The 414891-nt window shown below is 66.2% G+C and carries 410 protein-coding genes, 5 tRNA genes and 1 riboswitch (1 of these 416 cut by a window edge); of the genes, 195 read left to right on the top strand and 220 right to left on the bottom strand.

What is annotated here, in order from left to right; all coding sequences use genetic code 11:
- Window positions 1-234: 234 nt before the first annotated feature.
- Together msrQ and msrP are read right to left on the bottom strand one after the other, a co-directional pair.
- Window positions 235-843: a protein-methionine-sulfoxide reductase heme-binding subunit MsrQ gene (gene msrQ / locus CXR42_RS11775; RefSeq protein WP_103257709.1), complete on the bottom strand. Its 609-nt coding sequence runs from the start codon at window positions 841-843 to the stop codon at window positions 235-237.
- The gene (gene msrP / locus CXR42_RS11770) at window positions 843-1745 is read right to left on the bottom strand and encodes a protein-methionine-sulfoxide reductase catalytic subunit MsrP (RefSeq protein WP_103257775.1); all 903 of its coding nucleotides are present in this window, start codon (window positions 1743-1745) and stop codon (window positions 843-845) included. The genes msrQ and msrP overlap by 1 nt, the downstream gene beginning before the upstream one ends.
- Before the next feature lie 272 nt (window positions 1746-2017).
- Here msrP and CXR42_RS11765 point away from each other — a divergent pair, with 272 nt between their 5' ends.
- The 3 genes from CXR42_RS11765 (at window position 2018) to CXR42_RS11755 (ending at window position 4889) form a co-directional block, all read left to right on the top strand.
- The gene (locus tag CXR42_RS11765; protein WP_103257708.1) at window positions 2018-2503 is read left to right on the top strand and encodes a fasciclin domain-containing protein; all 486 of its coding nucleotides are present in this window, start codon (window positions 2018-2020) and stop codon (window positions 2501-2503) included.
- A 111-nt stretch (window positions 2504-2614) separates the two neighbouring features.
- On the top strand, window positions 2615-3100 hold the full coding sequence (locus CXR42_RS11760; protein ID WP_146038057.1) for a hypothetical protein: 486 nt from the start codon (window positions 2615-2617) through the stop codon (window positions 3098-3100).
- A gap of 163 nt (window positions 3101-3263) precedes the next feature.
- Window positions 3264-4889: a CHASE domain-containing protein gene (locus CXR42_RS11755; RefSeq protein ID WP_180996043.1), complete on the top strand. Its 1626-nt coding sequence runs from the start codon at window positions 3264-3266 to the stop codon at window positions 4887-4889.
- Window positions 4890-4943: 54 nt separating this feature from the next.
- Here the strand turns inward: CXR42_RS11755 and CXR42_RS11750 are convergent, their stop codons facing one another.
- The 3 genes from CXR42_RS11750 to CXR42_RS11740 all read right to left on the bottom strand — a co-directional run bounded on the left by CXR42_RS11750 (window position 4944) and on the right by CXR42_RS11740 (window position 8448).
- Window positions 4944-5876 (bottom strand): PRC-barrel domain-containing protein, encoded by a 933-nt coding sequence (locus CXR42_RS11750; protein ID WP_146038056.1) that lies wholly within the window; start codon window positions 5874-5876, stop codon window positions 4944-4946.
- A 130-nt stretch (window positions 5877-6006) separates the two neighbouring features.
- On the bottom strand, window positions 6007-7584 hold the full coding sequence (locus CXR42_RS11745; RefSeq protein WP_245875424.1) for a phospholipase D-like domain-containing protein: 1578 nt from the start codon (window positions 7582-7584) through the stop codon (window positions 6007-6009).
- Window positions 7585-7638: 54 nt separating this feature from the next.
- Window positions 7639-8448: a response regulator gene (locus CXR42_RS11740; protein WP_103257703.1), complete on the bottom strand. Its 810-nt coding sequence runs from the start codon at window positions 8446-8448 to the stop codon at window positions 7639-7641.
- A 158-nt stretch (window positions 8449-8606) separates the two neighbouring features.
- Here CXR42_RS11740 and CXR42_RS11735 point away from each other — a divergent pair, with 158 nt between their 5' ends.
- From CXR42_RS11735 to CXR42_RS11725, 3 genes are read left to right on the top strand one after another with little or no spacing between them, the layout of a single operon-like run.
- Window positions 8607-8783 carry a NepR family anti-sigma factor gene (locus CXR42_RS11735; RefSeq protein ID WP_103257702.1) on the top strand — a complete coding sequence of 59 codons (177 nt, stop codon included), beginning with the start codon at window positions 8607-8609 and terminating at the stop codon, window positions 8781-8783.
- Complete coding sequence (locus CXR42_RS11730) at window positions 8780-9364, top strand: RNA polymerase sigma factor (RefSeq protein WP_103257701.1); 585 nt, start codon at window positions 8780-8782, stop codon at window positions 9362-9364. The genes CXR42_RS11735 and CXR42_RS11730 overlap by 4 nt, the downstream gene beginning before the upstream one ends.
- Window positions 9365-9366: 2 nt before the next feature.
- On the top strand, window positions 9367-11055 hold the full coding sequence (locus CXR42_RS11725) for a sensor histidine kinase (protein WP_103257700.1): 1689 nt from the start codon (window positions 9367-9369) through the stop codon (window positions 11053-11055).
- Between the two features lie 35 nt (window positions 11056-11090).
- On the opposite strand, the gene CXR42_RS11720 is transcribed toward CXR42_RS11725, so the two are convergent.
- From CXR42_RS11720 to CXR42_RS11710, 3 genes are read right to left on the bottom strand one after another with little or no spacing between them, the layout of a single operon-like run.
- Window positions 11091-11975: a DUF3618 domain-containing protein gene (locus CXR42_RS11720; protein ID WP_103257699.1), complete on the bottom strand. Its 885-nt coding sequence runs from the start codon at window positions 11973-11975 to the stop codon at window positions 11091-11093.
- Window positions 11968-12390, bottom strand: coding sequence for a phage holin family protein (locus CXR42_RS11715; RefSeq protein ID WP_103257698.1), 423 nt, complete (start codon window positions 12388-12390; stop codon window positions 11968-11970). Before CXR42_RS11715 ends, CXR42_RS11720 begins: the two co-directional genes overlap by 8 nt.
- Window positions 12390-13022 carry a hypothetical protein gene (locus tag CXR42_RS11710; protein WP_103257697.1) on the bottom strand — a complete coding sequence of 211 codons (633 nt, stop codon included), beginning with the start codon at window positions 13020-13022 and terminating at the stop codon, window positions 12390-12392. Before CXR42_RS11710 ends, CXR42_RS11715 begins: the two co-directional genes overlap by 1 nt.
- Before the next feature lie 240 nt (window positions 13023-13262).
- On the opposite strand from CXR42_RS11710, the gene CXR42_RS11705 reads away from it, so the two are divergent.
- Window positions 13263-13424 (top strand): DUF1328 domain-containing protein, encoded by a 162-nt coding sequence (locus tag CXR42_RS11705; protein ID WP_103257696.1) that lies wholly within the window; start codon window positions 13263-13265, stop codon window positions 13422-13424.
- Window positions 13425-13531: 107 nt separating this feature from the next.
- Here the strand turns inward: CXR42_RS11705 and CXR42_RS11700 are convergent, their stop codons facing one another.
- Entirely contained in the window at window positions 13532-13981 is a 450-nt protein-coding gene (locus CXR42_RS11700) for a hypothetical protein (RefSeq protein ID WP_180996042.1), read from the bottom strand.
- Window positions 13982-14192: 211 nt separating this feature from the next.
- Here CXR42_RS11700 and CXR42_RS11695 point away from each other — a divergent pair, with 211 nt between their 5' ends.
- Window positions 14193-16049: an AI-2E family transporter gene (locus CXR42_RS11695; RefSeq protein ID WP_103257694.1), complete on the top strand. Its 1857-nt coding sequence runs from the start codon at window positions 14193-14195 to the stop codon at window positions 16047-16049.
- A 75-nt stretch (window positions 16050-16124) separates the two neighbouring features.
- Here the strand turns inward: CXR42_RS11695 and CXR42_RS11690 are convergent, their stop codons facing one another.
- Window positions 16125-16655, bottom strand: a complete 531-nt coding sequence (locus CXR42_RS11690; RefSeq protein WP_103257693.1) for a pyridoxamine 5'-phosphate oxidase family protein — start codon at window positions 16653-16655, stop codon at window positions 16125-16127.
- A gap of 156 nt (window positions 16656-16811) precedes the next feature.
- The gene (clpB, locus tag CXR42_RS11685; RefSeq protein WP_103257774.1) at window positions 16812-19427 is read right to left on the bottom strand and encodes an ATP-dependent chaperone ClpB; all 2616 of its coding nucleotides are present in this window, start codon (window positions 19425-19427) and stop codon (window positions 16812-16814) included.
- 297 nt (window positions 19428-19724) lie between these two features.
- Here clpB and CXR42_RS11680 point away from each other — a divergent pair, with 297 nt between their 5' ends.
- Window positions 19725-20198 (top strand): hypothetical protein, encoded by a 474-nt coding sequence (locus CXR42_RS11680; protein WP_103257692.1) that lies wholly within the window; start codon window positions 19725-19727, stop codon window positions 20196-20198.
- Window positions 20199-20225: 27 nt separating this feature from the next.
- Entirely contained in the window at window positions 20226-20477 is a 252-nt protein-coding gene (locus tag CXR42_RS11675) for a DUF378 domain-containing protein (protein WP_103257691.1), read from the top strand.
- On the opposite strand, the gene CXR42_RS19905 is transcribed toward CXR42_RS11675, so the two are convergent.
- From CXR42_RS19905 to CXR42_RS11655, 4 genes are all read right to left on the bottom strand, one after another.
- Entirely contained in the window at window positions 20474-21298 is an 825-nt protein-coding gene (locus CXR42_RS19905) for a TolB family protein (protein WP_103257690.1), read from the bottom strand. The two genes, CXR42_RS11675 and CXR42_RS19905, sit on opposite strands and share 4 nt — an antisense overlap.
- 100 nt (window positions 21299-21398) lie before the next feature.
- On the bottom strand, window positions 21399-22166 hold the full coding sequence (locus tag CXR42_RS11665; protein ID WP_103257689.1) for a hypothetical protein: 768 nt from the start codon (window positions 22164-22166) through the stop codon (window positions 21399-21401).
- Window positions 22144-22881, bottom strand: a complete 738-nt coding sequence (locus CXR42_RS11660; protein WP_103257688.1) for a copper homeostasis protein CutC — start codon at window positions 22879-22881, stop codon at window positions 22144-22146. The genes CXR42_RS11665 and CXR42_RS11660 overlap by 23 nt, the downstream gene beginning before the upstream one ends.
- The gene (locus CXR42_RS11655) at window positions 22872-23744 is read right to left on the bottom strand and encodes an ROK family protein (protein WP_103257687.1); all 873 of its coding nucleotides are present in this window, start codon (window positions 23742-23744) and stop codon (window positions 22872-22874) included. Before CXR42_RS11655 ends, CXR42_RS11660 begins: the two co-directional genes overlap by 10 nt.
- Window positions 23745-23820: 76 nt before the next feature.
- On the opposite strand from CXR42_RS11655, the gene pyrF reads away from it, so the two are divergent.
- From pyrF to bfr, 3 genes are all read left to right on the top strand, one after another.
- Window positions 23821-24513: an orotidine-5'-phosphate decarboxylase gene (pyrF, locus tag CXR42_RS11650; RefSeq protein ID WP_103257686.1), complete on the top strand. Its 693-nt coding sequence runs from the start codon at window positions 23821-23823 to the stop codon at window positions 24511-24513.
- A 190-nt stretch (window positions 24514-24703) separates the two neighbouring features.
- Entirely contained in the window at window positions 24704-24952 is a 249-nt protein-coding gene (locus tag CXR42_RS11645) for a (2Fe-2S)-binding protein (RefSeq protein ID WP_103257685.1), read from the top strand.
- A gap of 136 nt (window positions 24953-25088) precedes the next feature.
- Window positions 25089-25574 (top strand): bacterioferritin, encoded by a 486-nt coding sequence (gene bfr / locus CXR42_RS11640; protein WP_103257684.1) that lies wholly within the window; start codon window positions 25089-25091, stop codon window positions 25572-25574.
- 943 nt (window positions 25575-26517) lie between these two features.
- Here bfr and mtaB read toward each other — a convergent pair.
- Both mtaB and dapF read right to left on the bottom strand, forming a co-directional pair.
- On the bottom strand, window positions 26518-27780 hold the full coding sequence (gene mtaB, locus CXR42_RS11635) for a tRNA (N(6)-L-threonylcarbamoyladenosine(37)-C(2))-methylthiotransferase MtaB (RefSeq protein ID WP_103257683.1): 1263 nt from the start codon (window positions 27778-27780) through the stop codon (window positions 26518-26520).
- Window positions 27777-28616 carry a diaminopimelate epimerase gene (gene dapF / locus CXR42_RS11630; RefSeq protein ID WP_103257682.1) on the bottom strand — a complete coding sequence of 280 codons (840 nt, stop codon included), beginning with the start codon at window positions 28614-28616 and terminating at the stop codon, window positions 27777-27779. Before dapF ends, mtaB begins: the two co-directional genes overlap by 4 nt.
- 95 nt (window positions 28617-28711) lie before the next feature.
- On the opposite strand from dapF, the gene CXR42_RS11625 reads away from it, so the two are divergent.
- From CXR42_RS11625 to CXR42_RS11615, 3 genes are all read left to right on the top strand, one after another.
- Window positions 28712-28787 (top strand) — tRNA-Lys (locus CXR42_RS11625).
- 124 nt (window positions 28788-28911) lie between these two features.
- Window positions 28912-29310, top strand: coding sequence for a hypothetical protein (locus tag CXR42_RS11620; RefSeq protein ID WP_103257681.1), 399 nt, complete (start codon window positions 28912-28914; stop codon window positions 29308-29310).
- Window positions 29311-29430: 120 nt separating this feature from the next.
- Complete coding sequence (locus CXR42_RS11615) at window positions 29431-30522, top strand: hypothetical protein (RefSeq protein WP_146038055.1); 1092 nt, start codon at window positions 29431-29433, stop codon at window positions 30520-30522.
- Here CXR42_RS11615 and CXR42_RS11610 read toward each other — a convergent pair.
- On the bottom strand, window positions 30519-31223 hold the full coding sequence (locus CXR42_RS11610; RefSeq protein WP_103257679.1) for a winged helix-turn-helix domain-containing protein: 705 nt from the start codon (window positions 31221-31223) through the stop codon (window positions 30519-30521). The genes CXR42_RS11615 and CXR42_RS11610 overlap by 4 nt on opposite strands.
- Entirely contained in the window at window positions 31195-31479 is a 285-nt protein-coding gene (locus CXR42_RS11605) for a hypothetical protein (RefSeq protein ID WP_103257773.1), read from the bottom strand. The genes CXR42_RS11610 and CXR42_RS11605 overlap by 29 nt, the downstream gene beginning before the upstream one ends.
- Before the next feature lie 233 nt (window positions 31480-31712).
- On the opposite strand from CXR42_RS11605, the gene CXR42_RS11600 reads away from it, so the two are divergent.
- The 3 genes from CXR42_RS11600 to CXR42_RS11590 all read left to right on the top strand — a co-directional run bounded on the left by CXR42_RS11600 (window position 31713) and on the right by CXR42_RS11590 (window position 34148).
- Window positions 31713-32192: a hypothetical protein gene (locus tag CXR42_RS11600; protein ID WP_103257678.1), complete on the top strand. Its 480-nt coding sequence runs from the start codon at window positions 31713-31715 to the stop codon at window positions 32190-32192.
- Window positions 32193-32305: 113 nt separating this feature from the next.
- Window positions 32306-32938, top strand: coding sequence for a ribonuclease HII (locus CXR42_RS11595; protein ID WP_103257677.1), 633 nt, complete (start codon window positions 32306-32308; stop codon window positions 32936-32938).
- Between the two features lie 88 nt (window positions 32939-33026).
- A complete protein-coding gene (locus CXR42_RS11590) occupies window positions 33027-34148 on the top strand; it encodes a site-specific DNA-methyltransferase (protein WP_103257676.1) in 1122 nt (373 codons plus the stop codon).
- Between the two features lie 60 nt (window positions 34149-34208).
- On the opposite strand, the gene CXR42_RS11585 is transcribed toward CXR42_RS11590, so the two are convergent.
- From CXR42_RS11585 to CXR42_RS11575, 3 genes are read right to left on the bottom strand one after another with little or no spacing between them, the layout of a single operon-like run.
- The gene (locus CXR42_RS11585) at window positions 34209-36074 is read right to left on the bottom strand and encodes a GtrA family protein (protein ID WP_180996041.1); all 1866 of its coding nucleotides are present in this window, start codon (window positions 36072-36074) and stop codon (window positions 34209-34211) included.
- Window positions 36075-36082: 8 nt separating this feature from the next.
- Entirely contained in the window at window positions 36083-36805 is a 723-nt protein-coding gene (locus tag CXR42_RS11580) for a class I SAM-dependent methyltransferase (protein ID WP_103257674.1), read from the bottom strand.
- Window position 36806: 1 nt separating this feature from the next.
- On the bottom strand, window positions 36807-37805 hold the full coding sequence (locus CXR42_RS11575) for a glycosyltransferase family 2 protein (RefSeq protein ID WP_180996040.1): 999 nt from the start codon (window positions 37803-37805) through the stop codon (window positions 36807-36809).
- A 189-nt stretch (window positions 37806-37994) separates the two neighbouring features.
- On the opposite strand from CXR42_RS11575, the gene CXR42_RS11570 reads away from it, so the two are divergent.
- From CXR42_RS11570 to CXR42_RS11550, 5 genes are all read left to right on the top strand, one after another.
- Window positions 37995-39539, top strand: a complete 1545-nt coding sequence (locus CXR42_RS11570; RefSeq protein WP_103257673.1) for an acetolactate synthase large subunit — start codon at window positions 37995-37997, stop codon at window positions 39537-39539.
- 75 nt (window positions 39540-39614) lie between these two features.
- Window positions 39615-40607 (top strand): glycosyltransferase family 2 protein, encoded by a 993-nt coding sequence (locus tag CXR42_RS11565; protein WP_103257672.1) that lies wholly within the window; start codon window positions 39615-39617, stop codon window positions 40605-40607.
- The gene (locus tag CXR42_RS11560; protein ID WP_103257671.1) at window positions 40604-41578 is read left to right on the top strand and encodes a lysylphosphatidylglycerol synthase transmembrane domain-containing protein; all 975 of its coding nucleotides are present in this window, start codon (window positions 40604-40606) and stop codon (window positions 41576-41578) included. Before CXR42_RS11565 ends, CXR42_RS11560 begins: the two co-directional genes overlap by 4 nt.
- Window positions 41575-42882 (top strand): NAD(P)/FAD-dependent oxidoreductase, encoded by a 1308-nt coding sequence (locus CXR42_RS11555; RefSeq protein WP_103257670.1) that lies wholly within the window; start codon window positions 41575-41577, stop codon window positions 42880-42882. The genes CXR42_RS11560 and CXR42_RS11555 overlap by 4 nt, the downstream gene beginning before the upstream one ends.
- The gene (locus CXR42_RS11550) at window positions 42875-44122 is read left to right on the top strand and encodes a UbiA family prenyltransferase (RefSeq protein WP_103257669.1); all 1248 of its coding nucleotides are present in this window, start codon (window positions 42875-42877) and stop codon (window positions 44120-44122) included. Before CXR42_RS11555 ends, CXR42_RS11550 begins: the two co-directional genes overlap by 8 nt.
- 3 nt (window positions 44123-44125) lie before the next feature.
- Here CXR42_RS11550 and CXR42_RS19565 read toward each other — a convergent pair whose 3' ends face one another.
- The 5 genes from CXR42_RS19565 to CXR42_RS11525 form a co-directional block, all read right to left on the bottom strand.
- Window positions 44126-44767, bottom strand: a complete 642-nt coding sequence (locus tag CXR42_RS19565) for a hypothetical protein (RefSeq protein WP_180996039.1) — start codon at window positions 44765-44767, stop codon at window positions 44126-44128.
- A gap of 215 nt (window positions 44768-44982) precedes the next feature.
- Window positions 44983-47004, bottom strand: coding sequence for a DUF2298 domain-containing protein (locus CXR42_RS11540; RefSeq protein ID WP_103257668.1), 2022 nt, complete (start codon window positions 47002-47004; stop codon window positions 44983-44985).
- Window positions 47001-48629 (bottom strand): hypothetical protein, encoded by a 1629-nt coding sequence (locus CXR42_RS11535; RefSeq protein WP_103257667.1) that lies wholly within the window; start codon window positions 48627-48629, stop codon window positions 47001-47003. Before CXR42_RS11535 ends, CXR42_RS11540 begins: the two co-directional genes overlap by 4 nt.
- A complete protein-coding gene (locus CXR42_RS11530) occupies window positions 48622-49596 on the bottom strand; it encodes a hypothetical protein (RefSeq protein ID WP_103257666.1) in 975 nt (324 codons plus the stop codon). Before CXR42_RS11530 ends, CXR42_RS11535 begins: the two co-directional genes overlap by 8 nt.
- Window positions 49597-49634: 38 nt before the next feature.
- On the bottom strand, window positions 49635-50627 hold the full coding sequence (locus CXR42_RS11525; protein WP_146038053.1) for an autotransporter outer membrane beta-barrel domain-containing protein: 993 nt from the start codon (window positions 50625-50627) through the stop codon (window positions 49635-49637).
- Between the two features lie 138 nt (window positions 50628-50765).
- Between CXR42_RS11525 and CXR42_RS11520 the strand changes: the two genes are divergently transcribed.
- Window positions 50766-52472, top strand: coding sequence for a hypothetical protein (locus CXR42_RS11520; RefSeq protein ID WP_146038052.1), 1707 nt, complete (start codon window positions 50766-50768; stop codon window positions 52470-52472).
- Here the strand turns inward: CXR42_RS11520 and CXR42_RS11515 are convergent.
- Complete coding sequence (locus CXR42_RS11515) at window positions 52463-53626, bottom strand: glycosyltransferase family 4 protein (protein WP_103257663.1); 1164 nt, start codon at window positions 53624-53626, stop codon at window positions 52463-52465. The genes CXR42_RS11520 and CXR42_RS11515 overlap by 10 nt on opposite strands.
- Window positions 53627-53695: 69 nt before the next feature.
- On the opposite strand from CXR42_RS11515, the gene CXR42_RS11510 reads away from it, so the two are divergent.
- Window positions 53696-54538, top strand: coding sequence for a class I SAM-dependent methyltransferase (locus CXR42_RS11510; protein ID WP_180996038.1), 843 nt, complete (start codon window positions 53696-53698; stop codon window positions 54536-54538).
- On the opposite strand, the gene CXR42_RS11505 is transcribed toward CXR42_RS11510, so the two are convergent.
- Together CXR42_RS11505 and mutY are read right to left on the bottom strand one after the other, a co-directional pair.
- Window positions 54535-55650, bottom strand: coding sequence for an alkane 1-monooxygenase (locus CXR42_RS11505; RefSeq protein WP_103257661.1), 1116 nt, complete (start codon window positions 55648-55650; stop codon window positions 54535-54537). The genes CXR42_RS11510 and CXR42_RS11505 overlap by 4 nt on opposite strands.
- 75 nt (window positions 55651-55725) lie before the next feature.
- A complete protein-coding gene (mutY, locus tag CXR42_RS11500) occupies window positions 55726-56772 on the bottom strand; it encodes an A/G-specific adenine glycosylase (RefSeq protein WP_103257660.1) in 1047 nt (348 codons plus the stop codon).
- A gap of 130 nt (window positions 56773-56902) precedes the next feature.
- Between mutY and CXR42_RS11495 the strand changes: the two genes are divergently transcribed.
- The 3 genes from CXR42_RS11495 to CXR42_RS11485 are packed head-to-tail and all read left to right on the top strand — an operon-like array spanning window position 56903 to window position 59197.
- Window positions 56903-57439: a DUF721 domain-containing protein gene (locus tag CXR42_RS11495; RefSeq protein ID WP_245875423.1), complete on the top strand. Its 537-nt coding sequence runs from the start codon at window positions 56903-56905 to the stop codon at window positions 57437-57439.
- Window positions 57440-57441: 2 nt separating this feature from the next.
- Window positions 57442-58065, top strand: coding sequence for a DsbA family protein (locus CXR42_RS11490; RefSeq protein WP_103257659.1), 624 nt, complete (start codon window positions 57442-57444; stop codon window positions 58063-58065).
- 1 nt (window position 58066) lies between these two features.
- Window positions 58067-59197, top strand: coding sequence for a CaiB/BaiF CoA transferase family protein (locus CXR42_RS11485; protein ID WP_103257658.1), 1131 nt, complete (start codon window positions 58067-58069; stop codon window positions 59195-59197).
- Here CXR42_RS11485 and lpxK read toward each other — a convergent pair.
- From lpxK to CXR42_RS11470, 3 genes are read right to left on the bottom strand one after another with little or no spacing between them, the layout of a single operon-like run.
- Entirely contained in the window at window positions 59194-60180 is a 987-nt protein-coding gene (gene lpxK / locus CXR42_RS11480) for a tetraacyldisaccharide 4'-kinase (RefSeq protein WP_103257657.1), read from the bottom strand. The two genes, CXR42_RS11485 and lpxK, sit on opposite strands and share 4 nt — an antisense overlap.
- The gene (locus tag CXR42_RS11475; protein ID WP_103257656.1) at window positions 60180-61370 is read right to left on the bottom strand and encodes a 3-deoxy-D-manno-octulosonic acid transferase; all 1191 of its coding nucleotides are present in this window, start codon (window positions 61368-61370) and stop codon (window positions 60180-60182) included. The genes lpxK and CXR42_RS11475 overlap by 1 nt, the downstream gene beginning before the upstream one ends.
- A 3-nt stretch (window positions 61371-61373) precedes the next feature.
- On the bottom strand, window positions 61374-61619 hold the full coding sequence (locus CXR42_RS11470) for a DUF4170 domain-containing protein (RefSeq protein ID WP_103257655.1): 246 nt from the start codon (window positions 61617-61619) through the stop codon (window positions 61374-61376).
- A 160-nt stretch (window positions 61620-61779) separates the two neighbouring features.
- On the opposite strand from CXR42_RS11470, the gene CXR42_RS11465 reads away from it, so the two are divergent.
- The 4 genes from CXR42_RS11465 (at window position 61780) to CXR42_RS11450 (ending at window position 64522) form a co-directional block, all read left to right on the top strand.
- A complete protein-coding gene (locus CXR42_RS11465; protein ID WP_245875422.1) occupies window positions 61780-62661 on the top strand; it encodes an SPFH domain-containing protein in 882 nt (293 codons plus the stop codon).
- A 1-nt stretch (window position 62662) separates the two neighbouring features.
- Window positions 62663-62944: an NfeD family protein gene (locus tag CXR42_RS11460; RefSeq protein ID WP_103257653.1), complete on the top strand. Its 282-nt coding sequence runs from the start codon at window positions 62663-62665 to the stop codon at window positions 62942-62944.
- Window positions 62945-63082: 138 nt separating this feature from the next.
- Entirely contained in the window at window positions 63083-63508 is a 426-nt protein-coding gene (locus CXR42_RS11455; RefSeq protein ID WP_103257652.1) for an NUDIX hydrolase, read from the top strand.
- Window positions 63509-63709: 201 nt separating this feature from the next.
- Complete coding sequence (locus tag CXR42_RS11450) at window positions 63710-64522, top strand: TylF/MycF/NovP-related O-methyltransferase (RefSeq protein ID WP_103257651.1); 813 nt, start codon at window positions 63710-63712, stop codon at window positions 64520-64522.
- 12 nt (window positions 64523-64534) lie between these two features.
- Here the strand turns inward: CXR42_RS11450 and CXR42_RS11445 are convergent, their stop codons facing one another.
- Complete coding sequence (locus CXR42_RS11445) at window positions 64535-65554, bottom strand: LacI family DNA-binding transcriptional regulator (protein WP_103257650.1); 1020 nt, start codon at window positions 65552-65554, stop codon at window positions 64535-64537.
- Window positions 65555-65790: 236 nt separating this feature from the next.
- Here CXR42_RS11445 and CXR42_RS11440 point away from each other — a divergent pair.
- Window positions 65791-65866: transfer RNA gene (locus CXR42_RS11440), tRNA-Arg, on the top strand.
- A gap of 10 nt (window positions 65867-65876) precedes the next feature.
- Window positions 65877-66437 carry a dimethylsulfonioproprionate lyase family protein gene (locus CXR42_RS11435; protein ID WP_103257649.1) on the top strand — a complete coding sequence of 187 codons (561 nt, stop codon included), beginning with the start codon at window positions 65877-65879 and terminating at the stop codon, window positions 66435-66437.
- 60 nt (window positions 66438-66497) lie between these two features.
- Here the strand turns inward: CXR42_RS11435 and gyrB are convergent, their stop codons facing one another.
- The 9 genes from gyrB to CXR42_RS11390 form a co-directional block, all read right to left on the bottom strand.
- Window positions 66498-68948: a DNA topoisomerase (ATP-hydrolyzing) subunit B gene (gene gyrB, locus CXR42_RS11430; protein ID WP_103257648.1), complete on the bottom strand. Its 2451-nt coding sequence runs from the start codon at window positions 68946-68948 to the stop codon at window positions 66498-66500.
- Window positions 68949-69028: 80 nt separating this feature from the next.
- Window positions 69029-69649, bottom strand: coding sequence for a LysE family translocator (locus CXR42_RS11425; RefSeq protein WP_103257647.1), 621 nt, complete (start codon window positions 69647-69649; stop codon window positions 69029-69031).
- 3 nt (window positions 69650-69652) lie between these two features.
- Entirely contained in the window at window positions 69653-70747 is a 1095-nt protein-coding gene (recF, locus tag CXR42_RS11420) for a DNA replication/repair protein RecF (RefSeq protein WP_103257646.1), read from the bottom strand.
- A gap of 29 nt (window positions 70748-70776) precedes the next feature.
- Window positions 70777-71895 carry a DNA polymerase III subunit beta gene (gene dnaN, locus CXR42_RS11415; protein WP_103257645.1) on the bottom strand — a complete coding sequence of 373 codons (1119 nt, stop codon included), beginning with the start codon at window positions 71893-71895 and terminating at the stop codon, window positions 70777-70779.
- Between the two features lie 119 nt (window positions 71896-72014).
- Complete coding sequence (dnaA, locus tag CXR42_RS11410; RefSeq protein ID WP_103257644.1) at window positions 72015-73373, bottom strand: chromosomal replication initiator protein DnaA; 1359 nt, start codon at window positions 73371-73373, stop codon at window positions 72015-72017.
- A 494-nt stretch (window positions 73374-73867) separates the two neighbouring features.
- Window positions 73868-74137 carry a 30S ribosomal protein S20 gene (rpsT, locus tag CXR42_RS11405; protein WP_103257643.1) on the bottom strand — a complete coding sequence of 90 codons (270 nt, stop codon included), beginning with the start codon at window positions 74135-74137 and terminating at the stop codon, window positions 73868-73870.
- Window positions 74138-74354: 217 nt separating this feature from the next.
- Window positions 74355-75131 carry an enoyl-CoA hydratase gene (locus CXR42_RS11400; protein ID WP_103257642.1) on the bottom strand — a complete coding sequence of 259 codons (777 nt, stop codon included), beginning with the start codon at window positions 75129-75131 and terminating at the stop codon, window positions 74355-74357.
- Between the two features lie 59 nt (window positions 75132-75190).
- Window positions 75191-76042, bottom strand: a complete 852-nt coding sequence (gene mutM / locus CXR42_RS11395) for a bifunctional DNA-formamidopyrimidine glycosylase/DNA-(apurinic or apyrimidinic site) lyase (protein WP_103257641.1) — start codon at window positions 76040-76042, stop codon at window positions 75191-75193.
- Window positions 76035-76721 (bottom strand): hypothetical protein, encoded by a 687-nt coding sequence (locus tag CXR42_RS11390; protein WP_103257640.1) that lies wholly within the window; start codon window positions 76719-76721, stop codon window positions 76035-76037. The genes mutM and CXR42_RS11390 overlap by 8 nt, the downstream gene beginning before the upstream one ends.
- An 82-nt stretch (window positions 76722-76803) precedes the next feature.
- Here CXR42_RS11390 and ubiE point away from each other — a divergent pair, with 82 nt between their 5' ends.
- Both ubiE and ubiB read left to right on the top strand, forming a co-directional pair.
- The gene (ubiE, locus tag CXR42_RS11385; RefSeq protein ID WP_103257639.1) at window positions 76804-77556 is read left to right on the top strand and encodes a bifunctional demethylmenaquinone methyltransferase/2-methoxy-6-polyprenyl-1,4-benzoquinol methylase UbiE; all 753 of its coding nucleotides are present in this window, start codon (window positions 76804-76806) and stop codon (window positions 77554-77556) included.
- Window positions 77553-79085 carry a 2-polyprenylphenol 6-hydroxylase gene (gene ubiB / locus CXR42_RS11380; RefSeq protein WP_103257638.1) on the top strand — a complete coding sequence of 511 codons (1533 nt, stop codon included), beginning with the start codon at window positions 77553-77555 and terminating at the stop codon, window positions 79083-79085. Before ubiE ends, ubiB begins: the two co-directional genes overlap by 4 nt.
- On the opposite strand, the gene CXR42_RS11375 is transcribed toward ubiB, so the two are convergent.
- The gene (locus tag CXR42_RS11375) at window positions 79086-79751 is read right to left on the bottom strand and encodes a flagellar hook capping FlgD N-terminal domain-containing protein (protein WP_103257637.1); all 666 of its coding nucleotides are present in this window, start codon (window positions 79749-79751) and stop codon (window positions 79086-79088) included.
- Window positions 79752-79760: 9 nt separating this feature from the next.
- Window positions 79761-80336 carry a flagellar hook-length control protein FliK gene (locus CXR42_RS19560; RefSeq protein WP_180996037.1) on the bottom strand — a complete coding sequence of 192 codons (576 nt, stop codon included), beginning with the start codon at window positions 80334-80336 and terminating at the stop codon, window positions 79761-79763.
- 1274 nt (window positions 80337-81610) lie between these two features.
- Here CXR42_RS19560 and CXR42_RS11365 point away from each other — a divergent pair.
- The 6 genes from CXR42_RS11365 to CXR42_RS11340 all read left to right on the top strand — a co-directional run bounded on the left by CXR42_RS11365 (window position 81611) and on the right by CXR42_RS11340 (window position 85250).
- Window positions 81611-81889, top strand: a complete 279-nt coding sequence (locus tag CXR42_RS11365; RefSeq protein WP_103257635.1) for a rod-binding protein — start codon at window positions 81611-81613, stop codon at window positions 81887-81889.
- On the top strand, window positions 81876-82190 hold the full coding sequence (locus CXR42_RS11360; RefSeq protein WP_103257634.1) for a hypothetical protein: 315 nt from the start codon (window positions 81876-81878) through the stop codon (window positions 82188-82190). Before CXR42_RS11365 ends, CXR42_RS11360 begins: the two co-directional genes overlap by 14 nt.
- Before the next feature lie 194 nt (window positions 82191-82384).
- The gene (locus CXR42_RS11355) at window positions 82385-83620 is read left to right on the top strand and encodes a flagellin N-terminal helical domain-containing protein (RefSeq protein WP_103257770.1); all 1236 of its coding nucleotides are present in this window, start codon (window positions 82385-82387) and stop codon (window positions 83618-83620) included.
- A 69-nt stretch (window positions 83621-83689) separates the two neighbouring features.
- Window positions 83690-84061 carry a flagellar biosynthesis regulator FlaF gene (flaF, locus tag CXR42_RS11350; RefSeq protein ID WP_103257633.1) on the top strand — a complete coding sequence of 124 codons (372 nt, stop codon included), beginning with the start codon at window positions 83690-83692 and terminating at the stop codon, window positions 84059-84061.
- On the top strand, window positions 84058-84462 hold the full coding sequence (flbT, locus tag CXR42_RS11345; protein ID WP_103257632.1) for a flagellar biosynthesis repressor FlbT: 405 nt from the start codon (window positions 84058-84060) through the stop codon (window positions 84460-84462). Before flaF ends, flbT begins: the two co-directional genes overlap by 4 nt.
- Window positions 84459-85250 carry a DUF1217 domain-containing protein gene (locus CXR42_RS11340; protein WP_103257631.1) on the top strand — a complete coding sequence of 264 codons (792 nt, stop codon included), beginning with the start codon at window positions 84459-84461 and terminating at the stop codon, window positions 85248-85250. The genes flbT and CXR42_RS11340 overlap by 4 nt, the downstream gene beginning before the upstream one ends.
- A gap of 224 nt (window positions 85251-85474) precedes the next feature.
- On the opposite strand, the gene CXR42_RS11335 is transcribed toward CXR42_RS11340, so the two are convergent.
- Complete coding sequence (locus CXR42_RS11335) at window positions 85475-86785, bottom strand: FliI/YscN family ATPase (RefSeq protein ID WP_103257630.1); 1311 nt, start codon at window positions 86783-86785, stop codon at window positions 85475-85477.
- Between the two features lie 84 nt (window positions 86786-86869).
- Between CXR42_RS11335 and CXR42_RS11330 the strand changes: the two genes are divergently transcribed.
- The 9 genes from CXR42_RS11330 to CXR42_RS11290 are packed head-to-tail and all read left to right on the top strand — an operon-like array spanning window position 86870 to window position 91343.
- A complete protein-coding gene (locus CXR42_RS11330) occupies window positions 86870-87253 on the top strand; it encodes a FlgB family protein (RefSeq protein ID WP_103257769.1) in 384 nt (127 codons plus the stop codon).
- Between the two features lie 10 nt (window positions 87254-87263).
- Window positions 87264-87647, top strand: coding sequence for a flagellar basal body rod protein FlgC (flgC, locus tag CXR42_RS11325; RefSeq protein WP_103257629.1), 384 nt, complete (start codon window positions 87264-87266; stop codon window positions 87645-87647).
- 12 nt (window positions 87648-87659) lie between these two features.
- Entirely contained in the window at window positions 87660-87950 is a 291-nt protein-coding gene (gene fliE, locus CXR42_RS11320; protein ID WP_103257628.1) for a flagellar hook-basal body complex protein FliE, read from the top strand.
- On the top strand, window positions 87947-88213 hold the full coding sequence (locus tag CXR42_RS11315; protein WP_103257627.1) for a flagellar biosynthetic protein FliQ: 267 nt from the start codon (window positions 87947-87949) through the stop codon (window positions 88211-88213). Before fliE ends, CXR42_RS11315 begins: the two co-directional genes overlap by 4 nt.
- A gap of 1 nt (window position 88214) precedes the next feature.
- Window positions 88215-88922: a flagellar hook-basal body complex protein gene (locus CXR42_RS11310; RefSeq protein WP_103257626.1), complete on the top strand. Its 708-nt coding sequence runs from the start codon at window positions 88215-88217 to the stop codon at window positions 88920-88922.
- 9 nt (window positions 88923-88931) lie between these two features.
- Complete coding sequence (flgG, locus tag CXR42_RS11305) at window positions 88932-89717, top strand: flagellar basal-body rod protein FlgG (RefSeq protein WP_103257625.1); 786 nt, start codon at window positions 88932-88934, stop codon at window positions 89715-89717.
- A complete protein-coding gene (flgA, locus tag CXR42_RS11300; RefSeq protein ID WP_103257624.1) occupies window positions 89717-90139 on the top strand; it encodes a flagellar basal body P-ring formation chaperone FlgA in 423 nt (140 codons plus the stop codon). Before flgG ends, flgA begins: the two co-directional genes overlap by 1 nt.
- Window positions 90139-90861: a flagellar basal body L-ring protein FlgH gene (gene flgH / locus CXR42_RS11295; RefSeq protein ID WP_103257768.1), complete on the top strand. Its 723-nt coding sequence runs from the start codon at window positions 90139-90141 to the stop codon at window positions 90859-90861. Before flgA ends, flgH begins: the two co-directional genes overlap by 1 nt.
- A 2-nt stretch (window positions 90862-90863) precedes the next feature.
- Window positions 90864-91343, top strand: coding sequence for a flagellar basal body-associated FliL family protein (locus CXR42_RS11290; RefSeq protein ID WP_103257623.1), 480 nt, complete (start codon window positions 90864-90866; stop codon window positions 91341-91343).
- A 3-nt stretch (window positions 91344-91346) separates the two neighbouring features.
- Here the strand turns inward: CXR42_RS11290 and CXR42_RS11285 are convergent, their stop codons facing one another.
- The 10 genes from CXR42_RS11285 to CXR42_RS11240 form a co-directional block, all read right to left on the bottom strand.
- Window positions 91347-91688 (bottom strand): hypothetical protein, encoded by a 342-nt coding sequence (locus CXR42_RS11285; protein WP_103257622.1) that lies wholly within the window; start codon window positions 91686-91688, stop codon window positions 91347-91349.
- Window positions 91685-92764 carry a flagellar type III secretion system protein FlhB gene (flhB, locus tag CXR42_RS11280; protein WP_103257621.1) on the bottom strand — a complete coding sequence of 360 codons (1080 nt, stop codon included), beginning with the start codon at window positions 92762-92764 and terminating at the stop codon, window positions 91685-91687. The genes CXR42_RS11285 and flhB overlap by 4 nt, the downstream gene beginning before the upstream one ends.
- Entirely contained in the window at window positions 92761-93543 is a 783-nt protein-coding gene (locus CXR42_RS11275) for a flagellar biosynthetic protein FliR (RefSeq protein WP_103257620.1), read from the bottom strand. The genes flhB and CXR42_RS11275 overlap by 4 nt, the downstream gene beginning before the upstream one ends.
- Complete coding sequence (gene flhA, locus CXR42_RS11270) at window positions 93540-95597, bottom strand: flagellar biosynthesis protein FlhA (protein ID WP_103257767.1); 2058 nt, start codon at window positions 95595-95597, stop codon at window positions 93540-93542. Before flhA ends, CXR42_RS11275 begins: the two co-directional genes overlap by 4 nt.
- Before the next feature lie 17 nt (window positions 95598-95614).
- Window positions 95615-96295, bottom strand: a complete 681-nt coding sequence (locus CXR42_RS11265; RefSeq protein WP_103257619.1) for a transglycosylase SLT domain-containing protein — start codon at window positions 96293-96295, stop codon at window positions 95615-95617.
- A gap of 76 nt (window positions 96296-96371) precedes the next feature.
- Window positions 96372-98522 carry a hypothetical protein gene (locus tag CXR42_RS11260; protein ID WP_103257618.1) on the bottom strand — a complete coding sequence of 717 codons (2151 nt, stop codon included), beginning with the start codon at window positions 98520-98522 and terminating at the stop codon, window positions 96372-96374.
- Window positions 98519-99388, bottom strand: coding sequence for a flagellar motor stator protein MotA (gene motA, locus CXR42_RS11255; protein WP_103257617.1), 870 nt, complete (start codon window positions 99386-99388; stop codon window positions 98519-98521). The genes CXR42_RS11260 and motA overlap by 4 nt, the downstream gene beginning before the upstream one ends.
- Before the next feature lie 66 nt (window positions 99389-99454).
- Window positions 99455-100021, bottom strand: a complete 567-nt coding sequence (locus tag CXR42_RS11250; protein ID WP_103257616.1) for a MotE family protein — start codon at window positions 100019-100021, stop codon at window positions 99455-99457.
- On the bottom strand, window positions 100018-100410 hold the full coding sequence (locus tag CXR42_RS11245; protein WP_103257615.1) for a hypothetical protein: 393 nt from the start codon (window positions 100408-100410) through the stop codon (window positions 100018-100020). The genes CXR42_RS11250 and CXR42_RS11245 overlap by 4 nt, the downstream gene beginning before the upstream one ends.
- A gap of 9 nt (window positions 100411-100419) precedes the next feature.
- A complete protein-coding gene (locus CXR42_RS11240) occupies window positions 100420-100902 on the bottom strand; it encodes a flagellar basal body-associated FliL family protein (protein ID WP_245875421.1) in 483 nt (160 codons plus the stop codon).
- A gap of 99 nt (window positions 100903-101001) precedes the next feature.
- On the opposite strand from CXR42_RS11240, the gene fliF reads away from it, so the two are divergent.
- Genes fliF through fliP form a run of 4 tightly spaced genes read left to right on the top strand, consistent with a single transcriptional unit; the run spans window position 101002 to window position 104216 of the window.
- On the top strand, window positions 101002-102618 hold the full coding sequence (gene fliF / locus CXR42_RS11235) for a flagellar basal-body MS-ring/collar protein FliF (RefSeq protein WP_103257613.1): 1617 nt from the start codon (window positions 101002-101004) through the stop codon (window positions 102616-102618).
- Window positions 102618-103217, top strand: coding sequence for a FliH/SctL family protein (locus CXR42_RS11230; protein ID WP_103257612.1), 600 nt, complete (start codon window positions 102618-102620; stop codon window positions 103215-103217). Before fliF ends, CXR42_RS11230 begins: the two co-directional genes overlap by 1 nt.
- Window positions 103210-103479, top strand: a complete 270-nt coding sequence (locus CXR42_RS11225) for a FliM/FliN family flagellar motor switch protein (RefSeq protein ID WP_103257611.1) — start codon at window positions 103210-103212, stop codon at window positions 103477-103479. The genes CXR42_RS11230 and CXR42_RS11225 overlap by 8 nt, the downstream gene beginning before the upstream one ends.
- Window positions 103480-103505: 26 nt before the next feature.
- Entirely contained in the window at window positions 103506-104216 is a 711-nt protein-coding gene (gene fliP / locus CXR42_RS11220) for a flagellar type III secretion system pore protein FliP (protein ID WP_103257766.1), read from the top strand.
- Window positions 104217-104600: 384 nt separating this feature from the next.
- Here fliP and CXR42_RS11215 read toward each other — a convergent pair whose 3' ends face one another.
- The 3 genes from CXR42_RS11215 to CXR42_RS11205 all read right to left on the bottom strand — a co-directional run bounded on the left by CXR42_RS11215 (window position 104601) and on the right by CXR42_RS11205 (window position 108873).
- Complete coding sequence (locus tag CXR42_RS11215) at window positions 104601-105452, bottom strand: 4-(cytidine 5'-diphospho)-2-C-methyl-D-erythritol kinase (protein ID WP_103257610.1); 852 nt, start codon at window positions 105450-105452, stop codon at window positions 104601-104603.
- Window positions 105442-107142, bottom strand: coding sequence for a tetratricopeptide repeat protein (locus CXR42_RS11210; protein ID WP_103257609.1), 1701 nt, complete (start codon window positions 107140-107142; stop codon window positions 105442-105444). Before CXR42_RS11210 ends, CXR42_RS11215 begins: the two co-directional genes overlap by 11 nt.
- An 87-nt stretch (window positions 107143-107229) precedes the next feature.
- A complete protein-coding gene (locus CXR42_RS11205; RefSeq protein ID WP_103257608.1) occupies window positions 107230-108873 on the bottom strand; it encodes an electron transfer flavoprotein-ubiquinone oxidoreductase in 1644 nt (547 codons plus the stop codon).
- A 274-nt stretch (window positions 108874-109147) separates the two neighbouring features.
- On the opposite strand from CXR42_RS11205, the gene greA reads away from it, so the two are divergent.
- From greA to CXR42_RS11190, 3 genes are all read left to right on the top strand, one after another.
- Window positions 109148-109618, top strand: coding sequence for a transcription elongation factor GreA (gene greA / locus CXR42_RS11200; RefSeq protein WP_103257607.1), 471 nt, complete (start codon window positions 109148-109150; stop codon window positions 109616-109618).
- Between the two features lie 15 nt (window positions 109619-109633).
- Window positions 109634-110653 (top strand): hypothetical protein, encoded by a 1020-nt coding sequence (locus CXR42_RS11195; RefSeq protein ID WP_245875420.1) that lies wholly within the window; start codon window positions 109634-109636, stop codon window positions 110651-110653.
- A gap of 145 nt (window positions 110654-110798) precedes the next feature.
- On the top strand, window positions 110799-111455 hold the full coding sequence (locus tag CXR42_RS11190) for a peroxiredoxin (RefSeq protein WP_103257605.1): 657 nt from the start codon (window positions 110799-110801) through the stop codon (window positions 111453-111455).
- Between the two features lie 9 nt (window positions 111456-111464).
- On the opposite strand, the gene CXR42_RS11185 is transcribed toward CXR42_RS11190, so the two are convergent.
- The 13 genes from CXR42_RS11185 to regB all read right to left on the bottom strand — a co-directional run bounded on the left by CXR42_RS11185 (window position 111465) and on the right by regB (window position 129029).
- Window positions 111465-112409 (bottom strand): hypothetical protein, encoded by a 945-nt coding sequence (locus CXR42_RS11185; RefSeq protein WP_103257604.1) that lies wholly within the window; start codon window positions 112407-112409, stop codon window positions 111465-111467.
- Window positions 112410-112435: 26 nt separating this feature from the next.
- Window positions 112436-112714 carry a DUF6525 family protein gene (locus tag CXR42_RS11180; protein WP_219727946.1) on the bottom strand — a complete coding sequence of 93 codons (279 nt, stop codon included), beginning with the start codon at window positions 112712-112714 and terminating at the stop codon, window positions 112436-112438.
- Window positions 112711-113913, bottom strand: coding sequence for a GTP-binding protein (locus CXR42_RS11175; RefSeq protein WP_103257603.1), 1203 nt, complete (start codon window positions 113911-113913; stop codon window positions 112711-112713). Before CXR42_RS11175 ends, CXR42_RS11180 begins: the two co-directional genes overlap by 4 nt.
- A 56-nt stretch (window positions 113914-113969) precedes the next feature.
- Window positions 113970-114563 carry a L,D-transpeptidase gene (locus CXR42_RS11170; protein WP_103257764.1) on the bottom strand — a complete coding sequence of 198 codons (594 nt, stop codon included), beginning with the start codon at window positions 114561-114563 and terminating at the stop codon, window positions 113970-113972.
- Window positions 114564-114688: 125 nt separating this feature from the next.
- On the bottom strand, window positions 114689-116830 hold the full coding sequence (gene pnp, locus CXR42_RS11165) for a polyribonucleotide nucleotidyltransferase (RefSeq protein ID WP_103257602.1): 2142 nt from the start codon (window positions 116828-116830) through the stop codon (window positions 114689-114691).
- Between the two features lie 274 nt (window positions 116831-117104).
- Entirely contained in the window at window positions 117105-117431 is a 327-nt protein-coding gene (gene trxA, locus CXR42_RS11160) for a thioredoxin (protein WP_103257601.1), read from the bottom strand.
- 58 nt (window positions 117432-117489) lie between these two features.
- Window positions 117490-120816, bottom strand: coding sequence for a double-strand break repair helicase AddA (gene addA, locus CXR42_RS11155; protein WP_103257600.1), 3327 nt, complete (start codon window positions 120814-120816; stop codon window positions 117490-117492).
- The gene (gene addB / locus CXR42_RS11150; RefSeq protein WP_103257599.1) at window positions 120813-123707 is read right to left on the bottom strand and encodes a double-strand break repair protein AddB; all 2895 of its coding nucleotides are present in this window, start codon (window positions 123705-123707) and stop codon (window positions 120813-120815) included. Before addB ends, addA begins: the two co-directional genes overlap by 4 nt.
- Window positions 123700-124404 carry a nucleotidyltransferase family protein gene (locus CXR42_RS11145; protein WP_103257598.1) on the bottom strand — a complete coding sequence of 235 codons (705 nt, stop codon included), beginning with the start codon at window positions 124402-124404 and terminating at the stop codon, window positions 123700-123702. Before CXR42_RS11145 ends, addB begins: the two co-directional genes overlap by 8 nt.
- Window positions 124380-125396: an aminoglycoside phosphotransferase family protein gene (locus CXR42_RS11140; RefSeq protein WP_103257597.1), complete on the bottom strand. Its 1017-nt coding sequence runs from the start codon at window positions 125394-125396 to the stop codon at window positions 124380-124382. Before CXR42_RS11140 ends, CXR42_RS11145 begins: the two co-directional genes overlap by 25 nt.
- Entirely contained in the window at window positions 125389-125853 is a 465-nt protein-coding gene (gene tsaE, locus CXR42_RS11135; RefSeq protein ID WP_103257596.1) for a tRNA (adenosine(37)-N6)-threonylcarbamoyltransferase complex ATPase subunit type 1 TsaE, read from the bottom strand. The genes CXR42_RS11140 and tsaE overlap by 8 nt, the downstream gene beginning before the upstream one ends.
- 133 nt (window positions 125854-125986) lie before the next feature.
- Complete coding sequence (locus tag CXR42_RS11130; protein WP_103257595.1) at window positions 125987-127567, bottom strand: PAS-domain containing protein; 1581 nt, start codon at window positions 127565-127567, stop codon at window positions 125987-125989.
- A gap of 73 nt (window positions 127568-127640) precedes the next feature.
- Entirely contained in the window at window positions 127641-129029 is a 1389-nt protein-coding gene (gene regB, locus CXR42_RS11125; RefSeq protein WP_103257594.1) for a sensor histidine kinase RegB, read from the bottom strand.
- Window positions 129030-129126: 97 nt separating this feature from the next.
- Here regB and CXR42_RS11120 point away from each other — a divergent pair, with 97 nt between their 5' ends.
- From CXR42_RS11120 to CXR42_RS11110, 3 genes are all read left to right on the top strand, one after another.
- Window positions 129127-129753 (top strand): SCO family protein, encoded by a 627-nt coding sequence (locus CXR42_RS11120; RefSeq protein WP_103257763.1) that lies wholly within the window; start codon window positions 129127-129129, stop codon window positions 129751-129753.
- Window positions 129754-129774: 21 nt separating this feature from the next.
- Window positions 129775-130329 carry an ActR/PrrA/RegA family redox response regulator transcription factor gene (locus CXR42_RS11115; RefSeq protein ID WP_103257593.1) on the top strand — a complete coding sequence of 185 codons (555 nt, stop codon included), beginning with the start codon at window positions 129775-129777 and terminating at the stop codon, window positions 130327-130329.
- 72 nt (window positions 130330-130401) lie between these two features.
- The gene (locus tag CXR42_RS11110; protein ID WP_103257592.1) at window positions 130402-130716 is read left to right on the top strand and encodes an H-NS histone family protein; all 315 of its coding nucleotides are present in this window, start codon (window positions 130402-130404) and stop codon (window positions 130714-130716) included.
- On the opposite strand, the gene CXR42_RS11105 is transcribed toward CXR42_RS11110, so the two are convergent.
- Window positions 130713-131585 carry a LysR family transcriptional regulator gene (locus CXR42_RS11105; protein WP_103257591.1) on the bottom strand — a complete coding sequence of 291 codons (873 nt, stop codon included), beginning with the start codon at window positions 131583-131585 and terminating at the stop codon, window positions 130713-130715. The genes CXR42_RS11110 and CXR42_RS11105 overlap by 4 nt on opposite strands.
- A 96-nt stretch (window positions 131586-131681) precedes the next feature.
- Between CXR42_RS11105 and CXR42_RS19555 the strand changes: the two genes are divergently transcribed.
- Window positions 131682-131825, top strand: coding sequence for a hypothetical protein (locus CXR42_RS19555; RefSeq protein ID WP_180996036.1), 144 nt, complete (start codon window positions 131682-131684; stop codon window positions 131823-131825).
- Between the two features lie 13 nt (window positions 131826-131838).
- On the opposite strand, the gene CXR42_RS11100 is transcribed toward CXR42_RS19555, so the two are convergent.
- Together CXR42_RS11100 and CXR42_RS11095 are read right to left on the bottom strand one after the other, a co-directional pair.
- Window positions 131839-132429 (bottom strand): HD domain-containing protein, encoded by a 591-nt coding sequence (locus CXR42_RS11100; RefSeq protein WP_103257590.1) that lies wholly within the window; start codon window positions 132427-132429, stop codon window positions 131839-131841.
- A 1-nt stretch (window position 132430) separates the two neighbouring features.
- Entirely contained in the window at window positions 132431-133375 is a 945-nt protein-coding gene (locus tag CXR42_RS11095) for a glycosyltransferase family 8 protein (protein ID WP_103257589.1), read from the bottom strand.
- 135 nt (window positions 133376-133510) lie between these two features.
- Here CXR42_RS11095 and ahcY point away from each other — a divergent pair, with 135 nt between their 5' ends.
- Together ahcY and CXR42_RS11085 are read left to right on the top strand one after the other, a co-directional pair.
- Complete coding sequence (gene ahcY, locus CXR42_RS11090; RefSeq protein WP_103257588.1) at window positions 133511-134893, top strand: adenosylhomocysteinase; 1383 nt, start codon at window positions 133511-133513, stop codon at window positions 134891-134893.
- Window positions 134894-135026: 133 nt separating this feature from the next.
- Window positions 135027-135368 (top strand): DUF2853 family protein, encoded by a 342-nt coding sequence (locus CXR42_RS11085; protein WP_103257587.1) that lies wholly within the window; start codon window positions 135027-135029, stop codon window positions 135366-135368.
- Window positions 135369-135603: 235 nt separating this feature from the next.
- Here CXR42_RS11085 and CXR42_RS11080 read toward each other — a convergent pair whose 3' ends face one another.
- Complete coding sequence (locus CXR42_RS11080) at window positions 135604-136287, bottom strand: DUF421 domain-containing protein (protein ID WP_103257586.1); 684 nt, start codon at window positions 136285-136287, stop codon at window positions 135604-135606.
- Between the two features lie 102 nt (window positions 136288-136389).
- Here CXR42_RS11080 and CXR42_RS11075 point away from each other — a divergent pair, with 102 nt between their 5' ends.
- Together CXR42_RS11075 and CXR42_RS11070 are read left to right on the top strand one after the other, a co-directional pair.
- Complete coding sequence (locus tag CXR42_RS11075; protein ID WP_103257585.1) at window positions 136390-136587, top strand: DUF2934 domain-containing protein; 198 nt, start codon at window positions 136390-136392, stop codon at window positions 136585-136587.
- A gap of 57 nt (window positions 136588-136644) precedes the next feature.
- The gene (locus CXR42_RS11070; RefSeq protein ID WP_103257584.1) at window positions 136645-136851 is read left to right on the top strand and encodes a hypothetical protein; all 207 of its coding nucleotides are present in this window, start codon (window positions 136645-136647) and stop codon (window positions 136849-136851) included.
- A gap of 1 nt (window position 136852) precedes the next feature.
- On the opposite strand, the gene CXR42_RS11065 is transcribed toward CXR42_RS11070, so the two are convergent.
- From CXR42_RS11065 to CXR42_RS11055, 3 genes are all read right to left on the bottom strand, one after another.
- Entirely contained in the window at window positions 136853-137047 is a 195-nt protein-coding gene (locus CXR42_RS11065; RefSeq protein WP_103257583.1) for a hypothetical protein, read from the bottom strand.
- 65 nt (window positions 137048-137112) lie between these two features.
- Window positions 137113-138057 (bottom strand): PRC-barrel domain-containing protein, encoded by a 945-nt coding sequence (locus tag CXR42_RS11060; protein ID WP_103257582.1) that lies wholly within the window; start codon window positions 138055-138057, stop codon window positions 137113-137115.
- Between the two features lie 75 nt (window positions 138058-138132).
- Window positions 138133-138423, bottom strand: a complete 291-nt coding sequence (locus CXR42_RS11055) for a hypothetical protein (RefSeq protein ID WP_146038050.1) — start codon at window positions 138421-138423, stop codon at window positions 138133-138135.
- Window positions 138424-138559: 136 nt separating this feature from the next.
- Between CXR42_RS11055 and ku (CXR42_RS11050) the strand changes: the two genes are divergently transcribed.
- Window positions 138560-139354, top strand: a complete 795-nt coding sequence (ku, locus tag CXR42_RS11050) for a non-homologous end joining protein Ku (protein WP_103257762.1) — start codon at window positions 138560-138562, stop codon at window positions 139352-139354.
- On the opposite strand, the gene ligD is transcribed toward ku (CXR42_RS11050), so the two are convergent.
- Window positions 139351-141795: a DNA ligase D gene (ligD, locus tag CXR42_RS11045; protein WP_103257581.1), complete on the bottom strand. Its 2445-nt coding sequence runs from the start codon at window positions 141793-141795 to the stop codon at window positions 139351-139353. The genes ku (CXR42_RS11050) and ligD overlap by 4 nt on opposite strands.
- A gap of 1 nt (window position 141796) precedes the next feature.
- Window positions 141797-142627 (bottom strand): non-homologous end joining protein Ku, encoded by an 831-nt coding sequence (gene ku / locus CXR42_RS11040; RefSeq protein ID WP_103257580.1) that lies wholly within the window; start codon window positions 142625-142627, stop codon window positions 141797-141799.
- Between the two features lie 204 nt (window positions 142628-142831).
- Between ku (CXR42_RS11040) and CXR42_RS11035 the strand changes: the two genes are divergently transcribed.
- Both CXR42_RS11035 and CXR42_RS11030 read left to right on the top strand, forming a co-directional pair.
- Window positions 142832-143305 carry a sigma-70 family RNA polymerase sigma factor gene (locus CXR42_RS11035; RefSeq protein ID WP_103257579.1) on the top strand — a complete coding sequence of 158 codons (474 nt, stop codon included), beginning with the start codon at window positions 142832-142834 and terminating at the stop codon, window positions 143303-143305.
- A gap of 90 nt (window positions 143306-143395) precedes the next feature.
- The gene (locus tag CXR42_RS11030; RefSeq protein ID WP_103257578.1) at window positions 143396-143893 is read left to right on the top strand and encodes a YciE/YciF ferroxidase family protein; all 498 of its coding nucleotides are present in this window, start codon (window positions 143396-143398) and stop codon (window positions 143891-143893) included.
- A gap of 89 nt (window positions 143894-143982) precedes the next feature.
- On the opposite strand, the gene CXR42_RS11025 is transcribed toward CXR42_RS11030, so the two are convergent.
- Entirely contained in the window at window positions 143983-144246 is a 264-nt protein-coding gene (locus CXR42_RS11025; RefSeq protein WP_103257577.1) for a DUF2934 domain-containing protein, read from the bottom strand.
- 126 nt (window positions 144247-144372) lie between these two features.
- Here CXR42_RS11025 and CXR42_RS19550 point away from each other — a divergent pair, with 126 nt between their 5' ends.
- From CXR42_RS19550 to CXR42_RS19545, 3 genes are all read left to right on the top strand, one after another.
- Window positions 144373-144540: a hypothetical protein gene (locus tag CXR42_RS19550; protein WP_180996035.1), complete on the top strand. Its 168-nt coding sequence runs from the start codon at window positions 144373-144375 to the stop codon at window positions 144538-144540.
- Between the two features lies 1 nt (window position 144541).
- On the top strand, window positions 144542-145399 hold the full coding sequence (locus CXR42_RS11020) for a glucose 1-dehydrogenase (RefSeq protein WP_103257576.1): 858 nt from the start codon (window positions 144542-144544) through the stop codon (window positions 145397-145399).
- A gap of 83 nt (window positions 145400-145482) precedes the next feature.
- The gene (locus CXR42_RS19545) at window positions 145483-145833 is read left to right on the top strand and encodes a hypothetical protein (RefSeq protein WP_180996034.1); all 351 of its coding nucleotides are present in this window, start codon (window positions 145483-145485) and stop codon (window positions 145831-145833) included.
- 74 nt (window positions 145834-145907) lie between these two features.
- Here the strand turns inward: CXR42_RS19545 and CXR42_RS11010 are convergent, their stop codons facing one another.
- Both CXR42_RS11010 and CXR42_RS11005 read right to left on the bottom strand, forming a co-directional pair.
- The gene (locus tag CXR42_RS11010) at window positions 145908-146414 is read right to left on the bottom strand and encodes a ferritin-like domain-containing protein (RefSeq protein ID WP_103257574.1); all 507 of its coding nucleotides are present in this window, start codon (window positions 146412-146414) and stop codon (window positions 145908-145910) included.
- Window positions 146415-146485: 71 nt separating this feature from the next.
- Complete coding sequence (locus tag CXR42_RS11005) at window positions 146486-148399, bottom strand: hypothetical protein (protein ID WP_146038049.1); 1914 nt, start codon at window positions 148397-148399, stop codon at window positions 146486-146488.
- A gap of 173 nt (window positions 148400-148572) precedes the next feature.
- On the opposite strand from CXR42_RS11005, the gene CXR42_RS19540 reads away from it, so the two are divergent.
- Together CXR42_RS19540 and CXR42_RS11000 are read left to right on the top strand one after the other, a co-directional pair.
- Window positions 148573-148740 (top strand): hypothetical protein, encoded by a 168-nt coding sequence (locus CXR42_RS19540; RefSeq protein ID WP_180996033.1) that lies wholly within the window; start codon window positions 148573-148575, stop codon window positions 148738-148740.
- 115 nt (window positions 148741-148855) lie between these two features.
- Complete coding sequence (locus CXR42_RS11000) at window positions 148856-150241, top strand: PAS domain S-box protein (protein ID WP_146038048.1); 1386 nt, start codon at window positions 148856-148858, stop codon at window positions 150239-150241.
- On the opposite strand, the gene CXR42_RS10995 is transcribed toward CXR42_RS11000, so the two are convergent.
- Together CXR42_RS10995 and katE are read right to left on the bottom strand one after the other, a co-directional pair.
- Window positions 150236-152056 carry an alpha-amylase family glycosyl hydrolase gene (locus CXR42_RS10995; protein ID WP_103257571.1) on the bottom strand — a complete coding sequence of 607 codons (1821 nt, stop codon included), beginning with the start codon at window positions 152054-152056 and terminating at the stop codon, window positions 150236-150238. The genes CXR42_RS11000 and CXR42_RS10995 overlap by 6 nt on opposite strands.
- A 66-nt stretch (window positions 152057-152122) precedes the next feature.
- Complete coding sequence (katE, locus tag CXR42_RS10990) at window positions 152123-154225, bottom strand: catalase (RefSeq protein WP_103257570.1); 2103 nt, start codon at window positions 154223-154225, stop codon at window positions 152123-152125.
- 270 nt (window positions 154226-154495) lie between these two features.
- Between katE and CXR42_RS19535 the strand changes: the two genes are divergently transcribed.
- A complete protein-coding gene (locus CXR42_RS19535; protein ID WP_180996032.1) occupies window positions 154496-155065 on the top strand; it encodes a response regulator in 570 nt (189 codons plus the stop codon).
- Here the strand turns inward: CXR42_RS19535 and CXR42_RS10980 are convergent.
- A complete protein-coding gene (locus tag CXR42_RS10980) occupies window positions 155058-155324 on the bottom strand; it encodes a hypothetical protein (protein WP_245875419.1) in 267 nt (88 codons plus the stop codon). The two genes, CXR42_RS19535 and CXR42_RS10980, sit on opposite strands and share 8 nt — an antisense overlap.
- Before the next feature lie 23 nt (window positions 155325-155347).
- On the opposite strand from CXR42_RS10980, the gene CXR42_RS10975 reads away from it, so the two are divergent.
- From CXR42_RS10975 to CXR42_RS10965, 4 genes are all read left to right on the top strand, one after another.
- Window positions 155348-155917 carry a DNA-3-methyladenine glycosylase gene (locus CXR42_RS10975; RefSeq protein ID WP_281256738.1) on the top strand — a complete coding sequence of 190 codons (570 nt, stop codon included), beginning with the start codon at window positions 155348-155350 and terminating at the stop codon, window positions 155915-155917.
- A 206-nt stretch (window positions 155918-156123) separates the two neighbouring features.
- On the top strand, window positions 156124-156297 hold the full coding sequence (locus tag CXR42_RS19530; protein ID WP_180996031.1) for a hypothetical protein: 174 nt from the start codon (window positions 156124-156126) through the stop codon (window positions 156295-156297).
- Complete coding sequence (locus CXR42_RS10970; protein WP_103257568.1) at window positions 156294-157274, top strand: TIGR03885 family FMN-dependent LLM class oxidoreductase; 981 nt, start codon at window positions 156294-156296, stop codon at window positions 157272-157274. The genes CXR42_RS19530 and CXR42_RS10970 overlap by 4 nt, the downstream gene beginning before the upstream one ends.
- 29 nt (window positions 157275-157303) lie before the next feature.
- Window positions 157304-157486 carry a DUF3008 family protein gene (locus CXR42_RS10965; RefSeq protein WP_103257567.1) on the top strand — a complete coding sequence of 61 codons (183 nt, stop codon included), beginning with the start codon at window positions 157304-157306 and terminating at the stop codon, window positions 157484-157486.
- Here CXR42_RS10965 and CXR42_RS10960 read toward each other — a convergent pair.
- Complete coding sequence (locus tag CXR42_RS10960) at window positions 157483-157728, bottom strand: hypothetical protein (RefSeq protein WP_103257566.1); 246 nt, start codon at window positions 157726-157728, stop codon at window positions 157483-157485. The two genes, CXR42_RS10965 and CXR42_RS10960, sit on opposite strands and share 4 nt — an antisense overlap.
- A gap of 129 nt (window positions 157729-157857) precedes the next feature.
- Here CXR42_RS10960 and CXR42_RS10955 point away from each other — a divergent pair, with 129 nt between their 5' ends.
- Window positions 157858-158154 carry a PRC-barrel domain-containing protein gene (locus tag CXR42_RS10955; RefSeq protein ID WP_103257565.1) on the top strand — a complete coding sequence of 99 codons (297 nt, stop codon included), beginning with the start codon at window positions 157858-157860 and terminating at the stop codon, window positions 158152-158154.
- A gap of 70 nt (window positions 158155-158224) precedes the next feature.
- Window positions 158225-158446: a hypothetical protein gene (locus CXR42_RS10950; RefSeq protein WP_103257564.1), complete on the top strand. Its 222-nt coding sequence runs from the start codon at window positions 158225-158227 to the stop codon at window positions 158444-158446.
- 3 nt (window positions 158447-158449) lie between these two features.
- Here CXR42_RS10950 and CXR42_RS10945 read toward each other — a convergent pair whose 3' ends face one another.
- The 4 genes from CXR42_RS10945 to tsaD are packed head-to-tail and all read right to left on the bottom strand — an operon-like array spanning window position 158450 to window position 161188.
- Window positions 158450-158869 (bottom strand): EVE domain-containing protein, encoded by a 420-nt coding sequence (locus CXR42_RS10945; protein ID WP_103257563.1) that lies wholly within the window; start codon window positions 158867-158869, stop codon window positions 158450-158452.
- Window positions 158866-159138, bottom strand: coding sequence for a YciI family protein (locus tag CXR42_RS10940; RefSeq protein ID WP_103257760.1), 273 nt, complete (start codon window positions 159136-159138; stop codon window positions 158866-158868). The genes CXR42_RS10945 and CXR42_RS10940 overlap by 4 nt, the downstream gene beginning before the upstream one ends.
- A gap of 2 nt (window positions 159139-159140) precedes the next feature.
- Window positions 159141-160109 (bottom strand): NAD(P)H-dependent glycerol-3-phosphate dehydrogenase, encoded by a 969-nt coding sequence (locus tag CXR42_RS10935; RefSeq protein ID WP_103257562.1) that lies wholly within the window; start codon window positions 160107-160109, stop codon window positions 159141-159143.
- On the bottom strand, window positions 160106-161188 hold the full coding sequence (tsaD, locus tag CXR42_RS10930) for a tRNA (adenosine(37)-N6)-threonylcarbamoyltransferase complex transferase subunit TsaD (protein ID WP_103257561.1): 1083 nt from the start codon (window positions 161186-161188) through the stop codon (window positions 160106-160108). Before tsaD ends, CXR42_RS10935 begins: the two co-directional genes overlap by 4 nt.
- Before the next feature lie 23 nt (window positions 161189-161211).
- Here tsaD and CXR42_RS10925 point away from each other — a divergent pair, with 23 nt between their 5' ends.
- The 6 genes from CXR42_RS10925 to CXR42_RS10900 all read left to right on the top strand — a co-directional run bounded on the left by CXR42_RS10925 (window position 161212) and on the right by CXR42_RS10900 (window position 166218).
- Window positions 161212-161964 (top strand): uroporphyrinogen-III synthase, encoded by a 753-nt coding sequence (locus CXR42_RS10925; protein ID WP_245875418.1) that lies wholly within the window; start codon window positions 161212-161214, stop codon window positions 161962-161964.
- A gap of 54 nt (window positions 161965-162018) precedes the next feature.
- Window positions 162019-163182: a COG4223 family protein gene (locus tag CXR42_RS10920; RefSeq protein WP_103257559.1), complete on the top strand. Its 1164-nt coding sequence runs from the start codon at window positions 162019-162021 to the stop codon at window positions 163180-163182.
- Window positions 163182-164642 (top strand): heme biosynthesis protein HemY, encoded by a 1461-nt coding sequence (locus CXR42_RS10915; protein ID WP_103257558.1) that lies wholly within the window; start codon window positions 163182-163184, stop codon window positions 164640-164642. Before CXR42_RS10920 ends, CXR42_RS10915 begins: the two co-directional genes overlap by 1 nt.
- 63 nt (window positions 164643-164705) lie before the next feature.
- A tRNA-Thr gene (locus CXR42_RS10910) sits at window positions 164706-164781 on the top strand.
- Between the two features lie 80 nt (window positions 164782-164861).
- Window positions 164862-165413, top strand: coding sequence for a DUF4202 domain-containing protein (locus CXR42_RS10905; protein WP_103257557.1), 552 nt, complete (start codon window positions 164862-164864; stop codon window positions 165411-165413).
- A 4-nt stretch (window positions 165414-165417) separates the two neighbouring features.
- On the top strand, window positions 165418-166218 hold the full coding sequence (locus tag CXR42_RS10900; RefSeq protein WP_103257556.1) for an HpcH/HpaI aldolase family protein: 801 nt from the start codon (window positions 165418-165420) through the stop codon (window positions 166216-166218).
- Here the strand turns inward: CXR42_RS10900 and CXR42_RS10895 are convergent.
- Entirely contained in the window at window positions 166212-166799 is a 588-nt protein-coding gene (locus CXR42_RS10895) for a hypothetical protein (RefSeq protein WP_103257555.1), read from the bottom strand. The two genes, CXR42_RS10900 and CXR42_RS10895, sit on opposite strands and share 7 nt — an antisense overlap.
- On the bottom strand, window positions 166799-167899 hold the full coding sequence (aroC, locus tag CXR42_RS10890; protein WP_103257554.1) for a chorismate synthase: 1101 nt from the start codon (window positions 167897-167899) through the stop codon (window positions 166799-166801). Before aroC ends, CXR42_RS10895 begins: the two co-directional genes overlap by 1 nt.
- A gap of 294 nt (window positions 167900-168193) precedes the next feature.
- On the opposite strand from aroC, the gene CXR42_RS10885 reads away from it, so the two are divergent.
- A complete protein-coding gene (locus tag CXR42_RS10885) occupies window positions 168194-169213 on the top strand; it encodes a TerC family protein (protein WP_103257553.1) in 1020 nt (339 codons plus the stop codon).
- Window positions 169214-169349: 136 nt separating this feature from the next.
- Complete coding sequence (locus CXR42_RS10880; RefSeq protein WP_103257552.1) at window positions 169350-170606, top strand: DNA polymerase IV; 1257 nt, start codon at window positions 169350-169352, stop codon at window positions 170604-170606.
- Between the two features lie 27 nt (window positions 170607-170633).
- Here CXR42_RS10880 and CXR42_RS10875 read toward each other — a convergent pair whose 3' ends face one another.
- A complete protein-coding gene (locus tag CXR42_RS10875; RefSeq protein WP_425444856.1) occupies window positions 170634-171506 on the bottom strand; it encodes an N-formylglutamate amidohydrolase in 873 nt (290 codons plus the stop codon).
- 162 nt (window positions 171507-171668) lie between these two features.
- On the opposite strand from CXR42_RS10875, the gene CXR42_RS10870 reads away from it, so the two are divergent.
- The 9 genes from CXR42_RS10870 to CXR42_RS10830 all read left to right on the top strand — a co-directional run bounded on the left by CXR42_RS10870 (window position 171669) and on the right by CXR42_RS10830 (window position 178148).
- Window positions 171669-171743 (top strand) — tRNA-Val (locus tag CXR42_RS10870).
- A 66-nt stretch (window positions 171744-171809) separates the two neighbouring features.
- A complete protein-coding gene (gene ykgO, locus CXR42_RS10865) occupies window positions 171810-171935 on the top strand; it encodes a type B 50S ribosomal protein L36 (RefSeq protein WP_023666132.1) in 126 nt (41 codons plus the stop codon).
- Between the two features lie 220 nt (window positions 171936-172155).
- Complete coding sequence (locus CXR42_RS10860; RefSeq protein ID WP_103257550.1) at window positions 172156-172776, top strand: FMN-binding negative transcriptional regulator; 621 nt, start codon at window positions 172156-172158, stop codon at window positions 172774-172776.
- On the top strand, window positions 172773-173243 hold the full coding sequence (locus CXR42_RS10855) for a hypothetical protein (RefSeq protein ID WP_103257549.1): 471 nt from the start codon (window positions 172773-172775) through the stop codon (window positions 173241-173243). The genes CXR42_RS10860 and CXR42_RS10855 overlap by 4 nt, the downstream gene beginning before the upstream one ends.
- 1080 nt (window positions 173244-174323) lie before the next feature.
- Window positions 174324-174629: a hypothetical protein gene (locus CXR42_RS10850; RefSeq protein ID WP_103257548.1), complete on the top strand. Its 306-nt coding sequence runs from the start codon at window positions 174324-174326 to the stop codon at window positions 174627-174629.
- A complete protein-coding gene (locus CXR42_RS10845; RefSeq protein WP_103257547.1) occupies window positions 174626-175234 on the top strand; it encodes a glutathione S-transferase in 609 nt (202 codons plus the stop codon). The genes CXR42_RS10850 and CXR42_RS10845 overlap by 4 nt, the downstream gene beginning before the upstream one ends.
- Window positions 175235-175413: 179 nt before the next feature.
- Entirely contained in the window at window positions 175414-175992 is a 579-nt protein-coding gene (gene petA / locus CXR42_RS10840; RefSeq protein ID WP_103257546.1) for a ubiquinol-cytochrome c reductase iron-sulfur subunit, read from the top strand.
- A 12-nt stretch (window positions 175993-176004) separates the two neighbouring features.
- On the top strand, window positions 176005-177342 hold the full coding sequence (petB, locus tag CXR42_RS10835; protein ID WP_103257545.1) for a cytochrome b: 1338 nt from the start codon (window positions 176005-176007) through the stop codon (window positions 177340-177342).
- A 14-nt stretch (window positions 177343-177356) separates the two neighbouring features.
- Window positions 177357-178148 carry a cytochrome c1 gene (locus CXR42_RS10830; protein ID WP_103257544.1) on the top strand — a complete coding sequence of 264 codons (792 nt, stop codon included), beginning with the start codon at window positions 177357-177359 and terminating at the stop codon, window positions 178146-178148.
- 50 nt (window positions 178149-178198) lie between these two features.
- Here the strand turns inward: CXR42_RS10830 and CXR42_RS10825 are convergent, their stop codons facing one another.
- The 4 genes from CXR42_RS10825 to CXR42_RS10810 all read right to left on the bottom strand — a co-directional run bounded on the left by CXR42_RS10825 (window position 178199) and on the right by CXR42_RS10810 (window position 182314).
- Window positions 178199-178897, bottom strand: a complete 699-nt coding sequence (locus CXR42_RS10825) for a thiamine ABC transporter ATP-binding protein (RefSeq protein ID WP_103257759.1) — start codon at window positions 178895-178897, stop codon at window positions 178199-178201.
- Window positions 178884-180350, bottom strand: coding sequence for an ABC transporter permease family protein (locus CXR42_RS10820; protein WP_146038058.1), 1467 nt, complete (start codon window positions 180348-180350; stop codon window positions 178884-178886). Before CXR42_RS10820 ends, CXR42_RS10825 begins: the two co-directional genes overlap by 14 nt.
- A gap of 94 nt (window positions 180351-180444) precedes the next feature.
- Entirely contained in the window at window positions 180445-181428 is a 984-nt protein-coding gene (gene thiB, locus CXR42_RS10815; RefSeq protein ID WP_103257758.1) for a thiamine ABC transporter substrate binding subunit, read from the bottom strand.
- A 35-nt stretch (window positions 181429-181463) separates the two neighbouring features.
- Window positions 181464-181562, bottom strand: a riboswitch (TPP riboswitch).
- Between the two features lie 56 nt (window positions 181563-181618).
- Window positions 181619-182314, bottom strand: coding sequence for a helix-turn-helix transcriptional regulator (locus CXR42_RS10810; RefSeq protein ID WP_103257542.1), 696 nt, complete (start codon window positions 182312-182314; stop codon window positions 181619-181621).
- Between the two features lie 68 nt (window positions 182315-182382).
- On the opposite strand from CXR42_RS10810, the gene CXR42_RS10805 reads away from it, so the two are divergent.
- Complete coding sequence (locus CXR42_RS10805) at window positions 182383-183003, top strand: glutathione S-transferase family protein (protein WP_103257541.1); 621 nt, start codon at window positions 182383-182385, stop codon at window positions 183001-183003.
- 4 nt (window positions 183004-183007) lie between these two features.
- Here CXR42_RS10805 and CXR42_RS10800 read toward each other — a convergent pair whose 3' ends face one another.
- From CXR42_RS10800 to CXR42_RS10785, 4 genes are all read right to left on the bottom strand, one after another.
- A complete protein-coding gene (locus CXR42_RS10800; protein ID WP_103257540.1) occupies window positions 183008-183877 on the bottom strand; it encodes a DMT family transporter in 870 nt (289 codons plus the stop codon).
- A 31-nt stretch (window positions 183878-183908) separates the two neighbouring features.
- Window positions 183909-184268, bottom strand: a complete 360-nt coding sequence (locus CXR42_RS10795; RefSeq protein ID WP_103257539.1) for a VOC family protein — start codon at window positions 184266-184268, stop codon at window positions 183909-183911.
- A gap of 69 nt (window positions 184269-184337) precedes the next feature.
- The gene (locus CXR42_RS10790) at window positions 184338-184625 is read right to left on the bottom strand and encodes an HU family DNA-binding protein (RefSeq protein WP_103257538.1); all 288 of its coding nucleotides are present in this window, start codon (window positions 184623-184625) and stop codon (window positions 184338-184340) included.
- Window positions 184626-184789: 164 nt separating this feature from the next.
- A complete protein-coding gene (locus tag CXR42_RS10785; RefSeq protein ID WP_103257537.1) occupies window positions 184790-186268 on the bottom strand; it encodes an AMP nucleosidase in 1479 nt (492 codons plus the stop codon).
- 111 nt (window positions 186269-186379) lie between these two features.
- On the opposite strand from CXR42_RS10785, the gene CXR42_RS10780 reads away from it, so the two are divergent.
- Window positions 186380-187222, top strand: coding sequence for an SDR family oxidoreductase (locus CXR42_RS10780; RefSeq protein WP_103257536.1), 843 nt, complete (start codon window positions 186380-186382; stop codon window positions 187220-187222).
- Window positions 187223-187320: 98 nt separating this feature from the next.
- Here the strand turns inward: CXR42_RS10780 and CXR42_RS10775 are convergent, their stop codons facing one another.
- Window positions 187321-188598, bottom strand: a complete 1278-nt coding sequence (locus tag CXR42_RS10775) for an ROK family transcriptional regulator (RefSeq protein WP_103257535.1) — start codon at window positions 188596-188598, stop codon at window positions 187321-187323.
- A gap of 213 nt (window positions 188599-188811) precedes the next feature.
- On the opposite strand from CXR42_RS10775, the gene CXR42_RS10770 reads away from it, so the two are divergent.
- From CXR42_RS10770 to CXR42_RS10740, 7 genes are all read left to right on the top strand, one after another.
- Window positions 188812-189837 carry a substrate-binding domain-containing protein gene (locus CXR42_RS10770; protein WP_103257757.1) on the top strand — a complete coding sequence of 342 codons (1026 nt, stop codon included), beginning with the start codon at window positions 188812-188814 and terminating at the stop codon, window positions 189835-189837.
- 143 nt (window positions 189838-189980) lie between these two features.
- Window positions 189981-191006: a substrate-binding domain-containing protein gene (locus tag CXR42_RS10765; RefSeq protein WP_103257534.1), complete on the top strand. Its 1026-nt coding sequence runs from the start codon at window positions 189981-189983 to the stop codon at window positions 191004-191006.
- A gap of 163 nt (window positions 191007-191169) precedes the next feature.
- Window positions 191170-192561: a sugar ABC transporter permease gene (locus CXR42_RS10760; protein WP_103257533.1), complete on the top strand. Its 1392-nt coding sequence runs from the start codon at window positions 191170-191172 to the stop codon at window positions 192559-192561.
- Window positions 192562-192574: 13 nt separating this feature from the next.
- Entirely contained in the window at window positions 192575-193336 is a 762-nt protein-coding gene (locus tag CXR42_RS10755; protein WP_103257532.1) for an ATP-binding cassette domain-containing protein, read from the top strand.
- 1 nt (window position 193337) lies between these two features.
- A complete protein-coding gene (xylB, locus tag CXR42_RS10750; protein WP_103257531.1) occupies window positions 193338-194774 on the top strand; it encodes a xylulokinase in 1437 nt (478 codons plus the stop codon).
- Window positions 194771-196072 carry a xylose isomerase gene (gene xylA / locus CXR42_RS10745; RefSeq protein WP_103257530.1) on the top strand — a complete coding sequence of 434 codons (1302 nt, stop codon included), beginning with the start codon at window positions 194771-194773 and terminating at the stop codon, window positions 196070-196072. The genes xylB and xylA overlap by 4 nt, the downstream gene beginning before the upstream one ends.
- Before the next feature lie 125 nt (window positions 196073-196197).
- The gene (locus CXR42_RS10740) at window positions 196198-197862 is read left to right on the top strand and encodes a glycoside hydrolase family 3 protein (RefSeq protein WP_245875417.1); all 1665 of its coding nucleotides are present in this window, start codon (window positions 196198-196200) and stop codon (window positions 197860-197862) included.
- A gap of 57 nt (window positions 197863-197919) precedes the next feature.
- Here CXR42_RS10740 and CXR42_RS10735 read toward each other — a convergent pair whose 3' ends face one another.
- Window positions 197920-198768 carry a YihY/virulence factor BrkB family protein gene (locus CXR42_RS10735; RefSeq protein ID WP_103257529.1) on the bottom strand — a complete coding sequence of 283 codons (849 nt, stop codon included), beginning with the start codon at window positions 198766-198768 and terminating at the stop codon, window positions 197920-197922.
- A gap of 85 nt (window positions 198769-198853) precedes the next feature.
- Here CXR42_RS10735 and mgrA point away from each other — a divergent pair, with 85 nt between their 5' ends.
- Window positions 198854-199882 carry an L-glyceraldehyde 3-phosphate reductase gene (gene mgrA / locus CXR42_RS10730; protein WP_103257528.1) on the top strand — a complete coding sequence of 343 codons (1029 nt, stop codon included), beginning with the start codon at window positions 198854-198856 and terminating at the stop codon, window positions 199880-199882.
- Window positions 199883-199967: 85 nt separating this feature from the next.
- Here mgrA and ubiG read toward each other — a convergent pair whose 3' ends face one another.
- Window positions 199968-200714: a bifunctional 2-polyprenyl-6-hydroxyphenol methylase/3-demethylubiquinol 3-O-methyltransferase UbiG gene (ubiG, locus tag CXR42_RS10725; RefSeq protein WP_103257527.1), complete on the bottom strand. Its 747-nt coding sequence runs from the start codon at window positions 200712-200714 to the stop codon at window positions 199968-199970.
- 70 nt (window positions 200715-200784) lie between these two features.
- Between ubiG and pip the strand changes: the two genes are divergently transcribed.
- Window positions 200785-201756, top strand: coding sequence for a prolyl aminopeptidase (pip, locus tag CXR42_RS10720; protein WP_103257755.1), 972 nt, complete (start codon window positions 200785-200787; stop codon window positions 201754-201756).
- 142 nt (window positions 201757-201898) lie between these two features.
- On the opposite strand, the gene dxs is transcribed toward pip, so the two are convergent.
- The 6 genes from dxs to CXR42_RS10690 all read right to left on the bottom strand — a co-directional run bounded on the left by dxs (window position 201899) and on the right by CXR42_RS10690 (window position 207109).
- Window positions 201899-203812 carry a 1-deoxy-D-xylulose-5-phosphate synthase gene (dxs, locus tag CXR42_RS10715; protein ID WP_103257526.1) on the bottom strand — a complete coding sequence of 638 codons (1914 nt, stop codon included), beginning with the start codon at window positions 203810-203812 and terminating at the stop codon, window positions 201899-201901.
- A 19-nt stretch (window positions 203813-203831) separates the two neighbouring features.
- Entirely contained in the window at window positions 203832-204701 is an 870-nt protein-coding gene (locus tag CXR42_RS10710) for a polyprenyl synthetase family protein (RefSeq protein WP_245875416.1), read from the bottom strand.
- Window positions 204698-204937 (bottom strand): exodeoxyribonuclease VII small subunit, encoded by a 240-nt coding sequence (locus tag CXR42_RS10705; protein WP_103257525.1) that lies wholly within the window; start codon window positions 204935-204937, stop codon window positions 204698-204700. Before CXR42_RS10705 ends, CXR42_RS10710 begins: the two co-directional genes overlap by 4 nt.
- A complete protein-coding gene (locus tag CXR42_RS10700) occupies window positions 204934-205845 on the bottom strand; it encodes a histone deacetylase family protein (RefSeq protein ID WP_103257753.1) in 912 nt (303 codons plus the stop codon). The genes CXR42_RS10705 and CXR42_RS10700 overlap by 4 nt, the downstream gene beginning before the upstream one ends.
- Window positions 205846-205919: 74 nt before the next feature.
- A complete protein-coding gene (locus CXR42_RS10695) occupies window positions 205920-206618 on the bottom strand; it encodes a response regulator (protein WP_103257524.1) in 699 nt (232 codons plus the stop codon).
- A complete protein-coding gene (locus CXR42_RS10690) occupies window positions 206615-207109 on the bottom strand; it encodes a MarR family winged helix-turn-helix transcriptional regulator (RefSeq protein WP_103257523.1) in 495 nt (164 codons plus the stop codon). The genes CXR42_RS10695 and CXR42_RS10690 overlap by 4 nt, the downstream gene beginning before the upstream one ends.
- Window positions 207110-207251: 142 nt before the next feature.
- Between CXR42_RS10690 and CXR42_RS10685 the strand changes: the two genes are divergently transcribed.
- Window positions 207252-208118, top strand: a complete 867-nt coding sequence (locus CXR42_RS10685) for a branched-chain amino acid aminotransferase (protein WP_103257752.1) — start codon at window positions 207252-207254, stop codon at window positions 208116-208118.
- Between the two features lies 1 nt (window position 208119).
- Here the strand turns inward: CXR42_RS10685 and CXR42_RS10680 are convergent, their stop codons facing one another.
- Complete coding sequence (locus CXR42_RS10680) at window positions 208120-209088, bottom strand: NAD-dependent epimerase/dehydratase family protein (protein ID WP_219727945.1); 969 nt, start codon at window positions 209086-209088, stop codon at window positions 208120-208122.
- Window positions 209089-209154: 66 nt separating this feature from the next.
- The gene (locus tag CXR42_RS10675; protein ID WP_103257521.1) at window positions 209155-209583 is read right to left on the bottom strand and encodes an organic hydroperoxide resistance protein; all 429 of its coding nucleotides are present in this window, start codon (window positions 209581-209583) and stop codon (window positions 209155-209157) included.
- Window positions 209584-209688: 105 nt separating this feature from the next.
- On the opposite strand from CXR42_RS10675, the gene CXR42_RS10670 reads away from it, so the two are divergent.
- Window positions 209689-210120, top strand: a complete 432-nt coding sequence (locus tag CXR42_RS10670) for a MarR family winged helix-turn-helix transcriptional regulator (RefSeq protein ID WP_103257520.1) — start codon at window positions 209689-209691, stop codon at window positions 210118-210120.
- On the opposite strand, the gene CXR42_RS19525 is transcribed toward CXR42_RS10670, so the two are convergent.
- The 12 genes from CXR42_RS19525 to CXR42_RS10615 all read right to left on the bottom strand — a co-directional run bounded on the left by CXR42_RS19525 (window position 210121) and on the right by CXR42_RS10615 (window position 223662).
- Entirely contained in the window at window positions 210121-210288 is a 168-nt protein-coding gene (locus CXR42_RS19525; RefSeq protein WP_180996030.1) for a hypothetical protein, read from the bottom strand. It lies immediately after the preceding gene.
- A 31-nt stretch (window positions 210289-210319) separates the two neighbouring features.
- Window positions 210320-211387 (bottom strand): tRNA epoxyqueuosine(34) reductase QueG, encoded by a 1068-nt coding sequence (queG, locus tag CXR42_RS10665; RefSeq protein WP_103257519.1) that lies wholly within the window; start codon window positions 211385-211387, stop codon window positions 210320-210322.
- A gap of 51 nt (window positions 211388-211438) precedes the next feature.
- The gene (fzlA, locus tag CXR42_RS10660; RefSeq protein WP_103257518.1) at window positions 211439-212116 is read right to left on the bottom strand and encodes an FtsZ-binding protein FzlA; all 678 of its coding nucleotides are present in this window, start codon (window positions 212114-212116) and stop codon (window positions 211439-211441) included.
- 66 nt (window positions 212117-212182) lie between these two features.
- On the bottom strand, window positions 212183-212947 hold the full coding sequence (gene mtgA, locus CXR42_RS10655; protein WP_103257517.1) for a monofunctional biosynthetic peptidoglycan transglycosylase: 765 nt from the start codon (window positions 212945-212947) through the stop codon (window positions 212183-212185).
- 42 nt (window positions 212948-212989) lie between these two features.
- The gene (locus CXR42_RS10650; RefSeq protein WP_103257516.1) at window positions 212990-213526 is read right to left on the bottom strand and encodes a DUF1269 domain-containing protein; all 537 of its coding nucleotides are present in this window, start codon (window positions 213524-213526) and stop codon (window positions 212990-212992) included.
- Window positions 213527-213606: 80 nt separating this feature from the next.
- Window positions 213607-218145: a glutamate synthase large subunit gene (gltB, locus tag CXR42_RS10645; protein WP_103257515.1), complete on the bottom strand. Its 4539-nt coding sequence runs from the start codon at window positions 218143-218145 to the stop codon at window positions 213607-213609.
- Between the two features lie 10 nt (window positions 218146-218155).
- Window positions 218156-218599 (bottom strand): GFA family protein, encoded by a 444-nt coding sequence (locus tag CXR42_RS10640; RefSeq protein WP_245875415.1) that lies wholly within the window; start codon window positions 218597-218599, stop codon window positions 218156-218158.
- Window positions 218589-219284 (bottom strand): hypothetical protein, encoded by a 696-nt coding sequence (locus CXR42_RS10635; protein WP_103257514.1) that lies wholly within the window; start codon window positions 219282-219284, stop codon window positions 218589-218591. The genes CXR42_RS10640 and CXR42_RS10635 overlap by 11 nt, the downstream gene beginning before the upstream one ends.
- A gap of 105 nt (window positions 219285-219389) precedes the next feature.
- Window positions 219390-220826, bottom strand: coding sequence for an NAD(P)-dependent oxidoreductase (locus CXR42_RS10630; protein WP_103257513.1), 1437 nt, complete (start codon window positions 220824-220826; stop codon window positions 219390-219392).
- Between the two features lie 161 nt (window positions 220827-220987).
- Window positions 220988-221791 (bottom strand): undecaprenyl-diphosphate phosphatase, encoded by an 804-nt coding sequence (locus tag CXR42_RS10625; protein WP_103257512.1) that lies wholly within the window; start codon window positions 221789-221791, stop codon window positions 220988-220990.
- Window positions 221792-221794: 3 nt separating this feature from the next.
- Window positions 221795-222676: a c-type cytochrome domain-containing protein gene (locus CXR42_RS10620; RefSeq protein WP_103257511.1), complete on the bottom strand. Its 882-nt coding sequence runs from the start codon at window positions 222674-222676 to the stop codon at window positions 221795-221797.
- Complete coding sequence (locus tag CXR42_RS10615) at window positions 222676-223662, bottom strand: complex I NDUFA9 subunit family protein (protein WP_103257510.1); 987 nt, start codon at window positions 223660-223662, stop codon at window positions 222676-222678. Before CXR42_RS10615 ends, CXR42_RS10620 begins: the two co-directional genes overlap by 1 nt.
- 153 nt (window positions 223663-223815) lie before the next feature.
- On the opposite strand from CXR42_RS10615, the gene CXR42_RS10610 reads away from it, so the two are divergent.
- Together CXR42_RS10610 and CXR42_RS10605 are read left to right on the top strand one after the other, a co-directional pair.
- Window positions 223816-223900, top strand: a tRNA-Leu gene (locus CXR42_RS10610).
- Window positions 223901-224093: 193 nt separating this feature from the next.
- On the top strand, window positions 224094-226556 hold the full coding sequence (locus CXR42_RS10605) for a DEAD/DEAH box helicase (RefSeq protein ID WP_103257509.1): 2463 nt from the start codon (window positions 224094-224096) through the stop codon (window positions 226554-226556).
- A gap of 24 nt (window positions 226557-226580) precedes the next feature.
- Here the strand turns inward: CXR42_RS10605 and CXR42_RS10600 are convergent, their stop codons facing one another.
- The 3 genes from CXR42_RS10600 to CXR42_RS10590 form a co-directional block, all read right to left on the bottom strand.
- Window positions 226581-227366: a 3'(2'),5'-bisphosphate nucleotidase CysQ gene (locus tag CXR42_RS10600; protein WP_103257508.1), complete on the bottom strand. Its 786-nt coding sequence runs from the start codon at window positions 227364-227366 to the stop codon at window positions 226581-226583.
- Window positions 227353-228696, bottom strand: a complete 1344-nt coding sequence (locus tag CXR42_RS10595) for a TldD/PmbA family protein (protein ID WP_103257507.1) — start codon at window positions 228694-228696, stop codon at window positions 227353-227355. The genes CXR42_RS10600 and CXR42_RS10595 overlap by 14 nt, the downstream gene beginning before the upstream one ends.
- 77 nt (window positions 228697-228773) lie before the next feature.
- Complete coding sequence (locus CXR42_RS10590; protein ID WP_103257506.1) at window positions 228774-230279, bottom strand: DUF2125 domain-containing protein; 1506 nt, start codon at window positions 230277-230279, stop codon at window positions 228774-228776.
- A gap of 103 nt (window positions 230280-230382) precedes the next feature.
- On the opposite strand from CXR42_RS10590, the gene CXR42_RS10585 reads away from it, so the two are divergent.
- From CXR42_RS10585 to CXR42_RS10570, 4 genes are read left to right on the top strand one after another with little or no spacing between them, the layout of a single operon-like run.
- Entirely contained in the window at window positions 230383-231000 is a 618-nt protein-coding gene (locus CXR42_RS10585; protein ID WP_103257505.1) for an enoyl-CoA hydratase/isomerase family protein, read from the top strand.
- Window positions 230997-231941, top strand: a complete 945-nt coding sequence (speB, locus tag CXR42_RS10580; RefSeq protein WP_103257504.1) for an agmatinase — start codon at window positions 230997-230999, stop codon at window positions 231939-231941. The genes CXR42_RS10585 and speB overlap by 4 nt, the downstream gene beginning before the upstream one ends.
- Before the next feature lie 3 nt (window positions 231942-231944).
- On the top strand, window positions 231945-233237 hold the full coding sequence (locus tag CXR42_RS10575; RefSeq protein WP_245875414.1) for a mechanosensitive ion channel family protein: 1293 nt from the start codon (window positions 231945-231947) through the stop codon (window positions 233235-233237).
- Window positions 233221-234426: a TIGR03862 family flavoprotein gene (locus CXR42_RS10570; protein ID WP_103257503.1), complete on the top strand. Its 1206-nt coding sequence runs from the start codon at window positions 233221-233223 to the stop codon at window positions 234424-234426. Before CXR42_RS10575 ends, CXR42_RS10570 begins: the two co-directional genes overlap by 17 nt.
- Here the strand turns inward: CXR42_RS10570 and CXR42_RS10565 are convergent.
- The 4 genes from CXR42_RS10565 to CXR42_RS10550 all read right to left on the bottom strand — a co-directional run bounded on the left by CXR42_RS10565 (window position 234384) and on the right by CXR42_RS10550 (window position 237163).
- Complete coding sequence (locus CXR42_RS10565; protein ID WP_103257502.1) at window positions 234384-234827, bottom strand: hypothetical protein; 444 nt, start codon at window positions 234825-234827, stop codon at window positions 234384-234386. The two genes, CXR42_RS10570 and CXR42_RS10565, sit on opposite strands and share 43 nt — an antisense overlap.
- Complete coding sequence (pheS, locus tag CXR42_RS10560) at window positions 234828-235901, bottom strand: phenylalanine--tRNA ligase subunit alpha (RefSeq protein ID WP_483883552.1); 1074 nt, start codon at window positions 235899-235901, stop codon at window positions 234828-234830.
- A 66-nt stretch (window positions 235902-235967) separates the two neighbouring features.
- Window positions 235968-236681, bottom strand: a complete 714-nt coding sequence (locus CXR42_RS10555) for a class I SAM-dependent methyltransferase (protein WP_103257500.1) — start codon at window positions 236679-236681, stop codon at window positions 235968-235970.
- 56 nt (window positions 236682-236737) lie between these two features.
- Entirely contained in the window at window positions 236738-237163 is a 426-nt protein-coding gene (locus CXR42_RS10550; protein WP_103257499.1) for a VOC family protein, read from the bottom strand.
- Between the two features lie 63 nt (window positions 237164-237226).
- Here CXR42_RS10550 and CXR42_RS10545 point away from each other — a divergent pair, with 63 nt between their 5' ends.
- The gene (locus CXR42_RS10545) at window positions 237227-237796 is read left to right on the top strand and encodes a TetR/AcrR family transcriptional regulator (RefSeq protein ID WP_180996029.1); all 570 of its coding nucleotides are present in this window, start codon (window positions 237227-237229) and stop codon (window positions 237794-237796) included.
- Complete coding sequence (locus tag CXR42_RS10540; RefSeq protein ID WP_103257497.1) at window positions 237793-238293, top strand: DUF1643 domain-containing protein; 501 nt, start codon at window positions 237793-237795, stop codon at window positions 238291-238293. Before CXR42_RS10545 ends, CXR42_RS10540 begins: the two co-directional genes overlap by 4 nt.
- A gap of 4 nt (window positions 238294-238297) precedes the next feature.
- Here CXR42_RS10540 and CXR42_RS10535 read toward each other — a convergent pair whose 3' ends face one another.
- Window positions 238298-239236, bottom strand: coding sequence for a calcium-binding protein (locus CXR42_RS10535; protein ID WP_103257496.1), 939 nt, complete (start codon window positions 239234-239236; stop codon window positions 238298-238300).
- Window positions 239237-239600: 364 nt separating this feature from the next.
- Here CXR42_RS10535 and rpsO point away from each other — a divergent pair, with 364 nt between their 5' ends.
- The 4 genes from rpsO to hslU all read left to right on the top strand — a co-directional run bounded on the left by rpsO (window position 239601) and on the right by hslU (window position 242888).
- On the top strand, window positions 239601-239870 hold the full coding sequence (gene rpsO, locus CXR42_RS10530) for a 30S ribosomal protein S15 (protein WP_103257495.1): 270 nt from the start codon (window positions 239601-239603) through the stop codon (window positions 239868-239870).
- Window positions 239871-239980: 110 nt separating this feature from the next.
- A complete protein-coding gene (gene hslV / locus CXR42_RS10525; protein WP_103257749.1) occupies window positions 239981-240538 on the top strand; it encodes an ATP-dependent protease subunit HslV in 558 nt (185 codons plus the stop codon).
- Window positions 240535-241593 carry a hypothetical protein gene (locus CXR42_RS10520; protein ID WP_103257494.1) on the top strand — a complete coding sequence of 353 codons (1059 nt, stop codon included), beginning with the start codon at window positions 240535-240537 and terminating at the stop codon, window positions 241591-241593. Before hslV ends, CXR42_RS10520 begins: the two co-directional genes overlap by 4 nt.
- Window positions 241590-242888 (top strand): ATP-dependent protease ATPase subunit HslU, encoded by a 1299-nt coding sequence (gene hslU / locus CXR42_RS10515; protein ID WP_103257493.1) that lies wholly within the window; start codon window positions 241590-241592, stop codon window positions 242886-242888. Before CXR42_RS10520 ends, hslU begins: the two co-directional genes overlap by 4 nt.
- 620 nt (window positions 242889-243508) lie before the next feature.
- Here the strand turns inward: hslU and CXR42_RS19970 are convergent.
- The 12 genes from CXR42_RS19970 to CXR42_RS10470 form a co-directional block, all read right to left on the bottom strand.
- Window positions 243509-243604: a DUF7716 domain-containing protein gene (locus CXR42_RS19970; RefSeq protein ID WP_425444855.1), complete on the bottom strand. Its 96-nt coding sequence runs from the start codon at window positions 243602-243604 to the stop codon at window positions 243509-243511.
- Between the two features lie 26 nt (window positions 243605-243630).
- Window positions 243631-243960, bottom strand: a complete 330-nt coding sequence (locus CXR42_RS10510) for an RHS domain-containing protein (RefSeq protein WP_219727944.1) — start codon at window positions 243958-243960, stop codon at window positions 243631-243633.
- Window positions 243932-244393: a hypothetical protein gene (locus tag CXR42_RS19345; RefSeq protein ID WP_146038046.1), complete on the bottom strand. Its 462-nt coding sequence runs from the start codon at window positions 244391-244393 to the stop codon at window positions 243932-243934. Before CXR42_RS19345 ends, CXR42_RS10510 begins: the two co-directional genes overlap by 29 nt.
- A gap of 603 nt (window positions 244394-244996) precedes the next feature.
- Window positions 244997-245287: a tetratricopeptide repeat protein gene (locus CXR42_RS10505; RefSeq protein WP_103257491.1), complete on the bottom strand. Its 291-nt coding sequence runs from the start codon at window positions 245285-245287 to the stop codon at window positions 244997-244999.
- 1 nt (window position 245288) lies between these two features.
- Entirely contained in the window at window positions 245289-245630 is a 342-nt protein-coding gene (locus CXR42_RS10500; RefSeq protein ID WP_103257490.1) for a hypothetical protein, read from the bottom strand.
- Between the two features lie 97 nt (window positions 245631-245727).
- Window positions 245728-246483 (bottom strand): RHS repeat-associated core domain-containing protein, encoded by a 756-nt coding sequence (locus CXR42_RS19945; protein ID WP_425444862.1) that lies wholly within the window; start codon window positions 246481-246483, stop codon window positions 245728-245730.
- A 62-nt stretch (window positions 246484-246545) separates the two neighbouring features.
- Window positions 246546-247358, bottom strand: coding sequence for a hypothetical protein (locus CXR42_RS19340; protein WP_180996027.1), 813 nt, complete (start codon window positions 247356-247358; stop codon window positions 246546-246548).
- Complete coding sequence (locus CXR42_RS19335; RefSeq protein ID WP_180996026.1) at window positions 247355-247681, bottom strand: SMI1/KNR4 family protein; 327 nt, start codon at window positions 247679-247681, stop codon at window positions 247355-247357. Before CXR42_RS19335 ends, CXR42_RS19340 begins: the two co-directional genes overlap by 4 nt.
- Window positions 247682-248335: 654 nt before the next feature.
- Window positions 248336-248869 carry a hypothetical protein gene (locus CXR42_RS10485; RefSeq protein WP_103257487.1) on the bottom strand — a complete coding sequence of 178 codons (534 nt, stop codon included), beginning with the start codon at window positions 248867-248869 and terminating at the stop codon, window positions 248336-248338.
- Window positions 248869-253506 carry an RHS repeat-associated core domain-containing protein gene (locus CXR42_RS10480; protein WP_146038043.1) on the bottom strand — a complete coding sequence of 1546 codons (4638 nt, stop codon included), beginning with the start codon at window positions 253504-253506 and terminating at the stop codon, window positions 248869-248871. Before CXR42_RS10480 ends, CXR42_RS10485 begins: the two co-directional genes overlap by 1 nt.
- Before the next feature lie 4 nt (window positions 253507-253510).
- The gene (locus tag CXR42_RS10475) at window positions 253511-253939 is read right to left on the bottom strand and encodes a DcrB-related protein (RefSeq protein ID WP_103257485.1); all 429 of its coding nucleotides are present in this window, start codon (window positions 253937-253939) and stop codon (window positions 253511-253513) included.
- Window positions 253940-253941: 2 nt separating this feature from the next.
- Window positions 253942-255810 carry a type VI secretion system Vgr family protein gene (locus CXR42_RS10470; protein WP_103257484.1) on the bottom strand — a complete coding sequence of 623 codons (1869 nt, stop codon included), beginning with the start codon at window positions 255808-255810 and terminating at the stop codon, window positions 253942-253944.
- A 193-nt stretch (window positions 255811-256003) separates the two neighbouring features.
- Here CXR42_RS10470 and CXR42_RS19330 point away from each other — a divergent pair, with 193 nt between their 5' ends.
- Window positions 256004-257404, top strand: coding sequence for a peptidoglycan-binding domain-containing protein (locus CXR42_RS19330; RefSeq protein ID WP_180996025.1), 1401 nt, complete (start codon window positions 256004-256006; stop codon window positions 257402-257404).
- 9 nt (window positions 257405-257413) lie between these two features.
- Window positions 257414-259681: a peptidoglycan DD-metalloendopeptidase family protein gene (locus CXR42_RS10455; RefSeq protein WP_103257481.1), complete on the top strand. Its 2268-nt coding sequence runs from the start codon at window positions 257414-257416 to the stop codon at window positions 259679-259681.
- Between the two features lie 46 nt (window positions 259682-259727).
- Here the strand turns inward: CXR42_RS10455 and CXR42_RS10450 are convergent, their stop codons facing one another.
- From CXR42_RS10450 to CXR42_RS10395, 12 genes are all read right to left on the bottom strand, one after another.
- The gene (locus CXR42_RS10450; protein ID WP_103257480.1) at window positions 259728-260186 is read right to left on the bottom strand and encodes a hypothetical protein; all 459 of its coding nucleotides are present in this window, start codon (window positions 260184-260186) and stop codon (window positions 259728-259730) included.
- 35 nt (window positions 260187-260221) lie between these two features.
- Window positions 260222-262828, bottom strand: a complete 2607-nt coding sequence (gene tssH / locus CXR42_RS10445) for a type VI secretion system ATPase TssH (RefSeq protein ID WP_103257479.1) — start codon at window positions 262826-262828, stop codon at window positions 260222-260224.
- A gap of 12 nt (window positions 262829-262840) precedes the next feature.
- Window positions 262841-263806 (bottom strand): type VI secretion system baseplate subunit TssG, encoded by a 966-nt coding sequence (gene tssG, locus CXR42_RS10440; protein ID WP_180996024.1) that lies wholly within the window; start codon window positions 263804-263806, stop codon window positions 262841-262843.
- Window positions 263803-265728 (bottom strand): type VI secretion system baseplate subunit TssF, encoded by a 1926-nt coding sequence (gene tssF, locus CXR42_RS10435; protein ID WP_103257477.1) that lies wholly within the window; start codon window positions 265726-265728, stop codon window positions 263803-263805. Before tssF ends, tssG begins: the two co-directional genes overlap by 4 nt.
- On the bottom strand, window positions 265725-266318 hold the full coding sequence (gene tssE / locus CXR42_RS10430) for a type VI secretion system baseplate subunit TssE (RefSeq protein WP_103257476.1): 594 nt from the start codon (window positions 266316-266318) through the stop codon (window positions 265725-265727). The genes tssF and tssE overlap by 4 nt, the downstream gene beginning before the upstream one ends.
- A 93-nt stretch (window positions 266319-266411) precedes the next feature.
- Window positions 266412-266903, bottom strand: coding sequence for an Hcp family type VI secretion system effector (locus CXR42_RS10425; RefSeq protein ID WP_103257475.1), 492 nt, complete (start codon window positions 266901-266903; stop codon window positions 266412-266414).
- 50 nt (window positions 266904-266953) lie between these two features.
- Window positions 266954-268447, bottom strand: coding sequence for a type VI secretion system contractile sheath large subunit (gene tssC, locus CXR42_RS10420; protein WP_103257474.1), 1494 nt, complete (start codon window positions 268445-268447; stop codon window positions 266954-266956).
- A gap of 42 nt (window positions 268448-268489) precedes the next feature.
- Window positions 268490-268999, bottom strand: coding sequence for a type VI secretion system contractile sheath small subunit (gene tssB, locus CXR42_RS10415; protein ID WP_103257473.1), 510 nt, complete (start codon window positions 268997-268999; stop codon window positions 268490-268492).
- Window positions 269000-269076: 77 nt separating this feature from the next.
- The gene (locus CXR42_RS10410) at window positions 269077-270405 is read right to left on the bottom strand and encodes a type VI secretion system protein TssA (RefSeq protein WP_103257472.1); all 1329 of its coding nucleotides are present in this window, start codon (window positions 270403-270405) and stop codon (window positions 269077-269079) included.
- A 79-nt stretch (window positions 270406-270484) separates the two neighbouring features.
- Entirely contained in the window at window positions 270485-271600 is a 1116-nt protein-coding gene (gene tagH, locus CXR42_RS10405) for a type VI secretion system-associated FHA domain protein TagH (RefSeq protein WP_103257471.1), read from the bottom strand.
- Between the two features lie 52 nt (window positions 271601-271652).
- On the bottom strand, window positions 271653-272264 hold the full coding sequence (locus CXR42_RS10400; protein WP_103257470.1) for a DUF6931 family protein: 612 nt from the start codon (window positions 272262-272264) through the stop codon (window positions 271653-271655).
- A gap of 70 nt (window positions 272265-272334) precedes the next feature.
- On the bottom strand, window positions 272335-272748 hold the full coding sequence (locus CXR42_RS10395) for a DUF1036 domain-containing protein (RefSeq protein ID WP_103257469.1): 414 nt from the start codon (window positions 272746-272748) through the stop codon (window positions 272335-272337).
- 119 nt (window positions 272749-272867) lie between these two features.
- On the opposite strand from CXR42_RS10395, the gene CXR42_RS10390 reads away from it, so the two are divergent.
- From CXR42_RS10390 to CXR42_RS10365, 6 genes are all read left to right on the top strand, one after another.
- The gene (locus CXR42_RS10390) at window positions 272868-273107 is read left to right on the top strand and encodes a hypothetical protein (protein ID WP_103257468.1); all 240 of its coding nucleotides are present in this window, start codon (window positions 272868-272870) and stop codon (window positions 273105-273107) included.
- A 93-nt stretch (window positions 273108-273200) separates the two neighbouring features.
- Window positions 273201-273635, top strand: a complete 435-nt coding sequence (locus CXR42_RS10385) for a hypothetical protein (RefSeq protein ID WP_245875413.1) — start codon at window positions 273201-273203, stop codon at window positions 273633-273635.
- A 27-nt stretch (window positions 273636-273662) separates the two neighbouring features.
- Window positions 273663-274310, top strand: a complete 648-nt coding sequence (locus tag CXR42_RS10380; RefSeq protein ID WP_245875412.1) for a MotA/TolQ/ExbB proton channel family protein — start codon at window positions 273663-273665, stop codon at window positions 274308-274310.
- 3 nt (window positions 274311-274313) lie between these two features.
- Window positions 274314-274763 (top strand): ExbD/TolR family protein, encoded by a 450-nt coding sequence (locus tag CXR42_RS10375; protein WP_103257467.1) that lies wholly within the window; start codon window positions 274314-274316, stop codon window positions 274761-274763.
- Between the two features lies 1 nt (window position 274764).
- The gene (locus tag CXR42_RS10370) at window positions 274765-275163 is read left to right on the top strand and encodes a biopolymer transporter ExbD (RefSeq protein WP_103257466.1); all 399 of its coding nucleotides are present in this window, start codon (window positions 274765-274767) and stop codon (window positions 275161-275163) included.
- Window positions 275160-276221 (top strand): hypothetical protein, encoded by a 1062-nt coding sequence (locus CXR42_RS10365; protein ID WP_103257465.1) that lies wholly within the window; start codon window positions 275160-275162, stop codon window positions 276219-276221. Before CXR42_RS10370 ends, CXR42_RS10365 begins: the two co-directional genes overlap by 4 nt.
- A gap of 3 nt (window positions 276222-276224) precedes the next feature.
- Here the strand turns inward: CXR42_RS10365 and CXR42_RS10360 are convergent, their stop codons facing one another.
- The 7 genes from CXR42_RS10360 to CXR42_RS10330 form a co-directional block, all read right to left on the bottom strand.
- A complete protein-coding gene (locus CXR42_RS10360) occupies window positions 276225-278207 on the bottom strand; it encodes a serine/threonine protein kinase (RefSeq protein WP_103257464.1) in 1983 nt (660 codons plus the stop codon).
- Complete coding sequence (locus tag CXR42_RS10355) at window positions 278204-278986, bottom strand: PP2C family protein-serine/threonine phosphatase (RefSeq protein ID WP_103257746.1); 783 nt, start codon at window positions 278984-278986, stop codon at window positions 278204-278206. Before CXR42_RS10355 ends, CXR42_RS10360 begins: the two co-directional genes overlap by 4 nt.
- Window positions 278979-279623, bottom strand: a complete 645-nt coding sequence (gene tagF / locus CXR42_RS10350; RefSeq protein ID WP_103257463.1) for a type VI secretion system-associated protein TagF — start codon at window positions 279621-279623, stop codon at window positions 278979-278981. Before tagF ends, CXR42_RS10355 begins: the two co-directional genes overlap by 8 nt.
- 6 nt (window positions 279624-279629) lie before the next feature.
- The gene (gene tssM, locus CXR42_RS10345; protein ID WP_103257462.1) at window positions 279630-283238 is read right to left on the bottom strand and encodes a type VI secretion system membrane subunit TssM; all 3609 of its coding nucleotides are present in this window, start codon (window positions 283236-283238) and stop codon (window positions 279630-279632) included.
- Window positions 283235-284965 (bottom strand): type IVB secretion system protein IcmH/DotU, encoded by a 1731-nt coding sequence (gene icmH, locus CXR42_RS10340; protein ID WP_103257461.1) that lies wholly within the window; start codon window positions 284963-284965, stop codon window positions 283235-283237. Before icmH ends, tssM begins: the two co-directional genes overlap by 4 nt.
- A 1-nt stretch (window position 284966) precedes the next feature.
- Window positions 284967-286298, bottom strand: a complete 1332-nt coding sequence (gene tssK / locus CXR42_RS10335; protein ID WP_103257460.1) for a type VI secretion system baseplate subunit TssK — start codon at window positions 286296-286298, stop codon at window positions 284967-284969.
- A gap of 103 nt (window positions 286299-286401) precedes the next feature.
- Window positions 286402-290100 carry a beta strand repeat-containing protein gene (locus tag CXR42_RS10330; RefSeq protein ID WP_180996023.1) on the bottom strand — a complete coding sequence of 1233 codons (3699 nt, stop codon included), beginning with the start codon at window positions 290098-290100 and terminating at the stop codon, window positions 286402-286404.
- Between the two features lie 307 nt (window positions 290101-290407).
- On the opposite strand from CXR42_RS10330, the gene mutS reads away from it, so the two are divergent.
- Window positions 290408-293026 (top strand): DNA mismatch repair protein MutS, encoded by a 2619-nt coding sequence (gene mutS, locus CXR42_RS10325; RefSeq protein WP_245875410.1) that lies wholly within the window; start codon window positions 290408-290410, stop codon window positions 293024-293026.
- Between the two features lie 25 nt (window positions 293027-293051).
- On the opposite strand, the gene CXR42_RS10320 is transcribed toward mutS, so the two are convergent.
- Both CXR42_RS10320 and hrcA read right to left on the bottom strand, forming a co-directional pair.
- Window positions 293052-293582 carry a nucleotide exchange factor GrpE gene (locus CXR42_RS10320; protein ID WP_103257458.1) on the bottom strand — a complete coding sequence of 177 codons (531 nt, stop codon included), beginning with the start codon at window positions 293580-293582 and terminating at the stop codon, window positions 293052-293054.
- A gap of 15 nt (window positions 293583-293597) precedes the next feature.
- The gene (gene hrcA, locus CXR42_RS10315) at window positions 293598-294668 is read right to left on the bottom strand and encodes a heat-inducible transcriptional repressor HrcA (RefSeq protein WP_103257457.1); all 1071 of its coding nucleotides are present in this window, start codon (window positions 294666-294668) and stop codon (window positions 293598-293600) included.
- Window positions 294669-294741: 73 nt separating this feature from the next.
- Here hrcA and rph point away from each other — a divergent pair, with 73 nt between their 5' ends.
- From rph to hemW, 3 genes are read left to right on the top strand one after another with little or no spacing between them, the layout of a single operon-like run.
- Complete coding sequence (gene rph / locus CXR42_RS10310) at window positions 294742-295458, top strand: ribonuclease PH (RefSeq protein ID WP_103257456.1); 717 nt, start codon at window positions 294742-294744, stop codon at window positions 295456-295458.
- A 1-nt stretch (window position 295459) separates the two neighbouring features.
- Complete coding sequence (rdgB, locus tag CXR42_RS10305; protein WP_103257455.1) at window positions 295460-296065, top strand: RdgB/HAM1 family non-canonical purine NTP pyrophosphatase; 606 nt, start codon at window positions 295460-295462, stop codon at window positions 296063-296065.
- Entirely contained in the window at window positions 296065-297237 is a 1173-nt protein-coding gene (hemW, locus tag CXR42_RS10300; protein WP_103257454.1) for a radical SAM family heme chaperone HemW, read from the top strand. The genes rdgB and hemW overlap by 1 nt, the downstream gene beginning before the upstream one ends.
- Here the strand turns inward: hemW and CXR42_RS10295 are convergent.
- The 7 genes from CXR42_RS10295 to CXR42_RS10265 all read right to left on the bottom strand — a co-directional run bounded on the left by CXR42_RS10295 (window position 297234) and on the right by CXR42_RS10265 (window position 304584).
- Window positions 297234-298139 carry a ParB/RepB/Spo0J family partition protein gene (locus CXR42_RS10295; RefSeq protein ID WP_103257453.1) on the bottom strand — a complete coding sequence of 302 codons (906 nt, stop codon included), beginning with the start codon at window positions 298137-298139 and terminating at the stop codon, window positions 297234-297236. The two genes, hemW and CXR42_RS10295, sit on opposite strands and share 4 nt — an antisense overlap.
- Before the next feature lies 1 nt (window position 298140).
- Complete coding sequence (locus tag CXR42_RS10290) at window positions 298141-298944, bottom strand: ParA family protein (protein ID WP_103257452.1); 804 nt, start codon at window positions 298942-298944, stop codon at window positions 298141-298143.
- Window positions 298934-299563 carry a 16S rRNA (guanine(527)-N(7))-methyltransferase RsmG gene (gene rsmG, locus CXR42_RS10285; protein WP_103257451.1) on the bottom strand — a complete coding sequence of 210 codons (630 nt, stop codon included), beginning with the start codon at window positions 299561-299563 and terminating at the stop codon, window positions 298934-298936. Before rsmG ends, CXR42_RS10290 begins: the two co-directional genes overlap by 11 nt.
- Entirely contained in the window at window positions 299563-301425 is a 1863-nt protein-coding gene (gene mnmG, locus CXR42_RS10280; protein ID WP_180996022.1) for a tRNA uridine-5-carboxymethylaminomethyl(34) synthesis enzyme MnmG, read from the bottom strand. Before mnmG ends, rsmG begins: the two co-directional genes overlap by 1 nt.
- Before the next feature lie 12 nt (window positions 301426-301437).
- Window positions 301438-302721 (bottom strand): tRNA uridine-5-carboxymethylaminomethyl(34) synthesis GTPase MnmE, encoded by a 1284-nt coding sequence (gene mnmE / locus CXR42_RS10275; protein ID WP_103257449.1) that lies wholly within the window; start codon window positions 302719-302721, stop codon window positions 301438-301440.
- 12 nt (window positions 302722-302733) lie between these two features.
- Window positions 302734-304005, bottom strand: coding sequence for a transcription termination factor Rho (gene rho / locus CXR42_RS10270; protein ID WP_103257448.1), 1272 nt, complete (start codon window positions 304003-304005; stop codon window positions 302734-302736).
- A gap of 120 nt (window positions 304006-304125) precedes the next feature.
- Entirely contained in the window at window positions 304126-304584 is a 459-nt protein-coding gene (locus CXR42_RS10265; protein WP_103257447.1) for a CopD family protein, read from the bottom strand.
- A 413-nt stretch (window positions 304585-304997) separates the two neighbouring features.
- Here CXR42_RS10265 and CXR42_RS10260 point away from each other — a divergent pair, with 413 nt between their 5' ends.
- The 4 genes from CXR42_RS10260 to dnaQ are packed head-to-tail and all read left to right on the top strand — an operon-like array spanning window position 304998 to window position 307744.
- Window positions 304998-305591, top strand: coding sequence for a Maf family protein (locus CXR42_RS10260; RefSeq protein ID WP_103257446.1), 594 nt, complete (start codon window positions 304998-305000; stop codon window positions 305589-305591).
- Entirely contained in the window at window positions 305588-306427 is an 840-nt protein-coding gene (locus CXR42_RS10255; protein WP_103257744.1) for a shikimate dehydrogenase, read from the top strand. The genes CXR42_RS10260 and CXR42_RS10255 overlap by 4 nt, the downstream gene beginning before the upstream one ends.
- Entirely contained in the window at window positions 306424-307017 is a 594-nt protein-coding gene (gene coaE / locus CXR42_RS10250; RefSeq protein WP_103257445.1) for a dephospho-CoA kinase, read from the top strand. Before CXR42_RS10255 ends, coaE begins: the two co-directional genes overlap by 4 nt.
- Window positions 307010-307744: a DNA polymerase III subunit epsilon gene (gene dnaQ, locus CXR42_RS10245; protein ID WP_103257444.1), complete on the top strand. Its 735-nt coding sequence runs from the start codon at window positions 307010-307012 to the stop codon at window positions 307742-307744. Before coaE ends, dnaQ begins: the two co-directional genes overlap by 8 nt.
- A gap of 4 nt (window positions 307745-307748) precedes the next feature.
- Here the strand turns inward: dnaQ and secB are convergent, their stop codons facing one another.
- Window positions 307749-308261, bottom strand: coding sequence for a protein-export chaperone SecB (gene secB, locus CXR42_RS10240; RefSeq protein ID WP_103257443.1), 513 nt, complete (start codon window positions 308259-308261; stop codon window positions 307749-307751).
- Between the two features lie 68 nt (window positions 308262-308329).
- Window positions 308330-308785: an FxsA family protein gene (locus CXR42_RS10235; RefSeq protein WP_103257442.1), complete on the bottom strand. Its 456-nt coding sequence runs from the start codon at window positions 308783-308785 to the stop codon at window positions 308330-308332.
- 121 nt (window positions 308786-308906) lie between these two features.
- Here CXR42_RS10235 and CXR42_RS10230 point away from each other — a divergent pair, with 121 nt between their 5' ends.
- The 3 genes from CXR42_RS10230 to CXR42_RS10220 are packed head-to-tail and all read left to right on the top strand — an operon-like array spanning window position 308907 to window position 311180.
- Entirely contained in the window at window positions 308907-309566 is a 660-nt protein-coding gene (locus CXR42_RS10230) for a Tim44/TimA family putative adaptor protein (protein WP_103257441.1), read from the top strand.
- 4 nt (window positions 309567-309570) lie between these two features.
- The gene (mltA, locus tag CXR42_RS10225) at window positions 309571-310587 is read left to right on the top strand and encodes a murein transglycosylase A (RefSeq protein ID WP_103257440.1); all 1017 of its coding nucleotides are present in this window, start codon (window positions 309571-309573) and stop codon (window positions 310585-310587) included.
- Between the two features lie 2 nt (window positions 310588-310589).
- Window positions 310590-311180: a Smr/MutS family protein gene (locus CXR42_RS10220; protein ID WP_103257439.1), complete on the top strand. Its 591-nt coding sequence runs from the start codon at window positions 310590-310592 to the stop codon at window positions 311178-311180.
- A gap of 83 nt (window positions 311181-311263) precedes the next feature.
- On the opposite strand, the gene CXR42_RS10215 is transcribed toward CXR42_RS10220, so the two are convergent.
- Together CXR42_RS10215 and CXR42_RS10210 are read right to left on the bottom strand one after the other, a co-directional pair.
- Window positions 311264-311992 carry a response regulator transcription factor gene (locus CXR42_RS10215; protein ID WP_103257438.1) on the bottom strand — a complete coding sequence of 243 codons (729 nt, stop codon included), beginning with the start codon at window positions 311990-311992 and terminating at the stop codon, window positions 311264-311266.
- On the bottom strand, window positions 311989-313215 hold the full coding sequence (locus CXR42_RS10210; RefSeq protein ID WP_103257437.1) for a GAF domain-containing sensor histidine kinase: 1227 nt from the start codon (window positions 313213-313215) through the stop codon (window positions 311989-311991). Before CXR42_RS10210 ends, CXR42_RS10215 begins: the two co-directional genes overlap by 4 nt.
- 207 nt (window positions 313216-313422) lie before the next feature.
- Here CXR42_RS10210 and CXR42_RS10205 point away from each other — a divergent pair, with 207 nt between their 5' ends.
- Genes CXR42_RS10205 through CXR42_RS10185 form a run of 5 tightly spaced genes read left to right on the top strand, consistent with a single transcriptional unit; the run spans window position 313423 to window position 318687 of the window.
- A complete protein-coding gene (locus CXR42_RS10205) occupies window positions 313423-314430 on the top strand; it encodes an ABC transporter substrate-binding protein (protein WP_103257436.1) in 1008 nt (335 codons plus the stop codon).
- A 60-nt stretch (window positions 314431-314490) separates the two neighbouring features.
- Window positions 314491-315921 carry a sugar ABC transporter ATP-binding protein gene (locus tag CXR42_RS10200; RefSeq protein WP_245875409.1) on the top strand — a complete coding sequence of 477 codons (1431 nt, stop codon included), beginning with the start codon at window positions 314491-314493 and terminating at the stop codon, window positions 315919-315921.
- A complete protein-coding gene (locus tag CXR42_RS10195; protein ID WP_103257434.1) occupies window positions 315918-316844 on the top strand; it encodes an ABC transporter permease in 927 nt (308 codons plus the stop codon). The genes CXR42_RS10200 and CXR42_RS10195 overlap by 4 nt, the downstream gene beginning before the upstream one ends.
- The gene (locus CXR42_RS10190; RefSeq protein ID WP_103257433.1) at window positions 316841-317779 is read left to right on the top strand and encodes an ABC transporter permease; all 939 of its coding nucleotides are present in this window, start codon (window positions 316841-316843) and stop codon (window positions 317777-317779) included. Before CXR42_RS10195 ends, CXR42_RS10190 begins: the two co-directional genes overlap by 4 nt.
- On the top strand, window positions 317776-318687 hold the full coding sequence (locus tag CXR42_RS10185) for an SMP-30/gluconolactonase/LRE family protein (protein ID WP_103257432.1): 912 nt from the start codon (window positions 317776-317778) through the stop codon (window positions 318685-318687). The genes CXR42_RS10190 and CXR42_RS10185 overlap by 4 nt, the downstream gene beginning before the upstream one ends.
- A 2-nt stretch (window positions 318688-318689) precedes the next feature.
- On the opposite strand, the gene CXR42_RS10180 is transcribed toward CXR42_RS10185, so the two are convergent.
- Window positions 318690-319790, bottom strand: coding sequence for an alpha/beta hydrolase (locus CXR42_RS10180; RefSeq protein WP_103257431.1), 1101 nt, complete (start codon window positions 319788-319790; stop codon window positions 318690-318692).
- A 140-nt stretch (window positions 319791-319930) separates the two neighbouring features.
- On the opposite strand from CXR42_RS10180, the gene CXR42_RS10175 reads away from it, so the two are divergent.
- Genes CXR42_RS10175 through CXR42_RS10165 form a run of 3 tightly spaced genes read left to right on the top strand, consistent with a single transcriptional unit; the run spans window position 319931 to window position 322718 of the window.
- Window positions 319931-320674 (top strand): SDR family NAD(P)-dependent oxidoreductase, encoded by a 744-nt coding sequence (locus tag CXR42_RS10175; protein ID WP_103257430.1) that lies wholly within the window; start codon window positions 319931-319933, stop codon window positions 320672-320674.
- 47 nt (window positions 320675-320721) lie between these two features.
- Entirely contained in the window at window positions 320722-321558 is an 837-nt protein-coding gene (locus CXR42_RS10170) for a fumarylacetoacetate hydrolase family protein (RefSeq protein WP_103257429.1), read from the top strand.
- Between the two features lie 2 nt (window positions 321559-321560).
- On the top strand, window positions 321561-322718 hold the full coding sequence (locus CXR42_RS10165; protein ID WP_103257428.1) for a fumarylacetoacetate hydrolase family protein: 1158 nt from the start codon (window positions 321561-321563) through the stop codon (window positions 322716-322718).
- Here CXR42_RS10165 and msrA read toward each other — a convergent pair.
- Window positions 322715-323320 (bottom strand): peptide-methionine (S)-S-oxide reductase MsrA, encoded by a 606-nt coding sequence (msrA, locus tag CXR42_RS10160; RefSeq protein WP_103257427.1) that lies wholly within the window; start codon window positions 323318-323320, stop codon window positions 322715-322717. The two genes, CXR42_RS10165 and msrA, sit on opposite strands and share 4 nt — an antisense overlap.
- 147 nt (window positions 323321-323467) lie before the next feature.
- On the opposite strand from msrA, the gene CXR42_RS10155 reads away from it, so the two are divergent.
- The 5 genes from CXR42_RS10155 to CXR42_RS10135 are packed head-to-tail and all read left to right on the top strand — an operon-like array spanning window position 323468 to window position 329098.
- Complete coding sequence (locus CXR42_RS10155) at window positions 323468-324367, top strand: D-amino acid aminotransferase (protein ID WP_103257426.1); 900 nt, start codon at window positions 323468-323470, stop codon at window positions 324365-324367.
- A 3-nt stretch (window positions 324368-324370) separates the two neighbouring features.
- Window positions 324371-325552 carry a phytanoyl-CoA dioxygenase family protein gene (locus CXR42_RS10150; protein ID WP_103257425.1) on the top strand — a complete coding sequence of 394 codons (1182 nt, stop codon included), beginning with the start codon at window positions 324371-324373 and terminating at the stop codon, window positions 325550-325552.
- The gene (locus CXR42_RS10145) at window positions 325549-326265 is read left to right on the top strand and encodes a sulfotransferase-like domain-containing protein (protein WP_103257424.1); all 717 of its coding nucleotides are present in this window, start codon (window positions 325549-325551) and stop codon (window positions 326263-326265) included. The genes CXR42_RS10150 and CXR42_RS10145 overlap by 4 nt, the downstream gene beginning before the upstream one ends.
- Window positions 326266-328179: an alpha/beta fold hydrolase gene (locus CXR42_RS10140; protein WP_103257423.1), complete on the top strand. Its 1914-nt coding sequence runs from the start codon at window positions 326266-326268 to the stop codon at window positions 328177-328179.
- Between the two features lie 10 nt (window positions 328180-328189).
- Entirely contained in the window at window positions 328190-329098 is a 909-nt protein-coding gene (locus tag CXR42_RS10135; RefSeq protein ID WP_103257422.1) for a hypothetical protein, read from the top strand.
- A gap of 69 nt (window positions 329099-329167) precedes the next feature.
- Here the strand turns inward: CXR42_RS10135 and CXR42_RS10130 are convergent, their stop codons facing one another.
- On the bottom strand, window positions 329168-330394 hold the full coding sequence (locus tag CXR42_RS10130) for an argininosuccinate synthase (RefSeq protein ID WP_103257421.1): 1227 nt from the start codon (window positions 330392-330394) through the stop codon (window positions 329168-329170).
- 147 nt (window positions 330395-330541) lie between these two features.
- On the bottom strand, window positions 330542-331474 hold the full coding sequence (locus CXR42_RS10125) for a hypothetical protein (RefSeq protein WP_103257420.1): 933 nt from the start codon (window positions 331472-331474) through the stop codon (window positions 330542-330544).
- A gap of 133 nt (window positions 331475-331607) precedes the next feature.
- On the opposite strand from CXR42_RS10125, the gene ilvA reads away from it, so the two are divergent.
- Window positions 331608-332846, top strand: coding sequence for a threonine ammonia-lyase IlvA (gene ilvA, locus CXR42_RS10120; protein ID WP_103257419.1), 1239 nt, complete (start codon window positions 331608-331610; stop codon window positions 332844-332846).
- On the opposite strand, the gene CXR42_RS10115 is transcribed toward ilvA, so the two are convergent.
- Window positions 332843-333175 (bottom strand): Hpt domain-containing protein, encoded by a 333-nt coding sequence (locus CXR42_RS10115; protein ID WP_103257418.1) that lies wholly within the window; start codon window positions 333173-333175, stop codon window positions 332843-332845. The genes ilvA and CXR42_RS10115 overlap by 4 nt on opposite strands.
- 132 nt (window positions 333176-333307) lie before the next feature.
- Here CXR42_RS10115 and CXR42_RS10110 point away from each other — a divergent pair, with 132 nt between their 5' ends.
- Window positions 333308-334594, top strand: coding sequence for a SpoIIE family protein phosphatase (locus CXR42_RS10110; RefSeq protein ID WP_103257417.1), 1287 nt, complete (start codon window positions 333308-333310; stop codon window positions 334592-334594).
- Here the strand turns inward: CXR42_RS10110 and CXR42_RS10105 are convergent.
- On the bottom strand, window positions 334583-335017 hold the full coding sequence (locus tag CXR42_RS10105) for an NUDIX hydrolase (protein ID WP_103257416.1): 435 nt from the start codon (window positions 335015-335017) through the stop codon (window positions 334583-334585). The genes CXR42_RS10110 and CXR42_RS10105 overlap by 12 nt on opposite strands.
- Window positions 335018-335096: 79 nt before the next feature.
- On the opposite strand from CXR42_RS10105, the gene hslO reads away from it, so the two are divergent.
- The 7 genes from hslO to CXR42_RS10070 all read left to right on the top strand — a co-directional run bounded on the left by hslO (window position 335097) and on the right by CXR42_RS10070 (window position 343735).
- Complete coding sequence (gene hslO / locus CXR42_RS10100) at window positions 335097-336083, top strand: Hsp33 family molecular chaperone HslO (protein WP_103257415.1); 987 nt, start codon at window positions 335097-335099, stop codon at window positions 336081-336083.
- Window positions 336080-336676 (top strand): CoA pyrophosphatase, encoded by a 597-nt coding sequence (locus tag CXR42_RS10095; protein ID WP_103257414.1) that lies wholly within the window; start codon window positions 336080-336082, stop codon window positions 336674-336676. Before hslO ends, CXR42_RS10095 begins: the two co-directional genes overlap by 4 nt.
- Window positions 336677-336789: 113 nt before the next feature.
- Window positions 336790-337947: a CCA tRNA nucleotidyltransferase gene (locus CXR42_RS10090; RefSeq protein ID WP_103257413.1), complete on the top strand. Its 1158-nt coding sequence runs from the start codon at window positions 336790-336792 to the stop codon at window positions 337945-337947.
- 163 nt (window positions 337948-338110) lie between these two features.
- Window positions 338111-339958 carry an ABC transporter ATP-binding protein gene (locus CXR42_RS10085; RefSeq protein WP_103257412.1) on the top strand — a complete coding sequence of 616 codons (1848 nt, stop codon included), beginning with the start codon at window positions 338111-338113 and terminating at the stop codon, window positions 339956-339958.
- Window positions 339959-340079: 121 nt separating this feature from the next.
- A complete protein-coding gene (locus CXR42_RS10080) occupies window positions 340080-341936 on the top strand; it encodes an ABC transporter ATP-binding protein (RefSeq protein ID WP_103257411.1) in 1857 nt (618 codons plus the stop codon).
- On the top strand, window positions 341933-343144 hold the full coding sequence (locus CXR42_RS10075; protein WP_103257410.1) for a class I SAM-dependent RNA methyltransferase: 1212 nt from the start codon (window positions 341933-341935) through the stop codon (window positions 343142-343144). The genes CXR42_RS10080 and CXR42_RS10075 overlap by 4 nt, the downstream gene beginning before the upstream one ends.
- Window positions 343145-343237: 93 nt before the next feature.
- Window positions 343238-343735, top strand: a complete 498-nt coding sequence (locus CXR42_RS10070; RefSeq protein ID WP_103257743.1) for a L,D-transpeptidase family protein — start codon at window positions 343238-343240, stop codon at window positions 343733-343735.
- Window positions 343736-343786: 51 nt separating this feature from the next.
- On the opposite strand, the gene dalA is transcribed toward CXR42_RS10070, so the two are convergent.
- Entirely contained in the window at window positions 343787-344299 is a 513-nt protein-coding gene (gene dalA / locus CXR42_RS10065) for a divisome-associated lipoprotein DalA (RefSeq protein ID WP_103257409.1), read from the bottom strand.
- 246 nt (window positions 344300-344545) lie between these two features.
- Here dalA and CXR42_RS10060 point away from each other — a divergent pair, with 246 nt between their 5' ends.
- Entirely contained in the window at window positions 344546-345079 is a 534-nt protein-coding gene (locus tag CXR42_RS10060) for a L,D-transpeptidase (protein ID WP_425444861.1), read from the top strand.
- 60 nt (window positions 345080-345139) lie between these two features.
- On the opposite strand, the gene CXR42_RS10055 is transcribed toward CXR42_RS10060, so the two are convergent.
- From CXR42_RS10055 to CXR42_RS10045, 3 genes are all read right to left on the bottom strand, one after another.
- On the bottom strand, window positions 345140-346288 hold the full coding sequence (locus CXR42_RS10055) for an amidohydrolase (protein ID WP_103257407.1): 1149 nt from the start codon (window positions 346286-346288) through the stop codon (window positions 345140-345142).
- Between the two features lie 256 nt (window positions 346289-346544).
- Complete coding sequence (hemH, locus tag CXR42_RS10050; protein ID WP_103257406.1) at window positions 346545-347642, bottom strand: ferrochelatase; 1098 nt, start codon at window positions 347640-347642, stop codon at window positions 346545-346547.
- A 50-nt stretch (window positions 347643-347692) separates the two neighbouring features.
- Window positions 347693-348520, bottom strand: a complete 828-nt coding sequence (locus tag CXR42_RS10045) for a methyltransferase domain-containing protein (RefSeq protein ID WP_103257405.1) — start codon at window positions 348518-348520, stop codon at window positions 347693-347695.
- A gap of 23 nt (window positions 348521-348543) precedes the next feature.
- Here CXR42_RS10045 and CXR42_RS10040 point away from each other — a divergent pair, with 23 nt between their 5' ends.
- From CXR42_RS10040 to CXR42_RS10010, 7 genes are all read left to right on the top strand, one after another.
- Complete coding sequence (locus tag CXR42_RS10040; protein WP_103257404.1) at window positions 348544-349266, top strand: ComF family protein; 723 nt, start codon at window positions 348544-348546, stop codon at window positions 349264-349266.
- A gap of 33 nt (window positions 349267-349299) precedes the next feature.
- Window positions 349300-349557, top strand: a complete 258-nt coding sequence (gene grxC, locus CXR42_RS10035; RefSeq protein WP_103257403.1) for a glutaredoxin 3 — start codon at window positions 349300-349302, stop codon at window positions 349555-349557.
- The gene (locus tag CXR42_RS10030; RefSeq protein WP_103257402.1) at window positions 349557-350387 is read left to right on the top strand and encodes a carbon-nitrogen hydrolase family protein; all 831 of its coding nucleotides are present in this window, start codon (window positions 349557-349559) and stop codon (window positions 350385-350387) included. Before grxC ends, CXR42_RS10030 begins: the two co-directional genes overlap by 1 nt.
- A complete protein-coding gene (locus CXR42_RS10025; protein ID WP_103257401.1) occupies window positions 350384-350827 on the top strand; it encodes a MarR family winged helix-turn-helix transcriptional regulator in 444 nt (147 codons plus the stop codon). Before CXR42_RS10030 ends, CXR42_RS10025 begins: the two co-directional genes overlap by 4 nt.
- A gap of 113 nt (window positions 350828-350940) precedes the next feature.
- The gene (locus tag CXR42_RS10020) at window positions 350941-353052 is read left to right on the top strand and encodes a YjbH domain-containing protein (RefSeq protein WP_103257400.1); all 2112 of its coding nucleotides are present in this window, start codon (window positions 350941-350943) and stop codon (window positions 353050-353052) included.
- A gap of 5 nt (window positions 353053-353057) precedes the next feature.
- The gene (locus tag CXR42_RS10015; RefSeq protein ID WP_180996021.1) at window positions 353058-353729 is read left to right on the top strand and encodes a YjbF family lipoprotein; all 672 of its coding nucleotides are present in this window, start codon (window positions 353058-353060) and stop codon (window positions 353727-353729) included.
- A gap of 185 nt (window positions 353730-353914) precedes the next feature.
- Window positions 353915-354127, top strand: coding sequence for a hypothetical protein (locus tag CXR42_RS10010; protein ID WP_103257742.1), 213 nt, complete (start codon window positions 353915-353917; stop codon window positions 354125-354127).
- Between the two features lie 57 nt (window positions 354128-354184).
- Here CXR42_RS10010 and CXR42_RS10005 read toward each other — a convergent pair whose 3' ends face one another.
- Complete coding sequence (locus CXR42_RS10005; protein WP_103257398.1) at window positions 354185-357700, bottom strand: translocation/assembly module TamB domain-containing protein; 3516 nt, start codon at window positions 357698-357700, stop codon at window positions 354185-354187.
- Window positions 357700-359517: an autotransporter assembly complex protein TamA gene (locus CXR42_RS10000; RefSeq protein ID WP_103257397.1), complete on the bottom strand. Its 1818-nt coding sequence runs from the start codon at window positions 359515-359517 to the stop codon at window positions 357700-357702. Before CXR42_RS10000 ends, CXR42_RS10005 begins: the two co-directional genes overlap by 1 nt.
- 256 nt (window positions 359518-359773) lie before the next feature.
- On the opposite strand from CXR42_RS10000, the gene rimP reads away from it, so the two are divergent.
- Genes rimP through infB form a run of 4 tightly spaced genes read left to right on the top strand, consistent with a single transcriptional unit; the run spans window position 359774 to window position 365266 of the window.
- Window positions 359774-360379 carry a ribosome maturation factor RimP gene (rimP, locus tag CXR42_RS09995; protein WP_103257396.1) on the top strand — a complete coding sequence of 202 codons (606 nt, stop codon included), beginning with the start codon at window positions 359774-359776 and terminating at the stop codon, window positions 360377-360379.
- A 12-nt stretch (window positions 360380-360391) separates the two neighbouring features.
- On the top strand, window positions 360392-362002 hold the full coding sequence (nusA, locus tag CXR42_RS09990; RefSeq protein ID WP_103257395.1) for a transcription termination factor NusA: 1611 nt from the start codon (window positions 360392-360394) through the stop codon (window positions 362000-362002).
- A gap of 22 nt (window positions 362003-362024) precedes the next feature.
- Complete coding sequence (locus CXR42_RS09985; protein ID WP_103257394.1) at window positions 362025-362672, top strand: RNA-binding protein; 648 nt, start codon at window positions 362025-362027, stop codon at window positions 362670-362672.
- A 5-nt stretch (window positions 362673-362677) separates the two neighbouring features.
- Window positions 362678-365266, top strand: coding sequence for a translation initiation factor IF-2 (gene infB, locus CXR42_RS09980; RefSeq protein WP_103257393.1), 2589 nt, complete (start codon window positions 362678-362680; stop codon window positions 365264-365266).
- 54 nt (window positions 365267-365320) lie between these two features.
- On the opposite strand, the gene CXR42_RS19510 is transcribed toward infB, so the two are convergent.
- The 4 genes from CXR42_RS19510 to CXR42_RS09965 all read right to left on the bottom strand — a co-directional run bounded on the left by CXR42_RS19510 (window position 365321) and on the right by CXR42_RS09965 (window position 368182).
- Complete coding sequence (locus CXR42_RS19510) at window positions 365321-365461, bottom strand: hypothetical protein (RefSeq protein WP_180996020.1); 141 nt, start codon at window positions 365459-365461, stop codon at window positions 365321-365323.
- 88 nt (window positions 365462-365549) lie between these two features.
- Window positions 365550-365948, bottom strand: a complete 399-nt coding sequence (locus tag CXR42_RS09975) for a (deoxy)nucleoside triphosphate pyrophosphohydrolase (RefSeq protein WP_103257392.1) — start codon at window positions 365946-365948, stop codon at window positions 365550-365552.
- A complete protein-coding gene (gene argJ, locus CXR42_RS09970; protein WP_425444860.1) occupies window positions 365945-367177 on the bottom strand; it encodes a bifunctional glutamate N-acetyltransferase/amino-acid acetyltransferase ArgJ in 1233 nt (410 codons plus the stop codon). Before argJ ends, CXR42_RS09975 begins: the two co-directional genes overlap by 4 nt.
- Before the next feature lie 168 nt (window positions 367178-367345).
- Window positions 367346-368182 (bottom strand): peptidylprolyl isomerase, encoded by an 837-nt coding sequence (locus tag CXR42_RS09965; RefSeq protein ID WP_103257390.1) that lies wholly within the window; start codon window positions 368180-368182, stop codon window positions 367346-367348.
- A gap of 190 nt (window positions 368183-368372) precedes the next feature.
- On the opposite strand from CXR42_RS09965, the gene secA reads away from it, so the two are divergent.
- The 4 genes from secA (at window position 368373) to CXR42_RS09945 (ending at window position 374328) form a co-directional block, all read left to right on the top strand.
- Window positions 368373-371090 (top strand): preprotein translocase subunit SecA, encoded by a 2718-nt coding sequence (gene secA, locus CXR42_RS09960; RefSeq protein WP_103257389.1) that lies wholly within the window; start codon window positions 368373-368375, stop codon window positions 371088-371090.
- Between the two features lie 123 nt (window positions 371091-371213).
- A complete protein-coding gene (locus tag CXR42_RS09955; RefSeq protein ID WP_146038040.1) occupies window positions 371214-372107 on the top strand; it encodes a hypothetical protein in 894 nt (297 codons plus the stop codon).
- 18 nt (window positions 372108-372125) lie between these two features.
- The gene (locus CXR42_RS09950) at window positions 372126-373640 is read left to right on the top strand and encodes a phosphate ABC transporter substrate-binding/OmpA family protein (protein ID WP_103257387.1); all 1515 of its coding nucleotides are present in this window, start codon (window positions 372126-372128) and stop codon (window positions 373638-373640) included.
- Entirely contained in the window at window positions 373624-374328 is a 705-nt protein-coding gene (locus CXR42_RS09945) for a class I SAM-dependent methyltransferase (protein ID WP_103257386.1), read from the top strand. The genes CXR42_RS09950 and CXR42_RS09945 overlap by 17 nt, the downstream gene beginning before the upstream one ends.
- Here the strand turns inward: CXR42_RS09945 and radC are convergent.
- From radC to CXR42_RS09920, 5 genes are all read right to left on the bottom strand, one after another.
- Window positions 374319-375086: a RadC family protein gene (radC, locus tag CXR42_RS09940; RefSeq protein ID WP_103257385.1), complete on the bottom strand. Its 768-nt coding sequence runs from the start codon at window positions 375084-375086 to the stop codon at window positions 374319-374321. The two genes, CXR42_RS09945 and radC, sit on opposite strands and share 10 nt — an antisense overlap.
- 91 nt (window positions 375087-375177) lie before the next feature.
- Window positions 375178-376329 (bottom strand): molecular chaperone DnaJ, encoded by a 1152-nt coding sequence (dnaJ, locus tag CXR42_RS09935; protein WP_103257384.1) that lies wholly within the window; start codon window positions 376327-376329, stop codon window positions 375178-375180.
- 73 nt (window positions 376330-376402) lie between these two features.
- Window positions 376403-378310, bottom strand: coding sequence for a molecular chaperone DnaK (dnaK, locus tag CXR42_RS09930; RefSeq protein ID WP_103257383.1), 1908 nt, complete (start codon window positions 378308-378310; stop codon window positions 376403-376405).
- A gap of 207 nt (window positions 378311-378517) precedes the next feature.
- Window positions 378518-379120, bottom strand: coding sequence for a COG3650 family protein (locus tag CXR42_RS09925; protein ID WP_103257382.1), 603 nt, complete (start codon window positions 379118-379120; stop codon window positions 378518-378520).
- Window positions 379117-379941: an ABC transporter permease gene (locus CXR42_RS09920; protein WP_103257381.1), complete on the bottom strand. Its 825-nt coding sequence runs from the start codon at window positions 379939-379941 to the stop codon at window positions 379117-379119. The genes CXR42_RS09925 and CXR42_RS09920 overlap by 4 nt, the downstream gene beginning before the upstream one ends.
- 106 nt (window positions 379942-380047) lie before the next feature.
- On the opposite strand from CXR42_RS09920, the gene cysQ reads away from it, so the two are divergent.
- From cysQ to CXR42_RS09885, 7 genes are all read left to right on the top strand, one after another.
- Window positions 380048-380836: a 3'(2'),5'-bisphosphate nucleotidase CysQ gene (gene cysQ / locus CXR42_RS09915; protein WP_103257380.1), complete on the top strand. Its 789-nt coding sequence runs from the start codon at window positions 380048-380050 to the stop codon at window positions 380834-380836.
- A complete protein-coding gene (locus CXR42_RS09910; protein WP_103257379.1) occupies window positions 380833-381624 on the top strand; it encodes a 3-deoxy-manno-octulosonate cytidylyltransferase in 792 nt (263 codons plus the stop codon). Before cysQ ends, CXR42_RS09910 begins: the two co-directional genes overlap by 4 nt.
- 173 nt (window positions 381625-381797) lie before the next feature.
- Entirely contained in the window at window positions 381798-382694 is an 897-nt protein-coding gene (gene galU / locus CXR42_RS09905) for a UTP--glucose-1-phosphate uridylyltransferase GalU (RefSeq protein WP_103257378.1), read from the top strand.
- A gap of 13 nt (window positions 382695-382707) precedes the next feature.
- Window positions 382708-383769, top strand: coding sequence for a glycosyltransferase family 2 protein (locus CXR42_RS09900; protein ID WP_245875408.1), 1062 nt, complete (start codon window positions 382708-382710; stop codon window positions 383767-383769).
- Between the two features lie 10 nt (window positions 383770-383779).
- Window positions 383780-384790 (top strand): glycosyltransferase family 2 protein, encoded by a 1011-nt coding sequence (locus tag CXR42_RS09895; RefSeq protein ID WP_103257376.1) that lies wholly within the window; start codon window positions 383780-383782, stop codon window positions 384788-384790.
- On the top strand, window positions 384787-386457 hold the full coding sequence (locus tag CXR42_RS09890; RefSeq protein WP_103257375.1) for a DUF5927 domain-containing protein: 1671 nt from the start codon (window positions 384787-384789) through the stop codon (window positions 386455-386457). The genes CXR42_RS09895 and CXR42_RS09890 overlap by 4 nt, the downstream gene beginning before the upstream one ends.
- Complete coding sequence (locus CXR42_RS09885; RefSeq protein WP_103257374.1) at window positions 386457-387854, top strand: nodulation protein NodH; 1398 nt, start codon at window positions 386457-386459, stop codon at window positions 387852-387854. Before CXR42_RS09890 ends, CXR42_RS09885 begins: the two co-directional genes overlap by 1 nt.
- A 9-nt stretch (window positions 387855-387863) precedes the next feature.
- Here CXR42_RS09885 and CXR42_RS09880 read toward each other — a convergent pair whose 3' ends face one another.
- The 8 genes from CXR42_RS09880 to CXR42_RS09845 all read right to left on the bottom strand — a co-directional run bounded on the left by CXR42_RS09880 (window position 387864) and on the right by CXR42_RS09845 (window position 393560).
- Window positions 387864-388748: an OmpA family protein gene (locus CXR42_RS09880; RefSeq protein WP_103257373.1), complete on the bottom strand. Its 885-nt coding sequence runs from the start codon at window positions 388746-388748 to the stop codon at window positions 387864-387866.
- A 105-nt stretch (window positions 388749-388853) separates the two neighbouring features.
- Complete coding sequence (locus CXR42_RS09875) at window positions 388854-389318, bottom strand: PTS sugar transporter subunit IIA (RefSeq protein WP_103257372.1); 465 nt, start codon at window positions 389316-389318, stop codon at window positions 388854-388856.
- A 33-nt stretch (window positions 389319-389351) separates the two neighbouring features.
- Window positions 389352-389927 (bottom strand): ribosome hibernation-promoting factor, HPF/YfiA family, encoded by a 576-nt coding sequence (gene hpf / locus CXR42_RS09870; protein ID WP_103257371.1) that lies wholly within the window; start codon window positions 389925-389927, stop codon window positions 389352-389354.
- Between the two features lie 210 nt (window positions 389928-390137).
- On the bottom strand, window positions 390138-390896 hold the full coding sequence (lptB, locus tag CXR42_RS09865; protein ID WP_103257370.1) for an LPS export ABC transporter ATP-binding protein: 759 nt from the start codon (window positions 390894-390896) through the stop codon (window positions 390138-390140).
- Entirely contained in the window at window positions 390896-391381 is a 486-nt protein-coding gene (gene lptA, locus CXR42_RS09860) for a lipopolysaccharide transport periplasmic protein LptA (RefSeq protein ID WP_103257369.1), read from the bottom strand. The genes lptB and lptA overlap by 1 nt, the downstream gene beginning before the upstream one ends.
- Window positions 391382-391392: 11 nt before the next feature.
- Complete coding sequence (lptC, locus tag CXR42_RS09855) at window positions 391393-392001, bottom strand: LPS export ABC transporter periplasmic protein LptC (RefSeq protein ID WP_245875407.1); 609 nt, start codon at window positions 391999-392001, stop codon at window positions 391393-391395.
- A gap of 1 nt (window position 392002) precedes the next feature.
- Entirely contained in the window at window positions 392003-392965 is a 963-nt protein-coding gene (locus CXR42_RS09850) for a KpsF/GutQ family sugar-phosphate isomerase (RefSeq protein WP_103257367.1), read from the bottom strand.
- Window positions 392946-393560, bottom strand: coding sequence for a ribonuclease D (locus CXR42_RS09845; RefSeq protein ID WP_103257366.1), 615 nt, complete (start codon window positions 393558-393560; stop codon window positions 392946-392948). Before CXR42_RS09845 ends, CXR42_RS09850 begins: the two co-directional genes overlap by 20 nt.
- A 122-nt stretch (window positions 393561-393682) precedes the next feature.
- Between CXR42_RS09845 and CXR42_RS09840 the strand changes: the two genes are divergently transcribed.
- Window positions 393683-396193 (top strand): glycosyltransferase, encoded by a 2511-nt coding sequence (locus CXR42_RS09840; protein ID WP_103257365.1) that lies wholly within the window; start codon window positions 393683-393685, stop codon window positions 396191-396193.
- Between the two features lie 349 nt (window positions 396194-396542).
- Here the strand turns inward: CXR42_RS09840 and CXR42_RS09835 are convergent, their stop codons facing one another.
- The 9 genes from CXR42_RS09835 to CXR42_RS09795 form a co-directional block, all read right to left on the bottom strand.
- Entirely contained in the window at window positions 396543-397634 is a 1092-nt protein-coding gene (locus CXR42_RS09835; protein WP_103257364.1) for a flagellar basal body P-ring protein FlgI, read from the bottom strand.
- On the bottom strand, window positions 397631-398632 hold the full coding sequence (locus tag CXR42_RS09830; protein WP_103257363.1) for a flagellin: 1002 nt from the start codon (window positions 398630-398632) through the stop codon (window positions 397631-397633). The genes CXR42_RS09835 and CXR42_RS09830 overlap by 4 nt, the downstream gene beginning before the upstream one ends.
- Window positions 398629-400092 carry a flagellar hook-associated protein FlgK gene (gene flgK, locus CXR42_RS09825; protein ID WP_103257362.1) on the bottom strand — a complete coding sequence of 488 codons (1464 nt, stop codon included), beginning with the start codon at window positions 400090-400092 and terminating at the stop codon, window positions 398629-398631. The genes CXR42_RS09830 and flgK overlap by 4 nt, the downstream gene beginning before the upstream one ends.
- Before the next feature lie 6 nt (window positions 400093-400098).
- A complete protein-coding gene (locus CXR42_RS09820; RefSeq protein WP_103257361.1) occupies window positions 400099-401406 on the bottom strand; it encodes a flagellar hook protein FlgE in 1308 nt (435 codons plus the stop codon).
- Between the two features lie 94 nt (window positions 401407-401500).
- The gene (locus tag CXR42_RS09815) at window positions 401501-402346 is read right to left on the bottom strand and encodes a flagellar motor protein MotB (RefSeq protein WP_103257360.1); all 846 of its coding nucleotides are present in this window, start codon (window positions 402344-402346) and stop codon (window positions 401501-401503) included.
- Between the two features lie 102 nt (window positions 402347-402448).
- Window positions 402449-403561: an N-acetylglucosamine-6-phosphate deacetylase gene (nagA, locus tag CXR42_RS09810; RefSeq protein WP_103257359.1), complete on the bottom strand. Its 1113-nt coding sequence runs from the start codon at window positions 403559-403561 to the stop codon at window positions 402449-402451.
- On the bottom strand, window positions 403558-404583 hold the full coding sequence (locus CXR42_RS09805) for an SIS domain-containing protein (protein WP_103257358.1): 1026 nt from the start codon (window positions 404581-404583) through the stop codon (window positions 403558-403560). The genes nagA and CXR42_RS09805 overlap by 4 nt, the downstream gene beginning before the upstream one ends.
- Entirely contained in the window at window positions 404580-405347 is a 768-nt protein-coding gene (locus tag CXR42_RS09800; protein ID WP_103257357.1) for a GntR family transcriptional regulator, read from the bottom strand. The genes CXR42_RS09805 and CXR42_RS09800 overlap by 4 nt, the downstream gene beginning before the upstream one ends.
- Window positions 405347-406177, bottom strand: a complete 831-nt coding sequence (locus tag CXR42_RS09795; RefSeq protein ID WP_103257356.1) for a glucosamine kinase nucleotide-binding domain-containing protein — start codon at window positions 406175-406177, stop codon at window positions 405347-405349. The genes CXR42_RS09800 and CXR42_RS09795 overlap by 1 nt, the downstream gene beginning before the upstream one ends.
- 151 nt (window positions 406178-406328) lie before the next feature.
- Here CXR42_RS09795 and CXR42_RS09790 point away from each other — a divergent pair, with 151 nt between their 5' ends.
- The 6 genes from CXR42_RS09790 to CXR42_RS09765 all read left to right on the top strand — a co-directional run bounded on the left by CXR42_RS09790 (window position 406329) and on the right by CXR42_RS09765 (window position 412370).
- Window positions 406329-407213 carry an N-acetylmuramic acid 6-phosphate etherase gene (locus tag CXR42_RS09790; protein ID WP_103257355.1) on the top strand — a complete coding sequence of 295 codons (885 nt, stop codon included), beginning with the start codon at window positions 406329-406331 and terminating at the stop codon, window positions 407211-407213.
- A 42-nt stretch (window positions 407214-407255) separates the two neighbouring features.
- A complete protein-coding gene (locus CXR42_RS09785) occupies window positions 407256-408506 on the top strand; it encodes an ABC transporter substrate-binding protein (protein WP_103257354.1) in 1251 nt (416 codons plus the stop codon).
- An 80-nt stretch (window positions 408507-408586) separates the two neighbouring features.
- Complete coding sequence (locus CXR42_RS09780) at window positions 408587-409507, top strand: carbohydrate ABC transporter permease (RefSeq protein ID WP_103257353.1); 921 nt, start codon at window positions 408587-408589, stop codon at window positions 409505-409507.
- On the top strand, window positions 409507-410343 hold the full coding sequence (locus CXR42_RS09775) for a carbohydrate ABC transporter permease (protein ID WP_180996019.1): 837 nt from the start codon (window positions 409507-409509) through the stop codon (window positions 410341-410343). The genes CXR42_RS09780 and CXR42_RS09775 overlap by 1 nt, the downstream gene beginning before the upstream one ends.
- Complete coding sequence (locus CXR42_RS09770; RefSeq protein ID WP_180996018.1) at window positions 410340-411362, top strand: Gfo/Idh/MocA family protein; 1023 nt, start codon at window positions 410340-410342, stop codon at window positions 411360-411362. Before CXR42_RS09775 ends, CXR42_RS09770 begins: the two co-directional genes overlap by 4 nt.
- Before the next feature lie 9 nt (window positions 411363-411371).
- Window positions 411372-412370, top strand: coding sequence for an ABC transporter ATP-binding protein (locus CXR42_RS09765; protein WP_103257351.1), 999 nt, complete (start codon window positions 411372-411374; stop codon window positions 412368-412370).
- On the opposite strand, the gene CXR42_RS09760 is transcribed toward CXR42_RS09765, so the two are convergent.
- The 4 genes in view from CXR42_RS09760 to CXR42_RS09745 are tightly spaced (at most 48 nt apart) and all read right to left on the bottom strand, a layout consistent with a single transcriptional unit that may run on beyond the window.
- On the bottom strand, window positions 412367-413230 hold the full coding sequence (locus CXR42_RS09760) for a hypothetical protein (protein ID WP_103257350.1): 864 nt from the start codon (window positions 413228-413230) through the stop codon (window positions 412367-412369). The two genes, CXR42_RS09765 and CXR42_RS09760, sit on opposite strands and share 4 nt — an antisense overlap.
- Window positions 413231-413264: 34 nt before the next feature.
- Window positions 413265-413606: a hypothetical protein gene (locus CXR42_RS09755; RefSeq protein WP_146038039.1), complete on the bottom strand. Its 342-nt coding sequence runs from the start codon at window positions 413604-413606 to the stop codon at window positions 413265-413267.
- Window positions 413607-413654: 48 nt separating this feature from the next.
- The gene (locus CXR42_RS09750) at window positions 413655-414599 is read right to left on the bottom strand and encodes a dynamin family protein (protein WP_103257348.1); all 945 of its coding nucleotides are present in this window, start codon (window positions 414597-414599) and stop codon (window positions 413655-413657) included.
- 33 nt (window positions 414600-414632) lie between these two features.
- A protein-coding gene (locus CXR42_RS09745) for a dynamin family protein (RefSeq protein WP_146038038.1) crosses the window boundary here: on the bottom strand, window positions 414633-414891 show its end. Its footprint extends 1820 nt past the window's final position; only the last 259 of its 2079 coding nucleotides appear in the window; its start codon lies off the right edge, out of view; its stop codon occupies window positions 414633-414635.

Below are 414891 nucleotides of genomic sequence, written 5' to 3'. Positions count from 1 at the left end.
TTGCCTCCAGATTGTCGTCGCGGCGTTTCACCACCGCTTCCGTTCCTTCCAGGCTTCGTTTCCGCCGCCGTTCCGTTTCGGTGAGGCGGTATTTACGGAGAGAGGTCGGAACCCGCAAGAGGGAAAAATACGATTCCGGCAAAAAAGTTGTGCAGAGAAGAAACTGCCGCAAAATCTTGGGGTTGGCGAAAGAATAGCCACAAGAAGAGTGGTCCGGCTGAAACTTTGTGACTCTCAGGACACCTGGCTGGCGCGCGCCTTGCGGCGGGGCAGCAGGCGCAGGGCCAGAAGCGCCAAACCCAGCACCGAATAGGCCAGAACTTCGGCCGTCCAGACCTTCGATAGCAGCACGAGATGCGCCAAACCGGCCAGAATCGCGACATAGGCCAGCCGGTGCAGACGGCCCCAGGCCACCGGCCCCAGCCGCCGGATCGCGGCATTTGTCGATGTGGCCGCCAAGGGAATCATCGCGACGAACCCCAGCATCCCTAGAATCACGTAGGGCCGCTTCACCAGATCCGCAGCCATCTCGGTCCAGCGCAGGCCCATGTCCAGCCAGACCCAGGCCACCAGATGCAGCGCTATATAGAAGAAGGCCAGCAGGCCAAGCGCGCGGCGAAAGCGGATCAGGTTAAGTCCCACCCGCCGTAGCGGCGTGATGGCCAGCGAGCCTAGAAGGAACTGCAGACCCAGCTCGCCAAGGCGATGCTCGATCGCCTTTACCGGTTCGACCCCAAGGCCGCCGGTCAGCGCACCCCAGACCAGGAAGGCCAGGGGCACCGCGCCCAGGACATAGACAACCCAGGTCGGCAGTCGGCGGGCCAGACCGTTCAGCCGGTCCATCAGTAGTCGACCGCCAGATCCTGCCCATTATAAAGGGCCGCCACTTCGGACCCATAACCGTTGAACATCAGCGTATTCTCGCGGCCCGCGAAAATGCCCGAGCCGACGCGCCGCTCGCTGGCCTGACTCCAGCGCGGATGATCGACCTGCGGATTCACGTTGGCATAGAAGCCGTACTCCTGCGGCTGCAGCATGTTCCAGGTCGTGGCCGGCATCGTGTCGGTCAGGGTGATCCGCACGATCGACTTGATCGACTTGAAGCCATACTTCCATGGCACCACCAGCCGGATCGGCGCGCCGTTCTGTTTCGGCATCTCCTCGCCATAAAGGCCGGTGGCAAGGATGGTCAGAGGATGCATCGCCTCGTCCAGACGCAGACCCTCGCGGTAGGGCCATTCGATGAAGGGGCTGGATTGGCCCGGCATCTCTTCGGGGCGGACGAGGGTTTCGAAGGCGACGAATTTTGCCGAAGGCTGCACGCCAACCCGGTTCAGCAGGCCGGCAAGCTCGAACCCGATCCAGGGGATCACCATCGACCAGGCCTCGACGCAGCGGAAACGGTAGATCCGCTCCTCAAGCGGCCGGTCCTTGACCACATCGGCCAGGTCATAGGTGCCCGGACGTTCGACCAGACCGTCAATGACGATGGACCACGGGTCGGTGGTCAGGCCGCCAGCATAGCGCGCCGGATCTTCCTTGCCGGTGCCGAACTCATAAAAGTTGTTGTAGCTGGTGATCTCTTCCAAGGTGTTCGGCGCAAGATCGGTCGAAAACCTGCTGGGCGCGGCCTCGATCCGCGCCATCGCCGGCGTGGCCAGCACGGCCGCTCCGCCCGCAATAAGCTGCCGGCGGTTCAGCCACAGCGGTTTCGGGGTAACGTCCGACCAGCCAAGCTTGCGCATTCTGTTCTCCATGCTTTTTCCAAACATGCGCCTTTCACGATGAAAGGCAAAACAATCCACCTCACGACTGCGGGACGGGGTTGAAACAGGCCATGGACCCATCACCTGAATTCACATCCATTTGACTTGATCCGAAAACAGGCCCCGGCTTAGCGCGCAAAGGCCGACGGACAAGTGTAACTTACGGGTTTCTTTCAGTGATCCGATGCCGCGGCTGCACCATATACCTCTCGCCAATGACGGCACACCGATCATAACGGGAGTGACACCACATGATCCGCAGAACCTTTCTTGCTCTGACCGCCGCCACCGCCTTCGCAATGCCCGCCTTCGCTGACGGCCACTCGAAGGATATCGTCGACACCGCCGTTGCGGCCGGTTCGTTCACCACCCTCGCCGCTGCCCTGGAAGCTGCCGGCCTGGTCGAGACGCTGAAGGGTGAAGGCCCGTTCACCGTTTTCGCACCGACCGACGCCGCCTTCGCCGCTCTGCCGGCTGGCACCGTTGAAGAGCTGCTGAAGCCCGAGAACAAGGACCAGCTCGTCGCTGTCCTGACCTACCACGTCGTTCCGGGCAAGGTCATGTCGACCGACCTGACCGAAGGCATGACCGCCGCGACCGTCCAGGGCGCGAACGTCACCATCACCCTGGAAGGCGGCCCGAAAGTGAACGGCGCCGTGATCTCGGGCCCGGACGTCGAAGCCTCGAACGGCGTGATCCACGTCATCGACGCAGTCATCCTGCCGCCGGAAGGCTGATGCCGCAGGGCGGGGGGCACGTCCCCCCGCCCGATCCCCCGCGGGAACCCGGACACCCGCGGAGCGTTATGTCTCCGTACTGCCCCAACGGCATCAGTAATGGAGACAACCATGTTCCGAATGAAAACCCTTGCCGCCACCGCGCTTGCCGGTGTGCTGGCCACTGCCGCCTTTGCCGAAGTCGATCAGATCAAGACCATCGACGTGACCGCCGATCTGACGTCGATCCAGAACGAACAGGCAGCAAGTTTCTGGGCGAACCTGGAAGCCGACCTCGAGAACGCCATCGCTTCGCGTGTGACCGACCGCACCTCGAATGACGGTGCCGAGATCATCATCGACATCCGCGAGGTCGAGCTTGCCAACGCCTTCGAGCGCGAGCTGAATCTGGGCGATGCCGTTCTGGTGGGCCAGGTGAACATCAAGGATGACACCGACAACTCCAACTATGACGCCTACGAACTGACCGTCTCGCTTGAGACCGCGCAGATCGTCGTGCCCGAGGGCACCGTGGTCGTCCTGTCGAACGATACCACGGGCGCCTACAACCGCCTGGTGGAGGCGTTTGCCGAAGGCGTCGTGACCCGGCTGAAGTAACGCGAGGTTAAGCTTGCGGGCGGCCGCATTCCACCTTGGATTGCGGCCGCATCCAGTTGACGGCACGCTCTGGATAGGGAACGTTGTATCCTGGCACCGCCACAGGGGCTTTTCAGATGCGTATCGCGTTCGACAACCGCCCTAGCCAGTTCGGTGGGCGATGATGCCACGGCGGATCGCGCCGCTTTCTGTCGTCGTCTTTCTTGCCGCCTCGATCTTCGGGGCCGGACTTGTCTGGGCTGTGTGGGTGGTCGAAACCCAGCGCACGCGTTCAGATTTTGAAACGACCGCCGACATTGCCGTCGACCGGGTCATCAACCGTCTGGAAAAGCATGTCGTCCTTCTGCAGGCCACCCGCGGCTTTCTGGCCGCCGAACGCGGTCAACTGGACCGCCTGGCCTTCGACCGGTTCCTTGCCACCGTGGACATCATCAACGAACTGGGCGGGGTGCAGGGTATCGGCTTTGCCCGGATGATCCCGGTCTCGGCCAGCAACGCTGTCGCTGTCGAGATCGAAAACCGCTACGGCATCAGGGCCGAAATCCGCCCCGAGACCAACGAGATCTGGCGCGCACCGATCGTGATGATCGGGCCGGTCACCGACCGCAACCTGGCCGCGCTTGGCTTTGACATGTATTATGAAACGACCCGCCGCGCGGCGATGGACCGGGCGGTCGCCAGCGGCCTGCCGCAGATGAGCGGCCCGGTCGAGTTGGTGCAAGAGATCACCTTGGACAAGCAGACCGGCTTCCTGATCTACCTCGCCTTCGGCAAAGGGGACGAGTTACCGGTCACCGGCTTTGTCTACGCGCCGTTCCGCGGCGGCGATCTGGTGCAAGCGGCCTTGGCCTCCGGCCCGCCCCTGCCATTCTCGGTGACCGTCGTAGACACCGGCGCACCGGACCAGCCGATCTTTTCCAGCCGGGACGCCGTCGACCCCGGCGGCCTGACCCTGCAACGCACGGTGGAAATCGTGGGCCGACAGTGGCGCTTTACCGTGCAGGAACTGTCCCCCCCTGCGCCCTATCGCCGACACCTGGGCAGCCTGTTGGTCGGGCTCATATCGCTTCTGTTCGCCGGGGCTGCGGCGGCTGCCGTCAACGCCCGCCTGCACGAGGCCGAACAGGCCCGCGCCCTTGCCGACGCGGCGGCGCGCGAGGCGGATTATCGCGGCCTTCTGCTTAGCGAAATGAAGCACCGCATCAAGAATCACATCGCCCGCATCCAGTCGATCGCCCGCCAAAGCGCGCGCGGTGTCAGCGATGTGAAAAGCTTTACCGAAACTTTCGACAAGCGCCTGCAAGCCATGGCCGCCGTGCAAGAGATCCTGGCAGGTACCGCCCTGCCGCAGGCCGACGTCCGGGCAATCCTGCGGACCGAACTGCGCCAGTGCCTCGACACGGACGAAGTGGAGCATCTTCTGGACGGCCCCGCCATCCGGCTGGAAGAACGCCAGGCCCACGCCTTCGCCATGGTCGCGCATGAGCTGGTGACGAATGCGATGAAATACGGCGGCCTGTCGTCCAACGGGCAAGGGCTGCACATCTCGTGGTCGGAAACCCGCGATGCAGGCGGTGTCCAGCAGCTTGTCGTCGACTGGAACGAAACCTTCCCCCGCGAGGAAGAGGCTCAGGCCCCGACCGCCGGCTTCGGCTCGCGGCTGATCGAGGCCAGCCTGAAGGGAGAGCTGTCGGGCACCTTGACCCGCAACTACCACACCGGGGGTCTGCGGATCCGGCTGGCATTTCCATTGGCGACGGCGCCGCGGGTGCAGCTGGCCGCCCAATAGCAAAGGGCCCGCGCCTGACGGCGCGGGCCCCAAACCCTGGCCGGATGGCCCAGGTTACATGTCGTGCTCGGGCAGGGCCTCAAGCTCTTCCTTGGTCATGTCGACCCAGATCGCCACATCCCCGGCACCGCCCTGGGCCACGGTCAGCCGATCCATCGGGATCGCAACCGTCTTGGCCCCGATCCCCAGGAAGCCGCCCACGTCCAGGATCACATCGGTGACCTGACCTTCGCCGGTCAGCACCAGATCCGAGATTTCGGCGATCGAGTTGTCGCTCGTGTCACGCACGTTCGCCCCGGTCAGCATCTCGGCCGTCAGGGTCTCGCGTTCCACCGCGACATAGCCTTCCGGCAGCGCGACCGAGCCCTGGGTGCCGGCATCGGCGGTCGCGTTGGCGTCGGCAGTCGCAGCATCCGTCGCCGCGGCATCGGCCTGCGCCTCTTCTGCGGCCTGGTCGGTCGCCATGTCATCGGTCGCCGCCGCATCGCCGGTCGTCGCGGTGCCGTCCGTGGCGGCATCCGCCTGGGCGTCCGCTTGCACGTCCGTCTGGGCGTTGGCGTCGGCGTTCGGCATCACCCATTCCGGGGCGGTGTCCAGCGCGGCGCGGTCGGCTTGCATCACCAGGAACCAGTCGTCCGCATCGGTTGCGTCATCCTGGACAAAGCGCAGCGCGGCCATGTCGACGGCGACTTGGCGTTCACCCATTCCCAGGAAGCCACCGATATCAACCAGCACCGCATCCACGGTACCGTCGCGGCCGATGATCACATCGTTCACTTCGCCGATGTCGTTCCAGCCTTCCTGGACGCCCGCATAGGCGTCCGCATCAACGGCGGCTTCGCTGGCATAGATCCGCGCGCCGATCAGTTCAGAGGCGGCAACCGAAGGGCCGGCGGCCTCGGTCTGGAACAGGGTGTTCGCGTCCTGGGCCAGGACGGGAGCGGCAAGACCCGCCACCATGGCGGTCGTAAGAAGCAGAGTTTTCACGGGAATCTCCTGTGTCTCTCAAGGGTGGTGCGGCGCCTCGCGCCGCTTGCACAGGTCAACGTTGCGATAGGGGGCGGGTTCCGGCCGGTTTCCCCTGCGGCACGGGACCTGCGCAGGTTTTCGCCGGTTCTCAGACCATCTCGTCAGGAACCAGGGGGAAGGCACGACCGAACGCCTCGGCCGATTTCTGGTCGTAAGGCAAGATAAAGCCCCGGCGCCGATCCGGGGGCAGCTTCGCATTCCGCACCGCCAGCCGCCACCAGGCCATCAGCGCGCGGTCAGGGTCGTAGAAATCCGCACCCGCGCCCTTGGGCAACCAGTGTTCCATCAGCCGGCGCCGCAGCTCGACCACGGCCTCGGGTTTCTCGATGACCAGCCCCGCCTCGGTGTCCCAGCGCAACGAGCGACCGTTCAGGTTGGCGGACGACACGATGGCCCGCTGATCGTCAAAGATGCTGACCTTGGCATGGATATAGACCAGCGGCGCGCCCCGCAGCTGTGCCCGCCCGCGCGCCCGGGTCCGCCGTGGCTGCGCCGCACCGCCGATGAACAGCCGCCTGCCAAAGCCCCGCCGCAGAATGCGCAGCGACCGGGCCTGCAGGAACTCTCCCAACCGCGCATCCAGCCCGGTGGCGCCTTCAAAGGCCACGTCATCGGGCGCGGCTGGCAGGATCAGGATCATCTGCAACTGCGGGTTTCGCCGCGCTTCGCGCGCCAGATGCCGGGCCAGGCGGCGGTCCCGGAAATACTGCGTCTCGACATAGATCAGCCGCCGGACCTGATCGATCGCGGCATGATGCGCGGCCTCGATCTCGGCCACCAGGGACTCGGGCGCGATGGTCCGCCGTGCGCCGCGCAAACGCCGCCGCGACAGGGTGCGGACAAAGCGCAAACCGTCGCGGGACAAAGCCTCGGGCTGTGGCTCGGCCTTCCCTGCGACAGCGGCAAGGAAGCTCTCCAGGTGGGCCTGGGCATCGGCGGCGACCGGGCCTTCGACCATCAGTTGCACGTCATGCCAGGTCTCGTGACCTGGAAGCCGGTGGTCGGGCGTGTCGTAGAACCGTTCGTCCAGATCCAGCCCGCCGATGTAAAGCCGTCGCCGGTCAAAGACGGCCAGCTTCTGGTGATGCGTTGCAGGGTAAAGCGGCGGCACGGCCAGCACACGGGGGCGCGGCCGGTCCTCGGGCGGGCCGGCCAGCAGATGGCGCAGCCCCGGCATCTCGCGCAGCGCGGCCAGCCGTTCCGGGGGGACCAGTCGCCCGAGCCAGCGGCTTACCCGGAACAGCCGGGACAGGACCACCGGCCAGAACAGAAGCCGCGGCCCGATCCCCGCCACGGCCGAGTGCATCGCCGGGACCACCCGCAACTGCGCCTGCGGCCCGGCCTGATCCGCCGCCGCCCAGAACATCCGCACCGTGCGCCAGGTTGCGCGGTGCAGCCGGGGCCGCGCGACCGGGTCAAAGTCCGACAGGATCAAGGTCAGCCGGACGCCACGTCGTAGCGTGTGGATCACTAGATCGAACCAGGTCCGCCCGACCGCAAGCCCTTCCTCGGAGCGCAGGCGAGTCTTAAGGTCAAAGACCCGAAACCCCGCGATGATCTCGGTCTCGGCCGAAAGGAACGCCCTTTCCAATGCCGGATAGGCCTCGCCGGCCGTGACGAACACGGCCAGATCAGGGGTGTCGGTGGAAGGGGCGGCATCAGGCACGGGCACCTGCCAAGCGTTATGCGCCGATCCCGTCCCGCGCAACCGCCCTTCGGGTCAGTTGCGCAGGCTGTCGGTCGACGAGAAGAACATCGCCTGGCTGACGGCCGAGCGGACCTGCTCCTCGGTGTAGGGCTTGTTGATCAGGAACGCCGGCTCTGGCCGCTCGCCCGTCAGAAGCCGCTCGGGGAAGGCGGTAATGAAGATCACCGGAATATCGCCGAACTGCGACAGGATCTCGTTCACCGCCTCGATGCCCGAGGAATTGTCGGCCAGCTGGATATCGGCCAGGATCAGGTCAGGCTTGTCCGCCGCCGCCATCTTCACCGCTTCGCTGTGGGTGCGGGCATTTTCGGTGACCCGATGTCCCATGCCCTCGACGATGGCGGCGATGTCCATCGCGATGATCGCCTCATCCTCGATCACCAGGACCGAGCCGCGGACCGATTCTTCCATCTCGCGCAGGGCGATGTCGATCAGGTGCCGCGCTTCGTCCATGTCGATGCCCATGATCGCGCTGACTTCCCGCAGATCGAACCCCTCAATGGTGTTCAACAGCAGCGCCTCGCGAGAGTTTTGGGTCAGTTTCGCCAGATGCGCCTGCGCCATCCCGGCCAGACCGGCATCAGCCTCGGCCACCGGGGCGCCGGAACTGGACCAGACCGAATGGAACACGGAAAACAGCGAGACCTTGGGATCGTCATGCTGCATCAGGGTAGTAGGCTCTGCCACCACGGCCTCCAGCACCGCCACCGCATAGCGGTCGCCGCTGGCCTGGTTTCCGGTAAGGGCTCGGGAATAACGGCGCAGATAGGGGAGGTGGCGGGCGACAGTCGCCGAAAGATCCACCGTTTCCTGTGCGAGCATCAAAATCTCTCCATCATCGCAGTTTGTCCCGAATCCAACGCCCCTTGGATGGCCCGGTTCCCACCGCCGGAAAATATTTTGCGAGTTTTGTCGATCACCGGGAACCGGGTGTATACGAACAGCGTTCGTCCAGCGTGAGTAGTGGGAAGCAAGGCGAAATGGGAAAAGAAAAAGACGAGGATACGCCGAAGAGGCAGGCGATCCGGGCGCAGATCGACGAGAATCTGAAACGGGTTTACACCTCGGCACTGAACGAAGAGCTTCCCGACCGGTTCCGAGAGTTGCTGCTGCAACTCAAGGCCAAGGAAGCCGAGAAAGGTGGCGACAGGTCATGACCGAAGCCACGGCGGTTGATACCACGCCGGTGATCGATCCGCGTGATCGGTTGGCGGGGGCGATCCCCCGGCTGCGTGCCTTTGCGATCAGTCTGTCGCGTGACGTCACGCAGGCCGACGATCTGGTCCAGGACACGATCCTGAAAGCCTGGTCAAACATGGACAAGTTCGATCCCCGGACCAACCTGGACGCCTGGCTGTTCACGATCCTGCGCAACACCTTCTATTCCGCACTCCGCAAGACTCGGCGCGAGGTTCAGGATACCGACGGCGTCCACGCGGCGACCCTGTCGGAAAAGCCTGCCCATGATTCCCGGCTGGCGTTCAAGGACTTTCAGCGCGCCTTCGACCTTCTGTCGCCAGAACACCGCGAGGTCCTGATCCTGGTCGGCGCCTCCGGGTTCTCCTGCGAAGAGGCGGCCGGCATGATGGGTGTGGCGGTCGGCACGGTGAAAAGCCGCGCCAGCCGGGCCCGCAAGCGCCTTGCCGAGATCCTGCACCTGGCGGAAGGCGAAAACCTGTTCTCGGGAACCGACGGGGCAACGCAGGCGGTCGTTCTGCGTTCAGCCACTGCGGTCTAGGCTTGGCCCGCAAAGGCAATCTGTCCACCAGCACCCTGGGCTTCCGCCTGGGGAGTACGCTCGTTCTTGCCCTGATGCCGCTGGGCATCCTGTCCGTGGTGCAGACGCAGATGGCGCAGGACGAAGTGGTGGCCTCGACCCTGGAAGGGGTCGCCGGGGCCTCGCTCAAGGCGGTGCAGGGACAGATCGACCTGATCACCGATGCGCAGATCTCGGCCCGGGTTCTGGCCGGGGCGCTGTCCTTTGCCCTGCGCGAGGGGGCAGAATGTTCAAGCCGGGTCAAGGCCGTGGCGCAAGGTATCCCCTCGGCAACGCTGGTGGCCTATGTGCCGATGACGGGGCTGATGACCTGCTCGTCCAACGATGTCGTCTACGACTTCAAGGACAACCCCCTGTTCCAGCAGATGATCGCCAAGCCCGAGCCGATGGTGGCCTATAACCCGCAGGGCCCGGTTTCAGGCACAGCCGTGGTGCTGGTCAGCCACCCGATTTTCGGCGCGGACGGGGCGCAGATCGGCATCATATCGATTTCGCTGCCCTACCTTTCGGTTGCGCCGCAGGATTATGCCGACCCGGTCGCGTTGTGGCGGCCCAGCTATCTGGCGACCGTGCGGGGGGACGGCACGCTGCTCATCGCCTCGGATCCCGAGCGCGACCTCTTCTCCGCCCTGCCCGATGGGGTCACCATCGACTCGCTGCCGTCCCGCAACGGGTTGCCGATCCTGCTGGACGAACCGGGCGATCCGCGCATCCTTTCGGTGACGCCGGTCGCCCGTGACCTGTTCCTGCTGTCGATCTGGCAGCGCGATGCCACTGGCCCTTTCAGCCCGGCCAGCGCCGCCGCGCCCTATCTGCTCCCGGTCCTGACCTGGCTTGCCGCGCTGGTGGCCGCCAGCTTCGCCTCGACCCGCCTGGTCGTCCGCCATGTGCGCGCCTTGTCCAACTCGATGTCGGACTATGTCGACAGCCGCAGCCGGATCATGGTTCCCGACATCACCGACGCCCCGGCCGAGATCCAGAAGCTGCATGCCGTCTACGAACAGTTGATCCGCACGATCGAGCAGGAAGAGGCGGAACTGCAGAACCTCATCGTCGACAAGGACGTGCTGCTGCGCGAGGTCAACCATCGCAACGGCAACAGCCTGCAGATCATCGCCTCGGTCATGCGCATGTACCGCCGCGAAAGCCGCGATGAAGATGTGCGCGCGATCCTGGATGGTCTGATCAACCGGGTCATCGCGCTGTCGTCCACGCATTCCAGCCTGTACAGCATGACCGGCCGCCGCGACGTGCCGATGGATGAAATCCTGGGTGGCGTGGTCCGTCGCCTGAAAGAGATTCACGGTGTCGGCTTGGGCGTGGCGCGCAAGCGTTTCGACCCGCTTCGCATGCCGGTCGAAGCCGCCGTCCCGCTTGCCATGTCCCTCGCCGAGATCATCGGCTGCCATTTCAACGCCCGCACTGTCGCGAACGAGGGGGTCGATGTCTCGTTGATCGAGGATGGGGATACCCTCTGCCTGAAGGTCGTGGGTCCAGTGGTGCCGGAATTCCTGCCCGAGACGACCTCGGGCCTGGCATCCCTGCCCCGGCGGATGCTCACGCAGTTTGCCGCGCAGTTGCGCGGCAAGGTGACGATCAAGATCGAGAATGACCGCTCGGTGATCGTCGTGACCTTCCCGCCGGTCGCGTGACGGCCGGCCCCCTGAGGGGGGACCGGCCCACCATGTCAGTGACGGACGCCCGCACCGCTCCAGGCATGTTCAGGGCGCAGCACCATCCGGGCGCGGCTGATGTCGCGGCCCAGGGCGGATTGCAGGCTTTGCGCCAGATCACTGGCCTTGGTGACCTCGGCCTTCACCGTGGCCCGCGCCTCGTCCATCAGGCTGTCGCGCGCTTCGCCCAGCAGGCGATCCTCGGCCTCGGTCGGCGGGAACATCCAGGCCACCGCCGCGCCAAGGCCCATCATCGCCAGACCCGAGGCAAGCGGATGGTTCTCCACTACCTCCCGCCCCTTGGCCGCCGCCGCAACGCTGGCCATATAGACCCGCTCGCGCGCTTCCAAAGCCTCGGCCCGGGCGGCTTCGGTCAAGTCGCCCAGACCGTGTTCCAGCGCCGATTTGGTGTCGCGGGCCAGTGCGCCCATGACTTCGGCCCGGTGCTTTGCCAACTCGGCAGCGGGGGCCAGACTGCGCCGCGCCGCATGGTCGATCTGCCGCAGCATGTCCCGCGCGCGAAGCCGCAGGCTTTTGGCCTGGCGCAGCCATTCCTCCTCGGGATCGGCCGGTTCCGGCATGGGCAGACCGCCCTCGTCCTCCCAGCGCGTGATCGCTTCGAACTTCTCGGCCGGGTGCGGCTCCTCCTTTTCGCGCAGGCGGCCCAGGATCAGTGCCGCCACCGCGACACCGGCGACCGCCGCCACCACGGGCTGTGCCCGCACCGCGTGATCCACCCGCGACAGCAGGGGCGCGGCCTGCGAGACCAGCGCCTCTTTCCCCTGCGACATCAGCGCGCTGGGGCTAAGCCGGTCGTGCAAGGCCGCCAGCGATTCCGCCAACTGCATCCGGTCGCGCTCCAGCGACCGTTCGATCTCGTGGCTGTCAAAGTCAGACATGTCGCACTCCTTTTTCGCTCATGGCGCCGCGCACCGCCTCGGCATCCCGCCGCAGGCCCCGCACCGCCCGGTCGGGCCAAAGGCCCTGCGGCCGCAGCGCGGCCTTCCCTGCCAGCGCAAGCCCCACGGCCACACCGACCAGCACCAGCCCGACGATCACCGCCGACCAGGCTGGCCCCAGGCCCGCCTCGGCCAGGGCCGCAACGGCCGCCCCCGCCAGCACATTCAGCCCCACCAGCGCCAGAATGGCCGCAACGGCGATCTTGATCAGACCGCCCACTGCCGCCTTGGCGCCCTCGACCGCTTCGGCTTTGGCAAGCATCAGCTCACCTTTCACCAACCGGCCAAGACCCGAGGCCACCTCGGACAGAAGGGACGCCGTCCCTTCCGTCGCCCGTTCCGTCCCGCCCGCCATCAGACCCGCGGCCCCTGGTTGCGGTCGCCGTGGTCGTCACCGGCCATCCGCCGCTGCGCCGACGAGCGCACAAAGCGTGCCGCGGCAAAGCCGACCACGGCCGCGGCAGCCATGAAGGCACCGGGATGCCGGCGGGCCAGCGTCTTGACGTCATCCGCCAGATCGACGACCGAACGCTGGCGCAGCACGTCCGAGGCCTGGGTCAACCCCTGCGCCACGCTGCCAAGGACGCGGGTCTTAAGTGCATCGCCGTCCTCACCATCCGCCGACCGCTGCAGCGTCGCCGCCAGCCGGTCGCCGACATCGGACAGGGTTTCCCGCGCAGCATCGGCCTTTTCCACCGCCACGTCGCGCACCGCCGCCATTGTCGATCCGGCGCCGGCGACGATCGCCTCCTTGGCGTCCTGCGCCTTGTCCATCACCGAGGCCATCCGCGAACGGCCCTCGTCCATGGCCTCGGACGCAGTGTCCTTCATCGTTTCGGCCGTCTGGTTCAGCTTGCGCTTGCCGGCGTCCATCGCGTCGCTGGCCTTGTCCATGGCGGCGCTGCCGGTTTCGCTGGCCGTGTCGGCCAGATTCTGCGCCAGATTGCTGCCGTTCTCGTCGGTCGATTTCTTGTAGCTGCCGTTCATGGCGGTTCTCCTGAAAAATCCGGGGTAAAGGCGTTTGCGGGCGTCCGGCCTGCGGAGCCTCACGTCACGCCCTGTCAATGCCCCAGACCGCCGTTCGGTTCCCGGCCGCCCCCGCTATCGGCCAGTCGGCGCCGCAAGTGAAAATCTTGCAGCCGCCCGGGAACCGGCAAGCTGGGGCCGGGGTTGTCTCGGCAAATCGACACACGGGTGCAGCATGCGCCCTGACCGAAGGAGACCACCATGCTTAGCTGGGCAGTCACATTCCTCATCATCGCCATCATCGCCGGCGTTCTTGGCTTTGGCGGCATCGCGGGCACCTCGGCCGGGATCGCGCAGATCCTGTTCTTCATCTTCCTGGTGCTGTTCGTGATCTCGCTGTTCCGCGGCGCCCTGCGCCGCTGACCTACCCCCGAGGAAACGGTTCTTTCCCTGCCGTTATCCCTCGCCTGGGCTGCAACTTCGGTTGCAGCCCTTTTTTCATGTCAGTTCGTCAGGAAACTGCCGAATGATCACGCAGCGACGGGATGCAGGCGCTCGGGCATGATCTGCAGCAGCACGCGGATGCGGTCCTTGCGCAGGCGCGCGGTCATGCCCTGCAAGAAGCTGCGCAGCGACCCCAGCGCCGGGCCGTCCTGTATCGCCAGGATCACGTCCGCACCGGGACGGCTGCGCAGCGCCGGCAGAAACGTCAACACCGCACACATGACCGAGAACATCGCCTCGCCATCCTGACCGTTGCCGGCAAGGACCAGCCGGTCCAGCCCGCCCCGGTCCTGGATCGCCGCATGCAGATGCCGCAGCGATGCGCTTTGCCGGAAATCCGTCCAGATCATCTGCGCACCGGGCAGTGACAACTCGGCCAGCGTCATCCGCACCAGCGAGTTGCCGGCAACGATCATCAGGTCACCGGCCTCGCCCAGCATGTTCAATGGCAGGTCCAGCGCCGCTTCGTTCAGCAAGGTGACTTTCCGGGGGGGCAGGTTCGGGCACATGGGCGTTCCTCCGCGCAGGGCTAGCGCAGGGTAACCCCCGGACCGCGCGCCCGGTTCCCGACGCGCGACGGGCACCCGTGCGTGCCAAGGGAACCGGCCCAGCACCGGCCCCGTTATCACGGGCCCGTTCCGTGCGGGCGCCGTCGCGTGACGGGAGCGTCAGACACAGGGGGCAGACATGCCGGACCGCCAGGCCGAGGACAGTGCAATCGTGGCCTCCGGCCCACCCGGTCTGACCACGCCCCCCACGGCCGAGGCTGCCGTGTCGGGTTCTGTCGCATCGCTGCGCACACTGGCCACCATCATCGTGGTCTGCGTCATCCTTTATGTTGCCAAGGATCTGTTCCTGCCGCTGGCGCTTGGGATGCTGATCGCCTTCATCCTCACGCCGGTCGTCAACTTCCTGCGCCGCCGGGGCCTGCGGGACACGCTGTCGGTCGTGCTGACCGTATTGGCCGCCGCGACGCTGGTCGGGTCATTCGTCCTGATCCTTGCCTACCAGATCAGCCAGATCGGGGCCAACCTGCCGCAGTATCAGGGCAATGTGCTGACCAAGATCGACACGCTGCTGGACGCGGGCAACGGCCGGGTCATCTCGCATCTGCAGGGCCTCGTGGAAAACATTTCGGACCGGCTTCAGGCTGAATCCAGCGTGCCCGAAGACCCGACGATGAAGGTCGAGGTTGTCGAGCATACCGGCCTGCGCGACTGGCTGACCGGCGTCATCCTGCCCGCGCTGACCCCGGTCGGGATCTTCGGCCTGGTCTTTGTAGTGGTCATCTTCGCCCTGCTGGAACGCGCGGCCCTGCGCGACCGTCTGGTGCAGCTGATCGGCGGGACCAACATCCTGGCCACCTCGCGGCTTCTGGCCGAGGCGGGGTCGCGCGTCTCGACCTACCTCGTGGCGCAACTGGTGGTGAACATCATCTATGCGGTGCCGATCTGGCTGGGGTTGTGGCTGATCGGGGTGCCGAACGCGCTGTTCTTCGGGCTGGTCACGCTGGTCATGCGCTTTGTGCCCTATATCGGTTCAGCGATCTCGGCGATCCTGCCTTTGCTCATGGCGTTCGCCGTATCGCCCGACTGGTCCCTTGTCCTATGGACCGGGGCGCTGTTCCTGGTCGTGGAATTCGTCACCTCGAACTTCATCGAGCCGTGGTTCTACGGCCAGCGTACCGGCGTCTCGCCGCTGGCGGTGATCGTGTCGGCGATGTTCTGGACCTGGCTTTGGGGGCCGGTCGGCCTGATCATGGCCACGCCGCTGACCGTCTGCCTGGTGGTCGTCGGCCACCATGTGCCCAGCCTGCGCCTGTTCCCGATCATGCTGGGGGATGAACCGGTGCTGGCCGAATCCGCCCGGCTTTACGACCGGCTTCTGGCTGGCCAAAGCTTCGCCTTCACCGAATCCGCCGCGACCGGCACCGCGCAGCACTACCTCGCCGACTACTACGACCGCAGCGCCATTCCGGCGCTGGCACTCGCGCAGGCCGACAGCGAGGCGGGGCTTCTGTCGCAGTACCAGACCAACCGCATCGCCCGCTCGGCCTGGATCCTGACCGAGGATCTCGAGGCCGTGGTCGAGGATGAACTTGCCACCGCAGGCGAAGCGACGGCGGACACCGCAGATGCGCCCCTTGCGACAAACGGTCTGCTGGATGGGCTTGACCGCCGCGTCGCGGTGATGGGCGCGCGGACGGTGCTGGACGACGCGGCCGCCACGATGTTGTCCCAGGCTCTCCGGGCCGAGGGTGCGGCCTCCGTCGCCCTGCCCCATCGCTCGCTCCTGCCCCGCGCTCTGGGCGACCTTGCGCCCGAAACCTTGATCCTGGTGACGCTTGACCCGGCGCCGCCGCCTTCGGTTGATTACCAGCTGCGCCAATTGCGCCGCCGTCTGCCGGGCGTCCGCATCGGCCTTGCGCTCTGGCCGCCGCACGATACCGCCAAACCGCAGATCGCCCAGGCCGACTTTGTCGCGCTGGGGATGGAGGAGACACTGACCGCCGCCTTCCGCCCCACGGCTTCGGCCGCCGCCTGAATGCGAAAAAGGCCGGGCAAATGCCCGGCCTTTCCAATAAGTCGGGGCGGGCACTTGTCCCGCCCCTTCATGGCGTCAGAGATCGACCTGCCCCCTCGTCCCCAGATCGGGGGACCGTCCCTTCACTGCACCACGAACGATATTCGCTATTCCCCGCAACAGCCCGTGCCCGTCCCAGACATCGGCCCGGTCCGGGTCCACCACCAGCGCAACCACGTCATGCGCCTCGGGTCCCTTAGGCCAGAACACCTCGGCCCCGGGGTTCCACAGTTCCTTCACCAGCGCCTTGTCCGGATCGACCACGGCCTGGCCATGCATCGCCACATGGTCGCCCCGGCCCTGATAGGACAGAAAGACCGAGCCATTGACCCGGATATCCTTGGCCGCCGCCGAGTCGCTTTCGGTCAGGATGTAGATCACACCCTTGTCCTGCTGCGGAATCGTCGACATCGGCCGGCCGCGCATCCCCTGGTCCGAACAGGTGACCAGCATCGCGATGTCGATCCCTTCGATCATCTCCCAGACGCGGCCGGGTTCGATGGGGTCCATCTCGGGATTCTGGGACGTAACGCTCTGGCCGTCCACGCCGCTGGTGGTCTGGGTCATGTAAGTCCTCGGGATCGGGGGGTGACCGCAGCCACCTGTTGGCTGACAAACGCGTGCGGCGCCGGAAGGTTCCCGCCAGTGATGAAAAATTTTCACCCCGAAATGAAAATGGGGCCGGGGTCACAAAGACCCCGGCCCCTCGCCTGAGAGTGCAGCTTAATGGACGACCGCTTGCGCCGGCCGCTCACGCCGGCTTTGCACCACCCGGTCGCCAATGATCAGCTCCTCCGGCCCCGCCGTCACCCGCAGGACCGAGCCGTCCAGCACTTCGCCAGCCAGCAGCATCTCGGACAAGGGGTCCTGCAACTGACGCTGGATCACCCGCTTCAAGGGCCGCGCGCCGAACACCGGGTCATAACCTTCGTCCGCCAGCCAGGCCTTGGCGGTCTCGTCCAGGTCCAGGATGATCTTCCGCGCCGCAAGCCGGGCTTCCAGCCGCTTCAACTGGATCTCGACGATCCCGGACATGTCGCCCCGGTTCAGCCGGTCGAAGATGATCTGCTCGTCCAGACGGTTCAGGAACTCGGGCCGGAAGTGGCTGCGCACCGCTTCCATCACCTCGGCCTTCGCGCCCGACGCATCCACCCCCTCCGGCAGTTCCGACAAGGCCCGCGCCCCAAGGTTCGAGGTCAGGATGATCAGCGTCTGCTTGAAGTCCACCGTCCGGCCCTGACCATCGGTCAACCGACCGTCGTCCAGCACCTGCAACAGCACGTTGAACACGTCAGGGTGTGCCTTTTCGACCTCGTCGAACAGGACCACCTGATACGGGCGACGCCGCACGGCTTCGGTCAGCACCCCGCCCTCGTCGTACCCGACATAGCCGGGCGGCGCCCCGATCAGGCGGCTGACGGAATGCTTCTCCATGAACTCCGACATATCGATGCGGACCATCGCGCCGTCGTCGTCAAACAGATACTCGGCCAGCGCCTTGGTCAACTCGGTCTTGCCAACGCCGGTCGGGCCCAGGAACAGGAAGCTGCCCAGCGGCCGGTTCTCATCCGACAGCCCGGCGCGCGACCGGCGAACGGCGCGGCTCACGGCTTCCACTGCAGTCTGCTGCCCGACGACGCGCTTGCCCAACTCCTCTTCCATCTTGAGAAGCTTTTCCTTCTCGCCTTCCAGCATCTTGGTCGTAGGAATGCCCGTCCAACGCTCCACCACCTCGGCGATCTGCTCGGGCCGCACGGCCTCGGCCACCAGAGCCTGGCCTTCCTTGGCTTCCGCCTCGGCCAAGTCCTTTTCCAGCTGCGGGATGCGACCGTATTGCAACTCGCCCGCCTTGGCGAAGTTGCCCTCGCGCTTGGCCTGCTCCAGTTCAGCCCGCGCCACGTCCAGCTGTTCCTTCAACGTCCGCGCCGCCTCAAGGCTGGCCCGTTCGTTCTGCCACTTTGCCGTCAGTTCTGCAGACTTCTCCTGCAACTCGGCCAACTCGCGTTCCAGCTTCTCCAGCCGGTCCTTCGACGCCGCGTCGTCCTCTTTCTTCAAGGCCTCGGCCTCGATCTGGAACTGCAGCACCTGCCGGTCCAGCGCGTCCAGCTCCTCGGGCTTGGAATCCACCTCCATCCGCAGACGCGAGGCGGCTTCGTCCATCAGGTCGATGGCCTTGTCCGGCAGGAAACGGTCGGTGATGTAGCGGTGGGAAAGCGTCGCCGCCGCAACCAGGGCCGCATCGGTGATCCGCACCCCGTGGTGCAACTCGTACTTCTCCTTGATACCGCGGAGGATACTGATCGAATCCTCGACCGTCGGCTCCTCGACAAAGACCGGCTGGAAGCGACGGGCCAGCGCCGCGTCCTTCTCCACATGCTTGCGGTATTCGTCCAGCGTGGTCGCACCCACGCAATGCAACTCGCCCCGCGCCAAAGCCGGCTTGATCAGGTTCGCCGCATCCATCGCGCCTTCGGATTTGCCCGCGCCGACCAGAGTATGCATCTCGTCGATGAACAGGATCACCTCCCCCGCCGCCGCCTCGATCTCCTTCAGGATAGCCTTCAGCCGCTCCTCGAACTCGCCGCGATACTTGGCCCCGGCGATAAGCGAGCCCATGTCCAGCGCCATCAGCTTCTTGTTGCGCAAGCTCTCCGGCACGTCGCCGTTCACGATCCGCAGCGCCAGCCCTTCCGCGATGGCAGTCTTGCCGACGCCTGGCTCCCCGATCAGGACCGGGTTGTTCTTCGTGCGCCGCGACAGCACCTGCATCGCCCGCCGAATCTCCTCGTCCCGGCCGATGATCGGGTCGATCTTGCCGTCCCGCGCCGCCTGGGTCAGGTCGCGCGCGTACTTGTTCAACGCCTCCATCGTGTCTTCGCTGGAAGCACTGTCCGCCGTCCGCCCCTTGCGGACCTCGTTGATCGCCGTGTTCAGCCCCTGGGCCGTCACCGCCCCCGCCGTCAGCGCATCCTTCGCGCGGGTGTTCACCAGCGCCAGCGCCGTCAGCAGCCGCTCTACCGGAACAAAGCTGTCGCCGGCCTTCTTCGCCACGGTCTCGGCCTCGTCCAGCACCCGCACAAGCTGCGGGTCCACATAGGTCTGCCCGTCGCCGCCCGACACCTTCGGCAGCTTGGCTATGGCAGCATTGACCGCCGCATTGACCTGTTCCGGCGACCCGCCCGCCTTGCGGATCAGGTTCGCCGCCAGGCCCTGGTCATCATCCATAAGCGCCTTCAGCAGATGGTCGGGCAGCACACGCTGGTGGCTTTCCCGCATCGCGATGGTCTGCGCGGCCTGAAGGAAACCACGCGACCGTTCCGTGAATTTCTCCAAATTCATCGGCATTCTCCTTCCTGTGAAGCACCCCGACCTGGCGCCGCCCGGAGATCCAGCACGCGCGCCTGGGGCCTTGCGCCAGAGGTGGGCGCAGGGCCCCGGCTTTGCAATCCCCGCACAGCACAAAATCCGACCCTGCGGCATCCCGCCCGGCGCAAGCCTTCGGCCTTTCTCCGCCGATTGCCGCCCATCCTTTGCGCGGCCCCCGGCGCATGCACCGGACCGCAGCCCACATCGCCTTGCCATCCGCGGCGGGGCGTCCCCTTGTGGACCGGTCCAGACGTCCCGAAAGGCCGGCCCATGACCGACGCGAAACTTCCCCTGATCCACAAGGCCCCGGTCGAGGGCCTGACGGTCCACGTCGCCCGCACCGGCCTGTCCATCGGCGACACCGCCTGGCTGGACCGGCTGTCCGATGGTCGCGTCGGCGTGTTCGCCCGAGTGCGCCAGCCCTTCCTCGGCCTGATCCCGCGCCACCGCGCAGCCCTTCTGGGCCATCTCGGCCCCCTGGCCGAAGAGATCGTCTCGCCCAGCCTCGCCCATGGCGATGACCTCCGCGTGCGCATCATCGACCTCACGCCCGAGCATCTGGCCAACGGTTTCCCACCCGAGGTCTATATCTCGGTCTGGGGCGATCCGCGTCATCTGCAACCCGTGCTGCAGGCCGTCTTGCCTGATGATGCCCCGGACCAACGCGCAGACCAGCCTGCGCCACCCCGACGCGCCGCCTTTCCCATCAAACGGATCGGAACAAACACTGCACCCCAGGGTTGAAACCTCCGCAGCAACACGGAGTTTCCCATGCGCACCCTCGACCTTGTCACGCAAATCCTTCTGATCGTCGGCGGCCTGAACTGGTTGCTTGTCGGCGCCTTCGAATTCGACCTCGTCGCCGCGATCTTCGGCGGACAGACCGCCCCGCTGGCCCGGCTGGTCTATATCCTCGTCGGCCTGTGCGCGATCTGGCAGATCATCCGCCTGCCCGCGCGCCTTGACCACACGCCGGCCGTGGTCACAGCCCCCGGGTCACGCCCCGGCGACCATCGGCCCTAAGGCTCATAGCGCACATAGGCAAAGGCCCGGCCATCCGGTGCCCAGCAGGGGACGTTGATCGTCCCCTGCCCGCCGATGAACTCCCGCACCCGCCGCCGATCGCCGCCCTCCGGGTTGCACAGCACCAGCGCCACCGGCAGATCCGCCGGATGACCGGTCGTTCCCGGCGGATAGGCCAGGTACAACAGATGCCGCCCGTCGGGTGACGGATGCGGGAACCAGTTCACCTGATCGTCCTCGAAAAGCTGACGCTGCCCCGTCCCATCCGCCGCCATCACCCAGATCTGCGCCTGCCCCGTCCGGTCGCAGTTGTAATAGATTCGCGTCCCATCCGGGCTGTAATCCGGCCCGTCGCAATGCCCCTCGCCTTGGGTCAAACGCCGCTCCTCCTCGCCCGGCACCAGGGTATAGACATCGATCACCCGCCGCTCACCCCTTGCCGCGACATAGGCCAGCACCCGCCCGTCGGGCGAGATCCCATGCCACCAGCTCGGACTCTGGGGCGAGACCTTCACCGGCGCCCCCCCCTCCACCGGCATCACGTAAACCTGCGACCCCGCGCCTTCGTGGTGCGAGGACAGGATGATCCACCGCCCATCCGGGCTGATCCCGTGGTCATTGTTGCATTGCACCGCCGGACCACTGTCCACCGGCTCCAGCCCCGGCCGCGCCAAGGGCACCCGGAACAACCGCCCCTCGCCGTTCACCAACAGCCAATCACCCGAAGGCGCCCAGTTCGGCGCCTCGATCCGCCCCTCCACCGCCAGCACCTCGCGCACCCGGCCCGAGTCAACCTCATAGGTCTCGATGATGCTGCGCACGGCGCCCCTCCAATTTGACTAAAATTGCGCTTTCATACTGGCACAAATATCCCGCAGGGGGTCCGGGGGACGCGAAGTCCCCCGGGGCCAGCCACAGGCGCTACTCCCGCCCCTTCGGGACCAGCAACCGCTTGGGCCGCACCGCCTCGGCCGCCTTGAACAGGCTGAAGGTCTGGCTGACATAGTTCACCACCCCCGACAGCTTCTCCAGATAGGCCTGCAACTCGGCCGTCCGTTCGGCCTCGACCAGTTGCACCGACCGCGCAGGGTCCATCCCCTCGAACTGGACATAGAACAACGGCTCGCCCCGGCGCAGGATCAGGTCCTTCCCCGGCTCATGCCATTCGAACGCCCACATCAACGGCCTGGGCCAGATCGAGATCGGGAAGCGCCCGCCAAAGATCGTTCCCGGCAAAGGGTCCGCCCGGTAATGCGCAAAGGCCGACAGTTGCGACATCCACACCGGCTCGTCGGCGATAAAGCAGTAGGGCAGGTGCAACTGGATCGTCGGCCGGTCCGGGAACCGCCACTCCGCCTCGCTCACCAGGGTCAGCACCTCGTTCAGCTTGCCCGACCGGATCGGGGACGTCGCCCCCGCCCGGTTGACCAGCACCGCCTTGCCCTTGTCATCGCGCTGGAACGCGATGTGCAGGTCGAACGGGCATTTCACCAGGAAATACCGGCTTTCCAGTTGCACCACCGCCGGACAGCGCGCGGCGCTTTTCGCGTGCCCCCGGTTCGGCGGCCGGATCATCACCCGCTCAGGCGGATCATACAGCACCGCCCCCTTGTCGCTGGCCAGAAACCAGCCGACGGTCAGCGGCCCCTCACCCGGATCGGGCCGGTCATACGTGACGTTGAACTCCACCCGCAGCCTCCATGACCTGTTTCAGCGCCCGCACCCGTGCCGCACTTGTCCGCCGCGCGATCTTAGGCCCGAAACCCATTTCCGAAACCTTTCCGGGCGCGGCCACCGGCTCGGCGCAGGACCCATGCAACTCCCGCACCCCCACCGCCAGCAAACCCGGAGCGGTCTCGACCGTGACCCCCGCCCCCGCCATCACCGCGATCCGCCCGGCCGCCCGTTCGACCAGCCGCCCGATCCGCGCCTCGCCCGCCGCCGCCGTCATCGCCCCGCCCGAGGTCAGCACCCGCCGGAACCCCAGCGCCACCGCCTCCTCCAGCGCCACGTCCATATCCGGCACCAGGTCGAAGCAGCGGTGCAGCGTCAGGTCCAGCCTTCCCGCCGCCGCGGCCAGCCGCTCAAGCACCCCGACATCCAGCCGCCCGTCCGGCAGCGATGCCCCCAGCACCACCCCGGCCAACCCCGCCACCCGCGCCGCGGCAATATCCGCCAGCATCGCCGCCACTTCGGCCTCAGACCAGACGAAATCCCCCGAACGTGGCCGGATCATCGCCAGTACCGGCACCCCGCAGCCCGCCGCCGCCGCCATCACCCCGGCCGAGGGCGTCAGTCCCCCCAGTTCCAGCGCCGAGCATAATTCCACCCGGTCCGCACCCCCCGCCACAGCCGCCGCAAGGCCCGCCAGGCTGTCGACGCAGACCTCCAGGATCAGCCCCATGCCGCCTGCCCCGCCATGGCCGCACCCAGAAGCCCCGCATCCGCCCCACACTCCGCCGGCACCAAGAGCGGCCCCGTGGTCCGCCGCAGGATGCGGACCCGCACCGCCTCGTCCAGATAGCGCACCAGCCCGGGTGCCCGGCTCAGCCCACCACCGACCGGCAGCACATCCGCGCCGACCAGGTTCACCGCCATCGCCAGCGGCCCCGCCACCAACTCGCGCCACAGCGCCATCGTCTCGCCCGCCTCGGCCTCGCCCGCGATCCAGCCGGCGATGATCGCCTCGGACCCCAGCAACTCGGCCGTCCGCTTCAGGTGCAGCCGCTCCAGCCCCCGCGCGCCACCGATCGTGTCGATGCAGCCCACCTGCCCGCAGCCGCAGTGCAGGGCAAACTCGCCCCGGATCACCGGCCCATGGCCCCATTCCCCGGCATACCCCCCCGCACCCGTGACCACCCGACCGCCGATCACCAACCCGCCGCCGACACCCGTGCCCAGGATCACGCCCAGAACCGTGCCATGCCCGCGCCCCGCGCCATGAAACGCCTCGGCCAGTGCAAAGCAGTCGGCATCGTTCAGCACCAGAACCGGCACCCCCGTTGCCGCGCGCAAGGCCGGCCCCAGCGCCAGCCCGTCGATGGCCGGGATATTCGCCACCGTGCCCACGCCGCTGGCCGGGTCCACCACCCCCGCGATCGAGATCGCGATCCCCGTCACCGCACGGCCCGCCGCAAAGCCCGCAATCGCCGCCGTGAACGCCGCCAGATCACCCGCCGGGGTCGCCACCTCGCCCACCGGCCGCAACGCCCCGTCCCAGACCGCCGCCTTGATCCGGCTGCCGCCAATATCGAATGCCAGGATCATCCCGCCCCCACCGTTTCCGCCAGTCTTGACAGCCCTGCCCCGCCCCGTCAAACCGCCGCAAACCCGGAGACATCCCATGCCCGCAGATGACCGCCTGATCGTCGCCCTCGACGTGCCGAACGTGGTGCAAGGTCTGGACCTCGTCGCCCGCATCGGTGACGCGGCCAGTTTCTACAAGATCGGCCTTGGGATGCTGACCGGCGGCGGCCTCGCGCTCGCGAACGAGCTGAAGCACGAACAGGGCAAGCGCATCTTCCTGGACATGAAGCTTTTCGACATCGGCGCGACAATCGAGGCCGCCGTCCGCGGGCTGGCGCAATACGACCTTGATTTCCTGACCGTCCACGGCGACCCGCAGGTCGTCAGCGCCGCCGCGACCGGCAAGGGCGGGACGGGCCTGAAGATCCTGGCGGTGACCATCCTCACCTCGCTCGACCGCGCCGATCTGGACGCCAACCTGATCAAGCCCGGCGACATCCACCAGATCACCCTGGAACGCGCCGCCCGCGCCCTTGCCGCCGGGGCCGACGGCGTCATCGCCAGCCCGCAAGAGGCCGCGATGATCCGCGCCCTGCCCGAGGCGGTGGGCAAGCTGATCGTCACCCCCGGCGTCCGCCCCGCCGGTGCCGCGACCGGCGACCAGAAGCGCATCGCCACGCCGCATCAGGCCATCCGCGACGGCGCCGACCACATCGTCGTCGGCCGCCCGATCTGGCAGGCCCCCGACCCGGCCGCCGCCGCCCGCGCCGTGATCGCCGAACTCCCCTGAAATTGGGCGGAAAACTCGCGTCAATTCCTCAGTAAAAGAATCGGGTTTACAAATCCAATCGTTTTAGTCAGATATTTGGCATCCCTGCCGAAGGTCTGACGATGCGCCGCTGCCCTGTCCCGCTTTTGACCGCGCCTGGCCCTTCCAGGATCGACGTCGATGGATCCGACACGCCGGGGGGCGCAGCCCAATGATCATCTGCCACTGCCAGTCCATCACCGACCACGACATCCGCGCGGCGGTAGACTGGATGCGCGCCTCCGACCCGCAGACGCTGATCACTCCCGGCAAGATCTACCGCGCGCTTGGCAAGCGGGCTGACTGCGGCGGCTGCATGCCGCTCTTCCTGTCCACGATGCAGACCGCGCCTGGCCTGCGCGTCCCCGGCGCGGGCGAACCGCCGATCCTGCGCCCCAGCCTGGGCCGGGCCATTCGCTAGGCCACGGAACCGCCACGCGGCTGCCAAGTTGCCCCGTGGACAGACCTGCTTCGCGCGGCTAGCCTTTGCTGGCTCCAGCCACGGTGCCCTGCGCCGAAGCCAAGGCTACCTGTTCCGACACAGCAAAGGATGGGCCATGAAGGGCGACGCCAAAGTCATCGACTACCTCAACGCAGCACTCCGTTCCGAGCTGACCGCCGTCAGCCAGTACTGGCTGCACTACCGCCTGCAAGAAGACTGGGGCTTCGGCCATCTTGCCGACAAGTCCCGCGCCGAATCGATCGAGGAGATGCACCACGCCGACCGCCTGATCGCGCGGATCATCTTCCTGGAAGGCCACCCGAACCTGCAGAAGCTTGACCCCCTGCGCATCGGCCAGACCGTGCGCGAGACGCTGGAGGCAGACCTTGCCGCCGAACACGATGCCCGCACGCTGTATATCGAGGCCCGCCGCCACTGTGACAGCGTGGGCGACTTCGTGACCCGCAGCCTGTTTGACGAGCTGATCGCGGATGAGGAAGGCCACATCGACTTCCTCGAAACCCAGCTGTCCCTGTTCGACAAGCTGGGGGCCGAGCGTTACGGCCTGCTGAACGCCAAGCCGGCCGGCAAAGCCGACTAGCCGGGCAGCGCCCTCAGTGAGAGTTTCCAGGGCAGCCCGGCCCCGACCAGCGCCGGACTGCCCGCAGCCGTGGCCCTTGGCCTCCCAGGCACCCTCGCGCGGATGATCGACCGCGCTACGATCAGGCTGCGGCGCCGCTTGGCCCTGCCGGGGCCCAGGTCACCCGCGGATCGACCTGTTCGGCAAAGGTGCCCTTGCACGCTGTTGCCCATGCCGTTGTCCGAAGCCTTGGTCCCAGGCCCGCACGGCTACAGGCCGACAAGCCGGGAAACGCCGGACCCATCCCGCCGTTTCTCCTCTGGTCGGCCGCACCGCCTCTGCGCCCGCTCCTGATGCAGAGGCAGGGGCGGCCCCTTCTTGGCAGGATCAATCTCTTGGACCTGGCGAGGACCTCGAACCGCAGCCGAAATGCTTCGTCGTCCTGGCGGAACCCACGCTGCAATTTGCACCCCCAAGCAAGGCATCACCCTCTGCACCTGAAATGCGGCACGCACGAGACAAAGCGCAGAAGTCAAAGCGCATCGGCTTCACCGCGCCCGACGGGATTCCCGTCGCCTGCCCCGCAGCGCCGCGCCGATCCTCCTCGGTGCCAGCGGCGGTTACACCATCAACCGGCGCGACGCCCTGACCTCACGCGACCAACGTGGCCACGGCACCCGGCTTTCCTTTCACCTGGCTCCAAATATCCTCGGGGGGTTTGGGGGGCGAAGCGCCCCCAAGGCCGAGGAGGAGGCGAAGCCCGACGACGAGACAAAAGCCTTGCGCGTCAGCGCTCAATTCGAAAACCGCCCCGACCCGCGCGCCATCGCCAGGTCAGGCACCGCCCGCCGCTTGGGGTAAAGGCGGGCAAGATAGCCCGCGATCACAGGTTAAGTTTCCCCTAACGCCCGCAAGCAACCTGTTGCCATCATTCGGTTTTCGGATTTTGTCCACCGTGGACAGATCAGGCCAGCAGCCGCGCCCCGTCCTGGCCCGCGACCCGGACCTCCAGGATCGTCCCCTCCGGCTGGTCGGCCGCGAAGGCCACCTCTGCGAACCCCTCGGTCCGTCCCACCCGCGCCCCCTCGGTCAGCACCCGGTGGACCCGGCCCACCTGAGCCGCCAGATGCTCGCCCAGGACCCGGTCGCCCAAGGCCCGCAACCGCGCCGCCCGGTCCTTGATCTCCGGCCCCCGAACCTGCGGCATCCGCGCCGCCGGGGTGCCCTTGCGGGGCGAGAAGGGGAAGACATGCAGGAAGGTCAGCCCGCATTCCTCGACCAGGTCCAGGCTGCGCTGGAACATCCCCTCCGTTTCGGTGGGGAACCCCGCGATGATGTCGGCCCCAAAGACCATCTCCGGCCGCGAGGCGCGGACTTCCTGACAGAACCGGATCGCATCGTCCCGCAGATGCCGCCGCTTCATCCGTTTCAGGATCAGGTCATCCCCCGCCTGCAGCGACAGGTGAAGGTGCGGCATCAACCGCCCCTCGGTCGCGATCGCCTCGATCAGCGCCGGGTCTGCCTCGATGGAATCGATCGACGAAATCCGCAGTCGCGGAACCGAGGTCAGCTTCAGGATCCGCCGCACCAGATCGCCCAGCTTCGGCTCTCCCGGCAGGTCCGCCCCCCACGAGGTCAGGTCCACGCCGGTCAGCACGACCTCGTTGAACCCCCGGTCCACCAGTCGGTTGATCTGCTCGACCACCACCCCCGCCGGAACCGACCGTGAGTTTCCCCGACCGAAGGGGATGATACAGAAGGTGCAGCGATGGTCGCAGCCGTTCTGGACCTGGACATAGGCTCGGTGCCGCCCGAAGCCGTCGATCAGGTGGCCCGCCGTCTCGCGAACCGACATGATGTCGTCGACCTGCACCTTCTCGGTCATCCCGATCAGGTCCGGCGCGGCGATGCCCTTCCAGGTCTCGGCCTGCATCTTCTCGTGGTTGCCGACGACCCTGGCCACCTCGGGCATGGCCGCGAAGGTCTCGGGCTCGGTCTGCGCCGCGCAGCCGGTCACGATGATCGCCGCGCCCGGATTCTCACGCGACAGCCGCCGGATCTCCTGCTTGGCCTTCCGCACCGCCTCGCCGGTCACGGCGCAGGTGTTGACGATCACCGCATCGCCCAAGCCTGCGGCGGCGGCAAGTTCCTTCATCGCCTCGGTCTCATAGGCGTTCAGGCGACAGCCGAGGGTCGCGAAAACTGGGGGTTTGGCGGCCGCGTTCATTGGTGCGCCGCCAGATAATCCGCCGTCAGCACGCCATCGAAAACCCGCGCCACCGGGCCGGTCAGCCAGACGCCGTCGTCGCGCCAGTCAACCTCCAAGAGCCCGCCATCGACCTCCAGCGCCACCCTTGGCCCGATCATCCCCCGCAGATGTGCCGCCACCGCCGTCGCACAGGCACCCGAGCCGCAGGCCAGCGTGATCCCGGTCCCGCGCTCCCACACCCGCATCCGCATGCGGCACGGAGAGAGCAGTTCGGCAAACTCGACATTCGTCCGCTGCGGGAAGAGGAGGTCATGTTCGATCCGGGGGCCAAGGGTCGCAAGATCCACGGCCTCGGCATCCTGGACGAAATGCACGCAATGCGGGTTGCCCATGCCGACGGCCACCGGATCGCCGGCCAGCGGCAGGTGCAGATGATCGACGTCACGCGCAAGGGGGATCGACTGCCAGTCCAGTTGCGGCTGGCCCATGTTGACCCAGACCCGGCCATCCGCCGCCCGCTGCGCCACCAGCCCACCGCGCGCCGTAACAAGCGACACCTTCTCGACGCCCAGATTCCGCATCATGTAATCCGAGACGCAGCGGGTCGCATTGCCGCAGGCCCCGGCCTGGCTGCCGTCGCTGTTCCAGAAGACCAGCCCGAAATCGGCACCCACCGCATCGGTGATCTCGGCCAGCTGATCGAAGCCAACGCCCCGATTCCGGTCCCCCAGCGCAAGCGCCAGGCCAGGCGTCATCACCGCCCCGCGCCCGCGCGAGTCGATCACCACGAAGTCATTGCCCGCGCCGTGCATTTTCATGAACGGAAGGCCGGTTTGCGCGCTGCTATCCATCATGGATCGGCATATACGCCGAAGCCCCAAGTTTTGCCAGTGCCGGACGTTTTTGCCCTTGACCCTGCGGGCGCGCTTGCCTAATCAGCCGCCTCGTGGGGCCGGTAGCTCAGTTGGTAGAGCAGCTGACTTTTAATCAGCGGGTCACAGGTTCGAATCCTGTCCGGCTCACCACAAAATCCAGAATTTCAGACCTGTTGCGTCGTGGTCAGCCGCGCTGCGGCAACTTGTGAACATTTTGTGCCCATCATTTGCCTGACTCTGGCAGGAGCCTGGGCGAAGCGTGAAGGGGGCTGGGATGCAAAAGGCGGTTCGGCTGGCGATCCTTGCCGGCGTGGCGGCGTGTGGCCTGTGGGCCACCTTTGTCCTGAATCCCGACGCCCGCGCCCGCGAAGCCCGGTTTGACTCCTGTGGTGCGAAACTTTCAGGGGCTTGTCTTGCGGACCTGGCGGTGGAGATCGGGCTGCAAGGCACGCCACCCTCGCCCTACTCTTCTGGCATGACCGCGCTTCGGGTGACAGGTCGGGACGCGGCGGCGCATGAGCTGATCGCGTGGGCCGAGGAGCTTGACGGCAAGACGGAGGAAGAGGCGCACCGCGCGGCAAATGCCCTTCTGGCCGCGCCCCGGCTGGCTGATGCGGTACGGCAAGGCATGTCCCCCGCCGATGCCTATGCCGCCGTGCCCGAGGTCCGGTAGGGCGACGCGTACATCGCCGCCCTCGATCTGCTGGGCAAAGACCCCTACGGCAGTGGCTTTGCGGTCCGCCGTCCAACCGCAGCAGACCAAGCAACCGTCGCACTTTTGGCCGAGCTTCTGGTGAGTCTCGCGGACGGCTTGCCCGGCGGACAGAAGGAAGCAGCCCTGGAGTACGCTGCGGAACTATATGCCCACCTGGGCCAGCGCGATCAGGCCAGGCAGATCTTTCTGGGGATTGAACGGGCCGGGGATTGGAATGGCATCGTCTCGCCGATGTTGATGGATGCCGAAACCGGCGCTTTCGCCCTGAAGCAGTGTCGGGGGCGGCCCGACTGCCGGGTGCGCGTCCTGCACGGGGCCGCGATGGTGGCCGCGTCCGAGACCGAGGCAGAGGCGATGCTGCGCGAGGCGTTTGCCATCCATCTGGGGCGGCAGGCCTGGCCAGACTTCACCGAGATGGGCGAGGTCGTCGAACTGGCCGTGAGTCGGAAGAATCCCACGCTGGCCTTGGCCATTGCGCGGGACCTTGATCGGCTGGCGCAGACCAGGGAAGGGGTGTTTCCAAGCTTTCCCCACATTGCGGCGGCCCGTGCCCTTCTTCTGGCGGGTGCGACCGTGGCCGAGGTACGCGCCGCACTGGACCGGGCAGAGGCAGAAATGCCGGGCAGCGGCGGCGCGGTCATCGGTTCGGGCCACATGGGTCCGATCACCTGGGGCGGTGGGATCGGGTCACAGGCGCGTTGGGAACAGGCAAATCCTTGGGCGCGGCTTGGTGACCTGGATCGTGCGGTCCGGCTGATGGCAGGAATTGAAGATCCGCCTTACGCCTGGGGCGAGGTACTTGGTCCAGACTTGATGCCAGGGACACTCGACCAGTTGCTTCCTGCGGCCGAGGACGCACTTGCGGGTGCGGAGTTCCTTCACCTGCGGGCTCAGACTGCCGCCGAAATGGTCTGGTTCAACGGCTCGCCCGCCCAAAGGGATTGGGCACTTCGGTCGGTGCGCGACGTGTTGCCCGCGGTCGATCCGGGGGATGACCAGGTCCTTGCGACCTGCCGCGCCGTCGCCCGGGTGGCGCAAGGCGCAGGCGATGACGCCCTGTGGCAGGCCGCGCTGACCTGTGCTGCCGAAACGGGGATCCAGAGGCGCGATCCGGGTCTGCTGCTGGACGCGGCCAGCCTGTGGTTCGCTCATGAGGCGGCGCAGCCCTAGATCATCTTGATCGTGTCCTTGCCCACCGCCAGCACATAGCCGCGCCGGGCGATGGTCTTGACCAGAAGCTCGCTGACCAGTTGGTTGCCCAGCGTGTCGCGCAGACGTTTGACGCGGGTGGCGCCGGCGGCCTCGTCGCAGTCGGCTTCGTTGCGGCCGGAAATCACCGCCTCGATCTGCGCGCCGGTCAGGACTTCGTCATCCATGCGGGCCTCGGCCAGAACCGACAGGGTTTCAAGTGCCGCGTCGGTCAGCTGGAACTCCAGATCGTTGATGTAGACCGCCCGCGATTCGCGGCTGATCATCAGGCTGGCGACCTGTATGCCCGACCGCTGGATCGCCGAGATGCGGCGGTTCAGGGCGATGATCATCACCAGAAAGACCAGCGCCGCGATCAGAAGCGCTGTGGAGAACAGCAACAGCACGAAGATCACGCTGCGGTAGCTGATCAGCACTTCGGAAAACGAGGTGCCGGACTGGGCCAGGATTTCCAGCAGCTTGATCTCGGCCCCGGTGGTGAGGTCGTTGTTCTCGACGAAGATGCGTTCGACGCGCGCGTTGAAGGCGTTCGCGTCGGGCAGGTTCAGGAACAGGAACAGCGCCGCTGCCAGCAGGATCAGGACGATGGCGGCAATTCCGAAGGCAACCACGCGGTTGCCAGCCTTGAGACTGTCAGTAACGGAGGAAGTAGGCTCCGGCACTCGCTTTCCTTTCCTCAAGCCCGTCGGGGCCGAATGTGGACAGGACGTTCAGCAAGGTCCAGCCATCGGCCGCCAGCCTGGGCGCAAGTTCGCCTTCGGCGGCGCCGGGGCTGCAGTTGCCGTCCGACACTTGCGCCACACCGTAATGCAGCTTGAGGGGTTCGTCACGCTTGGCCTTGTAGTCGGCATAGCATTCCGCAGCGGCCGGTCCGGCCAGAACCAGGGCAAGGGCGGCGGAAAGAAGCAGTCGGGTCATTTCGGGCTCCGGGTCGGGGGATTCCCCATGCGGCAAGATGCGCAAGCCGCGGTTGATATTCAATATCACCGGGGATTTTCCGGCGTTGTTATCGCATAGCAGTGGCTTTCGCGTCGGGCGTTATCCCTTAGCGAGGGGGCGTTATTGCTTACGTCGCCGCCGACAGGCCAGCCTTGGGGCAAGGGTCCGTGGCACCAACCGCCAGGACCGTCCACACGCAAAAGGAGGCCCGAATGCGCCCGAACTTCCGCACTGCCGCCATCCGCATCGCCTCGCACGGGGTAGGAGAGCGCGGCGTCCAGCCCCGCCGTTTCGCGACCGTCGTGACCGCCGGCGCGCTGGCCCTGGCCTTGGTCCTTGGCGCGGCAATCCCGGCCAAGGCGGACAAGAAGGACGACCTGGCCAAGGCGCTGATTGCGGCGCTTGTGGTGGGTGTCATCGCCAACGAGTTGAACGCGGATGAGAAAAAGGCGCCCAAGGCCCCGCTGGTCGAGCCGGCGAAGTCGAAGCGCGTGCCTTCGGTCTGCGCGATCTCGATCGACGGGGCGCAGCGGTCGGTCAGTCTGTATTCGGAAAACTGCCTTCGGCGGGAGGGGTTCAACCAACGCCTGCCCCGCGACTGCGCCAACGGCGCCAGCATCTTCGGGCGCGACGACCGGGTCTACAGCGCCCAGTGCCTGCGCGAAGCCGGTTTCCGCGTCTCGGGCCATTGAGGGATGCGGCATTGGGCGGGCTTGCCCTTGAGCCCGCCCGCTTTCGGGGGACGAAGGGGTGAGCAGCCTTCGTCCCCCTTTTTTGCGCCGCGCATCCGCGCTAGTGCTTCCCCATGGCGCGCGTCCCCCCCACCTTCCACTACGAGACCGAGGTCATGGCCCGCGGTGTCTTGCGGGTGGCAGGTGTCGACGAGGTTGGCCGCGGCCCGCTGGCCGGGCCGGTGACGGCGGCGGCGGTGCGACTGGACCCGGGCCGCATCCCGAAGGGTCTGGACGATTCCAAGGCCCTGTCCGCCCCCCGGCGCGAAGAGTTGTATCTGCATATCCTTGAAGTGGCCGAGGTCAGCATCGCCCATGCCACGGTCGAGGAGATCGACGCGTTGAACATCCTGCGCGCCAGCCATCTGGCGATGGAACGCGCGGTGGCAGCCCTTTCGGCCGACCATGCGCTGATCGACGGAAACATGGTGCCCCGCGCGCTGTGCTGCGGGGCCACGGCCATCGTGAAAGGCGACGCGTTGTGCCTGTCGATTGCCGCCGCCTCGATCGTGGCCAAGGTGACGCGCGACCGGATCATGGTGGATTTGGCGCAACAGCACCCCGGCTATGGCTGGGAGACCAACGCCGGATACCCCACGCCCGAGCACTTTGCGGCGCTTCAGAATCTTGGTGTCACCCCTTGGCATAGGCGTTCGTTCAAGCCGGTGCACAACATCTTGTATCAAGATGTTTCTGTAAGTTGTTGATTCAATAAAGAATTTGACGGCGAATCGGGTCTGACTCATCATCGCTCACAACATCGGCACACAAAGATGCCGGGGGCAGAGGCAGAACATGACGACCAGAAAGACCGCGGCAGAGGCTTGCTTGCCGCTGAACCAGATCCTTGCCGGTGACTGCATCGAGGTGATGAACGCGCTTCCTGCGGGCAGCGTGGATCTGATTTTCGCAGATCCGCCCTATAACCTGCAGCTCAAAGGCGAACTGCACCGCCCCGACAACTCCAAGGTCGACGCGGTGGACGACCACTGGGACCAGTTCTCCAGCTTTGCGGCCTATGACAGCTTTACCAAGGACTGGCTGGCGGCGGCGAAGCGGCTGTTGAAGCCGAACGGGGCGATCTGGGTGATCGGCAGCTATCACAACGTCTTTCGCCTGGGGGCCGAGTTGCAGAACCAGGGTTTCTGGCTGCTGAACGACGTGGTCTGGCGCAAGTCGAACCCGATGCCGAACTTCAAAGGCAAGCGGCTGACCAACGCGCATGAGACGCTGATCTGGGCCAGCCGGGACGAGGCGGCGAAGTACACCTTCAACTACGAAGCCTTGAAGGCGATGAACGACGGCGTGCAAATGCGGTCGGACTGGGTGATCCCGCTGTGTACCGGGCATGAGCGCCTGAAGGACGAGAACGGCGACAAGGCACACCCGACGCAAAAGCCCGAGGCGCTGCTGCACCGGGTGATCGTGGCGACGACCAATCCGGGCGACGTGATCCTGGACCCGTTCTTCGGGACCGGAACGACCGGGGCGGTGGCCAAGATGCTGGGCCGCGACTTCATCGGGATCGAGCGCGAAGAAGCTTATCGCAAGGCCGCAACCGAGCGGATCGCCCGCGTCCGGCGCTTTGATGCCTCGGCGCTGGAGGTTTCGGGGTCCAAGCGCGCGGAACCGCGGGTGCCCTTCGGGCAGGTGGTGGAGCGGGGGATGCTGCGGCCGGGGGAAGAACTGTTCAGCATCGGCAACCGCTTCAAGGCCAAGGTCCGCGCGGATGGAACGCTGATCGGCAACGACGTGAAGGGCAGCATCCACCAGGTCGGCGCGGCGCTGGAAGGCGCCCCGTCCTGCAACGGCTGGACATATTGGCACTTCAAGCGGGACGGGAAGATGGTTCCCATCGATATCCTGCGGCAGCAGATCCGGGCCGAGATGGAGGCCGACGGCGCTCGCCCTCATTAAGATACAGGAACACGCCTGTCCCCCGGTCCGCCTGGGGGACACCTTTACCCCGCCGTGAGGTCACGGCGGGGTTTTTTCAGTCTGGCGCAGGAAGTAAAGGAACCGACCGGTTTCGGCGATCTGGCGGTAGTCGTCCAGGACTGGCAACCACGCCGGGTCTTCAGCCATGAAGGCAAGCCAATCGAAACCGGCTTCCCGGAAGTAACCTGACCGAAGGTCGACGAGCAAAAGCTCGGGCTGGGCGCGGATCATGTCGCGGATGATGTCGCTGCGATTGCGCGACAGGGTCCTGGCCAGGCTTTCGCAGAGCTGCGGATCGGTCCCGCAATCGGTGATCGCCAGGCGATTCACCGCCCCAGGCACCAGCCACTGTGCAGGGTACGTGCTGGCCCAGGAGGTGCCAAGCGTCAGCGCAATCGGCGGCCCGGCATAAACATGGCTTCCAAGGGTCATCACGCCGTCCACCGGACCCAACTTCTGGACGACGCCCAGGATCTCGGTTCTGGCGCGGGTCCGGTAGAAGCTCGGCTCTGCCGCATGGACCAGAAGGACGACAGAAGTCAGCCCGGAGAGGACCAGATCGATCCGCGGCCGCGTGGACTGGGCCAAAGCATAGCCGCAGGCAAGGCCTGCAAATGCCAGAAAGGGCACCTTATGGTACCCAAATCCGGTGCCTTGCAGAAGATAGGTCGCCAAACCGCCAAGCGCCAACGTCAATAGCACCCGCACCGGCCGGGATAGGCCGCCGCAGCGCAGGCTGACAAGAACCGCCACCAGGACCAGAGACAGTGCCGGAAGAATGTCTGACAGGACGCTGGTCAAGGGCTTGCCATAGGCGCCGTAGACCTGGACAGCAACTCCAACCATCTCGGTGAAATACGCCGGATGCGCGACGCTGACGAAGGCGATGTAGGCAAGACCGGCAAGCAGGAAGGTCCAGTTGGCGGGGGAAAGGACGGGACGCAAGGACCGTCTCTCCACGCAATTCAGGACCGTGACCGCAAGCGGCAGAACCACGAAGTAGGGTTTCAGACAGATGCCCACGGCCGCAAAGGCCGCAGCGGCGATGGTACGGCCACGCTTCGCGCGAACCGGCATCCCCTCATTCAGCGCCCAGGGCAGAAGGAACAGGACCATGATCTGGTCGCGCTGGCCCCATCCGTTCAGCCCCGGCAGAAGGATCGCGACAAGTGCGGCAAGCAGGATCAGCATCCGCCGGGCCGGGGGCAGCGTGGTATCCTCTCGCAATACAGAGGCAGACCAGAGGAGGCTGACAAGAACCAAAAGGCCGGTGGCGATATAGTGGGCATTGCCTTCGGCAAAACCGGTGGCGTCCGCGATCCAAAGCGCCGGCAACGTCAGGTAGAAGTTCAGCGGCGGGTTGACCTCCATCAGGTCGATATACAGTTCCGCCCCGCCTTGCCACGCACGGGCGGCGATCAGGTACCAGGCCACGTCATGGTTTACCGGCCGGTCCCAGAACAGCAGGACGACGCCCAGCCCCAGCATCGCGCACAGTGCCAGATCGCGCGACGTGAAGGGTGCCGTCGCCTCGCGCCCGGCAAACACCCAGGACCGCATCGCCAGAAAGCTGGACGCGGGAACAACGACCGCCACGGCGGCCATGGCCAAGCCGAAAGGCAGGCCCAAAGCCTGAGTAACCAGCGCCACGGTCAGACTGCTGGCAGCATAGCCCGCCAGTGCCACCACGGCAAACCGCAGGAACTGTCCAGAGGCGCCCCGACCGGCCTGAAAGGTGTAATTGGCATGCCCGAAGTAGGAAACCAGTACCGCCGTCAGAAACCCGGCAAGGTTTGCCTGCTGTGGCGACAGTTGCAGGACCAGCCCCGCGGCCAAGGCAGCAAGGACGTGGGCCAGGGTGGCTACTCCCCCCACCCCGCCGAACCGGAGTATCTGCGCCAGCACGGGGGGCGTCAGGCCGCTTCCAGAACGACCGCCAGCGAAAGGCCGATGGGTAGTCGTACGCGGCCCAGCAAGAAGCGCTCGGTTCCGAATATGCGCGCCAGAAGGACATTTAGCCAGGACGAGGGCATCCGGTCGTCCGGGACATCGCTTCGGGACAGGCGTTTGACCGCGCGGGCCGCTACGGCCAGCGGGAATAGGAAGAAGTTGAAGTAGCTGGAGTAAGTCACCTTCAACCCGGCCTTCTGCGCGGCCTCGGCCAGGCTGGCTTTGGTGTAGCGGCGGAAATGGTGGTGACGCACGTCGTGGCCGGACCACAGCACCGGCAGAGCCGGCACGGTGATCAGGATCTTGCCACCTTCGCCAAGGCGCTGACGCAGCGCGACGAGCGAGCCGACGTCATCCTCGATATGTTCCAATACATCGAACAGGCCGATCAGGTCGTAATCCCGGTCAAACGGAAGCACGTCCGGCAAAGCGCCGAAGGGAATCGTCATCCCGGTCTTGCGAGCGGCGGCCTCGCGGGCCGGGTCGTGGTATTCGAACGCATCGACCTCGCCGAAATCGCCCAGCATCCGCAGGTTGCCGCCACTACCGCAGCCCGCCTCAAGAATGCGGGCGGGCCGTTTTTCCAAGGTGCGCCCGATCAGCGAAGCAATGATCTTGCGCCGCGCGACAAACCACCAGTGCCGCGCCTCCAGATCGTTCATGCGGTCGTAGACAGCGCTATCCATGTCAGCCCTCCGCCAGATCAGAGATGTGGTGGGACCGCACGACATACAGCGGGCGCTGTCGCACCTCGGTGTAGATGCGGCCGACGTATTCGCCGATGATCCCCAGGGCGAACATGTTCATGCCCCCGAAGACCAGGATCAGGATCGTCGTGGAGGCATAGCCGGGGACGTCGATGCCAAAGACCAGGGTGCGGATGAACAGGACCAGCGAATAGACAAGCGAGCCTAGCGCCATCAGCATGCCGACATAGGTCCAGATCCGCAGAGGCACGGTGGTGGACGAAAAGATCGCGTCCAGGGCCAGCTTGGTCAGTTTCCAGTAGGACCAGCGCGTCTCGCCCGCAGCGCGGGCGGGACGGTCGTACAGGACCTCTTCGGTCTCGAAGCCGACCCAGGAGAACAGCGCCTTGTTGCACCGCGACCGCTCGCCCAACTGGCGGATCGCTTGCACGACCTCACGGTCCATCAGACGGAAGTCGCCGACATCGCGGGGAATGGGACGCTCGGCCATCGCGTTGAACAGGCGATAGAAGGCCCCGGCCGACGCGGATTTAAGCCAACTGTCCCCATCGCGCCGGTTGCGGCGGGCGTTGACGATCTTCGCACCCGCAAGCCAATGGCGAATCATGTCGTCGATGACTTCGGGCGGGTCCTGCAGGTCCACGTCCAGCGGGATGACAGCATCGCCAGTGGCATGGTGCAGCCCGGCGGTCAGGGCCGCCTCTTTCCCGAAGTTGCGCGACAGGCTGAGAAGCGAGATGTCGGGACGTTTCGCCGCCTCGGCCAGGATCAGGCGTTCGGTCTTGTCGCGGCTGCCGTCGTTGACGAACAGGATGTCAACCGCAACCGGCTGAGTGATCCGGGTCAGAACCTGCGTGACCTTTTCCAGGAAGACGCCGATGCTGGCTTCCTCGTTGTAAACCGGAACGATCAAGGTCACCCGGCGTGCGCGCGCAGCCTCGCGCCGGTCCAGTGGAATGACTCCCTGACGACTGTTCATCTGGCGCACCATGTCCCTTCGACTTGCGAACAGATGGCGTTTCCACAGCGGCAAGAATGTGGCGACCTGACGGTGATTGAATGAATTCTGCCGTGGTAATACCTGTCTGAAAGCTTGCAGTGCGTCAGTGTTCGGGCACAAAGGCGGCGATGGGTCGTTAGTCGACCAAACAGACAAGCGAGGCATTGCATGAACGGCGCGGAAACCTTGGTACGGACCCTGCTTGCCAGCGACGTGCGCGTCTGCTTCGCCAATCCCGGTACCTCCGAGATGCATTTCGTTGCCGCGCTGGACCGCCACCCCGAGTTGCGCTGCATCCTGTGTCTGTTCGAGGGTGGGGTATCAGGCGCGGCGGATGGCTATTTCCGCATGACTGGACAGATTGCGGCGACCCTGCTGCACCTGGCACCCGGTTTCGGCAATGCCTTCGCCAACCTGCACAACGCCCGCAAGGCGCAAAGCGGGGTGCTGAACGTGATGGGCGATCACGCGGATTACCACCTTCGGTTCGAAGCGCCGCTGAAGGGCGATACCGTGGGGATCAGCCAGGCGGTGTCGCATTGGACCCGCGTCTGCGCGGAACCCGGGCGCGTGGCCGGGGATGCCGCCGATGCGATTCAGGCGGCGCGGGCAAAGAACGGACAGATCGCGACGCTGATCCTGCCCGCCAACATGGCCTGGGACCCGGCCGACGGCCAGGCAGTGGCCCCGCCACCGCCACCGCTGCGCCGCCCGTCGCTCGATGAGGTGGCCGCCGCCGCCCGTGCCTTGCGCCAGCCGGGCGCAATCCTGCTGGTTGACGGGCCAGTGCTGTGGTCGGACCTGGGTCTGCTGGCGAAACGTCTTACGAAAGCCGCCGGCGCGCGACTGATGCATCCCTTCTTCGCGGCCCGGTTCCGCCGTGGTGCGGGCGCGGTGCAGATCGAGCGGATGGCCTACCGGATCGAGGACAACCTAACCCTGATGCAAGGCGCACCGGCGCTGGTCCTGTGCGGCACGACGCGGCCGGCCGGGTTCTTCGCCTATCCCGGCCGCCCATCGACCCCCGACGATCCCGACACCCGTCTGATCGACCTTTGCAGCCGCGACATGGACATTGCCTGGACCCTGCAAACCCTGGCAGAGGAGATTGGCGAGGCCGACCTGGGACCCGAGGATTTCGGCACCCTCTCCCTTCCCGCCCCGCCCGACGGCCCCGTCACGCTTGAGAAACTGGGCCGCTCCGTCGCTGCCCTGATGCCCGAGGATGCGATCATCGTGGACGAGGGGATCACCGCCTCGGGTCACCTGGCGCCGGCGCTGAAGCAGGCGCGGGGCCATGATGTGCTGACGATCACCGGCGGGTCGATCGGCTTTGGCCTGCCGAACGCGGTCGGTGCGGCGGTGGCCTGCCCGGACCGCAAGGTCGTGGTGCTGGAGGGCGACGGGTCCGGGATGTACACGCTGCAATCGCTGTGGACCATGGCGCGCGAGGGGCTGGACGTGACCACGGTGATCTTCGCAAACCGCGGCTACCAGATCCTGCGCGAAGAGCTGGCCGCGATGGGGGTGAACGAGGTTGGGCGCAACGCCAGCCAGATGTTCGACGTCGAAGGCCCCCGACTGGACTGGGTTGCATTGGCCAAGGGTCATGGCGTGCAGGCGGTGCGAGTCGAGGACATGGCCGGTTTCAACGCTGCCTTTGCCGAGGCGATGGAACAGCGCGGGCCGCGTCTGATCGAGGTGCTGTGCTGACCCGCCGCTGGACAGTGGCGAACCTGCCAGACTAACCTGCGTCCGATTTCCGCCGACAAGGACCGCATCCTGGCCATGCCCGCCGCACCCGCTCCGGCCCGACCAGGTGTCCAGCGCCCCGAGCAGCCGTTGATCTCGATCATCCTGCCCTGTCTGGACGAAGAGGCGGTGCTGGCCGAAACCCTGGCGCGGCTTGGGCGGCTGGCGGCAGGGCAGCCCGACTGCCGGTTCGAATTCGTGTTCGTTGACGATGGCTCGCGCGACCGAACGCCCGAGATCCTGCGCGAGGCGGCGGCCCGTGACCCAAGGGTCCGCGTCCTGCGCTTTGCGCGCAACTTCGGCCAGCAGATCGCCGTCTCGGCCGGGATCGAGGTGGCCAAGGGTGATGCGGTCGTCCTGATGGACGCCGACCTGCAGGACCCGCCTGAGGTGGTGGCACAGATGATCGACCGCTGGCGGCAGGGGTTCGACGTGGTGTACGGCACCCGCGCCTCGCGCCGGGCGGACAGCCTGATGAAGCGGGCCACCGCCCGGCTGTTCTACAGCACGATCAACCGCCTGTCCGAAGTGCCAATCCCCGCCGATACCGGCGACTTCCGCCTGATGGGCCGCCCGGTCGTCGACGTGCTGCGCCAGATGCCCGAGCGGCACCGCTTCATCCGCGGCATGGTCAGCTGGGTCGGCTTTCGCCAGACCTCGATCCCCTATGACCGGCCCGAACGCTTTGCCGGAGTCACGAAATACCCGCTGCGCAAGATGCTGCGCTTTGCGGCGGATGGGATACTATCGTTCTCGATCAAACCTTTGCAGCTGTCGATTGCCCTTGGACTGATCGCGGCCACCCTTGCCCTGTTCGGCATTGCCTACGCCCTGTTCATGCGCATCTTCACCTCGGTCTGGGTGGAGGGCTGGACCGCGCTGATGATCGCCGTGCTGTTCATGGGCGGGGTTCAGCTGATCTGCCTGGGGATCATGGGCGAATACATCGGCCGCATCTACAGCGAGGTGAAGCGTCGCCCGCTGTATGTGGTAGCCGAACGCATGGGCTTTGACGAGACCGGGGAATGACGCGCTGGGTGCAATTCGCCATCGGGGTGGCGCTTGCCGGGTTGTGCCTGTGGCTGATCCTTCGCGACCTGGACCGCGCGGCTTTGGCCGAGGCGTTCCGCAATCCCGATCCGCGCTGGCTGGCGCTGGGCTTTGTGTTCTGGGCCACGGGCTATGCAGTGCGGGTGTTGCGCTGGAGGGCGATGCTGGCCGTGGCCAATCCCTCGCTTGGCTTCTGGCGCTGCGCAGTGCCGTTCCTGGGGTCCATCGCGGCGAATAACGTGCTGCCCTTCCGGCTGGGCGATGTCCTGCGCTGTCTGGCCTTCAGCCGCTGGCTGGAGGTGGACCCCGGCACCGTGACGGCCACCGTGCTGGCCGAGCGGCTGCTGGACCTGCTGACCGTCCTGGTCGCGGCGGGGCTGGCGATCCTGATCCTGGCCCCGCGCGAGGGGGCCCTGGGCCTGCTTGGCGTCGGTGGGTGGGTGCTGGTCTCGGTCGGGCTGCTGGCCCTGGGCTTACTGCTGGTGCCTGGCGTCCTGCGGCCGGTGTCGCGTGCGACCGTGGCGGGCGTGCGTGCGCTGCACCCGGGGTTTGGAACGCGGCTGGCGGGCTTCGCCGAGCCGTTGCTGGATACCCTGGTCACCCTGTCGCGCGGGCGACGGATGCTGGGGTTGATCGGCGCCTCAGCCCTGGTCTGGACCTGCGAGGGCGCGGTCTACTGGGCCGTCGCCATGGCGATCCCAGCCGTCACGGCCCCCGCGGCCGCCTGGCTGGCGATGCCGATCGGCACCTTGGCCACGCTGCTGCCCTCCACCCCCGGCTATATCGGCACCTTCGACTATTTCGCCATCGCCGCGGCCGAGGCGGGGGGAAACTCGACCGCCGCCGCGACGGCGTTCGCCGTGCTGGTTCATGCGTATTTCTACATCCCCGCCTCGATCCTTGGGGGGATTTGCCTGCTGTATTGGCGGCTGCGGCGGGGGCAGGCATGACCGGGCGGGTTCTGATCATCGGCGCGGGTTTCACCGGCCTGGCCGCCGCCTTCGATCTGGCGCGGCAGGGCGTCCCGGTCTCGGTGCTGGAGGCCGACGCCCATGTCGGTGGCTTGGCCGGCGCCTTCGACACCAAGGGCGAGCGGCTGGACCGCTTTTATCACCACTGGTTCACCTCGGACCGCGAGATCATGCGGCTGGTCGAGGAATTGGGCCTGGCGGCCGACATCACCCTGCGCGCCACTGCGACCGGGGTCTGGTACAACAACAGCCTGTTCCGCCTGTCCTCGCCGCTGGACCTGTTGCGCTTTGGGGCGCTGCCGTTCCTGGACCGTATCCGGCTGGGCCTGATGATCCCCCGCGCCCGGGCCGTGAAGGACTGGCGCGCGCTGGAGGGCGTGACGGCCGCCGACTGGCTGCGCAGGCTGGGGGGCGAACGGGTCTGGCGGGTGATGTGGGAACCCCTGCTGCAGGGCAAGTTCGGCCCCTATGCCGAGACCGTCTCGGCCGTCTGGTTCTGGAACAAGCTGAAACTGCGCGGCGGGTCACGCGGCAAGGGCGGCGAGGAGCGCCTGGCCTATTTCAAGGGCTCTTTCGCGCGTCTGGCGGAAGAAACCGCCGCCGCCATTCGGTCCGCCGGGGGCGAAATCCGCACAGATTTCCCGGTGAGCGAACTGCGGCAGGTGGACGGCGGCTGGATCGCCCGTGGCCCCTGGGGCGAGGCGACGGGAACGACGGTGATCGCCACGCCCGCCCCAGCCCTGGTGGCGGACATGCTGGAGTGCGGTGGCCAGACGGACACAGCGGCGCTGCGGCGCATCCCCTATCTCGCCAACCTTTGCCTGGTGCTGGAACTGGACCGCCCGCTCGGCTCGACCTACTGGACCAATGTCAATGACCCCGGGTTCCCTTACGTCGGCGTCATCGAACACACGAATTTCGAGGATGCCTCCAGCTATGGCGGGCGGCACATCGTCTATCTGTCGAAATACCTGCCCGAGACCGATGCGCTGTACGCGATGTCGGATGAGGAGGTGATGGCGTTTTCGGTCCCGCATCTGCAACGGATGTTCCCGGCCTTCCGCCGCGACTGGGTGCAGGAATTTCACGTCTGGCGGGCCCGCTGGGCGCAGCCGGTGGTAGAGCGGCACTACTCGGCCCTGATCCCGCCCGACCAGCCGTTGCCGGGGCTGCACCTTGCCTCGATGGCGCAGATCTACCCCGAGGATCGCGGGACCAACCATGCCGTGCGCGAAGGCCGCAAGGTCGCCGCGCGGGTCCTGGAGAACCTGACCCGTGGATAGCCTGCCCCTGGTCGTCACACTGGAGGGCGGGCTTGCGCGCTGCGACCTGGCGTGGGAACGGCAGCTTCTGCGCATCGCGGGCTGGTTCGGCGGCAGCCAGCGCGAGCCGGACCCCATGACCTTGCCGCTAGAGCCCCACGCCGTAGCGGTCCTTCAGGCCGAAGCGCCTAGCCGCCCGGTTCTTGTGGTGGGCGGTCTTTCACTGGCGGCGATGCAGGCACTGTGCGCGCGCATCCGGCCTGGACTGGCCGCGGTTTCGCTTGTTCCGGGACCAGCGGCGCCAGTGCTACCGGATCGGTATCTCGTCTATGGCACAGGCTATCCCGCCCTGACCTCCGCGGCAGTCGCGGCCCTGCCCGCGTTGCCGGCAAGGCAGACCCTGTCGCTGCGCGCCCTGCGGCCGCACCATTGGGTCAAGAACCTTCTGGTCTTTGTACCAATCCTCGCCGCGCAGCGCTGGAACGAGCCGTCCCTGTGGCTGCAAGCGGGGATGGCCTTTGCCGCCTTCTGTCTGGTCTGCTCGGCTGTCTATCTGGCGAATGACCTGTTCGACATCGCCGACGACCGCCGCCATCCGATCAAGCGACTGCGCCCGTTGGCCAGCGGAGAGATGCGCCCCGGGCCAGCGCTGGCCTTGCTAGGGCTGGTCGCTGCGCTTGGACTTGGACTGGCGGCTTCGGCGGGCATTGCTGCAATCCTTGCGCTTTATGCCGTGGTCGCGCTGGGCTATTCGCTGAAGCTAAAGACCTGGGCTGGCATCGACCTGGCCGTACTGGTCGGGCTCTACACGCTCCGGCTGGTGGCAGGGGGATTGGCGACGAGCATCCCGGTCTCGGGCTGGCTTCTGGCCTATGGCGGTTGCGTCTTCGCCTCGCTTGCAATCGCAAAGCGTGCGGCCGAGTTGGCCGGCGCGCGGATCAGCGCCCTGCCGCTGCCGCAGCGGCGCGGCTATCGGCTGGAGGATCAACCCGGGCTGGCCAGGCTGGGTAAGGTGGCCGCCCTTGGTTCGGCCATCGTCCTTGTGCTTTATCTGCAGTCCCCGCAGGCGCAGGCCCTGTATGACCGGCCGCTGATCCTGGTCGCCGCCGGCGCAGTTGTCCTGGCCTGGCTTCTGCGCCTGTGGCACCTGGTCGGACACGGCCGGTTGACCGGCGATCCGGTCGTATTCGCCCTGCGCGATCCGGCAAGCCTGGCGGCCGGAGCGGCGGTGATGGGTCTTCTGGTGCTTGCGGCCGGATAACGCTTATCCCGGGCTGCGGCGGGCCCAAAGCAGCAGGCCGGCAAGGGCCAGCAGGGCCGCGATCAGGGTGAAGGGCAGTGTCCCACCCGGCCCGCCTGCACCCGGCAGCACCGGCACGTCCACTGGCGTGGAGGTTGGCGTCACTGTATCGGTCACCGTCACTTCCGGAGTGGGCGTCACTGGCACCTGGGTGGGCGTCTCGGTGGGGACCTCAGAGATGGTCGGCGTCGGCGATTCAATTGCCACCCGTCCAGCCGCCAGAGGCTCTGGCGTAGATGTAGGCGTGGCGGTGGGCGTATCAGTTGGCGTGTTGGTGGGCGTCGCTGTCAGCGTGTTTGTTGGGGTCGGGGTGATCGAGTTGGTCGGCGTGTTCGTCGGGGTCAGGGTGGCCGTGTTCGTCGGCGTATTGGTGGGCGTCAGCGTGGCTGTGTTCGTCGGCGTATTTGTCGGCGTGTTCGTCGGTGTCGGGGTGACCGTGTTCGTCGGTGTCGCCGTGACGGTCGGTGTCGCCGTCGGTGGCGCTTCGGTCGGGATGGGTGTGCTGGTCGGGATCGGCGGCGGATCACTGTCCCGCGCGTCCATCAGCACCAGAAATCCGGCAAGGCCGGCCAGCCCACCGATCAGGTCGGGCCAAAGGAGCGTCATTGCGGGAGTCGGCGTCGGGGTCGGGGTCGGCGTTTCGGACACAGCATCAGTTTGCGCCGCAATGGGCAGACCGACCAGGAAAATGGCTGCTGCCGATAGGCCGCCGATCAACCCCGCCCGAAGCGTCATCTGACGAGCCCCACCCGAATGAATACCGTAAATCACCGTAACAGAGAACACCCGCATCAGGCAACCGATCTGCATGGCAAGGCACATCACTGCAAATCGCTCGCCTGACATGCCCCGGGATCTATCCGCAGGATCAACCCACCAGCGCTTTCATGCACCAATGCGCCGAGAGCGGTCAGGCCTGGCAGGTCCAGATCAGGATACCGCTCACGCTCGATCCGGCCGATGACGACGTATCGGATGCCGTAACGCAGGGCGAGGCGGCACCGTTCGGCCCGGTCCTGAGTGACATAGAACCGGTCCACGTCATTCGCCCGCCCATAGGCCGCGTCCACATCGTTGCGCCACAGCCATTGGTGGCCAGCCCAGCCCACTACGGCCGGTTGGCCTGTCAAGGCAGAGACCCGGGATGAGCCGGTGAAAGACTGGCCCGAGGCCTCGACCAGGGCCTCGCCCGGGCCGAGCGGAAGGCCGGCGGCCGCCACGACCAGCGCGCGCTCGTCACCAAGGAATGCCAGTCCGTCAAGGTTGCGGATCACCGACGGAGGGGCGTGGACATGCGGCAGGTAGGTCAGGGTCAGGCCCAGGGGAAGCATGGCGGCCAGACCAGCCAGCGTCCACCCCCGCCCGCGCGCGAAGGCCGGGGCCAAAGCAGCCAGAGCCGCCACCATCAGCAGGGTCTGCGCCCGGAAGGTAAGCTTGAACATGGTATTGGCGCGGGCATGATCCTCGCCGTAGATGTCCTTCAGGTAGACAACCTCGGGTATGGCGACCAGCAGGATTCCAGCCACCGCGACGACAGCCAGCGGCAAAACCGGCCCAACCGCTGCACGGCGCATGGCCAGGGCGGGGATCAGCGCAAGTGCCGGCAGGACATGGGCGTAGACGACCAGCAGCTGCCAGAGCGGCGTACGCTGCGCGACCGGCAGCACACCGTTCGCAAAGGGCCGAAAGCCTTCAAGGAACGGGGCAAGCGTGGCCAGCGCCGCGACCAGCGCAAACACTGCCGACGCCCCCAGGTGATCGGCCCTGATCGCGAACGAAGGCATCACCCCCCCGGTCGGCCGGGACAGCAGCACCGCCAGGGCGACCGTTGCCACCAGACCGATGATTGCCAGATCCCAACTGTTCATCGCGAAAGACAGGCCCAGCAGCCAGCCGAACGCGGCCGATTGCAGGGCAGTGGGCATCACCCCTCGCAGCCCCTGACGCAGGATCGACAGCACCAGCGCCACAGCCAGCAGGAACAGCGGCGTCGCCACCAGATGGGCGTGCAGATCCCCTGCGGCAAAGCCGTAGGAGGTGAACTCGGTAAAGCCCTTGTCCGGCCCGTCAGGGTCGAAACCGATGAAGCGGGTGGAGTCGGGGTACCAGAACTCGGGCTTTGTGGTCGGCATCCAGCTGCGGAACAGCGTGTACAGGACCGAGTGCCCATTGCCGCCATAAACCGCCAGCAGTGCCCCGGTTGTTCCCAGCACCGCCGCGAACCGGGCGCCCCATGGGACAGCCAGGCGTGCAACCAGGTGAAACACGCCCAGCGCCACCAGTCCGAAGATCGTCGCCATCGCCAGCTGATAGGTGTGATCCGGGGCGATGCCGGCAAGCTTGCCCCAGGCCCCGACCATCGCCTGGCCGACGTAATAGTAATTCAACCCGTGTCCGGCGAACCAGGCATCCTGCGGCGGCATGACCTCGGCCCGCATGACCGCAGTGAGAAAGCCCATGTCGGTGAACTTCTCCAGGCCGGTCAGGTCCGGGGCCTGCAGTCGCACGGCAAGGCCCAGCCAGAACATCACCAGGAACCCGGCCTCGGCCATCAGAAAGCCGCGCCAGTCCCGCGGGCCGGGGCCGAACCAGAGCGCAAGCAACGCCAGAAGCAGCAGCCCGGCCATGCTGGCGCTGCCGAAGGGCAGGATCTGGAACGAGGCCAGCAGCCAGGGCACCCAGCCCACGACCAGCCAGCCAAGCAGCTTTCCGGTGATCCAGCCGCCACCTTCCGCCGGCATCAGCCGCAACGCCAGCGGCCGCGCCAGCGCCCCAGCCAACGCCAACAGCATCAACCAGCGCGCAGCTTCCGCCAACTGTTCCGGGGGCAGGCTGCCGATCATCGTGGCCTCGCCCAGGCTTCGGCCAAGGCCGCTGGTGTGCAGGCAGCCGGGTCTGGTGCCGCCGCAATACGTGCCGCAATCGCGCCGGCATCCAGACGCAGGTCGTTGCGCAGCAGGATCAGGGTCGGCCGGTCAAAGACGACCCTGGTTTCTTCGCCGCTGATGCCAGGTTCGGTCAGCAGGCCCAAGGGCGAAGCCCGCCGGAAAGTTGCAACTGCGCGAAAGCCAAGTTCGCCCCGGACCAGGGCGGTGTAGTAGCTGCAGGCCAGCGGGGCGGAACCCGGCACTCCTGGCAGGACACCCCAGTTTCGCCGGCTTGCGACAAGCAGCCAGTCGGCACCAGACAGCGGCGTTGCGATGGCAAGCGCATCGCCCCCATCCAGCGGCAGGACAACGGCCTCCGACCCTCCTGTCAGGGGGGTGTCATAGGGCTCGATCGCGACGACCTCGCCCGGCAGGACGCGCGCCAGCAAGGCGGCCTCGGCGTTCAACCGGGGGTCGCGGGCCTGATAGCTTGCAGCCAGATCCAGCCCGGTCACCGCCATCAGTGCCATTGCCGCCATGGCAAGTGCCCTCCCCGTCCGCGACGGCCGGCTTAAAAGGACTGCCGCACCGACGCCGGCCAGAACCAGAACCGCCGGGAACAGCGGTGCCAGATAGCGGAAGAAGGCGGCATGCCAGCCGAAGATCAGACCGGCATAGACCAGGGCAAAGGCCAGGCCGGGCAGGATCCCCCAGATCTGCCGCCCGCGCAGCAGAACCAGTCCCACCAGCGCCAGCAGAAGTCCGGCCCCATCCACGGCCCCCCACAACTGCCGCAACTGGTAGACCGGGCCTGACCCGCCTTCAAACTGCCGCGTCCAGAAAACGGGAAGCGTGCCCTGGACCACGCCATTCTCGAACTGCATCGTCGCCAGCCAGTCCTGGGTGGCGAAGATCAGTGACGGCGCCGCAGCCAGCGCCAACAGGGCGGTAAGCGGCAGCGCCCAGGCCAGGGCTTTCAGCCGCAGGGCGTCCGGCCTGCCCTTCAGCACCAGCGCCATCAGCGGAATCACAGCGGCCACCAGGGCCGAGGACTTGAAGCCGAACCCCAAACCCAGCATCAAGGCCGAGCCAAGGGCCATGCGCCCGGTCGTGATCTCTCCCCCCTGCCAGCGAAGGGCATGCAGCCACAAGCCAGCGACCACCAGGACAAGCGCCGATTCGGTCGTGCCGAAATGCGCCCACTGGACCATCGGCGCCGAGGTCGCGGCCAGCAACGCCGTGGCCAGCATCGCCAACCATCCTGCCAGACGCAGCGCAATGCCCGCCATCGCCAGGACAGCCAGCGTCGAGAACAGCGCCGACAACGCACGGGCGACAAGACGCAGACAGCCAGTGTCACTGCCGTCACAGAAGGGCATGGCGACCAGCTTTGGCAGCCAAAGCGCCAGGTCGTTATAGGCATGAAACTCCGGGATCAGCCGGCCCCAGCCCAGCGCGGCCGCCGCGCGGACCAGATTGCCCTCGTCCGGATGCAGGCCGCGACCCTCGTCCCAATCCAGACCCTGCAGGCGAAGCACCAGGGCCACCAGGATCAGGGCAGGAAACAGCCAGCGGGAACTGGTCAGGCGGGCCTCAGTCACGCGATCCCCCCTTGGCCAGAATCAGCATCGGCAAGACAAGCAGGTTCAGATGCACCAGCACACTTTGCAGAAGTCGCAAAAGCGTCACCCCAGTTTGCGGCGGTGCAAAGGGCTGGGCGACAAGCCCGCCGGCACCATCGGGCAGAAGGACCGTCGCGGGGGCCCGGGCCTCGGCCAGGGTCCAGACGGTTGCCACGGCGGCGATGCACAACGCGGCAAGGATGGCGAGGATCGCGCCCGCCAGCCAGAGTGGCCGCCGCGCCAGCAGCACCGCGGCCAGCAGAACCGGCACCGCAAGGGCAAAGTCGGCAGGACGCAACGGGGCAAGGAAGCGGCGCACGGCCTCTCCCTCGGGCGAAGCCAACAAGTTGGTGCCGACCGTCCAACCGGCCGTCCGCAGCGCGAGTTCGCCAATCTCGGGCCCAGCCAAAAGCGACAGCACCAGGTTGGCGGCAGGGACGAACACGGCCGCAAGCGTATCAGCAAAGGGCAACCACAGCAGAGCCAGCGGCAATGCCAGTGCCACAAGGCCCACAGCCGGGCGAAGGGGCAACAGGCACAGCGCCAGCAAGGCGACCGTCAGATAGGGAAAGACCCCGGCATGAACCAGATCGAAGGCAGCGGGCGCACCGTCCAGCGTCACAGCCAATGCGACGATCCGCACCAGGTTAAAGAATTGGATGGCCACAAGACCGACCGCCAGCCGGACCAGGCCGCTCTGCCATCCCGGTGCAAGCGCCGCGAGCCCCGCCGCCAGCGAGATGACCAGGCCGTGACCATCGCAGACCTCGCTGACCCGCACGGCCCAACCTTCGGGGCTGCGCAACTCGGTTCCGATCTGCTGCAAACCCGGCTCCAGCATGCGCAGCAGCGGTGCAGCCAGACCGGCCAGACCCGTGGCAACGGCATCACCCAGGGCGCGACCGGCGCCTGTGTCGGCAAGGGCAAAGCCAACCGCAAGCACCACCAGTGGAAGCCCAATGGCCAGGGACTGTTCACGCAAGGTCAGAATCGCAGCGTGTATCTCAACTTGGCGTCCAACCCTTCGAACGCGTCGTCACCGAAATTCGCACCGATCCCGGCGTCGAACCCAGAGCCTGACGTGCTCTGCTGAACCCCGACGCCCAACCGGGCCGACCAATCGGCCTCATCCCCGGGATCAAGCGCGGTCGGCAACCCGGTCGAGCCCGAAAGCCGGAAGAACCCCTCGGCATCGACGTAGGGACGCATGTCGCCCGGCTGGCCCCAGAAGGTGCGGGCAGACAGCTTGCCCGTCAGCCGGTCGCTGGTGAAACCGTCGACCAGCGCGCCCCCGCTTTCCGCGTAGCCGTCGTTCTTCTGTGTGACGTAAAGCAGACCGAAGCCCAAGATCAGGTCAGCCTTGCCGGCCCGGGTCAGGTAATCGCCGCTAAGGTCAAGGAAGGTCCGGCGGGCATCGAAGCTGCCGGTGATCCCGCCATTGCGGCTGACATCATAGTCCAGCGCCATGTGGCCCAGGATGCCGGTCAGGAACAGGCGGTCGCTGGCCCGATAGTCCAGGCCAAGCGCCAGGCCCAGGCCCTGCGCTTCGATCCAGCCATTATTGTACAGGGTATCGGTATCCAGCCTTTCGGTCATCAGGCCGCCGAAAAGCAGCGTCCGGTCACCGATCGCGCGGCCGAGAAGCACGCTTCCGGCCATCAGCGAGCCATCCAGCCGATCCGTGTCCAGGTCGCGATAGTCCAGCCGCAGGGCCAAAGGCATCTCGGCCCCGAAGCTGCCGCCGATCCCGTCGACCACGCCCGATGTGGAAATGCTTATCCCTGCCGAACCAGGTTCGCGCAGGGGGCGCATGTTGTCCTTGATCGACCGAACCTGCAGGTCGGCCGCGGCTTCGGTCAGTTCCGGCACCACTTGTGCCGGCGAACCCGGGATGTTGTCGGCATGTGCGATCCCGGCGGCACAAAGCAGGGCCACCCCCAGAAACGCTGTCATCCGCGTGGCAAGTCTGTGCAACATGTCAGGGCCATGGCTACCGATCTGCCGAAGGGTATCAGCACCTGTGCATATTTCCAATCGCCTTGGCGCCCCAGCCATGGAAAAAGCAGGATGGTGGCGCGAGCGCGGGCTGCGCGACGCCAGATGAAGGAGTCTTCGGTGCAGGCCGGACCACGATTTGACCCTCCGCTTCCGGTGCTTCTGGCTGTTGTCGCCCTCTTCGCCACTGCCTTGTGGCTGCGACTGGCGGGCACGGCCTGGGACGGCTGGGCCAACCTGCACCCTGACGAACGCCACATGGTCTTTGTCACCCAGGACATGCAGCGCGCGGTCGAAGCGGCCTTGGCCGAGGGGCGCGGCTGGTGGGAGATCTGGTTCGGCCCCGACTCGCCGCTGGACCCCAGGGCCGAGGGCCGGCTTTACGTCTATGGCGACCTGCCGGTGCTGGTGGTCACCTTTATTGGCCGCGCGATCGGGCTGACCGACTGGGGTTCGACCCTCTGGCTGGGACGGATGCTGACGGCGACGGTCGAGGCAAGCGGTGTCCTTGCCGTGTTCATTCTGGCACTGCGACTGACCACCAGACCGGTTGCAGCCCTCGCGGCGGCGGCTCTGGCCGGTCTGGCACCGACCTCGCTGCAACTGGCGAACTTCTACACCGTCGATGCCTGGCTCGCGGCGCTGTGCCTTTGGACGCTGCTGCCCCTGGCCGTGCTGGCCCGCGGGACCGGAGGCATGGGGCAGGCGGCGGCAGCCGGGCTGCTGGCGGGGCTGGCGGGGGCCTGCAAGGTGACGACAGTCGCGCTGGGACTGCCTGCGTTGGTCGTCGTCGCGCTGGCCTGGCGCGTACGCGGGTCGGCATGGGCGGCCGGGGTGATGCTGACCGGGTTTGTGATCGCACTTCTGACCTATCGGATCGCCAACCCATCGGCCTTCTCCGGGCCGGGGTTCTGGGGTCTTTGGCCGTCTGCCGACATGCTGGCGGATTTCGCCGAAGTTCGCGCCTATATCGCTGACCCCAATCCGCCGCCGAACTGGTTCTGGCAGGCTGGCTATCCCACCTGGGCGCTGGCCCGCGACCTTTTGCTGTTCGGCACGGGGCCGGTGTTGGGCCTGGCTGCCCTGGCCGGCCTCTTGCGCCGTCCGGCAGGCCCCCTTGCCCTGGTCGTCCTGGCCGCCCTCGTCGCACATCTGGCGCTGAACGCGACGGGAGAGGTCCGCGCCCTGCGCTATCTGGCGCCGGCCCTGCCGCTGGCGGCGATCCTGGCAGCGCCGGTCCTGACGCGTCCAGCCCTGGCGGCGCTGGCCGTGGCGCTGTCCTTGTGGTGGGGCTGGGGCACGATCCGACTGCACGACGGCCAGCATCCCCGGCTTCTTGCCACGGAATGGATGCGCCAACTGCCCGAGAACACCGCCATCGGTTTCGAAACTGCCTGGGACGATGGCCTTCCCGTCTGGCAGACCTTCCCCGCACGGGACTGGAGCCAGATGCCCGGCCCCTTCACCTTCGTGCCCCTTGGCCTGACCGACTTCGAAGAGCCTGCCCGTGCCGGGCTTATCGCCACGGCGCTTGATCAGGCGGAGTATATCTCCATTTCCTCCGGCCGGGTGATCGAGGTGATGCCCCGCCTGCCGGAACGCTTTCCGACCGTCACCCGCTACTACGCCGCGCTGCTGGACGGGCGGCTGTGTTTTGAACGGGTCCTGTATCTGGACCGGGGCTATCCGCTGCCCGGCCTGCCCTTCGACGACAGTTTCGCGCAGGAACCGTGGCGGGTCTACGATCATCCGATCGTTCAGATATGGCGAAAGCTGCCCTGCTTCGACCGCGCGACCGTGGAGCGCATCCTGTCCGGTCAGGACTGACGCGCAATCTCCTCGGCCAGGTCGAAATAGGGGGCGCATGAGGTGTCTGGCCCGAAAAGCTGCCGCAAGCGGGCCAGGTCGGCGCGCTGGGGCGGCCCCTCGGTCAGCACCCGTGCGATGCACTCGCGCAGATGATCCGGGTCGCCCGGGCGGGACAAGAGACCCATCCCGGTCTGCCGCACCGGCTCGCGCATCCCGGCAAGGTCCGAGGCGACGACCGGCACGCCCTGCAGCATCGCCTCGACCTGCACCAGGCCAAAGCTCTCCTGCCGGTCGGTGGACGGCAGGACCAGCAGGTCCAACCCGCCGTAGAAGGCCTGCAAGGCCGCCCCGTGCAGAACGCCGTGATACCTGATCCGGCCCTCGGAGGCATTTGCCGCCTGCAGCGTTGCCTGCCAATCCGTCTCGCCGATGATGTCCGCGGCCGGGCCGCAAAGGTCCAGCACCACCTCGCGCCCGATCCGCTCTGACAGCCCCTCCATCGCCTGCAGCAGGATGCCCAGGCTTTTCTGCCGGGCCAACCGGCCCACATAGCCCACCCGCAGCGGTCCGTCGCCTTTTGGCCGGCGCAAGGCCTGGAACAGCTGCTCCTCCGGCGGGAAGGGCGTCGGGATCACGGCATAGCGCAGTTTCCGGCGGAACAGGCGGCAGAAGGTCGAATTCTCGGCATAGTCCTGCGACACCACCTGGATGCGGTCCGCCAGCACGCCTGCCACCAGATGCGACGCGGCCGACAGCGCCCGGACGATCCGGCTGCCCCGGTCCGCGGTCGAGATCGAGGTGACATAGCTGACGATCACCCGCCGCCCGCGCAGTCGCGCGATCAGGGCGGCCATGCCGGCCTCGGGGCAGGGCATGTGGATGCCGACCATCGCCATCCCGTCCAGCGCCCGCCAGATGGTGAACGGGTAAAGCGGCATGATCGGCGCCTTGCCGATGCGGCCAGCCATCCAGGACCGGAAAACCTGCACCCCGTTGATCACCTCGCGCGCCGGGGCACCCGTCTGGCGCGCGCTGATCACCGCTGCCGGGTGGCCGCGCCGGACGAACTCTTCGGCCTGTTCGGCGGCCGAAATCGTCAGGCCCGAGACGTTGGGATGATAGTAGCTGAGGCAGACCAGAAGGCCCGGTCGCGCGGTCGGGGTGGCGGGCATTATCGCTTTCTCATCCGGGAGTTGGCCGTTAGCCTAGCTGCGCACTATCCCCAAGGCAACCAAGGCCCGATGCGCTACGATCTTGTCGACCGCCATTACCCGATGGAGCCCGACCCGGCCTTCCGCCGCCGGGCGGCCTGGATTCTGGCGCAACTGTCGGCCTTGCCAGCCGGCGCACGGGTGCTGGACCTGGGCTGCGGGCAGGGCTTCTACCTGCCGCTTTATGCCGAGTTGGGGCTGATCGCGACGGGGGTAGAGCTTGACCCCCTGCCCCGCGCCGAAGCCGAACGGAAGGCCGCCGCTCTGGGTTTCACCGTGCTTTCCGCCCGGGCCGAGGACCTGCCGTTGCCGGATGCCCACTTCGATGCCGTAGTCATGTCCGAAGTGTTGGAGCATCTGACCGACCCCGCCGCGGCACTGGCCGGGGTCGCCCGCGTGTTGAAGCCGGGCGGGATATTCTTGGCCACGGTTCCGAATGCCGATTACCCCTTTGCCTGGGATCCGGTGAACTGGCTGCTGGAGTGCATGCGCTTGCGCCCCATTCGCTCTGGCCTTTTCGCGGGCATCTGGGCGAACCACGAGCGCCTTTACCGTCCTGTTCAGCTGTCGGAACAGGTTTCCGCCGCCGGCCTGGTTCCCGGTCCGGTGATCCGCCAGACCCGCTTTTGCCTGCCGTTCACCCACAATCTGGTCTACGGCTTTGGCCGCGCGCTGCTGGAGGGCGGTTTCCTGCCCAAGCGATGGACCGCCGGCGGGCTGCGCGGCGGCGCGGTCGAGGCACGCCCTCGTCCCCGGCTGCTGAACCCGGTGGCCTGGGGGGTCGGGTTGATCCGTCTGGTCGACCGGTTGAACCGTGACCAGACCGCCAGCCGGACCAGCCAGAACCTGTGCCTGGCGGCGCGGAAACCCTAGGGCGCGACCGGGTTCAGCCCCTTGTTATAGGGGTGCCAGTCGCTGACGTCCGGGTAGTGCCGTTTGCGCCAGGCCTTGACCCTGCGGTTCATCAGCCGCTTCCAGATCGGCGGAACCATCGCAGCCATCGTCATCAGCGGATAGCCGTAGGGCAACTGCGGCGCCTGGTGCTTGGGATAGGTCTGCAACAGCGGGAAACGGCGGTCAGGCTTGTAATGATGGTCCGAGTGACGCTGGAGGTTGATCAGCAGCCAGTTCGACGCCCTGTGCTCAGCGTTCCAGCTATGGCGCGGCAGGACGTGTTCATACTTGCCCTCGCCCAGATGCCGGCGCGTAAGGCCGTAGTGTTCGATGTAGTTCACCAGCTCCAGCTGCCAGATCGCCGTGACGGCCTGCACCAGGAACAGCCCCAGCCCGGACCATCCGCCCAGCGCAATCGCCAGCGCAAGCATCGCGCCCTGCAGAACGGCATAGCGCCAGAACGGGTTCGACCGGTGCCACCAGGGCAGCCCCCTGCGCGCCAGCATTGCCACCTCGGCCCGCCAGGCGGACGGCGGGCATTGCAGCAGCACGCGCGGGAAAAAGCGATGGAACCCCTCATTATACCGCGCCGTCACCGGGTCGCGCGGGGTGCCGACGTGGATATGGTGGACCCGTAGATGTTCGGACCGGAAATGCGAATACAGGACCGAGGCCAGCAAAAGATCGGCCAGCCAGCGTTCCAGCCGCGATTTCTGGTGCATCAACTCGTGGCTGTAGTTGATCCCGATGGTCCCGGCGACCACACCCATCCCAAAGAACAGCGCGATCCGTTCGCCCGTATCCAGGTGGTCGGCCCGGGGCACATACCATAGCATTGCGACCAGCAGCGCGAACTGAACCGGGAACCAGACCAGCGTCACCGCCTTGTGCCAGGTCAACGCGCCTTCATCCGCATGGGGGTCGGGATTGTCGCGATTCAGCCCGGTCAACGCGTCCAGCAACGTAAAGAGCCACCAGGTCGAGATCGGCAACAGCGCGATGGTCCAGCCGCCATAGACCATGCCCACCACCGCAAGCGGTGGCAGGCACATCGACAGCCAGAACGGCAGGGCTAGGGGCACAGGGCTCATCCCCGGCAATCTAGTGCGACGGACAGCAGCGCGAAAGAGGCGGTGCAGAGTAGCAGCCCGCTCGTTACCCACAATTCAAGGCAATTTCTCAACGATGCCAACCCTGGCCAGGTCCCAGGCCTTGCGCATCACCGTGGGCAGGTCGGCGGGTCGGAAGTCGGTCATCTGGACCCAATCGCCCCGCGCGGCCGTCCCCTCGGCCCGGCCCACCAGAACCTGCAGGATCAGATGGAAATGCGTGAAGGTATGGCGCACCTCGCCCAACTCCTGCCAGTCGGCTTCGGCCGGCACCACACCCCCCGCGCCATCCCAACCATCGCCAGGCAGGCCCAGCATCCCACCCAGAAGCCCGCGCTCGGGTCGCCGCTCCAAAAGGACCGCGCCGTCGCGGTGCGCCAGCCAGACCGTGCCCCGCCGCACCGGCTTGTCCGCCTTGGGCGTCTTGCGCGGCAGTTCGGCCTGGACCCCCTCGGCCCGGGCGGCGCAGGCGTGGCTCCAGGGGCAGATCCCGCAGGCCGGGCTGCGCGGGGTGCAGATCGTCGCGCCCAGGTCCATCACCGCCTGGGCATAGTCGCCGGGTCGGTCCACCGGGGTCAGCCTCTGGGCCAAGGCGGTCATCGCGGGCTTGGCGGCGGGCAGCGGCGTCTCGACCAGGAACATCCGGGACATCACCCGCTCCACATTCCCGTCCACCACCGTCGCCGCCTCGTCGAAGGCAATCGAGGCGATGGCGCTGGCTGTATAGGGCCCGATCCCCGGCAACTCCAACAGCCCGGCGCGCGTCGTGGGAAACTGCCCGCCATGATCCGCGACCACGGCCCGCGCGCATTTCAGCAGGTTCCGCGCCCGGGCATAATAGCCCAGCCCCGCCCATTCCCCCATCACCGCCGCATCCTCGGCCGCCGCCAGCGCCGCCACCGTCGGCCAGCGTGCGGTAAACCGGTGGAAATAATCCTTCACCGCCGCGACCGTGGTCTGCTGCAGCATCACCTCGGACAGCCAGACGCGATAGGGATCGGGTCGCACCCCCCCGGCCCGATCCTGGGGCGCGATGCGCCAGGGCATGACGCGGGCGTGGCGGTCGTACCAGGCCAGAAGCTGGGCGGATAGGTCATCGGTCATCGCGGCGAAGATAGCGGCTGCGGGCGGCAATGCCAGAGGCCGAAGCCTCACCCTCGCGTCACGCGATCTTTATGGTCTGAAACGCAATGCCTGCTGGCAGGACCGCCCTGCCGCGATAGAATACAGCCAAATGGCGCGCAAACCGCTCACCTCTCCCTCTGGCGAACACCGCATGCGCGGGTTCGAGTCCGCTTTCGGGCTGATGAAGGATTCGGTCCGCGCCGCCGGCGAATCGCGGGGCTTTGCCGTCGCGCGCCTGCTGACCCACTGGCCCGAGGTTGCGGGCGAGGAAATGGCGCGCAAGACCCGGCCGGTGAAGATCGGTTACGGCAAGGGCGGGATGGGTGCCACCCTCACGCTTTTGGTCAAGGCGGCCGAGGCGCCGATGGTCCAGATGGCGCTGCCGGTTCTGAAGGAACGCGTGAACGCCGTCTACGGCTATGCGGCGATCAGCCACATCCACCTGACCCAGACCGCAGCCACCGGCTTTGCCGAGGGTCAGGCCGAATTCGCCCCCGCGCCCAAAGCCGCGCGGCAACCCGACCCCACCGTGCAAGCCAAGGCGCGCGAGACCGCCGACGGTATCGCCGATCCCGGCTTGCGCAGTGCCCTTGAACAGCTGGCGCAAAACATCTTAACTCGCCCGCGCATGAAGAAGGACGCCTGACGATGCTGAAACTGAACCGCCGCGCAATGATCGCCCTTGCCGCCGCCGCGACCGCAGCGATGCCCCCCGCGCTGGCACAAGAGGCCGACCCCGCGACCGCGGCCCCTGGCGACTTTTCGCTGGGTTCGCCCGATGCGCCGGTCAAGATCGTCGAATACGCCAGCTACACCTGCCCGCACTGCGCGACCTTCCATGCGAACGTGTTCAAGAACCTGAAGGCCGAATACATCGATACCGGCAAGGTCCACTTCACCCTGCGCGAGGTCTATTTCGACCGCTACGGCCTTTGGGCCGCGATGGTGGCGCGCTGTGGTGGCGACATGCGGTACTTCGGCATCCACGACATGCTGTTCGACCAGCAGCAGGACTGGGCCGCCTCGCAGGACCCGATGGAGGTTGTCGGCAAGCTGAAGACGATCGGCCTTGCAGCGGGTCTGGACCAGGCCGGGCTGGATGCCTGCCTCAACGACCAGGCCAAGGCCGAAGCCCTGATCAAGCAGTTCGAGGCGAACATGGCCGCCGACGGGGTGACCGGAACGCCGACGATCTTCGTCAACGGCGCCAAGCATTCCAACATGGGTTGGGCCGACTTCAAGGCGATCATCGACGCCGAACTGGCCGGCTGACATGCCCGCGCCGCTGGAGGGCATCCGCGTCATCGAACTGGCGCGGATCCTGGCCGGGCCCTGGGCCGGGCAGACCCTGGCCGACCTGGGCGCCGACGTGATCAAGGTCGAGGCCCCGGAAGGTGACGACACCCGCCGCTGGGGCCCCCCGTTCATCGAGGCCGGGGGCGAAAAGACCGCGGCCTATTTCCATGCCGCAAACCGGGGCAAACGCTCGATCACCTGCGATTTCCGCACGGCCGAAGGGCAAGAGGTCGTCCGCCGCCTGGTGGCCGACGCCGACGTGGTGCTCGAGAATTTCAAGGTCGGCGGGCTGGCGAAATACGGACTGGACTACGACAGCCTGCGCGCCCTGAACCCGCGGCTCATCTATTGCTCGATCACCGGCTTCGGCCAGACCGGCCCCTATGCCCACCGCGCGGGATATGACTTCATCATCCAGGGCATGTCCGGGTTGATGAGCGTGACCGGCCCGGCCGATGGCCAGCCACAGAAGGTGGGCGTCGCGGTGACGGACATCTTCACCGGCGTCTATGCGGCCACCGCGATCCTTGCGGCCCTGGTCCAGCGCGGCCGGACGGGCGAGGGGCAGCAGATCGACATGGCGCTGCTTGATGTGGCGACCAGCATCATGGCGAACCAGGCGATGAACTACCTCGCCTCGGGCAAGGCGCCGGGGTTGATGGGCAACGCGCATCCCAACCTAGCGCCTTACGCGGTGTTCGACTGCAAGGACGGCTGGCTGATCCTGGCGACCGGGAACGACGGCCAATACCAGCGCCTGTGCCGGCTTCTGGGCCTGGACGACATGGCGACCGACCCGAAATTCCTGACCAACGCCGACCGCATCGCCCACCGGGCCGAGATGACGGACCGCCTGACCGCCGCGACGCGGACCTGGGCCAAGGCCGACCTTCTGGCAGCCTGTGAGGCCGAGGGCGTTCCCGCCGGGCCGATCAACAACATGGCCGAGGTTTTCGCCGATCCGCAGGTCATCGCCCGCAACCTGCAAATCGCGCCCGAGGGGCTGCCCGGGGTGCGCAGCCCGATGACCTTCTCTGGTGCGAAATTGTCGTTCGACCGCCCGGCCCCCAGACTGGGGCAGCACCAGGACGAGGTTCTGAAGGACTAAAGCCCCAGCCGGTCCAAGGCCGCGTCCAGCGCCGACCAGTCCGCCAGCCGCAGCCGCACCACCAGCGTCAACACCTTCGGCCGCCAGGCTGGGGGCAGTCGCGCTGCGTCCTTCTCGGTCGTGACCAGTTGCGCACTGGCCCCGGCCGCCTCGGCCTCCAGCCGGCGCAAAAGGGTTTCCGACAGCATCTCGTGGTCCGACAGGGCCTCGCCGCGGACCAGCTCTACCCCCTCGCCCCGCAGCGTCGCGAAGAAACGCGAAGGATCAGCGATGCCGGCAAAGGCCAGCACCCTTTGCCCGGCCCAGTCCATCCCCATCTGCAACGGCTCCAGCCGCGCCTGCAGCCGGGGAACCGCGACCGCCGCGCCCCAAATGGCGTCGAACCGCGCCTGCGCCGCCGCATCCCCGATGGTCAGCACCAGATCCGCCCGGGCAAGGCCGACCGCCACCGGCTCTCGCAACGGACCGGCGGGGATGCAGCGGCCATTGCCGAACCCTTTTGCCGCGTCCACCACGACCAACCCCAGCGATGGCAGGACGGCCGGATTCTGGAACCCGTCATCCAGCAGGATCACCCGCGCGCCTGCCGCCTCGGCCGCGCGCACGCCCTCGGCCCGATCCTTCGCTACCCAGACCGGACCAAAGGCGGACAGCAGCACCGGCTCGTCCCCAACTTCCTCGGCCTGATGGTCCGATGTGACGCGCACCGGGCCTTCCAGCCGGCCACCATAGCCCCGGCTAACCACATGCACCGCATGGCCGCGCGCCGTCAGCCGCTCGATCAAGGCGATGATGGTCGGAGTTTTCCCCGCCCCACCAGCCACCAGATTGCCGACACAGATGACCGGGACCGATGCCCGATACCCCGTTTGCCGCAAGCGTCGCGCCGTCGCTGCGGCATAGACCCAGCCCAAGGGCGCCAGCAGGCGCGGCCAAAGCCCGGGATGGCTGGGGGCACGCCACCAGAAGCCGGGCGCGCGCATCAGGCGTCGTCCAGGATGGCACGCACCCGGTTCATCACGGCCTCGGTCACCTCGGCCCCGTCACTGATCACGGACCAGGCCGCATGGGCCAGACGCGCCGCGCGGTCGGGCGCAAGTAGGTCGCCCAAAGCTTCGCCCAGATCGACGGCCGAGGCGACGGCCCGCGTCGCCCGCGCCGCACCCAGTCGCCCGAACAGCGGCCCATGGCCCCCGGTGCGCGGCCCGTGCAGGATGGCCGAGCCAAGGGCCGCAGGTTCTGCCGGGCTGCGCGTTGGCCCCTTGCCGATCAGGCTGCCGGCCAGATAGCTGATGGGCGCCAGCCGATACCACAGCCCATATTCCGCCGGGTTGTCGACGATGAAAACCTCGACCTCGGGCTCTGGCTCTTCGTCCAACGACCGCTGCGCGACTATGCAGCCCTCATCCTCCAGCCGCTGCGCCAGGACGGCAGAGCGTGTCGGATCAAGTGGCATCATGATCATCAGCAACCGGTGCGAGTGCTGCACGGCAATGCGATGCGCCTGGATTACGGCAGTTTCTTCATTCTCGGGCACCCCGGCGGCGAACCAGACCGGGCGCGACGCGATCATCCGGGCAAGGGCGGCGCGCTCCGCCTCCAGGCAGGGCGGAACGCTGTTTTCCTGCTCCATCCGGCCGACGACTGCCACCGCGGAAAGGGCGCCACCCGCCTTGCGAAAGGCGCGCGCGGCAGTCTCATCCACGCACCCGATATGGCGAAAGCGCGACAGCAGCGCCCGCATCAGACCGGGATACCAGCCGTCCCGCTCTCGCAGGAAGGCAGGGTTTTGGCCATTTACCATCAGCATGGGGATCTTCCGCTCGGCCGTCTCGTGCATCGCGGCCGGACGAAGCTCACCATCGGCGAAGACCGCGACTTCGGGACGCCAATGATCAAGGAAGGCCCGCGCCTCGGGTGGGGTGTCGGCAGGCGGCGGCTGCAGGATCACGCCCGCCCTTGGCGTAGGCTGGCCCGGACAGGTCAGCAGGACACCAACCCCGTCCTCCTCGGCCAATCGGTGCGCCAGAGCCAGCATCGCGCCAGCCGTGGATTCGCTGGGCGCATGCAGCCAGACCAGACGCCCGGCCGGCCGTACCGGCCGGGCGGCCCCGGCGCCCGGCTCGCGCCGCTGCCCCAGGTTGTACAGCGTCAGTCCCAGCGAAGCCGGCATGATTTACGCGCCAAGTTCCTCGGTCGTCGACCCGGATTTGGCCTCGTCCCGCAGACGATGAATGTGGGCGATGAAATAACGCATGTGGGCATTGTCCACCGTGCGCTGGGCCTCGGCCTTCCACGCCTGGAAGGCCGTTTCATAGTTCGGGAACATGCCCACGATGTGAATCTTCGAAACGTCGCGGAAGACGTTCACTTGCGGATCGGTAAGCTCGCCGCCGAAGACAAGGTGCAGGCGCTGGGTCATGGCAGACTCCGTGATTTGAACGCGGCGAACCTATCGCCTTCGGCACTCCGGGGGAAGATGGGGGCCTGTATTCCGGCAGTCAGGACTTGCGCTGCAGGTCATGAAGGGCAACATTACTGTCGGCGCAGGGTGCGCCCACTTTTTAACATGGGGGTTGTCCGTGGAATTCCAAGACCTTATCGGCTGGCCGCTGGTCTACATCTTTATTGCTCTGTTCATTATCCTCAGCATCTTCCTGGGGGTCCGCATCGTTCCGCAATCCGAAAAGCATGTTGTCGAACGATTTGGGCGACTGCGTTCGGTCCTCGGGCCGGGGATCAACTTCCTGGTGCCCTTCCTGGACCGCATCGCGCACAAGGTCTCGGTCCTGGAGCGGCAGCTGCCCACGGCCAGCCAGGATGCGATCACGGCCGACAACGTTCTGGTCAAGGTCGAGACCTCGGTCTTCTACCGGGTCACGGAACCTGAAAAGACCGTCTACCGGATCCGCGACGTCGACGGCGCCATCGCGACCACGGTGGCCGGCATCGTCCGGTCCGAGATCGGCAAGCTGGAGCTTGACCAGGTCCAGTCCAACCGCGCCCAGCTGATCGAACGGGTGCGCGAGCAGGTGACGGCGATGGTCGACGACTGGGGCGTCGAGGTGACGCGGGCCGAAATCCTGGACGTCAACCTGGACGAGGCGACGCGGTCGGCCATGCTCCAGCAGCTGAACGCCGAACGGGCCCGCCGCGCGCAGGTGATGGAGGCCGAGGGCAAGAAACGCGCCGTCGAACTTGCCGCCGACGCCGACCTTTATGCCGCCGAGCAGCAGGCCAAGGCCAAGCGGGTGACTGCGGATGCCGAGGCCTATGCGACCGGGGTGATCGCGGGGACGATCAAGGAAAGCGGTCTGGAGGCCGCGCAGTATCAGGTCGCGCTGAAGCAGGTCGAGGCGATGCAGGCCATCGCTTCCGGGACGGGCAAGCAGACGATCCTGCTTCCGGCCAACATGCTGGAGGCCTTCGGGGATGCCTTCAAGATGCTGAAAGGACGGCCGTGACATGCTGACCGAGCTTGCCGGAACCTGGTGGGCCTGGGTGGTCCTGGGCTTCGCCCTGGGGGTGCTGGAGATCCTTGCCCCCGGCTACATCTTCCTGGGGTTCGCCATCGGGGCGGTGCTGACCGGGATCGTGGTGGCGGTCGGCGTGCCGGCCGGCCTGCCGGCGCTGCTGGTGGTCTTCGCCGTCGCCTCGCTGGTCGCCTGGCTGATCTTGCGCCGGACGATGGGGGTGCGGCAGGGCCAGGTGAAGATCTGGGACCGGGATATCAACGACAACCCGTGAGTGTCCACGGTGGACAGAATCGCATTACCAAATCAGAACAAAGGCTTACGCGCGGGCATTAACCGCGCGTTTACTTTTCTGAACCGGCGGCATTTGCGACGGATCGAGGCCGGACCCCGGCTTTTCGACGCCTAGGCCGTGGCCTTCGTCGGCGCCAAGGCGGCGTTCTTTTGCGGGGCCTCTGTCCTGGTCTACCTGCGCGACGCGACACCGGGCCTGCGCTGGCCCGGCCTGTGGGACCTGCCCGGCGGCGGGCGCGAGGGGGCGGAAAGCCCCGAGGACTGCCTGCTGCGCGAGTTGGAAGAAGAGTTCGGGCTGCACCTTCCCCCCGACCGGCTGATCTGGCGGCGGACCTTCCCGTCGATCATCGACGCCGCAAGGGACTCGGTCTTTTTTGGCGGCTGGCTGACCCGCCAGGAAATTGGCCGCATCCGCTTTGGCGACGAGGGCCAGGGCTGGGAGTTGATGCCCGTTCAAGGATTCCTGTCCCACGCAAAGGCGGTGCCCGAGATGCAGCGGCGCGTGGGGATCGTCTGGGGGGAGATTGGCGGCTTGCCCGCTTGACCCGCCAGGGGGAACCTGTGACGCCACGCTTTCAAGGCACCCAATCGGCCGCCAGAAACCTGACTTGCCGGGAGGGACGGTCGCTCCCTGACCATCGTGCAACCGCAGATTTGCGTTTACGCGACCAGAGACAGCTGGCAAAGGCTATGCAGCTTCGGCCGAGGTTGCCCAGCTGCCGAACTGTGGATTGGAGCGAGTTGAATGGGTCTGAGACGCGAACTGCGAAAGCTGATTTCACGCTCTGCACGACGGGGCGACAAGCAAAGCGCGCCGAGGCTTGGCTTTGATCACGAGGCTGCGGCAGAACTGGCGATTCCGCGGGTCCGCGACCGGACCATGATCGCCCATCCGGCCTTGCTTTCGCTTTGGGCGCAGGTGCGCCATTGCGAGGTTGCCGGACTTCCCGGCGCCTTCGTCGAATGTGGGGTGTGGAAGGGCGGTGCTGCCGGTCTGATGGCCCTGGCCAACCAAGCTTATTCCACAACGCGTCGGCCGCTGCATCTGTTCGACATCTTCGACAATATTTGCGAACCGGACCCCGAACTGGATGGAGAGCGGGCGCTGAACGAGGTCAAGCAATTTGCTGGCCGCGACCGTACCACCCTGACCGGCAAGATGGAGTCGCTGACCGGCGTCTATGACCATCTGGGCGGACCGGGCGATGCCGAACTGGTTGAACGCTTCATCGCGGATGAACTGGGCTATGGCAGAGAGGCCACCTTGGTCCACAAGGGGTGGTTCCAGGATACCATTCCGGTGGTGGAGACCGGGCCGATCGCCATTCTGCGTCTGGATGGGGATTGGTATGCATCGACCAAGATCTGCCTGGACCATCTGTACGAGCGGGTCGTCCCCGGCGGATTCGTGATCGTCGATGACTATGGCACCTATGAGGGCTGTCAGAAGGCCGTGGACGAACTGCTGGCAGGGCTCCCGCAGCGCCCGTTCCTGAACGTGGTGACGGCGGATGTGCGCTATTGGATCAAGCCGGAAGCTGCGTCCATGGCCGCTTGATTGGTCCGGGCGTTAGGGTCGACGAATCGTATCGCCGGGCTCAAGCGTCGGGAACAACTCTTCCACCTGCGAGGACTCCGGCGCGTCGGCGATGATGCGGGCGGCCTTGCGGCCGATCTCCAACCGGCAGGCGTCCATCGTGGCAAGCTTGCGGGGAAGGCCGTCCAGAAGCTCGACCCCGTTGAAGCCGGCAAGGCCGATGCGGCCGGGCACGTCGATGCCCTGGGCCAGGCAGTAGAGCAGGCCCCCTGCCCCGATCATGTCGTTGGAATAATACAGGAAATCCACCTTGGGCGAGCGGGTCAGGACCGCTGCCGTCATCTCGCGCCCCTTCAGCAGCGCCGAACCGCCAGAGTAATATTCGCGGTCCACCAGTGCGAGGCCCGCCTTGGCCAGCGCCTCTTCAAACCCCTCCAACCGCTTTTTGGCGCGGAAGTCGTTCGGCATCTGCGTGCCCAGGAAGGCGATGTTGCGGTAGCCGGCGGCAATGATCGCCTCGGCCATCTGGCGGCCGGCGCGGCGGTGCGAGATGCCGACGGCATGGTTGATGGGATCGCCGTCGATATCCATGATCTCGACAATCGGGATGCCGGCGCGGGCCAGCATGGCGCGGGCGGCGGCGGAATGTTCCAGGCCCGCGATGATCATGCCGGAGGGGCGCCAGGACAGCATCTCGTAGATGACGGATTCCTCGCGGTCGGGCAGGTAGTTGGTGACGCCGACGACGGGTTGCAGACCGGTGCCGTCCAGCACCTCGGAGATGCCGGTCATCACCTCGGGGAAAACCATGTTGGACAGGGACGGGATCACCACGCCGACCAGATTCACGCGCTGCGAGGCCAGCGCCCCGGCGATCTTGTTCGGGACGTAGCCCAGGGCGCGCGCGGCCTCTAGCACCTTGGCGCGGGTCGGGGCCGAGACGTCGCCCCGGTTTCGCAGAACGCGGCTGACGGTCATTTCCGAGACACCGGACGCCTCGGACACGTCGCGAAGGGTCAGCGTATGGCGGGGGTCGGGCGTCGGCTTGGTCACGGTGGGCTTCCGGGGCAGGGTTCCCCATTGTTAGCGCCAAAGGCGGGGCTTGTCCAAGGCGCTTTCGCCTGCTATGTTTGCGCTAACAGCCGCCAGTGCTGGCCATATCTGCCGCGTCCATGCAAGCTCTCAACCCGGATGTGGCGGACCAAAGGGGGGGTAGTGGGCCAAACTTGCCTCCCCTTTTCTTTTGCGGCGGTTGAAATGGCAACGAATTCATCGCATGACGAGGGTGTGGCCCCGTAGCTCAACGGATAGAGCGTCCCCCTCCTAAGGGGAAGGTTGCAGGTTCAAGTCCTGCCGGGGTCGCCAGCGGGGACAGATGCGCAGGGCGGGAGAGCTTGAACGGTTCCTGACAGCGTCGGCAGCGGCCTTGCGGGCGGCCTGCCACGGCGAGGCGCTGCGCGTGGCCGAGACGGTGATCGCGCGGTTCGGGGCGGTGGGCGCCAGCGGTGGGGCGGCGGCTCGGTTGCCGGTGTGCGACTGGATCGCGCCGGCGCTGGCGGGGCGGGGGTCGGACCTGGCGCGGGCCTTTGCGGCGGTCGAGGGGAAGCTGGCCTGGACAAGGCGCGCATCGGCCCGGCCGGATGAGCGGTTCTGGGACGGGCACGCCAATGCGGTGATCCTGGGACCGGGGGGATTTGAGGTGCGGTCGGACCTGTGGATCGGCGCAACGGTGATGGCGCCCGGCATGGCGTATCCGCAGCACGATCACGCCCCCGAAGAGGTATATCTGCCGCTGTCACCGGGCGAATGGTGGAACGCCGCGATGGACTGGACAGATCCGGGGCCAACGGGCTGCATCTACAACCCGCCGGGGATCGCCCATGCGATGCGGTCGGGCGAAGGCCCGTTTCTGGCGCTGTGGTACCTGCCGCTGTGAGACGCCGGAAATCGGAGATTTCCGTGACGATTTCCGTTCGGAAATCGCCGTTGCGCCTGGTCAGAAGTCCAGGTTCTCGACCGACAACGCGTTCTGCTGGATGAATTCGCGCCGGGGTTCCACAACATCGCCCATGAGTTTGGAGAAGATGTCGTCGGCCTCGGCCAGGTCATCGACCTTGACCTGCAACAGCGTCCGCGCCTCGGGGTCCAGGGTGGTTTCCCAGAGCTGGTTCGGGTTCATCTCGCCCAGCCCCTTGTAGCGTTGAAGCGTGAGGCCCTTTTCGCCCTCGGCCAGGATCGACTTCAGCAGGTCGATGGGCCCGTGGATTGCCTGCTCACGATCCTTGCGCACCAGGCGGGCGGGGTCGCGGTAGAGATCGCGGGTCTGCCCGGCGACCTGGGAAAGACGCCGCGCCTCGCCCGAGCGGAGGACGGCACCGTCCAGCGTGCGCAGTTCTTCGACCCCGCGCAGGATGCGGGACAGGCGGATGCCGTGGTCCTGAGTGATGCGGCCGGACCAGCCACGCTCGAACTCTTGCGCGATCATGTTCAGGCGGCGGGCGACGGTGTCGGCAACGGCCTGAAGGTCAGCGTCGGCCTTGCCCGGATCGAAAGCGCCGGCAAGGGCGGCCTGCTCCAGGATCGGGCGGGGGTAGTGGGTGGGGAAGGCGTCCAGCACCCGACGGAACTGGCGCGCAGCCTCGACCACGCGGGCAAGGTCGTTGCCGGCAATCTCTTGCCCATCGGTCAGGCGCAGGACCGCGCCCTCGGTGCCCATCTCGATCAGGTAATCTTCAAGCGCGGCCTGGTCCTTCAGGTAGACCTCGGACTTGCCGCGGGCGACTTTGTACAGCGGCGGCTGGGCGATGTAGAGGTAGCCGCCCTCGATCAGCTGCGGCATCTGGCGGAAGAAGAAGGTCAGCAGCAGCGTCCGAATATGCGCGCCGTCGACGTCGGCGTCGGTCATGATGACAACCTTGTGGTAACGCAGCTTCTTGATGTCGAACTCATCCCGCCCGATCCCGGTGCCAAGGGCGGTGATCAGTGTCCCGATCTCCTGACTGCCGAGCATCCGGTCGAAGCGGGCCCGTTCCACGTTCAGGATCTTGCCGCGAAGGGGCAGGACGGCCTGGTTCGACCGGCTGCGTCCTTGCTTGGCGGAACCGCCGGCGCTGTCACCTTCGACCAGGAAAAGTTCCGACTTGGCGGGATCGCGTTCCTGGCAATCGGCCAGCTTGCCGGGAAGGCTGGCCACGTCCAGCGCGGTCTTGCGGCGGGTCAGTTCGCGGGCCTTGCGGGCGGCCTCGCGGGCCAAAGCCGCCTCGATGATCTTGCCGACGATGATCTTGGCGGGACCGGGGTTTTCCTCGAACCATTCGGACAGCTTTTCGTTCACCAGATTTTCAACCGCCGGGCGCACTTCCGAGCTGACCAGCTTGTCCTTGGTCTGGGAGGAGAATTTGGGGTCCGGCACCTTGACCGACAACACACAGGTCAGCCCCTCGCGCGCGTCATCGCCGGTGAAATCCACCTTCTCGCGCTTGGCGATGCCGGAAGATTGCGCATAGCCGGTAATCGTGCGGGTCAATGCGCCCCGAAAACCGGCCAGATGCGTGCCGCCGTCGCGCTGGGGAATGTTGTTTGTGAACGGCAGTACGGTTTCGTGGTAGCTGTCGTTCCACCACATCGCGACCTCGACCCCGATGCCGTTCTTTTCACCCACCATGTAGATGGGTTCGGGCATGACCGAGGACTTGGACCGGTCGATATACTTGACGAATTCGCGGACGCCGCCTTCGTAGAAAAGCTCGATCTTCTGCGGTTCGGCGTGGCGCTCGTCCTCCAGCACGATCCGCACGCCCGAGTTGAGGAAGGCCAGTTCGCGCAGGCGATGTTCCAGCGTCTTGAAGCTGTATTCCAGGTTCGAGAACGTGCCTTCCGGCCGGTTGGTCTTGGCGCTGGCCAGAAAGCGGACCATCGTGCCCTTCTTGCCGGGCGCGGGGCCCGCCTCATGCACATGGACGGTGCAGTCGCCATCCTCGAACCGGGCGCGGTATTCTGTGTCGTTGCGCCAGACGGTCAGTTCCAGCCATTCGGACAGCGCGTTCACCACCGAAACGCCCACGCCGTGCAGACCGCCCGAGACCTTGTAGGCGTTGCCGCCTTCGTCCGTGTTGTTGAATTTTCCGCCGGCATGCAGCTGGGTCATGATGACCTCGGCTGCGGAGACGCCTTCCTCGGCGTGCATGTCGACGGGGATGCCACGACCGTTGTCGCGGACCGAAACGCTGTCGTCGGCATGGATCTTGACCACGACTTCGGTCGCGTGACCGGCCAGCGCCTCGTCAATGCCGTTGTCCACGACCTCATACACCATGTGGTGCAGACCCGAGCCGTCGTCCGTGTCGCCGATATACATGCCGGGCCGCTTGCGAACGGCCTCCAACCCTTTGAGAACCTTGATGGAATCAGCACCGTAAGAGGCGGTGTTCTTGGGCTGGTCAGCCATGCGTGGGAACCCTTGTCGTTGCCCGCGATTTATAGCGGTTTGGCCGGGGAATGTCACCCCTTACCCACAAGATTTGGGGGTCAGAGCAGCGGGATCGCCAGACCGACGCCGATCAGAAGCGCGCCCGAAATCACGTTCAGCCGGCGCACGCTTTCCGGGCTGGACAGAAGCCGCCGCGCCCGGTCGAGAAAGAGGGCAAGGCCCAGGTTTCCCGCCATCGGGATCAGCGCCGACAGCGCGATGATGGCCGCCACATCCAGCCCGGTCAGCCGGTCCAGCGTGAAGAAGCCCGGCAGGGCGCCCATGTAGAACAGGATCGCCTTCGGGTTGCCGATGACGGCGGCAAGCCCGACGGTGAAGCCGGCCCACATGCCCGGCCGGGTCAGCCGGCTGTCGGCATTCAGGGCGGCGGCCGGCTTGCGGATCAGCATCACGCCCATCACCAGGAAGATCGCGGCGGCCACCCAGCGCAGGACCGCCAGGAAGTCGCCATAGGCGCTTTCGATCCAGGACAGCCCCAGGATCGCGGCCAGCGGCCAGATCAGATCGCCCAGCGCAACGCCGATCGCCAGGGGCCAGGCCGCCGCGAAACCGCCCGCCAAGGCGCGCGCCGTCAGCGCCACCCAGACGGGCCCGGGGACGATCCACAGCCCGGCCATTCCCAGCGCGTAGAGGGCAAGCTCGTATAGCGAAACGCTCATTCGTTAATCCTGTCGGATATGTGAACCATCGTTCGATTCTTCGACGGTCAGAAGCTGGCCACGCGGACCGAGGGCCTGGAAAAGCTCGGACTCGGTCCCGGTCATCAGGGCTTGCGCCTGCAGGGCACAGATTTCGTCATAGAGTGCCGCGCGGCGTTGCGGGTCCAGATGCGCCGCGACCTCGTCCAGAAGCAGGATCGGCGCGCGGCCAAGGTCCTGGGCCAGCGCCCGCGCGTTGGACAGGATCAGGCTGATCAGCAGCGCCTTCTGCTCGCCGGTCGAGCATTGGTCAGCGGGGGTGTTCTTGGCGCCATAGCGGGCCAGAAGGTCCGCCCGGTGCGGCCCGACAAGGGTGCGCCCGGCAAGAAGGTCGCGGCGGCGGTTGTCGGCCAGGGCCTGGGCCAGATCGGCGGGCTCTTCGGTGCCGTCGGCGGCGAGCAGGGTGAGATCGGCGCTGGGGAAGGCGCTGTCGGTGTCTGTGGCCGTGGAAATCCGGGCCAGTGCGGCGCGGCGGTTGGCGGTGATCTCGTGCCCGGACTCGGCCATCTGGGCCTCAAGCGCGGCGTACCAATGCGGATCGGTCACCTGATCCCGGATCAGGCGGTTGCGGTCGCGCATCGCCTTTTCATATGTGAGCGAGTGTTCACCATGCTCGGGAAAGAAGGACAGCGTCAGGCGGTCCAGAAAGCGGCGCCGGCCTTCGGCGGCTTCGATCCACAGACGATCCATGGCCGGAACCAGCCAGAGGATGCGCAGGACGCGGCCCAGGCTGCCCTGGGTTGCGGCCTTGCCATCGATGCGAACCTGCCGCGACTCGCCCGGTTCGGCCCAGGTATCCACCTCATGCGTGGCAGCAAGACCGCTGACACTGGCGCTGATCTTCCAGCCCAGCGCCTCGGGCCGGCGGGCCAGATCCTCGGCCGCGGCGCGTCGCAGGCCACGGCCGGGGGACAGCAGGGAGATGGCCTCGAGTATGTTCGTCTTGCCGGCACCATTGCGACCGACGATGGCGACCGGCCGGCCGTCAAACTGTAGCCGCTGGGCCTTGTGGCTGCGGAAATGCGACAGGGCGAGGGTTCGGATCGCCAGACCGCCCACCAGGTCAGCCTTTCAATACAAGGGCTTGGTCAGACCCGCATCGGCATGACGACGTAGACCGCCGAGGTGTCATTGCCTTCGCGCATCAGGGTCGGATCGGCCGCCGAGTTGAACAGGAACACGGCATTCTCGCGGTCGACCTGGCTGGCGATTTCCAGCAGGTACTTGGCGTTGAAGCCGATCTCCAGCCGTTCGTCACCATAGGCAACCGCCAGTTCTTCCTCGGCCGCGCCGCTGTCGGGCGAGTTGACGGAAAGGATCAGCCGGTCCTCCTCCAGCGACAGCTTCACCGCGCGCGAGCGTTCGGACGACACGGTCGCCACACGATCGACGGCCTTGGCGAATTCCGAGGCGTCGACTTCCAACTTGCGGGTGTTTCCGGTCGGAATGACGCGGGTGTAGTCCGGGAAGGTGCCGTCGATGACCTTGGAGGTCAGGGTGATCACCGGGGTGGCGAAGCGGACCTTGGTTTCGGACACAGAGACCGCGATGGTCGCGTCGTCGTCGTCCAGCAGTTTGCGCAACTCGCCCACCGTCTTGCGGGGGACGATGACGCCGGGCATCCCGTCCGCCCCTTCGGGCAGGGGCGCGTCGATCCGGGCAAGGCGGTGGCCGTCGGTGGCCACGCAGCGCAGGACGCGGCCGCCCTCGCCCGTGGAGACATGCATGTAGACGCCGTTCAGGTAATAGCGCGTTTCTTCGGTGGAAATCGCGAACTTGGCCTTGTCGAACAGCCGACGCAGGACCGGAGCAGGGGCCGAGAAGTTTGAGGAATACTCCGAGGTCGCCATGACCGGGAAGTCCTCTTTCGGCAGCGTGGCCAGGCTGAAGGTGGACCGGCCGGCAGTGATCGTCAGGCGGCCTGCGGCAGCATCCTCGGTCAGGTTGACCAGGGCGCCATCCGGCAGTTTGCGGACGATTTCGTGCAGCATCACCGCCGAAACGGTGGTGGCGCCCGCGCGTTCCACCATGGCGGGGGCGCGGTCCACAACCTCGATATCCAGGTCGGTGGCGCGGAACGAGACCTGGCTGCCCTCGGCCTCGATCAGCACGTTGGCCAGGATCGGAATGGTGTTGCGGCGTTCGACCACCGACTGCGCCTGTGCCAGCGCCTTCAGAAGCGTGGCGCGTTCGATCGAGAGCTTCATCTGGCTTCCCCCTGCCGACCCGTTGAAGGGACGACGAATTTATCCGGTTTTCACCGGTTCACAAGTGTTGGATCGGACTGTGAAAGGCTTTGCGAGGGCCGTCAAGTGCGGCCCCTGCCTTAGCCCTGCAGAAGGCGACGCAGGAGCTGAAGATCGTCGGCCAACTGGCTGTCCGTCGTCATCAGCTCTTCAATCTTGCGCACGCCATGCATGATGGTCGTGTGATCCCGGCCCCCGAAGCGGCGGCCGATCTCGGGCAGGCTGCGCGGGGTCAGCTGCTTTGACAGATACATCGCCACTTGCCGGGGCCGCGCGATGTTGCGCAGCCGCTTTGGCCCGATCATGTCGGACAGGCGGATGTTGTAATGCTCAGCCACCTTGCGCTGGATTTCCTCGATGGAAAGCTTGCGGTCTGAGGAGCGCAGGATGTCGGCCAGGCAATCCTGGGCGAGGTCGAGCGTGATCTCGCGGCCGACGAGGCTGGCAAACGCGAAGAGGCGGGTCAGCGCGCCTTCCAGCACGCGGACGTTGGTGGTGATGCGGTGCGCCAGGAATTCCAGCACGCCATCGGCGATGACCAGGCCGCGATACTGGCTGCGGTAGTGGTCAACCTTCTGCTGCAGGATGCCAAGGCGAAGCTCGTAATCGGTGGGGTGAAGGTCAACCACCAGCCCACATTGCAGGCGCGACTTGATGCGGTCCTCAAGATCCTTGATCTCTCCCGGCGCGCGGTCGGCCGAGATGACGATCTGCTTGTTCTGGTCAACCAGGGCGTTGAAGGTGTGGAAGAATTCCTCTTGCGTGGAATCCTTGCCGGCGATGAACTGGACATCATCCACCATCAGCACGTCGACCGACCGGAACAGTTCCTTGAAGTCCATGACCTGCCGTTCACGCAGGGCCTGGACGAAGCGGTACATGAACTGTTCGGCCGAAAGATAAAGGACGCGCAGCTCGGGGCGGCGGGACTGCAGTTCATGCGCGATGGCGTGCATCAGGTGCGTCTTGCCAAGACCGACGCCACCATAAAGGAAGAGCGGATTGAAGGTCACCGGCCCGCCCTCGGCCACCCGGCGGGCGGCGGCATGGGCCAGTTCGTTCGGCTTCCCGACGACGAAGCTGTCAAAGGTGAAACGGGAATCGAGCGGGGCGCCGGGCAGATCCTCGTCCGCGGCCTTGCGGCTGCTGGCGGGTTTGGCGGCGGGCTTGGCCGCTACGGCCGCCCGAGGTTCGGCCGGCGCGCCCACGGCAAACTCCACCCGGTCCACCGCCGCACCGGCGCTGGTCAGCTGGGTGCGGATATGGTCGGCATAGTTGCGCTGGACCCAGTCCCCGAAGAAGATCGTCGGCACCTCGAAACGGGCGACGCCGTTGTTCAGGAGAGAGAGCTTGAGCGGTTCGATCCAGGTGACATAGTTGTTTTTCCCAACGCGCTTGATCAGTTCTTCGCGAACCTGACCCCAAGTTTCGTTCGTCATTCTTGTCGCCTGTCAAATTCCTGAACCGGCAGAAAAGCCACCGGACACACCCCTCACCCGCAACCCACGCGGCCCCTGCAAGAAAGGGCTGCCATGACGCATCGACCGGAGGGACAGGCCAGCACGAGTTCCGGACTGCCGAGATTCGGCAGCCGTTCCCGTGCATGACGCGACGGCGGAATGCCGTCGTTAAATCATTGATCACGATAGAGAAACCCAGATCCTACGGCGCGGCAGCGCCCGGTCCGTGCAGCAGCTTTTCCATCGCGACCCAGTCTTGTCCCCCAAGACGGCGTGAATCGCAGGGAGACGCTAGCAAGCCCGGCGCAGGCGCTGCAACCGAACAACGCGCTTGACAGAGGTTCCCGGAAACCGAATCCGGGACCCCTTGCAAATCGGCAACGGGGTGCCGGAATCCGCGTATTTCCGGGCGGAAAAAACCAGAAGGGCGCAGTCGGTGTGACTGCGCCCTTCTGTTCCGGATTCGGTCCCGCTTAGACCTTGGCGACGGCCTTCACGCGTGACGAGAGGCGCGACATCTTGCGGGCAACGGTGTTCTTGTGCAGCACGCCCTTGGTCACGCCACGGGCCAGTTCCGGCTGGGCGGCCTTCAGCGCGGCTTCGGCGGAAGCGGCGTCGCCCGAGGCGATGGCTTCTTCGACCTTGCGCAGGAAGGTGCGGATGCGCGAACGACGCGCCTTGTTGACGGCGTAGCGCGCTTCGGACTGGCGGGCGCGTTTCTTGGACTGTTCGGTATTGGCCATTTTGGCGGTCCTTCGGGTCTTTCGGTTTCAGGTTGCACGAAAGACCACAAGGCCCCGACCTGGGGTCGGGAGTGATTCTTGCCTAAGCGGGCCCACGCGCATGTGGGCTGCCCTATAGGCGAGTTCGGCGGGAAAGGGAAGCCCCCGGAACGCTCGTCGATGACTTCGTCACTCCTCGCCGGCCTTCGACGAGAAGGCGCAGCCGCACTAGGCGGGCCTAGCGGTCGCGGAACTGCGGCTGGCGCTTTTCCAGGAAGGCGGCCATGCCTTCCTTCTGGTCCTCGGTCGAAAACACGGCGTGGAACATGCGGCGTTCGAAAAGCATCCCTTCGGCCAGGCTGGTTTCCTGGGCGCGGTTGACGCATTCCTTGACCACCATGGCGGTAAGCATGGATTTCTCGACCACCTTCTGCGCGGCCTTCATCGCCTCTTCCATCAGCGACTTGGCCGGGACCACGCGGGAGACAAGGCCGCACCGCTCTGCCTCGGCGGCATCCATGAAGCGGCCGGTCAGGTGCATGTCCATCGACTTGGACTTGCCCACGGCGCGCGTCAGGCGCTGGGTGCCGCCCAGGCCGGCGACGATGCCAAGGTTGATCTCGGGCTGGCCGAACTTGGCGGTGTCGGCGGCGATGATGAAATCGGCCAGCATCGCCAGCTCGCACCCGCCGCCAAGGCAATAGCCCGAGACGGCCGCGATGATCGGCTTGCGGGCGCGGGCGATAATGGCGGCCTCGGGGCCGAAGAGGTCGTCAAAGAACACGTCGATGAAGCTTTTCTCGGCCATCTCGCGCACGTCGGCGCCGGCGGCGAAGGCTTTCTCCGATCCGGTGATGACGACGCAGCGGACGCGTTCGTTCTGTTCCGCCGCCGTGACCGCCGCCGCAAGCTCGCGCATGAGGGTGGAGTTGAGCGCATTCATCGCATCGGGGCGGTTCAGCCGGATCAGGGCGACATAGTCCTCGATCTCGACGATCAGTGTCTCATAGGCCATGGCGGCCTCCCCTTCTGGCAGTCGGGGTGACTCCTAGCAGCAAACGGCAGGATGGCAAGTCAACTCTGGCACTTCGGGCACCAGAAGGAGGAGCGGCCGGACTGCACGGTGCGGGTGATCGTGCCGGTGCAACCGGGGGTTTCGCAAGGGTCGCCCTCACGGTCATAGACCTGAAAATGCTTGGAAAAATAGCCCAATTCACCCGAAGCCTGCCGAAAGTCGCGCAAGCTGGAACCGCCGGCCTCGATCGCTTCGGCCAGAACGTCGCGGATGATCGGGACCAGGGCGCCAACCTGGGGTTGCGAGAGGTCGCCCGCAAGGCGAAGCGGGCTGATCCGGGCGCGATACAGCGTTTCGGCGACGTAGATGTTGCCCAGGCCCGCGACGATGCGCTGGTCCAGGAGCGCCGCCTTGATCGGAGTCCTGCGCCCCTGAAGCCGCACCGTGAGGTAGGGTTCGTTGAAGTCGTTGCCGAAGGGTTCCGGCCCCAGACCTTTAAGCAGCAGGTGGTCCGCGGCCCGGTCGGTGGCCATCAGGTCCATCGCGCCAAAACGGCGGGCGTCGTTGAAGGTGATCCGGGCGCCGCCTTCCATGTGCAGGACGACATGGTCATGTTTCTGCGGCGCCAGATGGTCGTGGTAGTAACTGCCGATCTGCGCGCCCGAGATCAGCATCCGCCCCGACATGCCAAGGTGGACCAGCAGCGTCTCGCCACTGTCGAGGTCGGCCAGGATATACTTGGACCGCCGCCGCAGCGCGGTGACCTTGCGGCCGGTCAGCCGGTCGGCCATGCGGTCGGGCAAGGGCCAGCGCAGGTCGGGGCGGTTGACCTCGGCCTGCGCGATCACCGCGCCTTCCAGCACGGGCAGCAGGCCGCGGCGGACGGTTTCGACTTCAGGAAGTTCAGGCATTGACCATCCGGTTGCGCCGGATCTGGGCCAGCGCGAAATCCTTGAATTCTTCGATCCCGACGCTGTGCTTCAAGACCTTGGCCCTGCCGCCGGGGTAGAAGTGAAGATGCAGTTCATACGCGCCGTCATCCGTAATCCGCGCCAGGTCCTTCCACCGAAATTCGCGCCGGAAGTACATCATCCGGGTCACGATCAGCATGTCGCGATCATAGCGCGTTTCGAAACTGAAGATATAGACCACACCGTTCAGCGCAGCCAGAAGGCAGAGGACGATAATGGCAGTTCCGTAAGGGCCAGGATCAGCGACCTCGAACCCGTTGAAGGTCTCCAGCGTGGTCACTTGGTAGGCGGCGTAGAACATCGCCACGCAAAGCCCCACTGCGACCAGTTTGACGCCCATTGCGGGCCGCAGCACCCGCTGGTCCAACGAGATCTGGGCCGGTCCGCCAGTGCCGACATGGGCCAGCTGGTCATAGTGCCAAGGGAGGGCTGCCCCATGGATCAGCCCGGCGGGGCCGATGGTGCCTGCGTCCTTGTGTCGTTCGCTCTTGTGCCGCCGAAGGCTTAGCTTGCGCCAGAACAGGAAGATGCGCAGCAGGATGATACCGACCACCAGGATAAGGCCCGGAAGAAGTTGAGAGAGGATGCCATCCAGCGCAAAGAGGTCATCCGGCGGCATGGGCACACTTTCACAACGAGGTGGTTTTCCTTTTGCACGCTTCGGTATAACTCGAACTCGGCAACAATTGGGCGGTAGCTTTATGAGCAAGGCGACGGACGATACCACCCATTTCGGCTTTCAGGACGTGCCTGCCTCGGAGAAGGCCGGCATGGTGCATGGCGTCTTTTCCCGGGTGGCCAGCAAGTATGACGTGATGAACGACCTGATGTCGGTGGGCATCCACCGGATCTGGAAAGACGCGATGATGGACTGGCTGGCGCCGCGGCCGGGCCAGCGCCTGCTGGACGTGGCGGGGGGGACGGGGGACGTGGCCTTCCGCTTCCTGAAACGGGCGCCGGGGGCAAGCGCGGTCGTTTGCGACATGACCGAGCCGATGCTGATCGAGGGCCGCAAGCGCGCCGAAGCGGAAAGCATGGCGCAAAGCCTGGACTGGGTGGTGGGCGATGCGATGGCCCTGCCCTTCCCGGATAACAGCTTTGACGTCTACACGATCTCCTTTGGCATCCGGAACGTCACCCGCATCCCCGACGCCCTGCGCGAGGCCTATCGCGTGTTGCGGCCCGGTGGGCGGCTGATGGTGTTGGAGTTCAGCCAGATCCCGAACGACCTGCTGCAAAAGGCCTATGACCTGTATTCCTTCAACGTGATCCCGGCGATGGGCCAGATCGTGGCGGGGGACCGGGCCAGCTATCAGTATCTGGTGGAATCGATCCGCAAGTTCCCGGACCAGGAGACTTTTGCCCAGATGATCCGCGAGGCCGGATTTGGTCAGGTGAAGTACCGCAATCTTTCCCTCGGCATCGCCGCCTTGCATTCCGGCTGGAAGCTGTGAAGGGTCCGCACAATATCCTGCGGCTGATCCGCACCGGCGCGACGCTGGAAAGCACCGGCGCGATGGATGTGGTGCTGGAGGCGTTCCGCGCGCCGCCGCGCCTGCGCTTTGCGGCGCGGATGCTGGGCTGGCCGTTCAAATGGCTGGGCCTGAAGGGCGACCCCGGCCTGCCCCCGGCCACACGGGCGCTGACCGCGCTGGGTCCGGCCTACATCAAGTTCGGCCAGGTTCTGTCCACCCGCCCGGACGTGGTGGGCGAAGAGCTTGCCCAGCAGCTGAAGTACCTGCAGGACAAGCTGCCGCCCTTCCCAAGCGAAACTGCAAAGAAGATGATCGAGGCCGAGCTGGAGCTTCCGGTCTCGACCCTGTTCTCGGAGTTTTCCGAGCCTGTGGCCGCCGCCTCGATCGCGCAGGTGCATCGGGCGCGGCTGGCGGATACGGGCGAGGAAGTGGCGGTCAAGGTGCTGCGCCCGGGGATCGAGCGCGCCTTCCGCAAGGATATCGACGCCTTCTACCTGGCCGCCCGCTGGATCGAGCGGCTGGCCCCCTTCTCGCGCCGGCTGCGCCCGGTCGAGGTGATCACGCATTTCGAAGGCGTGGTGATGGGTGAGTTGGACCTGCGGCTGGAAAGCTCCTCCGCGGCGGAGTTTGCGGCGAATACCGAGAAGGACGAAGGCTTTCAGGTGCCGAAGCCGCACTGGTTCCTGTCCTCGCGCAACGTGATGACGCTGGGCTGGGCCGAAGGGATCGGGCTGAACGACAACGCCGCCATCGACGCCGCGGGCCATGACCGCAAGGTGCTGGGCGCGCGGGTGTTGCAACTGTTCCTGAACCATGCGCTGCGGGATGGGTTCTTTCACGCCGACATGCACCAGGGCAACCTGAAGATCGCGGCGAATGGCGATATCATCGCCTATGACTTCGGCATCATGGGCCGGATCGACGAGTATACGCGCCGGGTCTATGCCGAGATCCTGATGGGCTTCATCCGCAAGGATTATCGCCGCGTTGCCGAGGTGCATTTCGAAGCGGGCTATGTCCCGGCCGACCGTGACATCGACGAATTCGCCCGCGCCCTGCGTGCCGTGGGCGAGCCGATCTTCGGGATGGATGCCAGCCGCATCAGCATGGCGCGGCTTTTGGCCTATCTGTTCGAAGTCACCGAACGCTTCGGGATGGAGACACGGACCGAACTGATCCTGCTCCAGCGCACGATGGTGGTGGTTGAGGGCGTCGCCCGCAGTCTTGACCCGCATATCAACATCTGGGAAGTCGCCCGCCCGATCGTGGAGCGTTACATCGCCGAGACCATCGGGCCGAAGGCGGTGCTGCGCGACCTGCTCAAGACGGCGCGGGTGCTGGCGCGGTTCGGGCCGAAGCTGCCCTCGCTGGTCGAAGCGCAACTGATCCGCACCGGCAACCCGACGACGCCAACGATCCGTGTCGTCCGGCGCGGGCGGGTGCTGCCCTGGCTGCTGGCGCTGGCCCTGGCTTTCGCGGCCGGGTACTGGTTGCAGACGGTTCTGTGATCACCCCGGTTCGCGCAGCGCGGTGACCCGGGAAGCCGGCACCTCGACCCCGCCCTGCAGCACGAGGCTGGTGCCACCCGCCCCGCCCCGCGCCTCGACCACGCGGGTGTAATGTTCGACGGCCCGGGTATCCACCACCTCGCCGTCGATCAGGCTTTCCTGGGTGATCGTGTAACGGCCGGGGGGCAAGGGCGTGCCAGTGGCATCCGCCCCAAGCCATTGGTAGGGCTGCACGCTGACCGGAATTTCCTCACGCGCGACAAGGGTGCCCTGGGCATCGCGGATCGCCAGCGTGACGCTGGTCGCTCCGACCGCCGGGTTCGGCGACAAGGTGACGGGACTGCCATCATAGACCACATCGGCGTCCGACCGGGCCTCCTTCCCGATCCAGCTTGCCATGTCGGCCATGCCCATCTGGGCAAAGCGCGCCTGCATGTCGGCCAGAAGCTGGTTCGTGCGGACCTGCTGTTCCACCCCCGAGAAGGTGGCAAGCTGCACCGCATAATCGGTGGAATCGATCGGATTCAGCGGGTCCTGGTTCTGCATCTGGACGGTCAGCATCTTCAGGAAGGTGTTGAAATCCGACGTTATCTTTCCCCCGCTCGTGGCGGTGGCAGTGGCGGTTGACGCAGCAGGCGTTGGCGCAGAGTAGACAGAGACATCCATGGTCAAACCTCAAAGACGAAGGTCAAGGGTGGCGTTGGCCACAAGGCGCGGCGGCGGGGTCTGCACCATCGGTGGCGGTGAGGGCGAGGGATCACCCGCCTCTCCGGTCGGATCGCCGGCCGCGTCGGCAAATCCGCCGCGCGACCGCTCACCCTGGTCAAATCCGATATCCACGCCCGCATAGCCCGCGCTGCGGATCGCTTCGGCCAACTGGTCGGCATGGCGACGGAAAAGGTCCATCGTCTCGGGTCGGTCGAAGGACAGCATGACCACCATCCGCTCGGCATCCCGGGAATCGGGGCGCAGGCGCAGGCGGACGGTCCCGAGTTCTTCGGGCGAAAGCGTGATCTCGGTGGTTCCGTCCTGATGGCGGGCCAGGCCCTGCATGACCTGCAAGGCAACCGCTTGCGGGACCGGTGCGGCTGTCGGACTGACGGTCGGGGCGGCAGTGGCCGGTCCCGCTGACGCAAACCCCGAGAGACCGATGCCGAACTCCGGCTCGGCGCGGTGGTCAAGTTCGGCCAGCTCCAGCCAGGCGGGCAGCGGCGGGCGAGCGGCGGGACTCGCTGGAGCCAGGGCAGGCAAAGCGGAGGTCCGAACGACTTCGGCCGGCGCGACGGCCGAAGGCCGGGACGGAGACATTTCAGGTGGCGTATCGGAAGGCGGTGTCTGGTCTATCTGCGGCAGGGCTTTCGCCGCCCCGGTACCGACCGAAACGGCAGCCACGGCGGGTGCCAGGATGTGAGCCACGGTTGGGGTGGGGGCCAAGATGGCGGCTGCGGCGACCGGCGCCGCCACGGGCGGGACCGCTTGGGGCAAGCTGGGGTGCGGAACCCATGGCTCGACCAGGGTGCCAGGGGGGGAAGCCGGGATGGATGCAGGCCGCGGTAAAGCAGCTTTGGTGTCCGGCCCGGTCGGTGACGCTGTGCTGCCGGCCGGAGTAGCCGGTTGCGGGATCGCTTCCACCGACGTTGTCGGCGGGCGGGTGGTGTCGGCGCGGCGGTCTTCGGATGGAACGAGAGGGTTGTCCCGGTTGGCAAACCAGGTCGAGGGGGCGGCGGGGGTCGGACCTGCCTGTGCCGCATTGGGCTGCGGTGCCGCAGGCGCAACAGGCGTGACCCCGGCCTGCCCCAGATCGGGCGCGGTGACCGGCACGGCCGGGCGCGCGGGTTGCCCCGACGCCTGGAACGCTTGCCTTGGCAAGTCAGCTGCGGGCCCCACCGTTAAACCCAGCACGGCGGCGGCAGGTTTCTCTGCCTGAGCGGGTTGTGCCGACGCGACGGCGTAGCTGTCCGCCAGGACTGTGGCCGTCACGTCGGCTTCGGCACCGCCGTCGGAAGCGGGCGGGGGCGCGAAAGCCCCCCGCGCGTCGGTTGCAAACGGGTCAACCCCGGGCGCAAGGGGCGGCACCTCGGCGTCGGGAGGGGGAGCCACCTGGACACCCGCGCCAGGCGCAAGATCGCTGGTCCCGCTGACGACCGGCGGAGGAGGAGCCACGTCGATCGGCGCCCAGAAAGCTGGCACGGCGGGGACACCCCCCTCTCCCCCTTCCGGCGCTGTCACTGGCAAACCGGGTTCCGACAGGCCGACCACCGCACTATCGGTTGGCACCGGCTCTGCAAACATCACATCGGCGAAATCCGCCCCTTCCGGCACCCCGTCCTGTGGCGCCCCGTCCTGTGGCCCGGCGGGCGCGGGAAAAGCGACCGGGACACCGGGAACGACTGCGAAGATTGCCTGCATGACCTACCTCACGACTTCTGCCGCTGTGGTCACGGTTATCTGCGCCAGAAGTTACCCATTCTTTACGCCCATCGCGGATCGTCGGAAAAATTGCCGTCAATTCGCGAGACCCCGTCATGCTGACATCCCCGCTTACCCTGGCCCAGCCCACGCCCGACCGGCGCGAGGTGCTGATGGAAAAGGCGCAAGAGCTTGAAGCCACCTTCCTGGCCGAGATGCTGGCGCATACCGGTCTGGGCGAAACCCAAAGCGCCTTCGGCGGCGGCGCCGGGGAAGAGCAATTCGCTTCGTTCCTGCGACAAGAGCAGGCGCGGCTGATGGTGGAAAAGGGGGGCCTGGGGCTTGCCGAACTGATCTTCCGCTCGATGTCGGAGGCTGGCCATGGCGCGGCTTGAGGACCTGTTGGAGCAGGCCAGCGACGCCTTGCTGCGTGGCGACATGGCGGGCTTGCCAGTCCTGACCGCCGAGATCGAGCGCGAGGTCGATTCGCTGCCAGCGGATGCCGCCTTGCTGTCGCGCCTCCGCGCGCTGTCTGAAAGGAACGCGCGCCTGGCAGAGGCGGCCGGGCGCGGTGTGCGCGCCGCACGCAGCCGGCTGGCCGAAATCGCCTCGGCCCCGGTCCTGACGACCTACGATTCCCTGGGGCGGCGGGCGGCGATCAGCCCGCTTTCGGCCAGCGCTCCGAAACGCCTGTAAGTTGGTTCAAATGCCCAGCATTCGGACATGCAGCGTTAGGGGTTGGTTAGCACCGCGCGGCTTCAATGTCAGCGCGTCCCATGACGGGGCGGCACCTGCCGGACGGTCCGGCGGTATCGGACAGAATGCCCGTCCTGCCACCAACGTGGCGTCCTTGGCCGTGAAAGCTGCGGCCAGAAGTGAAGGAATTTGCGATGACGTCGATCCTGACGAACACCAGCGCGATGGTTGCCCTGCAGACGCTGAAGGGCATCAACGCCAACCTGAACAAGACCCAGTCGGATATCTCGACGGGCAAGAACGTCGCCTCGGCCAAGGACAATGCCGCGGTCTGGGCGATCTCGAAAGTGATGGATTCGGATGTGGAGGGCTTCAAGGGTATCTCCGACAGCCTTTCGGTCGGTTCGGCAACCCTGACCGTGGCCCGCCAGGCCTCGGAATCGGTGACGAAGCTGCTGACCGAAATGAAGGGCAAGATCGTCGCGGCCCAGGCCGAAAACGTCGACCGCACCAAGATCCAGACCGATATCACCGCGCTGACCAAGCAGATCGAATCGGTCGTGGGTGCGGCGCAGTTCAACGGGCTGAACCTGGTCGACGGGTCCCAGTCCTCGGTCAACGTCCTGTCGTCGCTTGACCGCAGCCAAGGTGGCGTGACCTCGTCGAACATCACGGTCGACGCGCAGAACCTGTCCACCAGCGCAGGTGCGGCGCTGACGGCCGGGGGCGGGACGCTGACCGACACGACCAACGTCGGACCGGCGCCCGGCATCCCTTCGGTCGTGACCGGTACGCCGGTTACCCTGGATGGCTTCGCTTTCCAGCTTTCGGGCGGCGCGCTGGCTTCGAATGATGCGGCGGCCGACCCCGACGATCTGACCGGGTTGATTGCGGGGGATGCGATCACGCTGAACATCGGCTCGGTCCAGGGCCGTTATGTGGTGCAGCAAGGCGACACCGCAGACGCACTGGTGGCCGGCCTGAAATCCTCGCTGACCGCCAACGGTCTGTCCGACACCGACTTCACCCTGACACTGAACGCCGGACAGCTGGAGGTGGCCAACAACACCAACCAGGCCGCGGCGATCTCGGCTTCGGCGACGCGGGGGACGGGCGGTCTGGCGGGGCTGAACACCATCGATGTGGTGAACGATCCCGCAACGGCGCTGCAGGACATCGAAGGGATGCTGCAGACGTCGATCGACGCGGCGGCCTCGTTCGGCTCGGTGCAAAAGCGCATCGACATCCAGAGCGAGTTCGTGGGCCAGCTGACTGACGCCCTGAAGACGGGCATCGGCGTTATGGTCGATACCGACATGGAGGAAGCCTCCGCCCGTCTGCAGGCGCTGCAGGTGCAGCAGCAGTTGGCAACGCAGGCGCTGTCGATCGCGAACCAGCAGCCGCAGGGGCTTCTGTCTCTGTTCCGTTAAGCGCTTTGGGCCGCGGGGTAGACCCTCGCGGCCCCTCTCACCCCACAGCTTCGAACAGACGGAACCCAAATGTCCTATCAAGCCCCAATTGCCTATTCCCGGCGCGAGGCGCCGACCCGTTCCCTGCGCTCGGTCGAATACGATCTTCTGGCGCAGATCACGCGCCGGCTGCGCTCGGCTTGGGCCAATCGCATCGACGATTTTCCCGGCCTGGTCCGCGCCCTGGCCGACAACCAGCAGCTCTGGTCCACGCTTGCCTCGGATGTCGCCCTGCCCGGCAACGCCCTCCCGGCCGTCCTGCGGGCGCGTCTGTTTTATCTATACGAGTTCACCGTTCAGCACAGCCGCAACGTTCTGGACGGCAAGGCCAGCGTCGAGGTTCTGGCCGACATCAACACGGCAGTGATGCGCGGCCTGCGTGGCGACGGAGGTGGGGCATGACAGGGCTTGTCCTAAAGCTTGGACCGCATGAGCGGGTCCTGATCAACGGTGCGGTGATCGAGAACGGCGAAAAGCGCTCGCGCCTCGCGATCATGACGCCGAACGCCAACATCCTGCGCATGCGGGATGCCATCCACCCCGAGCAGGTGAACACACCAGTCCGGCGCGTCTGCTACATCGCGCAGCTGGTCCTGACCGGCGACGCCGACCCGGGCGAAGCGCGGCACCAGCTTTTGCGCGGGATCGAACAGTTAAGCCAGGTTCTGACCGACCACGACAGCCGTACCCAGCTGACCATCGCCAGCCGCGCAATCCTGGAGGATCAGCATTACCAGGCCCTGAAGGCCCTGCGCAGTCTTCTGCCGCGTGAAGAACGCCTGTTCGCGGCGGGCCGGGCATGAGTTTCCAGCCGGTTCTGCCGCTGACCGGCTTTGCCGGCTGGAACTTCCTGAAGCGGACCCTGGCGCGCCAGCAGGTCGCGCAGCAGGCTTCGCCCGTGCAACAGCGGGATGAAGCCTATTTCCGCGAGAAGATCGGCAAGGTGAAAACAGCCGAGCAATTGGTGAACGACAAGCGACTGCTGCGGATTGCCCTGACGGCCTTCGGGCTTGAAGCAGACGTCAACAGCCGGGCTTTCGTGCAAAAGGTGCTGGAGGGCGGCACCCTCAAGGAAGGCAGCCTGGCCAACAAACTGGCAGACAAGCAGTACCAGAAGTTCTCTGCCGCCTTCGGCTTCGGCGACTATTCCATGCCAAGAACGGCTATCTCGACCTTTCCCGATGAAATCCTGGCGCAATTCCGTGCCCGCAGCTTCGAGACCGCGGTGGGCCGGCAGAACGGCAGCTATCGGCTTGCCATGAATGCGGAACGCGAGATTCCAGCCTTGGCGGCAAAGCAGACCAGCGAGACGGTCAAATGGTACTCGATCCTGGGCAACGCACCGCTGCGCGAGGTGATGCAGACCGCGCTGGGCCTGCCGAAGAGCTTTGCGTCGATCGAGCTTGATCAGCAGGTTTCGGTCCTGCGCGACAAGACCCGCGCAGCATTCGGCTCTCCTGATCTTGGCCAGTTCTCTGATCCTGCCAAGATGGAGGAACTCGTACGCCGCTTCATGTTCCAGGCACAGATTCAGGAGCAAGGCACCGGCAGTTCCCCTGCGGCAATTGCCCTTGCGCTGCTGCGAAGATGACACCGGCACCCATCGGCCCCGCCTTTGCGGTGAGCGGGGGAACGGCCAAGATTGGCAAATGCTATCGCAGCAGAATGCAACGCCGAAGGCGTCACCCGGTCGCCTGACGTTTCAAGTTCTGCGCGGGCGTAGGGTGGGTGATACACCCACCTTACGCTGATCGACCGGAGCGCCGCCAGACCATCGGCCGTGACCTTGCTATCCAACCGGACCCGCTGGTGCGCTCATCCTGCAAGGCAGGCGCGCAGCCGTTCGAAACTGCCGGGGACGCCTTCTGCCGGGGCCGGCTCGGCCAGGAAGCCGTCAAGTCGGGGCCAGACCTCGATGGCACGGTCGATCAACGGATCGGACCCTGCAGCATATAGACCGGCCTGGATCATCAGCTCGGCCCGGTCATAGGCACCCAGAAGCCGCCGGGCCTCTGCGATCAGGGTGTTCTCCTCCTCGCTTGCGGCGTCGGGCAGCGAGCGGCTGACCGACCGCAACAGATCGATCGCGGGAAACCTGCCCCGTTCCGCAATTCGGCGATCCATCACCACATGCCCGTCCAGCACCCCACGCAGGATGTCGGCCACGGGCTCTTCCATGTCCGACCCGGCCACCAGGACCGAGAACACGGCCGTAATGTCGCCCGCTCCCTGCGGCCCCGGGCCGGCACGCTCGGCCAGGCCCATGATCGCCTGGTTCAAGGACGGCGGAAAACCACGCAACGACCCATCCTCGCCCCCAGCCAGGGCGACTTCGCGGTGGGCTTCGGCAAAGCGCGTGACGGAATCGACGAGCAGCAGGACGTGCAGGCCCTGGTCGCGGAAATGCTCGGCCACGGCCATCGCGGTCAGCGCGCAGGAGCGTCGCATCAGCGCCGACTGGTCCGAGGTGGCGGTGACGACGACGCTGCGCGCCATTCCAGCGGCCCCCAGCACACGTTCGGTGAACTCGCGCAGTTCGCGCCCACGCTCGCCAACCAGGGCGATAACGACGACATCGGCCGCCACCCCCCGGGCGAAGCGGGCCAGAAGCGAGGACTTGCCGACCCCTGAGCCAGCAAAGAGACCGATGCGCTGGCCGCGGACCAAGGGCAGCAGCGTGTCGAAAACTGCCGTGCCGGTGGCCAGACGCTCTCCCAACCGGCGGCGTGTGGCGGCAGGTGGCGCCGGAGTGCGAAGGGCGCGCGGGCGGGGTCCGCGCAGCAGCGGGCGGCCATCCAGGGGCTGGCCCGCGGGGTCGATGATGCGACCGATCCAGCTGTCGTCCGGGGCAATTTCGGCCCGTCCAAGCAACTCCACCCGGTCGGCAATGGCCATCCCGTCACCCGAAGCATCCGGCAAGACCGAGCAGCGGCCGGGAGACAGGCGCAGAACCTCACCCCCCGCAGCGCCATCTCGGCTGTGAATCAGGACGCGGTCGCCGATCGCAGCCGCGTCCAGTCCCGTCACCTCGGCCAGCCCGCGCCGCGTCTCGACCACCCGGCCGACCCGCCGCACGGTGGCGACCCCGGCGATTTCCGCAAGCAGACCATCGAAAACTCCGGTCACGGGATTCTCCCTTTGTTCGCTCTCAACCGTTTCTAAAGGAATCACTCTTAAGCCTTGGTGAAGCAGGTCGAGGGAGAAGCCCCGATGTTCGAGAAACTGGAACTTACCCGGATGGCGCAGGCGCTGGCAGCGCATTCAGGCGCACGGATGGGCGTGATTGCCCGGAACGTGGCCCATGCCGATACGCCCGGGTACAAGGCGCAAGATTTGCCAGCCTTTGCCGAGGTCTTTTCCGCCACGGACGGCCAGATGCGCGCCACGCGTCCCGGTCATCTGACCGCTGCGTCGTCAGCTGCAGCGCTCGTTCCAGAGCGTGCCCCGGGCCGCGAATCGCCCAACGGCAACTCGGTGTCGCTGGAAGGCGAGATGGTGAAATCGGTCGAGGCGCGGCAGTCGCACGAAATGGCGCTGGCGATCTACCGGGCGACTTCGGACGTGGTCCGGGCCAGCCTTGGTCGGGCGCGGTAGGGGGTAAGCGATGGGCAATGACCTGATGACCTCGCTTTCCTTCGCGGCCTCCGGGATGGAGACGCAGGCCATGCGCCTGCGCCACGTCTCCGAAAACATCGCCAACGCGGATACCCCTGGCTACCACCGCAAGGTGATGACCTTCGCCGAGGCGATGGAGACCGGGTTGGTCGAACCGGGCCAGGTCCGTCTGGACCAAGGCGAACTGACCAAGATCTACGATCCCGGCCACCCGTTGGCGGATGCAACCGGTCACTATGACGGCTCGAACGTCGATCTGGTGATCGAAATCGCTGATGCGCGCGAAGCGCAGCGCAGCTACGAGGCGAACCTTCGGATGTTCGATCAGACGCGTCAGATGACGCAAAGTCTGTTCGACCTTCTTCGCCGATAGGGGAGATCCAGAATGGATTTAAAGACCTCTTTCGTTTCGCAGGCTTACGCGAATGCCCGCACCGCCGCCGCCCCGCAGCCAAAGGCCGGGGCGGCGGACCAGGGCTTTGCGAAGCTTGCCGGGAACTTCATGGGCGCCTTGCAGGAGCATGAGGCGACAGCCCGCGCCGCGATGACCGGGGGGGCCGATCCGCATGCGCTGGTCCAGGCGCTTGCCTCGTCGCAGATGGCGGTCGAGACGGTGGCCACCGTGCGTGACCGCGTGGTCGAGGCCTATCAGGAAATCCTGAGGATGCCGGTATGACCGAGACGATGATCTTCGACATGATGCGCCAGGGCCTGTGGGTCTCGGTGCTGATCTCGGCCCCGCTGCTGACGGTGGCACTGGTTGCGGGCGTGGTGGTCGGCCTCTTTCAGGCGCTGACGTCGATCCAGGAGATGACGCTGACCTTCGTGCCCAAGGCGGCGCTGATGCTGGTGGTCTTCTGGGTCTCGATGAGCTTCATGACCACCACTCTGGTGGCGTTCTTTACCGACACGATCATCCCGCAGATCGCAGGGGGCTGAGATGGACGCAGCCCTGTACACCACGCTGAACCGACAATCCGGCCTGATGCGCGAGATGGGTGTGGTGGCGAACAACATCGCCAACAGCTCTACCACCGGGTTCCGGCGCGAGGGGGTGGTCTTTTCGGAATTCGTGGCGGCGCTGGACCAGGACCCGTCGCTTTCGATGGCCCACGCCAGCGGACGGCACGTCGACCTGTCGCAGGCCACGCTGGCAATGACCGGAGGGGCCTTCGACTTTGCGATCCAGGGCGAGGGTTTCTTCCTGGTCGAAACCCCCCAGGGAGAGCGGCTGACCCGCGCCGGCGCCTTCACCCCCTCGCCCGAGGGGGAGTTGGTGACGCCCGATGGTTTTCGTCTGCTGGACGCTGGCGGCGCGCCGATCTTTGTCCCGCCCGACGCCAAGGTCGCCGTGGCCCGCGATGGCACCCTTTCCGCCAATGGCGAGCCGGTGGCCCAGGTCGGCCTCTGGCGCCCGGCCGATCCGCTGGCGCTGCGCCACCAGTCGGGCACGCTTTTCGACGGCGGCGCACTGGAGCCGGTCGACAACGGCCAGATCCTGCAAGGGATGCTGGAGGACAGCAATGTCGAGCCAGTCTCCGAGATCGCCCGCATGATCGAGGTCCAGCGCGCCTATGAGCTGGGCCAGAAATTCCTGGACGCCGAGGACGAACGCGTCCGCGGCGTGATCCAGGCGCTTGGACGATAGGGGTAGCCGATGAAAGCCTTGCAGATCGCCGCGACCGGAATGTCGGCCCAGCAGATGAAGGTCGACGTGGTGTCGAACAACCTCGCGAACATGTCGACCACGGGTTACAACCCGCGGCGCGCGGATTTCGCGGACCTGCACTATCAGCAGATGGCCCGGCCGGGCAGCGTGTCGGCGGCGGACGGGTCGATGCTGCCCACTGGTGTCCAGATCGGGCTGGGGGTCCGGCCGGCCTCGGTCTCCGTTGTCCTGGGCCAGGGCTCGCTGGAGGCGACCGGGGGCAACCTGGACATCGCAATCGACGGGAACGGCTATATCGAGGTGCAGATGCCGACCGGCGTCACGGGCTATACCCGCGACGGCGCTCTGAAACGATCGGCGGACGGCCTGATCGTCACCTCGGACGGCTTTCCAGTGGCACCCGGGATCACCATCCCCACGGATGCGCGTGGCCTAACGATCAGCCCTTCGGGCGAGGTCTGGGCCGATTTTGCCGACCGGGTCGAACCCGAACTGCTGGGCCAGCTGACCCTGTCCTCGTTTCCGAACGAGAAGGGGCTGGAGGCGATCGGGTCGAACCTGTTCCTCGAAACGCCGGCCTCGGGCGCACCGACCTCGACGGTTCCGGGACAAGAGGGGCTGGGGACCCTGCGCCAGGGCTACCTGGAATCAAGCTCGGTCGATGCGGTGCGCGAGGTGACCGAACTGATCAAGGCCCAGCGCGGGTATGAGCTGAACGCCAAGGTCATCACCGCCGCCGACCAGATGCTTGGCGCAACGACGCAGGTGCGGTGATGCGGCCACTGATCGCCCTCTTGCTGATGACGGCGCCGGCCCTGGCCGAAAGCGTGGTCGCAACCCGCACCATCCGGGCGCTGACGGTGATCGGCCCCGAGGATCTGACCATCGTCGAAGCCGCCCTGCCCGGGGCCTTGTCCAACCCGGATCTGGCTGTGGGACAGGAAGCGCGCGTTGCGATCTATGCTGGCCGCCCGGTCCGCGCCCAGGACTTGGGTGCGCCGGCACTGGTTGAACGCAACCAGCTGGTATCGCTGATCTTTCTTTCCGGCGGACTGGCAATCTCGACCGAGGGCCGGGCCCTTGCCCGCGGGGCGGAAGGCGACGTGATCCGGGTGATGAACTTGGGCTCGCGAACCGCCGTCAATGGCCGCGTGGGCCCGGACGGCGCAATCTATGTAGGATGGACCACCCCATGATGAAGCGACTTTCCCTGATCTGCACCCTTGCCCTTGCCGGGTGCGGCGACCTAAGCCAGGTGGGCCGCGCCCCCGACTTCACACCGCTGGAGGGCAGCGCCCAGCACTATGCCATGTACTCGGCCGACCTGCCCGAGGACGTTGCGGCGGGAACGCCATCGGACGATTCGTCGCTTTGGGCGGCCGGAACAGATTCGCTCTTCGGCGACCGGCGGGCGGCCCGGCGCGGTGACATCCTGACCGTGGTGATCGAAATCGACGACAGCGCCTCGATCTCGAACTCCACCGGGCGGAACCGCAGCGGCAATGTGAAGTCCGGCCTGCCGGACTTCTTCGGGATTCCGCAGCGGCTGAACGAAAGCCTGCCCGAGGGGGCCAGGATGGGAGATGCCGTCGAAACGCGATCGTCCTCGACCTTCAAGGGTTCGGGCAACGTCTCGCGCACCGAACAGCTGACCCTGCGGGTGGCCGCCACCGTGGTCGAGGAATTGCCGAACGGTGTCCTGCGGATCGAGGGGCAGCAGGAGGTCCGCGTGAACTTCGAGATGCGCGAGTTGATCGTGACAGGCTACGTCCGCCCGGCCGACATCTCCCGCCAGAACGAGATCACTTACGACAAGATCGCGGGCGCCCGGATCGCCTATGGCGGACGCGGCCAGATCACCGACGTCCAGCAGCCCACTTATGGGCAGCAGGCCGCTGATATCATCCTGCCGTTCTGACCATGATACGAAAGCTTCTTCCGGTCATTCTGGCGCTTGTTGGTCTTGGTGGCGGTGTGGGGGCGGGGTTGTTCCTCCGCCCCCCACCGTCGCCCGAGGATCTGGCTGCAGCCGACCATAAGGCCGAGACGGCCGAGGGCGAGACGGCCGAGGAGGGCGGGCCCGAATACGTCAAGATGAACAACCAGTTCGTGGTGCCGGTCGTGGATCGGGGCCGCGTGGCGGCGATGGTGGTGCTGTCGCTGTCGCTGGAGGTCGATGCAGGCAGCAGCGAGGCAGTCTACCAGCGCGAGCCAAAGCTGCGCGATGTGTTCCTGCAGGTCCTGTTCGACCATGCCAATGTCGGCGGCTTCAGCGGATCTTTCACCGATGGCTCCAACCTTATCACCCTGCGCACCAGCCTGAAGGAAGCCGCCGGCACGATTCTGGGCCCGGCGGTCCGCGACGTCCTGATTACGGACATCGCCCGCCAGGACAGCTGACGGCTAGCGCCGTCCGTCCAGACGCTTGGCCGCCCCTTGCAGGGCTTGCACCCGTCCGAAGGCCACAGCGGCCTCGGACTTTGCGTCGATCCAGGATATGGTCTGTTGGGCGATGGCCAGGTTAAGCTCGGCCCGGCGGATATCGGCCCAGCGCTGATAGGCAAGATCGACCAGACCGGCCTGAACCGGCGCCAGATCGGCCGGCGCCGCCGCTGCATTTATTGCCCCAAGTTGTGCCTTGCTGCGCTCCAGCCGCTCAGCCGTCTGGCGCAGAGCCAGAAGCCGCTGATCCAGCACCAGCTGCGACAGGGTGGCGAGCGACTGCAGATCCTTGCGGCTGGTCATGTGCGGCGCGCCCGCCTGCGCATGCTGTCGGCAAAACGGATGGCCGCAGCAACGGCGCGATAGTGTTCGGGCCGGATTTCCTGCCCGATCTCGACCGACGCGTGCATGGCGCGGGCAGTTGGCGGGTCGCGGTGGATCGGGATGCCATGTTCGGCCGCGCGTTCCCGGATGCGCAGGGCGATTTCGTCCACCCCCTTGGCTACGCAGATCGGCGCGCCTCGTTTGGTCCGGTCCCAACGCAGCGCAACGGCATAATGGGTGGGGTTCACCACAACGACATCCGCCTTTGCCACATCGGTCAGCATCCGGTTGGTGGCCACCTCTTGCGCGCGCTGGCGGCGGGCGGACTTCAGATGCGGGTCGCCCTCGTTGGCCTTGAACTCGTCCAGCATTTCCTTGCGCGACATGCGGTGCCGCTGGTGATGCCGGTGGATCTGCCACAGGAAATCGACCCCACCCAGAACCAGCGCAATCACAAAGACGATGATCAGGAAATCGATGGTCAACCGGCCAAGCAGCGCGGCCGACATTCCTGGGCTGAGGTAGATCGATCCCAGCACCTCGGGCAGGCGGGCGGCAAGGAAAGCGTAAAGGATCACCGAGACAAGGGCGAGTTTCAGCGTGCTCTTGGCGAACTCCATCAGCCCATCCGGGCCGAACTTGTGCTTCGCCGTCGCAATGGGTGAAATCCGGGACAGCTTTGGCATCAGCTTTTCGGGCGCAAAGACCAGGCCACGGGTCGCAACGATCACCGCCACGACCAATACGGCCGGGATCAGCATCAGCAGAAGCGGCGGACCGACAAAGGCCAGAAGAATGCCCGCCAACGGGGCGCTTGCACCGGTGGTCAACAGCCCCCCGAACCGATCGGCCTGGTCAAGCAGCACCATCCCGGCGCTACCCGTCTGCTGGACGACCCAGGCCCCCGCGATCGCCAGCGCCAGCAACAGCCCGCCTTGCGCCGCAGCGCCCAGAAGGTCGGTCGCGCGCGGGATGTCGCCCTTTTTCCGCGCCTCCTCAAGCTTTTGCGGCGAGGCCTCGTGTTCCTTGTCGCCGCTTTCGTCTTCCTCGCTCATCGCGGGGGCCCGAAAGGCTGGGCGACATGGGCCGAGAAGGCTTCGAGCCAGACGGCAAGCAGGACGGGCGTGACGATGGCCAGCAGCGCCAGCGCGCCAAGGGTCAGCGCCGGGGCCCCGATCATCGAGACCATAAGCTGCGGCATGGCGCGGTTGATCGCGCCAATGGCGAGATTGTAGATGGTGGCCGCAATGACAAAGGGCGCAGCCAGCGAAAAGGCCAGCGCGAAGGTCGAACTGATCCGCCCCAGACCCCAGGCGGAGACCTGGCCGGGATCCGGGTAGCCACCAGCCGGAAGCAGGTCGTAGGACAGGATCAGCAGCTCCACGGCGCGGACATGCAACCCGGCGCCAAGGGCTAGGGCCACTCCGGCGATGATGAGCAGGTTGCCGATGGCCGGCTGCGGCTCGGGCGCGACGCCGGCGAAAAGCTGTGAAAGTGTCGTGGCTTGCGCGATGATCGAGGCCGCCGTCTGCAGCGCCATCACGAAAAGGCGCATCCCGATGCCCAGGATCAGGCCCGCCGCAGCTTCTCCGGCAAGCGGCGTCAGGCCGGGCGCGAGGCCGGTCCGCATGACATGATCGGCGACGAAGGGTGTCACAACGACCGTCAGCGCAAGGACCAGCGCCAGCTTGATGCGCGGAGGCACCGCGGTCTCACCGAGGCCGGGCATCAGCGCGACCATGGCGCCGATGCGCACAAAGGCCAGGGCGGCGGCCCAAAGCATGCCCTCGGCCAGATCCAGAAGGCCGGTGAGATCGGCAATGACCTCGTTCATGCCGGGACCTGGCCAAGCAAAGCCGGGCGCGCGTCGGTCCCGATTTCCTCATAGGAAAGGACGGGCATCTGCAGACCCTTGGCCTGGACAACGGTGCGCAGGAAGCGCCGCCGCGCGACCGAGGTGACGAGCGCCGGGAAAACCCCCGTCTCGGAAGCGCGATTGACCCGCTCGGTCAAACCATTGGCCAACCTGGCAAAAAGATCAGGCGGCAAGGCAATGTCGCGCTGCCCCCGATCGCCGTCGATCTGATAGGTGGTGAAGGTCTTTTCCCATTCGGGCGCCAGCTGGATCAGCGGCACCGACCCATCTGCCCGCTTCAACTCGGCCACGATCTGGAAGCCCAGGCGCTGCCGCACATGCTCGCAGATCGCCTCGGGCGAGCCCATCTGGCGGGCCTCGGCCACGGATTCCAGGATGAGGGGCAAGTTGCGGATCGACACCCGTTCCTCCAGCAGAAGGCGCAACACGGCATGCAGCAGATCGACCGGAACCTTGTCCGGCAGAAGCTCGTCCAAAAGTCGGCGGTTCGCCTCGGCACGCACCGGATCGGAAAGCTTGACGAATTCGTCCAGCAGCCGGCGCAACCCCCGCAGGGTCAAGAGCCGGGACAGGTTGGTCTTCAGCACCTCAAGCAGATGGGTCGCCAAGACCTCGGTGGGGGTCACGACCGTAAGGCCGGAGAGTGCGGCATCCTCTTGCTGATCGGGACGGATCCAGCGGGCCGGCGCACCGTAAACCGGTTCCTTCACGTCCATTCCGTCAGGGGCCTGCGCCCCATCGGTCAGCAAAACCAGAACTCGGTCGGGATGCAGCCGGTCGGCAGCGCGTTCCACGCCATGCAGGCGGATCCGGTACTGGCCGGGGGCAAGCGCGGCCTCGTCCGTCAGCCGAATTTCAGGCAGGATGAAACCGTAAGCGACCGCTACATGGTTGCGCATGTTTGCGATGCGGCCGTCCAGCCCGGTCGGAGGGTCCAGCGCCATGGCGACAAGATTCGGGGCGAATTCGATGTGGATGTCATCGAAATCAAGCACATCGCCGATCGAGCGGGTGCGCGGCGCTTCAACCTCGGGCGCAGCAGTTTCAGTGGGCTGGTCCGCTTTGCGCATCTGAAGGTAGGCAAGGCCGCCCAGGGTGAGGGCCGCCAGCATGAAGGGCAGGAAAGGCAGGCCGGGAACAACCGCGAACAGTGCCATCAGGCCCGCCACCGTGCCCAGTGCCGCAGGATAGCGGCCCAACTGCGCAAAGAACGAGACATCGGCCGCGCCCTTCTGGCTGCCCTTCGCCAGCAGAAGCGCCGCGGCAACCGAAATGATCACAGCCGGAATCTGGCTGACCAGCGCATCGCCGACCGTCAGGATCGTGTAGGTTTCGAAGGCTGTCGCCGTATCAAGGCCGTGGACAAAAATGCCGACGATCAGGCCGACAACAATGTTGAGCCCGGTGATCAGCAGACCGGCGATGGCATCGCCCTTCACGAACTTCGACGCGCCATCAAGCGAGCCGAAGAAGTTCGTCTCGGCCAGTTCCTGTTCGCGGCGATGCTTCGCCTCGGCATGATCGATGGCCCCGGCCGACATGTCGGCATCGATGGCGAGCTGCCGGCCAGGCATGCCGTCAAGCGCAAATCGGGCGCCGACCTCCGCCATGCGGCCCGCACCCTTGGTGATCACGATGAAGTTGACGATCAGCAGGACGATGAAGATCACCACCCCCAGGATCAGGTTGCCGCCCATGATGAATTCGGCAAAGCCGGCGATCACATGGCCGGCCGCGTCGGTCCCGGTATGCCCCTCGCCGATGATCAGTTTGGTGGAGGAAACGTTCAGCGACAACCGCAGCAGAAGCGAGGCCAAGAGGATCGTCGGGAAGGCCGAAAAGTCCAAGGGCCTGTCGATGAAGATGGTGACGGTCAGCATCAGGATGGCCAGCGCAAAGGACACGGCAAGGCCAAGGTCCAAGAGAAAGGCCGGGACAGGCAGGATCATCATCACGATCACCGCCATAAGCGCGATCGCCAAAAGGATTGTGGGCCGGAAGATTGTGGCCATGCTGAAGCCCGCGCGCGTCACCAGGTGCCCCCGATCAAGCGAAGTCCGCCTTGCGAAGGCGAGACGAGCGAACCGTTCCGGCCGGATGTTCCTGACAAGAGCAGCGGGAAGCGGTTCTCGCGCGGTGCCAGGTCGGGCAATTCAGGCGGTGGCAGAGGTGCCGAGCCGAGAGCGGCATACGCAGTCTCGAACTTCGCGCGGTAGCGTTCGGCATGTTCGGGGGTGAGAGAGTGATAGGCGGCTGCCGCAGCCGCCCAGTCGCCCGTGGTTTCATAGTGCCGCGCCAGAAATCGGGCGGCATAGGTTGCATTCGACGCCGGGGTCAGCATGTCGGACAGCGAGGTGAACCCCTTCGAATGCCAGCGCACGTTCAGTTGAAAGCAGCCCAGGTCCAGATTGGTCAGACCCAGATCCAGCACCGACTGCGCATGTGCTTCGGCCTCTCCGGCAGTGTCGAACCAATGCCCGTCGCCACCGACGTTCACCGTCCAGGGCCAGGGCTGGTTGTTTCGCCCGGTTTCCACCAGGCTTATGGCCAAAAGCACCTCGACCGGGACGCCGGTCGCGCTGGCTGCGGTTCGGGCCGCATCGATGCACAGAGCGGACGGGTCCTCACGCGCGAAAAGCTGCGGGCTTTGCAGGGCGGGGACAAGAAAACTTGCAAGCAGCAGGACCAGAAAGAAACGGCAACAGGTCATTCCCGACTCCACGTTCCGGCTTCTGCCGGATTCGCTTGAAGGTTAAGCGGGGAATCTTGCCAACCGGTTAGCGCGGTCAGGGTCCGGCAGGCACTGGCACATTGGCCAACAGTGCCGCAATTGCCGCACGGGCATTGGCCCCGTCTTCGGCCAGCCGGTTTCCCTCAGCCAGCAGGCCCGCCCCAGGCGCGGCCGGAGGAGCGGCGACCAGTTCGGCGGCGGCCCGCCATCGTTCTGCTCCATCCGCGCTGAGGCCGGCCCAGTCCTTTCCCCAGGCCAGGACGCGCGCTGCCCGGTCGGTGTCGCCACTGGCGAGAAGGGCCTCGTGTGCGGATTGATAGGCGCCCAGCGCAAGATGCGCCTGGGCCCGCAGCCTGTCGGCTTCCGGCTGGTCAAGGTCGCCGAGTTGCACAAGCGCCGCTTGCGCCTCGCCCCGGGCCAGTTCGGCCTCGGCAGCCAAAAGACGCAGTTCTGCAGGGTCGCTGGCAAGAATGCCGCCCAGCCATTGCAAGGCTGAATCCGCAAAGCCAAGGTCCAGCAGCCGGCGACCGATCTGCACGCGCAAGTCTGCCGGAACCTCGGGCGTGGCGGCGCCCGGCGTCAGCACGGCATGGGCGAGGAATGCATCGTCCGGCGCCAACTGACTGGCCAGCCGCCAGAGTTCGACCGGGGGGGCGGGGCCGGCGGCCGCAAAGGCCTCGTCCGGCTGGCCGGAGAGCGCAAGGGCCAGAACCAGCGCGCGACGGATCGCCGCTTCATCCGGCCGGCCCTCGCTTTCGCCCAGGACGGCTTGCAGGGACGCGGCGGCCTCGGGCGTCATCGGCTCTCCACGGCGCGCATGCGTTTCGACCAGCGTAACCAGGGGCGCAATGTCGGCGCCCGCATCTGCCAGAGCAGCTTCGGCATGCTGCTGGGCGGCTTCCGGCCGGTCGGCATTCAGGTCAGCCTTGGCGTCAAGCAGGGCGATGTCGGCCGGATCGCTGTTGGGGGCGCGTTGCATCGCATCACGGATCAATCGCGCTGCGCTATCGTCGCCCCGAGCAAGCAACCGTTCGGCAAGCGGGACACCAAGGCTTTGCCGCAAATGCGCCGGCAGCGCCAAGAAGCTGCGCAGGATGGCATCCACGTTTACCTCGGGCCCTTTCGGCAGCCGCTCTTGTGCCAGGGCAGCCCAAAGCGCAGCGGGTCCATCACAGGGCAACATGCCTGCAAACGGGGTCTGCGGATCGCTTTCACCGTCGATCAGGTACGACATGGACCGGTAATAGGCCAGTTCTGGGGCTTCGGCAGGTGGCACCATGTCGGCATACTGCCGGGCCTCGGCCCCGAAACCAAGGTAGAGGTGGCGGCGGACAGTCTCGACGGCGGTGTCGACCTGGATCTCGTCGAACTCGCCATAAAAGCCTGATCGACTGGCGGAAAGCAGGTCAAGGGGGGGCTGTCCCTCACCCCAGGCGGGCAGATCCAGCATCGCGTCGGGCGCGCATTCGGCCAGAACTTGTGGCTCCGTCGATCCACCGCCGGGGCTGGCTTCCACGCCCGGAAGCTCGCCAATGTGGATCTGGCTCCACGGTAGGTCCGTCAGTTCAGGATCGGCTGCTTTTGGGGCCTTTCCTGGCATCTCCATCTCGACCACGCCCTGGGCGGCACCACGACTTATCTGGGCCAGAAGCTGGTCCCGCAGGGGCTGCAGCGACACCGAACCGGTGGCAAGTTGCGGCAAGTCCATTCCGGCCGCAGTACGGCTGGCGGCGTCTGGAAGATCTGCCAGCCAATCGTAACCCGCCTCGGTCGGCGCGGCCGGGGCAGCGGATACCTCCGACACGGCGTCCGGCTGAAAGGGTTGTTCAAAAGCCGAACCGGCAGGGGGCGGGCCGTCCTTGATGTCCAGAACGACGACGCCAGGGCGATATTCGAAGGGAAACACGTGACAATCGCAGGCCAGTGCAAGCTGCAGCGCCCCGCTGTCAGGATCAACGCGCAAGGACTGCAGCCGCGTGCGGGGAATCAGATCCCAGACCCGCCCAAGATCATAGTCCGGGCCGGTTGTGACGTTTGTAGCAAACCCATAGCCCATGGCCGTCCTGCCCAGAGTCCAACCGGAAGGCCCCGGGAGTTCGATCACCAGGCGGGTAAACCCCTCGTGCTCGCCCGAGATGACGCGGGCCGTCTGGCCCAGCGCCGGCTGGACCAGGGTCAGAAACAGCATGAGGACGTACCGGATCATGCGACGTCCTGTTTGAGGTTGCGCATGGCCTCTTCCAACTCGCCAAATCCGGGACGAACGTGGTGCGGCGTGTTCTGGCGGCCGACCTCGATGCAGATGTTGGCAGGGTGGCGATGCAGATTGGCGATCAGCACCTCGCGGATCAGCTGGTAGAAATGGATGTCCTCTTCCACCACGGTCTTCACCCGCGAGGCGAAGGGGCCCATCAGGCCATAGGCCAGGAAAACGCCAAGAAAGGTGCCGACCAGCGCGCCGCCGATCATCTTGCCCAGCACTTCGGGCGGCTGGTCGATCGAGCCCATGGTCTTGATCACCCCAAGCACGGCCGCGACGATGCCCAACGCGGGCAGGCCGTCAGCCATGGTCTGCAGCGCGTGGCTGGAGTGCATGGCATGGTGCAGCGTTGCCTCCATCCGCTTGTCCAGAACTTCCTCGACCTGATGGGGATCGTCATAGTTCATCGAGGCCGCGCGCAACGTGTCGCAGATCAGCTCCATCGCCTCATGATCGTGCTGGATGCGCGGATATTTGATGAAGATCGACGAGGCGTCGGGCGATTCGATGTGTTCTTCCAGCGCGACGGGGTTGGCGCGGGCCAGGCGGATCAGTTCGAACAGCAAGCATAGAAGGTCGCGGTAGTCGTCCGGCTTCCACTTGGCGCCTTTGAAGACCTTGCCGACATCCTTGATCGTGTGTTTCACCCCGGCCATGTCGTTCGAGATCAGGAACGCGCCGACCGCGGCACCGCCGATCATGATCATTTCGAATGGCAGCGCCTTGAGGATGATGCCCATCTTGCCGCCGGCCAGCATATAGCCGCCGAAGACCATGACCAAAATGACGGCAATCCCGACAAAACCAAGCATGTTGACCCCTGACGCAACGTCCCGCCAGTATCCGCGCGGCCGGTTAAGACTTCGTCACCTGCGAACCTATTCGGTGGGCGCACCGGCGTTGCGGCCCGCGACGATCACGCTGACACCGTAGGCCGCCTCGGGCGACATGCCCGACAGGATGGCAGCGGCGGACTCTGGCGTCATCCGGGCAAGGAAGCCGGCGGCGAAATCGGGCGTCATGGTGTTGAACAGCGCGGCGGCATCCTTTGGCTTCATCGCCTGGTAGACTGCGGTGAGGCGCTGCAGATCCTCTTCGGCGGCGCCGTCGGCAAGGGCGAGGGTCGCCTTCAACTCCTGCTCCATCGCCTCCATCTCGGCCATGCGCGTCGTCATGGCCTCATCCGCCAGGGCCAGGGCGGCCAGCCGGTCCTGCAGGGCCGCTTCGCGTTCGGCGAGCCGGTCCTCACGCAGCCGCAGGGCCTCGGCCAGGGCGGTTGGGGTCTCGCAGGCCGCAGGCGCGGCTTCGGGCGGATCGGTCGGCTCTTCCTCGGACCGTGCAAGCGCCGCGCCCACCCCCGACCCCAGCCGCAGCGCGCCCGAGGTGGCGAAGAGCATCGCCACGATGAACAAGGCCCCCCGACCGGCCCGGCGGCGGCCGCTCATTCCGCGGCCTCCATCGTGTCGCGGGCCAGACGCCGACGCACGAAGCGCAGGCGCTTGTCGTCGTCGGCGGGCGGTGCCACCGGCGGTTGGGCCGCAGGCTTCGGCTCGGGCAGATCGTGCAGCGATGCGACCAGAAGTTCCAGCCGGCGGGCGACCTCCTCTCCGCGGGCGGTCAGCGCCGCCAGACTTTCGGCCGAACCATTGGCCGCCCCGCGCGCCTTTTCCAGCGCGACCGTCATCTCGTCAACCTGGGCAGACAGCACGGCAATCGCGCCGCCCATCCCGCTTTCCAGGGTGGTAAAACGCTTCAACCGCGCCGCCAGCACGTAACAATAGACCGCAGCCCCGAACGAGCCCGCGACCAGAAGGATATCGGCGATCAGGTCCATGCCCGCCCCCTAGTTCAACACGAATTCGGTGATGAGCAGGTCGCGCACCCGACCTTCGCCCGTCACGATCTGGATTCGCCGCAGCATCTGCGCCCGCAACCGCGCCATCGCCGCCGGGTTTTCGATATCCGCGGTGTCGATCGCGCGCAGATAGCTGTTCAGGACGTCCATGATCCGCGGCGCCAGCAGCGCGACGTCAGCGGCCGCCTGGTCCACCACCTCGACCTGGGCCGAGAAGCGCAGATGCTCCGACCGCGAATCGGGCCCGAGTGAGATCACCAGCGTCTCAAGCGGTACGAAGGCGATCCCGCTGAGCGGACTTGGACCGACTTCTTCATGCGCCGTATCGGTCGACGCGCCGAGAATCAGCCCGGACCAGGTCGCATAAAACCCCCCGCCGCCCAGCAGAAGGGCCAGAACCAGCCCGATCAGCAGGGGTTTTTTCGACCGCTTCGGCGGTGCCTCGTCCACATTGGTGTCGGTCGTTGCCACGTGCAGCTCCATCCTGGCGACAGGCCGACCATAGGCCAAAGGTCACTAACCGATTGTTAAGCCGAGCAGGTCATTCGTTGGACACCGGCAGAAGCCCGGATGCGGAGAATCGCCTTGCAGAACGTGTTCACACTTTGGTCCTCGCTTGATCTGCGCCGACGGATCGTGGTGATCGGCGCCACGGTCGCGATGTTCGCGGCCGTCCTGGGCCTTAGCCGCATGGCCGCCGCCCCGGACATGGTGCTGCTATATGCGGGGCTGGAGCCGGGTGCGGCCGGGGAGGTGATTGCCGCCCTTGACCAGCGCGGCGTGCCCTATGAGGTGTCGGGCGATTCGATCTTTGTCGACGCCTCGCAGCGCGACGGCCTGCGGATGGCACTGGCCTCGGAGGGTCTGCCGGCGGCCGGTGGCGGCGGGTACGAGCTGCTGGACCAGCTTTCGGGTTTCGGGACCACGTCGCAGATGTTCGACGCAGCCTATTGGCGCGCGAAAGAAGGAGAGTTGGCGCGCACACTTCTTGCCATGCCCGAAATCCGGGCCGCCCGCGTCCACATCGCCAGCGGCCCGACCCGCGCCTTCCAGGCCGAGACGAACGCCTCGGCCTCGGTCACCCTGACCACGACTACAGGCTCTTTGACCGAGGCGCAGGCCAGGGCGATCCGGCATCTGGTCGCCAGTGCGGTGGCCGGGATGCGCGCTGACAGCGTGCAGATCATCGATACCGTAGCCGGACTTATCGGAGGCGAAGACGAGGGCAGCTTCGACTCGGGCCAGGCGGCCGACCGTGCCGCCGCGATCAAGGGCAATGTCGAGCGCCTGCTAGCCGCCCGCGTCGGCGCCGGTGCGGCTGTCGTTGAAGTGGCAGTCAGCCTGGTGTCCGAGCGTGAATCGATCACCGAGCGGACGTTCGACCCGCAGGGCCGCGTCGCCATTTCCTCGGAAACCGAGGAGCGGACCGGCTCGTCCACCGAACCCGGCGGCGACGTGACCGTGGCCTCGAACCTGCCCGAGGGCGATGCCCAGGCTGCTGGTCAGGGGCAAAGCCAGAATTCCGAAACGCGCGAGCGGGTGAACTACGAGGTGTCAGAAACCCAGCGTGAGGTGCTGCGGGCCCCCGGCGACATCCGGCGGCTGACCGTGGCCGTGATGGTCGATGGCGTTGCCACCGTGGCCGAGGACGGCACTCGCACCTGGGCGCCCCGCAGCGAGGAAGAACTTGCAACGCTGCGCGAGCTTGTCGCCTCGGCCGTGGGGCTGGATGAAGCGCGCGGCGATGTACTGACACTGAAGACGCTTGAGTTCCAGCCGCCGCTGCTGGCCGAAGGCACCGAGGCAAGTTCGGGGCTGCTTCCGCCGATCGGCACTCTCGATGTCATGACCATGATCCAGACTGCGATCCTTGCTGTCGTGGCGCTGATCCTGGGCCTCTTCGTGATCCGGCCGATCCTGACCTCGGCCTCGGCCGCGCGCAGCCTGCCTGAACCGGACGCCCCGCTGGCCCTGCCTGCGGCCTTCGAGATGGGCAATGCCCTGGACGGCGAACTGGAACCCGCCTTCACGATGCCCGCCTTCGGCAATGCGATGGCCGACATGGGCGATTTGCCCGCTATCGAGGAAGACCCAGCAACCCGCCTCCGCCGCCTGATCGAGGAACGCCAGGCCGAATCAATCGAGATCCTGCGGGGCTGGATGGAGAACGAAGAGGAGCCCGCGTGATGCCCGGCCTGCGGCTGGAAGTGTTCGATACCGCCCCCGCGCCGGATGGCGGCGTGCAACCCCTGGTCGAGATCAGCCAGTTGGAAGAGGCGAAGATCGCCGCCTATGAGCAGGGCTATTCTGCGGGATGGGAGGACGCCTCGGCCGCCCAGCAGGGCGATCAGACCAGGATCCGCGCCGACCTGGCCCGCAACCTGCAAAGCCTTTCCTTCACCTTCCAGGACGCCCGCAGCCACGTGCTGCAGGCCGTACGGCCGCTGATCCTGGAGTTGACGGGCCGCCTTCTGCCGGACCTTGCACGCGAGGCCCTGGCGCCGACCGTGCTTGAGGTGCTGATGCCGATGGCAGAGGAATTGGGCGACGCCCCGCTGACCCTGGTTCTGAACCCCGCCGCGCGGGAGCGGGTGGAAAGCCTGGTCGCACAAGCCACCGGCCTGCCCATCGTCATCGAGGAGGAGGATTCGCTGGGCGAGGGGCAGGTCTACATCCGGCTCGGCCCACAAGAGACCACCGTCGACCTTACCCGCGTCACCCAGGACATCACGGCTGCCGTGCGCGGCTTCTTCAACCTTTCAGATCAGGATGGCTCACATGGATGAACTGGCCGACAGCAACCCCTTCAGCCAGGTCCCGATCGAGGTCACAATCTCGGTCGGCCGCGCCCGGCCCCTGGTGCGCGACCTTCTGCGACTGTCGAAGGATGCAGTCCTGCAGTTGGACCGGCGGGTCGACGACCCGGTGGAGCTGTATGTGGGTGACCGCCTGATCGCCCGGGGCGAGCTGACCGAGTTGGAGGGAGAGAACGCCGGCCAACTGGCCGTCCGCCTGACCGAGGTCGCCAACCTGCGCGGTGGCTTGTGAACCGCAGCCTCTTCCTTGCCGCGCTGATGGTGCTACTGGCGGGTCCCGCCCTGGCGCAGCAGTTGTCGCTGGACCTGGGTGGCGGCGAGGGCAACTCGCTGTCGCTGCGGTCGGTCCAGTTGCTGCTGCTGATCACCGTGCTGAGCGTGGTGCCTGGGCTGGCGGTCATGGTGACCTGCTTTCCGTTCATCGTCACCGTCCTGTCGATCCTGCGCCAGGCGATCGGGCTGCAGCAGGCACCGCCGAACATGCTGATCGTCAGCCTGGCGATGTTCCTGACCTGGTATGTGATGGATCCGGTGTTCACCGAAGCCTGGACCACCGGGATCGAGCCGATGACGACCGGGCAGATGGAGATCGGGCCGGCGCTGCAGGCTGCGATCCTGCCGTTCCGCGAATTCATGGCGCTGCGGGTCGATCCCGAGACTTTCCAGACCCTGCAGGACCTGCGGATCACCCCCGGCGCGGCGCTCACCCCGGTCCCGCCAGGTGAGGCGGCGCTGTCGCTGCTGGTTCCGTCCTTCCTGCTGTCCGAGATCCAGCGGGCCTTCGAGATCGGGTTCATGATCTTCCTGCCCTTCCTGATCATCGATCTGGTGGTCGCGGCGATCCTGATGTCGATGGGGATGATGATGGTCCCGCCGGCGGTCGTCTCGCTGCCCTTCAAGCTGATCTTCTTCGTGGTGGCCGATGGCTGGGCCCTGGTGTCGGGGGCGTTGGTGAGAAGCTATTTCTGACCGGCGGCGGTCGACTGTCCACGGTGGACACTTCAGCGAATGTCAGTATTTTCAAGCGTTTGACCGTGGGCATTCAGGAACGGGCAACCATGATCCTGACGCCGCCACGCCCGAGAGCGGGGCTGGCGGACCTGTCGGCATGCCGATCCAGCGGAGCGGCACGCGCCACGGCCCGGGATGGGCTGATACCGCACGGGATGGTGGTTCGCGCGACGCCGCCGCGGTTTGGGGACGATTGGCGGGTGCCTTGACACTGTCAGGCTGACCGGCAGGACATCCGGTATGGCAGGCAGGAGAAAGCTCCTCGAGCACTGCGTGCACGCGTTGCGAGGGCGGCGCAGATGCGAGGAGTGCACGAAGTGCTCGACGAGCAGGCGGGGGCAGTCAGGGAAGGATGTTGCCTTCGGCGACCCACCAGGCGGGATAGGCGCGGCGCAGGTCAAGGGCAGCACCTTCGGCGGTGGCGAGGGCGTCGAACAGGCCGAAATGCGTGCCACCCGAGCCCGACATGCGGGCCAGAAGGCAGCCCGGCGCGGTCTCCAACGCGGCCTGGACTTCGGCCAGAACCGGGGCCACGGCACGGGCCGGGGCCGTCAGGTCATTGCGGGTCTGGGTGGCCAGCCAATGCGCCAGTGCTTCCGCTGAGCCAAGGGCTTCGGCCGGAAGATCCGGAACCGGCGGGTTCTCGCGCCGGGTCATCGCGCCAAAAACCTGGGGCGTCGGGACCGGAACACGGGGATTGACCAGGACGCACCAGAGCGGTGGCAGGGGTGGCAAAGGCGCAAGCACCTCACCGATCCCGGACATCCGGGCGGGGCGGCCGGCCAGGCAGACCGGCACATCCGCGCCCAGCGCCAGTACCCTGTCCGGCGGCGGCAGGTCCCGGCCCGTCAGCGCCGCCAAGGCCCGCAGCGCCGCCGCGGCATCGGCCGAACCGCCGCCGATACCAGAGGCCACGGGCAAGATCTTCTCCAGCACCAGCGCAGCATCGCTGATCTCCATGGCGCGGGCGGCGCGCAGCACCAGGTTATCGGGTTCGGCCACAAGCCCGGCGCTTTCCGGCCCGGTGATCCGCAAGGAAAGCCCCTGCCCCGGCACAGCACTGACCCGGTCACCGACCGAGGCAAAGACGACCAGGCTGTCCAGCAGGTGATAGCCGTCAGCCCGGCGGCCGGTGACATGCAGGCAGAGGTTCAGCTTGGCAGGCGCCGAGGAAGTGACGGCGTCAGTTGCCATTCTCGGCGGCCTCGACCGCGCCGTCGGCGGCGCTTTCCTCGTCCATCACCGCGTCCAGCCCGATATCCAGCTTGCGGCGGATACGGTCGGCGTCCTTTTCGGTCGGCTCAAACGACAGGGCGCGGCGCCACTGGAACTGCGCCTCAAGCTTGCGGCCCACCATCCAGTAGACATCGCCCAGATGGTCGGTCACCACCGGATCGACGGGTTCCAGAAGCGAGGCCCGCTCCATCGGTTCCAGCGCCTCGTCATAGCGGCCAAGCCGGAACAGCGCCCAGGCAAGGCTGTCGATGATATAGCCCTTGTCCGGGTCGGCAGCGACGGCCTTTTCGATCATGCCCAGCGCCTCGTCCAGCTTTTCGCCGCGATCCACCAGGCCATAACCGAGATAGTTCAGCACCTGCGGCTGGGTCGGGTTCAGGTCCAGCGAGCGGCGGAAATCGGCTTCGGCGGCGGCCCAATCCTTGGACTGTTCGTGGCAGATGCCACGGTAGAAGAAGAGCACCCAGTCATCTTCGCTGATCTGCGGTTTCAGGTCGATGGCAGCGGTATAGGCGATCTCGGCCTCGTCAAAGCGTTCTTCCATCCGCAGCATGTCGGCCAAGGCGAATTGCACCGATCCCAGGCCAGGGTTGCTGCGGGCAAGGGCTTGCAACGCCTCGATCGCGGCATCGCTCTTGTCCTGCGAGCGAAGGGCGCCGGCGCGACCGATCTCGGCCGAGACAAAGGCAGGGTCGTCCGGCGGGAAGCTGCCATAGGTTTCGGTCGCAAGCTGGTGCTGGCCCAGCATCTCCAGCACGTCGGCGGTGAGGAGGACCGCATCGCTGTGGTCGGGGCGCAGGTAGCCCGCGACGCGCAGGTGCAACAGGGTATAGACCGGGTCGGCATCGCCATTCAGCGCGGTGGCGACCGAAAAGAACACCTCGGCGATGCCGTCGCGGGCGGTGCGGACCGTGTCGAAGGGCACCGGCTCTCCGGCTTGCAGGCGGCGGCGCATGGCGTCGACGATGGGATCCGGGCCAGGGCCGAAGGATTGGTCGATCAGCGCCAGCGCGTCGGCGTTACGTTCCAGCTGGCTGAGGATCTGGGCATGGGCAAAGACACCGCGGCGCATGACGAAGATCGGCCCGGCAGCGCGGCCCGACAGGATCTCGTCCGCGCCTTCCAGATCGCCGACGGAAGCAAGGGCAAGCGCCTTGTGGTAGTAGCCAAAGGCCTGCAGCCCTTCGGTCTTGGTGATCTCGTCGAAGGCGGCAAGGGCATCGGTCATGCGGCCTTCGCCGACCAGGGCCCAGGCGCGGACGAGGCCGTCAACCAGGTCGCCGACGCTGCGACCGGAGTCGAGCGCGGCGAGGAGGGCGGCGTAATCCTCACGCTGGGCTTCATCGGCCAGAAGGGCGAATTCGGCAAGCTGGCTGGGATCGCCCTGCAGCGCCTTGAACTGCTTGGCGGCCTGGATGGCCAGGTCGAAATCACCGGCGCCAAGTTCGGCCAGGATTCCACCCTCAAGCAGGCGGGCGTTGCCAGTGTCGGACAGGATCGCCTTGCCATACCAGCCCGATGCAGCGCGGAAGTCATTCTGCGACTCGGCCACCCGCGCGGCGAGATAGGCCCCGGCATCCTCGGCCCGCAGCGGAGAGCCAAGGGCGGCGGCAAGCGCAAGGGCGGTCAGCAGGTGGGGACGGGGCATCGGGCTCTCCTCGGCGGTCGGGGGAAAGCTAGCGGGCCAAGCGGGCCAAGGCAATGCGGGCGGGCCTGACCTGGCCCGCCGAAGCGGTCACATGTTCGGGTAGTTCGGCCCGCCGCCGCCCATGGGCGTGGTCCAGACGATGTTCTGCGACGGGTCCTTGATGTCGCAGGTCTTGCAGTGGACGCAGTTCTGGAAGTTTATGCGGAAGGTCGCGTCCTGGCCTTCGCCCAGCACCTCGTACACGCCGGCCGGGCAATAGCGCTGCGCGGGTTCGGCGTATTTCGGCAGGTTGACGGCGATCGGGACCGAGGGGTCCTTGAGGACCAGGTGGGCGGGCTGCGCCTCGTCGTGGTTGGTGAAGCTGAAGGCGACGTTGGTCAGCCGGTCGAAGGACAGCTTGCCGTCGGGCTTGGGGTAGTCGATCGGCTTGTGATCCTTGGCAAGGCCAGTGGCGGCGGCGTCGGACTTGCCGTGGCGCAGGGTGCCAAAGGCGGTCAGGCCGATAGTGTTCAGCCACATGTCCACGCCGCCACCCATCAGGCTGGCGACAAGGCCGTACTTCGACCACAAGGGCTTGACGTTGCGGACCTTTTTCAGGTCGCGGCCGATGGGGCCGCTGCGGACATCGGTTTCATAGGCGGTCAGCTCATCCCCGGCGCGGCCGGCGGTGATGGCGGCGTGGGCGGCTTCGGCGGCGGCCTTGCCGGACAGCATGGCGTTGTGGTTGCCCTTGATGCGGGGGACGTTCACCAGACCGGCGCTGCAACCCAACAGCGCCACGCCTGGAGCCACCATCTTCGGGATCGACTGCCAGCCGCCCTCACTGATCGCGCGGGCACCGTAGGCCACGCGCTTGCCGCCCTTCAGAAGCTCGGCCACCATCGGGTGGTGCTTGAAGCGCTGGAATTCCATGTAGGGGTAAAGGTGCGGGTTTTCGTAGTTCAGGTGGACCACGAAACCGACATAGACCTGATTGTTCTCAAGGTGATAGATGAAGCTACCGCCCCCGGCGTTCTTGCCAAGGGGCCAGCCCATCGTGTGGGTGACGGTCCCCTCGCGGTGCTTCGCGGGGTCGATTTCCCAGATTTCCTTCATGCCAAGGCCAAACTTCTGCGGGCAATGGCCTTTGGACAGCTGGTACTTCTCGATCACCTGCTTCGCGAGGCTGCCGCGCACGCCTTCCGAAAGGAGCACATACTTGCCGCGAAGTTCCATGCCGGGCTCGTAGGACGCGCCAGGCTCGCGCGTTTCGGGGTCGCGGCCGAATTCGCCGGCGACGACGCCGACGACAGTGTCACCCTCGAACACCAGTTCGGAACAGGCCATGCCGGGGAAGATCTCGACGCCCAGCCCCTCGGCCACGCCGGCCATCCAGCGGCAGACATTGGCCATCGAGACGATGTAGTTGCCGTGGTTCGACATCAGCGGCGGCATCGGCCAGTTCGGGATGCGGATCTGGCCGGCCGGCCCGAGCATGTAGAAGTTGTCCTCGCGCACCGGGGTCTTGATCGGCGCATCCATGGTCCGCCAGTCGGGCAAAAGGGCATCCAGACCACAGGGGTCCAGCACCGCGCCGGACAGGATGTGCGCCCCGACCTCGGAGCCCTTTTCCAGCACGACAACCGACCGATCAGGGTCAAGCTGCTTCAGTCGGATCGCCGCCGACAGGCCAGCAGGCCCCGCGCCCACGATGACGACGTCATAATCCATCTTCTCGCGCTGGATCGTCATGGCAATTCCCCCTGGAGCGGCCCCGTCCGCCCTTGATCTGGCTAGTCGCGAACCCTGTTGCCGCAGGCTGGACCCAAGGTCAACCGTGACGCAACATCATTGCCAGCACACATTCCTGCGCGCGGCTTTCTGTTCCCGCGCCGACCGGCCGCCGCGCGCTTGCGGCATGCCCCCTTGCAATTCCGGCCCCCATCGGGTGAGGTGAGCCGAAGACAAGTCCGAAGTCATGGACCGAACCCCGGTCCGTGGCTTCTTATTTTGCAGTGGATGGCCGATGGAAAAGATCCCGATGACCCGGCGCGGCTTTGATGCGCTGGATAGCGAGTTGAAGCAGCTGAAATCCGTCGAACGTCCGGCCATCATCCGCGACATCGCTGAAGCCCGCGAACATGGCGACCTGTCGGAAAACGCCGAATATCACGCCGCGCGCGAGAAGCAGGGCTTTATCGAGGGCCGGATCAAGGAGCTGGAGGGCCTTTTGTCCCTGGCCGAGGTCATCGATCCGACCAAGCTGTCCGGCTCGGTCAAGTTCGGGGCGACGGTGGCCGTCGTGGACGAGGATACCGACGAAAAAAAGACCTATCAGATCGTCGGCGAGACCGAGGCCGATATCGAGAATGGCCTGCTGAACATCCGCTCGCCCCTGGCGCGCGCCCTGATCGGCAAGGACGAGGGCGACAGCGTGGAAGTGAAGACTCCCGGCGGGACCCGGTCCTACGAAATCCTGTCGATCCGTTACATCTGAACGGGGGCTGGTCCGGTGAAACCCGCACGGGACCCGATGCGAAAGGACCCTGCGCCGCTGCCGCCGCCGGACCCCGGCCGGGGGCTGGAAATCGGCGGCGCGGTGATGAGCCTGTTCTGGATCGTGCTGATCCTGGCCTATGTGTTCATGTCGCCTCCGGGCAACGAGGCGCAGACCTTCGGGCTGGTGATGACCCTGCTGATGGTCTTTTTGCCGGTGGCGCTGATCTGGGTGGTGGTGACAACGCTGCGATCTGTCCGAGACCTGCGGGGCGAGGCGGCGCGGCTGCAGGCGACGGTCGATGCGATGCGGTCCAGCTATGTGCAGGCGCAGGGCCAGCAGCCGGGGTCGCAGGTGCGGTCGTCGGTGGAAAAGAAGATCGACGAGATCGCCGCCGTCACGCGGCAGGCCGAAACCGTGCTGGCCAGTTTCTCCTCGCGTCGGGATGCGGGGCTGACGGTGCCTTCGGCCGACCGCAAGGCGGCATTGGTGCGGCCGCCCTCTGACGCGGGGACGGAACAGCCCGCGCTGGCCCTGGGAGCCCCGGCCGAGGACATGCGCCCGCCGCTCTCGGTGGCTGATTTCATCCGCGCGCTGCAATTCCCGGAATCGCCCGAGGACAAGGAGGGCTTTCGCGCGCTGCGTCTGGCGCTGGAGGACCGGACGGTGGCCAAGCTGATCCGGTCGGCCCAGGATGTGCTGACGCTGCTCAGCCAGGACGGCATCTACATGGACGACCTGAAGCCCGACCTGTGCCAGCCCGAGCTATGGCGGCGCTTTGCGGCAGGGGAGCGGGGGCGTTCAATCGCGCCGCTGGGGGGAATCCGGGACCGGACCTCGCTGGCGCTGACGGCGGCGCGGATGAAGGCAGACCCGGTGTTCCGCGACGCCGCGCACCATTTCCTGCGGACCTTTGACAAGACCGTGGCCGCCTTCGAGCCGAACGCCAGCGACGCCGAACTGGCAGAGTTGTCGGATACCAGGACGGCACGCGCCTTCATGCTGTTCGGGCGGGTGACGGGAACCTTTGACTGACGCCAGCCGGGGAACATCCGCAGCAGTTAGCGCCGGTGCCCGGGACTTTTTTCCTATTTCAGGGCGTTTGACCGGCAAGGGATGAAACCCTGTTCCGCTTCGCCTATCTTTCAGCCGAACGATTCCAACCCAAGCGAGGTTTCTCATGGCCGTCCGTATCAATGATGTTGCCCCCGATTTCACCGCCGACTCCACCGCCGGAACGATCCGGTTCCACGAGTGGCTGGGTGACAGCTATGGCATCATCTTCAGCCACCCGCGCGACTTTACCCCGGTCTGCACCACGGAATTCGCCGCCGTCGCGCAGCTGGCTGATGAATGGAAGAAGCGCAACACCAAGGTCATCGGCGTGTCAGTGGACAGCGTGGACGACCACGGCAAATGGAAGCGCGACATCGAGGCGTTTGGCGGATCGCCAGCCGAGTTTCCGATCATCGATGATTCCTCGCTGACCGTAGCCAAGGCCTATGACATGCTGCCGGCCGATTACTATCTGCCGACCGAGGGGCGGACTCCGGCCCATTCGGCGACAGTGCGCACGGTGTATATCGTCGGGCCGGACAAGAAGGTGCGGCTGACGATGACCTATCCGATGAGCGTGGGCCGCAACTTTGCGGAAATCCTGCGCGCGCTGGATGCGGTGCGAAAGACCGATGGCGTGCCGCTGGCCACCCCGGCCAACTGGGTACCGGGTCAGGATGTGATCGTCGCGCTGGCGCTGAACAATGACCAGGCCAAGGAACGCTTTGGCGAGTTGGACATCAAGCTGCCCTACCTGCGCTTCGCCAAGTCGCCGGCCTGAGCGGTCGCGTCAGCCCGGATCGGCGGCGCGAAACGCGTTTCTAAGATGGCGGACCCTCCAGTTCGGACGGTCCGCCATGCACCAGTTTGCGGCGTGCAATCCCAGCCGGATATGTCCCTCGTCAAGGGCGCGCTGCAACAGCGCCAGGCGCCAGGGCATGCTGTCCCGCCGCGCCCGCATCATCCGCGAGAAGGTGGGCCGGTCAAGATTGTCCGCCAGTGCCGCAAGCGCCAGGGGCTTCAGCAACCCCATCTTCAGCAAGGCCGGGGGCAGCTTGTGGCCCAGATGCGGCATGGGCAGGTGGCGGACGTTCGGCCCGGCAAGCTCGGACGCATGTCGGCGGTCCTCGGCCAGAAGGGGATCAAAGCAGATATAGGCCCGCGACGCCGCCGGAACCCCCTGTGCGGCATCGCCATAGGGCAGGGCGTCATCCCAATAGGTCGTCCGACCGAAACGATAGCGCGTTTCCCACGGGCAGATCGTGGGGCTTAGGCTGCGTTGCGGCGCGAAGGCCAGGGCGATGCAACCCGGGACGAGGGGCGCAAAGGCCAAGGCGGCAAACCCACCCATCGAAGCGCCGAACGTGGCGACGCGACTATACCGCTGAAAGAACCCGTCACTGCGCAGGTCCTCAAGCGTCTGGATCAACTCGGCGTCCCGGTACCAGTCGCGGCGCTTGATCTGCACCCCAAGCAGATCAAAACCGCTGTCCAGCAGGAACTTCTGCCCCCATGCGGTGCGGTCCTGAGTTTCGCGCACCGCCGCCAGGTTGTCGAAGGCAATGACCAGGGTGTCGCCCCCGTTGGGCAGCCAGGTCAGAACGTGGTTCTGCATCTCGTGCAGGAAGCCGCCGCAGTCGACCGCCCGCTGGCGTTGCAGGGCAAACGGATCGTGGGACAGGGGCGGCGCGCCCGCTTCGATCTCGTCCGGCTCGGTCTGAAAATCATCCGTCATGCCCGGAAGAGGTAAAGCAGACGGCCTTAGCTTTCCAGCGAATTGGCGGCGGGGTGGTGCTTTCCCCAGACCCGTGCCGCCTGGCGCGAGAGGGTCCGCCGTTCGGCGCGAGCCAGCCTTTCGCGGGCCGAATGTGGGCATCCGGTCTCGGCCAGGGCGGCCTGCCACAAGCGCAGAACCGAGGCCGCACTCCATGGCAGTGCGGCCTCGGCAAGCCATGCCCGCAGATCGGGGGGAAGCCGATCATAGGCGGACATGGGATCAATCGCGCGAAAGCGGACGCGGGGCGAGCGAAGGTTGCTCATGCCGCCTGACGCCGCCAACTGGGGAAAGGATCGGGCAGGTTGGTCCAGACGTCGGGCGTGAACTGCACGGCCGGGACCAGCGCCGCATCCAGACGGGCGCGCAGGGCGGGTTCGTCCATCCCGTGCCCGATAAAGACGATCTCTTGCCGTCGGTCGCCCCAGGGTTCCTGCCACTTGCCGGCGACTTCCTTCAGCGCGTCGGGATGGGTCGGCCACCGCTCTTGCGGGACCGAGGCCCACCAGCCCCCCAGCGGCGCGACCGAGGAGACGGCCCCAGCAAGGCTGAACTCGGCCACCCAATTCGGCCGCGTCGCCAGCCAGAAATGCCCCTTGGCGCGGATCACGCCGGGCAGGTCGCCGTTCAGGACCGCGTGGATCTTCTGGGGATGGAACGGTGCGCGGGCGCGGTAGACGAAAGAGGTGATGCCGTATTCCTCGGTCTCGGGCGTGTGGTGGGCGAAGCCGTACAATTCCTTGGCCCAAAGCGGATGCTCGGCGGCGCGGTCAAAGTCGAACAGGCCGGTGTCGAAGATCGCCTCTGGATCGACGCGGGAGTGGTCGGCCTCGATCAGGCGCGCGTCGGGGTTCAGGGCCTTGATGATCTTGCGAGCCGCATCGGCAGCTTTCGGCCCCGCATCGCGGACCTTGTTCAGGATCACCACATTGGCGAATTCGATCTGGTCGGTCAGCAGGTTGACCAGGGTGCGGTTGTCTTGATCCCCAAGGCTTTCGCCCCGGTCTGTCAGGAAGTCGTGGCTGGAGAAGTCGCGCAGCAGGTTGATGGCATCGACCACCGTCACCATCGTATCCAGCCGCGCGATGTCCGAGAGGCTTTCCCCTGCCTCGTCCCGGAAGTCGAAGGTCGCGGCCACGGGCATCGGTTCGGCAATGCCGGTGCTTTCGATCAGCAGATAGTCAAAGCGCCCCTCGGCCGCCAAACGGCGCACCTCGGTCAGCAGGTCGTCGCGCAGGGTGCAGCAGATGCAGCCGTTCGTCATCTCGACCAGCTTTTCCTCGGCGCGGGACAGTTCCGTCCCCTCGCGGATCAGGTCAGCGTCGATGTTCACTTCGGACATGTCATTGACGATCACGGCCACGCGGCGTCCGTCGCGATTGTTCAGGACATGGTTCAGCAGGGTGGTCTTTCCGGCCCCAAGAAAGCCGGAGAGGACGGTGACGGGAAGGCGGGTGTCGGACATGGGAACCTCCTGATTGGCGGAGGTTCTATTATGTTATACTATAACGCGCAAGGGTGTCAGGCGCTTTGCAGCTTGGGCAACAGCAGCACAGGCACGCCGATCTCGACGGCTTCATACAACGCGACGATGTCCTCGTTCGCCAATCGGACGCATCCGTTCGAGACGGCGCTGCCGATGGTCCAGGGTTCGGGCGTGCCGTGGATGCGCAGAAAGGTGTCGTTGCCCACATCGTCGAACAGATAAAGCGCCCGCGCGCCCAGGGGGTTGTTCGGGCCGCCGGGCATCCCGCCGGCATACTGCGCATATTGGTCAGGGTCGCGGGCGATCATGTCCTTGGTCGGGGTCCAGCTGGGCCATTCCTTCTTTGCGCCCAGGGTGAACCAGCCGGATTCGTACAAGTCTCCGCGCCCGACGCCGACGCTGTACTGCATCCCGCGGCGTGCGGTCAGAACATGGTACAGCGCGAAGTAATCCGGGTCGACGATCAGGGTTCCTGGCTCTTGCGGTTCGGCAAAGCGAACCGGGCGCGGCAGGAATTCCTCGGGGATGACCCAATCTTCGGCCGAGCGCCGGCTGTGGGCCAGGGCAGGCAGGGGCATGGCAGCGGCCAGGCCGGTGATGATCAGGTGGCGTCGATTGAGATGGGTCATGCGCTTGTCCTTTCCGGTCATCCTTGCGGCGACGCGCTTCACGCGCACCACAAGAAGCTGTGAGACAAGACGGAAAAGGCCCCGAGGTTTCCCCCGGGGCCTTCACATTCATGCCAGCGAAGGGATCAGCCTTCGGCCGACTCTTCCTTCTTCTCGGTGATTTCCTCACCGGTTTCCTGATCGACCATCTTCATGCCAAGGCGGACCTTGCCACGGTCGTCGAAGCCCAGAAGCTTGACCTTGACCTCCTGGCCTTCCTTCAGGATCTCGTTCGGGTGGTTCAGGCGCTTGTTGGCGATCTGGGACACATGCACCAGACCGTCGCGCTTGCCGAAGAAGTTCACGAAGGCGCCGAAGTCGACCAGTTTCACCACCTTGCCGGTGTAGACCTGGCCTTCTTCCGGCTCGGCCACGATCGACCAGATCATCTCATAGGCCTTCTTGATGGCCTTCTGGTCGTTCGAGGCAATCTTGATCATGCCGTCGTCGTTGATGTCGACCTTGGCACCCGAGACCTCGACGATCTCGCGGATGACCTTGCCGCCCGAGCCGATGACTTCCCGGATCTTGTCGGTCGGGATCTGCATCGTCTCGATTTTCGGGGCATATTCGCTGAACGCCTGAGCCGAGGTCAGCGCCTTGGCCATCTCGCCCAGGATGTGCAGACGGCCGTCCTTGGCTTGCGCCAGGGCCTGCTTCATGATGTCGGGGGTGATCCCGGCGATCTTGATGTCCATCTGCAGCGAGGTGATGCCCTTCTCGGTCCCGGCGACCTTGAAGTCCATGTCGCCAAGGTGATCCTCGTCGCCCAGGATGTCGGTCAGGACGGCCCAGTCACCGTCTTCTTCCAGCACCAGACCCATCGCGACGCCCGCGACCGGGGCCTTCAGCGGCACGCCCGCGTCCATCATGGACAGAGAGCCACCACAGACCGACGCCATCGAGGAGGAGCCGTTCGATTCGGTGATCTCGGACACGACGCGGATCGTGTAGGGGAAGTCGGTCGGCGCCGGCAGAACCGCCTGCAGCGCGCGCCAGGCCAGCTTGCCGTGGCCGATTTCGCGACGGCCCGGGCTGCCAACACGGCCAACTTCACCAACCGAGTAGGGCGGGAAGTTGTAGTGCAGCAGGAAGTTCGAGCGGTAGTTGCCGTTCAGCGCGTCGATGATCTGCTCATCTTCGCCGGTCCCAAGGGTGGTGACGACGAGGCCCTGGGTTTCACCCCGGGTGAACAGCGCCGAGCCGTGGGCGCGCGGCAGGATTCCGGTTTCGCAGGTGATCGGACGGACGGTCTTGGTGTCGCGGCCGTCGATGCGGCGGCCGTGCTTGACCACGTCGCCCCGCAGAACCGCCGATTCCAGTTGCTTGATCGCCGGGTAAAGGTTCGCGTCGGCCTGGTCTTCCTCGGTCATCGCGGCCTTGATCGCCTGGACGGCGGCCTCGATGGCGGCCGTGCGGTCCTGCTTGTCGCGGATCGCGAAGGCGGCGCGCATCTGCTCTTCGCCGGCGGCTTTCACCTTGGCGTAGAGGCCGGAATAGTCGGGCGGCGTGAAGTCGAACGGCTCTTTCGCCGAGGATTCGGCGAAGTCGATGATCAGGTCGATGACCGGCTGCATCTGCTCGTGGCCGAAGACGACGGCGCCCAGCATTTCTTCTTCCGTCAGCTCGTAAGCTTCGGATTCGACCATCATCACGGCGTCTTTGGTGCCGGCGATGACCAGGTCAAGACGCTGGTCGGGCTTCATGCGCAGCTGCGTCATGTCGTCCATAGCCGGGTTCAGCACATACTGGCCGTCGACAAAGCCGACGCGGGCCGCACCGATCGGGCCCATGAAGGGCACACCCGACACCGTCAGCGCCGCCGAGGTGGCGATCATCGCCACGACGTCAGGGTCGTTGACCAGGTCGCAGGACAGAACGGTCGCCATGACCAGCACTTCGTTGCGGAAGCCGTCGACGAACAGCGGGCGGATCGGACGGTCGATCAGACGCGAGGTCAGCGTCTCTTTTTCCGACGGGCGCGCTTCACGCTTGAAGAAGCCACCGGGGATCTTGCCGGCCGCATAGTACTTTTCCTGATAGTGAACCGTCAGGGGGAAAAAGTCCTGGCCCGGCTTCGCGGCGCGCGCAAAGGTCACGTTGGCCATCACCTGGGTTTCGCCCAGCGTCGCGATCACCGACCCATCGGCCTGACGCGCAACTTTCCCCGTTTCCAGTGTGAGCGTTTCATTGCCCCACTGGATCGATTTCTTCGTCACATTGAACATGTATCGTTTCCTCTGGAGGCCGGCCCCTGCCGGTGCCCCCGATATATCTGGCGGCCCCATTGCCGCCGTCCCCCCGATCCTTCGCACGGGCCCCGGGGGCGGACCACACGTCTCAGATGGCGCGGGCCTTACAGGAAAATGCCCTGGAAGGAAAGCAAATGATAAGCCCGGCCGCTTGCGGGGCCGGGCCTTTCTGGATGCTGCTCGTCGTCGACTTCGTCGCTCCTCGCGGGTCAATCCCGACGAGGAGACGCAGTCGAACGAGGAGGCTCTGTCAGATCGCCGACTTGATCCAGGTTTCCAGCGCGGCCTTGGGGGCGGCGCCGACCTTGTTCGACACGACCTGGCCGTCCTTGAACATGAACAGCGCCGGGATGCCGCGCACGCCAAGGGTGGCGGGGCTGTCCGGGTTTTCGTCCACGTTGACCTTCACGATCTTGACCTTGCCGGCATATTGCTCGGCCAGTTCTTCCAGGGCCGGGCCGATCATGCGGCAGGGGCCGCACCATTCGGCCCAGAAGTCCACGACGACCGGAATCGGCGACTTGCGGACTTCGGCATCGAAAGTGGCGTCGGTGACGGCGACGGTGGCGGCGCCCATGGCGGGTCTCCTAGCGGGAAAGGTTGGGCTGTGAAGCTAAGAAGCCGGGGCGCGGACGTCAAGGGATCGTGGTGCGGGCAAGGGCCGACCTCACGATCTCGGGATCAAGTCGCATAAGGCTGGGACCGCGGGTCCACAGCACGGCCGTCTCGACCCGGCGGCCGGGGTAGATCTGGGCCAGCATGTGGGCATAGGCACCAAGCTGGCGCAGGATGCCTTCGGGCACCTGGGCGGGGCTTGCCGGGACGATGGCGTTCGACTTGTAGTCGATGACCAGCACCTGTTCGGGGGTGACGATCAGACGGTCGATGCTGCCGACCAGGGTGCGCCCCTGCCATGGCGCGTTCACAGCGACCTCGGCCAGGGTGTCTGGCGCGAAAAGCGGCGCGAGTGCGGGGCTTTCCAGGACCAGCCGGGCCTCGGCCAGGATTTCGGCAGCGAGGGTGGCGTCGGGGATCAGGCTGGCGGCGTGGTCGGCCCAGGTGGCAGGGTCAAGGCCCGGCAGGCGCTCCAAGAGCAGGTGCAGCGCAGTGCCACGGGCCTTGGCGACGGCCTCGGGCCAGGCGGGTTCACCGGGCAGCGCCTTGGCCCCGCCCAGGTCTGAGGGCGACAGGGGTTTTGGCGGCTCCAGCGGGGCAGGCGCGGGGCGGGTCAGCCAGTCGGGCAGCGCGCCGGGGGGCATGGGGGCGGGCGCCAGCGTGACCAGCGGTTCTGGCCAGTCGCCAATGGCGTGGCGGCGGATGCCCTCGGCATCGAAGGCCTCGGCCCGTTCCACCCCGGCGCGGATCAGGTTGTACCAGCAATCCGGCTGCTTCACCTCACCCGCCGCCGCCGTGACCAGCCAGCAGCGCGCCCGCGTCATGGCGACATACAGCAGGCGCAGGCGTTCGGCCGCCTCGCGGGCCTGGCGGGCAGCGCGTTCGGCGGCTATCGGCGGCGGGCTTTCGGCAGCAGGCATCTTCCAGACGGCGGGGCCATCGGGCAGGCGAAAAAGCTGGTCACGCTCTCGCGGCGGGCGGTCGCCGGTGTCGGGCAGGATCACGATCTCGCCCTCCAACCCCTTGGCGCCGTGAACCGTCATCACCCGGATCAGCCGGCCTTCGCCATCCAGCTGGCGCTTTACCTCGACCTCGTCGGTCTGCATCCAGACCAGGAAGCCGGTCAGGCTGGGAACCTCTTGCCCCTCATAGGCCAGCGCCTGCGACAAGAGTTCGTCGATGCCATCCTGCGCCTCGGGCCCCAGGCGGGCCAAGAGCTTGCGGCGGCCGTCGTGGCGGTGCAGCGCGCGTTCGATCAGGTCGTAGGGCCGCAGGAAATCGGCCTGGGACCGCATGTCGTTCAGGAAGGCCAGCGTGTCCGGGCGACCAGGGTGGTCGCGCAGCGCCTCCCACAGATAGCCCTTGCGGGGGTTGGCCAGACGGAAAAGCTCGGCCTCGGACCAGCCACAGAGCGGCGAGCGGAGGAGAGAGGCCAGCGACAGGTCATCCTCGGGCGTGTCAAGGAAGGTCAGAAGGGCGGAAAGGTCGCGGACCGCGAGTTCCCCGCCCAGTTTCAGCCGGTCAGCCCCGGCAATGGGCAGGTTCAGCGCCTTGCAGGCGCGGATGATCTCGTGGAACAGGGGCGAGCGGCGTTGGACCAGCACCAGGAAATCGCCAAAATGGACCGGGCGCTGCGGCGGTTTGCCGTCGCGCGGAACCTGGGGGATCTGCACCCCGGCGGCAACGGTGTCACGGATCCACTCGGCGATACGGCCGGCCAGGATCACGCGGGGGTCCTCGGCGCTGCGGGCGTCGACGGGGTCGAACCAGTCGCCGGGTTCGGGGGTTTCAGCCTTCTGCTCGACCGGCCAGACATCGACACGGCCGGGCAGGCGTTCGTTGAAGGCGGTGTGGCGGGATTCGCCGCCCAGCGCCTGAAACTCTGCCTCGGTGAAGGTCCGGTCCACCACCTTCAGGATCGCGGGCGAAGAGCGGAAGGAATGTTCCAGGGCGCGGCCGACAAGGCCCGGTCCACCGGCAAGCCGGCTGTGGAAATGGTCGCGTTTCTGGTCGAAGGCGGCCACATCGGCGCCCTGGAACGAATAGATCGACTGCTTCTTGTCCCCAACGACGAACAGTGTCCGTGGCCTGGTTCCCGCCCCCTCGCCCGCGATCAACTCGGACGCGAGGGATTCGATCAGCTCCCATTGCTCGGGGCTGGTGTCCTGCGCCTCGTCCACCAGGATGTGGTCGATACCGCCATCCAGCCGGTACAGCACCCAGGCCGCCAGTGAGGGGTCTTTCAGCAGCGCGCGGGCCTTGCCGATCAGGTCGTCAAAGTCCAACTGCCCGTGGGCGGCCTTGCGCCTGGCATATTCCGGCAGGAAGGCGGCGGCGAAGCGGTGGAGCGCCAGCGATTTCTCGGCCGCTTCCAGACAGATGCGCTGGCCGCGCGCGGCTTCGACGCGGGCCATCAGCGCCTCGCACCGGTCCATGATGGCGCCAAGGGCGGCGCGGGTGTCCTTGGTGGGGAACTTGCCGATCTTCGCGGCAAATGGCGTGCCGGCACCGTCGCCGAACAGGAACAGGCTTTCCAGCGTCGCCAGGGTGGCAAGGTCGGGGTTGGACAGGTCCAGCGGACGCAGTTTGTCGGCCGCCTTAACGTCGGTTGAACTGCCCGCCGCCAGCCCGGTGATCAGGTCGGGAAACCACAGCGTCTCGTCGCCCAGGAAGGTCTGCGCCAGCAGGTCCGAGGCCGCAAAGCCCGGCGGCAGGCCAAACAGCGACCAGATCGCGGCGGCGTCCAGCGGCGTGGCAAAGGCGGCACGGTGGCGGGACAGTTCCTCGACCAGAGGGGCGAAATCCTCGGCGCCCTGCACTTCGGCCAGGCGGCGGACCACGGGGGCGTGGGGGCCGTCGGCAAGTTCCTCGACGATCTCGGCGCGCATCTGGCGGGCAGAGCGGTCGTCGAGTTCGGCGAATCCGGGGGGCACCCCGGCCTCTAGCGGAAAGCGGCGCAGAAGGCTGCCGCAGAAGCTGTGGATGGTCTGGATGCGCAGGCCACCGGGGGTTTCGATGGCGCGGGCGAAAAGCTGCCGCGCGCGGGCCAGGCGGGCGGCGGAGAAGTCCGCTTCGCCAAGGTCCAGCAGGGCCTTGCGCAGATCGGGTTCGGGCGCCATCGCCCATTCGCCAAGCCGCTTGAACAGGCGGTTCTGCATCTCGGACGCGGCGGCCTTGGTGTAGGTCAGGCAGAGGATGTGCTGCGGTTCGACCCCCGACAGCAGAAGCCGCGCCACCCGGTCGGTCAGCACGCGGGTCTTGCCCGACCCGGCGTTGGCCGACAGCCAAGTGTTGCGCAACGGCTCGGCGGCGGCGATCTGGGCGGCGAAGGCGGGGTTCAGTGTCATGCCAGATCCTCGGCCCTGGGGTCCTGGGTCATGTCCCATTCGCCGTAGCGCGACAGGTGGTCATAGTCCGAGGCGTCAGTTTCGGACATCAGCGCGCGGCGGGCAGTGTAGCCCTGTCCGGGTTGTGCATAGGCGGTGACAAGGCGCACGAATTCATCCCAGACCGCGCCGACCCGGCCGGGGGCAAGATCGGTTTCCACCTTCTTCAACTCGGCCTTCAGCCCGATGAAGGCGATCTTCGCCACCTCGGACGGACCGATCGAGGCGAAGCCGCCCCGTTCCGCCATCGCGGCGGCAAGCAAAAGTTGCTTGTCGAAATTGCGCTGCTGCTTTTCGCTGGGCGGGTCGCCAGTCTTGTAGTCGATCAGGAGGAGGCGGCCGTCGGGAAGCATGTCGATGCGGTCAGGCTTGCCGGTCAGGGCAAAGTCCAGTCCCGCGATGGGGGTGGCGCCCTTTTCCTCCAACAGGACAGGCGTGCCTCCGGTGGAGGAGGAGTAGCGCAGGAAGGCATCCGCCGCCTTGGCGATCCGCGCGCGCCAGACGGTGCGGGCCAGGGGCCAGGCAACACGGGCGGCCAGAACCTCGTCTGCGGTGGCCAGAAGCGCGGCGCGGTCGGTGCCGCCGCGCTTGATGAACGTCTCGAGGATCTCATGCAGGACCACGCCGCGCAGGCGGGGGTCGGCTTCGGGGCGGAGGGGATCAAGCTTGGACAGGCGCAGGACGTGCCGGGCGTAGATCGCGTAGGGGTCGCGCACCAGCCGACCAACCTCGGTCAGGGACAGCCGTTTCGGCCGCGCCTCTACCGGCGGGCGGGGCGAGGGGCGCGGGGCGGGCGGCACGGGGTCCACCCGGTCGAACCGGGTGGCAAGGGTCAGCCAGTGCTGGCCCCGGCCCCGCATCAGGTCCAGCGCCTGCGGTCCGTCGCGGCTGGGCAGGCCGGACATCAGGTTGACCAGGCGGTTCAGCCACCGGGCAGGGACGGTTTCGGCCTCGGCCCCCCGGATGGCGCGGGTCAGGACCACGCGCGGCGCGGCGACGGCCTGCTGGTAGTCATGCGCCGAAAGGCCGATGCGGCGTTCGGGCAGCAGAAGCCCCGCCGCCTTGCGCATCGCCCGGTTCAGCCAGGGGTCCGGCGGCGGCTGGGCGGGCCAGGCGCCCTCGTTCAAGCCGCCAAGGATCACCAGATCGGCCCCCTGGACCCGCGCCTCGATCGTGCCCCAGACCATGATATCGGGATGGACACTTTCCGCCTCACGCACCTCGTGCCGTTGCAGGACGCCGTGGAACAGGCGATCATAGTCGCCGGGGGTCAGGGTGCCGGCGGCCCCGGCCTCGGCTTGCAGTTCCGCCACAGCCTCGGCGGCCTTCTGGCCGGCCTCCTTCTCCCACAGGGCACCCGCGCCGTCGGGGGCAAAGCCGCGCGCCAGCGTCTCGGCGTTGGCAAGGTGGGCTGCGACGAAAGCCGTCAGGGGCAGAGGGCCGATGTCGGCCAGGGGCGAGAGGGTCTGGCCCAGAATTTTTGCCCAATCCGCCGCGCCGGGGACCCGGCTGCCAGCGGCCCAGGTGGCCAGGCTTTCGGCCGTTGGAAAGGCCGGTCCGTGGCGGCGCAGGTGAAGTTCAAGCTCGCGCGTCAGGATCAGATGCGCGCCACGCCCGGGGCCGGAAAAGACCAGCGGGTGCTTCAGCAAGGCCAGCAGTCGGTCCGCCGTGAGGCGATCGCCGAACAGCCCGGCAATCTGGCGCAGAAAGCGGCCGGGGGCAGACAGCGGCAGCGGACGGCCGGCGGAATCGTCGGGGCGGATGCCCCAGCGGTCCAGGGCGGCGGTCACACGGCGGGTCAGGTTCCGGTCAGGCGAGACAAGGGCGGCGCGCTCTCCCCGCTCGGCCGCGTCGCGCAGGATCAGGGCGATGGCGAAGGCCTCGGTCCGCTCGCTGGGGGCCTCGATCAGGGTCATGTCTTGCGTGGCGGGGATCAGGGGCGGCAGGCTGGGCCCCTCGGCCAGCCATTGATCGGTAATCGGGGCGGGACGAAGCGACAGGGAAATCAGGCGGTTGCGGTCGGGCGAGGGAGCGGGCGCATCGGTCCAGGGTTGCACGGCCTGCGGTCCGCAGCCCAGCCGGTCCATCAGCGCGCGAAAGCGGAACTGGGGGTGATCCTCGGCGGTCAGGGCATCATCCAGCCGGTCCCAGACGGCATCCGGTTGGTCGAAATCATAGCCCGGCAGCACCACCGCGCCCTGCGGCAGCCGCGCCACCGCCTGCATCAGAAGCGCGGTCGTCCCGCGCGACCCGGTCGAGCCGGCGACGATCACCGGGGCCTGCGGCGGGTGGTCTTGCCAGCGTTCGGCCAGGGACAGCACCGCCTGGCGCAGCCGCGCTTCGGCATCCGCGCCGTCGCCGCCCATCGCCTGGGCTACGATCCCCAGAAAGGCCTGGGTCCGCGCCCAATGCGCCGAGTGGTCGGCCACGTCCAGCCCGGCAATCCGGTCGGGGGACACGCCTTCGCCCTGCATCTCCTCCATCAGCGCGGCCAGGCTGTCGGCCAGATCATAAAGCGCGCTGCGGGGGAAATCGGTGGTGCCGGTGGCCAGCAGCTTGTCCAGAAGGACCGTCAGCTCCAGCCGCCTGCGCAGGGGCGAGGTGCCGGGCGGCAAAGGCGCGGCCCCCAGGGCAGCAATGTCGGTGACCAGCAGAAGCCGGGGCAAGAGACGCGCGCCCGAGTGCATCAGACACTCGGTCACCCGCCGCCGCATGCGCTGGGTGTTCAGGATCAACGTCACACGGGCCAGCGCCTCGGGCGGGTGGTCCCGCATGCGGTGCAACAGGCCCGCGACCAGTTCGGCCGGGAAATCGACGCCGGGCGGCAGGGCGTAAAGCGCGGGGTCAGCCATGGGCGGCCTGCGCAAGCAGTTGCTCGGCCTCGGCAATTCCGGCCGGGTGGCCGACGTCGCACCAGCGGCCCTGGTGGACAAGGCCAAAGGCGGTGCCGGCCGCGATCATGTCGTTCCAGGGCCTGTTAAGCGAGAACGCCTCCTCCTCGATCGCCGCCAGCCGGTCCGGGGCCAGGATGCAGGCGCCGATATAGACGTGATCCTCACCCCCCTGCCCGCGGCTGATCCGGCCTTGGTCGTCCAGACGGAAATCGCCCTTCCCGCCCCGCGCCAGTGCCTGATGCAGCGGCAGAAGAAGGAGCAACGTCTCCATTCGTTTGGGGTCCCAAGCGGCGGCCAGTTGCGCCAAAGGGTTCGCGCCGGTCCAGATGCCGTCGCTGTTCAGCACCGCGACGGGGCCGGGACCCAAAAGCGGCAGCGCGGCGCGCAGGCCGCCGCCGGTTTCCAGGATGGGTCCGGCCTCATGGCTGATCGCAACGCCCTTGGGGGTAAGATGGGCGGCGAGTTGTTCGGCCCGGTAATGGGTGTTCGCCACGATCCGGTGCGCCCCGGCCCCGGCTGCGATCTGCAGCGCATGGTCGATCAGCGGCCGGCCCGCCACCGGGATCAGCGGCTTGGGCCGGTCGGCCGTCAGCGCGCCCATGCGAGTGCCAAAGCCGGCGGCGAAGATCATCAGCGGGAAGGGGAAGTCGGGCATTGGGCTTCGATGCGGCCAAGGGTTGCGGGGGTGGGTTCGGGCAGGTCGCGCAGGCAGGCCGCGCGCAGATCAGTCAGCGCGGGATGGGCAAGGTTCTGCTGCAACTGCCGCCAGACACGCGGGATCAGACGCAGGTAGCCGGGCTTGCCCGCCACAAGGCCCAACCGCGCGAAGATGCCCAGGATGCGCAGGGCACGTTGGACGCCAAGCGTAGCATAATGAGCTGAAAAGGCTTCTGAATCCCAGCCTGTGGCAGCGGCGAAACGGTCGATCATCCGCGATTCAATCGCAGGCGAGACATCCCGGCGCGCATCCTGCAGAAGCGAGACGAGATCATAGCCCGGCTGACCCAGCTGGCCGAGCTGAAAGTCCAGCAGCCCCACGCGGGCGGTCCCCTGGCGGTCCGGCAGCCAGAGCAGGTTCTCGGCGTGATAGTCGCGCAGGATCAGCGTGCGGGGGCTGTCGGCATGGGTTTGCAGCGCCAGCGCCAATGCGCGGGTGACGGGGCCCGGATCGGGGGGCTGGCCGGTCGCGGCAGGGGCGTAGATGGTGAAGGCTATGGCTGCGGCCTCGGCCCAGTCCTGGGCCGAAAGATTCGGCAGACCGGGCGGAGGGGGCGCGGCCTGAAGCTGGACCAGAACGTCGACGGCGGCGGCGTAAAGCGGTTCCTCTTGCGACGGGTCGGCAGCAATGAGACGGGCAAACAGTCCGTCGCCCAGGTCCTCCAGCAGCAGCAGGCCTTGGGCCAGGTCGGCGGCAATCAGACGCGGCGGCGAAAGGCCGAGGGCCGACAGATGCCGGGCCATGGCGGCAAAAGCGGCGGGATCATCGGCACCACCCGGCGGGTTGTCCATCAGCACAGCGCTGTCCGTTCCGCGCGTGAGGCGCCAATAGCGCCGGTCAGAGGCATCGCCGGCCAGATGGCGACGCTCGGCCTTTTCCCAGCCTGTCAGGCCAAGGAACGCGGCAATCAGGGGCTCGCGGTCAGCCATCCAGCGCCGCCTTGCGCAGGGCCTCGCGTCCGCCGCGCAGGGTGGCGCGTCGTCCTTCGCCCAGCGCCGACAGGTCCAGATGCAACGCCCCGGGCGGTAGGTGCGTGCCCAGCCGGTCGGGCCATTCCACCAGGCAGATCGCGCGGGTGAAGGCGTCGTCCAGGCCAAGTTCCCAGACCTCATCAGGATGGGTGAGACGGTAGAGGTCGGCGTGGAAGATTTCCGCATCGGGCGGGCCGTAGGTCTGAATCAGGGTGAAGGTGGGAGAGGGCACCTCCTCCCCCTGCCCCAGCCGGGCGCGGATGAAGGCGCGGGCCAGGTGGCTTTTGCCGGCGCCGATGGCGCCCGAAAGCAGGATCACATCGCCCGCCTGCGCCACCGCCGCCAGACGCGCGCCCAGGGCCGCCGTCGCGGTCTCATCGGGCAGGTCAAGCGTAAAGGTGTCGGGCAAGGTCATGTCCCGAGTCTACCCGGCGGTAGCCGGGCCGCAAGGGTGGTTCACTGTGGCCGCTGGCCAGGCGCCTTCGCGGCACCAAGTTGCGACAGCATGAGAGCAGCCTGGCAGGGAGCATCACAGCCGGCAAAGAACGTCACGCCTGCACAGTCATCCGCGCGAGGCTTCCGAACACGGGGGCCGGGACCGGCTCGGCCACCTGACGTAGGCGGAAGGTGATCAGGGTGGCGCCTCCGGTCAGCGGGCGGAACTTGCAGTCCAGAAGCCGCCCGTCCAAAAGCCGTGCCTCGCCGTTCCAGCCGGCACGGTCGCCCATGGTCAGGACGAAATCGGTCGCATCGGCCCACAAGAGGCTGGGCGCGGTGTGGTCGCGCCACCAGTTGCACAGCGTGGCAATCCCGGCGTCGGACAGAAGCACGGCCGGATCGTGGCCCCAAAGCTGGGCATAGGCGAGGTTCGACATCACCAGCTGGCCACCCTGCGAAAAGACCGCCACCGCCTCGTCCACCGTGTCGATCACCGACTGCCCCAACTCCAGGTCGGCACGGTAGCGCCGGGTGCGGGTCATCTCGGTCGAGATATCCTCGAACATGAAGGCCAGCGCCCCATTCGGATGCGGGCGGCCGATCACACGATAGGTCTGGCCGCCCGGCAAGCTCCAGGTTTCCTCGAACAGGCCCGAGGCGGCCTCTTCCTCCAGCCGGACCAGCTGGCGGCGCCAACTGCGATAGTCCTTGGGTTCCGGGATCATCGACTTGGCCCGCATCGCATCCAGCACGGCACTGAGCGTGGGGCGGCCGATCAGGAAATCAGGGGCGAGCGAGGTCAGGTCGATCAGCGCCGGGTTGAACAGTTGCAGGACGCGGTTGCGGTCAAAGATGGCAAGGCCGATGGGCAGGTCGGCGAAGGTCTTGGTCAGGGTCTGCATGAATTCGCGCAGCGCGGTCTCGGCCTGCACGGCCGAGTTCGCGGCAAGACCGTAGCAGAACGTCTCCTCGGCCACGGGCACGCGGAACAGGTCGAACCATTCCGGACCGCTTTGCATCTGCAACTTCGCGCGCGGGGGATTGGGGTTGCGACTGTCGGGCCGGTCGAACAGGCGCGGCAAGGGCCAACTGAGATCCTCGCCCTCGGGTAGCAGTTCGACCGCGCGGATCAGATAGGCGTGGTTGGCCCAGGTGACCTGACCTTCGGCCCCCTCTTTCCACATCAGGACGGGCGAGCGCGCCAGGACCGCGCGCTGCGACAACACCTCGGCTTGCAAGGCAGCAACGGCGGCCGAGCCGGTGCGCGCGGCCTGCGGATCCTCGGTCGGGGAGACCATGGTCAGGCGGGTGATGCCGGAGACATGTTCGGCATGCATCATCACCGGCGGCACCACGCCGGGGGCCGAGGTGACATGGACCTGTCCCAGCCGCGGCAGGCTGGCGACCTTATCGGCCAGGCCCGGAAACATCGGCCCAAGGCGCACCAGCAGCTTTTGCCAGGCGCCCGGCCCGTCCGCTTCGGGGATCAGCTGGCGGGCGGCGGGCGTCGCGTCCAGCAGCCGGTCGCCGTCAAAAAGGAAGATCGTCCCGTCCGAGCCGCCGTCGCGGAAAAGGCCGATGGCTGGCGGGGTCTGGCGTGACTGCCAGACCGATAGCAGCAAGAGGCTGGCCAGCACCACAAGGGTTGCCGACACGACCGTTCCGAACACGAAGATGAGTTCATTCGCCATTCCGGTTCCCCGGTTCTGCCCCCGATTTAGGCAACCTAGGCGTGAACTCGTTAATCGGCGGTTAATGCTGGCCTCAGCCCTCGATCCGCTGGTTCTCGCCCAGCGCGCCGGCAGGGGGCGCGGCCAGGGTGGACAGGGGCCAGACCGCCTCGACCACCGCGCCGCAGCGTTCAGGGCGCTCATCAATCGGCAGGAAGGGATCGGTGGCATTCGCGAAAGTCAGTTCCGCGCCCGAGCGTTCCAGCAGCGTCTTGGCGATGAAAAGACCCAGGCCCATCCCCTCATAACCAGGGCGGCGGCTGACCTCGGGCTCGATCCGGCGGGCGCGCACGAAGGGGTCGCCGATCCGGCCGATGACGTTCTGGGGAAAGCCCTCACCATCGTCGATGATGCGGATGGTGACGGTGGTGTCGGTCCAGTCGGCCTCGATCCAGACGGTGGAGCGGGCGAAGTCCACGGCGTTCTGGATCAGGTTGCGCAAGCCGTGAATGATCTCGGGCCGGCGCAGGATGGTGGGCTGAAGCGGGCCCGTGCCCGCGTCCTGACCCAGCAGGAATTCCACCCGCTTGCCACGCGCGAGATGGGGTTCCGCCGCCTCGCGCAGGACCGCCGAAAGCGGTGCCTGGCGCAAGTGGAGGTCGTCCTTCCCGGCGCGGCCCATGTCGCGCAGGATGTCACGGCAGCGGTCGGCCTGGTCGCGGATCAGGCGGGCGTCCTCTTGCAGATCGGGGTGGTCGGACAGTTCCTCGATCAGTTCGGCGCTGACCAGCTTGATCGTGGCCAGCGGCGTCCCAAGTTCGTGCGCGGCGGCGGCCACAACCCCGGCCAGGTCGGTCAGCTTCTGCTCGCGGCCCAGTGCCATCTGGGTGGCCAGAAGCGCCTCGGACATCGAGCGGATCTCGGTCGCGACCCGGCGCGAGTAGAGGCCAAGGAACACGATCCCGATGATGATCGACAGCCAGAAGCCGAATTCGAAGATGCGCGGAACCACAAGCTCTCGCCCATCGGCAAAGCGCAGGGGCAGATGCCAAAAGGCGGTCAGGGTGACCAACAGGATCGCCGCACCGCCCAGAAGCACGGTCGATTTCAGCCGCAAAGCGCTGGCCGAGATGGTGACAGGTGCCAGAACCAGCAGGGTGAAGGGGTTGGTAAGCCCGCCAGTCAGCAGGATCAAAAGCCAAAGCTGGGTCAGATCGAAGAGAAGGGTAAAGAATGCCTCACTCTCGGACAGGCGGCGGTTCTCGGGGAAAAGCGTGATGGAAAACACATTGGCCAGGATCGAGACCGCAACGGCGGCAAAGCACAGGGCCAGGGGCAGCTCCAGGCCGTAGAACTGATCTGCGGCGATGATGGCCGCCAGCTGGCCCAGGATCGCGACCCATCGCAACAGGATCAGCGTGCGCAGGCGCACCCAATTGGGTCCCGCCTCGCGCGGGGGAAATGCGATGCCACCCGTGCCCATGCCGCGACCCGATGTCCTTTCAGGCTGTTTTGCCATTGTTATGCCGCCCGCCATCTGGGATCAATGCGACCGCAAGACCGCAAGGACGGAGAGTGCGATGACCAGGCTTTATGCAGGGGTGGCAGCGGCGGCGGTGGCGGCGTTCCTGGGCGGCTCGGCCTGGTATGTCCTGTCGAACCGGGGTGACGATGCTTTTGCGCAATGCCGCCAGGGCCAGATCGCCGGCGGCGATATTGGTGGGCCGTTCACATTGGTCAACCCGGCGGGCGAGACGGTGACCGAGGCGCAGGTGCTGACCAAGCCAAGCCTGGTCTATTTCGGCTATACCTTCTGCCCCGATGTCTGCCCCTTCGACATGGCGCGCAATGTCGAGGCGGTGGATATCCTGGAAGAACGCGGGATCGATGTGACACCGGTGTTCATCAGCATCGACCCAGAGCGCGATACACCCGAGGCTTTGGGCGATTACGCTTTCAACATGCATCCCAAACTGGTCGCGCTGACGGGCAGCGCCGAACAGGTCAAGGCGGCAAGCCAGGCCTACAAGACGTATTATCGCAAGCAGCCGGCCGAGGATGAATTCTATCTTATGGACCATTCAACCTTTACCTATCTGATGCTTCCCGGCACCGGATTTGTGGATTTCTTCCGGCGCGAGGTTACATCCGAGCAGATGGCCGACAGCGTCGGCTGCTTCGTCCAGGCAGCCGAAGCTGCGAAATAGAACGGGAAAGCTGGGGATCGCATGACCGACCAAACCGAAGCCGATCTGGGGACCGACCGCTCGCTTCTTCTGGTGGACGATGACGAGCCCTTTGTGAAACGCCTTGCCAAGGCGATGGAGAAACGCGGCTTCCAGCCCGAGACGGCCCAATCGGTGGCCGAGGGCCGGGCCAAGGCCCTGGCGCGGCCGCCGGCCTATGCGGTGGTTGACCTGCGGCTTGAGGATGGCAACGGGTTGGAGGTGATCGAGACCCTGCGGGAAAAGCGCCCCGATTGCCGGATCGTGGTGCTGACCGGTTATGGCGCGATTGCAACTGCGGTGGCAGCGGTGAAGATCGGGGCGATCGATTACCTGTCGAAACCGGCCGATGCCAATGACGTGACGAATGCTTTGCTTGCGCGGGGCGAAACCAGACCGGAGCCGCCGGAAAATCCGATGTCGGCCGACCGTGTCCGGTGGGAACACATCCAGCGCGTGTATGAAATGTGCGACCGCAACGTCAGCGAAACCGCGCGTCGCCTTTCCATGCATCGTCGGACGCTTCAGCGAATTCTGGCCAAGCGCAGCCCGAAATGAATTGGAAATAGTTGCCAACCCGGAATTGAAGGCCTATGCAAAAGGTCGTCTTTATCCGAGGGGGATCAGACATTGAACATCGACTTGAATTCGTTATCCTTGAAAGACCTGAAAGATCTTCAATCACAGGTGGCACGCGCCATTGCCGGATATGAAGATCGCCGCAAGCGTGAAGCGCTGGCGGAACTGGAAGAAAAAGCCAAGGCAATGGGCTTTTCGCTGGCCGAGTTGACGGGGGTCACGGCCGCGCGGAAACGTTCGCCTTCGGTCGCCAAATACGCCAATCCGGCCAACAAGGCGGATACCTGGTCCGGCCGGGGCCGCAAGCCGCGCTGGTTCACCGAAGCCTTGGCCAAGGGACGCAAGCCGGAAGACCTGGCGCTTTAAGCCTGCGATTTCAGCCATCTGAGAAATGCCCGGGCGGCGGCCCGCTGTGGCCCGGGCAACGTCACGATGAAATAGGCGGGCAGCTTTTCGCGGCTTTCGTGCACCACGCGCAGCCGCCCTTCCTTGACGTCGGCCTCGATCAGGGCCTCGCCCTCGACCACCAGTCCCAGCCCCTGCCGCGCGGCCGCGATGGCCAGATCCTCGCCGCTGACATCGGTGCGGCTCAGGTCCTGCGGCTCTAGCCCCAGGCGGCGCAGATAGGCGTCCTGTTCCGGCCAGTTGCGCGACAGCACCCAATCCATGCCCCGCATCTCGTCCGGCGTCAGCTTGTGCCGGTCGCCCAACAGCGCGGGCGCGCCCGCAACCACCAGGCGCGCCGGGGCAAGATAGGTTGCCTCCAGCCCCGGCCAATCGCCCGTGCCATAGCGGATGCCCAGGTCCATCCCCTCGCGGTGGAGGTCCACCACGCGCGGTTCGGGGTGCAGGGACAGGCCGATGTCGGGATGCTTTTCCCAAAAATCCTTCAGCCGCGGCATCAGCCATTGCGCGGCGAAGCTGGTGGTCAGCGTCACTCGCACCGGCCGATCCGCCGCGCCGTCGCGCAAGGTCTGCACCCCGCGCTGGATCGCCGCGAAACCCTCGGACAGGGCCTGGTGCAGTTGCTCGCCATCCGGGGTCAGGCTGACGCCGCGCCCATCCCGCTGCACCAGGGGGTGTCCCAACTCGGCCTCAAGCGCGCGGACCTGCTGGGCGACGGCGGCATGGGTGACGTTCAGCACCCGCGCCGCCTGGCTGAAGCTGCGCGCCTCGGCCGTGGCGGCAAAGGCGCGCAGGGCGGTCAGCGAGGGCAAGGTGCGCCAGTCGGTCATATGAAAGTCAGGCTAACAGTTGGAAAGGCTTTCTGAGTCGTAGCATGGCGGATTCCATGACAAAAGGGGGATGCCCCCCCTGAAAGGAGAAAGGTCATGTTGAATATCTTTGCCGATGCCCTGCTGATCGCCAGCCGCCTGGGCCACCTGCCGCCGGCCGAGCGCCACCACACCCCGCGCGAGGTTCGGGAGTCCGAGGATCTGCGCCAGGCGGATGCGCTGCGGCGTCAGGCGCGCTGATGCCCTGTCGCTGTCAGTCGCAGGCGGCCAGCAGCCGCGCCACTGTCGCCACGTAATCCGCCCGCACCTCTGCGGGCGGACGAAGCCGGATTTCTAGCTTCTGGATCACTGCGGGCGTAGGCTTGCCGAACAGCTTGTCGGCCTCGGCCTCCTGGAACCCGGCGATCCGCACCGCCTCCAGCCAGGCGGAAACCTTGTCCGCCGCCTTGATCGCCTTCTTGATCGGTGCCGGCAGCACCGCCGGCAGGCCAAAGCGCAGATGCACCGCCGCCGTTAGTCGCAGGTCCAACTCGCCATAGCCCGGCCCGACCGCTGCCTTCACCGGACTGATCATGTCGCCGATGACATACTCCGGCGCGTCATGCAGCACCGCCGCCAGCCGCCAGCGCGGCGCGATGCCGGGATGCTGGCGCGAGAAGATTTCTTCGACCAGCAGGGAATGTTCGGCCACCGAATAGGGCCAGTCGCCCCGCGTCTGCCCGTTCCAGCGCGCGACGAAGGCCAGGCCGTGGGCGATATCCTCGACCTCGATATCCATGGGCGTCGGGTCCAGCAGGTCCAGCCTGCGTCCCGAAAGCATCCGCTGCCAGGCACGCGGCGGCATGTCAGAGCAACGCCTTGTAGGGGTCAGGATACCGCGCCAGCAGTTCGGCCGCGACGCGACGGGCCAGAAGATGTTCCAGCGCAAGCTTGCCCAACTCGCGCAGGGTCAAGGGGTCGGACTGGCCTGCCACCGGCACCTTGGACAGCACATCCGGCGCAAAGTGCGACAGGAATTCGCGGTAGGCCATGTTGAAACGCGCGTCGAGCATTCGTCCTGCAAAGCGGTCCGGCTTCTGCCGGCCGATGAAGTGGCGCAGGAACACCGGATAGTTCTGGTTGATCAGCGGCAGGCGTGCGTTGTTCTGCCAGTTCCAGCAGGGCGCCAGCTGCGCGAACTTGCCACGCAACGCAAGGTTGGTCAGCGACTGCTCGGTGAAGAAGATGGCCTGAGGATGCGTCTTGCAGACGTCGAAGGACCGCTTCTCAAGGTCCTGCTCGCAATAGGCCCGGGTGTCGATCACCTGCATGCCGGTATTGGCATAGGGGGCCGCCGGCAGGCCCAGCTTCAGAAACTCGCGCGCCAGATGATTGCGTTCGTACATGAAGGGGGCGTCCAGCACGGCACCCAGCGGATGCGGCCCAAGGTCTACCTCAAGCAGCCGGTTGATATCGCCGCCTTCGACGAACATGTCACAGTCCAGATACAGGATGCGCCGGTATCGGCTTTGCAATTCGCGCGCCAGCATGATCCGGTAGAGCGGCGCCACCGAGCCGATGTAGCGCGCGACTTCGGTCGCTTCCGGCAGGGTCCCGGCCCGGTGCAGCACGACATCCAGCGACCGGGCCCAGTCGGGCACGACCAGATCGTCCTGGGTCGAGATCACGAAATCGAAGCGCCGCTGCGGGTTGTGGTGAACCAGCTGCCAGATAGTGAAAAGCGCGAGGTGAAAGTAATTGCTGTCGCAGCAGAAGGCGACTGCGGTGTCGTGGCGTTGCGGATCGGGCATCGGCTCTCTCGTCGGACGCGGGCAGTCTTCACGAACCGCGGCATTTGACAAGTAGGCCAAGTGGGCCACGTTGTCTTAAGGCCCCGCATTTGCTATGGCCGCGCCAGAACCGGATGACAGGAAACGCAGCACGCCATGGATTACATCGTCAAGGATATCTCGCTCGCCGAATTCGGCCGCAAGGAACTGACCATCGCCGAGACCGAGATGCCGGGCCTGATGGCCTGCCGTGAGGAGTTCGGGGCCTCGCAGCCGCTGAAGGGCGCGCGCATCGTCGGCTCCTTGCACATGACGATCCAGACCGCCGTTCTGATCGAGACGCTGAAAGCCCTGGGCGCGGATGTGCGCTGGGCGTCGTGCAACATCTTCTCGACTCAGGACCACGCCGCCGCCGCGATTGCCGCCGGTGGCATCCCGGTCTTTGCCGTGAAGGGCCAGACCCTGACCGAGCATTGGGATTACCTTGACCGTTCGTTCATGTTCCCCGAAGGCGCGAACATGATCCTGGACGATGGCGGCGACGCGACCCTCTATGTCCTGCTTGGCGCCCGCGCCGAAGCTGGCGAGGATATCATCCCCGTCCCGCAGTCCGAGGAAGAAGAGGTGATCAAGAAGCAGATCGCCAAGCGGATGAAGGAGACCCCCGGTTTCTTCACCAAGACCAAGGCCGCGATTCAGGGCGTGACCGAGGAAACGACCACCGGCGTGCATCGTCTGTACGAGTTGCACAAGAACGGCCAGCTGCCGTTCCCGGCGATCAACGTGAACGACAGCGTCACCAAGTCGAAATTCGACAACAAGTACGGCTGCAAGGAATCGCTGGTTGACGGCATCCGCCGCGCCACCGACACGATGATGGCCGGCAAGGTCGCCGTGGTCTGCGGCTATGGCGACGTGGGCAAGGGTTCTGCCGCGTCCCTGCGGGGCGCGGGTGCCCGCGTCAAGGTCACCGAGGTCGATCCGATCTGCGCGCTGCAGGCCGCGATGGACGGCTATGAGGTCACGCTGCTGGAGGATGAGGTCGCTTCGGCCGACATCTTCATCACCACCACCGGCAACAAGGACGTGATCCGCATCGAGCATATGCGCGCGATGAAGGACATGGCCATCGTCGGCAACATCGGCCACTTCGACAACGAAATCCAGGTCGCTGCCCTGCGCAACCACAAGTGGACGAACATCAAGGAACAGGTCGACCTGATCGAGATGCCCTCGGGCAACCGGATCATCCTGTTGTCCGAAGGCCGTCTGCTCAACCTGGGCAATGCCACCGGCCACCCGTCCTTCGTCATGTCGGCCAGCTTCACCAACCAGGTTCTGGCGCAGATCGAGCTGTGGACCAAGGGCAAGGACTATGCCCCCGGCGTCTATATCCTGCCGAAGGCGCTGGACGAAAAGGTTGCCCGCCTGCACCTGAAGAAGATCGGCGTGAAACTGACCGAGCTGAAGCCCGACCAGGCCGCCTATATCGGGGTAAAGCCCGAAGGCCCGTTCAAGTCGGACCATTACCGCTACTGATCCAGCCTTCCCCGCAGGCCCGGCCTGCGGGGAAACCTGCCCGATCTTTCCCGTTGCCGTTTGGCCGACTTTCCGTAAGCTGCCACAGTGTTGCCACAATGGCAGACGGGTAGAAACGGAACGAGGGACAAGCATGGGCAAGCGCGACGACCTGATCGCAAAATACGCGGAAGATCTGAAAACCAAGTGCAACATGACGCCCGACATGGCGCTGTTGACCAAGGTCACCATCGGCTGCGGCCCGTCGATCTATGACAACGACGCCCAGACCGTCGCCGCCTCGGACAAGGACGAGCTGGAGCGGATCAAGGCGAATTTCCTGGTCAAGAAGCTGGGGCTGAAGGACGGCCCGGCGCTGATGGACGGCATCAACGCCGCCGTCGAGACTTATGGCAAATCCGAGCGCAACAAGTTCCGCGCCGTGTTCTATTATCTTCTGGTCAAGCATTTCGGCAAGGAAACCGCCTACAAGTGATCGGCCCTGTGCCGACCTGAAGGCCCGCGCCCTGCGCGGGCCTTTGTCATGCGCATGGTGCGGATTTAAGACGAATTCTTCCTAGCTTCCGCTTGCCCCAGGCCGGAGATTCGGGCGACAACCGTCTTGTCAGGGCAGTACGCCCGGGACCCTTATACAGATCACGTGCGGTGCTTGGGGTGTGCGCGTGGGTGGATGGAGGGTCCCGTAGGGGTGCGGGGCCCTCCATTCTTTTTCATTCATCTGTGTCCAGCCGGGGTCGGGTCCATGTGGATCCCCCGCACAGCGCGCAGGTGCCGGCCGGTGCGGTGGCGATGCTCCCGCAATCGACACAGCAGGTCGGGCTTCCCACGGCTGAAGGTTCAAGCTGGGACAGTTCTACCGGCGGCACGATGCGCAGGCCGGGCTGCGCCGGTTTCCGCCGGAACACGGACAGCTGACCCGACGGCTCCAGATAGGCCCGCTCGACCTGGCCCAGGTTGCGGATGCCCTCAAGGCGCAGCTTTTCCATCACCTCGGTCGGGCCGTGGTCGCGGGCGGACAGCCCGTCGCCCAGGATGACACCATCGCGCACCATCTCGACCGGGATGCCATCCACGATGCGCTTGGCCTTGCGCCAGCGGCTTAGGACCCGGTCCACCGCCTTGTCAAACAGCACGACCAGCAGGATCACCAGCATCGCCGGCAAAAGCGGGATTTCGGGCTGGAACAGCGGATCGCCCACGGCCGAGCCCAAGGCGATGACCAGCAGAAACTCGACCACCGACATCTGCGCGATGCTGCGGCCACCCACCCAACGCAGCAGCAACATGGTCCAGGCGAGGATGATCGCGACACGCAGCCCCACCTCGGCCAAAAAGAGGGGCGGCAGGTCGGCCAGCAGCAGGCGGCCCAGGTCGAACGGCACAATCTGATCCATCAGGCACCCCCGGCACGGCAACTCGGCCCGCAAGGGCACGGTTCCGCGGAACTTTCCCGGCCCGGTCCGTGTTCATTCCCCAAACAAGCGAAAGGCCAGCCAATGGAACAGAGCGAAATCGAACGCATCCAGATCCGCGCCTACGAGATTTGGGAAGCGGCGGGCCGCCCGGCCGGCAAGGAGGCGGAACACTGGCAGCAGGCCCAGGCGGAACTGGCCGCGAAGGACGCCTATGGCCTGGACCCGGACCAGGTTGCTGCCCTGCGCGATGGCGCCGACCCGGTCCAGGATGAGCCCTAGGCTGGGAACCTTGCGGGGATCGGCACGTTTTCCTTCCTTGAAACAAGGGGAAAAACCATGTCCGCACCACAGACCAACCTTGAAAAGCAGAAGCGCCGGCACATCGTCCCGCTGCTTGGCATGGCGCTTGTCGTGCTGTTCGGCGTGGGCCTGATCATCTACTGGCAGTTCGAAGAGGCGGCGCAGGGTGATAGCCCCGGCCTGGAACAGCCATCCGATCCAGGGGCCGCGCCGAACACGGCCACGCCCCCCGCCCAGCCCTGACTTATTCGCCGCCGTTGGTGGCCCGGTCGTTCGTCCGGGCCTTGCGGTCGCCCTTCTCGCGGTTAACGCCGCCCGCGTTCGGCTCGCGGTTGCCTGGCATGGTCGAGGGCGGGTGCTTCTTCGCCGCCTCCTGCATCTTGCGGGTCTGAGCCTGCAATTTCACGCGTTCTTGCGCGTCCGTGTCCTTGGGGTCCATTGTGCTGCCTTTCCGATAAGCGCGAACCCGGCCTGTCGGCCGGGTTCGACTGGTTGCCGTCCCGGTCAGTTGTTGCCGGTGGGGGGAAGGGTGCTGGTGCCGTAGGTCGACGGGTCGCCTTCGTTGTACGCGGGAACAGCCTCCAGCTGCTCGCGCGTCCAGGGCAGGTAGATCCGCGTATCGCTGTCGCTGCGATAGATCGCCAGATCGCTGACCGGAACGGCCACGCTATGCGCGCCGATCCCCAGGAACCCGCCGATATCCAGCACGACATGCGAAACCTCGCCGATCGTCTCGGCCTGCCCGCTGGCGGCGGCCTCGCCCGTCGCTGTCGCGTTGGAACCCTCGGCCGGCATGGTGCCATCGGTCGACACCGCATCGTCGGTTGCGGCAGCGCCATCAGTTGCGGCGGTGCCGTCGGTGCCGCTGCTCATGGAACCATCTGCTGCCGTCGCGTCTGTGCCTTCGGCAGCCGAGTCACCCACAGCCGCCTCGCCCGTGGCGGTGCCGCCCGTGGTGGCATTGCCCAGGCCGACATCGCCCTCGCCGACCGTCGGGGCCGTGGCCGTATCGCCCGTCGCCGCGGCGCCGTCGTTGTCGGTGGCCGCTTCCTCGCTGGTGGTGACGCCATCTCCGGCCGCCGCACCCGAGGTATCCCCCGCGCTTTCCGTCGTGCCCGAAGTGGTCGCGTCGGTTCCCGTCGCGCCCGATCCAGCTGCCGCCGAGGTATCCGGTGTGGCGACCGCCTCGTCCATTCCAGTGCTGCCAGTCGCAGCGGTGCCTTCTTCCATCGAGAACACGAGGTCATTGACGTCGCCGATCGCCTCGCCGGTCACGTCATAGACGGTCTGGCCGATCAGATCGTCCGCCGAAAGCATCATGTCCTGGCGCTGAAAGCCCTCGGGCACCGTCATCTCGGGCGTTGTCACGGACGGATCGGCGGTCTGGGCAAGTGTTGCGGACGGCAGGAAAGCCGCCACCAGGGCCGTGGTCAGAATCAATCGTTTCATGCATCACCTCTGAAAGCTGCCGCGCACTGCGGGCGTTGGAAAAAGGCGCGAGCTATGCCCGCGCCTGTCGCTTCGTTACTCGCGGCGTTGCCCGGCCTGGCCACCCTGGCCGGCCTGCCCGCCTTGCTGGCCCTTCTGGCCCGGCTGCTGACCGGACTGCTGGCCTTCCCCGCTGCGCTGGCCGCCTTGCTGGCCCATGCCGCCCTGTTGACCCGACTGCTGGCCCTGACCGCCGTGCTGCCCGCCCTGCTGGCCACCTTGGGTGCCCTGCTGGCCCGACTGCTGGCCGCCCTGACGCTGGTTCGGGTCGTGCTGCTGGCCTTGCTGGCCCTGCCGGTTCTTGTCCTGTTCGTTCTGGTTTGCCATTGGTCGTCTCCTCCTGACATGCCGATACCCGGCCTGTGCGAAATCAACCGGAAGCTGCGGCATATGTTCCCTTGCCCCGCAGGCCCGTGCGGGGAACCGCCGTCCGGTGCGGGCGTTGCCGCTGAAAGGGGGCACCATGGCACCGCGGACGTTCTGGAAAGGGTATCTGAAGCTGTCGCTTGTGACCTGCCCGGTCGCGATGACCCCTGCCACGGGCGAAGGTGATCGCCTGCGCTTTCACACCCTGAACCGGGCCACGGGCAATCGTGTCGTGCAGCAATATGTCGACGCCGTCACCGGAAAGCCCGTCACGGAAGAGGACGAGGCCAAGGGCTATCCCCGCGGCGAGGACGATCACATTCTGCTTGAGGATGACGAGATCGAGGCCGTCGCCCTGGAAAGTACCCGCACCATCGACATCGAACGCTTTGTTCCCGCAGGGTCCATCGGCTGGATCTGGTACGACAAGCCGCATTTCCTGATGCCGAAAGACACCGTCGGGGAAGAGGCTTTCGCCGTGATCCGCGAAGCGATGCGGGAAACCGACATGGCCGGGATTGCCCGGCTGGTCCTGTATCGGCGCGAGCGGGCGGTCATGCTGCGCCCTCGCGGCAAGGGCATCGTCCTGTGGACCTTGCGTTATGGCGACGAGGTGCGGCCCGAGCGCGAGTATTTCGCGCGGCTGGAGAACAAGCCGGTGGACGGCGATCTCCTCAAGCTGGTCGAAAAGCTGATCACGGCCCGCAAGGATGACTGGACGCAGGACTTCGTGGCCGACCCGGTGCAAGAGCGGCTGGTGGACATCATCGAGGCCAAACGCAAGGGACGAAAGCCAGCGAGAAAGACCGCCGCCAAGAAGGACCGGCCGGACAATGTGGTCAGCATCATGGACGCGCTGAAGCGCAGCATCGCAGCCGAGAAGGGGCGCTAGGCTTTCCGCAAGGGCTTGGCCGCGGCGAAGAAATCGGTCCAGGGGTCCGCACCCGCCGCCAGTCGGGCGGGCAGGTTCTGCACCGTGAAATGCGCGGGTCCGATGGCGGGGCCCAACTCCTCCCACGCGATGGGGGTGGACACGGCCGCACCGGTCCGGGCCCGCGTGGACCAGGGCGCAACCGCCGTCGCGCCGCGCTGGTTGCGCAGGTAGTCGACCAGGATCTTCCCCTTGCGCTTTGCCTTGGTGATCGTCGCGACATAGCGGTCGGGCTGGTCCGCCGCCATCGACTTGGCCAAAGCCTGGCACCAGGCCTTGACCACCGGCCACTCGGCCTTTGGCGTCAATGGGGCGACCACATGCAGCCCCTTCCCGCCCGAGGTTTTCAGGAACGCCGCCAGCCCCGCCTGCTCCACACGTTCGCGCACCTCTTGCGCAGCTTCTATCATCGCGTCCCAGCCGACACCATCGCCAGGGTCGAGGTCGATGACGATCCGGTCCGGCCGCTCGATATCCGTCAGGGTCGAGCCCCAGGGATGGATCTCAAGCGCCGCCGACTGGACCAGTCCAAGCAGCCCATCCAGATCGGCAATCGCGATAAGCCCCTCGCCCGGGTCGCCGGGGTCTTCCGGAGTCAGGATGTTCGGGTTCATCCCCTTCCAGGCATGTTTCTGAAAGAACTGCTGGCCGCCGATCCCGTCCGGACACCGCACCAGCGCCAATGGGCGGCCGGTGACATGCGGGGCGATCAGGGACCAGACCTCGGCATAGTGGTCGGCAAGGCCGGCTTTGGTCAGACCCACATCGGGCCAATAGACCCGGTCGGGATGGGTCAGCGTCACCCGGCGCTTCGGCTCGGGCGCGGGCTTGGCCGTGGGGGCGGCTTCGCGCACCACCTCGGCCGCGGGCTTGTCCTCGCGCAAGCCCCGGAAGGACGCGTGCCGCAGGTGGCCATCGGCCGTCCAGGCGCGAAACTCGACCTCGGCCACCAGTTCGGGCCGGACATGGCGCACGCCCCGCGCCTCTTCGCCCGTCAGTCGCTGGGCAAAGGGGCTATCGCGCGTCTCCAACGGCTGAAGGCGGGCAAACAACTGCCGCGCGGTCTGGTTGCTGAACCCGGTCCCGACCCGCCCGACATGGTGCAACGCGCCGTCCTGGAACACCCCCAGCACAAGCGAGCCGATGGCGCTGCCGGAAACCGAGGACGGCACATAACCCGCCACCACGAATTCCTGCCGGGCCGAGCATTTCGACTTCACCCAACTGCGCCCCCGGCCCGAGCGATAGGCACTGTCGCGCAGCTTCGAGACGACACCCTCCAACCCCAACCGGCAGGCGTGGCGCAGGACGATCTCGCCCCCATCCTCGAAATGCTCGCTATAGCGCAGACTGGGCGATGCGCCGTTCAACAGAGGTTGCAGCCGGGCCTTGCGGTCGGTCAGCGGCAGCTTGCGCAGGTCCTCGCCATCCAGGTGCATCAGGTCGAAGGCATAGAACACCAGCCGGTCACCGCGCCCTTCCGACAGGTCCGCTTGCAAGGCCGAGAAATCGGTGGCCCCCGCGCCGGTCTCCACCACCATCTCGCCATCGATCAGCGCCTGATCGGCCAGCCCGCCCAGCGCATCGGCAATCGGGGCCAGCCGGTCCGTCCAGTCCAGCCCGCTACGGGTCAGCAACCGGGCCTTGCCGCCGTCGATGCGCGCCTGAAGGCGATAGCCGTCGAACTTGATCTCGTGGAGCCAACGCTCATCTTTCGGCGTCGCCGCGACCAGGGTTGCCAGCATGGGCGGCACGAAATCCGGCAGATCGACCACGGCCTGGCGCTTGCGCGGCTTCGCGGTCTTAGCCTTGGTGGCTTTCGGGGCCTTCGCGGCCACCCCTTTTGCCACCTCGGCCAGATCGCGGCCGGTCTTAACCGACAGCGGCATCTCCTCCAGGATATCCGGCGCGTCCTCGGTCCGGGCAAAGTCATCCTCGCCCTTGATCAGCAGCCAATTCTCGCGCTTTTCGCCGGGCTTGCCCTTGATCCGCACCAGATGCCAGCGGCCTTGCAGTTTCTCACCGTTCAGCTCGAACTCCAGGTGCCCCTTGGCATAGCCCCTGTCCGGGTCCGCGACGGGGCTCCAGGTGCCCCGGTCCCAGACGATCACCGTGCCGCCGCCATACTGGCCCTTCGGGATCGTGCCTTCGAAATCGCCATAGTCCAGCGGGTGGTCCTCGACATGCACCGCCAGCCGCTTTTCGCCCGGCACAAGACTGGGGCCGCGCGTCACAGCCCAGCTTTTCAGGACCCCGTCCATCTCCAGCCGCAGGTCATAGTGCAAGCGGCGGGCCGCGTGTTTCTGGATGACAAAGCTGTTGCCCGGTGCCGCCGCCACTTTGCCCGCCGGTTCCGGGGTGGCCTGAAAGTCGCGCTTGCGGCGATAGGTCTCCAGCGCCATCTCAGCCGGCCTTCCGGCGCGGGGCGGGCTTCTTGGCGCCGGCCTTGCGCGGCTTTGACACCGCCCCCGCGCTTTCGCGCAGCGCGGTCATCAGGTCCACCACGCGGTCCTCGCGCCGGGCCTTGGGCTTCTGGATCTTGCGGCCTTCCAGCTTGGCCTTGACCAGGTCGGCAAGCGCCGCCTCGTAGCGGTCGTCGAACTCGGCCGGATCGAAACTGCCGCGCTTGGTGCCGATGATATGGGCGGCCAGGTCCAGCATCTCGCCTTCGATGCGGATGTCGGGGATATCGGCAAAGATTTCGGCGGGGACTTTCACCTCGTGGTCGAATTGCAGGGTGCTGGCCACCAGCCCCAGACCCTGCGGCCGGATCAGAAGCGTCCGCACCCGGCGGAACAGCACCGTCCGCGCCAGCGCCGCCACGCTGCGGGCGGCCATCCCCTCGCGGATCAGCGCAAAGACCTCGACCGACGCGGGATCGCTGGGCGCAAGGTAATAGGGTCGGTCGAAGAACAGCGTGTCCACGTCGTCGCAGTCGATGAACCGGTCCAGCCGCAGCGTCTTGTCGCTTTCGGGCACGGCGGCGGCCAGGTCCTCGTCCTCCAGCAGGATATGGTCGCCCTCGTCGACCTCGTATCCCTTCACCTCATCCTCACGCGGGACGGGCTTGCCGGTTTCGCTGTCGACAAACCGGCGCTGGACGCGGTTGCCGGTCGCCCGGTTGATCGTGTGGAACGCGATCCGGTCCGAGGTGGAAGCAGCGGTGTAAAGCCCGACGCCGCAGCCGACCTCGCCCACCACCATCCGGCCCTTCCAGTTCGCGCGCGGTGCCATTTCTTGCCCTCCGTTCCCGTTCCAACCCTTCAAGCGGGGCGAAGGTTCCATGGCCGGGACTTGCCGGTTGACCGGCGGATGTCGGCGACGCTTCGCCGGTCGGCAGAAATGACCGCACCGCGCCGGAACTGCCCCCCGTCCCAAGCATTGCCTTTCCAAAGCGGGAAAAAAGCTGCCGCCAAGACAACCCAAGGGCAATTCCATATGTCGGATGACATTCTGAGTTACATCCCCGCGCTACGTCTGTTCGCGCGGTCGCTCTGCGGTCGGTCCGGCGACCCGGACGATCTGGTACAGGACACGCTTCTGCGCGCCATCGAGAAGGTGGACTCCTACACCCCCGGCACCAACATGCGGGCCTGGCTTTTCACCATCATGCGCAACCGGTTCTACAGCCAGTGCATCAAGCTGGCGCGCGAACGACCGGGGGCCGAGGATTGCGCCTCCTCGGTCCCGATCAGCCAGCCGGTGCAATACTGGCACATGCGCGGCAAAGAGGTGGAGGCCGCCCTTCTGGACCTGCCGCAACCCTACCGCGAGGCCATTGTCCTGGTGCTGGTCACTGGCGAAAGCTACCTGTCCGCCGCCGAAATCCTGGGCTGCGACATCGGCACGATCAAAAGCCGGATCAACCGCGGCCGCCGCCAGTTGCGCACCGCGTTGGGCGAAGAGGTCTGACCGCCACCGGGCGGGTCGGCCGGGGAACAAATCACCCGCTGGGGCGTTGCCTTCCCCGATTGATCCATTCGAACCCGCAAGGAGACCATCATGAAGTCGCAGAATCTGGAAAAGCTGTTTCACGAAACCCTGAAGGACATCTACTACGCCGAACGCAAGATCCTGCGCGCCCTGCCCAAGATGGCCCGCGGCGCCCAGTCGCCCGACCTGAAGGCTGCCTTCGAGAAGCACCAGGAAGAAACCCAGGTCCAGGTCGAGCGCCTGCAGCAGGTGTTCGAGATCATGGGCAAGCCCGCGCGCGGCAAGACCTGCCCGGCCATCGACGGGATCATCGAGGAAGGCGAAGAGGCGCTGGAATCCTTTGCCGGCAGCCCGGCACTGGATGCCAGCCTTGTCGCCGCCGCCCAGGCGGTCGAGCATTACGAGATCGCCCGCTACGGCACCCTGGTCCGCTGGGCCGAGCTTCTGGACATGGGCGATGCCGTCAAGCTGCTGGACGCCACCCTGCAGGAAGAGGGCGCGACCGATAAGGCCCTGACCGATCTGGCGGACAGCTCGGTCAACCAGGCGGCGTTGCAGGCAGCCTGACGGACTTCGGCCCGGCCTGGGCGCTCCCCCCGACGGGCATGAAGGTGAACGGCCCCGCGCACCCCCCGCGCGGGGCCGTTTTCCGTCGATCAGGCGCGGCGCTTGCGGCGGCTCTCGCCCATGCCCGGCGCGGCGGCAATGCTGCCGCTTCCGATGGCCGCCAGCCCCGCGCCGGTTTCCGGGTCGCTTTCGGCCCCTTCGGCGCCGGCCTGCCACAGGGGACCTTCGTCCTCACGGTCCAGCTCGGCCTGCGCCTGCAGCCAATTCGCCTCGGCCCGGCCCGCTGGCGCGCCCTCGTCCAGCCAGATCTCATAGGCCCGCTGGCGGATGCGGGCTTCCTGGTTCTGCGTCATCTGATCCTCCGTTCGCTACGAAAGCCGGCAACAGGCAAGGGGCGGGTTTGTTCCGCGCCGCCCCCGGGAACAAAGCCCCAGACGCAGGGTTGGTCGCTCCAACCCGCCCGAAGGAGGCTGACCCGAATGACCAAGACCGACATCCCGAAGAACGAGGACCTGCGCCGTCCCGCGCCGAACGTGATCGACCAGCGTCAGCAACAGATCGACCCGGCCGGCCAGCACCGCGTGGACCCTGACCACCGCCCGGACACCAACCGCAAGCAGCCCGGCGGATCGCCGCAGGAGGACTGACATGACCGACTATCCCAAACCCCCGTTTCCCCCGCAGACGCAAGAGCTTCCCGGCAGCTTCATCCCCATGCAGCCCCGCCCCGACCATGGCGAGACCTCGTGGCGCGGAGCGGGTCGGCTGCAAGGCAAGGTCGCCCTGATCACCGGGGCCGACAGCGGCATCGGCCGGGCCGTCGCCATCGCCTACGCCCGTGAAGGCGCGGACATCGCGCTGTGCTACCTGTCGGAGACCGAGGACGCCGCCGACACCGCCCGCATGGTCGAGAACGCCGGCCAAAGCTGCCTGAAGCTGGAGGCCGACCTGTCCGACCCCGACGCTTGCCGCATGGTGATCGAACGGACGGTGCAGGAATGGGGCCGCATCGACATCCTGGTCAACAATGCCGCCCACCAGACCGTTTGCGAAAAGCTTGAGGATCTGACTGCCCAAGAATGGGACAAGACCTTTGCCGTGAACATCCACGCGATCTTCCACCTGGTAAAGGCGGCGGTGCCCAGCATGCGGCCGGGCAGCTCGGTCATCAACACGACCTCGATCAATGCCGACAAGCCGAACCCCTCGCTTCTGGCCTATGCCACGACGAAGGGCGCGATCCAGAACTTTACCGCCGGGCTGGCGCAGATGCTGGCCGAACGCGGGATCCGGGTGAACTGCGTCGCGCCCGGTCCGGTCTGGACCCCGTTGATCCCCGCCTCGATGCCCGCCGAGAAGGTCGCGCATTTTGGCGAGGACTATCCGATGAAGCGCCCGGCCCAGCCGGTGGAACTGGCCTCGGCCTATGTGATGCTGGCGGAACCCATGTCCAGCTATGTCTCGGGCGCGACCATCGCCGTGACCGGCGGGAAGCCGCTGCTCTAGGGCGCTGGTGGGGAAGCCGGAACAATGCTGCCGCTGGCGGGTTGTGGGGGCGTGACCGTCCCTGCAACGCGAAAGGACCAGGCATGCATAACCCTCCACCCCCTCATGATGGCACCACGGGCCGGACCGACGCCGGTCGCCCCACTGGCGTCCGCACCCGGCAGACCAGCATGTGGCTGGTGTTTGCCGTACTGGCGGCCATCATCGTGGTGATCCTTGCGGTCAGCTTTGACCGGACCCCCGACCCGGCTACGACCGCAGCCGAACCCGCAGCCGACGGGGCGGGCGAACCAGCGGCAACCTCCGGCACGGCCGGCACCGCCGATACCGGCACCGCGACTGGCGGCACCACGGCCGGCACCGGCACCGAAGCGACCACCGGAACGGGCACGACCACCGACCCGGCGGCCCCTGCGGCCACCCCGGTTCCGTAGACTACGCCCACACAACAAAACGGCCCGGCACCCTTCAGGGGCCGGGCCGTCTCCTTTGGCCAACGCGCGCAGCCTTAGCGGCCGGCCGGCATGTCCATTTCCTTGCGGGTCAGGAACTGGCGGGTAATCTCGCCCGAGTGGTTGGCCAGCCAATCCGCCATCGCCTCTTCCTCGGCCAGACAGCGCCGGAACACCTCGACGGCCTGGGTATCGCTGAGCAGCCCCGCCGCCGCGATCAGAATGCGGTAGGATGCGATCTCCATATGCTCGAAGGTGTAGCTCGCCAGCGAACCCTTCACCACCTCGTCCGAGGCGAACATCCCGCTCATCGCCTGGCCCACGGCCGTCAGCTTGCCCATGGCGTCCTTCACCATGGAGGCAGACTCGCCATAGCCGTCCAGCAGCCGCCGCAACTCGCTTTCCTGGCCCTCGGTCTCGGCGATGTGCTGCTCGATCCGCGCCCGCAGTTGGGGATAGTGCTCCAGCCGGTTGACCATCCCCTGCATCATGGTCAGGGCCTGTTCCTCCATGGCATGGGCATCGCGCAGCCAGCCGATGTAAGTCTCGCGCATCTGTTCCATTATGATTTCCCGTCCGGTCAAAAGAAACCGGGCCGCCACCCGAGTGCGGCGGCCCGGCAAGGTTGATCGCCTTAGCGGCGCGACGACGATCGCGAGCTGCCGCGCCGGTCGTCGTCGTCGCGACGTTCCCAGCCACGGCGGGCCGCTTCGGCATGACCTTCGCGGTCACCGAACCAGCCACCCTGGTTGCGGTCATCGCCCCGACCACCGCCACCGCCGCGCGACGAACCCCGGCGGTCGTCGTCGTCACTGACGAAGCGGCCATATTCATCCCGTTCACGGTCGTCCGAGCCACGGCCCCGGGCGCTGCTGCCGCCGCGCGAAGAACCCCGGCGGTCGTCGTCGTCACTGACGAAGCGGCCATATTCATCCCGTTCACGGTCGTCCGAGCCACGGCCCCGGGCGCTGCTGCCGCCGCGCGACGAGCCGCGACGGTCGTCGTCGTCACTGACGAAGCGGCCATATTCATCCCGTTCACGGTCGTCCGAGCCACGGCCACGGGCGCTGCTGCCGCCGCGCGAAGAACCCCGGCGGTCGTCGTCGTCACTGACGAAGCGGCCATATTCATCCCGCTCACGGTCGTCCGAGCCACGGCCACGGGCGCTGCTACCGCCGCGCGAAGAACCCCGGCGGTCGTCGTCGTCACTGACGAAGCGGCCATATTCATCCCGTTCACGGTCGTCCGAGCCACGGCCACGGGCGCTGCCACCGCCGCGCGAAGAACCCCGGCGGTCGTCGTCGTCACTCATGAACCGCCCATACTCGTCCCGCTCACGGTCGTCCGAGCCACGGCCACGGGCGCTGCTACCGCCGCGCGAAGAACCCCGGCGGTCGTCGTCGTCACTCATGAACCGGCCGTATTCGTCCAACTCCCGGTCGTCCGAGCCGTTACGCCCACCCCGGCTGCTACCGCCGCGCGACGAACCTCGGCGGTCGTCGTCACTCATGAACCGGCCATACTCATCACGCTCACGGTCGTCCGAGCCACGGCCGCTCCCGCTGCGCGAGCTGCGGCCACCGTCGCGGTCGTCATAAGCCCTGCGGCGTTCCCAGCCCAGGCGGGCCGCTTCGGCGTGGCCCTGGCTGTCTCCGAACCAACCCCGGTCGTCGTCGTCATTGCGGCCGCGCGACGACCGCCGGTCATCGTCCTCGTACCGGCTGGAGCTGCGACCCCGGCTGGAGCTGCCGCCCCGGTCATCATAGTCATAACGGCCAGAGCCAGAGCCAGAGCTGCGGCCACGGCTGCCACCGCCGCCACGCTCATCGTCACTCATGAACCGACCACGGTCGTCACGTTCGGGGGTGTTTGAGTTTCTTGGCATTCTATCCTCCTCGATTGCCATGAAATGCCGCAAGCGCGGCTGTCGAGCGTGGGGGTTTGCCTCCCACGCGGTCTTGCAGGCAGCCAACTGCCGTCCCAGGCTGTCCGGCTTGATGCCCTCGGCCCTGGCCTTCGCCAGAAACGGCCCTTCGACCGCCTCGGCGCGCTGGAAAAGTTCCTTCGCCCAACGCGATGCCAGGCCAAGCCGGGCACGTTCGATCTCTCGGCCCATCGACGGCGACGGGCGCAACAGGAGAGCGACACAATCCATCTGCAACGCGCCTTCGGCGAGGCTGCGCTCCGAGGTCTGCCCCTGCCCGCCGCCCGCTTCGCCCAGCGCAAAGACGGTGTCGTCGATGCGGCCCTGCATCCGGGTCAGCAATTCCCAGGCTTCCGCCAGACGGGTGGTGGACTGCGCTTCAGCCTGGACCCCGCGGTCCAGAAGCTGGCGCACCGTCTCGCGCTGGCTGCGCAAAAGGCGCAGCGGATCCTGCGGCTGGCCGCCCTGGGACTGCGAGCCTTCGCTGCCACCGGCAGGCATGCCTTGCGCCTTGCCCTGGTCGGCGCGTCCCTGGGATTTGCTCTCGGTCGTGGTGGATTTATCCCCCGTTTCGCCGTCCGACGGGGTGGAGGATTGTGGACTGGATGTGGTCGTGCGGGCCATGCGGTTCCTCCCTCTTGGAGGCAGTTGAACCGTGCCGCGCGGGGCATTGTTCCCCGAGGAATGCCCCGGCACCGGAAACTGACCGGCTCAGGTGATCCATTCGGCGTGAAGCCGCGTATCGATAAACTGGAGGGTCAGAAACTGCGGTCCTCCCACCTTGCGGGGGAGTGAAGATGGAAGACGGCAAGGGCCCGCTGGGTGTTCTGGATGGCGAGATGTCGGCCACGCTGCAGCAACTGGTCGACGAAATCCGCCAGCAGCCGGTCAGTGACCGCCTCCGCGAACTTAGCCTGCAACTGCAAGAGGCACTGGCCCGCGCCCGGTCGGCCAAGGGCGAATAACTGCCCCCCGCACGATTTCCGGGAACAATTTCGTGATCTGCCGGTTGACACCCGATGGGGGCGCTTTCTGTTGATGGCTGGCGCCCGGCATTAGCACGATTTTTCGGGGGCGGGCGTGACGGCGACAGATGTGGGGGTACGGCGGCTGATCCCGGACGTGGATTGGTCGACAACGGCGCTTGGACCCCGAGAGGAGTGGCCGCCCTGCCTTGCGGCGGCCTTCAGCACCATTCTGGCCAGCGATGCGCCGATGCTGCTGCTTGCCGGACCCGAGCATGTCCTTTTATGGAATGCGGCCTGGAAGCGTCTGGTGGACGGCGCCTCGCACCGCGACCTTGGGCGGCTGCGGCTGCGTGACATGCCCCAGTTGCAGGCGTTGCAGTCGCTGGTGCAGGCCGTGCAAACCGATCCCACTCAGCGTGGGGCGCGTGCCCTGCTGTTGGGCGGATCGCCGCACGATGTCTTGGCCGTGCCCCTGCGCTGTCCCGACGACCTGCTGCGCGGGATCCTGATCATAATGACCCCTTCCCCCGCGTCTGACGGGCTGGACGATCCCGGCCGCTTTGCCGCCATCGTGGCCTCGGCCGATGATGCGATCCTGTCGGTGGACCGGGATCTGCGCATCGTCAGCTGGAACGGTGGGGCGCGGCGGCTGTATGGCTACGACGCCGACGAGGTGCTGGGCCAGCCCGTCTGGATGCTTTCCCGCCGCCCCGACGAGGATCGCACCGCGCTTGACCTTGTGCTGCGCGGGCAGCGGCAACCCTCGCGCAACGTGGTCCGCTGGCGCAAGGATGGCAGCGTCGTGCATGTGTCGCTGGCGGTATCGCCGGTCCTTGACCCCCAGGGCCAGATCATCGGCGCAGCCCATATCGCCCGCGACGGCACCGCCAGCCACGACGTGGAGCGTCTGCATCGCCTGCTGGTCGGCGAGATGAAGCATCGCGTGAAGAACATCCTGTCCACCGTCCAGGCCATTGCCCGCCAGACGCTGGGCAGCGAGCGGACCGCGGCCTATGAGTCGTTTGAAAAGCGCATCCTGGCCCTGGGCCGGGCGCAGGACCTGATCACCCGCGACACCAGCGAGGGGGTGGACCTTCAGGCCGTGGTCGCCGCCGTTTTGTCACCCTTCCCGCAAGGCCAGATCACCCAGGACGGACCCAACCTGCGTTTCTCGTCGCGCGCGGCGGTCGCTCTGACCCTGGGCCTGCACGAACTGGCGACGAACGCGCTGAAATACGGCGCGCTGTCGCTGCCGGACGGTCAGGTGCGTGTGACCTGGAGCGTGAACGCAACCCCGGTCGAGACCTTCGTCCTGCACTGGCGCGAAAGCGGCGGCCCACCGGTTGCCCGAACACAGCACAAGGGCTTTGGCTCGGTCCTCATCCTGGACGTGCTGGCGGCGGAATTGCAGGGCGAGGTCGACCTGCGTCTGCAGCCAGATGGCGCGGAATGCGACATCACCGCACCGATGGCCGCCGTGCGGGAACAGGTGCTATGACGGCGCGGCCTCGGTCAGCCACAGCCTGAACCAGGGGCCATCCCCATCCCCGATCTGGCACAGGGGCTGCGAAGCACCGGCCGGGCCCGCCGTTGCCGGCTTCGTCCCGGCGGCCCCGAACCCGGCGCCCCCGAACCCGGCGACCGCGCGCAGGCAACCGGCGTGAAAGACCCAGTCGACGGTCAGGGCCTGCGGGCCGATCACCGCCACCCGCGTCGCGGCAGCCCGACCCGAATCGAACAACGGCAGCAAGACCCGCCGCCGCAGGTCCAGCAGGTGCTGCGTCAGGTTCAGCCAACTGTCCTGGTCGGGCGCAGCCTCGGCATAGGGATGGGCCAGCCCGGCCGTCGCCGGATCGAACGGGTCCAGCATGTCGCGTCCACCGCCCGGCAGATCGCCGAACTGCTCGCGCCTCCCCTCCAGCATCTTCTGCGCCGCGCTGCCGCCATAGTCGCCGAACCACGGAAACGGCGCGCGAGAGCCACATTCCTCGCCCATGAACAGAAGTGGCACATAGGGCGCGGTCAGCAACAGCGCGTGCGCCACCTGCGCGCGCGCAGATCCCACAAGGCTGACCAGCCGCTCGCCCCGGGGCCGGTTGCCGGCATGGTCGTGGTTCAGGTTGAAGTTCACGAAGGCACTGGCGGGCAGATGGGCCGACGGTTGTCCCTTGGCGGTGCAGCCGTCCGGGCGGACCTGGCCCTGCATCGCCTGCCCATCACGCAGGGCCAACGCCAGATCCTGCAACGGCTGCGGGGTGTAGTCAGCGTAATAGCCAAAGCTTTCACCCGTCAGCAGGACATGCAGCGCGTGGTGATAGTCGTCGTCCCAGTTGGCATCGTACAACCCTTGCGCCGGCTCATACAGCGCGGTGCCGTTCCGGCAATCCTCGGCCACCAGATGCACGTGGGGGAATTCGGCCCGCAACGTCCGCGGCAGCTCTTCCTCGATGGGTGGCGCGGACAAATCCTCCATCTCGTGGATCGCGTCGAAGCGCAGTCCGTCAAAGTGATAGTCCCGCAGCCAGTGCCGTGCGCAGTCCAGAAAGAAGGCGCGCACCGCGGGGCGCGTGTAGTCGATCTTCTGGCCCCAATCGTTTTCCTCGTCGCGAAAGAATTCGGGGCAGATCTTGCTCAGCACATTCCCCTTCGGGCCGAAATGGTTGAACACGACGTCCAGATAGACCGACAGACCCAAGCCATGCGCGGTGTCGATCAGCCCGGCCAGATCCTCGGGGCCGCCATAGCTGTCCTGCGGCGCATAGGGCAGCACGCTGTCATAGCCCCAGCCGCGCGTGCCGGGGAACTGGCCCAGCGGCATCAGCTCGATCGCGGTGACGCCCAGGTCGGCCAACCGGCGCAACTCGGGCGCACGGGCAGCGGCGGCGAAGGTGCCGGCGGGGGTGAAGCTACCGACATGAACCTCGGCAATGACCTGACGCGCAAATGGCGTTGGAACACGTCGCGCGGACCGATCCGCCAGCCGCCGCAGGTCGCGCAGCACGGAATGACCCTCGACCCCGCCCCATTGGTGGACCGACGCAGGATCGGCAAAGCGCAGATCGCCGGCGCGGAACCGATAGACCGCCCCCTCGGGTGCCCGCGCCCGCAGCCGATGGACGCCATCCTCACCCCGCTGCATCGGCAGGGTCGCGCCCTCCAGCTCCAGCATGATTTCGGGACAGGACGGGGCCCAAAGCGCAAAACTCCATTCGTTCGGCCCGGTTGGTCGCACACCCCAGAACTCTGCCCCTGCGGTTCGCGCCAACAGATGCACCTGCGCCCCGGTCCAATCGCCCCCTGAACGGTCGTCCATGATCCTTCTGCCCCCGTGCTGACCTTGCCATTGTCAATGCGCGGGCAGGACGATTGTTCCCTGCGGTCAAAGGCCAGCGCCCAATTCGCGACCCCAGATCCGCAAGCGGCGGCACAGCGCGACGAAGGTATCCGACGCCCCTTCCCGAAGCCCTACCATCCCCTCGTCCGCGTCCGGCAGAACGCCCGCCGCCGTCAGCAGTGGCACCGCGCCTTCCGAGAAGCCGATCACCTTGCAATGCACGAAAGCGTCCTTCACGAAATCCAGCGCCGGTACTTCGCGGCACAAAGCCTCGGCCCCCGCCTGCGGCATCAGCAGGCAAACCGCATCGAACAGGACCGAAGGCGCGCCCTCCACCGCGTGATGCGCCGGGACCTTGGTTCCGTCACTAGAGGTGGCGCCCCCCACCGTTGGGGCGATCAGTTCCACCATCGCCCCTTCGGCCTGCAGGGCGGCGTTCAGTTCGGCCAACAGTGCCGCGTCAAAGCCGTTGGCCACCAGCACCCCAACCTTGCGCCCGGCGAAACTGGCGGGCGGATTTTCCAGGATCGACAGGGCGGGTGAGGGCGCCACCTCCCGCACCGGCACCGCCGGGGTCGCCGGCTCCGGCAACTCGGTCACGCCCAGACGGTCGGCCACGCCGGCGGCCAGCGTCTCGTCGATGGTGCGCAGATGCGCCAGCATCCGCAGCCGGATTGCCGGCACCTCGCATTTGCCCAACTCGAAGCCCAGCGCGTTGACGATGTGGCGCTGTTCCACCGCGGTCTGGCTGTGAAAGAACATCCGCGCCTGGCTGTAGTGGTCGGCAAAGCTTTCCGGCCGCAGCCGCGCCTTCGTGCCCACCTCTTGCGCGCCATAGGACCGGAACCCGCGCTCGGGGTCCTCGCGCGGGCCGATGCCGAACGAGTTTGGCTGATAGATGGCGCGGCCCTTCGGATTGTGCATCGCCATATGCCCGTCCTGCTGGAAATTGGCGAAGGGGCATTTCGGCGCGTTGATCGGCAGATGGGTGAAATTCGGGCTGCCCAGCCGTTTCAGCTGCGTGTCCAGATAGGAAAAGTTCCGTCCCTGCAGCAGCGGGTCGTCCGAGAAATCGATCCCCGGCGGCACGTTCTGGGTCATGAAGGCGACCTGTTCCGTGTCGACGAAAAAGTTCTCGGGCATCCGGTCCAGCACCAGCCGCCCCACGGGCACGGCGGGCAGGATTTCCTCGGGGATGATCTTGGTCGGGTCCAGCACGTCGAAGTCAAAGCTGTCGGCAAAGTCCTGGTCGAACAGTTGCAGGCACAGCTCCCATTCCGGGAAGTCTCCCGCCTGAATCGCATTCCAAAGGTCGCGGCGGTGAAAGTCCGGGTCCGCGCCGTTGATCTTCATCGCCTCGTTCCAAAGCACCGACTGCATCCCCAGCTTGGGCTTCCAATGGAACTTGACGAAGGTGGACCGGTCCTGCGCGTCCAGAAGGCGGAAGGTATGGACGCCGAACCCCTCCATGAACCGGAACGACCGCGGGATCGCCCGGTCGGACATCACCCACATGACCATATGCATCGATTCCGGGGTGAGCGAGATGAAGTCCCAGAACGTGTCATGCGCCGATTGCGCCTGCGGAAAGGCGCGGTCGGGTTCGGGCTTCACCGAATGGATCACGTCGGGAAACTTGATCGCGTCCTGGATGAAGAACACCGGGATGTTGTTCCCGACCAGGTCCCAGTTGCCCTCTTGCGTGTACAGCTTGACGGCAAAGCCGCGCACGTCGCGGGCCAGGTCGAAACTGCCCTTGGACCCCGCCACGGTGGAAAAGCGCACGAAGGCCGGTGTGACCTCGCCTGCCCGCTGAAAGATGTCGGCGCGGGTGTACTGGGCCAGCGACTCGTAGGTCTCGAAATAGCCGTGTGCGCCATAGCCGCGGGCGTGGACCACGCGCTCGGGGATGCGCTCGTGGTCGAAATGGAACAGCTTCTCGCGAAAATGAAAGTCCTCCATCAGCACCGGGCCGCGCGCGCCCACCTTCAGCTGGTTCTGGTCGTCCGCCACCGGCCCGCCCTGGGCGGTGGTCAGCACCGGCTGTCCAGCCTCGGCGCGCTGGTGCAACTCGCCCCCCGCACCGCGCTGGACGGTCAGATCGTGGAGCGTGGAGGGCGCATCGGTGGGGGTGGGGGGCTTGGGCATGTCGACTCCTGGCAACGGGGTGAGTCTGTTCAAACCCGGGCCGGCGGTCTATTGTTCCCGATGCCGAATTTCGCGGCACCTTGCGCGCAGGACGGTCTGCGCTGACGCCCGGCAATCGGCCAACTTCTGCCGAAATCCCAAGAAATCGGCAGTTTTTCCGCCAATGGGTTGCGGGGACTCACATTTCATCCACATATTTGCACACAAGGCCCGGCCACTCCGGGCACCGTTAGCCAGGGTGTCTGGCACCGTCAGGAATGGGCAGGTCACATGCGGCAACTGGTCGGCAAACGAATTCTGATCGCTGAAGACGATCACCTCAGCGCCTGGATGCTCGCAGACCATTTCCGCAGCGCCAAAGCCGACATCCTTGGCCCCTTCCCAACCCTGGAAGCGGCCGAATGTCATGCCTTCGGCGCCGATCTGGCCGTTCTGGACGTCAACCTGCGTGGACAACAGGTGTTTCGGCTGGCCGACAACCTGATGCGCGCCCGCGTGCCGTTTGTCTTTTACTCGGGCATCGACATGGCCCAGATCCCCGCCCGCTTTGCCGAGGTTCCCCGCCTGGGCAAACCCTGCTCCGCGCTGGAGGCGGTGGACATGGCCGAGATGACGCTGGACCGCTACGACACCACGGTGGACGAGGTGCTACCCCGTTTGCGCGTTTCCGCCCGCCTCATGGTCTCGGACCCGCTGGCCGCCGACCGCCTGGTCGAGGCGACGCTACTTCTGGCCCTGCAGGAAGAAACCGACCTCTCTGGCGTGACCTCGCTGGCGGGCTGGCTGCACCAGTTGATGGAAAAGGCCCTGGCCGCCCGGGCGCATCACCTGTTCAACTGACCGGACCGCTGTTTCCCAGCATGTCCGCCAGCAGCCGGTATTCGTCCGCCACGGCCAGAGCGATCGCATTGGCCTCGGTCGGGACGGCGCCGGGGTCCTCTTGCCCGTCATGCAGGATAGAGCGGCCGACCAGCCAGTCGTGCAGCGCCTCGCGCCGGGGGTCGGGCAGCGATTGCAGGATCAGCGCCAGCAGGCGACGATGCGCCAGCAGCCGCCCTTCCAACGCGCCCTGCCCCATATGTCCGGTGTCCGTATTCATCGCCCGCCTCCCTGTTCCTTTGCATCCCAACCCACCACGCCACCCACAGTTCCATGACCTTCGACCGTGACATCACCGACCTAGCCCGCGCCCTGGTCGGCGCCCGCCTGGTGGTGCGCGGAACCGGCGGCACCATCCTGGAAACCGAGGCCTATGGCCGCGACGACCCTGCCTCGCACAGCTTTCGCGGCCGGACCGCCCGCAACGCCGCCATGTTCGGCCCGCCCGGCACGGTCTACGTCTACCTGTCCTACGGCCTGCACCTGTGCCTGAACGTCGTCGGCCGCCCTGGCGAGGCTGTCCTGATCCGCGCCCTGTGCCCCGAGATTGGCACCCCCACCATGGCCCTGCGGCGCGGATTGCCGGAAACCAGCCCGCTCCTTGCGGCCGGCCCCGGCCGGATCGGCCAGGCGCTTGGCCTTTCGCTGCTGGACAGCGGCAAGCCCTTCGACGGGGGCGAGTTCCACCTGACACCAGCCGGTCAGGAACCAGACCTGCTGACCGGCCCCCGCATCGGCATCACCCGCGCCGCTGACCTGCCCTGGCGCTTTGGTCTGGCCGGCGCGCGGGGGCTTAGCCGGCCGTTCCCCTAGTCAGCTCAGGCCGAAGAACGACAGCACGGCCAGGACCACGACCACCAGGCCGACAAGATAGATGATACCGTTCATGGCAACCTCCGGGTTCCGGCGACGGACACTCCCCGCCACAACACCCCAACCATCCCGCCGCCGCGATGTTCCCGCGGGAACCTTTCCGCGCGCCTTCCGGTTGACCCGGCGCAACGATCAGGACCGCGCCCATGCCCAACGAACCCAAGCCAGCCGCCGAAAAGCGCACCCCGCCCTTGGACCGCCAGAATGCCCAGGACGACCACGAAGGCTCGCCCCATCGGCCCGAGGAGTTCAACGTGGCAAACCCCGCCAAGGTCGTTCCCCCTGCCGATACCACCAAGGCCAAGGACCCCAAGGCATGAGCCGGATCGGCTTTCACGCCTCGCATGAACAGTTCGCGCCGTCGCATCTGCTCCGGCTGGTGCAGCAGGCCGAGGCCGCAGGCTTTGCCGCCGCCAAATCCTCGGACCACTTCCACCCGTGGAGCGAGCGGCAAGGCCAGTCCGGCTTTGCCTGGTCCTGGATCGGGGCCGCCCTGCAAGCAACGCGCTTTCCCATCGGCCTGATCTCGGCCCCCGGCTATCGCTACCACCCCGCGATCATCGCCCAGGCCGCCGCCACCCTGGGCGAGATGTTCCCCGGCCGCGTCTGGCTGGCCCTTGGCAGCGGCGAGGCGATCAACGAGGCGATCCTGGGCCAGCACTGGCCCGAAAAGGCCGAACGCAACGCCCGGCTGCAGGAATGTGCCCTGCTGATCCGCGCGCTTCTGGCCGGGGAAACCGTCACCCACCGCGGCCGCATCACCCTGGTCGAGGCCCGGCTCTACTCGCGCCCCGCAACCCCCGTGCCGCTGTTCGGCGCGGCGGTCTCGCCGGAAACGGCGGCGCTGGTGGCGGGCTGGGCCGATGGCCTGCTGACAGTGGGCGGCGACTTCGACTCCGTCGCCCGCGTCGTCACCGCCTTCCGCAACGCGGGGGGTGAGGGCAAGCCAATCCACATCCAGCACGCATTGGCCTGGGACGAAACCGATGACGCCGCGCTGGCCGGCGCGATGGACCAATGGGCCCCCGCCATCGTCGGCGGCGAGGTCGCCTGGGACCTGCGCCGTCCCGCGGATTTCGACCAGGTCGCCCAACTGGTCACGCCCCAGGCGCTGCGCAAACGCATCGACATCTCGTCCGACCTGGGCTGGCACCGCGACCGGATCGCCGCCCTGGCCGCCCTGGCCGACACGGTCCACCTGCATTGCGTCACCCGCAACCAGGAGGCGTTCATCGACACCTTCGGCGCCCGCGTCCTGCCCCAGCTGCGCGACCCCGCCGCCACCGCCGCCCACTGACCCGACCCACTAATCCGAAAGGAACCCACATGCCCGCCAAGTCCAAAGCCCAGCAAAAGGCCGCCGGCGCTGCCCTTGCCGCCAAACGCGGCGAAGCCGAGAAGCAGGACCTGAAAGGCGCCTCGCGCCAGATGGTCGACAGCATGTCCGAAAAAGAGCTTGAGGATCTCGCCGCGACCAAGCGCAAGAACCTGCCCGAGAAGAAGGACTAGTCCCTCTCGCCCAGGTTCATCACAGCGACGCACATCGCGACGGTGCCGAACAGCATCGCCGCATAGGCGAAGAACGCCGCCGTCAGGAACGCGCCAGCCTCGGCCAGCACGACCAGTTGGCGCAGGCCCAGCACATCCCACCACAGCAGGCCCTCACCCAGGACCAGCCCCAACACCGCGCCATTGCCAAAGTGCTTCAGCATAAAGCGCAAAAGGCGGGGAAGGCTGGGCTGCGGTTTCATCGGCGGGGGTCCCTTGCGGCGGGGATCAACGGTGTCGGTCAACTTCCGCTTGGCCGCCGTTGTTCCCGGCCCGACCCCGGAACCGGCGCGGTCCCGCCCGCGTTTCCCAAGCTGAAAAAGGAGGACAGAATGGACCACTCAAGCCACGTCCCGCTGACCCCGGCCGAGCTGACCGACGAGATCCTGGTCGGCGCGCCGGTCTATGACCACGACGACAACAAGCTGGGTACGATCGACCACGTCCACCACAGCGCCGCTTCGATGCGGGTGGTGATCGACGTGGGCGGTTTCCTGGGGATCGGCTCGAAACGGGTGCAACTGGCGCTCGACCAACTCGACATGATGCGCGACCAGTCCGGGCAGGTGCATGGCGTCACCGCCTGGACCAAGGACCAGTTGAAGGACCTGCCGGAACACCACGACTAGGACCGCAAGGCGGGAACAACCGGCGCCCGCGCCGGTTGTTCCCCCCTCACCCCAGCGACAGGAGCATCCGATGGGACGCCAAGACCCGGGCGATCAACCCGACATCCAACCCGGCTCGCAGCCCGGCACCCCGAACCCGGACCTGCCCGATCCCGGCCCCGACCTGCCAGTCCCCGGCGACGATCCGCCGCCGGACAGCTTTCCCGACCCAATGCCAGACCCCCGCCCGATCCCGGCGCAAGACCCGATCAACCCACCCCCGGGCGAGATCACCCCGCCGATTCGCGGCTAGGCCCTAGGGCTCTACCTCGCCCAGCCGGCAGATGATCTCCCATTCCTCGGCGCTGACCGGCTGGACCGAAAGGCGGGTGTTGTTCACCAGCACCATCTTCTCCAGCCCGGGGGTCACCTTGGCCTCTTCCAGGCTGATCGCCCGTTTCAGGGGCTTTACCGCCTTGATCCAGACGCAGTCCCAGCGCGGGTCATCGGTCGTGCTGTCGGGGCTGCTTTCGCGGCAGACCTCCACAATGCCGACGATCTCTTTCCCGATGTTCGAGTGGTAGAAGAACCCCCGGTCGCCAATCTGCATCGCCCGCATGTTGTTGCGCGCCTGATAGTTGCGCACGCCATGCCACTCTTCGCCCTCGTCGCCCTTGGCAACCTGGTGGTCCCAGCCCCAGACGTCCGGCTCGGACTTGAACAACCAGAAGCTCATCCGATCACCCGCTTCCATTCCTGGATCATCACCGACTGGAACAGCCCCGCCTTGGCATAGGGGTCATTCGCCGCCCAGGCCTCGGCCTCGGCCTTGGACCCGACGCCCAGGATCAAAAGGCTGCCGCACATCTGCCCCGCCGCGTCGATGAAGGGGCCGGCCTGCTCGACCACGCCGGTCGCCTGGATATACTCCAGATGCGCGGCGCGGTTTTCCACGCGGGTTTGCAGGGCGTTGGGTTTGTCCAGACAGATCAGGGCGTAGCGCATGGTCATTCCTGTTTCAGGGGCCGGCTCATCAGCTGGCCGATGGCATCTTTCAAAGAGGTCCGGCCGCTGGCAAGGGCATCGACCATCGCGGTCACCGGCATGTCGATCCCAAGGCCCTGCGCCAGCGCCACCACGGCGCGGGCGGTGGCCACGCCCTCGACCGTGACGCGGGGATCAAAACCCTCGGCCCGCCCCAGCGCGTGACCGAAGCGAAAGTTCCGCGACTGGGACGAGGTGCAGGTCAGCACCAGATCGCCAAAGCCCGACAGGCCCGCCAAGGTCTCGGCCCGCGCGCCCAGCGCGGTGGCCAGCCGCACCATCTCGGCATAGCCGCGCGTCATCAGCGCCGCCCGGGCGCTGTCGCCCAGCCCAGCGCCGATCACCGTGCCGGCGGCAATCGCCACCACGTTCTTCAGCGCGCCCCCCAGTTCCGCCCCGATGACATCCCCGGTCCGGTACAGCCGCAGCGTCGGGGTCGAGAGCAACTCTTGCAACGCCACCCCATCCGTCGCTGCCCCATCCGTCGCTGCCAAGGTCAGCGCGGTGGGCAAGCCCTTGGCGATATCGGCGGCAAAGCTTGGCCCGGTCAGGATCGCCGCCTGCGCGCCTGACCGACGGCCCTCGATCACCGCCACCGGCCCGCGCAGCGTCGTCAGGTCCACGCCCTTGCAGCAGGCGACCAGCGGCTGGCGCGCGTCGATCTGCGGCCATTGGTCCAAGAGCGCACCCAAAGCCTGCATCGGCACCGCCAGCAGCAGCGCCTGACCGCCGACCACCTCGGCAATCTCCTGGTGGACCGACACGGCCCCCGGCAAATCCACCCCCGGCAGCGCGGCCTCGTTCCGGCGCGTGTCCTGCATCGCGCGCACCTGCGCCGGATCTCGCGCCCAAAGCCGGACCTCGCGCCCGCCCCTGGCCAGCGCCACCGCCAGCGCCGTGCCGAACGCGCCCGCTCCGACGATCCCGATCACGCCTTGGCCCCCTTCTTCCCCGATCCCAGCAGCGCCGGCGCCCGGTCGTCCAGCGGCCAGCGCGGCCGGGCGGCAAAATCGGGAGGCGTCTCCAACCCCGCCCGCAGCCGCTCGATCCCCGCCCAGGCGATCATCGCCGCATTGTCGGTGCAAAGCCGCAACGGCGGCGCCAGGAACGGCACCCCGGCACGCTCGGCCACCGCAACCAGCCGCGCGCGGATCATCTGGTTCGCCGCCACGCCCCCCGCCACGCACAGCGCCGTGGGCCGCATCCCGCACAACTCCAGCGCGCGGGCGGTCTTGATCGCCAGCACATCCGCCACCGCCGCCTGGAACCCGGCGCACAGGTCGCGGCGGTCCTGCACGGTGATCCCGCCCTTTTCCGCCACCAGTGCATCCCGGGCCCGCAAGAGCGCGGTTTTCAGCCCCGAAAAGGACATGTCGCAGCCCTCGCGGTCCAAGAGCGGACGCGGAAAGGCAAAGCGTTTCGCATCGCCCAACGCCGCCTCGGCCTCGACCGCCGGGCCGCCGGGCTGGGGCAGGGCCAGCAGCTTGGCCGTCTTGTCGAACGCCTCGCCCGGGGCATCGTCGATGGTGCCGCCCAGACGCCGGAACCGGTCCACCCCCTCGACCGCCAGGAACTGGCAATGCCCGCCCGACACCAGCAGCATCAGGTAGGGAAAGGCGATCCCGTCGGTCAGCCGGGGCGTCAGCGCATGGCCCGCAAGGTGGTTCACCGCGACCAGGGGCTTGCCCGTCGCCGCCGCCAGCCCCCGTGCCAGCATCACGCCCGACAGAACCCCGCCGATCAGCCCCGGCCCCGCAGTCACGGCGATCCCGTCAACCTCGGCCAACCCAAGACCGGCCTGCGCCAGCGCCTCTTCCACCACACCGTCCAGCCGCTCGGCATGGGCGCGGGCAGCAATCTCTGGGACCACGCCGCCGAAATCCGCATGCAACGCCGTCTGTCCCAGCACGACCGACGACAGGATCTTGGCCCCCCCACCGGCGCGCACGACCGCCGCCGCGGTGTCGTCGCAGCTTGATTCGATACCGAGGAGGGTCAGGGTCCGGTCCATGGCCGCCGTTGCTTCAGGGGTGGATGGCAGGTAACACCTTGGGCATGGCCACACAATCCAGTCCAGACCCGGTGCCCGTGCTGCTGACGCGGCCCGACGACCAGTCGCGCGCCTTTGCCACCGCCCTGCACGACCGCTTCGGCGACAGCCTGCGGCCCGTCCTGTCGCCCCTGATGCGGCCAGACTATCTGTCCCCCGACCTGCCCCCCCCCGGCCCCTTTGCGGCGGTCATCTTCACTTCGCTGCACGGTGTCAGGGCGTCCTTGCCCTGGCGCGCCCGACTGCCCCGCCTGGCCTGGTGCGTCGGCGCCCGCACCGCGCGCGAGGCGCAAGCCGCAGGCTTTCAGACCCGCGCCGCCGATGGCGATGCCGAATCCCTAATCGCCGCAATCCTGGCAGATCCGCCGTCCGGCCCGCTTCTTCACCTGCGCGGCGAGGACCAGCGCGGCGACGTGGCACAGCGGTTGACCCGTGCCGGCCATCCGACCCAGTCCGCCATCGTCTACCGCCAGTCGCCGCAGCCCCTGTCGCCCCAGGCGGCGGAACTCCTCCGACGGCCCGGCGTTGTGATCGTGCCGCTTTTCTCGCCCCGCAGCGCGGATTTGCTGCTGGCCGCACTGCCAAGCCCGACGCTGGCCGACCTGCGCATCGTCGCGATCAGCGCGGCGACGGCTCAGGTCTGGCCGCAGGGCGCGGCAACCGTGGCCCGGCGACCGGACGCCGATGCGATGCTGGAAGCGGTGGGCAACCTGATTGCCACAGCCCCCCCGCCTTGAACGCCCGGGCGGTGAGTGCTTAGGTGGAAGAAGAACGGTGAAAGGGCCAAAGCCATGGCAAGACGCAAGGACCCCTTGACCGAGACCCAGGTCGAGATCCCCGAAAGCCCCGCGCCCGGTTCCGCCGCTGCGCAGGACGGGCTGGCCTCGGACGCCCTGCCCCCTGAACCAGCCCCGGACGCGCCGCCCGCCAGCCCTGATGGCTCCGCCCCCCTGCCCACCGATGCGCTGGCGGCCGAGATCGTGCCACCCTCCGTCCCGCCACGACCGCCAACCCCGCCCCGCCGCCGTGGCCTTGGCATCTTCGGCCCGCTTCTGGGTGGTGCCCTTGCCGCTGCCGGTGGCTTTGCCGTATCGCATTACAACCTTCTGAACCTCGCATCCCCCGCCCCCGTGGTGGACCTTGCCCCCCTGGCCCAGGCCGACCAGGACCAGGCCGCCGCCCTTGCCACCCTGCGCGGCGATCTGGACGCCCTCTCCACCCGCCTGGCCACGCTGGAATCCACCCCGGCCGCGCAGCCCGACACCGCCCGGCTGGACGCCCTGGACGACCGCCTCGCCGCGATCGAGACGCTGCCCCAGGACGGCACCGCCTCCACCGCCGCCCTCGCCTCGCGGCTTGCGGACCTGGAACAGCGCCTCGCCGCCCAGCCCCCCGCCGCCGACCAGGCCGAGGTTGACGCCGCCCTTGCCCGCCTGGCCGAGGCCGAGGCAGCAGCCACCCGCCGCGCCGAGGAAGCCGCCGCTGCCGCCGCCGAAGCGACCCGCGCCGCCGGCCTGGACCGCCTTCGCGATGCCGTGGCCACCGGCGCTGGCTTCCAGGCCGAACTCGACGCGCTGGATGATCCCGACCTGACCGCCACACTCGCCCCCCATGCCGCCGGCGTGCCCACGCTGGAATCCCTGCAATCCGACTTCCCCGAAGCCGCCCGGCAGGCCCTGCAACTGGCCCGCGCCAGCGCGACCGAGGACGGCTGGGGCGCACGACTGACCGACTTCTTCGCCGCCCAGACCGGCGCGCGCTCCCTGACCCCGCGCGAAGGCACCGACCCCGACGCCATCCTCTCGCGCGCCGAATTCGCCTTGTCGGAAGGCCGCCTTGCCGACGCCCTGGCCGAGGTTCAGGCCCTGCAAGACCCGATCCGCGCCCCCTTCGCCGACTGGATCGCCCGGGCCCAGGCCCGCCTTGCCGTCACCGCCGCGCTGGAGGGCAACTGATGCTGTGGTCGCTGACCAAGGTCGTCCTCTTCGTCGCCGCCGTCGCCGCCCTGGCCCTGGGTGCCGGGATGCTTGCCGAAACCGGCGGCGCCATGCGCATCACGGTCGCCGGATGGGAGTTCACCATCGGCCCGGTCCAGGCCGTCGTCCTGGGCATCGTCCTGTTGCTTGCCGTCTGGCTGACCCTCAAGGTCCTCGGCCTTCTGGGCGCAATCATCCGCTTCCTGAACGGCGATGAGACCGCCATCTCGCGCTATTTCGACCGCAACCGCGAACGCAAAGGCTATCGCGCCCTGTCCGAGGCGATGCTTGCCCTTGCTTCCGGCGAGCCGCGCCAGGCCCTCTCCCGCGCCCAGACCGCCGAACGCCTGCTGCACAAGCCCGAGATCACCACCCTCCTCATCGCCCAGGCGGCCGAGGCGTCGGGCGACCGCAAGCAGGCGACCGAGGCGTACAAGACCCTTCTCAAGGACGACGCCACCCGCTTTGTCGGCATTCGCGGCCTGATGCAGAAGAAGCTGGCCGAAGGCGACCGCGAAGTGGCGCTGAAACTGGCGGAAAAGGCGTTCCAACTGCGCCCGCGCCATGCCGAAACTCAGGACATCCTGCTGAAACTGCAATCCGACGCGGGCGACTGGTCCGGCGCGCGGCAAACCCTTGGCGCCAAGCTCAAGGCCGGCGCTCTGCCCAAGGATGTCTACCGCCGCCGCGATGCCGTCCTCGCTCTGCAACAGGCCCGCACCGTGATGGACGAGGACGCCAGCATCGAAGCGCGCGAAGCCGCGATCGAGGCGAACCGCCTATCCCCCGACCTGATCCCCGCCGCCGCCATGGCCGCGCGCGGCTATATCGCCAAGGGCGACGCCAAGCATGCCACCCGCGTCCTGAAAAAGGCGTGGGAGGTGCTGCCCCACCCCGACCTCGCCGCCGCCTTCGCCGAGATCGTCCCGGATGAGGACGCGCAGGCCCGCCTGAAACGCTTCCGCACCCTGACCACCGTCCAGCCTGACCATGACGAGACCAAGATGCTCCTGGCCGAGCTTCTGGTCGCGGCCGAGGATTTCCCCGCCGCCCGCCGCGCGCTGGACGATGTGCCGACCCGCCACCCGACCCAGCGGTCGCTGGCCATTCTGGCAGCGATCAGCCGTGGTGAGGGCGCCGAGGACAGCGTGGTCCGCGATCTGGTCGCCAAGGCCATCGCCGCCCCGCGCGGTCCGCAATGGGTCTGCGACAAGTGCCACGCGATCCATGACGGCTGGCAGCCGGTCTGCGACAACTGCGGCAGCTTCGACACGCTCTCCTGGCGCGAACCTCCGGCGACGGCGGCCACCTCTCCGGCGCTGGCCGAGCTTCTGCCCCTGATCGAACCGCGCCCCGCCCCGGAACCCGAGGCCCTTCCGCCCCCCGAACCGCCCGAACCGCAGCCGCCCCTGGACGAGATTGCGCGCCGCGCCACCTGACGGCTGCAAATTGGGGCTACACAGTCCCCGCCCCGGATGCTAAGAGCCGCGCCACGGAAGAATGCCGGTGTAGCTCAGCTGGTAGAGCACGTCATTCGTAATGATGGGGTCGGGGGTTCGAGTCCCTTCACCGGCACCATTCTTCCGCCTGCCCCTCCCCCCTTTCCGCTGCGCCCCCGATGGTGCAAGACTTGGTCCCGGAACAAGAGGGGGCGCAGGATGGCAGGCGATCTGAAACAGGCCTTGGCCGCGATCGACGAGGCAAACGCCGCCGACCCCAAGGGACAGGCGCTGGAATACGGGCTTCGCATGTCGCAGGAACTGGCCCGCGTCGTCGCCGATGCCTCCGAAGTCCTGCAAATCGCCGCGCGCGGCCAGCATGTCGAACGCTGGCGCCTGCCGCGCTCGGACTATCCCGAAGGGAAAGAGGGCTACCTTGCCTGGCGCCGCGAACAGGCCCGCCGCCATGCCGAACGGGTGGCCGACATCATGGAACACGCGGGCTATGGGCCCGACGACTGTGCCCGCGTCGGCGTCCTTCTGCGGAAAGAGGGGCTGAAGCGCGACGCCGAGGTGCAGGCGCTGGAGGATGTGATCTGCCTGGTGTTCCTGCGCTGGTATTTCGCCGATTTCGCGGCGAAGCACGACCCTGACGCGGTGCAGGACATCGTCCGCAAGACCGCCCGCAAGATGTCCGCCCCGGGTCGCGCCCGGGTGCTGGCCGAATTCGCCCTGCCCGCCCCCCTCGCCGCCGCCTTCCAGCCGGAGTGACCGCATGACCCGCCTTCGCAGCCTTTGGGACCAGGGCCAGCCCACGCTGAACGGCTGGTGTTCCATCGGGAACCCCTTCGTGGCCGAGATCATGGCCGCCCAAGGCTTTGACAGCCTGACCGTGGACATGCAGCACGGCGCGCTGGATTACACGGACCTGTTGCCGATGCTGCAAGCCATGCGCGCCAGCGGGGCGACGCTGCTGGCCCGCGTGCCGTGGCTTGACCCCGCCCATGTGATGAAGGCGCTGGATGCCGGGGCGGATGGGGTGGTCTGCCCCATGGTCAACACGGCCGAGGACGCGGCCCGTTTCGTCAGCTACATGCGCTATCCGCCGCAGGGCGTGCGCAGCTTCGGCCCGACGCGCGCGGTCTTTGCCCATGGACCGGACTATGCCACCCAGGCCAACACCCGCCTCCTGGCCTTCGCCATGATCGAAACCGCCGAGGCGCTGGCGAACCTGGACGCCATCGTCGCCACGCCGGGCCTTGACGGGATCTATGTCGGCCCGGCGGACCTGACCCAGTCGGTCAGCCAGGGCAACCTGCCCTTCGGCATGGACCGGCAAGAGCCCGAGATGATCGCCGCCATCCGCCGCATCGCCGAGGCCTGCACCGCGCGCGGGATCATCGCCGCCCTGCATTGCGGCACGCCCGACTATGCCCAGCGCGCCATCGGCTGGGGCTTCAGGATGACGACTGTCGGCGGCGACTCGCGTTTTCTGGCTGCGGGTGCCGCAGCGGCCGTGGCCGGGTTCCGCAAGTTGACGGGGCAGGCCGGCGACGGCGCGTCGAGCGGTTACTGACCGGGCCGCCACACCGGATGGCGGAATGTGCCGTGCAGCTCTTCCGGCACGCCCGTCGGCGCAAAGATAAGCGTCGATGGAAATGGCCCGGCGGGATCGCCGTGAAAGCGGTCGCCCAGGTAACATTCCATGGCCCAGAACAGCATCAGCACCGCTGCATCCCGCCGTTCGGCGGTCCACCGCGCCGGGGGATCGCCATAAGCAGGCATCGCCGTCGCGCATTCATGCGTCTCGCCTTCGCTCCGCAACAACTGGCGCGCCAGATCGCGTTCGGTCTGGCGCGGCAAGACCTCTCCCACGGTTAGCCCAAAGTGGTCGATGATGCGCGACCTTAGCGAGACCGGGGTGCTGACAATGACCTCAACCCGCCAGTCCTCGCCGGGTGGCGGGGTCAGGTAGAATTCCTGCCACCGTCCGCGATCGTTATAATCGCTTTGATAGGCGGTCAGGCGCAGACCGGTCGGGCGGTGAAGGGTGGTGCCGAAGGCAAGCAAGCCGTGCCCCGAAACCGGAGCCTTGGTTCCGGGAACCAGCGGGATCTGCTCCAGCTCCGGAACCTCAACCTTGCCCCAGCGAACCATCAGCCGATCAGCCCACGCACCCCGCCGGTCTGGCCACGGTCCAGCAGGAGATGGTCCAGGATCACGCAGGCCATCATCGCCTCGCCCACCGGCACCGCGCGGATGCCGACGCAGGGGTCGTGCCGGCCCTTGGTCACCAGGTCCACCTCGGTCCCCGCTTGGGTCACCGTCTGCCGGGGCGTCAGGATCGACGACGTCGGCTTCACCGCAAACCGGCAGACCACCGGCTGGCCCGTGGAAATCCCGCCCAGAATCCCCCCCGCATGGTTCGACAGATACTCCGGCCCCTCCGGCCCCATGCGGATCTCGTCCGCATTCTCGACCCCGGTCAGGCTGGCCGAGGCCATGCCCTCACCGATCTCGACCCCCTTCACGGCATTGATCGACATCATCGCCGCCGCAAGGTCGCTGTCCAGCTTGCCATACAGCGGCGCGCCCAGACCGGCCGGAACCCCCTCGGCCACCACCTCGATCACCGCCCCGACCGAGTTGTGGGACAACCGCAGCGCGTCCAGATACTCGGCCCACTCGACCGCAGCCACGGCATCCGGCACCCAGAACGGATTGCGTTCGATCTCGGCCGCATCGAACCGCGCCCGATCAATCCCCTTCACCCCCATCTGCACCATATAGCCGGTGATCCGCAGCCCCGGCACCAGCGCCGCCAGGGCCGCCCGCGCCACGCCGCCCGCCGCGACCCGCGACGCGGTCTCGCGCGCACTGGACCGACCACCCCCGCGATAGTCCCGCAGCCCGTATTTCTGGTGATAGGTGATGTCGGCATGACCCGGCCGGAACGCGCTGGCGATCTCGCCATAGTCCTTGGACCGCTGGTCGGTATTCTCGATCATCAACTGGATCGGTGTGCCCGTGGTCCTGCCCTCGAACACGCCCGACAGGATGCGCACCTCGTCCGGCTCTTTCCGCTGGGTGGTGAACTTGTTCTGCCCGGGCTTCCGCTTGTCCAGCCAGGGCTGGAGGTCCGCCTCGCTCAGGCTGACGCCGGGCGGGCAGCCATCCACCGTGCAGCCGATGGCCGGCCCGTGGCTTTCGCCCCAGGTGGTGACGCGGAAAAGGTGACCGAAAGTGTTCAGGCTCATGCGCATATCCTCGCTTGGCGACCGGCATACAGGCCGCGCCGCCCGGGCGACAAGCCCTTACGGCCGGGGAAATCGGCCGACCCGCGCCCGTTGGTCACGGTTCCGTGAAAAAACCGGCGCGCGAGGGGTTGAATTGTCGCACCCCTGGCCCACTTAATGCCCCTGCGGGCCGGGCCCCTCTGACGACGCCTGTCGTGATGTCGGACCGCATCGAGAAATCGCGCTCGATGTCATGCCCGGCACTCTGCCCCTGAAAAGGCTGACCTCTCGACGCATCATGAGAGGTAAACGGGGATGGAATTCCTCTTCCTGACGTTCCTGGCCAAGCCGCTTTGGCTTTGGCTTCTGTTCCTGGCGATCGTCATCACGCTGATGATCTTCGACCTGGGCGTCCTGCACAGGGACGACCACGAGCTTGGCGTCGCCGAAAGCCTGAAGCTGTCCGCTTTCTACATTTTCATCGCGATTTTGTTTGGTGGTTACATCTGGTGGGCCTGGTCGAACGGCACGATTGTGACAAGCGACGGCACCAACCCGGTCGCCAGCTATTTCCAAGGCTACATCATCGAGAAGGTTCTCTCGATCGACAACGTCTTCGTCATCTCGCTGATCTTCGGCTACTTCGCGATTCCGCGGAAATACCAGTATCGCGCGCTGGTCTGGGGCATCATCGGTGTCATCATCCTGCGCGGCATCATGATCGCGATCGGGGCCGAGCTGATCTCGAACTATGGCTGGGTCACGCTGGTCTTTGCCGCCTTCCTCGCCTTCACCGGCATCAAGATGCTGGTGGTTCCCGAAGGCGATACCGATGTGTCGAAGAACCCCGTCGTCAAGCTGACGGCGAAATACATGAACGTGACCAAGGACTTGCACGGACAAAAGTTCTTCGTCCGCCAGCCGCATCCGGTGACCGGCAAGCTGGTCCTGTTCGCCACGCCGCTGCTGGTGGCGCTGATCGTGATCAACGTCGCCGACCTGATCTTCGCCGTCGACTCGGTCCCGGCGATCTTCCTGATCACCACCGACACCTTCATCGTCTACACGGCGAACATCATGGCGATCCTGGGCCTGCGCGCGCTGTATTTCGCGCTGGCCGCGCTGGTGCACCGCTTCCACTACCTGAAATATGCGCTGGCCGTGGTGCTGATCTTCATCGGGTTGAAGGGCTTCTACAGCTACTTCTTCGGCAAGTTCGACCCCTACCTGTCGCTGGCCATCACCATCGGCATCATCGCGGCGGGGATCGTCTACTCGCTGTGGAAAACCCGGGGCGACGATGACGGCCATGCCGAGGTGAAGGCGGCCGATTAAGACCGCCCGTCCGGTGAAACTGACGCCCGCCCCGGTCGCCGGGGCGGGCATTTTTCTGCGCCCATCGTGCGCGTCCTATCCAGGCCCCGCGGTTCCCATCTCCCCAAGCCCCCGCACGGCATGTTAGCCTTGCGCCATGCCCAGCCTCTGCCGCGACTGCCTGACCGTGATCGAAAGCGCAGCCCCGCGCTGCCCGGCCTGCCGCTCGCCCCGGATGGTCAGCCATACGGAACTGACGCAGCTTTCCATCGCCCACATGGACTGCGACGCCTTCTATGCCTCGGTCGAGAAACGCGACAACCCCAGCCTGCGCGACCAGCCCGTCATCGTCGGCGGCGGGCAGCGCGGCGTCGTCTCCACCTGCTGCTACATCGCCCGGATCAAGGGCGTCCGCTCGGCCATGCCGATGTTTCAGGCCCTTAAACTCTGCCCCGAGGCGGTGGTGGTGAAGCCCCGCTTCGCCGCCTACACCGAAGCCTCCCGCGCCATCCGCGCGATGATGGAGGAGTTGACCCCCGCCATCGAACCCCTGTCTCTGGACGAGGCCTTCCTCGACCTGACCGGCACCGCCCGCCTGCACGGCGCTGCGCCCGCCGTCCTCCTGGCCCGCCTGACCAAGCGGATGGAGGATGAGCTGGGCCTCACCGGCTCCATCGGCCTGTCGCACAACAAGTTCCTGGCCAAGATCGCCTCCGACCTCGACAAACCGCGCGGCTTTTCCGTGATCGGCAAGGCCGAGACCGAGGCCTTCCTGCGCCCAAAGCCGGTCCGCATCATCTGGGGCGTAGGCCAGGCAACCCAGACCGCGCTGGAACAGGCCGGCATCCGCGCCATCGCCGATCTTCTGCGCTGGGACCGCGCCGACCTCGGCGCGCGGTTTGGCAGCATGGGCGACCGCCTCTGGCACCTTGCCCGCGGCCTCGACACGCGGCGCGTACAACGCGACGAGCGGCCGAAGTCGATCTCCAAGGAAACCACCTTCTTCGAGGATACTTCGGATCCCGACCTTCTCGACGGCCATCTCTGGCGGCTGTCCGAGCAGGTCGCCGACCGCGCCAAGGCCAAGCGGCTGGCGGGGCGTACGGTGACGCTGAAACTGAAGCGCAAGGATTTCCAGCTGGTCACCCGCCGCCACGCGCTGACCGATCCCACGCAGCTGACCGACCGCATCTACCGCGCCGCGCGCGACCTCTTCGACCATGCCGGCACCAGCGGCCCCTTCCGCCTGATCGGTGTCGGCATCTCCGACCTTGCCCCCGAGGATCAGGCCGACCTCTCCCAGGACCTCCTGGACCCCGGCGCCACCCGCCGCGCCGCCGCCGAACGCGCCACCGACGCGATTCGCGCCAAGTTCGGCGCCGAGGCAATCATCAAGGGCCGCGCGCTGCGGTAAGTCACCTGATTTTTCGCAGAAAAATCTTCACTCCGCCGCCAGCGCCACGCCAGACGGCCGCACCAGTTCGGCCACCACACCGGCAATCAGGCTGCGGAACGCCTCGAACCCCGCCAGCGGCTCGACCCGCACCTCGTCCATGTACAGCGCCCGATCAATCTCGACCTGCACCACATGCACCCCGCGCGACGGCCGGCCATAGGCCTGCGCCACATAGGCCCCCGCGAACGGAGCATTCCGCCCCACCCGCAGTCCCGCCCCGGCAAAGGCCGCCTCGATCCGCTCCATCACCTCGCGCCCCGCCGCCACGCCATAGCGGTCTCCCAGCACCACTTCGGGCCGGTTGTGGCCCGGCCGGGTATGCGCCTCGATCGCCTCGTGCGGCATCGAGTGGCAGTCGATCAGCACCGCCTGACCATGGACCGCCCGCGTCTCCTCGACCAGCGCCGCCAGCGCCTGGTGATAGGGATGCCAGTACCGCCGCAACCGCGCTTCCGCCTCGGCCAGGGGCAGCTTGCCGCGATAGATCGCCCGCCCCCCGGCCACCACGCGGGGAATCACCCCCAGGCCCGACGCAACCCGGGGATTGTGCGGCACCCGGTTGATCCCCTCGATCACCGCCGGGTCCAGTTCATCGGCCGCCCGGTTCAGGTCCAGATAGGCCCGCGGCACCCGCGCCGCCAGAAGCGGCGCCCCCAGACCCGGCGCGCAATCGAACAGCTCGTCCACAAAGGCATCCTCGGACGACCGGATCGCCGCCGCATCCAGCAGCGCCTGGGCCAGAAAGCTTTTCGGGTAATCCCGCCCCGAATGCGGCGAGGCGAAGATCACCGGCCCGGCCACCCGGACGGGGCGATGCAGCACGAAGGCCTCGGTGGTCTGGGTGGCAATCTCGGGCAAGGGCTGTCCTTCCGTTCCCCTTCGATATAGCCCCATTATCCTGAAAGCCAAAACCCCTTGCAGGCCCCCGCACTTGTCAGTATAGACCCCCCGACCGACGCGGATCGCCCCGCGTCCTTTTCGTTTCACCGAAGGGGACCAAGGCGGCCGAACAGGGAAAGTGGGCGGTTAGCTCAGCGGTAGAGCACTACGTTGACATCGTAGTGGCCACTGGTTCGATCCCAGTACCGCCCACCATTCACCGCTCCGCAAGGGGCACGTTGTTTTCAATCGGCGCAGACGCGCCGCGACAGGAGAAGCCTGATGAAGGTTGCAAACTCGCTCCGCTCGCTGAAGACGCGTCATCGCGATTGCCAGGTCGTGCGCCGCAAAGGCCGCGTCTATGTGATCAACAAGACGCAGAAGCGCTACAAGGCCCGCCAGGGCTAAGCCGCTTCCGGCAGATGGACTAACGGGCCGCCCAGGGAAACCTCGGCGGCCTTTTCCTTGGCCGCCGCTCGTCGATGACGGCGTCACGCCTCGCTGTCCCGCGACGACAAGACGACGTCGCACGAGGAGCAGCCTCGCCCGTCCCCAAATCCTTTCAAAAAGATTTGCAAAACCGCGCGAAGGGTTTTGACCTGCACTCAGACGCGGCCGAAAGAATCACATGCACCCCAATCCCGCCTTCCGTCAGGACCCGCGCGACAAGAACCTGGCCTTCGCCCGCGCCCGGGGCTTTGGCCTGCTTTCCGTGAACGGCGCCGACGGCCCGCTTGCCGCCCATATCCCGTTCCTCCTGAACGCCGACGCCAGCTTTGCCGACCTGCATCTGGCCCGCTCGAATCCCATCGCCCGCACCGGCCTTCCCGCCCCCGCCCTCCTCGCCGTCTCGGGGCCTGACGCCTATATCTCGCCCGACTGGTACGGCCCGCATGACCAGGTGCCCGACCATGTCCCGACCTGGAACTACGTCGCCGTCCACCTGCGCGGCACGCTGGAACCGCTGCCCGAGGACGCCCTGCGCCCCCATGTCGATGCCCTGTCGGCCGAGCATGAATCCCGAATCACCGACAAGCGCCCCTGGACCAGCGCCAAGATGACCGAAGGCGCGATGCCACGGATGATGCGGATGATCCTGCCCTTCCGCTTTCATGTGACCTCGGTCGAAGGCACCTGGAAGCTGAACCAGAACAAACCGGCCGAGGTCCGCGCCCGCGCCGCCGAGGCCCTGTCCAAGGGCAATGCCACCGCGCAAGAGATCGCCGCTCTGATGCGGGACTTGCCATGAAGATCATCCACGACACTGACCAGAGTCTGATGATCGAGGACCAGCCCTGGCTGATCGGCATCCTGATGATCGTCATGGCGCTGGTCTTTGCCTTTGGCGGCATGGCGCTCCTTGCCTCGGGTGAGGGGTTCGGCGGGGCAATGATGCTTCTGGTCGGTGTCGGCGTGCCGGTCCTGATCGGGGCGCTGATGGTGCAGCGGGTGCGCCTGACCTTCGACCGCAGCACCGGCACCGTGACCCGAACCCGCCGCTCGGTCCTGGGCCTGACCATTGCGACGCACGCGCTGGATCGGCTGGACCAGGCGCGCGTCGGGGTCAGCACCGACGGCGACGGCACCACCTACCGGATGGAGCTGGACCTGCGCGACCCGCCCGAGGTTGTCCCCTTCACCAGCTATTACACCAGCGGCCGGCGCCCGGAAGCGATGGCCCGCGCGGTCAACGACTGGCTGACCCGCCCCCGTTGAGCCCGCCCCCGTTGAGATTGTGCAGGACGGCCGCGCCCCAGGTCGCGGCGCGGGCGCCACGGGCGGCCCCGGCCCTAAGCCGTGGCCTCGCCGTAACAAGACGCGGACTTCGACCTGGAACTGGTCAGGCCCGCGCCGGATTGCCTTGTTTCTGCCCCCCGGCCCCGGTCAGCCCGCGCCCGGCCTCCAGGCACAGGCCCCGCTGCACCCGCGCGCGAACTGCGCCTTGGGCACCGGGTCAAGCCAGGACCACCCTTCCTCTTCCGGCCTACCCGGCTCAAGTCATCCCCCTGCCCGGCCCAAAAGCAAAGGCCATGACGCACCCACGCGCAGACTGTGCCTTGCAAAACGGGTCAGGCAAAAACCACCCTTCCTCTCCCAGCCGCCTCGGCCCCAAGCACAAGCGCCGCTGCACCCACGCGCGAACTTTGCCTTGGGAAAGGGTCAGACCAGACCAACCTTCCTTCTCAGCCTCTCCGGTTCCCGTCAGCCACCACCGCCCCGGCCCCCAAACACAAACCTCGCCGCACGCAAGCGCGGACCGTGTCCGGGTAACGGGTCAGGCATGAACCGACCTTCCTTCCCCAAGCCTCGCTGGCTCCCGTCAGCCACCACCCCGCCCCCAAGCACAGGCTCCGCCGAACTCAAGCGCGAACTGTGCCTCGGGAACGGGTCAGGTCATGACCAACTTATCGCGTCCCGCCTGCCCGGTTTGCGTCAGCACCGGTCAAAGCCTGGGTCCCGCCTCACCCAAGGTCGGCCTGTGCCAGGTAACGGGGCAAACCTGACCACCTATCCTCCGCCAGCCCCCCGGTTCGTGTCAGCCTGCTCTCTCCCCCGGGGGGCGGAAAGCGGCCCAGCGGTTCACCCCCCCGCGCCCAATGTCCCGAGACCCGCCCCGCTTGCGCGCCGAAATCGTCGCGCGCGGCCCTCGACCAGCCGTTAATTTTCCGTTACTGCCCACGCTCAAGCACCTGAAACCAAAAGAAATCCCCGTTCGGTCCACCGTGGACACATCACGGGCCAGTTTACACTCCACCCCCTCCGGCCCTACAGTCCCCCAGCAGCCCGGAGGTTCCCATGCCCCTGCCCCTTGCCCCCCTGATCCCCCTCGCCGTCCGCTTCGGCCTGGTCGCGACGACTACCTGGGCCGTGACCCGCTGGGTCCGCGCGGCCACCCACCCCGGCCGCACCGACCAGCGGGCCGAGGACGCGCTGGATGCGATGGATGAGGGGCTGGCCGTCCACCGCCCCGCCGACCGGGCCGAGGATCGCCAGACCAACCTTGCCGCCCGCACTCGCCGGGTGATCCGCTTCCGGGGCCGCAGCTACGAGATTGACGCCGGCCTGATCGCCCGCCTGCGTTTGCGGGGGACCGGGGAATGAAGCTCTACCACGCCCCCCTGTCGCCCTTCGTTCGGAAGGTGACGGTCCTCCTCCACGAAGCCGGGGCCACCGACCGGGTCACGCTGGTCCCCGCCTCGGGCAGCCCGCTGGACCCCGGCACGCTGCCGGTGGACCGCAACCCCCTGGGCAAGATCCCCGCGCTGGAGCGGCCCGACGGCCCGACCCTTTACGACAGCCGGGTCATCACCCGCTACCTGGACGACCTTCTGCACGCGGGCCTTTATCCCGCCTCGCCGCATCTTTGGGACACCCTTGTCATCGAAGCGACCGGCGACGGCATCGCCGAGGCCGCGGTCCTCATGCGGTACGAGGTGCACGTCCGCCCCGAGGCCAGCCGCTCCTCTGAATGGGTCGAGGCGCAGTGGCAGAAGATCGCCCGCGCCCTGGCCGCGGTCGAGGACCGCTGGATGAGCAACCTTGTCGGTCCGCTGGACATGGGCCACATCGCCCTGGGCTGCGCGCTGGGCTACCTGGACCTGCGCCATGCCGAGCGCGACTGGGCGCGCGATCACCCCGCGCTGGCGGCCTGGTGGCGCGACTTTGCGGCCCGGCCCGCGATGGTGGCCACCCACCCCGCGCCCTGATCCCGCGTCCAACACGCAACAACAAGGCCCGCAGCCCACAGAATACGCCGCCTGCGCGCCTTTGTCCGCTGGACGAGTGCGAAAGCCTTGGCTAGATACGCCCTCGTCGGGGCATGGGTTACCATTGCCCCTCACGTCATATGGGTCGGCATCACCGGCCTGAAAGGGGAGAAGATCTCGTGTCCCACGCAGACGATCACGCAGGCACCGGCCAAGGCACTCGGCGGGATTTCCTGTACTACGCAACGGCTGGTGCCGGCGCGGTGGCCACGGGTGCCGCCGTCTGGCCGCTGGTCAACCAGATGAACCCTTCGGCCGACGTGCAGGCGCTGGCCTCGATCCTGGTCGACGTCTCGGCGGTCGAGCAGGGGACGCAGCTGACGGTGAAATGGCTGGGCAAGCCGGTGTTCATCCGCCGCCGCACCGCGGAAGAGATCGAAGCCGCCCGGGCGACCGAGCTGACCGATCCGACGATCATCGACGCGCAGGCGCAGAACGCGAACAAGCCGGGGGCCGATGCCTCGGACGTGAACCGCACGCTGGACGAAGCCGGCGAGTGGCTGGTGATGATGGGCGTCTGCACGCACCTGGGCTGCGTTCCGCTGGGCGATGGCGCCGGTGAGTTCGGCGGCTGGTTCTGCCCCTGCCACGGCTCGCACTACGATACGGCGGGTCGCATCCGCAAAGGACCGGCGCCCCGGAACCTTGACGTTCCCGTCGCCGCCTTCTTCGACGAAACCACGATCAAGCTCGGGTAAGGATCTTTAGACATGGCCGGAATTCCGCACGACCATTACGAGCCCAAGACCTCGGGCCAGCGCTGGCTGCACAAGCGGCTGCCCATCGTGGGGCTGCTGTACGACACCATCATGATCCCCACGCCCAAGAACCTGAACTGGATGTGGATCTGGGGCATCGTCCTGACCTTCTGCCTTGCGTTGCAGATCGTCACCGGCATCATCCTGGTGATGCACTACACCCCGCATGTCGACTACGCCTTCGCGTCGATCGAGCATATCATGCGCAACGTGAACGGCGGCTACTTCATCCGCTACCTGCACATGAACGGCGCCTCGCTGTTCTTCTTCGCGGTCTACCTGCACATCTTCCGTGGTCTCTACTACGGGTCCTACAAGGCCCCGCGCGAGATCACCTGGATCATCGGCATGCTGATCTACCTTCTGATGATGGGCACCGCCTTCATGGGCTATGTTCTGCCCTGGGGTCAGATGTCCTTCTGGGGTGCAACCGTGATCACCGGCCTCTTCGGCGCGATCCCGGGCATTGGCGAACCGATCCAGACCTGGCTGCTGGGCGGCCCGGCGGTGGACAACGCCACGCTGAACCGCTTCTTCTCGCTGCACTATCTGCTGCCCTTCGTCATCGCGGCCCTTGTCGCGGTGCATATCTGGGCCTTCCACACCACCGGCAACAACAACCCGACCGGGGTTGAAGTCCGCCGCGGCTCCAAGGAAGAGGCCGAGCGTGACACCGTGCCGTTCTGGCCCTACTTCGTGATCAAGGACCTGTTCGCGCTGGCCGTGATCCTGGCGGTGTTCTTCGCCATCGTCGGCTTCATGCCGAACTACCTGGGCCACCCCGACAACTATATCGAGGCGAACCCGCTTTCGACGCCCGCGCACATCGTCCCGGAATGGTACTTCCTGCCGTTCTACGCGATCCTGCGTGCCTTTACGGCCGACGTCTGGATCGTGATCGCGGCCGAGTGGCTGTCCTTCGGCATCATCGACGCCAAGTTCTTCGGCGTTCTGGCGATGTTCGGGGCTATCGCGGTCATGGCGCTGGCGCCCTGGCTGGACACTTCCTCGGTGCGGTCGGGCCGCTATCGCCCGATGTTCAAGTGGTGGTTCGCCCTGCTGGTCGTCGACTTCATCGTCCTGATGTGGTGCGGCGCCATGCCGGCGGACGAGCCCTATGCCACGATCTCGCTGATCGCCTCGGCCTACTGGTTCGCCTACTTCCTGGTGATCCTGCCGCTCTTGGGCGTGATCGAAAAGCCGCTGCCTCAGCCGGCCACGATCGAGGAAGACTTCAACGCGCACTACGCGCCGAACGTCGGCGGCACCAAAACCGTCGCGGCCGAGTGAGAAAGGAACTGAGCATGTTCAGGAAAATCGCACTCACCGCCGCTTCGGCACTGGTCCTGACGGCGGGGCTTGCCCTCGCTGCCGGGGAAGAAGGGCATATCGAGGACATCGACTTTGCCCACGAAGGTCCGTTCGGCAAGTTCGACCAGTTCCAGCTGCAGCGCGGCCTTCAGGTCTATACCGAGGTCTGCTCGGGCTGCCACGGTCTGAAATACGTCCCGCTGCGCACCCTGTCGGACGAGGGCGGCCCCGGCCTGCCCGAAGACCAGGTGCGCGCCTATGCGACGCAGTTCACCGTGACCGACAAGGAAACCGGCGAGGACCGTGAGGGCCTGCCGACCGACAACTTCCCGGCCAACAACAACGCCGGCGCACCGGACCTGTCGATGATGGCCAAGGCCCGCGCTGGCTTCCACGGGCCTTACGGCACGGGGATGAACCAGCTGTTCAAGGGCATGGGCGGACCGGAATACATCTACTCGATCCTCACCGGCTATACCGGCGAAGAGAAGGAAGAGTTCGGGTCCTTCTTCTATGCGAACACCGCCTTCCCGGGCGGCTGGATCGCGATGGCCCCGCCGCTGTCCGATGACCAGGTGACCTATGCCGACGGCCACCCCGCCACCGTGCATCACATGGCCGAGGATGTGTCCGCCTTCCTGATGTGGACGGCCGAGCCCAAGCTGATGGACCGCAAGCAGGCCGGCTTTGTCAGCGTGATCTTCCTGATCATCCTGTCGACGCTGCTGTACCTGACCAACAAGCGGCTTTGGGCAGGCATCAAGGGCAAGAAGCAGCACGCCTGATCGGCAGACTGCCAAACGAATCGAAAGCCCCGCCCCCGTGGCGGGGCTTTTCATTTGCGCCCAAGATAGTCCTGCAGGGCGGGCGGCGGGTCGTCCAGCAGGGCAGCCGTCGGCAGCGGGGATTGCACTACCCCATCGGCGATAAAGGCGGTCCGGCTGGCAAACGTGCGGACATCGTCGGGGTCATGCGTGACCAGAATCACCAGCGCGCCGGTGCTGGCTGCAACCTCGTCGACCAGGGCCAACATCTCGCGCCGCAGCGCCGGGCCAAGGGCGGCAAAGGGTTCGTCCAGCAGCAGGATCGGCCGCGCCCGCAGCAGCGCCCGCGCCAGTGCGGCCCGGCTGGCCTGCCCACCCGACAGCTGCGCCGGCCGCCGCGCGCCCATCCCGGCCAGTTCCACCCGCTCCAGCGCCCGATCAACCTGAAGGCGCTGCTCGGCCGATAGCCGCAGGTCAGGCCGCAGCCCCAGGCTCAGGTTCTGCGCCAGGGTCAGGTGCGGGAACAGGTTCTGGTCCTGGAACAGGATCGTCACCGGCCGCGCGCCGGGCTCCTGCCCCGCAAGATCCTGCCCCGCCCAGCGAATCGCCCCGGCCTGGGGCGCCAGAAAACCGGCCATGGCCGACAGCAGCGTGGATTTGCCCGACCCCGATGGCCCCATCACGGCAATCCGCTCTCCTGCCGCAGCGGTCCAGTGGGCGGTCAGGTGGAAGCCGCCCTGCACCAGAGTCAGATGGTCAAGCTCCAGCACGACGCCCCCAAGCATCACAGGCCCAGAACAGGGCAAAGGACAGCACCACCAGCAAAAGCGAGGCCGAGGCCGCCGCCTCCAACCGGTATGCCCCGGTCAACTGGCTGACGACAAGCGGCAGGGTTGCTTGCCGTTCCCCCGCGAACAAGGCGATTGCGCCAAGGTCGCCCATCGACAGGGCCGCCGCGATCCCCGCGCCAAAACCCAACGGCCGGGCCAGACGCGGCAGGACCAGCCAGCGCAACCGCGCCCAGCCTGTCAGGGCCAGACTGTCGGCCAGCCGCCCGTAATCCGCGGCAAGGGCGCGGGTCTGCGGCAGCAGGATGCGGTACAGATAGGGCAGCGAGAGCGCCGTGTTGACCAGGATCGTCACTGGCAAGGCCAGCCGCATCGGCGGGGCAAAGGGCTGGATCAACAGGAACAGCCCCGTTCCCAGCACCAACCCCGAGGTGGCCAGCGGCAGGGTTGCCGCCGCCTCGATCCCCGGCGCGGGCCGCCGGGCCGCCGCCAGGGCCAGCACCAGCGCCGCCGATGTCGCCAGCGCGGCCGAGACCAGCGCCACCAGCACCGACCGCCCCGCCGCCGGCAGGACCGAGGCCGGCAGGTCCGCCAGCCCCGGCACCCCGCGCAGGACGACAGCCCCCAGCGGAAGAACCAGGAACGCAGCCGCCAGGATCAGGGCCAGACCGTCCAGCCCCCACCGCCACCCACCCGGCCGGGCCAGCGCCAGGTCACGGTCCAGGCCAGCGCCGAATCCGGCCGGCCGCACCATCACCCAGGCCACCAGCGCCGCCACCGCGCAAAGCGCCACCTGCACCCCCGCCAACCCGGCGGCGCGGGCCAGGTCGAACTCGAACCGAACGGCCTGATAGATCGCCAGCTCGATGGTGGTCGCCGATGGCCCGCCACCCAGCGTCAGCACCACGGCAAAGCTGGTCAGGCAGATCACCAGAATCACCAGTGCCACGCCCGGCAGCACCTCGCGCAGCATGGGCCATTCCAGGTGGCGGAACGTCTCATTCGGGGTGAAACCCAGCGAGCGGGCCAGGCGGATACGCTCGGCCGGCAGGGCAAGCCAGCCTTGCAGGATCATCCGCGTGGCAAGGGGCAGGTTCAGGAACACATGCGCCAGCACGACGCCGTGCAGCCCATAGATCGAGATCGGCGGCAGGCCGACCGCCAGCAGCCCCTGGTTCAGCACCCCGGACCGGCCGAACACCGCCAGCAGTCCCAGGACGGCGACGACGGCGGGCAGCAGAAAAGGCGCGCCCATCAGGGTGACAAGGGCGCCCCGCCCCGCAAAGCGCCTGCGGGCCAGGGCGCGGGCCACCGGGATGGCAAGCACCGTGGAGAAACCCGCCGAAAGAACGGCTTGTGTGACCGAGAACCGGATCACCGCCCAATCTGCCGGGCCCAGCGCAATCCCCGCCCCGCGCCAGCCGACCGCCGCCATCGGCGCCAGGACCAGCGCCAGCAGAAGCAGCGCCAGCAGCCGGGCCGGCAAGCCCCGCGTCTGGCGCTCTGCCCGGTTCACGCGGCCAGCCCCCTCATTTCGCCAGCGCAGCTTGCCATTCGGCCAGTGCCGCGTCGCGGGCAGCCAAAGCTTCGTCCGGCGTCAGCAACAGCGACTTGGCCGGGCGGAAGGCGTCAAATCCTTCGGGCAGGCCGCCCGCCGGGGTGACGGCAGGATACATCCAGTTGGTTTGCGGAATCACCGACTGGAAGGCATCGGTCAGCATGAAATCCAGGAACTGGTCCGCAAGTGCCGGCTGGTCGGTCGCGGCCAGCTTTCCAGCCACCTCGATCTGCATGTAATGGCCCTCGTCGAACAGCGCCGCAGCCTTGGTGTCGTCGCTTTCGGCAATCAGGTGATAGGCCGGGCTGGTGGTATAGGACAGGACCATGTCCGCCTCACCCTCCAGGAACAGGCCATAGGCTTCGGACCAGCCGGGGGTGACGGTGACGATATTGTCGGCCAGCCCCTGCCAGATCTCGGGCGCGCGGTCGCCATAGGCGGCCTTGACCCACATCAGCAGACCCAGGCCGGGGGTCGACGACCGGGGGTCCTGGATCACGATCTTCAGGTCCGAGGCGGCAAGCGCCTCAAAGCTTTTCGGGGGTTCCGCCAGCTTGGTCTTGTCATGGACAAAGGCGAACCAGCCCCAGTCGAAGGGCAGGAAGTTGGGGTCGGCAAACTCCACCGGCAGGGTCGTCGCCGGCGTTTTCCCGTGCGGCGCGAAAAGTTGCGTGGCGGTCGCGGCGGCGGTCAGGCTCGTGTCCAGGCCAAGCACGACATCCGCCTCGGACGCAGCCCCTTCCAGCTGGATGCGCGCCAGCAGCGCGGCACCGTCGCCAGCCGGCACGAATTGCAAGTCGCAGGCGCAGGTTGCCTCGAACGCCGCCTCGATCGCCGGGCCGGGGCCCCATTCCGAGGTAAAGCTGTCATAGGTCAGCACAGTCAGCACGGGGGTTTCGGCCAGCGCCGGGGTGGCGATGGTCAACAGGCCCGCAGCAAGGAGTTGTTTTTGCATCGTTTTCTCCATGGTGCGACGGAATGGTCGGGGATGGAGAACCCATGCACCTTCCCTCCGCCGGTATGATCCGGTTCAGGTTCGACGGGTTCGCTTGCGCATCTCAGCCGGTCAGGGCTCCCCGAGGTGAGGTGGAACATAGGGGTTTGTGGCAAAGGCGCAAGGGGCCTGCATTGCCTGCTGGTCCTGCTCAGGCCGGCCCGCGCTCGCCGCGCAGCTGGTCGATGAACTGACGCAACAGCGGCACGCGGCGGGGGCGAAAGCTTTCGGCTGTCAGCCGCAAGTTCTGCATCTGGTGGACCTTGAACCGCCGGAAGTCCTGCCGCAGGCAGCAGAAGGCCAGGCATTGCACCTCTCGGTCCAGAAAGACGGTGCCCAGCGGCCAGATCCGGCGCTGGGTGACTTGGCCGTTCAGGTCGCGGTAGGCCAGGTCCAGCGCCCGCTCTTCCCACGCGGCCTCGCGCAGGGTTTGCATATGCGGCGGCAATGGCGCGCGGCGCTCGAAGCGGTAGGTCTGGGTGACCGCGTGGATCGCCTGGCGCTGCACCCGGTCGGGCAGGGTGGCGATGATCTTGGCCTGCGCCTGCGCCGCCGCCTTGGCCAGCGCGGGATCGCCGGCCATCTTGACCTCGGCCAGACCCAGCACCAGCGCCTCGACCTCCAGCCTGGTGAACATCTGCGGCGGCAGGGCGGGGTCCTCGGTCAGGGTGTAGCCAGCCCCGGCCTCGCCATCGATCAGCGCGCCGGCCGCCCGCAGGGCCTGAATGTCGCGATACAGCGTGCGCTCCGACACCCCCGTCTCCTCGGCCAGCCGCGCCGCCGTCACCGGCTGGGGCAGCAGCCGGAAGGCGTTCAACAGACGGAACAGGCGGTCGGACTTGGGCATCTGATCCTGACAGGTTCTGGCAGGAGGGGAAGGTTAGTCTGCCCCCATCGACATGCAAGGAGAAAGACATGCTTACCCTGTATCATTCCCCCGAAAGCCGCTCGATCGCGATCCTGTCGCTGATCGAGGAGATGGGCATCCAGGACTGGATCGACGTTCGCGTCGTGACCATCCCCCGGATGGACGGCTCGGGCGGGCGCGACCCGGCGAACCCGCATCCCGAGGGCAAGGTTCCCGCGCTGGTGCATGACGGCAAGGTCATCACCGAACGCGGCGCGATCATCCTGCACCTGACCAGCCTGTTCCCCGACAGCGGCATGGCCCCGCCCGTGGGCACGCCCGACTGGGGCGTCTTTGCCATGTGGATGGCCTGGTATCAGGGCGTTCTGGAACCCGCTTTCATCATGGAGGGTGCGGGCGTCTCGCACCCCTGGATGACGGCGGCGATCCGGGACCACAAGACCGCAGTTGCCCGCCTGCACGCGGCGCTGGAAAAGGGGCCGTGGATCATGGGCGCGCAGTTCAGCGCGGCGGATATCCTGCTGCACGGGCCCTATGCCTGGTTCCCGGATGGCACACCCGACGACCCACTGATCCGCGACTGGGTGGACCGCTGCAAGGCGCGGCCGGCCAGCCAGAAGATCCGGGCCGAGGACGCCCGGCGGATGGAAAGCCTGCGCGCGGCGTAAGGCTTCAGCCTGGCGGTCGGCGCGACAGCTGCACCGCCAGGATGCCGCCCATGGTGATGGCGACCCCGACCGCATCCAGCGGCCGGATCGCCTCGCCCAGAAGGGCGGCCGCGATGGCCACGCCGAAGAACGGGTTCAGGAAGTGGAAGGTCGAGGCCCTGGTGCTGCCGATCCGGCCCACCAGCGCGAACCAGATCAGCGTGGCCGCCAGGCCGGGCACCAGGATCTGATAGGCGAATGCCGCCAGAAACGCCGGTGTCACCCGCACCTCCAGCACTTCGGTCGCGGCCGAGACCAGGCCCAGCGTCCCCGCGCCGACCAGCATCTGCAGCCCCACGACCATCAGCAGGTTCCCCCCGGCCGAGGCATTGCGCACCGTCAGCGTCGCCACCGCCAGCGCCAGCGCGCCCAGGATGCACAGCGCGACCCCCAGGGGATCGGCACCCGACGTCAATCGCGTGCCCATGATCAGCCCGACGCCGACAAACCCGGCCACCAACCCCGCGACGCCCAGCGCCGGCACCCGCTCGCGGAACACCAGCCAGGACAGGGTCGCGGCGATCAGCGGCATCGACGCGGCGATGATCGCGGCCAGCGACGCCTCGACCCACTGCATCGCGACAAAGTTCAGGCCCAGATACAGCGCGTTCTGACACAGGCCGAACAGGATCACCGCCCGTGCCTGCGCCGGGGCCAGCCGCCAGCTTTGCCCCAGCGCGCGGGCGACCAGCACTGCCAACAGGCCCGAGATCAGAAAGCGCAGCGACAGCGAGGCCAAAGGCGGCGCATGGGCCACGATCACCCGCGCCGTGGCGAAGGCCGAGGACCACATGGCCGCAAAGGCCGTGCCCAGAAGAAGCGCGCGAACGTCCATCGCGCGGTGGTGCCCCTGGCGACAGGAAAGGTCAAGCCGGCGGCTGCCACAGCTCGATCGAGGTGCCTTCGGGATCATGGATGCGGGCAAACCAGCCGTAGCTCCCGTCGCCGTCCCAGTCGGCGCGGGTCTCGACGGCGATCCCCTCGGCCCGCAAGCGCAGGATCAGCCCCGGCAGGTCATCGACGCGCAGGTTCAGCATCCATTGCTTGTCGGCCGCGAAATAGTCGCTGTCGGCCCGGAACGGGGAAAAGACCGTCGGCCCGGCCTCTTGCATCCAGACCGTCGTGTCGGGCTGGGTGATGCCAAGGTGGCGCTGATACCAGTCGGCCAGCGCCTGCGGGTCGCGGGCGCGAAAGAAGATGCCGCCGATGCCGGTGACGCGGGCCATGGTCGCCTCCCAACGAAAAAGGGCCGTCCCTTGGACGACCCTCTCACATCTGCGGTCGTGGCGACAGGGTCAGCCGTTGACCACGTCCTTCAGCGCCTTGGCGATGGCGAACTTGACCTGCTTGTCGGCCGGCTTGGTCATCGTCTCGCCCGTGGCGGGGTTGCGGACCTGACGCTCGGGGCGGGCCTTGCAGGCAACCTTGCCCAGACCCGGCAGGGTCACGGCACCCCCAGCGGCGACTTCCCGGGCGACAACCGACGCAACGGCGTCCAGAGCGGCACCAGCGGTTTTCTTGTCGCTGCCCATGGCTTCGGCCACGGCGGCGACGAGCTGGGTCTTGGTCATCGGTTTGGACATCTGATCATCCTTCGTTGTTATTTGCGCATGTAATCGGCATGACTGCGCCCACCAGCGGCAGGCGGCCCATCCCCAAGCGAGGCCACGGCCCAAACACACAGTTTCCGGCCCAAAATCAACCCCTGAACGGCGAAAACCGGAACGGCCCGGCGATTTTCACCGCGTCACAGGAAGGCGGTTTCCTCGAAGCTGCGCAATTTCCGGCTGTGGAGCCGGGCAATCGGCGTCTCGCGCAGACGCTCCATCGCGCGGATGCCGATCTGCAGGTGGCGGCTGACCTGGGTCTTGTAGAAATCGCTGGCCATGCCGGGGAGCTTCAACTCGCCATGCAGGGGCTTGTCGCTGACGCACAACAGCGTGCCATAGGGCACCCGGAAGCGGAAGCCGTTGGCGGCGATGGTCGCGCTTTCCATGTCCAGCGCCACGGCGCGGGACTGCGACAGGCGACGCACCGGGCCGGACTGGTCGCGCAACTCCCAGTTGCGGTTGTCGATGGTCGCCACAGTGCCGGTCCGCATGATGCGCTTCAGCTCATAGCCTTCCAGCTGCGTAACCTCGGCCACCGCCTTTTCCAGCGCAATCTGGATCTCGGCCAGCGCCGGGATCGGCACCCAGACCGGCAGGTCGTCGTCCAGCACATGGTCGTCGCGCAGATAGGCATGGGCGAGGACAAAATCGCCCAGCGACTGGCTGTTCCGCAGCCCGGCACAGTGCCCGACCATCAGCCAGGCATGGGGCCGCAGCACCGCGATATGGTCGGTCGCGGTCTTGGCGTTGGACGGGCCGACACCGATGTTGACCAGCGTGATCCCCTGCCCATCCGCCCGTTTCAGGTGATAGGTCGGCATCTGCGGCATCTTCGCGACCGACTGGATCATACCGTCCGGCGTCGTGATCTCCTGGTTTCCGGTCGCAACGAAAGCGGTATAGCCGCTTGCCGGATCGGCCAGCATGGCGCGGGCATAGGCCTCGAACTCATCGACATAGAACTGATAGTTGGTGAACAGCACATGGTTCTGGAAATGCGTCGGATCGGTCGCGGTGTAATGCGCCAGCCGCGCCAGGCTGTAGTCCACCCGCTGCGCGGTGAACGGGGCCAGCGGGGCCGAACCGTCGGCATAGCGCGTCAGCGTGCCGTTCACGATGTCGTCGTTGGTGGTGGCAAGGTCCGGCACGTCGAACACGTCGCGCAGGCTGAAATCCATCACGCCTTCCTGCGGCACCGCCACCCCGGCATTGCCCACGGCAAAGTGGATCGGGATCGGCGTGTCCGAGGGTCCGACCTCGACCGGAACGCCGTGGTTCTGCACCAGAAGTTCGATCTGCTGGATCAGATAGTTGCGGAACAGGTCCGGCCGGGTGATCGTGGTCGCATAGGTCCCGGGGCTGGAGACATGGCCAAAGGACAGGCGCGAGTCGACCTTGTCGAAGCTGGTCACGGTGATCCGCAACTCGGGATAAAAGGCCCGGATGCGGCGGCCGGGATTGCCCTTGGCGATGGTTTCGCCAAAGCCCTGAACCAGGAACTGCGTCGCATCGACATACAGCGCCTGCAACAGGTCCACGGCGGCGGCGGCGTCGGTAAAGCTTTCATGGGCGCGCGGCGCCGGGCAAAGCAGAGAGGTGATCGGATCGTCCTGCATCTTGGGTCCTGAAACTGATCCGCCATATAAGCCGAAAGGTCGGGGCTTTCGCAAGTGAAGCCATTATGACGCCCCTTGCACCCGCGCGGCCCGCCCCCGATAGTCCGCCACATGACGACACTTCTTTCCCTTGGCCACGGCTATTCCGCCCGCGCCCTGGCCCGGCGGCTGGTTCCGCAAGGCTGGCGCATCATCGGCACCACCCGCAACCTCGCCAAGGCCCAGGCCTTCCGGGATGAGGGGGTAGAGCCACTCCTCTGGCCCGGCGATCTTGGCCCCGCGCTGGCGCAGGCGACGCATATCCTCTGCTCGGCCGCGCCCGATGCGCAGGGCGACCCCTTCCTGCAAGCGGTGCCAGACATCGCCGCTGCACGCGCCGAATGGGTCGGCTATCTGTCCACCACCGGCGTCTATGGCGACCATCAGGGCGGCTGGGTGGACGAGGCGACGCCGCTGACCCCGCAATCCGACCGCGGCCGCCAGCGCGTCCTGGCCGAGGAGCAATGGCGCGCCACCGGCCTGCCGGTCCACATCTTCCGCCTTGCCGGCATCTACGGCCCCGGCCGCGGCCCGTTCGAGAAGGTGCGCGACGGCACCGCGCGGCGGATCATCAAGCCGAACCAGGTGTTCAGCCGCATCCACGTCGACGACATCGCCCAGGTGCTTGAGGCGTCGATCCGCCGCCCCAACCCCGGCGCGGCCTACAACGTCTGCGACGACAACCCCTGCCCGCCACAAGAGGTGATCGGCTACGCCGCCCAGCTTCTGGGGATGCCCGAACCGCCTGCCGTTCCGTTCGAAGCAGTGGCACCCACGATGACTCCCATGGCGCTGGGGTTCTATCAGGAATCAAAGCGGGTCCGTAACGACCGTATCAAGGACGAGCTTGGGGTGAACCTTCGCTATCCCGACTACCCCGAAGGCCTGGCCGCCCTGCTGCGCGACGAAGTGTAAGCGCCGCGCCCGGGAACACTCCTCAAGCAGGTCATGCACGCGTCGTAGCCGCCCAGCGAGGAGTGCGCGAAGTGCCCGACGAGCGGCCGGTCAAACCGCTACTGCGCGGCGATCTCGCGCGCTTGCGGGGCCAGGATCGCCTCACTTACCGCCGACAACGCCAGCGCCGCCGCGCCATGCGCCCACAAGAGGTCCCCCCAGGCGTGGATCTCGATCGGCGGACGTGGGCGGCCGGTGTTGATCGCCAGATTGTCCATCTCGTCCAGCGTCTCGGCGGCGTAAAGGTAGTCATACCGCATCCGCTCCCCGGACAGGATGATCAGCGAGGGGTCGAACAGGTTGACGACATTCGAAAGCCCCACCGCCAGGTAACGGCCCGCGCGGCGGAAGATCGACTTCGCCGTCGCGTTCCCGGCCTTGGCATGGTCGTACAGACTTTCCAGCAGCACGTTGATCGGCTGGCTTTCCTTGTGCCCCCAGTTCAGCGCCGTCGTCGCCTCGCGCGCCAGGGCATAGTCTGCGATATAGGCCTCCAGACAGCCGCGCTGCCCGCAGCGGCACAGGGCGCCGTCAAGCTGCACCTTGGTATGGCCCAATTCCATCCCCACCCGCTGCGCGCCGCGATAGATTCGGTGGTTCATCACGAACCCCATGCCGACGCCATGCTCGATGGTGACCACGGCAAAGTCCGGCAGGCTGCGCCCCGCGCCGAACCACAGTTCCGCCAGGGCGACCAGGTTCGCGTCGTTGTCGATGGTGACCGGCAGGCCCAGCCGCGCGCCGGCCGCCGCAGCCAGGGCCACCGACCGCTCGGCCAGGACCGAGGACCACAGCACCATCCCCTCGGCGCTGTCAACAAAGCCCGGCACACCGATCCCCACCGCCGACAGGGCGCCACGCTCCAGCCCGGCCTTGGCGCAGACCCGGTCCAGCAGCGTCTCGATCGCATCCAGGATTTCCGCGACCGACATCGGCCCCGGACGGCGCGGGATCACGTCGTCGGCGATCAGGTTGCCGGCAAAATCGACGACCACCGCGGTATGTTCGCGGTCCGACAGCTTCATCCCCGCCACGCGATGCGCCCCAGCCCGCACACCCAGCGCCACCGCCGGACGACCGCGCCCGGCCTCGTTGTCGCGGGGGGCGGCGACCTCTTCGATCAGCCCGGTCTCGATCAGTTCGGACGTGATCGTGGTGACCGAGGCCGGGCTGACCCCCAGATCCTTGGCCACCTGCACGCGGGGAATCAGTCCGGCGGCGCGCACCAGTTCAAAGACCTGTTGGCGCAGGGGGCGCTGCGTTTCGGCCAGCGGGGGGATCAGCGGCCCCACGCCCTTGTGCGCACCGGTCTCCGAACGGATGGTTTTCGGCGGCATTTCTTCGGTTCCCGAATTAAAGTCACGCCCTCGCCGACGCTACCTGCCCCAAGATTGCCGCAAACGGCTGGAATCATCCCCCGTCGTGCGGCGTAGCAAGCTTTCACCAGTGGCTTTTCTTTGACAACTGAAATTGTCGCCGCGAACCGACCCATAGACCGGGCAGCTTGCGCCGGGCCGGCAGAACGCCGGGTATAGGAGAGGAGAGTGAAGGTGCGTAACGCAATCCTTGCGGCCGTTCTGGTGGCGGCAAACCTGGGCACGGCAGCCTATGCCGAAGGCCTGCGGATCGGGGTGTCCTGGGCCAACTTCCAGGAGGAACGCTGGAAATTCGATGCGGCAGCAATGCGCTCGGCCATCCAGCGGGACGGAAACAAGTACATCACGACCAATGCCGAAGGCTCGGCCGAAAAGCAGCTTGATGACATCAACAACATGATTACCGAGGGCATTGATGCTCTGGTGATTCATCCGGTCGACAAGGAAGCCGTGGGCCAGGCCGTCGAGTGGGCCGCTGCCGCAGGGATTCCGGTCATCGCATACGACCGCCTGATCGAAGACCCGCGCGTCTTTTACCTGACCTTCGACAACGTCGGCGTCGGCCGGATCATTGCCGCCAGCGTCCGTCAGGCCCAGCCCGAGGGCAATTACGTCATCATCAAGGGTGATCCGGGGGATGCGAACTCGGTTTTCCTGCGTCAGGGGATGGAAGAGGTGATCGGCGCCGCCGTTGCGGGCGGCACGATCAAGATCGTGGGAGAGGTCAACGTCGACGGCTGGAAACCCGAAGGCGCCCTGGCCGCGATGGAGGAGATTCTGCGCGACAACGGCAACGCGGTGGATGCCGTGCTGGCGCAGAACGACGGCATGGCGGGCGGCGTGGCCGATGCCCTGGCGGCGCAGGGCATGAACGTGGCCCTGGGCGGTCAGGACGGCGACCCGACCGCGATCAACCGGGTGGCGCGGGGCTTGCAGACCGTGTCGGTCTGGAAGAACAACCTGGAGCTGGGCAAGGCCGCGGGCCACATCGCCGGCCTTCTGGCCGCCGGCACCCCGATGAGCCGGGTGCCTGACGTGGTCAAATTCGACGATGGCGAACAGGCGATCGAGATGAACGCGATCCTCCTGCAACCCACGGCAATCACGAAGGAAACCGTCTATCTGGCGATCGAGGCGGACCATGTCTCGCAGAAGGTTGCCTGCGCCGGCGCGCTGCCCGGCGTGCGCGGCTGCAACTAGGTCGGTCCTGCAGGCAGGGGGCCCGAACCGGGCCCCCTGCTTTTTTATTTTGACAACTGAAATTATTGCGGTCAACGTTTGCGCGTCCAGGCGAATCTGCCGGTCCGGCCAAACGCTGGCCGATATCCATAGGGAGGATACATATGCGTACCGCAATTCTCGCCGCCGTTCTGGCGGTGACTGGCTTCTCGTCGGCTGCGCTGGCGGAAGGCAAGAAGATCGGCGTTTCCTGGGCCCAGTTCCAGGAAGAGCGCTGGAAGATCGACGAAGCCGCCATGAAGGCCGCTATCGAAGCCGCTGGCAATGAATACGTCTCGGCCGACGCGCAGTCCTCGGCCGAAAAGCAGCTCTCGGACATCGACGCTCTGATCGCCCAGGGCGTTGACGCGCTGATCATCAACGCCTGGGACAAGGACGCCATCGGGCCGGCCATCGAGAAAGCCGCCGCCGAAGGCATCCCGGTCGTTGGCTATGACCGCCTGATCGAAGACGAGCGCACCTTCTACCTGACCTTCGACAACGTCGGCGTGGGCCGCATCATCGCCCAGTCGGTCTTTGCCGTGGCACCGAAGGGCAACTATGCCATCATCAAGGGCGACCCGGGTGACCCGAACGTCGGCTTCCTGCGTCAGGGCATGGAAGAAGTCATCGGCGCGGCTGTTGCCTCGGGCGACATCGTGATCGTCGGCGAAGCGAACTCGGACGGCTGGAAGCCGGAGAATGCTCAGAAGAACATGGAGCAGATCCTGACCGCCAACAACAACGCCGTTGACGCCGTTCTGTCGCAGAACGACGGCATGGCTGGTGGTGCCGCTGCCGCGCTGGCCGCTCAGGGCCTGAACGTTCCGCTGGGTGGCCAGGACGGCGACCTTGCCGCGATCAACCGTGTGGCCCGTGGCACCCAGACCGTTTCGGTCTGGAAGGACGCGCGTCAGCTGGGCAAGGCCGCCGGCGAGATCGCCTCGGCTCTGGCCGACGGGGCCGCTCTGGACGCAGTTCCGGGCGCGACCAAGTTCTCGGGTGGCGAGAAGGGCATCGAAATGAACGCGATCCTTCTGGACCCGACCCCGATCACCAAGGACACGATTGCCATCGCGATCGAAGCGGGCCACATCACCAAAGAGCAGGCTTGCGAAGGCGCCATGGCTGGCGTCGTCGGCTGCGAATAAGGCCTGACCCTGGGGCGCCGGTCCAGCGGGGATCGGCGCCCCACCTTCTTGCCATCGGCCGCGGGGCGCATCGTCCGGGCCCAATCGTCCTTCAACGGCCGTGCTTGCCGCCCGCACCCTGGTGCCGGGTGCTGCGGTCGCCCCTCAGTCACATGGACGGGACATGACAGACACAACACACCAGCCCCAGGCGCAGGGGAAGGAAGAGGGGCCGGTCGGCCGCTTCCTGCGCGCAACCGAACTTGACCCCCGCCTGCTTGGCATGGTCGGCGCATTGCTGCTGATCTGGATCTGCTTCGAGGCCTATTCCACCTTCGTCCTGGGCCGCCCCTCCTTGCTTCTGGGTGCCAGCCAGGCCGAGGCGAACGGCTTTCTGACCCCGCGCAACCTGTGGAACCTGTCGGTCCAGACCGCCTATATCGGGATCATGGCAACGGGCATGGTGCTGGTCATCATCACCCGCAACATCGACCTGTCCGTCGGCTCGATCATGGGCATGGTCGGCATGTACATGGGCCTCTTGCAGGTCGAGTATCTGACCCCCGCGCTGGGCTTGGGCCATCCGTCGATCTGGATCATCACGGTTGCCTTCGGCATCGCGATGGGCGCGCTGATCGGGGCCTTCCAGGGCGTGCTGATCGCCTATCTGGCCATCCCGTCCTTCATCGTCACGCTGGGCGGCCTTCTGGTCTGGCGGGGTGCGGCCTTCCTGGTCGCCGGCGGCAAGACAATCGCACCACTGGATGACACCTTCTCCCTCATCGGCGGCGGGTCATTCGGTGCCCTGGGCAAGACCGGCAGTTGGATCTTCGCCGTGATCGCCTGCGTCTTTGTCGTCTGGGCCTTCGTCAACGGCCGCAAATCCCGCAAGACCCACGGCTTTGCCCTGCGCCCGGCCTGGGCCGAGACCTTCGTGATCGGCCTGGTCTGCGCGGTGATCATCGGCGCGACGGCCATGGTGAACGCCTATATCTGGCCGCGCGGCAACATCGCGAAATACTATGAAAGCATCGGGCAAGAGCTGCCGGAATGCGCGACCAGCAATGACACGATCTATCAGGGCGTCTGCGCCAGCTTCGGCCACGGCTTTGCCTATCCGGTGCTGATCCTGATTGCGGTGGCCATCTTCATGACCATCCTGATGACCCGCACCCGCTTTGGCCGCTATGTCTTTGCCATCGGCGGCAACCCCGAGGCGGCAACCCTGTCCGGCATCAACACCCGCGCCATGACGGTGAAGATCTTCACCCTGATGGGCGGCCTGGCCGGTATCGCCGCCGTCATCGGCGCGGCCCGCCAGAACAGCGCCACCAACGCGATGGGCAACCTGGACGAACTTTACGTCATCGCCGCCGCCGTCGTCGGGGGCACCTCGCTGGCCGGCGGCGTGGGCACGATTTATGGCGCGATCATCGGCGCGCTGATCCTGACCAGCCTGCAGACCGGCATGGTGCTGATCGGCTTCGGTGATGGCTCGTACCAGCGGATCGTGATCGGCATCGCCCTCGTCCTCGCCGTCTGGCTGGACATCGTCTACCGCAAACGCATCAAGTGAAGGGGCCATCATCATGGTGAACAGAACCGGTACCCCGCTTGTCGAACTTCGCGACATCTCGATCGCGTTCGGCGGCATCAAGGCCGTGGATCACGTCACGGTCGACCTTTATCCCGGCGAAGTCGTGGGCCTTCTGGGCCATAACGGCGCCGGCAAGTCGACGCTGATCAAGTGCCTGTCCGGGGCCTATCAGGCCGACAGCGGCGACATCCTGATCAACGGCGAAAAGGTCGAGATCAAGAACCCCCGCGACGCCCGCGCCCAGAACATCGAGACGATCTACCAGACGCTTGCGCTGGCCGATAACCTCGATGCCGCCTCCAACCTGTTCCTGGGGCGCGAGCTTGTGAACAGCCTGGGCTTCGTCGACGAATCGAAGATGGAGGCCGAGACGCGCAAGATCATGGGCCGCCTGAACCCGAACTTCCGCAAGTTCAACGTCCCGGTGTCCGCCCTTTCGGGCGGTCAGCGCCAATCGGTCGCCATTGCCCGCGCCGTCTACTTCAACGCCAAGATCCTGATCATGGACGAACCCACCGCCGCCCTCGGCCCGCACGAGACGCAGATGGTCGCCGAACTGATCCAGGAGCTGAAGGCACAGGGCCTGGGCATCTTCCTGATCGAACACGACATCCACAACGTGATGAAGCTGTGCGACCGGGCCTCGGTGATGAAGAACGGCCAGCTTGTCGGGACCGTTAAGGTGGACGAGGTCACGGACGAAGACATCCTTGGCATGATCATCCTGGGCAAGAAGCCCGCGATGGCGGCGTAAGATGTTCATCGGGCTGGACCTTGGCACTTCGGGCCTGAAAGGCATCCTCATCGGTCAGGACCAGCAGGTCCTGGCCGAAGCCACCGCGCCGCTGACCGTCCAGCGCCCGCATGAGGGGTGGAGCGAGCAATCCCCCTCGGACTGGATCAGCGCGGCCGAGGCCGTGCTGGACCAACTTGCTGCAAAGGGCCTGGGTCAGGTGCAGGGCATCGGACTGTCCGGCCATATGCACGGCGCCACCCTTCTGGACAAGGGCGACGAGGTTCTGCGCCCTTGCATCCTGTGGAACGACACCCGCAGCCATGCCGAAGCGGCGGCGATGGACGCCGACCCCCGCTTCCGCAAGCTGACCGGCAACATCGTCTTTCCCGGCTTCACCGCGCCAAAGCTCGCCTGGGTCAGGAAGCACGAACCGGGGATCTGGGACCGGGTCGCCAAGGTCCTGCTGCCGAAGGATTACCTGCGCCTTTGGCTTACGGGTGAGCATGTCGGCGAAATGTCCGACGCCGCTGGCACCTCCTGGCTGGACACGGGCACGCGCGACTGGTCCGACGACCTGCTGTCTGCAACGGGGCTGGACCGCAGCCACATGCCGCGTCTGGTCGAAGGCTCGCAAGTCTCAGGCCATCTGCGTGAGGAGTTGGCCAGCCGCTGGGGCCTGCCGAAGCGCGTGGTCGTGGCCGGCGGCGGCGGCGACAATGCGGCCTCGGGCGTGGGCGTTGGCGTTGTGCGGGCGGGCGAGGCGTTCGTCTCGCTAGGCACCTCCGGCGTCCTTTTTGCCGCCAACGACGGCTACCAGCCCGACCCGGCCACCGCCGTTCACACCTTCTGCCACGCGTTGCCGGGTACCTGGCACCAGATGGGCGTGATCCTGGCCGCGACCGACGCGCTGAACTGGTATGCCAACCTTCTTGGCACCGACGCCGCCCACCTGACGGGAGAGCTTGGCGATCTGAAAGCCCCCGGCAAGACGCTCTTCCTGCCCTACCTTGGCGGCGAACGGACGCCCCTGAACTCCGCCACCGTGCGCGGTGCCTTCACCGGCCTTGAACACGCCACAGACCGCCAGGCCGCCACCCGCGCCGTGCTGGAGGGCGTGACCTATGCCATCCGCGACAGCCGCGACGCGCTGGCCGCGACGGGCACCCGGCTGGAGCATCTCCTCGCCGTCGGCGGTGGCTCCCGCTCGGATTACTGGCTGAAACTGATCGCCACGGCGCTGGATTGCCCGGTGCAACTGCCGGTCGCCGGCGATTTCGGCGGCGCCTTCGGGGCTGCCCGCCTTGGCCTCATGGCCGCGACCGGCGCGGGGGCGGAAATCGCCACGCTGCCGCAGATCGCCAGAACCATCGACCCCGATCCTTCCCTCAAGGACGCCTTTGACGCGGGCCACGCAAGGTTCCGCGCCGCCCAATCTGCCATCAAGGACCTGACATGACCGACTTCTTCAAAGGTATCCCCGCCATCCGCTACGAGGGCCCGACCTCCACCAACGAATTCGCCTTCCGTCACTACAACCCCGACGAAGTTGTCATGGGCAAGCGGATGGAAGATCACCTGCGCTTCGCCGTCGCCTACTGGCACAGCTTCGCCTGGCCCGGTGGCGACCCGTTCGGCGGCCAGACCCTGGACCGACCGTGGTTCGGCGACAGCATGGCGCTGGCCAAGCTGAAGGCGGACGTGGCCTTCGAGATGTTCGATATCCTGAACGTCCCGTTCTACTGCTTCCACGACGCCGACATGCGCCCCGAGGGGGCCACCTTCGCGGAATCCCTCAAGAACCTGAATGAAATCGCGGATTACATCGGCGAGAAGCAGCAGGGCCACAAGGCCAAGCTCCTCTGGGGCACGGCGAACATGTTCAGCCACCGCCGCTGGATGTCCGGCGCCGCGACCAACCCCGATCCCGATGTCTACGCCTATGCCGCCGCCACCGTGAAGGCGAACATGGACGTCACCCACCGACTGGGCGGGCAGAACTATGTCCTCTGGGGCGGGCGCGAGGGGTATGAGACGCTCCTTAACACCGACCTCAAGGCCGAGCGTGACCACGCCGGCCGCTTCCTGCAGCAGGTCGTCGAATACAAGCACAAGATCGGCTTCAAGGGCACGATCCTGATCGAACCCAAGCCGCAGGAACCGTCGAAGCACCAGTACGACTATGACGTCGCCACGGTCTATGGCTTCCTCAAGGACTTCGGGCTTGAGGGTGAGGTCAAGACCAACATCGAACAGGGCCACGCCATCCTTGCAGGGCACAGCTTCGAACACGAAATCGCCACCGCCGCCGCGCTGGGGATCTTCGGGTCGATCGACATGAACCGGAACGACTATCAGTCCGGCTGGGACACCGACCAGTTCCCGAACAACCACGCCGAAAAGGCCCTGGCCTTCTACGAAATCCTCAAGGCAGGCGGCTACACCACCGGCGGCACCAATTTTGACGCCAAGATCCGCCGCCAAAGCCTCGACCCCGAGGATCTGATCCTCGCCCATGTCGGCGGCATGGACACCTGCGCCCGTGCCCTGAAATGCGCCGCCGCGCTGCTGGAATCGGGCGAGATGGAGGCCGCAAAGGCCGACCGCTATGCCGGCTGGAACGACCCCAAGGCGCAAGCGATGCTGAAAGGCTCGCTTGAAGAAGCGGCCGCCCGCGTCACCGCCGAAAAGCTGGAGCCTGAACCCAAGTCCGGCAAGCAAGAGCGGCTGGAGAACCTCTGGAACCGCTACGTCTGACGGCAAAAGAAAAGACCCCGCCCCGGGCTTGACCCGGGGCCTCCGTTTCAATCGCCACCGACTTTGGCCCGGGAGGTCCCGGGTCAAGCCCGGGACGGGGTCACGCTACACGGCAGGAGCCGACCTTGGACCAGATCGACCGCATCCTCTCTGCCCCGCCCTTCAACCTTGATCTGGCCGGGCGCGATTGGGTGCGGTCCACCCTTGCGGGCATGGACCGCGCCGCCAAGGTGCGCCAGCTTTTCGTCCACATCTGCTTTGGCACCGGGCCCGAGGTGGTGGAGCGCATCACCGCCCTTGCCCCCGCCGGGATCACCAAGTTCTTCGGCCCCGACGCCGGGGCCGAGCTGGACACGCTCGACGCCCTGCGCGCCGCCGCCCCCATCCCCTATCTCGTCAGCGCCGACCTGGAAGGCAGCCGGATGAGCCTGCCCTTCGGGACCGAAGTGCCGAACCCCCTCGCCCTTGCCGCCGTGGACGACGTGCAGGCCTCCACCACCATCGCCCGCATCATGGCGGTCGAGGCGCGGGCGGCCGGCGTCAACTGGTCCTTCACCCCGGTTGTCGATATCAACGCCCTCTTCCGCTCGCCCATCGTGGCAACGCGCGGCCTGGGGTCCGACCCCAACCGCATCAAGGCCCACGCCCTGGCCCATATCGCGGGCCTGCAGGCCAATGGCGTCGCCGCGACGGTCAAGCACTGGCCCGGCGAAGGCCACGACGACCGCGACCAGCACTTGGTCACCACGATCAACCCCCTGTCGCTGGACGATTGGAACGCCACCCACGGTGCCCTCTATCGCGCGGCAATCGACGCCGGCGTGATGGCCGTGATGTCGGCCCATATCGCGCTGCCCGCCTATGTCCTGGCGAATGACCCTGACGCGGGGGTCGAGGCCTATCGCCCCGCCTCGGTCTCTCCCCTCCTGAACCAGACCCTCCTGCGCGGGGAACTTGGCTTCAACGGCGTCATCGTGTCAGACGCCACGCCGATGGCCGGTTTCGGGGCCTGGGCGCATCGGGACGAGATGCTGCCGCAGGTCGTCTCCTCCGGCTGCGACGTGATCCTGTTCTCGGACGAACCCGAGGCCGACATCGCCCGGATCGAGACCGCGCTGGACGACGGCCGCCTGACCCCGGCGCGGTTGGACGAGGCGATGGTGCGCATCCTTGGCCTCAAGGCCACACTTGGCCTGCATCAGGACCACCAGCCTGCCGACCGCAGCAAGCTGTTCAACCCCGACAACGCCCGGCTCGCCCAGACTGTGACCGCCCGCGCGCCGACGCTGGTCAAGGACGTGCAGGGCCTCCTGCCGCTGGACCCGCAGCGCCACCGCCGCGTCCTGGTCTACACGACCGGCATTGTCACCCCGCTGCATGGCGAGGGGATGCCGATGGCCTTCCCCGACCTTCTGCGCGCCGAGGGCTTTGACGTCACCGTCCACCAGCCCGGCGACAAGAGTGACCCGCGCGACTTTGACCTGGTGCTGTTCGTGATGGCCGAGGAAACCCTGCTGACCCGCGGCCGCATCTTCCTGGACTGGAACCGCCTGACCGGCGGGATGCATGGCGCAATGCAGCGGCACTGGCATCAGGTGCCGACCGCGCTGATCTCGTTCGGCTATCCCTACTATCTGTACGACGCGCCCAGGATGCCCTGCGTGGTCAACGCCTATGCCACGATGGACACGATGCAGCGCGCCACGCTGGATTGCCTGCTTGGCCGCGCGCCCTTCCTGGGGCAAAGCCCGGTTGACCCGTTCTGCGGCCTGCCCGACGCCCGCTTCTGACACCCGCTCCTCGTTCGACTTCGTCTCCTCGTCGCATCCCTGCGAGAAGTGACGAAGTCATCGACGAGCCACCCGCATCCGCATCCGCGCGTCCAGTTCCGCATTGATCGCCCCGCCCAGCAGGACCGACCAGACCGACAGGTACAGCCACATCATCAGGATGATCACCGCCCCGATCGACCCGTAAAACACGTTGTAGCTGTTGAAGTTGGACAGGTAGACCGAGAACCCGATCGAAACCCCCGCCCAGGCGACCGAGGCGACCAGCACCCCCACGCTGATCCAGGGCGACCGGAACCCGCCCGGCACATTCGGGCCAAAGCGGTACAGGATCGACAGGCAGGTCACCACCAGCAGGAACATCGCGCCCCAGGGCAGCACCTTGGTCAGCCATGCCTCGAAGGTGCCGAACTGGACAAAGTTCAGCAGGATCGGCACCACCACCACCGTGACCAGCGCCACGAACAGCGCACCGATCAGCGCCCCGGTCAGCACGAAATCCACCGCCCAGGACCAAAGCCACGCCCTTGGCTTCGACCGATGCACCACGTCCAGCCCCTGCACCAGCGCCGAAACCCCCGCGCGGGCCGAGTAGAGCGCGATGAGCAGGGACAGGATCGTCGTCCATTGCAGCGTGGTCCGCGGCGCGGTGATCAGGCCCATCACCTGGTCATGCACCAGCGTCCGCGCCTCGGGCGGCAGGAAGCGTTCGGCGATGGAAAGATAGCCCTGGATGACCCGGGTGTCGGCAAACATCCCCCAGACCGCGATGGCCGCGGCAAGGCCCGGAAACACCGCGAACATCGCAAAGAAGGCCACGCCCGCCGCGATCAACCCGAAATGCCCGTCGCCGACCCGCGTCCAGACGCAGACCAGGAACTCCCACAACTCGCGGACGGTCTTCATCCTGCCACCATCCCCCGCTTTGCGCCGCCCCGCAACTTGAAGCCGCAGCCCGCGCGTGAAATGTTGCCGGTAACAGGAGGCTGCAATGACCCGATATATTCCCCGCGACGACCGCTATGACCGGATGACCTACAACCGCTGCGGCCGGTCGGGCCTGAAACTGCCCGCGATCAGCCTGGGCCTGTGGCACAACTTCGGCCACGACACGCCGCACAGCACCAAGCAGGCGATCTGCCGCACGGCCTTTGATCACGGCATTACCCATTTCGACCTGGCCAACAACTACGGCCCCCCGCCCGGCAGCGCCGAAGAAGCATTTGGCGAGCTTCTGCGCACCGATTTCAACGGCCTGCGCGATGAACTCATCATCTCTTCCAAGGCCGGCTATCTGATGTGGAACGGCCCCTACGGCGAATGGGGCAGCCGGAAATATGTCATCGCCTCCTGCGACCAGTCGCTGAAGCGGATGGGCCTCGACTATGTCGACATCTTCTATTCCCACCGCTTCGACCCCGACACGCCGCTGGAAGAGACGATGGGCGCGCTGGACCACATCGTCCGCTCGGGCCGCGCGCAGTATATCGGCATCTCCAGCTACAACTCCCAGCGCACGCGTGAGGCGGTGGCGATCCTGAACGACCTTGGCACGCCCCTGCTGATCCACCAGCCCAGCTACAACATCCTGAACCGCTGGGTCGAAACCGACGGGCTGAAGGATACTTTGGCCGAGCTTGGTGTCGGCTCCATCGCCTTTGTTCCCCTGGCGCAGGGCATCCTGACCAGCAAATACCTGAACGGCATCCCCCAGGGCAGCCGGGCCACGCAGGGCAAGTCCCTTGACCCGGCCGTGGTGGAAAAGGCCATGATCTCGGTGCGCAAGCTGCACGACATGGCCGCCGCGCGAGGTCAGACGCTGGCGCAGATGGCGCTGGCCTGGGTCTTGCGCAACGGCGGGATCACCAGCGCGCTGATCGGCGCCAGCCGGCCCGAGCAGGTGACCGACTGCTGCGGCGCGATCCACAACCTGAACTTCACGGCCGAGGAACTGGCCCAGATCGACTCGATCTCCGAAGAAAAGGCGATCAACCTCTGGGCCAAGTCCTCAAGCGAGTAACAGGGACACGGGACGGCACACCTTGCCGTCCCGCCACCCCCAGCGCGCCCCGGAAATCGCAGGATGTCCGATGGGGAATTCTTCTTCAGAATTCCGCCCGCTTGACCGAGGCGGTCACATAATTGCAGCTCAGGTCCCGGTCCGACAGGCTCCAGCGCCAGGTGACCGGGTTGAACACCATGCCCTTGCGGTCCACCGGCTCCAGCCCGGCCGTGCGGAGCAGTGCATACAACTCGTCGGGCGTGATGAACTTTTTCCAGTCATGCGTGCCCTTGGGCAGCCAGCGCATCACCCATTCCGCGCCGACAATCGCCATGACAAAGCTTTTCGGGTTCCGGTTCAGGGTCGAGCAGACCATCAACCCGCCCGGCTTCAGCAATTGCTGGCAGGCAGTCAGATAGGCCTGGGGGTCGGCCACATGCTCGACCACCTCCATGTTCAGCACCACGTCGAACGCTTCGCCCGCCGCCGCCAGATCCTCGGCCGAGGTGTGGCGATAGTCGATGTCCAGCCCCGACTGCCGGGCATGGGCCTGGGCCACCGGGATGTTCCGCGCTGCCGCGTCCGCGCCGACCACATCCGCCCCCAGACGTGCCATCGGCTCGGACAGAAGGCCCCCGCCGCAACCGATATCCAGGATGCGCAACCCCTTGAACGGTGCCGGTCCAGCCAGGTCACGCCCGAACTCGGCCGCGATCTGGGCCGTGATGTAATCCAGCCGGCAGGGGTTCAGCATGTGCAGAGGCTTGAACTTGCCGTTGGGGTCCCACCACTCGGCTGCCATCGCCTCGAACTTGGCCACTTCGGCCGGATCGATCGTCGTCACCGTCATCGCCTTGATCCCGCGCTTTCGCCCGAATGTCCTTCGACACCGGGCCACTTCGCCGCTATATAGGGCAATGATGGATCAGAGATCAGGTCAAAAGCGCGCAGTCGAATTCCTGTATCCGCCGATCGACCCCTTCGATCAGCGCGTGCTCGACATGGGCGACGGCCACCGCATCTATGTCGAACAATGCGGCCACCCCCAGGGGCGGCCGGTCGTGGTGTTCCACGGCGGCCCCGGCGGCGGCTGCTCGCCCGCCATGCGCCGCTACTTCGACCCCACGGTCTACCGCGTGATCCTGTTCGACCAGCGCGGCTGCGGCCGCTCGCGCCCCCATGCCAGCGTGATCGCCAACACCACCTGGCACCTGGTCGAGGATGTCGAAACCATCTGCAAGGCGCTGGAGATCGACCGTTTCATCGGTTTCGGCGGCAGCTGGGGCGCGACGCTGGCGCTGATCTATGCGCTCACCCACCCCGAGCGGGTGGAACATCTGATCCTGCGCGGCGTGTTCCTGATGACCAAGGCCGAATTGAAATGGTTCTACGGCGGTGGGGCCGGGGCCTTCTTCCCGGAACTGTGGGGCCGGTTCGCCGCCGCCATCCCGGCCGCCGAGCGGGACAACCTGATCGCTGCCTATCACCGCCGTCTGTTCTCGGGCAACCTGATGGAAGAGACGCGCTTTGGCCGGATCTGGGCCAACTGGGAAAACGCGCTGGCCTCGATCCAGAATGACGGTCCCATGGGCGAAAGCCCCTCGGACTATGCCCGCGCCTTCGCCCGGCTGGAGAACCACTATTTCCATAACGGCGGCTTCCTGCAATCCGACGGCTGGATCCTGAAGGAACGCAAGCGGATCGAGCATATTCCGGCCCATATCATCCAGGGGCGCTACGATATGATCTGTCCGCCGCTGGCCGCCTGGCAACTGGCCGACGGCTGGGACAGATGCCAGTTGAACATGGTCCCCCTCGCCGGCCACGCCCTGTCCGAACCCGGCATAAGCGAGGCGCTGGTCCGCACGATGGACAGCCTGCGCCGCGGTTAAGGCCCGCGCTTCGGGCGTAGGGTGGGCGGATCGCCCACCTTACCCCCGTGTTCGTCCTGACAGGATGGTTGATGAAATCCTAACGAAGTTAGAACTATTTCATCAAAATCAAAGGCTTGTCTGAAACGTCCACCGTGGACAGTCAGGCCCGCTTGCCCACCACCGCGACTCCCAGAGCCTCCAGCACCTTCGCCTCGATATGGGCCGCATCCAGCCCCGCCACCCGGTACATCGCCTCGGGCGAGGCCTGGTCGATGAAGATATCCGGCAGGACCAGGCTGCGGAATTTCAGCCCCCGGTCGAACACCCCCTCTTCGGCCAGAAGCTGCGCCACATGGCTGCCAAATCCGCCAATCGCGCCCTCTTCCACCGTCACCAGCGCCTCATGCCCCCGGGCCAGCTGCAGCACCAGCTCCCGGTCCAGCGGCTTGGCGAACCGCGCATCCGCAACCGTCACCGACACCCCGCGCCCCGCCAAAGCCTCCGCCGCCTTCAGGCTCTCGCCCAGCCGCGTCCCGAAGGACAGCACCGCCACGCGGGACCCTTCCCGGACGACCCGGCCCTTCCCGATTTCCAGCGGCACACCACGGGCCGGCATCTCTACCCCCACGCCTTCACCCCTGGGATAGCGGAACGCAATCGGCCCCTCATCCCAGGCCGCGGCGGTCGCCACCATTTGCACCAGCTCGGCCTCGTCGGCCGCCGCCATCACCACCATCCCCGGCAGGTTCGCAAGGAACGCCACGTCGAAGGCCCCCGCATGGGTCGCCCCGTCGGCCCCCACCAGCCCGGCCCGGTCAATCGCAAAGCGAACCGGCAGCCGCTGGATCGCCACGTCATGCACGACCTGATCGTACCCGCGCTGCAGGAAGGTCGAGTAGATCGCACAGAACGGCTTCAGCCCCCCCGCCGCCAGCCCGGCTGCGAAGGTCACCGCGTGCTGCTCTGCAATTCCCACGTCAAAGCATCGCTTCGGGAACCGCCCCGCGAACAGGTCCAGCCCCGTCCCGTCCGGCATCGCCGCCGTCACAGCGACGACCTTCTCGTCCCGCTCCGCCTCGGCCACCAGCGACTGCGCGAACACCTTGGTATAGGACGGCGCATTCGACGCCGCCTTGACCTGCACCCCGGTCAGCACATCGAACTTGCCCGTGGCATGCCCCTTGTCCCGCGCCGCCTCGGCCGGGGCATAGCCCTTGCCCTTCTTGGTCAGCACATGGATCAAGACCGGCCCCGTGGCCCGCGCCTTCACCGTCCGCAGCACCGGCAAAAGCTGGTCCAGATCGTGCCCGTCGATGGGTCCGACATACTCGAACCCGAGCGATTCGAACAAAGTCCCGCCCACGGCCATGCCTTTCAGCATGTCCTTGGCCCGCTTCGCCCCCTCCTGGAAGGGCTGCGGCAGAAGCCCGACGAAACCCTTCGCAACCTGCTTCAGGTCCTGCATCGGAGCCGCCGCATAAAGCCCGCTCAGATAGGCCGACAGGGCCCCCACCGGCGGGGCAATCGACATCTCGTTGTCGTTCAGGATGACAAACAACCGCTTGCCCAGATGGCCTGCGTTGTTCATCGCCTCGAACGCCATACCTGCGCTCATTGCGCCATCGCCGATCACCGCAATCGCATCGCCCGGATCGCCTCCCAGCTCGGCCGCCATGGCAAAGCCCAAGGCCGCGCTGATCGAGGTCGACGAATGGGCCGCGCCGAACGGGTCATAGGGGGACTCGCTGCGCTTGGTGAACCCCGACAGCCCTCCCTCCGTCCGCAAGGTGCGGATGCGGTCCCGTCGCCCGGTCAGGATCTTGTGCGGATAGCACTGGTGACCCACGTCCCAGATCAGCTTGTCGCGTGGAGTATCGAACACCGCATGGATCGCCACCGTCAGCTCGACGACCCCCAACCCAGCCCCAAGATGCCCGCCCGTCACCGACACGGCGGCAATGGTCTCGGCCCGCAACTCTCCAGCCAGCTGGTGCAGCTCGCGATCGTTCAGCGCCTTCATATCGGACGGGACGGTCACACGGTCCAGAAGCGGGGTAGCGGGTCGGTCGGTCATGCTGCCCTCCTCGGGCGGTTCAGCTGTCGCGCGCAATAACGAAGCGCGCCGCGGCGATCAAGTTGGCCGCTCCTTGTCCATACCCGGCCAGCGCCGCCTCGGCCTCATGAACCAACTCGGCAGCCCGCGTCCTGGCTCCGTCCAGCCCAAGAAGCGAGACAAAAGTGGCCTTGCCTGCCTCGGCATCCTTGCCGACGCGCTTGCCGGCCTTGGCCTCGTCCCCGGTCACATCAAGGATGTCGTCCGCGATCTGGAAAGCCAGCCCCAGCGCAGCGGCATAACGGCGCAACGGCGCGCGGTCAGCCTGCGCCAGCACCGCCCCTGCCTCGGCCGCGAACCCGATCAGCGCCCCGGTCTTGCCCGCCTGCAGCGCCGTGATCTCGTCCAGCGTCAACGACCGCCCGGCCGTCTCCGCCGCGATGTCCAGCGCCTGACCCAGGACCATTCCGTCGATCCCGGACGCCCGCGCAAGCCCCTGGACCAACTCCATCCGCACCTCGGCAGACCCCAGCGCCGGATCGCACAGCAATTCAAAGGCCAGCGTCTGCAAGGCATCCCCGGCCAGCACGGCTGTCGCCTCGTCCCATGTCTTGTGAACTGTCGGCTGCCCCCGCCGCAGGTCGTCGTCGTCCATGCAGGGCAGGTCATCGTGGACCAGGGAATAGGCATGAAGCGCCTCGATCGCCGCCGCCGCCGACACCGCCTGCGCCTCGGGCACCCCCAGCATCCGCGCGCTTTCCAATACCAGGAACCCGCGCAACCGCTTGCCCCCGCGCACCGCATAGCGCATCGCCCGCGTCACCGGCTGATCGGCACGGCCCTCAAGCGCAGCCAGAAGCCGGGCCTCACACAGCCCCGCATCCGCCGCCAACCGTTCGGGAAACGTCACATCCCCTCCGCCGGAGTCGTGCCCACCGCCCGGCCTTCCTGCGCCCGGATCAGCTCCACCTTCTCTTCGGCCTCGGCCAGCTTCTTCGCGCAATGTGCCTTCAGCGCCGCCCCGCGCTCATAAAGGGCAATCGACTGCTCCAGCGGAACCTCGCCCCGTTCCAGCGCGCCCACGACCTGCTCAAGGGCGGCCATCGCCTCCTCGAAACTCATCGCATCAACCGGCTTGTCGCTCATCGGCCCCGCTCCTCCAGCACACCCACATGCGCCGCGACAGAAGCCGCCAGCGCATCCAGATCATAGCCACCCTCCAGCGAGGACACCACCCGCCCTCCGGCAAAATCACACAGCCGTTCGGTCAGCCAGGCATAATCCTCCGGCTGCCATTCCAGCCCCGCCAGCGGATCATCGGCATGCGCATCGAACCCGGCCGAGATCAGCAGCAGCTCCGGCTCCCAGGCCTCCAGCGCCGGGAACACCAGCCGCTCGTACGCCTCCCGCATCGCCCGCCCGCCCGAGCCCTCACGCAACGGCACATTCAGCACCTGCCCCTGCGCGCCCCGTTCCTCCGGCCGCCCGGTCCCCGGATACAGCGGCATCTGGTGGGTGGAGGCGAACAGACACCGCCCCTCATCCCACAGCAAATCCTGTGTCCCGTTGCCGTGATGCACGTCGAAATCGACCACGGCGACACGCTTCAAGCCATGATGATCCAGCGCCCGCTTCGCCCCGATGGCCACAGTGCCGAACAGACAGAACCCCATCGCCGTCTCGCGTTCCGCATGGTGGCCAGGGGGGCGCCCCGCCACGAACGCGGTCCTGGCCTCGCCCGACACCACCGCGTCGACCGCTGCACGTATCCCCCCAACCGCCCGCATCGCGGCCTCAAACGACCCGGGAGAGAGAAACGTATCCCCATCCAGCTGCGCCCAGCCCTCCGACGGAACCGCCGCCTTCACCCGCGCCAGATATCCCGCCGGATGACAGCGCAGCACCTCCGCTTCATCCCCCAAGGGACAGGCCCGCCGCTCCACCTGCAGCCCGGCAAGCCCCCGCTCCACCGCCGCCAACCGCTCCACCCGCTCGGGATGCCCCGGCGGCGTCACATGGCCGCGAAAGGCCTCATGCGTGTAGACAAGCACCACCCAACCCTCATTTTCTGTCTGAAAATATCCCACGGGGGTCCGGGGGTGTGAAACCCCCGGCGGCCAGCCGAAAATCAATCCGGCTGCAGCATATACCCCTCGCCCCGCACCGTTTGCAGATAGCGCGGCACCTTCGGGTCGTCCTCGATCTTCCGCCGCAGCCGAGTGATCTGCACGTCCACCGCGCGCTCCTGCGCCGCATCCTCGCCGCCGGTCTCGCTGACCAGCTTTTCGCGACTGATCGCCACGCCCGGCGCCGCCGCGAAGACGCGCATCAGTTGCGCCTCGGTCGCCGTCAACCGGACCGGAGCCTCGCCGCGCCACATCTCGCCGCGATCCAGGTCATAGCGTACCGCGCCCAGATGGATGATCTGCCGCACCGGCTCTGCAGGTTTGACCACCGGCACCCGCCGCAGGATCGCGTTGATCCGCAGAAGCAACTCCTTCGGCTCGAACGGCTTGACCAGGTAATCGTCGGCCCCCGCCTCCAGCCCCTCGATCCGGTTCGCCGTTTCGCCCCGCGCGGTCAGGAGCAGGATCGGCGTTGCCATCCGCTTGCGCAGGTCGCGGGTCAGGCTGACGCCGTCCTCGCCTGGCATCATCACGTCCATCACGATCAGGTCGAACTCCAACCCGCCCAGGATCTTTCGCGCCTGCGCCGCATCGCGCGCGACCGAGACCAGAAAACCGTTGCGTATCAGGAACTTCTGCAAAAGCCCCCGGATGCGCTCGTCATCATCGACGATCAGAAGATGGGCGTCCGGGACCATCAGCCACCCTCCTTCAGGCGGTTGTACTGACGCCGCATTTCCGGGTCCATCATCGCCTCCAGCACCTGCCGGAAACCCGCCACCGCCTGCGGCCCCGCCGCCCGGTACGCCGCCCGCATCCGCGCCCGTTGCGCGTCCGACAATTCCCGTTCCAGCATCTGTCCCTTGTCCGTCAAATGCAGATGCCGTTCGCGCGCATCCACTTTGCCCTTTTCACTTCGAACAAGGCCATCCTCGATCAAGGTGCGCAACACACGATTCAACGACTGCTTTGTAACACCAAGAATTGACAGCAGGTTACTGACCGTCGTCCCCGGAGACCGATGGATGAAATGGATCGCCCGGTGATGCGCCCGGCCATAGTCCATCCCCTCCAGAATCCGATCCGGGTCAGCGGTAAAGCCGCGATAGGCGAAGAACATCGCCTCGATCCCCTTGCGCAACTGCTCGTCCGTCAGGAAAAGCAGGCTTTCGCCACCCGGTGTCTCGGCCATCGCCACCTCCAATTACACCCGGAATTTACGTCAGCCTTGTTGACTTTCCAAGACCGAACCCGTAATTCCAACCCGATTTGGCGCAAGAATCTGTCCGATGTGGACCTTTCAGGCGCAACATTCGCAAAGGCGGGAGGCCAAGATGGCGGGATACGACGATCGCGACGGGTTCATCTGGATGGATGGCAAGCTGGTGGAATGGCGTTCGGCGAACGTCCACATCCTGACCCATGCGCTGCACTATGCGTCGTCGGTCTTTGAAGGCGAACGCTGCTACAATGGCAAGATTTTCAAAAGCCACGAACATTCGCTGCGCCTGCTGGAATCCGGCCGCCTGCTGGATATGCCGATCCCCTATACCGCCGAACAGATCAGCGCGGCGAAGGAAGAGGTGCTGAAGGCCAACGGTCTGACCGACGCCTATGTCCGCGCCATCGCCTTCCGCGGCGCGGGGGACGAGATGGGTGTCGCCTCGCTGGGCAACCCGGTCCGTCTGGCCATCGCCTGCTGGTCCTGGGGCGCCTACTACGGCGACGCCAAGATGAAGGGCGCCAAGCTTGACATCGCCAAGTGGAAGCGCCCCTCGCCCGAAACCATCCCCACAGCCGCCAAGGCCGCCGGTCTGTACATGATCTGCACCATGTCCAAGCACGCGGCGATGGCCAAGGGCTGCTCGGATGCGCTTTTCTACGACTACCGCGGCTATGTGGCCGAGGCGACCGGCGCCAACATCTTCTTCGTCAAGGACGGCGAGGTCCACACCCCGAACCCCGACTGCATCCTGAACGGCATCACCCGGCAGACCGTGATCGGGATGCTGAAAGACATGCAGATCAAGGTCCACGAACGCTATATCATGCCGGAAGAGCTTGCGACCTTCGAACAGTGCTGGCTGACCGGCACCGCGGCCGAGGTCACTCCGGTCGGCCAGATCGGCGACTACATGTTCGAGGTGGGCGACCTGACCCGCCGTGTGGCGACCGAATACGAAAAGCTGGTCCGTTCCTAAGTCAGGACGACACCGACGCGGTGCCTGCGGGTGCCGCGTCGCGGTCTGCCGGATGACCAGCGGCGATCATCGACCTTAGCCCCTCTTCCAGACCCACCACAGGCTCCCAGCCCAGCAGCGTCTGGGCCCGGGTGATATCCGGGCAGCGACGGCGCGGATCGTTGACCGCCGGTGCGACCTCCACCACGGGCGAACGACTGCCGGTCAGCCGCAGGATCAGCTCGGCCACGTCGCGGATCGTCCGCTCATCCGGATTGCCCAGGTTCACCGGAATACCCCGCGCCGCGCCCGACAGCGCCAGTGCCATCAGTCCGCGCACCATGTCAGCGACGTGACAGAAGCTGCGGGTCTGCTGCCCCCCGCCTTCCAGCCGCAACGGGCGGCCGGCCAGCGCAGCGGCCACGAACGCCGGCAGGGCGCGACCGTCATCGGCGGCCATGCCCGGCCCATAGGTGTTGAACACCCGCGCCACGCGGATATCCAGGCCCCGGATCCGCGCCATGTCATACAGCAGCACCTCGGCCGCCCGCTTGCCTTCGTCATAGCAGGCGCGGGGGCCGGTCAGGGCCACGTTCCCAGGGTAATCCTCGGCCTGCGGATGCACCAACGGGTCGCCATACACCTCGCTGGTCGAGGTCTGGACGATCCGCGCCCCTGCCGCCAGGGCCAGATCCGCCAGCCGCAATGTCCCCAGGACCGAGGTTTTCCAGGTCTGCACCGGATCGGCCTGATAGGCCCGGGGCGAGGCCGGGCAGGCCAGATTGAATACCACCTCTGCCGGGATCGGCAGTCGGTCCAGCACCGCAATATCGGCCTGATGCAAGGGGGCAAGTCCCGTATCCCGGCCGGTCGACAGGTTGTCCACCACGACGACCCTTGCCCCCGCCACCAGCAGGGCCCGGGTCAAGTGGCGGCCGATGAAGCCTGCGCCCCCGGCCACCACCACGCGCTTGCCGTTCCAAGCGGTCACATCGTCACCTCGCCCTGTTTGGCGACGGTTTACCATCAACCGGCGGGACAGACGATTGGCAATCGCTCAGACGACCTCGGTCACAACGTCGATATTGCCCTTGGTGGCGTTGGAATATGGGCAGATGAAGTGGCCCCGCTCGGCGATCTTTTCAGCCACGGCGCGCTCGACCCCGGGAAGCGAGACCACCAGCTTGACCTTCAGACCGAACCCCCCGTCCGAGCGCGGGCCGATCCCGACATGGGCATTCACGGTGGCGTTGTCGGGAACCGTGCCCAGCTTCTCGCTGGTGGCCGCAAAGCGCATCGCGCCCAGATAGCAGGCAGCATAGCCCACGGCGAACAGTTCTTCCGGGTTGTGACCCAGGCCTGAGCCGCCCAGTTCCTTCGGGCTGGTCATGGTCACGGTCAGCTGGCCGTTCACCAGCCCCGACATACCATTGCGGCCGCCGCCGGTGGCCTTGGCTTCGGTCCAGTACTTTGCATCAACAGTCATCTATATCTCCATCCTGCGCGATTATATCGTATGCGATTTATCTAGACCGCCACACCCGTTCTGTCAACGCATTGCATTTCAATCGCGCGCGATGTATGGAAATCTATGTCTCTTGCACCGCCCGACATGCTCTGCTTCGCGCTGCATTCCGCGGCACACGCCGTCCACGCCGCGTATGCCCCGCTGCTGCAGCCCTTGGGACTGACCTACCCGCAATACCTTGTCCTGACCTCGCTTGCCGTGCGGGATGGGCAAAGCGTGTCCGACCTCGGCAACGAACTTCGGCTGGAGTCGAACACCCTGACCCCAATGCTCAAGCGGATGCAGGCCGAAGGCTGGGTCACGCGCACCCGCGACACGGTGGATGAACGCTTGGTGCGCCTTTCATTGACGGCCGAGGGCCACGCCCTCGCCGCACGCGCCACCGGTGTCCCGCGCGCCTTTGCCGAGCGCACGGGCCTTACCCTGGATCAGATCGCGGACCTGCGCGATGTCCTGGCTGTCCTGCGCGACCGGCTGAAACCGGCCCGTCCCTGATCAGACGCTCCGGCCCCGCGCGATCCGCAGGAACTGCACCACCCGCGCCGCACTCGACCCGTCCCGCGTGACGCGCCATGTTTCGCGTGGAGACCGGGACAGGCGCAGGAACTGCTTCACCCGGCTGCCCGAGCTGGGCTTGCGATGATCCGCCAGATGCTTTGCCATGGTTCTCTCTCCCTTTCGGTGAAGCGCGACCTTAACACGATTCGCCGTCCAACCCCACCCGGTCATCCTGCGGTTGCAAAAGCCTGCCCAGCGCCCAGCCCGCTGCCTCGGCCACGGTGGGATCGGCGTCCTGCAGGCGCGCCTGCGCCACCGGGATCAGCCCGGCGTTGCCCGAGTTTCCGATGGCATACAGCACATTGCGCACCATCCGGTCGCGCCCGATCCGCTTGATCGGCGACCCGGCAAAGCGTGCGCGAAACCCGGCGTCATCCAGTGCCGCCAGTTCTGCCAGCGCCGGCAGCCCGACCTTGGGCGCATAGCCGATCTCGCGCGCGGCGACGGCGAACTTGTTCCAGGGGCAGACCGCAAGGCAATCGTCGCAGCCATAGATCCGATTGCCCATCAGCCCGCGCAACTCTGGGTCCACAGGGCCCTTATGCTCGATGGTCAGATAGGAAATGCAGCGCCGCGCGTCCAGCTGGTAGGGCGCGGGAAAGGCCCGCGTCGGGCAGATGTCCAGACAGGCCGTGCAACTGCCACAATGACTGACCTCGGGCGCGTCCGACTCCAGCTCCAGCGTCGTGAAGATCGCGCCCAGGAACACCCAGTTGCCCAGGTCGCGGCCCAGAAGGTTGGTATGCTTGCCCTGCCACCCCAACCCCGCCGCCTGCGCCAGGGGCTTTTCCATGACCGGGGCGGTGTCCACAAAGACCTTGATCTCGCAACCGGCGACATCGACCATCCAGCGCCCCAGCCGCTTCAACCGCCGCTTCACCAGGTCGTGGTAATCCTTGCCCTGCGCATAGACCGATACCACCCCCCGGTCCCGCTGCTTCAACCCGGCCAAAGGGTCCACGGCCGGCGTATAGGCCTCGGCCAGCATCACCACCGACCGCGCTTCGGGCCACAGCGCCGCCGGGTTCCCGCGCCAGCCTTCGCGCTCGGCCATCCAGCCCATCTGCCCGTACCGCCCCGCGTCCAAAAACGCCCGCAGCCGCCCAGCCGCCTCGGGCACCGCATCCGGTCGGCAAACCCCCACCTTCACGAACCCCTCCTCCAGGGCGCGCGCGACAAGCTGCTCTTTCGTCAGCTCTTTCATCTTTGCACAAATATCCTGGGGGTCCGGGGGCAACGCCCCCGGCGGCATGCCTCAGAAATCCAGGTCGGCATAATGCGGCGCCGGCGGAAAGCCCGAGATCTGGTCGGCCAGCAAGGGCCGGAACGACGGGCGCGACTTGATCTTCGCGTACCAGTCCTTCAGCACCGCATGTCGGTTCCAGTCCACGTCGCTGATATAGTCCAGGCAGCTCAGATGCGCGGCGGCGGTAAAGTCGGCCAGCGTCATCACATCCCCGGCCAGCCAGCGCCGCTGGTCCAGAAGCCAGGCCATGTAATCCAGGTGATACTTGATCCGGGTCGAACCCTGCTTGACGTTCTTCGAATCCGGATAGCCCTGGCCCGTGACCTTCTTGTTGACCCGCTCGTACAGCAGCTTCGACGTCACCTCGTTGTGGAACTTGTCGTCGAACCAGGAGCACAGCCGCCGCACTTCATAGCGGCCTTCCGCATTGCGCGGCATCAGCGCGGGTTCCGGCGCGGTCTCCTCGATATACTCGCAGATTGCCTGGCTTTCGCTCATCACCCGTGTGCCCATCTTCAGGATCGGCACCTTGCCGGCCGGATTCCGGCGCAGAAAGTCGGGCGAGGGTTCCCAGTACCGCTCCTCGACCAGTTCCACCTCGATCTTCTTCTCGGCCAGCGTCAGCCGCACCTTGCGACAGAAGGGCGACAGCGGAACATGGTACAATCGGTTGGTGGGGCGGTTCATCGGGCGGACTCCGGTCACCCCAACTCATTGCCGCGCGAGGGGCGGGAATTCAATCCCTTGTGTCCCTCAGCCCTCGAAACAGGCGGATCGACCGTCGGCGGCAATGGTCTCGGCCCCGGAAATGATCGCCCGCGTCCGGCTGCGGACAAAGCTGGACGGCTCTGACGCGCTGCGGTTCTGCGGGTCGGGCAGGACGGCGGCCAGGCGCGCCGCCTGCAGCGCCGTCAGGTCGCGCGCGTCCACGCCGAAATGGTGCTGCGCGGCCGCCTGCACGCCAAAGACACCCTCGTCGAATTCGGCGACGTTCAGATAGACCTCCAGAATCCGCTCTTTCGACCAGACCAGCTCGACCACCGGGGTCAGGACCGCCTCCATCGCCTTGCGCAGGTAGCTTCGGCCGTGCCACAGGAACACATTCTTCACCACCTGCTGGCTGATGGTGCTGGCCCCGCGATTGCTGCCCTCTTCGATGGCCTGGCGGATCGCGGCCATGTCAAAGCCCCAGTGGTTGCAGAAATTCGCATCCTCGGCCGCCACGGCCGACCGGCCCATGACCGGGGCGATTTCCTCCCAGCTGACCCAATCCTTGTCGATGCTGCCCAGACGCCAGACCTCTCCCAACTGGTAGAAGTTGATCGGCGGGGGGACCACGGCAAAGGCAAGGACCAGAAACGCATACAGCGCCGCCACCCCCGCCAACCCCCGCAACACCCAGCCCGCCAGACGCCGCAAAAAGCGCGGCTTCGGTGGCGTTGCCTCCTGAACCTTCGCCTTGCGCTTGCGCGCCGCCGCTGGCTTGTCGGCCGGTTTCTCTGCGCCCTTGTCGGTCATGGAGGTGGTTAGACGTTGGCCGCGGCCCTCCGTCAAGCCCGGTTACCTGCGCCCGCCGCCAAGCTGGTCGTGCGGCTTGTGCAGCGGCGGGATCTTCTCAAGGAACTGCTTCAACTGCGCCTCGGCCTCATTCGACAGCGAGGTGTGGATCACCCGCCCCTTTTCCCGGAACGGCTCCAGCCGGTCATAGACCTTGTCCAGCGTGATCTTGCGGACCAGCATTCCAACCGCCGCGCCGCCCTTGTCCAGGCTGTGCCCGACATCGCGCAGAAAGTCGTCGTCGATCCCGAAATCGCGGAATTTGCCGATCAGCGCCCCGGCACCGGCCCCCACTGCCGCCCCGACGACCGGGTTCAGGAACAGAAGCCCGATCAGCGTGCCCCAGACGCCGCCGCCGATAGCTGCCCCCGTGGCCTTGTAGATCGACTGGGTCAGATGCACCCGCCCATCCTCGCCCCGCGTGACGACAACGACATCCTCCATCTCGATCAGATGCTGCTTCTGCAAGGCGACAAGGGCATCAGAGGCCGCAAGCGCCGTGGCTTCGTCGGGGAATGCGACAATGATCAGATCGGACATGGTTGCTCCGTGAAGAAGGCCGCCACTCCTTGGCGGCGGCCTTGCTTAGCATATCCAAAGCGGTTTGAGCAGCCACTTTCCTATTCGGCGGGGACTTTCGCCACTTCGTCCGACAGCGGATAGGGCAGCCGGCTGACCATCTCCTTCGGGCAGACCTGCAGGAAGTTCAGCCGCTCGCGGTCCCAGTTGCCAAGGATGCGCTCGGCGATGCGGCTGCCGGTTTCGTCCAGATGGCGCTGGATCAGGCCCTTAAGCTGCATCTCCCAGTGCGGATGCTCGACCGCGCAAGTCAGGATCGACTCCAGGTTCATGAAGTCCTCGGCCACGCCCTCCGGATCATAGACATAGGCCATTCCGCCCGTCATCCCCGCCCCGAAGTTCGCGCCGATCCGGCCCAGGATCACTGCAACGCCGCCGGTCATGTATTCACACCCGTTTGACCCGCAGCCTTCCACGACCACCGAAGCGCCCGAGTTCCGCACCGCGAACCGCTCCCCGGCCCGACCCGAGGCAAACAGGAACCCGTCGGTCGCCCCGTAAAGAACGGTGTTGCCGATGATCGTGTTCTCCTCGGCCTTCAGGGGTGAGGACATCAGCGGCCGCACCGTGATCGTGCCGCCCGACAGCCCCTTGCCGACATAGTCGTTGGCATCGCCCTGCACTTCCAGCTTCAGCCCCCGGACGCTGAACGCCCCCAGCGACTGCCCGCAGGACCCGGTCAGCTTCACCGTCAGATGGTCAGGCTGCAGCGCGTTCCGCATCCCGAACTTCTTGACGATATGGCTGGACGCCCGCGTCCCGATGGTCCGCAGCGTGTTCCGCACCGCGTAGGACAGCTGCATCTTCTCGCCATCCTCGAAGAACCGATGCCCGTCCTTGATGATCTCGGCGTCCAGCGTGTCCGGCACGGCGTTCCGAGGCTTCGTCCGGTCATAGGTGATCGCCCGCGCGCCATCGACGCTGATCAGCATCGGGTTCAGGTCGAGGTCGTCCAGATTGGCCGCACCGCGCGAAACCTGCGTCAGCAGATCGGCCCGCCCGATGATCTCGTCCATCGACCGCGCGCCGATCGACGCAAGGATCTCCCGCACTTCCTGCGCGTAGAAGGTGATCAGATTCACCACCTTGTCCGCCGATCCGGTGAACTTGGCCCGCAGCTTTTCGTCCTGGGTGCAGACGCCCACCGGGCAGGTGTTCGACTGGCACTGGCGCACCATGATGCAGCCCATCGCGATCAGCGCGGCGGTGCCGATGCCGTATTCCTCGGCCCCCATCATCGCCGCCATGACGATATCGCGGCCCGTCCGCAGGCCCCCGTCGGTGCGCAGCGTCACCCGCTCGCGCAGGTTGTTCATCGCCAGAACCTGATGCGCCTCGGTCAGGCCCATTTCCCATGGCAGGCCCGCGTACTTGATGCTGGTCGCCGGAGAAGCCCCCGTCCCGCCGTTGTGGCCCGAGATCAGGATCACGTCGGCCTTGGCCTTCGCCACGCCCGCCGCAATCGTCCCGACACCGCTGGACGACACGAGCTTCACCGTCACCTTGGCGCGCGGGTTGATCTGCTTCAGGTCATAGATCAGCTGCGCGAGGTCTTCGATGGAATAGATATCGTGGTGCGGCGGCGGGCTGATCAGCGTCACCCCCGGCGTCGAATGCCGCAGCCGAGCGATCAGCGCCGTGACCTTCATCCCCGGCAACTGCCCGCCCTCACCGGGCTTTGCGCCCTGGGCAACCTTGATCTCCAACTCTTCACAGGCGTTCAGATACTCCGCCGTCACGCCAAAGCGGCCCGACGCGACCTGCTTGATCTTGGCGGACGGGTTGTCCCCGTTCGGCTCCGGCACGAAGTGCGCCGGGTCCTCGCCGCCCTCACCCGAGTCCGACTTCGCCCCGATCCGGTTCATCGCCACGTTCAGCGTCTTGTGCGCCTCGGGGCTGAGAGCGCCCAGCGACATGCCCGGCGTCACGAAGCGCTTCCTGATCGAGGTGATCGACTCCACCTCCTCAATCGGCACCGGCTTGCCCAGCGTCTTGATGTCCAGCAGGTCCCGCAGATGGATCGGCGGGTTCGACCGCATTGCCGCCGAATACTGCTTCCACAGGTCATAGCTCGCCCGGTCACAGGCCGATTGCAGCATATGCATGGTCTGCGCTTCCCAGGCGTGCTTCTCGCCCGACCGCCGCGCCTTGTAGAAGCCGCCGATGGGCAGCACGTCCGCGCCGCCAAGCCAGCCGCGCTTGTGGACCTCTTCCAGCTTCTGCTCGACACCCGTCAGGCCGATGCCCGAGATGCGCGACTGCATCCCCGGGAAATACTCGGCCACCATGGCGCGGGACAGGCCCACAGCCTCAAAGTTCAGACCGCCGCGATAGCTGGAGATCACCGAGATCCCCATCTTCGACATGATCTTCAACAGACCCGCGTCGATGGCATCCCGATACCGCCGCATCGCATCGGTCAGCGTGCCGTCCAGCAGGCCGCGCTCGATCCGGTCGGCAATCGAATCCTGCGCCAGATACGGGTTCACCGTCGTCGCCCCACACCCGATCAGCACGGCAAAGTAATGCGGGTCGATGCATTCCGCCGACCGCACGTTGATCGAACAGAATGTCCGCAGCCCCTTGCGCGTCAGCCAGCTATGCACCGCCGAAGTGGCCAGGATCATCGGCATCCCGACCTTGTCCACGCCCTGATGCTCATCCGTCAGCACCAGTTGTCCGGCCCCCGACCGCACCGCATCCTCGGCTTCGGCCCGAATCCGCTCCAGCCCGACGCGCAGGTCGTCCAGCCCCTCGCCCACCGGGAAGGTGCAGTCGATAAACGCCACCTGATCGCCAAAGCGCTGCACCATCACGTCGAACTCGCGGTTCGCGATGAACGGGCTTTCCAGCACCAGGATTTCCGTCTGCGAGTTGTTCTCGTCCAGCACGTTCCGCAGGTTGCCGAAACGGGTCTTGAGCGACATGACGCGCCCCTCGCGAAGGCTGTCGATGGGCGGGTTCGTCACCTGGCTGAAGTTCTGGCGGAAGTAATGGCTTAGCGGCCGGTAGACCGACGACAGCACCGCCGGCGGCGTGTCATCGCCCATGCTGGCGACCATTTCCTTGCCGTCCTCGGCCATTGGGGCCAGGACCTGCTCCAACTCTTCAACCGTGAAGCCCGCCGCGATCTGGCGCTGGCGCAGGGCCGCCCCGGTAAAGGTCTGCGTTTCCGGCACGTCGCGCAGCAGGCTGTTCAGGTCCACGACCTTCTCGATCCACTCGCCATAGGGCTGCGCAGAGGCGAGTTTGTCTTTCATTTCAACGTCGTGGTACAGCTTGCCCTCGACCATATCGACGGCGATCATCTGCCCCGGCCCCAGCGCGCCCTTCTCGCGGACGGTGCTTTCGTCCACCGGAACCATCCCGGCCTCCGACCCCGCGATCAGCATCCCGTCGCCCGTTACCACATAGCGCATCGGCCGCAGACCGTTCCGGTCCAGGCCCCCGCAGACCCAACGCCCGTCAGTCATCGCCAGGGCGGCCGGGCCATCCCACGGCTCGATGACCGAGTTGCAATAGGAATACATATCCGCCCAGGCCTTGGGCATGTTCACCGTCTGCTTCGACCAGGCCTCTGGCACCAGCATCGTCTTGGCCATCGGGGCCGACCGCCCCGACCGCACCAGCACCTCGAACACCGCGTCCAGCGCGCCACTGTCCGACGTGCCCCCCGGAATGATCGGCTTGATGTCCTCCGCCGCCTCGCCAAAGTTGTTCGAGGCCATGCGGATTTCGTGGGACTTCATCCAGTTGACGTTGCCCTTCAGCGTGTTGATCTCGCCGTTGTGCGCGAGCATCCGGAAGGGCTGCGCCAGCCACCACTGCGGGAAGGTGTTCGTGCTGTACCGCTGGTGATAGATCGCGAAGGCGGATTCAAACCGCTCGTCCATCAGGTCGGGGTAGAAGGTCGCCACCTGCTCGGCCAGCATCATGCCCTTGTAGATGATCGACCGGCAGGACAGGCTGCACAGATACATCCCCTGGATGCCCGCAGCCGTCGCCGCCTTCTCGATCCGCCGCCGGATGATGTACAGCTCGCGCTCGAACTGCTCCTGGTCGATGTCCTTCTCGCAGCGGATCAGGATCTGCTCGATCTCGGGCCGGGTCGCGTTGGCCTTGTCGCCCAGGACCGAGACATCCACCGGCACATGCCGCCAGCCATAGATGTAATGGCCCATCCGCAGGACCTCGGTCTCGACGATGGTCCGGCAGCGTTCCTGAGCGCCAAAGTCCGTCCGCGGCAAAAACACCTGGCCCACCGCGATCAGCTTGGCGACATCCGGCTCGTGCCCCGTCCGGCGCACCTGGTCGTAGAAGAACTTGACCGGGATCTGCACATGGATGCCCGCGCCGTCGCCCGTCTTGCCATCGGCATCGACCGCGCCCCGGTGCCAGACCGCCTTCAGCGCATTGATGCCGTTCTCCACGACCTTCCGCGACGGCTTGCCGCTGATCGACACGACCAGCCCCACGCCGCAGGACGAATGCTCATCCTCGGTCTTGTACAGCCCGTTCGCGTCCAGCCAGGCGCGCTTTTCCTCTTCGGCCTTCACCCAGGCGGCGTCGTAGTTTGTCATGGCTTGCCCCTTATTCACTGGCCAGAAGCGGGAACTTTTCCACGCACTGCGCTCGCGTCAAAACTTGCCGATCCGTCGCCGCAAAGGCGAAGCTGTCGGGCTTGTGGTCGATATAGATCTCATTCGTCATGGTCAGCCCGTTCGCATCGTCGAACAGGCCCACCGGCAGCTCCACGTTCCCTGCATAGGGCCCATCCACCGTCACCCGGAACCAGATGGCCGAGCCGCACTCGGCGCACCACGCCCGCTCACCCCAGGCCGAGGATTGGCGGCGCGCAATATGCTCCGCCCCCGTCCACGCCACGTTCCCCTCGGGAACGGTGATGCCCAGCAGGGCAGAGCCGGTCCACTTCCGGCACATCGGGCAATGGCAAACGCCAAAATTCGTCCCCGTCAGCCGCGCCGTGAAGCGAACCGCGCCGCACAGGCATCCGCCTTCCCGCTCAAGGCTCATGGCTGACCCTCACCACCGGAACCGAGGCGGTCAGCGCGTCGCAGTCAAAGATCGGCTGGGTTGCAAGAAACCCGTCCTCGCCCGGAAACACGAACTGCACCGGAGAGCCGTCGATCGGCAGCCACTGTCCATCGCCCAGATCGGTCTCGCCCGGCCCAGCAAAGAACAGCCGCCATTCGGGGTGGACATATTCATTGCCGCGCGACCGCCGCAGGACATTGCCCGCCAGGTCGTATTCCGAGAAATCGACCTCGGTCTGACTCAACGTGATTCCGTCGATGGTGACGCTTTGCCCCGTCAGCCGGTCATAGCCCTCGGCGCGCGAGCCGCTGCCGTCTTCCTTCGACAGGCTGAAGCTCCAGGTATCCACCCCTTGCGCGATCAATTCGGACAGGCTGGCTGGATCGGCGGGGTTCGGGTCCAGCAGTTGCATCACCGGATCGTAACTTTCGACCCACTGCCCCTCGGCATCGATCTTCGAAAAGAAGTACGGCCCTTCCTGATCCAGATCGACGCGCCATTGCTCGCCGGGGCGGTCCGCCGCGCAGCGATAGTAATGCGAGACACGGCAGGCCTTGGCCTGCACGGTCATGAACGCTTCGCAGCCGGCGGGTGCCTCCCAGGTGCCGGCCAGCACGGGGGCGGCCGGGGCGATCAGGCAGGCAAGGATCAGGAACTTCCGCATCGCCGTTTCACCAATGAAGTCAGGTCACATGTCCTGACGTTTAATTTTTGCCGCACCCTGCGCGCGTCTGCATGGAGGGCATACGCAGTGTAGACGGGCCGTAGCCTACTCTGCCGCCACGGCCCCGCTCTGTGCCAGATACCCAAGGATCGCCTCGGCGGCCTCGCGTCCGTCGCGGATCGCCCAGACGACCAGGCTTGCGCCCCGCACGATATCTCCGGCCGCATAGACGCCCGGCAGGCTGGTCTCATGCGTGCGGAAATCGGCCTTGATCGTGCCCCAGCGGGTCACCTTCAACTCCGGCACACCCCACAGCGTCGGCAGATCCTCGGGTTCAAACCCCAGCGCCTGGATCACCAGATCGGCGGGTTCGACATAGTCGGCGCCTTCGATGATCTCGGGCGTCTGGCGGCCGGTCGCGTCGGGCGCACCAAGGCGCATCTTCTGCACCATCACGCCCTCAACCTCGGTCCCGCCGGTAAAGCCCTTGGGGGCAGAAAGCCACACGAATTCAACGCCTTCTTCCTCGGCATTCTGCACTTCGCGCTGCGATCCCGGCATGTTCGCCCGGTCACGGCGATACAGGCACTTGACCGACAACGCGCCCTGACGGATCGCCGTCCGCACGCAGTCCATCGCCGTGTCGCCGCCGCCGATCACCACGACGCGCTTGCCGGCTGCGTTCAACTCTCCGCTCTCATATTCGGGCACGTCGTCGCCAAAGCCCTTGCGGTTCGACACCGTCAGGTAGTCCAGCGCCTTCACGATGCCCCGCGCCCCAACGCCCGGGGCTTCTATATCCCGCGCCTTGTAGACGCCCGTCGCGATCAGCACCGCATCATGCTGGCCCCGGATCGCGTCAAAGGTGATGTCCTCGCCCACGTTGCAGTTCAGGACAAAGTTCACGCCCCCATCCGCAAGCTGGGCGTTGCGGCGTTCCACCACGTCCTTCTCCAGCTTGAAGCCGGGGATGCCATAGGTCATCAGCCCGCCCGAGCGGTCGTAGCGGTCATAGATCGTGACCTGCACGCCCTGCCGCCGCAGCATGTCCGCCGCCGCAAGGCCCCCCGGCCCCGCGCCGATGATGCCCACGGATTCCGCCCGTTCCGCATGGGGACGGATCGGCTTGACCCAGCCTTCTTCCCAGGCGGTGTCGGTGATGTACTTCTCGACTGACCCGATGGTCACCGTGCCATGCCCCGACTGCTCGATCACGCAGTTGCCTTCGCAAAGGCGATCCTGCGGGCAGATGCGGCCGCAGATCTCCGGGAAGGTGTTGGTGGCCTGGCTGATCTCGTAGGCCTCTTGCAGACGGCCCTCGGCGGTCAGCTTCAGCCAGTCCGGGATGTTGTTGTGCAGGGGGCAATGCGACTGGCAATAGGGCACGCCGCACTGGGAGCAGCGGCTGGCCTGTTCGGCGGCCTTGCGGTCGGCGTACTCCCGGTAAATCTCGTTGAAATCCTGGGCGCGCGAGGATGCGTCACGTTTTTCAGGCATCTCTTTGCCGACAGTGACGAATTTCAGCATCTTCTGCGTGGCCACGGCTGCGCCTCCCAACGGATTCTTTCGGGAGCGATGTGGTACAGCGGATCAGACGATAATAAAAGTCAGTATGCTTGACCTATTTGCAGGTTTTTTTATGGGTGAGACAGGATTGCTGCCGCTTTTGCCCACTAATAGGTCAGCATGACTTCCCTACCTGGTCAAGATCCCAACAAAAGTACAGACAAAGCTACTGACCCCACGATGATTCGCCACCAGCCAAACAGCGCATAGCCGTTGCGGCTGATGTAGTTCAGCACCCAGCGCACCACCAGGATCGCGGTCAGGAAGGCCACACCGAAGCCCACCGCAATCTCCCACACCGCGCCGAAGTCCAGTTCGTTGCGGGTCTTGAACAAGTCATACGCCACCGCTGCACCCATGGTCGGAAGGGACAGAAGAAACGAGAATTCCGCCGCCGCCCGTTTCTCGACCCCCATCATCAGGGCCCCCACGATGGTCGCGCCAGAGCGGCTGACCCCCGGCACCATGGCCAGGCACTGAACGACCCCGATGGCCAGGGATTTGCCGAACGGCAGCGCCAGCGCGTCGTGGTGGACGGGCGGGGGCGCGATGCGGTCGATCACCAGCAGCACAAAGCCGCCCAGGATCAGCATTATGGCAATAAGCTCGGGGCTTTCGAACAGGACGGTCTTGATGAAATCATGCGCCAGCACCCCCACTACCACAGCAGGCAGGAAAGCCAGCAGGACCGACAGGATCGCCCGCCGCGCCGCATCCTCATGCCGGGCCCGCAGCAAAAGCCGCAGCACCAGCGTCGCGTAGACCGAGGTCAGCGCCAGAATCGCGCCCAGCTGGATCACGACCTCAAAGGTTTTCCCTTTGCTTTCAAAGCCCAGGAAATGCCCGGCCAGCAGCAGGTGCCCGGTCGAGGAGACGGGCAGAAATTCGGTCAGTCCTTCCAGAAAGCCCAGAAGGGCGGCGATGATGGTCTGGTTTTCCATGTCCTACCTGTCACGCAGCCGATCGGCGCGCACCGATCCGTCGGGCTGCACTAGGCCGCGCATCTCGGCCTCGTCACCGACCCCTGGCCGGTCGTCCACGCGGGTCTTGGCATCGACCGTGAACCGCGCGCCGTCAATCTCGGTGTCGTCGGTCAGGATGCCGCGCAGCCGCACCGAAGCGCCCACCGGGATCGGTGCCGCGACCCCCTCGGCATTTGGCGCACCCTGGGCGATCCAGTCCCGGATCAGGCGGATATCCTCGTCCGGCAGCCAGGGCGGGCCATCGAACGGCATGCGGGGATCGGCCAGACCCGCCACCCGACGCCAGACCTCGGACATCTCGGGGTTGCCCGGCAGGACGGCAAGCCACTCTCCCCCGGTCAGGATGTTTTCAAGCGTATCCAGACGCAGCCCCTCGGGCGGGGCACCAAGCTTGGAGTTGTCCGAGTGGCACTTGACGCAGGCCTTCAGGAAGATGGGCTGGACGTCGCTGAACAACACCGGCTCACCCGGCGCGGGGCGACGGCGTTCGGCCACCGGGGTCGTCGCGGCGGTACCAGCGGGCATCCCGGCCGTGACCCAGGCCTCGACCATGGCGATCTGGTCGGGGTCCAGGAAGGGCGGGCCGTCCAGGGGCATCTGCGGCTCGGCCTCGCCACGCAGCCGCTGCAACAGCGGGCTGGCCATGTCGCCCGCAGCCACCACCGGCCCATTTTCGCTGCCGGCAAGCACGCCATCCAGGCTGTCCAGCCGCAGGCCAAGCGGAGCATCCTCGCCCGAGTGGCACATCACACAACGGTCGACGAACAGCGCGCCGATCTGGTCAAAGTCCTGAGCCGCCCCCGGCCCGGCCAGACAGGCCAGAGCAAGGGCCAGGCCACGCATCAGACCTTCTTCAGGTTCTTGGCCGAATCCTTGATCGCTGCGTACTGGCCCGACGGGCGATAGCGCCACAGATACTCGGGCAGGACGGCCTCCATCGCCGTGGGCGTGATCCCCAGGTCGGCAAAGCCCTTGGCACCCGCCGCGACCACGTTGTCGCGGCGCAGGTTCCGCACCTGGTCGCGGGTGATCATCTTGTTCTCGATCAGGCCCAGGGTGACCGCCTGCACCGCATCGAAGGCAAAGCCCATGATGTTGGCCACGAAGAACGGCACGTTCACCACCGCCCGACGGCGTTGGATCACCTTGAGCATCCGCCCCATCAGGCCGCGGAACGTATCCACCTCGGGCCCGCCAAGTTCGTAAACGCCGGGGGCCGCTTGACCCAGAACGCCCTTGACCGCCGCCGCGGCCACATCATCGACATGGACCGGCTGGAACCGCGTGTCGGCGCCAACCACAGGCAGGATGGGGCCCATTCGCGTCATGCCGGCGAAACGGTTGAAGAAGCCGTCCTCGGTCCCGAAGATGATCGAGGGGCGCAGGATTACCGCCTGCGGGAAAGCCGCCAGAACGGCGGCCTCGCCTTCGGCCTTGCTGCGGGCATAGTCGCTGTCGGACTGCGCATCCGCCCCGATGGCCGAAAGGTGGACCATGGTCGCCACCCCTTCCGCCGCCGCGATCCGGGCAATCCGGCCGGCGCCCTCGGCTTGCACCGAGTCAAAGGTGTTGCGGCCCGAGCGGTTCAGGATGCCGACGCAGTTCACCACCGCATCCGCACCCCGGATGACCGCGCGCACGCTGGCATCGTCGCGGATGTTGCAGGCCACCGGCTCGACCTGGCCGACGACGCCGTAGGGACGGACGAACAGCGCCTCGTTCGGGCGGCGCACGGCCACGCGGACGCGCCAACCCTCTTTCGCCATGCGGCGCGCGATGTACCGGCCGACAAAGCCCGACCCGCCGAAGATGGTGACCAGCTTGCTCATATGCGCACCCCTGCGAAAGCGCCGAAAAGGCACCGGAAACGTGCCGGATCAATACCCCCCGCGCCGGGGCCGGGCAAGGCAAAACCTAAGGCAAGAAATTTGCTGCGCGGGCCGTTGACTCTCCCAAACGGGGCCGTTACATCGCCCATCAGTGCCCAGATGGCGGAATTGGTAGACGCACTGGTTTCAGGTACCAGCGCTGCAAGGCGTGGAGGTTCGAGTCCTCTTCTGGGCACCACTACCTCAAGGCCGCGCTCCCGCAAGGGGCGCGGCCTTCGGTTTTTCCGGGCCTATACAGCGCGTTCTGTTTCGGGTAGTTGCCCCGCACGGTCGAGATTCCGCGACTGTGGGCGAGGAGGCCCACACCAGGGGGACAGGGGCCGTTTGGCTTACATGGGCGCATGGCTTCGCCCCCCTTTGGAAAGACATCCATGACGATTGAGAACGTGGCCTCGCCGCTGGCGCAGGCTTTGGCCGACAAGGGCTATGAGACGCTGACATCCGTTCAGGACGCGGTCCTGGCGGAAGGTGTCGCCGGGCGCGACATGCTGGTCTCGGCGCAGACCGGGTCGGGCAAGACCGTGGCCTTCGGTCTGGCCATCGCGCCGGAAATCCTGAACGGCCAGGACGTGCTGCTTTACGCAGACCACCCGCTGGCCCTTGTCATCGCGCCCACGCGCGAACTTGCCCTTCAGGTCGCACGCGAGTTGGAATGGCTGTATGCCGGGGCGGGCGCCAAGATTGCCACCTGTGTTGGCGGCATGGACTACCGCACCGAAAAGCGCGCGCTGGAGCGGGGGGCGCATATCGTCGTCGGTACTCCCGGCCGTCTGCGCGACCATATCGAACGCCGCAGTCTTGACCTGTCCGGCCTGAAAGCGGCCGTGCTGGATGAAGCGGACGAGATGCTGGACCTGGGCTTTGCCGAGGATCTGGAATTCATCCTGGCCGCCGCCCCGCCGGAGCGCCGGACCCTGATGTTCTCGGCCACCGTGCCGAAGGAAATCGAAAAGCTGGCGGGTGAGTTCCAGAAGGACGCCCTGCGCATCCAGGCCCAGGGTGAGGCCAAGCAGCATGTCGACATCGAGTATCACGCGCTAAGCGTGGCGGTACGCGACCGGGAGCATGCGATCTTCAACGTGCTGCGCTATTACGATGCGCGCACGGCCATCGTCTTTTGCAAGACGCGGGTAAACGTGAACCATCTGCTGGCGCGCATGGGCAACCGCGGCTTTCAGGTCGTGGCGCTTTCGGGAGAGCTTTCGCAGCAAGAGAGGACACACGCGCTTCAGGCGTTGCGCGATGGCCGGGCCCGGGTCTGCATCGCCACCGACGTGGCGGCGCGGGGCATCGACCTGCCGGGGCTGGAGCTGGTGATCCATGCCGACTTGCCGTCCAATTCGGAAACCCTGTTGCACCGCTCGGGCCGCACCGGACGGGCCGGCAAGAAGGGGGTGTCCGCGCTGATCGTCGCCCCCGCCGAGTTCAAGAAGGCGCAGCGCCTCCTGGCCGGGGCCAAGGTGACGGCGGAATGGGGCGCACCTCCGGGTGCCGATGACGTGCAGGCCAAGGACGACCTTCGCATCCTGGAGCATCCGGCCCTGACCGCGCCCGTTGGCGACGAGGCCGTGCTTGCGGGCGAGCTTCTGGAACAGTTCGGCGCCGAATCGCTGGCGGCCGCCTTCGTGCGGCTGTGGCGTGAGGGCCGTTCGGCCCCCGAGGTCCTGTCCACCGATGCCCCGATCCCCACCCCATCCGCCCCGCGTGAGCGTGGCGAGTTCGGGCCGTCGGTCTGGTTCCGCATTGGCGTCGGCCGGGCTGGCCGGGCCGAGGCGCGCTGGCTGCTGCCCAAGATTTGCGACGCGGGCAGCATCGGCAAGGACAGCATCGGCGCGATCCGCGTGCGCGAGGATGAAACCTTCGTCCAGATCGCCGAGGCGGTGGCGGACCGGTTCCGCGGTCCGACCGACCTGGACAAGGGCCTGATGATGGAACGGATCGAGGGCGAACCCGACCTGGAGCGCCCGCGCTTTGACAAGCCGCGGTTCGAGCGTCCGGCCCGGCCCGAGCGCGCCGAACGCCCGGCACGCGCCGAAAAACCTGCCTATACCCCGAAGCCGCCCCGCGTGGTCGAGGATGGCGAGGCCGAGGCCCCTCGCGCCGAATACGCGCCGAAGCCAAAGGCCAAGTACGACGACCGCCCCCGCACCACCCCATCCGAGGCGCGGCCCGAGCGGAAGTCCGAATGGAAGGACGACCGCCCGGCCCGCAAGCCCCATGAGGCCCGCACGCCCCGTCCGGAAGGCGGGTCCGACGATCAGTCGCGCAAACCGCGCTGGTCGCCCGATCAGAAATCGGCCCCACGCTCCACCGGGTTCAAAAGCCATGGCGGTTCGGCCGACCGTCCGGCCCGCGCCGAAGGCTACAAAAGCCACGCGGCCGAGGGCGGATACAAGCGGCGCGACGACGGGTTCAAGCCGCGCACGGAAGGCTACAAACCCCGCGAGCGGTCGGAAGGCACCGGCGAGCAGCCGGCGCGCAAGCCCTATGCTGGAAAGTCCGAGGGCTACAAGCCGCGGGCAGAGGGCTACAAACCCCGGACCGAGGGTTACAAACCGCGCGAGGACGGCGAGCGGCCGGCCCGCAAGCCCTATGCCCCGAAGGGCGAAGGCTTCCGCCCGCGTGAGGATGGCGATCGTCCGAAAAAGACCTACGCCTCCAAGGGCGACGAGGCCCGGCCTTTCGTGAAGCGCGAGGGCGCAAAGCCCGGCGGGTTCAAAAGCGCCGCGCCGGGTGGGAAGAAGCCCTTTGACAAACCGCGCGCCGAAAAGCCGCGCACCGATGCGCGCGATACGTCGAAACGCTTTGTCCCGCCGAAAGGGCCGAAGCGATGATCTGACGGGGGCCCTGCGGGGCCCCTACATCTGGGGGGCCTGCAACCGGCCCAAAGCCTCGGCATGGGGGCCAGGGGGCAGGGCCAGAACGCCTTCTGCCAACGCCGAGGGCGTGTTGAACCGCAGCGCGGCCCCCACACGGTCCGTCACCACGGCCCCGGCCTTGGCGGCAATCAGACTGCCGGCCGCGATGTCCCATTCCCAGGCGTCACGCAGGGTCAGCATCCCGTCGAACCGCCCCTCGGCCGCCAGGCACAGCCGATAGGCCAGCGAGGCGCGAAAGTGGCGCTGCACCTCGGGCACACCGCCCGGCCATTTCTCGGGTGCCAGGTTGACCTTGGTCGTCAGGATGTCGGCCCCCTCCAGCCTTTCGCGGCGGCTGGCAGCGATGGCCTGCCCATCCCGCAGCGGCGCAGAAGAATCAGAGGCGACATAGATCCGGTCCAGCGCGGGCAGGAACACCACTCCGGCAGTCACCTGCCCCCGATGGGCCACGGCCAGCGAATGGGCAAAGGTCTCTTCCCCAGCGATGAAGGCGCGGGTGCCGTCGATCGGGTCGATGATGAAAACATGGTCACAGGCCAGCCGGGCGGGATCGTCAGGCGTTTCCTCGGACAGCCAGCCATAGTCGGGGCGCGCATCCAGCAGGCGCTGCTTCAGCATGTCGTTCACGGCAAGGTCGGCCTCGGACACGGGGCCATGCTCACCGCCCTTGTCCCAGACCTTTGGCTCGCGCCGCCAGTAGCGCAAAGCGATGCGCCCCGCCTCGCGCGCGGCTTCGGTCAGCAGGGCAAGATCACGCGCCGGCAAGTGTCATCCCGTCGATCAGGATCGAGGGCACGCGGGTCGACAGATGCGACCGGGCGTCGTTGGCCGGAACGATCCGCAGCAACATGTCCTTCAGATTGCCCGCAATGGTGCATTCGTGGACGGGATAGGCCAGTTCGCCATTCTCGACCCAGAATCCGGCCGCCCCGCGCGAATAGTCCCCCGTCGTCGGGTTGATGGTCGACCCGATCATCGAGGTGATCAGCAGCCCCGTGCCCATGTCGCGGATCAGGTCGTCACGGCTGCGCGGACCTTGCGTGAGGTCGATGTTCGAGGTGGAGGGCGAGGGCGGCGCGCTGGTGCCACGAAAGGCATTGGCGGTCGACGGCATGCCCAGCTTGCGCCCGGTCGCCAGGTCCAGCACCCAGCCGGTCAGCACACCATCCACCACAATCTCGCGGCGGCGGGTTGCCAGTCCTTCGCCATCGAAGGGACGCGAACTGCCAATCCGGGGGCGATGCGGGTCCTCGGTCAGCGCGATCCCGGCCGGCAGCACCTGCTTGCCCAGCAGGTCGCGCGCCCAGCTGGAGCCACGCGCGATGGAAGAGCCGTTGATCGCCGACAGAAGGTGCCCGACCAGCGACGCCGCAACGCGTTCGTCATACACCACGGGGAAGGTTCCGGTCCGTGGCTTGACCGACCCGACCCGGTGCAAGGCACGCTCGGCGACAAGGCGACCGATGTCCACGGCCGACGGCATGTCCGAGGCATAGACCCGCCCCTCGCCCGCATAGTCGCGCTGCATCTCGGTGCCCTGCCCGGTGAAGGCCACGGCCGACAGAGAGGTCGAGGTCCGGCCATAGCCGCCGGAAAACCCGTTCGTGGCCGCCAGATGCAGTTGACGCCGGCTGTAGGCGGCTTGGGCTTCGACCTGTGTGATCCCGGCCGCCTCCAGTGCCGCCGCCTCGACCGCGCGGGCGGCGCTGTCCAATTGTGCCGCACCCGGTTCCTCGGCAGGATCAGCCAGGTCCAGCGCCGCAACGTCCCAGCCATGGGCGATTTGATCGGGTTCGGCCAACCCGGCCGTCGGATCTTCGGGCGCCTCGCGGGCCATGGCTACGGCCCGTTCCGCAAGCGCGGTGATCGTCGCCGTCGACGTGTCCGAGGCAGAGACGCAGGCCTGCCGCCGCCCCATCAGCACGCGCAGCCCGATCTCGACCTGTTCCGAGCGTTCGGCCTGTTCCAGCGCGCCCTTGCGGATTTCGATAGAAACCGCCGTCCCGGATACCGCCAGTGCATCGGCGGCCTCGGCCCCCGCCTTGCGGGCGGCATCCAGAAGCGCCGAGGTCAGGTCGGAAAGATGGGGGGTCATGGGTCAGTCCCGCATTGTGTCGGGCTGAGGTAGTCCGGCGCGGCCCCGGGTGCAACCCTTGGGCCGCGCCAGCGCCGTCACTGCAGCTGCTGCCCGTTGGCGAAGATGCCGCCATCCCGGAACTCGATCGCCGAGGTCACCTCGTCCGGCGCAGCGCCGGGACGGGTGAACAAGCCCAGCATCATGCGGAAGCCCATGGCCTCTTCGGCCGGCAGCAAACCCAGCGCGATCAGGTTGTCGATCAGCTTGTTCACGCCCTGGATTGTGACATCGATCTTGCCGGACGGTTCGGGCACCCCACCAAAGGTGTCAAGGTTGCTGTTGTCGAAGGTCAGCCCGCCGGTCGCCGAGACTGCTGCCCCCGCAGCCTTCACCAGGATTTCCGAGATGTCGAGCGAGCGAACCTCGCCCGGGGTCTCGATCTGGTCCAGATCGACGGCGGGGTCCATGATGTCCTGGTACCACAGACCAGTGCCCTTGATATCAAAGACAAAGCTGGCGGGATCCCGCGACAGCAAGGTGCCGGGGTCGATAAGTCCCCAGATATCCTCGGACACGGTGAAGTCGATCATGCGGGTCGAGAACGAAAAATCCTGCGGCTCTTCAGATTTCGAGGCCGGCATCATCATGCCGAAGCCAAGTTCGGACAGGCCGACGCTTACCTCGGGGAAGGGAATCTCGGGACCCGAGACGGTCATCGCAAGGCCGGTCAGGCTGGTGCCATAGTCGACCTTGGTCTTGTCCAAAGCCAGGTTGAACCCGCCGCCGGTTGCCGTGGCGCTGGCCTTGACCGGACCTGCGGGATCGGTCGCGTCCAGTGCAACGGACATTGCGCCAAAGGTGAAGCTGCTGTCGGTGACAAAGCCACTGTTCAGCGCGGTGGCCATGTTGGCCATGATCTCGGCGCCCAGGAAATTGCCCTTGGTCGCGCCAGACAGGTCAGCGATGGACAGCGTCAGCGTGCCGCTTCCAGCCCCTTCGGAGTCCTCGCCCGCCACGTTCAGCGCCATGCTGGCTGCTGTAAAACTGGTGTCGAGCTGCGTTTCTTCGCCCTGCCGGACCACCAGGTACTTGGCCGCCAGATCGCTCAGCGTCATTTCGGCCTGGGTGTCCAGGACCTGGCCGTCCTCGCCGGTGATCTCGTCCAGGGTCACCGTGGTCGTGGGGGCAATGAAGTCATAGCTGGTTTCGGTCGCGCTACCGCCTGCCGTGATCACCAGACCGGGCTGGCTGACGGTCAGCTTGATCGAGGAGGGGCCGTCCTCGCCCTCGGGGAAGGCCAGCGCCATCGGATAGCTGTCGGACATGGTGACTGCGACCGTCCCGTCGCCATTGTCCTTGAAGGCAAGCTGGTCGATGCTGACCGAGGCACTGCCGCCCAGATCGTCGGTGTGGGTCACGACCAGCCCCATCACCTCCAGCGTGTCGCCGTTGCGGGCGGTGCCGCCCACAACCAGCTCTTGCCCGGCCGAGGTGACAAGGGCCTGCCAGCTGTCCCAGACCTCTTCTGGGGTAACTGCCCAAGTGGCAGAAGCACTAAAGACAAGGGCAAGGGCCGAACTGCAAGCCAAGGTCCGCGTCATGGCAAAGTCTTTCCGGTTGAAGTTGATGTCACATCCTTTCTATCACCTGCAAAGGCGTCAAGGGAAACCGGGATGCGGGCAGGTCAGGTTCTCCGGGGGTGCGATGATCAATGTGGCGGAAATCGGCGGTTGCACGATTATTCGGCTGGACCGCCCGGCAAAGGCCAATGCGCTGACCGAGGCGATGCTGATCGGGATTGCCCAGGCGGTCGCGGCAGCGCGGACCCCGGTCCTGATCCTGACTGGCGAGGGCAAGGTCTTTTCCGCCGGGGCCGACCTTGAGGAGATGAAGTCCGGTCTTGGCCTGTCGCCCGCTTGGGAGGCTGCGTCGGGGGCGGTCGCGGCCTATCCCGGCCTGACGATTGCCGCCCTGAACGGCACCTTGGCGGGTGGGGCGATGGGGGTGGCGCTGGCCTGCGACCTGCGGGTGGCCGTACCGGCAGCGCAGTTCTTCTATCCGGTGATGCGGTTGGGCTATCGCCCGCAACCCTCGGACCCGGCGCGACTGGCCGCACTTGTCGGACCGTCCCGCGCAAAGCTGATCCTGCTTGCGGGTCAGCGGATTGACGCGGAAACCGCGCTGGCCTGGGGACTGATTGACCGCATCTGTCCCAACGAGGCATTGACCGACACCGCAATGTCGCTGGCCGAACAGGCGCTTGCCGCCGATCCGGGCCATGTTGCCGCCCTGAAACGCATGACCACAGGGGAAGCGCCATGACCAACAGCTATGACAGCGGCCGACTGAACCTGCCCTTCGTCGGGATCTCGACCTTCGGCAAGAACCCGTACCAGCCGGACTGGTCCAAGATCGATGCCGACTTCGCCGTGCTTGGCGCGCCTTTCGACTTTGGCACCCAGTTCCGCGCCGGGGCCCGCTTTGGGCCACGGGGCATCCGCGAAGCCTCGACCCTCTTCTCCTTCGGCCACGCCGGGGCCTATGACCACGAAGATGACGTGACCTACCTGGACGGCGTTCGCATCCTGGATATCGGCGATGCCGACATAGTCCACACCGATACCGAAACTTCCCACGCCAACATCGAGAAAGGCGTCCGCGCCATACTTGCCGCCGGGGCGATCCCCGTCGTCCTTGGCGGCGACCACTCCATCAACATCCCCTGCATCCGTGCCTTCGAGGGCCGCCCGCTCCACATTGTCCAGATTGACGCCCACCTCGATTTCGTCGACGTGCGCCATGGCGTCCGCCACGGCCACGGCAACCCGATGCGCCGCGCCGCCGAACAGGACCACGTCAAGGGCATCACCGCGCTTGGCATCCGCAATGTCAGCTCCACCGCCAAGGACGGGTATGAGGCCGCCCGCGCCATGGGCGACGACATCCTGTCGGTCCGCCAGATCCGCAAGCTGGGGAACGAGGCGACGTTGGCCCGCATCCCCAAAGGCGTGGACTACTACCTGACCCTCGACATCGACGGCTTCGACCCCTCCATCGCGCCGGGCACCGGCACCCCCTCGCACGGCGGGTTCCTGTATTACGAGGTGCTGGAGCTGATCGACGGCCTGACCAAGCAGGGCAACATCATCGGCATCGACCTTGTCGAAGTTGCCCCCGACTACGACCACTCCGGCACCACCACGATCCTGGCCGCGCAGATCCTGCTGAACACCATCGGGCGCATCGCCCATAACCGGAGGTAAGTCGTGGAGCAGGTCCAGGACTGGCTGCAACAGGCATCTGACACCGCGCTGGGCTGGCTGTCCTCGCCCGCCGCGCTGTCGCAGTTCGCGCTTCTGATCCTGGCCTACCTCATCGCCCGCATGCTGGCCCGGCGCTTCTCTCCGATCATCGAAAAGACCCTGACGCCAAAGCCCGAGGCGACGAATATCATCGCGCGCCTTCGCCGCTTTGCGCTGCAATTCCTGCCGCTTTTGCTGCCCTTGCTGGCCTATGCCCTGACCGCCGTGGGCGAGGGCCTGACGCGCGCCACCTTCGGCTCGGGCGAAGTCATCGCCTTCGGCAAGCGCGTGTTCCTGTTCCTTGCAGCCGTGGAACTGGTCCGCAAGGTCTTGCCCCCCGGCTTCCTGAAGCTGATGGGCCGCTACGTCCTTCTGCCGGTCATGGCGCTGCATGCGCTGGGCTTTCTGGACGAAGCCACGGCGCGTCTTGATGCCGCCCAGGTCAACCTTGGCAACATCCAGTTCACCGCCCTGTCCCTGATCCGGGGCTTGATTGCAGGGTCGCTGCTTTTCTGGCTGGGCAGTTGGTCCAACCGCCAATCGGCCGGCTACATCAAGTCCCAGCCCGACCTGCGCCCCGCCACCCGCGAGCTTGCCATCAAGGCCTCCGAGGTGGCGATCTTCGGCGCGGCCTTCCTTCTGTTGATGTCGATCATGGGCATCGACCTTACCGCCGTCGCCGTGCTTGGCGGCGCCTTGGGCGTCGGGATCGGCCTTGGCCTGCAACAGATCGCGGCCAACTTCGTCTCGGGCATCATCCTTCTGTTGGAGGGCCAGACCACCGTCGGCGACTATGTCGAACTCGACGGCGGGGAAAAGGGCACCATCATCAAGATGACAGCCCGCGCCTGCATCCTAGAGACCTTCGACGGCAAATGGATCGTCGTCCCGAACGAACACTTCATTACAACTCGGGTGGTCAATTACTCGGATCAAGGCAGCGCCAATCGGTATGAGGCACTGTTTTCCGTAAGTTACGAGACGGATATCAATCTCGTGCCCGAGATAATCGAGCGCGCGGTTTCCAAGCTGCCTTTCGTCCTTCAGTCCCCTGACGGCCCCGATTGCGAGCTTCGGGGCTTTGGCGAGTCCAGCGTTGATTTTGCCGTGGAGTATTGGGTAGCGGGTATCGACGACGGCAAGAACAAGTACGGGTCGCCGGTTCTTTTCGCCATCTGGAACGCGCTGAAGGAAGCGGGGATCGAGATGCCCTACCCGCACCGCGTCGTCGAACTGCGCAATGCCCCCGCAGCCTGAGGCCCCACAAGCCCTGATCATCGGCGCCGGTCCCGCCGGGCTGATGGCCGCCGAGGAACTGGCGAAGGCAGGCGCGCAGACCGTTGTCTGTGAGGCCAAACCCACTGTCGCGCGCAAGTTCCTGATGGCGGGGAAATCCGGTCTTAACGTCACCAAGGACGAGGAATGGGAGACTTTCGTCTCGCGCTACGACACGGCGCACCTTCGCCCGATACTGCAGGATTTCGGCCCCGAACAGGTGCAGGACTGGTGCCGCGCACTGGGTCAGGAGGTCTATACAGGCTCGTCCGGCCGGGTCTTTCCTGTGGCGATGAAGGCTTCTCCCCTCCTCCGCGCCTGGGTTCAGCGCCTGACGTCGCAGGGCGTCGACCTGCGCACCCGCTGGCGCTGGACTGGCTTTGAGCGGGACGCCCTTACCTTCGACACGCCAAACGGCCGGCAGACCTTGGCACCAAAAGTCGCCATCCTTGCCTTGGGCGGTGCAAGCTGGCAGCGGCTTGGCTCTGATGGCGCCTGGGTTCCGTGGTTGCGGGAAAAGGGCGTGCAGATCACGGACTGGAAACCCGCCAACATGGGATTCCGCGTGAACTGGTCCTCTCACATGACCCCGTTCTTCGGACAACCTGTCAAGGGAACAGCCCTTATCGCAGGTCCGCACCGGGAACGCGGAGAGTTCGTCATCTCGGCCAAGGGTGTCGAAGGCGGCGGAATCTACAGCATATACAAGTATCTACGCGACGCGCATCCACTCGCCCTCGACCTTCTCCCCGACCTTGGCCAGGACGAGATCACCCGCCGCCTGTCAAAGATGAAGCCAGGCGAAAGCACCGCCAATCGCCTGCGCAAGCTTGGCCTTGACCGCACCCAGACAGCCCTGGTGATGGAGTTCGCCCGAAGCGAGCCGTTCGCCCACCTCAAGCACCTGCCGATCCCGCTGCAAGGCCCCCGTTCGCTGGACGAAGCGATCAGCGTGGCCGGAGGCGTCGCGTGGGACGCCCTCACCCCCGAGTTGGAGGTGAAGGCGCTTCCCAGCATCTTCGCCGCCGGTGAAATGCTGGACTGGGAGGCCCCGACCGGTGGCTATCTGCTGACCGCATCCTGGGCAACGGGCCGATGGGCCGGACGGGCCGCAGCCCGCCGTCTGCGTTATGCTTCCGAGTGCAGCGCCTTGAACCAGGGCAGCACCTGATCCCGCAGGATTTCTGTCGCCAGTGTCAGACATTCCGGCCGTTCCAGCACGTCGATGAAGGCCAGGGTTCCCGGGTCGCTGACCGCTTCCTCGAAAAACTCGGCCAGGGTCACATCCTCTCCGCCCGGCCAGTCCGGGTGGTCCGGCACCTCGCCCGACGGAGTGACAAACCGCAGTACGATCTGCACATCCCAGCCATAGCGATTGCGTTGCAGATGGACGGCCGACTTGCCCGCCGCGGTCATCCGGCTCCAGGTCGTCTTTCCCAGCGTATAGCCTGCAGGTGTAAGGACGCCGTCCAGCGCCACCACGATCCTGCCCCAAGCTTCCTCTCGCCGCGCCGGAAAGGCCGGATCATTCGCAGCCAAATGCTTTCGGGCGGATAGGTCCGGGTCGTCCATTCAGGCCGAAAGCCCGCCCGCCAGGTCCGGCACGTCCAGCGCGCTGAACCCGTAGTGGCGCAGCCAGCGCAGGTCAGCCTCGAAGAAGGCGCGCAGATCCGGGATGCCGTATTTCAACATGGCGATCCGGTCGATGCCCATGCCGAAGGCAAAGCCCTGCCATTGGGTCGGGTCCACCCCCGCCGCCGCCAGCACCTTGGGATGCACCATGCCCGAGCCCAGGATCTCCATCCACTTGTCGCCCTCGCCGATCTTCAGCTGGCCGCCGACGTTGGAATAGCGGATATCGACCTCGGCTGACGGCTCGGTGAACGGAAAGTGCGACGCGCGAAACCGCAGCTCCACCTTGTCGACCTCGAAGAAGGCCCGGCAGAACTCCTCCAGCGTCCATTTCAGGTTCGCCATGCTGATCGACCGATCAATCGCCAGCCCTTCGACCTGGTGGAACATCGGCGTATGCGTCTGGTCCATGTCCATCCGGTATACGCGCCCCGGAGCAATCACCCGGATCGGCGCACCCTGGGCCATCATAGCCCGGATCTGCACCGGGCTGGTATGGGTCCGCAGCACATGCGGCGGGCGGTTGTCACCCTCGGCCCGCGCCATGAAGAACGTGTCATGTTCCTGCCGCGCGGGGTGTTCCGGCGGAATGTTCAGGGCGTCGAAGTTGTACCAGTCGGATTCCACCTGCGGCCCCTCGGCCACCGAAAACCCCATATCGGCAAAGATCGCCGTCAGTTCTTCCATGACCCGGGACACCGGATGCACCGTCCCGCGTGGCCGAGGCCGCCCCGGCAAGGTCACGTCCAGCCATTCCGTCTTCAGCCGTTCATCCAGCGCCGCATCGCCCAGCGCCACCTTGCGCGCCCGCAGGGCCGCATCGATTTCATCCTTCAGGGCATTCAGGCTGGCACCGGCCACCTTGCGCTGGTCCGGGTCCATCTTCCCGAGACCCGCCATCAGGCCCGAGATCTCACCCTTCTTGCCAAGGGCACCCACGCGGACCTCTTCCAGCCCGGCTTCATCCGCCGCACCGGCCACCGCCGCCAGATACTTGGCCTTTAGCGTGTCGATCCCGTCCATGGTCCGTCTCCTGAAAACCGCCCTTCTGCTAGCGGCGAAGGCCCCGCAATGCAAGGTTCAGAAGATCGACCGCCGCCCCCGGACCTCCAGCATCCGGCGCGAGCGGCCCACTTGCCCGTTCTGCGCCGTCAACGCGACCGGAGGCTCTTTCAGCCTCTTCTCGATCACCACCAGGCTGTCATGGAACCGGATACCGCCAATTTCTCGCGCCAATGGGTGCAAGGGAAAGCCGGCATCATCCTCGGTGTACCAGGAATGCATCCGGTCGATCAGGTCCTTGGCGAACTCGATAAAGCTTCCTGGCGCACGGAAACCGCCACCGAAGCCTGGCCAATAGCTTGTATGCACATCCTCGACGATGTAGAGGCCCCGGTCGCGCAGCCGGGGCCAGAGGTGGCGGAAACTGGTGATCTGCTGGTTCATCTTGTGGCCGCCATCATCGACGATCAGGTCGAAAGGTCCGTGCGCCTGACCGACCCGGTCAAGGAAGGCAGAGTCGGCCTGATCACCGATCTCGACCACAGTTCCCGGCAACGCCAGTGCCCGGCAGGCCGGGTCGATATCCAGGAACACAAGGTGGGCGTCCGGCCCCAGGAACCCCTGCCACATCGGGATCGAGCCGCCCTTGTAGACGCCGATTTCAAGGAAGGTCAGGTCGCGACCCTGCCACTGGCCTAGCAAGTCGTCATAAATTTCCAGATAGTGCTCCATCTTGAAGAGCATGCGGTCGCCGGTCTTGGCCGGGTAGTCGCGGAAGTATCTGCCGGCCATGCGCGCCTCCTGTCAGGCAAGTTTCGCTGCTTAATGGGGCAAGGTCCAGCGGCGGCTCACTTTGGCAGGGCATTGGGTTGGTAAAGGGCCGCCTGCGCCGGGCTGGGGGGAATCGGCTGGATGACATCGACCAGAACCCCATCCGGGGCCTGGACGATGAAATGGCGCTGGCCAAACTCTTCGTCCCGCAGCGACAGCGCAATGGTCAGGCCGGCCCGGCGCAGACGGTCGTACTGGGCGTCGACGTCGGATACCTCGAAGTTCATCAGCATCCCCCCGGTTCGGCCGCGCGCCGTGGCTGGGATGGTGGCGTGGGTCTGATCGACGAGGGCCAGGTTGACCTGGGGGTCGTTCCTGGATTGCAGGTGGACGTACCAGTCCGCTTCATAAAGCGGGCGAAAGTCGAAATGCGCTTGGTAGAACGCCGCTGCTGTCGCCACGTCAGCGGATAGCAGGACGGGATAGTAGCTTGTCACTTGCATCGGGCTCTTCCTGTCGTATGTGTTTCATACATCATGCAGGTAATTAACATACAGGATGTATGTATGCAAGAAATCAAGCGCCGGTCCCAGAAGGAACGCAGCGACACCATGCGCGCGGCACTGGTGGCCGCGGGGCGGGACCTGTTCATTCGAAACGGTTTTGCGGCAACCGGCACACCGGACATCGTCGCGGCAGCCGGGGTGACTCGGGGCGCGCTGTACCATCACTTTCAGGACAAGACCGACCTTTTCGCCGCTGTCGTGGAGGCCGAAGCCGAGGCCATTGCTGCTGAGATTGACGCCAGCGGATCGATCGGCCTGACGCCAAGAGAAACGCTGATCCAGGGCGGCGAGGCGTTTCTGGCGGCGATGCGAAGTCCAGGCCGGGCACGACTGATGCTGGTGGAAGCACCGGCTGTCCTGGGCGTGGATCGGCTGGCCCGGATCGACGCAGCGACCGGCGGCAGGACGCTGGAACTTGCGCTGCAAGAGGTAGGGATCGAAGCGCCAGGTCCCCTGGCCGCCTTGCTGTCAGCGGCATACGACCGCGCGGCCCTGGCCATCGACCTGGGACAACCGCCGGGGCCCTGGCGCGCCGCCTTGAACCATTTGGTCCGGGGGGCAATCCGATGATCGTCCGTCAGTTCACCAAGGGGGATGCGCAGTCCGAAGCGGTCTATTCAGACTGCGAACGCTACCGCTATCTGCTGACGCGGACATGGGGCAGCGGACCACGCGCGCTGTTCATCATGCTGAACCCCTCAACCGCGACCGAGATCCAGAACGACCCCACCGTCGAACGTTGCGAGCGTCGGGCGCGTGCCCTGGGATACGGGGCCTTCCGCGTCACCAACATTTTCGCCTTCCGTTCTACCGACCCCAAGGCGATGCGCGCCATCCCCGATCCGGTTGGCGCCGCAAATGATCAGGCCATCCTGGAGAGTCTGGCATGGGCCGACGCCATCATCTGCGCCTGGGGGAACCATGGTCTGCATCGAGGTCGGGGCGCCGATGTCGAGGCCATGCTGCGCGGAGCGGGGGCCAAGCTTCATCACCTTGGACTGACCAACCAGGGGCAGCCGACGCATCCGCTGTACATCAGCTATGACCGGCAGCCGCAACCGTGGTAGGTCATCAGACCACGTTCGACAGCAGCCGGATATCTGAAGGGTCGACCGCACTTCCGCGGACCAGTGCCACGGCATAGCCATCCAGAAGGATGGTGCTTTCGTTCCCGTCCTCGCTGACTTGGACCGTCACGACCGGATCGGGATGCTGGGCCCGATCGTACATCACGACCAACTGATCCTCATCCGCATTGTAATCGCCGATCTCGGCCGGGGCGCCGACGTCGCCGGTCTCGGTCATATAGAATGTGTCCGCACCCTCACCGCCGGTTGCGATGTCGCGTGACCCCAGCACGATGGAATCGTCCCCGTCGCCGCCATTCAGATAGTCCAGCTCGAAGTCGTCGATCGCACCGGACATGCCGGCCAGCCAGTCATCCCCTGCGCCACCATCGACGATGTCCGACCCACGGCCGCCGGCGACAGCGTCCGACCCGTCTCCACCCGCAACCCAGTCATCCCCTTCGCCACCGTCCAGGTAGTCGTTATCCGCCCCGCCAAGAAGCGTGTCATTCCCCGCCTCGCCGCTGATCTGGTCTTCACCCATGCCGCCCAGCAATGAGTCATCACCGACGCCCCCGTTCAGATAGTCGTGGCCATCCTGGCCCATCAGGCTGTCGTTGCCGTCACCGCCCAGCACAATATCGTCGCCGCCGCCCGCCCAGACCGCATCGTGGCCGGTCCCGGAGTCGATCAGGTCCTGGCCGTCCCGGCCATCAATCACATCGGACCCGCCCTCGCCGTAGATCTGGTCGTCCCCGTCACCACCCGACAAGACCTCATCCAGGGCGGTGCCAAACACCTCACGCCCGGGTTCGACGGATCTTTCGAGATCGTCAGACTGGGGCGAGTCAGCTAAGTCATCCCCTTCGGGTTCCAGATCCAGTCGCTGGTTGTCCTGTTCATCCTGAAACTCATCATCCGGGAAATCCGGATCATCATCCATATCGCCAGATCGGCCGGACAACGCGGCATCGGCTAAAACGCCTGCGGCCAATACCCCAAGAATCCCAAGAATGGTCAGCACCAGATCACCCCACAACCCGTGCAGGCAAACGTTAACCATTTTCCGGCTAAGCTGTTGGCACTGCGAAGAAACACCCGCATCCCGGATACCACGAATCGCGCTAGCCCGCGCCGGGATTCTGGACTTTGCGTTAATCCGACCTTAGCGGCCGACCCGACAGATCAGACTTTCCTTTACGGGCGAATCCGCCTATACGCCGCCATCCGCCACGTGGCGGAGCCTCCACGGGCCCTGCTGGACGACATCCCGGCTTGCGCCATAACCCTTTGAACAGGAGAACCCGATGTCGATCACCGTTGAAGAAAAAGCCCGCCTGATCAAGGAATACGCGACCAAGGAAAACGACACCGGTTCGCCGGAAGTCCAGGTTGCGATCCTGTCCTCGCGCATTGCCACGCTGACCGAGCATTTCAAGGGCCACAAGAACGACAACCACTCGCGTCGTGGCCTGCTGATGCTGGTTGCCCAGCGCCGCAAGCTGCTGGATTACCTGAAGAAAACCGATGAGGGCCGCTATACCACCCTCATCACCCGCCTGGGTCTGCGCCGCTAAGGCCCACGTCAGCCGGATCGAACGCCCGCGCCCCTTGCGCGGGCGTTCTGCTTTTCCCAACCTTGAGAAGCCCGCCGCCGCCGGCCATATTGGACAAAACGGAGGGCCCCATGGCCGACGAAAGATTTCCCGGCTGGCACGGCACGACAATCCTGGCCGTCCGCCGCGGTGGCGAGGTTGTGGTCGCAGGGGACGGGCAAGTCTCGCTGGGTCAGACCGTGATCAAGGGCACCGCGCGCAAGGTGCGCCGGCTGAACCCGGGCGGTCATGCCGTGGTCTGCGGCTTTGCCGGGTCGACCGCCGATGCCTTCACCCTGCTTGACCGGCTGGAAAAGAAGCTGGAGTCCGCGCCCGGCCAACTGGCCCGCGCCTGCGTGGATCTGGCCAAGGACTGGCGCATGGACAAGTACCTCCGCAATCTGGAAGCCATGCTGATCGTCACCGACGGGGCCGACCTGTTCGTCATCACCGGCGCTGGCGACGTGCTGGAGCCAGAGCATGACGTCGCGGCCATCGGGTCGGGCGGCAACTTCGCCCTGGCCGCCGCGCGCGGCCTGATGCTGACCGACCTTCCGGCCGAGGCGGTCGCCCGCCAAGCCATGGCAATCGCCGCCGACATCTGCGTCTACACCAACGGCAACCTCACCGTGGAGACGATCCGCAAATGACCCCCGAAGACCTTCGCGCCGCCGTCGCTGCCGGGATCGTGACCGAGGCGCAGGCCGCATCGCTGTCTGCCCTGGCCAACAGCCGCGCCGGCCGCCGCTCCACGCTGCCGGCCGAGGACGAGCCCTTCGAGTTCTTTCGGGGCTTCTCGGAAATCTTCATCTCTATCGGCCTTGTCATCCTGCTGGCAGGCGTGACGGCGCTATTGGCCGTCTTTGGCGGCTTTGCGTTGCTGACACTGGTCCCGCTTGCCTCGGCTGGAATTGCCTGGTGGTGGGCCGGATATTTCACCCTGAAGCGGCGCATGACCCTGCCCTCAATGGTTCTGGCGACCGCATACGGAACCGGCATCGTGATCTTCGCCTTCAGCCTTCTGGGCCAGGTGGGAGTGGACGAACGTGGCATCGCAATCTCTGGCTTTGCCCTTTCTGCCGCCGCGATGATGCTGTGGTATCGCCGATTCCGCCTGCCCTTCTCGGCCTTCCTGGCGGGTTGTGCGATCCTGGGCGTGGTCTATTCGATCACCGCCTCGGCCTCGAACATGGTCGATCTGGTCGGTGCCGACGGCTATCGGGTCATGTTCGACCTGACCGAAAGCCCCGCCTTTGCGACCGCAACCCTGCTGTTCGGTGTCGGGGCTTTCCTGGTCGGCATGTGGTTCGATACCCGCGACCCGCACCGCCTTGGCCGCCACTCGGCCACCGCCTTCTGGTGCCACCTTCTTGCCGCGCCGGCGTTGGTAAACACGGTCGCCGCAACGCTGCTGAACGGCGGCGGGGTTGGCTTCCTTGCCGTCGCGCTGGTGCTGGTCACGCTTCTGGCGCTGGTGATCGACCGCCGCAGCTTCCTGACCGCCGCCATCGCCTATATCGCCATCGTCATCTCCTGGGTGATGGGCGACGGCGACGGCACGCAGTGGATCTTCATCCTGTTGCTTCTGGGCGCCTTCATCACCGCCATCGGCACCTGGTGGGTCCAGCTTCGCGGCTGGATCATGCAGAGATTGCCCGAATTCCCCGGCAAGGCCAGCCTGCCGCCCTATGGATCGACCGAATGACCGACCTGACCCCGCGCGAGATCGTCTCGGAACTTGACCGCTTCATCATCGGCCAGAAAGACGCCAAGCGCGCTGTCGCCGTGGCCCTACGCAACCGCTGGCGTAGAAAGCGCCTTGGCGACGACTTGCGGGACGAGGTTTATCCGAAGAATATCCTGATGATCGGCCCCACCGGCGTCGGCAAGACCGAGATCAGCCGCCGCCTTGCCAAGCTGGCCAAGGCCCCGTTCCTGAAGGTTGAAGCCACCAAGTTCACCGAGGTCGGCTATGTCGGGCGCGACGTGGACAGCATCATCCGCGATCTGGTGGATGTGGCGATCAACGACACCCGCGTCCAGATGCGGGAAGAGGTCAAATCCCGCGCCCACAAGGCGGCCGAGGATCGGGTGCTGGAAGCACTCGCCGGCAAGGACGCGCGCGAACAAACCCGCGAGATGTTCCGCAACAAGCTGAAACGCGGCGAGCTGGACGACACGATGATCGAGATCGACGTGGCCGACGCTGCCCCCGCCATGCCGATGGGCTTCGGAGTGCCTGGCATGGAGCAGCAGATGCAAGGGCTTCAGGACCTGTTCAAGGCGTTCGGCGGCCGTACCAGCCGCAAGCGGATGACCGTGGCGCAAAGCTATGAGATCCTGATCGGACAAGAGGCCGACAAGCTTCTCGACGACGAAGCTGTCCGCGCTGCCGCTTTGGAGGCCGTGCAGGAAAACGGCATCGTCTTTCTCGACGAGATCGACAAAATCTGCGCCCGCTCGGACGCGCGCGGGGCCGATGTCAGCCGCGAGGGGGTTCAGCGTGACCTTCTTCCGCTGATCGAGGGGACGACGGTTTCCACCAAGCATGGCCCGGTCAAGACCGACCACATCCTCTTCATCGCCTCGGGTGCGTTCCACATCGCCAAGCCGTCCGATCTTCTGCCGGAACTTCAGGGCCGCCTGCCGATCCGTGTCGAACTGGCGCCGCTGACCGAAGACGATTTCGTCCGCATCCTGACCGAGACGGACAATGCCCTGACCCGCCAGTATACCGCCCTGATGCAGACCGAAGAGGTCACGGTGACCTTCACCGCCGACGGCATCGCCGCCCTGGCCCGCATCGCCGCCGAAGTGAACCGTTCGGTGGAAAACATCGGTGCCAGACGGCTTTACACGGTGATGGAGCGGGTGTTCGAAGAACTGAGCTTCCACGCGCCGGACCGGTCCGGTCAGAAGATCACCGTCGACGCCGCTTTTGTCGAGACCAACATCGGCGCTTTGGCCCGTTCAGCCGACATCTCGCGGTATGTGCTTTAACGGGTAGCCACGATGTGGCGATTGGCGTTGTTCACCTCTAGCGGCGTAGGGATTCAATCGCCGTGGCCGTTCAGCGCGCGTTGGATCTGGCAGCATTACTTCAAGAACGGCGACGTATTCTCGCTCCAGACCCTTGCAGAACGAGCCATCCGCATCTGCGGGGCACGGCTTCTTCCATCGGTGCTACCGAGTTCACCAGAGGCATCATCGCGACCGACGCACCCTGTTTCATTGGTTATTAGGCGCTCCCGGTACACCTGTTTTTCGTCCAGCAGTCGTCACGCATCCGTTCAAACCCAGCGGATCGACCCACCCATTGGGGTCTGCAACATACGCCTGAGGTCTTGTGCCCCCGCCGCCTCCGGGTCGTCGTACCCGAAGCGGTTGTAGTGGAGGTCGCTTTCCCCATCGAACCACTGGCCCTGGAAGCGGATCGGACAATCGGGCGCGGTGTTGTCATTGGCGGCGCGGCGGGTGAGGGCTTCGGTCTCGCCCCATAGAGGCGGGCGGACCAGGCGGTGCGGGTGCCGTCTTCGTTAATCAACTCGCGCGGGGGTACCGGGTCAAATTAGCGCTAGGGGGTGCAGTCTTGATCGTATTGGGCGCTTTTGGAGACCGGTCTACAGCGTCATAAAGGCATCATTCTCAAAATAGTAAACAAATGCCTCAAGCAACTCAGCTAAATTTGCGCTTGGCTTCTGAAGTCGTGCATTCACGACAATATCTTGAACGGACTGCACAGTCAGGACGTAGGGTCGTTCGCAGCGCGGCGGGTGAGGGCTTCGGTTTCGCCCCACAGGCCAAGGCGCGCGCGCCAGGCGGTGCGGGTGCCGTCTTCGCTGATCAGCTCGCGCGGCGTGCCGATGTGGTCGGTGACGACGTAGTACAGGTCCTCGCCCTGCAGTTTGGCCAGCGGGCGGAAGCTGCCGGGTTCATAGACCCAGGCCTCGGCCCGGTCCCAGACCACGGTGCCGTCGGCGTAGATCGGGGCCGCGGCGACGATCTGGTCGCCGTCCCATTGCTCGACAACGCATCGCCTCGCTTCACAGCAATTTCGCTTGTTTGAAGCCAAGCTCCAAAACAGTCTCAACCGCCTTGTTTCCATATGTCAGAATTTGCGGAACGGATTTTCGCTCGGCAATCGAGGTGAACTCCCTTACCGGGTCATTGCACTTATACAGCGTTCCACCTACGCCGTGAAGCAAAAGGCTCTGTTCGCCTTCGTTCACTGGCAAGGATCCAACAACCGTCCATACACCGTCCTTTTCCACATTCTTTCGATCAGCATAGAATACTTTCACCCTGCCGATACCAAGTTCAAACTCCAGTATTGGAAAAATCGCTTCTACTTGGGGCACTTCATTTTCTGCAAAGTGGCGGCCAAGAACCACAAACCCGAAAACGTCCCTAACAATCGAAGATAGATAAATTGTCTTGCAGAGCGCATACTTGTCTGCAAAGGGAACTTTGATCACGTCGCCAAGCTTCAGCTCTTGAAAGGTCATATTCCTAGGATATCGAGGGTTTCTTGCAACTTTACTATTGACCATGTTTGAAACAAGTGAGTTGAGCCGAACCCTTTCGTCAGTTTTCTTGCGGGCGACAGTTCACGTGAACTGGCCGTCAGCCTCAGCAAGAATGTTGGACAGCACATCCGCATCAATCCGGCAATGTTCCAGGGGAGCGGTGGCGAAATCCTCTTCTGGCTCAAGTTCATAGTAGCCAAGAGCTAGGCTTTGAGCGCGGTCGAGTGTAATGACACCCCGCAGGATACGCGCGACGTCGGGTGATTGTTCAGGAACAGTTCCCGCTCCAGCAAAGGTTGACCGGGTAGTACAGCCTTGACAGTTGTCGGCGCAACTCCAGTCAGACGTTTGAATTCAAGCAACGCGGGGGTAGACCAATCAGCACCCGATGCCGTGATCACGATCTTTGACAAGGTCAAAACTTCTACTTGCCGTCAGCCACCAGACCCCGGCGCAGCAGGGGGTCCAGATACTGCAGGCCAAAGTTGGCAAAGATGTCCCGCCCCTCAGCCATGTAAGCACGCAGAAGATGCGGCACAGCCTTTGCTTCTTGGCCAGCGTCAAGCAAAAGGATTCCAATATTCATCTGCACGAACGGATGACCTGCCCGCCCGCACTGCGCGACGCTTCAAGAAACGCTGCGAGTGCAGTCTCGTCGTCACCTGCTTGGTAGGCAGCATCTCCGATGGACGTATGAAGCCACATGGCTGCATCCCAGATAGCCCTGGGCTCTGGCAGCAGCGTCAGCGCAGTTGTCCAGGCTTCAATCGCACCTTGGTAATCCGTCGCTTCAAGCAGCCCGTTGCCACGGGCTGATAGCCTCTCGACCTCTGCATAAATCTCATCTGGCAGTAATCCGTCCTGGTTAAGCATGCTATGGTCGGATCAGCTTCAGGAAAGCCGCATGTTCGCCCTTGAAGCCTTCTTTTCCGTAGAGCTCGTAGATCCGCTCGAATACAGGCTTGGCCTCGTCGTTCAACCCTAGCCGGACCAGAACCTTGCCTTCAAGCATCAGAGGGAAATGGATGGTGCGGTCCGCGTTGTCATAGACGTCATGTGTGATCGCGATCCATTTCTTGGTCAGGGCAACGTCCCCAGCATCCGCGTAATCTTCGACAAAACCGGAAGCGAGGCTTTGCGGATAGTAGTCCCAAGACGACTTTGGCTCGGGAATAATGTCCCAGGCTTCCTGCGCAAGGGTAAGGGCCGTCGCCATGTCCCCCGACTGAAACGCGCTCCCGGACCTTGCAAGAATGCCGTCGATCTGGGTTCGCAAGGGCTCGAGTAGTTGGGGTCTGCGTGACATTCGATACCTATGGGACTGCCGGTGGAAGATAGCGCGAGCGCGTGGCCCCGCCCCTGGAGGAATTGAGGGGGCCATATTCGAAGCGGTAGTTGTCTGGGTCAAGCATCCACTGCCGGACAGCTGGTGACTTAGCGCCATAATTTCGGCCCGTCGTATTCCAGTAGTCAACGGAATCCATAGGATTGTGTCCCATATGTGTTTGAGGTGAATCTACGGGATACCAGTTTCCATCCTCTCCTAGGAACTCGTCCTGTCCACGTCTGTTCGTCCGCAAATTGCCTTCGCGACGCATCCTCTCGCGGACCTGACGTCCGGTTCGGGAATTCTTTCCTGGTGTGCTGCCGAGATACTGCTCACGCAGCGGTGTCGGACGCCTCGACCTTGCCGGAGCTGGAGACGTCCCACTGCATGTGTTCAGTCCCAGCGGATCAACCCAGCCGTTCGGGTCTGCCACATACCCTTGCGGCCTGTCGCCGCCTGCCAGCCCTATGGGATCGGGCGACAGATACTGCCCCGCCTCAGGATCATAGTACCGGAAGCGGTTGTAGTGGAGGCCGGATTCCTCGTCGACCCACTGGCCCTGGAAGCGGATGGGGCAGTCTGGCGCGGTGTTGTCATTGGCGGCGCGGCGGGTGTGGGCTTCGGTCTCGCCCCACAGGCCAAGGCGCGCGCGCCAGGCGGTGCGGGTGCCGTCTTCTGATATCAACTCGCGCGGGGTGCCGATGTGGTCGGTGACGACGTAGTACGGGTCCTCACCCTGCAGTTTGGCCAGCGGGCGGGATCAATGGATCCTATCGGGTACGTTAAGCACCACCTGCGAAACCATTAGGGCAGTCGGCGCGTCGTTCTCAGGTTACTTTCCTGCCAAGAAATCAGGCAGCCTGACCCTCCTAACTTGGCGTTCGCATTGGAAAGTTGCGAATCCCGCAATATCCAGAGTTTCAGACCGTTCGACAAATCAGTGAGTTTTCCCATATCGGACGAAGACCGAATAAGCTCCTCAAGAGGGACACCGTCCACCATGATCTTGCAATGCTCGTTATTTAGAACATTCAAGGGGTAAACCATACGGAGCATCGATCCCGCATATCGCCCCAATCCGCCTCTTGTTTGTGGGATTTCTCGTGCAAACTTTACATTATTCTCACGCTCATCAACCTTTGTGGTTCCATTACCCAAGCAATAATTCCATGCAGACGAAGCACTTTCCGCGCGATAGCCAATCGCGTACTTGAACTTAAGGCCTTGGAATATCGTCGAAAGTCCATCACCCCATGCCTCTGGCGGGCCAATTTTATCTTCGGGAACCTGAATGCTTAAATGGGGGAAGCTTCCGAAACCGTCAATGGAATGATGGAACGCTGCCCGCCACGGCAAATGCGCTCCATCTTCATTGAAGATCGCGAACGCGGCAACATTTCCCAATTCTATCTGATCTTGCAGTTCTGCAAGCGTAACATCCACTACCTCATGGTCTCCGGGATGGTCTCCACCAACAAGGAGTCTGGGCGTAGTGGCAGACGACACTTTAAGCCCAAGCGTATCAAACAGCGACAGCCCTAGGCTCAACGCCAAGGATGATTGGCCCGGCGCCACTCCGTAGATTGCTATTCCTACAGTCATATCAGATACCATCAATTAAATTGTCCAGGGTGTTCTTGATATCGACAGCTTTGTATGGATGCTCTATCACAACAATCTCCCCGCGCTGATTGACGGGCAGTCCGTTCATAGCCGCCTGGTTTCGAGTGGTCAGTGAAGGCAGCTTGCGCCCCATATCCGACTTTGTTGCGGCTGGCGATGTCTTCAGCTTCCAGCAGGACAAGGCGATTGGTCGTTAACCCATTGCTTATCGAAAGAAATTCCTTGTAGTCCTGCGGAAGCGGCATTGCCAATTGCGTCTCCGCCTCACGAACGGAATCCGTTGTCGCCGGGACGTTGAGGGCAAATAGTTTCTCCAAGGCTGATCTTTCCATCAGTCGAATGCTCCGAGGTTGTCGAAGTATCTGCACGTTGCCCAAGTGCAGGTGCCGCCATCGGAGATGGGGACACGGTTTGAGTACTGTGCCTAGGGCACCAGAAACGCAGATCAATCGCTACAAGACATGGATGTTCTCAATCGTAAGGACTGGCGCTCTAGCAAGGTCAAATTCACAAGACAATGTCAGATCACTTCGAATCCTATCAAATTAGAGTTCATATTCTATGATACCCGACGTGTCTGACTTACTGTAATAAATAACGTTAACCGAATCTTTATCGGCTGCATGGTAATTCATCTTTCCGGGATAGGTTGTTATTGCCTCAGAAATTTCTTCTTCTGTCAGGCGACCATTCTGTCCACTTGCTACAAGTCTTGCAAACTGACCGTTGGCCAAGTTTGAAACAAGTGAGTTTAGCTCTGATAGGAGCTGATCCATTACTTTGCTCGGTTTCCAGGAATTCTGGTGGGTGTGTTTGGATTTACGCCGATGCTTTGGAAGTACTGGTCCGCCGTGGCAATATTGCGACGGGCAGCTGCCCGAGAAATCTCTGCGTCTCGCAACGAGCGATACGCAACACCGCCAGCCCGGTCTCACATACGTGATGAAGGGAAGTCTGGTCTGCCGCGCCAGTCAGCGCTGTAGAACCCTGGGGTCAAATGCCGCGAGGCGTCCATCTGTCCTTAGCCCACAGGGATAAAAGCCATTCGCGTAGATCACAAAGACATTTTCCAACCTCGAAGTATCATAGTCTTTCGAACAGAATCGGCCGACGGCGATCATCTTCAGATGTTCGAGGATATCAAAGGCTGTTGCTGACCAGAACTCCTCGAACTCGGTTATGGTTCGCCGAACCTTTTTCTTCCGCAGTTCAATCTGGAAATTCCCAAGCCCATCCCAAACTTTGGCTCCGTGGACTTCAACGATTTGTCTGCCGGCACGCCCAAGTTCAGTTGTATAGAACGGTGCCACAGCATTGGTAAGATAATCTGACCATATGGCATAGCCGTCGGAAAGATCCTGAGAGTTCTCCAGCAGCATCGCGCGCTCGAGATCCTCGACCAACTCAACCTCCTGATCGATTCCATCGCCATTCCATCCGGAAAGCAATTTGGGGTTCAGAAAGAAGTCAACCGGTTCCAGGAAATATGACTCGTCCATGGTCATCAGAAGCCTGCCCCGCTCAAAATGCTATCCCAACGATTGAAGGCCCTGGAGGTCCCTGTAGCCGTGCCACCCGGTGTATATGGACCAACCCAGTCAGCACTTCTGATTGGGACACCGTTTTGTTGGTTGACCCTCAGGACATCTTGCATCGCAGCAATCTGCGAAGCGGCGTGCTGCTGTCCCTTGCTTAGATCGATGCGATTGAGAGCAGCTTCTACAGCCTGATTGTAACCGGGATGACTGCCTTGATGCCTCGATAGCGGGCTAATTGGTGCACGATTATCGGGCAGGAAGATCCCATTCGGAGCGGAATCGATATCAATTCCTGCCAGCTTCACGGCCGGATGGTTTGATAGCGCGCCGGGAACAAGATGCTGAGCCTGGTAGCCGGGAGCCCGCGTCGCACGTGGCAGTCCCATGTCCTCCATCATGTTTGCCCGCAACCGGTCTGAACAGCCAGCCAACCCAAGAGGATCCACCCACCCGTTCGGATCCGCCACATACCCTTGCGGCCGTTCACCGCCTGCCAGCCCTATGGGATCAGGGGACAGATACTGCCCTGCCTCGGGGTCGTAATAACGGAAACGGTTGTAGTGGAGGCCGCTTTCCTCGTCGAACCACTGGCCTTGGAAACGGATCGGGCAATCGGGCACGGTGTTGTCGTTGGCGGCGCGGCGGGTGAGGGCTTCGGTCTCGCCCCACAGGCCAAGGCGCGCGCGCCAGGCGGTGCGGGTGCCGTCTTCACTGATCAGCTCTCGGGGCGTGCCGATGTGGTCGGTGACGACGTAGTACAGGTCCTCGCCCTGCAGCTTGGCCAGCGGGCGGAAGCTGCCGGGCTCATAGACCCAGGCCTCGGCCCGGTCCCAGGCCACTGTGCCGTCGGCGTAAATCGGGGCTTCGGCGACGATCTGGTCGCCGTCCCACTGATAGGCAAAGCCGCCACCGGGGGGCGTGTCGCGGTCTTCATCGCGGGCGCCTGCCACCAGTTTCAGGCGACGGATGCGGCGGCCCAGGGGGTCGTAGGCATAGGCCCAGACCGCGCCATCGGGGGTTTCCAGGCGGACCAACCGGTCCTCGCCGTTCCAGGCCATGCGCCAGATGCGGGGGCGGAAGCCGGGTTCTTCCACCCGTTTCTCGATCACGCGGCCATTGGCGTCATGCTGGTAGAAGGTCTGGCCCCGCGCCCGGGTGCGGCCGCCCCTGGCCTGCTCGACCTTGGCAAAGCCCGCCAGACCGCGGATCGCCGACAGGTTGCGGGCGGGGTCATAGTCATAGCCGGTGCGGGCAACCTCGACCCCGTGGCGGTCGCGCTGACCGGTGGCGACGACCTGGCCGCGCTTGTCATAGGCAAAGCGGCTTTCGCCCCAATGGCCATCCTTGATCGCAATCGCCCGACCGGCGCGGTCCCAGTCGTAGCTGCGGAAGGCGCGAGTTGCGGGGCCGGGATGCAGGCTGTGGCGTGACGCGGTGCCGGCCTGGCCAAGCCGTACGGCATCGCCCAGGCTGGCAGCGGTTCCGGCAATCTGGGTCTGCAACATGCCGCCGGCGCTATAGTTCTGTGCCAGGGCAAAGCCGGCCGCGCTGTGGCGCAGAACCTCCAGCCCCCGGCCGTCATGGTGCATCGCCAAGGGCGCGTGACTGCCGACGCGCAGCTCTTTCGGCAGGCCAGCCAGCGTATAGCCAAGCGACAGCGGCAGCACATCGCCCGACCGGCCCGTCCGCAGCCCCGAGGAGGGTGCATAGGTCGACAGGATCTCACGCCCATTCAGCTTTTCGCTGACCAAGCGGCCCAGCAGGTCGTAAGCGAATTCGACCTTGCCGTCGGCATTCTCGGCCAGCGTCAGAAGGCCCCGCGCGTCATGTTCCAGCCGGGTGATGCGGGGGCCATCGCGGTCCAGCACCTTCACTTCGATCAGGTCGCCGCGCGCGTCATAGGCGAAACGGGTGACGGTGCCATCCGGGGCGATCCGCGCCACCATCCGGCCGGAAAGGTCACGCTCATACCGGGTGACGAGGCCCGAGAAATCCTTCTCCGCCACCAGCGCGCCGGTCACGTCGTAAGTGTATTCAAACCGCTCGCCCAGCGCGTTGATCACGGCGGTCAGGCGCAGTTCGGTGTCATGCTCGAAGGTCAGGCTTTGCCCGGCCTCATCTATCGCGGCCAAGGGCAGGTCGAAAGCACCCGAACGGAAGCTGCGGGTGTTGCCTTCGCCATCGGTCACGCTGGCAAGCTGGCCCTCGCCATCCCAGGTCATCTGGACGGACCCACCGTCTGGCAGATCAATCCGGCGGACCGAGCCGCGCGGGTTCTCCGGGCCGCGCGTCACATCGAAACGGGTAACGCCGCCCTCGGGGTCGACCAGCTGGATCAGCCGCCCCTCGCGGTCATAGGTCATGTTCTGCGCAGCACCATCCGGGTCGACCCGGCGAACGGGGCGAAGGAACTGGTCATAGTAGACGCGCTCCTGCCCGCCGCCCGGCAGGTCGATCCGCAGCACCTCGCCCTTGTCGCCGCGGCGGAACCCGACCCGGCCGCCCGTGGCATCGATCACCGCCGAGAGGTTGCCCTTGTCGTCATAGACAAAGCGTTCCGTCGCCCCCGCCGCATCGGTGCGGGCGGCAAGCTGGCCGTCGGCGTCAAAGCTCCACGACAGGGTGGCGCCGGTCGGGTCCTTGGCCGAGGTCAGGTTGCCCCCCTCATCATAGGTGAACTCGGTCCGGTTCCCCATGGGGTCGACGCGGGCGGTGACGTTAAAGCGGGTGTCCCATTCGGTCAGCCAGACCGCGCCCTTGCCGTCGATTTCCTTCCAGACCAGGCCATCCTTGTCATAGTGGAAGGTCTCCTGGTGGCCATCGGTGAAATGGGCAACCGTCCGCTGCTCTTGCGGGAAGTGTTCCAGCCGCACGCCCATGTGGCCACTGGCAGTCCAGGACCGCACGATCCGGTCGCCCGAGTAGGCATAGAAGACCTCGGTCGCATTGGTGTCGGCCCAGCGGTTGATCCGGCCCTGATCGTCATAGCCATAGAACAGCGTGCCGAACTGGGGGGACCTTGCTTCGACCAGACGACCTTCCGAACTGTAGGCCCAGGTGGCATTGCAATCGCCGGTCTCATGCCCGGCCAGCGACAACGCGCGGATCACGCCAGCGTCGCAATGGACATCCAGCTTGTAGCCATCGGTATGGGTGACCTCGAACAGGTCCGCGCCACGATACCGGAAGGTGACACGGTTGCCGTTCCGGTCCTCGATGGCAGTCAGCAGCAGGCGGTCGCCGACCCGGTGACCGAAGCAGTGGAACAACTGCTCGCGCCGGTCGAAGACAAAAATGTCGCCATCGCGCTGGCCCAGCATCTCCAGATGCGGCATCCGCAGGTTGGTCGACAGGATTTCGGTTTCGGGCGTGTGAAAGACCACGCGCACACCTTCGGCATCCTGATAGGTCGTCGTCTCGCCACTGATCCGCAGGAACCGGCCCCAGCTAGAGGCCCAGTCGCGGCCCATCAGCCCCTCGGCCCCGCGGGAATAGCTGCGGGTCAGGACAAGGGGGATCGTCCCCGGAAGGGCAAAGTCGGTGCGGGTGTCGACCAGCGTGCCAGTGGCCACGTTGATCGGGTCACTGACGCAGCGCGCCGCACCGCACGGCGTTCCGTCCACCTTGTTCGAGCGATTGCTTCGCCCCTTGCTGCGCGGGATCGGCAGGAAGTTCAGCACCGCCAACCCGATCCGTGTCCAGCGCCGCATCCAGCCGCCGTCGATGTCCAGCGCGATGGCGCTGGTGTCCTTGTCGATGGCAATGGTCTTGCAGCCGTCGTTGACCACCCCGTCGCAGGTCGTCTTGTGGCCGATCCGCGTCATCGGCCAGTTGTTCACAAAGACCGTCTCGGCCCCTTCCGCGCAGGCCGCAACCTTGTGGACCGAGCAGGCGACCGGGGTCATCACATGCGCCACCGGCTTGCCCTGGAAGAACACGTTGGGCGAGCCGGGCCCGATCACGCCCTGGTTGGTCCCATATTGCCCGGCGGCCGAGGCGAAGCCCGCCCCCAACCCGGCAATCGCCCCGCCTGCCGCTGCAGCCGCCGCGATCACCAGCAGGCCGGTTCCCCCGGTGGCGATGATGAACGCGCCCACCGCAATGCCTGCAACCGCGCCCAGGACCAGGGCCCCCAGCGTCGCCAGCATGCTGGTATGCGCGATCGGATGGCCGGTCGTCGCCGGCATCTCGCCCGATTCCGGCAGTCGGTTGAACCCGGGAATCCGGCTCATCACCGCGTGGCCCAGCTTGTCGCCGACATAGGCCCCGATCAGGCCACCGGCGATCCCCGCACCCAGGCCCACGGCGACCGGCAGGGCACCGGCTGCCGCACCGGCCATCACGCTGGTCCCCGCACCCATCGCGCTGTAGGCCCCGGTCGCGGCGCCATAGGCCAGGAAGCTGCCGCTGACGGCATAGTTGAACGTGTCGCTTTCGACGACGTTCAGCGTATTGTCGATCCCGCGCTCGGTCGCGCTGCGGTCGTACTGACTGGGAACCGTGCCCGCCGGCGAAGTACCGGTCGGGTCTCCTGAACTGGAGGTATAGGTGCCGTGGCGCGTGCCCATCTGGGCCGCTGTCGTGGCTCCGTTCAGGATACCCATCGCGTCAGACTGCCGGCTGGGCGAAGGTCAGCGTCGCCACGATCCGGCGCACTTCGGCCTTCTGGGTGTCGCTCATCCGGCCCGGCATCGAGGCGGTCAGCACCATCGCATGCGCCGGCGCATCAACCGTGGTGATGACCTGGTGCATCGGGCTTTGCTTGGCCTTCCAGGTGCATTCGATCTCGACCGCCGCACGGCCCGAAATCGCCAGGTCGCTGCGCGTCAGAACCTTGAACTCGGTCAGGGCCTCTTTGGCCTTGTCGATCTCGCCGGCGACATACTCCGCGAACTGCATGCCCCAGGGAACCTCTTCCCGGGTGATGGTGAAGGTCAGGCCCGGGATCGACCCGCTGCCGCTGCTGGACACGATGTTGATCGACTGGTCTTTCCAGCCAGAGGGCAGATCGATGCTGCCTTCGTTGATACGATACATGCTTAGCCGGCCTTGTCCTTGTTCAGATGGATCATGTCGGCGATCTGGTCGATGATGCCTGCCGTCAGCACGATCTGCGACGACTTGAACCGCAGCACGATCGCCTCTTTCGTCATGATGATGGTGCCGTCGCCGACCGTCAGCGTGATTGCGTCCTCGGCGGTATAGACAATCTGGCCGGGGCCGGCATCGCCGGCATTGGCGGTCACCCTGACCACATTCGCAGTTGCCGAACGGGTCAACTTGACCGACTCGCTCAGGTTGCCCGAGGTGATCTGCTTCGTCTCGTCCCCGGTCTTGACCTCGATCGAGCGGTTGCCGTCGCGGACGAAGGTCGTCTCGTTGTCCAGAATGACCCGGTTCAGGTCCTTCTGCGCGTGGATCGAGATTTCCTCACGCCCGGCCTGGTCTTCAAAGCTTAGCTCGTTGAACCCGGCGCCCTGATGGGTGTTGGTGCGAAAGCCCGACTTGGTCTTGTTGGCCGGCAGGCCGTAGGGCACGCCGTTCATGCCATTGTAGACGCAGCCGGTGACGATGGGCTTGTCGGGGTCGCCTTCCAGGAACTCGACGATCACCTCCATGCCGATCCGGGGGATCACCATCCCGCCCCAGCCCTGGCTTGCCCAGTTCTGGCTGACCCGGCAACGCATGGAGTTGGCGCCCGCGAGGTCCCAGTGGAATTTCACCAGGATCCGGCCGAATTCGTCGCAGTCAATCTCTCCCTCACCCACGACGACCGCGGTCTGCGGGCCTTGCACCACCGGCATCTTCGTCTTGCGACGCGGTGCCAGCGGGGCCGAGATCGGCATCAGCGTATAGTGCCCTTCATAGGCATCCTGGGCCATCTCGCCGCCCGAACCATACCCTTCGGCGGTGTAGGCATGGGACGTGGCCAGGCACAGGAACGTCTCGTAAGTAGCGCCCGGGATTTCCTGGCCATACAGCATGACGGTCAGGCCCGATACCAGGCCCGAGATATCTCCCTCGGCCGCGATGCGCTTGTCCTGGCCGCGTTCCTGATTGGTGCGCAGCGCGGCGACCGTCTTGCCGCGACCGGGATCGGGGTAATCCCCCGGCCAGTCGAAACTTTCGATCTGCCCCATCGCATGCTGCGCGTCGCCCACCCGGTCTGCTTCCATCGCAGCCGTTGGCATCTTGAAATTGTAGTCCGTCAGCCGGACCGCCCCTGTCGTCACGTTCCGGGCCTGCCGCCAGTCCCAGAAATGTTCGCCCGAGGCCAAGTGCTGCTCGCCATAACCCCAGTAGGGCCGGCGTTCCCCCGGCAAGGGCTGATGCGCGTCGATACTGTCCGTCAGGACCGCCGTATGCCCACCAGGCTTGTGGGTGAAATGGTAGCTGATCCCGAACCGCTCCATCATCCGCAGGGCGAAATCCAGATCGCTTTCGCGGTACTGAACCGTGTATTCCAGCACCGGATAATCGGCGGACAGCCGCAACTCCCAGGCGGGATCACCCAGCCCGGCATAAGGCGCCCACAACTCCTGCAGGATTTGCACGACGGTGCGATTGTGAAAGATCCTTTGATTGCGCCGCAGCCCCGTCAACCAAAGCCACGGGCGCAGGGTCAGCGTATAGCGATAGCCATTTTCGCCGACCCCCAGCCACTGCGCGTCGGACACGATGCCGCTGAACTGGGTCGGGCCACCTTCGGAATTCAACTCTACCACCGCCGCGGTGCCGATTAGCGCATCGAAATCGATGCTTCTGCTGTCGGACAGCGCCTCGACCCGATAGTCGAACAGCCCGTTCATCCGGTCAGAGCCTGAAAATCGCAGCAGGGCCAGAGCGTTCGCGCCCAGAACAGTCGTAAGTTTACCCCTGCGGGTTTCCTGACGAAGTGAAACGTTCATTTCGAATAACCTCGGACCCGCGTCAATGTCCGCACCATAGCCCTTTTCGTGCGATGTCGAAAGAACTGTTTCCCATACCTGCACCGGCTATCCATATGATTGTATTCGTGACAGTCTGATTGCGCCAAGGCAGACGACCGGCCGGATTCGTGCTAAACCTCGCCGTGCCGCCTGCTGGCAAACGGAGAGTGCCTTGCGCCCGATGCGCGTCCTTTTGATGCTGACTGCCCTCACGCAGCCCCTGGCCGCCGAGGACTGGAACGTGCTGGTCATTGGAAATCCCTCACGCTCGGCACCGACGGCCTTTGCCGATTCGCATGCCGCGGCCGAGGCGTTTCGGGAAATGGCAATCGGACCCGTCACCCTGCGGCGCGAAGTTGGGGCCGACGCCTTGGCCCAGGCGCTGGACGGCCTGGCCGGATCATCCAAGGTTCTGATCTACTTCGCCGGGCCGATCGGCACCGGGTCATCCGGCCCCATGCTGATGGGTCAGGGCGGCGGCGACCCGCGCGGCGCCATTGATCCGCTGCTTGCCCGCCTAGCCGCAAGCGGCACGACCGAGGTGGCTCTGCTGATCGAGGATTGCGCCGGCGCTCCGGGCTTTGCCGGCCGGCTGGTCGCGCCTCAGCTTCCGGCCGGACTTTCGGCTTATGTGGCAGCCTCGTCCGGGGTTTCCGCAACCTGCCCAGCCAGCCCGGACCGCCTGACCGACCGGCTGCGGCTGGCGCAGGCCGGGCCGCTGCAAGACAGCCTCGCGGGGCTTTGGACGGGCGCGACCAGCCTTGCGCCGCTGGTGGTTGCCCCAGCCGCACCCCCCTCCACCCCTGCCAGCGCCGCATTGGTCGATGTGGTGGACGGCGACGTGATCCAGATCGCCCCGGTCGCAGTCTCGGCCGCCGCCGCGACCGAGGTGATCGCCGGCATCGCCATCGACCCCCCGCCCGAGACACCCGAACCCACCGCCACGACATCCGCAACGCCCTCGGCAGAGCCGGCTGTATTCCGTCCGTTGCGCGACGAGGACATCCTTGCCATCCCCGTCGCCGCCGGGATGCCGCAGCCCTCCATCATCGTCGGCCTGATCCGCGCGCCCGAACCGGAACCAGAGCCCGAACCAGAGCTTCCACAGATCGCCTACGACGACCTCGCCGCGCGTGAGGCGTTGCGCACCGAAGATCCCGCCCTCTTCGGCACTCTGGTTCAGGCTGGCGGGCTTGATCCGCCGCCAGAAAGCCTGGTCGTGGCATTGCAGACGGAATTGCAGCGCTCGGGTTGCTATACGGCTGCGGTGGATGGCCAGTGGGGCAACGGCTCGCGGCGGGCGGTCGACCGTTATGCCGAAACGGCGGGCCTCAGCCCCGTCACCCGCGATCCCGATATCTCGCTGTATCGCCAGATCGTACTGGCCGGCCAGGTCGCCTGCCCCGCACCAGTGGCCGAGGCCGCCCCCGCCCGCACGACCACGACCCGGACAGCCGACCCCGCCCCATCGACCGCGCGCGCCGCCCCTGCGCCCGCACCCGCACCAGCGCCGGCTCCGGCACAGCCCTCTGGAGGGCTTTCGAACTCGGCCCTTGGGGGGGTCTTCCGCTGAGGCGCAGCGATGCAACTGGAGAAAGACCCCAGGTTCCAGCAAGCCGCCAGCCGGGCGCGGTCGCGGCAGCGCACCCGCAAGCTGCGGCTGGCCGTACCCGCCGTTGGCGGTCTGTGCCTGGTGCTGGCGGTGGGTTACCTGCTGTGGCCCCAGGCTGACAGCCCGCTGGATAGCGCCGAGATCGAGGAAGCGACCCCGGCTGCAGAAGGGGACGACCAGCTTTCGATGGTCCAGGTGGCCGAAAGTGCATCGGCTGGGGTTGATGCCGTCCGACTGCCCTTCCTTGATCTGCCGCGCGATCCCCTGATCCTGAACTTTGAAACCGACGCCTCGAAGATCAAGGAGGTGGTCGCCCCTGCCGAGGTCGCCGCAGACCGCGCCGGTCCGCCTCCGGCCGGCCTGAACCTGTTGCAGGACGCGCTGGTCGTGAAGGAAACCCAGCTGGTCACCACCATCCCCTCGACCCGGGCCGAGCTGGCCTTCTTCCAGTCAAGCCGCGCCAGCGCAATTGCTACCGAGCCATCGCAGCCCACGGCGATATTGGCCGAGGCAGGCAATCTGGTGACCATCGAAGGCGATTCCGGCAGTTGGGGAGAGCTGGTCGGCGAGGGTGAGGATACCATCACCTATGTTGAGACCCAGATCGAGAACACCACTTCGGTGGCCTATCTTCTGCGCGACACGGCGCGGTTGGAGCTGTTCCGTGACCGGATCGCGCTGTTGCAGACTGACCGGCCGCTGGTCGCCCTTCTGGTTGAGGCAGGCCTGGCCGATGCCGAGGCTGCCCAGGCCGCAGCCGCCAGCACCCGCTTGCTGGCGACCCCCGAAGCCCTGCCTGCCGGAACCCTCGTTGCTCTGCGATTGAAGCCGGACGTGCGCGGCACCTCGCTTTTGCAGATGACGCTGTACAGCGGCGAGACCTATCTTGGCACCCTGGCGCAGATCGGTCCCGGCCGGTTCGATACTGGCGCCGACCCCTGGATTGGCGAGGACCTTCTTGCCCGCAGCGACAAGGTCCGCCCGGAAGCCGCACCGAAGGATATCCGCCTGCTGGACGCGCTCTACTCGGCCGGGATTCGCAACGGGCTGTCCACCACGCTGGTCGGCGAATTGATCGTGACCATGTCACGCACCCATGACCTGGAGCGTTATGCGGCCGATGGCGACCAGGTCACGGTCCTGTTCGCCAGCACCCCCCCGCCCGAGGCTGGCGCGGGACAGATCCTTTTCGCTGGAATCTCGGGCCCCTCTGGCAAGATGGACTGCTACATCGTGCCCGACCCCACCGCCGAAGGCTATCGCTGCGCCGGCGCCCGCGCGGCGGTGGGCGGGGGGATCGGCCATGGTCTGGTGATGCCGGTGGCGGGGGCGGTCACCTCAGGCTTCGGGCCGCGGACGCACCCGATCCTGAAACAGGTGCGCAACCACGACGGACTGGACTGGGGCGCACCCACCGGCACCCCGGTCCAGGCTGCGGCGGACGGTGTCGTGGTCCAGATGGGCGACGGCGGGGCCTATGGCAACGTGATCTACATCGACCATCCGGGCGGGCGGCAGACGCGCTATGCTCACCTCGATGGCTTTCGGGACGGCCTGCAGATCGGCGCCAGCGTCACGGCGGGCGAGTTGATCGGCTATGTCGGAACCACCGGCCGCTCGACCGGGCCGCACCTGCATTTCGAGTTGCGGATCGACGGCAAGGCGGTTGACCCGATGGGCGGCGGCACCAGCGGCGGGGCGATTGACGCCCTGGTCTCGCGGATCGTCGATGTCGAAAGCGCGGGCAAGGCGGATGCGGCGAACAGCCGTTCGACGGCGGTGGGTCTGGGGCAATTCATCGAAGGCACCTGGTTGCGGATGATGCAGACCTATCGGCCGGACCTTGTCGCCTCACTGGGACGCGAAGAGTTGCTGGCGCTGCGGACAAACCCCGAACTCTCGCGCGAGATGATCGCCAACCTGGCCCGCGAAAGCGAAGCCTATCTGCGGGACCGGGGGCTAGAGGCGACGGCAGGGCGGCTTTATCTCGCGCACTTCCTGGGGTCCGAGGGCGCGGTTGTCGCACTGCGGGCGGACCCGACAAAGTCCGTTCTGGACGTGATGGGGGCGGGCGTCGTCAGTGCGAACCCCTTCCTGACCGGCAAGACCATGGGCGATCTGGTCGCCTGGGCAGATGCCAAGATGTCGGGCAGCAAGGGCGCCGTCGCGGTGGCTGTCCTGTCCGAGGAGGACCGGGCCTATATGGCGCTGGTCGACACGATCCTGGCACAGGGCTGACGGGCCAAGGTGGAAACGGGCCCGGAACCTGCCGGGCCCGCAAAGGTCACACGCCGACGGCGGATTGGAACGCCTCTTTCACGGCCTTCTCGAAGCCCTTCTTGATGACCATCTGTTTGATCATGCTGGAGGTGATGGTCTGGGCGATACCCGACCCGACCGCCGACACGCCCTTGGAGAAGTACAGCTTGTAGAACGCCTCCATCGTCATCGAATGGGCGAAGTTGACGAAGATCTGCGCCGAGGTCTGGTAGAACCCCGGATCGCGCTCCATGATCATCGGGTTGCCGCGGGCCTGCATCGCCACTTCGGCCACGTTCATGCCGTTCATTTTCACCCCGACCATGCCACCTGCCTTGAAGGCGAGCCATTCACCGGCCGAGACGTTGCCGTCCTTGTTGGCGTCCTTGTCGTCGTAGAAGGCCACCACGGTCGCGGCGGTATCGCCGATGAAGCCGATGGCCCCGATGGCCTTGTTGAAGCGGGTGACGAGAATCCAGTCCATGGGTCAGTCCTTTGCTTTAAAATACAGGTCTTGTGTCAGGCAAGGTCGTAACGGAATGCGCCCTCGTCGATCTCGACGTGGACGCGGGTGATATCGTCGCCTGAAACCATGCGGCCTAGAACCTGGCGCGACAAGTCAGGCAGAAGCGAATTGGTGATGATGTTGTCGATCATCCGGCCACCGCTGTCGGGGTCGCGGCACTGGTCCACGATATGGTCCAGAACCTTGTCCGAGTAGTCGAAGACCGCGCCATGCGCCTCGCGTAGGCGGCGACCGACCGACCCCAGTTTCAGCCGGGTGATGCTGCGCAACACATCCGGCCCCAGCGGGAAATACGGGATCACGACCAGACGGCCCAACAGCGCGGGCGGAAAGACATCCAGCAGGAACGGCTTCAACCCGGCATCGACCTCGTCCAGATCAGGGATCGTCTTGCCGCCTTCGGCCATCTCCATGATCACGTCCGTTCCGACGTTCGAGGTCAGCAGGATCAGCGTGTTTCGAAAGTTGATGCGACGGCCGTTGCCGTCCTCCATCACGCCCTTGTCGAAGACCTGGAAGAACAGTTCATGCACATCGGGGTGGGCCTTTTCGATCTCGTCCAAGAGGACGACCGAATAGGGTTTGCGGCGCACCGCCTCGGTCAGCCTGCCACCCTCGCCATAGCCGACATAGCCGGGCGGCGCGCCTTTCAGAAGCGAGACGGAATGCGCCTCCTGGAACTCCGACATGTTGATCGGGATGACGTTCTGTTCCCCGCCATACAGCGCCTCGGCCAGCGCCAGCGCGGTCTCGGTCTTGCCGACGCCCGAGGGACCGCACAGCATGAACACACCGATGGGCTTTTCCGGGTTCCCAAGGCCTGCGCGGGCGGTCTGGATGCGCTTGGCAATGGCGGTCAACCCGTGGTCTTGGCCGACCACGCGTTCCTTCAGGTGGTCGGCAAGCTGCAGGATCGACTGCAACTCGTCCTGCATCATCCGCCCGGCCGGAATCCCGGTCCAGTCCGAGATGACCGAGGCCACCGCCTGCGCATCGACATGGGCATAGACCATGCGGTCGTCGGGATGCGTCGCCTCCAGCATGGTCATCGCCGATTTCAGATCGTCGCGGGTGGCATCGTCCTTGTCCGCAACAGCGCGCAGGGCAAGGATCTTGTCGACGACGGCCTTCTCCGCCTCATACTTCTGCTGGAAGCTTTCCAGTTCCGCCTGAGTGGCAGCCACTTCGGCGCGGGCCTCGGTGATCCGCTCCTCGTCCGTGTCGCCCAGGTCGCGCTCGGCCTCCTTTGCGGCGATCTCGGTCTCCAGCGCGGCGATCTTCTGTTGCAGGTCGGCGATGCGGGCGGGGATTGCGGCCTGGCTGACGGCGACGCGGGCGCAGGCGGTATCCAGCAGGGACACGGCCTTGTCGGGCAATTGCCGGGCCGGGATATACCGCGCTGACAGGGTCACGGCAGCGACAATCGCCTCGTCCGAGATGCGGACCTGGTGGTGCGCCTCCATCGGCCCAAGGATGCCGCGCAGCATATAACAGCAGCGGGCGGTGTCCGGTTCGTCGACCATCACCGGCTGGAAACGGCGGGTCAGTGCGGGGTCTTTTTCGAAATACTTGGCGTATTCCGACCATGTCGTCGCTGCGATGGTCCTCAGGGTGCCCCGCGCCAACGCCGGTTTCAGCAGGTTTGCCGCATCGCCCGTGCCCGCAGCACCCCCGGCTCCGATCAGGGTATGCGCCTCGTCGATGAACAGGATGATCGGGACGGGCGAGGCCTGCACCTCATCAATCACCGATTTCAGGCGTTGTTCAAATTCACCCTTCATCGCCGCCCCCGCCTGCATGGCCTGGATATCCAGCTCGTACAGCCGGGTGCCCTTCAGCTTGGGCGGCACGTCCCCGGCAGCCAGGCGCTGGGCAAAGCCTTCGACCACGGCGGTCTTGCCCACGCCAGCCTCGCCCGTCAGGATCGGGTTGTTCTGGCGACGGCGCAACAGGACGTCGATAATCTGGCGGATTTCGTCGTCGCGGCCCTTGATCGGGTCCATCGTGCCCGCCGCCGCCGTCATGTCCTTGGCGAACCGGCCCAGCGGGCTGTTGCCGCTGGGGGCCGCGCCCGTGGCATCCGGCGCGGTCAGGCCCGAGCCATCCATCGGCCGCATGTCGTCTTCTTCGCTGTCGGCCCAAAGCGTCCGGGCCTCTCGCGCCAGCTGGTCGGCCGAGATCGCCTCGAACACCGGCGAGGCGCGCATGAGGGCGCGGCGCAGGTTCTGGTCGTTCAGCAGCGCCAGCAGGATATGCCCAGTGCGGATCTGCACCTCGCCAAAGAACAGGGTGGCATAGGTCCAGGCATGGTTCAGCGCATCGCCCAGGTGTTCGGAAATGCCGGGGCCTTCGGTGACGTTCTTGTCCAGGTTCCCGACCGCGCGGTCCAGATCCTTCAGCGCCGCCCCCCGGTCCAGGTTCAGCGCGGCCAGAGTGACGGCGATATCCGCATTCTGGTTCGACAAGGCGTGGAACAGGAAATGCGACAACTCGACATTTCGGTTCCGCTCGCCCCGCGCGTGGCGCATGGCCTGCAGGAAGGCATCATAGCCCGCGCGATTCAGCTTGCCGGCGTATTTCTCGATGGAAATCTCGGTCATTCATAACTCCTGTCAGGCTACCTCGGCCAGAGCCAGCCGGAAATTCGTGCCCTTGACAAACCCCTCGCCCTCGCCCGGCGGGGCAACGCAGGCCATCCAGCCAAGTTGGCCGGATTTGCCCATCACCGTCGGCTCGACCTCGCGCTGGGGCAACCACAGCGCGACGTCGACTTCGAAGGCCATCCCAAGATAGCTTTGCACCACAGTCTTGACTTGCGTGTGGTCCGGCCCCCCCGGAAGGAAGCGGCGATAGCTTTCCAGCGTGGCGGCGCGGATGTGGATGCGGATCTTTTCGCCGATCGAGAGGATGCGGCGGCCAAGGTGGATATTCTGCCCCAGAGTTGAGCCCTGCATCCCCAAGCGGCTTAGACTGTCCGGCTCGAACTCCATCCAGGCGGGAACCATTTCCTCGATCGAGACGTCGGCCTTGAGGTGAAGCTCCAGCATCTGCCGCAAGCGAACCGGGCTTCGGACGCGGCCGACGAACAACCCGATGTTGCGCAGGCGCAGCGTGTCCACCGTGTCGGACTGGTCGCGAAATGCCGGGGTGCCCAGCCCAGCAAAGGACAGCAGATACTTCTGAAAGCGGTCGTCAGGATGGTCGAACTGGCCAATCGCGCGGGCGTCGGACCAGGCGCGGAACAGAAGGCCGATGAACCGGGTCGCGAAGATGTCGGTGAAATCGACAAAGGCCCGGTCGCCGGCTTCGACCCAGCCCAGCACCTCTTCGGTCAGGGTCAGCGGCAGCGCCCCTTGCGGGCCGTAAAAGCCCATCACGCGGGGCCGCACCCGGGGCGGCGACAGGTCGAGCCGCGCCTCGGTCAGTTCGGCATCGGGAAAGGTCAGGAACGGGTCCTGCCCCAGGGCCGCGACCTCGTCCCGCGTCCGTTCGGCCCGACCGATCCGCGGCTTGTCGGGTGCCGTCCGCTCCAACTGGCGCAGCAGGGCCAGAAAGCCGGGCATAGCGTCCTCGTTCATAGCAGCGGCCCCGTCCCGGACCGGGGTGGCCAGGTCTTGATCGTCCCGCGCTGGATCGAGACGATGACACATTGGGTGAACGAGTTCACCGCAGCATATTCAGCCAGAAAGCGGTCGATCACCGCGCCCAGCAGCATGATGCCCGAGCCTTCGAATTCATCCTCGTCAAAGATCAGGCGCACCTCGATCCCGCGTGCAGGGTGAAACCCATCGTCATAGCGCAAGGTCCGCACGATGGGCCGCGTCTCGACCGCGCGCAGGCCGTCGATCTGCGTGTCGCTGATCGTGTCCGACAGGCTGATGAACATGCGCAGCAACTCGCGCAGCGGCGCGGCCCCCTTGCCGGCGCGGTCGTTCAGCAGCCCGTGAAAGGACAGCGACAGGAAACTGATCAGCCGCCAGTGCACATCGCCCGTGCCGGACATCTGCCCGCCCCGAGGTTCCGCATCCAGCGCCGACTCGCGCGGGGCGGTCGGGCCGGCGACGCAGGACAGGGTCACCGTCTGGTCCTGGCAAAGCGCGAATAGTTCCTTGGCCTGGGCGATGGGCAGGTATTCCGGCAGGTGCCGGTTCGAGCACAACGCCTTCACCTGCAAACGTTGCGCCTGCTCTTGCCCCTCGGGTTCATAGACCGAGATGAACGTCTCGGTCCCGCGATAGCGATAGCGCGAGGCACCAAAGCGGGCCTCTTGCGGGCTAAGGCGACGGGGCTTCTGCCGCGTCGTGTAGTACATGGCCTGCCGTGGGTCGATGCCGTCGCCGGGCGTGGCATAGAGGGGCAACACCTCGACCTTGTTCTGATTGCCCCGGTAATGGGCGTAAACCTCGGTCAGGCTATAGATTTCATAATGCGTTGCGGGGCTTGCGTCCGGCGTCACCACGAACTCGGCGCGCCGGTTGTCCATGCGCACCTGGCTGGAGAACTCTTCGAACAGGTTCACCGCCGCCGCGCAGTGCAGCCGGACATGCGACGCGTCCAGGCGGGCGGCGAGGTTGGCGTTCGAGCTGTCGAACTCCAGGATCAGCTGGGCGCGGGCCGACCGGATGCGCCGCAGGGCCTGGCGCAGGCCGGTCAGCCGGAACCCCAGATAACGGCGCGGAAAGGTGAAGGCGTCCCGCAGCAGGGCAAAGCCGCTGAACAGCGCGCCCGAATGCGGCAACAGCGGCGGTGCGGCGTCGAAGCCGATCTGTTGCAGGCTGTCGGGCGCTAGGCGCAGAAAGACCGGATCGCCGTTCTTGTCCTCATACCGAAGCGAGGCGCGGACCAGCCCCGCGTGGACCTGTTCGTAAAGCTGCACTGCGTCGGCCAGCGGACCGGTGAAGTGCAACGGCAACTCGTCAAGCGCCAGGTCGGACAGCAGACCAGAGGCGCCGCCGACAGCCACCCCGATCCGGGTCAACTCGATCTCCAGCCCCGCTTTGGTGCCTTGGGCCACATCCTGACCCAGCGCGCCCAGGGTGGCTGGGGCAGCGTGATAGCGCAGGCGCGACAGCTCCAGCGGCCACAGCGCCAGGGGCTCGGCCAACCGATAGCGGCAGCTGACCCGCTTGTCGGAATCATTGAAGAAGGCGTCCAGATACTCGCCCGCTTCAAAGACCAGCCCCTGTGCCAGATCGCGAACGCCGGCGGGCGCAGTGGCCTGCACCAGCATCGCACTGGGGACCGGCCGCAGCATGTCGGGAAAGATCTGGTCCAGAAGCTCACGCGTGAAGGTGCGGAACTCCTCGTCCATCTTCACCTGGACCCGCGCGGCCAGGAAGGCGGACCCTTCCAGAAGACCCGCGATCGACGGGTCCAGGTTTTCCTGCATCAACCCGCCAAGCCGGTCGGCCAGGCCGGGATACTCGGCGGCGAAATCTGCCGCGCGCTCCTTCAGGATGGCCAGTTCCCGGTTATAGGCGTCGCGGAAAGCCTTCTTCACGACGCCACCCGCCTGCCGCGCATCCGCAGCTTTCCGGCGCCCAGATCAACCTCGGCGCGAAAGTCGATCGGCACATCGACCGGGTCGGCCATCAGTTCCGCCGTGACCTGGATTTCCAGCCGGTGGCTGGTCCCGGTCGCGTCATCGGCCACCCGCACCTCCAGCGTTTCGGGCACGATGCGCGGCTCATGGTCCAGCAGCGACTGCCGGATCGAAGCGACGACCGCAGAGGAGTTCAGGTCGCGCGCCGTCACGTCCGACAGATCGCGGAACCCGTAATTCAGGACCGAGCGTTCGACATGCGGCGCGTCGTCCAGATCGACGGCCGCGCCAAGCTGGATCGTGTTCATCAATGCGCTCAGGTCGGCTTGCACATGCGCCCGCAGGGTGCCTTCGTCCACGCCGTCGCGCCGCATCTTGCTGCGGCTGGTGATCGCGGCGTCGCCCTGCGCGTCCGGGACCAGATCGACGCGCGCGTCACGGTCGCGATGGGCCGCCCGGAAGATCTGCATCAGGGACACGCGCGACCGATCGCCCTTGCGCATCAAGCGGCGGCTGGCCTTGGCAGGATCGTCTGGGTCAGTGGCCATGCGCTATGTCCGGTCCGTGGCGCTACGCGACCGGCAACGCCAGAAGTGGCGAGGCGCCCCCGGCGCCCCGCCCTGTCAATTGCCCGATGCGGATCAGACCGCTTCGTTCCGGCGGATATCCCAGCCAGCGGTGCTTTCCGGGCCAGCCGAGCCGTCCATTTCCTGCTTGGTGTAAGTTACTTCGAACTTGGAGAAGTTGATCGCGATCGACTCGGTCACACGCTCCAGCCCGTCCCGCGCGCCCGAGGTCTGATAGGACGAGATCAGAAGATCGGTCATCTTCAGGCGGAAGTAGACCACCGGGCTGTCGCCGCCGGCTTTCATCACCACCAGCTCGGCGTTCGGGATGTGCTTGCCGTTGCAGACATGCTTGATCAGGTCGTGGGTCGAAGCATCGACAAACTTGGTCACGTTCAGGTCCTGGACCGAAACCTTGCCCGAGCCGCCGCCCATGCCTTCATGCGTCGTGCCCGACTGCGTCGCGCCCCAGCTCCAGCCGTGGACCTGGATCCAGTCTTCATAGCCTGCAACGGGGGACTCGCCGCGAATCGCGTCGCCAAGTTTCAGAAGGATATTGTCAGCCATAGTCATCACTCCTTTGAACACCGCCCACCGGGCGGACAATTGCTGTTAAATTACTTGCCTTGCGGCAGCTTGGAGACCAGGCTCATCCCGATATCCATTCCCTCCAGTTGGAAGTGAGGCTTGAGGAAGAACTTGCCCAGATAGTAGCCCGGGTTCAGCTCGTCCTCGATCACTTCGACCTTGGCCGCAGCAAGCGGCTTTTTGGCCTTTTCCTTTTCGTCCGCACTTTCCGGGTTTCCGGTGACGTACTTGTTAATCCAGCTTTGAAGCTGTTGCTGCAGCTGATTCTTGTCGGGGCTTTCCCCGATCTTGTCGCGCACCATCACCTTCAGGTAATGGGCGAACCTTGAAATGGCGAAGATATACGGAATGCGCGAGGACATGTTGTCCGACGCCGTGGCCGCATCATCGACATACTTCTTCGGCCGATACAGCGACTGCGCACCGATGAAGGCCGCCTTGTCGGTGTTCTGCCGGTGGATCAGGCCGATCAGGCCCGCCTTCGACAATTCGCCCTCGCGCCGGTCGGTGATCGACACTTCGGTCGGGCATTTCAGGTCTTTCGAGCCGTCGCCAGTCTCGAACACATGGGTCGGAAGGTTCTCCACCTCACCGCCGGACTTCACGCCGCGGATGCGGACGGTCCAGCCGTGTTCCTTGAACGCACGGTTGATATTCGCCGCCATCGCATGGGCCGCGTTCATCCAGGCGTATTTGCTGCCGTTGTGGCCGTCGGTCTCTTCCTCGAACGAGAACTCCTCGACCACCGAATTGGAATTCTGGCCATAGGGCTCCCGCGCCAGGACGCGCGGCAGGGTCAACGCCAGGAAGCGCGAATTCGGGCTGTCGCGCAGGCTGTTCCACTGGGCATAGTCGGGCGTCGTGAAGATTTCCGACAGGTCCGGCGGCGCGCCGACTTCGTTCCAGCTGTCCAGACCCAGCAGCGAGGGCGCAGCCGACGACACGAAGGGGCAAAGCGCGCTTTCAGCGATCTTGCCGATCGAGGTCAGCAGGTTCACGTCCGCACTGGAATGGTCGAACTGATAGTCTCCGATCAGCACGCCATAAGGCTCGCCGCCCAGGGTGCCCAGGTTCTGCTCATAGACCATGTCATGCAGGGGCGACTTGTCCCACTTGGCCCCCGGATAGCGCCGCATCATCGAGGCCAGTTCGGACTTCGAGACGTTCAGCACCTTCACCCGCAGCGTGGCGTCGGTTTCGGACTGGTTCAGCGTATAGGCCAGACCGCGCCAGGACGATTCCAGCTTCTGGAATTCCTCGTGGTGCAGGATCTCGTTCACCTGCGCGCTCAGCTTCTGGTCAAGCTTGGCCAGAATCGCGTCGATCGTGTCGATCACGTCATCCGCGACCAGCGCCTGATCACCCATCGCCTCGCGCACAAGGGCAACGACGGCGTTGTCCACCTCGCGCGCGGCGACTTCGGTGCGTGGCTTGATCGTCTGCTTCAGGATATCCGAAAATTCGGAAAGCTCGTCCAGAGCCTGGCCCTGCGCCGACGCATCGCGTTGTGTTTCAGTCGCCATCCTTGATCCCCTGATTGCCGCCTGGTCCTAAGCCTGGCTGCGTTATTCTTCATCCTTCTGGGCGCGTTCGGCCAGGGCGGCCATCAGCTCCGGGTCGGCAAGCAATTTCTTGATCTGTTCCTGCGCCTTGGGCTTCGCGCTCATGTAACGCTGCAGGTTCGCCAGATGCTGACGCGCCTCCAGCAGCTTTTTCAGCGCGGGCACCTGGGCGGCGATTCGCGCCGGCTCGAAATCGTCCATCGAGTTGAACTGCAGCGCCACGCCCAGCTTCTGGTCCGACCCCTCGTCAAGATGGTTTTCGGTGGTGAAAGTCACCCCCGGCTTTGTCGCCTCCATATAGGCGTCAAGCGTATCTTTCGTGACATCGGTAAAGGTGCGTTCTTCGGTCGGGGGCTTTTCCACCCCAGGGTTGTTGCCCGACAGGTCGGACAGCACACCCATCACGAAGGGCAGTTCGACCATCCGCTCGCTGTTGTAAGGGTCCTGGTAGGAAATCTGGACCCGAGGGGGACGGTTGCGCTTGATAAAACCAGAGCCCGAGTTAGAAGCCATTCCGCATCTCCATCCGAATGCGCGACAGTGAATAGTGTTATTGGTTTCAAGTCAATGTGTTCGGAGGAATTCCAGACCTACTGTTTCCTGGGAATTAACTCATCCACCAGCGCCTGAAAATCCTTGTCCATGTAACTGCGGGCCCGCTGCAGAAGCAAGGGCACGGGGCTGCTCTTCTCGCGGTTGCGGAAGTAATCCTCGACCGACCGGATCACGGCCGTCGCCTCGGCGGGTCCGGTGACGGACGGCGGCGCCGTGTTGACCTGCGGTTCGATGGCACTCAGGGGCAGATTGTCCTCGCTCAGGCTTTTCAACCGCTGGGCCGGAAGGGCAAAGCCGGTCTGCGGCCCGAAGGCGACGATGGCCTTGCCCGCGTCGTCCGGCAACAGCGCCTCCAGCGCCTTGACCAGGGGCTGGCCGATCAACTGCCGCGCCTGGCGGACCAGAAGCAGGGCGGCCGACGACGGCTCGAACGTCTGGAAATAGGTCTCGCAGGCCACCAACGCCTGCCGCGCCTCGGCATGGTTGGCAAAGGCGACCATCACCGGCGCAGCAGGGGCCGGCGCGGCACTTGCTGACGGCATTGCCGACGACCCGGCCACGGGCGCGGGTGCGGGCTGCATCACCGGGGCATCCGAACCGCGCAGGTCAGGCCGCGCCCCGGTGATCTCGGTGCGCATTTCCTCCAGCACCTTCAGCACCGCTTCAAAATTCGGCGCAAAGGGCGTCGAGGGATGACTGCGGCAGGCCGAAGAGATCCGAACCAGCGCCTCGGAAATCCGGGACAGCGCCGCGTGGACCACATCGACCCGGCTGCGATTGGCCGGTGATCCCAGCATGTCGCGCAGGCCCTGCAGGGACAGGCCCACCTCGTCACTGTAGGGGGTGAACCGCCCTTCGGCCACCTGGATGCGGCGCAAGGTCACCTCGGGCGTGCCGTTCAGACCCATGAAGCGCAGCGCGGTGACCATGGTGATCGGCTGCGCCAGTTCGGACAGCGCATCCCGGCGCTGGGACACATCGCCGTCGATCTGGGGATGCACCTCGTCGCCATAAAGCGCGATCAGGTCGGCGATGGTTTCGACGGCATCGGCCACGCCGGTCGGGCGCCCGGCCAGACAGTCGAACTGCGCTTGCAGGGCCAGAAGCCGAATGTCGCGGCTGCGCTGAAGCAATGACCGGATGCGCGCCGTCTCGGTGGCGATGTCGATGCTTTTGGGGTCAAAGATGCGATCCTCGGTCCGCTGCCCGCCCCCGGTATCCATTCCGGGCACGACATAGCGTTCCGGCAACCGGCCTACCGCGTCGAAATAGTATTCGACGAAATCGCCGTCGTCCGTCGCGTCAAGGTTCGGCCCGCAGAGGCTCTCTTCCGAGACCGGTGCCGTCGCCCAATCGAAGCCCATCGTCCACTCCCACCCGTCGAAGACCTCGCCGCACGCGTCGCCATCGTATGACGAACGACCCGCCGGTCAAGCGTCCGCGCTAATCCCCTGCCTTGCCGACCGCCGCTGCATAATGCTTGGCAAAGGCGTCCAGGAACGCATCCAGCATCCCATGCTCGCCCGCCTCGACCTTCGCATCCCAGCGCTGGATGTAGGTCTCCCAGAGCTTGCCCTTTGACGCGGCACCCAGGATGCCGGACCCCGCCCCATCCTCGACCTCGTCCGGCGAAAGGCCCGACAGCACCGCCGCCAGCGCCGGTTGCAGCGCGGCAAAGAACGCGGCCTGGTGCCGCCGGATATCGGCCAGTGCATTGCCCAGCCCTTCCGCGCCCTCCATGAAGCCGTCGCGGCGGCGCAGGAACATCGCCTCGATGATCTGCTCGGCATCGGGCAGGAACTTCATCGGGTTGTTCCCGGTTGCGCTGCGCATCGTCCGCTCACCGCCCCGGGTGAACTGCTTAACGGCCGAGCGGTCGCGCAGCAGCAGCATGATCTCGGTCGTGGCGTTGCGCATGGCGCGACCCAACTCGCGGGCCATGCGGTCGGCATCGACACTGGCAAAGTCGGCGGGGTTCAGACCCGCGCCCTCGCAGAAGGCACGAACAAAGTCCTGCCCGCCCAGCGCCGGCGCGACCGGCTGCGGTGGGACCGGCGGGGCATAGTCAAACCCTGTCGGCGGCGCCGACGGGGCCGGATGCGGCATCGGCACGGCCGGCACGAAATCGCGGGCCACGTCGTCCAGCCACTGCGGCTGTCGCGGCAAGGAGACCGGGTTCACCGGCGTCTGCGCCATGCCAAAGTCCCAGGGATCGGCGTCAGTCGCGCGGTGCACTGGTGCCGCCGCATACCCCTCCACCACGATCACGTAATGCCCCACCGTCAGGCGCTCGCCCGGCACCAGACGATGCGGCCCCTGCAGCCGGTAGGGGCTGCCCTGCAGGAAGGTCCCGTTGGTGGACACATCGGTCAACCAATATCCCCCGTCGCGATAGGCGACCGAGAAATGGTGGCTGGAGATATGACGCGCCGGATCGGGCAGCACCCAGGTCATGCCCTTGCTCCGCCCCACATCGCAGCCCGACTGGTTCAGCGTGATGCTGATCGGGCCGCCGTGCTCAAGCACGTCGAAGTTCTCGATGCGCAGGGTCAATGTCATGGCGAGAAGGCAAATTCCGTGTGTTCAGGATGCCGCAGCGGCGGCGTAAGGCTCAGTAGGCACGAAACAGCTGCTCCGCCAGACGGACCAGGCGCAACAGATGGTGCGGCCGATTCGACAGCTGGCACTGCGCCAGCGCGGACAGGACCGCCGCATTCACCGCCCGCGGGGTCCGGTGCGGCGCCACCGGGGACGGATCGTTCGGCGCGATCTGCGCCCCCGACCAGCCCGCGGCCAGCCCCAGCATCACCGCCGCCGTCCGGCGTTCCGCGAAAAGCGCGGTTTTCATGATCTCATAGCGCAGCGCCTGGTCGCCGCTGCTGCTCCACTGGGCGATATGCTCCAGCAGCTCGCGGTCATGCGGGGTGAAATCAGCGCGCAGGTTGCGCAGACATTCGTACCCCCACCACACCGCGACCCGGGGCACCGCGGCAAAGGCGGCGAAGGTCACCGATTCCTCGGGCGTGGCCGAGGCCTGCAACCGCGCCAGGAAATCCAGGCTGTTCTCATCCTCGCGCGGGCGCAATTGCGTCAGGTTGCGCAGCTGCGGCATCGCGGAATACAGCTCGTGCGGCGTGGAATAGCGTAGGACGGACACCTGCGCCGATGCCTGCGACGGGGGTCGCGTCTTTTCGCCTTCGTCGATTTCCAGCAGCCCCGACATACGCGCTTCTCCTGGCAAAGGCCGGTTTTTCCGCAGACTGGCAGACGATTGAGCAGTTCGGCAAGCTCCGTCAAGCGGGCGGTTCGGTCAGAAACAGCGTCCACCGCTCGGATCGCAGGGTATCGACCTCATGAAACGGCGCTTCGATAAAGCCGCGACGGATGCAATCGCTGTCGCCCCGGATGGTGAAACGATCAGGCGCCACGCACATCCGTGTGGCGCCGGACAGGATCACTTTGCCGAAAACGTCCTGCGCAAAGACATAGACATAACGCACCGACAGGGTTTCGGTCAGCACATTGGCGCATTGGTTCGGGCCGATCGTCCACCAGCCGTCGGTGACGAACACATCGCCCTCCGACTTGCCGATGGCCACGTTGACCATGTCAAAAGTCTGGTTGCAGACCGCGAAATCGGCCTGGGCCGGATTTGCGCCCCATGCTGCTGCCAAAAGGACCGAAGCCCGCCAGAAGTGATTCACCATGCCCGGACCCGACTGCTGATCGCCGCAGCATAGCCACATGTCGCAAAGACGCCACGGGCCGCGCACCGCATTTGCGGTTCCATCTATCGAAACGGCATTGAATGTGATATCCAATGCGAATGAAACGCGCCCTGCTCACCGCAATCTTCCTGATTTCCAGCGCGCCGGCTATGGCGCTGGACGTTGAAGAATTCGTTGCGACCATGTCGATGGGCACGCCGGCCCCGGCTTCACCGCAGGCCGATGCCACGATTACCGCTGGCGCCAAGGATACCGACACCGCGCCCAAGCAAAAGACCCGGCCCCGCGACGGCGGCCTGTCGCTGCAGTCGGTCTGGATGATCGGCGTTTTCCGCTAGGCTGGCCCGGACGCCAAGGCACGATCATGGTTGACTTGCGGGCGGCCATCCTCTCCAACTTCACCCGAACATGCTGATTTCCATGGGGGTTCCATGACTGCTTCGCTGCGCCTGGCATCCAGTCTTGCGGTCGTCCTTGGGCTCGCCATTGCCCCGGCCGTCGCGCAGGATGCAACCGCCTTCGAGCTTGACCTGAACGCCGCGACCGAGACCGAGGGGGGCGGCTGTCGCCTGACCTATGTCGCGACCAACCTGTCGGACCTGGCGTTCGAACGGACCGCCTTCCAGGTCGGCCTGTTCGACGCCGAAGGCACCGTGACCCGGCTTCTGGTGCTGGAATTCGGCGAACTGATCGCCGGCAAGACCAAGATCCTGCAATTCGAACTGGCCGGCAGCAGTTGCGCAACGATCTCGCGAATCGTCGTCAACGATGTTGCGGCCTGCACCCTTGCAGACGGCACCACGTCAGATTTCTGCCTGTCCCGGCTGGTCGCGACCTCGCGCACGGCAATCCAGTTCGGGATCTGATCCCTTTTTCCCCAAGGACCTTCCACCATGTCCTCATTGCCTGACTTCGTGACCGCCGGGTTCATGACGATCTTCGTTTTCGGTGCCCTTTCTGCCCTTTCGGTGATGGCGGTCAGTGTCGGGATCTTCAAGATCATACAGTTTGCCCGCCTTGGCGTCGGCAAGCGCAAGGCGGCCGAGGCGATCTTGCAGAACTGGCTCTCCGGCCGCCCGGATGAGGCGATTCGCCTGGCCTCCGGCCGCCGGTCGGTGCTGGCGCGGGTGCTGCAATCGGTGTTCTCGGCCCAACAGTCCCGCCCCGGCGACACCGCCTATGCCGAGGAGTTGGGCCGCCAATCCGCCATTCTGGAAATCGCCCAGATGACCGAACGGATGCGCCTGCTGGAAATGGTCGTGCAGGCCGCCCCGATGCTGGGCCTGCTGGGAACCGTCGTCGGCATGATCGACGCCTTCGCCGTGCTGTCCCAGGTCGAAGGGGCGGTCGATCCGGCCGGGCTGGCCGGCGGCATCTGGGTCGCGCTGACCACCACGGCGGCCGGTCTGGCGGTCGCGCTGGTGACCTACTTCATCGCCACCTGGCTGGACGCAAAGATCGAGCGCGAGCGCAACCTGATCGAGGCGCTGATTTCGGCCGCCGTCTATGGCCGGGTCGAACAGGGCGCCAGGCTCTCCTAGGCGATGGCGGCCTTCCATCTCCCCCGGGAAAGGCGACCGAACTACCGTTTCGGCTTTACCGCATTTGCCGACACGATGTTCCAGTTGCTGATCTTCTTCATCCTGTCGTCCGGGATGACGCCGTTCTCGCTGATCACGCTAAAGACCGCCGCCGCGATGACCGAAGGCGGCACCGGCGATGGCGGTGGTGACGGTTCCTCTCCCGCCGCGGCCGTCGCCCCGCCCGAACTTGCGCTTTGGACCATTGAAGGCGGCGAGCTTCTGATCAGCGGCCAGCGCTTTCCCTATGACATGCTGCCCGCGTTGGCCGAGGCTTTGGGAACTCCGGCCGCACCGGCCGATGTCGTCCTGATCGTGCGCGGCAGCGCGCAGGTGCAGGATGTGGCCACCGTCCTGTCCGCCTTGCAGGCGGCCAACGTCGGCTCGGTCCGCATCGCGGCAGAGGGGGGCTAAGGTGCGGCGACTCCTCCCCGAACCCGAAATCCGGCCCAAGCCCGACACCTCGTTGTTCATCGTGAACATCGTCCTGCTCCTGATCCTGTTCTTCCTTGCGACCGGCCAGTTGATGAACGCCCCCCCTTCAGCGGTGGAGCTGGCGGAAACCAGTGAGCTTCCGGTCGAAAGCCTGCCGAAGCCCCTCTTGGTGGTTGGCGAGGAGGGGCTTGAACTGGACGGCACGCCAATCCCAACCGAGGGGCTGGCACAGGCGCTTGAAGGCGCGACGCGGCTGCACGTCCTGATCGCCCGCGACCGGCCGGCCAGCGACCTTGTCACCCTGCTGTCGCGCCCCGAATTCGCCGATCTGGAACTGCGTCTGGTCACCGTCCGCACCAACAGCCAGGAAGCACCATGAGCATCCTGCCCTATGGCGAAGCTTCGGTTTTCGGCTGGACCAGCGCCTATGGCCTGTCCGTCGCGCTGCACGGTGCTGCGGCCTTCGGCATCCTGGGCGGCTTCGGCGGCTTTCTCCTCCCCCCGCCCGAGCCACCCGAAAACGCGCCCTTCATGATCAGCTTCGCCCCGCTCGACTCGCAGCCGGTGGAGCCGATGGACCTGCTGCCCGACCCGCAAGACCCCGTTGCCGAAACGCCGGCCGAACTTGCCCCCGAAACCATTGCCGCCACCACACCCGAGGCCGAAACGCTCCAACCCGTCGCGGCCGAGGAGCTGGCACCCGAGGTCGTGACGAATCAGGTCGAGGAGGAGGCGCGGCCGATCCTGCCCTCTGACGGTCCGTCCGACAGTGCAGGCGGCGTCGCCGCCGCGCCCGAACCGCCGGCATCGGCGACGGAACAGGACCTTGCCCTGGCCGACTGGATCGACCGAATTCGCGGCACCCAACCGCCCACCTGCCTTGCCGCCGTCCTGCGGCGCGAGGGCGAGGTGGGCGTGGGTCTGGCCCTGGTCGCTTCGGATCAGGGCGCGATGGCAGGCTATGGCGATCAACTCCTTGGCACCGCCACCAGCCAACCCACGGTCAGCCGCATCCTGATCGACCCCCGTCAGTGCCCCGCGCTGGACTTCCTGCGTGCCCATGCCGAATACCCGGCCACCCGTCTGGGCCTTAGCCTTGACGCCACCGCCGTCACGTCAGGCGGGCGGATGACCGGCTTTGTGCGGGGGGCGGCCGGGCGGCAGTTGACGCTGCTTCTGGTCGACGACAACGGCGTGGTGCAGAACCTGAACCGCTTCCTGTCCTTCTCGGGCAATCTTGCGCGGTTCGACGTGCCCGTCACCCGCGACGGCGCGCCGCGTCCCACCGGCCAGATCCTGATCGCACTCGCCACGCGCGGCCAGCCGTCCCAGCTTCTGGATCGCGCCGGGCAACTGGCCGAGGATGTCTTTCCCGGACTACCCTCCGACCTGTCCGAAAACGCCCTCCTCGCCCTCGCCACGGTCGAGGTGCGCTGACCCTCAGGGTTCGGCGGCCGGCGTCGGCTCTGCAGGTCTTGCCACCAACTCGACCTGACCCAGACTGACCGTGCCCCCTGCCTTCGCCATTTCCTCGGCCACCAACGGAAACAGCGCCTCGGCTTCGGCCCCGTCCCGGGCGGCGGCGGCATTGGCCAGCGGCTGCGGCGTCGCCACCGCCAGCAACAGTTGCGGGGCCGAGGTGCTGCCATCGGCCAGCGTCAGCCCGAAGCTGAAGCTTTGCTCACGCGCAATCTCGCCCGACAGGCTTTGGTTCAGCTTGTAGACCCCGCCCCGCGGGCTGACCAAGGCCAGCCACAGCGCCTGACCCTCGGGCACGGTGACCCGTCCTTCGATCGGTTCGCCACTGACCACCCTTGGGGCAAGCATGGCGATCTGCACGCCGTCTGCGGCCTGATAGCGGCGGGCAAAGTCCAAGGCGGGACACTGGGCTTCCGCGATCAGGAACGAATCCACCCGCAGCGACTGGCCGAACTGGCGCTGATACTCCAGCGCGATCCGGGCGAAATCCTCGGTCTGGGTCGAGAAAACCTGCAACACCGTCTCGTCCGTCCCGGACTTTGCCTGCAACGCCAGGGTGCAGGGCCCCAGGTCCATCGCCGCGACAAAGGCCGCAGGATCGTCCGTGACCGCCGCCGCAGCCTCACCTTCCGCCCCTGCGCCGGCAACTGGCGCGGCAAGCTGCGAGGCGGGGTCGAAGAAGCCCTGCGTCCAGGCAAAGCCCAGCGCGCCGCCCATCACCAGGACGAACACCCCCAGCAGCACCAGAAGCGGCCCGCCGCGCGACATTCGGCTTTCCGTCTCCACCGGGATCGGCGCAGCCGTGCGCACAGGCGGACCGGTCCGGTCCGGCCGGAACGGCGGCACCGTCCCCGGCCGGGCCGGCGCCCCGGGCGGCAATGACAGCCCGGCCGACTGGCCCGGGGGCAGCGACAGGCCCGCGGGCGAGCCGGGATGCGCCAGACCGGCGCGATACTTCGCCGGGATCTCGGCCGGACGGTCCAGCAGACGCACCACCTCGGCCATCGAATGCACGCGGTTGGCCGGGTCCGGCTCCAGCATCCAGGACAGGATCGGGCGGAACGCATCGGGCAGGCTGCTCAGGTCCGGGATCGCGCGCCGGGCATCCACCGCCTCGACAATCGACGACCCCATATCCAGGGGCTTGCCGCGCAGGGCAGCCGCCATCAGCAGGGCAAGGCCGTAGATATCGGTCTGCGGCCCGATCTCGCCGCCGAAATGGCCCAGTTGCTCCGGCGAGACATACTTGAACTTGCCGGCGAACTGGCCGGCCATCGTGCTTTCCTTCAGCAGGTTCGACTTGGCGATGCCAAAGTCGATCAGCAGCGCATCGGCCACGATCCCGTTCGGCAGCATGACGTTATCTGGCGACAGGTCGCGGTGGATCACGCCGCGCGCATGTGCCTTGTCCAGCCCCCGCGCCAGCCGGCGCAGCAGCGCCATTCCCGCCTCGCGCGGGAGGCCGCCGTTGCGATGGGTATAATCGGCCAGGGTCACGCCCTCGATGAACTCCATCACCAGGCAGTAACGGTCGATCCCGGGGTCCTTGACGAAGTTGTAGTAGCGAACGATCGCCTCATCCGACAACTGGCTCAGCGTCCGCGCCTCGCGCAGGAACATCTGGCCCACCATCTGATCCTCGGCCAGCTCTTGCAGGACGACCTTGATTGCCACCGGGTCGCCGGTAAAGACGTTCTCGCCGCGATAGACCTCGCCCATGCCGCCGGCCTTCAGCACCTCGCGCACGACATAGTTGTTGTTGATCAGTGTGCCCACCGCGACCGTCGCCGACTTCGGCTCTCGCGCGACGGGCGGGGCCGGGACCGGCGGCAGCGGTTCCGGCGCGGCGGGCGGGGCGGTTGGCGTCGCCTCCGACAGCACCAGGCGTGTCCGCTCCTCCTCGGTGCCGTCGGTGGGGGGCGTGGCGTCCTTGTCCCCGGTCATTCCAGAATCTCCGGGTCCGGCTCAATATCCTCGTCCGGCCGGGCTGGTGGCGGCAGGCAATGCAGCACGATCACCGTCACATTGTCCTTTGCCCCCCGCTCCAGCGTCAGGGCGATCAGCCGGTCGCAGGCGTCCTGCGGTTCATGCGCGCCGACGATTGCGGCAATCTCGGCATCGGAGATATGCCCCGTCAACCCGTCCGAGCACAGCACAAAACGGTCGCCCAGCTTCAGCCGCCCGCCGACCACGTCGCATTCCGGGGTGCGGGTCACCCCCACCGCGCGGGTGATCACGTTCTTCCGCGCCCAGGTCTCGGCCTGTTCCGGCGTCACGCTGCCGGCGTCCAGAAGGGCCTGCACCTCGGTGTGGTCGCGGGTCTGCTGCGCCAGCACCCCGTCGCGCAACAGGTAGATCCGGCTGTCCCCGGCCCAGATGCAGGCATAGTCCTGCCCGTCGATCAACAGCGCCACGATCGTCGCGCCGACCGTCCCCACGCCCAGGTGCCGCGCATGTTCCAGGATCGCGCTGTTGGCCCGGCCCAGCCGTTCCATGAACCGCGCCTGGAAATCCGCGCCCGAGGCCGGCATCCCGATGGAATACAACTCGCGCACGATCCTGTCGCTCGCGAAGTCCCCCGCCGCATGGCCGCCCATGCCATCCGCCACCACCCATAACCCGGCTTCGGGGCGGCTAAGGAATGCATCCTCGTTGACCGAGCGCACCTTGCCGACATCGGTGGCCTGGCCGGTCAGATAGGTGAAGAATTCGCTGCTATGCATCGCCGCCACCCAACAACCAGCCCATCGCATCGGCCCCCGGCATTCCCGCCTGCGCCAGCCAGATCGCCCGCGGCCCTTCCATCCACCAATAACTCCGCCCCGTCGCGGCGCGGGCGTGGTCCACCGGCGCCGCCTCGGCCAACAGTCGCGCGAGGTCGCCGTCGCCGCGCTGCGCCCAGACGGTCGGCCCCTCGGCCAGGTCCGCGTCGGTCTCGGCCGCCGGCAACAGCGCCGGATCGAACCCGTCCAGCAAAGACCGCGCGCCCTCGCCCGGCACCACCCGGTCCAGATGCGCCTCCAGCGCCGCATGGAACCCCTGATCCCCCTCCAGAACCGGAGGCGCCAGCGCCGCGCCTTCCGCCAGCAGGATCAGCGGGAACCGCCGGCCCACCCGGTCATGCCAGGGCCGCAGCACGCCCACCAGGGTCCGCCCCGCCAAAGCGCGCCCGATCCAGAACCGCAGCACCGGCGCGTTGTCCCAGAACGGCTCCCACCCCTCGCCCAGCCGGTCGCGCAGGGGCGGCAGACAGGCGGTCAGCCAGCCGTCCAGCCCTTGCCGCGCCGTCTCGCTGATCCCGTGCGACAGGAAATCGCCAAAGCCGGGATGCTTGCCGAGGATGCCAAGGCTGGCGGTCATCGCGCGCTAGTCCAGACTTGTCGGACAGGCGAATTCGGAAAGCTCGGGCATCAGGAACGGGACCGTCGTGCTGTCGAAGTCGAAGCGATAGCTGATCGACCGCCCCCCGACCTCATACCCCACCGTGACCGAGTTGCCCGACCGCTGCGCCCGCCCGGCGCGCAGGAATTCCACGATGTCCCAACGGCCCGAGTTCACTCCGACCCGCGACTCCCGTCCGCGCAGCGCGGGGAACACCTCGATCGAGGCGCCGATCCCCTCGCCCGGCCAGATCAGCGTGGCAGGCGCATCGCCCGGCCGCGTCTGGATCATCGCGCCGTTGACCGACAGATGCACCAACTCCACCGTCGGGCTGGAACTGACATGCGTGACGAACATCGACACCGTCGGCTCGGGGCTGCCCGAGGCGAAGAAGGCCGCCCGAATCGCCTCGGCCCGGTCGAACTGGGCCAGCGCCTCGGGCGAAAGCCGGTCGCCGATGGAATTGCCGGTGACCGCCTGCAAACCGTCCGGGGTCCGCGTGACATAGGGCTGCAGATGGGTGGAATAGAACCGGTCCATCCGGCCGCCCGGCCCGAAGAATTCGCCAAAGACGTTGGTCGCCACATGCCGGCCGCCGCCAAAGGGATACAGCGGTGCGATGAACTGCTCGCAATACTGGCTGACATCCTCGTTTAGCGCGCGGTTCAACTCGGCCAGGGTCGCGTTCTCGGCCACGGCACGGAACTGCGACTCGGTCTCGGTCATCAGGGTGGCCAGCGCCTTGGGCAGGGCGGTGTTGTTCTGCGTCAGCGTCGACAACAGCTGTTGCAGGATCGACTCATCCGCCGGCGTGGGCGAGGTCGCCGCCAGCCGCCGGTTGTCGCGCAAATCGGCGATGGATTTCAGCACCGCATCTATGGGCCGCGCACCGGGTTCGCCCCTCAGCAGCTGATGCCAGTTCTCGAACGCATCGGCGATACGCTGGACCTGCCGTTCCTGCGAATCCTCGGCCGCCGCGCCAGACCGGTCTTGGACCTTCGACTTGTCGCGCACCCAGTTCAGGATCACCCGCTGCATGGCCGAAGACTGCCCTTCGACCTGACGGAAGCCGACCGCCGCCAGCTTGTCGCCCAGACCGCCCGTCGCCGCCTCTTCCGGGGTCAGGTCGGCCAGCGCCTCGAACAGGCGCGTCAGCCGGGTTTCCTCGTCCACCGCCTGCACCAGCCCCAGCACGGGCGAGGCGACGGGCGACGAGAGGATCGCCAGACGGTCAAAGTTCGGCGCATCGTTCGCCACGGCGGCAATCGCCACCCGGTCCAGCATCCCGAACCAGGCCGCCTCGAAATCGCGCTGATACAGCCGGTGCAACTCGCGTTCCAGCCCGGCAAGCTGGGTGTCATAGCCCACCCGCTCGGCCGCATCGCCCAGCACCCACTGGTCGGCCTCCAGCCTTTGGCGGGCCTGGGTCAGCTCCTCCAGGAAATACTGCCAATAGCCGTCAAAGGTGAACAGCGCCGGCACGCCCAGGTCCGTCAGGGCCGAGCCGTCATTCGTCGTCAGCACCTGGTCCACCTGGCCCGACACCCGCTCGACCAGGTTGAAATCGGGGATGCCCGACAGCGACGCCCGGTCCTTGATCGAGGCATAGGCCTGTTCGGCCAGCGGCAGGTTCACGATCTCTTCCCGCGCGGTCCGCACGATCTCGGGGTCGATCGCCAGGGTGGGCGTCCTGGCGTCGTCCAGTTCCAGCATGGCCGTCAGATGCGCCTCTAGCGCGTCGCGTTCGTCCAGCTGCCCGGCCGATGCGAAGTCGCCCGCCCAGACCTCCGAGAAGTAGCTGGCCACCGCCGCATCGTCCGGCGTGCCCTCTTGCTGGCCGCCCAGAAGGATATACACCTTCAACGCCCGATAAACGCCCGAGGTGTCGTCGTCGGCGATCAGCTGCGGGATCGCATTTTCCAGATGCAGGATCAGCCGGGGCCGCATCATCCGCTCCAGCGCGTCCGAATAGGCCCGCTGCGATGCATTGTTCAGCCGCGCATATTGGCCCAGGCCCAGCCCTTCGGTCAGATCGGGGCGCAGCGGATCGCCGTAACCCGTGGTCATCGCCCGGATCGCGTCCAGATGCGGCAGCACGGGCGAGAATTCGGTGTCGGCCACCACCTCGCGCCGGATTTCGTCCTGCGCCTGGCCGAAGTAGGCCAGCGCATCAGCATCCGCCGCCCGCGCCAACGTGGCGTTGCGCCAGAAGCTCCACCCCAGGCCGCCCATCGCGCCCAGCGTCAACAAGACGATCAGCGAGGTCGCCAGCGTCCGCAGCACCGCCGTCCGCCGCACCGCCTTGGCATCGTGCGAGACCCAGTCGCTTTCCTCGAAGATCACCTTCTTCAGCAGGTCATGCAGGAAATAGCTTTTACCCTTGCCCGACAGGAACGCGGGCTGAAACGCCATACCCTCCTCGGAATTGCGGGCCATCGCCCCCAGCACCTGGTCAATCGGCGTGCCTTCCTGCGTGCCCGAGGTGAAATAGAACCCGCGCAGGATCGCATTTGTCTTGTAGCGCGTGGGTTCGAACACCTTGCGCAGGAATTCCCCGATATCGGCCCGCAGCAGCGCCATCTGGCTGGGCAGCCCGAAGATCGAGATGCGGCTGACGCTGTCCGGCTCCTCGCTCATCCGGTCCACAACTTCGTCCGACAGGCGGCTGACCAGCTTGTCGAACTCGGCCTCGACCTGGGTATGCGTGGGGGCCGCGCGGTCGCGGGTCTGGAAAGTCACGCCCCAGACCGCCTTGCGGCGGCTGACGTTGAAGGAACTGAAGTACTCGCGGAAGCCGGCGATCAGGTCAGCCTTGGTGAACAGCACATAGACCGGAAAGTCGATCTTCAGGACATCATGGATTTCCGACAGTCGCGCCCGCACGGTCTGGGCATGGCGTTCCAGCGCCACCGCATCATGGCCCATCATGTCCGCGACCGAGAAGGACAGGATCACCCCGTTGATCGGCTGGTTCGGACGGCCGCGCTTCAGCGTCTCCAGGAACGCGGTCCAGCTGGCCTTGTCCGCCGTTCCGTCGCTGTCCTGCGTCGTGTAGCGCCCCGCCGTGTCGATCAGCACCGCATCTTCCGCAAACCACCAGTCGCAGTTGCGCGTGCCGCCGAACCCGTCGGTGCCATTGGCCAAAGCCTCGGACCCCGGGAACTCGATCCCCGAATTGCGCAGCGCCGTGGTCTTGCCCGCGCCAGGCGGGCCGATGATGATGTACCAGGGCAGATCGTACAGGTAGGTCTTGCCGCCCGACTTCTTCAGCTTGCCCAGCGCCTCTTGCATCCGTTCGGCGATGACCTTGCCGTCGCCGACCGGCTCGGGGATCAGGCTTTCCTCCAGCTTGCGCGCGGCACTGCGGCGGCGCAGCCAGCGGACCAGCATCGGGATCAGGATCAGCGCCAGGATCACGCCGATCACCGTGGCGCGAAGCCAGACCTCGGCCATCAGGGCGATCCCGGTCATCGGGAAGCCGAACCACACCGCCGCCAGCAGCGCGGCAATCGCGCCCACCAGCACGGTCCAGCGGAACACGCGATAGCGCCACAGCCGACGTGGCGAGAAATCGAACAGGCCGAAGATCCTCATTCCCCTGCCTCCGCTTCCGGCGCGGCATCAGGGTCGGTCACCGCCACCCCCTCGCGCCGGATCATCACCTCGACCCGCCGGTTCAGCGCCCGCCCTTCCGGCGTGCCGTTGTCCGCCACCGGGCTTTGCGGACCCAACCCCTCGACCTCCAGACGGGCCGGATCCGCCAGGAACCCAGCCAGGATGCCGGACACCGTCTCGGCCCGCGCCAGCGACAGGTCCTCGTTCGTCTTGTAGCGACCCCGCCCGGACAAAGGCACGCTGTCGGTATACCCCACCACCCGGATCGGGCCCGGCTCCGGCTCCAGCGCGCGGCCAATCTCGGTCGCCAGCGGGGCAAAGTCGTTCTCCAGATCGGCGCTGCCCGACCCGAACTGCAAGGCATCGCCCACCCGGACGAAGATGAATTCGTTGGTCTGGTCCACCACGACCTGCCCGCTTTCGATCTGGCCCGCCAACCGCTCGCGGATTCGCTCCAACTGGCCGCTGGCGGGGGCGACATACGCCTCGACCACCGGAGCTGAACGTTCGATGCTGATCGCGGGCAGCCCGTCATGCAGCGCCAGAATGCGCGCCTGCACCTCGGCGCCCTGCTTGTGGATCAGCGTGGACAGGGTGGCGAACAGCGCCACCACCAGCCCGGCCCCAACCCCGGCAATCGCCCAGATCGGCACGCCGCCATAGCGCCGCTTCTGCCCCAGCGGCATCGGCGTCCAGTCGACCGAGATATCGTCATCCGGCCGCGGCCGCACCCGGCGCAGAGTTTCGTAGATCGCGGTGCGGATGCGCGCCAACTCCACCGGACCGTTGCGCGCGGTGCGATACTGCCCCTCGAACCCCAGCGACAGGCAGGCCAGCATCAGTTCCAGCGTGTTGAACCGCTGGCCCGGCGCCTGCATCGCCTGATCCATCTTGCGGAAAAAGCCCACGCCCGAGTCCCGCTCGCCAAAAAAGCGGGCGACCATCGAATATTGCAGCCAACTGCCACGATCCGCGCCGGGCAGGTTCTGCACGATATCATCCGCCGTCGCGGCCAAGGCATATTTGGCATCCGACGCTTCCATCGGATGCACGCCGGCTTGCAGCAGGTTGCGCTCGTACAGGTCGATCTCGCGCGTCACATGCTCCATCAGCGGGCCGGCCTGCATGTCGACCAGCCCGGTGCGCAAGCGGCCCAGCAGGATCAGCAGGTTCGACGCCGCCGCAACCAGGATGTTCGACGACCCGCCCGCCCCAAGGCCCGTGCCGCGCATGGCGTCCTGAAGCGAGATGCGCGGCATCACCGGACGCGACGGCGCGGGGGCATCGCGCGGCACTTCGGGGAACATGTTCGCCCCCTGCGGCGCGTGCTGCGGCTGATAGATCGGCTGCTGGCCGTATTGCGGCGCTTGCGGCATCGGCGGCGCGGCCGGGGGCGGCTGCTGCCCGAACGGGTTCAGCGCCCCGCCCAGCCAGGTGTCCTCGTGATAGGGCGAGGGCTGCTGCACCGGCGCGGCGCGTCCGGCACCGGGCGGCTGCGGCGGGGCATAGCCGGGCGGGGGCGCGTACCCAGGTGGGGGCGGGGCATAGCCGGGGGGCGGCGGTGGCGCATAACCCGGCGGCGGCGCGGCGTAACCCGGCGGCGGAACATATCCGGGCTGCGGGGGAATAGGCGGACGTGCGGGCGGCTCTCCCGGAGTGGGAAGCTTCTGCCCAAAGACCGTGCGTTCGTCGTCGTCGCCGCTCATTTTACTGCTCCGGTATGGCCCAGAGTTCCAGCTTCAGGTCGGGCCAACTGCCCGCGAAATGCATACCGATCGCCGGCGCCACCGAAAACTCGCGCCACAGATCGCTCGACTTGTCGAACAGGAAATAGACGTTGCGCGCCACCACCCGGATCTGTCGCGGTGGGTTGGGCAGGTGGACCAGCGGCACGCCGGGAAGGTTGTTGTTGATGATTTCCTTCATCCGGGTCGAAGGGCCGACCTTGCACAGCATCGGGAACTGGCTTTGCACCTGCGTCAGCGGCAGGCCGGACGACACCTCGACCACAAAGGTCGCCTGCGCGAACAGGTTCCGGTCGTTGACCAGCGCCGCAAACGACCCCGGCCGCACCTCGTTCAGCGGCAGCCGGACCGCGCGGCCCACGTCGCGCGCCAGCAGGCGCTGGATGTCCTGCACCACGGGGGTAAAGACCTCACGCGCGGTGTCGTGGTCGTATGGTCCGTATTCGGGCACCAGCCGGTCGCCCTGGTCAAAGGTCGCAAGTTCCCCGGCCAGCGCGATCAGGTGCTGGTACAACCGTTCGGGATGCACCCGGCCCGAGGCGTTCAGATGCCGCAGCACCGGCAGGTTGCGGTTCAGCGTCATAAGCATCAGATAGTCCGACGCCTGCATCCCCCCGCCCGAGGTCGGGTCCGACGCAAAGCGCGCCAGCGTGCCCAGCTTGGCCTCGATCCAGCCGATGACGCGGGTCAGATACCCCTCGTAGGCGGGGTGAACGCTCAGGACCAACCCGGTCGGTGGCACGGTTTCGTCAAAGGACACCACGCCGTCGCGCACTTCGCTGATCCGGGCCAGCGGCAGGTTCTGGTGGCCGGCGCGCGGCGTCTTGCGCAGCGACAGTTCCAGCCGGGGCACTGCGATCTCGATCGTCTGCTCCACCCGCGTGGACGAGGCGTTGTCGGCCACCGTCTCGGTGTTGATCCAATAGCGCGTCCCGGCCGAAGTTCCGCCCGACCCACCGACATCCTGCCCGTTCATCGCCGCATCTGGCAGCGTCAGCCAGACCGTCATGCCCGCCGCATCCTCGGGCACCGCGATCGGGGTGGGCAAACTGTCCGAATTGGGGGCATCGAACGGCATCCCGTCCGGCATGATCCCCACGGCCGAGCGCAGCCCCAGCCGGCCCTGCTGGGCCAGGTCGCGGTCGATCTTCAACTCGATCAGACCCCAGGGATAGGGCGTCATCACCGCAGTGCGCGCCCGGATCAAATTCTCCAGATAGCGGTCAGATTGCTGCAGGTGCTGCGGCTGAAGGAACAAGCCCTCTTTCCAAGCCACTTTGCTGAACCAAGACATTCGGCCTAACACCTTGTTTTCGTTAAATCGAGCGCAAGGGCGCGCTGGCGGCAATCTTGGTCGCTTGCCGGGGACAGGTCAAGGCTGTCCCCGGGTAGGGATCTCAGAACTGCAGCCGCATCTGCGCGGTGATACCCCAGCTGTCCAGCGTATCGCCAAACCGCCCGTCGATCCGCGCCGAGGCGTTCAGTTGCTTGGCATCCAGAATCGCGCCCGGCGCCAGGATCTGCGTATAGCTCACGCCCAGCGAAGCCTCGCTATAGGCGCCCAGGTTGGACGAAAAGCTTTCGGCCCCGGTGACCGCTGCCGGGCTGTCGTAATAGACCGACCGCACCGGATCGGCGAAGTCCTTGTAGTAGGTGCCCGTCGCGAAATAGGTCAGCGCCGCATTCCCGCTGGGCAGGATGCGCGACATCGACAACGTCGCACCCACGAACCCGACCTCGGTCGTCGAATCGTCGATCTCCAGCCGCCCACCCTCGTCAAAGGCCACGGGGTCCGTCTCGGTCTTGGTGATCGCGAAGCCCAGCGTCGGAACCAGGTTGATCCCGCGCTCCTCGTTCAGCGAGAACACATAGCTCATCGACCCGCTCAGCGTCTGGCCACTGCTTTTGAACGTCTGGTCCAGGATGCCGATACGCTCGTTGCCGGTGCCGTCGTTCGCAAGGTCAAAGTCGGTGCGCTCAAGCCGGTATTGCAGGTCGAACAGCAGCCGGTCCTTCACCGCCGACAGATAGACCCCGGCATAGGTCTGCCGGAAATCAGTCGAGTTGTTCGACACCACGATGTCCGACAGTGCGGCGCCGCTGTTCGGATCGATGGCGAAAACGGGTTGCACCGTGTCCCCGGTGTTCACGCCAAGGATGCCGCCAAAGCTCATGTCCCAGCCGGCGAAGCGGCCCTCGAAGCAGGACAGGTCCCCACCCAGCTGGATGCCCGAGTACGAGGCACTGATCAGGCTGTCATAGGTCAGCGCGGTGCCACCGCTGTCGACCGTCTGGGTCGTGCCGTTGGCATCTGCCTTCCCGCCCAGCACCCGGGCCCAGACGCCCGGACGGCATGCCTTGTCCGACTCGCCGGCAAGCCCGGTGACAAACGGACTGGACGGCCGGTTGATCACCGATCCGATCAGCGACTGGGTCAGCGTCACCGACCCCGCCAGCGCGCCGACGCCAGGGTTGGCAAAGGTGTTCACGTTGACCTGCCCTGCCGTGCCGAAATCCAGCCGGTAGGACACCGCGCCCACCCCGACCAGACCCTGGGCCGAGGCCGTCAGCGAACTGGCAGGATCGAAGGTCATCACCGTGATCGGGCCGGCCAGGTTCCCGAAGCTGTCCCCGGTATTGGTGAACGACAGCACCACATTTCCCGACGCGGCCGAAGATACCGCCACCAGGTCTGCCGCCGTGGTGGTGCCGCTCAGGTCGACGTCCAGCAGGATGGCGCCGCTCAGCGCCGCCGTGCCGCTTATGGTCAGCACATCCCCCGCGGTGTCGTTCGCCATGTCGATCGTGCCCGAGGAGTTCAGCCCCTCGATCGAGACGGCTCCGTTCACCTCCAGCAACCCGGCGTTCGTCATTCCCCCGGTGTTGCTGCTGCCCGACGCCATCGTGATGGTGCCAGAATTGGTGTTCGTGATCCCACCGGCGATCACCCCGCCCGCGGCGATATCGACGGTGCCCTGGTTCAGCATCCCGGCCGAGGCCGTCAGCGTGATCCCCGCCTCCACGTCCAGATCGCCAGAGTTCTGGATATATCCCGAGGTCGTCGCGCCCTCGATATCCACTTCGCCGGTTGCGGTGTTGGTCAACGCCCCAAGGGTGCCTGCAATATCCGCGGTGCCCGCGTTGGTCAGGATGCCGGTGATCGACCCCGTCATCTCCAGCGTGCCGTCCTCACCAGTCTCGACGTTGCCGTCGACCTGGCCCGTCACGGTGACAGTCCCGCCCGTGACCTCCACATTCCCGGTCACAACGCGCGTCGCGCGGATCGTCAGGGTGCCGTCCGTGACCGTGACCGCGCCCGTCAGGCTGCCATCCACATCGACCTCCCCGGCCGAGTTCAGATTCCCGGTGACGGTCCCGTCGATGTTCAGGGTTCCGTCCTCGCCGACCTCGACATTGCCGTCCAGAAGACCGGTCGTCTCCACCGTGGTCGTGCCGTCCAGCACCGTGGTCACGCCGGTCACCGTGCCCGCCACGTCGACGGTCCCGCTGGTCTCAAGATCGCCGGTCACCTGGCCAAGCGCCAGGATATCCAACTCGCCGTTCTCGCCGACCACGACGTTGCCGTCCAGAAGGCCGGTCCCCGCCACCGTGGTCGTGCCGTCCAGAACTGTGGTCGCGCCAGTCACCGTGCCCGCCACGTCGACGGTTCCGCTGGTCTCAAGATCGCCGGTCACCTGGCCAAGCGCCAGGATATCCAGGGCGCCATCCTCACCGACCTCGACATTGCCATCCAGAAGGCCGGTCGCCGCGACCGTGGTCGTGCCGTCCAGCACCGTGGTCGCGCCGGTCACCGTGCCCGCCACGTCGACGGTCCCGCTGGTCTCAAGATCGCCGGTCACCTGGCCATCGTCCAGGATGTCCAGATCACCATTTGCCCCAACTTCGACATTGCCATCCAGAAGGCCGGTCGCCGTGACCGTGGTCGTGCCATCCAGCACCGTGGTCGCGCCGGTCACCGTCCCCGTGACCGAGGTGGTTCCGCTGGTTTCCAGGTCGCCCGTCAGATCGCCGTTGACGTTCAGCGTGCCTGCCGTGCCGACATCGACATCGCCGTCCAGCGTGCCGCCGGCATCAATCGTCAGGCTGCCGCCAGCCACGTTCGTCAGGCCAGTCCCGGTCACCGTCACGCCGGTCAGGATCGTCGCCGTTCCAAGGTTCTCGAACCCGCCCGAACCGATTTCCATCGACCCGTCAAAGGTCACGATGCCGGGCGCGCGGTTGATCAACTGCCCCACGTCGCCCGCGATGGTGGCGACGCCAAAGTTCTCGAAAGTGCCCGTCACGCTGCCGGTCGCGCCCAGGTCAACCGTGCCAAAAAGGGCAGCTTCGCGTTCGTTGATGATCGCAGCGACAGTGCCGTTCAGCGTGGCCACCCCCAGATTTTCCAGGGTGCCCTCGATTTCGCCACTCGAGTTCAGCAGGACTGTCGTGGTCGAGCTTGTCTCGACGTTATTGACCGCCCCGTTGATCTCCAGGTCGCCGAAGTTCATGTCGACCAGGCCGCCGATATTGGCGCCGGACGCAATGACCAGCTGCAGGTCGCTTTGCACCTGCAGCTCGACAAGGTTCGGGCTGTTGCCGCCCAGGGTCAGGGTTTCCGTGCCAAGCACATCGAACCGCCCGTTCAGGCCGGCAGTGATGGTAGCCGCATCGCCCATGTTGATGTCAACGATCCGGATACCGCCGCCGGCGTTTACGCCCTCGGTTGACAGGATCTCGCCGCCGCCCGACGCGATGGTGAACGCGGTATCAAACCCGGCATCGCCAATGAAACTGATGGACCTGGGCGCCACGTTCTCGGTGACGGTTACGGTAATGTCGGCCGGCCCGGCACCTTCGCGGAATTCGACATCATCGCCCGGATCGAAATCCGTCGCGCCGCTGTTGTCGCGCCAAACCGCCGAGCTGTTGTTCCAGTTGCCGTCCTCGTTGTTGACGGCCGCAGTGCTTGGGTCATCCGCGTCCCAGACGATCTGCGCCACCGCGGCGACGGGCAGGGTTGCCAAAGCCGAACTCAGCAGCAACAAACCCAGGCGCGAAGTCGCCCCATCCAGCCTTTGAAGCTTTCCAGCCATAATACTTCTCCACCCGGACATGCACACCCAATGATCTATCTGCCTGAATGGCCGGATCGGATCAATCAATAGATGAGCGGATCACCGCCGCTTTCCATTACTGTGACATGATCCACGCTGGACGCGAATGCGGCAGCGGCGGGGCGGCTTCGCGTGGGAGGCGGCGCAAGGCATTTGTTGCCAAATCCTTAACGCCCACGATCAACTAATTGATGTTATTGTGTATTCCGCTCTTGTCCACCGTGGACATCCCCCTTTCCCACCGGCCGCTCAACCGGTAGTCTCGCCCCACACCAGGGGGAAAGAAGTGACCGAAGACACCGTCACGCCGATGATGGCGCAGTATCTGGAAATCAAGGCCCAGAACCCCGGTGCCCTTCTTTTCTACCGGATGGGCGACTTCTACGAGATGTTCTTCGACGACGCCGTGGCGGCGGCGGCAGCCCTCGACATCGCCCTCACGAAGCGCGGCTTCCACCTGGGCGAGCCCATCGCCATGTGCGGCGTCCCAGTCCATTCGGCCGAGGGCTACCTCCTCACCCTGATCCGCAAGGGTTTCCGCGTCGCCATCGCCGAACAACTGGAAGACCCCGCCGAGGCGAAGAAGCGCGGCTCCAAATCCGTCGTCAAGCGCGACGTCGTCCGCCTCGTCACCCCCGGCACGCTGACCGAGGATTCCCTCCTCGAAGCCCGCCGCCACAACTTCCTCGCCGCCTATTCAGAGGTCCGCGACCAGGCCGCCCTCGCCTGGGCCGACATCTCGACCGGCGAATTCCGGGTGATGCCCTCCTCTCTCACCCGCCTTGGCCCCGACCTCGCCCGCATCGCCCCGCGCGAGCTCCTCCTGTCGGAGGCCCGCGAAACCGAGATCACCGCCGCCCTCGAACCCGGCCTGTCCTTCACCCCCCTCAGCCGTGGCAGCTTCGACTCCGCCAACGCCGAGAAACGCCTCTGCGACCTCTTCCACGTCGCCTCCCTCGACGCCTTCGGCAGTTTCGACCGGGCCGAAATCTCCGCGATGGGCGCGCTGGTCGACTACCTACACCTCACCCAGCGCGGAAAGATGCCGCTTCTCCGGCCACCCGTGAAGGAACCCGCAGGCGGCACGATGCAGATCGACGCCGCAACCCGCCGCAACCTCGAACTGACCCAAGCCCTGTCGGGAGGCCGCGAAGGCTCTCTCCTCGCCGCCATCGACCGCACCGTCACCGCCGGCGGCGCCCGCCTTCTGGAACGCCGCCTCTCCTCCCCTTCCCTTGACCTTCACACCATCCACGCAAGACAAGCCGCCCTCGACTACCTGCTGGAAGCCCCCAGCCTCCGCAACCAACTCCGCGAATCCCTCCGCCGCGTCCCCGACATCGACCGCGCCCTCTCGCGCCTGGCCCTCGACCGCGACGGCCCCCGCGACATGACCGCCATCCGCGCCGGGCTGGAGCAGGCAGGCCGCATAGCCCAACTCCTCACCAACGCCCCGCCCCTGCTGGCCGAAGCTGCGCAAGTCCTCGTCGGTCACGACCAACTCGTCCAACTCCTGACCCACGCCCTTGTAACCGAACCGCCACTCCTGACCCGCGACGGCGGCTACATCGCTGCCGGCTATGACCCCGAACTCGACGACACCCGTGCCCTGCGCGACGAAGGCCGCGGCGTGATCGGTCGGATGCAGGCCGAGTACATCGAGACTACGGGCGTCGCCTCGCTGAAGATCAAGCACAACAACGTGCTGGGCTACTTCATCGAGACCACCACGACCCACGAAGACCGCATGCGCGCCATGCCCGAGCTTTTCATCCACCGCCAGACCACCGCCGGACAGGTTCGCTTCACCACCCTTGCCCTTTCCGACCTGGAAACGAGAATCCTGAACTCGGCCAACCACGCGTTGGAGATCGAAAAGCGCCACTATTCCAGTCTGAAAACTCAGATCCTCGACGCCTCTGCGCCCATCGCCGTGGCGGCCCGCGCGTTGGCCGAGATCGACCTGGCCGCCGCCTTCGCCGACCTTTCGGCCGAGGAAGATTGGTGCGCCCCCGTCGTGGACGACAGCCGCGCCTTCCAGATCACCGGGGGCAGGCATCCCGTTGTCGAGCGCGCGCTGCGCCAGCAAGGCCAGCCTTTCGTCGCCAACGACTGCGCGCTTACCGACAAGGACACCCCTGCCGTCTGGCTTCTGACCGGCCCCAACATGGCCGGCAAATCCACATTCCTAAGACAGAATGCCCTGATCGCTCTTCTTGCCCAGGCAGGCAGCCATGTGCCCGCCACCGAAGCCCGCATCGGCCTTGTCTCGCAGCTTTTCAGCCGGGTCGGCGCCTCGGACGACCTTGCAAGGGGACGGTCGACCTTCATGGTGGAGATGGTCGAGACGGCCGCGATCCTGAATCAGGCCGACGACCGCGCGCTAGTGATCCTGGACGAAATCGGTCGCGGCACAGCCACTTACGACGGCCTTTCCATCGCCTGGGCCACGCTGGAACACCTGCATGAGGTCAACCGCTCCCGCGCGCTGTTCGCCACGCATTACCACGAGATGACCGCGCTGGCGGGCAAGTTGTCCGGCGTCAAGAACGCCACCGTCACCGTAAAGGAATGGGAAGGCGAGGTCATCTTCCTGCACGAAGTCCGCGAAGGCGCCGCCGACCGCAGCTATGGGGTGCAAGTTGCGCGGCTGGCGGGCCTGCCCCACAGTGTCATCGAACGGGCGAAAGTCGTGCTGGATACGCTGGAGAAGGGCGACCGCGAGGGTGGCAAGCAGGCCACGCTGATCGACGACCTGCCGCTGTTCCGGGCCGCGCCACAACCACCGCCGCCGCCGAAGCAAAAGGCCTCAGCGGTGGAGGAACGCCTGAAGGACATCCACCCGGACGAACTTACCCCGATGGAGGCCCTGAAACTGATCTATGAAATCAAGGGTCTGGCGTAGGGTGGGCGATCCGCCCACCTTGCCCTCACCCAGCCGTATTCGACGACACCCCAACCTGCGCCGGGCGCAGCAGGCGGTCGAACAACATGAAGCCCTCGGTTGCCACCTGAATGATCTGGCCGGCCTTCGTGCCCGGTAGCGGGGCCTCGAACATCGCCTGATGCAGTTGGGGGTCGAACTGGTCGCCCACGGCGGGCGAGATCATCGTGATGCCATGCTTCGTCATCACATTGGTCAGCTCGCGCAGCGTCAGCTCGACGCCCTCGATCAGCGCCGCGGAAGTCGCGCGGCTTTCCTCCGGGATCGCCTGGATCGCCCGGTTGAGGTTGTCGTAGACCGGCAACAGGTCGCGCGCCAACCGCGTCCCACCGTACATCTCGGCCTCTTTGCGATCCCGCTCGGCCCGCTTGCGCGAATTCTCAGCGTCGGCCAGCACGCGCATGAACTTGTCGCGCAACTCGTCGCGCTCGGCCCGCAGGGCCTCAAGTTCACCAGCGTTCTGGGTTTCAAACTCTTCCAGCTCCACCTGCGGCGAGGTGGTTTCTTCCTGCGACATTCGTCTCGCCCTTCTTCAGCCTTTGCCGCGGTCACTGACCAGGCGGCCCACCAGCTGGGCGGTGTAGTCGACGATCGGAACGATACGGCCATAGTTCAGCCGGGTCGGTCCGATCACGCCCACCGCGCCGATGATCTTTCGATCAGCGTTCATATAGGGAGAAACCACCAGACTTGAACCGGAAAGTGAGAAAAGCTTGTTCTCGGAGCCGATAAAAATGCGCACACCCTCACCGGCCTCGGTAAGGTTCAGGAATTCGGCAATGTCCCGCTTACGCTCCAGATCGTCGAACAGGCTGCGGATGCGGTCGATCTCGGACTGATCCGCCGCTTCGCCGATCAGGTTCGACCGGCCCCGCACGATCAGACGCTCGGACGGCTCGCCCGCGTTTTCCCACAGGGCAAAGCCGCTTTCGACCATCTCGCGCGCCAGCGAATCGATTTCCTGCCGCCGCTTGGCGATTTCCGAAACGATGTTGGCCCGTAACTCGGACAGCGTCCGCCCTTCGGCCAATGCGTTCAGGAAATTCGCCGCCTCGCGCATCGAGGATGGCGTCTGCCCGGGTGGCGGCGCGAAAACCCGGTTTTCCACCTGCCCGTCGGCAAAGACCAGCACCACCAGCGCCCGGTCAGCAGCCAGGCTGACAAACTCGATATGCCGGATCGCCGCTTCGCGCTTGGGTGCCAGCACCACGCTGGCCCCCCGGGTGATGACCGACAGCGCCGCGCCCACTTCATCCAGCAATGTCGTCACGTCGGGGTCGTTCACGCCCAGGGTGGCGTCGATCTTCTCCTGATCCTCGGGCGCGACCTGGCCCACTTCCAGCAGGCTGTCGACGAACATGCGCAATCCCATCTGGGTCGGCACCCGCCCGGCCGAGATATGCGGGCTGTCCAGCAGACCAAGATATTCCAGGTCTTGCATGACATTCCGCACCGTCGCGGCCGAGACCTTTTCGGACAACGTGCGCGTCAACGTCCGCGAACCCACCGGCTCGCCCGAGGTCAGATAGCCCTCGACCACGCGGCGAAACACCTCGCGCGTGCGGTCGTTCATGTCTGTCAGGATGGGTTGTGGGGTCGTCATGGGTTCAGCAATCGGCCTTGCATCCGGTGCCTGTGGTTGCATATGTGGCCGCATTCCAGCGAAAGGTCCAGCAATGCGCCCGTCAGGCAGAAAATTAAGCGATCTACGGGCGGTTTCAATCGAAACCAACGTGATGAAGCATGCCGAAGGGTCGTGCCTGATCAAGATGGGCGAAACCCATGTCCTGTGTTCCGCCACGATCGAGGACAAGGCCCCCCCGTTCCTGAAGAACACCGGCCAGGGCTGGGTGACGGCGGAATACGGGATGTTGCCCCGCGCGACGAACTCGCGCACGCGGCGTGAGGCGGCGGCGGGCAAGCAATCGGGCCGTACGCAAGAAATTCAGCGGCTTATCGGTCGCTCGCTGCGCGCGGGCGTGGATCGGCAGGCCCTGGGCGAACGCCAGATCGTCGTCGACTGCGACGTGATACAGGCCGACGGCGGCACCCGCTGCGCCTCGATCACCGGCGGCTGGGTCGCGCTGCGGCTGGCGGTGAACAAGCTGCTGACCTCGGGCGTGATCGTGTCGGACCCGATCATGGACCACGTCTCGGCCGTGTCCTGCGGCGTTTATGCCGGGCAGCCGGTGCTGGACCTGGATTATATCGAGGACTCCTCGGCCGGGACCGACGGCAACTTCGTGATGACCGGCGCCGGCAAGCTGATCGAGGTGCAGATGTCCGCCGAAGGGTCCGCCTTCAGCCAGGACGAACTTCTGCATCTCCTGGACCTTGCGCGTCAGGGTAACGCGGCGCTGGTGGCGGCGCAGCGGGCGGCGCTGGGGCTGTAACATGCTGAAGCGCGGGGATCGCCTGCTGGTCGCCACGCACAACCGTGGCAAGCTGGAAGAGATCGCCGATCTTCTGGCACCCTTCGACGTGACGGTTGTCGGCGCGGGTGACCTCGGCCTCCCCGAGCCTGAGGAAACCGAGACCACCTTTGTCGGCAACGCCCGCCTGAAGGCCCACGCAGCCGCCAAGGCTTCCGGTCTGGTGGCCTTGGCCGACGACTCCGGCCTCGCCGTCGACGCCTTGGGCGGAGCGCCCGGTGTATTCACCGCCGACTGGGCCACCACCGCAAAAGGCCGCGACTTCGCCGTCGGAATGGAGCGCGTCTGGCGCGAGCTTGAGGTGGCGAAAGCCCCGGAACCCCGTACCGCCCAGTTCTGCTGCACCCTGGTTCTTGCGGCACCTGACGGCCAAGACCTTGTTTTTGAAGGCAAGTCCTCCGGCCGCCTTGTCTGGCCGGGCCGCGGCGAACAGGGCCACGGCTTTGACCCGATCTTCATGCCCGACGGCTTTACCCAGACTTTCGGCGAGATGGACCGCTGGGAGAAAAATCGCCTTTCCCACCGCGCGGACGCCTTCGCCAAGCTGGTCGCGGCCTGCTTCCCCTGATGGACGACTGGCGTCACGCAGGCTTCGGCCTCTATCTGCACTGGCCCTTCTGCCAGTCGAAATGCCCCTATTGCGATTTCAACAGCCACGTCGCCGCGCAGGTGGACCAGTCCCGCTGGCTGCAAGCGTTCCAGTCCGAAATCGACCGCATTGGCGCACTGACCCAGGGCCGCGTCCTGAACACCATCTTTTTCGGCGGCGGCACGCCCTCCCTGATGGAGGCCGCAACCGTCCAGGGCATCCTTGACCGCGTCCGCGCGACCTGGACCCTTGCGAACGACATCGAGATCACGCTGGAAGCGAACCCCGGTTCGGTCGAGGCGGCCCGGTTCGAAGGCTATGCCAAGGCGGGCGTCAATCGGGTCTCTCTTGGAATTCAGTCGCTTGATCCCGACGACCTTCGCCGCCTGGGCCGGATGCACACGGTGGACGAGGCTGCAAAAGCGATTGCTGTTGCCCAGTCCACCTTTCAGCGCGTCTCGATCGACCTGATCTACGCCCGCCAGAACCAGACCCTGGACGCCTGGCGCGACGAACTTCACCGCGCGCTGGACTTTGGCACGTCGCACCTTTCGCTTTACCAGCTGACCATCGAGGACGGCACCGTCTTTGGCCAGATGCACGCCAAGAACCTGTTGCGCGGCCTGCCTGAAGAAGACCTGTCGGCCGACATGTTCGAACTGACGCAAGAGATCACCCGAGGTGCTGGCCTTCCTGCCTACGAGGTCTCGAATCACGCCCGCCCTGGCGACGAGTCACGCCACAACCTGATATATTGGCGGATGGGCGATTACGCAGGGATCGGCCCCGGTGCCCACGGGCGACTCACCCTCGATTCGTCCCGATTCGCCACCGAGTCGGAGCGTATGCCGGCTGCTTGGCTGGATCGCACACTCGCCGCCCCCGGTTCTGCCGAACGCAGTGAGCGCCTGTCTGGCGAGGATCGTGCCAGCGAGTACCTGATGTTCGCCCTGCGCCTGAAAGAGGGTGCCTCGCTGGACCGCTACGCCGCGCTGGCTGGCACTCCGTTGCCGCCAGCTGCTTTGGAGGAGGTCATCGCGCTCGGCCTGCTTACCCGCGATGACGACCGTATCCAGACGACCGACAGCGGCGTCATGATGCTGAATGGCATCCTGCGCGCCCTGCTGGCCGGCCGTCACAGCGCGAATTAGTCCCGCGCCACCCGATCTGGTGCCTGCGACAGAATCTGACACAGCATATCGAGGTCTTCCAGGCTATTATACCGGATGGAGATCTGCCCTGCGTCCTGCCCCGGGACGTGGTCGATCTTCACCTGCATCTGCAGATTGGCGGAAAGATCGGCCTCCAGCGCGCGGGTGTCGGCGTCCTTTTCAGACGAGTTCGTTGGGGTTTTCGGGGCCGCCTTGGGGGCAGCTTCCGCCTTCATCAGCTTCTCGACCTCGCGGACCGACAGCCCTTTGGCCACGATCTGCGCGGCCAGTTCCGACGCTTTCGGGCTTCCAATCAGTGCGCGTGCGTGCCCTGCCGACAGCTTGCCGTCGCGCACCAAGTCTTGCACATCGCTCGGCAAGGTCAAAAGCCGCAACAGATTCGCGACATGGCTCCGGCTTCTGCTCAGCGCCTCGGCGAGCTTTTCCTGCGTATGGCCGAATCGGGTCATCAGCTGCCGGAAACCGAGGGCTTCTTCGATGGCATTCAGGTCCGCGCGCTGAATGTTCTCGATGATTGCGACTTCAAGGACTTCGGTGTCGCTAAGCTCTCGAACCACAACGGGAACTTCGTGCAGTTGCGCAAGTTGCGCCGCCCGCCACCGCCGTTCGCCGGCGACGATCTCATATGCGTCACGGCCCGGTTTCCGCCGTACGATCAGCGGCTGGATGACGCCCTTCTGGCGAATCGAATCGGCCAGGCTTTCCAGTTCGTCCTGCTTGAAATCCAACCGCGGTTGCTGCGGGTTTGGCTCAAGTTTTTCCACCGGAAGGTGCAGCTCTGCCTTGCGCGGGGCTGCCATCTGCTCGGGCCCGGCCAAATGCACGTCAGCCATCAGTGCAGACAAGCCACGGCCAAGGCCACGTCTTTCGTTCTTTGTCATGTCAGGCCTCTGCAACTTCGGGGGTTTTGCGCCGATCGGCGATTTCCCGTGCCAAGGCACGATAGGCCTCTGCGCCCTTCGAGCCAGGATCGTAGCTCAGCACTGGCAGCGCATAGGACGGTGCCTCACTGATTCGCACATTGCGCGGAATCGTCGTTTTCATCACCAAGTCGCCCATGTTTGCACGGGCATCGGCCTCGACCTGGGCCGTCAACCTGTTGCGGCGGTCATGCATGGTCAACACAACCCCTTCGATGCGCAGGTCCGGGTTAGCCGACCGCCTCACGTCCCGAATCGTGAGCATTAGCTGCGACAGGCCTTCCAGCGCGAAAAATTCGCACTGCAACGGCACAAGCACGGAATGTGCGGCGACAAGTGCGTTGACGGTCAGCAGACTAAGGGCTGGCGGGCAGTCGATCAGGATGTAATCGAAGCCGTAACTCTCCATCTCGGGTCGCCGAAGCGCATCGTGCAGCAGATAGCTACGCTTTTCGTTCGACACGATATCCAGGTCGGCCGAGGACAAGTCTGCGTTCCCCGGGATGATCATGATGTCCCGACTTCCGGTTTCCATCACAACATCCTGTAGAGCGGCTCCGTCCACGATCAAGTCGTAGCTTGTTTTCTTCCGAGCATCAGGGCGAACACCCAGTCCGGTAGAGGAGTTGCCCTGCGGATCGATATCCACCAGCAGAACCTTCTTGCCAAGCTCGGCAAGGCCAGCTGCCAAGTTGATCGCAGTCGTCGTCTTGCCGACGCCGCCCTTCTGGTTGGCCAGAGCGAGAATGTAGGGGCTATCCGACATGGCGATGAATGTTCCTGATCACAAGAATTGCAGCTTCCGGGTCCGAAAGGCTGCGCTGCGTCTCTAAGTTGAAGGTCCAGGCGCTGCGCGCTGCGGCCAGCTCTTCCATGTAGCGGGATCCTTTGGGAAAAATCGCTACTCCATCGCTGGCCAAATGCAGATCGGCGATGCCAAGAAGTTCTGATAATGCCGCAAGCGCTCTGGCTGACAACACATCTGCCTGCAGGGACGGCAGCGATTCGATTCGCTCGCTGCGTACCGCCGCTTTCAGCCCCAAGCTTTGTGCGGCCTGACGAAGGAAGGTTGCCTTGCGCTGATCCGACTCCACGAGGGTTACGTGAAGGTCTGGCCGCAACTCCCGCGCCAGGATCGCAACAACCAGCCCAGGAAAGCCGCCACCTGATCCCACATCAACCCACGTCTTTGCAGCCGGAGGGCACAGCGAGAAGACTTGCGCGGAATCGACAATGTGCCGGTCCCAGAGGTGAGTGAGCGTTGCCTTGCTCACCAGGTTGATTGCGGGCGTCCAGCGCCGGACGAGCGCTTCCAGCTGTTGCAGTGCCGCGAATGTTTCACGTGAAACACTCAAGCCCGCAATGGAAGGGTCAAGCGCGTCCATTATCCGACGAGCCGCTCCACGGGTTTGCGCAAATGAGAAAGGACCAACAGCAGTGCTGCGGGCGTAACACCCTCGATCCGGGAGGCTTGCAAGATGGAATCCGGCCGCGCTCGCGCCAGCTTCTGCTTGAGTTCGTTCGATAGTCCAGAAATTCGACCATAGTCGAAGTCTTCCGGGATCCGCTGCGTTTCCTGCCGGCGGAGATCTGCAACCTCCTTTGCTTGGCGATCGGAATACTGGTCGTATGTCGAATCGATTTGAAGCTGCTCAAGAACCTCACGACTCAACATGCTGTAGGCCGGTAACGCACTCACCACCACATCCAGATCAACCCCTGGCAACGAGAGCACATCATAAGCCGAGCGTTTGCCACCATCCCTGCTGACGGCGATCCCCGCCTCGTTGAGCGCCTTGGGTCCGATCATGACTTGCGCAAGCGACTCGCGTCCCGCTTCCAGGGCATCCAGCTTTGCTTCGAAAGCAGTTTGCCGGCCAAGCGTCACACAGCCGGCCTGGATTCCAAGGGGCGTCAAGCGGCGGTCCGCATTGTCGGCCCGGACCGTCAGCCGGAACTCCGCGCGGGACGTGAACATGCGGTAAGGCTCTGTCACGCCGCGAGAGGTCAGATCGTCGATCATCACGCCGATATAGCTTTCGGTTCGGCTGAACTCGACGGGTGCTGATCCTCTGGATGCTGCGGCGGCGTTTAGTCCTGCAACAAGACCTTGCGCCCCCGCCTCTTCATAACCCGTTGTGCCGTTGATCTGCCCCGCAAAGTACAGCCCCTTCACGGCCCGCGCTTCCAGCGTACGGTGCAGGCCCCGGGGGTCAAAGTAATCGTATTCGATCGCATAGCCGGGCTGCAGGATGACAGTCTGCTCCAGCCCGGCGATCGTGCGGATATAGGCGTGCTGAACCTCTTCCGGCAGAGAGGTCGACAAGCCGTTCGGATAGACCGTGTGATCATCCAGCCCCTCGGGTTCAAGGAAAACCTGATGCGAGGATTTGTCGGCAAAGCGGACAACCTTGTCCTCGATCGACGGGCAATAGCGGGGGCCCACACCTTCGATGTGCCCACCATACATTGCGGACCGGCCGAGGTTGTCCCGCACGATCTGGTGAGTCGCCTCGGACGTATGTGTGATCCCGCAGGAAATCTGCCGGGCTTCCGGGCCGCGGTTCAGGAAGGAGAACATCGCCGGGTCATCGTCCCCCGGCTGACTTTCCAACCGCGCCCAATCGATAGTCCGCCCATCAAGGCGCGGCGGCGTCCCGGTTTTCAGGCGTCCAACGGGCAGCGCAAGTTCCGCCAATTGCGATGCAAGAAGCTTGCACGGCGAATCGCCCATGCGGCCGCCTAACATCCGACGATCCCCAATATGGATCACACCATTCAGGAAGGTTCCCGCGGTCAGCACAACCCGGCCCGACGACAACTCGACACCCGAGGCCAGCGTGATCCCAGCAACGGCGCCCCCAGCCAGCCGCAAACCTGCAACTTCGCCCTCGATCACCTCCAGCCCCGGCGTCGCCAGCAACTCCGCCCGCATCGCTTCCCGATAGAGGCGCCGGTCGATCTGGGCACGCGGGCCCTGCACGGCCGGTCCCTTGCGACGGTTCAGCAGGCGGAACTGGATGCCGGCCCGGTCCGCCATCCGGCCCATGACCCCGTCCAGCGCGTCGATCTCGCGCACGAGGTGGCCCTTGCCGAGTCCCCCGATGGCCGGGTTGCAGGACATCGCGCCCAGCGTCTCGATCCGCAGCGTCACCAGCGCGGTTGACACACCCATCCGGGCCGCTGCCGCTGCCGCTTCAGCGCCCGCGTGGCCGCCGCCGATCACGATGACATCGTAGTGTTTCACGTGGAACACCCCTTACTTGCCGATGCAGAAGCTGGCGAAAATCTCGCCGAGCAGGTCGTCGACATCTACGCGGCCAACCAGCGCATCCAGTGCCCGCACAGCCCGCCGCAGATGCTCCGCCGCCAACTCGACGCGCGAGTCACGTCTTACCACTTCCGCCCGTGACTCGGCCAGAGCAGCAATCGCCGCTGTAACGGCGATGCGATGGCGTTCGCGCACAAGGGCACCGGCAGAGCCGACACGCTGATCCAGGATTTCACCGATCCGCGCCATCAGTTCGGGCACCCCTTGCCCAGTCTTTCCCGACACGGCCAACCCAGACCAACCAGATTTGGTATCTGATTTCCCCAGAACCACCAGATCATCGCCCGTCGGCTCCAGTGGCAGGCCAGTGCCATCGGTCAGGAACAGCCGCAGATCCGCTGCTTCGGCCCGCGCCAAGGCCCGCTCGATCCCAGCGCGTTCCAGCCGATCCTCGGTGTCGCGCAAGCCTGCGGTGTCCAGGAATGTCACCGGAAGCCCGGCAATCTCCATCCGAACCTCGATCACATCCCGCGTCGTTCCGGCAATCTCGGAGGTGATCGCGGCCTCACGCCCGGCCAACTGGTTCAGCAGCGTCGACTTTCCCGCATTCGGCGCGCCGACAATCGCCACCTCAAAGCCGTCACGGATGCGTTCGGCCGCCAAAACTCCCGCAGCCTCGCGACCCAGATCAGCCATCAGGCCATCGATCAGCCCCAGCACTTCCGGTGACACATCCACCGGAACATCTTCATCGGCAAAGTCGATGGTCGCTTCCAGCAAAGCCCCCGCCCGGATCAGGTCTCGCCGCCAGCCATCGACCTTCTGACCCACCGATCCTGAAAGAACCCGCACTGCCTGACGCCGTTGTGCCTCGGTCTCGGCGTCGATCAGGTCGGCCAGCCCCTCGACCTGGGCAAGGTCCAGGACGCCATTCTCCAGCGCCCGCCGCGTGAACTCCCCCGGTTCAGCCAGCCGCAGCCCCGGTTGCTCGGCCAATGCGCGCAACACCGCCCCAACGACGGCGGGCCCACCGTGGCAGTGCAACTCCACCACAGCCTCGCCGGTAAAGCTGGCCCCTTCAGCGAAGGAAACCACCAGCGCCTCGTCCAGCAATTCGCCGCGCCAAGTCAGTCGCCGCAGCCCCGCCACCCGCGTAGCAGGCAGCGACCCGCACAGCGCAAGACCAGCCGCAAACGCCGCCGGCCCCGAAATCCTTACCACGGCGAGGCCCGATCGACCCCGCGCCGTGGCGAGGGCATAGATCGTGTCCATCGCCGCCGCCTATCAGGTATTCATCGACTCGAAGAATTCGGAATTCGACTTCGTCTGCTTCAGCTTCGAGATCAGGAACTCGATCGCATCCGTGGTGCCCATCGGGTTCAGGATGCGGCGCAGGACGTAGGTCTTTTGCAGATCGGTCTTGTCGACCAGCAGGTCCTCTTTCCGGGTGCCGGACTTCAGGATGTCCATCGCCGGGAACACTCGCTTGTCGGCCACCTTGCGGTCCAGCACGATCTCGCTGTTACCGGTGCCCTTGAATTCTTCGAAGATCACCTCGTCCATCCGGCTGCCGGTGTCGATCAGCGCGGTGGCGATGATGGTCAGCGACCCGCCTTCCTCGATGTTCCGCGCGGCCCCGAAGAACCGCTTCGGTCGCTGCAGCGCATTCGCGTCCACACCGCCGGTCAGCACCTTGCCCGAGGACGGGACCACGGTGTTGAACGCGCGGCCCAGACGGGTGATCGAGTCCAGCAGGATCACCACATCGCGCTTGTGTTCGACCAGGCGCTTGGCCTTTTCGATCACCATTTCGGCGACCGCAACGTGCCGCGTTGCCGGTTCGTCGAAGGTCGAGGCGACAACCTCACCCTTCACCGTGCGCTGCATGTCGGTGACTTCCTCGGGCCGTTCGTCGATCAGAAGGACGATCAGATAGCACTCCGGGTGGTTCTGCGCGATCGAGTTGGCGATGTTCTGCAACAGCACCGTCTTGCCGGTCCGCGGCGGGGCCACGATCAGCCCGCGCTGGCCTTTGCCGATGGGGGCGACCAGGTCGATGATCCGGGCCGAGCGGTCCTTGATCGTCGGGTCCTCGACTTCCATCTTCAGCCGCTCATCGGGATAAAGCGGCGTCAGGTTGTCGAAGTGGACCTTGTGCTTGGCCTTTTCCGGGTCGTCGAAGTTGATCCGCGTGACCTTGGTCATGCTGAAATACTTCTCGTTCTCCTTCGGGGCCTGCATCAGGCCTTCGATCGTGTCTCCGGTCCGCAAACTGAACTGCCGCAGGATATCGGGCGAGACGTAGATGTCATCCGGGCCGGGCAGGTAGTTGGCAGAAGGGCTGCGCAGGAACCCGAAGCCGTCCTGCAGCACTTCCAGCACGCCGTCGCCACCGATCTCCCAGCCTTCCTCGGCATGCTCTTTCAACAGCGAGAACATCATCTCGCCCTTGCGCATCGAGGGGGCGTTCTCGATTTCCCACTCCTCGGCCATCGCCAGCAGGTCGGCGGGGGTCTTGGCCTTGAGTTCGGAAAGGTTCAAGCGTTCGACAGTCATGGAATACCTTTGGACGGATCAGCCCCGTCAGGGCGGATCGCAGCGGATTTGCAACGGGAGATGCGTTGGACCGGACGGCCCTGCAACGCCGCACCTAAGGCGGGATGCGGCAAAAGTCAATCAGAAGCGGGTGATGACCGCAAAGACGATCACCAGCATCAGGACCGTCGGAACTTCGTTCATCACCCGGTAGGTATAGCCGCTGCGGGTGTTCGCCCCCGCCAGGAAATCCTTGCGGCGATAGCCAAGCCAGTGATGGAACCAGGTCATCGCCAGCACGCAGGCCGCCTTGACCCAGGGCCAGACGAACGACCAGTCCACCACCCCCGGCGTAAAGACCAGCGCCAGGCCGAAGATCCAGGTCGCCGTCATCGCCGGATTCATGATCCCACGCAGCAGTCGCCGCTCCATCGTCTGGAACATCTTGTCGGTCCGGCTGCCCAGCTCGATCTGCTCGGCGTGATAGACGTACAGGCGCGGCAGGTAGAACAAACCCGCCATCCACGAGATGACCGAGACCACATGCAGCGACTTTGTAACCAGATACCAATCGGCCAGAAAATCCGTGATCCAGTCCATGATCGCCTTCCCGTTCCTTGCGGCCCTTCTTCTATAAAGAAAACTTAAAAGAAGGAATGTGGATGATGTAGGGGCTGTGCAGAACGGGATTATCAAAGCCATCCCATGACTTCTCCCCAAGGTTTGACCTGTGGAAAAATCCGGGAAAACATTGCATTGGAATCCGGCGATGCTGAAATCCCGTTTTTTGCCAGTGCGTTACGAAATTGCTGCACTGTACTTCATCCACAGGTTGTGGCTGCCCTCTGCCTGCCTGCCTGAAGTTTTCCCGAACCTCGTGACAAGCCTTTGCACAACGGGATATCTCTGCCCCACGCGGTCTGGACAAAGTGGGTTGCCCACCGAAGGGGCCGCAGACCGATCTCGTCCCCAGAGTCGGACCCAGGAACAAACAGCGGATATCCACAGCCTCCATGCGCCTGATCCTTGCTTCCACCTCACCGACCCGGCTGCAGATGCTGCGCGCTGCCGGCGTTGCGGTCGAACCCGTTGCCCCCCGCGTGGATGAGGCGACGATCCGTGATGCCCTGGTGGCCGAAGGCGCGCATCCCCGCGACATCGCCGATGCCCTGGCCGAGATGAAGGCGCGCAAGGTGGCGGACCGGCACCCCGAGGCGCTGGTCCTTGGCTGCGACCAGGTGCTGGCGCTGGACCGTGAGACCTTTGCCAAACCCGAGACGCCCGAAGAAGCCCGCGACCAGTTGCGCCACCTGCGCGGCACCTCGCACAAGCTCCTCTCCGCCATCGTCGCCTATGAGAACGCCGAACCCGTCTGGCGTCATGTCGGCGAGGCGCGGCTGACCATGCACCCTTTTTCTGACGCCTACCTTGATGATTATGTCGCCCGGAACTGGGACAGCATCCGCCACTCGGTCGGCGGCTACAAGATTGAGGAGGAGGGCGTCCGGCTGTTTTCCGCCATTTCCGGCGATCATTTCACCATTCTGGGCCTGCCGCTTTTGCCCCTGTTGGCATGGATGGGAACTCGGGGCATGATCGCCAGATGACCGACCATCCCCGCATCCCGCTTGCCGCCGTCATCGGCCACCCCATCGCCCACAGCCGCAGCCCCGCGCTGCACACCTATTGGCTGAAACGCTACGGGCTGAAGGGCCACTACATCCCGATCGACATCGCCCCCACCGACCTGGCCGAGATGATCCGCACCCTGCCGCGCCTGGGTTTTGTCGGCGCGAACATCACGATTCCCCACAAGGAAGCGATCCTGAACATCGCCGATATCGTGACCGACCGCGCGGCGCTGATCGGGGCGGCGAACACGCTGATCTTCCGAAAGGACGGCAAGATCCACGCCGACAACACCGACGGCTCGGGCTTCATCGCCAACCTGCGGCAGAACGTGCCGAACTGGGTGCCCTCGGCTGGCCCGGCGCTGGTCCTTGGCGCGGGCGGTGGCGCGCGCGCTGTCGTCGCCGCGCTGATCGAGGTTGGCGTGCCGGAAATCCGCCTTTGCAACCGCACCCGCCCCCGGGCCGATGCCTTGCGCTCGGACTTCGGGGCCAAGGTGCATGTCCATGAATGGGTGCAGGCCGGCAACCTGATGGCCGACGCCGGGACCGTGGTGAACACCACCTCGCTTGGCATGACCGGCAAGCCGGACCTGCGCCTGTCGCTGGACGGTCTCAACCCCAAGGCGCTGGTCACCGATCTGGTCTACACCCCCCTCAAGACCCAGCTTCTGATCGAGGCCGAGGCGCGCGGCTGCACCACGGTCGATGGTCTGGGAATGCTTCTGCACCAGGCGGTCCCAGCCTTTGAACGCTGGTTCGGTGTCCGCCCCGAAGTGGACGACGCCACCCGCAAGGCCGTGCTGGCGGCATGAGCTTCAAGCTGGGCCTGACCGGCAGCATCGGCATGGGCAAATCGACGACCGCGCAGATGTTCTCGGCCGAAGGTGTCCCGGTCTGGGACGCCGACGCGGCCGTCCACCGGCTGTACCAGTCCGGCCAGCCGGCCGCGCTGGCCATCGGGGCGCTGTTTCCCCAGGCCATTCAGGACGATGGCTCCGTCAGCCGCCCGCATCTGCGCCAGATCATCCAGGCCGATCCCACCGCGCTGGACCGGATCAACGCCGCCGTGCATCCGCTGGTGGCGCAGGACCGCGCGCAATTCCTGGCCGACCACGCGGATGCGCCTGTTGTCCTTCTGGACGTCCCGCTTCTCTATGAAATCGGCCTTGACGCTGCCTGCGACGCCGTGGCCGTGGTCTCGGTCCCCGCCGATGTCCAGCGCGACCGCGTCCTTGCCCGTGGCATGTCCCAGGCGGACTTCGCGCTGATCCTCTCGCGCCAACTGCCCGACGCCGAAAAGCGCGCCCGTGCCGACTACATCATCCCCACGACCAGCCTTGCAGAGGCCCGCGCCGCCGTGAAAGAAGTGCTGGCAGCCATTCGCCGGACTAAAGATGCGTGAAATCATCCTCGACACCGAAACCACCGGGTTTGAACCGTCCGAGGGTCACCGCATCGTCGAAATCGGCGCGGTCGAGCTGTTCAACCACCTGCCCACCGGCCGGACTTACCACCAGTACATCAACCCCGAACGCGGCATGCCGCGCGAGGCGTTCGAGGTGCATGGCATCGGCCACGACATCCTCGAAATCCCCGGCCAACCCGTCCCCGGCGGCGTGACCTTGCGCGACAAACCGGTTTTTGCGCGGATCGGCCGGGCCTTCCTGGATTTCATCGGCGACGCGCAGTTGGTGATCCACAACGCCGCTTTCGACATGAAATTCCTGAATCACGAGCTTGAGCGGTGCGGCCTGCCCGGCCTGCCCTATGCCCGCGCCACCGACACGCTGATGATCGCGCGCAGCAAGTTTCCCGGCTCGCCGGCCTCGCTCGATGCGCTGTGTCGTCGCTTTGGCGTGGATAATACCATGCGCGACAAGCACGGCGCGCTTCTCGACAGCGAAATCCTGGCCGAGGTTTACCTGGAGCTGATCGGCGGCCGCCAGCCCGACCTGGTGCTGGGCAGTGCCATGCCCGCGCCTGCCAAGGGCCAGACCGGCGACACCACCTGGCGCCCCCGGCCCCGGCCCGAACCCTTGCCGCCGCGGATCACCCCCGAGGAGATCGCCGCGCATGAGGCGATGGTCGCAAAGCTGGGCGATGCGGCCATCTGGAAGAAATCGGCGTAACGGCCTAGTTCGCCTTCTCGGCCGGCACGGCCTGCTGCGCCTGGGCGCGACGCGCCAGTTCTTGCCGGTACAGGGCCATGAAATCCACCTGGTCGATGTTCAGCGGCGGGAAGCCCCCATCGCGCGTCACGTCCGAGATGATCCGGCGCACATAGGGGAACAGCAGGCGCGGGCACTCGATCAGCAGGAAGGGGTGCAACTGCTCATCCGCGACACCGTCGATCAGGAAGGTCCCGCCATATTCCAGCTCAAGAATGAACAGCGTGTCGCCGTTGGTCTTGTTCTTCGAGGTCACCTTGAACTTGGTGATCACGTCGTACTGGCTGGCCACCGGGCGCTTGCGCGCGTCAAGGCTGACCGCGACCTGGATGTCGGGCTGCACTTCGCCGGCGCTAAGGCCTTTCTGCACCACAACATTCTCGAAAGACAGGTCACGCACATATTGTGCCAGAACCTGCATGCGGACTTGTTGCGGGGCGGTGGCGGCGCCGTTGCCTGCCGGGGTTTCTTCGGCCATCTCTGATCTCCTTCGCGGACTTGCCCGCGTTCCTATCAGGTCAGGCCACCGGCCTCAATGCTGTAGGGTCAGTGCTTGGTCCAATCCGACGGTGGGGTCTGCCGTTGCTCGGGCGCACCGGGCGTAACATCCTGCCATTCGCCCTCGATCACCGTGGTTTGCGTCACCACGCCGCGATTGGCCAGCTTGCGGCCCATCAGCCGGATCATCAGCGTCCGCAGCGGCGGGATCAGCAGCAGGATGCCCAACGCATCAGTGAAGAACCCCGGCAAAAGCAGCAGCGCCCCGGCCATCACCACCATGACCCGATGCGCGATCGGCGACAGCGGGTCGCCCATCTCTTTCATGTCGCGACCAAGCGAGACCGACCCGGTCGTCGCGATCCCCTTCAACACCAGCATCCCCAGCGCCGCCGAGATCAGCACCCAGGCCAGGGTCGGCCACAACCCGATTGCACCGCCAAGCGTGACAAATAGCCCGATCTCGATCAGCGGAATCGCCAGAATACCCAGAAGAATCCACATCTCTCACGCCCTCTCGCGATGCTTGCAGCCCCCGCGTGGTAGACTTCGCCCGGGCCCGCCCCTACATAGGGTCAAGCAGTGCATAATCCAAACGGAACAAACAAGCCTTCAGAGGTCATAGATGAACGGGTCACTGATCCAACTCCTGGTCCTGGCCGGGATCGCGATCTTTCTTATTCTCAAGCTGCGCTCGGTGCTCGGCACCCGCGACGGCTTTGAAAAACCGCCCGTCCCGCTGGAAGACGTGCGCCCCCGCGTGCGCCGCGATTTCGAGGTGATCGAAGGCGGTCCCGACCGCGACATCACCGACCATGTCGCCGAAGGCTCGGACGCCGCCCGCGCCCTGGCCGAGATGAAGAAGGCCGAACCCTCCTTCGCCGTGCGCCCCTTCCTCGACGGCGCGCGTCAGGCCTATGAGATGATCCTGATGGATTTCGAAAAGGGCGAGATGGACCGCATCCGCGGCTTTCTGTCCGACGATGTCGAGGCCAGCTTTGCCGAAGCCATCGCCCAGCGCGAGCGTGAGGGGCTGACGATCGAGGCCAGCTTCGTCGGCATGAAGGAACTGGTCCTGCACGACGCGACCTTCACCAAGGAAACCGGTTTCGCCGAAATCGCTGTCCGCTTCGTGGGTGAACAGACCTATGTCGTGCGCAACAAGGCCGGCGAGATCGTCGAAGGCTCCCCGCGTGAGATCAAGAAATCCCGCGACATCTGGACCTTCGCGCGCCGGATGGGGTCGGACGACCCGAACTGGCAGCTGGTCGCGACTGGCGACTGATGCGATGCGGGCGGGCCTTGGCATCCTTGTGGCGGCTGTGATGGCCGCCCAGCCCGCCCCGGCCGAAATGCTGGAGTTTGACGCGCTGGACGGTTGGTATGACGACAACCACGTCGAGGCGCTTCAGACCTTCCTCAGCACCTGCGACCTGATCGACCAGCCCGATTGGCAGCCCGTCTGCGCCGTCGCCGCCGATGTGCCGCAAGACGACGCCTCGGCCCGCAGCTTTTTCGAGCTGTTCTTCAAACCCGTCGTCGTCGGCACCCCACCCGCCTTGTTCACCGGCTATTTTGAACCTGAACTCGACGGCTCTCCGGTTCGCTCCGGCCGCTTCCAGTACCCGATCTACCGCCGCCCCCCCGAACTGCGCGAGGGGATGGTCTATCACTCCCGCTCGGCCATCGAAGGCGGGGCCATCGCCGGTCGGGGGTTAGAGCTTGCCTGGCTGGATGATCCGGTGGACGTCTACTTCCTGCAGGTCCAGGGCTCGGGCCGCATCCGGATGACTGACGGTTCGGTCATGCGCGTGGGCTATGCCGGGGCGAACGGTCATGCCTACCGTTCCGTCGGGAAAGAGATGATCCGGCGCGGCACCCATACGTTGGACCAGGTCTCGGCCCAGGAAATCGCCGCCCATGTCCGGGCCGAACCGACCGCCGGGCGCGCGCTGCTGGACACCAACCCGTCCTACGTTTTCTTTCGCAAGATCAGCACCCTGGACCCGAAAGATGGCCCCATCGGCGCGATGGGCCGGTCGATCACCACGCTCCGCTCGGTCGCCATCGACCCGCGCTATACCCTTCTTGGTGCCCCCGTCTGGATCGAGAAGGACGGCCGCGACCCGATCCGCCGTCTGATGGTCGCGCAGGACACCGGCGGCGCGATCAAGGGGATGCAGCGCGCCGACATCTTCTATGGCACCGGGGCAGGGGCCGGCAACGCAGCCGGCACGATCAAGGATGGCGGACGCATGGTCCTGCTGGTTCCCATCGACCGCGCCTTCGCGATGCTGGAAGACTGACAATGGCGCGCCGCCGCCATCTTTCGCCCGAAGAGGCCGACCTCTGGCGCAGCGTTGCGCAGACCGCGCGGCCCCTGCGCGCCGCACCCATTCATCTGCCCGAACCGACCGAACCGCCCAAGGCTCCCGAACCCCTGCACCACGCCCGCCCGCGTCTTTCCCCCTTTGTCCTGGGCGAAAAGACCCGCGCGCCGGAACGCCGCGACCTGGCACCCACGCTGCCGCAACTTCTGGGCGAGGCGCCGTTGCAGATGGACGCCAAGACCCATGGCAAGATGACCCGGGGCAAACTGGCACCCGAGGCGCGGATCGACCTGCACGGCCTGACCCTGGCCGAGGCGCACCCGGAGCTGATCGGTTTCATCCTGAACGCCCAGTCCCAGGGGATGCGGCTGGTCCTGGTGATCACCGGCAAGGGCAAGCGGCGCGAGGATCATGGGCCGATCCCCCAGCGCATGGGGGCTCTGCGCCACCAGGTCCCGCAGTGGCTGCGCCTGCCGCCGCTTGGCCCGGCGGTCCTGCAAGTGTCCGAGGCGCACCTGAAACACGGTGGCTCTGGCGCCTATTACGTCTACCTCCGCCGCCGGGGCTGACCGTTCCGTACGCGACACGGCGGAATTCGTACGAATTCCGTCCCGATTTCTTCAAGAAATCGCAGCCCCGGCGCGCCGGTCGGCTAATGCCGGGTCCGCCCCGCCAGCCAGCCCCGCAACTCTGCCTCTGCCCGCTCCAGCGCCCCGTGGTTCAACAGCTTGCGCAGGATTGCCACGCTGACCGCCCTTGCGCGCAGGTTCAACACCGGCTCTTCCCCCGCCGCTTCCGGCCGGCTGACCTCCAGCTTGTCGTAAATCTGGTGCAGCCGGTTCTGCACCGACCGCAAGGACAGCCCGCGCCGTTCCGCAATCGCCCGGTCCGTCAGCCCCAGCGCGATGTCCACCAGCACCTCGTATTCGCTTTCGGTGAACCCGCCGCTTTGGCCAAGGCTGCGCTGCTGCAAGCCCCGCACCTCGTTGTCGATCACGCACTGGTTCTGCAGGAAGATCCCCCGCAACGCGAGCCGCAGCCGCTCCTCTGACGCCGACTTCAACACATAGCCATAGGCCGCCCCCATCGGGACGATCCGGCTGATCCCCCGGACATAGGCCTCGTCCGAGTAGTTCGACCAGAACAGGATCCGCGTCAGCGGCCTTTCGCGCCAGATCGTCCGCGCCGCCTCGATCCCGGTGCGGCCGGCCATCTGCAAATCCATCACGATATCCGCCGCCGGGTGCCGCCGGGCCAAAGCCTCGGCATCCTGACCATTGGCGGCCTCGAACACCTCATCGCATTCCGGCAGCGCGCCGCCGATCTGTTCGCGCAGATAGGACAGGTGCAGCGGATCATCCTCGACCAGCAACAGCTTCATTCCGCCGCCATCCTTCCCGCCCCATCTGCCAGCCGGATCGTCACCCGCGTACCCAGCCCCTCTGGCCCCGGCTCCAGCGCGAAGCGGGCCGAGATCAACCGCGCCCGCGTTTTCATGTTGTCGATCCCGCTGCCCCGCCGCGCCCGCTTGCCGCCAAAGCCGCGGCCGTCGTCTGTCACCACAATCTCTGGCCCGCCGTCGCCGCGCAACTCCACCACCAGACTGGCGGCTTCGGCATGCTGGACTGCATTGTTCACCGCCTCTTGCGCAATGCGGAACAGCGCGATCGAGACCTTGGGGTCCAGCCGGTCGAAGGCCCCGCTGCTGGCATCCTCCAGCCGCCAGTCCAGCGCCTGCCCGCTGTCGCGGACGGATCGTTCCAGATGGTTCTCGACCGCATCGGCAAAGCCGAACAGCTGCAGGACCGAGGGTTTCGCCTCTTCGATGATCTGCCGCAGGTCCTGCATGCAGGCGTGCAGGCCGCGTGTCACCGGCTCCAGCGCCTCGGGCCCGACCGGCCCGGATTGCCCCAGCCGCTCCAGCCGACGTACCAGCCGGGTCAGGTCGGCCAGCGTCTGGTCGTGCAGGTCCATCCCGATCCTTTGCCGCTCACCCTCCAGCGCCTCGGTCAGCCGCAGGGCACCCAGCCGCAGCCCTTCTTCGCGCGCCCGCGCCTCGGCTTCGGTCACCAGCGCCGCCTGCGCCTGGCGCGAGGCGCGCAGCGCAAAGAAATACGGCGCCAGCAGGTCCGCGATATAGCGGGCGTGGCGCAGGTCGGTCGGCCCATAAGCCCCCGGCGCCAGCAGCGAACAACTCAGCGCGCCGATGATCTCGCCATGCACCATCATCGGCACATGCAGCCGCGACCGCAGCCCATGTTCGAAGATCGGCCGATGTCCCGGTGCCAAGGGGTCAAAGCGCGGATCGGCACAGGCATCGACGGTCAGGATATGATCCACCTCGCCCACCAGCAGCGCGCGGATCGGGCTGTCCTGCACAGGGCCAAGGGTGTTCCGGCTCCACCCGGTCTGGATGCCGCTTTCATAGGCCGTATGAAACCGCCCGTCGCCTTGCAGGATGCAGACGTCCAGATGGTCATGCGGCAGGATCTGCGCCACCTCGGTCGCCACCGCCTGGATGGCGGAGCGGAAATCCAGCTGCCCCGCCAGCAGCCGCGTGATGGCGAAGAACCGGTCGATCAACTCACGCGGGGCAAACTCCATGCGGCATCCTCCTGGCGCCCATCATGCCAGAACCCGGCCCGCATGCCATGGCGCAGTCAGCACCGTTCCTGCGGTTTCCCGCACTGCGGCTGCGTGATCCCGCAAACGCCGTGCCGGTTCCGCCCTATCCGCGCTGCGGCTTTCCTTCCATCCTTTCCCCGCCGGGAGGAGGACCTGGCCCATCAGAACACCAACGGGAGGAACCAGATGACTCGCACCATTCTCATGGCATCCGCCGCGCTGGCCTGTCTGGCCGGGACCGGCTTCGCCGACACCTCGGACAAGCGGATCGCGCTGTCGAACAACTACGCCGGCAACTCCTGGCGCCAGGCGATGCTGGAAAGCTGGGCCAAGGTCACCGGCCAAGCTGTGACCGATGGCGTCGTGGCTGCCGCCGACGCCTTCACCACGGCGGAAAACCAGGCCACCGAACAGGCCGCGCAGATCCAGAACATGATCCTGCAAGGCTATGACGCCATCGTCGTCAACGCCGCCTCGCCCACCGCGCTGAACGGTGCGATCAAGGAAGCCTGCGACGCCGGGATCATCGTCGTGTCCTTCGATGGCATCGTGGATGAACCCTGCGCCTGGCGCGTGGCGGTGGACTTCGAGGCGATGGGCAAAAGCCAGCTCGACTATCTGAAGACCGCCATGCCCGATGGCGGCGCGCTATTGGAAATCCGCGGCCTGGCCGGCGTTTTCGTTGACGACGCGATCTCGGCCGGCATCCATGCGGGCGTGGAGGAGAACCCGAACTTCACCATCGCCGGCTCCGTCCACGGCGACTGGGCGCAGGACGTGGCGCAAAAGGCTGTTGCGGGCATCCTGCCCTCGCTGCCCGAAATCGCCGCCGTGGTTACGCAAGGCGGGGACGGCTATGGCGCGGCCCAGGCCTTCGCCGCCGCCGGTCGTCCGACCCCGATCATCATCATGGGCAACCGCCAGGATGAGTTGAAGTGGTGGAAGGAACAGAAGGACGCGAACGGCTATACCACCATGTCCGTTTCCATCGCGCCGGGGGTCTCGACGCTGGCTTTCTGGGTCGCGCAGCAGATCCTGGATGGCAAGGACGTGCCCAAGGACCTGACCGTCCCCTTCCTGCGCATCGACCAGGACACGCTGGAGGCGAACCTGGAAACCACGCCCGAAGGCGGGGTCGCCAACGTCGAATACAGCCAGGAGGACGCGATCCAGGTGATCGAGGCCGCGAAGTAAGCGGCGCGGGGCCGGGGGGCTTGTCTGCCCTTCGGCCCCGGCCCAATCTGGCCCATGTCCATGCAAGACCCCGTGCTTCAGGTCCACGACATTGCCGTCCGCTTTGGCGAGGTGACGGCGCTGGACGGCGTTTCCCTGACCATCGCGCCGGGCGAATGCATCGGCCTGGTCGGCCATAACGGCGCGGGGAAATCCACGCTGATCTCGGTCCTGAACGGCGGCCTGACGCCCCAGACGGGCAGCGTCGGCGACGGGCCCTATGGCATCGCCCGGGCGCGCAGCCTTGGCGTCCGCTGCGTGTTTCAGGAACTGTCGCTCTGCCCCAACCTCTCCATCACCGAAAACGCCCGCATCGCCCACCGCGATCTGCCCGCCTTCGGCTGGCGCGGAACTGCCCGCCGGATCGTCAGCGACAGCCTTGACGCGATTTTCCCCGGCCATGGCATCGACCCCCGCGCCCAGGTCGGCGAGTTGTCCATCGCCCAGCGCCAGATGGTGGAAATCGCGATGGCCTTCTCCTCGCCCACCGCGCCGCCGCGCCTGGTGATCCTGGACGAACCCACCTCGTCGCTGGATGCCGGCCTTGCGGCGCAGCTTCTGGCCCATGTCAAACGCTTCATCGCCCAGGGCGGCGCGGTGATCCTGGTCAGCCATATCCTGGACGAGATCCTGTCCACCGCCACCCGCATCGTCGTGATGAAAGACGCCCGCATCGTCGCAGACCGCCCCGCCGCCGATTTCACCCAAGGATCGCTGGTGCAAGCCATGGGCTCGTCGGCCAAAGAGCTGACCGCCCGCCGTGCGCAGATCACCGGCGACGACGCACTACGCCTCACCCTCCCCCATGGCCTTCCGTTCCACGCCCGCAAGGGCGAGATTGTCGGCCTCTCCGGCCTTGGCGGCCACGGTCAGACCCGGATGCTTCTGGCCCTGCACGAGGCGCACGCCCCGCAATGGTGGCCCGCTGCCACCCCCGCCGTGACTTTTGTCGCCGGCGACCGACGGCTGAACGGCACCTTCGACCTCTGGTCGATCCTGAAGAACATGACCGCCGCCGCCCTGCCCGACCTTGCCCGCCACGGCCTGATCCGCCCGACTGCCGAGGCGACCCAGGCCGCCACCTGGAAAGACCGCATCGCCATCCGCACGCCCGACCTGCAAAACCCGATCCTCTCCCTCTCTGGCGGCAACCAGCAAAAGGTCCTTTTCGCCCGCGCCCTGGCCACCCGCGCCCCGGTTGTTCTGATGGACGACCCCATGCGCGGTGTCGACATCGGCACCAAGCAAGAGGTCTATCGCATCATCCGGGACGAGGCCGACCACGGCCGCACCTTCGTCTGGTACTCGACCGAGATGGAGGAGATGGGCCTGTGCGACCGCGTCTATGTTTTCCGTGAGGGGGCCATCGTCGCCGAACTGGTGGGGGAAGAGATCAGCGAACACGCCATCCTCGCGGCGTCCTTCGCCGAATCGAACCGGGGGGCCGCATGACTCCCGACCGCCTGCGCCTTCTGGTTCCCGTCATGGCCCTTGTCGCGCTGCTTGCAGGCGTGTTCTGGATGCAACCCCGCGCCGCCAGCTATACCGGCCTGAACCTCCTTCTGAACCTCGCTGTACCTATCGCGCTGGCCACCATCGCGCAGATGCTGATCATGGCGGTGAACGACCTTGACCTGTCGATGGGCGCTTTCGTCAGTTTCGTCGCCTGCGTGACCGCAACCTTCCTGAACGACACGCCCGCGCTGGGCCTGTTGATCCTGGCCGCAGCCATCGCCGTTTATGCCGGCCTTGGCGTCATCATCCACCTGCGCAACCTGCCCTCCATCGTCGTCACCCTGGGGATGAGCTTTGTCTGGACCGGCCTCGCCGTCCTGATCCTGCCCGCGCCGGGGGGGTCCTCGCCAGAGTGGTTGCGCACTCTGATGACGGTGAAGCCACCCTTGGCCCCCATGGCGATCTTCGCCAGCGTCCTCATCGCCATCGTTGCCCACCTGATCGTCATGCGCTCTACCCTTGGCGTCCGCATCCGCGCGCTGGGCGGGAATGAACGCACCGTGGCCCGGTCTGGCACCTCGATCATCGCCACGCGCGCCGCGGCCTATGCGTTGGCGGCTTTCTTCGCCGTGCTTGCGGGCATGGCGCTGGTCGGCCTCGCCACCTCGGCCGACGCGAACATCGCGCTGCGCTACACGCTTCTGTCCATCGCCGGGGTGATCCTTGGCGGGGGTGAGTTCATTGGCGGCCGCGTCTCGCCCATCGGCGCGGTGATCGGCGCGCTGACCCTGACGCTGGCGGGATCGTTCCTGTCCTTCCTGCGCATCTCGCCTGACTGGCAGATCGGGGCACAAGGCGCGATCCTGATCCTGGTCCTGGCGCTCCGCCTCCTCTTCAACCGGCTGGAGGCGCGCAGATGAAAGCCCTAAACCGCCCCTGGGCCTGGTCCTTCCTTGCTGCCGGTCTGGTCTGGCTGGCAACCATCTGGGTGACCAAAGGCGCCGCCAGCGGTGGCCTGACCGAGGCCGCGCTGACCTTTGCCGCCTTCTCGGTGCTTGTCGGCATCGGGCAGATGTTCGTCATCACCCTTGGCCCCGGCAACATCGACCTGTCGGTCCCCGCCACCATGACCCTGGCCGGAACCCTGGCGCTAAAGCTGATGGACGGGGCCGAGGGGATGGTGATCCCTGGTCTCCTCGCCACCCTTGGCGTCGGCATCGCCGTGGGCCTGGCGAACTACGCGCTCATCAAGGCCCTGCGCATCCCGCCGATCATCGCCACCCTGTCGATGAGCTTCATCATCCAGTCCATCGCGATCTGGTCGAACCGCGGCATCCGCATCAAGCCGCCCGAAAGCCTGGCCAGCTTCACCACCTCCAGCACCCTCACGGTGCCCAATGTCGCCCTGGTCGCCCTTGCCGTCTCCATCGCCGCCTGGGTTCTTCTCAACCGATCCGTCTACGGCCGCCAGGTCGCCGCCATCGGCCAAAGCCTGCCCGCCGCCCGCATGGCCGGGGTGCCCGTGGACGGCGTGCGTCTGGCGACCTATGTCCTCTGCGCCACCCTTGCCGCGCTGGCGGGGTTCCTGCTCTCCTGCTTCTCGGGCGGGGCGGCGCTGAACATGGGGAACGAATATCTTCTGATGTCCATCGCTGTCGTCGTGATCGGCGGCAGCGCAGTGGCAGGCGGAGACTCCAACGTCCCCGGCATCTGGGGCGCGGGGCTGTTCATGTTCCTCATCGTGTCGATGCTGAACACCTACCAGTTTCAGGCCGGGTATCGGCTGATCCTGACCGGCCTCATCATCATCGCCGTGATCCTGCTGGCCTCGGGCCGCAAAGGGGGGCGCCCATGACCTATCATATCGACGACCCCCGCTTCCTTGACCTGACCATCGGCTCGGCCCAGCTTGACCGCCTTGCCTCGGGCTGCCGTTGGGCAGAAGGCCCGGTCTGGTTCGCCGACAGCCAGTGCCTCCTCTTCTCCGACATCCCGAACCAGCGCATCCTGCGCTGGTCCCAGGACGCGACCGGCGGGCCGGGCACCATCACCACCTTCCGACAGCCCTCACACTTCGCCAACGGCCAGACCCGCGACCGACAGGGCCGCCTTGTCACCTGCCAGCACGGCACCCGCAGCGTCACAAGGACCGAGATCGACGGCAGCCTCACCACCCTGGCCGACAGCTTCCAAGGCAAGCGCCTGAACGCGCCGAACGACGTGATCGTGGACAGCCACGGCGCGATCTGGTTCAGCGATCCGACCTACGGCATCCTCTCTGACTACGAAGGCTTTCAGGCCGAACCCGAGCAACCCGTGCGCGGCGTCTATCGCCTGTCGCCCACCGGCCAGCTTGACCGCGTGGCGCAGGATTTCCTGCAACCTAATGGCCTTTGCCTGTCACCGGACGAGCGCACCCTCTACGTCGCCGACAGTGGGGCCAGCCACCAGCCCGACGCCCCGCGCCATATCCTCGCCTTCGATGCAGGGCAGGGGAAACTGACCAACCAGCGCGTCTTTGCACACATCGACGCCGGCATCCCCGACGGCATCCGCACCGATGCGCGCGGCAACCTTTGGTCCTCGGCCGCCGATGGGGTGCATTGCTTTGCCCCCGACGGCACCCGCCTTGGCAAGATCCTGGTTCCCGAAGCGGTTGCCAACCTCACCTTCGGCGGCCCCCGCAGGAACCGCCTTTTCATCACCGCGACGACCTCGCTTTACGCCGTCTACCTTGCCGTCCCCGGCGCCCAGACACCGTGAGCCTACCGGCCCCGTGGCTCGCCCAGTTGCCCGACCGGGGTCAGGATCACCTCGGTCGCATTGCGCACCGTCAGGACCAGGCCCGGCAGCAGGCCCACCCGCGCCCGCGCATCGGCCCGGAACGCCTCGTCGATCCCCAAAAGCCCGGCAAACAGGCTAAGAAGCGCCGGGTTCTCGCCCAGGTTCAGGTGCCCGTCGCCCGTGCTGTAGGCGGCCGTATCCAGATACGTCACCTTCAGGTCCGAGATCGCGGCCACGCTGTCCAAGTTCCCCAGCCGCTCTCCCGTGCCCGAGATGGTGGCCGAAATCCCCAAAATCCGGTCGCGCGAACTGCCAAAGACGACGAAGGGCTGGGGCAACTCGCCGATATCCTTGGCCTGGCTGCGGAACACGTCCAGGTCCAGGTCGGGCGAGATCAGGATCACCCCCGCCACCCGGTCCAGCGCCGGCGACCCCTGCAGCGCCATGTCGCGCAGCGTCTCCATCGTCAGGGCCGCGCCCATGCTGTGGGCGACCAGGATGATATCCTTCGCGCCCGCCCCCGCGACCTCGTCCAGCAGGTCCTCGAACCCGCTGCGCGAATACAGCATCGAATCCCGGTCATAGACATAGCCCAGCGCCGACCCGCGCGAGGGCCAGGCATAATGCACCGCCACCCCCGGCACCTTAAGGTCGTGGTGCATCTGCGCGACCCGGTAGACTCCTTCAGCCATGTTGGTGTTGAACCCGTGGACATAGACCACGGCATCGGTCTGGCCCCTGACCCGCATCGCCTCGCGCAGGGCATTGCGGAACGAGGAGGAACCGTCGAACAGCAACGCCTGTTGCGTCAGGAAATGCTTGGCCACGTTCGGCTTGCCGCGCCGGGGGGGCCAGGTCAGCTCTCCCGGATCGCGGTCGGCCGGGATGGCGATGTCATAGCGCAGGAAGCTTGCATCAACCGACCGTTCGCGGCCATAGCCTGCATCCCCGGCCTTGCGCGTCGTGCCGACAAAGATCGCCTCGGTCGCCTCGATTTCCGCGCCTTCTGGCACGTGGGCAAAGTCCCCTCGCTGCGCGCAGGCCGAAAGCGCCACGATCATCACCAGGATAAAGCGCCGCACTGCGAACCTCCGACCACTGCCCGGGCGACAATCTCGCCGGTGCGCGGTATCGCATCAACCCCGGCCGGTGACCATCGGTTCCATCTTGCCCATCCCGCCGCAAGACGACACCCTGCCCCCCGACCATACGGAGGACCGCCATGACCCTGACCGGCAAGACCGCCCTTGTGACCGGCGGCAATCGCGGCATTGGCCTGGCCACCGTCCGCGCCCTGGCCCAGGCCGGTGCGACGGTGCATTTCACCGCCCGCAGCGCCGCCAACCTTGCCGCCGCGCAGCGTGAACTTGGCCCGGTCATCGCCACCGGCCATGTCGCCAACATGACCGACCGGCTGGCAATGACCACGCTGTTTCAGCAGCCCTTCGACATCCTGATCAACAACGCCGGGATCATCGGTCCCATCGGCCGCATCCTGGATATCCAGGTCGAGGATTGGGCCCGCAACATCGACACCAACCTGACCGCCGCCTTCCACGCGACGCAGCTTGCGCTGCGCCACATGGTCCAGCGCGGCGGCGGCACCATCGTCAACCTCTCCTCCGGCGCCGCCCACCGCCCGCAAGAAGGGTGGAGCGCCTATTGCGCCGGCAAGGCGGGGCTCGCCATGCTGACCCGCTCGGTCCATATGGAGTATGGCGACCACGGCATCCGCATCTTCGGCTTCGCGCCCGGTGTTGTGGATACCGACATGCAAGGCACCATTCGTGCCAGCGGGATCAACCCGGTCTCCAAGCTGCCCCGCGCCAGCCTGGCCCCTGCGGACGAACCCGCCCGGGCCATCGCCTGGCTTTGCACACCCGCTGCCGATCCGCTTGCAGGGTCCGAACTGGACGTGCGCAACCCCGACCTTCGCGCCGCCGCCGGGCTTCCGCCCTTGGCCTGACCGGCGCCGCCCGCTAACATGTCAGTATAACCGACAGGGATGACCAGATGAAACTTCTCCGCTACGGGCCGCAGGGCCAGGAAAAACCCGGCCTCCTGGATGCCGACGGCCAGATCCGCGACCTCTCGGCCCATGTGCCCGACATCGCGGGCGCGGTCCTGACCGACCTTGACCGCCTGTCGCAGATCGACCCTGCCAGCCTGCCCGTGGTCCCCGGAACCCCGCGCCTTGGCCCCTGTGTCGCCGGCACCGGCAAGTTCATCTGCATCGGCCTGAACTACGCCGACCACGCCGCCGAATCCGGCCTGCAAGTACCACCCGAACCCGTGGTGTTCATGAAAGCCACCAGCGCGATCTGCGGCCCGAACGACCCGATCCTGATCCCCCGCACCAGCGTCAAGACCGACTGGGAGGTGGAGCTTGGCGTCGTCATCGGCAAGCCCGGCAAATACCTGACCGAGGCGCAGGCGCTGGACCATGTCGCCGGCTACTGTGTCATCAACGACGTATCCGAACGCAGCTTCCAGACCGAACGCTCGGGCCAGTGGACCAAGGGCAAAAGCTGCGACAACTTTGGCCAGACCGGCCCCTGGCTGGTCACCCGGGACGAGGTTCCCGATCCGCAGAACCTGCCCATGTGGCTGAAGGTCAACGGCGAGACCATGCAGAACGGCTCGACCCGGACCATGGTCTATGGCGTCGCCCATGTCGTCGCCTACCTGTCGCAGTTCTTCACCCTGCATCCTGGCGACATCATCTCGACCGGCACCCCGCCCGGCGTCGGCATGGGGATGAAGCCGCCCCGCTATCTGAAGGCGGGGGATGTGGTGGAACTGGGGATCGACGGCCTCGGCACCCAGCGTCAGACCTGCGTGCAGGACTGACGATGCTGGCCCTGACCGCCGCCCAGATCCTGCCCGACGATCCCCAGGCGCTGCTGATCGGCCGCGTCTGGTCTGACGCCCAGGGCGGGCCTTGCCCCGTCCTTTACCGGCAGGGCCAGCTTCTGGACCTCTCGCGCCTGTCGCCCACCACCTCTGGCCTGATGGAGCGGGAAACGCTGGTCACAGACCTGACGGCGGACTTCCCCGCGCTCGGCCCGCTTGACGGTTTCCTCGACCAGGGCGACGGCACCGGCACGCTGGGCCGCCTCCTCGCGCCCTGCGACCTGCAACCGATCAAGGCCGCCGGCGTCACCTTCGCCGGGTCGATGATTGAACGCGTGATCGAGGAGCGCGCCAAGGGCGACCCCGCCCGCGCCGATGCGATCCGGCAGGACCTGGCCGGCCTGCTTGGCGGCTCGCTCCGCGGCGTCCGCCCGGGGTCCGAGGCCGCCGCCGCCGTCAAGGCCCGCTTGCAAGACGCCGGCATGTGGTCGCAATACCTTGAGGTCGGGATCGGCCCCGATGCCGAGGTGTTCACCAAGGCCCCGCCGATGGCCGCCGTCGGCTGCGGCGCGCAGATCGGTGTCCACCCGGCCTCGTCCTGGAACAACCCGGAACCCGAGGTCGTCCTGGCCATCACCTCGCAGGGCCGCATCGTTGGTGCCACCCTTGGCAATGACGTGAACCTGCGCGATGTCGAAGGCCGCTCGGCCCTTCTGCTTGGCAAGGCCAAGGACAACAACGCCTCGGCCGCCATCGGCCCTTTCATCCGCCTCTTCGACGACCGCTTTACCCTTGCCACCGTGGAAACCCTCCACGTCGGGCTGGAAGTGAGCGGCGACGACGGGTTCCACCTCTCCGACCATTCCGACATGGGCCAGATTTCGCGCCCCCCGGCCGAGATCGCGGCCCAGACCCTGAACCGCAACCACCAGTACCCGGATGGCGTGGTCCTGTACCTGGGCACGATGTTCGCGCCCACCAAGGACCGCGACGGTCCCGGCCAGGGCTTCACCCACCATCGCGGCGACCGCGTCACCATCTCCTCCCCGGCGCTGGGCCGGCTGGTCAACACCGTCCATCCCTGCGACCAGATCGCGCCCTGGACCTTCGGCACCCGCGCGCTGATGGAGAATCTGGCCCGCCGCGGCCTGCTTTAACCCGGAAACGCCTGCGCGCCCCACAACTCGCGCACGCGGGCGTCGCGGCCGCAGGCGTTGCGATAGAACTTGTAGGCGTTCGCCTGCTTCTTCGGCCCCGCCCGGGTCAGCACGATATCCGTGCCCTTGTAATAGTCCTGGTGATAGTCCTCGGCGATCCAGAAGGTCTGCGCCCGCAACACCGGCGTCACCACCTTCGCCCCCAGCACCGCCTCGGCCTTGGCCACAGCCTCCACCGCCGCCTTCCGCTGCGCGTCCGAGGTCACGAACACCGCCGTCCGATAGCTGTTGCCCCGGTCGCAGAACTGCCCGCCCGCATCCAGCACATCGACGGACCGCAGGAATTTCTCTACCACTTCGGCATAGGAAATCACGGCATTGTCGAAAGTGATCTCCACCGCCTCATAATGCCCGTCATGGTTCCGATAGGTCGGATCGGGCAAATCCCCCCCGGTATAGCCCGAGACGACGCCCAGCACCCCCGGCACCGGCTCGAAATCCGCCTCTACGCACCAGAAGCAGCCGCCCGCGACATAGGCCTTTTCCACCTCGGCCCGCGCCGCACCCGCCGCGACCATCAGGATCGCCACCCATTTCCACATCGCACCCTCCATCGTTGCCCGCGACGCTGACCAAAGCGCCCGCCCCCGTCCACTCACCGCTTCGTGCCTCACCAAAGGGTGATGGCCCCCCTTGGCCAATCGCCCGCGCCGCCGTAGCTTGGCCTGCGAAACGGAAGGGCCCGCGCGATGAATGACCACGTCTCCACCCACCAGGCGGAAGAGGACGCCCGCAACGACCAGATCCTGATCTGGGTGGACGGGGCGTTGAAGCCCAAGGTGCAGGCGACCGTCAGCGTCTACGATTCCGGCTTCATGCTAGGCGATGGCGTGTGGGAGGGCATCCGGCTTTACAACGGCCGCTGGTCCTTCATCGACGAACATATCGACCGTCTGTTCGAGGCCGCAAAGGCCATCGACCTTGATATCGCCCGCACGAAACAGCAGGTCATCGACGCCGTGCTGGAAACACAGGCCGCCAACGGCATGACCACCGACGCGCATTGTCGTCTGATGGTGACGCGCGGCGTCAAGACCCGGCCCTTCCAGCATCCCCGCCTGTCGCAGCAGGGGCCGACCATGGTCATCATCATGGAACACTCGCGCCCCAAGATCCCGCGCCCGATCACCCTGGCCACCGTGCCCCACCTGCGCGGCTTGCCGATGACGCAGGACCCCAAGCTGAACAGCCACTCCAAGCTGAACTGCATCCTCGCCTGCATCGCCGCGCAAAAGGCCGGCGCGGACGAGGCCTTGATGCTGGACGTTCATGGCTTCGTGAACACCACCAACGCCTGCAACTTCTTCATCGTGCGCAAGGGCCAGGTCTGGACCAGCACCGGCGACTACTGCATGAACGGGATCACCCGGCAAAAGGTCATCGACCTGTGCCGCGCCAACGACATCCCGGTGTATGAGCGGAACTTCTCCCTCGTCGACACCTATTCCGCGGATGAGGCGTTCCTGACCGGCACCTTCGGCGCGCAAACCCCAGTGGGCAGCATCGACGGCCGCCAGATCGGCAGCGGCCAGATGGGCCCGGTGACCGAACGCCTGCGCGGGCTTTACAAATCGCTGGTAGGGGCCTGACCCATGCAGAAACGTGACCGTTCCCTCCACCTGACGCGCAAGACCTACCTCCGGGCGGAAGATTGCGACCTCTCGGACCTCGCCAGCCTGTGCGACGCGGTGACCGACCCCACCGACTATCCCCTTGCTGCGCGTGTGGAAAAGGGCGTCCTGATCTACGACTGCCCCGCGCTTCTTCCCCGCCTCTCGGACCCCGCCTTCGCCGATACCCTGATGGCCGAATGGGCCGACGCCTTTGCCAACGGCCCCGGCGTCCTTGTCCTTGCGGGGGCCGAGGCTGACCACGCCATGCTGGACCGGGCCTCCGACCTGTTCCGCGACCTGATCGACCAGCAGAACCGCGCGGGCACCGGTGGCGGCGACCACTTTGCCAAGCCGGGGGCGAATGATCGCCTCTGGAACAGCCTGCAAAAGCACTGCCTGGCGGACCCGGAAAACTTCGCCCGCTACTACGCCAACCCCTTCCTCGCGCTGGTTTCCCAGGCCTGGCTTGGCCCCTGTTACCAGATGACGGCGCAATTGAACGTGGTGAACCCCGGCGGCGCGGCGCAGTCTCCGCACCGCGACTATCACCTGGGCTTCCAGTCGGCCGAGGCGGTCGCCCGCTACCCGGCCCATGTCCACGCCTTCTCGCCCATGCTGACTCTGCAAGGCGCCGTCGCCCATGTCGACGCCAGCATTGAGGCTGGGCCGACGCTCCTGCTGCCCCACAGCCAGAAATATCCCGCCGGCTACCTTGCCACCTCCCGGCCCGAGTTCCGGGTCTACTTCGACGCGAACGCCGTGCAACTGCCGCTGAAGAAAGGCGACATGCTGTTCTTCTCTCCAGCCCTGTTCCACGCGGCCGGAACCAACCGGACCAAGGATGTGAAGCGGATGGTCAACCTCTTCCAGGTCTCCTCCGCCTATGGTCGCGCGATGGAAGCGATCGACCGCACCGCCATGTGCAAGGCGCTGTATCCCGCGCTTCTCGCGCTGGATCTTGGCGAAAGCCAGACCGCAAACGCCATCGCCGCCACGGCGGAAGGCTACAGCTTCCCCACCAACCTTGACCGCGACCCGCCCATAGGCGGCCTCGCGCCCAAATCCCAGGCCGCCCTGATGCACGAAGCCCTCGCCGCCCGCTGGACCGCAGAGGCCTTCAACGCCGCCCTCGACGCCCAAGCCGCAAAGCGCCTGCCATGAGAATCGCCATGTGGTCCGGCCCCCGGAACCTGTCCACCGCGCTGATGTACAGCTTCGCCGCCCGCCCCGACTGCGCCGCGACGGACGAGCCGTTCTATGCCGCCTACCTGCACGCCACCGGCATCGACCACCCGATGCGGGACGCGGTCATCGCCAGCCAGCCCACCGACCCGGCCGCCGTTGCCGCCTGTTGCACGGGCCCTAACCCGGACGGCAGGTCGCACTGGTACCAAAAGCACATGACCATGCACATGGTCCCCGCCTTCGACCGCAGCTTCCTGCGTCAGTTGACCAATGCCTTCCTGATCCGCCACCCCGCCCGCGTCATCGCCAGCTATGCCAAGAAGCGCGAGGCGCCGACGCTTCAGGACATCGGCTTTGTCCAGCAGGCCCAGCTTTACGACCAGGTCGCCGACCTGACAGGCACCGCCCCGCCCGTGATCAGCGCCGAGGCGATCCGCGCCAACCCGCGCGCCGCCCTGACCAGGCTGTGCGCCGCGCTGGGCCTGCCGTTCCACGAGGCGATGCTGCACTGGCCCGCCGGCCCGAAACCGCAGGACGGGGTCTGGGCGCCGCACTGGTACAACGCCGTCCACCGCTCCACCGGGTTCGAAGAGCCAGAGGGCCCGCTGCCCGACCTGCCGCCCGACTATCAGCGCCTCTCGGACCAGGCCCTGCCTTATTACGACCGTCTCGCGGCGCTGGCCCTCTAGATGCGCGCCCTTGCCCGAAGCCTGACTCTCGCCCTGACCCTCGCCGCCCCCGCCCAGGCGCAGTCCTTGTATGAGGCGACCTCGGACCTCGACCTTTACCCGTGCGAGATGTCCACCCTTTCCTGCACCACGCTCCGGTTACCGCTCGACCACCGCTCGCCGCATGGGCCGGGCAAGATCGACATCACCTTCGCCCTGTCCTTCGCCAATGTCGAAAGCCGGGGCATCCTGTTCTATGTCGTCGGCGGTCCCGGCGCCTCGGGCCTTGCTTCGGCCGAAAACTACCTGTCCTCGTTCGAGGACGGGCTGACCGACTATCTGGATATCGTGTTCGTCGACCAGCGCGGCACCGGGCCGGACAACGGCCTGGCCTGCCCCATCGCGCAGGCTCGGTTCGACGCTGCCGACCTGTCGATCCGCGACCCCGATACCGCCAAGGCCACCGCCCGCGCCTACGTCGCCGACTGCACGGCCGAGATGAACCGCGCCTATCTCCTGCCCTACGTCGCCTCGGACCAGGCGATCCGCGATACCGAGGCGTTCCGCCAGAAGATCGGCGCGCCCAAGGTCTGGCTTTACGGCGAAAGCTACGGCACCCAGTTCGTGCAGGCCTATGCCGCCGCCTTTCCCCAAGCCGTGCAGGGGGTGATCCTGGACGGAGTCGTGGACCTCTCGCTGGACGCGCCGGGCTTCTACACCGCCTACACCCTTGCGGCCGAGGCGATCCTGACCCGCACCCTTGCCGCCTGTGATGAGAATGCCGCCTGCGCCCGCGACATGGGCGCCCCTGCCGGGCAGGTCTATGACCGCATCGCCGCGCAACTGGACCAGCAGCCGATCCGCGTGCCCCTTACCCTCGCCTCTGGCCGGGTGGAGTCGCGGCAACTGACCCGCGGCCTTTTCGAATCCAACACCTTTTTCGCCCTCTACTCGCCCGAAGGCCGGGCCGAGTTCCTGCGCACCCTCGCTGCCGCCGGGCGGGGGAACTTCGTGCCGATGCTGCACCTGGGCTATGCCAACATGCAGATCGACCCGGAAACCGGTGTCGGCATCCCCGACCCCGGCTGGTTCGGCGCGGCCTTCTTCGCGATCACCTGCACCGACTATGACAGCGGCACCGGCACGCCGGACGAACGCGCCGACCAGATCCTGGCCCAGGCCGCCGCGCTTGCACCGCAGGCCCCGCGCCTGCTGCGCGCCTATTTCCAAGAGCAACTCGCCTGCGCCTACTGGCCGCATCAGGGTCCGCCGACCCGCCCCGCGCGCTATGTCGGGGGCGACTGGCCGACGCTGATCCTGAACGGCGACGCCGACCCGATCACGCCGATCAGCATGGCCTATGACCTTCTGGACAGCGCCGCCAATGCCTATGGCATCTTCATGCAGGGCGGCCCGCATGTGATCTGGGGCCGGGGCCTGCCGTGCCCTGACAGCATCGTCCGCGCCGCGCTGCTGGACGGCACCTTGCCTGCCGCACGCGACCAGCAATGCCGGCAGGACTTGGTCAAGGACTATACCGCCCTGACCCTGACCGACCCGGCCGACCTGCAGAACCCCCTCGCCGTAGCCCAGGCCGTGGATACCGAGCTTTACCAAAGCATCCCCCTGTCGGTCTGGGACGGCGTCCACCCCACGACCATCGGCTGCGACCACGGCGGCACGCTGTCGGTCACCCCGACCGACAGCGGCACCGATTACGGCTTTCAGGATTGCCGGTTCTGGCCTGACCTCGCCCTCTCCGGTGCTGGGATCGAGGTCAACTTCGGCGATCCTGACGATTCGATCACCCTTGGCCTGACCGCCTCGGGCGGGGCGACGGGGGCGATCACCTATCAATATCGTCTGGCAGAAGAATCCTGGTCGATTTCTGGCATGTGGAACGGCCAACCGGCGCAGTTGCCGCGCTTGCCCTGAAAGGACGACGATGTTCGGCAATGCCGCGACGAAGGTGCAAGAGTCGGTCCGCATCCTGATGCCAAAGGTGCGGACGACCGCGCTTCTCGCAGGTTTGACCATCCTGGCCATCGGCTGCGGGCTGGCCTGGCTGGTCCTCAACCCGCCGTCCTTCTTTGCCGACGATCAGGATCCTGCCGCGCTGGCCTTTGGCTCGGTGCTGCTGGGCTCGGTCCCGGTCGGTTTCGTCTATCGCCTGATGCGCCAGCGGCAAGAGTCACTGATCCTGCCGGCCGTCGCGCAGGCGCTGGGCATGACCTATGCCAAAAGCGGGCTTGCCGTCCTGAACGGGATGCCCCCACAACTTCTCCCCCGTGGCCGCGTCGATGCCGAGGATCACATCCAGGCCCGTGTCGCCGACCGCCTGGTTGAACTTGCCGAGCTGCGCATCCGTCCCAGCAACGACCGCCACCACACCCTGTTCTCTGGCATCGTCCTGCACATTCCCGATGGCGGTGCGACCGCACCGTTCCTGCTGGCCCCGGTGCATGTGGCCCGGCCCGGCATCGCCTTCGGCAACTTCCTGTCCACCGATGGCTACCGGCACCTGCGCGACTTTGATCTTGCGGGGGCCAAGTTCGGCCTGTGGATCGCGGCGCTTGGCGGCGGGGAAAGCCCGGCCCTGACGGCGCGGATCGACGCGCTGGTCGCCGCCCTCACGCCCTTCGCCCGGGACTGGCCGCCGCACAGCATCGCCTCGGACGGCAAGGGCACCTGGCTGGCCCTGACCCACCACCGCGACCTGTTCCGGCTGGGCGGCGTCCTCCCCACCGAACCGCGCATCCTGGAAGCGGTGCAGAACGCCGTCGCCGACCTTTCGGCACCGCTGGCGCTTGCGCAGGCCGTGATCGAAGCCCAGGCCGCCGGGGAAAAAAGTTAAGGGGGCGTAAACCGCCCCCCGCAAGTCATTGCTTTTGCTATGTGGACCAAGCTGTCCACGCCGGACAGCCTATTTCGCCACGCGGGCATTCCGGCTGGCGATCAACCGCAGCCGCAGCGCGTTCAGCCGGATGAAGCCCTCGGCATCCTTCTGATCATAGGCGCCCGCATCCTCTTCGAAGGTCACGTGCTTTTCGCTGTACAGCGAATGTTCGGACCAGCGCGCCACCGTCACAGCCCGGCCTTTGTACAGCTTGACCCGGACGGTCCCGCTGACATGCTCCTGCGTCTTGTCGATCAGCGCCTGCAGCGCCTCCCGCTCCGGCGAGAACCAGAAGCCGTTGTAGATCAGTTCCGCATAGCGCGGCATGATGCTGTCCTTCAGGTGGCCAGCGCCGGCATCCAGCGTGATCTGCTCGATCCCCCGGTGCGCCTCCATCAGGATCGTCCCGCCGGGGGTCTCGTACACGCCGCGTGACTTCATCCCGACGAAACGGTTTTCCACCAGGTCCAGCACGCCCACGCCATGCTTGCCGCCGATCTCGTTCAGGCGGGTCAGGATCGTCGCGGGGCTCATCGCCTCGCCGTTGATGGCAACCGCATCGCCCTTCTCGAAGGTGATCTCCACCATCTCGGCCTGATCCGGCGCCTCTTCCACCGGCACGACCCGCTGGAGGACATAGTTCGGAAATTCCTCGGCCGGATTCTCCAGCACGCGGCCCTCGGACGAGGTATGCAGAAGGTTCGCATCGACCGAGAACGGCGCCTCGCCCCGCTTGTCCTTGGCAATCGGGATCTGGTTCGCCTCGGCAAACTCCAGCAGTTTCGTCCGGCTGGTCAGATCCCACAGCCGCCAGGGTGCAATCACCTTGATGGCCGGGTCCAGCGCGGCGGCTGAAAGCTCGAACCGCACCTGGTCATTGCCCTTGCCCGTCGCGCCATGCGCCACCGCATCGGCCCCGGTCTCATGCGCGATCCGCACCAGGTGCTGCGAAATCAACGGCCGGGCGATCGAGGTGCCCAGCAGATACAGCCCCTCATAAAGGGCGTTCGCCCGGAACATCGGGAAAACGAAATCGCGCACGAACTCTTCACGGACATCGACGATGTGGATGTTCTCGGGCTTGATCCCCATCAGCAGCGCCTTCTGCCGCGCGGGTTCCAACTCTTCGCCCTGGCCCAGATCGGCGGTGAAGGTCACCACCTCGCAGCCGTATTCCGTCTGCAGCCACTTCAGGATGATCGAGGTATCAAGGCCGCCCGAATAGGCCAGCACCACTTTCTTCGGCTTCTGCATTTGGAAGGCTCCGTCCCGGTTTTGCTGGCGATTAAAGGCAAACCGCCGCCATAGCAAGGTCGCTGCCCCGGAAACGGAAACAGCCCGCCACGGGGGCGGGCTGCTCCAACAGGGAACTCGGTCGGCAAAGGCCGACTGGCGTTCCGATCACTCGATAATGATCACCACTTCTTCTTCGACCGGGGCCTCTTCTTCCGGGGTCGCCTCGGCCGTTTCTTCGCCGGCCTGCGTTTCCGCGATGGCAGCGTCGATCGCTTCCTGGTCGGCCGCCAGCTTTTCGCGCATCTGGGTCAGCAGGCCCTCCAGGTCACCGTCCTTGTTCCAAGCCTCACCAATGGCGGCTTCGGCATCGGTCACGGCCTGCTCGGCTTCGGCTGCAGCTTCCTCGGCCGCGGCGATCTCTTCCTCGGTCGGGGGCGTCTCGGCCAGGGCAAGCCCGTCCTCGGTGGTGCCGCCGGCCGCGTCGATCAGCGGATCGATGGTGGCGATTTCCTCTTCGGTCAGCTCGCCATTGGCCTTGGCTTCCAGGTATTCCTCGGCCGAGGCAAATCCGGCTGCCTCAAGCTCTGCATCCAGCGCCGTGAAGGCATCTGCCTTGGCCTGAAGCTCTTCCGCCGCGCCGCCCGCTGCCGCGACACCGGCATCTGCCACCGCGAGACCGGCCAGCAGACCGACCGGACCGTTGGTCGTCTGACCGTTGCGGATGTGCGCCAGCACGGCGTTGATGTTGGCGTTCAGCGCGCCATTCATCTTGCCCAACTCGTTCGGGGCCATCTCGCCCTCGACCACGGGCTTGCCCTTGGCCTTGGTCACCTCACCCTCGACCGCGGCGGCCTTGGGCTTCTTCTTCACCTCCTGCTTGGCCGATTTCTTCTTCTCGGACTTGCTGGATTTGTCCTTCGACTTGCTTTCCGACTTGCTGCTGCCGCCACCATTTCCACCACCGCCACCATTACCGCCGCCATTGCCACCCTTCTCCGCGTAAGCGGCGCCGCCGGTGTGCAGATCGAACACCGGCAGGACAGGGGTCAGGGCAAGGGCAGATACCGCCAGCGTAATGGCCAAAGGTTTAAGTTTCATCGCATCGTCTCCTTCGCGTATGGCTGGGGAAGTTCATGGTCCAAGCGTCGACCGGGCCGTAAGTTGATGGCGAAAATCGGGCAAAGCCTATAAACCGGGCATAAACCAAAGGTGTAAGACAGTGAAAACCGGCATGAATCTGCCTGCGCGTGCCACGACCCATGCCCTGCGCGCGCTGTTTCCCGCGACACCCCTGCAGCGTAACGATCACCTCTCGGCGCGATTCGAGGCCGAGATCTGGCTGAAGCGAGAGGATCTTTCCCCCGTCCGCAGCTACAAGATTCGCGGCGCCTTCAACGCCATGCGCAAGGTGCGCGCAGCCCGGCCCGACCAACGCGAGTTCGTCTGTGCCAGTGCCGGCAACCATGCCCAGGGCGTGGCCTTCGCCTGTCGCCATTTTGGGGTCGAGGGCGTGATCTTCATGCCCGTCACCACCCCGCAGCAGAAGATCGACAAGACCCGGATCTTCGGCGGTCCTCATGTGCGGATCGAATTGACCGGCGACTATTTCGACCAGACCCTTGCGGCCGCCCAGGCCTTCTGCGCCGAACGCGGTGCGCATTTCCTGTCGCCTTTCGACGATGACGACGTGATCGAAGGCCAGGCTTCGGTCGCGGTAGAAATCCTGGACCAGCTAGGCCGCGCTCCCGACATGGTGGTGCTGCCGGTGGGCGGCGGCGGCCTTGCCTCTGGCGTGACCGGCTTCCTGCGTGAGGTCGCGCCCCAGGTCGAATTCCGTTTCGTCGAACCGCTTGGCGGCGCCAGCCTGACCGCCGCCCTGCGAGAGGGCGCACCGGTGAAGCTGCCACGCGTCAACAGCTTCGTCGATGGCGCGGCGGTGGCGCGGCTGGGCGACCGAACCTTCGCGATGCTGGACTGGGTGCCGCGCGACCACGTCCACCTCGCGCCCGAGGACCGGATCTGCGTCACCATGCTGGAGATGCTGAACGTCGAAGGCATCGTTCTGGAACCCGCCGGCGCCCTGGCCGTGGACGTGCTGCCCGAACTGGCCGACGAGATTCGCGGCAAGACGGTGGTCTGCGTCACCTCGGGCGGGAACTTCGACTTCGAACGTCTGCCCGAGGTGAAGGAACGCGCCCAGCGTTTTTCCGGCCTGAAGAAGTACTTCATCCTGCGCATGCCGCAGCGTCCCGGCGCCTTGCGCGAGTTCCTGAACCTGCTTGGCCCGAACGACGATATCACCCGGTTCGAATACCTGAAGAAATCGGCGCGCAACTTCGGGTCGGTCCTGATCGGGATCGAGACGAAGGACGCCGGGCATTTCCGTCAGTTCACCGACCGGATGGATGCGGCCGGCCTGGCCTTCCGTGACATCACGGGGGACGAGGCGCTGTCCGAATTCCTCATCTAGGCGGCCGAATCAGTCGCCAGCCGTTCCAGCAACTGCGTGCGCGACGTCTGATAGACGGCCACCACCTGCTGCACGTCGATCGGCCCGGGCTGACCGGCGGCAGCCCTGCGTTCACCGTCCTGGCAGATCGCCGCCAGCTCGGACAGGCCCAGGTTCAGGGCGCTGCCCTTCAGGAAATGCAGCTGGCCTTCAAGGTCGGCCCCCGAAAGGCCCGACTGCAACGCGCGCACCGCCTGCTCCGCCTCGTCCAGGAACATGTCGGCCACCTCGACAAACCCGTCGGCACCGATTTCCTCGCGCAATTCCTCGACCCTTCGCCAATCTATCATGGCCACCTCACCAGAAAACCCACGCATCCGTTGTCGTGGATCGCGCTTAACAATTCGTCGCCCGCATCCCAGGAATCGCGTCCAATTTTACCTTTCACCTCGCGTTAAGGCGGCGGGGACACTGTCCGACAGATGGATTCGGATGAGGACGACGTGTCAGCCAGCCCCAGCCTTGTTGAAACGACCCAGACCGGGCAGCCCGGCCCGCGTCATGTCCTGGTCGTCGACGACAGCCGGGCGCAGCGGCACATGCTGTCCATGCAGTTGCGCCGGTGGGGCTATCAGGTCACCGAATGCGAATCGGGCGAAGCCGGGCTGGACGTCTGCGCCCGGGTCGATGTCGACATCATCATCAGCGACTGGATGATGCCCGGCTTGTCTGGTCTGGATTTCTGCCGCCGCTTCCGCGACCTCGCGCGGGAAAACTACGGCTATTTCGTCCTGCTCACCTCGAAATCCGAAACGGCCGAGATCGCCGATGGGCTGGAGGCGGGGGCCGACGATTTCCTGACCAAGCCCGTCGCCTCGAACGAACTGCGGGCCCGGCTGCGCGCCGGGGAACGGATGCTTGCCATGCAGGCCGAGCTTCTGGCCAAGAACCGGGTCATCGCCAGCACCCTGTCGGAACTGCAAAAGCTGTACGATTCGCTCGACCGCGACCTGATCGAGGCGCGAAAGCTGCAACAGACCCTGATCCGCGACCGCGTGCGCGACTATGGCTGGTCCCGCGCCTCGCTGCTTCTGCGCAACTCGGGCCGGGTAGGGGGCGATCTGGTCGGCAGCTTTCGCGTCGATGAGGATCGGGTTGCGGTCTATTCCATCGACGTTTCCGGTCACGGCGTCGCCTCGGCGATGATGACGGCGCGGCTGGCGGGGTTCCTGACCGGCTCCTCGCCGGAGCAGAACCTGGCCTTCCAGAAGGGTCCCTCGGGTGGCCATGTCCTCCTCCCACCCGAGGCGGTGGCGGAACGGTTCAATCGGCTGATGCTGGATGAAATCCAGGCGGAACAGTATTTCACCATGGCCTTCGCGGTGGTCGACCGCGTGGTGGGACAGGTCAGCCTGGTGCAGGCCGGCCACCCGCACCCCCTGATCCTGCGCCGCGACGGCTCGGTCGAGCGGTTGGGGGCTGGCGGCCTGCCCATCGGCCTGATCCCCGAGGCGCGCTATGACCGGCTGGACACCCGACTGGCCCCCGGCGACCGCCTGCTTCTGGTCTCGGACGGGTTCACCGAATGTCCGCTGCCCGACGGGCAGGACTTTGGCGAGGATGGGTTGATCGACAGCCTCCGTCGGTCCGCCCATCTGTCCGGGGCCGACCTGCTGGAGTCGCTCGTCTGGGATCTGACGCACCGTTCGGGCGGCGACATTTTCCCCGATGATGTTTCGGGGATCATCCTGGACCTGTCAGAGCAATAGCGACAGCATCGCCCGGTCGCCCTCGTTTCCCAGCCGCGTCAGGGCGTCCTCGACCGGCAGCCAGACCGCCGTATGCCCTGCCTCGGTCGGGGGGCCCAGTCGCCGTACCGGCCGGGCAAGGTAGACCGTGCACAGCTTCTCGGCCCAAAGGTCGTATTCCGGCATGAAGGTAAACCGCCGGAACGCCCCCAGGCGCCGGGTGACGGCGATCTTCCAGCCGGTCTCCTCGAACACCTCGCGGTGCAGCGCGGCAATCGGTTGCTCGCCCTTGTCGATCCCGCCGCCGGGCAGCTGGAATTCGGGCACCGGCGCTGCCTGATGCGTCGCCAGGATATGGTCGCCCTGCAAAAGCACCGCATAGACCCCCGGCCGCCGGGTATAGCGCTGCCCCGGCCTTACCCCCTCGCCATAGCGTCGGATCATCGCGAACCCCCTTGGACCAGCCGTTGCCCTGCCTATATAGGCGCGGTATGCCAGCAATTGGCACCATCAGGAATTCCCCATGACCACCGGTTCGCAAATCGCCTGGGACGATACCGTCCTGCCATTCCAGCTTGACGCCTCGGGCATCCGCGGCCGGGTCGCGCGCCTGGACGGGGTCCTTGACCAGGTCCTGAAGCAGCACGCTTACCCCTCCGTGATCGAGGCGCTGGTGGCCGAAACCGCGCTTCTCACCGCGCTGATCGGCCAGGCCGTCAAGCTGCGCTGGAAGCTCTCGCTGCAGGTCCGCGGCAAGGGCCCCGCCCGCCTGATCGCCACCGATTACTACGGCCCGACCGAGGACGGCCAACCCGCCCGCATCCGCGCCTATGCCAGCTACGATGCCGACCGGCTGGACCTGAAGGCCGACCCCTTCTCCCAGATCGGCGAGGGCTACTTTGCCGTCATGATCGACCAGGGCGAAGGCATGGTCCCCTACCAGGGCTTCACTCCCATCGCCGGCAAAAGCCTGTCCGACTGCGCGCAGACCTATTTTGCCCAGTCCGAACAGATCCCGACCCGCTTCCAGTTGGCCTATGGCGAAAGCACCGAACCCGGCCGCCCGATGCATTGGCGCGCCGGCGGGATCATGCTGCAACACATGCCCGCCGTCGGAGGCGTGGCCGCCGAACAGGGCAGCGGCGAAGGCGGCCTTCTGACCCATGCCGACATCCTGGGCGGCGCCGAATCCGACGACTGGAACCGCGCCAACATGCTGCTCGACACCGTCGAGACGCTGGAGATGATCGGCCCCTCGGTCCCGCCAACCGACCTTCTGGTCCGCCTGTTCCATGAGGAAGAGCCCCGCGTGTTCGAGGCCCAGCCTGTCCGGTTCGGCTGCTCCTGCAGCGAGGACAAGGTGCGCAACACCATGTCGATCTACAGCCAGAAGGACATCGCCAAGATGACCACCGACTCTGGCATCGTCACCGCCGACTGCCAGTTCTGCGGCGCACATTACGAGATGGACCCAAAGACCCTGGGCTTCGAAGCGGTCAAGCCGGAATGATCGACGTCGAGGACGCCCTGCGCGCGGCGCTTGTCCGCCCCGCCGGGCCGTCCTCGGATTTCGACCTGAACCCCGGGATCCGGCCCCCGGCGGACAAGCCGCTGCGCCCGGCTGCCGTTCTGGTCCCCGTCTGGCTCCGCCCTGAAGGCGCCGGCCTGATCCTGACCAAGCGGTCCTCGCACCTGAAGCACCACCCCGGCCAGATCGCCTTTCCGGGCGGCAAGGTCGATCCGACCGACGCCAGCCCCGAAGCCGCCGCCCTGCGCGAAAGCCGTGAGGAGATCGGCCTTGACCCTTCCCGCGTGGAAATCCTTGGCACCCTGCCCGTCCACGAAACCGTCACCGGCTTTGCCATCACCCCCTTCGTCGGCCTGATCCGCGGACCCTTCACCCCGGTCCCCGAAGCGGGTGAGGTGGACGAGGTTTTCACCGTCCCCCTGTCCCACGTCCTGACCCCGGCCCGCTTTGCCATCGAACGCCGCCGCTGGATGGGTGTCTGGCGCCGCTACTATGCCGTGCCCCATGGTCCCTATTACATCTGGGGCGCCACCGCGCGGATCCTGCGGGGTCTGGCGGACCGCGCGCAGGCTTGACGCAGCCCCTGCATTTTCTGTCCAAAAATATCCCGGGGTCCGGGGCAGCGCCCCGGGTTCGAACCAAAAGCGCACCCTATCCGTCCCGCCAATCCGCCCCTATCCTGCCGCGCATGAACGTTACACCCACTCCCATCGCGGGCGACTGGCTAGAGCATCCGGGCACCCAAAGCCTGATGCAGGCGCTTGAGGCGGCTGGCCATACGGTCCTGTTCGTCGGTGGCTGCGTCCGCAACGCGCTTCTCGGCGTTCCGGTCACCGATGTGGACCTCAGCACCGACGCGACCCCCGAAACTGTCTCGCACCTGGCCGAAGCGGCGGGGTTCAAGCCCGTCCCAACCGGCATCGACCATGGCACCGTGACCGTCGTCGCCGATGGCAAACCGCATGAGGTCACGACGTTTCGCCGCGATGTCGAAACCGACGGCCGCCGCGCCGTGGTGGCCTATTCCACCGACATCGCCGAGGACGCCCAGCGCCGCGACTTCACCATGAACGCGCTATATGCCGACCGCCACGGCAGGGTGATCGACCCGCTGCACGGCCTGCCCGACCTGCACGCCCGCTGCGTCCGCTTTGTCGGCGACCCGGAAACCCGGATCCGCGAGGATTACCTTCGCATCCTCCGTTTCTTCCGCTTCCATGCCGCCTATGGCGATCCGATGCAGGGTCTGGAGCCCGAGGGCCTTGCCGCCTGCGCCGCGCTGGCGGACGGCCTTCACGGCATCTCCAGGGAACGCATCACCGCCGAGTTGCGGAAACTTCTCGCCGCCCACGATCCCGCGCCTTCGGTCGCCGCCATGTTCCATGCCGGCATCCTGACCCGCATCCTGCCCGGTGCCGATCCCCGCGCGCTGGCCCCGCTTGTCCATCTGGACGCTGCCGAGCCGTCCCGCTGGCTTCGCCGTCTTGCCATCCTTGGTGGCGCGACCGACAGCCTGCGCCTCTCCAGGGCCGAGGTTCGGGATCTTGACCACCTCCGCACGGCGCTTGGTTCTTCGGATACTCCGGCTGCGCTTGGCTGGCGGCTGGGCGCGGACCTTGCGGCCGACGCCATCCTGGCCCGTGCCGCTACCTTTGGCACTCACCCGCCCTGGGACTGGCAGCCACAGGTCCAGCGCGGCGCAACCGCCAGGTTCCCCGTCACCGCCGGCGACCTGATGCCCGCCATGCAGGGCGCGGCGCTGGGCGCGCGGTTGAAGCAACTGGAAAACCGCTGGCTTGCGTCTGACCTTGCCCTCACGCGGGAAGAGCTGCTCAAGGGGGCGTGACAACCCGCTCCGGTTGCGCTACCACATCCGCACCCAAGACAAGAGGTTTGGCATGGACAACGGGATTTCCTTTCGACTCGCCTGAGTTGACCGGTCCCGTCGTGGCGGTCGCTTGCAGGCACCGCTTCACCCCCATCGCCGCATCTTGCTTCGGGTCTTTCCCATGTTCCGCTTCTTCGAAAACCTCGTCGATCCCTATCAACCCTATGTCGAACAGGACGCCCCGCCGACCCGGCTTTGGCCGTTCCTGAAGGATTACGTTCGCCCGTTCCGTGGCGTGTTCATGGGCACGGGGGTCTTTTCCGTCGGCAATGCCGTGCTGGATGTGGGCCTGATCTGGTATCTCGGCCGGCTCGTCGACCTCATGTCGACCCAAAGCCCCGAGGCGTTTCTGGCCAACCACTGGACCGAAATCCTGGTCGCCGCCCTGGTCATCCTGATCGTCCGCCCGCTGGTCGCCGGCGGCTCGGTCGGCCTGTTGCACAACACGATCATGACGAACTTCGGCACGATGATGCGCTGGCGGGCGCATCGGCACGTCCTGCGCCAGCCCGTCGGCTGGTTCGAAAGCGATTTCGCCGGCCGCATCGCCAACCGCATCATGCAGGCCCCTCCGGCAGCCGGTGAGGCGGTGTTCCAGGTCTTCGACATGGCCGCCTTCGCCGCCGCCACTTTCATCGGCGCGCTGCTGATGCTGGCCGAGGCCGACCCCCGGCTGATGATCCCGCTGCTTTTGTGGTTCGCCGGCTATGTCCTGCTGATGCGCTGGACGATCCGCCGCGCCGGTCCCGCCGCCACCGCCTCCTCCGACGCCCGCAGCGCCGTGACGGGCCGCGTGGTGGACAGCTATACCAACATCCACTCGGTCAAGCTTTTCGCCACCCAGGACAGCGAGATCAATTACGCCAAGGAAGCGATCGAGACCTCGCGCAAGACCTTCCAGGTTGAAATGCGCATCGTCACCAAGATGGACATGGCGCTGACCTTCCTGAACGGGCTGATGATCCTGGGCGTCGGCGGACTTGCGCTGTGGTTCTGGGTCCAGGGCTCTGCGACCATTGGCGTGGTCGCGGCAGCCATGGCGCTGGTTTTGCGCATCAACTCCATGACCTACTGGATCATGTGGGCCTCGACCAACCTTGCCCAGAACCTTGGCACGCTTGCCGAAGGGATGGCGACCATTGCCCAGCCCATTGGCCTGACCGACAAACCCGCCGCCAAACCGCTGGAGTTTCGCGCCGGCCTGGTCGAGCTGAAAGGCGTATCGCACCACTACGGCCGCGGCTTCGGCGGGTTGCGCGACATCACCCTGACCATCCGCCCGGGCGAGAAGATCGGCATCGTCGGCCGCTCTGGCGCGGGCAAGTCGACGCTGGTGAAGCTGATGCTGCGCTTCTACGACACCGAATCCGGCGCGATCCTGATCGACGGCCAGAACATCGCCGAGGTCACGCAGGAAAGCCTGCGCCGCCAGATCGGCATGGTCCAGCAGGACAGCAGCCTCCTGCACCGGTCCGTCCGCGACAACATCCTGTATGGCCGCCCCGACGCCACCGAAGACATGATGATCGCCGCCGCCAAGAAGGCCGAGGCGCATGACTTCATCCTGACGTTGGAGGACCCCCAGGGCCGCCGCGGCTATGACGCCCATGTCGGCGAACGGGGCGTCAAGCTGTCGGGCGGCCAGCGCCAGCGCGTCGCCATCGCCCGCGTCATCCTGAAGGACGCCCCGATCCTGATCCTGGACGAAGCCACCTCCGCGCTGGATTCCGAAGCCGAAGCCGCCATCCAGGGCGCCCTCTACGGCGTGATGGAGGGGAAAACCGTGATCGCCATCGCGCACCGCTTGTCCACCATCGCCGCGATGGACCGAATCGTCGTCCTTGACGACGGCCAGGTGGTCGAGGACGGACCCCACGCCGACCTCCTCCGCCAGAACGGTCTTTACGCCCGCTTCTGGGCGCGCCAGTCCGGCGGCTTCATCGGCTTGGACGAGGAAGCCGCGCAATAGACCCGTCGTCGTTCGACTTCGTCTCCTCCTCCGCCCCGCGCGAGGAGTGACGAAGTCATCGACGAGCAGTCCCGGCCGACCAACACTTGCCCTTTCCCGCCCACCGGCCTACCTCTGCCGCATGAGCGCCCTTCAAAGCCTCGGCTCCCTCATCGACGCCTTCCGCCCCGCCGACGGCCCCCCGCCGCAACGGTTGGGTGCCTTCATGCGCTGGTCGCTTGCGGGGTCCTGGCCGATGCTGGTCGTCGCTGGCATCCTGTCGTCACTCGCCGGCGTGACCGAGGTTGTCAGCGCCCTGATCCTGGGCTGGGTGATCGACGCTGCCGTCAATTCCGGCCCGACCGACTTTTTCGCCACGCACTACAGCCTCGTGGTCTGGTTCCTGGTCTTCTACCTGATCCTGCGCCCCCTGGCCTTTGCCGTATCTTCAGCGTCCAACAGCATCATCATCGGCCCGAACGTGATGCCGCTGGTCCTGTCCCGCCTGCACCGCTGGACCCTGGGCCAGGCCGTCACCTTCTTCGACAACGACTTCGCCGGCCGCATCGCGCAAAAGCAGATGCAGGCCGCCCGCGCCGTCACCGATGTCGCGACCGAGGTCATCAACACCGTCTGCTTCGCGCTTGCCTCCGTCATCGGATCGGTCGCCTTCCTGGTGGCTGTCGATGCCAAGGTCGCCATCGCGCTGCTGGTCTGGCTGATCGCCTATGTCTGGCTGATCCGCTTTTTCATGCCGATGATCCGCAAGAACTCTGCCGCCCGCGCCTCCAGCCGCGCGATGGTGTCGGGCCAGGTCGTCGACACGATCACCAACATCAAGACGGTCAAGCTGTTCGCCCACCACGCCTTCGAGGACCGGGTCGCGCTGGACGCCATGGAGGTGTTCCGCGAACGATCCCTCGAATTCGGCGTGATCTCCACCTGGTTCCGCTTCTCGTTGATGTTGCTGGCCGGCATCCTTCCCGTTCTGCTGATCGGCGGAACCGTCATGCTTTGGCAACAGGGCAGCGCCACCGCTGGCGACATTGCCGCCGCCGGGGCCATCGCGCTGCGCATCGCGCAGATGTCGGGCTGGGTCAGCTTCACGCTCATGTCGATCTATACCAGCGTGGGCGAGGTCGAGGATGGGATGCGCACCCTCTCCATCCCCCACACGCTGGCCGACGCCCCCGATGCGCAACCCCTGCCGCGGATCAAGGGCGAGATCCGCTTCGACCACGTCACCTTCGCCTATGGTCGCCAACGCGGCGGGGTGCAGGACATCGACCTGACCATCGGCGCGGGTGAAAAGCTGGGCATCGTCGGCGCCTCGGGCGCGGGGAAATCCTCGCTCGTCTCGCTTCTTCTCCGCCTTTACGACCCCGAACAGGGCCGCATCACCATCGACGGGCTGGACGTTCGCAACGTCACGCAGGAAAGCCTACGCCGCCAGATCGGCATGGTCACGCAGGAAACCGCGATGTTCAATCGCAGCGCGCGCGACAATATCGCATACGGCCGACCCGAGGCGTCGCAGGACGAAATCATCGCCGCAGCCAAGGCCGCCGAAGCGGATGAGTTCATCGGCCAGATGCTCGACCACAACGGCCGCAAGGGTTATGACGCTTTCCTTGGCGAACGCGGCGTCAAGCTGTCCGGCGGCCAGCGCCAGCGCATCGCCCTGGCCCGCGCCTTCCTGAAGGACGCGCCGATCCTGGTGCTGGACGAGGCGACTTCTGCGCTGGACAGCGAAGTCGAGGCCAGCATCCAAGAGGCGCTGGGCCGCGTGATGCAGGGCAAGACCGTCCTTGCCATCGCGCACCGCCTGTCGACCATCGCCGCGATGGACCGGATCATCGTGCTGGACCGTGGCCGGATCGTCGAAATCGGCAGCCATGACGAGTTGCTGGCCAAGGATGGGCTTTACGCGCGGTACTGGAAACGGCAATCAGGCGGCTTCATCGGCACCGAAGACGAAGAAGCGGAAGCGGCAGAGTGATCGTCACCATTGACCGGCTGGGCCACCTTGGCCACGGCATCGCCCCCGGACCCCTGTATGTGCCCGGCACCCTGCCCGGTGAAGTGGTCGAAGGCACGCCCGACGGCGATCGCTTGGCTGATCCCAAGATCATCACCCCCTCGCCCAACCGCGTCAAACCGCCCTGCCGCCACGCCCGCGCCTGTGGTGGCTGCCAGTTGCAGCACGCCGCCGAGCCCTTTGTGGCCGCCTGGAAGCAAGAGGTCGTCGTGAACGCCCTTGCGGGCCAGGGTCTTGCGACTGATTTCCTGCCCCTTGTCACCTCGCCACCGAATTCCCGGCGCCGCGCTACCCTGTCGGCCCGCCGTACGAAATCGGGTGTGCTGATCGGCTTTCACGCCCGTGCCTCGGACACAATCGCCGAGATCCCGGATTGCCAGCTTCTGCACCCCGGCATCCTGGCGGCCTTCCCCGGCCTGCAGGCGCTGGTCTATGTCGGCGGATCACGCACCGCCGAATTGTCGCTGCAAGTCACCCTGACCCGCGGTGGCCCGGATGTTGTGGTCACGGGCGGCAAACCCCTGGACAGCACCCTTCGCATGGACCTCGCCCGCCTGGTCGAAGCGCACGCCTTCTCGCGTCTGACCTGGGACGGCGAGACCGTGGCGCTGCGCGACCGCCCCGCGCTGACCATGGGCACCGCCACCGTCGTCCCCCCGCCCGGGGCCTTCCTGCAAGCAACGGCCGAAGGCGAGGCCGCGCTCCTTGCTGCGGTCCGCCAAGCCCTTGGCCCCCAGAAGCGCATCGTTGACCTCTTCTCTGGCGTCGGAACCTTCACCCTGCCGCTGGCCGGGACGATGGAGGTCCACGCCGTCGAAGGCGACGCGGCCATGACCAAGGCCCTCGACCTTGCCGCCCGCAACACCCCGAACCTCCACCGCATCAGCACCGAGACGCGCGACCTTTTCCGCCGCCCGCTGGAACCGGACGAACTCGAACAGTTCACCGGCGCCGTCATCGACCCCCCCCGCGCCGGGGCCGAGGCGCAGACGCAGACCCTGGCCGCGTCCAAAATCCCCGTGATCGCCGCCGTCTCCTGCAACCCCGTCACCTTCGCTCGCGACGCAAAGGCGCTGACCGCCGCCGGCTACCGCCTCGACTGGGTCCAGGTCATCGACCAGTTCCGCTGGTCCACCCATGTTGAGCTTGTCGCCCGCCTGTCACGCTGACGCTTCCGTGATCCCTGCGACAGCCTGTCCTGCTTTGCAGCGCGGCCGAAATCCTGTACCTCTTGGAAAAAAATGGGGCAGACGGTCACAGGCATGCGCGGTTTCGGAATCCTCCTCCTCCTGGTGGTCACGCTGGGCCTTTCGGCCTGTGCCCCCAAGACCAAGTTCCTGAAATATCGTGGCCCCGAGGTCACGCAGGTCCAGGTCCACAAGACCGACCGCAAGATGTACCTGTTCCACCATGACAAGGTGCTGAAGTCCTACGATATCGCGCTGGGCTTCGCCCCCGACGGGCACAAGCAGTTCGAAGGCGACGGCAAGACGCCCGAAGGCCAGTACTTCATCAGCCACAAGAACCCGAACTCGCAGTTCCACCTGTCGCTCGGCATCTCCTACCCGAACGAGGCCGACATCGCCTTTGCCGAGGCGCAGGGCAAGTCGCCCGGCGGCGACATCTTCATCCACGGCGGTCCCAACGGCAAGATTCGCAGCCGCGACTGGACCTGGGGCTGCGTCGCCCTCACCGACAACGAGATGGAGGTCGTCTATTCCATGGTGAATCCGGGCACGCCGATCTTCATCCTGCCCTGAACGCAAAAGGGCGCCCGCAAAGGCGCCCCCCGTCCTGCCTGACCCAAAGGCTCAGGCCCCGGTGATCAGCGTCCACCAGATCTTGCCGTTCGGCTCCTGGAACCAGGAAAATCCGATCTGCCGCGCCTGCGGGTCCATGATCACCGCCCGCGTATCCGCCTGCGCCATCCAGGCCGACAGCGTGACCAGTTCGGTCTCATAGGTTTCCGAGATCAACTCGCCCACCAACCGCCCGGTATAGCCCACGCGCTGCACCCGCATCAGCGGCGACGAGCCGTCGGACCCAAAGTGCCAGGGCCGGTTCTGCACCGACATGTCGCGCGAATGCGTTGCGGCGGCGGCATTCAGCCGCGCGTCGAACGCCAGCGGCGACAGCGACCGCGCCGCCCGCAACGTGTTGACCGAATCCAGCAAGCGGAACGAGATTACCTCTTCATCCCCCGGCTTGATCCGGTACACCTGCGGCAAAGGCTTGCCATCCGCGCCCAGTGTCGGCCCCCGCGTCGGCACACAGGCCGAAAGCGCTAGGCCCGCGCCGCCCAGCAGAAACATGCGTCTTTCCATAGCGTCCACCAGATCCTCGCCACCCCCACGGGGCAGCTGTTGGGCCTTCTCTAGCGAAAGGACGGACAAGGTTCAAACGGGCTTTCTGCCGATCGGCGAAAGCTGACAGGTGTTTGATTTGCGGGAATCCTGCAAAGCGTCTATAGCACCGGCAAAAGTCGAGACATGAGCAGGAGTCTACCCAGAATGACAAAGGGCACGATCAGCCGTCGTTCGCTGCTTGCCGGGGCCGCAGGCATGGCCGGGATGGCCACGCTTCCCGCCCTTGCGCAGGAAGGCACCACCGAATTTGCCGCCCCGGTGTCCAGCACGGTGCGCAACAACGTCTCCAGCTTCCGCATGCTGCAATGGCAGGACTATTTCGACAACACGCGCGGCGGCGCGATCCTGGTCGACATCACCTCGCGCGCCCTGCACTACTGGAGCGAGGATCAGTCGATCTACCGCCTCTATCCCACCTCTGTCCCCCTGTCCGAGGATCTGACTCGCCGTGGCCGGACCGAAGTGGTGCAAAAGGTGGTGAACCCGTCCTGGCGCCCGACCCCCTCGATGCTGGAACGTAACCCGGAATGGCCGGCAGTCGTCGAAGGCGGTGCCAAGGACAACCCGCTGGGCACCCGCGCGCTGTATCTCTCCTGGACCTACTACCGCATCCACGGCACCCACGACACGCGCAAGATCGGCCGCAAGTCGTCGAACGGCTGCGTTGGCCTTTACAACGAACATATCGAAGAGCTGTTCGAGATGGCCAAGGTCGGCACCCAGGTGCTGCTGATCTAGCGCGTCACCCCACGCAGCGAATCATGGGCCGCGGACCGGACAGGTCGGCGGCCTTTTTCGTTACCCCAGAAGGTCGCGCCGCAGCCGGTCAAAGATCGCCACCCCCGGCGCGATCAGCGCATCCGGGAAGTCGTAATCCGGGTTGTGCAGCGCGGGCAGGCTCTCTCCGGCCCCCAGCAGGAACATCGCCGATTTCGCCATCCCGCCGAATCGCCCGAAATCCTCCGACGCGCGCATCGGCCAGCCGCTGTCGCCCTGCGGCAGGCCCAGCGCCGTCACAGCCCGCGCAATGGCCTCGGTTGCCTGCGGGTCGTTGGTGCAGGCGGCAAACGGGTCGTGGTGGCTGAACTCCACCTCCAGCCCGTGGTCGGCAGCCAGCCGCCGTGCCAGACCCATGACCTCGTCGCGCAGCGCGGCCATGTCGGCATCCGCCAGCGTGCGCAGGGTCAGCCACAGCTCGCCCTCGCCCGGCGTTATGCCAAAGGCCGGCTCGCCCATCCGGGCATGGCACAAGCTGACCAGCCGGAACCCCGGTCCCAGCGCCCCGCCCTGGCCGGTCGCCACGGCGGCAGGCATTAGCGCCGCCAGCGCAAAGGCCGGTGAGACGCCGGTTTCCGGGGCCGAGGCATGGGCCGTCCGTCCCCGGAACACCACCCGCAACCCTTCCGACGCGCAATTCGCCGGCCCCGACGCGATCATCGCATGGCCCAATGGCAGGCCCGGCATGTTGTGCAGCGAAAAAGCCCAGTCTGGCCTGATCTCGGCAAAGCGCGCATCCGCCAGCACCGCCGCCGCGCCCGACCCGTCCTCTTCTGCCGGCTGGAACAGCAGCACCACCCGCCCCCGCGCCGGCCGGTCGCGGGCGATCAGCCGGGCCAGCCCCAAAAGGATGGTCGAGTGGCCGTCATGTCCGCACAGATGGCCCTTGCCCGCCACGGTGGACCGATGCGGGGCGTCGGACAACTCCTCGATCGGCAGCGCGTCCAGTTCCGACCGGAACAGCACCGTCGGCCCCGGTTCCGCCGCCTCCCAGACAGCCGCCACCCCATGACCGCCAAGCCCCGTCAGGATGCGGTCCGGGTTCAGTGGCACCAGCGCCCCAACCACCTTCGCCGCCGTCCCCTCCTCCTGCCCCGAAACCTCGGGGTGGCGATGCAGGTGGCGGCGGAACTCGGTCAGTTCCACAACGTCAAGATTGCTGAGACTCATCTAGCCTTCCCCACTCTCCGCCCCCGGCTTCACCTTGCACAAATATCCTCAGGGGGTTTGGGGGCAGAATGCCCCCATTCTGCGCCATCAGCACACATCGCGACGCCAGGGCAAACCAAAGGCACGCGCGGCAGCGCTCAATTTGACAGGCGGCAACCCAAGGCGACCACAGAGCACAGGTATTAACACCACCCTAACGCGGACAGACAACCCATTGTAATCGCTGGAAAACGCCAATCTGTCCACCGTGGACAGATCACGCCTTGGGCAGCCACCCCGCCAGGTTCTCCTCGATCACCGCGACCAGGGCCTCGATATGGGCCGGCTCGTCGTTCAGGCAGGGGATATAGGTGAACTCCTCCCCCCCGGCATGCTCGAAGGCCTCCCGGATCTCGCCGTTGATCTCCTCCAGCGTCTCGATGCAGTCGGCACTGAAAGCCGGCGCCATCACCGCGATCCGCTTCTTCCCCTGCTTGGCCAGCTCGGCCACATGCTCGACCGTGTAGGGCCGCAGCCATTCCTCCGGCCCGAAGACCGACTGGAAGGTCGTGTCGATCGACCCCTTCTCCCACCCCAACCTCTCCCGCAAGAGACGCGAGGTCTTGGCACACTGGCAGTGATAGGGGTCGCCCTCCATCAGGTACCGCTTGGGCATGCCGTGATAACTGGCGACCAGCACGTCCGGCTTCACCTCCAGCTTCGCATAGGCCGTCTCCACCGACCGGGCCAGCGCGTCGATGTACAGGGGGTGCTCGAAATACTCCGGCACGGTCCGCACGGCAGGCTGCCGCTTCTCCTTCATCATCGCCCGGAAGAACTGGTCGTTCGCGGTGGCCGAGGTCGCCCCGGCGTAGTGGGGGTAGAGGGGGAAGAACAGGATCTTCTCGCACCCCGCCTCGACCATCGCCCGGACCCGGCTTTCGGTGGAGGGGTTCCCATAGCGCATGCAGAAATCGACCATCACCTCGGTCCCATGCCGGTCCGCGACGACCTTGGCAATCGCTGCAGTCTGGGCCTTGGTGATCGTAAGAAGCGGGCTTTCGTTCAGCTCGTGGTTCCAGATCAGCTTGTAGTTCGCGCCCGAGGAAAACGGCCGCTTCGACAGGATCACCAGCTGCAACAACGGCTGCCACAGCCAGCTGGAGTAATCCACGACCCGCTTGTCCGAAAGGAACTCGTTCAGATAGCGCCGCATCGACCAGTAGTCGTAATTGTCCGGTGTCCCCAGGTTGGCAATCAGCACCCCGATCTTCGCCTTGCGGACGGGCGGGTGGTCGGCGGGGGCGTGGGCCAGGCGGCCCTGGCCGGTCTGGACCGAGGCGGAGGCGTCCTGGAAGCTTTTTGCGTCAAGCATCTGAATGATCCCAATGGTTGCTGCGGGACATAACCGCTTGCAGCGCGGGGTCAACCGTCCCTTGGCAAGGGTTTCTCGGCGGCACCAAGCGCATCGGCCAGTCTGGCCATGGCAGAACCGGGGCGCAAAGGTTTTTGCTGGCTGTCATGTGGGGCCCAGCCGGTCAGGAACACCAGCTCGAAGGTGGCGGGCAGGTGCCCCTCGGGCGTGGCAAGGTTCTGATAGATCGCCGCCGCCGCCCTCATCACCCCGCGCCGGGTGAAGTGGCGCGGTCGGGCGGCAAGGGCGCTGGTCTCGCCCATCGCGCGCAGGTCGGAAAGCAGCCGGCCAAAGTCGCGATACCGGACCACCTGCGTCAGGCTGTCCGCCACCGGCAGCGCAAACCCCGCCCGCTGCATCAGCGCGCCCAGATCGCGGATCTCTCCCATCGGCAGCACGCGGGGAGAAAGGCCGCCCACCACCTGCGCCTCGGCTTCGGCCAGGCTGGCGCGCAGTTCGTTCAGTGTGCGCCCACCGGGAAAGACCGCCAGGAACAGCCCGTCCGGTTGCAAGGACCGCAGGCATTGGACCAGTTGGCCAACCGGATCGTTCGCCCAATGCAAGGACATAGCGTGAACGATCAGATCGTGCGCGCCAGGAGTGAGGGCCAGAACCTCATCATCCGGCACGACCGGCGCGAAATCGGACCAGATTTGCGGATGTCCGGTCACCACGACGGGCGACGTAAAGGTTCTGTTAACCTCGCTGAGTCTCTCCTGAACATCGTCGTAGGCCAGCCGGTGCAGGAACAGCGCCTCGTCATGGTCGGGGCGCAGCGCGGCGCGGTGGCGCTGGCGCAGCAGGGCGGCGCGGTCGGTCAGAGGCGGTGGCTGGGTCATCGCGCGAAGATGTGGGGGAGAGGATGGGATTGCAAGCCGCGCTTCAGGTCATCTACCCGCCGCAATGCATCAGTTGCAGCGCGCCGGTCACCAGCGACTTTGGCCTGTGCGCCGAGTGTTGGCGCGAGACGCCCTTCATCGCGGGACTGGTCTGCGACCGATGCGGCATTGCCTTGCCAGGGGGCGAGGCGGATGAGACCGCGCATTGCGACGACTGCATGACCATCGCCCGGCCCTGGGACCGGGGCAGGGCGGCCTTGGCTTACCGCGACAACGGCCGCCGGCTGGTGCTGGCGCTGAAACATGGCGACCGGATGGATCTGGCGCGCCCCGCAAGCGGCTGGATGCTGAAATCCGCACGGCCGATCCTGCAACCGGGGATGCTGGTCGTGCCCGTGCCCTTGCACTGGCTGCGGCTGATCCGGCGCAAGTTCAATCAGGCGGCGCTGCTGTCACGGTCCATCGCCAAGGCGGCGGGGCTGGACCACTGTCCCGACGCCCTGACACGCCATCGCAGCACCGGCAACCAGGACGGCAAGACCCGCGACGCGCGCTTTGCCAATCTGGTGGATGCCTTTTCGGTCCCCCGTCGGCGCCAGCCTCTGGTCGTCGACCGCGATATCCTGCTGGTGGATGACGTGATGACCTCGGGCGCGACATTCTCGGCAGCGACCGAGGCGCTGATGTCGGCGGGGGCGCGCTCGGTCAACGTCTTGTGTCTGGCGCGCGTTGCGAAAGACGACTGATCGCCTATAGTCTGGACGCCAAAGAGGTTTCCCATGCGTCCTGTCGAGATCTACACCACCCCCACCTGCGGTTATTGCGCCATGGCCAAGCGGCTGTTGCAGCGCAAGGGCGTGCCCTATCGCGAGATTGACGTCAGCGCCGATCCGTCCTTGCGCTCGGCGATGGTCCAGCGGGCGAACGGTCGTCGTACCGTGCCGCAGATTTTCATCGGCCAGACGCATGTCGGCGGATCGGACGATCTGCATGCGCTGGATGATGCGGGCAAGCTTGACGCTCTGCTGGCCGATTGATGCGCGCCGCGCTGGTCCAGTTGAACGTCAGCGATGATCCGGCGGCCAATCTGGCCGTGACGGTCGATCTGGTGCGCCAGGCCGTCGCCGGGGGCGCGGGTTTCGTCCTGACGCCTGAACTGACGAACGGCCTTTCCTCCAGCCGCGCCCACCAGCGCAGCGTTTTCCGGCAAGAGGACGACGACCCAACCCTTGCCGCCCTGCGGGCCGAGGCGCAGGCGGCGGGGATCTGGCTGCTGGTTGGATCGCTGGGCCTGTTTACCCATGACGCGGACGGGCGGTTCGCCAATCGCAGCCTGCTGGTCGGGCCGGACGGGCAGGTGGCCGCGCGCTATGACAAGATTCACATGTTCGACGTCAACGTTTCGGAAACCGAAGTCTACCGCGAAAGCGAGGGTTACAGACCGGGAACCCGTGCCGTCGTGGCCGAGACGCCTTTTGCGCGGGTCGGAATGACCGTCTGCTACGACGTCCGGTTTCCCGCGCTGTATCGCCGGCTGGCGCAGGGTGGGGCGCAGGTGATCACGGTTCCGGCCGCCTTCAACCACATCACCGGGGCCGCGCACTGGGAAACCCTGCTGCGCGCCCGCGCGATCGAGACGGGGTGCTTTGTCCTGGCCCCGGCGCAGACCGGGTTCCATCCCGAGGCGAATGGCAAGGGGCGGCGGACGCATGGCCATTCGCTGGCCATCGCGCCCTGGGGCGAGATCCTGGCGGATGCCGGCACCGAACCCGGCGTGACTTTCGTTGATCTGGACCTGGCCCGGGTGGAAGAGGCGCGCCGCCGCGTCCCCTCGCTGTCGCACGACCGGGACTTCGCCGGGCCATGAGTGGCGAAAAGTCCGAGGATATCGCCGTCGCATTGTTCGGCGAGTTGTTCATGGCCGACCAACTGGCGCGCAACCGCATCTCGAAGGTCCTGCCGCGGGGGATGGAGCTGTCGCATTTCAGCGTGCTGAACCACCTGGCGCGGATCAATGACGAACGCACGCCCGCGCAACTGGCGCGGGCCTTCCACGTGACGCGCGGGGCGATGACCAACACGCTGTCGCGCCTGGAATGGGCGGGCCATGTTCATATCCGCCCCGATTGGGAGGACGCCCGACAGAAATTCGTGGCGATCAGCCCCAGTGGCCGGGCCGCGCGCGATTCCGCCGTGGCTGCCGTCGTGCCCCTGATTGCCGAGGTCGTCCAATCGATCGGCGCTGAGCGGGTGCGGGCGCTGGTCTCGGTCCTGCGCGAGTTGCGGGTGCGGCTGGAGGACGACTGACCATGGCACCCGTGCCATAGATGCAGGGTTTGCGCCACCGGCCTGAGGTTAGCCCTTGCCCTGTGGCGTTGAACTTCGCATAGACTGACAAGGTATCCGGGAACGTGAAAACCATGCTGTCATCGCCGCGTCTGTCTGCCCTTCTTGTGCTTTCGACTGCCCTTGCCGGTGCGCCGGCCCTGGCGGAAATGACAAAGTCGCTGAATTTGAACGGCACGACTGGCCTGATCGACATGCCGTCGGGCGATGCGCAGGAAGACGCGCGCTTTACCTTCTCGACCGCGCTGGTCGGCCCGATCACCCGCGCAACGATCAGCTTTCAGATCACCGAGCGGTTGTCGGGTTCGTTCCGCTTCCAGACCTGGCGCGACTGGAACACGCTGTTCCCCAGCGACGGCAAGAAGTTCGAGGATCGCAGTTTCGACCTGCGCTATCAGATCCTGAAGGAAGGGACCTATGTCCCTGCCCTGACCATCGGCCTGCAGGATTTTACCGGCGACGGGACCTTTGCGTCGGAGTATCTTGCCGCGACCAAGACCTTTGGCGACCGGCTGAAGGTCACCGCCGGCCTGGGCTGGGGCCGGATGGGCAGCTATGGCGGGATGGGGGAGCTCTTCGGCGACCGTCCCCCGTTGTCGGAAGAGGATGCGGGCAACCCCAACACCGACCAGTGGTTCCGTGGCGAGGCGGCACCCTTTGCCGGTGTGGAATACAAGATCACCGACCAGTGGACCTTCAAGGCCGAATATTCGTCCGACGACTATACGCTTGAGGATGAGACCCGCGGTCTGATCGAACGCGACAGCCCGTTCAACTTTGGCTTCGAATACCAGCGCGGCCCGAACGCGCGCTATGGCCTGTACTCGCTGTATGGGTCCGAGATCGCCTTTGCCTTCCATCTGATCCTTGACCCCAAGACCCGCGCCGCTGGCGGCGTGATGGGTGCGGCGCCGGTTGCCGTGAAGGCCCGCCCCGCGCGTGCGGCCGACCCGGATGCCTATGACGGCGGCTGGGTCACCCAGGCCGATGCCGGTCCACTGCTGCGCAAGAACCTGGCCAAGCGGCTGGCGGTCGATGGCATCGTGATCGAGAACCTGGCCTATACCGCCAGCACTGTGCAGATCCGCATCCGGTCGGGTCGGATCGACGCCGGCTCGCAGGCCATCGGCCGCACCGCGCGCGCGCTTAGCCATGTGATGCCCGCCTCGGTCGAGACGTTCGAGATCGTGCCGGTGGTGAACGGCATCGGCGCCTCCAAGGTCACGATCCGTCGCAGCGATCTGGAGCAGCTTGAATACGCGGCCGACAACGCCTCGCTTCTGCGCCAGCGCGTGACGATCACCGATGCGGGCCGGGTGCCGGCCAATGCGGTGGGCGATGACGGGCTGTATCCGAAATTCCGCTGGAGCCTGAAGCCCGCGCTGAAGGTCAGCGAGCCGCTGAAAGGCGACGTCGGCCTGCGGCTGTCGGCTAGCTATGATATCCGTCCCGGCCTGGTGCTGTCCGGCGCGGTCTACAAGCGGATGTTCGGCAACGTGGACCGGACCGGCGAGCCGTCCAGCTCTCCACTGCCGCATGTTCGCACCGACAGCTCGCGCTACAGCAAGTTCGGCGATCCCGCGTTGGAGCAGTTGACCCTGGCCTGGTTCTCCCGCCCGGCCGAGGATGTCTATTCCCGCGTGACCTTCGGTTACCTGGAACGGATGCACGCCGGCGTCTCGGGCGAGGTGCTGTGGAAGCCGGTGGATAGCCGCCTCGCCCTGGGGGTCGAGGTCAACTATACCAAGCAGCGCGATACCGACGGCGGCCTTGGGTTTGACGAATACGACTATGATATCGTGACCGGCCATCTCTCGGCTTATTACGACTTTGGCAATGGCTTCCTGGGTCAGCTGGATGTGGGCAAGTACCTGGCGGGCGACGTGGGGGCCACGGTCTCGGTCGACCGGGTGTTCGCCAATGGCTGGCGCGTTGGGGCTTTCGCCACGGTGACGGATGCCCCGTCCGACACGCTGGGCGATGGTGGTTTTGACAAGGGCATCCGCTTCTCGATCCCGCTGACCTGGGCCATTGGCAACGAAACCCGACAAAGCTTTGGCGCGACGTTGCGGCCGGGAACCGGGGACGGTGGCGCGCGGGTCGATGTGGACGGTCGGCTGTACGAATCGATCCGCGAATACCACACCCAGTCGCTTGACCCCGATTGGGGCAGGGTCTGGCGGTGATGCCCATGTCCAGACTTGTCGCGGCCTGCGCCGCCCTCGCCCTGCTGGCCGCTTGCGGCAGCGAAAAGTCCGAACCTTCGCCCCTGGGCGCAGCGGTGGGCACCTTGGCCAAGGCCACCGTGTCCCGGGTTGCCGCCCGCCGCGCCGGAGGCGAGGCCAAGGCCCCCGCGCCGCCCACCCGCGCTGATGTCGAGAAGTACGGTATCCCAATCCTGCGCGCGGTGATCCCGACGCGTGGGGCGGATGCGCTGGTCACGATCACCGACCAGAAGGGCCCTGTGGTGACCTGGTCCACGACGGATGGCACCACCTTCAGCTTGCAGAACGGCGTCTTGATCCAGACCCGCGGCCTTGGCCCCGACCTGATGTCGGCACGGGTGCCCAGCGTGGGTCAGTTGATGCGGGACGGCGGCACGCACCAGCGCGTCTACTATTTCCTGGGCCAGGACGACAGTTCCACCCGGCGGACCTATGACTGCACGGTTGACGTCAAGGGCCGCGAAAGCATCACCATTTTCGAGCGTGCCCATTCTGTTACGCGCGTGACCGAGGAATGCCAGCGTCCGCAAGGCACGGTGACCAACGAATACTGGATCGAAGGTTCCAGCATCCGCAAGTCCCGGCAATGGGCCAGCGGCATGACCGGTTACATCGACTTTGAGCGGGTGGTGGACTGATTCGGTCCGCCACCGAACCGCCGCCGAAGTCGCCCTGTATCCCGTATGCAACGGAATCGGTCTGCCGGAGGGATTTCTTGGCTGATTCCGGGCCTCTACAACCCCAAATGGTGTTGCCAGGTTTGGTTGCGTCGTGGGTTGATGTTAGCCTTGACCCGTTGAAGACCAATTTCAGGAGGGTTGGAATGAAGAAACTCGTAGCCAGTGTTCTTGCATCGTCGCTCCTCGCCTCGGCAGCTTTTGCCGGCGGACCAATTGTTGTGGTCGAGGAAGAGGTTCCCGTTGTGGAAGAGCGTCCGGCCTCTTCGGCTGGCATCCTGCCGCTGCTCTTGATCCCGATCATCCTGTGCGTCGCGCTTTGCGGCGGCGATGATGATGAAGAGGTTGAGCCGCAGTAAGGCCAGCGGCCCAGAAGTTCCTGCTACAGCCCGCCCTAACCGGCGGGCTGTCTGCTTTCAATAGTCCCGTTCGATGAAGATGCCGACACCGGTTTCGCCATCCTCGCCGATGCGGCCTTTCAGTGTCACACCCTCGCGCAGGTCGAGGTTCAGGTTGATCCGGCTGGACCCGCCCTGCCCGATCTCGACCTCGGTATAAACGTTCTCGGACAGGTACTTCCCCGCCCGCAACGCGGTCGAGCCGTCGTCGGCGGTGGTGATGTCCAGATCGTCCAGTCCGAAGCCCTGCCGCAGCCGGTTCACCAGCCCCTCGCCGCCGCGCCCGGCCAGCGTGGCCACCGCATTGGCCAGTTGCAGCGCCTGCAACGGCGACAGATTCTCCAGCCCACGGCCGAACAAAAGCTGCGACAGCACTTCCTCCTGCGGCAGATCGGGGGTCGAGGTGAAGGTCACCACCGGATCGTCGGCCGGGCCATCCACGTTCACATAGCTGATGATCCCGTCGTTCTCGGAACTGGCCGAGATGCGGATCAGCGGGGTGAAACTGCCCTCCAGCTCCAGGTCGGCGCGGGACAGGGTCAGGCGCTTGCCCAGAATGTCGATCCGCCCCCGCACCAGTTGGAAAGCACCGGAGGGGATGACGGCCGCACTTGTGCCGGTCAGCCGGATCTCGCCCCCCAGTTCTGCGTCAATTCCCCTGCCGCGCAGGAAGATCTGGTTCGGCGCGGTGATGGTCAGGTCCAGCCGGAAGGGCCGCTCGCTGCCCGTGCCACCCGCGCCGCCGCCTTCGTTCAAAAGCCCGGCCTTCCGCCGCGTGTCGCGCACGGCGGCGGGTTCGTTCCGGTGCCGGATGTCCAGCAAGGCTGCGGCCGAGGTGAACCCCGTCGAAGGCACGCGCAATTCGGCCTCGCGCAGGTCAAGTCTGCCGGCGACCAGCGCCCCACCTAGCAGCGGGCCGCTGATCGTAAGCGCGCCGTCAAGGATGGCGTCGTAAAGCTCCGGGTCATAGATGCGGACGCCGGCCAGCGCGACGGTCAGGTCGGCGGGGAAGGGCGGGGTCAGGCTGACCGGCCCATCCACCCGCACTTGCCCCCCGGTCGAGGGGCGGCCGGTCAGCGATACTTGCGCCCGCCCGCCCTCCAATTGCGCCATGGCCTGCACGCCCTCCAGCGCCAGGCCAAGGTCGGGGTCGGTCGCCCGCCCGTCCGACAGGGTGATCCGCCCGGAGAGCGAGGCCAGCCGAAGCGGACCGTTCAGCCGCAGGTCATACGAGACCGCACCATCCACGGCGCGGGGGGACAGGATGACGTTCGCCAGCCCCGCCCGCCCGGTGCCGGTGATCGTCAGATCACCGGCACCAAAGCCCGCCGCGATCCGCCCCGCGACCCGTGCGTCGATCCCGCCGGGACCCCGCACCGCCACCGACAGGTCAGTCCCGCTGCCATCCTGGGTGGCGGTCCCAGTCAGCGTCACCGGGCCGCTGAAATCCGACAGGATCAGCCCGACATCCGCCAGCCGCCCCGTCAGGTTCAGCCGCCGGGGGATGCTGTCCCCCTCGGCCGTCGCAGTGGCGTCAAGCTGCGGGTTCGCAATGCTGGCCCGGTCGATCAGCAGCCGTCCGTCCCGCAGTTGCCCGGCAAAGCCCAGACGGCTGGCCCCGGCCAGCAGCCTGTCCACCTCGTCATTGCCGATTCGGATCGACTGACCCTCGCCCTCGGCCGTCAGCGCCCCCGCTTCGGGCGTTCCGCGAAAGCCCACGTCCAGGCTGACGCGCCCGCCAAACCCGGGCCCCAGATCGGCAAGGTCACCGACCTCCAGCCGCCCGGTCAAGTCCGACCCCTCGGTCGCGATGGTGCCCGAGGCGTCCAGCGCCAGGCTGCGCGCGGCCAGCGTCAACGCGCGCAGGGTGGTCCCGGTTTCATCCCGCAGCAGCGATAGACCCGCCGTCGCCTGCCCGGTCAGCAGCCGGTCCAGGGCGGCGATCCCAAGTTGCAGGTCCTGTGCCTGCACGTCGATCCGCCCGTCAATCTCGCCCGAAAGCAGTCCAGCCGCGCCATCGGCCACGATCGTCCCGCTGCCACCGATCTGCCGCCCAGCCAGGGCCGAGAATCGCGACAGGTCCGCCGCCGTGACGGTGATCCGCCCGCTGGTGCGCAGACCTTCGTCCAGGCCCGCGACGGACAACTGTCCCGCCAGCCCGTAATCCGTGCCGGTGATCGCCAGATCGGACAGCCGCAGATCGCCCCCCTCCAGCAGGTGGAATTTCAGCGCGCCTTCAAGCTTTGGCCCCAGCGCCGCCGCCAGCCCCGGATCGGCAAGCACAAGATCGCGCAGCGCCAGGTTCAGCGTGCCCCCCAGGCTGTTCCCGGCCGGAGTCCGCGCGACCCGGCCCGACCCGGCCAACCGCGCGTTGCCCAGCCGCAGGTCGCTCCACTCCAGCCCCGCCAGCGTGACCTCGCCGCGCCAGCCTGCCCGGTCGCCGCTTTCCGCCGCCAGCCGGAACTCGGCCCGGTCCAGCCGCGTCGGCACCTCGCCCAGCGGCAGCAGCACCGGCGCGCCATCGGGCGAGGCGAGCGTGCCAGTCACGTCCAGACTTTCCACCAGCCCGTCCGGGGCCAGGTTCATCTGGCCTTCAAGGACCAACGACCGCGCCTGCAGGTCCAAGGCATCCACCCGCAGACTGCCCAGGGCCGAGCGTGTGGCATCAAGCTTCAGCGCCACCTGATTGCCGAAAAAGTCCACGTATTGCGGCAGCAGCAAGGGCGCCAGGTTGCCGGCCACATCTGCCCACAGGCGGTAAGCCCCATCTTCGGCCCCGGTCAGGGTGATGGTTCCCGCCAGCCGCTCTTCGCCATCCGTTGCCAGCCGCAGGTCGGCCGCGAAATCCTCCAGCGGGCCAGAGCCGGTCAACTCCAGTTCGGCGGCCGGGGCATCGGGGATGTTCAGCGCGGTGACGACCAGCCCACCTGCGGCTTCCTTGGCGCGCAAATCGACGGACAACTGCCCAGACGTGTTGGAAAAGCTGGCATCCAGCCGGATCTCTCCCTCGGCGCCGTTTGAGCGCAACAGGTCCAGCGTCGCCGTGCCCTCGCCATCGATCAGCGTCGCGGCGGCCTCCAGGCTGCCTTCGACGGGCTGGCCCAGCACCGTTTCATCCAGCACGATCCGATCGGCCGCGATCCGGCCAATCTCGACCGAAACCGGCAGATCCGGCAGGCGAAAGCCGCTGGCCTCTGGGCTGGGGACCGCGCTGTCGCCGGTATCCGGCACGCGCGCCACCAGAATTTCGCCCGCCGACAGTTCCGAGACGACCAGCGCCCCCGACAGCAGGGATGAGCGGCTCCAGTCCAGCGTCACGTCGTTCAGCGTCAGCCAGATGCCGGCATCGTCCGCGATGGTCAGCGACTGGATCGTCGCGCGTGAGGATAGCGCACCCTCGAACCCGGTGATCGTCACCTGCCGCCCGGCGTCGGACAGGTTGTCCTCCAGGAAGGCGGTCAGGTAGCCACGGTCGTCCTCTTGCGCAAGGGCAGGGGTGGCGAGAAGGCCCAGCAGAAGCACCCGGCGCAGCATCAGAACGCCTGCCCCAGGCCGATATAGACCTGCACCCCGTCGCCCGTGTTGCCCGAGATCGGCGCGGCCACGTCCAGCCTGATCGGTCCGATCCCGGTGTCATAGCGCAACCCCAGGCCCGCGCCGGCATGCGATTCGGCCCCGCCGTCAAACAACCCGTCCAGCCCCACGGTTCCGGCATCGACAAAGCCCACCACGCCGATCCGGTCGGTCACCTTGGCCCGCAACTCCAACGAGCCCGCGGCGAAGAACTGCCCGCCGATCAGGAACTCTGGCCCAAAGCCCCGCGTCACCGCGATCCCCAGGGATCGGTAGGGTTGCCCCCGCACCGTTCCGCCGCCGCCGGAAAAGAAAAGCTGGTCGCGCGGCGTCTCCAGCAGGGTCGGCCCCCAGATGCCCCCCGCCTGCGCCCGCGCGGCGATGACAAAGCGCCCCGCCTCGCCCAGGCTGCGATAGCCGCGCGCGTCCAGCGTCGCCCGCACGCCCGATCCGGTGGTGCCAAAGCCCAGGAACGGCTTCAGCGTCGCGTCGATGTAGAAGCCGCGTTTCGCATCGGTCTTGCTGTCGCGCCGGTCCCAGACCAGCCCCAGCGGCAGCGACAGGTTGCGAAAGGTGAAGCTGCCCCCCGGATCGCGGCCATCCTGATAGGAATAGGTCAAACCCGCCTTCCCGGTCAGCGAGTCCGAGAAGATGTGCGAAAAGGTCAGGCCGAATTCCACCGTGTCGGCGAAGTAATCCACCTCGTCCAGGTGGCTGTAGTTCAGCACCAGCCCCGCCGTGGTATCCGGCGTCAGCGTCGCCGGCCGGTCCAGCGAGACGCCAAGCGCATAGTCCACCCCGCTGGTGCCGGCGCCGATATTGGTGATCTCGCCCTCGACCAGCAGACGCTCGCCCCCGCCCAGCAGGTTGCGGTGGAGCCAGGACCCGGTCAGCGACACGCCGTCCAGGCTGGCGACCTCGGCCCCCAGCGAATAGCGGCGGGGTTTCTGTTCCACGATCTGCGCGGTGATGCCCAGAAGGTCGGGCGCGGTGATCGCGTCATCCTCGACCAGGTTGGCCGAGGCGAAGATGCCCGTCCGCCGCAATCGCGTTTCGGCCCGGCGCAGTTCGGATTCGCTGAAGGTTTCGCCCACCGGAAGGCCGGCGATCTTGCGCACCCGCTGCTCGCGCATCCGTTGTTCGCCCTCGATGGCCAGCGGACCAAAGCGCAGGCGCGGGCCGGGGGCGACCCCCACCGCCACGTCCAGCCGCGCGTCGGCGTGGTCGGCCACCACCTCCTCGGCCGCGATGCGCGCCTTGGCATGACCCACTTCGCGCCAGGCGCGGATCGACAACTCCACCGCCTCGGTCACCAGGCCGCTTTCGGCCGTGGCGCCGGGGCGAAAGCCTTCGGGCAATTTCGTCTCGGGAGCCTGCGGACCCAGCGCCACGCGGCCAAAGCGGAACGGCGGACCGGGGTCCACCACCACTTGCACGTTGCGAATCGTCGCCGGCACCTCCAGCGCGGGGATCTCGGCGGCCTCGCGCCCGTCCAGGCGGATGCTGATGACGCCCGAGTAATGCCCCTGCCCGTAAAGTGCGGAAAGGATCGCACCGTAATCCGCCCGCGCGGCCGCCAGCACGTCCTGCGCGGCCACGGCGTCCTGTTCCTCCAGCGCCAGAAGGCGCGAGGCGGCGCGGACCGCCTCCTCCAGATCTTCATCCCCGCCTGCGATGCTTAGGGCTACCCGGTCCTGAGCCACGGCTGCGCCGGACAGCCACAGACCAAGCGCAACCGCAAGGGCACCCGGCAACAGCTTCATTCCCGCGGCAGGCATTTGGCGATCGTATCCTTTCCGGCGCTTTCGCCGACTATTGCAGGCAGACCGAACCGGGGCAACGGCCCCCCGCGGACTGGGCAAAGATGTGAACATCCAGACCAGAACGCGCCACCACCCTTGCCGGTTGCATCAGGACTTGCAGACTCGGGTCGGCAAGCGTATATGCGCTTCAACAGCTGCTTCCGGGTCCAAACCTGAAGCTACCGAAAGTCACGGGCGGGCCGCTGGGTCCGCCTTTTTGTTTCTGGATACCATGACCGATCTCGTCGCCAAAACCGCCATCGACCGCCGCCTTGCCGATATCGTCGGCCCGGTGATCGAAGGGCTGGGATTCGAACTCATCCGCCTGCGGCTGATGGGCGGCAAGACCCGTGTGTTGCAGATCATGGCCGACCGCCCCGATGGCGGGATCGGCGTGGATGAATGTGGCGACATCTCTACCGCCGTTTCGGCCGTGCTGGACGTGGAAGACCCGCTTGAGGACAACTATGTGCTGGAGGTGTCCTCCCCCGGCATCGACCGGCCGCTTACCCGCCTCAAGGACTTCGAGATGTGGAAGGGCTGGGACGCCCGGATCGAGACGACCGAACTGATCGACGGCCGCCGCCGCTTCAAGGGCGATCTGGCGGGGGTCGAGGGCGATGAGGTCCTGATCACCATCGAGGAAGGCGGCGAAGAGGTCACCATCGGCCTGCAGTTCGACTGGCTGTCCGACGCCAAGCTGATCCTGACCGACGAACTGATCAGCGAGATGCTGCGCCAGAAAAAGGTGGCCGAGCCCACGGATGGCCAGTTCGACGAGATCGAAGAACTTGATGGGGACGAGGACGACGAGCCCACCCCCGAGACGAAACACTAGGGAGAGCGACCCATGGCAATCACCTCCGCAAACCAGCTGGAGCTTCTGCAGACCGCCGAAGCCGTTGCGCGCGAAAAGATGATCGACCCGGAACTGGTGGTCCAGGCGATGGAGGACAGCCTCGCCCGTGCCGCCAAGTCGCGCTACGGCGCCGAGATGGACATCCGCGTGAAGATCGACCGCAAGACCGGCCGCGCCTCCTTCACCCGCGTCCGCACCGTGGTCGAAGATGACGCGGTCGAGAATCACCACGCCCAGCTGACCGTGAAGCAGGCCAAGACCTATCTGGCCGACCCGCAGCTTGGCGACGAGGTGATCGACGAGGTTCCCCCGGTCGACCTGGGCCGGATCGCCGCGCAATCGGCCAAGCAGGTGATCCTGCAAAAGGTCCGTGAGGCCGAGCGTGACCGCCAGTTCGAGGAATTCAAGGACCGCAAGGGCACGATCATCAACGGCGCCGTCAAGCGCGAGGAATACGGCAACGTCATCGTCGATATCGGCCGTGGCGAAGGCATCCTGCGCCGGAACGAGAAGATCGGCCGCGAAGCCTATCGCATCGGCGACCGCATCCGCTGCTACATTAAGGATGTCCGCCGCGAGCCGCGCGGCCCGCAGGTCTTCCTGTCGCGCACCGACCCGCAGTTCATGGCTGAACTGTTCAAGATGGAAGTGCCGGAAATCTATGACGGCATCATCGAGATCAAGGCCGTCGCCCGCGACCCCGGTTCGCGCGCCAAGATCGCCGTCATCAGCTACGACAACTCCATCGACCCCGTCGGCGCCTGCGTCGGTATGCGCGGCAGCCGCGTGCAGGCCGTGGTGAACGAACTGCAGGGCGAAAAGATCGACATCATCCCGTGGAACCAAGACACCGCGACGTTCTTGGTGAACGCGCTGCAGCCTGCCGAAGTCTCGAAGGTCGTTTTCGACGAAGAGGCCGGCAAGATCGAAGTCGTGGTCCCGGATGAGCAACTCAGCCTCGCCATCGGCCGTCGCGGCCAGAACGTGCGCCTCGCCAGCCAGCTGACCGGCCTTGATATCGACATCATGACCGAGGCCGAAGAATCGGCCCGCCGCCAGGCCGAGTTCGCTGAACGCACCAAGCTGTTCATGGACACGCTGGACGTTGACGAGATGATGGCCCAGCTTCTGGTTTCCGAAGGGTTCACCAACCTGGAAGAAGTGGCTTACGTCGACATCGACGAACTTCTGTCGATCGACGGCTTCGACGAGGGTACCGCCGGTGAACTTCAGGCCCGGGCCCGCGACTATCTGGAAGCGGCCAACGCCAAGGCGCTGGAAAACGCCCGCGCCATGGGGGTCGAGGACAGCCTGGTCAACTTCGAGGGGCTGACCCCGCAGATGCTGGAAGCCCTGGCCAAGGACGGGATCAAGACCCTGGAAGACTTCGCCACCTGCGCCGACTGGGAGTTGGCGGGCGGCTGGACCACCGAAAATGGCCAGCGCAAGAAGGACGAAGGCGTTCTGGAAAAGTTCGAAATGTCGCTTGAGGAAGCGCAAACCCTGATCATGACCGCCCGCGTGATGCTGGGCTGGGTCGACCCGACGGAACTGGAGCAACCCGAGGAAGAGGTTGCCGAAGACGAGGAGGCCGAGGCCTGATCTCAGGCCTCGGGGACACGCGTTGACGCGCGGCGGCCGGGAAAAGGACAGGGACGAACCGGAACGCAAGTGCATTGCGACCGGGGAAAGCCAGCCGAAGGCGGGGTTGATCCGCTTTTGCCTTGGTCCCGACGGGCACATCGTCCCCGACGTGCTGGGCAAGCTGCCGGGGCGGGGCATCTATGTCTCGGCCGACCGGGCGGAAATCGAGAAGGCGGCGAAGAAGAATCTCTTCTCTCGCGCGGCCCGGCAACCGGTCAAAGTGCCCGAAGGCCTGGCCGACCTGGTCGAGGCTTTGGTGCTGCAGCGGACCATCGAAATGCTCTCGATGGCGCGCAAGGCGGGTGACGCGGTCACCGGCTATGAGAAAGTGAAGGACTGGCTGGTCAAGGGAACGGCAGTGACGCTGATCCAGGCCAGTGACGGGTCGGAACGGGGCAAGACGAAGCTGCACGCGCCGGATGGCGAAAAGGGCTTCATCGGCTGCCTTTCGGCTGGGGAAATCGGTTTGGCATTCGGGCGCGAACGTGCGATACACGCCGCGCTTGCCGCTGGTGGACTCAGGTCCCGTGTTGTAGAGGAAGCGGCAAAACTCGCTGGCCTGCGTGGGCAATTGCATACACGGGCTGGCGGGGATGACGGCGGCGAGACCGCCATGAAGGATACGTAGGACGCATGAGCGATACTGACGGCAAGAAACCTCTTGGCCTTGGGGGCGCCCCCCGTTCCGGACAGGTGAAGCAAAGCTTCAGCCACGGCCGGACCAAGAGCGTCGTGGTCGAAACCAAACGCAAGCGCGTTGTGGTGCCCACTCCGGTAAAACCGGGGGCGCCCGGCGCTGGCGGGTCTTCGGCTGCGACGAACCTTGGCGATCCATCGAAACGTCCCGCCGGGATCTCTGATGCCGAGATGGAGCGTCGTCTCGCTGCCCTGCGTGCCGCCAAGGCGCGCGAGGCCGAGGATGCCGTCCGCCGGGCCGAAGAAGACCGCCAGCGCGAGGAAGAGCGCGCCCGTCGCCGCGAAGAGATCGAGGCGAAAGAGCGCGAGGATCGCGAACGTGCCGAAGCCCTCCGCCTGAAGGCCGAGGAAGAGGAACGCGCCGCCAAGGCCGAAGCTGCCGCCAAGGTGGCCGCGGCCGAAGCCCGCCGCGCCGATGTGCTGGGCACGCGGTCGCGCTCGACCCTGCCGCCGCCGGCTGCTGCTGCAAAGCCCGCCGACCGCGCGGCCCCCGCTGCTCCGGCATCGACCGAAGACGCCCGCGGCCCGGCCTCGGCCAAGCCTGGCCTGCCGACACCCCGCAAGACCGACCGCGAAAAGGACGACCGCAACGACCGCGGTGCCAAGCGCACCACGGGCGACGATGGCCGCCGCTCTGGCAAACTGACGCTCAGCGACGCGCTGGCCGGTGAAGGCGGGCGTCAGCGCAGCCTTGCCGCGATGAAGCGCAAGCAGGAAAAGGCCCGCGCCAAGGCGCTGGGTCTGGGCCAGAAGGCTGAAAAGCAGGTGCGCGACGTGCAGCTGCCGGAAACCATCGTGGTCAGCGAACTTGCCAACCGGATGGCCGAACGCGCCGCCGACGTGGTCAAGGCGCTGATGAAGATGGGCATGATGGTCACGATGAACCAGTCCATCGACGCCGATACCGCCGAACTGGTGATCGAGGAATTCGGCCACAAGGCCGTGCGCGTCTCGGACGCAGACGTGGAGCAGGTCATCGACACCGTCAAGGACAAGGACGACGACCTGAAGTCGCGCCCGCCGATCGTCACGATCATGGGCCACGTCGACCACGGCAAGACCTCGCTTCTGGACGCGATCCGCAAGGCCAACGTCGTCTCGGGCGAGGCTGGCGGGATCACCCAGCACATCGGCGCCTATCAGGTGAAGACGCCGAACGGCCAGCTGGTCACCTTCCTTGACACGCCCGGCCACGCGGCCTTCACCTCCATGCGCTCGCGCGGGGCCCAGGTGACGGACATCGTGATCCTGGTGGTCGCGGCCGATGACGCCGTGATGCCGCAGACGGTCGAGGCGATCAACCACGCCAAGGCCGCCAAGGTCCCGATGATCGTGGCGATCAACAAGATCGACAAGCACGAGGCGAACCCGACCAAGGTGCGTACCGACCTTCTCCAGCACGAGATTGTCGTGGAAGCCATGTCGGGCGACGTTCAGGACGTGGAAGTCTCGGCCAAGACCGGCCTGGGTCTCGACGACCTGCTGGAAGCCATCTCGCTGCAGGCCGAGGTTCTGGAGCTGCGGGCCAACCCGGACCGCGCCGCCTCGGGCGCCGTGATCGAAGCCAAGCTTGACGTGGGCCGGGGTCCGGTCGCGACGGTGCTGGTGCAGAACGGGACGCTGCGCAAGGGCGACATCTTCGTCGTCGGCGAGCAGTGGGGCAAGGTCCGCGCCCTGATCAACGACAAGGGCGAGACGGTGGCGGAAGCCGGCCCCTCGGTCCCGGTCGAGGTTCTGGGCCTGTCCGGCACGCCGTCGGCTGGTGACACGCTGAACGTCGTCGAAACCGAAGCCCAGGCGCGCGAGATCGCGGATTACCGGATCAAGACCGCCAAGGACAAGCGCGCCGCAGCCGGTGCCGCGACCACGCTGGAACAGCTGATGGCCAAGGCCAAGGCCGACCAGTCCGTTGCGGAACTGCCGATCCTGATCAAGGCCGACGTTCAAGGCTCGGCCGAGGCGATCGTCCAGGCGATGGAAAAGATCGGCAACGACGAGGTTCGCGTTCGCGTGCTGCATTCGGGCGTCGGTGCGATCACCGATACCGACGTGGCCCTGGCCGAGGCGTCCAAGGCCCCGATCATCGGCTTCAACGTCCGTGCCAACGCCACCGCCCGCGCCTCGGCGACCCAGAAGGGGGTCGAATTGCGCTACTACTCGATCATCTATGACCTGGTGGACGACATCAAGGCGGCCGCCTCTGGCCTGCTGAAAGCCGAAGTGCGTGAGCATTTCATCGGCTATGCCCGCATCCTTGAGGTGTTCAAGGTCTCGAACGTGGGCAAGGTCGCTGGCTGCCTGGTCACCGAAGGCGTGGCGCGCCGTTCGGCTGGCGTTCGCCTGCTGCGCGACAACGTGGTGATCCACGAAGGCACGCTCAAGACGCTGAAGCGCTTCAAGGACGAGGTGAAGGAAGTCATCTCGGGCCAGGAATGCGGTATGGCCTTCGAAAACTATGAGGACATCCGTCAGAACGATGTCATCGAGATCTTCGAGCGTGAGGAAGTCCAGCGCACGCTGGACTGATCCCTCCGCGAAGAAACGCAAAAGCCGGGCCTGGTGCCCGGCTTTTTCATGTCGTCAAGCGGCGCGGACGACCGGGATCGGATAGCCGGTGAACATCTTGCCATCCACACGGACGGTGATCCGCCCATCAGCCAGGCTGTAGACCATGATGCCCTGCACCTGAATACTGCTGCCTATCCTGATCGTTCGTAACATCTGATTGCCCGGAATCGCTGCTGTTCACCACAAGGTTGTGCAAGCAAACCCGATTGCCAAGATCATGTCACGCAAATTTCAGTTAAATTTATAGCCAGTCGCGCAGAATCGGGATCAGCGGCAGGTCCGCCGGCGGCATCGGATAGTCGCGCAGCGCGTTGGGCTTGACCCAGGCGAGCTGCTGGCCCTCGGTCGCACGCACCGTGCCCTGCCAGCGCCGGCAGGCGAACAGCGGCATCAGCAGGTGGAAATCCTCATAGGTATGGCTGGCAAAGGTCAGCGGCGCGAGGCAACTGGTCCAGGTGTCGATGTCCAGCTCTTCCTTCAACTCGCGGATCAGCGCAACCTCGGGCGTCTCGCCCGGCTCTACCTTGCCGCCCGGAAACTCCCAAAGCCCGGCCAGCGACTTGCCCTCGGGCCGCTGGGCCAGAAGCACACGGCCGTCCGCGTCGATCAGTGCGACGGCCGAAACCAGCAGCGTCCTCACGATCGGTAATCGGCGTTGATTTCGATGTAGCGCGAGGTCAGGTCGCAGGTCCAGACGCTGCGCTTGGCGCTGCCCAGGCCCAGGTCGACATGAAACAGCAGTTCCTGCCCCTGCATGTAGGTCGCGCCCAGCTCTTCCTGGTAATCCGGGTTCCGCCAGCCGTTCTGCGCGACCAGGATGTCGCCAAACCGGATCGTCAACCGATCCCGGTCCGCCTGCGCCCCGGATTTGCCCACCGCTGCGACGATCCGGCCCCAGTTCGGATCCTGCCCAGCGACAGCGGTCTTGACCAGCGGCGAGTTCGCAATGCTGAACGCCACCTTCGCCGCATCCTCGTCGCTGGCGGCACCCGTCACCCGGACCTCCACCAGCTTTGTCGCACCCTCACCATCGCGCACCACTTGCAGCGCCAGGTCGCGCATCACGCCCTGCAGCGCCACCTCAAAGGCCTTGGCCACCGCGCCCTTCACCTCGGCCGCGTCGGACTGCCCGGTCGCCGCGACCAGCAGCGTGTCCGAGGTCGAGGTATCGCTGTCCACGGTGATCGAGTTGAAGGTCGGCCCCACTGCGCGCGAAACCATCTTCTGCAAGGCGGTCTGGCTGATCTTGGCGTCGGTAAAGATGTAGACCAACATCGTCGCCATATCCGGCGCGATCATGCCCGAGCCCTTGGCGATCCCGCTGATATGGATCACCCCGCCCTCGCCCTGCACGGTCGCGGCCGCACCCTTGGGAAAGGTGTCAGTCGTCATGATCGCCTGCGCGGCCATCTCGACCGCATCCTCGGTCAGCGCGGCCGCCAGGTCGGGGACCTTCGCCGTGATCCGCTCATAGGGCAGCGGCTCGCCAATCACTCCGGTCGAGGAGGAGAACACCCGGCTTGCCGGAACCCCCAGTGCCTCGGCCACCGCGCTGGTGACGGCTGCCACAGCCTCGTCCCCAACCTTGCCGGTAAAGGCGTTGGAATTGCCCGAGTTCACGATGATCGCCGCCCCGGCCCCCGCCGGAACCTTCGTCGCCAGCTTCGCCTGACAGTCGCGCACGCAGCCCGACCGCGTCGACGACCGGGTGAACGCCCCCGCCATCACCGTTCCCGGCGCCAGCCGGACCAGCATCACGTCCTTGCGGTTCTGATAGCGCACCCCGGCCTCGACCGCCGCGAACTCGGCGCCTTTGATCGCGGGCAGGACCGGAAAACTGGCCGGCGCCAGCGGCGAAACCGGCTTCATCGCCTTCTTCGCCGCCGCGACCACGTCGCCCACGGCATCGCCCACCGCCTCGGCCACCGGGCCGGCGGCAGCGGTCAGCGTGTCCTTCAGCTTGCGCACCTTCTTCTTCAGTGCCTTCGCCTCGGCCTTCCAGTCGGTCTTCGCCATCTTAGCCCCCCGGGTCCGAAATCAGTCGATCAGCGTCGAGTTCTTCAGCAGCGCCGGGTCCAGACCCTCGCCCTCGCGGGTGATCGTGGCGGATTTCGTCAGTTCGTCAATCTTGGCGGCAATGGCCGCATTCTCGACCTCGGCCGCCAACTCGTCGCGCATCATCTCCAGCGTCGGCTGCTCGGCCACGCGGGTTTCCTTGACCAGGATCAGGTGATAGCCGAAGTCGGACAGAACCGGCTCGGTCACCTCGCCCGGCTTGGCGGCGATGACGGCGTCCTCGAACGGCTTGACCATCGCGCCCAGCCCGAACCAGCCCAGATCACCGCCGGCCGCACCGGACCCGGTGTCGGTGGAATGTTCCTTCGCCAGTTCGGCAAAATCGGCGCCGGCGGCCAGTTCGGCCTTCAGTGCCGTCGCTTCCTCGATCGTGTCGACAAGGATATGGGCCGCGTTGTATTCGGTCTGCGGTGCGGCATCCTTGAACCGCGCGTCATAGGCGGCCTGCAGCGCCTCATCCGTCACGGCGACCTCGACGATCCGCTGGATCGCCACGCCCGAGACATAGCCGCGCTGCTCGTTTTCAAGCGTGGCCGTGTCGCGGGTGGACAGGTCGGTGGTCGCCTGCTTCAGCGTTTCCTGCTGAACCAGCTGGTCCAGGATGCCCTTGAACAGCACGTCATCCGGCAGGGTCTGGTACTGTTCCGGCAGGCTTTCCCGCAGCGCGATCATGTGGCCCAGCGTGATCGCCGTGCCGTTCACCGTCGCCACCACCGTCTCGGCCGTCTCGCCCTCGGCCTGGGCCGGACCCGCCAGCGCCAGCACCAGGCTGGTCAGAATTCCCGCACGTTTCAGCATGCTCACCACCTCATGATCGGGGCGATTTGCCCTGCCACGTTGACTATGACCGCCCTTCCCCTTACATCGCGACAGTCGCGTGGAACGGGGGCACGGCCTCTCTTCCCTGGCCCTTCTATGGAAGGGAGAGTGGTCGGGCAAGTCTCTCAGCCCACACGATGCTGTCAATCGTCGCCCCCTGGGAGAAAACATGCTGGGTCTAGATACACTCGCGCGGAAGGTGTTCGGCACCCCGAACGACCGCAAGGTGAAATCGGTCCGCCCCGTGGTGGCGCAGATCAATGCGCTGGAACCGGAATATCAGGCGTTTTCGGACGAGCAGATCATCGCCAAGACGCGCGAGTTGCAAAAGCGCGTGCAAAAGGGCGGCGAAAGCCTGGACGACGTGCTGCCCGAAGCCTTCGCCAACTGCCGTGAGGCCGCCAAGCGTGCCCTGGGCCTGCGGGCCTTTGACGTGCAGCTGAAAGGCGCGATCTTCCTGCACCAGGGCAATATCTCGGAAATGCGGACGGGCGAGGGGAAAACCCTTGTCGCCAGCTTTGCCACCTATCTGAACGCGCTGGCCGGCAAGGGCGTGCATGTCGTGACGGTGAACGACTACCTTGCCAAGCGCGACTCGGACTGGATGGGCAAGATCTATCACCAGCTGGGCATGACCACTGGCGTCGTCTACGCGCACCAGCCCGAAGATGAAAAGCGCGCCGCCTACCGCGCCGACATCACCTATGCGACCAACAACGAGTTGGGCTTCGACTACCTGCGCGACAACATGAAGACCTCGATCGAGGATATGGCCCAGCGCGGCCACTTCTACGCCGTCGTGGACGAAGTCGACAGCATCCTGATCGACGAGGCGCGGACCCCCCTCATCATCTCGGGCCCCAGCCAGGACCGCGGTACCCTGTATCAGGCGGTCGATGCGGTGATCCCCTCGCTGCAGCCCGAGCATTACAAGCTGGACGAAAAGACCCGCAACGTCACCTTCACCGAAGAAGGCAACGAAGCGATCGAGGATATCCTGGTCCAGGCCGGCATCCTGCCCGAAGGCCAAAGCCTGTATGCCGCCGAAAGCACCACCATCGTCCACCACGTCAACCAGGCCCTGCGGGCGCACAAGCTGTTCCACAAGGACCAGCAGTACATCGTCCGCGATGGCGAGGTGACGCTGATCGACGAATTCACCGGCCGCATGATGAAGGGCCGCCGCCTCTCCGACGGTCTGCACCAGGCGATCGAGGCGAAAGAGCATGTCGGGATCAAGCCCGAGAACGTCACCTACGCCAGCGTGACCTTCCAGAACTACTTCCGCCTCTATGAAAAGCTGGGCGGCATGACCGGCACCGCCGCGACCGAGGCCGAGGAATTCCGCGAGATCTATGGCCTTGGCGTGGTCGAGGTTCCGACCAACCGCCCGGTCGCCCGGATCGACGAACATGACCAGGTGTTCCGCACCGCGCGCGAGAAATACGACGGCATCCTGAAATCCATCCAGGAAGCCCATGAAAAGCGCCAGCCGATCCTGGTCGGTACCACCTCGATCGAGAAATCCGAACAGCTTTCCGCGATGCTCAAGCAGGCGGGCATCCCGCACAGCGTGCTGAACGCGCGCCAGCATGAACAGGAAGCCAAGATCGTCGCCGACGCCGGCAAGCTGGGCGCGGTGACCATCGCCACCAACATGGCCGGCCGCGGCACCGACATCAAACTGGGCGGCAACGTCGAATTCAAGATCATGGAGGCCATCGCCGCCGATCCCGACGCCGACCACGTCGCCCTCCGCGCCCGGATCGAAGCCGAGCACAAGGACGAGGAAGAGGCCGTCAAGCAGGCAGGCGGTCTGTTCGTCCTGGGCACCGAACGCCACGAAAGCCGCCGCATCGACAACCAGCTTCGCGGCCGCTCGGGCCGTCAGGGCGACCCCGGCCGCTCGGCCTTCTTCCTGTCGCTGGAAGATGACCTGATGCGCATCTTCGGCTCTGAACGGCTGGACGGCATCTTGTCCAAGCTGGGGATGAAGGAAGGCGAATCCATCGTCCACCCCTGGGTCAACAAAAGCCTGGAGAAGGCGCAGGCCAAGGTCGAAGGCCGCAACTTCGACATCCGCAAGCAGCTTCTGAAATACGACGACGTGATGAACGACCAGCGCAAGGCCATCTTCGGCCAGCGCATGGAGATTCTTGAGGCCGAAAGCGTCGCCGAGATCGCCGCGGACATGCGTCACCAGCTGATCGACGACCTTGTCGACCTGAACCTGCCGCCCAAATCCTATCCCGACCAGTGGGATACCGCCGGTTTGGCCGAGGCCTGCCGCGAAATGCTGAACATGGACCTGCCCGTCGCCGACTGGGCGGCCGAAGAAGGTGTCGACCAGCAAGGCGTCAAGGACCGCATCATCGAAGCTTCTGACAAGATGATGGCCGAAAAGGCCCAGGCGTTTGGCCAGTCCACCATGAACACGATCGAGAAGCAGGTTTTGCTGCAGGCCATCGACAGCAAGTGGCGCGAACACCTGCAGCGGCTGGATCACCTGCGCTCGGTGGTCAACTTCCGGGGCTACGCCCAGCGCGACCCGCTGAACGAATACAAGACCGAGGCGTTCCAGCTGTTCGAAGGTCTGCTTGAATCGCTGCGCGAGGCGGTGACCCAGCAGCTTTCCCGCGTGCGCCCCGTCACGCGCGAAGAGCAAGAGGCGATGCTGCGCCAGATGATGGCGGCCCAGCAAGGCGCGGCTGCCGCTCCGACCATCACGGCCGAGACCGCCGCCGCCGCTGCCCCCGAACAGCCCGCATCGGCCCTGGCCGGGTTCGACGAATCCGACCCGACGACCTGGGGCAATCCCGGCCGCAACGACCCATGCCCCTGCGGTTCGGGCGAGAAGTTCAAGCATTGCCACGGGCGGGTCGTCTGACCGGTCGGGCAATCTTGTCTTAATTCCGCGGAGTTTTGGGAAACATTCCGCAGAATTGCCACCGACTCGCCAGTATTGGTGACTAATCTCAAGTTCTGCGATTCGAGTTTGGGGGTGGGTTCGGTGGCGTTTCGTTGGTCCTTGGTGCGCGCTTCGGCTGCGCTTGCGGTCGCCTTGGCGGCCGGCCATCTGGCCCAGGCCGTTCGCCCAGCCGACCCTGCCGCCCTGATCGCAACAGCGTCGAAGGACACGGTCGCGCCGCAATCCACGATGGCCGTCTCGGTCCCGAAATCCGCCTCGCTTCGCAGCGGCCTGGTGGACCAGGCCACGGACCTCAGCCGGATCACGTCCGTCTCGGCCGACACCGCGCCCGCCGCCGATTGCCCTGCCAGCCTCGGCCTGACAGCCCTGCCCGGCGCAATGATCGGCCTGTCGCTCACCGCCCCCTGCAACCGGGCCGAGCGGGTGGTGATCCGTCACGCCGGCTTGTCCTTCACCGCCCGCACCGGGGCCGAGGGCACGCTGCATATCCAGTTTCCAGCCCTGCAACAGACTGCGCTGGTCGCGGTCTACCTTGAAGGCTCTGCCATCGTTCTGGGCGAGGTGCCGGTCACTGATCTTGGCGGCCTGCGCCGTTTTGCCCTGCAATGGGACAGCCCTGCCCTCTTTGACCTCCGCGTGGCCGAGGGCGACCGCCTGTTCGTCGGCAGCGCCGGCCAGCCCGCCGACCCGCTGGGCCAAAAGATCGTCTCGCTGGGCACCGCCTCGGTCACCGATCCCCTCTTGGCCGAGGTTTATACCTATCCCGCCGCCGCCACTGACGTCTCGCTGACGGTCGAATTGCGCATCGACCCGGAAACCTGCGGCCGGACGCTGAACACCCAGATCCTCGCCCTGCACTCGGGCCGGGTCGAGGTGCGCGACTATCCGGTCGCAGTTCCGCTTTGTGGCACCTCGGGCGACATTCTGGTGTTGAAGAATCTTGCGCCTGACCTGAAACTCGCCACTCCGAATTAAGGGCCGGACAGGCATTTCATGGGTTTCGCAGCGCGGGTTGCGGCGGTTCTGGTTGCGTGCATCACGTCCGGTCCGGCGCTGGCACAGGACGTCACGCTTATCGCGCGTGAGGGCGGGATCGTCCTTTCCGGCGCGTTGCAGGGCTATGACGGCGAATTCTACCGCATCCAGACGTCATATGGCCTGCTGACCGTCGATGGTCAGGGCGTGATCTGCGAGGGTCCGGCCTGCCCCGACCTTGTCGCCCCCCGCGCCGTGATCCGCATCACCGGGGCCGGGGATGTCGGCGCCGACATGCTGTCGCCGCTTTTCCGCAGCTTCGCCGAAAAGCGCGGGCTGATCTATCAGGACCGCTCGGATGGGGGCTATGCCGCCGCGCTTCTCGACCCCGAAACGCAGCAGGAACTGGCCGACATCAGCTTCCAGCCCCTCGCGCCCGACCTTGCGACTGCCGCGTTGCAGGCCGGGGCCGCAGATCTGAAGCTGTCCTACCTGCCCGAGGATGACTTCGTCAGCCACGCCCTTGCGCTGGATGCCCTTGCCGCCATCGTCGCCCCCGACAACCCCACGCCCGAGATCTCGACCAGCAGCCTCGCCCAGATTCTGGCAGGAGAGGTCACGAACTGGGCGCAGATCGGCGGGCCAGACATGCCCGTCATCCTGCACGCGCTGGACCCCGACACCGACATGCAGCGCGCCCTGTCCGCCCGGGTCGGTACCCCCGCGGCCGAGGCGGTTCTGCATCCCGACCAGCAGGCCCTTGCCGCGGCCGTTGCCCGTGACCCCTGGGCGCTGGCGATCATCGGCCGCGCCAGCATCGGTCCCGCCCGCCGCATCCCGCTGACCGACAGCTGCGGCTTCCCGCTTCTGCCCACGCCCCTTGCCGTCAAGGCCGAGGACTATCCCCTGGCCCTGCCCGTCCTGCTTTTGACGCCCAAGCGCCGCCTGCCCCTTCTGACGCGTGAGTTCCTTGAATTCCTTCGCACCCCCGCCGCGCAAGAGATCATCGCCGCCTCGGGCTATATCGACCGCTCCGCCACCCGCCAGCCGATGACCGCCGACGGCTTGCGCCTGATCAACGCGATCCAGGGCGCGGGCGATGACATCACGCTGGCCGACCTCAAGCGCCTGGTGAACCTGATGGACGGCGCCGACCGCCTGTCCCTGACCTTCCGCTTCGAGGACGGCTCCTCCACCCTCGACGCCACCTCGCGTGAGAATCTGGCGGACCTCGCCCAACTCATCGCCTCGGGCCGCTTCCGCAACGAACGCATGGTGCTGGCCGGCTTCTCGGACGGCTCTGGCGCGGCGCCGGCCAATCTGGCCCTTTCCATCGAACGCGCCCAGCGTGTCGCCCAGGAACTGGCCGCCCTCGCCCCGGACCTGCCGGCCGAGGCGCTGCCGACGGTCGATGGCTTTGGTGAAGCACTCCCCATGGCCTGCGATGAAACCGCGATCGGCCGCCAGCTGAACCGCCGGGTCGAGCTGTGGCTTGTCCCGCATTTCCCGGAACCCGATGCGCCATCTCCCTGAAATCATTGCCGAAGCGGCCGAACGGACGCCCCGGGTCCCCGTCACCCGCCTGCCCGGCACCGCGCGCTGGGACGTCATCGCGCCCCTGCCTGCCACCGGCAATATCGGGATCGAGCTTGGCGTCGCCGCCGGCTCCTTCTCGGCCCGGATGGTGCAATCCGGCCGCTTCGCGCTGTTCTACGGCGTCGACGCTTACAGCGACGGCCATTCCGCCCGCGAATACAAGACCGCGCTCCTGGCGACGGGGCTGCAATCGAACTACCGCCTCTTGCGGCTGACCTTCGCCCAGGCCGTGGACCTGTTCCCGGACGGCCATTTCGACTTTATCTACGTCGACGGCTTCGCCCACAGCGGGCTGGAGGGCGGGCAGACCCTGGCCGACTGGTATCCCAAGCTGAAGCCCGGCGGGATCATGGCGGGCGACGACTACGATCCCAAGGTCTGGCCGCTGGTCGTCTGGGCGGTGCATGAGGCCGCCGCGCAGCTTGGGGTCGGGCTGGCGCTGACCGAACTGGTGCAGAACGAAACCTATAACCGCTTCCCCTCCTGGTCCCTGGTCCGCCCTGCGGCGGGACCAGAGCGCCTGAGCTTCTCAACTGAACTGCAGGCCATCGCCCGCGCCGAACGCGCCCGGATCGACGAGTTGCGGCGCCAGAAGCAGATCGAACGGCGCAAGCGTCACAAATAGCCGCTGGCGCGGAAGCTCAACTCACGGCTTTTGCCGATGATCAGGTGGTCGTGCAGGGTCAGCCCCAGCGCCTGGCAGGCATCCTGCACCTGCGCCGTCATCGACAGGTCAGCATCCGAGGGTGTGGGGTCGCCCGAGGGGTGATTGTGCACCAGGATCAGCGCGCTGGCATTCAACTCCAGCGCCCGCTTGACGATCTCACGCGGGTAGACGGGGACGTGATCGACGGTGCCCTTCGCCTGCTCCTCATCCGCGATCAGCACGTTCTTGCGGTCCAGGAACAGGACGCGGAACTGCTCCGTCTCGCGGTGGGACATGGTGGTGTGGCAATAGTCCAGCAGCGCATCCCAGCTGGACAGAAGCGGCTTCTGGATCACCCGGGCCCGCATCATCCGCTGGGCAGCGGCCTCGACCAGCTTCAGCTCCAGCACCACGGCGGGGCCGACGCCCTTGAGCAGCTGAAGCCGCGCGGGCGAGGCGGTGATGACCCGGTTGAAATCGCCGAACGTGTCCAACAGCAACCGGGCGAGCGGTTTCACATCCTGCCGCGGGATGGCGCGGAACAGGACCAGTTCCAGCAGCTCGTAATCCGGCAGGGCCGCGCCGCCGGCCTGCGTGAAGCGGTCGCGCAGGCGTTGGCGGTGGTCCGAGATATAGGAGGGCAGCCGTCCGGTCAGCGCAGCCGGCGCAGCCTCATCCTCATCCCCCTGAGGAAGGAACAGCGGCAGCGGAGTGTCCTGGAACGACGACTGGCTCATGCGCCGCAGTCTGCCCCAGACATCGTGAAGGATCGGTTAACGACCTGGCGCAGGAGTAGGGTGGGCAATATTGCCCACCCTGACGCCCGTCCTAGCCCTTCATCCCGTCCCAGAAGCCCTTGACCTTGCTGAAGAAGGACGAGCTTTCGGGGTTGTTCTCCTCGCTCAGCTTCTCGAACTCGCGCAGCAATTCGCGCTGGCGCGAGGTCAGGTTCACCGGGGTCTCGACCGCAAGCTCGATCACCATGTCGCCGGTATTCCCGCTGCGCAGCGCCGGCATGCCCTTCATCCGCAGCCGCATCTGCTTGCCGGTCTGGGCGCCCGCCGGAACCTTGACCCGCGCGCGGCCGCCGTCGATCGTTGGCACCTCAACCTCGCCGCCCAGGGCAGCGGTCGGCATCGACACCGGGACGCGGCAGAACAGATGCACGCCTTCGCGCTGGAACAGCGCGTGTTCCTTCACCTCGATGAAGATGTACAGGTCGCCCGACGGCCCGCCGCGCAGCCCCGCTTCGCCTTCACCGGCCAGCCGGATGCGTGTGCCCGTCTCCACCCCCTGCGGGATGTTGACCGAAAGGCTGCGTTCCTTCTGCGTCCGGCCCTGACCACCGCAGGTCCGGCAGGGGTTCTTGATGATCTGGCCCATGCCGTTGCAGGCCGGGCAGGTCCGCTCAACCGTGAAAAAGCCCTGCTGCGCCCGGACCTTGCCCATGCCGGAACAGGTCGGGCAGGTCACGGGTTCCGCCCCGCCTTCCGCGCCCGAGCCGTGGCAGGTGTCGCAGGCGACCGAGGTCGGCACGTTGATCGTCTTCTGGACGCCGGTATAGGCCTCTTCCAGCGTCACCCGCAGGTTGTAACGCAGGTCCGAGCCGCGCTGGGCACGGGACCGCCCGCCGCCGCCACCACCGCGGCCGCCCATAAAATCGCCGAACAGGTCCTCGAACACATCCGAGAACGCGCTGGCGAAATCGCCCTGCTGGCCATAGCCGCCAGGCCGCGGCCCGCCACCCATCCCGCCCTCAAAGGCGGCGTGACCGAAGCGGTCATAGGCGGCCTTCTTCTGGTCGTCCTTCAGGCACTCATAGGCCTCGTTCACTTCCTTGAACTGGGCCTCGGCCTGCGGGTTGTCCGAATTGCGGTCGGGGTGCAACTCTTTCGCCTTCTGGCGATAGGCCTTCTTCAATTCCTCGGCCGAGGCGCCCTTCTTGACGCCCAGCACTTCATAGTAATCGCGCTTTGCCACGGCAAAATCCCCAAGTCGAACCGGATGGGGGCGGTCCGTTCCCAGACCGCCCCCTTTTCCGATTCACGCGGCGTTACTTCCGCTTGTTGTTGCCCAGGTCCTCGAAGTCGGCGTCGACGATATCGTCGTCGTCCACCGGACGCGGCTCCTCGTCCTTGTCGCCACCTTCGGCCTGGCTGGCCTTGTAGATCGCTTCGCCCAGTTTCATCGCGGCTTCGGTCAGGTTCTGGATCGCGCCCTTGATCTTGCCGGGGTCCTCACCCTTCAGGGCGTCTTCCAGCGGGCTCATCGCCAGCTCGATCGCCTCGACGGTGGAGGGGTCGACCTTGTCGCCATGCTCGGCCAAGGACTTCCTGGTCGAGTGCAGCAGGCTTTCGCCCTGGTTCTTGGTCTCGACCAGTTCCTTGCGGGCCTTGTCGGCTTCGGCATTCGCCTCGGCGTCGCGGATCATCTGTTCGATATCCGCATCCGACAGACCGCCCGAGGCCTGGATCGTGATCGCCTGCTCCTTGTTGGTGCCCTTGTCCTTGGCTTTCACCGACACGATGCCGTTGGCGTCGATGTCGAAGGTCACCTCGATCTGGGGCACGCCACGCGGGGCGGGCGGGATCTGTTCCAGGTTGAACTGGCCAAGCATCTTGTTGTCGGCGGCCATCTCACGCTCGCCCTGGAACACGCGGATCGTCACCGCGTTCTGGTTGTCCTCGGCGGTCGAGAAGACCTGAGACTTCTTGGTCGGGATCGTCGTGTTGCGGTCGATCAGGCGGGTGAAGACGCCACCCAGCGTCTCGATCCCCAGCGACAGGGGCGTCACGTCCAGCAGAACCACGTCCTTGACATCGCCCTGCAGAACGCCGGCCTGGATGGCCGCGCCCAGCGCCACGACTTCGTCGGGGTTCACGCCCTTGTGCGGCTCTTTCCCGAAGAACTTGGTCACTTCTTCCACGACGCGCGGCATGCGGGTCATACCGCCGACCAGCACGACCTCGTCGATGTCGTCCTTGGAGACACCGGCATCCTTCAGCGCGGCCATGCAGGGCTTGATCGACTTCTTGATCAGGTCCTCGACCAGGCTTTCCAGCTTGGACCGGGTCAGCTTGACCACCAGGTGCAAGGGCTGCCCGGTGTTCTTGTCCATGCTGATGAACGGCTGGTTGATTTCGGTCTGCTGGGACGACGACAGCTCGATCTTGGCCTTTTCCGAGGCCTCCTTCAGACGCTGCAGCGCCATCTTGTCCAGGGTCAGGTCAACGCCATGCTCTTTCTTGAACTCATCGGCCAGGTACTGGACGATGCGCATGTCAAAGTCTTCGCCGCCCAGGAACGTGTCGCCGTTCGTGGACTTGACCTCGAACAGGCCGTCGTCGATTTCCAGGATGGTGATGTCGAAGGTGCCGCCGCCAAGGTCATAGACCGCGATGGTGCGCGATTCCTTCTTGTCCAGGCCATAGGCAAGTGCTGCCGCCGTGGGTTCGTTGATGATGCGCAGCACTTCCAGACCGGCGATCTTGCCGGCGTCCTTGGTGGCCTGACGCTGGGCGTCGTTGAAATAGGCCGGAACCGTGATGACGGCCTGCGTCACCGGCTCTCCCAGATAGCTTTCCGCAGTTTCCTTCATCTTCTGCAGGATGAAGGCCGAGACCTGCGACGGCGAATACTTCTCGCCCCGCACTTCGACCCAGGCGTCGCCGTTGCCGCCGTCGGTGATCTTGTAGGGGACAAGCTTCTTGTCCTTCTCCACCTCGGCGTCGCCCAGACGGCGGCCGATCAGGCGCTTGACGGCGAAGACGGTGTTGGTCGGGTTGGTCACGGCCTGGCGCTTGGCGGGCTGGCCGACCAGACGCTCACTTTCCGTGAAGCCGACGATCGAAGGCGTCGTGCGCGCGCCTTCCGAATTTTCGATCACGCGGGGCTGCGAACCATCCATGATGGCAACGCAAGAGTTGGTGGTCCCGAGGTCGATACCGATGACTTTGGCCATGTGTAATCCCTTTCGTTCAGGCGATCTTCCGACCCAGAGCCCGAAGACGTCGGCACACGGGGTCGGGGGTGTTGCGGCTTTGGGTCACGCCCCTTGCCGGACTTGGCGTATATAGGCAGGTGTGTGCGGCCCTGCAACGGTGCCGACGCTGCTTCTGCGGCAAATTTGCAGCACCTTGCCGGTCAGACTGGCCGTTTTCACGGGACCCTAGCGAAGATCAAGGGTGCAACAGCCCTGCAGGGTTTCGGCCCCACCGGGCCGGTCGATGTACAGCGTCCCCGACCAGCCGAATTCGCGGTCGGACATGCCATCGCTGCACTGTCCGCGCGCAACGACCAGGCTGTAGGCCGTCCCGTCGCTTGCCGAAAGTTCGGCCTGATAGCCGTCCTCGCCGGGGCGTTCGGCGCCGCGTTCCAGATCGATGCGATCCTCGCCCAGCCGTTCGAATTCGTCGCCCCTTGGCAACAGGCCGATCCGCCAGAACGGCTCGGTCCCGACGCAGGACAGGGGGCGGGGGATAACCTCACCCTCTTGCACGTCCTGTCGGGCCAGATAGCGCATGGAAACCCAGCCGTTGCCTTCAGGCATGCCGATCCGGCCCCAGCGGCCATCCTCGGACAGGGCCAGCACCTCGACATTGATCGTATAGGGCCCCAACGCGCCGATCTTGGCCGAGGCGGCGCGCGGCGCCTCGCGGATGTTCAGCACATCGTCGGCCGCAACCCCGCTGACCGAAAACTGCGCGGGCAAATCCTCGGCTGAAAGGACATTCAGGGACAGAAGCAAGAAAAGGGCTGCAAGTCTGATCATCGACGTTTGTTCCAACTGGCCGACATGTGCTGCCGGGTGAAGAATTCCATCATCAGGCCGATCATCACGCAGGTCAGCGCAACGATCAACGGATACTCGACCGAGGTATAGCGCGGCCCATAGTTCAGGAAGATGAAGCCGCGAGATTGGTCGATCGTGTGAAACAGCGGGTTCCAGTCGAACATCGCGCGCACCTTCGGCGGGACGTTGTTCACCAGCAGCATCTTGCCCGATGCGACCATGTTCAGCCGCATCAGCAGCGTGGTCAGGATCGTGGCCAGTTCCGGCTGCCAGGGCCGCGCCGACAGCAGAACCATGCCGATGCCCACGCCGCTGAACCAGGACAGCAGGAACATGCCCAGCATCCCCACCGGCTGATCTACGGTGATCGGATTGAACAGCGAATGATAGAAGAACAGGATCACCGCGGCCGACAGCGTCTGCTGGTACAGCGTCGACATGGCCGCCCCGCAGATCGAGATGATCGGATTCATCGGCCCGTGCATCATCATCGGCGAGGTCGGCCCCTCGGCCCCGCTGATCGCGCGGATCGCCTTGACGTGGGTCATGAACATGAACACGCCCGACATCACGTACAGCATGAAATCGCCCCGCACGGCGATCCGGCGCATCCCCAGAAGCTCGAACAGGAAATACATGATCACGACCATGATCAGCGACTGGACGATGTTGATCACCAGGCCCAGCACGGCATTGCCGTTCGATTTGCGCAGGTTGCGCACGGCGGCGTGAAAGATCAGCTCAAGGGTTTCGAAACCCTTGCCGAATGTCGATCCCGATAGGGGGCGGTGCCGGAACATGCGAGTCCTTCGTCCTGTTGCGCAAGAATTGCAGGCAAACCTTGCCGTTCCGTTACGCGCGAAGGATAAGGGCGCGCAACGCCCAGATCAATCGCGCAGGTAGACCATGGATTTCGCAACCCTCGTTCCGCTTTTGCGCCGCTTGGCCCTGCAAGGGGGCGACGCGATCATGCGGGTCTACGCCCGCCCCGATTTCGAGGTTCGCGCCAAGGGCGATGCCTCTCCGGTGACCGAGGCGGACGAGGCGGCGGATGCCGTGATCTCGGCCGGCCTGCGCGCCGCCTTTCCAGACGTGACCCTGATCACCGAGGAACAGGCGGCCTCGCACGCGCTGACCGCATCGACCTTCTTCATCGTCGACCCCCTGGACGGCACGAAAGAGTTCGTCCAGCGTCGCGGCGATTTCACCGTGAACATCGCCTATGTTCAGGACGGCATCCCCACCCACGGCGTCGTCTATGCCCCCGCCAAGGGCCGCCTCTTCTATACCCTGCCGGACGGCCAGTCGGTCGAGGAAACCGGCCCCTTCGGCCCCGAACCGGGCACGCTGACGCCGCTTCGGGTTTCCACGCCCGACAACGGCGCGCTGATGGTCGTTGCGTCAAAGTCGCACCGGGACCAGGCGACCGACGATTACATCTCGCGCTATGCCGTCCGCGACATGACCTCGGCCGGCTCCAGCCTGAAGTTCTGCCTGGTGGCGTCCGGGGAGGCCGATCTTTACCCCCGCCTTGGTCGCACGATGGAATGGGACACTGCTGCCGGTGACGCCGTCCTGCGTGGCGCTGGCGGGCAGGTCGTGCGCTTCGACGATCACCAGCCGCTTGGCTATGGCAAGCCCGGCTGGGACAACCCGTTCTTCATCGCCTTCGCCCCCGGTGTGGTGCTGAAATGAAGACCCTGATTGCCATTCCCGCCCGCTATGCCAGCACCCGCTATCCCGGCAAGCCGCTGGTCACGCTGAAAGGCCCGGACGGCGAAAAGACCCTGATCCGCCGCAGCTGGGAGGCCGCGATGGCCGTCCGGGGCATCGACCGAGTCGTGGTTGCCACCGACGACACCCGCATCGCCGACCACGCCCATGCCTTCGGGGCCGAGGTGGTGATGACCTCCTCGGACGCGCGCAACGGCACCGAACGCTGCGCCGAGGTGGCCACGCAGCTGCCGGGCTTTGACGTGATCGTCAACCTGCAGGGCGACGCCCCCCTGACCCCGGCCTGGTTTGTCGAGGATCTGGTCGCGGGCCTTGCCGCGGACCCGCAGGCCGACATCGCCACGCCTGTCCTGCGCTGCACCGGGGGCATGGTGCAGGGCTTCCTGGACGACCGCCGCGCCGGTCGCGTCGGCGGCACGACCGCCGTGTTCGGTGCTGGCGGGCGGGCGCTTTACTTCTCCAAGGAAGTGATCCCCTTCACCGGCCGCGCCTATGCCCCGGACGAACCCACGCCCGTGTTCCACCATGTTGGCGTCTACGCCTTCCGCCCCTCTGCCCTGGCCGCCTATCCCGCCTGGCCCATCGGCCCGCTGGAAACGCTGGAAGGGCTGGAGCAACTGCGCTTCCTGGAAAACGGCCGCCCGGTCCTGTGCGTCGAGGTCCAGGCCCGCGGCCGCGCCTTCTGGGAGCTGAACAACCCCTCCGACGTCCCGGTGATCGAGGCGATGCTCAACGATCAGTCGGAATAACCGGCAAACCGACGCGAACCGACCCCGGTCACCAAGATTCTTCGTGCATCACGATTCTGACAGGTGCAAACTCGAATAATGCCGCGCGACTGCCCGGATAAGGTCAGATTCCGGCGGCAAGGGAAGGCAGCGGAGTCGCAGGTCGGCACGTACTGTCAAAAGTGGGACTGGGAATGAAAACGAAGAAGATCACCAAGGCCGTGTTTCCCGTGGCTGGCCTTGGAACGCGGTTCCTTCCGGCGACGAAGTCGATCCCGAAAGAGATCATGACTCTCGTCGACCGCCCGCTGATCCAGTACGCGATCGACGAGGCGCGCGCCGCCGGGATCAAGGAATTCATCTTCGTCACCGCCCGCGGCAAGTCGGCGCTGGAGGACTATTTCGACCACTCCCCCGAACTGGAATCCGAGCTGCGCAAGAAGGGCAAGACCGACCTGTTGGAGATCCTAAAGGACACCAACATGGACAGTGGCGCCATCGCCTATGTCCGGCAGAACCGCGCGATGGGCCTGGGCCATGCGGTCTGGTGCGCCCGCCGCCTGATCGGCAACGAACCCTTCGCCGTCCTGCTGCCCGATGACGTCATCGCCGCCGAACGCCCCTGCCTGCAACAGATGGTCGAGGCCCACGCCGAAACCGGCGGCTGCATGGTCGCCGCGATGGAAGTCGCGCCCGAGCGGACCTCGTCCTACGGCGTCCTCGATATTGGGCAGGACATGGGGTCCATCGTCCGCGCCAAGGGGATGGTGGAAAAGCCGCAACCCCAGGACGCGCCATCGAACCTGGCGGTGATCGGCCGCTATATCCTGACGCCCAAGGTGCTGACCAACCTGAACCGGATGAAGCAGGGCGCCGGGGGCGAAATCCAGCTGACCGACGCCATCGCCGAAGAGGTCGGCTCCAAGGCCGGCGTCTTCGGGTTGCGCTTCCGCGGCCAGCGGTACGATTGCGGGTCCAAGATCGGCTTCCTGCAGGCGACCGTGGCCTTCGGTCTGTCCCGTCCCGACCTGAACGTCGAGTTCGAGACCTTCCTGCATGAACTCATGGCCATGCAGAAGGCCGCTCAGTAGGATTGGCGCGCGCGTGTCATCCGCTTGGCCAATCGGCGACCTGCGCGACTCCGAGGTAAGCCTTGCCGCCTTGTGGCAGGCCTACCGCCTGCGCACCCGCCGACGCCTGCTTTTGGCCCGCGCTTTCCGCCGCCGCCGCCAGTTGACCCCGGTTGCCGACCGGACGGCTGCAATCCGGCGCGGCGATATCCTGTGCTTCCTTTGCCTGCGGAACGAGGCGCAGCGCCTGCCGTTCCTGCTGGGCCATCACCGCAAGCTTGGCGTGCGGCACTTTCTGGTCGTGGACAATGCCAGCACCGACGCCACCCCGCAGTTACTGCGCGACCAACCCGATGTTTCGCTCTGGCAGACCGGGGCCAGCTACAAGGCGTCACGCTTCGGGATGGACTGGCTGACCTGGCTTCTGATGCGCCACGGTCATGGCCACTGGTGCCTGACGCTCGATGCCGATGAAATTCTGGTCTACCCGCATTGGCAGACCCGACCGCTGCCCGCCCTGACCGACTGGCTGGACCGGCAGGGCCAGCCCAGCCTTGGCGCGCTGACCGTGGACCTTTACCCCGATGGCCCGGTCTCGCAGGCCCAATACGCGCCGGGCCAGGACCCGGCCCAGGTCCTGCAATGGTTCGATGCCGGCAACTACCAGGTCCAGGTCCAGCCCCGGATGCGCAACCTCTGGATTCAGGGCGGTGCAAGGGCGCGGGCCTTCTTTGCTCAGACCCCGCGCCGCGCGCCAACGCTGAACAAGATCCCGCTGGTCCGCTGGCACTGGCGCTATGCCTATGTGAACTCGACCCACGCGCTGCTACCTCCGCGCCTGAACCAGGTCTACGCCACCGATGGCGGAGAGTTGACCTCGGGCGTCCTCTTGCACACCAAGTTCCTGCCCGGCATCGTCGAACGCTCGGCCGAGGAAAAGGTGCGCGGCGAACATTTCGCCGATGGCGCGCACTATGCCAGCTACTATGACCGCCTGACGCAGGACCCGGTGTTGCACACGCCGGCCTCCTCCCGCTACACCGGCTGGCGCCAGCTTGAGGCCCTTGGCCTCATGTCGCGCGGTGGTTGGGTATGAGTGGTTCGTCATGCGCCTGATGTCGATCTACCGCCTTCGATTGCAGCGCAAGCGCCTGCTGTGGCGTGCCTTTCGCAAGCGGCGGCAGCTTGTTCCGGTCACCCAGCGGATGCAGGGCCTGCGGCGCCAGCCGATCCTTCTGTTCTCGACCATGCGCAACGAACGGGTCCGGCTGCCCTTTTTCCTGGATTACTACCGCAAGCTTGGCGTCGATCACTTCCTGGTCGTCGACAACGGCTCGACCGATGGCACGCGGGAATATCTGGCCGACCAACCCGACGTCTCGCTGTGGGAAACCGACGCGGGCTACAAGCAGTCGCGCTTTGGCATGGACTGGATCATGCACCTTCTGCGCCGATATGGCAGCGGGAACTGGTGTCTGACCGTCGATGTGGACGAGTTTCTGGTCTACCCGTTCTGCGAAACCCGCCCCCTGCGCGCCCTGACCGACTGGCTGGACAGCGCCGGCAACCGGGCCTTCTCCTCTATGCTGCTGGACATGTATCCCAAGGGCGCCATGCACGAGCAGCCCTACTACGAGGGGCAAAATCCGTTCGAGATCGCGCAGTATTTCGACAGCGGCAACTATACGACCACCCGCAGCTGGCCACTGTTGAACCTCTGGATTCAGGGCGGCCCCCGCGCCCGCCTGTTCTTTGCCGACAACCCCTATCGCGCGCCGGCGCTGAACAAGATCCCCCTGGTCAAGTGGCGTCGCTCTTACGCCTATGTCTCCTCGACCCACATGCTTTTGCCGCGCGGGTTGAACCTGACCTATGACGACGGGGGCGGCGAGAAACCTTCGGGCTGCCTTCTCCACGCCAAGTTCCTCGACACCTTCGCCGCCAAGGCCGAGGAAGAGATGCGCCGTGGCCAGCACTATGCCGAAAGCCACGAATACCGCGCCTACCAGGAAGGGCTTAGCCGCGAACGCGACCTGTGGTGCCCCCGCAGCGAGAAGTATATCAACTGGCGTCAGCTCGAAATCCTGGGCCTGATGTCGAAAGGAAACTGGGCGTGAGCTTCGGCGTCGTCATGCTGTGCCACACCGCGCTGGATCGCGCGGCCCAGGTCGCACGCCACTGGGCCCAGGCGGGCTGTCCCGTGGTCATCCACCTTGATCGCCGCGTGCCCGACCGCGACCGCGACCGGTTGGCCTCGGCCCTGGCCGACCTTCCCGCAGTCCGCTTTTCGGCCCGGATCGCCTGCGAATGGGGCACATTTAGCCTGGTTCGGGCGACCAACCTGGCCGCAACCCAGCTTCTGGACGGCTTTCCCGACATCACCCATGTCCTTCTCGCCTCGGGCGCCTGCCTGCCGATCCGCCCCGTGGCCGAGCTTGCCGCCCACCTTGCCGCCCATCCCGACACCGATTTCATCGAAAGCGTCACCACCGCCGACGTCGGCTGGACCGTCGGCGGCCTGAACCAGGAACGTTTCACCCTCCGCTTTCCCTTCTCGTGGAAAAAGCAGCGCCGGCTGTTTGACGGCTATGTCAGGCTTCAGCGCAAGATCGGCTTCCAGCGCCGCATCCCCGACGGCATCGTGCCGCATCTGGGCAGCCAGTGGTGGTGCCTCACCCGCCGCTCGTTGCAGGCGATCCTCGCCCATCCCGACCGGCCGCGCCACGACCGCTATTTCCGCCGCGTCTGGATTCCCGACGAAAGCTATTTCCAGACCCTGGTCCGCACGGTGTCCACCAAGATCGAAAGCCGCTCGCTGACCCTGTGCAAGTTCGACTTCCAGGGCCGCCCGCATGTGTTCTACGACGACCACCTGCACCTTCTCCGCCAGTCCGAGGCCTATGTCGCCCGCAAGATATGGCCCCAGGCCGACCTGCTGTATCGCACCTTCCTGACCGATGCCGCCGCGCCCACGCGCCTTGCGCCGAACCCAGCCAAGATCAACCGCCTGTTCGCCAAGGCGGTCGAGCGGCGGATCAAGGGCCGCCCCGGTCTGTTCATGCAAAGCCGCTTTCCCACCGCGCGCCGGGGCGGCAACCTCTCGGCCGGGCCCTATGGCCTGTTCCAGGGCTTTGACGAGCTGTTCCAGGACTTTCACCCCTGGCTGACCCGCAATGCCGGTGTCCGCGTCCACGGCCATCTCTTCGCCCCCGACCGCGTGCGCTTTGCCGATGACGAGCGTGTCTACAAGGGCGGCCTGTCCGACAGCGCCAGCCTGCGCGACTATAATCCGCGCAGCTTCCTTACCAACCTGGTCTGGAACACCCGGGGCGAAACCCAGTGCTTCCACTTCGGCCCCGGCGATGTGCAGGATATCGCAAGCTTCATCGCGGGCGATCCAAACGCGCGCGCCTTCATCATCTCGGGCGCTTTCGCCGTGCCGCTCTGGCGCTCGAACCGCCCCTTCCCCGAAATCCGGGCCGAGGCGGCGCGCCTGCAAAAGATCGAATCCGACCTCATTGCCCGCTTCGACCACCCCGACACCAAGGCGCTGACCCGGATCTGGTCCCTGGCCGAATTCGTGGAGAACCCGGCCGAGCCCTTGCTGCAACTCTTGGACGACCTGAACCCGCGCGGTCAGCACCGTCCGGCCGACATGCCGCAACTTGTGCCGCTGGGCGGCTTTGGCGCCTTCCTGCAGGATCTGCGGAACCAGGGGATGCACCCGGTGATGATGGGTGACTTCCCCGCCAACTTCGACAACGCCGAAAAGAACCTGACCTGATGAGCGCCCGTTTCAACAGCTTCGTCATCCTGGCCGGCATGCGCACCGGCTCGAACTTCCTTGAGGCGAACCTGAACGCCCTCCCTGGCGTCACCGGCCATGGCGAGGTGTTCAATCCCCATTTCATCGGCAAGAAGGACGTGACCGAACTCTTCGGGATCACCCTCGACGCGCGTGAGGCGAACCCGAAACCGCTGCTGCGCAAGCTGCGGACCGAGACACCCGGTCTGGCCGGCTTTCGCTTCTTTCACGACCACGACCCCCGGGTGCTGGACCTGGTGCTGGCCGATCCGGCCTGTGCCAAGATCGTGCTGACCCGCAACCCGGTCGACAGCTATGTCAGCTGGCAGATCGCCCGCACGACCGGCCAGTGGAAGCTGACCGATGCCAAACGCCTGAAATCCGCCAAGGCCCGCTTTGACGAGGACAGCTTCCGCGAACATCTGGCCGCCGCGCAGGATTTCCAGCTGCGCATTCTGAACACCCTGCAAACCCTGGGCCAGACCGCCTTTGTGCTGGATTACGAAGACCTCGCCTCGGTCGAGGTGCTGAACGGCCTTGCCGCCTTCCTTGGGGTGGAAGGGCGGCTGAAGGCGGTGGATGACACGCTGAAAAAGCAGAACCCCGAACCGCTGGAAGACAAGCTGGAAAATCCGCAGGACCTGGTCGCCGCCGTGGCCCGCGCCGACCTGTTCGCCCTTTCCCGCTCTCCGGTGTTCGAGCCGCGCCGCGCCGCCGCCATCCCGCATGTGGTCGCGGCCGACGCCGCGCCGCTGCTGTTTTTCCCGGTCCGTTCCGGCCCAGATGCCGCCGTGCGCAACTGGCTTTCGGGCCTTGGCGGGTTGGTCGATGGTTTCGACCACCGCACGCTGCGCCAGTGGAAGCGCGACCATCCCGGCCATCGCGCCTTTACTGTGGTCCGCCACCCCCTCTTGCGCGCCCATGTCGCCTTTCGGGAAAAGATCGTCTCGGGCCAACTGGCCGACCAGCGCCGCGTCCTGATCCGCGCCTACAAGGCCCGGCTGCCCGACCCCGGCCAGCCCTTCGCCGACCCGCAGGCCGAGCGTGAGGCGTTCCAGGTGTTCCTGACCTATTGCCGTCTTGCGACCCTTGGCCAGACCGGCAACCGGGTTGATCCGAACTGGGCCAGCCAAAGCGCGATCGTGCAGGGCTTCGCCGGGTTCCACCCCCTCGACCTCGTGATCCGCGAGGATCGTCTGCCCCAGGCCCTGGCCTTCCTGGCGGCCGAGGTTGGCGTGGACGCGCCCCCTCCACCCCCGGCAGACAATGCCGCGCAGGCGCTGGCCGCAATCTGGGACGAAAGCCTGGAAACCGCGACCGAGGCGGCCTATGCCCGCGACTACACCGGCTTTGGCTTCACCCGTTGGCGGGATTAAGCCGCCGCTTCAACGGGCGACGATCTCAACCCGCCGGTTCAGTGCCCGCCCCGCGTCCGTGCCGTTCGACGCCACCGGCGCCAGCGGTCCGACACCGGCCGGAACCGCGCGACCGCCCGCGACGGCAAAGCGGGTCTCCAGCGCCGTGACGACCGCCTGTGCCCGGTCGCGCGACAGGGCCAGATTGGCCTCCAGGGTGCCGACGCTGTCGGTATGGCCGACGACATACACCTGAAGGTCCGGGCGATCCGCCAGAAGGCGGCCGATCTCGGACAGCGCCGCGTCCGACTCGGGCAGCAGGAGCGCGCTGCCGAAATCGAAATAGATGTTGTCCAGCGCGATCCGCCCTTCGGCGTCAATCGCGGCGGCCATCGCTTCGGCATCCGTCACCGTGACCTGGCCGGTTGCCATCGCATCGGCTTGCAGCACCTGGACGTAGTGGTTCTTCGTCTCGACCCCGACCGAGACATGCACCACCGCGCCCTCAAAGGTCATTGTCCCGGTCAGATAGCGCACATCGCTGCCGATCCCCAGGTTCATCCCGTTCCGCCCGCGCCAGCCGCCATCGCTCTGGTTGCCGCATTCGCTCCGGCTGGTGCAGGTCCAGTCGATGACCAGCCCCTCCGCCTCCAGCGCCTGCCGATAGTTTTCCAGGATTTCCAGCGTCGATTTCTCTGGCGGGTTTTCATAGCGGCGCAGCGACACGCGGCCTTCGAATGGCTCGGCCAGCACCGCGCCATCGGCGAAGCCCGTCACGCGCTGGCTTGTGCCAAAGGCTTCCTCGATCCGGTCGCCCTGGCGTTCCTCGGACCCGGCATAGGGCTCGACCTCCAGCATCTGCGCCTGGGCGGGCAGGGCGGCAAGGGTCAGGACAAGAACGGCGCGTTTCAGCATGGCTTTCTCCTCCTGGCTGCCAGGCAAGAAGTTAACACCACCCTAATGAAAACAGCTAACGTCTTGAAGGTCAACGCAAACGCCCATCTGTCCACCGTGGACAGATCAGGCCGCCTGCGGCGCCCGCGCCTCGGTCAGGATCGCATACAGCTTCGCCGGGTCGCTGTTGGCCCGCAGCTTCGCCACGACCCCCTGGTCCCGCATCGTCCGGCTGACCAGGGCCAGCGCCTTCAGATGGTCCACCCCGCCATCCTTGGGGGCGAAGAGGCCGAAGACCAGGTCCACCGGCTGCCGGTCGACGCTGTCATAGTCCAGCGGCTTCTCCAGCCGGACGAACACGCCGACGATGCCCTTCAGATCCTCCAGCCTTGCGTGGGGCAAGGCGATGCCATGCCCCACACCGGTCGGCCCCAGGGTCTCACGTTCCTGCAGGCCGTCGATGGCCACCGCCGCCGACATCCCGTAGGCCTGCGCCGCGATCTCGCCCAACTCCTGGAACAGCCGCTTCTTCGAGGTGAACTGCCCCACCACCTTGACGGCGGCTGGCACGAGTAGCTTGGAAAGTTCCATCGTAGGGCTGTGTTCCCGCGCCACGTTGGCGCCTTACCTGCTGTTTCGCGGGTCGATCCAGCCGATGTTCCCGTCGTCGCGACGGTACACCACGTTCACGCCCCCATGACCTTCGTTCCGAAAGACCAGCATGCGATGCCCGGCAAGCTCCAGCTGCATCACGGCCTCGCCGACGGTGATCGAAGGAATCTTCGTCTCCATCTCGGCGATCACCACGGGCTGAAGCGTGTCGGCCTCCACATCCTCGGTCTCCTCGGACGCGGCGAGGATATACGAGGACGCCCCGCCGAATTCAACCGGTGCCGTGCGGTGGTTGTGATGGTTCCTGATCCGCCGTTTATAGCGCCGCAGCTGCTTGTCCATCTTCTCGCGCGCGCTTTCGAAGGCCGCGTAGATCTCGGTCGCGTGGCCCTTGGCCTGGGCGGTCAGGCCGGTGGACAGGTGAATCACCGCCTCGCAGACAAATTCATGCGCCACGCGGGAAAAAACCACGATGCATTCGGTCGGACGCTGGGCGTACTTCTCGACCACCTCGCCCATCTCGGCCTTCACATGGGTTTGAAGAGCCTCACCGACGTCGATCTGTTTCCCACTGATCTGATAGCGCATGGCCTCTCCTTTCACATGCTTCCAGCGCGGTTCGGTCAGTCCGAACCCGCCGATCCCCTACACAAGAGATGGAAAGAACGTTGCGTCACGCAAGGACGGCCGGCGAAAGACTTGGCGGCAGCACGGGTCCGAACAGGGGCAAATGACGAACGCATTACAGGCATTTGGCGTCAGCCCACCCCCGGTTGTCAACCGAGTCGATGGCTCGTCTCAAATGATCCGAAAGTTCTCGCCCAGATAGACGCGGCGCACGGTCTCGTCCCGCACGACCTCGTCTGTCGTGCCGCTCATCAACACCTTGCCGTCGTGCAGGATATAGGCCCGATCGACGATATCCAGCGTCTCGCGGACGTTGTGGTCGGTGATCAGCACACCGATCCCGCGGCTTTTCAGGTCATGCACCAAATGGCGGATTTCCCCCACCGCGATCGGATCGACGCCGGCAAAGGGCTCGTCCAGCAGCAGATACTTCGGGTCCGCCGCCAGACAGCGCGCGATTTCGACCCGCCGCCGCTCACCGCCCGACAGTGCCAGCGCCGGGGTCCGCCGCAGATGGGTGATCGAAAACTCGCTTAGCAGCTCTTCCAGCCGCTCACGCCGCTTGTGACGGTCGGGGACGGCGATTTCCAGCACGGCCAGGATGTTGTCCTCGACCGACAACCCGCGAAAGATCGACACCTCTTGCGGCAGATAGCCGATCCCCAACCGCGCGCGGCGGTACATCGGCAGGGCGGTCACATCCTTGCCATCGATCAGAACCTGCCCGCCCTCGGGCGTCACCAGCCCGGCGATGGAGTAAAAGCAGGTCGTCTTGCCCGAACCGTTCGGCCCCAGAAGCGCCACCACCTCGCCCCGGCGCAGGTCCAGACTGACGTCGCGGATCACCGGGCGCTTCTTGTAGCTTTTGCGCAAGCTGCGGACCTGCAGCCCGCCCGCCCCGTCCGTGATCGTCAGTTCCGGCTTTGCCATCAATTGCCGCCTGGCACAAAGGTCGTGGTCACCCGGCCTTCCATGATGCCGGTCCCGTCCTTCAGGTTGATCGTCAGCTTCTGACCTTGCATGGTCGAGCCGCCCTGCGCCAGTTGCACATTCCCGGTCAGCACGATCACGCCGGTGTCGATGGTATAGACCGCCTCGGCCGCGCTGGCCTTGTCGGCCAGGTTGGTGATCGTCACCCCGCCGCTGGCGACAAGCTGGTCGATCTCGCTTTGGTCGGCACCATAGGTCACGCTGACCTCGGCCGCGGCCAGCGTCATCTCGCCCTGGGTCACAGCGACATTGCCGGAAAACACCGCGCTGCCGTCGGCGTTGTTCACCGCCAGCTGGTCGGCGGTGACCTGCACGGGCAGGGTCGTATCCTGCTCCAGGTCGCCAAAGGCGATCGTGGCCTGCTGGGCCTGGGCCGAACTGGCGGCCAGGACCACAGACAGAAGCAATGCGCGATGAAATGCCATGCGTCGGAACCTCACGGACGTGCGCCGCCCGGCTGGTATAGCAGCCGGACGCCTTGGGTGAAAACCAGAACATAGGCGCCGGGGGTGCGGTTGTCCTGACCAAGGGTCATGCCACCGGCCACGATCTTCCCCGCCGGGCCGGTTGCCTGCACCTCGCCCCGGCTTTCCAGACCAGTGCGGTCCAGCTTGGCCACGATTTCGGCGGTATCCAGTTGATAGCCGCTGTTCGTCGTGACCCGCACCCCGCCGGAAAGGACGACCTGCTTGCCCGCCTTGTCCATCACCGCGCTTGCGGCCCGCAACTCGGTCTGGCCGCCGTCAGGCGTGTCCAATTCCAACCGCAGCCCCGATGCCGCGGCCGGCGCCTCGCCCGCCTCGGGCCGCGCCTCTTCGGCTGTCAGGGTGACTGCGGCGCCATCGCTGGTCGTACCGGCATAGCTGGGGGCGGTCATCCGCGGTTCGCGGGCCAGGTCCTCGACGTCGACCTCGGCATAGGGCAGGGCGTCCTCGGGGTCGATGCGGTCGGCCACCAGGAACAGCGTGGACAGGATCGCCAGCGCCGCCAGCGGCAGGGCCAGCTTCAGCCAGCCCACCACCCGCGTATGCCGGTCGACCGCCACCCTAGGCCACCCCGGCGCGCAGGCAGTCGTGGACATGAACGATGCCGATGGCGCGGCTGCGGTCCTCGGCCGTCACCAGAAGGCAGGTGATCTTGCGGTCGTTCATCAGGGCCAAAGCCTCGCCCGCCAGGGCCTCGGTGACGATGGTGCGCGGGTTGCGGGTCATCACCTCGCCCGCCGTGTGCGACATAAGCCCATCCAGATGCCGCCGCAGGTCGCCGTCGGTGATGATGCCCACCAGCGCGCCATCCGCATCGGTCACGCCCACGACGCCAAAGCCCTTGCGGCTGATCTCGACCAGCGCCTCGCCCATCGGCGTATCTTCGGCCACCAGCGGCGGTTCGTCATGCATCAGGTCGCGCACCCGCAAAAGCCGCGCGCCCAGCTTGCCGCCGGGGTGGAACATGCGGAAATGGTCGGGGGTAAAGGCCCGATGCTCCATCAGCGCAATCGCAAGCGCATCCCCCAGCGCCAACGTCATGGTGGTGCTGGTCGTCGGCACGATCCCGGTCTCGCAGGCTTCGGGCACCTCGGGCAACAGGATGCCGACATCGGCCTGCCGCATCAGGGTGGACCCCTCACGGCAGCTGACGCCGACCATCGGGATGCCAAAGCGCTTGGCATGGGCCAGCAGGTCCGCCAGTTCCGGCGTCTCGCCCGAGTTTGACAGCACGATCAGCACGTCGCCTTCGGCCACCATGCCCAGATCGCCGTGGCTGGCCTCGGCCGGGTGGACGAAATGGGCGGGGGTGCCGGTGCTGGCAAAGGTCGCGGCGATCTTGCGCGCGATATGCCCCGACTTCCCCATGCCCGAGACGATGACCCGCCCCTTGGCCGCCATCAACAGCCCGACCGCCGCGCCGAAACTGTCGCCCAGAACCTCGGCCAGGGTCGCAAGCGCCCCCGCCTCGCGCCGGATCACCCGGCGGCCGGTTGCCAGAAAGTCAGTGGAGGAAGATGTCATTCAGGTTTTCCCAGCCCAGAAGGTCCAGTTCGGCCCGCGTGGGCAGGAAGGCAAAGCAACGCTCGGCCAGGTCCAGCCGCCCCTCGCGCCGCAGCCGCGCTTCCAGTTCCGCCTTCAGCGCGTGCAGATACAGCACGTCCGAGGCCGCGTATTCCTTCTGCGCCTCGGTCAGCACTTCGGCACCCCAGTCGCTGGTCTGCTGCTGCTTCGAGACATCGACGCCCACCAGGTCGGCCAGCAGATACTTCAACCCATGCCGGTCGGTGAAGGTCCGCACCAGCTTGGACGCGATCTTGGTGCACCAGACCGGCGCGGTCGTCACACCGAAGGCCTTCTTCAGCATCGCAACGTCAAAGCGGCCATAATGAAACAGCTTCAGCACCGCCGGGTCGGCCAGCATCGCCTCCAGGTTCGGCGCGCGCTCCTGCCCCTTGGCGATCTGCACCAGATGCGCGTCGCCATTGCCGTCCGACAGTTGCACCACGCACAGCCGGTCCCGGCGCGGGTCCAGGCCCATGGTCTCGGTGTCGATCGCCACGACCGGCCCCAGGGTCAGCCCATCGGGAAGGTCGCCTTTGTGCAGATGAATGGCCACGCGTGTTCTCCTGAATACCGAACCGGATTACGCCCCACACCCCCCGGGGTCAACTCTGGCCATCCGGCTTGCGCGGGGCCGGGCGCGGGCTAGGATCGGCGCAGCTTCGGGAAGGGCCGGCCATGCTGCACCACCAGATGTTCCGCGACCCCGAACCGGGCCAGCCCCGCCTGCTGGCCGCCTTCGCCTACCGCTACGACGCGCATCTTGTCCCCGACCTGATCGAGAACATCCGCCCCGGCATCCACGGCGTCGTCGCCTGGGACGACCGCAGCGCCGAGGCGGCACTTTCCGACGAGCCCACCCGCCGCCTGCGCCTGTTCCAGGCTGCCCGCGACCTGGGCGCCGACTGGCTGCTGACCCCCGACCCCGACGAGCGTCTGGAACAGGGCTTTGCCGACCGCCTGCCCAGCCTGATGGCCGAAGGCGACCGCACCGTCTGGAACTTCACCCTGCGTGAGGTCTTTGCCCCCGGCCTGATCCGCGTTGACGGCCCCTGGGGCGGCAAGTCCAAGGTGATCCTCTTCCCCATCGCGGCCGCCAAGGTCGATCCCGCGGCCCTTTTGCACGCCCCCCGGGTCGGCGACGGCGCCGGCTACACCCGGCGCGAGGCGCATCTCACCGTCTATCACCTCCGCATGGCCACCCCCGCCCGCCGCCAGCTGCGCCGCGACCTTTATGCCGCCGCCGACCCCGACCGCCAGCATCAGGCGCTGGGCTATGACTACCTCTCGGACGAGCGTGGCATGGTGCTGGAACCGATCCCCCCCGACCGCAGCTTCCATCCCCCCTTTGTCGAAGATCATGGCCTCTGGTCCCCTGACCCCGGCGCGCTGGGGGCGATTCGACCCGACCCGCCGGCGACCCGCTTCACCCGCGCCGCCCTGTCTGCCCGGCGACGGGGCCAGGCCGCCGCCTCCTGGGTGATCGAGGATCTGGCCCGCGACGATCCGCAGGACCGTGACCTGCCCCTCCTTGCCGCCCAGTTCGCGCTGCAGGCGGGCGATGCGCCCCGCGCCTTGGCGCTGGCGCAGGACGACCCCGGCCTTCTCGGCCGGCTGATCCGCGCCCACGCCCACCTTGCCCTTGGCCAGCCCGCGCCCGACCTTGCCGCGCTCTCCGCTCGCCTGCCCGACAGCCCCCTGATCGCCGCGCTTCAGGCCGAAGCCGTCCGCTCCACCGCTGATCTTGCCGCTCCTGACGCCTTCTGGCGCGCCCTGGCCCCCGGCGCGCGCATCTCCGAGGGTCGGGTCGCCGCCTCGGACCTCGCCACAATCGTGATCGGCTTTTGCAGCCAGCCTGGCCTGTTGCCCGCCGTGCAATCCCTTCTGTCGCAGGATGAGGCGGCCGAGATTGTCGTGGTCAACTCGGGCGGCGGCACGGTGCAGGCGGACCTTGCCCCCGTCGCCGACCGCATCCGCCTGATCACCACCGACCAGCCGCTTCGGGTCGGCGCCGCGCGCAACATCGGCGTCGCCGCCAGCCGTGCGCCCTTTGTCGCCTTCCTTGCCGGGGATTGCCTGGCGCAACCCGGCTGGGTCGCCGGCCGCCTCCGCCACCATCGCGCCGGTGCCGAGGCGGTGGCGACGGCGGTGGACGGCCTGCCCGGCGCGGGTCTGGTCGCGCGGTCAGTCAACCTTTTGCGCTACGCTGCCCGCAATCCGTTGGCCGACCCCCGCATCGTCTCGCCCTATGGGCAGTCCTATTCCCGTCGGCTGCTTGGCCTATGCGGCTGGTTCCCGCCCGGCCTTGCCGCAGCCGAGGATACCGCGCTGAACCAGATCGCCGCCCGCTTCGCTGCCCCGATCTGGGCGCCCGAGGTGGTCACCCTGCATCGCGACCTTGCTGATCTTGCCGCGCTGGTCCCCGACGAAGTGCGGCGCGGCGGGCGGCGGGCGGCCTATGCCCCCTTCCGCAAGCTGGCCGCCCAGCCCGATCCGATCCTTGCCGCCGCCCCAATCCTGCGCCGCCGCCTGGTAGAGGCTTGGGCTTTGGTCGACCGTCTGCCCGGCCTGTCGGTTGCAGAGCGACGGGCGATCCGGGCCACGCAATGGCTGGCCGCCCAGGGCGACCGGCGCGGCCTGGCCGAGGGGTTGGACCGCATCGTCCGCGCCGATGCCCTGCTGGCACAGGCGGCGGCGCTGGCCGACGATCCCGACAGGGCCTTGCCATTGGCCGAGGCGGCCCAGGCGCTGGACCCCGACGATCCCGCGAAGGCCCGCGCCCTTGGTCTGGCACGCCTGGCGGTGGGGGATGTGGCTGCAGGCCAGACCGCCCTTGGCCAGGCGCTGGCCTTGGACCCCGGCGACGACAAGTCCGCCACCGCTCTGGTCGCGCTGCGCGCCGACAGCGACGGCCCCGCTGCCGCCCTCGCCCTTGCCGAGCGTCTGGCCGTAGCCGCCCCGACGACGCGCCGTCTGTGGACGATGGCAGCCGACCAGGCGCTTGCGGCGGGGGATGCCGACTGGGCCGTCGCCTTGGGCCAGATCGCACTGGCCACCGCCGCCGCGACGCCGGCCGCCCACGCCCATCTTGCCCGTCTGCACGCCGCCGCAGGCAACACTGAAGCCCACACCCGCCGCGCCGAAACCGCTGCCCGACTCTCCGCCACGCCCAACCGCCGCAAGGGCTGACTGGCATCACGATAGCACTGCCGTCCAAGACTGCCCAAGTTTCCTGGTCCGCGAGAGACCAAGACGCAGCCAGTCGCGCCGACCTCGTCAATCCTCGTATCCGGCTGCGCCACAGTCGCAAGCTTGGTCCCGGTCGGACCTACCATCGGACCTGGCCGCTCTGGTCCCGCTGGCGGAAAGTAGCCGCCCTTCCGCTCTCCGCTCTCCGCTCTTGGCCCCTTGCCTGCGTTTGTCATGGGCGTGCCCTGGCAAGCGCCACCCCAAGCCAACACCTTTCCAAAAGGTTAATCAGCAACGCGAAGCCCTTGATTTCACTAACTCCACATCGCCGACCAGCGTGGACAGCCCCCTAGTTGACCACGAACTCCGCATGCAAGGCCCCCGCCGCGTTGATGCTTTTCAGGATGTCGATCATGTCGTGTGGGGCCACCCCCAGCGCGTTCAGGCCGGCCACAACCTCGGCCAGATCGGTGCCGCCCCGGACCTCTGCCAGCCCGGTGCCGGTCTTTTCGATCCCGGCGGTGGAGCGCGGGACGACCAACGTTTCCCCCTCGCTGAACGGGTTCGGCTGCACGACAAGCGGGCTTTCCTCGACCCGCAGCGTCAGGTTGCCCTGCGCGACCGCGACCCGGCTGATCCGCACGTCCGCGCCCATCACGATCGTGCCCGATCGCTGGTCCACCACGACACGCGCCCGGGTCTCGGGTTCGACCAGAATCCCCTCGATCCGGCTCAGCACATGGGCCGGCGACCGCATCCCGGTCGCGCCGATGTCCACCGCGACGGTGCCGGCATCCTGCATCAGCGCCACCCGGGCGCCGAATTCCGCATTCACCGCCCGTTCGATCCGCTCCGCCGTGGTGAAATCCGCCGACTTCAACGCCAGCCGCAGGTTCGAAAGCCCGGAGAAGTCGAACTCCACCTCTCGCTCGACCCGCGCGCCCGAGGGGATGACCCCTGCCGTCGGCACGCCTTGGGTGACTCGCGCCGCGTCGCCTTCGGCCGAGATGCCGCCGGCGATGATCGAACCCTGCGCCACGGCATAGATCTGGCCGTCCGCCCCGTTCAGCGGCGTCATCACCAGCGTTCCGCCCAGCAGGCTTTTCGCGTCGCCGATGGCGGAGACGGTCACATCCACCCGCCCGCCCGAGCGGGCAAAGGGCGGCAGTTCGGCGGTGACAAAAACCGCGGCCACGTTCTTTGGGCGGAACTCCTCGCCCGTGACATTCGCGCCCAGCCGCTCCAGCAGGTTGGCCATGATCTCTTCGGTGAAGGGGGCGTTGCGGATGCCGTCGCCGGTGCCGTTCAGGCCTACGACCAGGCCATAGCCCACCAGGTCGTTTCCCCGGACTCCGTCGAACTCGACCAGGTCCTTGATCCGGATCGGTTCGGCCCAGGCGGTCGAGGCGGTCAGGAAGAGTGCAAGAAGCAGGCGTATCATCGCAGGAAGTCCACCAGGCTAAGCCGCGAGACGCGGGCGGTGATGAGGTAAAGCGATTCCAGCTGCGATTTCAGCTCTTCCAGCCGGGTCGCAGCTTCATAGGGGTCGACCGCGCCCACCTCGGACCGCAGGATCCCCAATGCGGTTTCCTCGGCCGCGTTGCGGGTGGCTGCGGTCTCGACCTGGGCTTCGACGGTGCCGATCCGCGCTGCCAGGTCGATCCGGGCATCTTGCGAACGCTGCAGCTTTTCCCCGGCCCGCTGGGCCAGATCAGCCCGTTCAAGCGAGTTGCCGAACAGCACGCCCCGATCCAGCAGCGCCGCGAGGGCAAAACCCTCCAGGGTATCCGTGATCGCCGGCTCCATTGCGGTGACCCCGAGGCTTGCCGTTTCTCCCGGGCTGATCGGCACGGGGGAAAGCGGATCGTCGCCTTGATAGAAGGTCCCATAGCCGGTCGGGTCCGCGAACCAGGTCGCTACCCGGGTCGCAACCTCGGAGGCCGTGGTGGCCGCGCCGACAGCCAGTTGCAGCGCATCAAGCATGGCCTCGGCCGCACCCAAGGGCGGGGTATCCGTCGCGGCGCCGGCGAAAACCGCCCGACCTGCGGGCTGAGCGTTCAGCAGACCGATGGCACTGGCCAGGCGGCCTCTTGCGTCCGTGGCAAAGACATCCACCTGGGCGGCGGTGGCAAGGTCCTTGGACCGCAAAAGCGAGGTGCCAAGGTCAACCGCCAGGCTGGACAGGCCGCCGATCGCCGACTGTTGCGTGGCCGTGTGCAGCGCAGCTTCGGTGGTGTTGCGGGTATAGGCCGTCAGACGCTGCAGGCTGGCGTCCACCGCAAGCAGTGGCGAGAAATCTCCGCGCAGCGCCTGGCCGACATCGGTGGGCCGGCCGGTCGCCACCTCGGTCGCCGCCCGCTGGACGCCTGCGCGCAGCTGCGCGCCCTGCCGGGCAAGCAGGTTGGTCAGACTGGCATCACCTACCGAGAGCCGGGTCATGTGCCCAACCTGATCAGGATATCCAGCATTTCGTCCGCCGTCTGGATCACGCGGGCATTGGCCGCATAGTGCTTTTCGATTGTCAGCAAAGCCTGCATCTCCTGGTCGGTATCGATGCCGTTCTGCGCCTCGATATCCGTCAGCGCGGTCAGTCGGGCCGAGGCGAAGGCCTGGTCCACGTCGCCCGACAGGCGCAGGGTCGAGGCGTCGGACAGAATATCGGCCGTCAGCGCGGCAAAGCTGCGCATTCCGGCCGTGAACCCGGTCGAGGACAGGGGCCGCGCCCCGGTCAGCGCGCCGTGCAGCGCGTTCAGCAGAGCGGAGTTGCCCGGAGGCCCCTCAACCGCGGCGCCAAGGCCGTCGCGCAGGCGGAACAGCGCGCCGCCCTGGGCCGGATCGGCAGCGGCGTTGATCTGCAGGCGGCCGGCAAGTCCGACCTCGTTCAGCGCCAGGAAGCCTGCCCCGGCATCGGTGAATAGCCCCGGCGCCCCCGGCGGCAGCGTCGTGTCCAGGCCCGAGTCCGCAAAACGCTCCACCAGGTCGCGGGCCATTGCGTCCAGCTTGCCTTGCGCGCCGGTCGCAAGCTCGTCACGGACAGCGAAAAGCGCACCGAGCGAGCCGCCTAGGATCGGGCTGGCCGGGCCCGCCGTGTCATAGGGCCGGCCATTCAGTGTGATGCCGGACAGCCCGCCCAGGGCCTGCGTCATCTCGGGCGTGATGGTGGGGGTGGAGGTGAAGCCGATCTCGACTGGGTTACCCTCCAGCAGGGGGGCGCCGCCGGTGGTGAAAAGGGCGATCTGGTTCCCCTTCTGCTCCATCTCGCGCAGCGGGACGATCGAGGCGATGGAATCGACCAGCCGCTGCCGTTCGTCCAGAAGCGCAGACACGTCCCGGCCCGAGCCGGTGAAGGACCGCAATTCGACGTTCAGCGCATGGACCTTCTGCAGGTTGCTGTTCAGCAGGCCCACCTGGTCGGCAATCTGCCGGTCGGTCGTCGCGCGTGCGGCCTGGATGTCCCGAGTCGCCGTGGCCATCCCGGCAATCAGGTTCTTTGCTGTGGCCAGAACGTTGCCAAGCTTCGCCTGCGAGTCGGGGCGTCCCGCCGCCTCGATCAGGGCCGAGTCGAAGGCGGCCAGCCGCGCGGCCAGAGAACCGGGGCTGTCGGGCGTGCCAAGCGCCTTCTCGACCCGGGAAAGAAAGGCCGCCCGTGCGTTCCGCTCGCCGTCGCCCGCCTGCGCCAATCGCCGGTCGGCCAGCAGTGGCTTGTCCACGTCGCGGGTGACCCCGGTGACCGACACGCCCTGACCGGTCCCAGCCAGAATCGCCGCGCGCAGGCCCACCTCGCGCCGGGCATAGCCGGGGGTCGAGGCGTTTGCCACGTTCGACGACAGGATCTCGGCCCGCCGGGACGAAGCCGAAAGGCCCGAAAGCGCACTGGACAGGGCAGAGGTGACACTCATCGCCGGTTACCGTTTGATGTTGGTGGTTTCCTGCAGCATCTCGTCGACGGTCTGGATGACCTTGGCGTTCGAGGAATAGGCGCGCTGGGTCTGGATCAGGTTGGTCAGTTCGGCCGCGACATCGGTCTTGGACCCCTCGCGCGAATAGCCCTGGATCGACCCGGTCGGTCCGCTGCCCGCGTCCCACAGGTAGAATGACCCCGACTCGGGCGAGACCTGGTAGGTCTGGTTGGAAAAGGACAGAAGCCCGTTCGGGTTCGGCACGTCGACAATGGGGATCTGGTACAGGCGCCGCGTAAAGCCGGTGTCATAGGTGGCGTTCAGATAGCCCTTTTCGTCGACCTCGACCGTGGTCAGGTTGCCGACGGGCGAACCGTTCTTCGAGATCTGCACCGGGGCAAAGTTGTCGGACAGCTGGGTCAGCCCGTTCGGGTCGCCGAAGCGGCCGATGCCGACGGTCATGGGGCCGCCTTCCACCGTCAGTGACAGCATGCCGGTAGCCGGGTCGTAACCCCCGCCCGACAGCACCGTGACTGCCGACAGCGTACCGCCAGCGCCCCGCGAATCGTCGAAGGTCAGTTCGTACTCCCCGATCAGCGCCCCGCCCGAGGCGGAATCGCGGATCTCCATCCGCCACTGGTTGGACGAGCCGGTGGCGGGCACGATCGGGGTGAACGTCACCTCCAGCGTTTCGGACGTGCCAAGGTTGCCGAAGTATTCCACCGACAGGGGCGGCGGCACGGCGGTATTGCCGGCCAGCGTATAGGTTGCGGGCAGGTTCACGCCCAGGTTCATCATGGTGGTGGGGTCGCCCGCCGTCTGGTTGGCGTTGATCACGATCGGCACCAGGCTGGAGAGCGTGTCGCGCGCGAAGGACGGGATCGTGCCGTCGGCATCGGCCGGCCAGCCCAGCAGCACCAGGCCCGAGTCCGTCTTCAGGATGCCATCGGCATCGGTGCGGAACCCCCCGGTCCGGGTCATCAGCATCGGCGTGTCGGACAAGGCGTTGCCCAGCGACACCTCGTTGATCACGGGCAGCATCCCGCGGCCGGCGATGGCGATGTCCAGCGCGTTGCCGGTGCCGATCAGATCGCCCCGCTCCTCGATCAGGCGGACGGTGGTGGCGCGGACACCGCCTGCCGAATAGGTCCCCGACCCCCGGGCCGAGGTGATGACCATATTGGCGAATTCCGTCGATGCGCGCTTGTAGCCGTAAGTGCCAGAGTTCGCGATGTTGTCGGAGATCGACGCAAGCTTCGTCGCATTGGCATTCAGGCCGGCCACGCCCGCCGAAAGCGAGGAGGAAATCGTCATTGGGAAAGCGCCTTTCTGCTGCTTCGGACCCTGATGGGACCGAAACTGCATCACCGGCACTTAACAGCGGCCTAACGGATAAAATTCGACCTATTCAGCGGTTTCGGCGCAGCAGGATCACCTCGATGCGGTTGTTGCGCAGATGGGCCGGTTCCGTCACCGCCGGCTTGCGGTCGGCATAGCCTGAAACCCGCTGCATCCGCGCAGGGTCGATGCCCGCCGCCTCCAGCACGGCACGGGTGGCCTGCGCGCGGTCCGAGGACAGGTCCCAGACCGGGTTGTCCACCAGCATCACCGGCATGGCACGCAAGTGGCCATTCACCGCGATCTCGTTGGTGGTCAGGCCCAGCACCTCGGCCAGAAGGCCGGCTATGGCCTTGGTGACCGGGGTTGGCTGCGCGGTTTCGCCGTCGAACAGCGGCGCGTCGGGCAGGTCGAAGATCTCGATCACCAGGCCCTCATCGGTCACGCGGGTGACCACATGGCGCAAAAGCTGCTCCATCGTGTTGCTTTCGCCACCACGGGCAAGCAGCGCCTTTTCGACATCCTCCAGGTCCGACTCTGCCTGGCCGTTGCCACCCTTGCCTTCGCCATCGCTTTCGCCGTCCGCATCGGCCGAGGCGGCAGCGACCTTGCGGTCCATCGCCCCGGTCCCGGTATGGGCCATGGTTTCCTCGGCAAAGACGCTGTCGCCGCCAAAGGCGCCGTCGCCCCCGCCCGAGATGCGGTTCACCGGGATCGTCGGATTGAAGTAATCCGAGATCCCCTTGCGTTGCTTTTCAGTCGTCGCGTTCAACAGCCACATCAACAGGAAGAACGCCATCATGGCGGTCACAAAGTCGGCGTAGGCCACTTTCCAGGCCCCGCCATGATGGCCGCCACCCGCGACGACCTTCTTCCGTTTGATGATGACCGGCGCGGCATTGCCTGGCGCTGCCATCCCACATTCACCCAAAGTCTACCCGGGATCAGGGATAGCAGGTGAGCGTTTACGGCCGCTTAACCGGTGCAGTTTTAGCCAAAGGCCACGGCCCTGACACATTCAGGCCAGCCGCTCTCCGCCGCGCCAGACGGCCAGAAGGCGGCCGTCGTCGGCCAGATGCAGCATGTCCGCCGCTCGACCCGGCAGCAGCCGCCCCAGGCTGTCCCCGCGCCGCAGGCAGGCTGCAGGGCGCGAGGTTGCCATGGCCAGCGCCACCTCGGGCGGGGTGCCCAGACGCAGCATCACCGTCACCGCCTGCGGCAGGGTCAGGTCGGCCCCGGCCAGGGTCCCGTCCTCCAGCGTCAGGCGACCGTCGCGGCGCAGGATGCGGCGGCCGTTCAGGGTGAACTCGGTCAGCGCGCTGCCGGCCGCCGCCATCGCGTCGCTGACCAGGAACAGCCGGTCGCTGGCTGCCATGGCAATGCGGATCGTCTCGGGTGCCACATGGATGCCGTCGGCGATCAGCCCGGCATGGACCGGAGCGGTCAGCGCCGCGCCGACCAGACCGGGGTCGCGGTTGCCAAGCTGACTCATCGCGTTGAAGAGATGCGTGACGCACGAAGCCCCTGCCGCAATGGCCGCCTGCGCCTCACCGTGGGTACAGTCGCTGTGGCCCAGGCTGACCACCACGCCCGCCGCGGCCAGCCGTCCGATCTGCTCGGCCGTCACGCTGGACGGCGCCAAGGTCACCATCAGCGACGGCAACTGCCGCGCCGCCTTTAGCAGAAGCGTCAGGTCGTCCTCGGTCATCGGCCGGATCAGTGCGGGGTCATGCGCCCCCTTGCGGCGGGGGTCAAGGTGCGGGCCCTCCAGATGCAGGCCCAGAAAGCCGGGAACCTGCCGCCGCGCGGCCTCGGCCCCGGCGGCAATCACGGCGGCGGTGGCCTCGGCCGTGTCGGTGATCAGCGTCGGCAGGATGCCGGTCGCGCCCAGCCGGGCGTGGACAGCGCACATCTCGGCCAGCCAATCGGCGGTGCAGGTGCCGTCCACCATCCGCCCGCCCGCGCCGTTGACCTGCAGGTCCAGAAAGCCGGGCACCAGCAGGCCGCCGTCCAGCCGCACTGCGGACCCCTCTCCCGGGCCCGTGACGACACCATCCGCAACCCGCAAGGGACCGGGCCCGAACTGCAGGCCGTCAAACACCCGCGCGCCGATGAAAACCTGGGCTGTCATACCGTCTGGGTCACCTTGCGCAGATGGGGCGGCACGTCCGGGTCAAAGCCACGGCGGCGCGCCAGCCCCTCGATGAAGCCGTAGAAGGACACCGCCAGGACCAAAGGCGCGCACAAAGGATGCAGGTCGCGGACCGAGGGCAGGGTGACCGCCCCGGCCACCTCGGCCCCGGTCAGGAACACATCCGCCCCCTGCGCCACCAGACGGGCGGCGGTCTCGGCCAGGCGGGGCAGGGCGGCGTCCTCGACCCCCAGGGCCAGGACCGGGAACTGCGCCTGCACGATGGCGCTGGGCCCGTGCAACACTTCCGCCGCCGAGAAGCTTTCGGCGTGCAGCCCGCAGGTTTCCTTGAACTTCAGCGCCGCCTCGTTGGCGATGGCGAAGGCCGGGCCACGGCCCAGCACATACAGCGACTGCGCCCGCGACAGCCGCGCGGCCAGGGGCGACCAGTCCACCGCCAGCGCCTTGTCGAACGCCTCGGGCAAGCCCGCCACGGCGTGACGCAGCCCCTCGTCCTCTTGCCATTCGGCCAGCAGCGCCAGCCCGGCCAGGACCGAGGTGACAAAAGTCTTTGTCGCCGCCACGCTTTGCTCTACCCCCGCCTGCAAGGGCAGCGCATGGGCCGAGGCCTGGGCCAGCGGGCTGTCGGCATGGTTGGTGATCGCCAGCGTCAGCGCCCCGCCCGCACCGGCCGCGCGCATCATGTCCACTGTGTCGGGGCTTTGGCCCGACTGCGAGATCCCGATGCATGCGGCCCGCCCCATCTTCAGCGGCCGCCGATAGATCGAGGCGATGGACGGCCCGACCGAGGCGACGGGCACCCCCGCCTGCAACTCTACCGCGTATTTCAGATAGGTCGCCGCATGGTCCGACGAGCCCCGCGCCACGGTCACGATCAGATCAGGATCGGCCGCCCGCATCGCCGCCGCCGCCTTTGCCACCGCCCCGGCCGACTGCGACAGGAACCGCCGCGCGGTCTGGGGGATCTCGGCCACTTCGCGGGCCATGTGGGATTGGGTCATGCCGGGGGCCTTTCGGGTTCGGGCGCAAGTTTCAGTTCGACGGCAAAGTCATAGGCATCGCCGCGGTACAGTGAGCGGGTGAACTCCACCACCCGGCCGCTGGCAAGGTAGCCGATCCGCTCGATCCGCAGCCCCGCCGCGCCGGGGGTCACGCCCAGCAACTCGGCATCCCGTGCGCCCAGGTTCGCGGCCGAGATGCGTTGCACCGCGCGCACCGGGCGCAGACCGTGCTGCTCCAGATAGGCGTAAAGCGAGGGTCCAACCGCCCCCGGATCGGGCAGGATCGCGGTCGGCAGCGAGGCGCGTTCGATCGCCAGCGGGATGCCGTCTGACCGCCGAACGCGCTCCAGCCGGGCCACGCGGTCGCCGGCGCCAAGGCCAAGGGCCATTACCTCTTCCGGTGTCGGTGCCTGCACGCTGCGGCTGATCCAGAAGGATTCCACCGATTTGCCGCGCCGCGACATATCCTCGGTAAAGCTGGTCAGCAGCGACAGTGCCTGTTCCAACCGCTCGACCTTGGGCGCGACATAGGTGCCCGAGCCGCGCTTCTGTTGCAGCGCGCCCTGCGCCACCAGCGCCTCGATCGCCTTGCGCACGGTGACGCGGGACAGGCCGGTCATCGCTGCGATGTCCCGCTCTGCCGGCAAACTGGCGCCCGGCGGCAGCACGCCCCGCGCCATCGCATCCGCGATCCGGCGCTGAAGTTGCAGGTACAGCGGTCCTGCACCATCGGCGAACCCTTCGGGCGAGAACAAACCGTCCATCACGCCTCCCGCGCCAGCATAAGCGCACCATCCAGGGCTGACCCCTGCGGCGGCGCTATGGTCCAGCGATCCGTCAGCCGTTCGGCATAGACCGCGCCCAGCCCGCCGATGCAGGTCACCGGCAGGGGCGGGTTGGTCTGCAGAACGGCAATCGACCGCGCCACATCCTCGACCGCCGCCGCCAGCAGGTCCCGCGCCGCTGGATCGTCCGCGCCAACAATGCGCGGGGCCAGGGCCGCAAACTCCACCGGCCGGGCAGCAAGCGAGAAGGCGATCACCCCCTCGACCCCGCCATGTTCGGCCAGGACGGCCTGCAACAGGGGCGTGGGCGCGCGGAAACCCTCGGCCGCCCGCAACACCTCGCGCAGCAGCGCCCGGCCCAGCCCGGCCCCGCTGCCCTCATCCCCCAGGACCAGGCCCCAGCCCCCGATCTGCCGGATCACCCCGCCGACCTGTGCGGCAAAGACCGAACCGGTGCCCAAAGCGCCCACGATTCCATCGCGCGCGCCCAACGCGCCTTTCACCGCAGCGATCCCGTCAGTCTCGACCCGGATGCGGGCGAAGGGTAGGGCGCGGCGTAGCGCATCGGCCATGCCGGCCGCGTTTGCGCCCGCCAGCCCCAGCCCCGCCGCCAGCCCCGCAAGATCCCCGCCCCCCGCCATAGCCAGGGCCGTGCGAGTGGCCGCAAGGATATTGTCGCGCGCGCCGATCAGGTCGCTGGCAATGTTCGCCGGGCCCGCTTGACCCAAGCCCAGGACATGGCCGGACGCATCCGCCACCGCCGCGCGGCACCCGGTTCCCCCGCCATCTATGCCCAGAAACAAGTGCATGCGAATCCCTCTCGCGAAAAGAATACCAAAACAAGACCATTTGGAAAGCTATATCTCTATACCGCCTGAAAACCCGCCTTATCAGCCGCAAAACACAAGAGGCTTTACAAGTGGTATTATTTTGGCATTGTTGAAGCAGAGGGGGAATCACATGGCCGACCGTCCGACCGAGGCGCTGCATCCACTGGCCGAAGGGCTGCATCTGGCCCCTGCGGCGCAGGTGCTGGCCCGCGCGCTGTCGGCGCAGCAGGCCGCGCTGGCGGCTGTCGGCCCGGCGCTTCCTGCCGTCGAACGTGCCGCCGATCTTGCCGCCACGGCCCTGCGCGGCCAGGGCAAGCTGGCCTATGCCGGCGCCGGTTCCTCGGGCCTGATGGCGCTGGCCGACTGCCTGGAGCTTCTGGGCACCTTCGGCATCCCGGCCGAACGCACGCCGATGCTGTTCGCCGGCGGCGCTGAGGCGCTTCTGAGAATGACCGGCGGGGTCGAGGATGACCCGGCCCTTGCCGCTGCCGACCTGACCCGCGCCGCTCTGGGGCCGGGGGATGTGGTGATCGCCGTCTCGGCCTCGGGCACCACGCCCTATACGCTGGCGGTCGTCGGCGGGGCGCGCAAGGCCGGCGCGAAGGTGATCGGCATCGCAAATGTCCCCGACTCGCCCCTGTTGCAGGCCGCCGATGTGCCGGTCCTGCTGGACACCGGGGCCGAGATCGTGGCCGGCTCGACCCGTCTTGGCGCGGCCACGGCGCAGAAGGTGGCGATGAACCTGATTTCCGTGCTGGCCGGCGTGCAACTGGGCCACATCCACGACGGAATGATGGTCAATTTGATCGCGGACAATGCCAAGCTGCGCGACCGTGCGGCACGAATCGTGGCGCGCGTGGCGGGAGTTGACACCGGCATCGCCCGGATCGCCCTGAACCGGACCCAGGGCGCGGTGAAGCCGGCCGTCCTGGTGGCTCAGGGCGCGGCCCCCGACGCGGCGCAGGCGCGGCTGGCTGCGGCAGAGGGCAGTCTTGCCCGCGCGATGAAAAGCTGACGAAATACCAACCGGGCGAATGCCCCAACAGGGAGACTGCGAATGACCAAGACCCTCAAACTGGCGCTACTGACCAGCACGTTGCTGGGCGGGCCCGCCTTCGCGCAAGACGTGACGCTGACCATCGAAAGCTGGCGCAACGACGACCTGACCATCTGGCAGGACACGATCATCCCGGCGTTCGAGGCCGCGAACCCGGGCATCAAGGTGGTTTTCGCACCGACCGCCCCGGCCGAATACAACGCCGCGCTGAACTCCAAGCTGCAGGCCGGGTCCGCCGGTGACCTGATCACCTGCCGCCCGTTCGACGCCAGCCTTGAGCTGTACAACCAGGGCCACCTGGCCGACCTGACCAGCCTGGGCGCGATGGCCAACTTCTCGCCGGTCGCGAAATCCGCCTGGCAGACCGACGACGGCGCAGCCACTTTCTGCGTGCCGATGGCATCCGTGATCCACGGCTTCATCTACAACGCCGACGCGTTCGAGGCGCTGGGCATCGCCGTCCCCACCACGAACGCGGAATTCTACGCCGCGCTGGACAAGATCAAGGCCGACGGCACCTATATCCCGATGGCGATGGGCACCAATGACCAGTGGGAAGCCGCCACGATGGGCTATCAGAACATCGGGCCGACCTACTGGAAGGGCGAAGAGGGCCGCCTTGCCCTGATCAAGGGCGAGCAGAAGCTGACCGACGACGCCTGGGTCGCCCCCTATCGTGAGCTTGCGAAGTGGAAGGACTATCTTGGCGACGGGTTCGAGGCGCAGACCTATCCCGACAGCCAGAACCTGTTCACCCTGGGCCGCGCCGCGATCTATCCGGCCGGATCGTGGGAGATCTCGGGCTTCAACACCCAGGCCACCTTCAAGATGGGCGCCTTCCCGCCGCCGGTCGCGGCTGCCGGGGACACCTGCTATATCTCGGACCACACCGACATCGCGATCGGCATGAACGCGAAATCGCCGAATGCCGAGGCTGCAAAGACCTTCCTGGAATGGGTCGGCTCGCCGGAATTCGCGACGTTGTACGCGAACGCGCTGCCCGGCTTCTTCAGCCTGAACTCGACCCCGGTTGAAATGACGGACCCGCTGGCGCAGGAATTCGTGTCCTGGCGTGAGAAGTGCCAGCCGACGATCCGCTCGACCTACCAGATCCTGTCGCGCGGCACCCCGAACCTGGAGAACGAGACCTGGAACGCTTCGGCCAACGTGATCAAGGGCACCGAGACGCCCGAAGACGCGGCCAAGCGCCTGCAGGACGGCCTGGCCTCCTGGTACGAAGCGCAGAAGTAAGCCTCAGACGTCGGACCGGGGGGCTTCGCGCCCCCCGGACCCCCCGCGGGATATTTCCACCAGTATGAAAGGGGACGAACATGGCTTCGCGTAAGCCCGTGCGTTGGCATATTGCCGTGTTTCTGGCCCCGGCCGTGCTGGTCTATACCGCGCTGATGATCATCCCGTTGTTCGGGACGCTGGCCCAAAGCCTGATGAATGAGGACGCCGCCGGTGTCCGGGTTTTCGTGGGCTTGCAGAACTTTGCCACCCTGTTCGGCGATGCGCTGTGGTCCGACGCCTTCTGGAACGCCTTGGGCAACAACACCTGGTTCTTCGTGATCCACATGCTGGTCCAGAACCCCATCGGCATCGCGCTGGCCGCGATCCTGTCCACCCCGCGCCTGCGGATGGCCGCCTTCTACCGCACCGCGATCTTCATCCCCACGATCCTTAGCTTCGTGATCGTCGGCTTCGTCTGGAAGCTGATCCTGTCGCCGATCTGGGGTATCGCGCCCGGGATGCTGGACGCGGTCGGCCTGAAATCCCTGTTCGCCCCCTGGCTGGGGAAAGAGGAATATGCGCTGACCACCCTCGCCCTCGTCTCGGTCTGGCAGTTCGTCGGCATCCCCATGATGCTGATCTATGCCGCCCTCCTGAGTATCCCCGATGAGGTGATCGAGGCCGCCGAGATGGATGGCATCACCGGCTGGTCGCAGTTCTGGAAGATCAAGCTGCCGCTGATCCTGCCCGCGATCGGGATCATCTCGATCCTGACCTTCGTCGGCAATTTCAACGCCTTCGACCTGATCTACGTTGCGCAGGGGGCGCTGGCCGGGCCGGACTTCAGCACCGACATCCTGGGCACCTTCCTGTACCGCACCTTCTTTGGCTTCCAGCTGCAACTGGGCGACCCCTACATGGGCAGCGCCATCGCGGGGGCGATGTTCGGGATCATCCTGGTCGGCGTCTGCATCTATCTGTTCGGCATCCAGACCCGTCTGCGGAGGTATCAGTTCTGATGAGCGCGCGAGCTTCCACCGGACGGACCATCGCAGCCCATGCCGTGCTGCTGACCTATACGCTGATCGCCCTGTTCCCGGTCTTTGTGATCGTGATCAACAGCTTCAAATCGCGCAAGGCGATCTTCGCCGATCCCCTGGCCCTGCCCGTGCCCGGCAACTTTGACTGGGTGGGCTATGAGACGGTGCTGAAACAGGGCGACTTCTTCCTGTATTTCCAGAACAGCCTGATCGTCACCTGCGCCAGCCTGTTTTTCGTCCTGCTGTTCGGCGCAATGGCGGCCTTCGCGCTGTCGGAATACCGCTTCCGGGGCAACACGCTGATGGGTCTGTACCTGGCGCTTGGCATCATGATCCCGATCCGCCTCGGCACCGTCGCGATCCTGGAGTTGATGGTTGCCTCGGGCCTGGTGAACACCCTGACCGCGCTGATCCTGGTCTATACCGCCCAGGGGCTGCCCTTGGCCGTCTTTATCCTGGCCGAGTTCATGAAATCGGTCTCGCATGACCTGAAGAACGCCGGCCGGATCGACGGGTTGTCCGAGTATCGCATCTTCTTCACCCTGGTCCTGCCGCTGGTGCGCCCGGCCATGGCCACCGTCGCGGTCTTTACCATGATTCCGATCTGGAACGACCTGTGGTTCCCGCTGATCCTGGCCCCGGCCGAGCATACCAAGACCGTCACCCTGGGCGCGCAGGTGTTCATCGGGCAATTCGTCACCAACTGGAACGCTGTCCTGGCCGCGCTGTCGCTGGCCATCGTGCCGGTCCTTGTCCTTTACCTGATCTTCTCGCGCCAACTGATCCGCGGGATCACTGCCGGAGCCGTAAAATGATCCGTACCCTTGTCGCCGGTCTGGGCACCATGGGCCGCAGCCATGCCCTTGCCTACCACCGCAGCCCGGCCTTCGATCTGGTGGGGCTGGTCAACCGCTCCACCCCCCGGCTGGACCCTGAGTTGGACGGCTATGTGATCGAGCCGGACTTCCACGCCGCTTTGGCCCGGTTGAAACCGGACCTCGTGAACATCTCTACCTATTCCGACAGCCACGCCGATTATGCTGTGGCCGCGATGGAGGCGGGCGCGCATGTGTTTGTCGAAAAGCCCCTGGCCACGACCGTCAAGGATGCCCGCCGCGTGGTGGATGCGGCCCGCGCCAATGGCACGAAGGTCGTCGTCGGCTATATCCTGCGCCACCACCCCAGCTGGATGCGCCTGATCGCCGAGGCGCGCGCCTTGGGCGGGCCCTATGTGTTCCGCCTGAACCTGAACCAGCAATCCAAAGGCCCGACCTGGGAGGTCCACAAGACCCTGATGCAGACCACCAGCCCGCTGGTCGATTGCGGCGTCCACTATGTTGACGTCATGTGCCAGATCACCGACGCCAAGCCGGTCGAGGTGCGCGGCATGGGGTTGCGCCTGTCCGATGAAATCGCCCCCGACATGTATAACTATGGCCACTTCCAGGTGCTGTTCGATGACGGCTCGGTCGGCTGGTATGAGGCGGGCTGGGGCCCGATGATGTCGGACACCGCCTTTTTCGTGAAGGACGTGGTCAGCCCGAATGGTGCCGTGTCGATCAAGATGCCCGAGAATGCGCGGTCCGACGATCACTCTACCCATACCGCGACCCAGACGATCCGCGTCCACCGCGTCGGCCAGCCCGACCAGGACCTGTCGATGGCCGACGAACCCGGCCATCAGGAGTTGTGTGAACGTGAGCAGGCCTTTGTCGCCCGCGCGATCACCGAAAACCTCGACCTGACGCGGCACATGGAAGATGCCGTGCAGTCGCTTGCCATCTGCCTTGCCGCCGACGAAAGCGTCCGGTCCGGCAAGCCCGTGAAACTGTAAGGGGGCCGCATGGGCGCGCTGGAACTTAAGGGCGTTACCAAAAGCTTCGGCTCGACCGAGGTGATCAAGGGCGTCGACCTCACTGTGAACGACGGCGAGTTTTGCGTGTTCGTCGGGCCTTCGGGCTGCGGGAAGTCCACCCTTCTCCGCATGATCGCGGGGCTGGAGGATACGTCGGACGGCGACATCCTGGTCGATGGCAAGCGGATGAACGATGTGGCCCCGGCCAAGCGCGAACTGGCGATGGTGTTCCAAAGCTATGCGCTTTACCCCCACCTGACCGTCCGCGACAACATGGGCCTGGCGCTGAAACAAGCGGGTCGGCCCAAGACCGAGATCCGCGCCGCCACTGACAAGGCCGCCGGGATGCTTGCCCTTGACCCGCTGATGGAGCGGCGCCCGGCCGAGCTGTCCGGCGGCCAGCGCCAGCGCGTCGCCATCGGCCGCGCCATTGTGCGGACCCCGAAGCTGTTCCTGTTCGACGAACCGCTCTCGAACCTGGACGCCGCCCTGCGCGTGGCAACCCGGATCGAGATCGCCCGCCTGCACCGCGACCTGAAGGCGACGATGATTTACGTCACCCACGACCAGGTCGAGGCGATGACCCTGGCCGACCGGATCGTCGTCCTGCGCGCCGGGAAGGTCGAACAGGTCGGCAGCCCGATGGAGCTGTACAATGACCCGGCGAACACCTTCGTCGCGGGTTTCATCGGTTCACCCCAGATGAACTTCCTTGACGCCGCCAGCCTGGGCCTTGCGCCCGGCAAGGTCGGTATCCGGCCGGAACACCTGACGATCAGCCGCGACCAGGGCGAAATCCCGGCCGAGGTCAGTCATGTCGAAAAGCTGGGCGGCGAAACGCTGGTCTATGCCCGCAACCCGCAGCACGGGCTGCTGACCGTGCGGCTGTTCGGCGAGCATGATTTTGCGGTCTCGGAAAAGGTCCACCTGACCCTGCAGCGCGAGCGGATGTTCCAGTTCGACCCGGACGGCCTGCGCCGGCGCTAGCCGCGCGCCGCGTTCCAGGCTTTCAACAGACTGTGCGAGGCATCGCCCTCGATCACGCCCAGCAGGATGCCGCCATCGGCGCGGGCGCACAGGATGCTGTGCCCGTCCACCAGCGTTGCACCCAGCACGATGCAGACCGGCCCCGCCGACACCAGCGAGGCCATGTCCAACTGGCGCGAGACCCCTTCGGCCTCATCCTCAAGCCAGCCGCTCAGATGCGCGACCATCTCTTCGGCGCCGCCGGTCCGGCCGTCGGCCGAGCCGCCAACGATCAGCCATGCCGCCAGTGCCGGTCCCATCCGCAGCGCCAGCGCGGGCAAAAAGCCCTCGTCTCCCGCTTCCAGCACAAGATCCTCGGCCGGCGCAGGGGCGGGCTCCGGTTCCGGCTGTGGCTCCGGTTCGGCTTCGCCGAATTCGTTCAGTTCGATCAGACAAAGATCAGCCAGAAGCGCCACGGGAATCCCGACGCTCAGCCCGTCAGTATCGTGCCGGACCGGCCCGGACATGACCCGCAACTCATGCCGGGGTGCGGCCACGGTCTGGAACAGCTTGATCAGCTCGTCCTTGTGTTCATCTTCCAGCGAGGGCGCCGCAAGGCAGGTCTCGGCCCCCGACAGCCCCGTCACTCCCGCCAGCCGCAACACGCGACGGCCGGCCACGTCCACCGTCATGCTGCAGCCTGTGCTTGACTCGAAGGTCAGCGCCCGGGCCAGCATCGTCTCGTTCACCTCGCGCAGCAGAGCGGCCAACGGACTGGGATGCCCCACATCCGCCACGACACGCGCGCCGCCCGGCGCCAGCCGCGCGGGCGATTGCAGCGCCTGAAGGCGTGCGACGATGGGAAGAGTGCCCCTGTTCAATCTTCGGTCCGATTCAGGCCAGGTCCCGCTGCCGTCATGTGCCGGCCGAGATCTTCTCTAGCGTTTCGCGGATTTTCGCAACAAATCCGGCAAGGTCAATGCTGTGATCGCAGATGCAGACCAGGGCATCCCCCGGTTCGGTTTCCGACCGCAAGTACACTTGCACCCCGTCCAGTGCCAGAACCATCGCGGCATGGGGTTCGCCAAACGCCTCGACCGACAGCGAGAACAGCGGGTCGTCGAAACTGGTCCGCGCCTGTTCGCACAGGGCGTCCAGGTTTTCCTGGGTCACCACCTGATTGCCCTGGCTGGCCAGGATCATCCGCGACGACAGGTCGGCAAACGCCACCACCCGCGCCTGCGGATAGGCTTTCACCACGCCCCCAAGAAGCTCGCTTACTGACAAGGTCCGGTCCCCAGCCCCTTACGAGCTTTTGGACGGCGACGTGCCCGCCGCTGCGAACATGTCCGAGAAGGACACCACCGTGGGACCGCTTTCACCGCTTGGCCGCTCGGTGCGCAACAGACGCTCGCCCGTGTTGGCCACCCGGCGCGGAGCCACCCGCACGATCGGGGTGTTGCGCACGGCCATCTTCCGCTCGAACGCCTGGGCGATCAGGCTTTTCCCGACCTCGGTCGAGTCGGCCGCATCCGGGCGGATCATTGCCATGCCTTCTTCGCCAGGCTCGGGGAAGCCTTCGTCGATCAGGCGATGCACCAGATCGAACAGCGCATTGGTAAAGGCATGCGCGCCGCTTTCCAGCCACTTCGCTTCGTCGTCGCCCGCCGTCATCGCCTGCACCAGCGACATCGGGAACACGTCGGCAAACAGCCCCTCGGTCTCTTGCCGGACGCGCTTCAGCACCTTGGCCTTGTCGCTTTCGTTCAGGATCTTGTCGAAGCGCGTCACCAGAAGCAGGCTGTTCTGCCGCATCTCGGCCGGGAAGCTGTTCCAGACCCCGCTTTCCGATTGCCGCCAGGCCTGGGTCGCATGGGTGCACCACAACACGCCATCGGCCAGATGCGCCATCCGCTCCCACACCTCGGGCGACATCGAGGGGTCGCTGATCCCCGGCATGTCGATCAGGTCGGTATAGCGCAGGATGTCGCTTTTCATGAAGATGCGGATGTGTTCCGTCGTCTCCAGGCTGACCTGTTCCAGGTCGCGCAGGTCTAGGTCATAGGCCTGTCCGTCCAGCCCCATCGTATAGGCATCGTCCGGCCCGTACGAGATCCACACCGGCGGCAGCTGGGTGGCCGTCACCTTCTCCAGCAGCGGCCGCGCGCCCATCAGCACGTTGCACAATGTGCTTTTGCCCGAGCTGAACTCGCCCATGATGGCGATGCGGGGTTTGCGGGTGAGGGGCATTCTTCAGGGTCCTTTTCGTGCCTTTGCCGTTGCTCAGTCGGCGTAGACGCCCAGTTCATCCAGGATTGAGGCGATGCATTCCTGCCGGTCTTCCCAGGCATTCACCCCGAACAGCTCTTTCATCTCGTCCATCGAGATTTCCGAGCTGGCCAGCGCGCTCATCAGCAGTTCCCGCTGTTCCTGCAAGAAGTCGCGCAGGGTGTTCTGCGTCCGCTCGCGGAACAGGCCAATCTGGATGGTCTTGAGGTCGTTGATGATCGGATCGGTTTCCGCGCGGATCAGCTTGTAGAAG

It is taken from the genome of Tabrizicola aquatica (genome assembly GCF_002900975.1).
Classification (GTDB): domain Bacteria; phylum Pseudomonadota; class Alphaproteobacteria; order Rhodobacterales; family Rhodobacteraceae; genus Tabrizicola; species Tabrizicola aquatica.
Note: the sequence above shows the minus strand (reverse complement) of the source record. Positions and strands in the feature narration are given on the sequence as shown.

What these genes read in the sequence shown, in the direction of transcription:
- CXR42_RS10410 (WP_103257472.1), bottom strand. Translation starts at nt 270,405, where the DNA reads ATGGGCTTCGATTGGGCGACGGCACCGGTCTCGGAAGAGAGCCTCTGC.
- CXR42_RS11190 (WP_103257605.1), top strand. Translation starts at nt 110,799, where the DNA reads ATGGCCGTCCGTATCAATGATGTTGCCCCCGATTTCACCGCCGACTCC.
- CXR42_RS11055 (WP_146038050.1), bottom strand. Translation starts at nt 138,423, where the DNA reads ATGGCAAACCAGAACGAACAGGACAAGAACCGGCAGGGCCAGCAAGGC.
- CXR42_RS10365 (WP_103257465.1), top strand. Translation starts at nt 275,160, where the DNA reads ATGAGCATCCTGCCCTATGGCGAAGCTTCGGTTTTCGGCTGGACCAGC.
- CXR42_RS10155 (WP_103257426.1), top strand. Translation starts at nt 323,468, where the DNA reads ATGAATGACCACGTCTCCACCCACCAGGCGGAAGAGGACGCCCGCAAC.
- flaF (WP_103257633.1), top strand. Translation starts at nt 83,690, where the DNA reads ATGTCCTATCAAGCCCCAATTGCCTATTCCCGGCGCGAGGCGCCGACC.
- speB (WP_103257504.1), top strand. Translation starts at nt 230,997, where the DNA reads ATGACCAACAGCTATGACAGCGGCCGACTGAACCTGCCCTTCGTCGGG.
- CXR42_RS11290 (WP_103257623.1), top strand. Translation starts at nt 90,864, where the DNA reads ATGATACGAAAGCTTCTTCCGGTCATTCTGGCGCTTGTTGGTCTTGGT.
- CXR42_RS10025 (WP_103257401.1), top strand. Translation starts at nt 350,384, where the DNA reads ATGAGTGGCGAAAAGTCCGAGGATATCGCCGTCGCATTGTTCGGCGAG.
- ubiE (WP_103257639.1), top strand. Translation starts at nt 76,804, where the DNA reads ATGAGCAAGGCGACGGACGATACCACCCATTTCGGCTTTCAGGACGTG.
- ykgO (WP_023666132.1), top strand. Translation starts at nt 171,810, where the DNA reads ATGAAGGTTGCAAACTCGCTCCGCTCGCTGAAGACGCGTCATCGCGAT.
- tsaD (WP_103257561.1), bottom strand. Translation starts at nt 161,188, where the DNA reads ATGGACCGGACCCTGACCCTCCTCGGTATCGAATCAAGCTGCGACGAC.
- CXR42_RS10585 (WP_103257505.1), top strand. Translation starts at nt 230,383, where the DNA reads ATGATCAATGTGGCGGAAATCGGCGGTTGCACGATTATTCGGCTGGAC.
- CXR42_RS10400 (WP_103257470.1), bottom strand. Translation starts at nt 272,264, where the DNA reads ATGTCGGGGCTGCTGGAAATCGACGAAGGCGAAAAGACGCGACCCCCG.
- CXR42_RS11260 (WP_103257618.1), bottom strand. Translation starts at nt 98,522, where the DNA reads ATGATCCGGTACGTCCTCATGCTGTTTCTGACCCTGGTCCAGCCGGCG.
- lptA (WP_103257369.1), bottom strand. Translation starts at nt 391,381, where the DNA reads ATGGCATTTCATCGCGCATTGCTTCTGTCTGTGGTCCTGGCCGCCAGT.
- petB (WP_103257545.1), top strand. Translation starts at nt 176,005, where the DNA reads ATGGCCGGAATTCCGCACGACCATTACGAGCCCAAGACCTCGGGCCAG.
- CXR42_RS11715 (WP_103257698.1), bottom strand. Translation starts at nt 12,390, where the DNA reads ATGGCGGGCGGGACGGAACGGGCGACGGAAGGGACGGCGTCCCTTCTG.
- aroC (WP_103257554.1), bottom strand. Translation starts at nt 167,899, where the DNA reads ATGAGCCTGAACACTTTCGGTCACCTTTTCCGCGTCACCACCTGGGGC.
- CXR42_RS10595 (WP_103257507.1), bottom strand. Translation starts at nt 228,696, where the DNA reads ATGACCCCCCATCTTTCCGACCTGACCTCGGCGCTTCTGGATGCCGCC.
- hrcA (WP_103257457.1), bottom strand. Translation starts at nt 294,668, where the DNA reads ATGACGACCCCACAACCCATCCTGACAGACATGAACGACCGCACGCGC.
- CXR42_RS10670 (WP_103257520.1), top strand. Translation starts at nt 209,689, where the DNA reads ATGTCTCTTGCACCGCCCGACATGCTCTGCTTCGCGCTGCATTCCGCG.
- dnaQ (WP_103257444.1), top strand. Translation starts at nt 307,010, where the DNA reads ATGCGTGAAATCATCCTCGACACCGAAACCACCGGGTTTGAACCGTCC.
- CXR42_RS11070 (WP_103257584.1), top strand. Translation starts at nt 136,645, where the DNA reads ATGTCCGCACCACAGACCAACCTTGAAAAGCAGAAGCGCCGGCACATC.
- CXR42_RS11330 (WP_103257769.1), top strand. Translation starts at nt 86,870, where the DNA reads ATGTTCGAGAAACTGGAACTTACCCGGATGGCGCAGGCGCTGGCAGCG.
- fzlA (WP_103257518.1), bottom strand. Translation starts at nt 212,116, where the DNA reads ATGAACCGCCCCACCAACCGATTGTACCATGTTCCGCTGTCGCCCTTC.
- CXR42_RS10705 (WP_103257525.1), bottom strand. Translation starts at nt 204,937, where the DNA reads ATGAGCGACAAGCCGGTTGATGCGATGAGTTTCGAGGAGGCGATGGCC.
- CXR42_RS09820 (WP_103257361.1), bottom strand. Translation starts at nt 401,406, where the DNA reads ATGACGATTTCCTCCTCGCTTTCGGCGGGCGTGGCCGGCCTGAATGCC.
- pnp (WP_103257602.1), bottom strand. Translation starts at nt 116,830, where the DNA reads ATGTTCAATGTGACGAAGAAATCGATCCAGTGGGGCAATGAAACGCTC.
- clpB (WP_103257774.1), bottom strand. Translation starts at nt 19,427, where the DNA reads ATGAATTTGGAGAAATTCACGGAACGGTCGCGTGGTTTCCTTCAGGCC.
- CXR42_RS09885 (WP_103257374.1), top strand. Translation starts at nt 386,457, where the DNA reads ATGAGCGCCCGTTTCAACAGCTTCGTCATCCTGGCCGGCATGCGCACC.
- tssH (WP_103257479.1), bottom strand. Translation starts at nt 262,828, where the DNA reads ATGACCGAGATTTCCATCGAGAAATACGCCGGCAAGCTGAATCGCGCG.
- gyrB (WP_103257648.1), bottom strand. Translation starts at nt 68,948, where the DNA reads ATGGCTGACCAGCCCAAGAACACCGCCTCTTACGGTGCTGATTCCATC.
- CXR42_RS11555 (WP_103257670.1), top strand. Translation starts at nt 41,575, where the DNA reads ATGACCGGGCGGGTTCTGATCATCGGCGCGGGTTTCACCGGCCTGGCC.
- CXR42_RS11230 (WP_103257612.1), top strand. Translation starts at nt 102,618, where the DNA reads ATGCCCGGCCTGCGGCTGGAAGTGTTCGATACCGCCCCCGCGCCGGAT.
- CXR42_RS11515 (WP_103257663.1), bottom strand. Translation starts at nt 53,626, where the DNA reads ATGCCCGCCACCCCGACCGCGCGACCGGGCCTTCTGGTCTGCCTCAGC.
- CXR42_RS10360 (WP_103257464.1), bottom strand. Translation starts at nt 278,207, where the DNA reads ATGACCGGGGACAAGGACGCCACGCCCCCCACCGACGGCACCGAGGAG.
- CXR42_RS19565 (WP_180996039.1), bottom strand. Translation starts at nt 44,767, where the DNA reads ATGACGCTCCTTTGGCCCGACCTGATCGGTGGGCTGGCCGGCCTTGCC.
- CXR42_RS10650 (WP_103257516.1), bottom strand. Translation starts at nt 213,526, where the DNA reads ATGTCCGATCTGATCATTGTCGCATTCCCCGACGAAGCCACGGCGCTT.
- CXR42_RS10955 (WP_103257565.1), top strand. Translation starts at nt 157,858, where the DNA reads ATGGACCACTCAAGCCACGTCCCGCTGACCCCGGCCGAGCTGACCGAC.
- CXR42_RS11360 (WP_103257634.1), top strand. Translation starts at nt 81,876, where the DNA reads ATGGCGCGGCTTGAGGACCTGTTGGAGCAGGCCAGCGACGCCTTGCTG.
- CXR42_RS09750 (WP_103257348.1), bottom strand. Translation starts at nt 414,599, where the DNA reads ATGCCCCTCACCCGCAAACCCCGCATCGCCATCATGGGCGAGTTCAGC.
- CXR42_RS10755 (WP_103257532.1), top strand. Translation starts at nt 192,575, where the DNA reads ATGGTGAACAGAACCGGTACCCCGCTTGTCGAACTTCGCGACATCTCG.
- mutY (WP_103257660.1), bottom strand. Translation starts at nt 56,772, where the DNA reads ATGACCGATGACCTATCCGCCCAGCTTCTGGCCTGGTACGACCGCCAC.
- CXR42_RS11145 (WP_103257598.1), bottom strand. Translation starts at nt 124,404, where the DNA reads ATGCCCGACTTCCCCTTCCCGCTGATGATCTTCGCCGCCGGCTTTGGC.
- CXR42_RS10830 (WP_103257544.1), top strand. Translation starts at nt 177,357, where the DNA reads ATGTTCAGGAAAATCGCACTCACCGCCGCTTCGGCACTGGTCCTGACG.
- hslO (WP_103257415.1), top strand. Translation starts at nt 335,097, where the DNA reads ATGACCACCGGTTCGCAAATCGCCTGGGACGATACCGTCCTGCCATTC.
- CXR42_RS10880 (WP_103257552.1), top strand. Translation starts at nt 169,350, where the DNA reads ATGCCCAGCCTCTGCCGCGACTGCCTGACCGTGATCGAAAGCGCAGCC.
- CXR42_RS11250 (WP_103257616.1), bottom strand. Translation starts at nt 100,021, where the DNA reads ATGAGCGGCCGCCGCCGGGCCGGTCGGGGGGCCTTGTTCATCGTGGCG.
- CXR42_RS10920 (WP_103257559.1), top strand. Translation starts at nt 162,019, where the DNA reads ATGGCAAGACGCAAGGACCCCTTGACCGAGACCCAGGTCGAGATCCCC.
- rho (WP_103257448.1), bottom strand. Translation starts at nt 304,005, where the DNA reads ATGACTGTCGAACGCTTGAACCTTTCCGAACTCAAGGCCAAGACCCCC.
- CXR42_RS11605 (WP_103257773.1), bottom strand. Translation starts at nt 31,479, where the DNA reads ATGACCCGACTGCTTCTTTCCGCCGCCCTTGCCCTGGTTCTGGCCGGA.
- coaE (WP_103257445.1), top strand. Translation starts at nt 306,424, where the DNA reads ATGAGCTTCAAGCTGGGCCTGACCGGCAGCATCGGCATGGGCAAATCG.
- CXR42_RS11740 (WP_103257703.1), bottom strand. Translation starts at nt 8,448, where the DNA reads ATGCTCGCACAGGAAACGGTGGATCTTTCGGCGACTGTCGCCCGCCAC.
- CXR42_RS11140 (WP_103257597.1), bottom strand. Translation starts at nt 125,396, where the DNA reads ATGGCTGACCGCGAGCCCCTGATTGCCGCGTTCCTTGGCCTGACAGGC.
- dapF (WP_103257682.1), bottom strand. Translation starts at nt 28,616, where the DNA reads ATGATGGATAGCAGCGCGCAAACCGGCCTTCCGTTCATGAAAATGCAC.
- CXR42_RS10170 (WP_103257429.1), top strand. Translation starts at nt 320,722, where the DNA reads ATGAAACTTCTCCGCTACGGGCCGCAGGGCCAGGAAAAACCCGGCCTC.
- CXR42_RS11575 (WP_180996040.1), bottom strand. Translation starts at nt 37,805, where the DNA reads ATGAACAGTCGTCAGGGAGTCATTCCACTGGACCGGCGCGAGGCTGCG.
- CXR42_RS11170 (WP_103257764.1), bottom strand. Translation starts at nt 114,563, where the DNA reads ATGACCCATCTCAATCGACGCCACCTGATCATCACCGGCCTGGCCGCT.
- CXR42_RS11020 (WP_103257576.1), top strand. Translation starts at nt 144,542, where the DNA reads ATGACCGACTATCCCAAACCCCCGTTTCCCCCGCAGACGCAAGAGCTT.
- CXR42_RS19545 (WP_180996034.1), top strand. Translation starts at nt 145,483, where the DNA reads ATGCATAACCCTCCACCCCCTCATGATGGCACCACGGGCCGGACCGAC.
- msrP (WP_103257775.1), bottom strand. Translation starts at nt 1,745, where the DNA reads ATGCGCAAGCTTGGCTGGTCGGACGTTACCCCGAAACCGCTGTGGCTG.
- CXR42_RS09795 (WP_103257356.1), bottom strand. Translation starts at nt 406,177, where the DNA reads ATGCACTTGTTTCTGGGCATAGATGGCGGGGGAACCGGGTGCCGCGCG.
- CXR42_RS10070 (WP_103257743.1), top strand. Translation starts at nt 343,238, where the DNA reads ATGCGCGGTTTCGGAATCCTCCTCCTCCTGGTGGTCACGCTGGGCCTT.
- CXR42_RS11565 (WP_103257672.1), top strand. Translation starts at nt 39,615, where the DNA reads ATGCCCGCCGCACCCGCTCCGGCCCGACCAGGTGTCCAGCGCCCCGAG.
- CXR42_RS11035 (WP_103257579.1), top strand. Translation starts at nt 142,832, where the DNA reads ATGTCGGATGACATTCTGAGTTACATCCCCGCGCTACGTCTGTTCGCG.
- argJ (WP_425444860.1), bottom strand. Translation starts at nt 367,177, where the DNA reads ATGAAGCCGGTTTCGCCGCTGGCGCCGGCCAGTTTTCCGGTCCTGCCC.
- CXR42_RS11080 (WP_103257586.1), bottom strand. Translation starts at nt 136,287, where the DNA reads ATGGATCAGATTGTGCCGTTCGACCTGGGCCGCCTGCTGCTGGCCGAC.
- nusA (WP_103257395.1), top strand. Translation starts at nt 360,392, where the DNA reads ATGGCAATCACCTCCGCAAACCAGCTGGAGCTTCTGCAGACCGCCGAA.
- CXR42_RS10235 (WP_103257442.1), bottom strand. Translation starts at nt 308,785, where the DNA reads ATGTGGATTCTTCTGGGTATTCTGGCGATTCCGCTGATCGAGATCGGG.
- rdgB (WP_103257455.1), top strand. Translation starts at nt 295,460, where the DNA reads ATGCTGAAGCGCGGGGATCGCCTGCTGGTCGCCACGCACAACCGTGGC.
- CXR42_RS09785 (WP_103257354.1), top strand. Translation starts at nt 407,256, where the DNA reads ATGACCAAGACCCTCAAACTGGCGCTACTGACCAGCACGTTGCTGGGC.
- CXR42_RS10795 (WP_103257539.1), bottom strand. Translation starts at nt 184,268, where the DNA reads ATGGCCCGCGTCACCGGCATCGGCGGCATCTTCTTTCGCGCCCGCGAC.
- CXR42_RS11365 (WP_103257635.1), top strand. Translation starts at nt 81,611, where the DNA reads ATGCTGACATCCCCGCTTACCCTGGCCCAGCCCACGCCCGACCGGCGC.
- CXR42_RS10265 (WP_103257447.1), bottom strand. Translation starts at nt 304,584, where the DNA reads ATGGACTGGATCACGGATTTTCTGGCCGATTGGTATCTGGTTACAAAG.
- xylB (WP_103257531.1), top strand. Translation starts at nt 193,338, where the DNA reads ATGTTCATCGGGCTGGACCTTGGCACTTCGGGCCTGAAAGGCATCCTC.
- CXR42_RS10175 (WP_103257430.1), top strand. Translation starts at nt 319,931, where the DNA reads ATGACCCTGACCGGCAAGACCGCCCTTGTGACCGGCGGCAATCGCGGC.
- CXR42_RS09830 (WP_103257363.1), bottom strand. Translation starts at nt 398,632, where the DNA reads ATGACCCGGCTCTCGGTAGGTGATGCCAGTCTGACCAACCTGCTTGCC.
- gltB (WP_103257515.1), bottom strand. Translation starts at nt 218,145, where the DNA reads ATGACAAACTACGACGCCGCCTGGGTGAAGGCCGAAGAGGAAAAGCGC.
- CXR42_RS10375 (WP_103257467.1), top strand. Translation starts at nt 274,314, where the DNA reads ATGGCGGCCTTCCATCTCCCCCGGGAAAGGCGACCGAACTACCGTTTC.
- CXR42_RS11390 (WP_103257640.1), bottom strand. Translation starts at nt 76,721, where the DNA reads ATGCCGCCGGATGACCTCTTTGCGCTGGATGGCATCCTCTCTCAACTT.
- CXR42_RS10210 (WP_103257437.1), bottom strand. Translation starts at nt 313,215, where the DNA reads ATGGAGTTTGCCCCGCGTGAGTTGATCGACCGGTTCTTCGCCATCACG.
- CXR42_RS09875 (WP_103257372.1), bottom strand. Translation starts at nt 389,318, where the DNA reads ATGGAACTTTCCAAGCTACTCGTGCCAGCCGCCGTCAAGGTGGTGGGG.
- CXR42_RS10885 (WP_103257553.1), top strand. Translation starts at nt 168,194, where the DNA reads ATGGAATTCCTCTTCCTGACGTTCCTGGCCAAGCCGCTTTGGCTTTGG.
- mtgA (WP_103257517.1), bottom strand. Translation starts at nt 212,947, where the DNA reads ATGACCGACAAGGGCGCAGAGAAACCGGCCGACAAGCCAGCGGCGGCG.
- CXR42_RS10810 (WP_103257542.1), bottom strand. Translation starts at nt 182,314, where the DNA reads ATGCCCAAGTCCGACCGCCTGTTCCGTCTGTTGAACGCCTTCCGGCTG.
- galU (WP_103257378.1), top strand. Translation starts at nt 381,798, where the DNA reads ATGAAAACGAAGAAGATCACCAAGGCCGTGTTTCCCGTGGCTGGCCTT.
- fliF (WP_103257613.1), top strand. Translation starts at nt 101,002, where the DNA reads ATGCGGAGAATCGCCTTGCAGAACGTGTTCACACTTTGGTCCTCGCTT.
- CXR42_RS09925 (WP_103257382.1), bottom strand. Translation starts at nt 379,120, where the DNA reads ATGATCAGACTTGCAGCCCTTTTCTTGCTTCTGTCCCTGAATGTCCTT.
- CXR42_RS10970 (WP_103257568.1), top strand. Translation starts at nt 156,294, where the DNA reads ATGAGCCGGATCGGCTTTCACGCCTCGCATGAACAGTTCGCGCCGTCG.
- tsaE (WP_103257596.1), bottom strand. Translation starts at nt 125,853, where the DNA reads ATGACCTTGCCCGACACCTTTACGCTTGACCTGCCCGATGAGACCGCG.
- CXR42_RS10500 (WP_103257490.1), bottom strand. Translation starts at nt 245,630, where the DNA reads ATGGCGACGGCCCTTACCCTTGCGCAGGAAGCCTGGGACATTATTCCC.
- CXR42_RS11005 (WP_146038049.1), bottom strand. Translation starts at nt 148,399, where the DNA reads ATGGCCCGCACGACCACATCCAGTCCACAATCCTCCACCCCGTCGGAC.
- CXR42_RS10620 (WP_103257511.1), bottom strand. Translation starts at nt 222,676, where the DNA reads ATGCGTGGCCTGGCCCTTGCTCTGGCCTGTCTGGCCGGGCCGGGGGCG.
- CXR42_RS11100 (WP_103257590.1), bottom strand. Translation starts at nt 132,429, where the DNA reads ATGCCGCCGCGTGCCTGGCAGCGGATGCTTTCGGGACGCAGGCTGGAC.
- CXR42_RS09880 (WP_103257373.1), bottom strand. Translation starts at nt 388,748, where the DNA reads ATGCTGAAACGCGCCGTTCTTGTCCTGACCCTTGCCGCCCTGCCCGCC.
- CXR42_RS11710 (WP_103257697.1), bottom strand. Translation starts at nt 13,022, where the DNA reads ATGAACGGCAGCTACAAGAAATCGACCGACGAGAACGGCAGCAATCTG.
- CXR42_RS10925 (WP_245875418.1), top strand. Translation starts at nt 161,212, where the DNA reads ATGGCAGGTAACACCTTGGGCATGGCCACACAATCCAGTCCAGACCCG.
- CXR42_RS10150 (WP_103257425.1), top strand. Translation starts at nt 324,371, where the DNA reads ATGCAGAAACGTGACCGTTCCCTCCACCTGACGCGCAAGACCTACCTC.
- dxs (WP_103257526.1), bottom strand. Translation starts at nt 203,812, where the DNA reads ATGACCGACCGACCCGCTACCCCGCTTCTGGACCGTGTGACCGTCCCG.
- CXR42_RS10040 (WP_103257404.1), top strand. Translation starts at nt 348,544, where the DNA reads ATGGGATTGCAAGCCGCGCTTCAGGTCATCTACCCGCCGCAATGCATC.
- flhB (WP_103257621.1), bottom strand. Translation starts at nt 92,764, where the DNA reads ATGAGCGAGGAAGACGAAAGCGGCGACAAGGAACACGAGGCCTCGCCG.
- CXR42_RS10295 (WP_103257453.1), bottom strand. Translation starts at nt 298,139, where the DNA reads ATGACAAAGAACGAAAGACGTGGCCTTGGCCGTGGCTTGTCTGCACTG.
- CXR42_RS10800 (WP_103257540.1), bottom strand. Translation starts at nt 183,877, where the DNA reads ATGGACGTTCGCGCGCTTCTTCTGGGCACGGCCTTTGCGGCCATGTGG.
- CXR42_RS10960 (WP_103257566.1), bottom strand. Translation starts at nt 157,728, where the DNA reads ATGAAACCGCAGCCCAGCCTTCCCCGCCTTTTGCGCTTTATGCTGAAG.
- CXR42_RS11310 (WP_103257626.1), top strand. Translation starts at nt 88,215, where the DNA reads ATGGACGCAGCCCTGTACACCACGCTGAACCGACAATCCGGCCTGATG.
- CXR42_RS11660 (WP_103257688.1), bottom strand. Translation starts at nt 22,881, where the DNA reads ATGGGGCTGATCCTGGAGGTCTGCGTCGACAGCCTGGCGGGCCTTGCG.
- addA (WP_103257600.1), bottom strand. Translation starts at nt 120,816, where the DNA reads ATGACACTGAACCCCGCCTTCGCCGCCCAGATCGCCGCCGCCGAGCCG.
- CXR42_RS10785 (WP_103257537.1), bottom strand. Translation starts at nt 186,268, where the DNA reads ATGCAGGACGATCCGATCACCTCTCTGCTTTGCCCGGCGCCGCGCGCC.
- lpxK (WP_103257657.1), bottom strand. Translation starts at nt 60,180, where the DNA reads ATGCGCGCGCCCGGCTTCTGGTGGCGTGCCCCCAGCCATCCCGGGCTT.
- CXR42_RS11765 (WP_103257708.1), top strand. Translation starts at nt 2,018, where the DNA reads ATGATCCGCAGAACCTTTCTTGCTCTGACCGCCGCCACCGCCTTCGCA.
- CXR42_RS10850 (WP_103257548.1), top strand. Translation starts at nt 174,324, where the DNA reads ATGCCCCTGCCCCTTGCCCCCCTGATCCCCCTCGCCGTCCGCTTCGGC.
- CXR42_RS11130 (WP_103257595.1), bottom strand. Translation starts at nt 127,567, where the DNA reads ATGGCGAATGAACTCATCTTCGTGTTCGGAACGGTCGTGTCGGCAACC.
- CXR42_RS10095 (WP_103257414.1), top strand. Translation starts at nt 336,080, where the DNA reads ATGATCGACGTCGAGGACGCCCTGCGCGCGGCGCTTGTCCGCCCCGCC.
- CXR42_RS11115 (WP_103257593.1), top strand. Translation starts at nt 129,775, where the DNA reads ATGACCGACCAAACCGAAGCCGATCTGGGGACCGACCGCTCGCTTCTT.
- CXR42_RS10015 (WP_180996021.1), top strand. Translation starts at nt 353,058, where the DNA reads ATGTCCAGACTTGTCGCGGCCTGCGCCGCCCTCGCCCTGCTGGCCGCT.
- fliE (WP_103257628.1), top strand. Translation starts at nt 87,660, where the DNA reads ATGGATTTAAAGACCTCTTTCGTTTCGCAGGCTTACGCGAATGCCCGC.
- hslV (WP_103257749.1), top strand. Translation starts at nt 239,981, where the DNA reads ATGGCCGACGAAAGATTTCCCGGCTGGCACGGCACGACAATCCTGGCC.
- CXR42_RS10085 (WP_103257412.1), top strand. Translation starts at nt 338,111, where the DNA reads ATGTTCCGCTTCTTCGAAAACCTCGTCGATCCCTATCAACCCTATGTC.
- CXR42_RS11690 (WP_103257693.1), bottom strand. Translation starts at nt 16,655, where the DNA reads ATGACCCAGACCACCAGCGGCGTGGACGGCCAGAGCGTTACGTCCCAG.
- tagH (WP_103257471.1), bottom strand. Translation starts at nt 271,600, where the DNA reads ATGACATTGACCCTGCGCATCGAGAACTTCGACGTGCTTGAGCACGGC.
- CXR42_RS11425 (WP_103257647.1), bottom strand. Translation starts at nt 69,649, where the DNA reads ATGAGCGTTTCGCTATACGAGCTTGCCCTCTACGCGCTGGGAATGGCC.
- CXR42_RS11525 (WP_146038053.1), bottom strand. Translation starts at nt 50,627, where the DNA reads ATGTTGCACAGACTTGCCACGCGGATGACAGCGTTTCTGGGGGTGGCC.
- CXR42_RS10505 (WP_103257491.1), bottom strand. Translation starts at nt 245,287, where the DNA reads ATGCTTAACCAGGACGGATTACTGCCAGATGAGATTTATGCAGAGGTC.
- trxA (WP_103257601.1), bottom strand. Translation starts at nt 117,431, where the DNA reads ATGGGCGCCGCCACCGTCGCCGTCACCGACGCCACTTTCGATGCCGAA.
- CXR42_RS10110 (WP_103257417.1), top strand. Translation starts at nt 333,308, where the DNA reads ATGGATTCGGATGAGGACGACGTGTCAGCCAGCCCCAGCCTTGTTGAA.
- dalA (WP_103257409.1), bottom strand. Translation starts at nt 344,299, where the DNA reads ATGGAAAGACGCATGTTTCTGCTGGGCGGCGCGGGCCTAGCGCTTTCG.
- CXR42_RS11225 (WP_103257611.1), top strand. Translation starts at nt 103,210, where the DNA reads ATGGATGAACTGGCCGACAGCAACCCCTTCAGCCAGGTCCCGATCGAG.
- CXR42_RS11600 (WP_103257678.1), top strand. Translation starts at nt 31,713, where the DNA reads ATGCGCCCGAACTTCCGCACTGCCGCCATCCGCATCGCCTCGCACGGG.
- CXR42_RS10965 (WP_103257567.1), top strand. Translation starts at nt 157,304, where the DNA reads ATGCCCGCCAAGTCCAAAGCCCAGCAAAAGGCCGCCGGCGCTGCCCTT.
- CXR42_RS11315 (WP_103257627.1), top strand. Translation starts at nt 87,947, where the DNA reads ATGACCGAGACGATGATCTTCGACATGATGCGCCAGGGCCTGTGGGTC.
- CXR42_RS11030 (WP_103257578.1), top strand. Translation starts at nt 143,396, where the DNA reads ATGAAGTCGCAGAATCTGGAAAAGCTGTTTCACGAAACCCTGAAGGAC.
- CXR42_RS10060 (WP_425444861.1), top strand. Translation starts at nt 344,546, where the DNA reads ATGGCCACGCTTCCCGCCCTTGCGCAGGAAGGCACCACCGAATTTGCC.
- CXR42_RS10000 (WP_103257397.1), bottom strand. Translation starts at nt 359,517, where the DNA reads ATGCCTGCCGCGGGAATGAAGCTGTTGCCGGGTGCCCTTGCGGTTGCG.
- CXR42_RS09945 (WP_103257386.1), top strand. Translation starts at nt 373,624, where the DNA reads ATGCGCCATCTCCCTGAAATCATTGCCGAAGCGGCCGAACGGACGCCC.
- CXR42_RS09895 (WP_103257376.1), top strand. Translation starts at nt 383,780, where the DNA reads ATGCGCCTGATGTCGATCTACCGCCTTCGATTGCAGCGCAAGCGCCTG.
- CXR42_RS11645 (WP_103257685.1), top strand. Translation starts at nt 24,704, where the DNA reads ATGATCATCTGCCACTGCCAGTCCATCACCGACCACGACATCCGCGCG.
- CXR42_RS10520 (WP_103257494.1), top strand. Translation starts at nt 240,535, where the DNA reads ATGACCCCCGAAGACCTTCGCGCCGCCGTCGCTGCCGGGATCGTGACC.
- CXR42_RS10205 (WP_103257436.1), top strand. Translation starts at nt 313,423, where the DNA reads ATGACTCGCACCATTCTCATGGCATCCGCCGCGCTGGCCTGTCTGGCC.
- CXR42_RS10470 (WP_103257484.1), bottom strand. Translation starts at nt 255,810, where the DNA reads ATGAACGTTTCACTTCGTCAGGAAACCCGCAGGGGTAAACTTACGACT.
- CXR42_RS11470 (WP_103257655.1), bottom strand. Translation starts at nt 61,619, where the DNA reads ATGACCCAGCGCCTGCACCTTGTCTTCGGCGGCGAGCTTACCGATCCG.
- flhA (WP_103257767.1), bottom strand. Translation starts at nt 95,597, where the DNA reads ATGGCCACAATCTTCCGGCCCACAATCCTTTTGGCGATCGCGCTTATG.
- msrA (WP_103257427.1), bottom strand. Translation starts at nt 323,320, where the DNA reads ATGTGGAAATGGGTGGCGATCCTGATGGTCGCGGCGGGTGCGGCGCGG.
- ligD (WP_103257581.1), bottom strand. Translation starts at nt 141,795, where the DNA reads ATGGCGCTGGAGACCTATCGCCGCAAGCGCGACTTTCAGGCCACCCCG.
- CXR42_RS10080 (WP_103257411.1), top strand. Translation starts at nt 340,080, where the DNA reads ATGAGCGCCCTTCAAAGCCTCGGCTCCCTCATCGACGCCTTCCGCCCC.
- CXR42_RS10190 (WP_103257433.1), top strand. Translation starts at nt 316,841, where the DNA reads ATGAAAGCCCTAAACCGCCCCTGGGCCTGGTCCTTCCTTGCTGCCGGT.
- CXR42_RS09770 (WP_180996018.1), top strand. Translation starts at nt 410,340, where the DNA reads ATGATCCGTACCCTTGTCGCCGGTCTGGGCACCATGGGCCGCAGCCAT.
- CXR42_RS10550 (WP_103257499.1), bottom strand. Translation starts at nt 237,163, where the DNA reads ATGCAAGTGACAAGCTACTATCCCGTCCTGCTATCCGCTGACGTGGCG.
- CXR42_RS10485 (WP_103257487.1), bottom strand. Translation starts at nt 248,869, where the DNA reads ATGACCATGGACGAGTCATATTTCCTGGAACCGGTTGACTTCTTTCTG.
- CXR42_RS10780 (WP_103257536.1), top strand. Translation starts at nt 186,380, where the DNA reads ATGACGACACTTCTTTCCCTTGGCCACGGCTATTCCGCCCGCGCCCTG.
- CXR42_RS10895 (WP_103257555.1), bottom strand. Translation starts at nt 166,799, where the DNA reads ATGGTTCGCTGGGGCAAGGTTGAGGTTCCGGAGCTGGAGCAGATCCCG.
- rimP (WP_103257396.1), top strand. Translation starts at nt 359,774, where the DNA reads ATGACCGATCTCGTCGCCAAAACCGCCATCGACCGCCGCCTTGCCGAT.
- CXR42_RS10685 (WP_103257752.1), top strand. Translation starts at nt 207,252, where the DNA reads ATGGCGGGATACGACGATCGCGACGGGTTCATCTGGATGGATGGCAAG.
- CXR42_RS11680 (WP_103257692.1), top strand. Translation starts at nt 19,725, where the DNA reads ATGACCGACGCGAAACTTCCCCTGATCCACAAGGCCCCGGTCGAGGGC.
- CXR42_RS10290 (WP_103257452.1), bottom strand. Translation starts at nt 298,944, where the DNA reads ATGTCGGATAGCCCCTACATTCTCGCTCTGGCCAACCAGAAGGGCGGC.
- rpsT (WP_103257643.1), bottom strand. Translation starts at nt 74,137, where the DNA reads ATGGCCAATACCGAACAGTCCAAGAAACGCGCCCGCCAGTCCGAAGCG.
- CXR42_RS11435 (WP_103257649.1), top strand. Translation starts at nt 65,877, where the DNA reads ATGCGCAGGGCGGGAGAGCTTGAACGGTTCCTGACAGCGTCGGCAGCG.
- CXR42_RS10855 (WP_103257549.1), top strand. Translation starts at nt 172,773, where the DNA reads ATGAAGATCATCCACGACACTGACCAGAGTCTGATGATCGAGGACCAG.
- CXR42_RS10135 (WP_103257422.1), top strand. Translation starts at nt 328,190, where the DNA reads ATGTTCGGCAATGCCGCGACGAAGGTGCAAGAGTCGGTCCGCATCCTG.
- CXR42_RS10545 (WP_180996029.1), top strand. Translation starts at nt 237,227, where the DNA reads ATGCAAGAAATCAAGCGCCGGTCCCAGAAGGAACGCAGCGACACCATG.
- CXR42_RS10860 (WP_103257550.1), top strand. Translation starts at nt 172,156, where the DNA reads ATGCACCCCAATCCCGCCTTCCGTCAGGACCCGCGCGACAAGAACCTG.
- CXR42_RS10790 (WP_103257538.1), bottom strand. Translation starts at nt 184,625, where the DNA reads ATGTCCAAACCGATGACCAAGACCCAGCTCGTCGCCGCCGTGGCCGAA.
- CXR42_RS10145 (WP_103257424.1), top strand. Translation starts at nt 325,549, where the DNA reads ATGAGAATCGCCATGTGGTCCGGCCCCCGGAACCTGTCCACCGCGCTG.
- thiB (WP_103257758.1), bottom strand. Translation starts at nt 181,428, where the DNA reads ATGCAAAAACAACTCCTTGCTGCGGGCCTGTTGACCATCGCCACCCCG.
- CXR42_RS10215 (WP_103257438.1), bottom strand. Translation starts at nt 311,992, where the DNA reads ATGAAGCTGTTGCTGGTCGAGGATGATCCGCTGCACCTGTCCTATCTG.
- CXR42_RS10760 (WP_103257533.1), top strand. Translation starts at nt 191,170, where the DNA reads ATGACAGACACAACACACCAGCCCCAGGCGCAGGGGAAGGAAGAGGGG.
- fliP (WP_103257766.1), top strand. Translation starts at nt 103,506, where the DNA reads ATGGTGCTACTGGCGGGTCCCGCCCTGGCGCAGCAGTTGTCGCTGGAC.
- CXR42_RS11735 (WP_103257702.1), top strand. Translation starts at nt 8,607, where the DNA reads ATGGGAAAAGAAAAAGACGAGGATACGCCGAAGAGGCAGGCGATCCGG.
- CXR42_RS10735 (WP_103257529.1), bottom strand. Translation starts at nt 198,768, where the DNA reads ATGAAGACCGTCCGCGAGTTGTGGGAGTTCCTGGTCTGCGTCTGGACG.
- CXR42_RS09765 (WP_103257351.1), top strand. Translation starts at nt 411,372, where the DNA reads ATGGGCGCGCTGGAACTTAAGGGCGTTACCAAAAGCTTCGGCTCGACC.
- CXR42_RS11025 (WP_103257577.1), bottom strand. Translation starts at nt 144,246, where the DNA reads ATGACGCAGAACCAGGAAGCCCGCATCCGCCAGCGGGCCTATGAGATC.
- greA (WP_103257607.1), top strand. Translation starts at nt 109,148, where the DNA reads ATGGAAAAGATCCCGATGACCCGGCGCGGCTTTGATGCGCTGGATAGC.
- CXR42_RS10055 (WP_103257407.1), bottom strand. Translation starts at nt 346,288, where the DNA reads ATGAGTCTCAGCAATCTTGACGTTGTGGAACTGACCGAGTTCCGCCGC.
- CXR42_RS10475 (WP_103257485.1), bottom strand. Translation starts at nt 253,939, where the DNA reads ATGTATCGTATCAACGAAGGCAGCATCGATCTGCCCTCTGGCTGGAAA.
- CXR42_RS10555 (WP_103257500.1), bottom strand. Translation starts at nt 236,681, where the DNA reads ATGGCCGGCAGATACTTCCGCGACTACCCGGCCAAGACCGGCGACCGC.
- CXR42_RS10045 (WP_103257405.1), bottom strand. Translation starts at nt 348,520, where the DNA reads ATGACCCAGCCACCGCCTCTGACCGACCGCGCCGCCCTGCTGCGCCAG.
- dnaN (WP_103257645.1), bottom strand. Translation starts at nt 71,895, where the DNA reads ATGAAGCTCTCGATCGAACGCGCCACGCTTCTGAAGGCGCTGGCACAG.
- CXR42_RS11245 (WP_103257615.1), bottom strand. Translation starts at nt 100,410, where the DNA reads ATGGACCTGATCGCCGATATCCTTCTGGTCGCGGGCTCGTTCGGGGCT.
- CXR42_RS11560 (WP_103257671.1), top strand. Translation starts at nt 40,604, where the DNA reads ATGACGCGCTGGGTGCAATTCGCCATCGGGGTGGCGCTTGCCGGGTTG.
- ku (WP_103257762.1), top strand. Translation starts at nt 138,560, where the DNA reads ATGGCACCGCGGACGTTCTGGAAAGGGTATCTGAAGCTGTCGCTTGTG.
- CXR42_RS11540 (WP_103257668.1), bottom strand. Translation starts at nt 47,004, where the DNA reads ATGATCGGCAGCCTGCCCCCGGAACAGTTGGCGGAAGCTGCGCGCTGG.
- CXR42_RS09790 (WP_103257355.1), top strand. Translation starts at nt 406,329, where the DNA reads ATGGCCGACCGTCCGACCGAGGCGCTGCATCCACTGGCCGAAGGGCTG.
- CXR42_RS09840 (WP_103257365.1), top strand. Translation starts at nt 393,683, where the DNA reads ATGCTGCACCACCAGATGTTCCGCGACCCCGAACCGGGCCAGCCCCGC.
- CXR42_RS11340 (WP_103257631.1), top strand. Translation starts at nt 84,459, where the DNA reads ATGAGTTTCCAGCCGGTTCTGCCGCTGACCGGCTTTGCCGGCTGGAAC.
- tssG (WP_180996024.1), bottom strand. Translation starts at nt 263,806, where the DNA reads ATGAACGAGGACGCTATGCCCGGCTTTCTGGCCCTGCTGCGCCAGTTG.
- CXR42_RS19555 (WP_180996036.1), top strand. Translation starts at nt 131,682, where the DNA reads ATGTTGAATATCTTTGCCGATGCCCTGCTGATCGCCAGCCGCCTGGGC.
- CXR42_RS11460 (WP_103257653.1), top strand. Translation starts at nt 62,663, where the DNA reads ATGCTGACCGAGCTTGCCGGAACCTGGTGGGCCTGGGTGGTCCTGGGC.
- addB (WP_103257599.1), bottom strand. Translation starts at nt 123,707, where the DNA reads ATGGCTGACCCCGCGCTTTACGCCCTGCCGCCCGGCGTCGATTTCCCG.
- CXR42_RS10330 (WP_180996023.1), bottom strand. Translation starts at nt 290,100, where the DNA reads ATGGCTGGAAAGCTTCAAAGGCTGGATGGGGCGACTTCGCGCCTGGGT.
- CXR42_RS11505 (WP_103257661.1), bottom strand. Translation starts at nt 55,650, where the DNA reads ATGAGCCCTGTGCCCCTAGCCCTGCCGTTCTGGCTGTCGATGTGCCTG.
- CXR42_RS10130 (WP_103257421.1), bottom strand. Translation starts at nt 330,394, where the DNA reads ATGCAGAAGCCGAAGAAAGTGGTGCTGGCCTATTCGGGCGGCCTTGAT.
- flbT (WP_103257632.1), top strand. Translation starts at nt 84,058, where the DNA reads ATGACAGGGCTTGTCCTAAAGCTTGGACCGCATGAGCGGGTCCTGATC.
- CXR42_RS10625 (WP_103257512.1), bottom strand. Translation starts at nt 221,791, where the DNA reads ATGGAAAACCAGACCATCATCGCCGCCCTTCTGGGCTTTCTGGAAGGA.
- CXR42_RS10980 (WP_245875419.1), bottom strand. Translation starts at nt 155,324, where the DNA reads ATGAATACGGACACCGGACATATGGGGCAGGGCGCGTTGGAAGGGCGG.
- CXR42_RS10125 (WP_103257420.1), bottom strand. Translation starts at nt 331,474, where the DNA reads ATGAAACTTAAACCTTTGGCCATTACGCTGGCGGTATCTGCCCTTGCC.
- CXR42_RS19540 (WP_180996033.1), top strand. Translation starts at nt 148,573, where the DNA reads ATGGAAGACGGCAAGGGCCCGCTGGGTGTTCTGGATGGCGAGATGTCG.
- CXR42_RS10905 (WP_103257557.1), top strand. Translation starts at nt 164,862, where the DNA reads ATGGCAGGCGATCTGAAACAGGCCTTGGCCGCGATCGACGAGGCAAAC.
- CXR42_RS10995 (WP_103257571.1), bottom strand. Translation starts at nt 152,056, where the DNA reads ATGGACGACCGTTCAGGGGGCGATTGGACCGGGGCGCAGGTGCATCTG.
- CXR42_RS10395 (WP_103257469.1), bottom strand. Translation starts at nt 272,748, where the DNA reads ATGGTGAATCACTTCTGGCGGGCTTCGGTCCTTTTGGCAGCAGCATGG.
- CXR42_RS11120 (WP_103257763.1), top strand. Translation starts at nt 129,127, where the DNA reads ATGACCAGGCTTTATGCAGGGGTGGCAGCGGCGGCGGTGGCGGCGTTC.
- CXR42_RS11510 (WP_180996038.1), top strand. Translation starts at nt 53,696, where the DNA reads ATGCGCTACGATCTTGTCGACCGCCATTACCCGATGGAGCCCGACCCG.
- CXR42_RS10915 (WP_103257558.1), top strand. Translation starts at nt 163,182, where the DNA reads ATGCTGTGGTCGCTGACCAAGGTCGTCCTCTTCGTCGCCGCCGTCGCC.
- grxC (WP_103257403.1), top strand. Translation starts at nt 349,300, where the DNA reads ATGCGTCCTGTCGAGATCTACACCACCCCCACCTGCGGTTATTGCGCC.
- tssC (WP_103257474.1), bottom strand. Translation starts at nt 268,447, where the DNA reads ATGGCGACTGAAACACAACGCGATGCGTCGGCGCAGGGCCAGGCTCTG.
- CXR42_RS10185 (WP_103257432.1), top strand. Translation starts at nt 317,776, where the DNA reads ATGACCTATCATATCGACGACCCCCGCTTCCTTGACCTGACCATCGGC.
- mltA (WP_103257440.1), top strand. Translation starts at nt 309,571, where the DNA reads ATGCGGGCGGGCCTTGGCATCCTTGTGGCGGCTGTGATGGCCGCCCAG.
- CXR42_RS10020 (WP_103257400.1), top strand. Translation starts at nt 350,941, where the DNA reads ATGCTGTCATCGCCGCGTCTGTCTGCCCTTCTTGTGCTTTCGACTGCC.
- lptB (WP_103257370.1), bottom strand. Translation starts at nt 390,896, where the DNA reads ATGGCAAAGCCGGAACTGACGATCACGGACGGGGCGGGCGGGCTGCAG.
- CXR42_RS10105 (WP_103257416.1), bottom strand. Translation starts at nt 335,017, where the DNA reads ATGATCCGACGCTATGGCGAGGGGGTAAGGCCGGGGCAGCGCTATACC.
- hemH (WP_103257406.1), bottom strand. Translation starts at nt 347,642, where the DNA reads ATGCTTGACGCAAAAAGCTTCCAGGACGCCTCCGCCTCGGTCCAGACC.
- motA (WP_103257617.1), bottom strand. Translation starts at nt 99,388, where the DNA reads ATGCTTGGTTTTGTCGGGATTGCCGTCATTTTGGTCATGGTCTTCGGC.
- CXR42_RS10565 (WP_103257502.1), bottom strand. Translation starts at nt 234,827, where the DNA reads ATGGACGACCCGGACCTATCCGCCCGAAAGCATTTGGCTGCGAATGAT.
- CXR42_RS10675 (WP_103257521.1), bottom strand. Translation starts at nt 209,583, where the DNA reads ATGACTGTTGATGCAAAGTACTGGACCGAAGCCAAGGCCACCGGCGGC.
- CXR42_RS10615 (WP_103257510.1), bottom strand. Translation starts at nt 223,662, where the DNA reads ATGAGCAAGCTGGTCACCATCTTCGGCGGGTCGGGCTTTGTCGGCCGG.
- CXR42_RS11720 (WP_103257699.1), bottom strand. Translation starts at nt 11,975, where the DNA reads ATGTCTGACTTTGACAGCCACGAGATCGAACGGTCGCTGGAGCGCGAC.
- CXR42_RS09775 (WP_180996019.1), top strand. Translation starts at nt 409,507, where the DNA reads ATGAGCGCGCGAGCTTCCACCGGACGGACCATCGCAGCCCATGCCGTG.
- CXR42_RS11205 (WP_103257608.1), bottom strand. Translation starts at nt 108,873, where the DNA reads ATGACGATCCAGCGCGAGAAGATGGATTATGACGTCGTCATCGTGGGC.
- CXR42_RS11475 (WP_103257656.1), bottom strand. Translation starts at nt 61,370, where the DNA reads ATGCCGGCTTCGCTGGGACTGACGCTGTACAACCTGGGGCAGCGGCGC.
- CXR42_RS10090 (WP_103257413.1), top strand. Translation starts at nt 336,790, where the DNA reads ATGAACGTTACACCCACTCCCATCGCGGGCGACTGGCTAGAGCATCCG.
- CXR42_RS10165 (WP_103257428.1), top strand. Translation starts at nt 321,561, where the DNA reads ATGCTGGCCCTGACCGCCGCCCAGATCCTGCCCGACGATCCCCAGGCG.
- CXR42_RS10570 (WP_103257503.1), top strand. Translation starts at nt 233,221, where the DNA reads ATGCCCCCGCAGCCTGAGGCCCCACAAGCCCTGATCATCGGCGCCGGT.
- CXR42_RS10690 (WP_103257523.1), bottom strand. Translation starts at nt 207,109, where the DNA reads ATGGCCGAGACACCGGGTGGCGAAAGCCTGCTTTTCCTGACGGACGAG.
- tssE (WP_103257476.1), bottom strand. Translation starts at nt 266,318, where the DNA reads ATGGCCACTGACCCAGACGATCCTGCCAAGGCCAGCCGCCGCTTGATG.
- mutM (WP_103257641.1), bottom strand. Translation starts at nt 76,042, where the DNA reads ATGCCTGAACTTCCTGAAGTCGAAACCGTCCGCCGCGGCCTGCTGCCC.
- CXR42_RS09800 (WP_103257357.1), bottom strand. Translation starts at nt 405,347, where the DNA reads ATGGACGGTTTGTTCTCGCCCGAAGGGTTCGCCGATGGTGCAGGACCG.
- CXR42_RS09920 (WP_103257381.1), bottom strand. Translation starts at nt 379,941, where the DNA reads ATGTTCCGGCACCGCCCCCTATCGGGATCGACATTCGGCAAGGGTTTC.
- CXR42_RS11085 (WP_103257587.1), top strand. Translation starts at nt 135,027, where the DNA reads ATGGGCAAGCGCGACGACCTGATCGCAAAATACGCGGAAGATCTGAAA.
- CXR42_RS11065 (WP_103257583.1), bottom strand. Translation starts at nt 137,047, where the DNA reads ATGGACCCCAAGGACACGGACGCGCAAGAACGCGTGAAATTGCAGGCT.
- dnaA (WP_103257644.1), bottom strand. Translation starts at nt 73,373, where the DNA reads ATGACGAACGAAACTTGGGGTCAGGTTCGCGAAGAACTGATCAAGCGC.
- CXR42_RS11580 (WP_103257674.1), bottom strand. Translation starts at nt 36,805, where the DNA reads ATGGATAGCGCTGTCTACGACCGCATGAACGATCTGGAGGCGCGGCAC.
- ahcY (WP_103257588.1), top strand. Translation starts at nt 133,511, where the DNA reads ATGGATTACATCGTCAAGGATATCTCGCTCGCCGAATTCGGCCGCAAG.
- ilvA (WP_103257419.1), top strand. Translation starts at nt 331,608, where the DNA reads ATGAATCTGCCTGCGCGTGCCACGACCCATGCCCTGCGCGCGCTGTTT.
- CXR42_RS11075 (WP_103257585.1), top strand. Translation starts at nt 136,390, where the DNA reads ATGGAACAGAGCGAAATCGAACGCATCCAGATCCGCGCCTACGAGATT.
- CXR42_RS19535 (WP_180996032.1), top strand. Translation starts at nt 154,496, where the DNA reads ATGCGGCAACTGGTCGGCAAACGAATTCTGATCGCTGAAGACGATCAC.
- CXR42_RS10320 (WP_103257458.1), bottom strand. Translation starts at nt 293,582, where the DNA reads ATGTCGCAGGAAGAAACCACCTCGCCGCAGGTGGAGCTGGAAGAGTTT.
- tssM (WP_103257462.1), bottom strand. Translation starts at nt 283,238, where the DNA reads ATGAGGATCTTCGGCCTGTTCGATTTCTCGCCACGTCGGCTGTGGCGC.
- CXR42_RS10220 (WP_103257439.1), top strand. Translation starts at nt 310,590, where the DNA reads ATGGCGCGCCGCCGCCATCTTTCGCCCGAAGAGGCCGACCTCTGGCGC.
- ubiG (WP_103257527.1), bottom strand. Translation starts at nt 200,714, where the DNA reads ATGACGGTGACGACGATCGATCCGGCCGAAGTGGCCAAGTTCGAGGCG.
- CXR42_RS11450 (WP_103257651.1), top strand. Translation starts at nt 63,710, where the DNA reads ATGGGTCTGAGACGCGAACTGCGAAAGCTGATTTCACGCTCTGCACGA.
- CXR42_RS10535 (WP_103257496.1), bottom strand. Translation starts at nt 239,236, where the DNA reads ATGGATGATGATCCGGATTTCCCGGATGATGAGTTTCAGGATGAACAG.
- CXR42_RS11285 (WP_103257622.1), bottom strand. Translation starts at nt 91,688, where the DNA reads ATGACCAGCCGCAAGGATCTGCAGTCGCTCGCCACCCTGTCGCAGCTG.
- CXR42_RS09950 (WP_103257387.1), top strand. Translation starts at nt 372,126, where the DNA reads ATGGGTTTCGCAGCGCGGGTTGCGGCGGTTCTGGTTGCGTGCATCACG.
- CXR42_RS10230 (WP_103257441.1), top strand. Translation starts at nt 308,907, where the DNA reads ATGAACGGGTCACTGATCCAACTCCTGGTCCTGGCCGGGATCGCGATC.
- flgC (WP_103257629.1), top strand. Translation starts at nt 87,264, where the DNA reads ATGGGCAATGACCTGATGACCTCGCTTTCCTTCGCGGCCTCCGGGATG.
- flgH (WP_103257768.1), top strand. Translation starts at nt 90,139, where the DNA reads ATGAAGCGACTTTCCCTGATCTGCACCCTTGCCCTTGCCGGGTGCGGC.
- CXR42_RS10480 (WP_146038043.1), bottom strand. Translation starts at nt 253,506, where the DNA reads ATGGGTATCCTGAACGGAGCCACGACAGCGGCCCAGATGGGCACGCGC.
- CXR42_RS09850 (WP_103257367.1), bottom strand. Translation starts at nt 392,965, where the DNA reads ATGACATCTTCCTCCACTGACTTTCTGGCAACCGGCCGCCGGGTGATC.
- CXR42_RS10635 (WP_103257514.1), bottom strand. Translation starts at nt 219,284, where the DNA reads ATGCGGAAGTTCCTGATCCTTGCCTGCCTGATCGCCCCGGCCGCCCCC.
- CXR42_RS11185 (WP_103257604.1), bottom strand. Translation starts at nt 112,409, where the DNA reads ATGACGGATGATTTTCAGACCGAGCCGGACGAGATCGAAGCGGGCGCG.
- tagF (WP_103257463.1), bottom strand. Translation starts at nt 279,623, where the DNA reads ATGACCGCCAGCCTTGGCATCCTCGGCAAGCATCCCGGCTTTGGCGAT.
- CXR42_RS11485 (WP_103257658.1), top strand. Translation starts at nt 58,067, where the DNA reads ATGCCCGCGCCGCTGGAGGGCATCCGCGTCATCGAACTGGCGCGGATC.
- CXR42_RS11180 (WP_219727946.1), bottom strand. Translation starts at nt 112,714, where the DNA reads ATGAGCAACCTTCGCTCGCCCCGCGTCCGCTTTCGCGCGATTGATCCC.
- flgA (WP_103257624.1), top strand. Translation starts at nt 89,717, where the DNA reads ATGCGGCCACTGATCGCCCTCTTGCTGATGACGGCGCCGGCCCTGGCC.
- mnmE (WP_103257449.1), bottom strand. Translation starts at nt 302,721, where the DNA reads ATGGACACGATCTATGCCCTCGCCACGGCGCGGGGTCGATCGGGCCTC.
- katE (WP_103257570.1), bottom strand. Translation starts at nt 154,225, where the DNA reads ATGCCCAAGCCCCCCACCCCCACCGATGCGCCCTCCACGCTCCACGAT.
- tssB (WP_103257473.1), bottom strand. Translation starts at nt 268,999, where the DNA reads ATGGCTTCTAACTCGGGCTCTGGTTTTATCAAGCGCAACCGTCCCCCT.
- CXR42_RS11655 (WP_103257687.1), bottom strand. Translation starts at nt 23,744, where the DNA reads ATGATCCTGGCATTCGATATTGGCGGCAGCCGGATCAAGGCGGCGGTC.
- CXR42_RS10195 (WP_103257434.1), top strand. Translation starts at nt 315,918, where the DNA reads ATGACTCCCGACCGCCTGCGCCTTCTGGTTCCCGTCATGGCCCTTGTC.
- CXR42_RS09805 (WP_103257358.1), bottom strand. Translation starts at nt 404,583, where the DNA reads ATGACCCAATCCCACATGGCCCGCGAAGTGGCCGAGATCCCCCAGACC.
- msrQ (WP_103257709.1), bottom strand. Translation starts at nt 843, where the DNA reads ATGGACCGGCTGAACGGTCTGGCCCGCCGACTGCCGACCTGGGTTGTC.
- CXR42_RS09910 (WP_103257379.1), top strand. Translation starts at nt 380,833, where the DNA reads ATGAAGACCCTGATTGCCATTCCCGCCCGCTATGCCAGCACCCGCTAT.
- CXR42_RS10950 (WP_103257564.1), top strand. Translation starts at nt 158,225, where the DNA reads ATGGGACGCCAAGACCCGGGCGATCAACCCGACATCCAACCCGGCTCG.
- secB (WP_103257443.1), bottom strand. Translation starts at nt 308,261, where the DNA reads ATGGCCGAAGAAACCCCGGCAGGCAACGGCGCCGCCACCGCCCCGCAA.
- regB (WP_103257594.1), bottom strand. Translation starts at nt 129,029, where the DNA reads ATGGGCACGGGTGGCATCGCATTTCCCCCGCGCGAGGCGGGACCCAAT.
- flgK (WP_103257362.1), bottom strand. Translation starts at nt 400,092, where the DNA reads ATGAGTGTCACCTCTGCCCTGTCCAGTGCGCTTTCGGGCCTTTCGGCT.
- CXR42_RS11490 (WP_103257659.1), top strand. Translation starts at nt 57,442, where the DNA reads ATGCTGAAACTGAACCGCCGCGCAATGATCGCCCTTGCCGCCGCCGCG.
- mgrA (WP_103257528.1), top strand. Translation starts at nt 198,854, where the DNA reads ATGACCCGATATATTCCCCGCGACGACCGCTATGACCGGATGACCTAC.
- CXR42_RS11375 (WP_103257637.1), bottom strand. Translation starts at nt 79,751, where the DNA reads ATGGATGTCTCTGTCTACTCTGCGCCAACGCCTGCTGCGTCAACCGCC.
- CXR42_RS09780 (WP_103257353.1), top strand. Translation starts at nt 408,587, where the DNA reads ATGGCTTCGCGTAAGCCCGTGCGTTGGCATATTGCCGTGTTTCTGGCC.
- pyrF (WP_103257686.1), top strand. Translation starts at nt 23,821, where the DNA reads ATGCCCGCAGATGACCGCCTGATCGTCGCCCTCGACGTGCCGAACGTG.
- CXR42_RS10900 (WP_103257556.1), top strand. Translation starts at nt 165,418, where the DNA reads ATGACCCGCCTTCGCAGCCTTTGGGACCAGGGCCAGCCCACGCTGAAC.
- CXR42_RS10640 (WP_245875415.1), bottom strand. Translation starts at nt 218,599, where the DNA reads ATGAGCCTTGAGCGGGAAGGCGGATGCCTGTGCGGCGCGGTTCGCTTC.
- CXR42_RS11210 (WP_103257609.1), bottom strand. Translation starts at nt 107,142, where the DNA reads ATGCCCCGTCCCCACCTGCTGACCGCCCTTGCGCTTGCCGCCGCCCTT.
- CXR42_RS10255 (WP_103257744.1), top strand. Translation starts at nt 305,588, where the DNA reads ATGACCGACCATCCCCGCATCCCGCTTGCCGCCGTCATCGGCCACCCC.
- CXR42_RS11760 (WP_146038057.1), top strand. Translation starts at nt 2,615, where the DNA reads ATGTTCCGAATGAAAACCCTTGCCGCCACCGCGCTTGCCGGTGTGCTG.
- CXR42_RS10605 (WP_103257509.1), top strand. Translation starts at nt 224,094, where the DNA reads ATGACGATTGAGAACGTGGCCTCGCCGCTGGCGCAGGCTTTGGCCGAC.
- CXR42_RS10845 (WP_103257547.1), top strand. Translation starts at nt 174,626, where the DNA reads ATGAAGCTCTACCACGCCCCCCTGTCGCCCTTCGTTCGGAAGGTGACG.
- CXR42_RS10140 (WP_103257423.1), top strand. Translation starts at nt 326,266, where the DNA reads ATGCGCGCCCTTGCCCGAAGCCTGACTCTCGCCCTGACCCTCGCCGCC.
- CXR42_RS11495 (WP_245875423.1), top strand. Translation starts at nt 56,903, where the DNA reads ATGGCGCGCAAACCGCTCACCTCTCCCTCTGGCGAACACCGCATGCGC.
- CXR42_RS11105 (WP_103257591.1), bottom strand. Translation starts at nt 131,585, where the DNA reads ATGACCGACTGGCGCACCTTGCCCTCGCTGACCGCCCTGCGCGCCTTT.
- CXR42_RS10540 (WP_103257497.1), top strand. Translation starts at nt 237,793, where the DNA reads ATGATCGTCCGTCAGTTCACCAAGGGGGATGCGCAGTCCGAAGCGGTC.
- CXR42_RS11730 (WP_103257701.1), top strand. Translation starts at nt 8,780, where the DNA reads ATGACCGAAGCCACGGCGGTTGATACCACGCCGGTGATCGATCCGCGT.
- CXR42_RS10820 (WP_146038058.1), bottom strand. Translation starts at nt 180,350, where the DNA reads ATGGCGGCGGTCGGCTGGCGCGGGGCGGGGATTGCGCTGGGCCCGGCA.
- icmH (WP_103257461.1), bottom strand. Translation starts at nt 284,965, where the DNA reads ATGAGCGGCGACGACGACGAACGCACGGTCTTTGGGCAGAAGCTTCCC.
- CXR42_RS11755 (WP_180996043.1), top strand. Translation starts at nt 3,264, where the DNA reads ATGCCACGGCGGATCGCGCCGCTTTCTGTCGTCGTCTTTCTTGCCGCC.
- flgG (WP_103257625.1), top strand. Translation starts at nt 88,932, where the DNA reads ATGAAAGCCTTGCAGATCGCCGCGACCGGAATGTCGGCCCAGCAGATG.
- CXR42_RS10450 (WP_103257480.1), bottom strand. Translation starts at nt 260,186, where the DNA reads ATGGACTGGATTCTCGTCACCCGCTTCAACAAGGCCATCGGGGCCATC.
- CXR42_RS10425 (WP_103257475.1), bottom strand. Translation starts at nt 266,903, where the DNA reads ATGGCTGACAATATCCTTCTGAAACTTGGCGACGCGATTCGCGGCGAG.
- CXR42_RS11705 (WP_103257696.1), top strand. Translation starts at nt 13,263, where the DNA reads ATGCTTAGCTGGGCAGTCACATTCCTCATCATCGCCATCATCGCCGGC.
- CXR42_RS19525 (WP_180996030.1), bottom strand. Translation starts at nt 210,288, where the DNA reads ATGGCAAAGCATCTGGCGGATCATCGCAAGCCCAGCTCGGGCAGCCGG.
- dnaK (WP_103257383.1), bottom strand. Translation starts at nt 378,310, where the DNA reads ATGGCCAAAGTCATCGGTATCGACCTCGGGACCACCAACTCTTGCGTT.
- CXR42_RS10380 (WP_245875412.1), top strand. Translation starts at nt 273,663, where the DNA reads ATGTCCTCATTGCCTGACTTCGTGACCGCCGGGTTCATGACGATCTTC.
- CXR42_RS11675 (WP_103257691.1), top strand. Translation starts at nt 20,226, where the DNA reads ATGCGCACCCTCGACCTTGTCACGCAAATCCTTCTGATCGTCGGCGGC.
- CXR42_RS11060 (WP_103257582.1), bottom strand. Translation starts at nt 138,057, where the DNA reads ATGAAACGATTGATTCTGACCACGGCCCTGGTGGCGGCTTTCCTGCCG.
- CXR42_RS09815 (WP_103257360.1), bottom strand. Translation starts at nt 402,346, where the DNA reads ATGGCAGCGCCAGGCAATGCCGCGCCGGTCATCATCAAACGGAAGAAG.
- CXR42_RS10200 (WP_245875409.1), top strand. Translation starts at nt 314,491, where the DNA reads ATGCAAGACCCCGTGCTTCAGGTCCACGACATTGCCGTCCGCTTTGGC.
- tssK (WP_103257460.1), bottom strand. Translation starts at nt 286,298, where the DNA reads ATGTCTTGGTTCAGCAAAGTGGCTTGGAAAGAGGGCTTGTTCCTTCAG.
- CXR42_RS11620 (WP_103257681.1), top strand. Translation starts at nt 28,912, where the DNA reads ATGCAAAAGGCGGTTCGGCTGGCGATCCTTGCCGGCGTGGCGGCGTGT.
- queG (WP_103257519.1), bottom strand. Translation starts at nt 211,387, where the DNA reads ATGAAAGAGCTGACGAAAGAGCAGCTTGTCGCGCGCGCCCTGGAGGAG.
- CXR42_RS11275 (WP_103257620.1), bottom strand. Translation starts at nt 93,543, where the DNA reads ATGAACGAGGTCATTGCCGATCTCACCGGCCTTCTGGATCTGGCCGAG.
- rsmG (WP_103257451.1), bottom strand. Translation starts at nt 299,563, where the DNA reads ATGGACGCGCTTGACCCTTCCATTGCGGGCTTGAGTGTTTCACGTGAA.
- CXR42_RS11570 (WP_103257673.1), top strand. Translation starts at nt 37,995, where the DNA reads ATGAACGGCGCGGAAACCTTGGTACGGACCCTGCTTGCCAGCGACGTG.
- hslU (WP_103257493.1), top strand. Translation starts at nt 241,590, where the DNA reads ATGACCGACCTGACCCCGCGCGAGATCGTCTCGGAACTTGACCGCTTC.
- CXR42_RS10390 (WP_103257468.1), top strand. Translation starts at nt 272,868, where the DNA reads ATGAAACGCGCCCTGCTCACCGCAATCTTCCTGATTTCCAGCGCGCCG.
- ku (WP_103257580.1), bottom strand. Translation starts at nt 142,627, where the DNA reads ATGGCACCGCGCGCGAACTGGAAGGGCCGGATGGTGGTGGGCGAGGTC.
- CXR42_RS10940 (WP_103257760.1), bottom strand. Translation starts at nt 159,138, where the DNA reads ATGCGCTACGCCCTGATCTGTCTGGACAAACCCAACGCCCTGCAAACC.
- CXR42_RS09835 (WP_103257364.1), bottom strand. Translation starts at nt 397,634, where the DNA reads ATGATACGCCTGCTTCTTGCACTCTTCCTGACCGCCTCGACCGCCTGG.
- bfr (WP_103257684.1), top strand. Translation starts at nt 25,089, where the DNA reads ATGAAGGGCGACGCCAAAGTCATCGACTACCTCAACGCAGCACTCCGT.
- CXR42_RS11265 (WP_103257619.1), bottom strand. Translation starts at nt 96,295, where the DNA reads ATGACCTGTTGCCGTTTCTTTCTGGTCCTGCTGCTTGCAAGTTTTCTT.
- CXR42_RS11590 (WP_103257676.1), top strand. Translation starts at nt 33,027, where the DNA reads ATGACGACCAGAAAGACCGCGGCAGAGGCTTGCTTGCCGCTGAACCAG.
- CXR42_RS11095 (WP_103257589.1), bottom strand. Translation starts at nt 133,375, where the DNA reads ATGCCCGATCCGCAACGCCACGACACCGCAGTCGCCTTCTGCTGCGAC.
- CXR42_RS19530 (WP_180996031.1), top strand. Translation starts at nt 156,124, where the DNA reads ATGCCCAACGAACCCAAGCCAGCCGCCGAAAAGCGCACCCCGCCCTTG.
- CXR42_RS10005 (WP_103257398.1), bottom strand. Translation starts at nt 357,700, where the DNA reads ATGCTGCGCCGGGTGCTTCTGCTGGGCCTTCTCGCCACCCCTGCCCTT.
- CXR42_RS11400 (WP_103257642.1), bottom strand. Translation starts at nt 75,131, where the DNA reads ATGGCCTATGAGACACTGATCGTCGAGATCGAGGACTATGTCGCCCTG.
- nagA (WP_103257359.1), bottom strand. Translation starts at nt 403,561, where the DNA reads ATGACAGCCCAGGTTTTCATCGGCGCGCGGGTGTTTGACGGCCTGCAG.
- CXR42_RS10115 (WP_103257418.1), bottom strand. Translation starts at nt 333,175, where the DNA reads ATGATAGATTGGCGAAGGGTCGAGGAATTGCGCGAGGAAATCGGTGCC.
- infB (WP_103257393.1), top strand. Translation starts at nt 362,678, where the DNA reads ATGAGCGATACTGACGGCAAGAAACCTCTTGGCCTTGGGGGCGCCCCC.
- CXR42_RS10260 (WP_103257446.1), top strand. Translation starts at nt 304,998, where the DNA reads ATGCGCCTGATCCTTGCTTCCACCTCACCGACCCGGCTGCAGATGCTG.
- CXR42_RS10355 (WP_103257746.1), bottom strand. Translation starts at nt 278,986, where the DNA reads ATGCATAGCAGCGAATTCTTCACCTATCTGACCGGCCAGGCCACCGAT.
- radC (WP_103257385.1), bottom strand. Translation starts at nt 375,086, where the DNA reads ATGAGCCAGTCGTCGTTCCAGGACACTCCGCTGCCGCTGTTCCTTCCT.
- CXR42_RS10385 (WP_245875413.1), top strand. Translation starts at nt 273,201, where the DNA reads ATGACTGCTTCGCTGCGCCTGGCATCCAGTCTTGCGGTCGTCCTTGGG.
- xylA (WP_103257530.1), top strand. Translation starts at nt 194,771, where the DNA reads ATGACCGACTTCTTCAAAGGTATCCCCGCCATCCGCTACGAGGGCCCG.
- CXR42_RS19345 (WP_146038046.1), bottom strand. Translation starts at nt 244,393, where the DNA reads ATGACCTTTCAAGAGCTGAAGCTTGGCGACGTGATCAAAGTTCCCTTT.
- cysQ (WP_103257380.1), top strand. Translation starts at nt 380,048, where the DNA reads ATGGATTTCGCAACCCTCGTTCCGCTTTTGCGCCGCTTGGCCCTGCAA.
- hemW (WP_103257454.1), top strand. Translation starts at nt 296,065, where the DNA reads ATGGACGACTGGCGTCACGCAGGCTTCGGCCTCTATCTGCACTGGCCC.
- CXR42_RS11010 (WP_103257574.1), bottom strand. Translation starts at nt 146,414, where the DNA reads ATGGAACAGATGCGCGAGACTTACATCGGCTGGCTGCGCGATGCCCAT.
- rpsO (WP_103257495.1), top strand. Translation starts at nt 239,601, where the DNA reads ATGTCGATCACCGTTGAAGAAAAAGCCCGCCTGATCAAGGAATACGCG.
- secA (WP_103257389.1), top strand. Translation starts at nt 368,373, where the DNA reads ATGCTGGGTCTAGATACACTCGCGCGGAAGGTGTTCGGCACCCCGAAC.
- CXR42_RS11175 (WP_103257603.1), bottom strand. Translation starts at nt 113,913, where the DNA reads ATGTCCGACACCCGCCTTCCCGTCACCGTCCTCTCCGGCTTTCTTGGG.
- CXR42_RS19550 (WP_180996035.1), top strand. Translation starts at nt 144,373, where the DNA reads ATGACCAAGACCGACATCCCGAAGAACGAGGACCTGCGCCGTCCCGCG.
- CXR42_RS10455 (WP_103257481.1), top strand. Translation starts at nt 257,414, where the DNA reads ATGCAACTGGAGAAAGACCCCAGGTTCCAGCAAGCCGCCAGCCGGGCG.
- CXR42_RS10805 (WP_103257541.1), top strand. Translation starts at nt 182,383, where the DNA reads ATGCTTACCCTGTATCATTCCCCCGAAAGCCGCTCGATCGCGATCCTG.
- CXR42_RS19510 (WP_180996020.1), bottom strand. Translation starts at nt 365,461, where the DNA reads ATGTTACGAACGATCAGGATAGGCAGCAGTATTCAGGTGCAGGGCATC.
- CXR42_RS11595 (WP_103257677.1), top strand. Translation starts at nt 32,306, where the DNA reads ATGGCGCGCGTCCCCCCCACCTTCCACTACGAGACCGAGGTCATGGCC.
- CXR42_RS10010 (WP_103257742.1), top strand. Translation starts at nt 353,915, where the DNA reads ATGAAGAAACTCGTAGCCAGTGTTCTTGCATCGTCGCTCCTCGCCTCG.
- CXR42_RS11215 (WP_103257610.1), bottom strand. Translation starts at nt 105,452, where the DNA reads ATGGCAACTGACGCCGTCACTTCCTCGGCGCCTGCCAAGCTGAACCTC.
- hpf (WP_103257371.1), bottom strand. Translation starts at nt 389,927, where the DNA reads ATGCGCTATCAGATCAGTGGGAAACAGATCGACGTCGGTGAGGCTCTT.
- CXR42_RS10590 (WP_103257506.1), bottom strand. Translation starts at nt 230,279, where the DNA reads ATGACGCGGACCTTGGCTTGCAGTTCGGCCCTTGCCCTTGTCTTTAGT.
- pip (WP_103257755.1), top strand. Translation starts at nt 200,785, where the DNA reads ATGGATCAGAGATCAGGTCAAAAGCGCGCAGTCGAATTCCTGTATCCG.
- mtaB (WP_103257683.1), bottom strand. Translation starts at nt 27,780, where the DNA reads ATGAACGCGGCCGCCAAACCCCCAGTTTTCGCGACCCTCGGCTGTCGC.
- CXR42_RS11355 (WP_103257770.1), top strand. Translation starts at nt 82,385, where the DNA reads ATGACGTCGATCCTGACGAACACCAGCGCGATGGTTGCCCTGCAGACG.
- rph (WP_103257456.1), top strand. Translation starts at nt 294,742, where the DNA reads ATGCGCCCGTCAGGCAGAAAATTAAGCGATCTACGGGCGGTTTCAATC.
- CXR42_RS11695 (WP_103257694.1), top strand. Translation starts at nt 14,193, where the DNA reads ATGCCGGACCGCCAGGCCGAGGACAGTGCAATCGTGGCCTCCGGCCCA.
- CXR42_RS09965 (WP_103257390.1), bottom strand. Translation starts at nt 368,182, where the DNA reads ATGCTGAAACGTGCGGGAATTCTGACCAGCCTGGTGCTGGCGCTGGCG.
- CXR42_RS10775 (WP_103257535.1), bottom strand. Translation starts at nt 188,598, where the DNA reads ATGCCGCCGAAAACCATCCGTTCGGAGACCGGTGCGCACAAGGGCGTG.
- CXR42_RS10945 (WP_103257563.1), bottom strand. Translation starts at nt 158,869, where the DNA reads ATGAGCTTCTGGTTGTTCAAGTCCGAGCCGGACGTCTGGGGCTGGGAC.
- CXR42_RS10765 (WP_103257534.1), top strand. Translation starts at nt 189,981, where the DNA reads ATGCGTACCGCAATTCTCGCCGCCGTTCTGGCGGTGACTGGCTTCTCG.
- CXR42_RS10030 (WP_103257402.1), top strand. Translation starts at nt 349,557, where the DNA reads ATGCGCGCCGCGCTGGTCCAGTTGAACGTCAGCGATGATCCGGCGGCC.